The 458,596-nt window shown below is 61.9% G+C and carries 408 protein-coding genes, 1 pseudogene and 3 riboswitches (2 of these 412 only partly in view); of the genes and pseudogenes, 216 read left to right on the forward strand and 193 right to left on the reverse strand.

The window, feature by feature from the left end:
- Window positions 1-561 carry the end of a hypothetical protein gene (locus tag AB8A33_RS06395; RefSeq protein WP_439092002.1) on the forward strand. 948 nt of this gene lie to the left of the window's left edge, so 561 of the gene's 1,509 nt are visible here — the last part of the coding sequence; the start codon falls outside the window, past its left edge; its stop codon occupies window positions 559-561.
- Between the two features lie 12 nt (window positions 562-573).
- The gene (locus AB8A33_RS06400; protein WP_176454609.1) at window positions 574-732 is read left to right on the forward strand and encodes a hypothetical protein; all 159 of its coding nucleotides are present in this window, start codon (window positions 574-576) and stop codon (window positions 730-732) included.
- Window positions 733-803: 71 nt separating this feature from the next.
- On the opposite strand, the gene AB8A33_RS06405 is transcribed toward AB8A33_RS06400, so the two are convergent.
- The 3 genes from AB8A33_RS06405 to putA all read right to left on the reverse strand — a co-directional run bounded on the left by AB8A33_RS06405 (window position 804) and on the right by putA (window position 5,932).
- Window positions 804-1,370, reverse strand: coding sequence for a fasciclin domain-containing protein (locus tag AB8A33_RS06405; protein ID WP_439092003.1), 567 nt, complete (start codon window positions 1,368-1,370; stop codon window positions 804-806).
- A 219-nt stretch (window positions 1,371-1,589) separates the two neighbouring features.
- Window positions 1,590-2,795 (reverse strand): CaiB/BaiF CoA transferase family protein, encoded by a 1,206-nt coding sequence (locus AB8A33_RS06410; protein ID WP_439092004.1) that lies wholly within the window; start codon window positions 2,793-2,795, stop codon window positions 1,590-1,592.
- Window positions 2,796-2,929: 134 nt separating this feature from the next.
- A complete protein-coding gene (gene putA / locus AB8A33_RS06415; protein ID WP_439092005.1) occupies window positions 2,930-5,932 on the reverse strand; it encodes a bifunctional proline dehydrogenase/L-glutamate gamma-semialdehyde dehydrogenase PutA in 3,003 nt (1,000 codons plus the stop codon).
- Window positions 5,933-6,044: 112 nt separating this feature from the next.
- Between putA and AB8A33_RS06420 the strand changes: the two genes are divergently transcribed.
- Both AB8A33_RS06420 and AB8A33_RS06425 read left to right on the forward strand, forming a co-directional pair.
- Window positions 6,045-6,509: an Lrp/AsnC ligand binding domain-containing protein gene (locus tag AB8A33_RS06420; RefSeq protein ID WP_315843179.1), complete on the forward strand. Its 465-nt coding sequence runs from the start codon at window positions 6,045-6,047 to the stop codon at window positions 6,507-6,509.
- A gap of 140 nt (window positions 6,510-6,649) precedes the next feature.
- On the forward strand, window positions 6,650-7,258 hold the full coding sequence (locus AB8A33_RS06425; protein WP_439095869.1) for a hypothetical protein: 609 nt from the start codon (window positions 6,650-6,652) through the stop codon (window positions 7,256-7,258).
- Between the two features lie 281 nt (window positions 7,259-7,539).
- Here AB8A33_RS06425 and AB8A33_RS06430 read toward each other — a convergent pair whose 3' ends face one another.
- The 3 genes from AB8A33_RS06430 to AB8A33_RS06440 all read right to left on the reverse strand — a co-directional run bounded on the left by AB8A33_RS06430 (window position 7,540) and on the right by AB8A33_RS06440 (window position 10,239).
- Window positions 7,540-7,740 (reverse strand): cold-shock protein, encoded by a 201-nt coding sequence (locus tag AB8A33_RS06430; RefSeq protein ID WP_068734210.1) that lies wholly within the window; start codon window positions 7,738-7,740, stop codon window positions 7,540-7,542.
- Between the two features lie 323 nt (window positions 7,741-8,063).
- Window positions 8,064-8,312: a hypothetical protein gene (locus AB8A33_RS06435; RefSeq protein WP_439092006.1), complete on the reverse strand. Its 249-nt coding sequence runs from the start codon at window positions 8,310-8,312 to the stop codon at window positions 8,064-8,066.
- A gap of 166 nt (window positions 8,313-8,478) precedes the next feature.
- The gene (locus tag AB8A33_RS06440; protein ID WP_439092007.1) at window positions 8,479-10,239 is read right to left on the reverse strand and encodes an adenylate/guanylate cyclase domain-containing protein; all 1,761 of its coding nucleotides are present in this window, start codon (window positions 10,237-10,239) and stop codon (window positions 8,479-8,481) included.
- Between the two features lie 119 nt (window positions 10,240-10,358).
- Here AB8A33_RS06440 and AB8A33_RS06445 point away from each other — a divergent pair, with 119 nt between their 5' ends.
- Window positions 10,359-11,957: a glycosyltransferase family 39 protein gene (locus AB8A33_RS06445; protein WP_439092008.1), complete on the forward strand. Its 1,599-nt coding sequence runs from the start codon at window positions 10,359-10,361 to the stop codon at window positions 11,955-11,957.
- Here the strand turns inward: AB8A33_RS06445 and AB8A33_RS06450 are convergent.
- A complete protein-coding gene (locus tag AB8A33_RS06450; protein WP_439092009.1) occupies window positions 11,939-12,682 on the reverse strand; it encodes an ArsR/SmtB family transcription factor in 744 nt (247 codons plus the stop codon). The genes AB8A33_RS06445 and AB8A33_RS06450 overlap by 19 nt on opposite strands.
- A 147-nt stretch (window positions 12,683-12,829) precedes the next feature.
- Here AB8A33_RS06450 and AB8A33_RS06455 point away from each other — a divergent pair, with 147 nt between their 5' ends.
- A complete protein-coding gene (locus AB8A33_RS06455; protein WP_439092010.1) occupies window positions 12,830-13,222 on the forward strand; it encodes a RidA family protein in 393 nt (130 codons plus the stop codon).
- Between the two features lie 136 nt (window positions 13,223-13,358).
- Here AB8A33_RS06455 and AB8A33_RS06460 read toward each other — a convergent pair whose 3' ends face one another.
- The 3 genes from AB8A33_RS06460 to AB8A33_RS06470 all read right to left on the reverse strand — a co-directional run bounded on the left by AB8A33_RS06460 (window position 13,359) and on the right by AB8A33_RS06470 (window position 16,435).
- Entirely contained in the window at window positions 13,359-13,742 is a 384-nt protein-coding gene (locus tag AB8A33_RS06460) for a hypothetical protein (RefSeq protein WP_439092011.1), read from the reverse strand.
- Window positions 13,743-13,940: 198 nt separating this feature from the next.
- Window positions 13,941-14,975, reverse strand: coding sequence for a YcjF family protein (locus AB8A33_RS06465; protein WP_439092012.1), 1,035 nt, complete (start codon window positions 14,973-14,975; stop codon window positions 13,941-13,943).
- Entirely contained in the window at window positions 14,972-16,435 is a 1,464-nt protein-coding gene (locus AB8A33_RS06470; protein ID WP_439092013.1) for a YcjX family protein, read from the reverse strand. The genes AB8A33_RS06465 and AB8A33_RS06470 overlap by 4 nt, the downstream gene beginning before the upstream one ends.
- A 223-nt stretch (window positions 16,436-16,658) precedes the next feature.
- On the opposite strand from AB8A33_RS06470, the gene trhA reads away from it, so the two are divergent.
- Together trhA and AB8A33_RS06480 are read left to right on the forward strand one after the other, a co-directional pair.
- Window positions 16,659-17,357, forward strand: a complete 699-nt coding sequence (trhA, locus tag AB8A33_RS06475) for a PAQR family membrane homeostasis protein TrhA (RefSeq protein WP_149532948.1) — start codon at window positions 16,659-16,661, stop codon at window positions 17,355-17,357.
- An 83-nt stretch (window positions 17,358-17,440) separates the two neighbouring features.
- Window positions 17,441-18,235 (forward strand): SDR family oxidoreductase, encoded by a 795-nt coding sequence (locus AB8A33_RS06480; RefSeq protein ID WP_439092014.1) that lies wholly within the window; start codon window positions 17,441-17,443, stop codon window positions 18,233-18,235.
- Between the two features lie 236 nt (window positions 18,236-18,471).
- Here the strand turns inward: AB8A33_RS06480 and AB8A33_RS06485 are convergent, their stop codons facing one another.
- The 7 genes from AB8A33_RS06485 to AB8A33_RS06515 all read right to left on the reverse strand — a co-directional run bounded on the left by AB8A33_RS06485 (window position 18,472) and on the right by AB8A33_RS06515 (window position 28,504).
- The gene (locus AB8A33_RS06485; protein WP_439092015.1) at window positions 18,472-20,814 is read right to left on the reverse strand and encodes a molybdopterin guanine dinucleotide-containing S/N-oxide reductase; all 2,343 of its coding nucleotides are present in this window, start codon (window positions 20,812-20,814) and stop codon (window positions 18,472-18,474) included.
- Window positions 20,815-20,843: 29 nt separating this feature from the next.
- Entirely contained in the window at window positions 20,844-22,472 is a 1,629-nt protein-coding gene (gene mdlC / locus AB8A33_RS06490; protein WP_439092016.1) for a benzoylformate decarboxylase, read from the reverse strand.
- Window positions 22,473-22,766: 294 nt separating this feature from the next.
- The gene (locus AB8A33_RS06495; protein ID WP_439092017.1) at window positions 22,767-23,618 is read right to left on the reverse strand and encodes an FAS1-like dehydratase domain-containing protein; all 852 of its coding nucleotides are present in this window, start codon (window positions 23,616-23,618) and stop codon (window positions 22,767-22,769) included.
- 25 nt (window positions 23,619-23,643) lie between these two features.
- Entirely contained in the window at window positions 23,644-24,738 is a 1,095-nt protein-coding gene (locus AB8A33_RS06500) for a CaiB/BaiF CoA transferase family protein (protein ID WP_439092018.1), read from the reverse strand.
- Window positions 24,739-24,747: 9 nt separating this feature from the next.
- Window positions 24,748-25,923, reverse strand: coding sequence for an acyl-CoA dehydrogenase family protein (locus tag AB8A33_RS06505; RefSeq protein ID WP_439092019.1), 1,176 nt, complete (start codon window positions 25,921-25,923; stop codon window positions 24,748-24,750).
- Between the two features lie 67 nt (window positions 25,924-25,990).
- The gene (locus AB8A33_RS06510) at window positions 25,991-27,262 is read right to left on the reverse strand and encodes a cytochrome P450 (protein WP_439092020.1); all 1,272 of its coding nucleotides are present in this window, start codon (window positions 27,260-27,262) and stop codon (window positions 25,991-25,993) included.
- 45 nt (window positions 27,263-27,307) lie between these two features.
- On the reverse strand, window positions 27,308-28,504 hold the full coding sequence (locus tag AB8A33_RS06515; RefSeq protein WP_439095870.1) for a cytochrome P450: 1,197 nt from the start codon (window positions 28,502-28,504) through the stop codon (window positions 27,308-27,310).
- 259 nt (window positions 28,505-28,763) lie between these two features.
- On the opposite strand from AB8A33_RS06515, the gene AB8A33_RS06520 reads away from it, so the two are divergent.
- Both AB8A33_RS06520 and AB8A33_RS06525 read left to right on the forward strand, forming a co-directional pair.
- Window positions 28,764-29,936 (forward strand): isovaleryl-CoA dehydrogenase, encoded by a 1,173-nt coding sequence (locus AB8A33_RS06520; protein ID WP_068734239.1) that lies wholly within the window; start codon window positions 28,764-28,766, stop codon window positions 29,934-29,936.
- 983 nt (window positions 29,937-30,919) lie between these two features.
- The gene (locus tag AB8A33_RS06525) at window positions 30,920-31,993 is read left to right on the forward strand and encodes an NAD(P)-dependent alcohol dehydrogenase (protein WP_439092021.1); all 1,074 of its coding nucleotides are present in this window, start codon (window positions 30,920-30,922) and stop codon (window positions 31,991-31,993) included.
- Between the two features lie 50 nt (window positions 31,994-32,043).
- Here AB8A33_RS06525 and AB8A33_RS06530 read toward each other — a convergent pair whose 3' ends face one another.
- A complete protein-coding gene (locus AB8A33_RS06530; RefSeq protein WP_439092022.1) occupies window positions 32,044-32,826 on the reverse strand; it encodes an SDR family oxidoreductase in 783 nt (260 codons plus the stop codon).
- A 73-nt stretch (window positions 32,827-32,899) separates the two neighbouring features.
- Between AB8A33_RS06530 and AB8A33_RS06535 the strand changes: the two genes are divergently transcribed.
- Complete coding sequence (locus tag AB8A33_RS06535; RefSeq protein ID WP_439092023.1) at window positions 32,900-34,171, forward strand: Zn-dependent hydrolase; 1,272 nt, start codon at window positions 32,900-32,902, stop codon at window positions 34,169-34,171.
- Here AB8A33_RS06535 and AB8A33_RS06540 read toward each other — a convergent pair.
- Window positions 34,168-36,156, reverse strand: a complete 1,989-nt coding sequence (locus AB8A33_RS06540; protein WP_439092024.1) for a putative bifunctional diguanylate cyclase/phosphodiesterase — start codon at window positions 36,154-36,156, stop codon at window positions 34,168-34,170. The genes AB8A33_RS06535 and AB8A33_RS06540 overlap by 4 nt on opposite strands.
- A gap of 271 nt (window positions 36,157-36,427) precedes the next feature.
- On the opposite strand from AB8A33_RS06540, the gene AB8A33_RS06545 reads away from it, so the two are divergent.
- A complete protein-coding gene (locus tag AB8A33_RS06545) occupies window positions 36,428-36,940 on the forward strand; it encodes a tyrosine phosphatase family protein (RefSeq protein ID WP_439092025.1) in 513 nt (170 codons plus the stop codon).
- Here the strand turns inward: AB8A33_RS06545 and cobS are convergent.
- Both cobS and cobT read right to left on the reverse strand, forming a co-directional pair.
- Window positions 36,933-37,697, reverse strand: coding sequence for an adenosylcobinamide-GDP ribazoletransferase (gene cobS, locus AB8A33_RS06550; RefSeq protein WP_439092026.1), 765 nt, complete (start codon window positions 37,695-37,697; stop codon window positions 36,933-36,935). The genes AB8A33_RS06545 and cobS overlap by 8 nt on opposite strands.
- Window positions 37,698-38,753 (reverse strand): nicotinate-nucleotide--dimethylbenzimidazole phosphoribosyltransferase, encoded by a 1,056-nt coding sequence (gene cobT, locus AB8A33_RS06555; RefSeq protein WP_439092027.1) that lies wholly within the window; start codon window positions 38,751-38,753, stop codon window positions 37,698-37,700.
- Window positions 38,754-38,852: 99 nt separating this feature from the next.
- Window positions 38,853-39,043: riboswitch (cobalamin riboswitch) on the forward strand.
- 109 nt (window positions 39,044-39,152) lie between these two features.
- On the opposite strand from cobT, the gene AB8A33_RS06560 reads away from it, so the two are divergent.
- The 6 genes from AB8A33_RS06560 to AB8A33_RS06585 all read left to right on the forward strand — a co-directional run bounded on the left by AB8A33_RS06560 (window position 39,153) and on the right by AB8A33_RS06585 (window position 47,024).
- Window positions 39,153-39,596 carry a DUF1636 domain-containing protein gene (locus AB8A33_RS06560; protein WP_439092028.1) on the forward strand — a complete coding sequence of 148 codons (444 nt, stop codon included), beginning with the start codon at window positions 39,153-39,155 and terminating at the stop codon, window positions 39,594-39,596.
- Window positions 39,593-40,123: a bifunctional adenosylcobinamide kinase/adenosylcobinamide-phosphate guanylyltransferase gene (cobU, locus tag AB8A33_RS06565; protein ID WP_439092029.1), complete on the forward strand. Its 531-nt coding sequence runs from the start codon at window positions 39,593-39,595 to the stop codon at window positions 40,121-40,123. The genes AB8A33_RS06560 and cobU overlap by 4 nt, the downstream gene beginning before the upstream one ends.
- Window positions 40,124-41,137 (forward strand): cobalamin biosynthesis protein CobW, encoded by a 1,014-nt coding sequence (cobW, locus tag AB8A33_RS06570; protein ID WP_439092030.1) that lies wholly within the window; start codon window positions 40,124-40,126, stop codon window positions 41,135-41,137.
- A 15-nt stretch (window positions 41,138-41,152) separates the two neighbouring features.
- The gene (gene cobN, locus AB8A33_RS06575) at window positions 41,153-44,875 is read left to right on the forward strand and encodes a cobaltochelatase subunit CobN (protein WP_439092031.1); all 3,723 of its coding nucleotides are present in this window, start codon (window positions 41,153-41,155) and stop codon (window positions 44,873-44,875) included.
- Entirely contained in the window at window positions 44,872-45,498 is a 627-nt protein-coding gene (gene cobO, locus AB8A33_RS06580) for a cob(I)yrinic acid a,c-diamide adenosyltransferase (RefSeq protein WP_439092032.1), read from the forward strand. Before cobN ends, cobO begins: the two co-directional genes overlap by 4 nt.
- Before the next feature lie 62 nt (window positions 45,499-45,560).
- Complete coding sequence (locus AB8A33_RS06585; protein ID WP_439092033.1) at window positions 45,561-47,024, forward strand: cobyric acid synthase; 1,464 nt, start codon at window positions 45,561-45,563, stop codon at window positions 47,022-47,024.
- On the opposite strand, the gene cbiB is transcribed toward AB8A33_RS06585, so the two are convergent.
- Together cbiB and AB8A33_RS06595 are read right to left on the reverse strand one after the other, a co-directional pair.
- Window positions 47,021-47,989, reverse strand: coding sequence for an adenosylcobinamide-phosphate synthase CbiB (gene cbiB / locus AB8A33_RS06590; protein ID WP_439092034.1), 969 nt, complete (start codon window positions 47,987-47,989; stop codon window positions 47,021-47,023). The genes AB8A33_RS06585 and cbiB overlap by 4 nt on opposite strands.
- Complete coding sequence (locus tag AB8A33_RS06595) at window positions 47,989-48,855, reverse strand: ABC transporter substrate-binding protein (protein WP_439092035.1); 867 nt, start codon at window positions 48,853-48,855, stop codon at window positions 47,989-47,991. The genes cbiB and AB8A33_RS06595 overlap by 1 nt, the downstream gene beginning before the upstream one ends.
- Window positions 48,856-48,864: 9 nt before the next feature.
- Between AB8A33_RS06595 and cobD the strand changes: the two genes are divergently transcribed.
- Window positions 48,865-49,851 (forward strand): threonine-phosphate decarboxylase CobD, encoded by a 987-nt coding sequence (gene cobD, locus AB8A33_RS06600; protein ID WP_439092036.1) that lies wholly within the window; start codon window positions 48,865-48,867, stop codon window positions 49,849-49,851.
- Window positions 49,852-49,863: 12 nt separating this feature from the next.
- Here the strand turns inward: cobD and AB8A33_RS06605 are convergent, their stop codons facing one another.
- From AB8A33_RS06605 to AB8A33_RS06625, 5 genes are all read right to left on the reverse strand, one after another.
- Window positions 49,864-50,646 carry an ABC transporter ATP-binding protein gene (locus AB8A33_RS06605; protein WP_439092037.1) on the reverse strand — a complete coding sequence of 261 codons (783 nt, stop codon included), beginning with the start codon at window positions 50,644-50,646 and terminating at the stop codon, window positions 49,864-49,866.
- Complete coding sequence (locus AB8A33_RS06610; RefSeq protein ID WP_439092038.1) at window positions 50,643-51,668, reverse strand: FecCD family ABC transporter permease; 1,026 nt, start codon at window positions 51,666-51,668, stop codon at window positions 50,643-50,645. The genes AB8A33_RS06605 and AB8A33_RS06610 overlap by 4 nt, the downstream gene beginning before the upstream one ends.
- On the reverse strand, window positions 51,662-53,638 hold the full coding sequence (locus tag AB8A33_RS06615) for a TonB-dependent receptor plug domain-containing protein (RefSeq protein ID WP_439092039.1): 1,977 nt from the start codon (window positions 53,636-53,638) through the stop codon (window positions 51,662-51,664). Before AB8A33_RS06615 ends, AB8A33_RS06610 begins: the two co-directional genes overlap by 7 nt.
- A gap of 32 nt (window positions 53,639-53,670) precedes the next feature.
- Window positions 53,671-53,874, reverse strand: a riboswitch (cobalamin riboswitch).
- A 46-nt stretch (window positions 53,875-53,920) separates the two neighbouring features.
- Window positions 53,921-54,709, reverse strand: coding sequence for an alpha/beta fold hydrolase (locus AB8A33_RS06620; protein WP_439092040.1), 789 nt, complete (start codon window positions 54,707-54,709; stop codon window positions 53,921-53,923).
- Window positions 54,710-54,712: 3 nt separating this feature from the next.
- Window positions 54,713-56,008 carry an O-acetylhomoserine aminocarboxypropyltransferase gene (locus AB8A33_RS06625; RefSeq protein ID WP_439092041.1) on the reverse strand — a complete coding sequence of 432 codons (1,296 nt, stop codon included), beginning with the start codon at window positions 56,006-56,008 and terminating at the stop codon, window positions 54,713-54,715.
- Between the two features lie 136 nt (window positions 56,009-56,144).
- Between AB8A33_RS06625 and AB8A33_RS06630 the strand changes: the two genes are divergently transcribed.
- The 6 genes from AB8A33_RS06630 (at window position 56,145) to AB8A33_RS06655 (ending at window position 60,787) form a co-directional block, all read left to right on the forward strand.
- Window positions 56,145-56,387 carry a hypothetical protein gene (locus tag AB8A33_RS06630; RefSeq protein ID WP_231079818.1) on the forward strand — a complete coding sequence of 81 codons (243 nt, stop codon included), beginning with the start codon at window positions 56,145-56,147 and terminating at the stop codon, window positions 56,385-56,387.
- 120 nt (window positions 56,388-56,507) lie between these two features.
- A complete protein-coding gene (locus AB8A33_RS06635; RefSeq protein ID WP_439092042.1) occupies window positions 56,508-56,777 on the forward strand; it encodes a hypothetical protein in 270 nt (89 codons plus the stop codon).
- Between the two features lie 900 nt (window positions 56,778-57,677).
- A complete protein-coding gene (locus AB8A33_RS06640) occupies window positions 57,678-58,091 on the forward strand; it encodes a DUF3830 family protein (protein ID WP_439092043.1) in 414 nt (137 codons plus the stop codon).
- Window positions 58,091-59,026 (forward strand): allantoinase PuuE, encoded by a 936-nt coding sequence (gene puuE, locus AB8A33_RS06645; protein WP_439092044.1) that lies wholly within the window; start codon window positions 58,091-58,093, stop codon window positions 59,024-59,026. Before AB8A33_RS06640 ends, puuE begins: the two co-directional genes overlap by 1 nt.
- A gap of 24 nt (window positions 59,027-59,050) precedes the next feature.
- Window positions 59,051-59,938: a 2-oxo-4-hydroxy-4-carboxy-5-ureidoimidazoline decarboxylase gene (gene uraD, locus AB8A33_RS06650; RefSeq protein ID WP_439092045.1), complete on the forward strand. Its 888-nt coding sequence runs from the start codon at window positions 59,051-59,053 to the stop codon at window positions 59,936-59,938.
- 75 nt (window positions 59,939-60,013) lie between these two features.
- A complete protein-coding gene (locus tag AB8A33_RS06655; RefSeq protein WP_439092046.1) occupies window positions 60,014-60,787 on the forward strand; it encodes a substrate-binding domain-containing protein in 774 nt (257 codons plus the stop codon).
- A gap of 51 nt (window positions 60,788-60,838) precedes the next feature.
- Here the strand turns inward: AB8A33_RS06655 and AB8A33_RS06660 are convergent, their stop codons facing one another.
- Complete coding sequence (locus tag AB8A33_RS06660; RefSeq protein WP_439092047.1) at window positions 60,839-62,233, reverse strand: nucleobase:cation symporter-2 family protein; 1,395 nt, start codon at window positions 62,231-62,233, stop codon at window positions 60,839-60,841.
- A 219-nt stretch (window positions 62,234-62,452) separates the two neighbouring features.
- On the opposite strand from AB8A33_RS06660, the gene pucL reads away from it, so the two are divergent.
- The gene (pucL, locus tag AB8A33_RS06665; protein WP_439092048.1) at window positions 62,453-63,292 is read left to right on the forward strand and encodes a factor-independent urate hydroxylase; all 840 of its coding nucleotides are present in this window, start codon (window positions 62,453-62,455) and stop codon (window positions 63,290-63,292) included.
- Window positions 63,293-63,535: 243 nt separating this feature from the next.
- On the opposite strand, the gene AB8A33_RS06670 is transcribed toward pucL, so the two are convergent.
- The gene (locus AB8A33_RS06670) at window positions 63,536-66,142 is read right to left on the reverse strand and encodes a molybdopterin-dependent oxidoreductase (RefSeq protein WP_439092049.1); all 2,607 of its coding nucleotides are present in this window, start codon (window positions 66,140-66,142) and stop codon (window positions 63,536-63,538) included.
- Entirely contained in the window at window positions 66,139-66,960 is an 822-nt protein-coding gene (locus AB8A33_RS06675) for an FAD binding domain-containing protein (protein ID WP_439092050.1), read from the reverse strand. The genes AB8A33_RS06670 and AB8A33_RS06675 overlap by 4 nt, the downstream gene beginning before the upstream one ends.
- Window positions 66,961-67,117: 157 nt before the next feature.
- On the opposite strand from AB8A33_RS06675, the gene AB8A33_RS06680 reads away from it, so the two are divergent.
- Together AB8A33_RS06680 and AB8A33_RS06685 are read left to right on the forward strand one after the other, a co-directional pair.
- Window positions 67,118-68,467 (forward strand): 8-oxoguanine deaminase, encoded by a 1,350-nt coding sequence (locus AB8A33_RS06680; protein WP_439092051.1) that lies wholly within the window; start codon window positions 67,118-67,120, stop codon window positions 68,465-68,467.
- A gap of 114 nt (window positions 68,468-68,581) precedes the next feature.
- Window positions 68,582-70,897 carry a tetratricopeptide repeat protein gene (locus AB8A33_RS06685; RefSeq protein ID WP_439092052.1) on the forward strand — a complete coding sequence of 772 codons (2,316 nt, stop codon included), beginning with the start codon at window positions 68,582-68,584 and terminating at the stop codon, window positions 70,895-70,897.
- A gap of 82 nt (window positions 70,898-70,979) precedes the next feature.
- Here AB8A33_RS06685 and AB8A33_RS06690 read toward each other — a convergent pair whose 3' ends face one another.
- Genes AB8A33_RS06690 through AB8A33_RS06705 form a run of 4 tightly spaced genes read right to left on the reverse strand, consistent with a single transcriptional unit; the run spans window position 70,980 to window position 75,654 of the window.
- Window positions 70,980-72,059 (reverse strand): BMP family ABC transporter substrate-binding protein, encoded by a 1,080-nt coding sequence (locus tag AB8A33_RS06690; protein ID WP_439092053.1) that lies wholly within the window; start codon window positions 72,057-72,059, stop codon window positions 70,980-70,982.
- 47 nt (window positions 72,060-72,106) lie between these two features.
- The gene (locus AB8A33_RS06695; protein WP_439092054.1) at window positions 72,107-73,024 is read right to left on the reverse strand and encodes an ABC transporter permease; all 918 of its coding nucleotides are present in this window, start codon (window positions 73,022-73,024) and stop codon (window positions 72,107-72,109) included.
- Window positions 73,011-74,102, reverse strand: coding sequence for an ABC transporter permease (locus tag AB8A33_RS06700; protein ID WP_439092055.1), 1,092 nt, complete (start codon window positions 74,100-74,102; stop codon window positions 73,011-73,013). Before AB8A33_RS06700 ends, AB8A33_RS06695 begins: the two co-directional genes overlap by 14 nt.
- Complete coding sequence (locus AB8A33_RS06705) at window positions 74,086-75,654, reverse strand: ABC transporter ATP-binding protein (protein ID WP_439092056.1); 1,569 nt, start codon at window positions 75,652-75,654, stop codon at window positions 74,086-74,088. Before AB8A33_RS06705 ends, AB8A33_RS06700 begins: the two co-directional genes overlap by 17 nt.
- Before the next feature lie 594 nt (window positions 75,655-76,248).
- On the opposite strand from AB8A33_RS06705, the gene AB8A33_RS06710 reads away from it, so the two are divergent.
- Window positions 76,249-77,295 carry a hypothetical protein gene (locus AB8A33_RS06710; protein WP_439092057.1) on the forward strand — a complete coding sequence of 349 codons (1,047 nt, stop codon included), beginning with the start codon at window positions 76,249-76,251 and terminating at the stop codon, window positions 77,293-77,295.
- A gap of 67 nt (window positions 77,296-77,362) precedes the next feature.
- Here the strand turns inward: AB8A33_RS06710 and AB8A33_RS06715 are convergent, their stop codons facing one another.
- Entirely contained in the window at window positions 77,363-77,860 is a 498-nt protein-coding gene (locus AB8A33_RS06715; RefSeq protein WP_439092058.1) for a nucleoside deaminase, read from the reverse strand.
- Window positions 77,861-78,017: 157 nt separating this feature from the next.
- Here AB8A33_RS06715 and AB8A33_RS06720 point away from each other — a divergent pair, with 157 nt between their 5' ends.
- From AB8A33_RS06720 to AB8A33_RS06735, 4 genes are all read left to right on the forward strand, one after another.
- Window positions 78,018-79,277, forward strand: coding sequence for an allantoate amidohydrolase (locus tag AB8A33_RS06720; RefSeq protein ID WP_439092059.1), 1,260 nt, complete (start codon window positions 78,018-78,020; stop codon window positions 79,275-79,277).
- Window positions 79,278-79,281: 4 nt separating this feature from the next.
- Window positions 79,282-80,157 carry a dihydrodipicolinate synthase family protein gene (locus AB8A33_RS06725; RefSeq protein WP_439092060.1) on the forward strand — a complete coding sequence of 292 codons (876 nt, stop codon included), beginning with the start codon at window positions 79,282-79,284 and terminating at the stop codon, window positions 80,155-80,157.
- A 143-nt stretch (window positions 80,158-80,300) separates the two neighbouring features.
- On the forward strand, window positions 80,301-82,628 hold the full coding sequence (locus AB8A33_RS06730) for a xanthine dehydrogenase family protein molybdopterin-binding subunit (protein WP_439092061.1): 2,328 nt from the start codon (window positions 80,301-80,303) through the stop codon (window positions 82,626-82,628).
- Between the two features lie 124 nt (window positions 82,629-82,752).
- Window positions 82,753-83,820 carry an alcohol dehydrogenase gene (locus AB8A33_RS06735; protein ID WP_439092062.1) on the forward strand — a complete coding sequence of 356 codons (1,068 nt, stop codon included), beginning with the start codon at window positions 82,753-82,755 and terminating at the stop codon, window positions 83,818-83,820.
- Window positions 83,821-83,887: 67 nt separating this feature from the next.
- Here the strand turns inward: AB8A33_RS06735 and AB8A33_RS06740 are convergent, their stop codons facing one another.
- From AB8A33_RS06740 to AB8A33_RS06750, 3 genes are all read right to left on the reverse strand, one after another.
- Window positions 83,888-85,210 carry a dicarboxylate/amino acid:cation symporter gene (locus AB8A33_RS06740; protein ID WP_439092063.1) on the reverse strand — a complete coding sequence of 441 codons (1,323 nt, stop codon included), beginning with the start codon at window positions 85,208-85,210 and terminating at the stop codon, window positions 83,888-83,890.
- Between the two features lie 164 nt (window positions 85,211-85,374).
- Entirely contained in the window at window positions 85,375-85,746 is a 372-nt protein-coding gene (locus tag AB8A33_RS06745) for a helix-turn-helix domain-containing protein (protein ID WP_089265251.1), read from the reverse strand.
- A gap of 631 nt (window positions 85,747-86,377) precedes the next feature.
- Entirely contained in the window at window positions 86,378-87,634 is a 1,257-nt protein-coding gene (locus tag AB8A33_RS06750) for a serine hydrolase domain-containing protein (protein WP_439092064.1), read from the reverse strand.
- Window positions 87,635-87,786: 152 nt separating this feature from the next.
- Here AB8A33_RS06750 and AB8A33_RS06755 point away from each other — a divergent pair, with 152 nt between their 5' ends.
- Window positions 87,787-88,698, forward strand: coding sequence for an intradiol ring-cleavage dioxygenase (locus tag AB8A33_RS06755; protein ID WP_439092065.1), 912 nt, complete (start codon window positions 87,787-87,789; stop codon window positions 88,696-88,698).
- A 20-nt stretch (window positions 88,699-88,718) separates the two neighbouring features.
- On the opposite strand, the gene AB8A33_RS06760 is transcribed toward AB8A33_RS06755, so the two are convergent.
- A complete protein-coding gene (locus AB8A33_RS06760; protein ID WP_439092066.1) occupies window positions 88,719-89,234 on the reverse strand; it encodes a hypothetical protein in 516 nt (171 codons plus the stop codon).
- 416 nt (window positions 89,235-89,650) lie between these two features.
- Here AB8A33_RS06760 and AB8A33_RS06765 point away from each other — a divergent pair, with 416 nt between their 5' ends.
- The 7 genes from AB8A33_RS06765 to AB8A33_RS06795 all read left to right on the forward strand — a co-directional run bounded on the left by AB8A33_RS06765 (window position 89,651) and on the right by AB8A33_RS06795 (window position 97,677).
- On the forward strand, window positions 89,651-90,967 hold the full coding sequence (locus AB8A33_RS06765) for a CmpA/NrtA family ABC transporter substrate-binding protein (RefSeq protein WP_439088102.1): 1,317 nt from the start codon (window positions 89,651-89,653) through the stop codon (window positions 90,965-90,967).
- Between the two features lie 51 nt (window positions 90,968-91,018).
- Window positions 91,019-91,912 carry a nitrate ABC transporter permease gene (gene ntrB / locus AB8A33_RS06770; protein ID WP_439092067.1) on the forward strand — a complete coding sequence of 298 codons (894 nt, stop codon included), beginning with the start codon at window positions 91,019-91,021 and terminating at the stop codon, window positions 91,910-91,912.
- A 27-nt stretch (window positions 91,913-91,939) separates the two neighbouring features.
- Window positions 91,940-92,734, forward strand: a complete 795-nt coding sequence (locus AB8A33_RS06775) for an ABC transporter ATP-binding protein (protein ID WP_439092068.1) — start codon at window positions 91,940-91,942, stop codon at window positions 92,732-92,734.
- Between the two features lie 74 nt (window positions 92,735-92,808).
- On the forward strand, window positions 92,809-93,234 hold the full coding sequence (locus AB8A33_RS06780) for a globin family protein (protein WP_439092069.1): 426 nt from the start codon (window positions 92,809-92,811) through the stop codon (window positions 93,232-93,234).
- Window positions 93,235-93,319: 85 nt separating this feature from the next.
- Window positions 93,320-93,745, forward strand: coding sequence for a globin family protein (locus AB8A33_RS06785; protein WP_439092070.1), 426 nt, complete (start codon window positions 93,320-93,322; stop codon window positions 93,743-93,745).
- Between the two features lie 9 nt (window positions 93,746-93,754).
- Window positions 93,755-94,972 (forward strand): NAD(P)/FAD-dependent oxidoreductase, encoded by a 1,218-nt coding sequence (locus AB8A33_RS06790; RefSeq protein WP_439092071.1) that lies wholly within the window; start codon window positions 93,755-93,757, stop codon window positions 94,970-94,972.
- A complete protein-coding gene (locus AB8A33_RS06795) occupies window positions 94,972-97,677 on the forward strand; it encodes a molybdopterin-dependent oxidoreductase (protein WP_439092072.1) in 2,706 nt (901 codons plus the stop codon). Before AB8A33_RS06790 ends, AB8A33_RS06795 begins: the two co-directional genes overlap by 1 nt.
- A gap of 4 nt (window positions 97,678-97,681) precedes the next feature.
- Here AB8A33_RS06795 and AB8A33_RS06800 read toward each other — a convergent pair whose 3' ends face one another.
- The 9 genes from AB8A33_RS06800 to AB8A33_RS06840 all read right to left on the reverse strand — a co-directional run bounded on the left by AB8A33_RS06800 (window position 97,682) and on the right by AB8A33_RS06840 (window position 109,946).
- The gene (locus AB8A33_RS06800) at window positions 97,682-98,494 is read right to left on the reverse strand and encodes a carbohydrate ABC transporter permease (protein ID WP_439092073.1); all 813 of its coding nucleotides are present in this window, start codon (window positions 98,492-98,494) and stop codon (window positions 97,682-97,684) included.
- Between the two features lie 2 nt (window positions 98,495-98,496).
- Window positions 98,497-99,456, reverse strand: coding sequence for a carbohydrate ABC transporter permease (locus tag AB8A33_RS06805; protein WP_439092074.1), 960 nt, complete (start codon window positions 99,454-99,456; stop codon window positions 98,497-98,499).
- Window positions 99,453-100,775, reverse strand: a complete 1,323-nt coding sequence (locus AB8A33_RS06810) for an ABC transporter substrate-binding protein (protein ID WP_439092075.1) — start codon at window positions 100,773-100,775, stop codon at window positions 99,453-99,455. The genes AB8A33_RS06805 and AB8A33_RS06810 overlap by 4 nt, the downstream gene beginning before the upstream one ends.
- 171 nt (window positions 100,776-100,946) lie before the next feature.
- Window positions 100,947-101,732: an IclR family transcriptional regulator gene (locus AB8A33_RS06815; protein ID WP_439092076.1), complete on the reverse strand. Its 786-nt coding sequence runs from the start codon at window positions 101,730-101,732 to the stop codon at window positions 100,947-100,949.
- 27 nt (window positions 101,733-101,759) lie between these two features.
- The gene (locus AB8A33_RS06820; RefSeq protein ID WP_439092077.1) at window positions 101,760-102,530 is read right to left on the reverse strand and encodes an SDR family NAD(P)-dependent oxidoreductase; all 771 of its coding nucleotides are present in this window, start codon (window positions 102,528-102,530) and stop codon (window positions 101,760-101,762) included.
- Entirely contained in the window at window positions 102,527-104,254 is a 1,728-nt protein-coding gene (locus AB8A33_RS06825) for an FAD-dependent oxidoreductase (RefSeq protein WP_439092078.1), read from the reverse strand. Before AB8A33_RS06825 ends, AB8A33_RS06820 begins: the two co-directional genes overlap by 4 nt.
- Before the next feature lie 6 nt (window positions 104,255-104,260).
- On the reverse strand, window positions 104,261-105,466 hold the full coding sequence (locus AB8A33_RS06830; RefSeq protein WP_439092079.1) for an ABC transporter substrate-binding protein: 1,206 nt from the start codon (window positions 105,464-105,466) through the stop codon (window positions 104,261-104,263).
- Window positions 105,467-105,658: 192 nt separating this feature from the next.
- Window positions 105,659-106,582, reverse strand: coding sequence for a response regulator (locus AB8A33_RS06835; RefSeq protein WP_439092080.1), 924 nt, complete (start codon window positions 106,580-106,582; stop codon window positions 105,659-105,661).
- Window positions 106,572-109,946 (reverse strand): hybrid sensor histidine kinase/response regulator, encoded by a 3,375-nt coding sequence (locus AB8A33_RS06840; protein WP_439092081.1) that lies wholly within the window; start codon window positions 109,944-109,946, stop codon window positions 106,572-106,574. Before AB8A33_RS06840 ends, AB8A33_RS06835 begins: the two co-directional genes overlap by 11 nt.
- A 173-nt stretch (window positions 109,947-110,119) precedes the next feature.
- On the opposite strand from AB8A33_RS06840, the gene urtA reads away from it, so the two are divergent.
- The 12 genes from urtA to AB8A33_RS06900 all read left to right on the forward strand — a co-directional run bounded on the left by urtA (window position 110,120) and on the right by AB8A33_RS06900 (window position 123,565).
- A complete protein-coding gene (gene urtA, locus AB8A33_RS06845) occupies window positions 110,120-111,379 on the forward strand; it encodes an urea ABC transporter substrate-binding protein (RefSeq protein ID WP_089265234.1) in 1,260 nt (419 codons plus the stop codon).
- A gap of 134 nt (window positions 111,380-111,513) precedes the next feature.
- Window positions 111,514-112,440 (forward strand): urea ABC transporter permease subunit UrtB, encoded by a 927-nt coding sequence (gene urtB, locus AB8A33_RS06850; RefSeq protein WP_089265233.1) that lies wholly within the window; start codon window positions 111,514-111,516, stop codon window positions 112,438-112,440.
- Window positions 112,441-112,474: 34 nt separating this feature from the next.
- The gene (gene urtC, locus AB8A33_RS06855) at window positions 112,475-113,620 is read left to right on the forward strand and encodes an urea ABC transporter permease subunit UrtC (RefSeq protein ID WP_439092082.1); all 1,146 of its coding nucleotides are present in this window, start codon (window positions 112,475-112,477) and stop codon (window positions 113,618-113,620) included.
- Between the two features lie 9 nt (window positions 113,621-113,629).
- The gene (gene urtD, locus AB8A33_RS06860; RefSeq protein ID WP_068735525.1) at window positions 113,630-114,385 is read left to right on the forward strand and encodes an urea ABC transporter ATP-binding protein UrtD; all 756 of its coding nucleotides are present in this window, start codon (window positions 113,630-113,632) and stop codon (window positions 114,383-114,385) included.
- Between the two features lie 10 nt (window positions 114,386-114,395).
- Window positions 114,396-115,085: an urea ABC transporter ATP-binding subunit UrtE gene (gene urtE / locus AB8A33_RS06865; RefSeq protein ID WP_068735526.1), complete on the forward strand. Its 690-nt coding sequence runs from the start codon at window positions 114,396-114,398 to the stop codon at window positions 115,083-115,085.
- A gap of 49 nt (window positions 115,086-115,134) precedes the next feature.
- Complete coding sequence (gene fmdA, locus AB8A33_RS06870) at window positions 115,135-116,364, forward strand: formamidase (RefSeq protein WP_093756657.1); 1,230 nt, start codon at window positions 115,135-115,137, stop codon at window positions 116,362-116,364.
- Between the two features lie 178 nt (window positions 116,365-116,542).
- Window positions 116,543-116,884, forward strand: coding sequence for an FmdB family zinc ribbon protein (locus AB8A33_RS06875; RefSeq protein WP_439092083.1), 342 nt, complete (start codon window positions 116,543-116,545; stop codon window positions 116,882-116,884).
- 68 nt (window positions 116,885-116,952) lie between these two features.
- Entirely contained in the window at window positions 116,953-117,792 is an 840-nt protein-coding gene (locus AB8A33_RS06880) for an aldo/keto reductase (protein ID WP_439092084.1), read from the forward strand.
- A 188-nt stretch (window positions 117,793-117,980) separates the two neighbouring features.
- The gene (locus AB8A33_RS06885) at window positions 117,981-118,934 is read left to right on the forward strand and encodes a DMT family transporter (RefSeq protein ID WP_439077864.1); all 954 of its coding nucleotides are present in this window, start codon (window positions 117,981-117,983) and stop codon (window positions 118,932-118,934) included.
- Between the two features lie 249 nt (window positions 118,935-119,183).
- Window positions 119,184-121,601 carry a bifunctional diguanylate cyclase/phosphodiesterase gene (locus AB8A33_RS06890; RefSeq protein ID WP_439092085.1) on the forward strand — a complete coding sequence of 806 codons (2,418 nt, stop codon included), beginning with the start codon at window positions 119,184-119,186 and terminating at the stop codon, window positions 121,599-121,601.
- Between the two features lie 352 nt (window positions 121,602-121,953).
- Window positions 121,954-122,904 (forward strand): helix-turn-helix domain-containing protein, encoded by a 951-nt coding sequence (locus tag AB8A33_RS06895; protein WP_439092086.1) that lies wholly within the window; start codon window positions 121,954-121,956, stop codon window positions 122,902-122,904.
- 127 nt (window positions 122,905-123,031) lie between these two features.
- Window positions 123,032-123,565, forward strand: a complete 534-nt coding sequence (locus AB8A33_RS06900) for a cupin domain-containing protein (protein WP_439092087.1) — start codon at window positions 123,032-123,034, stop codon at window positions 123,563-123,565.
- 37 nt (window positions 123,566-123,602) lie between these two features.
- On the opposite strand, the gene AB8A33_RS06905 is transcribed toward AB8A33_RS06900, so the two are convergent.
- Window positions 123,603-124,064 carry an Lrp/AsnC family transcriptional regulator gene (locus AB8A33_RS06905; protein ID WP_175366591.1) on the reverse strand — a complete coding sequence of 154 codons (462 nt, stop codon included), beginning with the start codon at window positions 124,062-124,064 and terminating at the stop codon, window positions 123,603-123,605.
- A 152-nt stretch (window positions 124,065-124,216) separates the two neighbouring features.
- On the opposite strand from AB8A33_RS06905, the gene AB8A33_RS06910 reads away from it, so the two are divergent.
- A complete protein-coding gene (locus tag AB8A33_RS06910) occupies window positions 124,217-126,601 on the forward strand; it encodes a transketolase (RefSeq protein WP_439092088.1) in 2,385 nt (794 codons plus the stop codon).
- Window positions 126,602-126,791: 190 nt separating this feature from the next.
- Here the strand turns inward: AB8A33_RS06910 and AB8A33_RS06915 are convergent, their stop codons facing one another.
- Window positions 126,792-127,028: an Lrp/AsnC ligand binding domain-containing protein gene (locus AB8A33_RS06915; RefSeq protein ID WP_068735543.1), complete on the reverse strand. Its 237-nt coding sequence runs from the start codon at window positions 127,026-127,028 to the stop codon at window positions 126,792-126,794.
- 153 nt (window positions 127,029-127,181) lie between these two features.
- Between AB8A33_RS06915 and thiD the strand changes: the two genes are divergently transcribed.
- Entirely contained in the window at window positions 127,182-127,982 is an 801-nt protein-coding gene (gene thiD, locus AB8A33_RS06920; RefSeq protein WP_439092089.1) for a bifunctional hydroxymethylpyrimidine kinase/phosphomethylpyrimidine kinase, read from the forward strand.
- A gap of 26 nt (window positions 127,983-128,008) precedes the next feature.
- Here thiD and AB8A33_RS06925 read toward each other — a convergent pair whose 3' ends face one another.
- From AB8A33_RS06925 to AB8A33_RS06945, 5 genes are all read right to left on the reverse strand, one after another.
- A complete protein-coding gene (locus tag AB8A33_RS06925) occupies window positions 128,009-129,736 on the reverse strand; it encodes a methyl-accepting chemotaxis protein (RefSeq protein ID WP_439092090.1) in 1,728 nt (575 codons plus the stop codon).
- Window positions 129,737-130,219: 483 nt separating this feature from the next.
- Complete coding sequence (locus tag AB8A33_RS06930) at window positions 130,220-130,639, reverse strand: DUF6647 family protein (protein WP_439092091.1); 420 nt, start codon at window positions 130,637-130,639, stop codon at window positions 130,220-130,222.
- 67 nt (window positions 130,640-130,706) lie between these two features.
- On the reverse strand, window positions 130,707-130,859 hold the full coding sequence (locus AB8A33_RS06935) for a hypothetical protein (protein ID WP_439092092.1): 153 nt from the start codon (window positions 130,857-130,859) through the stop codon (window positions 130,707-130,709).
- 58 nt (window positions 130,860-130,917) lie between these two features.
- Complete coding sequence (locus tag AB8A33_RS06940; RefSeq protein WP_439092093.1) at window positions 130,918-131,277, reverse strand: hypothetical protein; 360 nt, start codon at window positions 131,275-131,277, stop codon at window positions 130,918-130,920.
- A 408-nt stretch (window positions 131,278-131,685) separates the two neighbouring features.
- The gene (locus AB8A33_RS06945; protein ID WP_120291429.1) at window positions 131,686-131,877 is read right to left on the reverse strand and encodes a hypothetical protein; all 192 of its coding nucleotides are present in this window, start codon (window positions 131,875-131,877) and stop codon (window positions 131,686-131,688) included.
- A 154-nt stretch (window positions 131,878-132,031) separates the two neighbouring features.
- Here AB8A33_RS06945 and AB8A33_RS06950 point away from each other — a divergent pair, with 154 nt between their 5' ends.
- Window positions 132,032-134,014: a BTAD domain-containing putative transcriptional regulator gene (locus tag AB8A33_RS06950; protein ID WP_439092094.1), complete on the forward strand. Its 1,983-nt coding sequence runs from the start codon at window positions 132,032-132,034 to the stop codon at window positions 134,012-134,014.
- Between the two features lie 3 nt (window positions 134,015-134,017).
- Here the strand turns inward: AB8A33_RS06950 and AB8A33_RS06955 are convergent, their stop codons facing one another.
- Together AB8A33_RS06955 and AB8A33_RS06960 are read right to left on the reverse strand one after the other, a co-directional pair.
- Entirely contained in the window at window positions 134,018-134,485 is a 468-nt protein-coding gene (locus tag AB8A33_RS06955; protein WP_439092095.1) for an MAPEG family protein, read from the reverse strand.
- 232 nt (window positions 134,486-134,717) lie between these two features.
- Window positions 134,718-134,942: a DUF1127 domain-containing protein gene (locus tag AB8A33_RS06960; RefSeq protein ID WP_439092096.1), complete on the reverse strand. Its 225-nt coding sequence runs from the start codon at window positions 134,940-134,942 to the stop codon at window positions 134,718-134,720.
- A gap of 390 nt (window positions 134,943-135,332) precedes the next feature.
- Between AB8A33_RS06960 and AB8A33_RS06965 the strand changes: the two genes are divergently transcribed.
- From AB8A33_RS06965 to AB8A33_RS06980, 4 genes are read left to right on the forward strand one after another with little or no spacing between them, the layout of a single operon-like run.
- Complete coding sequence (locus AB8A33_RS06965) at window positions 135,333-135,992, forward strand: class I SAM-dependent methyltransferase (protein ID WP_439092097.1); 660 nt, start codon at window positions 135,333-135,335, stop codon at window positions 135,990-135,992.
- 56 nt (window positions 135,993-136,048) lie between these two features.
- Entirely contained in the window at window positions 136,049-136,846 is a 798-nt protein-coding gene (locus AB8A33_RS06970) for a UDP-2,3-diacylglucosamine diphosphatase (RefSeq protein ID WP_439092098.1), read from the forward strand.
- Window positions 136,847-136,860: 14 nt separating this feature from the next.
- The gene (locus tag AB8A33_RS06975) at window positions 136,861-137,910 is read left to right on the forward strand and encodes a glycosyltransferase family 4 protein (protein ID WP_439092099.1); all 1,050 of its coding nucleotides are present in this window, start codon (window positions 136,861-136,863) and stop codon (window positions 137,908-137,910) included.
- Window positions 137,911-137,963: 53 nt separating this feature from the next.
- Window positions 137,964-138,950, forward strand: coding sequence for a threonine ammonia-lyase (locus AB8A33_RS06980; RefSeq protein WP_439092100.1), 987 nt, complete (start codon window positions 137,964-137,966; stop codon window positions 138,948-138,950).
- Between the two features lie 10 nt (window positions 138,951-138,960).
- On the opposite strand, the gene AB8A33_RS06985 is transcribed toward AB8A33_RS06980, so the two are convergent.
- Entirely contained in the window at window positions 138,961-140,211 is a 1,251-nt protein-coding gene (locus AB8A33_RS06985; RefSeq protein ID WP_439092101.1) for a hypothetical protein, read from the reverse strand.
- 79 nt (window positions 140,212-140,290) lie between these two features.
- Here AB8A33_RS06985 and AB8A33_RS06990 point away from each other — a divergent pair, with 79 nt between their 5' ends.
- Window positions 140,291-141,508: an MFS transporter gene (locus AB8A33_RS06990; RefSeq protein WP_439092102.1), complete on the forward strand. Its 1,218-nt coding sequence runs from the start codon at window positions 140,291-140,293 to the stop codon at window positions 141,506-141,508.
- Here AB8A33_RS06990 and dgcA read toward each other — a convergent pair.
- Window positions 141,478-142,449 carry an N-acetyl-D-Glu racemase DgcA gene (gene dgcA, locus AB8A33_RS06995; RefSeq protein WP_439095871.1) on the reverse strand — a complete coding sequence of 324 codons (972 nt, stop codon included), beginning with the start codon at window positions 142,447-142,449 and terminating at the stop codon, window positions 141,478-141,480. The two genes, AB8A33_RS06990 and dgcA, sit on opposite strands and share 31 nt — an antisense overlap.
- A 261-nt stretch (window positions 142,450-142,710) precedes the next feature.
- Here dgcA and AB8A33_RS07000 point away from each other — a divergent pair, with 261 nt between their 5' ends.
- The 5 genes from AB8A33_RS07000 to AB8A33_RS07020 are packed head-to-tail and all read left to right on the forward strand — an operon-like array spanning window position 142,711 to window position 146,954.
- Window positions 142,711-143,841 carry an MlaE family lipid ABC transporter permease subunit gene (locus AB8A33_RS07000; protein ID WP_439092103.1) on the forward strand — a complete coding sequence of 377 codons (1,131 nt, stop codon included), beginning with the start codon at window positions 142,711-142,713 and terminating at the stop codon, window positions 143,839-143,841.
- 5 nt (window positions 143,842-143,846) lie between these two features.
- Window positions 143,847-144,659, forward strand: a complete 813-nt coding sequence (locus tag AB8A33_RS07005) for an ABC transporter ATP-binding protein (protein WP_439092104.1) — start codon at window positions 143,847-143,849, stop codon at window positions 144,657-144,659.
- Between the two features lie 19 nt (window positions 144,660-144,678).
- On the forward strand, window positions 144,679-145,605 hold the full coding sequence (locus AB8A33_RS07010) for an MlaD family protein (protein ID WP_439092105.1): 927 nt from the start codon (window positions 144,679-144,681) through the stop codon (window positions 145,603-145,605).
- Between the two features lie 9 nt (window positions 145,606-145,614).
- Window positions 145,615-146,496, forward strand: a complete 882-nt coding sequence (locus AB8A33_RS07015; RefSeq protein WP_439092106.1) for an aldose 1-epimerase family protein — start codon at window positions 145,615-145,617, stop codon at window positions 146,494-146,496.
- Window positions 146,497-146,549: 53 nt separating this feature from the next.
- Entirely contained in the window at window positions 146,550-146,954 is a 405-nt protein-coding gene (locus AB8A33_RS07020; RefSeq protein WP_439092107.1) for a GFA family protein, read from the forward strand.
- 324 nt (window positions 146,955-147,278) lie between these two features.
- On the opposite strand, the gene AB8A33_RS07025 is transcribed toward AB8A33_RS07020, so the two are convergent.
- The gene (locus AB8A33_RS07025; RefSeq protein WP_439092108.1) at window positions 147,279-148,241 is read right to left on the reverse strand and encodes an MBL fold metallo-hydrolase; all 963 of its coding nucleotides are present in this window, start codon (window positions 148,239-148,241) and stop codon (window positions 147,279-147,281) included.
- A gap of 159 nt (window positions 148,242-148,400) precedes the next feature.
- On the opposite strand from AB8A33_RS07025, the gene AB8A33_RS07030 reads away from it, so the two are divergent.
- Entirely contained in the window at window positions 148,401-149,348 is a 948-nt protein-coding gene (locus AB8A33_RS07030; protein ID WP_439092109.1) for a LysR family transcriptional regulator, read from the forward strand.
- A gap of 245 nt (window positions 149,349-149,593) precedes the next feature.
- Here AB8A33_RS07030 and AB8A33_RS07035 read toward each other — a convergent pair whose 3' ends face one another.
- Window positions 149,594-155,008 (reverse strand): hypothetical protein, encoded by a 5,415-nt coding sequence (locus AB8A33_RS07035; RefSeq protein ID WP_439092110.1) that lies wholly within the window; start codon window positions 155,006-155,008, stop codon window positions 149,594-149,596.
- A gap of 303 nt (window positions 155,009-155,311) precedes the next feature.
- Between AB8A33_RS07035 and AB8A33_RS07040 the strand changes: the two genes are divergently transcribed.
- Together AB8A33_RS07040 and AB8A33_RS07045 are read left to right on the forward strand one after the other, a co-directional pair.
- Window positions 155,312-155,782 (forward strand): Hpt domain-containing protein, encoded by a 471-nt coding sequence (locus AB8A33_RS07040; RefSeq protein WP_439092111.1) that lies wholly within the window; start codon window positions 155,312-155,314, stop codon window positions 155,780-155,782.
- 143 nt (window positions 155,783-155,925) lie between these two features.
- Window positions 155,926-156,246, forward strand: coding sequence for a 2Fe-2S iron-sulfur cluster-binding protein (locus AB8A33_RS07045; RefSeq protein ID WP_089265206.1), 321 nt, complete (start codon window positions 155,926-155,928; stop codon window positions 156,244-156,246).
- Window positions 156,247-156,286: 40 nt separating this feature from the next.
- On the opposite strand, the gene AB8A33_RS07050 is transcribed toward AB8A33_RS07045, so the two are convergent.
- Window positions 156,287-156,739 carry an acyl-CoA thioesterase gene (locus tag AB8A33_RS07050; protein ID WP_439088139.1) on the reverse strand — a complete coding sequence of 151 codons (453 nt, stop codon included), beginning with the start codon at window positions 156,737-156,739 and terminating at the stop codon, window positions 156,287-156,289.
- Between the two features lie 200 nt (window positions 156,740-156,939).
- Between AB8A33_RS07050 and AB8A33_RS07055 the strand changes: the two genes are divergently transcribed.
- From AB8A33_RS07055 to AB8A33_RS07065, 3 genes are all read left to right on the forward strand, one after another.
- Window positions 156,940-157,968 carry an NAD(P)/FAD-dependent oxidoreductase gene (locus AB8A33_RS07055; RefSeq protein WP_068735585.1) on the forward strand — a complete coding sequence of 343 codons (1,029 nt, stop codon included), beginning with the start codon at window positions 156,940-156,942 and terminating at the stop codon, window positions 157,966-157,968.
- A gap of 263 nt (window positions 157,969-158,231) precedes the next feature.
- The gene (locus AB8A33_RS07060) at window positions 158,232-158,861 is read left to right on the forward strand and encodes a DUF2147 domain-containing protein (RefSeq protein WP_439092112.1); all 630 of its coding nucleotides are present in this window, start codon (window positions 158,232-158,234) and stop codon (window positions 158,859-158,861) included.
- A 265-nt stretch (window positions 158,862-159,126) separates the two neighbouring features.
- Window positions 159,127-159,696, forward strand: a complete 570-nt coding sequence (locus AB8A33_RS07065; protein ID WP_439092113.1) for a DUF4865 family protein — start codon at window positions 159,127-159,129, stop codon at window positions 159,694-159,696.
- On the opposite strand, the gene AB8A33_RS07070 is transcribed toward AB8A33_RS07065, so the two are convergent.
- Window positions 159,693-160,550, reverse strand: a complete 858-nt coding sequence (locus AB8A33_RS07070; protein WP_439092114.1) for a LysR family transcriptional regulator — start codon at window positions 160,548-160,550, stop codon at window positions 159,693-159,695. The two genes, AB8A33_RS07065 and AB8A33_RS07070, sit on opposite strands and share 4 nt — an antisense overlap.
- A gap of 158 nt (window positions 160,551-160,708) precedes the next feature.
- Between AB8A33_RS07070 and AB8A33_RS07075 the strand changes: the two genes are divergently transcribed.
- A complete protein-coding gene (locus AB8A33_RS07075; RefSeq protein ID WP_439095872.1) occupies window positions 160,709-162,253 on the forward strand; it encodes an MFS transporter in 1,545 nt (514 codons plus the stop codon).
- A gap of 60 nt (window positions 162,254-162,313) precedes the next feature.
- Here AB8A33_RS07075 and AB8A33_RS07080 read toward each other — a convergent pair whose 3' ends face one another.
- Both AB8A33_RS07080 and AB8A33_RS07085 read right to left on the reverse strand, forming a co-directional pair.
- The gene (locus AB8A33_RS07080; protein WP_439095873.1) at window positions 162,314-164,218 is read right to left on the reverse strand and encodes a hypothetical protein; all 1,905 of its coding nucleotides are present in this window, start codon (window positions 164,216-164,218) and stop codon (window positions 162,314-162,316) included.
- A 134-nt stretch (window positions 164,219-164,352) separates the two neighbouring features.
- Window positions 164,353-165,429, reverse strand: coding sequence for a lysylphosphatidylglycerol synthase transmembrane domain-containing protein (locus AB8A33_RS07085; protein WP_184518800.1), 1,077 nt, complete (start codon window positions 165,427-165,429; stop codon window positions 164,353-164,355).
- A gap of 402 nt (window positions 165,430-165,831) precedes the next feature.
- Here AB8A33_RS07085 and AB8A33_RS07090 point away from each other — a divergent pair, with 402 nt between their 5' ends.
- Window positions 165,832-166,338 carry a YciE/YciF ferroxidase family protein gene (locus tag AB8A33_RS07090; RefSeq protein ID WP_439092115.1) on the forward strand — a complete coding sequence of 169 codons (507 nt, stop codon included), beginning with the start codon at window positions 165,832-165,834 and terminating at the stop codon, window positions 166,336-166,338.
- A 73-nt stretch (window positions 166,339-166,411) separates the two neighbouring features.
- Here the strand turns inward: AB8A33_RS07090 and AB8A33_RS07095 are convergent, their stop codons facing one another.
- Entirely contained in the window at window positions 166,412-166,846 is a 435-nt protein-coding gene (locus AB8A33_RS07095) for a hypothetical protein (RefSeq protein WP_092147113.1), read from the reverse strand.
- A gap of 70 nt (window positions 166,847-166,916) precedes the next feature.
- Here AB8A33_RS07095 and AB8A33_RS07100 point away from each other — a divergent pair, with 70 nt between their 5' ends.
- Together AB8A33_RS07100 and AB8A33_RS07105 are read left to right on the forward strand one after the other, a co-directional pair.
- Window positions 166,917-167,531: a hypothetical protein gene (locus tag AB8A33_RS07100; RefSeq protein ID WP_439092116.1), complete on the forward strand. Its 615-nt coding sequence runs from the start codon at window positions 166,917-166,919 to the stop codon at window positions 167,529-167,531.
- Between the two features lie 90 nt (window positions 167,532-167,621).
- The gene (locus AB8A33_RS07105) at window positions 167,622-168,203 is read left to right on the forward strand and encodes a YdcF family protein (protein WP_439092117.1); all 582 of its coding nucleotides are present in this window, start codon (window positions 167,622-167,624) and stop codon (window positions 168,201-168,203) included.
- 6 nt (window positions 168,204-168,209) lie between these two features.
- On the opposite strand, the gene AB8A33_RS07110 is transcribed toward AB8A33_RS07105, so the two are convergent.
- Together AB8A33_RS07110 and AB8A33_RS07115 are read right to left on the reverse strand one after the other, a co-directional pair.
- Window positions 168,210-168,635, reverse strand: a complete 426-nt coding sequence (locus AB8A33_RS07110; RefSeq protein WP_439092118.1) for a universal stress protein — start codon at window positions 168,633-168,635, stop codon at window positions 168,210-168,212.
- Window positions 168,636-168,694: 59 nt separating this feature from the next.
- The gene (locus tag AB8A33_RS07115; protein ID WP_439092119.1) at window positions 168,695-169,231 is read right to left on the reverse strand and encodes a SixA phosphatase family protein; all 537 of its coding nucleotides are present in this window, start codon (window positions 169,229-169,231) and stop codon (window positions 168,695-168,697) included.
- A gap of 141 nt (window positions 169,232-169,372) precedes the next feature.
- Between AB8A33_RS07115 and AB8A33_RS07120 the strand changes: the two genes are divergently transcribed.
- The 10 genes from AB8A33_RS07120 (at window position 169,373) to AB8A33_RS07165 (ending at window position 182,350) form a co-directional block, all read left to right on the forward strand.
- Window positions 169,373-170,746, forward strand: a complete 1,374-nt coding sequence (locus tag AB8A33_RS07120) for an NAD(P)/FAD-dependent oxidoreductase (protein WP_439092120.1) — start codon at window positions 169,373-169,375, stop codon at window positions 170,744-170,746.
- A gap of 129 nt (window positions 170,747-170,875) precedes the next feature.
- Window positions 170,876-171,382: a peptide-methionine (R)-S-oxide reductase MsrB gene (gene msrB / locus AB8A33_RS07125; protein WP_439092121.1), complete on the forward strand. Its 507-nt coding sequence runs from the start codon at window positions 170,876-170,878 to the stop codon at window positions 171,380-171,382.
- Between the two features lie 233 nt (window positions 171,383-171,615).
- Window positions 171,616-173,472: a flagellar hook-basal body complex protein gene (locus tag AB8A33_RS07130; RefSeq protein ID WP_439092122.1), complete on the forward strand. Its 1,857-nt coding sequence runs from the start codon at window positions 171,616-171,618 to the stop codon at window positions 173,470-173,472.
- A 58-nt stretch (window positions 173,473-173,530) separates the two neighbouring features.
- The gene (flgK, locus tag AB8A33_RS07135) at window positions 173,531-175,432 is read left to right on the forward strand and encodes a flagellar hook-associated protein FlgK (protein ID WP_439092123.1); all 1,902 of its coding nucleotides are present in this window, start codon (window positions 173,531-173,533) and stop codon (window positions 175,430-175,432) included.
- 7 nt (window positions 175,433-175,439) lie between these two features.
- Window positions 175,440-177,062 (forward strand): flagellar biosynthesis protein FlgL, encoded by a 1,623-nt coding sequence (locus tag AB8A33_RS07140; RefSeq protein ID WP_439092124.1) that lies wholly within the window; start codon window positions 175,440-175,442, stop codon window positions 177,060-177,062.
- A gap of 282 nt (window positions 177,063-177,344) precedes the next feature.
- Window positions 177,345-178,919 (forward strand): flagellin N-terminal helical domain-containing protein, encoded by a 1,575-nt coding sequence (locus tag AB8A33_RS07145; protein ID WP_439092125.1) that lies wholly within the window; start codon window positions 177,345-177,347, stop codon window positions 178,917-178,919.
- A 374-nt stretch (window positions 178,920-179,293) separates the two neighbouring features.
- On the forward strand, window positions 179,294-180,892 hold the full coding sequence (locus AB8A33_RS07150) for a flagellin N-terminal helical domain-containing protein (RefSeq protein ID WP_439092126.1): 1,599 nt from the start codon (window positions 179,294-179,296) through the stop codon (window positions 180,890-180,892).
- Between the two features lie 255 nt (window positions 180,893-181,147).
- Window positions 181,148-181,525 carry a flagellar biosynthesis repressor FlbT gene (gene flbT, locus AB8A33_RS07155; RefSeq protein ID WP_089265190.1) on the forward strand — a complete coding sequence of 126 codons (378 nt, stop codon included), beginning with the start codon at window positions 181,148-181,150 and terminating at the stop codon, window positions 181,523-181,525.
- 3 nt (window positions 181,526-181,528) lie between these two features.
- Window positions 181,529-181,894, forward strand: a complete 366-nt coding sequence (flaF, locus tag AB8A33_RS07160; protein ID WP_068735623.1) for a flagellar biosynthesis regulator FlaF — start codon at window positions 181,529-181,531, stop codon at window positions 181,892-181,894.
- Between the two features lie 96 nt (window positions 181,895-181,990).
- A complete protein-coding gene (locus tag AB8A33_RS07165) occupies window positions 181,991-182,350 on the forward strand; it encodes a hypothetical protein (RefSeq protein ID WP_439092127.1) in 360 nt (119 codons plus the stop codon).
- 8 nt (window positions 182,351-182,358) lie between these two features.
- Here the strand turns inward: AB8A33_RS07165 and AB8A33_RS07170 are convergent, their stop codons facing one another.
- The 4 genes from AB8A33_RS07170 to AB8A33_RS07185 all read right to left on the reverse strand — a co-directional run bounded on the left by AB8A33_RS07170 (window position 182,359) and on the right by AB8A33_RS07185 (window position 184,893).
- Window positions 182,359-182,745 (reverse strand): hypothetical protein, encoded by a 387-nt coding sequence (locus AB8A33_RS07170; RefSeq protein WP_439092128.1) that lies wholly within the window; start codon window positions 182,743-182,745, stop codon window positions 182,359-182,361.
- 164 nt (window positions 182,746-182,909) lie between these two features.
- The gene (locus tag AB8A33_RS07175) at window positions 182,910-183,404 is read right to left on the reverse strand and encodes a hypothetical protein (RefSeq protein ID WP_439092129.1); all 495 of its coding nucleotides are present in this window, start codon (window positions 183,402-183,404) and stop codon (window positions 182,910-182,912) included.
- A 17-nt stretch (window positions 183,405-183,421) separates the two neighbouring features.
- On the reverse strand, window positions 183,422-183,769 hold the full coding sequence (gene flgJ / locus AB8A33_RS07180) for a flagellar assembly peptidoglycan hydrolase FlgJ (RefSeq protein ID WP_439092130.1): 348 nt from the start codon (window positions 183,767-183,769) through the stop codon (window positions 183,422-183,424).
- A complete protein-coding gene (locus AB8A33_RS07185; RefSeq protein WP_184518763.1) occupies window positions 183,769-184,893 on the reverse strand; it encodes a flagellar basal body P-ring protein FlgI in 1,125 nt (374 codons plus the stop codon). Before AB8A33_RS07185 ends, flgJ begins: the two co-directional genes overlap by 1 nt.
- Window positions 184,894-185,220: 327 nt before the next feature.
- Here AB8A33_RS07185 and AB8A33_RS07190 point away from each other — a divergent pair, with 327 nt between their 5' ends.
- The 4 genes from AB8A33_RS07190 to AB8A33_RS07205 all read left to right on the forward strand — a co-directional run bounded on the left by AB8A33_RS07190 (window position 185,221) and on the right by AB8A33_RS07205 (window position 187,683).
- Window positions 185,221-185,631: a flagellar assembly protein FliX gene (locus AB8A33_RS07190; RefSeq protein ID WP_439095874.1), complete on the forward strand. Its 411-nt coding sequence runs from the start codon at window positions 185,221-185,223 to the stop codon at window positions 185,629-185,631.
- A gap of 253 nt (window positions 185,632-185,884) precedes the next feature.
- Window positions 185,885-186,295, forward strand: a complete 411-nt coding sequence (gene dksA / locus AB8A33_RS07195; protein WP_068735634.1) for an RNA polymerase-binding protein DksA — start codon at window positions 185,885-185,887, stop codon at window positions 186,293-186,295.
- A 201-nt stretch (window positions 186,296-186,496) separates the two neighbouring features.
- Window positions 186,497-186,760, forward strand: a complete 264-nt coding sequence (locus tag AB8A33_RS07200) for a hypothetical protein (protein ID WP_089265183.1) — start codon at window positions 186,497-186,499, stop codon at window positions 186,758-186,760.
- 134 nt (window positions 186,761-186,894) lie between these two features.
- Window positions 186,895-187,683, forward strand: coding sequence for a 2-keto-4-pentenoate hydratase (locus AB8A33_RS07205; RefSeq protein WP_439092131.1), 789 nt, complete (start codon window positions 186,895-186,897; stop codon window positions 187,681-187,683).
- A gap of 135 nt (window positions 187,684-187,818) precedes the next feature.
- Here the strand turns inward: AB8A33_RS07205 and flgH are convergent, their stop codons facing one another.
- From flgH to flgF, 4 genes are read right to left on the reverse strand one after another with little or no spacing between them, the layout of a single operon-like run.
- Window positions 187,819-188,571, reverse strand: a complete 753-nt coding sequence (gene flgH / locus AB8A33_RS07210) for a flagellar basal body L-ring protein FlgH (RefSeq protein ID WP_439092132.1) — start codon at window positions 188,569-188,571, stop codon at window positions 187,819-187,821.
- A gap of 5 nt (window positions 188,572-188,576) precedes the next feature.
- Window positions 188,577-189,731, reverse strand: coding sequence for a flagellar basal body P-ring formation chaperone FlgA (gene flgA / locus AB8A33_RS07215; protein ID WP_439092133.1), 1,155 nt, complete (start codon window positions 189,729-189,731; stop codon window positions 188,577-188,579).
- A 5-nt stretch (window positions 189,732-189,736) separates the two neighbouring features.
- Window positions 189,737-190,525: a flagellar basal-body rod protein FlgG gene (flgG, locus tag AB8A33_RS07220; RefSeq protein ID WP_439092134.1), complete on the reverse strand. Its 789-nt coding sequence runs from the start codon at window positions 190,523-190,525 to the stop codon at window positions 189,737-189,739.
- 12 nt (window positions 190,526-190,537) lie between these two features.
- On the reverse strand, window positions 190,538-191,302 hold the full coding sequence (gene flgF, locus AB8A33_RS07225; RefSeq protein WP_439092135.1) for a flagellar basal-body rod protein FlgF: 765 nt from the start codon (window positions 191,300-191,302) through the stop codon (window positions 190,538-190,540).
- A 364-nt stretch (window positions 191,303-191,666) separates the two neighbouring features.
- Here flgF and fliL point away from each other — a divergent pair, with 364 nt between their 5' ends.
- The 5 genes from fliL to AB8A33_RS07250 all read left to right on the forward strand — a co-directional run bounded on the left by fliL (window position 191,667) and on the right by AB8A33_RS07250 (window position 198,359).
- Window positions 191,667-192,158 carry a flagellar basal body-associated protein FliL gene (gene fliL, locus AB8A33_RS07230; RefSeq protein WP_092146420.1) on the forward strand — a complete coding sequence of 164 codons (492 nt, stop codon included), beginning with the start codon at window positions 191,667-191,669 and terminating at the stop codon, window positions 192,156-192,158.
- Window positions 192,159-192,176: 18 nt separating this feature from the next.
- Entirely contained in the window at window positions 192,177-193,376 is a 1,200-nt protein-coding gene (fliM, locus tag AB8A33_RS07235) for a flagellar motor switch protein FliM (RefSeq protein WP_374725713.1), read from the forward strand.
- Window positions 193,373-193,810: a DUF6468 domain-containing protein gene (locus AB8A33_RS07240; RefSeq protein ID WP_439092136.1), complete on the forward strand. Its 438-nt coding sequence runs from the start codon at window positions 193,373-193,375 to the stop codon at window positions 193,808-193,810. The genes fliM and AB8A33_RS07240 overlap by 4 nt, the downstream gene beginning before the upstream one ends.
- Window positions 193,807-194,580: a MotE family protein gene (locus tag AB8A33_RS07245; protein ID WP_439092137.1), complete on the forward strand. Its 774-nt coding sequence runs from the start codon at window positions 193,807-193,809 to the stop codon at window positions 194,578-194,580. The genes AB8A33_RS07240 and AB8A33_RS07245 overlap by 4 nt, the downstream gene beginning before the upstream one ends.
- A gap of 98 nt (window positions 194,581-194,678) precedes the next feature.
- Window positions 194,679-198,359, forward strand: a complete 3,681-nt coding sequence (locus tag AB8A33_RS07250; protein WP_439092138.1) for a tetratricopeptide repeat protein — start codon at window positions 194,679-194,681, stop codon at window positions 198,357-198,359.
- A gap of 12 nt (window positions 198,360-198,371) precedes the next feature.
- Here the strand turns inward: AB8A33_RS07250 and fliP are convergent, their stop codons facing one another.
- The gene (fliP, locus tag AB8A33_RS07255; RefSeq protein ID WP_439092139.1) at window positions 198,372-199,124 is read right to left on the reverse strand and encodes a flagellar type III secretion system pore protein FliP; all 753 of its coding nucleotides are present in this window, start codon (window positions 199,122-199,124) and stop codon (window positions 198,372-198,374) included.
- Window positions 199,121-200,197, reverse strand: coding sequence for a flagellar biosynthetic protein FliO (locus AB8A33_RS07260; RefSeq protein ID WP_439092140.1), 1,077 nt, complete (start codon window positions 200,195-200,197; stop codon window positions 199,121-199,123). The genes fliP and AB8A33_RS07260 overlap by 4 nt, the downstream gene beginning before the upstream one ends.
- 375 nt (window positions 200,198-200,572) lie before the next feature.
- On the opposite strand from AB8A33_RS07260, the gene flgB reads away from it, so the two are divergent.
- The 10 genes from flgB to AB8A33_RS07310 all read left to right on the forward strand — a co-directional run bounded on the left by flgB (window position 200,573) and on the right by AB8A33_RS07310 (window position 209,723).
- Window positions 200,573-200,986 carry a flagellar basal body rod protein FlgB gene (gene flgB, locus AB8A33_RS07265; protein ID WP_068735662.1) on the forward strand — a complete coding sequence of 138 codons (414 nt, stop codon included), beginning with the start codon at window positions 200,573-200,575 and terminating at the stop codon, window positions 200,984-200,986.
- 29 nt (window positions 200,987-201,015) lie between these two features.
- Window positions 201,016-201,441, forward strand: a complete 426-nt coding sequence (gene flgC, locus AB8A33_RS07270; protein ID WP_439092141.1) for a flagellar basal body rod protein FlgC — start codon at window positions 201,016-201,018, stop codon at window positions 201,439-201,441.
- Window positions 201,442-201,457: 16 nt separating this feature from the next.
- A complete protein-coding gene (gene fliE, locus AB8A33_RS07275) occupies window positions 201,458-201,784 on the forward strand; it encodes a flagellar hook-basal body complex protein FliE (protein WP_068735666.1) in 327 nt (108 codons plus the stop codon).
- A gap of 42 nt (window positions 201,785-201,826) precedes the next feature.
- Entirely contained in the window at window positions 201,827-202,090 is a 264-nt protein-coding gene (fliQ, locus tag AB8A33_RS07280) for a flagellar biosynthesis protein FliQ (RefSeq protein WP_439092142.1), read from the forward strand.
- Between the two features lie 13 nt (window positions 202,091-202,103).
- Window positions 202,104-202,874 carry a flagellar biosynthetic protein FliR gene (gene fliR / locus AB8A33_RS07285; RefSeq protein ID WP_439092143.1) on the forward strand — a complete coding sequence of 257 codons (771 nt, stop codon included), beginning with the start codon at window positions 202,104-202,106 and terminating at the stop codon, window positions 202,872-202,874.
- A gap of 10 nt (window positions 202,875-202,884) precedes the next feature.
- Window positions 202,885-203,958, forward strand: a complete 1,074-nt coding sequence (flhB, locus tag AB8A33_RS07290) for a flagellar biosynthesis protein FlhB (RefSeq protein WP_439092144.1) — start codon at window positions 202,885-202,887, stop codon at window positions 203,956-203,958.
- Between the two features lie 172 nt (window positions 203,959-204,130).
- Window positions 204,131-206,704: a cell cycle histidine kinase CckA gene (cckA, locus tag AB8A33_RS07295; protein WP_439064484.1), complete on the forward strand. Its 2,574-nt coding sequence runs from the start codon at window positions 204,131-204,133 to the stop codon at window positions 206,702-206,704.
- A 213-nt stretch (window positions 206,705-206,917) separates the two neighbouring features.
- Window positions 206,918-207,949, forward strand: coding sequence for a Tim44 domain-containing protein (locus AB8A33_RS07300; RefSeq protein WP_439095875.1), 1,032 nt, complete (start codon window positions 206,918-206,920; stop codon window positions 207,947-207,949).
- Between the two features lie 190 nt (window positions 207,950-208,139).
- Complete coding sequence (locus AB8A33_RS07305; RefSeq protein WP_439092145.1) at window positions 208,140-208,829, forward strand: lectin; 690 nt, start codon at window positions 208,140-208,142, stop codon at window positions 208,827-208,829.
- A 186-nt stretch (window positions 208,830-209,015) separates the two neighbouring features.
- Complete coding sequence (locus tag AB8A33_RS07310; protein WP_439092146.1) at window positions 209,016-209,723, forward strand: glutathione S-transferase; 708 nt, start codon at window positions 209,016-209,018, stop codon at window positions 209,721-209,723.
- Window positions 209,724-209,747: 24 nt separating this feature from the next.
- Here the strand turns inward: AB8A33_RS07310 and AB8A33_RS07315 are convergent, their stop codons facing one another.
- From AB8A33_RS07315 to AB8A33_RS07325, 3 genes are all read right to left on the reverse strand, one after another.
- Window positions 209,748-210,422, reverse strand: a complete 675-nt coding sequence (locus AB8A33_RS07315) for a methyltransferase family protein (RefSeq protein WP_439092147.1) — start codon at window positions 210,420-210,422, stop codon at window positions 209,748-209,750.
- A 104-nt stretch (window positions 210,423-210,526) separates the two neighbouring features.
- A complete protein-coding gene (locus AB8A33_RS07320) occupies window positions 210,527-210,697 on the reverse strand; it encodes a hypothetical protein (protein ID WP_439092148.1) in 171 nt (56 codons plus the stop codon).
- Window positions 210,698-210,853: 156 nt separating this feature from the next.
- The gene (locus AB8A33_RS07325) at window positions 210,854-211,327 is read right to left on the reverse strand and encodes a hypothetical protein (RefSeq protein ID WP_439092149.1); all 474 of its coding nucleotides are present in this window, start codon (window positions 211,325-211,327) and stop codon (window positions 210,854-210,856) included.
- A gap of 202 nt (window positions 211,328-211,529) precedes the next feature.
- On the opposite strand from AB8A33_RS07325, the gene AB8A33_RS07330 reads away from it, so the two are divergent.
- Window positions 211,530-213,182 carry a fumarate hydratase gene (locus AB8A33_RS07330; protein ID WP_439092150.1) on the forward strand — a complete coding sequence of 551 codons (1,653 nt, stop codon included), beginning with the start codon at window positions 211,530-211,532 and terminating at the stop codon, window positions 213,180-213,182.
- A gap of 15 nt (window positions 213,183-213,197) precedes the next feature.
- Complete coding sequence (locus AB8A33_RS07335) at window positions 213,198-213,872, forward strand: DUF429 domain-containing protein (protein WP_439092151.1); 675 nt, start codon at window positions 213,198-213,200, stop codon at window positions 213,870-213,872.
- Window position 213,873: 1 nt separating this feature from the next.
- Here the strand turns inward: AB8A33_RS07335 and AB8A33_RS07340 are convergent, their stop codons facing one another.
- Window positions 213,874-214,848 carry an SH3 domain-containing protein gene (locus AB8A33_RS07340; protein WP_439092152.1) on the reverse strand — a complete coding sequence of 325 codons (975 nt, stop codon included), beginning with the start codon at window positions 214,846-214,848 and terminating at the stop codon, window positions 213,874-213,876.
- 399 nt (window positions 214,849-215,247) lie between these two features.
- Between AB8A33_RS07340 and AB8A33_RS07345 the strand changes: the two genes are divergently transcribed.
- Window positions 215,248-215,949, forward strand: a complete 702-nt coding sequence (locus AB8A33_RS07345) for an Ig-like domain-containing protein (protein ID WP_439092153.1) — start codon at window positions 215,248-215,250, stop codon at window positions 215,947-215,949.
- Here the strand turns inward: AB8A33_RS07345 and AB8A33_RS07350 are convergent.
- The 4 genes from AB8A33_RS07350 to AB8A33_RS07365 all read right to left on the reverse strand — a co-directional run bounded on the left by AB8A33_RS07350 (window position 215,946) and on the right by AB8A33_RS07365 (window position 219,192).
- Window positions 215,946-216,515 carry an inner membrane-spanning protein YciB gene (locus AB8A33_RS07350; protein WP_439092154.1) on the reverse strand — a complete coding sequence of 190 codons (570 nt, stop codon included), beginning with the start codon at window positions 216,513-216,515 and terminating at the stop codon, window positions 215,946-215,948. The genes AB8A33_RS07345 and AB8A33_RS07350 overlap by 4 nt on opposite strands.
- A gap of 56 nt (window positions 216,516-216,571) precedes the next feature.
- Window positions 216,572-217,147 carry a hypothetical protein gene (locus tag AB8A33_RS07355; protein ID WP_439092155.1) on the reverse strand — a complete coding sequence of 192 codons (576 nt, stop codon included), beginning with the start codon at window positions 217,145-217,147 and terminating at the stop codon, window positions 216,572-216,574.
- A 90-nt stretch (window positions 217,148-217,237) separates the two neighbouring features.
- Window positions 217,238-217,561, reverse strand: coding sequence for a hypothetical protein (locus AB8A33_RS07360; protein ID WP_439092156.1), 324 nt, complete (start codon window positions 217,559-217,561; stop codon window positions 217,238-217,240).
- 227 nt (window positions 217,562-217,788) lie between these two features.
- On the reverse strand, window positions 217,789-219,192 hold the full coding sequence (locus tag AB8A33_RS07365) for a carotenoid oxygenase family protein (protein ID WP_439092157.1): 1,404 nt from the start codon (window positions 219,190-219,192) through the stop codon (window positions 217,789-217,791).
- A gap of 103 nt (window positions 219,193-219,295) precedes the next feature.
- Here AB8A33_RS07365 and AB8A33_RS07370 point away from each other — a divergent pair, with 103 nt between their 5' ends.
- The gene (locus AB8A33_RS07370; protein WP_439092158.1) at window positions 219,296-220,036 is read left to right on the forward strand and encodes a TetR/AcrR family transcriptional regulator; all 741 of its coding nucleotides are present in this window, start codon (window positions 219,296-219,298) and stop codon (window positions 220,034-220,036) included.
- A gap of 61 nt (window positions 220,037-220,097) precedes the next feature.
- On the opposite strand, the gene AB8A33_RS07375 is transcribed toward AB8A33_RS07370, so the two are convergent.
- Complete coding sequence (locus AB8A33_RS07375) at window positions 220,098-220,715, reverse strand: hypothetical protein (RefSeq protein ID WP_439092159.1); 618 nt, start codon at window positions 220,713-220,715, stop codon at window positions 220,098-220,100.
- Between the two features lie 149 nt (window positions 220,716-220,864).
- On the opposite strand from AB8A33_RS07375, the gene AB8A33_RS07380 reads away from it, so the two are divergent.
- Entirely contained in the window at window positions 220,865-221,524 is a 660-nt protein-coding gene (locus AB8A33_RS07380) for an SET domain-containing protein (protein ID WP_439092160.1), read from the forward strand.
- Here the strand turns inward: AB8A33_RS07380 and AB8A33_RS07385 are convergent.
- On the reverse strand, window positions 221,521-221,919 hold the full coding sequence (locus tag AB8A33_RS07385; RefSeq protein ID WP_439092161.1) for a hypothetical protein: 399 nt from the start codon (window positions 221,917-221,919) through the stop codon (window positions 221,521-221,523). The genes AB8A33_RS07380 and AB8A33_RS07385 overlap by 4 nt on opposite strands.
- A gap of 116 nt (window positions 221,920-222,035) precedes the next feature.
- Between AB8A33_RS07385 and AB8A33_RS07390 the strand changes: the two genes are divergently transcribed.
- Together AB8A33_RS07390 and AB8A33_RS07395 are read left to right on the forward strand one after the other, a co-directional pair.
- Window positions 222,036-222,854, forward strand: a complete 819-nt coding sequence (locus tag AB8A33_RS07390) for a helix-turn-helix domain-containing protein (RefSeq protein WP_439092162.1) — start codon at window positions 222,036-222,038, stop codon at window positions 222,852-222,854.
- 63 nt (window positions 222,855-222,917) lie between these two features.
- Window positions 222,918-223,583, forward strand: coding sequence for a DsbA family oxidoreductase (locus AB8A33_RS07395; protein WP_439092163.1), 666 nt, complete (start codon window positions 222,918-222,920; stop codon window positions 223,581-223,583).
- A gap of 6 nt (window positions 223,584-223,589) precedes the next feature.
- Here the strand turns inward: AB8A33_RS07395 and AB8A33_RS07400 are convergent, their stop codons facing one another.
- Window positions 223,590-224,534 (reverse strand): JmjC domain-containing protein, encoded by a 945-nt coding sequence (locus tag AB8A33_RS07400; RefSeq protein WP_439092164.1) that lies wholly within the window; start codon window positions 224,532-224,534, stop codon window positions 223,590-223,592.
- A 17-nt stretch (window positions 224,535-224,551) separates the two neighbouring features.
- Window positions 224,552-225,763 carry a GNAT family N-acetyltransferase gene (locus tag AB8A33_RS07405; RefSeq protein WP_439095876.1) on the reverse strand — a complete coding sequence of 404 codons (1,212 nt, stop codon included), beginning with the start codon at window positions 225,761-225,763 and terminating at the stop codon, window positions 224,552-224,554.
- 313 nt (window positions 225,764-226,076) lie between these two features.
- Between AB8A33_RS07405 and AB8A33_RS07410 the strand changes: the two genes are divergently transcribed.
- Window positions 226,077-226,316: a hypothetical protein gene (locus tag AB8A33_RS07410; RefSeq protein WP_439095877.1), complete on the forward strand. Its 240-nt coding sequence runs from the start codon at window positions 226,077-226,079 to the stop codon at window positions 226,314-226,316.
- Between the two features lie 173 nt (window positions 226,317-226,489).
- Window positions 226,490-227,890 (forward strand): caspase family protein, encoded by a 1,401-nt coding sequence (locus AB8A33_RS07415; RefSeq protein WP_439092165.1) that lies wholly within the window; start codon window positions 226,490-226,492, stop codon window positions 227,888-227,890.
- A 9-nt stretch (window positions 227,891-227,899) separates the two neighbouring features.
- On the opposite strand, the gene AB8A33_RS07420 is transcribed toward AB8A33_RS07415, so the two are convergent.
- Window positions 227,900-228,139, reverse strand: a complete 240-nt coding sequence (locus AB8A33_RS07420) for a PilZ domain-containing protein (RefSeq protein WP_439092166.1) — start codon at window positions 228,137-228,139, stop codon at window positions 227,900-227,902.
- Window positions 228,140-228,370: 231 nt separating this feature from the next.
- On the opposite strand from AB8A33_RS07420, the gene AB8A33_RS07425 reads away from it, so the two are divergent.
- Entirely contained in the window at window positions 228,371-228,661 is a 291-nt protein-coding gene (locus tag AB8A33_RS07425; RefSeq protein WP_439095878.1) for an HdeA/HdeB family chaperone, read from the forward strand.
- A 154-nt stretch (window positions 228,662-228,815) separates the two neighbouring features.
- The gene (locus AB8A33_RS07430) at window positions 228,816-229,097 is read left to right on the forward strand and encodes a hypothetical protein (protein ID WP_439092167.1); all 282 of its coding nucleotides are present in this window, start codon (window positions 228,816-228,818) and stop codon (window positions 229,095-229,097) included.
- Between the two features lie 90 nt (window positions 229,098-229,187).
- On the opposite strand, the gene AB8A33_RS07435 is transcribed toward AB8A33_RS07430, so the two are convergent.
- A complete protein-coding gene (locus AB8A33_RS07435; RefSeq protein ID WP_439092168.1) occupies window positions 229,188-229,397 on the reverse strand; it encodes a DUF6894 family protein in 210 nt (69 codons plus the stop codon).
- Between the two features lie 293 nt (window positions 229,398-229,690).
- Here AB8A33_RS07435 and AB8A33_RS07440 point away from each other — a divergent pair, with 293 nt between their 5' ends.
- Together AB8A33_RS07440 and AB8A33_RS07445 are read left to right on the forward strand one after the other, a co-directional pair.
- Entirely contained in the window at window positions 229,691-230,008 is a 318-nt protein-coding gene (locus AB8A33_RS07440; RefSeq protein ID WP_439092169.1) for a hypothetical protein, read from the forward strand.
- Between the two features lie 102 nt (window positions 230,009-230,110).
- Entirely contained in the window at window positions 230,111-230,548 is a 438-nt protein-coding gene (locus tag AB8A33_RS07445; protein ID WP_439092170.1) for an acyl-CoA thioesterase, read from the forward strand.
- 45 nt (window positions 230,549-230,593) lie between these two features.
- On the opposite strand, the gene AB8A33_RS07450 is transcribed toward AB8A33_RS07445, so the two are convergent.
- The 4 genes from AB8A33_RS07450 to AB8A33_RS07465 all read right to left on the reverse strand — a co-directional run bounded on the left by AB8A33_RS07450 (window position 230,594) and on the right by AB8A33_RS07465 (window position 232,360).
- Window positions 230,594-230,821, reverse strand: a complete 228-nt coding sequence (locus tag AB8A33_RS07450) for a hypothetical protein (protein ID WP_068735728.1) — start codon at window positions 230,819-230,821, stop codon at window positions 230,594-230,596.
- 164 nt (window positions 230,822-230,985) lie between these two features.
- On the reverse strand, window positions 230,986-231,285 hold the full coding sequence (locus AB8A33_RS07455) for a hypothetical protein (RefSeq protein WP_439092171.1): 300 nt from the start codon (window positions 231,283-231,285) through the stop codon (window positions 230,986-230,988).
- Window positions 231,286-231,359: 74 nt separating this feature from the next.
- Entirely contained in the window at window positions 231,360-231,773 is a 414-nt protein-coding gene (locus tag AB8A33_RS07460; RefSeq protein ID WP_439092172.1) for a hypothetical protein, read from the reverse strand.
- 362 nt (window positions 231,774-232,135) lie between these two features.
- A complete protein-coding gene (locus AB8A33_RS07465; protein ID WP_439092173.1) occupies window positions 232,136-232,360 on the reverse strand; it encodes a hypothetical protein in 225 nt (74 codons plus the stop codon).
- Window positions 232,361-232,507: 147 nt separating this feature from the next.
- Between AB8A33_RS07465 and AB8A33_RS07470 the strand changes: the two genes are divergently transcribed.
- Window positions 232,508-232,852: a hypothetical protein gene (locus AB8A33_RS07470; protein ID WP_439092174.1), complete on the forward strand. Its 345-nt coding sequence runs from the start codon at window positions 232,508-232,510 to the stop codon at window positions 232,850-232,852.
- A 450-nt stretch (window positions 232,853-233,302) separates the two neighbouring features.
- Here the strand turns inward: AB8A33_RS07470 and AB8A33_RS07475 are convergent, their stop codons facing one another.
- Window positions 233,303-233,713 carry a hypothetical protein gene (locus tag AB8A33_RS07475; RefSeq protein WP_439092175.1) on the reverse strand — a complete coding sequence of 137 codons (411 nt, stop codon included), beginning with the start codon at window positions 233,711-233,713 and terminating at the stop codon, window positions 233,303-233,305.
- Here AB8A33_RS07475 and recA point away from each other — a divergent pair.
- Window positions 233,703-234,806 (forward strand): recombinase RecA, encoded by a 1,104-nt coding sequence (gene recA / locus AB8A33_RS07480; RefSeq protein WP_093756585.1) that lies wholly within the window; start codon window positions 233,703-233,705, stop codon window positions 234,804-234,806. The genes AB8A33_RS07475 and recA overlap by 11 nt on opposite strands.
- Window positions 234,807-234,989: 183 nt before the next feature.
- Here recA and AB8A33_RS07485 read toward each other — a convergent pair whose 3' ends face one another.
- The 5 genes from AB8A33_RS07485 to AB8A33_RS07505 are packed head-to-tail and all read right to left on the reverse strand — an operon-like array spanning window position 234,990 to window position 240,599.
- A complete protein-coding gene (locus AB8A33_RS07485; protein ID WP_439092176.1) occupies window positions 234,990-236,003 on the reverse strand; it encodes an ABC transporter ATP-binding protein in 1,014 nt (337 codons plus the stop codon).
- Window positions 236,000-237,007, reverse strand: coding sequence for an ABC transporter ATP-binding protein (locus AB8A33_RS07490; RefSeq protein WP_439092177.1), 1,008 nt, complete (start codon window positions 237,005-237,007; stop codon window positions 236,000-236,002). The genes AB8A33_RS07485 and AB8A33_RS07490 overlap by 4 nt, the downstream gene beginning before the upstream one ends.
- Before the next feature lie 25 nt (window positions 237,008-237,032).
- Window positions 237,033-237,971: an ABC transporter permease gene (locus AB8A33_RS07495; protein ID WP_439092178.1), complete on the reverse strand. Its 939-nt coding sequence runs from the start codon at window positions 237,969-237,971 to the stop codon at window positions 237,033-237,035.
- A gap of 9 nt (window positions 237,972-237,980) precedes the next feature.
- A complete protein-coding gene (locus tag AB8A33_RS07500; RefSeq protein ID WP_149531197.1) occupies window positions 237,981-238,961 on the reverse strand; it encodes an ABC transporter permease in 981 nt (326 codons plus the stop codon).
- Window positions 238,962-238,991: 30 nt separating this feature from the next.
- Entirely contained in the window at window positions 238,992-240,599 is a 1,608-nt protein-coding gene (locus tag AB8A33_RS07505) for an ABC transporter substrate-binding protein (RefSeq protein WP_439095879.1), read from the reverse strand.
- A 254-nt stretch (window positions 240,600-240,853) separates the two neighbouring features.
- On the opposite strand from AB8A33_RS07505, the gene AB8A33_RS07510 reads away from it, so the two are divergent.
- Both AB8A33_RS07510 and AB8A33_RS07515 read left to right on the forward strand, forming a co-directional pair.
- Complete coding sequence (locus AB8A33_RS07510) at window positions 240,854-242,107, forward strand: NAD(P)/FAD-dependent oxidoreductase (RefSeq protein ID WP_439092179.1); 1,254 nt, start codon at window positions 240,854-240,856, stop codon at window positions 242,105-242,107.
- Window positions 242,108-242,223: 116 nt separating this feature from the next.
- Window positions 242,224-242,475 (forward strand): DUF6489 family protein, encoded by a 252-nt coding sequence (locus tag AB8A33_RS07515; protein WP_439092180.1) that lies wholly within the window; start codon window positions 242,224-242,226, stop codon window positions 242,473-242,475.
- 8 nt (window positions 242,476-242,483) lie between these two features.
- On the opposite strand, the gene AB8A33_RS07520 is transcribed toward AB8A33_RS07515, so the two are convergent.
- The 4 genes from AB8A33_RS07520 to AB8A33_RS07535 form a co-directional block, all read right to left on the reverse strand.
- The gene (locus AB8A33_RS07520) at window positions 242,484-243,461 is read right to left on the reverse strand and encodes an alpha/beta fold hydrolase (protein WP_439092181.1); all 978 of its coding nucleotides are present in this window, start codon (window positions 243,459-243,461) and stop codon (window positions 242,484-242,486) included.
- Window positions 243,462-243,627: 166 nt separating this feature from the next.
- Complete coding sequence (locus AB8A33_RS07525) at window positions 243,628-246,858, reverse strand: bifunctional cytochrome P450/NADPH--P450 reductase (RefSeq protein WP_439092182.1); 3,231 nt, start codon at window positions 246,856-246,858, stop codon at window positions 243,628-243,630.
- 28 nt (window positions 246,859-246,886) lie between these two features.
- Window positions 246,887-247,882: an alpha/beta fold hydrolase gene (locus AB8A33_RS07530; protein WP_439092183.1), complete on the reverse strand. Its 996-nt coding sequence runs from the start codon at window positions 247,880-247,882 to the stop codon at window positions 246,887-246,889.
- 12 nt (window positions 247,883-247,894) lie between these two features.
- On the reverse strand, window positions 247,895-249,436 hold the full coding sequence (locus AB8A33_RS07535; RefSeq protein ID WP_439092184.1) for a WS/DGAT/MGAT family O-acyltransferase: 1,542 nt from the start codon (window positions 249,434-249,436) through the stop codon (window positions 247,895-247,897).
- A gap of 493 nt (window positions 249,437-249,929) precedes the next feature.
- On the opposite strand from AB8A33_RS07535, the gene AB8A33_RS07540 reads away from it, so the two are divergent.
- Window positions 249,930-250,418 (forward strand): phasin family protein, encoded by a 489-nt coding sequence (locus AB8A33_RS07540; RefSeq protein WP_439092185.1) that lies wholly within the window; start codon window positions 249,930-249,932, stop codon window positions 250,416-250,418.
- Window positions 250,419-250,519: 101 nt separating this feature from the next.
- Here the strand turns inward: AB8A33_RS07540 and AB8A33_RS07545 are convergent, their stop codons facing one another.
- From AB8A33_RS07545 to AB8A33_RS07565, 5 genes and pseudogenes are all read right to left on the reverse strand, one after another.
- Window positions 250,520-250,945, reverse strand: coding sequence for a DUF4399 domain-containing protein (locus AB8A33_RS07545; RefSeq protein WP_439092186.1), 426 nt, complete (start codon window positions 250,943-250,945; stop codon window positions 250,520-250,522).
- Window positions 250,946-250,971: 26 nt separating this feature from the next.
- A complete protein-coding gene (locus AB8A33_RS07550; RefSeq protein WP_439095880.1) occupies window positions 250,972-251,631 on the reverse strand; it encodes a formylglycine-generating enzyme family protein in 660 nt (219 codons plus the stop codon).
- A gap of 432 nt (window positions 251,632-252,063) precedes the next feature.
- A pseudogene (locus AB8A33_RS07555) lies at window positions 252,064-252,498 on the reverse strand (adenylate/guanylate cyclase domain-containing protein); the annotation flags it as partial.
- 213 nt (window positions 252,499-252,711) lie between these two features.
- Window positions 252,712-254,289, reverse strand: coding sequence for a fatty acid--CoA ligase (locus AB8A33_RS07560; RefSeq protein WP_439092187.1), 1,578 nt, complete (start codon window positions 254,287-254,289; stop codon window positions 252,712-252,714).
- Between the two features lie 204 nt (window positions 254,290-254,493).
- On the reverse strand, window positions 254,494-255,366 hold the full coding sequence (locus tag AB8A33_RS07565; protein WP_439092188.1) for an SDR family oxidoreductase: 873 nt from the start codon (window positions 255,364-255,366) through the stop codon (window positions 254,494-254,496).
- 113 nt (window positions 255,367-255,479) lie between these two features.
- Between AB8A33_RS07565 and AB8A33_RS07570 the strand changes: the two genes are divergently transcribed.
- The 6 genes from AB8A33_RS07570 (at window position 255,480) to ppc (ending at window position 263,636) form a co-directional block, all read left to right on the forward strand.
- Window positions 255,480-256,289, forward strand: coding sequence for a crotonase/enoyl-CoA hydratase family protein (locus AB8A33_RS07570; RefSeq protein ID WP_439092189.1), 810 nt, complete (start codon window positions 255,480-255,482; stop codon window positions 256,287-256,289).
- Window positions 256,290-256,417: 128 nt separating this feature from the next.
- Entirely contained in the window at window positions 256,418-257,962 is a 1,545-nt protein-coding gene (locus AB8A33_RS07575; RefSeq protein ID WP_439092190.1) for an acyl-CoA synthetase, read from the forward strand.
- Between the two features lie 10 nt (window positions 257,963-257,972).
- The gene (locus AB8A33_RS07580) at window positions 257,973-258,782 is read left to right on the forward strand and encodes a transporter substrate-binding domain-containing protein (protein ID WP_439092191.1); all 810 of its coding nucleotides are present in this window, start codon (window positions 257,973-257,975) and stop codon (window positions 258,780-258,782) included.
- A gap of 60 nt (window positions 258,783-258,842) precedes the next feature.
- A complete protein-coding gene (locus AB8A33_RS07585; RefSeq protein WP_439092192.1) occupies window positions 258,843-259,829 on the forward strand; it encodes a tripartite tricarboxylate transporter substrate binding protein in 987 nt (328 codons plus the stop codon).
- Window positions 259,830-259,834: 5 nt separating this feature from the next.
- Complete coding sequence (locus AB8A33_RS07590; protein WP_439092193.1) at window positions 259,835-260,758, forward strand: DUF1932 domain-containing protein; 924 nt, start codon at window positions 259,835-259,837, stop codon at window positions 260,756-260,758.
- A gap of 100 nt (window positions 260,759-260,858) precedes the next feature.
- Window positions 260,859-263,636: a phosphoenolpyruvate carboxylase gene (ppc, locus tag AB8A33_RS07595; RefSeq protein WP_439095881.1), complete on the forward strand. Its 2,778-nt coding sequence runs from the start codon at window positions 260,859-260,861 to the stop codon at window positions 263,634-263,636.
- A gap of 186 nt (window positions 263,637-263,822) precedes the next feature.
- Here ppc and AB8A33_RS07600 read toward each other — a convergent pair whose 3' ends face one another.
- Window positions 263,823-264,941 carry an SMP-30/gluconolactonase/LRE family protein gene (locus tag AB8A33_RS07600; RefSeq protein WP_439092194.1) on the reverse strand — a complete coding sequence of 373 codons (1,119 nt, stop codon included), beginning with the start codon at window positions 264,939-264,941 and terminating at the stop codon, window positions 263,823-263,825.
- A 371-nt stretch (window positions 264,942-265,312) separates the two neighbouring features.
- Here AB8A33_RS07600 and AB8A33_RS07605 point away from each other — a divergent pair, with 371 nt between their 5' ends.
- On the forward strand, window positions 265,313-266,479 hold the full coding sequence (locus tag AB8A33_RS07605) for a tetratricopeptide repeat protein (protein ID WP_439092195.1): 1,167 nt from the start codon (window positions 265,313-265,315) through the stop codon (window positions 266,477-266,479).
- Between the two features lie 56 nt (window positions 266,480-266,535).
- Here the strand turns inward: AB8A33_RS07605 and AB8A33_RS07610 are convergent, their stop codons facing one another.
- The 4 genes from AB8A33_RS07610 to AB8A33_RS07625 all read right to left on the reverse strand — a co-directional run bounded on the left by AB8A33_RS07610 (window position 266,536) and on the right by AB8A33_RS07625 (window position 270,732).
- The gene (locus AB8A33_RS07610; RefSeq protein ID WP_439092196.1) at window positions 266,536-267,837 is read right to left on the reverse strand and encodes an MFS transporter; all 1,302 of its coding nucleotides are present in this window, start codon (window positions 267,835-267,837) and stop codon (window positions 266,536-266,538) included.
- A 234-nt stretch (window positions 267,838-268,071) separates the two neighbouring features.
- On the reverse strand, window positions 268,072-268,995 hold the full coding sequence (locus AB8A33_RS07615; RefSeq protein ID WP_439092197.1) for an SDR family NAD(P)-dependent oxidoreductase: 924 nt from the start codon (window positions 268,993-268,995) through the stop codon (window positions 268,072-268,074).
- 179 nt (window positions 268,996-269,174) lie between these two features.
- Window positions 269,175-270,314, reverse strand: a complete 1,140-nt coding sequence (locus AB8A33_RS07620) for a thiolase C-terminal domain-containing protein (RefSeq protein ID WP_439092198.1) — start codon at window positions 270,312-270,314, stop codon at window positions 269,175-269,177.
- A gap of 4 nt (window positions 270,315-270,318) precedes the next feature.
- A complete protein-coding gene (locus AB8A33_RS07625) occupies window positions 270,319-270,732 on the reverse strand; it encodes a Zn-ribbon domain-containing OB-fold protein (protein ID WP_439092199.1) in 414 nt (137 codons plus the stop codon).
- Window positions 270,733-270,946: 214 nt separating this feature from the next.
- Here AB8A33_RS07625 and AB8A33_RS07630 point away from each other — a divergent pair, with 214 nt between their 5' ends.
- The 7 genes from AB8A33_RS07630 to AB8A33_RS07660 all read left to right on the forward strand — a co-directional run bounded on the left by AB8A33_RS07630 (window position 270,947) and on the right by AB8A33_RS07660 (window position 277,729).
- Window positions 270,947-271,279 (forward strand): AtuA-related protein, encoded by a 333-nt coding sequence (locus AB8A33_RS07630; RefSeq protein WP_439092200.1) that lies wholly within the window; start codon window positions 270,947-270,949, stop codon window positions 271,277-271,279.
- Window positions 271,280-271,319: 40 nt separating this feature from the next.
- Window positions 271,320-272,684 carry an amidase gene (locus AB8A33_RS07635; protein WP_439092201.1) on the forward strand — a complete coding sequence of 455 codons (1,365 nt, stop codon included), beginning with the start codon at window positions 271,320-271,322 and terminating at the stop codon, window positions 272,682-272,684.
- A 24-nt stretch (window positions 272,685-272,708) separates the two neighbouring features.
- The gene (locus AB8A33_RS07640; protein ID WP_439092202.1) at window positions 272,709-273,398 is read left to right on the forward strand and encodes a DUF2848 domain-containing protein; all 690 of its coding nucleotides are present in this window, start codon (window positions 272,709-272,711) and stop codon (window positions 273,396-273,398) included.
- 275 nt (window positions 273,399-273,673) lie between these two features.
- Window positions 273,674-274,420, forward strand: a complete 747-nt coding sequence (locus AB8A33_RS07645) for a 2OG-Fe(II) oxygenase (protein ID WP_439092203.1) — start codon at window positions 273,674-273,676, stop codon at window positions 274,418-274,420.
- 21 nt (window positions 274,421-274,441) lie between these two features.
- Complete coding sequence (gene alkB, locus AB8A33_RS07650) at window positions 274,442-275,092, forward strand: DNA oxidative demethylase AlkB (protein ID WP_439092204.1); 651 nt, start codon at window positions 274,442-274,444, stop codon at window positions 275,090-275,092.
- A gap of 67 nt (window positions 275,093-275,159) precedes the next feature.
- Window positions 275,160-276,401, forward strand: coding sequence for an MFS transporter (locus AB8A33_RS07655; protein ID WP_439092205.1), 1,242 nt, complete (start codon window positions 275,160-275,162; stop codon window positions 276,399-276,401).
- A gap of 110 nt (window positions 276,402-276,511) precedes the next feature.
- A complete protein-coding gene (locus AB8A33_RS07660; protein WP_439092206.1) occupies window positions 276,512-277,729 on the forward strand; it encodes an ABC transporter substrate-binding protein in 1,218 nt (405 codons plus the stop codon).
- 158 nt (window positions 277,730-277,887) lie between these two features.
- On the opposite strand, the gene AB8A33_RS07665 is transcribed toward AB8A33_RS07660, so the two are convergent.
- The 6 genes from AB8A33_RS07665 to hpaH form a co-directional block, all read right to left on the reverse strand.
- On the reverse strand, window positions 277,888-279,513 hold the full coding sequence (locus AB8A33_RS07665) for a thiamine pyrophosphate-dependent enzyme (RefSeq protein ID WP_439092207.1): 1,626 nt from the start codon (window positions 279,511-279,513) through the stop codon (window positions 277,888-277,890).
- A 15-nt stretch (window positions 279,514-279,528) separates the two neighbouring features.
- Window positions 279,529-280,398 (reverse strand): fumarylacetoacetate hydrolase family protein, encoded by an 870-nt coding sequence (locus AB8A33_RS07670; protein ID WP_439092208.1) that lies wholly within the window; start codon window positions 280,396-280,398, stop codon window positions 279,529-279,531.
- 28 nt (window positions 280,399-280,426) lie between these two features.
- Complete coding sequence (gene hpaD / locus AB8A33_RS07675) at window positions 280,427-281,410, reverse strand: 3,4-dihydroxyphenylacetate 2,3-dioxygenase (RefSeq protein ID WP_439092209.1); 984 nt, start codon at window positions 281,408-281,410, stop codon at window positions 280,427-280,429.
- Window positions 281,411-281,565: 155 nt separating this feature from the next.
- Window positions 281,566-283,107, reverse strand: coding sequence for a 5-carboxymethyl-2-hydroxymuconate semialdehyde dehydrogenase (hpaE, locus tag AB8A33_RS07680; protein WP_439092210.1), 1,542 nt, complete (start codon window positions 283,105-283,107; stop codon window positions 281,566-281,568).
- Window positions 283,100-283,498, reverse strand: a complete 399-nt coding sequence (locus AB8A33_RS07685) for a 5-carboxymethyl-2-hydroxymuconate Delta-isomerase (protein ID WP_439092211.1) — start codon at window positions 283,496-283,498, stop codon at window positions 283,100-283,102. The genes hpaE and AB8A33_RS07685 overlap by 8 nt, the downstream gene beginning before the upstream one ends.
- Before the next feature lie 16 nt (window positions 283,499-283,514).
- The gene (gene hpaH, locus AB8A33_RS07690) at window positions 283,515-284,321 is read right to left on the reverse strand and encodes a 2-oxo-hept-4-ene-1,7-dioate hydratase (RefSeq protein WP_439092212.1); all 807 of its coding nucleotides are present in this window, start codon (window positions 284,319-284,321) and stop codon (window positions 283,515-283,517) included.
- A 137-nt stretch (window positions 284,322-284,458) separates the two neighbouring features.
- Between hpaH and hpaR the strand changes: the two genes are divergently transcribed.
- The 17 genes from hpaR to AB8A33_RS07775 all read left to right on the forward strand — a co-directional run bounded on the left by hpaR (window position 284,459) and on the right by AB8A33_RS07775 (window position 310,117).
- Window positions 284,459-284,980 (forward strand): homoprotocatechuate degradation operon regulator HpaR, encoded by a 522-nt coding sequence (gene hpaR / locus AB8A33_RS07695; protein ID WP_439092213.1) that lies wholly within the window; start codon window positions 284,459-284,461, stop codon window positions 284,978-284,980.
- Between the two features lie 159 nt (window positions 284,981-285,139).
- A complete protein-coding gene (locus AB8A33_RS07700; protein ID WP_439092214.1) occupies window positions 285,140-286,288 on the forward strand; it encodes an ABC transporter substrate-binding protein in 1,149 nt (382 codons plus the stop codon).
- Between the two features lie 245 nt (window positions 286,289-286,533).
- Complete coding sequence (locus tag AB8A33_RS07705) at window positions 286,534-287,409, forward strand: branched-chain amino acid ABC transporter permease (RefSeq protein ID WP_439092215.1); 876 nt, start codon at window positions 286,534-286,536, stop codon at window positions 287,407-287,409.
- Complete coding sequence (locus AB8A33_RS07710) at window positions 287,406-289,184, forward strand: branched-chain amino acid ABC transporter ATP-binding protein/permease (protein ID WP_439092216.1); 1,779 nt, start codon at window positions 287,406-287,408, stop codon at window positions 289,182-289,184. The genes AB8A33_RS07705 and AB8A33_RS07710 overlap by 4 nt, the downstream gene beginning before the upstream one ends.
- Window positions 289,184-289,927 (forward strand): ABC transporter ATP-binding protein, encoded by a 744-nt coding sequence (locus AB8A33_RS07715; protein ID WP_439092217.1) that lies wholly within the window; start codon window positions 289,184-289,186, stop codon window positions 289,925-289,927. Before AB8A33_RS07710 ends, AB8A33_RS07715 begins: the two co-directional genes overlap by 1 nt.
- Window positions 289,928-289,978: 51 nt before the next feature.
- Window positions 289,979-291,064 (forward strand): malate/lactate/ureidoglycolate dehydrogenase, encoded by a 1,086-nt coding sequence (locus AB8A33_RS07720; RefSeq protein ID WP_439092218.1) that lies wholly within the window; start codon window positions 289,979-289,981, stop codon window positions 291,062-291,064.
- A 63-nt stretch (window positions 291,065-291,127) separates the two neighbouring features.
- Window positions 291,128-291,904, forward strand: coding sequence for an HpcH/HpaI aldolase family protein (locus AB8A33_RS07725; RefSeq protein ID WP_068735824.1), 777 nt, complete (start codon window positions 291,128-291,130; stop codon window positions 291,902-291,904).
- A 266-nt stretch (window positions 291,905-292,170) separates the two neighbouring features.
- Window positions 292,171-293,169 (forward strand): Bug family tripartite tricarboxylate transporter substrate binding protein, encoded by a 999-nt coding sequence (locus AB8A33_RS07730; protein WP_439092219.1) that lies wholly within the window; start codon window positions 292,171-292,173, stop codon window positions 293,167-293,169.
- A gap of 811 nt (window positions 293,170-293,980) precedes the next feature.
- Entirely contained in the window at window positions 293,981-295,504 is a 1,524-nt protein-coding gene (locus AB8A33_RS07735; protein ID WP_439092220.1) for a UxaA family hydrolase, read from the forward strand.
- A 102-nt stretch (window positions 295,505-295,606) separates the two neighbouring features.
- A complete protein-coding gene (locus AB8A33_RS07740) occupies window positions 295,607-298,894 on the forward strand; it encodes a DUF2126 domain-containing protein (protein ID WP_439092221.1) in 3,288 nt (1,095 codons plus the stop codon).
- 31 nt (window positions 298,895-298,925) lie between these two features.
- Entirely contained in the window at window positions 298,926-301,433 is a 2,508-nt protein-coding gene (locus tag AB8A33_RS07745) for a circularly permuted type 2 ATP-grasp protein (RefSeq protein WP_439092222.1), read from the forward strand.
- Complete coding sequence (locus AB8A33_RS07750) at window positions 301,430-302,308, forward strand: transglutaminase family protein (protein WP_439092223.1); 879 nt, start codon at window positions 301,430-301,432, stop codon at window positions 302,306-302,308. The genes AB8A33_RS07745 and AB8A33_RS07750 overlap by 4 nt, the downstream gene beginning before the upstream one ends.
- Window positions 302,305-303,504, forward strand: a complete 1,200-nt coding sequence (locus tag AB8A33_RS07755) for an NAD(P)/FAD-dependent oxidoreductase (protein WP_439092224.1) — start codon at window positions 302,305-302,307, stop codon at window positions 303,502-303,504. The genes AB8A33_RS07750 and AB8A33_RS07755 overlap by 4 nt, the downstream gene beginning before the upstream one ends.
- A 32-nt stretch (window positions 303,505-303,536) precedes the next feature.
- Window positions 303,537-304,919, forward strand: a complete 1,383-nt coding sequence (locus AB8A33_RS07760) for an ethanolamine ammonia-lyase subunit EutB (protein ID WP_439092225.1) — start codon at window positions 303,537-303,539, stop codon at window positions 304,917-304,919.
- A 225-nt stretch (window positions 304,920-305,144) separates the two neighbouring features.
- Window positions 305,145-306,728: a B12-binding domain-containing radical SAM protein gene (locus AB8A33_RS07765; RefSeq protein ID WP_439092226.1), complete on the forward strand. Its 1,584-nt coding sequence runs from the start codon at window positions 305,145-305,147 to the stop codon at window positions 306,726-306,728.
- A 16-nt stretch (window positions 306,729-306,744) separates the two neighbouring features.
- Window positions 306,745-307,530 (forward strand): ethanolamine ammonia-lyase subunit EutC, encoded by a 786-nt coding sequence (eutC, locus tag AB8A33_RS07770; protein WP_439092227.1) that lies wholly within the window; start codon window positions 306,745-306,747, stop codon window positions 307,528-307,530.
- 247 nt (window positions 307,531-307,777) lie between these two features.
- The gene (locus AB8A33_RS07775; protein ID WP_439092228.1) at window positions 307,778-310,117 is read left to right on the forward strand and encodes an efflux RND transporter permease subunit; all 2,340 of its coding nucleotides are present in this window, start codon (window positions 307,778-307,780) and stop codon (window positions 310,115-310,117) included.
- A gap of 85 nt (window positions 310,118-310,202) precedes the next feature.
- On the opposite strand, the gene AB8A33_RS07780 is transcribed toward AB8A33_RS07775, so the two are convergent.
- Window positions 310,203-310,703, reverse strand: coding sequence for a hypothetical protein (locus AB8A33_RS07780; RefSeq protein WP_068735853.1), 501 nt, complete (start codon window positions 310,701-310,703; stop codon window positions 310,203-310,205).
- Between the two features lie 479 nt (window positions 310,704-311,182).
- Between AB8A33_RS07780 and AB8A33_RS07785 the strand changes: the two genes are divergently transcribed.
- The 6 genes from AB8A33_RS07785 to AB8A33_RS07810 all read left to right on the forward strand — a co-directional run bounded on the left by AB8A33_RS07785 (window position 311,183) and on the right by AB8A33_RS07810 (window position 317,384).
- Window positions 311,183-311,425 carry a cysteine rich repeat-containing protein gene (locus AB8A33_RS07785; RefSeq protein ID WP_092146618.1) on the forward strand — a complete coding sequence of 81 codons (243 nt, stop codon included), beginning with the start codon at window positions 311,183-311,185 and terminating at the stop codon, window positions 311,423-311,425.
- Window positions 311,426-311,654: 229 nt separating this feature from the next.
- A complete protein-coding gene (gene hpnC / locus AB8A33_RS07790) occupies window positions 311,655-312,536 on the forward strand; it encodes a squalene synthase HpnC (protein WP_439092229.1) in 882 nt (293 codons plus the stop codon).
- A 5-nt stretch (window positions 312,537-312,541) separates the two neighbouring features.
- Window positions 312,542-313,387: a presqualene diphosphate synthase HpnD gene (gene hpnD, locus AB8A33_RS07795; protein WP_439095882.1), complete on the forward strand. Its 846-nt coding sequence runs from the start codon at window positions 312,542-312,544 to the stop codon at window positions 313,385-313,387.
- Window positions 313,387-314,637, forward strand: coding sequence for a hydroxysqualene dehydroxylase HpnE (hpnE, locus tag AB8A33_RS07800; protein WP_439092230.1), 1,251 nt, complete (start codon window positions 313,387-313,389; stop codon window positions 314,635-314,637). Before hpnD ends, hpnE begins: the two co-directional genes overlap by 1 nt.
- 42 nt (window positions 314,638-314,679) lie before the next feature.
- Window positions 314,680-316,653 carry a squalene--hopene cyclase gene (gene shc / locus AB8A33_RS07805; protein ID WP_439092231.1) on the forward strand — a complete coding sequence of 658 codons (1,974 nt, stop codon included), beginning with the start codon at window positions 314,680-314,682 and terminating at the stop codon, window positions 316,651-316,653.
- Window positions 316,650-317,384, forward strand: a complete 735-nt coding sequence (locus tag AB8A33_RS07810) for a phosphorylase (protein WP_439092232.1) — start codon at window positions 316,650-316,652, stop codon at window positions 317,382-317,384. The genes shc and AB8A33_RS07810 overlap by 4 nt, the downstream gene beginning before the upstream one ends.
- Before the next feature lie 104 nt (window positions 317,385-317,488).
- On the opposite strand, the gene hpnH is transcribed toward AB8A33_RS07810, so the two are convergent.
- A complete protein-coding gene (hpnH, locus tag AB8A33_RS07815; protein ID WP_439092233.1) occupies window positions 317,489-318,658 on the reverse strand; it encodes an adenosyl-hopene transferase HpnH in 1,170 nt (389 codons plus the stop codon).
- Between the two features lie 43 nt (window positions 318,659-318,701).
- Window positions 318,702-319,646 (reverse strand): 4-hydroxy-3-methylbut-2-enyl diphosphate reductase, encoded by a 945-nt coding sequence (gene ispH, locus AB8A33_RS07820; protein ID WP_439092234.1) that lies wholly within the window; start codon window positions 319,644-319,646, stop codon window positions 318,702-318,704.
- 394 nt (window positions 319,647-320,040) lie between these two features.
- Between ispH and AB8A33_RS07825 the strand changes: the two genes are divergently transcribed.
- Window positions 320,041-322,629 (forward strand): MMPL family transporter, encoded by a 2,589-nt coding sequence (locus AB8A33_RS07825; protein ID WP_439092235.1) that lies wholly within the window; start codon window positions 320,041-320,043, stop codon window positions 322,627-322,629.
- On the opposite strand, the gene AB8A33_RS07830 is transcribed toward AB8A33_RS07825, so the two are convergent.
- Window positions 322,619-323,323: a DUF2147 domain-containing protein gene (locus AB8A33_RS07830; RefSeq protein ID WP_439092236.1), complete on the reverse strand. Its 705-nt coding sequence runs from the start codon at window positions 323,321-323,323 to the stop codon at window positions 322,619-322,621. The two genes, AB8A33_RS07825 and AB8A33_RS07830, sit on opposite strands and share 11 nt — an antisense overlap.
- Before the next feature lie 99 nt (window positions 323,324-323,422).
- Here AB8A33_RS07830 and hpnO point away from each other — a divergent pair, with 99 nt between their 5' ends.
- Window positions 323,423-324,814, forward strand: coding sequence for an aminobacteriohopanetriol synthase HpnO (gene hpnO / locus AB8A33_RS07835; RefSeq protein WP_439064412.1), 1,392 nt, complete (start codon window positions 323,423-323,425; stop codon window positions 324,812-324,814).
- 3 nt (window positions 324,815-324,817) lie between these two features.
- Here the strand turns inward: hpnO and AB8A33_RS07840 are convergent, their stop codons facing one another.
- The 5 genes from AB8A33_RS07840 to AB8A33_RS07860 all read right to left on the reverse strand — a co-directional run bounded on the left by AB8A33_RS07840 (window position 324,818) and on the right by AB8A33_RS07860 (window position 329,198).
- Window positions 324,818-325,570, reverse strand: a complete 753-nt coding sequence (locus tag AB8A33_RS07840; protein WP_439092237.1) for an anti-sigma factor family protein — start codon at window positions 325,568-325,570, stop codon at window positions 324,818-324,820.
- A complete protein-coding gene (locus AB8A33_RS07845; RefSeq protein ID WP_439092238.1) occupies window positions 325,567-326,130 on the reverse strand; it encodes a sigma-70 family RNA polymerase sigma factor in 564 nt (187 codons plus the stop codon). The genes AB8A33_RS07840 and AB8A33_RS07845 overlap by 4 nt, the downstream gene beginning before the upstream one ends.
- A 79-nt stretch (window positions 326,131-326,209) precedes the next feature.
- A complete protein-coding gene (locus AB8A33_RS07850; RefSeq protein ID WP_439092239.1) occupies window positions 326,210-326,539 on the reverse strand; it encodes a cupredoxin domain-containing protein in 330 nt (109 codons plus the stop codon).
- Between the two features lie 11 nt (window positions 326,540-326,550).
- Window positions 326,551-327,501, reverse strand: a complete 951-nt coding sequence (locus AB8A33_RS07855) for a metallophosphoesterase family protein (protein WP_439092240.1) — start codon at window positions 327,499-327,501, stop codon at window positions 326,551-326,553.
- Between the two features lie 77 nt (window positions 327,502-327,578).
- Complete coding sequence (locus AB8A33_RS07860) at window positions 327,579-329,198, reverse strand: GMC family oxidoreductase (RefSeq protein WP_439092241.1); 1,620 nt, start codon at window positions 329,196-329,198, stop codon at window positions 327,579-327,581.
- A 165-nt stretch (window positions 329,199-329,363) separates the two neighbouring features.
- On the opposite strand from AB8A33_RS07860, the gene AB8A33_RS07865 reads away from it, so the two are divergent.
- The gene (locus AB8A33_RS07865) at window positions 329,364-330,536 is read left to right on the forward strand and encodes a M20 aminoacylase family protein (protein ID WP_439092242.1); all 1,173 of its coding nucleotides are present in this window, start codon (window positions 329,364-329,366) and stop codon (window positions 330,534-330,536) included.
- A 115-nt stretch (window positions 330,537-330,651) separates the two neighbouring features.
- Window positions 330,652-331,149: a YciE/YciF ferroxidase family protein gene (locus AB8A33_RS07870; RefSeq protein WP_439092243.1), complete on the forward strand. Its 498-nt coding sequence runs from the start codon at window positions 330,652-330,654 to the stop codon at window positions 331,147-331,149.
- 42 nt (window positions 331,150-331,191) lie between these two features.
- On the opposite strand, the gene gcvP is transcribed toward AB8A33_RS07870, so the two are convergent.
- The 3 genes from gcvP to gcvT all read right to left on the reverse strand — a co-directional run bounded on the left by gcvP (window position 331,192) and on the right by gcvT (window position 335,694).
- Window positions 331,192-334,056 (reverse strand): aminomethyl-transferring glycine dehydrogenase, encoded by a 2,865-nt coding sequence (gene gcvP / locus AB8A33_RS07875; protein WP_439092244.1) that lies wholly within the window; start codon window positions 334,054-334,056, stop codon window positions 331,192-331,194.
- 112 nt (window positions 334,057-334,168) lie between these two features.
- Window positions 334,169-334,534, reverse strand: coding sequence for a glycine cleavage system protein GcvH (gcvH, locus tag AB8A33_RS07880; protein ID WP_439092245.1), 366 nt, complete (start codon window positions 334,532-334,534; stop codon window positions 334,169-334,171).
- Window positions 334,535-334,545: 11 nt separating this feature from the next.
- Entirely contained in the window at window positions 334,546-335,694 is a 1,149-nt protein-coding gene (gcvT, locus tag AB8A33_RS07885; protein WP_439095883.1) for a glycine cleavage system aminomethyltransferase GcvT, read from the reverse strand.
- A 155-nt stretch (window positions 335,695-335,849) separates the two neighbouring features.
- Window positions 335,850-335,944: riboswitch (glycine riboswitch) on the reverse strand.
- A 241-nt stretch (window positions 335,945-336,185) separates the two neighbouring features.
- Between gcvT and alaS the strand changes: the two genes are divergently transcribed.
- The gene (alaS, locus tag AB8A33_RS07890) at window positions 336,186-338,867 is read left to right on the forward strand and encodes an alanine--tRNA ligase (protein ID WP_439092246.1); all 2,682 of its coding nucleotides are present in this window, start codon (window positions 336,186-336,188) and stop codon (window positions 338,865-338,867) included.
- Between the two features lie 252 nt (window positions 338,868-339,119).
- Window positions 339,120-340,808 carry a YbaL family putative K(+) efflux transporter gene (gene ybaL, locus AB8A33_RS07895; RefSeq protein WP_439092247.1) on the forward strand — a complete coding sequence of 563 codons (1,689 nt, stop codon included), beginning with the start codon at window positions 339,120-339,122 and terminating at the stop codon, window positions 340,806-340,808.
- 22 nt (window positions 340,809-340,830) lie between these two features.
- On the opposite strand, the gene AB8A33_RS07900 is transcribed toward ybaL, so the two are convergent.
- The 6 genes from AB8A33_RS07900 to AB8A33_RS07925 form a co-directional block, all read right to left on the reverse strand.
- Window positions 340,831-341,535, reverse strand: coding sequence for an SDR family oxidoreductase (locus tag AB8A33_RS07900; protein WP_439092248.1), 705 nt, complete (start codon window positions 341,533-341,535; stop codon window positions 340,831-340,833).
- 140 nt (window positions 341,536-341,675) lie between these two features.
- Window positions 341,676-342,203, reverse strand: coding sequence for a DUF3455 domain-containing protein (locus AB8A33_RS07905; RefSeq protein ID WP_439092249.1), 528 nt, complete (start codon window positions 342,201-342,203; stop codon window positions 341,676-341,678).
- A gap of 45 nt (window positions 342,204-342,248) precedes the next feature.
- Window positions 342,249-344,315: a prolyl oligopeptidase family serine peptidase gene (locus AB8A33_RS07910; RefSeq protein ID WP_439092250.1), complete on the reverse strand. Its 2,067-nt coding sequence runs from the start codon at window positions 344,313-344,315 to the stop codon at window positions 342,249-342,251.
- A gap of 95 nt (window positions 344,316-344,410) precedes the next feature.
- Complete coding sequence (locus AB8A33_RS07915) at window positions 344,411-345,625, reverse strand: NADP-dependent isocitrate dehydrogenase (protein ID WP_439092251.1); 1,215 nt, start codon at window positions 345,623-345,625, stop codon at window positions 344,411-344,413.
- Between the two features lie 200 nt (window positions 345,626-345,825).
- Window positions 345,826-347,550, reverse strand: a complete 1,725-nt coding sequence (locus AB8A33_RS07920; RefSeq protein ID WP_439092252.1) for a carbamoyltransferase C-terminal domain-containing protein — start codon at window positions 347,548-347,550, stop codon at window positions 345,826-345,828.
- 227 nt (window positions 347,551-347,777) lie between these two features.
- Window positions 347,778-349,508, reverse strand: coding sequence for an alpha/beta hydrolase family protein (locus AB8A33_RS07925; RefSeq protein ID WP_439092253.1), 1,731 nt, complete (start codon window positions 349,506-349,508; stop codon window positions 347,778-347,780).
- Window positions 349,509-349,797: 289 nt separating this feature from the next.
- Between AB8A33_RS07925 and AB8A33_RS07930 the strand changes: the two genes are divergently transcribed.
- Together AB8A33_RS07930 and AB8A33_RS07935 are read left to right on the forward strand one after the other, a co-directional pair.
- Entirely contained in the window at window positions 349,798-351,018 is a 1,221-nt protein-coding gene (locus AB8A33_RS07930; RefSeq protein ID WP_439092254.1) for a TrmJ/YjtD family RNA methyltransferase, read from the forward strand.
- 248 nt (window positions 351,019-351,266) lie between these two features.
- Entirely contained in the window at window positions 351,267-352,097 is an 831-nt protein-coding gene (locus AB8A33_RS07935; RefSeq protein WP_439092255.1) for an isocitrate lyase/PEP mutase family protein, read from the forward strand.
- Here the strand turns inward: AB8A33_RS07935 and AB8A33_RS07940 are convergent.
- The 4 genes from AB8A33_RS07940 to AB8A33_RS07955 all read right to left on the reverse strand — a co-directional run bounded on the left by AB8A33_RS07940 (window position 352,094) and on the right by AB8A33_RS07955 (window position 361,305).
- The gene (locus AB8A33_RS07940; RefSeq protein ID WP_439092256.1) at window positions 352,094-354,034 is read right to left on the reverse strand and encodes a hypothetical protein; all 1,941 of its coding nucleotides are present in this window, start codon (window positions 354,032-354,034) and stop codon (window positions 352,094-352,096) included. The genes AB8A33_RS07935 and AB8A33_RS07940 overlap by 4 nt on opposite strands.
- Window positions 354,015-358,283, reverse strand: coding sequence for an HTH domain-containing protein (locus tag AB8A33_RS07945; protein WP_439092257.1), 4,269 nt, complete (start codon window positions 358,281-358,283; stop codon window positions 354,015-354,017). Before AB8A33_RS07945 ends, AB8A33_RS07940 begins: the two co-directional genes overlap by 20 nt.
- Before the next feature lie 152 nt (window positions 358,284-358,435).
- On the reverse strand, window positions 358,436-359,137 hold the full coding sequence (locus AB8A33_RS07950; RefSeq protein WP_439092258.1) for a hypothetical protein: 702 nt from the start codon (window positions 359,135-359,137) through the stop codon (window positions 358,436-358,438).
- Window positions 359,138-359,400: 263 nt separating this feature from the next.
- Window positions 359,401-361,305, reverse strand: a complete 1,905-nt coding sequence (locus AB8A33_RS07955; protein WP_439092259.1) for a sigma 54-interacting transcriptional regulator — start codon at window positions 361,303-361,305, stop codon at window positions 359,401-359,403.
- A 166-nt stretch (window positions 361,306-361,471) separates the two neighbouring features.
- On the opposite strand from AB8A33_RS07955, the gene AB8A33_RS07960 reads away from it, so the two are divergent.
- From AB8A33_RS07960 to AB8A33_RS07985, 6 genes are all read left to right on the forward strand, one after another.
- On the forward strand, window positions 361,472-362,857 hold the full coding sequence (locus tag AB8A33_RS07960) for a CmpA/NrtA family ABC transporter substrate-binding protein (protein ID WP_439092260.1): 1,386 nt from the start codon (window positions 361,472-361,474) through the stop codon (window positions 362,855-362,857).
- A 199-nt stretch (window positions 362,858-363,056) separates the two neighbouring features.
- Window positions 363,057-363,896: a nitrate ABC transporter permease gene (gene ntrB, locus AB8A33_RS07965; RefSeq protein WP_439092261.1), complete on the forward strand. Its 840-nt coding sequence runs from the start codon at window positions 363,057-363,059 to the stop codon at window positions 363,894-363,896.
- A 5-nt stretch (window positions 363,897-363,901) separates the two neighbouring features.
- The gene (locus tag AB8A33_RS07970; RefSeq protein ID WP_439092262.1) at window positions 363,902-364,789 is read left to right on the forward strand and encodes an ABC transporter ATP-binding protein; all 888 of its coding nucleotides are present in this window, start codon (window positions 363,902-363,904) and stop codon (window positions 364,787-364,789) included.
- 31 nt (window positions 364,790-364,820) lie between these two features.
- A complete protein-coding gene (cynS, locus tag AB8A33_RS07975; RefSeq protein ID WP_439092263.1) occupies window positions 364,821-365,309 on the forward strand; it encodes a cyanase in 489 nt (162 codons plus the stop codon).
- Window positions 365,310-365,593: 284 nt separating this feature from the next.
- The gene (locus AB8A33_RS07980) at window positions 365,594-367,225 is read left to right on the forward strand and encodes a Hachiman antiphage defense system protein HamA (RefSeq protein WP_439092264.1); all 1,632 of its coding nucleotides are present in this window, start codon (window positions 365,594-365,596) and stop codon (window positions 367,223-367,225) included.
- Window positions 367,225-369,387 carry a DEAD/DEAH box helicase gene (locus AB8A33_RS07985; RefSeq protein ID WP_439092265.1) on the forward strand — a complete coding sequence of 721 codons (2,163 nt, stop codon included), beginning with the start codon at window positions 367,225-367,227 and terminating at the stop codon, window positions 369,385-369,387. Before AB8A33_RS07980 ends, AB8A33_RS07985 begins: the two co-directional genes overlap by 1 nt.
- Window positions 369,388-369,421: 34 nt before the next feature.
- On the opposite strand, the gene AB8A33_RS07990 is transcribed toward AB8A33_RS07985, so the two are convergent.
- Window positions 369,422-370,078 (reverse strand): DCL family protein, encoded by a 657-nt coding sequence (locus AB8A33_RS07990; RefSeq protein ID WP_439092266.1) that lies wholly within the window; start codon window positions 370,076-370,078, stop codon window positions 369,422-369,424.
- Between the two features lie 44 nt (window positions 370,079-370,122).
- Here AB8A33_RS07990 and AB8A33_RS07995 point away from each other — a divergent pair, with 44 nt between their 5' ends.
- Window positions 370,123-370,263 (forward strand): hypothetical protein, encoded by a 141-nt coding sequence (locus tag AB8A33_RS07995; RefSeq protein WP_439092267.1) that lies wholly within the window; start codon window positions 370,123-370,125, stop codon window positions 370,261-370,263.
- A 6-nt stretch (window positions 370,264-370,269) separates the two neighbouring features.
- On the opposite strand, the gene AB8A33_RS08000 is transcribed toward AB8A33_RS07995, so the two are convergent.
- Window positions 370,270-370,935: a hypothetical protein gene (locus AB8A33_RS08000; protein WP_439092268.1), complete on the reverse strand. Its 666-nt coding sequence runs from the start codon at window positions 370,933-370,935 to the stop codon at window positions 370,270-370,272.
- A 216-nt stretch (window positions 370,936-371,151) separates the two neighbouring features.
- On the opposite strand from AB8A33_RS08000, the gene AB8A33_RS08005 reads away from it, so the two are divergent.
- Complete coding sequence (locus AB8A33_RS08005) at window positions 371,152-372,216, forward strand: alpha/beta fold hydrolase (protein ID WP_439092269.1); 1,065 nt, start codon at window positions 371,152-371,154, stop codon at window positions 372,214-372,216.
- Between the two features lie 33 nt (window positions 372,217-372,249).
- Here the strand turns inward: AB8A33_RS08005 and AB8A33_RS08010 are convergent, their stop codons facing one another.
- Window positions 372,250-374,286: a phospholipase D-like domain-containing protein gene (locus AB8A33_RS08010; RefSeq protein ID WP_439092270.1), complete on the reverse strand. Its 2,037-nt coding sequence runs from the start codon at window positions 374,284-374,286 to the stop codon at window positions 372,250-372,252.
- Between the two features lie 273 nt (window positions 374,287-374,559).
- On the opposite strand from AB8A33_RS08010, the gene AB8A33_RS08015 reads away from it, so the two are divergent.
- A complete protein-coding gene (locus AB8A33_RS08015) occupies window positions 374,560-375,582 on the forward strand; it encodes an LLM class flavin-dependent oxidoreductase (RefSeq protein ID WP_093756492.1) in 1,023 nt (340 codons plus the stop codon).
- A 375-nt stretch (window positions 375,583-375,957) separates the two neighbouring features.
- Here AB8A33_RS08015 and AB8A33_RS08020 read toward each other — a convergent pair whose 3' ends face one another.
- From AB8A33_RS08020 to AB8A33_RS08050, 7 genes are all read right to left on the reverse strand, one after another.
- Window positions 375,958-376,122, reverse strand: coding sequence for a hypothetical protein (locus AB8A33_RS08020; protein ID WP_439092271.1), 165 nt, complete (start codon window positions 376,120-376,122; stop codon window positions 375,958-375,960).
- Window positions 376,112-376,696: a hypothetical protein gene (locus AB8A33_RS08025; protein WP_439092272.1), complete on the reverse strand. Its 585-nt coding sequence runs from the start codon at window positions 376,694-376,696 to the stop codon at window positions 376,112-376,114. The genes AB8A33_RS08020 and AB8A33_RS08025 overlap by 11 nt, the downstream gene beginning before the upstream one ends.
- The gene (locus tag AB8A33_RS08030) at window positions 376,693-377,376 is read right to left on the reverse strand and encodes a hypothetical protein (RefSeq protein WP_439092273.1); all 684 of its coding nucleotides are present in this window, start codon (window positions 377,374-377,376) and stop codon (window positions 376,693-376,695) included. Before AB8A33_RS08030 ends, AB8A33_RS08025 begins: the two co-directional genes overlap by 4 nt.
- An 11-nt stretch (window positions 377,377-377,387) precedes the next feature.
- Complete coding sequence (locus AB8A33_RS08035; protein WP_439092274.1) at window positions 377,388-378,308, reverse strand: IS1595 family transposase; 921 nt, start codon at window positions 378,306-378,308, stop codon at window positions 377,388-377,390.
- 100 nt (window positions 378,309-378,408) lie between these two features.
- Window positions 378,409-379,434, reverse strand: a complete 1,026-nt coding sequence (locus AB8A33_RS08040; RefSeq protein WP_439092275.1) for an extracellular solute-binding protein — start codon at window positions 379,432-379,434, stop codon at window positions 378,409-378,411.
- A 2-nt stretch (window positions 379,435-379,436) separates the two neighbouring features.
- Window positions 379,437-381,764, reverse strand: a complete 2,328-nt coding sequence (locus AB8A33_RS08045; protein WP_439092276.1) for a TonB-dependent siderophore receptor — start codon at window positions 381,762-381,764, stop codon at window positions 379,437-379,439.
- A 388-nt stretch (window positions 381,765-382,152) separates the two neighbouring features.
- On the reverse strand, window positions 382,153-382,476 hold the full coding sequence (locus AB8A33_RS08050) for a DUF1476 domain-containing protein (protein ID WP_092146699.1): 324 nt from the start codon (window positions 382,474-382,476) through the stop codon (window positions 382,153-382,155).
- A 347-nt stretch (window positions 382,477-382,823) separates the two neighbouring features.
- On the opposite strand from AB8A33_RS08050, the gene purC reads away from it, so the two are divergent.
- From purC to AB8A33_RS08085, 7 genes are all read left to right on the forward strand, one after another.
- Window positions 382,824-383,591, forward strand: a complete 768-nt coding sequence (gene purC / locus AB8A33_RS08055) for a phosphoribosylaminoimidazolesuccinocarboxamide synthase (RefSeq protein WP_170849540.1) — start codon at window positions 382,824-382,826, stop codon at window positions 383,589-383,591.
- Window positions 383,592-383,600: 9 nt separating this feature from the next.
- Window positions 383,601-383,843 (forward strand): phosphoribosylformylglycinamidine synthase subunit PurS, encoded by a 243-nt coding sequence (gene purS, locus AB8A33_RS08060; RefSeq protein WP_092146701.1) that lies wholly within the window; start codon window positions 383,601-383,603, stop codon window positions 383,841-383,843.
- Between the two features lie 10 nt (window positions 383,844-383,853).
- Window positions 383,854-384,555 carry a phosphoribosylformylglycinamidine synthase subunit PurQ gene (gene purQ, locus AB8A33_RS08065; protein WP_439092277.1) on the forward strand — a complete coding sequence of 234 codons (702 nt, stop codon included), beginning with the start codon at window positions 383,854-383,856 and terminating at the stop codon, window positions 384,553-384,555.
- The gene (locus AB8A33_RS08070; protein ID WP_439092278.1) at window positions 384,552-385,523 is read left to right on the forward strand and encodes a tripartite tricarboxylate transporter substrate-binding protein; all 972 of its coding nucleotides are present in this window, start codon (window positions 384,552-384,554) and stop codon (window positions 385,521-385,523) included. The genes purQ and AB8A33_RS08070 overlap by 4 nt, the downstream gene beginning before the upstream one ends.
- Window positions 385,524-385,874: 351 nt before the next feature.
- Window positions 385,875-386,894: a patatin-like phospholipase family protein gene (locus AB8A33_RS08075; RefSeq protein ID WP_439095884.1), complete on the forward strand. Its 1,020-nt coding sequence runs from the start codon at window positions 385,875-385,877 to the stop codon at window positions 386,892-386,894.
- A 4-nt stretch (window positions 386,895-386,898) separates the two neighbouring features.
- Window positions 386,899-388,353, forward strand: coding sequence for a GntP family permease (locus AB8A33_RS08080; RefSeq protein WP_439092279.1), 1,455 nt, complete (start codon window positions 386,899-386,901; stop codon window positions 388,351-388,353).
- 224 nt (window positions 388,354-388,577) lie between these two features.
- Complete coding sequence (locus AB8A33_RS08085; RefSeq protein WP_439092280.1) at window positions 388,578-390,122, forward strand: L,D-transpeptidase; 1,545 nt, start codon at window positions 388,578-388,580, stop codon at window positions 390,120-390,122.
- A 57-nt stretch (window positions 390,123-390,179) separates the two neighbouring features.
- Here the strand turns inward: AB8A33_RS08085 and AB8A33_RS08090 are convergent, their stop codons facing one another.
- On the reverse strand, window positions 390,180-391,076 hold the full coding sequence (locus AB8A33_RS08090) for a LysR substrate-binding domain-containing protein (RefSeq protein ID WP_439092281.1): 897 nt from the start codon (window positions 391,074-391,076) through the stop codon (window positions 390,180-390,182).
- A 145-nt stretch (window positions 391,077-391,221) separates the two neighbouring features.
- Here AB8A33_RS08090 and AB8A33_RS08095 point away from each other — a divergent pair, with 145 nt between their 5' ends.
- From AB8A33_RS08095 to catC, 4 genes are all read left to right on the forward strand, one after another.
- Window positions 391,222-392,220 (forward strand): Bug family tripartite tricarboxylate transporter substrate binding protein, encoded by a 999-nt coding sequence (locus tag AB8A33_RS08095; RefSeq protein ID WP_439092282.1) that lies wholly within the window; start codon window positions 391,222-391,224, stop codon window positions 392,218-392,220.
- Window positions 392,221-392,312: 92 nt separating this feature from the next.
- A complete protein-coding gene (locus AB8A33_RS08100) occupies window positions 392,313-393,518 on the forward strand; it encodes an ABC transporter substrate-binding protein (protein WP_439092283.1) in 1,206 nt (401 codons plus the stop codon).
- Window positions 393,519-393,609: 91 nt separating this feature from the next.
- Window positions 393,610-394,785 carry a muconate/chloromuconate family cycloisomerase gene (locus AB8A33_RS08105; protein ID WP_439092284.1) on the forward strand — a complete coding sequence of 392 codons (1,176 nt, stop codon included), beginning with the start codon at window positions 393,610-393,612 and terminating at the stop codon, window positions 394,783-394,785.
- Between the two features lie 3 nt (window positions 394,786-394,788).
- Complete coding sequence (catC, locus tag AB8A33_RS08110; RefSeq protein ID WP_439092285.1) at window positions 394,789-395,079, forward strand: muconolactone Delta-isomerase; 291 nt, start codon at window positions 394,789-394,791, stop codon at window positions 395,077-395,079.
- 40 nt (window positions 395,080-395,119) lie between these two features.
- Here the strand turns inward: catC and AB8A33_RS08115 are convergent, their stop codons facing one another.
- The 4 genes from AB8A33_RS08115 to AB8A33_RS08130 all read right to left on the reverse strand — a co-directional run bounded on the left by AB8A33_RS08115 (window position 395,120) and on the right by AB8A33_RS08130 (window position 398,762).
- Window positions 395,120-396,319 carry a serine hydrolase domain-containing protein gene (locus AB8A33_RS08115; protein WP_439092286.1) on the reverse strand — a complete coding sequence of 400 codons (1,200 nt, stop codon included), beginning with the start codon at window positions 396,317-396,319 and terminating at the stop codon, window positions 395,120-395,122.
- Window positions 396,316-397,224 (reverse strand): PhzF family phenazine biosynthesis protein, encoded by a 909-nt coding sequence (locus AB8A33_RS08120; protein ID WP_439092287.1) that lies wholly within the window; start codon window positions 397,222-397,224, stop codon window positions 396,316-396,318. Before AB8A33_RS08120 ends, AB8A33_RS08115 begins: the two co-directional genes overlap by 4 nt.
- Before the next feature lie 115 nt (window positions 397,225-397,339).
- Window positions 397,340-398,215, reverse strand: coding sequence for a helix-turn-helix domain-containing protein (locus AB8A33_RS08125; protein ID WP_439092288.1), 876 nt, complete (start codon window positions 398,213-398,215; stop codon window positions 397,340-397,342).
- Between the two features lie 67 nt (window positions 398,216-398,282).
- Entirely contained in the window at window positions 398,283-398,762 is a 480-nt protein-coding gene (locus AB8A33_RS08130) for a PaaI family thioesterase (RefSeq protein WP_439095885.1), read from the reverse strand.
- A gap of 222 nt (window positions 398,763-398,984) precedes the next feature.
- Between AB8A33_RS08130 and purL the strand changes: the two genes are divergently transcribed.
- The 3 genes from purL to AB8A33_RS08145 all read left to right on the forward strand — a co-directional run bounded on the left by purL (window position 398,985) and on the right by AB8A33_RS08145 (window position 404,744).
- Window positions 398,985-401,189, forward strand: a complete 2,205-nt coding sequence (purL, locus tag AB8A33_RS08135; RefSeq protein WP_439092289.1) for a phosphoribosylformylglycinamidine synthase subunit PurL — start codon at window positions 398,985-398,987, stop codon at window positions 401,187-401,189.
- A gap of 200 nt (window positions 401,190-401,389) precedes the next feature.
- On the forward strand, window positions 401,390-402,898 hold the full coding sequence (locus AB8A33_RS08140) for a porin (protein WP_439092290.1): 1,509 nt from the start codon (window positions 401,390-401,392) through the stop codon (window positions 402,896-402,898).
- Between the two features lie 88 nt (window positions 402,899-402,986).
- Window positions 402,987-404,744: an MOSC domain-containing protein gene (locus tag AB8A33_RS08145; protein ID WP_439092291.1), complete on the forward strand. Its 1,758-nt coding sequence runs from the start codon at window positions 402,987-402,989 to the stop codon at window positions 404,742-404,744.
- A gap of 29 nt (window positions 404,745-404,773) precedes the next feature.
- Here AB8A33_RS08145 and AB8A33_RS08150 read toward each other — a convergent pair whose 3' ends face one another.
- From AB8A33_RS08150 to AB8A33_RS08160, 3 genes are all read right to left on the reverse strand, one after another.
- Window positions 404,774-405,733 (reverse strand): 2-hydroxyacid dehydrogenase, encoded by a 960-nt coding sequence (locus AB8A33_RS08150; RefSeq protein WP_439092292.1) that lies wholly within the window; start codon window positions 405,731-405,733, stop codon window positions 404,774-404,776.
- 62 nt (window positions 405,734-405,795) lie between these two features.
- Entirely contained in the window at window positions 405,796-406,968 is a 1,173-nt protein-coding gene (locus AB8A33_RS08155) for an acyltransferase family protein (protein WP_439092293.1), read from the reverse strand.
- Window positions 406,969-407,077: 109 nt separating this feature from the next.
- Window positions 407,078-407,440, reverse strand: coding sequence for a DUF427 domain-containing protein (locus AB8A33_RS08160; RefSeq protein ID WP_439092294.1), 363 nt, complete (start codon window positions 407,438-407,440; stop codon window positions 407,078-407,080).
- A 181-nt stretch (window positions 407,441-407,621) separates the two neighbouring features.
- Between AB8A33_RS08160 and AB8A33_RS08165 the strand changes: the two genes are divergently transcribed.
- Entirely contained in the window at window positions 407,622-407,858 is a 237-nt protein-coding gene (locus AB8A33_RS08165; protein ID WP_068735968.1) for a BolA family protein, read from the forward strand.
- Window positions 407,859-408,024: 166 nt separating this feature from the next.
- Here the strand turns inward: AB8A33_RS08165 and egtD are convergent, their stop codons facing one another.
- Window positions 408,025-408,990, reverse strand: coding sequence for an L-histidine N(alpha)-methyltransferase (gene egtD, locus AB8A33_RS08170; protein WP_439092295.1), 966 nt, complete (start codon window positions 408,988-408,990; stop codon window positions 408,025-408,027).
- Between the two features lie 42 nt (window positions 408,991-409,032).
- Window positions 409,033-410,268, reverse strand: a complete 1,236-nt coding sequence (gene egtB / locus AB8A33_RS08175; RefSeq protein ID WP_439092296.1) for an ergothioneine biosynthesis protein EgtB — start codon at window positions 410,266-410,268, stop codon at window positions 409,033-409,035.
- Window positions 410,269-410,600: 332 nt separating this feature from the next.
- Here egtB and grxD point away from each other — a divergent pair, with 332 nt between their 5' ends.
- From grxD to AB8A33_RS08195, 4 genes are read left to right on the forward strand one after another with little or no spacing between them, the layout of a single operon-like run.
- The gene (gene grxD, locus AB8A33_RS08180) at window positions 410,601-410,936 is read left to right on the forward strand and encodes a Grx4 family monothiol glutaredoxin (protein WP_068736311.1); all 336 of its coding nucleotides are present in this window, start codon (window positions 410,601-410,603) and stop codon (window positions 410,934-410,936) included.
- On the forward strand, window positions 410,933-411,478 hold the full coding sequence (locus AB8A33_RS08185; RefSeq protein WP_439095886.1) for an O-acetyl-ADP-ribose deacetylase: 546 nt from the start codon (window positions 410,933-410,935) through the stop codon (window positions 411,476-411,478). Before grxD ends, AB8A33_RS08185 begins: the two co-directional genes overlap by 4 nt.
- Before the next feature lie 46 nt (window positions 411,479-411,524).
- A complete protein-coding gene (locus tag AB8A33_RS08190; RefSeq protein WP_439092297.1) occupies window positions 411,525-412,823 on the forward strand; it encodes a serine hydrolase domain-containing protein in 1,299 nt (432 codons plus the stop codon).
- On the forward strand, window positions 412,804-414,084 hold the full coding sequence (locus AB8A33_RS08195; protein WP_439092298.1) for a serine hydrolase domain-containing protein: 1,281 nt from the start codon (window positions 412,804-412,806) through the stop codon (window positions 414,082-414,084). The genes AB8A33_RS08190 and AB8A33_RS08195 overlap by 20 nt, the downstream gene beginning before the upstream one ends.
- Window positions 414,085-414,090: 6 nt before the next feature.
- Here AB8A33_RS08195 and AB8A33_RS08200 read toward each other — a convergent pair whose 3' ends face one another.
- The 9 genes from AB8A33_RS08200 to rpe form a co-directional block, all read right to left on the reverse strand.
- The gene (locus AB8A33_RS08200) at window positions 414,091-415,158 is read right to left on the reverse strand and encodes a threonine aldolase family protein (RefSeq protein ID WP_439092299.1); all 1,068 of its coding nucleotides are present in this window, start codon (window positions 415,156-415,158) and stop codon (window positions 414,091-414,093) included.
- 103 nt (window positions 415,159-415,261) lie between these two features.
- Window positions 415,262-415,879: a 30S ribosomal protein S4 gene (gene rpsD / locus AB8A33_RS08205; protein WP_439092300.1), complete on the reverse strand. Its 618-nt coding sequence runs from the start codon at window positions 415,877-415,879 to the stop codon at window positions 415,262-415,264.
- 307 nt (window positions 415,880-416,186) lie between these two features.
- Window positions 416,187-416,957 (reverse strand): HpcH/HpaI aldolase family protein, encoded by a 771-nt coding sequence (locus tag AB8A33_RS08210; protein ID WP_439092301.1) that lies wholly within the window; start codon window positions 416,955-416,957, stop codon window positions 416,187-416,189.
- Between the two features lie 17 nt (window positions 416,958-416,974).
- Window positions 416,975-417,382 (reverse strand): cupin domain-containing protein, encoded by a 408-nt coding sequence (locus AB8A33_RS08215; RefSeq protein WP_439092302.1) that lies wholly within the window; start codon window positions 417,380-417,382, stop codon window positions 416,975-416,977.
- A 79-nt stretch (window positions 417,383-417,461) separates the two neighbouring features.
- Window positions 417,462-418,253 carry a glutamate racemase gene (gene murI / locus AB8A33_RS08220; protein ID WP_439092303.1) on the reverse strand — a complete coding sequence of 264 codons (792 nt, stop codon included), beginning with the start codon at window positions 418,251-418,253 and terminating at the stop codon, window positions 417,462-417,464.
- A 319-nt stretch (window positions 418,254-418,572) separates the two neighbouring features.
- On the reverse strand, window positions 418,573-419,112 hold the full coding sequence (locus tag AB8A33_RS08225; protein WP_439092304.1) for an MOSC domain-containing protein: 540 nt from the start codon (window positions 419,110-419,112) through the stop codon (window positions 418,573-418,575).
- A gap of 7 nt (window positions 419,113-419,119) precedes the next feature.
- Complete coding sequence (gene purB / locus AB8A33_RS08230; RefSeq protein ID WP_068735989.1) at window positions 419,120-420,427, reverse strand: adenylosuccinate lyase; 1,308 nt, start codon at window positions 420,425-420,427, stop codon at window positions 419,120-419,122.
- Window positions 420,428-420,526: 99 nt separating this feature from the next.
- A complete protein-coding gene (locus AB8A33_RS08235; protein ID WP_439092305.1) occupies window positions 420,527-421,315 on the reverse strand; it encodes a DUF2259 domain-containing protein in 789 nt (262 codons plus the stop codon).
- Between the two features lie 517 nt (window positions 421,316-421,832).
- A complete protein-coding gene (gene rpe / locus AB8A33_RS08240; protein WP_439092306.1) occupies window positions 421,833-422,534 on the reverse strand; it encodes a ribulose-phosphate 3-epimerase in 702 nt (233 codons plus the stop codon).
- Window positions 422,535-422,813: 279 nt separating this feature from the next.
- Between rpe and AB8A33_RS08245 the strand changes: the two genes are divergently transcribed.
- Complete coding sequence (locus tag AB8A33_RS08245; RefSeq protein WP_439092307.1) at window positions 422,814-423,560, forward strand: EF-hand domain-containing protein; 747 nt, start codon at window positions 422,814-422,816, stop codon at window positions 423,558-423,560.
- Here AB8A33_RS08245 and AB8A33_RS08250 read toward each other — a convergent pair.
- Window positions 423,525-423,776, reverse strand: a complete 252-nt coding sequence (locus tag AB8A33_RS08250; protein WP_439092308.1) for a KTSC domain-containing protein — start codon at window positions 423,774-423,776, stop codon at window positions 423,525-423,527. The two genes, AB8A33_RS08245 and AB8A33_RS08250, sit on opposite strands and share 36 nt — an antisense overlap.
- A gap of 201 nt (window positions 423,777-423,977) precedes the next feature.
- Here AB8A33_RS08250 and AB8A33_RS08255 point away from each other — a divergent pair, with 201 nt between their 5' ends.
- A complete protein-coding gene (locus AB8A33_RS08255) occupies window positions 423,978-425,162 on the forward strand; it encodes an outer membrane beta-barrel protein (protein ID WP_439092309.1) in 1,185 nt (394 codons plus the stop codon).
- Window positions 425,163-425,248: 86 nt separating this feature from the next.
- Here AB8A33_RS08255 and AB8A33_RS08260 read toward each other — a convergent pair whose 3' ends face one another.
- Both AB8A33_RS08260 and AB8A33_RS08265 read right to left on the reverse strand, forming a co-directional pair.
- Window positions 425,249-425,506 carry a hypothetical protein gene (locus tag AB8A33_RS08260; protein ID WP_439092310.1) on the reverse strand — a complete coding sequence of 86 codons (258 nt, stop codon included), beginning with the start codon at window positions 425,504-425,506 and terminating at the stop codon, window positions 425,249-425,251.
- Window positions 425,507-425,714: 208 nt separating this feature from the next.
- A complete protein-coding gene (locus tag AB8A33_RS08265; RefSeq protein ID WP_439092311.1) occupies window positions 425,715-426,707 on the reverse strand; it encodes a P1 family peptidase in 993 nt (330 codons plus the stop codon).
- Window positions 426,708-426,845: 138 nt separating this feature from the next.
- Between AB8A33_RS08265 and AB8A33_RS08270 the strand changes: the two genes are divergently transcribed.
- Both AB8A33_RS08270 and AB8A33_RS08275 read left to right on the forward strand, forming a co-directional pair.
- Window positions 426,846-427,580, forward strand: a complete 735-nt coding sequence (locus AB8A33_RS08270) for a cytochrome c biogenesis CcdA family protein (RefSeq protein WP_439092312.1) — start codon at window positions 426,846-426,848, stop codon at window positions 427,578-427,580.
- 402 nt (window positions 427,581-427,982) lie between these two features.
- Window positions 427,983-428,648 (forward strand): outer membrane protein, encoded by a 666-nt coding sequence (locus tag AB8A33_RS08275; RefSeq protein WP_439092313.1) that lies wholly within the window; start codon window positions 427,983-427,985, stop codon window positions 428,646-428,648.
- Between the two features lie 204 nt (window positions 428,649-428,852).
- On the opposite strand, the gene AB8A33_RS08280 is transcribed toward AB8A33_RS08275, so the two are convergent.
- Window positions 428,853-429,515 (reverse strand): DUF3313 domain-containing protein, encoded by a 663-nt coding sequence (locus AB8A33_RS08280; protein ID WP_439092314.1) that lies wholly within the window; start codon window positions 429,513-429,515, stop codon window positions 428,853-428,855.
- An 85-nt stretch (window positions 429,516-429,600) separates the two neighbouring features.
- Window positions 429,601-430,119 (reverse strand): DUF2147 domain-containing protein, encoded by a 519-nt coding sequence (locus AB8A33_RS08285; RefSeq protein ID WP_439092315.1) that lies wholly within the window; start codon window positions 430,117-430,119, stop codon window positions 429,601-429,603.
- A 280-nt stretch (window positions 430,120-430,399) separates the two neighbouring features.
- Between AB8A33_RS08285 and AB8A33_RS08290 the strand changes: the two genes are divergently transcribed.
- On the forward strand, window positions 430,400-431,074 hold the full coding sequence (locus tag AB8A33_RS08290; RefSeq protein ID WP_439092316.1) for a TetR/AcrR family transcriptional regulator: 675 nt from the start codon (window positions 430,400-430,402) through the stop codon (window positions 431,072-431,074).
- Between the two features lie 154 nt (window positions 431,075-431,228).
- Here AB8A33_RS08290 and AB8A33_RS08295 read toward each other — a convergent pair whose 3' ends face one another.
- The 6 genes from AB8A33_RS08295 to AB8A33_RS08320 form a co-directional block, all read right to left on the reverse strand.
- Window positions 431,229-432,344, reverse strand: coding sequence for a branched-chain amino acid ABC transporter substrate-binding protein (locus AB8A33_RS08295; RefSeq protein WP_439092317.1), 1,116 nt, complete (start codon window positions 432,342-432,344; stop codon window positions 431,229-431,231).
- Between the two features lie 209 nt (window positions 432,345-432,553).
- Window positions 432,554-433,663 (reverse strand): branched-chain amino acid ABC transporter substrate-binding protein, encoded by a 1,110-nt coding sequence (locus tag AB8A33_RS08300; RefSeq protein ID WP_439092318.1) that lies wholly within the window; start codon window positions 433,661-433,663, stop codon window positions 432,554-432,556.
- Window positions 433,664-433,810: 147 nt separating this feature from the next.
- A complete protein-coding gene (locus AB8A33_RS08305; protein WP_439095887.1) occupies window positions 433,811-434,533 on the reverse strand; it encodes an ABC transporter ATP-binding protein in 723 nt (240 codons plus the stop codon).
- Window positions 434,534-434,544: 11 nt separating this feature from the next.
- The gene (locus AB8A33_RS08310) at window positions 434,545-435,375 is read right to left on the reverse strand and encodes an ABC transporter ATP-binding protein (RefSeq protein ID WP_439092319.1); all 831 of its coding nucleotides are present in this window, start codon (window positions 435,373-435,375) and stop codon (window positions 434,545-434,547) included.
- Complete coding sequence (gene livM / locus AB8A33_RS08315; RefSeq protein ID WP_439092320.1) at window positions 435,372-436,694, reverse strand: high-affinity branched-chain amino acid ABC transporter permease LivM; 1,323 nt, start codon at window positions 436,692-436,694, stop codon at window positions 435,372-435,374. Before livM ends, AB8A33_RS08310 begins: the two co-directional genes overlap by 4 nt.
- A gap of 10 nt (window positions 436,695-436,704) precedes the next feature.
- Window positions 436,705-437,622 (reverse strand): ABC transporter permease subunit, encoded by a 918-nt coding sequence (locus AB8A33_RS08320; RefSeq protein ID WP_089264995.1) that lies wholly within the window; start codon window positions 437,620-437,622, stop codon window positions 436,705-436,707.
- Window positions 437,623-437,940: 318 nt separating this feature from the next.
- Here AB8A33_RS08320 and AB8A33_RS08325 point away from each other — a divergent pair, with 318 nt between their 5' ends.
- Complete coding sequence (locus tag AB8A33_RS08325) at window positions 437,941-438,096, forward strand: hypothetical protein (protein WP_439092321.1); 156 nt, start codon at window positions 437,941-437,943, stop codon at window positions 438,094-438,096.
- Between the two features lie 234 nt (window positions 438,097-438,330).
- Window positions 438,331-438,942, forward strand: a complete 612-nt coding sequence (locus tag AB8A33_RS08330; protein ID WP_439092322.1) for a hypothetical protein — start codon at window positions 438,331-438,333, stop codon at window positions 438,940-438,942.
- 13 nt (window positions 438,943-438,955) lie between these two features.
- Here the strand turns inward: AB8A33_RS08330 and AB8A33_RS08335 are convergent, their stop codons facing one another.
- From AB8A33_RS08335 to AB8A33_RS08345, 3 genes are read right to left on the reverse strand one after another with little or no spacing between them, the layout of a single operon-like run.
- A complete protein-coding gene (locus AB8A33_RS08335) occupies window positions 438,956-439,345 on the reverse strand; it encodes a carboxymuconolactone decarboxylase family protein (RefSeq protein WP_439092323.1) in 390 nt (129 codons plus the stop codon).
- Between the two features lie 13 nt (window positions 439,346-439,358).
- Window positions 439,359-440,138, reverse strand: coding sequence for a 3-oxoadipate enol-lactonase (pcaD, locus tag AB8A33_RS08340; RefSeq protein WP_068736024.1), 780 nt, complete (start codon window positions 440,136-440,138; stop codon window positions 439,359-439,361).
- 22 nt (window positions 440,139-440,160) lie between these two features.
- Window positions 440,161-441,510, reverse strand: a complete 1,350-nt coding sequence (locus AB8A33_RS08345) for a 3-carboxy-cis,cis-muconate cycloisomerase (RefSeq protein WP_439092324.1) — start codon at window positions 441,508-441,510, stop codon at window positions 440,161-440,163.
- Window positions 441,511-441,718: 208 nt separating this feature from the next.
- Here AB8A33_RS08345 and AB8A33_RS08350 point away from each other — a divergent pair, with 208 nt between their 5' ends.
- The 10 genes from AB8A33_RS08350 (at window position 441,719) to AB8A33_RS08395 (ending at window position 450,442) form a co-directional block, all read left to right on the forward strand.
- Window positions 441,719-442,165 (forward strand): SRPBCC family protein, encoded by a 447-nt coding sequence (locus AB8A33_RS08350; protein ID WP_089264991.1) that lies wholly within the window; start codon window positions 441,719-441,721, stop codon window positions 442,163-442,165.
- 170 nt (window positions 442,166-442,335) lie between these two features.
- Window positions 442,336-442,821: a (2Fe-2S)-binding protein gene (locus AB8A33_RS08355; protein WP_089264990.1), complete on the forward strand. Its 486-nt coding sequence runs from the start codon at window positions 442,336-442,338 to the stop codon at window positions 442,819-442,821.
- A 46-nt stretch (window positions 442,822-442,867) separates the two neighbouring features.
- A complete protein-coding gene (locus AB8A33_RS08360; protein WP_439092325.1) occupies window positions 442,868-443,674 on the forward strand; it encodes an FAD binding domain-containing protein in 807 nt (268 codons plus the stop codon).
- Between the two features lie 38 nt (window positions 443,675-443,712).
- Window positions 443,713-444,624, forward strand: a complete 912-nt coding sequence (locus AB8A33_RS08365; protein WP_439092326.1) for an AAA family ATPase — start codon at window positions 443,713-443,715, stop codon at window positions 444,622-444,624.
- Window positions 444,625-444,751: 127 nt separating this feature from the next.
- Window positions 444,752-445,954: a vWA domain-containing protein gene (locus tag AB8A33_RS08370; protein WP_439092327.1), complete on the forward strand. Its 1,203-nt coding sequence runs from the start codon at window positions 444,752-444,754 to the stop codon at window positions 445,952-445,954.
- Between the two features lie 11 nt (window positions 445,955-445,965).
- Window positions 445,966-446,295 carry an XdhC family protein gene (locus tag AB8A33_RS08375; RefSeq protein WP_068736040.1) on the forward strand — a complete coding sequence of 110 codons (330 nt, stop codon included), beginning with the start codon at window positions 445,966-445,968 and terminating at the stop codon, window positions 446,293-446,295.
- The gene (locus tag AB8A33_RS08380; protein ID WP_439092328.1) at window positions 446,292-446,984 is read left to right on the forward strand and encodes an XdhC family protein; all 693 of its coding nucleotides are present in this window, start codon (window positions 446,292-446,294) and stop codon (window positions 446,982-446,984) included. Before AB8A33_RS08375 ends, AB8A33_RS08380 begins: the two co-directional genes overlap by 4 nt.
- On the forward strand, window positions 446,981-448,585 hold the full coding sequence (locus tag AB8A33_RS08385) for an NTP transferase domain-containing protein (protein ID WP_439092329.1): 1,605 nt from the start codon (window positions 446,981-446,983) through the stop codon (window positions 448,583-448,585). The genes AB8A33_RS08380 and AB8A33_RS08385 overlap by 4 nt, the downstream gene beginning before the upstream one ends.
- 100 nt (window positions 448,586-448,685) lie before the next feature.
- Window positions 448,686-449,066 carry a DUF4189 domain-containing protein gene (locus tag AB8A33_RS08390; protein WP_439092330.1) on the forward strand — a complete coding sequence of 127 codons (381 nt, stop codon included), beginning with the start codon at window positions 448,686-448,688 and terminating at the stop codon, window positions 449,064-449,066.
- Between the two features lie 53 nt (window positions 449,067-449,119).
- A complete protein-coding gene (locus AB8A33_RS08395; protein ID WP_439092331.1) occupies window positions 449,120-450,442 on the forward strand; it encodes an adenylate/guanylate cyclase domain-containing protein in 1,323 nt (440 codons plus the stop codon).
- Window positions 450,443-450,450: 8 nt separating this feature from the next.
- Here AB8A33_RS08395 and bcsS read toward each other — a convergent pair whose 3' ends face one another.
- Both bcsS and AB8A33_RS08405 read right to left on the reverse strand, forming a co-directional pair.
- Entirely contained in the window at window positions 450,451-451,293 is an 843-nt protein-coding gene (gene bcsS, locus AB8A33_RS08400; RefSeq protein ID WP_439092332.1) for a cellulose biosynthesis protein BcsS, read from the reverse strand.
- A 133-nt stretch (window positions 451,294-451,426) separates the two neighbouring features.
- On the reverse strand, window positions 451,427-451,891 hold the full coding sequence (locus AB8A33_RS08405) for a DUF488 domain-containing protein (RefSeq protein ID WP_439092333.1): 465 nt from the start codon (window positions 451,889-451,891) through the stop codon (window positions 451,427-451,429).
- A gap of 145 nt (window positions 451,892-452,036) precedes the next feature.
- On the opposite strand from AB8A33_RS08405, the gene AB8A33_RS08410 reads away from it, so the two are divergent.
- The gene (locus tag AB8A33_RS08410) at window positions 452,037-452,999 is read left to right on the forward strand and encodes a Bug family tripartite tricarboxylate transporter substrate binding protein (RefSeq protein WP_439092334.1); all 963 of its coding nucleotides are present in this window, start codon (window positions 452,037-452,039) and stop codon (window positions 452,997-452,999) included.
- A 16-nt stretch (window positions 453,000-453,015) separates the two neighbouring features.
- On the opposite strand, the gene AB8A33_RS08415 is transcribed toward AB8A33_RS08410, so the two are convergent.
- On the reverse strand, window positions 453,016-453,819 hold the full coding sequence (locus tag AB8A33_RS08415; protein WP_439092335.1) for a DUF72 domain-containing protein: 804 nt from the start codon (window positions 453,817-453,819) through the stop codon (window positions 453,016-453,018).
- Between the two features lie 35 nt (window positions 453,820-453,854).
- The gene (locus tag AB8A33_RS08420; RefSeq protein ID WP_439092336.1) at window positions 453,855-455,150 is read right to left on the reverse strand and encodes a M20/M25/M40 family metallo-hydrolase; all 1,296 of its coding nucleotides are present in this window, start codon (window positions 455,148-455,150) and stop codon (window positions 453,855-453,857) included.
- Window positions 455,151-455,610: 460 nt separating this feature from the next.
- Here AB8A33_RS08420 and AB8A33_RS08425 point away from each other — a divergent pair, with 460 nt between their 5' ends.
- Together AB8A33_RS08425 and AB8A33_RS08430 are read left to right on the forward strand one after the other, a co-directional pair.
- Window positions 455,611-456,744: a glycosyltransferase gene (locus tag AB8A33_RS08425; protein WP_439092337.1), complete on the forward strand. Its 1,134-nt coding sequence runs from the start codon at window positions 455,611-455,613 to the stop codon at window positions 456,742-456,744.
- A gap of 7 nt (window positions 456,745-456,751) precedes the next feature.
- A complete protein-coding gene (locus tag AB8A33_RS08430; protein WP_439092338.1) occupies window positions 456,752-458,260 on the forward strand; it encodes a glycosyltransferase family 39 protein in 1,509 nt (502 codons plus the stop codon).
- Window positions 458,261-458,310: 50 nt separating this feature from the next.
- Here the strand turns inward: AB8A33_RS08430 and AB8A33_RS08435 are convergent, their stop codons facing one another.
- On the reverse strand, window positions 458,311-458,596 hold the end of the coding sequence (locus tag AB8A33_RS08435) for an outer membrane protein (RefSeq protein ID WP_439092339.1). Its footprint extends 1,091 nt past the window's final position; the window shows 286 of its 1,377 coding nt (coding positions 1,092-1,377); the start codon falls outside the window, past its right edge — the gene reads right to left on this strand; its stop codon occupies window positions 458,311-458,313.

The following is a 458,596-nucleotide window of genomic DNA, read 5'->3' on the forward strand; positions in this document are numbered from 1 at the left end:
GTTGGCTTTGCTCCGTCGGCCCTGCAGCCGGAATTCGGATTGATGGATGGCAAGGGGAAGGGCGTGTTCAGCGAGCATGACGTCATCGCCGCGCTGGAGCGGGCAGTGGCGCAGGGCGGCGCGCTCGAGAACATCCGCTCTCCCGCCGGCTTCGCGCGCCGGCTGAACGACATCACCTGCGGCGGCTGTCATCAGATCCGTGGCATTGGTGGCTTTCATTTCCCTGGTGCCGATACGCTGGCAGACCAATCGCTGGGAACGGTTCCGGCATCGCCGCATTTCATCGGTGACCAGCCCCGCCGTCGCGACATTGTCATGGCGATGCACAATGGAAAGGCGCCGGACTTTTCACGCGGTTTTTCCGACCGGCCGCAAGCGCGTGGTAACGGTGAGATCGCGGGTTCGCCCGCGCTCGATGGCTGGGGCGCGACATGTTATCGACCGAAGCCGAAGGGCGTCGCGGATAAGAGCTTCGCGTCTTGGACCTGTGCCGAAGGTCTCGCCTGTCAGCAGGTTGGCGCGGATACGTCGTCCGCGATCGGCATGTGTTTCGTGAAATGAAATGAGGGCGCAATGAACGAGACCGACAAAGAGATTAAGGAACGTGACATCGCGATCGCCGAGAACGAGAGCAAGCAGCAGACGACGAGCAGCATCCGCGTCAGCGTCTGGGCGATCGGTGTGGCCGTCCTGCTCGGGCTCGGCTTCTTCGGCTGGCTGCTGGCGCGGTAGTCAAAAAATATGCCTCTCCCTGCGGACAGGGAGAGGCGAGATGCGTCAATTCAGACGGTGCGTTGGAACGATCAGCCCGGCATCAACACGGTGTTCACCACGTGGATCACGCCGTTCGACTGATTGACGTTCGGGATCGTCACGGTCGAGGTACCACCCTTGGCGTCGACGATCATGACCTTGCCGCCCGAACGCTTCACGGTGAGCTGCTCGCCTTCGACGGTGGTCAGCTTCTTGCCGTCGGTGAGATCGGCGGCTTCGAGTTTGCCGGGAACCACGTGATAGGTCAGGATCTTGGTGAGCGTCGCTTTGTTCTCTGGTTTGACCAGCGTGCCGACAGTGCCCTTCGGCAGCTTTCCGAATGCGGAATTGGTCGGCGCGAAGACGGTAAACGGGCCGGGGCTGGCCAGCGTATCGACGAGGCCGGCGGCCTTCACGGCGGCGACCAGCGTGGTGTGATCCTTCGAATTCACGGCGTTCTCGACGATGTTCTTGGACGGATACATCGCGGCGCCGCCTACCATGACGGTGTTCTCGCCCTTCATCATCTTGGCAGCAGCGGGCTCGAGGAAGCTCGCCGAAATCATCAGCGTGCTGAAGGCTGCGAATGACAATAGTGCAATGCGCTTCTTGGACATGGTAGTCTCCCGATTGACTGTGGCGTCGCCAGCGGGGAATCCGCAGACGTTGTGATCTCGTGGCCGCGCGACATGGCGAGTGCCTGTTGCGCTAACGAGATCAGCTACGCATCTTGGGAGGGGCGGTTTCAGATTGGCCCGTGACCACTTCGTGATCACGGGCCGCATCGCAACATTGAAACTCTTTTGCGCGAGCTGCGTACTCCGCTATTTGCGCGACTATGCTACCGCGCCAGTCGCGCGCAGCCGCGCAATCTCGGCATCGTCGAAACCAGCGGCACGCAGGATCTCGTTGCTGTGCTGGCCGATGGACGGCGGCAGATGCGGTTTGCGTTTGGTCTCGCCGCCGATCCAGATCGGGCTGTTGATGGTGAGGATGTCGGTTCCCTCAAACGGGATCAGCACGTCGTTGTCCTTCATCTGCTGATCGTTCGGGATGTCGTCGAGAATACCGACGAAGCCGAACACGAGGCCGTTGCCATCGAGCCGCTCGCGCCAGTCGGCGAGGTCGCGGGTCGCGAACACCTCGTCGAGGATCTTGATCAGTTCGACGGAACGTGCATGGCGATCAGGTTTGGTTGCGAAGCGCGGATCGTCGCGCAGGTCCTCGCGGCCGAGGCATTTGGTGAAAGCCGGCCATTGCCGCTCTTCGGCAAGCAGCGACAGCATGATCCAGCGACCGTCGCGGCACCTGTAGTGGTTGGTGACGGCGTTCAGTGCTTCCTCGCGCGAGCGGCGTTTTTCGAACTTGGCGCCCACCAGCTTGGCCTGTGCCAGCACGCTCGACGACCACACGCCATTGGCCATCAGGTTGGATTTCACCTGGCAGCCCTTGCCGGTCTTCTCGCGCTTGTAGAGCGCGGTGACGATGGCGCCATAAAGCGCCATGGCGCAGGGATGATCGCCCATGCCGGCAATCGAACGCGTCGGCGTGGTGTCTTCATCCGCGCGTACCAGATCCATCATGCCGGAGCGCGCCCACCACGCGGTGCTATCGAAGCCGGGTTTGTCCGCTTCCGCGCCCTTGTCGCCATAGCCGGTGAAGCACGCATAAATGAGCTTCTCGTTGAGCGGCGCGATATCCTCATAGGCGATCTTCAATCGCTTGCGCACCGGCGGCGGGAAATTGGTGATGAACACGTCGGCTTCGGCGATGAGCTTGTAGAGCACTGCCTGGCCTTCCGGCTTGGCCAGATCGAGCGCGAGACTCTTCTTGTTTCGGCTCTCCATCATCCACGCATAATTGTGCTCGCTCTTGGGATAACCGGGCAGGTTGGGCAGGTTGCGATAGGGGTCGCCGGCACCGGGCGGCTCGATCTTGATGACATCGGCGCCGAAGTCGGACAGCACGGTGGCTGCGGCGGGCGCGGCGATGAAACTCGCGCAGTCCAGCACCTTCAGCCCTTTGAACAGACCGTCTTCCATACGTCACTCCCGTCGCTTTTGTTCTGCGTGTTGTTCTTGCCGTCTGCCGGAATTTAATTCCATCTGGAATCCGGTGGCGCATTTGACCCATCTTCGATGGGTGATGCAACGGCCTGAAACGGGAAGCAGCGCTGCTAGTCGCCGCCCGTCATCAATGCTGCATTGCCACCCGCGGCAGCCGTGTTGATCGTCACCGTCTGTTCGGTGGCAAAGCGGGCGAGGTAATGCGGGCCGCCGGCTTTCGGGCCGGTGCCGGACAGTCCGAAGCCGCCGAAGGGCTGCACGCCCACCACGGCGCCGATCATGTTGCGGTTCACATAGACATTGCCGACCGGCAGGCGCGCGATCACGCGCTCGACCATATCGTCGATCCGCGAATGCACGCCGAGCGTGAGCCCGAAGCCGGTGTCAGCAATGTCCTGCAACACACGATCGAATTCCGACGCACGGTAACGCACCACATGCAGGATCGGGCCGAATACTTCCTCGGTGAGTTGTCGTGCGCTCGCGAGCTCGAAGATGTGCGGCGCGACGAAATTGCCTGCAGGCGCCGTGGCGGCAAGATGCACGCGTGCCTCGATTGTCATGCGCGCAATATGCGCATCGAGCTTCTGCTTCGCCTCAGTATCGATGACCGAGCCGATATGGGTTGCGGGATCGGAGGGGTCGCCCAGCTTGAGTTCCCGGGCCGCGCCCGCGATCATCTCGATCATGCGATCGGCGACATCATCCTGCACGAGCAGCAGCCGCAACGCCGAGCAGCGCTGCCCGGCCGACCGGAACGCGGACATCACCACATCGTCGGCGACCTGCTCGGGCAGAGCCGTAGCATCGACGATCATTGCATTGATGCCGCCGGTCTCGGCGATGAGTGGCACGATCGGCCCGTCTTTGGCGGCGAGGGCGCGGTTGATGGATCGCGCTACCTCGGTCGAGCCGGTGAACACGACCCCGGCGACGGCGGGATGCTCCACCAGCGCGGCGCCGATGTGGCCGTCGCCCTGGATCAGATGCAATGCTGATGTGGGTACACCGGCTTCATGAAGCAGGCGTACGGCTTGCGTAGCGATGCGTGGGGTTTGTTCGGCCGGCTTGGCGACAACCGTATTGCCCGCCATCAGTGCGGCGCTCACCTGGCCGAGAAAAATCGCCAGCGGAAAATTCCACGGCGAGATGGCGACGAAGACGCCGCGGCCGCGCAGGCTCAACACGTTGCTCTCGCCGGTGGGCCCGGGCATCGCCTCGCCGTCGCCGAATTGCTTGCGGCCCTGCGCGGCGTAATAGCGGCAGAAGTCGATGGCTTCGCGGACTTCCGACAGCGCATCATCGAGCGTCTTGCCGCCCTCCTGTTGCAGCAATGCGATGAAGGACGCGCGGCGCTGTTCCAGAAGATCGGCGGCATTGTCGAGGATTGCCGCGCGTTGATGTGCTGGGGTGTGGCTCCATGATGCAAAGCCGGCGCGTGCTGCCGTCACTGCGGCATCTGCCTGCTCGGCATTGGCATCAACGATCTTGCCCACGTCTGGCTTGCTGGCCGCAATCTCGGCCAGCAATTTGTTCAACGCAGCGCGTTCGCCAAATTCGATGCCGCATGAATTGGTGCGCTCGGGTCGATAGAGATCGGCTGGCAGCGGGATCTTTGCGTGTCGCGCGCCGTCGGGAGAGCCGATGATTGCGGCCGGTCGCTGCAGCAAGCTTGCGATCGGCACAGCGTCATCCGCGGCGATCGCCACGAAAGATGAGTTCGCGCCGTTCTCCAGCAGGCGCCTTACCAGATAGGCCAGCAGATCGCGATGACTGCCGACCGGCGCATAGGTGCGCCAGCGGATGGCGGGATGATCCTTGCCGAGTTGTTCGTAAAGCGCGTCGCCCATGCCATGCAGGCGCTGGAATTCGTAGCCGTCGCTTGTGCCGGCCAGTTCGAGGATAGTCGCGGCGGTGAGCGCATTGTGCGTGGCGAATTGCGGGAAGATGCGCGGGCGCAAGGTGAGGAGCTTCTGCGCGCAGGCGACATAATTCAGGTCGGTCATCGCCTTGCGGGTGAACACCGGATAGTCAATGAGCCCGCGCTCTTGCGCGCGCTTGATCTCGGTGTCCCAATAGGCGCCCTTGACGAGGCGCACCATCATCTTGCGATCGTGACGGCGCGCCAGCGCGTCGATGTGATCGATCACATCCGCGCAGCGCTTCTGATAGGCTTGGATCGCAAGTCCGAAACCGTCCCATCCTGCCAGCGACGGATCGGCAAAGGCCGCATCGATGACATCGAGCGAGAGTTCGAGCCGGTCGGCTTCTTCGGCATCGACGGTGAAATTGAGGTCATAGCTCTTCGCTTGCTGCGCCAGTGCGATCAGACGCGGCACCAGTTCGCGCATCACGCGTTGATGGCTCACTGCTTCATAGCGCGGATGCAATGCTGAGAGTTTGACCGAGATACCCGGTCGGTCGGGCAGCGGCCTGTTGCCCGCGGCGTGGCCGATGGCTGATATGGCCGAGGCATAGGAGTCGAAATAGCGCTGCGCGTCGTCCTTGGTGCGCGCGCCTTCGCCGAGCATGTCGAAGGAATAGCGCGCCGGGCGCTCGGACGGAGCGCGGGCGCGGGCCAGCGCTGCATCGATGGTTTCGCCGAGCACAAAGTGGCTGCCCATCAGCCGCATGGCCTGCCGCGTGGCGGTGCGTACCGCAGGCAGGCCGATCCGCTTCGCCAGCCGGCCCAGCGTGCCCGTCGGCGTCTCGCCGGGCTGGATCGCCCGCTGCGAGATGCCGAGCGCCCAGGCAGATGCATTGACGAGGAAGGCGCTCGACTTCGTCTCGTGATGGATGAAGTCGCCCTGGCCGAGCTTGTCCTCGATGAAGGCATCGGCGGTCCGTGCGTCCGGCACCCGTAGCAGCGCCTCCGCCAGCACCATCAGCGCAAGGCCCTCCTTGGTGGAGAGCGCATATTCCCGCAGCATGTCCTCGACATCGCCGAAGCGGTCGTCCCTGGTGCGGATCGCATCGATCAGGCGCGTGGCCGTTGCGTCGATCCGCGCATCCTGAGCGGGCGTCATGGCTGCGTCGGCCAGAAGCCGGGCGGCAATGGCCCCATCCTCCGGTGCATAGGGGGCGGTGAAGGGAGGCATGAAATCGGGCGACATGGGCGTTCCCTCGAATATGTTGCAACCCTAGTCCCGGTCTGCCGGCAGTTCGATAGGAGATATCGTAATTTTCCCTTAGATAATCCGGAAATGATCGTGCTATACCCCCAATATGAGCGATATCGACAAGATCGACCGGAAAATCCTCGCCGTCCTGCAGGCTGACGGCCGAATCGCCAATGTCGAGCTGGCCGAGAAGGTTGGCCTGTCTGCGACCTCGATCGGCGAGCGGCTGAAGCGGCTGCAACGCGACGGCTATATCGAGGGCTATGGTGCGCGGCTCAATCCGCAGATGCTCGGCCTTGGCCTCCTCGTGTTCGTCGAAGTTCTGCTCGACAAGACCACGCCCGACGTGTTCGAGCGCTTCGCCCGCGCGGTGCGGCTCGCGCCGGAAGTGCTGGAGTGCCACATGGTGGCGGGCGGTTTCGATTATCTGGTGAAGGCGCGGGTTGCCGATATGAGCGCTTATCGCCGTTTTCTCGGCGAAAGCCTGCTGGCGCTGCCCGGCGTGCGCGAGAGCCGCACCTATGCCGTCATGGAGGAAGTGAAGCGCGACGCACCGCTGCCGGTGGGATAGCGAACCGGGATAACGCTGCCGTTGTCTTGCCGTTGCCTTGGCAGCCCGAAAGCGCTGCGTTAGGTTTCCGCGCGTTTCTCTCGGAGCAAATCATGCGGGCAGGCCAGTTCAATCTTCGTGTCGCCGATTTTCGTATTCTGATGGCGGCAGGTGTCATCGCGCTGACCGGCCTGTTCTCGATGTCGCATGCGCGCGCGATCGAAATGTCCCGCGAGGTCAGCGATCTCTACACGTCGGTGTCGATCTACCCGCCATCCGCCGGTTCCATGACCATCTGCTACGGCTTCGTCTGCCGGCGTCGCCATGCCTTCGATTTCACGCCTGCTGATAGGGCAGCGCTCACCAAGCTTCTCGCAGCGGGCAAGGCGTCGGCCGCGGCGGAACGCGCCGCCGTGCAGAAGGCGGTGGTGTGGTGGGACCGCCGCGTCGGTCCGGTGCTTGGTACCGACAAGCGGATCGCCAATGCGGATTTCCGTTATTTCGACGACAAGCACAATTTCGATTGCTGGGACACGACGCGCAACGTTACCAGCCTGCTGCTGATCATGCAGGAGTGGGGACTTTTCAAGCATCACACGGTGGGCAATCCGCGTTATCGCGGCAATGCGCTGGTGCTGCAGACACCGCACAACACCGCCGTGCTGCTGGACCGCGCGACGGGCACCGAATGGGTCGTCGATATGTGGACGCGCGGCTACGCGCAGCTGCCGGACGTCAAGCCGGCGGATCAGTGGGTCAAGGAAAACTAAATCGGGGAATGGAGCGCCGTCGCGTCGCTGAGGCCTGCGTCACGTTAACTGGCGGCTCTGAGGAGCGGACCTTACAAAGATCTCAGCTCGGGTTTTTGGAGTTAGGCTAGAGCGCACACCGCGGATCGAATTAGCGCAATCCTGCGTGAAACTGATTGCGTTGCAGGAGAGGTGCCCCTTTGGAGGAAACCGCCCTTGCCGAATGCGCTCTACATTGTTGAGGCGTGATCTGGAAAACTTCGGGGAAGTGGCCGGATCACACTGGTATCAAACCAGATGTATCAGACCTTGAGGTTCTCAGCCGAGGTCTTGCCGCGGTTGGCAACTTCCTCGAATTCAACGGTCTGACCTTCGTTCAGTGTCGAAAGGCCAGCCTTCTCAACTGCCGAAATATGAACGAACACGTCCTTGCCGCCATTCGCCGGCTGGATGAATCCATAACCCTTCGTCGGGTTGAACCACTTCACAGTACCTTTAGTCATCACGTCGTCTCCGCGGGATCAAAATCGATAACGAACTGCCGGTCCCCGCAAACCGGCATATCCGACATGCGCACGTTACGCGCGGATTGCCAAGCTTGATAGCTCAAACGGCGTGCAGAAATTGCCCAAACCGACCGTAATCTGTCCAATTTTCCGGGATTCGTCGCTATTCATGATATTTTCCGACGCGGCGGAAGGTCGCAAAAGCAAAGCGCCGGGCTCGGTCGCGATACGACCATGCGTTGTCGTCTGCACGCGGGTGATATCGCTGCAATGCAAAACCCCGGCCGAAGCGGCCGGGGTTCGCAGCCCTCATGCGAGGATTAGTAGCAGACGTTAACCGTGCGCCAGCGCAGGCCGTAGGGCGTCATCACGCGGCGGCTCACATAGCAGCCACCGCCGCCACCGACATAGCCGACACCGAAAGCGGGACCGTAGAAGCCGCCGCCGTGGAAGTGGTGGTGATGGCCGCCGTGCCAGCCCCAACCATGAGCCGATGCGGTGGACGGCGTCAGCGCCATCGCGCCGAGGGAAGCTGCAGCAACGAATGCGAGTGCGAGTTTGCGAAACATGGTCGTTCTCCTTCAGTGATGCGCGAAGCGCGGGTTGCGGGATCTGTCTGTTCGATCCATCGCAAATTCGTCGCATCGATTTCGGAGCGGGTTCGAAGAAATTCTCAGGGAATTTTCTGAATGCCTGTTCAGGCAGGCAAAGCGCGTGCGCCCTGCAGGAACAGCGTTAAAGCGCGGAAACCATGTCACTGGTCACGAGAGATGAAAGTACCTTGGCATCTGTGATCGTGCGCACATTCATCGGTGCGGCACGGCCGCGGATCGCGACGTCCTGGTGTGGCAGCGCGTCGCCCGCGAGGCCTGCAGTGTTGCAGACTTCTTCGGAGATAATGACTTCGCAAGCGAGGCTCTTGGTCATGTCCTGCAGGCGCGCAGCGACATTGACCGCATCGCCGAGTGCGGTGAACACCATGTGATCGCGATAGCCGATATCGCCGACAATGACTTCGCCGCCGTGTATGCCGATGCCGAAACGCAGCGGCTGCGGCAGGTCATGGGCGAGGGCGCGATTGAGTTCGTCGATATTCTCGGCGATGAGCCGCGCAGCCTGCAGGGCCTGGCGACACGCGGTCTGCGGATCGCAGGTAAGACCGAACAGCGCCAGCTCCCCGTCGCCGATGAACTGGTTGGGCTTGCCACCGCTTGCGATGACAGCTCGCGAGACGGCGTCGAGAAAGCGGTTGACGATGAACACGGTGTCGTAAGGCAGCCGTTTCTCGGCGAGCATGGTTGAGCCGCGCATGTCGACGAACATGCAGACGAGATAACGCTCCTGGCCGATCCGCGCCGGCTGCGATGCGTGAGCATTCGCGCTGGTCACTTGCGGCGCGAACAGTTGAACGAAGGTGAGGTCGGTCGTCGGTCGCAACTGGCAGGCCAGCCGGACGGCGGGGTCTGCAGCGCCGCCGATCCTGCTCAGCACAAAGGCTTCGCGCGCGGACGGTGCCGGCAATGTCTCGACACCGCTGGTGACACGAATGCGACAGGTCGAACAGCGCGCGCGGCCGCCGCAGACGCTGGCATGCGGCACGCGATGACGCAGGCTCGCTTCCAGCACGCTGAGGCCCAAGGGGACGCGCAGTTTGCGACCGTCGCTATAGGACAGGTTGATCATCCCGGCACGGCGTTCGACGACCAGGCGGATGGCGCGGGCCGCGAGCACGATGCCGAGCAGAGCGAGATAGCCGATCAGGAGGTCGTCGGTGATGTCGCCGAGTGTCTGCTGCTGTGGAGCGGTGCCCATCCGGTCCGGGCCGAAATTCTCGGCCTGCCATTGCGGCGATGCCAGCTTGGCCTCGACCTCACGCTTGCCCTGAAAGATGCCAAGCAGCGCCAGTGTCGGGATCAGCACGGCAGCCGACAGAAGGTAGGGGGCGAGGCTTTTGAAATGCGCTTTCAGCCGCAGCCAGAAATACAGCCCGATACAACCGTGCAGCCAGGCCACGACCACCACGAGATACATCGACCACGTCTTCGTGGGCGACGTGATCCAGCCATAGAACACCTGAGGATAGCTGCGATTGATGTCGTACAGGTTTTCTCCAAGGCGGACGGCGACCACGTGGCCGACGATGAGTGCGGGAACACTAAGCCCGAGTACCAGTTGCAGCGGCTCGACGGCTCGCCAGCGGAACTGCCGGCGTTCGAATAGCGCCCAGATGCCGAGCACGCCATGGATCGTGACCGCCGAGTAGAAGGTCACCGCGACTGGAAAGAACTGCCAGAAGCCGGCATGGATGACGACGCCGGTCTGCAACGCGTCGAGCGAGATATTGCCAAGCGCGTGATTCAGAAAATGGCTGAGCAGATAGGTGAACAGCACCAGTCCGCAGACCAGCCTGACCTGGCGCAGCCCGATGCCGCGCCACCACGCGGTGGCGGGGGCCGTCCGGGGCAGGTTGCTGGCGGGATTGAGCGAGGCGTCCATGGCGAAACCCTACGGCGAGACGCCCTCCGATGCCATCCGGAGCGGCCTCTGGACAGACCTTATCCAGCAGTAAAGTCAACAAGTTGACAGCATGGCGAAGTCCGCCGAAAAGCTCGGCGATGACGTCTTTTCCCGACCCTTACCTCGATCGGAATGTCCCCCGCCGCGCCTTTTGGGTGATCGGCGCATTGCTTGTGGCGCTGACTGCGATGCGGCTGGTCTATGCCGGGCTGTTCGATCTGCGCACCGATGAGGCCTATTACTGGACGTGGTCGAAGGAGAGCGTGCTGTCGTTCCTCGATCATCCGCCGATGATCTCATGGTTTATCCGTGCGGGCACGCTGATCTTCGGCGATACCAATTTCGGCGCGCGTTTTGCTGGTATCGTGGCGATGGCGGTGACGCAATTGCTGCTGGCCGACATCGTTCGCCGCGTCACGCAGGATCTGCGCGCGGTGCTGCTGGCGGTGCTGATGTCGGAAGCGGCGCTGTATTACGGATTGCTGATGGCCAAGGTCGCGCCGGACGTGGCGTTGATCCCGTTCGCCATGGCGATGCTGTGGTCACTGGTGCGGCTTGCCGAAAGCCATGACGGACGCTGGTGGCTTGCAGCAGGTGTCTTCGGCGGCTTCGCCTTGCTGTCCAAACTCACGGTGGTGATGTTCGTGCCCGGCATTCTCGCATTCATGCTGGTGCCGGAATGGCGCGGACGCTGGCTGCGCAGCCCGTATCCATGGCTGGCCGTGCTGATCGCACTGGCGATCTCGTCGCCGGTCCTGATCTGGAATGCCGGCCACGACTGGGCGTCGTTCAGGTTCCAGTTCATCCGCGCCACCACGAACAACGAGGTGTCGCTGCGCACGCTCGGCGATTTTCTCGGCCTGCAGTTCGGTCAGGTCGGCTTCATCCTGATGCCGGTCATTCTCTCCGCGGTTGTCGTCACTGCATGGCGTGGCTATCGCCGCCGCGAACCGGTCGCGATCCTGCTCGCCACCTGCGTATTGGTGCCGTTCTTTTTCTTTGCATGGAAGTCGCTGACCCTGCGTGTCGGCGATACTTGGCCGATGTTCCTGTGGCCCGCCGGCATCGCTGCGGTGGCGATCAACCTGACGAAACTGCCGGCCGACGGCTGGTCGCCGCGCATGGTGCGTGCCTCCTATGGCTGGAGCATCGCTGCCATCGCCACCGGCATTCCGCTGGTGGTGCTGGTCTTCCTCTATAGCGTGGCCGCGCCGTGGAATCTGATCGGCAAGAACGATCCGCTCGGCGGGGAGGGCGGCTATCAGGTGCTGGCTGACCGCGCACTGGCAGAGATGAAGACCACCGGCGCCACCTGGATCGCGACGACCGACTACCGCACCTATGCGATGCTGCGCTGGCATCTGAAGGACAAGGTGCCGGTGGTGCAGGTCAATGAGCGCGCGCGTTTTCTGGGCTTCCGCGATCCCGGCATGGCGAAGATCAGAGATCACGCCGGACTCTATATCGCGCAGACCGCGGACAACCAGCGCCCGCTGCTGGCGACGACGAGTGCGGTGCTCACGCCTGTCGCCGAAGTCGATACCATCTGGCGCGGCACGGCCATGAAGCACTATGCGATCGACAAGCTCACGGGCTGGACGCCTGACCTGACGCCGAAGCCTGATACACCATTCTATCGCTGGCCTGCGCTGGCGGAGATGTCTGTGCCGACACGCATTCAGCTGGCAGCGCGCTGACTACTCTCTCCCGGCTGGCGAGGCGAAAGCAGGCCGCGACTGGCGGCTGCGACGTCCAGATCGACGCCAAATATGTCTTTCAGTTCGATCTTGCCAGCATCCGTGACTTTAAAGGCGCGCGTCGCGCCCGTTCGCGCAATCCATCCGACTTCCAGAAACCGTCGTTGAAGCTCGGCGCCGACCAGTCCGCCCACATGATAGCGCCGCTCGCTCCAGTCCAGACAAGCCCGGCAGAAGATGCGCTTGCTGCGGCGGTCGGTTTCAAGCCTGGCTCCGAACTCGCAGAGAAAGCGGTGGCCGGCGTCGGTAAGGGCTCCGCCATCTGCACTCAGATGCATGTAATCTCGCGCGATCAACGCGTCCGCGACCGCAACGCCCAGCCGTCCGGCCATATGATCGTAGCAACTGCGCGCAAGGCACAGTGCTTCATCGCGTGCAGAACGCGGTCGATGCCTCGGTGGCATTTCCAGGGCCGCGACGGCGATCATGCTTTCCAGCATCTGCGCCACGAGCGGTGATGTGATCCGATAGTAACGAAATCGCCCGCTCGGTGTCACCGATATCAATCGCGCGTTGAGCAGCCGAACCAGATGTTCGCTCGCGGTGGGGCGGGATATCCGGGCCTGAAACGCCAGCTCGGTTGCCGTGAGCGCCTGACCTCCCATGAGTGCCGCAAGCATGGTCGCGCGCGCTGTATCGCCAACCAGCGCCGCGACTTCGACCATGTTTGCGGAGGCGACCATATCCCAGCGTAGCGGCTCGCCGGATAATCCGCCACTCCCGTCGGTTCGGCCGGTGCCGAACCAATTGGCCCGGCGCCGGCCGTCGCCCGTGCGATGATGCGATCAATAGTGGCAGCCGGGAGCGGAAACATGCAGGCACAGTTCATTCGCGTCGAACCGTTCTCATCCTATTTCGAAGCACGGAAGGTTCCTGTCGCGCCGGCCGTGCGCTATGGCGATCTCGTCTATGTCTCGCAACTGCCGCCCTATGATCCCGAGACGGGGGAGATCAGGCGCTTCCCACTGGAGCGGCAGATCGAGATTGTTCTCGATCAGATGGCGCTGTGCCTTACGGCTGCGGGCTCATCGATCGACAGGGTGATCAAGTGCAATGTCTATTGCACCGGGGCCGATCAGTTCGAAACCATCAACCGGGTTTATGCGCGTTACTTCTCAAGCGATCCGCCGGCGCGCGGCTTCTTCATCGTTGCGGGATGGCATGGCCCGTTCGACGTCGAGGTGGACTGCGTGGCCGCTGCCTAGGGCAGCACTCATAAATCGAGGTTCATAAGCGGCGGCTTGAGCGATGTCTGTTATCCCACACTTCGCGGGCTCAAACCGGACATTGCCTCATATCCGAAAAGGGGCGAATTGCCGAACCGATCAGAGCAATTTATCGTCAAGGCTGATCGAGGCCGCGCGGAAGATTGATCCAGATGACTGTCTGCTCTTCGGGTGAATGTTCCGTTTTGTGCCCTTTGCCATGAGTGTCCTCGAACAAAATGAAGCTACCGGCTGGGACGTGTCTCTGGTCTCCGTCACTGGTCTGGTATTCGGCCGATCCATCAAGCCTTACTGTGAGCACGCGCCCTGGAACAGTGTGCCAATCGACCCGTCGTGCGCCCGCCGGAATGCGCGTGAAGCTGATGTGTGTCGTCGCATATCTTGCCGACACTTCGAAAATCGCGGCGTTGGGATGAACCTGCAGCGGGTTCGTCGGAATATCGACTTCATCAAAGTGGGACTCGCCATCCGCTGTGGAGTAGATCCGTGGGCACTTCATTGAAGCCTCCATTCCCGCGAACGTACAGGTCGGCCTATGGAACGCGATCACTTCCGCTTAGGGTCACTCGCGTCGATTTTGCCATATCGACGATGTCTTCGCTATCCGGCTCATCTTGGCATCAATCCGAATTTGGCTACGCGCTTATGAGTCCGCGCCCGAGAAATTAGGGCGGATTATGCCTTCGGCTCATCCGCCCTAGGCGTTCTCTTCCCCGTCGCGCTTCCGCAGCAGATCCTTCGCGAGATCGCCAAGCTGCGGGCGTGGCAGCGCCGTGAATGGCAATGGCCGCGTCACGTCGATGGCGGCGAGGCCCAGGCGGGCCGTGAGCAGGCCATTGAGCACGCCTTCGCCGAGCCGCTGCGAGAGTTTCGCCGCGATGCCATGGCCGAGCACCTGCTGGATCATGCTGTCGCTGGCGGCCATGCCGCCGGTGATGGCGAGATGGCTGATGGCATGGCGCATCAGCGTGATCATCCCGAGCGTCCCCGGCCGCCCGCCATAGAGTTTTGCGAGCTGCCGGACCAGCCGGATCGCGGCGGCGGCGACGAACAGAACATCGACTACGGCACGCGGGCTGACGGCGGTCACCACCGAAACGCGCTGCGCGGCGACCGAGACGAGGCGACGCGCTTCGATGTCGAGCAGGCTCATCAATTCACGTTCGGCCACGCGAATGAGATCGGCACCATCGATGATATCGTCGGCATGGCCCTGCAGCGCCGTGCGCGCACGAGCGAGGCGCGGATTGGTATGTGCGAGTTTCAGCAGGTCGGCGAGCACGGCACGGCTCTCGGCGCGGTCGTCGCTGGCGATCACGGCCAACGCGCGGGCATGCAGCTTCTCGATGGTGGCGAGCCGCATCAGGCTCAGCGCCTCACGTGCGATGATGGCGATCAGCGCGACGCTGACCAGCGCAGCGAAGCCGAGGCCGAGAAAGCCGAGGCCGTCATTGATCGCGAACAGGTCGCGGACCAGTTGCGTGACGCCGAGACCCGTGCCGAGCAGCACGAGGCCGCCGAGCCCGGTCCAGAACAGCGTGCCCCAGCGGAAGCCTGATCGCACCGGCCGCAGCGGCTCGTCGATGACGACGGGCATCGCCATCGGGTCGGCTTCGGGTGTGATGCGGATGGTGCCGCGGGCGAGGCGGCCGGCATCCTCGTCGGCATCCATCACGGTGACGTGGGGATCGTCGAGCCGGAACGTGGCCGGGCGGCGCGTACGGTCGGTCATTGCAGCCTGTCTCCGATCAGGAACTGGAGCGCGCGGTCGAGGCGGATGTGAGGCAGCGCCGGCTCCTCGCCGCCATCGCGGGTGAGCAGCGGCGGGCGGAAGCGCAGGAAGCGATAGTCGGCCTTGTCGGCGCCGTCTGTCGAGAGGCCCTTGAAAGAACCGCCGGTGAACAAACCATCGAGATCGGTCGGCAGGTCGCCGGGGAAGGTCGCGACTTCAGTCTCGCCGTCGAAGGTCTCGCCATTGGCGACCTCGCCGGCGGCCGGTGTGCCCAGGATCGAGGGCAGCTTGTCGCGGCCGCGCTGCACCAGCGCTTCCTTGGTGGCGCGCACCGCGGCGATGGCGACGACGTCGACGGATGCACCGGCCAGTTCCGAGCGCGCAACGGCCTTGGTTACGGTGCGCCTGAGCACATCCTCCAGCCGGTCATGGCTGAGGTGATGCAGGTGATCGGCCTTGGTCGCCGCAAACAGGATGCGATCGACGCGCGGGCGGAACAGCGTGCTGAGGATCGTGCTGCGACCGATGCGGAAACAATCGAGAATGCCGGCGAGGGCGGATTCGAGATCGTGCAGCGCTTCGGGTCCCGCGTTGAAGGCAGAGAGCGCATCGACGAGTACGATTTGCCGATCCAGCCTGGAGAAGTGATCGCGAAAGAATGGGCGGACGACGACGTCCTTATAGGCCTCATAGCGCCGCTTCATCATCGCCCACAGCGAACCATCCGGTGCGCTGCCATCGCTGGCGACGTCGAGCGGCGCAAAAGTGAGCGCCGGCGAGCCCGCGAGATTGCCCGGCATCAGGAACCGGCCCGGTGGCAACAGGCTCATGGCGAAGCGTTCGTCGCGGCAGGCGCGCAGATAATCGGTGAAGAGCCTCGCTGCGATCAGCGTCGCCTGCTCGTTTTCCGGCGCGTTGGCGTCGAGCGTGGCGAGATGCGCGTGAAACGCCGCCGCCAGCGCTCTGCGCGGTCCTTGCCGCGACAGCGCAAGGCTCTCCGCGGACCATTCCTCATAGCTCTTGTTGAGTAGCGGCAGATCCAGCAGCCACTCGCCGGGATAGTCGACGATGTCGAGCGTGAGCTTGCGGTCGGCGCCGCTCGCGCGCTGATAGTCGATGACCAGACGCAGCTCACTGATATCGGTGGTCGAGTTCGGCCAGCGGCGCTCATCGATCAGCGTCCGCAGATGCTCTTCATAGGCAAAGCGCGGCACGGCATCATCGGGCTGCGGCGCAAGGCGCGCTTGCGCAATCCGCCCGGTGGCCAATGACTCGAACACCGGAAAGCGCCCGCCGCGTGTCAGGCCATGCACGAGCGCGGTAATGAAGACCGTCTTGCCGGCGCGCGACAGGCCTGTGACCCCAAGCCGCACCGTGGGATTGAACAGACCATCGCCATAATCGAGCAATGCGCGCGCAGACAGCCGCGCTTCTTCGACGAGTTCGGACAGGCTGGGCATCGTGCGGGAAAGCTCATCATGGTGGACGTGAAAGGGTATTGGCCTGCCTTCAAAAATGGCGATTGTCTGGCTGAAATCAAGTTCGTCACGAAAGCGTCGTCACTTCGTCGTCTGGCTTTCGTTGACGATCTCCGGCCTATGATCTATCGCTGATTTCAGGGGAAGTCACAGGCGGGCTTACGGGGCAAGCTCACCGCATCGCACCGGCCGGGTTGACGCCACCATGACCGTTTTCCGCATCAAAGAACTGACCACCAATTCCGCTCACATGGTGGCCGGTGCGATCCGCTGGAACTACGACCGTGCCGAACTGATCGCCGACGGCATCGTTCACGGCCTCGGCGTGTTCTCCGGCCTGATCGCCGCCACCGTTCTCATCGTCCTCGCCGCCGTGTTTGCGACGGCGTATGAGGTCGTGACCGTCTCGGTCTATTCCGTCGGCCTGCTGGCGATGCTGGTGCTGTCGGCCATCTATAATATGTGGCCGGTGTCGCCGCGAAAGTGGTTCCTGCGTCGCTTCGATCACTCCGCGATCTATCTTCTCATCGCCGCGACCTACACGCCGTTCTTTGCGCAGATCGCCAACACGCGGCTCGCGATCTCGCTGCTCGCCGGCGTGTGGAGCGTCGCCATCACCGGCATCGTCATCAAGCTCGTTTATCCCGGCCGTTTCGATCGGCTCGCCGTGGTACTCTATCTCGCCATGGGCTGGAGCGGCCTGATGGCTTATGATGCCGTGTTCACACCGCTGCCGCCGCTTACCATGTGGTTCGTCGCCGCCGGCGGCACGCTGTATACGCTGGGCGTCGTATTCCACGCCTGGCAGCGGCTGCGTTTCCAGAACGCCATCTGGCACGCATTTGTCCTGCTCGGCGCTGCATGCCACTATACGGCCGTGCTCGACATGGTGCTGAGCACCTAGAGCATGATCCCGAAAAGTGGGTACCGGTTTTCGGATCAGATCATGCTCTAACAAGAAACAAAAACATCAAGGGGGAGTGCGGCATGCAGGTGACCGGCAAGGTCGTCGTCGTGACCGGTGGCGCCAATGGCATCGGCCAGGCGCTATGCGAGACATTTCATAAAGCGGGTGCAGCGAAAGTCGTCGTCGTCGATCTCGACGGCGAGCGGGCGACCGCCGTTGCAGAGTCCATCGGCGGCGCCGCGTTCCAATGCGACGTCGGCAAGGAAAAAGATATCCAGCATGTGATCGAACTGACCGAACGGCATTACGGGCCGATCGCTTTGTTCTGTTCCAATGCAGGCATCGGCGGCGGCTTCGATCCGATGAGTCCGAATGCCGGTGGTACATCGGATGAACCATGGGCGCGGAGCTGGGCTATCCATGTTATGGCCCATGTCTATGCGGCGCGGCATCTGATCCCGCTCTACAAGGCGCGGGGCGGCGGGTATTTCCTCAACACGATCTCGGCGGCCGGTCTGCTGTCGCAGGTTGGCAGCCCGGCCTATTCGACCACCAAACATGCCGCGGTTGGCTTCGCCGAAAATCTCGCGATCTCGCACCGTGCAGACAATATCAAGGTCTCGATCCTGTGCCCGCAGGGCGTCGATACCAATATGCTGAAAAACATTCCGAAGGGCCCGCAATCCAATGACGGCAACCTCTCGCCGGAGCAGGTGGCACAGGATGCGCTGGCGGGGATCGAAGCCGAGACGTTCCTGATCCTGCCGCACAAGCAGGTCATCGACTACATGCGCAAGAAGACCGAGAACTACGACCGCTGGATCGGCGGCATGGCCAAGATCCAGGCGAAGATGCGGGAGACGTTTGGGAAGTAAGAAGTGTAGTTAGGGTGGCACCAGCGAACGCCGGCTCTTATCCCTCCCCCCGCGCGAAGCGAAGCTTCGCTAGGCGGGGAGGGTGGCCGGCCGTCAGGCCGGTCGGGTGGGGGTGCCCCACGGTAGGTCGGCGCGTGGGGCACCCCCACCCCGGCCTATCGGCCGACCCTCCCCGCAAGGGGGGAGGGAGCCCATGACCGCCTCAGCGCAACAAGTTCACAAGCTAAAGAACCAGCTTACTCCGCCGCTTCGAGCTTCGGCGGGCGTGGCCAGATCACCGGGACCGGCGGGTCATAGGCCTGGATCGGCGGCAGGTTGCCGGTGAATTTCTCGACATTCACCACCGTGAGCTGACCGGTGCAGCCCTGCGCGAGGCGCGAGGTGCCGGTGTCGCGCGTCAACACGTTCGGATTGCCGTGGACGCAGAGCGGCTTTTCCTCGTTCGGATCCTCGGGATCGTAATAGGCGCCTGTCGGCAACTGGATCACGCCGGCCATCACATCCTCGGTGACGACGACGGAAGCAAGGCACGCGCCGCGCTGATTGAACAGCCTGATGATGTCGCCGTCCTTGATGCCGCGCGCATCGGCATCGACCGGATGCATGCGCGCAACCTCGCGGCCGCGGCGCTTTTCGGCGCTGCTATGCCCACCAAAGTCGAGCTGGCTGTGCAGCCGTGACGCCGGCTGGTTGGCGACGAGCTGCAGCGGATTGGTCGCATCGACCACGTCCTCGGGCGCGAGCCAGACCGGATGGCCGGGGCAGTCGTCGTAATTGAAGCTGGCGATGGTGTCGGAAGTGATCTCGATCTTGCCGCTGGTGGTCGGCAGCGGCCTGCCCTCGGGATCGTCGCGGAACGCGCGCAGCGTGCCGCCATCCAGCGGCAGTTGTGGCAGCAGCACTTCGCCCGCCGCCCAGAAGGCGTCGAAATCCGGCGCGTCCAAGCCCTTGGCTTTGAGCCCGTCATAAGTCGGCTGATAGAGATGCTGCAGCCACGCGCGTGGCGTGCGGCCTTCGGTGAATTCATCGGCCTTGCCGAGACGTTCCGACAGGCCGGTGAAGATCGTATAGTCGTCGCGCGCGTCGCCGAACGGGTCCGCCATCTGGTGCATCGCTACCATCAGCGGATCAGTCTGCGACGAACCGATATCCTCGCGCTCCAGCGACATGGTGCAGGGGAGAACGAAGTCGGCATGGCGCGCCGACGCCGTCCATGCGAGATCGTGCACCACCAGTGTATCAACGCGCGCAAAGGCCTTGCGCAGGCGATTGAGATCCTGATGGTGATGGAACGGATTGCCGCCGGCCCAGTAGACCAGCTTGATATCCGGATAGGTCATGTGCGCGCCGTTATATTCGAACGGTGCGCCGGGATTGAGCAGCATGTCGCTGACACGCGCCACCGGGATGAAGTCGCTGACGCCGTTCTTGCCCTGCGGCAGGCCGGCGATCGGCACGGCGTTCTGGCGACGGCCGTAGTTGGCGATGGCGCCGAGCGCATAACCGAAGCCGCCACCGGGCAGGCCCGCTTGTCCGAACATCGCCGACAGCACCGAAGCCATCCACACCGGCTGTTCGCCATGCTTCGCGCGCTGCAGCGAATGCGCGACCACGAATAGCGCGCGCTTGCCGGGCAGGCGGCGTGCCAGCTTGAGGATAGCGTCGGCCTTGAGGCCGGTGATGCCGGCAGCCCAGGCCGCATCCTTCGGCTGCCCGTCGCTGCGGCCCATCAGATAGTCTTCGAATATATCCCAGCCGTGGGTGTGGCTGGCGAGGAACGCGCGATCATGCGTGCCGTCCATCACGGCGGTATGCGCGATGCCGAGCATCAGCGCCACGTCGGTGCCGGGACGCGCGGCGACCCAGTCCTGGTTTACTTCATCGGGGAGATCGCTCTTCAGCGGCGAGATCAGCACGAGTTCGCCGCCACGTTGGCTCAGCGCGATCATGTCGCGATGTTCGGTGTGCTTGCTGATGCCGCCGCCGGCGACGCGCGAGTTCTTGGTATTCATGCCGCCGAAGGCGAGAATGATATCGGTGTGCTCGACGATTTCATCCCAGCCGATATTGCGGCGGGTCATGTCCTCGTAGTTGCCGAGGATATGCGGGATCAGCACCGTCGATGCGCCGGCCGAGTAGCTGTTGACCGAGCGCACATAGCCGCCGAGTGCGACATTCAGAAAACGATGGATCTGACTCTGCGCGTGATGGAAGCGTCCGGCACTCGACCAGCCATAGGAGCCGCCATAGATCGCCTTGGCGCTGTGCGTGTCCTTGACGCGCTTCAGCTCACCGGCGAGCAGGTCGAGCACCTCGTCCCATTCCATCTCGACGAATGCATCGCGGCCGCGCCGCTCGTCCGGGCCGGGGCCGTTCTCGAGCCAGCCACGGCGCACCATCGGCTTGGCGATGCGCGCCTTGTGGCGCAGCGCCTCGGGAAAATTCTGGATGATCGGATTCGGATCGGGATCGATCGGATGCGGTGTGATGACGAGCTTGCCGTCGACCCATTGTCCGGAAAAGGCACCCCAGTGGGAGCTGTGCGTTTTCTTCGAGGAGTCGCCTGCCTGCTTCGTCATGCCTGAGCTTCCGTTATGATCCCGTCATATCAGTGCTTCTGTCCATAAAGCACGGGAACGGCCGAGTCGACGATGACTTCGACAAGGCTGACGCCCGGATGTTGCAGGCCGGCGGCAAACGCAGCCGCAAGTTCCGATGATTTGCTGATGCGGACGGCATGCGCGCCCATGCCTTCAGCAAGTTTGACGAAATCCAGACCAGGCAGGTCCAGCCCGGGAACATTGCGCACCTGCATCACCTGGCTGAACGAGCGCATCGCGCCGTAACCGGAATTGTTGATAACCACTATAGTTAAAGGCAATTTGCGCTGCGCGGCGGTCCACAGCGCCTGGATCGAATACATCGCCGAGCCGTCGCCGATCAGGCAGACGGTGCGACGATCCGGATAGCCCAGCGCCATGCCGACGGAGGCGGGCAGCGAGTGGCCGAGACCGCCTGAGGTCATGGTGTAGAAACTGTTGGCGCCGCGCATCGGAAGATACTTCTGCATCGCCGGGCGATGCGAGGGCGCTTCTTCCACCAGCATCGCATCCGATGGCATGGCCCGCGATAGCGTGTGCAGCAGATAATCTATCGGGATCGGGTCACTGGCCACCGGCGGCGGCGGCAGGATGCGGCCCTTGGCGATTGCGCGTTTGGTATCAGGCAGCAGCTCAAGCAGCAGTGTCAGCGCCGGCTTCATGGTCGCGATAATGCTGGTACCGATCGGCGCGACGGCTGCGGAGTCCGTATCATCCGTAATCTGGAAGATCGTGGTATCGCCGTCGAAGATCGCCGCATGGCCTTCGACGTGGAACGTGAAGACCGGCGCGCCGATCACGACGACGAGGTCGTATTCCTTGAGGGCATCCGAGAGCTGTGCCGGCGAGGCATGCAGGAACCCAGTGAATTGCGGATGACGTTCCGGGAAACTGCAGCGCGCCGAGAACGGACTGACCCAGACGGCGGCTTTGGTCTTCTCTGCGACTGATACCATCAGATCGACGGCCTCCGCGCGGTCGATCCCGGGGCCGACGATCAATGCAGGGTTCTTGCTGTTGCCGAGTGCGGCGACCAGTTCCTGCATCGCCTTCGGATCTGGCCCGAGCTCGCGGCTGACATGGCGCGCCTCAAGAGGTTGGGCCTGATGCGTCCAGTCGTCGATCGGCACCGACACGAAAGTCGGCCCGCAGGGCGGCTGCATCGCCACGTAATAGGCGCGCGCGATTGCAGCGGGCACGTCCTCCGCGCGTGCAGGCTCGACGCTGTATTTCACATAGGGCCGCGGGAATTCCGACGCGCGCTCGGCATAGAGAAATGCCTGCAGCGGCAAAATGCTGCGCGCCTGCTGGCCGGCAGTGATCACCATCGGTGTCTGGTTGCGATGCGCGGTATAGATATTGCCGAGCGCATGGCCGACGCCGGCGGCGGAATGCAGATTGACGAAGGCGGCATTGCGCGTCGCCTGCGCATAGCCGTCGGCCATGCCGATCACGGAGGCTTCCTGCAGGCCGAGCACATAGTCGATATCGTCCGGCCAGTCGGACAGGAACGGCAGTTCGGTGGAGCCGGGATTGCCGAACACTTTGCTGATGCCGAAGCCGCGCAACAGGTTCAGCGTGGCGTCCTTGACGCTCACGGGAGTACGGGCGGCGGTTGTCTTGCTGTCGCGGGCCAAGGCGGTTTCCTCACGGGATCGGGCAGTGGTCTGCCGTGTGTTGTTGACTCATCAACAGCAGGAGGGGGCGGGGAGTCAATCGGGGAGGTGGGGTGGAACGCTGTCCTTTCCCTCCCCGGAGCGAAGCGACTGGGGAGGGTGGCGCGTTGCGAGCGCAGCGAGCAAACGTGACGGGTGGGGTGCCACAGGCCGACAGCGTTCGTGGAGGCCCCCCCCACCCGGCCGGCCTGACGGCCGTCCACCCTCCCCACCCTGCACAGCTGCGCTGTGCTTGGGGGGAGGGATAAGAAAGAACTACCAGCTCGCCGTCGCCTTCATGGTCGGCGCGCCCTGATGATTGGCGGTCCAGACCTCGAGACCATCAGCTGTCTCGTTCGCATTCACCGAAAAATCCGCGCCGTCGAACAGCGGCGACACACCGCGATAGCTGAACTTGGCTGGCGCCTTGCCGCCCTTCAGCTTCGCTGCGAACTCGACCAGCAAGGCGGCCTGCATCGGGCCGTGGAACACCAGACCGGGATAGAATTCGACCTTGGTGACATAGTCGCGGTCGTAATGGATGCGGTGGCCGTTGAAGGTCAGCGCGCTGTAGCGAAACAGCAGCACGGGATCCGCATAATGCGTTTCCTGATGCTGGGCCTTCGGCACGTCCTTCGGCGCGGGCGCCGGCGGCGCCATGCTGGTCGGCATGTCCCTGTAGACGATGTCCTGGCGCTCGCGAATGGCGAGGCCGCGCCTGGTGGTGATCAGGTGCTCGACATTGACGAAGCACAGCGCGCCGGTCGAACCCATCTTCAGATTGACGTCGAGGATCTTCGAGGAGCGCGTGACTTCATCGCCGACAAGCAAAGGCTCGATGAACTGCACTTCGCCGCCGGCCCACATGCGGCGCGGCAGCGGCACCGGCGGCAGGAAACCGCCGCGCGCCGGGTGGCCGTCGGGGCCGAGTCTGTCCATCGCCGCCACGGGCTGCGCCAGGCACCACTGCGTGGTGAAGGGTGCGGCGTCGCCGGGCTTCGGCGTGCCGATGTCGAGAAACAGCGTCGCGCGCAAGCCCTTCACGAGCTGCGCAGTCACGACGTCGGAGGCCTCGTCGGTGCGACCGATCCACTGCTTGAGATGATCGATGTCGAGCTTGTCGGTCATGATGACCTCCGTGTGATCTTGAAGATTATTTCTGCACTTCGCCGATGCCGGGCACGGCGCCGTAGCTGCGCGGCGCGTCGACCCAGATCGCGGCGGGGGCCGGATAGGACACTTCGCCATTCGGCGTGTTGACGGTGATGCGGCGCAGATGCGGATGGGTGGTGAGGTCCGCCATGGTGTTCACTTCGGCAAAGGCGATATCGGCGTCGGTCAGGCGCTTCAGGAGTTCGTCGCGGCTGAGCGATCCGAAGATGTCGCTGACGGTCTGGTCAGTGAAGGTGCGGTTGCGCACGCGCTCGACGCCGTTGACGAGGCGCGGATCGGCAGCGAGCTCGGCATTGCCCAGCACCTTGGCGCAGAGCACCTTCCACTCGCGCTCGCTCTGGATCGAGATCAGGATGTCCTTGCCGTCCCTGGAGCGAAACACGCCATAGGGCGCGATCGAGGGATGGGCGAGACCCATGCGCTTCGGCTCGTTGCCAGCCTCGGCATTGAGCAGCGGCACGGTGAGCCAGTCGGCCATCACGTCGAACATCGAGATGCGGATATCGGCGCCTTCGCCCGACACCGAGCGGCCGATCAGCGCTTCCAGGATCGCCGCATGCGCGGCAGCGCCGGTGGCGACATCGACGATGGAGACGCCGACGCGCGACGGCCCTTCGGGGCCGCCGGTGATCGACGCCAGTCCGCTCTCGGCCTGGATCAGGAGATCATAGGCCTTGCGATGGGCGTAGGGGCCGGTGTCGCCATAGCCAGTGATGGTGCAGCAGATCAGCCGCGGATAATCCTTGCGCAAGCGCTCGCGGGTGAAGCCGAGCTTGTCCATGGAGCCCGGCTTGAGGTTCTGCAGCAGCACATCGGCATTGGCGATCAGCTCTTCCATCGCCTTGCGGCCTTCCGGCGTAGCGAGATCGACCACCACGGAATCCTTGCCGCGGTTGAGCCAGACGAAATAGCTGCTCTGGCCTTTTGCCGCAGCATCGTAGCCGCGGGCAAAATCGCCTTCGGGGCGCTCGATCTTGATGACATGCGCGCCGGCGTCCGCGAGACGCGAACTGCAGAATGGTGCAGCCACCGCCTGTTCAACAGCGATGACGGTCAGTCCCTTGAGCGGCAGCATGTGTCTATCTCAATACGAGCGCGGCATGCCGAGCACATGCTCGGCCACGAAGGACAGGATCAGGTTCGTCGAGATCGGCGCCACCTGATACAGACGCGTCTCGCGGAATTTGCGCTCGACGTCGTATTCCTCGGCAAATCCAAAACCGCCATGGGTCTGGATACAGGCATTGGCCGCCTCGAAGGACGCGTCGGCCGCGAGCATCTTGGCCATATTGGCCTCGGCGCCGCATTCCATGCCGGCTTCATATTTACGCAGGGCTTCCTTCACCATCAGCTCGGCCGCACGCATATTCGCATAAGCCTTGGCGATGGGGAATTGAATGCCCTGGTTCTGGCCGATCGGGCGGCCGAACACCTGGCGCTCCTTGGCGTAAGCGCTCGCCTTGGCGATGAACCACTTGGCATCGCCGACGCATTCGCTGGCGATCAGGATGCGCTCGGCATTCATGCCCGAGAGGATGTAGCGGAAGCCCTTGCCCTCTTCGCCGATCAGGTTTTCCTTCGGCACCTTCATGTCGGTGAAGAACACTTCGGTGGTGGCGTGGTTCATCATGGTGCGGATCGGGCGGATCTCGAGGCCGTTCTTCTTGGCCTCTTTCATGTCCACCAGAAACACCGACAGACCATCGGTGCGTTTCGCCGCCTGTTCCTTCGGCGTGGTGCGCGCGAGCAGCACCATCAGGTCGGAATATTCGGCGCGGCTGGTCCAGATCTTCTGGCCGTTGACGACGTAGTCGCCATTATCGTCCTTCTTCGCTACCGTCTTCAGCGACGACGTGTCCGTGCCCGAGGTCGGCTCGGTGACGCCGAAGGCCTGCAGGCGCACTTCGCCGGTCGCGATCTTCGGCAGCCACTTGGCCTTCTGCTCGTCATTGCCATGACGCAGCACCGTGCCCATCGTATACATCTGCGCGTGGCAGCCGCCGCCGTTGCAACCGGCGCGCTGGATCTCTTCGAGGATCGCCGCTGCGGCGGACAGTTTGAGGCCGGAGCCGCCATATTCCTCGGGGATCAGCACCGACAGGTAGCCGGCTTCCGTCAATGCATCGACGAAAGCCTTCGGATAGGCCATTTCGCGGTCGAGCTTGCGCCAGTATTCACCGGGGAACTGTGCACACAGTTTGGCAACGGCATCGCGGATATCGTGGAATTCGTCCTGTTCCGCGGGATGGTGTTTCGTCAAGGAATTGAGCTTCTCTTCTTGAGGGGAAAATTATGAATCCTGACCGGCATTACGAAATCCTCCGATCTTAGGTAATTTTAACCGGGAGGGTCTCGTAGCCTTTAACAAAGCTCGAATACACGCGCTTGGGTTCCCCCACAACTTCGATGTTCTCGAACCGTTTCAGTATCTCCTCCCAAACGATCCTCAATTGCAACTCCGCCAGGCGCATGCCCACGCAACGGTGTATGCCAAAACCGAATGACAGATGAATCTTCGGCCGCGCGCGGTCGATGATGAACTCGTTCGGCCGCTCGATCACCTCCTCGTCGCGGTTGCCAGAGACGTACCACATCACCACCCGGTCGCCCTTTTTGATAGTCTTGCCGCCGAGTTCAGTATCCTGCATGGCGGTACGGCGCATATGTGCGAGCGGCGTCTGCCAGCGGATCACTTCGGGGACCATGGTCTCGATAAGCGACGGATTGTCGCGCAACTTCTGATACTGGTCGGGGTTCTCGTTCAGCGCCAGCACCGAGCCGGTCATGGTGTTGCGCGTGGTATCGTTGCCGCCGACGATGAGCAGGATCATGTTGCCCATCAGGTTGTCGGGATCCATGAAGCGTGTGGCGTCGCTATGCGCCATCATCGAGACGAGGTCATTCCGTGGTTCGGAATTTACCCGCTCATTCCAGAGATTCTGGAAATAGGCGTAGCACTCGTCCATCACCTGGCGGCGCTCTTCCGGACTGGAGACAACGCCGCTTTTCGGCAGCGCGGTTGCGACGTCTGACCAGCGCGTCAGCTTGCGGCGTTCTTCCCAGGGGAAGTCGAACAAGGTCGCCAGCATCTGCGTGGTCAATTCGATCGAAACGCGATCGACCCAGTCGAAAGTCTCGCCGCGCGGCAATCCGTCCAGCACCTTGCAGGTGCGGGTGCGAATGAGCGCCGCCAATTCGTCGAGATGATCCGGCGTGAACATCGGCGTCACGGTCTTGCGCTGCGGCGTGTGCTTCGGCTCGTCCATCGAGATGAAGCTCGGCCAGCTATAGCCCTCCGGCTCGTCGCGAATGCCGATGCCGCCGAGCTTGGAATCCGATGAGAAGATGCCGTGGCTGGTGTCGACCTTCATGATGTCGTTGTACTTGGTCACCGACCAATACGGCTCGATCGGCGCGCTGGTGCAGTAATGCACCGGCTCTTCCTTGCGCAGCCGTTCGAAGAACGGCCACAGCGTATCGGTCGCGAATAATTTCGGCGCGCCGGGATGGAAGTCCTTCAGCGGCGTCGAATAGGCGATCTCGCGCGCGACGCGCTGGATCTCGGCTTTGTCAGGATTGATCCTGGCTTGGATATTCATGGCGTCTGCTCTCCGAAAATCGATCCTGGGCCGTTGCGCTCGCGATTAGCCTGCGATGCGCACCGGCAGTGTTTCGTAACCCTTCACAAAACTCGAAAAGACGCGGCGCGGCTCGCCGACGACTTCGATCCTGTCGAAGCGCTTGATGATCTCTTCCCACACAATCTTCAATTGAAGTTCGGCAAGTCTGAGGCCGACGCAGCGGTGGATGCCGAAGCCGAATGACAGATGGCGGTTCGGGCGCACGCGGTCGATGATGAATTCGTTGGGGTTTTCGATGACCTCGTCGTCGCGATTGCCCGAGACGTACCACATCACGACCTTGTCACCCTTCCTGATCTGCTTGCCGCCGAGCTCGGTGTCCTGCACCGCCGTGCGCCGCATATGTGCAAGCGGCGTCTGCCAGCGGATGATCTCCGGCACCATGCTCTCGATCAGCGCGGGATTGGCGCGCAGCTTGTCATATTCACCAGGGAATTGATTGAGTGCGTAGAGGCCGCCAGACATCGAATTGCGCGTGGTGTCGTTGCCGCCGACGATCAGCAGAATGATGTTGCCGAGAAAACTCTCCGGATCGAGATGGCGCGTGGCCTCGCTATGCGCCATCATCGATATCAGGTCGGTCTTTGGCGGCGCGTTGAGCCGCTCCTGAAACAGCCGTCCGAAATACTCGCCGCATTCCCGCAGCTCTTTCTGCCGCTGCTGCTCGGCCTCCGGCGTGGGCGGCAACATTGTGGCGACATCCGACCAGTGGGTGAGTTTCCGGCGCTCCTCCCAGGGGAAGTCGAACAGGGTCGCCAGCATCTGCGTGGTGAGTTCGATCGAGACGCGATCGACCCAGTTGAAGGTCTCGTTGCGGGGCAGGGAGTCCAGCACCTCGGCAGTGCGACTGCGGATCAGGCTGGAGAGTTCGTCCATGTGGTGAGGCGCGAACATCGGCGCCACCGTCTTGCGCTGGGCGCTGTGATGCGGCGGATCTGTGGCAATGAACATTGGCCGGCGAAACTGCACGCCGGCGTCGCGGATGGTGATGCCGCCGAATGCCGCGGCGGAGGAGTAGGTGGCGTGATTGGTCTCGACCTGCATGATGTCGTTGTACTTGGTCACCGACCAATACGGCCCGAACATGCTATCCTTGCAGTAGTGGACGGGATCTTCGCGGCGCAGCCGTTCGAAATAGGGCCAGAACGTATCGGTGCGGAACAGTTCGGGATTACCGGGATCGAACTCATCGAGCGGCATTCCGTAAGCTTGGGCGTGAGCGGCGGCTTGGGCGGATTTGCTGCTGTCGGAATCCTGGACGCGATCGAGCATCGGTTCTCTCCCTGGCGTGTCCTCCGTGGTTGGTCCCGGAGGGCTTATTTGGATGAATTACAACCCGTTGCGCGGCCAAGAGCAAGGACCACTTTATGCCTCTTCTCAGCCCGTTCGGCCCGTGACATGGTGATTTCAATCAACAAAACCGGCGCGCTTGCGCGCCGTTCTGACCGGAGGCGACCCTGTGATTTCGAACGCTCAACGGATGTTCAATTTCGATCTCGGCGAGACCGCGGATGCGATTCGCGAGACCGTGCGTGACTTCTCGCAGAACGAGATCGCGCCGCGCGCCGAAGCCATCGACAAGACCAACCAGTTTCCGCTCGATCTCTGGCCCAAGATCGGCGCGCTCGGCCTGCACGGTATCACGGTGGAGGAAGAGTTCGGCGGCGCCGGGCTCGGCTATCTCGAACACGTCATCGCGGTGGAAGAAATTTCGCGCGCCTCGGCGTCGGTGGGTCTGTCCTATGGCGCGCATTCGAACCTCTGCGTCAATCAGTTGCGTCGCAATGGCAACGAGGCGCAGAAGCGCAAATATCTGCCGAAGCTGATCTCGGGCGAACATGTGGGATCGCTGGCGATGTCCGAGCCGGGTTCGGGCTCGGACGTGGTCTCGATGAAGACCCGCGCCGACAAGAAGGGCGATCGCTACGTTCTCAACGGCAACAAGATGTGGATCACCAATGGCCCGGTGGCGCAGACGCTGGTGGTCTATGCCAAGACCGATCCGGCTGCCGGACCGCGCGGAATCACCGCCTTCATCATCGAAAAGGGCATGAAGGGTTTTTCGACGGCGCAGAAGCTCGACAAGCTGGGTATGCGCGGCTCGGATACCTGCGAACTCGTATTTGAGGATTGCGAAGTGCCCGAGGAGAACGTGCTCGCCGAGGTCGGTCGCGGCGTCAATGTCCTGATGTCCGGCCTCGATTACGAGCGTGCGGTGCTCGCGGCAGGCCCGCTCGGCATCATGCAGGCCTGTCTCGACGTCGCGCAGCCTTATGTGCACGAGCGCAAACAGTTCGGCGAGCCGATCGGCAACTTCCAGCTCGTGCAGGGCAAGATCGCCGACATGTATGTCGCGCTGAGTTCGGCGCGCGCTTACGTCTATGCGGTGGCGAAAGCATGCGATCGCGGCGAGACCACCCGCGAGGATGCCGCCGGCGCCATCCTCTACGCGTCGGAACGCGCCACGCAATGCGCGCTCGACGCGATCCAGCTGCTCGGCGGCAATGGCTATATCAACGACTATCCCACCGGCCGCCTGCTGCGTGACGCCAAACTCTACGAGATCGGCGCCGGCACCAGCGAAATCAGGCGGATGCTGATCGGGCGGGAGCTGTTTGCGAAGAACGGGTGAGGGGGAGATCCCCTGTATCTGGAGCGCTGACCTCTCCACTGCCATTCCGGGACGTGCGCCTAGGCTCGTCATTCCGGGGTGCGCGAAGCGGCGCAGCCGCGTAGTGCGAACCCGGAATCCCGGAGTGTTTGGCGCTGACTAGTGACCCCCATGCTGGGATTCCGGGTTCGCGTCCGGCAAGTGCCGGCCACGCCCCGGAATGACAGTATGGGGCGGCAAGACGGCGCCTAAACATTTTTTCCTATCCTCCGTTGACAACATCTTCATCAGGTTTATATTCCCCTCCGTCCTGCCCCACCGAGAGGGGCGATCGCGATCGTCACGTTCGCGGGGCAGGGTGCGGTGGACGCCGGAGATGCGGCGTTACGCGGTTTGGGGGTGACGTCTGTCTTCGGGCAGGACGGATCTGCGCCAGCACTGCCACTGGCAAGGAAACGGCCGACCTTGGGATGGAAAGACTCCCTGGACAGTGTGACGGACGACCAAGTCAAAACGCGTCCGGCTTACTCGCTTGAGGCACCCTGTCCCATTCGCCTTGGGACTGTAATTTTGGTGATGGGATCGTTCGCCATGGCAACGCGCAAGCAACCGAAAAAACACCGCAGGCGGAACGCTGGGCACTTACTTGCCCTGCGCCTCCGAAAGTCCTGATGCATTCTAAATTGCGGAAGACCGCATTCGCATCAGGCCCAAGGGTGCAACGGGCACCCGGCGTTCCGCACGCCCTCTGACAGGGGGCGGGAATGCAGCAGACGACGGCGCCCCCGCGCCGCAAACAATGGGGGCGATGACGCATGTCTGAAGAGCAGTAGCTGTTTGATATTTGAATCAAGAGCGACGCAGAAGTGCGGCTGTGTGTCCGCCACTTCAGAGACATTCAAAAGGCATCGCCACTTGATCCACCTCAATCCGGTCACGGCAAAATGCGCAGATGATTGGCTCATCGCGTCGATCGACGCACCATCGCAAGCAGGAGCAGGATCATGCCGAAGATGAAGGCTGCGATATTCGTGGAACCGGGTCGTATTGTTCTAGATGACAAGCCGATCCCCGATGTCGGCCCGCTCGATGCGCTGATGCGCATCACGACCACCACGATCTGCGGCACCGATGTGCATATCCTCAAGGGTGAATATCCAGTCGCGAAAGGGCTGATTATCGGACACGAGCCGGTTGGTATCATTGAGAAGCTCGGCAGTGCCGTGACTGGCTATCGCGAGGGGCAGCGCGTCATTGCCGGCGCCATCACGCCGAGCGGCCACAGTTACGCATGTCTCTGCGGCTGCTCATCGCAGGATGGTGCTGGAACGAAGCACGGCTTCAAGGCTACCGGCGGCTGGCGGTTCGGCAATACGATCGATGGCGCGCAGGCCGAGTATGTGCTGGTACCCGATGCCATGGTCAATCTCAGCCCGGTGCCCGACGCGTTGACGGATGAGCAGGTGCTGATGTGTCCGGACATCATGTCGACGGGATTTTCCGGCGCCGAGCGCGGCGGCATCAAGATCGGCGACACGGTGGTGGTGTTCGCTCTGGGGCCGATCGGACTCTGCGCCGTCGCGGGCGCGAAGCTGATGGGCGCGACCACGATTATCGGTGTCGATACGGTGCCCGCACGCATCGAGGTCGCCAAACGGATGGGGGCCGATATCGTCGTCGACTTCAAGAAGGGGGATCCGGTCAAGCAGATCATGGACCTGACCGACGGCCGCGGCGTCGATGTGGCAATCGAAGCGCTCGGTACGCAAGGCACGTTCGAATCGGCACTGCGCGCGCTGCGGCCGGGCGGCACGCTGAGCAGTCTTGGCGTCTATTCGACGGATCTGCAGATTCCCCTGAGCGCCTTTTCGGCGGGTCTCGGCGATAACACGATTGTCACCAGCCTGTGCCCCGGTGGCAAGGAGCGGATGCGACGGCTGATGAACGTCGTCGCCTCCGGCCGTGTCGACCTGACGTCGCTGGTCACGCATCACTACAGACTGGACGATATCGAAAAAGCCTACGATCTGTTCTCGCACCAGCGCGATGGCGTGCTGAAGGTCGCAATCACGCCGTGAGGTTAAAGGGAGCCAGCGCGAAGAGGCTGCGCTGGCTGCCTTTGACGCGCTTACATGGCCAGGAAGCTGCGATTCCAGGTCGGGCTGATCAGCACCTCATTGATACAGACATGCGGCGGCATGCTGGCGATAAAGGCGATGGTCTTGCCGAGATCGTCGGGCTGCAGCATCCGCGCCATCACCTCGTCACTCGGCGGCACTGGACGGTTCTTCATGATGTCAGTGGCGACCTCGCCGGGCGAGAGACAGCAGGCGCGCAAGCCGTTGACGCATTCGTCCATGTTGAAGGAGTGGGTCAGCGCCAGAACCGCATGTTTGGTGGCCGTATAGGCCGGCCCCGTCATCTTCGACACGATGCGCCCGGCCCATGAGGCGACATTGATGATGCAGCCGTCCTTCTGCGCCCGCATCGCAGGCAGCACCGCGCGCATGCAATACATCACGCCATTGAGATTGATGTCGACGATCTGGTCCCAGCCGTCCTGCGTCACGTCTTCCCAACTGCGCTTCGGCAGGTTGACGCCGGCGCTGTTCACCAGAAGATCGATCCGGCCATGTTTGGCGAGGATGGCCTGCGCAACCTTGTTGACGTCCTCGGCATTGCTGACATCCAGCGCAATTGCCTCCACGGGCTTGCCGCCGGCGCCGAGTTCATCGGCGACGCCCTTCAGCACTTCGGCGCGGCGGCCGGAAATGACCACCGTCCAGCCATCCGCCAGCAGCGCCTGCGCTCCCGCCTTGCCGATTCCGGTGCCGCCGCCGGTCACCCATGCGATCCTGGTCTTGCTGCTCACGATTTTCTCCCTGATCGTTTCTTGCTTCACGATGTCCATCGTCTTGCTTCACGATGGCCAAAGTGTTCAACAATAATCGTGCCGGCGCCAGTGCCGCCAACTCATGAGCCTCATGCCGATCATGCCGACCGACACCAAGCCGCCCATCGATCAGAACGGCCTCTGGGACGACCATATGGCGCTCGCCGCCATCACCGATCCCGACAAACCGTGGACGCGGCGGTCGTTCTCACAGCGCTTTCTCGAGGGACGCGCCTGGCTGCGCGAGCAGTTCATCGCTGCGGGCATGACGGTGCGCATGGATGCCGGCGCCAACATGATCGCCCGGTTTGAGGGCAGCGTTCCCGGCCTGCCGCCGATCATGCTTGGCTCGCATTCCGATACGGTACCTTCCGGCGGCCGCTTCGATGGCATTTCCGGTATCCTCACGGCGCTGGAAGCCGTGCGTGCGCTGCAGGCATCTGGTTACGCGCCTCGGCATCCGATCGAGATCGTGGATTTCCTCGCCGAGGAACCTAGCGAATATGGTCTGTCCTGCGTCGGCAGCCGCGCCATGGTCGGCGAGCTCGATGCCAAGATGCTGACTTACACCAATGCGGCCGGCGAAACGCTGGCCGATGCCATCAAGCGTGTCGGCGGCGATCCGGCGGCCATCGCCGCAATGCAGAAGCCGGAATTCGTCGGCTATCTCGAATTGCATATCGAGCAGGGCGTCGTGCTGGAAAGCAAGAAGCTCGATCTTGGCCTCGTCACCGGCATCGCCGGCATCACCCGTGTCGAGATCGTGCTGCAGGGCGCGGCCGATCACGCCGGCTCGACGCTGATGGAATATCGCAGGGATGCAAGCCTTCCCGCCGCCGAACTCGTGCTGCTGGTCGCGCAGCAGGCCAATGCCTTTGCCGCGCGCAAACAGGGGCACTTCGTTGCCACCACGGGAATCCTTGAGATCAGCCCGAACGCTGCCAATGTTGTACCCGGCGGCGCGCGCATGATCCTCGATATTCGCGCCGAAAAGGCCGCGCTGGTCGATGAATTCGTGGCCTTGCTCGACCGCGAGAGCCTTGCCATCGCAAGGCGAGCCAAGGTCGAGCGCGAACGCTTCGCGTTGATTTCGCAAAATCCTCCCGCGCCTTGCGACGATCATCTGCTTGACGTGCTCGGACGTAGCGCCACCAAGCTCGGCTATTCCATGACACGGCTGGCATCGGGCGCCGGTCACGATGCGGCTTTCATGTCGCATATCGGCCGCAGTGCGATGCTGTTCATTCCGTCAAAGGACGGCAAGAGCCATTGCCCGGAGGAATGGTCGGAGCCGGAGCAACTGGCCGTCGGGGCGGCAACACTGTTCGAGGCGGTGCGGCTGCTCGACGGGCAGAACGACTAGCCGGCGGTGCGTTCGGCCAGCATGCTGCGTTGAGCGGAGGCGAGGTAATCCCCGACCTGCTCGATGCTCATGGGCTTGGCGAAGAAGTAGCCCTGCATGAGACGGCAGTTCTCCTTGTGCAGGAAGTCGACCTGTTCCGCGCTCTCGACACCTTCGACGATGCAGTCATGGCCGAGGCCGGCGCAGAGGCCTAGCATGGTGCGCAGGATCAAGCGCGAGGCATCGTCGGTTTCGATATTGCTGATGAAGCTGCGGTCGATCTTGACCTTGTCGAGTGGCAATTCGCGAATACAGCTCAGGCTCGAATAGCCGGTTCCGAAATCGTCCAGCGAGATGCGCGCTCCCAGGGTCTTCAGCGCATTCAACGCTTCGGTCGCCTGTGCGAGATTGCCCATCACGGCCGTCTCGGTAATCTCGAAGTCGATGCGGCTGGCCTTCACCTTGCTTTGCTGGACAACAGCAATGATCTTGAGGATCGACAGGGGAGAGGCGACGTCAACCGCAGAGAGGTTGAACGAAATCCGGACATGCTCCGGCCATGTCGCTGCCCCTTCGAGAGCCTTACGCAGCAGTAATGGGGTCAACTGGCCGATCATGCCGGAGCGCTCGGCGGCGACAATGAAGCTCATCGGCGGAACATTGCCGAGCTCCGGGCTCTTCCAGCGCGCCAGGGCTTCGAAGCTCGCGGGTTGTCGTGTCTCTGCGTCGATAATCGGCTGGTAGGCGATCCACAATTCCTGTTCGAGGTCGGCACCGGCCAAGGCCCGACTCACAGAGGAGGCCTCGCGGATATCGGCTTCGTGTTCTGCAGAAAACCGGACCGCTTTGCCACGCTTGTGCTGCTTGGCAAAAAACAGCGCATAATCGGCGCGCTCGAACAAATCCTGCGCGGTCTTGGCTGTGTCCGGAAATTCCGCATATCCGATCGAGCAGCTGATGCTTACTGTAATGTCATCAATCTCGAATGGGATGTCGAACAGGTTCTCAATGCTCTCTTCCGCTTCAACAATTGCATCCGGGTCGAGCAATTGGTCGCTGAACATAACGAATTCGTCGCCGCCCAGTCTGCCTAGAAACACGTGAGGGGCGAGATGTGCGCGCAGTCTGTCTGCGACTTCGACCAGCAAGCGATCACCCGTGTGGTGCCCATGGATGTCATTGATCGGCTTGAAGCCATCAAGATCCAGGATACCGAGCAGCAGGCCGCCGCTACTGTGCTCAGTGTTGACAATGCCGCGCTCAAGCTCGGCAAAGAAGTTCCGGCGATTGGGGAGACCGGTGAGGCTGTCGATATTCGAATTCCGGAAATTCTTGTCGCTCAGCACCTGCAGTTCAGCCTGCTTGGTACGCAGCGCCTTCTCCGAGTTCACTCGCTTCTCGAAATCGGAGTAATTGCCGAGCAGCATAAAGAGAACGGCCCCGATAACCACGACGAAGTTGAAGGCGATGGAGACGAAGACAACATTGTCGCTGGAGCCGAAAAAGAACGCGAAGGGCACGACAACCAGCGCCATCACGATCAGCGCTGCCGCGCGCAGATGCATGAGGCAGAAGCCGCAGCCGATCGATGTGACGGCCATAAAGAAAGCAACGTGGCTTTTGCTATAGGCGTCGCCATAGGGAAACAGGCTGAGGCTCCAGGCAGTGAACGCGACGCCGAGAATGCCTGCAAAGATGATCGAGCCGGTGAGCTTCTCGACTGCCTGGTTGAGTGACAGCGTGGTGTTCCGCGCTCTCAGCCAGCTCAGTATCCGGATCACACAGATTGCATCGAATGCAGTAGGGAGATAGACGGTAAGCAGATGTGGCGCAGTACCATAAAAGGTAATCGCAAGTGCCGTCGTGTTGACGACCACCAGCGCATACATCATCGGCACCTGACGGGTGAAGGCAGCGAGTTTCGCTTCCACCAGTTCGGGGTTTTCGCGCGGCACCCGGAAGATCGTTCCGATTTGTGATGCCGCCATTTCGAAGTAGTTCAGCATCGTACCGTCCTGGACTCTGCACTCGTGAGTTAGATACCTATCGCAACTTCTTTAAGATTGGCCTGCCTCGGCTGCTGAAAGTTCGAGATAGTAACCGATTGTTCTGATTGGTGTATTTTCCTCGATTCGCGATGGTGCAAGTGCGAAAAGGTCGGAAATGGTATTAAGAAACCGACCTTGCATCATCGACATCGCAGCGGCATGAGGTTGAAGAAGGTCCATTCGCCGTGGGTGAGAGGAAGGACATGACAACAGCGAGCAGGGTGTTCGAATGATCTATGTGAGCTCGCTTGGAGGCCTTGCTGCCGTGGCAAAATCGCTGCCGTCCTTCGATCTGCTGACCCTTCTGTCGCCCACATCGAGCAAGCGCGACTGGAGCGGGTTGGCGCGTGAGCGGCATGTGGAGCTAACCTTTCACGATATCGTCGAAGCGACGCCGGACCTGATCGCGCCCGATGCCGACGTCGTGGATACCATTCTTCAATTCGGCCGCGGCAGCATCGCTGATCGCCCGATGCTCATTCACTGCTGGGCAGGTATCAGCCGTTCCAGCGCTGCAGCTTACGCCATCGCCTGCGATCGCAATCTTGGCTATGAGATGGCGATTGCAGATGAACTACGCAAACGTTCGCCCTATGTGACGCCGAACAAATTGATGGTGCAATTGGCTGACGAACAGCTTGGCCGCGAGGGACGTATGATCGAATCCATCGCACGCATCGGCCGCGGCGCGGATGCTTTTGAAGGTGAGCCTTATCGATTGCCGTTGAACTGGCCTATTTGATCAGCGCTGCCACGCCGAGCAGAAAGCCGATCTCGAATAATTGCTCGACGGCGCCGAGCACGTCGCCGGTGTAGCCACCGATCAGACGACGCGACCAGAGTGCGAGCAGCGCGGCAAGCACTGCGCCGAGCAGAAGACCCGCAAAAAACGAGGCAACCGAGACGATCGCAAGCGGGATCGCCGCAAGCACGACGACAACAAGTGCAAACAACGATTCCTCAAACCGCACGGGCGCTTCGGCATAAGTGACCTTCATCGCACTGGCATCGCCGCCATAGGGCAGGCGGTTCATCACAAGGGCCGGCATGGCGCGTGCTGCGGCGTGGACGGCGATCAGCGCCGCCGCACCTGCCCAAGCCGGCAATATGGCGAGCGCCGCGACGCGGAGCGCTACGCCGAGGCCGAGTGCCAGTGCCCCATAGCTACCGATGCGGCTGTCCTTCATGATTGCAAGACGCTTTTCGACAGTCCAGCCGCCACCAAAACTGTCGGCGGTGTCGGCCAGGCCATCCTCGTGCAGCGCGCTGGTGATGACGATGCTTGTTGTAACCGCCAGCAAAGCCGCGATCAGCGGTGACCAGAATTCGCTGGCAACAAGAAACACAATCGCGGAGGAGGTCCCAATGCCGGCACCGACGATCGGAAAATACTTCATTGCACGCGCAAGCCAGTCAGCTTCCTGCGCGTCGACAGTTTCCGGTACCGGCAGCACCGTCAGGAAACGGATCGCATTCAAAAGATGCGGATCCAGTCTCATCTAGATCTTTCCGGCCAGCACGTCGTCGAGGCTCGCAACATCGGTCAGCATGCGCGCGGCGGCACGGACCACCGGCACCGCAAGCAGCGCGCCGGTGCCTTCGCCGAGCCGCAAGCCGAGATCGAGTAGCGGCTTGGCATCGAGCGCATCGAGTACGATATCGTGGCCGCGTTCGGCCGAACGGTGCGCGAAGACGCAATAGTCGCGTGCAGCCGAGCACAGACGAACGGCGAGCAATGCCGCAGCGCTGGAGATGAAGCCGTCGATGATCACCGGCCGCCGTTGCGAAGCTGCGCCGAGGATCGCTCCGGCCATGCCCGCGATTTCCAGTCCGCCGAATTCAGCCAGCACATCCAGCGGCGCCGTTGCGGCGCTGCGCGCTGCCGCTTTCGTGATCGCCGCGCGCTTGCGCGCCATGCCAGCGTCATCCTGCCCGGCGCCAACACCGATACAATCATCCAGTGGTGCCGGTGCGAGTCGATGAACCACCAATGCCGAGGAGGCCGTGTTGCCAATTCCCATCTCGCCGAGCGCGATGATGTCGGCGCCAGCCTTGATCTCGCCAACCGCGATTCTGAAACCGCGCGTCAGCGCATCGGCTGCGTGCTCTGCCGTCATCGCTGGCTCGCGCGCGGCGTTGGCTGTGCCCATGCGGACCTTGGCGTCGATCAGCTTCGGATGCACAGGCAGTTCCGCAGCGACGCCGATGTCGATCACGCGGACGTCGATGTTGTTGGCCGTGGCGAAGGCATTGGCCGTGGCGCGGCCGGCCAGATAGGTCATCACCATCGCGACCGTGACGGCCGACGGATATTGCGACACGCCTTCGGCCACGAGTCCGTGATCCCCGGCAAATACCAGCAGCACGGCATTGTCGCCGCGCGGTTCGCCAGGATGCCGGATCATGCCGAGCTGCAGCGCCAGGTCCTCGATTCTCCCCAGCGATCCCGGCGGCTTGGCCTTGCCGTCGATGACGGCACGGATGCCTGCCGCGATCTGCGGGTCAACAGGCGCAATGGCGGGCGGCTGCCACAAGGGCTGGGAATGGGCGGACATGAGGTTCCTTTTCGCGGCCTAACTGACGCAAGACGACCTGCAAGGTCAACAGGTCCGGGCGACAGTCCGTCGGCGCGGTTGACCCCGGCGCACCCGGCAGATAGCGTCTTTTGCGATGGTCCTTCCGCGTGGAAGGTGAATAGGGAAGCCGGTTTGAGGCCGGCGCTGCCCCCGCAACTGTAAGCGACGAGCCCGCGCCGGTGCCACTGGGAATTCTTCAGAATTCTTGGGAAGGCGGCAACAGGCTTTGACTCGCAAGCCAGGAGACCTGCCATCACGAACTGTGCTTTGGAGGCGTCGTCGGGGCGGGGTGCACCGGACGGGAGCGAACCGACGGCAATGCTGTCGGCGCGATCCAACAAAGCTCGTAAGCCCGTGAGGGCGTGAACTGAGCATGTCATGGATCACGACAGCGCCGATATCTCTGGCGAACAAATTTCGGTCGAACCGCCGCGCTCCGTGCCGGCTGGTCCCGTTGTCGTGAGCGTGTGCATCAGCTGCAAGGCCGCCGAAACTGGCACGATCATCGGGCCGGACATGTTCGATGCGGTGAAGGCCGCGCTCGGCGATGGCGCCGTGATGGTGCGTCCGGTGCAGTGCCTCAGCGTCTGCAAGCGACCGGCGACGGTCGCGGTGACGAGTCCTGACGGCTACACATTTTTGTTCGGTGATCTGCAGACCGACAGCGGCAGCGCGGCGTTGGTGTCCTTCGTGGAGTCCTATCAGAAATCCGACTACGGCCTGGTGCCTTGGCGCGAGCGCGCCGAGGTGCTGCGGAAGGGTATGGTCGCGCGCGTGCCACCGATGCGTTGGTCGCCTGAAGACGGGCGTGCTCCGAAATGACCGCCGCGACAACGACATTGGTGCTGGGCGGTGCGCGGTCCGGCAAGTCGTCCTTCGCCGAGGCGCTGGTCAACAGCATCGGCTTGACGAAGATCTATCTGGCGACCGCAACGGCCGGTGACGACGAGATGCATGTCCGCATCGCGCAGCATCGCAAGCAGCGCGGTGAAGGCTGGATCACGGTGGAAGAGCCGCTGGCGCTGGTCGATGCCCTGACGCGCGAGGCGACGGTCGGCCGCGTCGTGCTGGTGGATTGCCTGACACTGTGGCTGTCGAATCTAATGTTTGCCGAGCGCGATCCGGAGATCGAGGCCAAGCGCCTTGTGCGTTTTCTCGATGTGTCGCGTTATCCGATCGTTTTCGTGTCCAACGAAGTTGGCCTCGGCCTCGTGCCGGAGACACCGCTCGGCCGCGCCTTTCGCGATGCGCAGGGCCGGCTCAACCAGATCATCGCGGCCGCCGTGCCGAATGTTGCTTTCATTGCAGCCGGGCTTCCGCTCTGGCTCAAGCGTTCCCAGGAGAATTGAATGTCCCGCGTTCCCGTCACCGTCCTCACCGGATTCCTCGGCGCCGGCAAGACCACGCTGCTGCGCTCGCTGCTGACCCAGGCCGATGGCCGCCGCATCGCCGTGATCGTCAATGAATTCGGCGATGCCGGCTTCGATGGCGGTCTTGTCGAGGAATGCGCGGCAAAGGCCTGCGCGCCTGGCGATATCGTCGAGCTCACCAATGGCTGCATCTGCTGCACGGTCGCTGACGATTTCGTGCCGACCATGGACAAGCTGCTGTCTCGTGAACGTCCGCTCGACGCCATCGTCATCGAGACGTCCGGTTTGGCGCTACCGCAGCCGCTGCTGAAGGCCTTCGCGTGGCCCGCGGTAAAGACCCGCGCCACTGTCGATGGCGTCGTTACCATCGTCGATGCGCTGGCTTTGTCCGAGGGGCGCGTGACGCTGGACGAAGATGCCGTTGCCGAGCAACGCGCCAGGGACGAGGGTATCGAGCACGACGATCCCATCGAGGAAGTATTCGAGGACCAGCTCGCTTGCGCCGATCTCGTGGTGCTCTCGAAGAGCGATCTCGTCGCCCCGGAAAAGCTCGCCGAGATCGAAGCCAAGCTGAAGGCTGTGCTGCGCCCCGGTGTCAGCATCGTGCGCTCCAAGGGTGATCTCGCGCCATCGGTATTGATCGGCCTCAATGCCGCTGCCGAGGACGACATGGCCGTGCGCGTCGGTCATCACGGCGAGGAAGAAGAACACGACCATGACGATTTCGACAGCATCGTCGTTAAACCGACCGCTGCGACCAGCATCGACGCGATGCGCGCGCGGATCAGCGACGCGCTTGGCCTCGACGGCGTCCTCCGTGTGAAGGGCCATGCCCGCATTGCCGATAAATCCGCTCCGATCGTCGTGCAGGCCGTCGGCGCCCGCGTTGAACTCGCCTTCGCCCGGCCGGACGTGACGCAGGCCGAGCATCTGGTGGTCATCGGCCTCAAGGGATTCGACGGCGACGCGGTGCGAAAGGCACTCGCCGGGTAACGCAGGTTCACCCGCATGCATCTGAAGCTCGATACCTCCGGCAGTATTGACGACGGCGACGTCGCCCGCGATCTCGGGCAGGACACTGCCGACATCGTCGTGCTGTCGGCGGCGGACAGCGATCTGGCGGCGTTCAATGCGGCGCATGCGGCACTGCCCGCTGATTTCCCGAGCGTGCGCCTCACCAACATGCTGGCGCTCGGTCATCCCGCATCGGTCGATCTCTATGTCGAGCGTACGCTGGCCAAGGCGAAGATAGTGATGCTGCGCATGCTCGGCGGCATCAGCTATTGGCCCCATGGCGTGGAGAGCCTGCGCAGCGACGCGCTGAACCGCGGTAGCAAGTTCGCCTGCCTGCCCGGCGAGATGGACTGGAATGCCGAACTGGCCGCCCGCGGCACGGTCAGCAGCGACGAAACCCATGCGTTGTGGCGCTATTGCAGCGAGGGCGGTGTCGACAACGCGCAGCTGGCACTGCGCTATGCCGCGCATTTGATCGGTCACGGTGAGGAGCCACCTGCGGCACGACCGATGCCGTCAGCCGGCTTCTGGCCGAGCGAGCCTGTGACGGATAATCGCCCCAATGCCATCGTGATCTTCTATCGCGCGCTGGTCGCCGGAGGCGATACGGCGGCAATCGATGCATTGCGTCTGTCGCTCGACGCGCGCGGCCTCAATGCGGTTTGCCTCTATGTCACCAGCCTGAAAGACGAGCGCTCCGCCGCGTTCCTGCGGGCTGCGCTGGCAGCCTATCCGCCCGATATCATCATCAACGCGACGGCCTTCGCGACGGCAACCGCGCATGACGATGCCGGTGTATTGTCGGCGTCGGGCTGTCCGATTCTGCAGGTCGCCCAGGCCGGCATCTCGCGCGCCAGCTGGGAAGCGTCGACCCGTGGCCTGACACCGCGTGATCTGGCGATGCATGTGGTGCTGCCGGAAGTCGACGGGCGCATCTTCGCCAATGCCATCGCCTTCAAGGAACGCGGCACAAGCGACGGCGGCTTCGCGCCGACGACACTGCAGCCGGTGCAGGATCGCGTCGATGCCACGGCCGATCTCGCAAAGGCCTGGGTGCGCTTGCGTCGTTCGTCAGCGAGCGAACGTCGCGTCGCACTGATCCTTGCGAATTATCCCAACCGCGATGGCCGTCTTGCCAACGGCGTTGGCCTCGATACGCCGCAGAGCCTGATCGATGTGATCGCCGCCATGGCCGAAGCCGGATACATCACGGGTGACGCGCCCGATATGACGACCGCCATGATGCAGCTGTTGCAGCAGGGTCCAACGAATGCGCTTGTCGGTCGCGCGGAGCGAAGCGGTGGCGTGACGTGGTCGCTAGCTGATTATAGTGCGGCTTTTGCGACGCTGCCGGCCAATGTGCAGGTCGCTATTGAGTCGCGCTGGGGCAAAGCTGCGAGCGATCCGCATGTCGTCGATGGCGCCTTCCGCCTTGGCCTGCATCGTTTCGGCAACATCACCGTCGGTGTGCAGCCGGCACGCGGTTACAATATCGATCCGAAGAGCACCTATCACGATCCCGATCTGGTGCCGCCGCATCACTATCTCGCCTTTTATCTCTGGCTGCGCCGCGACTTTGATGCGCATGCGGTGGTGCATCTCGGCAAGCACGGCAATCTCGAATGGCTGCCGGGTAAAAGCGCAGGCCTGTCGGCCGATTGTTTACCCGATGCCGTACTTGGTCCGCTGCCGCATCTCTATCCGTTCATCGTCAACGATCCCGGCGAGGGCATTCAGGCAAAGCGCCGTGCCTCCGCCGTGATCATCGATCACCTGACACCACCGATGACGCGGGCCGAATTGCACGACGATCTGGCGCGGCTGGAGAACCTAGTCGACGAATATGCCATGGCGACCGATCTCGATCCCAAGCGCGCCGCAGTGATCGCCGAGGACATTCTGTCACTCGCCCGCGCGCAGCAGATCGATGCCGACGTTAATGTCACCCGCGACACACCGACCGGCGAGGCGCTACGCGCGCTGGACGCCCATCTCTGCGATCTCAAGGAGATGCAGATCCGCGACGGACTGCACATTTTCGGCCGCGTGCCCGAGGACGCACAGCGCAATGATCTCCTGGTGTCCATCGCGCGCCTGCCGCGCTCGGACATCAAGCCGCAGGATGCGTCTTTGCATCGCGTATTGGCCGCCGATCTCGGTCTTGGCACGTTCGATCCGCTCACCCGTGATATGGCCGATGACTATCTGGGCCCGCGCCCCGGCATTCTTGCCGATGTCAGCGATGCAGTGTGGCGCACCACAGGTGATACCGTTGAGCGCATCGAAGGACTGGCGCTGCAACTCGTGTCAGGCAAGCTACCGTGCGATCCCGCCTGGACGCGCACCGCCGTAGTGCTTGGATGGATCGATACGAAGCTGCGACCCGCCATCGATGCCTGCGGTGGCGCCGAGACGGCCGCATTCCTCAAAGGCCTCGACGGTCAGTTCGTGCGGCCTGGTCCATCTGGCGCGCCAACGCGTGGACGCCCCGATGTGTTGCCGACCGGGCGTAACTTCTTCGCGGTTGATGTCCGCGCTGTGCCGACGCCATCCGCATGGCGCATCGGGCAACTTGCGGCAGAACGGCTCGTCGAATCCTATTGGCAGGAGGCCGGCGAATGGCCGCGCGCGATCGCGCTGTCGGCCTGGGGCACGGCCAATATGCGCACTGGCGGTGACGATGTCGCGCAGGCGCTGGCGCTGATCGGCGCCCGGCCGTTGTGGGAGGAAACCTCCGGCCGTGTCACTGGCTTTGCGATCACGCCGCTGTCTGAGCTGAAACGCCCGCGCGTCGATGTGACCTTCCGTGTCTCCGGCCTGTTCCGCGATGCATTCCCGACCCAGATGGATATCATCGGCTCTGCCGTGAGTGCCGTGGCCGCACTCGATGAACCCGATGACGCCAATCCCATCGCGGCCAACGTCCGCGCGCGTGCCCGCACGCTCGAAGCTGGCGGCATGACCTGCGAGATCGCGCGGCGACAGGCGACGCGCCGTGTGTTCGGCTCCAAGCCCGGCGCATATGGCGCGGGCCTGCAGGCGTTGATGGATGAAGGCGGCTGGAGTAACCGCGCTGACATTTCCGACGTCTATCTCGATTGGGGCGGCTATGCCTACGGCAGCGGAATCGACGGCGAGGATGCGCGCGGTGAATTTGCCGAGCGGCTGAAGGGCATCGATCTCGTCGCGCAGGCGCAGGACAACCGCGAGCACGATATTCTGGATTCTGACGACTATTACCAGTTCATCGGCGGCCTTGCGGCGACAGTGCAGACGCTGCGTGGCTCGGCGCCGCGCATCGCCCATATCGATACGTCGCGGCCGGAAGCGCCGATCGCGCGGCCACTGGCACATGAGATCTCGCGCGTGGTGCGCGGTCGCGGCGCCAATCCGAAATGGATCGCCGGCGTCATGCGTCACGGCTACAAAGGCGCGTTCGAGATCGCGGCCACGGTTGATTATCTGTTCGGTTTTGCGGCCTCTACCAATGCGGTCGCCAATCACCATTTCGATCAGCTGTTCGCCTCCTATTTGGAAAATGACGAAGTTCGAGGCTTCATGGCTTCCGCCAATCCAGCGGCGCTGCGCGAGACGGCGGCGCGCTTTGCGGAAGCCATCCGCCGGGATCTGTGGACGCCGCGTTCCAACCGCGCTGCCGATCTAATCGCCGAACTTCTGCCGCAGGCACATCAAGAGATCGCAAAGGAAATCGCATGACCGAACTCGCCCACGACGACGAAGAAAATGCCCGCCACAAGATCAAGGCCGCCAAGCACAAGGCAGCGAAGGACAAGATCATGGCGACCAAGGTCGGCGAGAAGGGCCTCTTGATCGTCCATACCGGCACCGGCAAGGGCAAGACCTCGGCAGCGCTCGGCATGGTGTTCCGCCATATCGGTCACGGCTATCCGGTCGGCATCGTGCAATTCACCAAGTCACCGGAATGGGACACTGGCGAAGCGCGGCTGCTGAAGACCTTCCCGGATCTCGTCACGCTGCACATCATGGGCGAGGGCTTTACCTGGATCACCCAGGACCGCGAGCGCGATATTGCTGCAGCGACCGCCGGCTGGGAGCGCGCCAAGGAAATGATGCGCGACGACCGCCATCGTCTGGTGCTGCTCGATGAGCTCAATATCGTTCTGCGTTACGACTATCTCGATCTCAACGAGGTTCTGACTTTCCTCCGCGACGAGAAGCCGGCCGACAAGCACGTGGTTATCACTGGCCGGAACGCCAAGCCCGAGCTGATCGAGATGGCCGATCTGGTCACCGAGATGACGCTGATCAAGCATCCGTTCCGCGCCGGCATCAAGGGCCAAAAGGGCATCGAGTTCTAGAGCATGATTCCGAAAAGTGGGCGCCGGTTTTCGGAAAAGATCATGCTCATGAAAGAAAACATATGAACCTCACCACGCCCGCGCTGATGATCCAGGCGACCGGCTCCAATGCCGGCAAGTCGACGATCGTCGCTGGCCTCGCGCGGGCGCTGGTGCGGCGTGGCTTGAAGGTGGCACCGTTCAAGCCGCAGAACATGTCGAACAATGCAGCGGTGGCCATGGACGGCGGCGAGATCGGCCGCGCGCAGGCGGTGCAGGCTCGCGCGGCGAAGCTGCCGCCGAGTGTGCATATGAACCCAGTGTTGTTGAAGCCCGAGACCGATACCGGTGCGCAGGTCATCGTGCAGGGTCGGCGCTGGGGCACGCTGCGGGCGAAGAGCTATCTGGAGAAGAAAGCTGCACTCCTACCAGCGGTGCTTGAAAGTTTCTCGCTGCTGGCCGATCAGGCTGACATCGTTCTCGTCGAAGGCGCCGGCAGTCCCGCGGAGATCAATCTGCGCGCTGGCGACATCGCCAATATGGGCTTCGCAGCGGCAGCCAACATCCCCGTGGTGCTCGCCGGCGATATCGATCGTGGCGGTGTCATTGCGAGCCTGGCCGGCACGCATCTGGTGCTTGAGGCCGAAGAGCGCGCGCGCATCCACGGCTTCATTGTCAACAAATTTCGCGGCGATCCCAGCCTGTTCGACAACGGCCTTAAGGCAATCACGCGGCTGACGGGTTGGCCATCCATCGGCGTGTTGCCATGGCTGCCGCAAGCTGCCTTCCTGCCGGCCGAAGATGCTGTCGATCTCGATCGCACCCATGCGTCTTCATCAACGCGCATCATCGCGGTGCCCGTTCTGGCGCGGATTGCCAATTTCGACGATCTCGACCCGCTCGGCATGGAGCCCGGCGTGAAGCTTGTCTTCGTGCGGCCGGGCGAAGCCATCCCGGGCAATACTGACGTGGTCGTCATTCCCGGCAGCAAGTCGACCATCGGCGATCTCGCCTTCCTGCGTGCGCAGGGCTGGGACATCGACATCAAGGCGCATGTGCGCCGCGGCGGCCATGTGCTCGGCCTGTGCGGAGGCTACCAGATGCTGGGTAAGACGATCGCCGATCCCGATGGTGTCGATGGTTCGCCCGGGTCGGTCGATGGCCTCGGCCTGCTCGATATCGCGACGCTGATGAGCGCGGATAAATCCACGACGCTGGTCACCGGTACGCATTGCGCGACTGGCGCCGCGATTGAAGGCTATGAAATCCATCTCGGTCGTAGCGAAGGTGTCGACTGCGCGCGGCCGCTGGTGATGATCGATGGACGGCCTGATGGTGCCGCTTCTGTCGATGGACGCGTGCAGGGCACTTATGTCCACGGCCTGTTCACGGGCGATGCATTCCGCAAGGCGTGGCTGGCCAATCTCGGCATTGCCTCGTCGCTGGCCTATGATGCGCAGATCGAAGTTGCGCTCGATGCGTTGGCCGATCATTGCGAAAAGCATCTTGATATCGATCGGCTGATCGAGATCGCCCGCAGCCGTTAGAGCAATAGCGCCAGCGCCGCATAGATCACCGCCTGCAAGACGCAGGCTGCGACGAACACGCGAAGCGCCCGGCCGATGTCATCGGGCTCAGCCGCGCGTCCTTCGGCATTGAGATAGGGATCGTTGACAGCGCCCTCGGCATAGACGCGCGGTCCGGCTATTGCGATCCCGAGCGCTCCAGCCATGGCACTTTCCGGCCAGCCGGCATTGGGCGAGCGGTGTTTTCCGGCGTCGCGCGTCATGATCTTCAATGACGAGATGATCGATCCGCGTGCGACCGGCGCAGCGAGCGCGACTAGTAATCCCGCCAGCCGTGCCGGGATTAGATTGACGAGATCGTCGAGCCGCGCCGCCGCCCAGCCGAAATCCTGATACCGCACGCTGCGATGACCGATCATGGAGTCGGCGGTGTTGATGGCCTTATAGGCGATCAGGCCGGGCAGCCCCAGCAACGCCAGCCAGAACACCGGAGCGACAATACCATCGGAGAAATTCTCGGCGGTGGATTCGATGGCGGCGCGTGCGACGCCGGATTCGTCGAGACGCTCAGGATCGCGGCCGACGATCATCGCGACGGCCTGTCGCGCTGCAGGCAAGCCGCCGTCAGTAAAGGCACGATAGACGCGGGCCACATGCTGATACAGGCTGCGTTGCGCGATCAGCACGGAGGCGATCAGGCCCTTTACCAGAACTCCGAACAGACTCGGCTCAAATAGGTCTTCGAGCGCGCCGCCGATGGCAATAGCGCTGCCGACCAGCAAGATCACGGTCACGATACCCATGGCCTTGCGCCTGGCACGTGACCAGCTCTCCCGGTTGAACTGGTTTTCCAGATATCCGATGACATGGCCGATCCAAACGACCGGATGCGGTGCGCGTCGCCACAGCCAGTCAGGATCGCCGATCACAGCATCGAAGGCGAGAGCCGCGATGACGATGTAGAGCGTGTCATCCGAGGCCAGCATCAGCGATCAACGCGCTGGAGTTCTGTGGCGAGGCGATCCAGAGCCTGCGCCAGAGTGGGGCCTCCGCAAACAGTGAGCTTTTCCGGAATCACGATACGTTTGGACGGTGGATAGAATTTCTCCAGCGCCGGATGCAGCAGGAAGGCGCGGCCTTCGTCTTCGGCATAATCGTTGCTGTCGGTCACCAGCAGAAAATCCGGCTTCAGACTGACGATCGCTTCCAGCGAGGCATAACCACCGGCCTTGAGACCAAGCTCACCGCCAGCATTTATCAGGCCGGCCGCCGAGAGCAGTGATGTCGTAAGATTGTCTCCGCCGGATACCCAGCCACGGCGCGAGACCGCGAGAACGCGAAATGGCTTGCGCCGCGCCGCTTCCCGCGCATGCGCCATCGCAGCATCGAGTTTTGCGATCTCCACATCGGCGCGGTCCGGGTGCTTCACCAGGGCACCCATCTGGCGCAGTTGCTTTTTCACGTCCTCGAATGAGCGCGCTGGATCGAACTCGGCCACGCGCAGACCTTTGTCCTTCAACAATTCGCGCGTCGCGCGTTTGGTATACCGGCCTGCCACGACGATATCGGGCTTGAGAACCAGCACGTCCTCGGCTTCGCCGGACAGCCGCGGAAATTGCGCAGCCTTTGTCGCGTCCCAGGATCGCGCGGGATCGCGTGCATAGGGACTGAGGCCAAGGATCTGTTCGGGGTCGGCAAGGGTGGCGAGCAGCTGGTCGGTGCAGAGATTGATCGACGCGATGCGCGGCTGCTCGGCTGTATGTGCGGGAGCTGATGCGCAGATGCTGCCGAGTAACGCTGCAGCCATCAGCACGTTACGTAACCCCTCGCGCTTGACGCTGGAAAATGGCATGACACACGCATGAAACATGGTGGCGATCTTACGCAGGCGATGGCGGAATTCGGCGGCGCGCCGGACCAATGGATCGATCTCTCGACCGGGATCAATCCATGGCCGTGGCCTATTCCTGCCAACCTGCCGAGCCATCTTTGGGAACGCCTGCCGACGCGTGCCGACGAACAGGTGCTGCTGTCCGCTGCGCGCGGCGCTTACCACGTGCCCGGTGGCGTGGATCCCGTTGCCGCTGCCGGTACGCAGGCGCTGATCCAGTGGCTGCCGCATCTCGCCGCGCCTGGAGCCGTTGCTATCGTCGGGCCGACCTATAACGAGCATGTCGCGGCCTGGCGCGCCGGCGGACATGAGGTTGGCGTGATCGGCAGCCTCAGCGCGTTGCCTGATCATGCCAGGCATGTCGTGATCGTCAATCCAAACAATCCCGACGGGCGTATCGCCACGCGCGATGAACTCGCCGATGTTGCCGAGATTCTGCAACGGCGCGGCGGCTGGCTGGTGATCGATGAGGCTTTCGCCGATATCGATCCCGCGATCAGCGCGGTCGATCTGTGCGCAACGTTGCCGGTGGTGATCCTGCGCTCGTTCGGGAAATTCTATGGCCTCGCGGGCCTGCGTCTCGGCTTCGCGCTCGCGGCTCCGCTGATCGCGCAGCGTATCGCGACTGCCATCGGCCCATGGGCGTGTTCCGGACCGGCGCAGGTCATCGGCGCGGCCGCTTTGCGCGACGAGCGCTGGGCCACACAGACTCGCGTCGCGCTGGTCGCCCAGGGTATCAAGCTTGACAATGTGTTGGCCGATGCCGGTTTCGAGATTGTCGGCGGCACGCCGCTGTACAGGCTGGCGCGACATGCCGACGCCCTGAAATGGCATGCCGCATTGGCCCGGCAGCAGATCTGGTGTCGCCACTTCGACTGGAGCCACGAGCTGCTGCGCTTCGGCTTGCCCCCCGATGCGGCCGCTCTGAGCCGGCTTGCTTCCGCGCTGGCGAAATAGCCGCCACATCGCTCAGACTCCCGCCCAAGGCAGGATGATCGTTTCGTTCCGGTGTTCGGCGCGATAGGTGCTGATGCGGAACACATTGGCGACGATGTCATCGGACAGCGCCTGTTGCGGTGCGCCTTGTGCTGCGAGGCGCCCATCGGACATCACCAGCACCGTATCGGCGAAACGCGCGGCGAGGCCGAGATCGTGTGTCACCACGATCACCAGCACGCCGCTGTCGGCGATGTCGCGCAGATTTGTTATGACGTCGATCTGGTAACGCGGATCGAGCGATGCGGTCGGTTCATCCGCCAGCACGATCGGTGCCTCGACAGCGAGGACGCGTGCGAGCGCGACGCGGCTGCGTTCGCCGCCGGAGAGTTCGGTCACACGCCGATCGGCAAAGGCGACGATGTCGGTGGCCTGCATCGCGCGCTCGACCGCAGCCCTGTCCGATGATGTCAGTCGCGCCGGATCGGTCGCGCCATGCGGATAGCGGCCAAGAGCGACCACGTCCTTCACGTCGAGCGGCCAATGCACGACATGGCCTTGCGGCAGATAGCCGAAGCGCTTTGCGCGCTCGCGTAGCGACAAGGACGCCAGTGTATGGCCTGCGACATGGATCGCGCCGGTGGACGACTGCAATCCCGCCAATGCGCGCAGCAGCGTTGTCTTGCCGGCGCCGTTCGGGCCGACCAGGGCGACGAGGTGCTGTCGGTGTAGCGAGAGCGAGACATCGTGCAGCACCTCGCGTCCGGAGAGCGTGACGTTCAGATTGCTTGCGGTGAGCAGCGCCTGATCGCTCATGCGACGCCTCCGCCCAGAGCGCGACGCTCGCGCATGATGAGATAGAGGAAGAACGGCACGCCGATGATCGAGGTCAGCACGCCGACCTTGATATCGGTGGTCGACGGGATGATACGCACGGCGATATCGGCGGCGAGCAGCAGCGCCGAGCCGGTGAGCGCACTCGGGATCAGCAATCGTGCGGGATCGTGACCGATGATCGGGCGCATCAGATGCGGTGCGATGAGACCGATGAAGCCGATCGTGCCTGTGACTGCGACAGCGCCGCCAACGCCGAGCGCGACGCCAAGGATCACCAGCAGGCGCAGACGGCTCACATTGACGCCGAGGCTCTGTGCGGTTTCTTCGCCAAGGCTCAATGCACGGAAGGCCGAACGCTGGCTCATCAGAATGATTGCGCCGGCGACAATGAATGGCAGTGCCAGCGTGACGTGACGGAAGCTGCGGTCTTCCAGCGAGCCGAGCAGCCAGAACGCAATTTCGAGCGCAGCGAAGGGATTGGGCGACAGGTTCATCACCAGCGCCGTTGCGGCGCCTGCCAGGCTGGAGATTGCGAGACCCGCGAGGATCAGCAGCAGCAGGCCCGCATTGCGGCCGGCGATGCCGAGCAGCACGAAGACAGAGAGAAATGCCATGGTGATGCCGGCAACCGGCAGGGCCCACGAGCGGACATCGGCCCAGCCGAGCGAGATCATCAGCACGGCACCGAAGGCTGCCGATTGCGGTGCGCCAAACAGCGAAGGCGAGGCGAGGGGATTGCGCAGCAGGCCCTGCAGCGCGGCGCCCGACAGGCCGAGGATCGCGCCGATCGCCAGTGCCAGGATAGCGCGGGGCAGGCGGATTTCGCGCACGATGATCTGCTGCACGTCGCTGCCGCCGCCGAACAATGCATCGAGCACCGTCAGCGGCGAGAGTTTGACAGGTCCTGTGCCGAGCGAGCCCAGTGCCAGCAGCGTCACGAGACCGACGAGCGCGATGGTCGCGATCGTCCGGCGGCGTGCTGCTGGCGCTGTGGTTACCATGTGGTGTTAAAGCCTGCGTAAGCTGCAGGTCCCGTGGTGCCGAAGTTCAGCACTTCCTGGTAATGCTCATTCAGGATGTTCTCGCCGCGGGCGAAGACCTTCCAGTTCGCATCGATCTTGTACTCGGTATAGAGATCGACGCGCGTATAGGCATCGACCTGACCGACCTGATTGGCGCTGCTGAAGCGCTTGGAGAACGTCGTCACGCGCGGCTCGATCATCCACCTGTCGGTCGGCGTGATCGTGAGCGCAAATCGGGCAGCGTTCTTTGGCCGGCGTGCCAGCACGGTATCATTGCCGACGTCTTGGGCGTGCAGGTAGGTGTAGGCCACGTTGAATTTTACCAAGCCCGGGATGACATCGACATTGCCGCCCACTTCGAGACCGCTGGTCTCGGCGCGCGCGACATTGTTATAGCAGCCGGTCGTCTGGCCAGCGGCGCATGCACTAGGTGTAAACGATACAAAGTTGATCAGATTGCTGTAGTCGGTTGCGAAGCCTGTGACCGAAAGGACCACGCGACCGTTGAACAGGCTCTGATCGACACCAGCATCGTAGCCAAAGTTCGTTTCAGGGGAAAGCGACGGGGTGCCGTTGGCCTGTGAGTAGAGCTGGAACAGAGTTGGTGCCTTGGCGCCTGTTCCAGCGCTGGCGTGAAATTTGGTCCCGGTCTCTGTGATGTTGTAGGCGGCAGTCGCGCGCCACGTCTCGAAGCGAGCGACATCGACGACGTCATCTACGCGCCCGCCGAGGGTGATGTTCAGCCGCTCTCCGATCGGGACTGACCACAACGCGAACACCGAATTTGTGTCCTGCCGTTTCGACAATGTGGAGGTCATTGCAGCCGGTGTCGGAAGAATGCCCGTGGTGAAAGTCTGTGCCGTTTCGCTCTGGGTCTTGGCACCGTAGATCAGCGAGCCGAAAGCGCCAAGTTTCAGCGTCGCTTGGTATTCTGCGCCGAGACTGTTGCCCCAGTAATCCAAGATCCTCGCGGTCGCGCCCGGCGGCGGCCGCATACTGAGTGGATAGCTGAGCTCGGTGAACGAGCGCTCGGTATGGGTGTTCGACACAGTTACGTTGTGCGTCAACACACCACCAAAGGAGTCAATGCCAACGCGGCCGTAGACTGTTTGCAGGAGGCGGTCAGTGGACGATCCCGTGTCTGGATATGTGCCGCTGGCCGCATCGTATGCCGCGCGTGTGAAGGACTGCACGATGCCTGACTCAAGCCGGATGCCTTCACCGGCGTCATAGCCGATGCGCGCCGAGCCACCGACGCGATCGAAACTGTCGTTTTCGAGATTCGGAAACTTCGCTTCGAGGGCAGGGATGCGATAGCCGTAACGCGAGAAGCCGTTGCTGTGCTGGCCGCCACCGGTGAAGGCGTAAGACCACGGACCGTTGGAGCCGGTCAGCGATCCCTGTGTGACGACGGTGCCATAGCTGCCGGCTTCCGTGCGCACATTGACCTGCGCAGGGCCGGAGCCCTTCTTGGTAATGATGTTGACTACGCCGCCCATCGCGTCGGATCCGTAGAGCGCACTCTGCGGCCCTTTCAGGACTTCGATGCGCTCGATGGCCGAGGGCGTGAACATCGCGAATTCGAAGTCGCCTGATGCAGCCGTGGGATCGTTGACGCGGATGCCGTCGATCATCACCAGGGTCTGGCCGGTATTGCCGCCGCGCAGGCGCACATTCGCGGTGCCACCGGGGCCGCCGTTTTCGCTGATATCGAGGCCAGGCACGGTGCGCAGCGCATCGACCAGCGAGCCGGGATTGCTGGTCGCAATGGTCTCGCCTGAGACGACGCTGATCGAACTGCCAGTGCGATTGAGCTGTTCGGGCGCTCTGTCCGCCGTCACCACGATTTCAGAGAGCTGCTCGGCACTGGACTGCGCATGCGCAGCACTGTGAGAGCAGGACAGAACAACAACGGCCGCAGTGCCTGCGGCCAAATTCCGGATAGTCATTTAACCCCTTCCGTCGACCCACCGTCGAACGAGTGTGAAACTCGTTACCGGCCGGTCTCCTGGCTCGCGGTGGTCTCCCGGTCCGCCTTCCCGAATCTGCGATGCAAATTCAGTGGCTTTGTGGACCCGGAATGGCCGCTTACAGTTGCGGGGGCAGCCGCGGCATAGGGGATATTTCCCCGCACCGCATTCCCGTTTCACCTCCTTGCGGAGGCACCGATAATACCGGACAGGAAGCACAGCGCGCCGCGCGGTGCAACAGCCATCGACCCGTTCCAGACTCTATTGCGCGATCTGTAGCGCGGCGAGCACGTCGTCGGGGCGTTCGACCATCATCATGTGGCCGGTGCCGGGTAGAATCACCGTGCGGGCGTTTTTCAATGCGGCGGCCAGGGTCTTGCCGGCCTTGGCGGGAGTCATCATGTCCCGCTCGCCGAGGATGAGCGTGACAGGGATATCAAGCTGGGCCGCAGCGGTCAGCGCATTCTGGTATGTATTGCAGGCGTTGAGATCGGCGAACAGCACGCCCGGCTTTGTGGCTTCGAGCACGCGCTGCGCGCCGCTATGCATCCACAGCCCCGGCGCGAGGCTGCCGCCGAGTTCGGCGCGAAAGCCGAGCCCCCAGATCGACACCATGTCGATGGCGGAATGCTGATTGGCTTCGGCATCCTTCAACAGATCCGGGCCGACGGTCATCGTTCCTGCCGTGCCCATCAGGTCGAGGCGCGTGACTTTACCGGGATGCCGTGCGGCGGCCTCCAGCGCGATCAGCGAGCCCATGGAATGGCCGATCAGCCGCGCGGTCTTTGCGCCCGCTGCCTCGATCAATGCTGCGGTCCAGTCGGCGAGATCGGCGATGGTCGTGAGCGCTTCACCCTTTGAGCGTCCGTGGCCGGGCAGATCCGGCGCGAGCACCGCGAAGCCGTGATGCGCGAACCAGCGCGTATGCAGCGCCCAGGTCGAGTGATCGAAGCCGGCGCCGTGGATCATCACGACCACTGGCAGGGAAGGATCGAATGTGCGGCCACCATTCGCGATATAGGTCTCGTGACCGTTGACGGTGAGTTGCATCGCTCAGCCCTTCTGCGAGATGCGCAGCGCCTGCGCGAGGTCATCGATGATGTCGTCGGCGGCTTCGATACCGACGGAGAGGCGGATCAGCTCCTCGCCGATGCCGGCGGCCTTGAGTTGCTCGGCGTCCATCTGCTGATGCGTGGTGCTTCCGGGATGAATGACCAGTGTCTTGGCGTCGCCGACATTGGCAAGATGGCTGGTTAGCTTCAGCGCCTCGATGAATTTGCGCCCGGCATTGCGGCCGCCCTTGATGCCGAAGGAGACGATGGAGCCGGCGCCGCGCGGCAGCAGGCGTTTCGCCAGCGCATAGTCCGGATGATTCTCCAGCGACGGATGCAGCACCCAGTCGACCGCCTTGTTGGCCGTGAGCGCCGCCAGCACCGCATGTGTATTGGCCATATGGCGCTCCATGCGGATGCCGAGCGTCTCGACGCCTTGCAGGAGCTGGAAGGCATTGGTCGGCGAGAGACACGCGCCGAAATCGCGCAGGCCTTCGGTGCGGGCGCGCATGATGAAGGCGGCATTGCCGAACTGCTCGTCGAAGACAATGCCGTGATAGCCGGCATAGGGCTCGGTGAGTTGCGGGAATTTTCCGGAGGCGTGCCAGTCGAAGCGGCCACCATCGACGATGACGCCGCCGATGGCGATGCCGTGGCCGCCGATCCATTTGGTGGCGGAGTTCATCACGATGTCGGCGCCGAGCTCGATCGGCCGCGACAGGAACGGCGTCGCGAAAGTATTGTCGATCAGCAGCGGGATCTTCGCGGCATGGGCGATGTCGGCGACGGCGGGAATGTCGAGCACTTCGAGGCCGGGATTGCCGATGGTTTCGCCGATCACCAGTTTGGTGTTCGGCTTGATCGCCGTCTTGAAGGCGTCGAGATCGCGCGGCTTGACGAAACTCGTGGTGATGCCGAAGCGCGGCAGCGTGTGCGCCAGCAGGTTGATGGTGCCGCCATAGAGCGAGGACGACGCCACGATGTGATCGCCGGAATTGAGCAATGTGGCGATGGCGAGATGCAGCGCGGCCATGCCGGACGCGGTGCACACTGCGCCGACGCCGTTCTCGAGCGCGGCGAGTCGCTCTTCCAGCACCGCCGTGGTTGGATTGGAGATGCGCGTATAGATGTGGCCGGCGCGTTCGAGATTGAATAGCGCAGCAGCGTGGTCCGAATCCTGAAACACATAGGACGTGGTCTGATAGATCGGCACGGCGCGCGCGCCGGTGATCGCGTCCGGATGCTGTCCGGCATGCAGACTCAGCGTTTCGAAAGCAGGCGGTTTGGGTGCTGGCATGGTCGTTTTGTCCCTGGGCACGATTTGCGACATCTATGGCACGAATCGGATGCGAGTGTGAGCGGCGATATTTCCGCTCATGGAACGAAATGCGGAGTGGCGACTTGTATGACGTCAATCATGTGGGAGATTCGTCGTGAAGAAATTGCTGCTGTGCACTGCGATTGCGGGTCTCGCGTTTTCATCGGTTGCGGCCGAGGCGAAAGGCTGTATCAAGGGCGCGATCATTGGCGGAATCGCTGGCCACTATGCAGGACATGGCAAGGTCGGCGTCGTTGCTGGGTGCGTGATCGGACGCCACGAGGCCAACAAGGCCGATGCGGAACGGGCGCAGAAGGCGCAGCATCCACAGCCGCCGAACGAGAATGGTCGCATCTAGATCGGCGTTGTTCTCAACGCTGGACGATGTTGCTAAAATTTGATGGACTAGACCGGTTCAGTAGAGCCTCACCCTCATCGGGTTGGGGTTCTTTTCGTCTCTGTACGATACCGGACGAGATTGGGCGTAGACGTGGTGCTGCATCGGGATGTGTTTTGGCTCGGCAAACAATGGGCCGTTACCGGCTACGGAATTCAGGCTGTCAGCCAGAAGTACAATATGAAGTTCGATATCGAAGTGTCGCAGATCTGGAATGAGGATCTGGATGCGTTGATGCGCGATGAGCCGTGGTTCGATGCGCAGGATTTTGCACAGGCCGTCGATCGCGCGAGGCAGCGTGCGATGGAAGCACCGCTGACGTTCAAGCCAACGCTGAGCGATGAACGATAGCGGCAGCGCATCATTGTAGGATTCAAATTTCAAACAGCCACTGTCCTTCAGACATGCGTTATCACCCCTGTTGTTAGCGGCGCGGGGACGCCGTCGTGTTTCGCATTCCCGCCCTCCTGAAAGAGGGCGTGCGGAACGCCGGGTGCCCGTTGCACCCTTGGGCCTGATGCGAATGCGGTCTTCCGCATGGTGTTATGCATCAGGACTTTCGGAGGCGCCGAGCAAGTGCCCAGCGTTCCGCCTGCGGTGTTTTTTCGGTTGCTTGCACTTTGCCTCAGCGAACGATCCGATCACCGAATTAAAGTCCCAAGGCGATGGGAAGGGAGCCTCAAGCGAATAGGCCGGACACGTTTTGACTTTGGTCGTCCGTCACACTGTCCAAGGGTCTTTCCATCCGAAGGTTGGCCCTCTCCTTGCCAGTGGCAGTGCTGGCGCAGATCCGTCCTGCCCGAAGACAGACGTCACCCATGAACCGCGTAACGCCGCATCTCCGGCGTCCACCGCATCCAGCCCCGCGAACGTGACGATCGCGCTCGCCCCTCTCATCGGGGCTGGACGAAGGGGAATATAAACCTGATGATGATGGTGTCAATGGAGAATAGGAAAAAATGTTTGATGACATTTCCTCGCCCACTGTCATTCCGGGGCGGGACCGGCGCCGAAGGCGACGAGACTGAACCCGGAATCTCAACGTCGGAGTCTCCGTAGAGCCAAACACTCCGGGATTCCGGGTTCGCGCCGGCCCGCTTCGCGGTCCTTTGCGCCCCGGAATGACGAGCAAGGACAAGGGCCCTGGAATGACGGTGTTGGACCGCCGAAAACTGCGGCTTGCTTCTTTCGCCCCCTGCTGCAATCTGGATAGATCGTTTTTTCAGTCACCCCAATTACGAGATCCCACGGATGAGCCAGCTCAAAGTCCATGTCGGCGACTTCACCTTCGATGCGAAGTTCGAGGAGAAGGATGCCCCCAAGACCGTCGCCGCCTTCAAGAAGGCGATGCCGTTCGTCAGCCAGGCGATCCATGTGCGCTGGAGCGGCGAGGGCGTCTGGATGCCGCTTGGCGATCTCGATTTCGGCGTGCCCTATGAGAACCACACCAGCTTTCCGGCGCCGGGCCACATCATCCTGTATCCGGGTGGCATCAGCGAGACCGAGATCCTGCTGGCCTATAGCGGCGTGCATTTCGCCAGCAAGATGGGCCAGCTTGCCGGCAACCATTTCATTACGCTGACCTCAAATATCGAAAATCTGAAAGAGATGGGCAAGACCGTGCTCTGGAAAGGTGCGCAACCCGTTCGTTTCGAGATGGTCTGATGACATCAGGCGACTATCCCCGCGATCTCCGTGGCTACGGCCGCAATCCGCCCGATCCGAAATGGCCGGGCGGCGCGCGCGTGGCGGTGCAGTTCGTCGTCAATTTCGAAGAGGGCGGCGAGAACAACATTCTGCATGGCGATCGCGCCTCCGAAGCGTTTCTCTCGGACGTGCTGGGTGCGCAGCCCTGGCCGGGCCAGCGCCATGCCAATATCGAATCCATGTTCGAATATGGCTCGCGCGCCGGCTTTTGGCGGCTGTGGCGGATGTTTACCGAACGCAACATGCCGACCACCGTGTTCGGCGTGGCCACAGCCCTGCAGCGCAATCCCGAAATCGTCGCAGCGATGCAGGAGGCGAAGTGGGATATCGCCAGCCACAGTCTGAAGTGGATCGAGCACAAGGATATGTCGGAGCCCGAGGAGCGCTTCGAGATCGCCGAGGCGATCCGCGTGCATACCGAGGCGACCGGCGCACGCCCGACCGGCTGGTACACCGGCCGCAGTTCGATCAACACCATTCGCCTGCTGATGGAAGCCGGCGGATTCAAGTATCTGTGCGATTCCTATGCCGACGATCTGCCTTACTGGATCAAGGGACCCAGCGAACCGCAGCTCATCATTCCCTATACGCTCGATGCCAATGACATGCGTTTCGTCAATCCGCAGGGGTTTGGCGGCGGCGACGAGTTCTTCACTTACCTGAAGGATTCGTTCGACGTGCTCTACGCCGAAGGCGCGACCTCTCCGAAGATGATGACCGTGGGCCTGCATTGCCGCGTCGTCGGTCGTCCCGGCCGTGCGGCCTCGCTGATGCGGTTCCTCGATTACATCGCGAGCCACGAGTGCGTCTGGGTGCCGACGCGTCTTGATATCGCCGAGCACTGGCACGCCAATCTGAAACATCTCGCCGCCGACGCCCGTGCCATCGGATAGACCAGGATTGGGATAAGCCCTGTCATGACAGAGAAGACGCTCGACGAACTCAACAGCTGCAGCAAAGCGGAATTCGTCGCAGCGCTGGCGAATATCTTCGAGTATTCGCCGTGGATCGCGGAGAAGGCCGCGGACAGCCGGCCGTTCGCGGGCGTCAAGCAGTTGTTCGCCGCGATGCGCAAGGTGGTGGAAGAAGCAGCGTCAGGCCAGCGGCTGGCGCTGATCAAGGCGCATCCGGACCTTGCCGATAAAACGCAGCGCGGCGATCTCCTGACGGCGGAATCCAATGCCGAGCAGAACAGCGTCGGGCTCGATCGGCTGTCGGAAGCGGAATATGCGGCCTTTGATCGCGCCAACAATGCCTATCGAGCGAAGTTCGGCTTCCCCTATATCGTCTGTGTCCGCCGCCACACCAAGGATTCCATCCTCGCGGATTTCGGGAAGCGGTTACCGAACGACCCGGCCGCCGAAGTGACCGCATCGGTCGCCGAAATCTGCAAGATAGCTGCGCTGCGTACCGATCTTTTGGTCGATGGCCCGGATCGCCTGCAGGTGCATGGCCGGCTCTCGACCCATGTGCTGGATACCCATAGCGGTCGGCCTGCAGCGGGGATTTCGGTCGAGCTTGTCGAATTGTCGAAGCTCGGCGTCAGCCGCGTGATTGCGCGCACGCTGACCAATCACGACGGCCGCACCGATGTGCCGCTGATCGGCGGCAGGCCGATGCCGATCGGGCGTTATGAACTGACCTTCAAGGTCGGCAGCTATTTTGCCGAACGTAATGTGCCGATGTCCGATCCGCCGTTCCTCGACGAGATCCCGTTGCGGTTCTCGGTCTATGAACCCGAAGGCCATCTCCACGTGCCGCTCCTGGTGACGCCGTGGAGCTACGGGACGTATCGCGGGAGCTGAGAAAGTCGACCCATCCTACATTCGACCTGAATTGGTCGTCTCATCACAAAACAAAAAAAAATCAGGGAGAACGTCATGCGTGGCATTAATCGCCTGCTGCTGGTCGCGGCATTCACATCCATCGTTACAGCCAGCGCCTTCGCCTCCGAAGTCCATGTGATGATCTCCGGCGGTTTTACGGCGGCCTACAAGGAACTGGTGCCGCAATTCGAGAAGGCGACGGGTAATACCGTCGTCACGGCCTATGGGCCGTCGATGGGCGAGACGCCGCAGGCGATTCCGATGCGGCTGGCGCGCGGCGAGCCGGCCGATGTGCTGATCATGGTGGGCTATGCGTTGAGCGATCTCGTCAGCAAGGGCAAGGTAGTCGCCGACAGTCGCGTCGATCTCGCGGATTCGCCGATCGGCGTCGCCGTGAAGGAGGGCGCGCCGAAGCCGGACCTGTCCTCGGCGGATACGCTGAAGGTGGCGCTGCTCAAGACCAGAACCGTGGCCTATTCGGACAGCGCCAGCGGTGTGTATGTCAGCAAGGAGATGTTCGAGAAGCTCGGCATTGCCGACGCCATGAAGGACAAGGCGCGCAAGATCCCGGCGACGCCGGTGGGCGAGATCGTCGCGAGGGGCGAGGCCGAGATCGGCTTTCAGCAGATCAGCGAATTGAAGCCGGTCAAGGGCATCGAGATCGTCGGCCCGCTGCCGGCGGAGCTGCAGAAGATCACTGTGTTCTCTGCAGGGCTTGCGAGCAATGCGCCGCAGCCGGATGCCGGCAAGGCGCTGATCGCGTTTCTGTCCTCGAAGCAGGCCGCGCCTGTGATCGTGGCGAGCGGGCTCGAGCCGAAGGTGAAGTAACACTGGCTCGCTGTCCCTCTCCCCACAGGTGAGGAGAGGGACAGCGCTAACTTAGTGCGTCGCAGCCGCAGCCACGCCCGCCGCTTCGGCCTTTGCGGTCTCCGCGCTGCTGACGCCATTGAAGAATGCGTTCAGGATCACCGCGACCAGCGCGCAGAGCAGGATGCCCGACTCCAGCAGCGGATGCAGGTTGTGCGGCAGGTTCTTGAAGAAGTTCGGTGACACCAGCGGGATCATGCCGAAGCCGACCGAGATGGCGACCACGAACAAGTTGCGCTGATTGGTCTTGAAATCGACCGCTGTGAGGATGCGCGCACCGGTCGCGGCGACCATGCCGAACATCACGAGGCCGGCGCCGCCGAGCACCACCTGCGGCACCGACTCCACCAAAGCGGCCATCTTCGGCAACAGGCCGAGCACCAGCATGATGCCGCCGCCGGCAATGGTCACCCAGCGCGAGCGCACGCCGGTAACGCCGACGAGACCGACATTCTGCGAGAACGAGGTGTAGGGGAAGGTGTTGAAGATGCCACCGAGGAAGGTGCCGACGCCGTCAGCGCGCAGGCCCTTGGTCAGCGCGTCCCTGTCGACTTTCCGATCAGTCATCTCGCCGAGCGCCAGGAACATGCCGAGCGACTCGATCATGACGACGATCATCACGATGCACATGGTGACGATCGGGACGAGGTGGAATTGCGGCATGCCGAAATGGAACGGCAGCACGATATCGACCCAGCCAGCGGTGCTGACCTTGTCGAAATGCATCACGCCGAGCACGCTGGCGAGGATGGCTCCGGCGATGATGCCGAGCAGCACCGAGACATTGGCCAGGAAGCCGGTGCCCCATTTGATCAGAGCGAGGATCACGACCAGCACGAACAGCGCGATACCGAGGCCCTGCAGCTGGCCATAACCCGGATTGGGGAAGGTGTGCGGAACGCCGTCGATCATCTTGGTGAAGGTGGGTATTCCGCCACCCGCCCAGTTGATGCCGACGCGCATCAGGGAGATGCCGATCACCATGATGATGGTGCCGGTGACCACGGGGGGAAACAGCGGCAGCAGGCGGCTGATGAAAGGCGCGACAACGATGCCGAAGATTCCGGCAGCGATGACCGAGCCATAGATCCCGAGCAGGCCGATATCCGGAGCGGCGGCCATTGACAGCATCGGGCCGACCGAGGCGAAGGTGACGCCCATCATGACCGGCAGGCGGATGCCGACGCCGGGAAAGCCGATACACTGGACCAGGGTCGCAAGGCCGCAGGCGAACAGGTCGGCGGAGATCAGGAAGGCGACCTCCTGCGGCGACAGTTTCAGGGCGCGGCCGATGATGAGCGGCACCGCCACGGCGCCGGCATACATCACCAGCACATGCTGCAGGCCCAGCGCGAGAAGGCGCGGGGTCGGGAGGACCTCGTCGACGGGATGGACGCTCACTGTCATTGATCTAGCCCCTTGCTTAGGTGATGAAATATCGTGGCATTATGATCGTCAGATACAAACCTCGTGCCAGACGCCGCTGAAAGCCATTTCGCTCCGCTGGTGTGGTGACCGGTGGCACGAAGGTTGCTCGAAAGTGAGCATTGCTCAATATATTGCCCGGCGACCGAGGTTTCTTGGTCGTCAACAAGGCTAGTCGCCAACACAGACTGGAGGTCGCGCGTGCCGCTCATCAAGAACAGATATGGAAAAGGCCGTGTCCGCATCATGCGGATCCATCGCGACGGCGACAAGCAGGATGTCAGCCAGCTCAGCATCAAGGCGATGCTGGAAGGCGATTTCGGCCGCGCCTATACCGATGGCGACAACTCCACCTCGACATCCACGGACACCATCAAGAACATCGTCAATGTGGTGGCGCGGGAGAATACCGCGCTGTCGACCGAGGAGCTCTGTCAGGTGCTGGCGAAGCGCTATCTCGACCTGTATCCGCAGGCGAGTTCCGTCAGCATCACCGCACATGAGACCAAATGGGCGCGCCTCGCCGTCGATGGCGAGTTGCATCCGCATGCGTTCCTGCTCGACAGCAACGGCAAGCCCACTGTCGAGATTGTCGCGACGCGCGATGGCATGGCCATGAGCTCAGGCCTCGACAACTTCACCTTCATGAAGTCGACCCAGTCGGGCTGGGAGAATTACTACACCGACAAATATTCGACGATCCAGCCGACCAGTGACCGCATCTGCGCGACATCGATGGTGGCGTCATGGAAGTGGTCGGGCAAGCCCGCCAGCTATCCCGCGACCAACAAGACAATTCTGGACACGCTGCTGAAAGAATTCGCGACCACCTATAGTCCGAGCGTGCAGAACAGCCTGTATCGCATGGGCGAAAAGGTGCTGGCCGCCGTGCCGGAAATTTCCGAGATCAGCATGGCCTGCCCGAATATCCACTACATCCTGATGAATCTCTCGACGTTTGGTCTCGACAACAACAACGACGTGTTCCTGCCGACCGACGAGCCGCACGGGCAGATCGAATGCACGGTGGGGCGGGGGTAGCTTTGCTTAACCTCTCCCCGCTCTTGCGCGAAGCGAAGCTTCGCTAGGCGGGGAGAGGTCGCCGCGTCTTCGCGGCGGGGGAGGGGCGAGGCACATCTCCGGATGTCATCCCCGCGAAGGCGGGGATCCATAAACACCAAGGATCGGTTTAAAGCGATGTGGTCGTGGCTCTGCCGCTCTTACCTTGATGATCGTGGCTATGGGTCCCCGCTTTCGCGGGGACGACACCTCTACTGACGTCGACTACTTCCCAAACTTCTTCTGCAACTCCGGAAAAATCCGATCCGGCTTGAACGGCACCTGCGTAAACCGAATCCCTGTCGCATCGAACAGCGCGTTGCCCATGGCCGCCGCAACGGGATTGTAGGGGCTTTCGCTCATCGACTTCGCACCCAATGGCCCGATCGCATCATGCGTGTCGGCAAAGTACACGTCGGTTCGCGGCACATCCGCAAATGACGGCAGATGATAGTCGCGGAATTTCGGATTGACCACGCGGCCGCGGTCGTCGATCACCATCTCCTCGTAGAGCGTGGCTCCCAATGACTGCGCGACGCCGCCTTCGATCTGACCGCGAAGCTGCATCGGATTGGCGACAGCGCCGGCGTCCGCAGCCTGCACGCTCTTGAGAATCTTGATCGCACCGGTACCCTTGTTCACCGCCACGCGAAATCCCTGGACATTGAAGGCGACTGAACGCGGAGTGCCGCCCGACGTTCCGGTGGCGCTGCGTGCATTGCTGTCCGCCTTCATCGCCTCCACCAGCTTTTGCGCGGCGTCATGGGTGGCTTTGCCCGCGACGAATGTGCCGGCGCTGCCATAGGCGCCGGTGTCGTGGCCGCCGTTTCTCGTATCCGACTGGTGCAGATGAATCTGCTCGATGGTGCAGCCGAGTGTCGTGGCTGCGATTTGCCGATGCACTGTCGCGGTGCCGTTGCCGAATTCGGCGGTGCCGACCGTGAGATCGTAACCGCCGTCGTCACGTTTGGCGATGACGACTTCGGCGATATGACCCTGCGGCGGCACGGTGTCGATCATGGTGAGCGCGATGCCGTCGCCGATCAGCCAGTCGTCATCGAGATCGTGTTTGGTCATCGCCTGCATCGCCTGCTCGACCAGATCGAGGCACTGATCGAGACCGTAGCTGCCGATCTTCACGTCGTCATAATGCGTTCCGGCGGGCGACAGCATGGCATCGCCGGGCTTGATGACGTTGTGCCGGCGGAAATCATACGGGCTGATGCCGAGCTGCGCGGCGAGATCGTCGATGGCGGCTTCCACCGCGAACAGCGTCTGCGGCAAGCCGTAGCCGCGAAACGCACCGGCCGGCACCGTGTTGGTATAGGCGACGACAGCATCGACCTTCTTGTTGGTGCAGTTATAGACGCCGAGCGATTCACCGCAGGCGTGAAACAGCACCGGGCCCGCGTGATTGCCATAGGCGCCGGTGTTGGAGAGCACGTCGAGCTGCAGCGCGGTGAGCTTGCCGTGCCTGTCGGCGCCGGCCCTGACCGTGACGCGCATCGGATGCCGCGTCGATGTGGCGATGAATTGCTCTTCGCGGGTCAGTTCCCATTTCACCGGGCGGCCGGTCTTGAGCGCGGCCAGCGCGAGAATATCCTCGACGAACATTTCCTGCTTGCCGCCAAACCCGCCGCCGACGCGTTCGCAGAACACGCGGACCTTGTCGGGAGGCAGCCCGTAGAGCTGCGCAAGTGCACGCCGCGTCAGGAATGGTGTCTGCGTGCTCGAGCGCACGTTCAGCACACCGTCGGCATCGAGCCAGGCCATGCCGCCATGGGTCTCGAGATGGCCGTGCTGCACGCGTTGCGTGGTGAAGGTGCCCTCATAGGTGGCGGCCGATGATGCCAGCGCCGCTGCGACATCGCCGAATTCGCCATGCGTTTCGGCGACGATGTTTCTGATAGCATTGCTGACGCGATGCACCGGCGTCTTGTCAGGGTGAATGACCGGCGCGCCGGGTGCAATGGCGGTGGCGGGATCGAACACCGCGGGCAGGATGTCATAGATAACGTCGATGCGGCGGCAGGCTTCTTCCGCGATGGCTTCGCTCTCCGCGACCACGGCAGCCACTTTCTGGCCGATAAAGCGCACGGTGTCGTCGAGGACCCGCGTATCCTCGGGGTCCATTGCATCGATCTCGTGGCGCGCCGTTGAGAACAGCGTGGCCGGCGTATCCGCATGGGTAAGGACCGCATGAACACCCGGCATGGCGCGCGCTGCTGATGAATCAATCGACACGATGCGGGCATGGGGATGCGGCGAGCGCAGCATCTTGATATGCAGCAAGCCGTCCATGGCGACGTCGAATGTGTAGCGCGCCTTGCCCGTCACCACCTGGGGACCAGCGGGGGCGGGCAGGCTGCGGCCGAAGGCGGTGCCGGGCTCGGCGTCTTCCACATTGGACTTGCCGTCGAGTGCATCTTCGATCGTGCGATAGCCTGTGCAGCGACACAGATTGCCCTTCAACGACGCTCCGAGATCGGCGCGCTGTGCCTGATTGAGCGACGCGCAGGTCACGATCATGCCGGATGTGCAGAAGCCGCACTGGAATCCCTGTGCGTCCAGGAATGCCTGCTGCATCGGATGGATGCCGCCTTCGGACGCGAGACCTTCGACGGTAGTGACTGCATGGCCTTCGGCGCGGAATGCCGGGATGATGCAGCTATGCACCGGCTCGCCATCGAGCAGCACCGTGCAGGCGCCGCAGTCGCCTGCATCGCAGCCCTTCTTGACGCCGAAATGGCCGAGCTGACGCAGGAATGTGCGCAGGCATTGGCCGGCTTGCGGCTGCTCCGAAAAGCTGTGGCCGTTGATCTCGAAGCTCATGGCCTGAAGCCCTGCAGCTCGGCACGGATTTCTTCCGCGAGCCGCAATGTCATCTGCTTGCGCCAGGCCGGTTTGCCGTGAACGTCGTCGTGATAGAGATTGTCAGGGATCCGGTCGAGGATTGCTTCTTCGAGCGTATCGGCATCGGGAAGTGTCGGGAGCGCGATGCGGACAGGACGCTTCGTCGATGCCGTGATCGTCAGCCGCAAACCATCCTCATCAAGGCTTCCTACCAGCAGCGCAGCAGATCGCCCGACCGGCGTCAGCGAGATCTGCCGGAACGCCGAGCGGCGCTTGAACGCCGCGAGAGGAATGGCAATGCTGCGCAGGAGATCGCCCGATATCAGTACGTTACGTTGATCGCCGGTGACGAAGTCCACCACGTCGATCGTGTCTACGCTGCCATCGGCCTTCCAGATCGTGCAGGCACCATCGAGCGCGGCGGTGAGCGCGATCATCGGACCGGCCGGCAGCGACATGCAGAGATTGCCGCCGACCGTTGCGGTCTTCCAGATCTTGAAAGAAGCGAGGAAGGCGCGGCAACATTGATTGATCAGGGGCGATGCGATCCAGTCAGAGGGGCATGGCAGCGCGTCGAGCTGTGCCACTGTGCAGGTCGCAGCGATCTGTAATTCGTCGTCGGTGACGGCGAGAGCTGGCCATTTGAGATCGGTGAGGTCGATCAGCCGCGTCAGGTGGGTCTGCGGTTCGGAGAAAAGCCAGGTGCCCCCGGCGAGCCATGCATCCCCGGCACTCCATGTCGGTAGCTGTTCCCGCGTCGTGGGGCGGGCAATGGACGTGACCGTATTCAAATCCATAGGGCGGTTATGCTTTCACTCGGCAATGACCCCTTGAAGTATCATTGTGAACCTTGCAAGACCGACGCCAAGTCGCCGACAATTGCAGAACAAATTGAAGTATTCGTGGCTGGTCCCTGAATTGCAAGGTCGGGTCCATGACCGAAGGAGATGAGCTATGTCGGAAACGCAGGCCACCTGGATCAAGGATCCGCTCGGCATTTTCGCCGAGGGGGCCGAGCGCGGCGTTGTCGTCAAGAACGGTCGGATTGTCGAACTGGTGCCGGCCGGCGGCCAGCCGGCCACGGCAGATATCGCGACCTATGATGCCAGCACCCATGTGGTGCTGCCGGGATTGATCAATACGCATCATCATTTCTATCAGACGCTGACGCGCGCCTTGCCGGCCGCGCTGGACCGCGAGCTGTTTCCCTGGCTGCAGGCGCTCTATCCCGTCTGGGCGCGGTTGACGCCGGAGAATCTCCATCTCGGCGTCAGCGTGGCGATGGCGGAATTGCTGCTGTCGGGCTGCACGACAACCACCGATCACCACTATGTGTTTCCTGCCGGCCTCGAAGCGTCCGTCGATATCGAAGTGGCGGTGGCGCAGCGGCTCGGCATGCGCGTGCTGCTGACGCGGGGATCGATGAACCGCTCGCAGCGCGACGGCGGCCTGCCGCCGGACTCGGTGGTGCAGGACGAGGACACGATCCTTGCCGATAGCGAACGTGTGGTGGCGACATTCCATCAGCGCGGCGAGGACGCCATGGTGCAGATCGCGCTGGCGCCGTGCTCGCCGTTTTCGGTGACGACATCGCTGATGGCCTCGACTGCCGCACTGGCCGACAAGCTCGATGTGCGGCTGCATACGCATCTCGGCGAGACCGAGGACGAGAACCGCTATTGTGAGGAGATCTATGGCTGCCGCCCGCTGGATTATCTGGAGCAGACAGGCTGGCTGAACAGGCGCACCTGGCTGGCCCATGGCATCCATTTCAATGGGGCTGAGATGCTGCGGCTCGGCAAGGCCGGCACCACCATCAGCCATTGCTCCTGCAGCAACCAGCTGCTGGCCTCCGGCTGCTGCCCGGTCTGCGAGATGGAGGACGCGGGGGTCGGGATCGGCCTCGGCGTCGATGGTTCGGCATCGAATGACGGATCGAATTTGATGCAGGAAGTACGCGCGGCATTTCTACTGCAGCGGGCGCGTTACGGTGTCGGGCGTGTCAGCCACAAGGATGCGCTGCGCTGGGCGACCAAGGGCTCGGCGGCCTGTGTCGGTCGTCCGGAACTCGGTGAGATCGCCGTCGGCAAGATGGCGGATCTCGCATTGTTCAAGCTCGACGAGCTGCGCTTCTCCGGTCATGGCGATCCCCTGGCAGCGCTGGTGCTGTGCGGCGCGCATCGCGCGGATCGGGTGATGGTGGGCGGCGCGTGGCGCGTGATCGACGGCGCAATTCCGGGGCTGGACGTCGGCGATCTGATCCGTCGGCATAGTGCTGCGGCGAAGGCGATGCAGGCACATTAAGAAAGTTGTGGTGTCAAGGTAGGGTGTGAACAAAAAGTGCGCTTTAAAGTCGCAGGCTGTGCTGGTAATTGAGAGAAATATTGCAGATTTTTCTCAGGTCTTTTCGGCACACTCATGTCGGCACGGGTCGAGTTCGTTTTTCGGGAAGCTATTGCGTCGTTGCAGTCCGGCCGGCTCGAGGACGCTGAGCGAGGGCTCAGGAAAGTCCTCCGGCAGCAGCCTCGACACGTTGCCACGCTCAACCTCCTGAGCGTCGTTCTCAGCCAGTTGAAACGCCATGCCGAAGCGGAGCCATATATCAAGACGGCTCTCCAGCTCGATGCGTCGTCGGACGCGACATTCTATAACTATGGTCTCGTTCTGAAGGCATTGCAGCGTCCGGCAGAGGCCTTGCAGCGTTTTGACGGAGCGCTGGCGATCAATCCTGCCATTGCCGATAGCTGGAATGGCCGAGGGATCGTTCTCAACGACCTCAAGCGATACGCCGAAGCCATCATTGCTTTCGACAAGGCCATCGTCCTGCGTCCGAACTATGCGGAGGCTATCGTCAACAAGGCAAATGCCTTGCTCGGACTCCGACAATACGGTGATGCCTGCGCAACTTATGATCAGGCACTCGCAATCAATTCGCGTCTTGCCGAAGCATGGCTCGGTCGTGGACGGGCGTTCATCGAACTGACGCGCGAACGGGATGCCCAGGAGGCTTATCGTCGGGCGCTGGCGCTGAAGCCGGACTGGCCGGAGGCTCTCTGCGCCCTGGCGAGGCTGCTGCTGCAGAACGGCGATATCGCACAGGCGCTGCGGCTGTCGTGCCGGGCGCTGACCGTTCAGGAGACGTTTGAGACGAAAGCGACGGTGGCGGCCTGCCTGCAGTCGCCGCTGCTCCAGCCCGATGTCGGCGATATCAGATCGATCCTGGAGCGCGCGATCTCCGAGGCCTGGGTGAGACCGTCCACCCTAGCGCCGGCCTGCGCGACCTTGCTCATGACGAATGATGCGTTGAGATCCGGCATGGCGCGGCTTGCCGATCCGGGTTTTCGATCGCAGCCGGCAGAGGCGATACTGGCTTCGTCGGGAATCGCGGCGTTTGCCGGGGATTCACTGCTGCGCGCCGTGCTGCAGGCGACACCCGTGTCGAACCCGTTGCTGGAAAAATGCGCGACGGAACTTCGTTTCGTTCTGCTGAGTGTCGCGTGCAGCACAGCCAGTGCCGCAGTGCCATCCGCTGTGCTGACGCTGTTCTCTGCCGTCGCGCAGCAATGTTTCATCAACAGCTATGTCTTTGCGCTATCCGCAATGGAGGCAGAGCACGTCGAGTCGTTGCGGAGCGACGTTGCCGCCAGACTGGCGTCGGGAGTGTCCGTGCCAGCTTTGTCGCTTCTCGCGATTGCCAGCTATATGCCGCTCCATGTCCTCGCCAATCCGGAGCGCCTTCTCGATCGCCGTTGGCCGGATAGCGTCGGCGCCGTGCTGGATCAGCAGATCCGCGCCTGGCAAGAGGAACGGCGGCTCAGCTCCCTCATGCCGGCCTTGACGCCGGTCGAGGACGACGTGTCGTTGCAGGTCCGCAGCCACTATGAGGAGCATCCTTATCCGCAGTGGCTCGCCGCGGAGCCGGCTGGTCCATCAACGACGATCGATACGTTTCTCTCCGAACAATTTCCCGACTCGTCCTTCATACCTGGCGGCAAGGAGGGATCGATCGACATCCTGGTGGCTGGTTGCGGCACGGGCCGCTCAGCCATCCATGCGGCGCAGAGATTCCGTGACGCACAGGTCCTCGCCATCGATCTCAGTTTGAGATCGCTGAGTTATGCGCAGCGCCAGACGCGTGCGCTTGGTATCCGCAATCTGCGCCATGCCCATGCCGACATTATGAAATTGTCCTCGATCGGCCGCACCTTCGAGATGATTGAATCGAGCGGCGTTCTGCACCATCTCGCCGATCCGTTCGCTGCATGGCGCATATTGGTGTCGCTGTTGAAGCCCGGCGGGGTGATGCAGATCGCGCTGTATAGCGAGATCGCCACGCGCGATGTCGTCGCCGCGCGCGCATTCATCGCGGAGCGTGGCTATCGGCCGATACCGGAGGACATTCGTTTCTGCCGGCAGGAATTGCTCGCTTGCGAGGACGGCACGCCGCTCAGGAACGTGACGTTGACATCGGATTTCTACAGCCTGAGCGATTGCCGCGACCTGCTGTTTCACGGGCAGGAGCATCGACTGACGCTGCCGCAGATCGAACGGTTCCTGAGTGACAACGGTCTGCGATTTCTCGGCTTCGATATCGACGCCGCGACGAAGCGAAAATATCGCCAGCGATGTCCCACAGACATGGCGATGACCGATCTCGCGTCGTGGCATATGTTCGAAACCGAGAACCCCTATACATTCATTTCGATGTATCAGTTCTGGGTTCAGAAGATGTGATGCATCGGAGCGGGCCTCCGACGGTCACCAACGAGATATCCGGACGCTGGTCCGGATATCTCGCCTGTGGTCGCAGCGCCCGTTACTTCCCCGGAATCTTGTCGTCGATGCCCTTCACGTAAAAGTTCATGCCGAGCACCTGGCCGGGATCGAGGGCGTCGCCGCCCTTGCATTCCACTTCCTTGCCGTCCTGTCCCATGATCGGGCATTTGAACGGCTTCAGTGTGCCGGCGATGATGGCGGCTTCGGTGTCCATGGCCATCTTCTTCACGTCATCGGGCATATTGGTATAGGGCGCCATCACGACCATCTTCTCTTTCAGACCCGCCCAGGTGTCTTCCGACTTCCAGGTGCCGTCGAGGGCGGCCTTGACGCGTTCCACGTAATACGGGCCCCAGTTGTTGGTCACCGCGGTGAGCTGGGTCTTCGGGCCGAACTTGATCATGTCGGAGTCCTGGCCGAAGGCGAGCGCGCCACGCTCGGAGGCGACCTGCATGGCAGCCGGCGAGTCCGTGTGCTGCATGATCACGTCGGCGCCCTGATCGAGCAGCGCCTTGGCGGCGTCGGCTTCCTTGCCGGGATCGAACCAGGTGTTGACCCAGATGATCTTGATCTTGATATCCGGATTGATCTTCTGCGCCGCGAGCATGGTGGCGTTGATGCCCGAGATCACTTCCGGGATCGGGAACGAGCCGATATAGCCCAGCACGCCCTTCTTCGACATCTTGGCGGCGATGAGGCCCTGGATGTAGCGGCCTTCAAAGAACCGGCCGGAATAGCTCGACATGTTCTTGTCGCGCTTGAAGCCGGTGGCGTGTTCGAACATCACTTTGGGATGGCGCTTGGCGACCTTCAGCGTCGGGTCCATATAGCCGAACGACGTGGTAAAGATGAGCTGGTTGCCGGCGCGCGCGAGCTGTTCGATGGAGCGCTCGGAGTCCGGGCCTTCGCTGACATTTTCGAGATAGGTGGTCTCGATCTTGTCGCCGAATTCCTTGACGAGCATCTGGCGGCCGACTTCGTGCTGATAGGTCCAGCCGAAATCGCCGACGGGGCCGATATAGACGAAGCCGACTTTCAGCTTGTCGGCCGCGACGGCCGCACCCAATCCGAGGCTGGTGGCCAGCAGCATGGCGGCCGCTGCAAGTGCTTTCCTGTTCATACGCGTCTCCTGTCTATCGAAAGATGTTCTGTCGTGCGTCGTCGAATTTAGCGGTCAGGTACGAACACGGTGCCGAGTGCGGCCGGCGCCGTGGAGCCGCCGCTGCGGGTGCGCGAGATCAGCACCAGCACGACGACCGTTGCGAGATAGGGCAGAGCGGACATCAGTTGTGAGGGCACGCCAACGCCCCAGCCTTGCGCATGCAGCTGCAAGATCGATACCGCGCCGAACAGATAGGCGCCAATGACCAGGCGACCCGGCAGCCATGAGGCGAACACCACCAGTGCCAGCGCAATCCAGCCGCGGCCGGCGGTCATGCCGGGCACGAAGAACGGCGTATAGGCCAGCGGCAGATAGGCGCCGGCGAGACCTGCGCAGCCGCCGCCGAACATCACGGCGAGGGTGCGTATCTTCAGCACGGGATAGCCGAGCGCATGCGCCGAGACGTGATTGTCGCCGATGGCGCGCAGGATCAGTCCGGCACGGGTGCGATAGAGGAAGTACCAAATGCCGACGACCAGCGCGATCGAGACATAGACGAAGGCGTCTTCACCGAACAGGATCTTGCCGACAAAGGGGAGCGTGGTCAGGCCGGGAATGTACAGCCGCGGCGCGGTGCTGATGCGTTCGCCGACGAAGCCGGCGCCGATCAGGCCGGACACGCCGACGCCAAGGATTGTGAGCGCCAGACCGGTGGCGACCTGATTGACGGCAAGACCGAGCGTCATCAGCGCGAACACCAGCGACAGTGCGACGCCTGCAAAAATCCCGCACAGCGCGCCGATGAGCGTCGAGCCGGTGGCCCAGGCGCCGGCAAAGCCGCAGGCGGCGCCGACGATCATCATGCCTTCGACGCCGAGATTGAGCACGCCGGCGCGCTCCACCAGCAATTCGCCACTCGCCGCCAGCAGCAGCGGCGTCGACGCCGCGAGGACGGCAAGGATGATGGCCTCAAGCAGCTCCATCGGCGACCTTTCGCTGCGGCATGATGAACTTGATCCGGTACAGGATCAGGCTGTCGCAGGCGAGCACATAGAACAGCAGGATGCCCTGAAACACCTTGGTGATATCGAGTGGGATCTTCATGGTGATCTGCGCTTGCTCCCCGCCGATAAATGTTAGCGCCAGGAAAAGCCCTGCAATTAGTATTCCAACCGGGTTGAGCCGTCCGAGAAATGCAACGATGATCGCGGTGAAGCCGTAGCCGGGCGAGATGCCGGGCTGTAGGTGGCCGACAGGGCCGGCGACCTCGATGATCCCCGCGAGGCCCGCCAGCGCGCCCGAGATCGCGAAAGTCAGTAGCACGAGCTGGTTCGACGAGAAGCCGCCGAAACGCGCCGCCCGCGGCGCCGCGCCGACCACGCGGATTTCAAAGCCCTTGATGGTGCGGCCGAGCAGGACAGCGGCGGCAACGATAATCACCAGCGCGATGACCGTGCCGAGATGCAGCCGCCCGCCCTCGAGCAGCAAAGGCACGGTGGCGACCGGATCGAATTCGGCGGTGGTGGGGAAGTTGAAGCCGGCGGGATCGCGCCACGGGCCGCGGACGAGATAATCCAGCAGCAGGTCGGCCACATAGACCAGCATCAGGCTGACCAGAATTTCGCTGGCGCCGAAGCGCACCTTGCAGAAGGCCGGGATCAACGCATAGAGCGCGCCTGCAAGGGCGCCCAAAAGCATCATCGCGGGCAGGACCCAGACGCCGGCATCGGTGCCGTGGGTCTTCACCGCGAGCCAGCTCCCGGCGACGGCGCCGACGAGGAATTGCCCCTCCGCGCCGATATTCCAGACATTGGCCAAATAACAAAGCGACAGGCCGATGGCGATCATCACCAAAGGTGCCGCCTTCACCGCGATCTCCTGCAGCGAATAAACGTCGGTCAGCGGCGTGATGAAATAGACGTTGAGCGCCGCGATCGGATTCTTGCCGATGATCATGAACAGGATGCTCATGGTCACGATGGTGAGCCCGATGGCGATAACAGGCGATACCAGCGCGATGATGGTCGATCGCTCCGCGCGCTTCTCAAGCACCAACTGCATCGGGCACGTCCTTTGGCGTGAGTGCGCTGCCACCCATCAGCAAGCCCAGCGTTTCTCTGTCGGCGTCTGCCGTCATCAGCGACTCGGACAAATGACCGTGGAACATCACGGCGATGCGGTCGGCGATTTCCACCAGTTCGTCAAGGTCCTGACTGGTGACGAGGATGGCCGCGCCCGCAGCGGCAAGATCGAGCAACGCCTGACGGATGACGGCCGCGGCGCCGGCATCGACGCCCCATGTCGGCTGGCTGACCACGAGAACGACGGGGTTGCGCAGGATCTCGCGGCCGACGATAAATTTCTGCAGGTTGCCGCCGGAAAGGCTGGCGGCTTCCGGATCGCGCTTGGCCTTGCGCACGTCGAAACTCGCGGTGGCGCGATCGACGGTCGCGAGCGTCGCCGCCGTATTGATGAAACCGTTGTGCACCATGCCTGACGCGGCATGGCCGGTGAGCAGCGCGTTCTCCGACAGGCGCATGCGCGGCGCGGTGCCATGGCCGAGGCGCTCCTCGGGCACGAAGGCCGCGCCGAGCTTGCGGCGCGCAGTAATCGACAAATGTCCGGCGGCGTGGCCGTCGATGACGATGGTGCCGGGATCCTTGGACAGTCGCTCGCCCGACAGCGCCGCGAAGAATTCATCCTGGCCGTTGCCGGCGACGCCTGCAATGCCGAGAATTTCGCCGCCCTTCAGCTCCAGCGAGATGTTCTTCAGATGCACGCCATGTGGTTCGTCGGGCGCGAGGCTGAGATCGTTGATCACGAGCCGAGGCACCGTGGTTTGCCTATGAGCGACGGCTTTGACCTGCTTGATCTCGGTGCCGACCATCATGCGCGCCAATGATGCGGCAGTTTCCTCGCGCGGCAGACAGGTCGAAATCTTCTTGCCGCCGCGCAGGATGGTGGCGGTGTCACAGAGCCGCTTCACTTCGTCGAGCTTGTGGCTGATATAGAGGATCGCGCGGCCTTCCGACTTCAGGCGTTCCAGCACGATGAAGAGCTGATCGGCTTCCTGCGGCGTCAGCACGGCGGTGGGCTCGTCGAGGATCAGGAATTTCGGATTCTGCATCAGCACGCGCACGATCTCGATACGCTGCCGTTCGCCGACGGAGAGTTGCCAGACCTCGCGCTTCGGATCGAGCGGCAAGCCATATTGCTGCGACACCTGTTCGAGCCGCGCCGACATCGCCTTGAAGGATTCCTTGCCGTCGAGACCGAGCGCGACGTTCTCGGCGACGGTCAGATTGTCGAACAGCGAAAAATGCTGGAACACCATGCCGATGCCGCGTGCGCGCGCATCATGTGGGCCAGCGAGCACCATCTTCTCGCCCTGCCAGAGCATCTCGCCTTCGCTTGGCTGGATCAGGCCGTAGATGGTTTTGACGAGTGTGGATTTGCCGGCGCCGTTCTCGCCGAGCAGCGCGTGGATTTCCTGCGGACGGATCGCGATGTCGATGGCGTCGTTGGCGAGGAAACTGCCATAGCGCTTGGTCAGACCGATGGTCTGCAGAAGCACCGTCCCCGAACGCGCGTGTCCCGATCCCGAATCCAACATTCGTTACTCACGCGTGAGATGGAGGTTTGTGGCAAGTGTGTGCCGGATTGGAATGCAGCGTAAATCTCGAATAAGCGCCAGCGCCTGCCTTATTTTTGGACTGGATCGCTTTCTTGGGCGATTCTTGCCGACGCGATTGCGGGAGGCTTGGGCTTTTCATTGATTGAATGAAGTTTATTCGACTCTCGCATTGTATACTTGGCCTGAAGTGTTGCAGTTCTGGTACACCTCCAACGAATTCGAGACCTGGATTTTCTCGTGTGTTGAGAAGTTGGGCAGTGATTTTCTTGCGGTGCAAACACGAAATCGCGGTGCGGATTCATCACCGAAGCTTCGCTCGGAAACCTGCGACAGAACGTCGCGAAACGCCAATCTTTACAGCCTCTAAGCGTGTGTCTCGGATGAGCCGGCATGGTGTCATTTCACCGCTCTGAAAACACGATGCTTCAAGCATAAAATACTGATTTCGCTAGGCATCCCTGATGAAATCGATGGCAACTATTGGAAAAAGTTGAGGCTTCTCCCCCGGACTGATTGCAACAACTCTCGCGCGAGACGCACGCAATCATTGTCAATCAGGTGGGGGTAATTCCAATGTTCAATCGTTTCCGAGCAATCGCAGGCGCGACGTTGCTGTCGCTAACAGCCATGGTGCCGACGGGCTCGGCAGGGGCCGCCGACATGGCGTCCATGCCGGTCAAGGCAAAGCCGATCCCGGATCTGCCGTTCTTCCTGCTGATCGATAACCGCTTCACCTATGCGTATCAGTGGGGGGCGGTCGATCCCGGCGTGACGAACAAGACCACCAAGCAGGTCTTTGCATTCACGCACTTCGACGTATGGACCTACGGCACCAACTTCTTCAACATCGGCCTCGAGAAGGCGGGCAAGAGCAGCCCGGCCAATCCCTGCGGCGATCCGCTGCGTCCGATTACCGGTTGCGAAGGCGCGACGGAAATTTACGGCCTGATCCGCAGCACCATCGGCTTCAACGAGGTCTTCAACACTAAGGCCTTCTCGATGGGGCCTCTGCGCAACGTGTCGTTCGTCATCGGCGCGGACGGCAGCACAGAAAACCGGTTCTTCTCCGCATCCAAGCGCGACGTCGTGACCGGTCTGCAGTTCGCTTTCGACCTGCCCTACAAGGGCTTCTTCAACGTCAACCCGCTGCTCTATTACGAATTCGCCAATCGCAGCACGTTCACCCAGTGCGGCTATGCCGGTGCGCCCGGCCCGATTCCCGGCGTCTCGTGCAACATCGATGGCAACCGCCAGTTCAACCCGACCTGGGCCGTTGAACTCAATTACTACATGGATCTCGGCTTCCTGCCGCCGAGCATGGACTATTTCGCGATCAGCGGCCGCGCCGGCTTCTACGGGCCGAAAGGTTCGGAGAACGGCCAGATCATCGGCACGGCAACCAAGATGGAGATCAACGCCGAACCGATCCGTCTGACCTTCGACGCCAGCAAGGCGATCTGGGGACCGAAATACACTCACAATGTCGACGTGTGGGTGGCCTATCGGCTCTGGCGGAACAAGTTCGGCCTGGATGAGAATGCCAGCCTGCCGTGCACCACGTTTGCGCCCGGATCGTGCCGCGAGGACTCGCTGTATTCCGGCGTCACCGTCAAGTTCTGATCTGGCCTGATATCAACACGCAAATGGCGCCGCATGAATTGCGGCGCCATTTTCATGTCGACACGATCTAGCCCTGCTGCGCCCAGAAATTCTCGTGCTGCGCGGCTGCCTCGTTTTCCAGCAGCGGACCAATCACCTCGATCTGCTTCTGTCCTGCGGCAAAGACATTGCGGCAAGGCAGATCCAGTGTGGGATTTTCCGGATGGTCGCCGGTGATCGCCTTGAGCCTTGCTTCGCCGAGCCCGTAAACCAGCCGTCCAATGCCGACCCAATAGATCGCTCCGGCGCACATGGCGCAGGGTTCTGCCGACGAATACAGCGTGAAGGTCTTCAGCTCGGTCTCGTCATAGGCAATCGAGGCTTCGCTGCACAGCAGCCGCTCTGCATGGGCGGTGCCGTCATGAGAGGGCATGAAGGCGTTACCGGCTTCCATCAGGACCTTGCCATGCGCATCGACCAGGATCGCGCCGAACGGATGGTTGCCGCGCTCCATGGCTTTGCGTGCAGCGTCGAAAGAAAGCCTGAGAAGGGCCTCATCCCTACTCGGCGAGTCTTGCTTTGGCATCAGGGCGCTCCTGTCTGTCGTCCGGGCGTCGAAATCTGCCAGCTTCCCGCGAGGTCAGACGCGGATTCGCTTTGGCCCGCTGGTCGCACTAGTATTTACGACCTAAATCGTTCAAGTCCCAGCCGGCCTACGGTCTGAACAAAGAAGCATGATTGCGATGGAAGAGAAAGTCGTCGGAGCTTCCGGCCAATCGCTCGGTGGCGAGATCGTCGAACGCATCAACGCGCTGGCTGCTATTTCGGAAGCGCCGGACAACATCACGCGAGTATTCCTTACACCGGAACATCGTGCCGCCGCCGAACTGATCATCGGCTGGATGCAGGCAGCCGGTATGCGGGCGCGTATCGATGCGATCGGCAATGTCTGCGGACGTTATGAAGGCGACCGGCCCGGTCTGCCGTGCCTGATGCTGGGCTCACATTATGACACCGTGCGCGATGCAGGCCGATGGGACGGGCCGCTCGGGGTCATCACGGCGATTTCCTGCGTCGGCGATCTCAATCGCCGTGGCGTGCGCCTGCCATTCGCCATCGAGATCGCTGCTTTCGCCGACGAGGAGGGCGTACGCTTCGCCTCGACGCTGCTCGGCAGCCGCGCGGTGGCCGGGACGTTTGTCGAGAGCGTGCTCGGCGGCCGCGACAAGGCGGATATCTCGATGCGCGAGGCGATGATCACCTTCGGCCTCGATCCCGATCATGTCGGCGCCGCAGCGCGTGCGCCCGGCGAATTGCTGGCCTATCTCGAACTGCACATCGAGCAGGGGCCCGTGCTTGAAGCACAGAAGCTTCCGGTGGGTGTCGTGACTGCCATTTCGGGGGCGACGCGTCTCGCAGTCGAATTGCACGGCATGGCCGGTCATGCCGGCACGGTACCCATGGCGATGCGGCGCGATGCATTGGTGGGCGCTGCCGAATGTATCGTTGCGATCGAGGAGTTCTGCCAGTCGGACCGCGGCGGTCTTGTCGGCACCGTCGGCTATATCAATGCGATGCCGGGGGCGACCAATGTCATTCCCGGCTTGGTATCGTTCACCATGGATATTCGATCGCCGAAGGATTCCTATCGCAAGCTCGCCATCACCGACATGGTGCGTGAGATCGAGTCGATCGCCAAACAGCGCAAGCTCGATCTGCAGATCAATATCACCCATGAGAATCGCACGGTGCCTTGTGCGCCCTGGCTGCAGAAGCAGATCGCCGATGCAATTACTGCCGAGGGTTATCGCGCGTTCGAGCTGCCGAGCGGGGCCGGCCATGACGGCATGGCGATGACCGATATTACCGATGTGGCGATGCTGTTCGTGCGCTGTCGCGGCGGCATCAGCCACAATCCTGCCGAGCATGTAGACGATGCGGATGTCGAGGTCGGCGCGCGCGTATTGTTGCGCGTGATCGAGAATTTCAAGCCGAAGGCCTGATGCGATGGCAGATTTCCACGGCGTGTTTCCCTATCTCGTCTCGCCCGCCGACGACGAGGGGCGTATCCGCACCGATGTGTTGGGCCGCCTGTGCGGCGATCTCATCGGCGCGGGCGTGCATGGTCTGACGCCGCTCGGCTCGACCGGCGAATTCGCCTATCTCAATCGCGAGCAGCGCAGGACGGTGGTGCAGGCCACGATCGATGCGGCGGGCGGGCGTGTGCCGGTGGTGGCGGGCGTGGCCTCGACCTCGATGGTGGATGCGGTGGCGCAGGCGAAGTCGTATCAGAAGCTCGGTGCCAATGGCATCCTGGCTATTCTCGAAGCGTATTTTCCGCTCAAGGATGCGCAGATCGAATCCTATTTCCACGCGATCGCGGATGCCGTCGATATTCCAGTGGTGATCTACACCAATCCGCAATTCCAGCGTTCGGATCTGACGCTCGACGTTGTGGCGCGGCTCGCCGAGCATCCGCGCATCCAGTATATCAAGGATGCCTCCACCAATACCGGCCGGCTCTTGTCGATCATCAACCGCTGCGGCGACAAACTGAAAGTGTTTGCCGCCTCGGCGCATATTCCGTCAGCCGTCATGCTGATCGGTGGCGTCGGCTGGATGGCGGGCCCGGCCTGTGTCGTGCCGAAGCAAAGCGTCGAACTGTACAATCTCTGCAAGGCGCATCGCTGGGATGAGGCCATGGTCCTGCAACGGCGGATGTGGCGGCTCAACGAGGCCTTCGCGCGCTACAACCTGGCCGCCTGCATCAAGACGGGCCTCGCGATTCAGGGCTATGAGGTCGGCGACCCCGTGGCCCCGCAGCCGGCTTTGACCATGGATGAGCGCAAGGTGATCGAGGCCGTCTTGCGGGATGTCGGCTGATCGATTTATCGGCAACGGGACGTGCAAAAAGGGCAGTCCCCGCATGCGCATCCGGAGTTCGGCCCTGTGTGGCGGGCCTGTTGGCTCACGCGGTATTTCTGGGCTAGAACGGCTCCAGCCAGTTTGCACCTGAAGGACGTCTGATGAACATTCTGCCCGGCAATATGCGCTTCGGCGCGGGTCTTTCTCCCAAGCGTCTCGAAGATCAAAGACTTCTCACCGGGCAGGGCAAATTCATCGACGACAAGCCGGAAGACGGCGCGCTATGGCTGCATCTGCTGCGCTCGCCGCATGCCCATGCGAAGATCACCGCGATTGACGTGGCCGCGGCCAAGGCAATGCCCGGTGTCGAAGCGATCTACACCGGTGCGGATCTCGTGGCCGACGATGTTGGAACGCTGCCGACGCTGCCGATCTTCAAACGTCCCGACGGCTCAGCGGCGACCTTTCCGCCGCGCCGGCTGCTCGCGCATGAGGTCGTGCGGTTCGCTGGCGAAGCAGTGGCGGCGATCGTCGCCACGTCGCGTGCCGCTGCCCAGCTCGCGGCCGAGGCGATCGACATCAGCTATGACGTTCTGCCTGCGGTGGTCGATCCCGTCGAGGCGATGAAGCCCGGCGCGGCGGTGGTTTGGCCGGATGCGCCGGACAATATTGTCGCAGCCACCAGCTATGGCGATCCTGCCAAGGTGGAGGCTGCTTTTGCCGCTGCCAAGCATACGGTGTCGCTGGACATCGTGAGCCAGCGTCTCGTGCCGTCGGCCATGGAGCCGCGCTCAACCATCGCTGAAGTCGACAAGAAGTCCGGCAAGCTGACCCTGTACGTGCAGTCGCAGACCCCGGCATCGACCCGCGATATCCTTGCCGACGCGGTGCTCAAGCGTCCGAAGGAATCGATCCGCGTGGTGGTGGGCGATATCGGCGGCGGTTTCGGCCAGAAGACGAGCCTGTATCCCGAAGACGGCGTCGTCGCCTATGTAGCCGTGAAGCTGAACAAGACGATCCGCTGGCGCGGCGATCGTACCGACGAATTCGTCGGCGGAACGCATGGCCGCGATCTGACGTCGACGGCAGAACTCGCGCTCGATGCCAAGGGTCGGGTTTTGGCCTATCGCGTGCGTTCGATCGGCGGCACCGGTGCCTATATGTCGGCGACCGCTGTCATCATTCCGCTGGTGCTGGGACCGTTCGTGCAGACTGGCGTCTACGACCTGCAGAACGTGCATTACGACATCAAGGCCGTCATCACGAACACCGCGCCGGTGGGCGCCTATCGCGGTGCCGGGCGTCCGGAAGCCGTTTTCATCATCGAGCGTCTGATGGATGCCGCCGCACGGCAGATGGGCATGGATCCGCGCGCCATCCGCAAGGTGAACTACATCAAGCCGACGCAGTTTCCCTACAAGAACGCCGTCGGCCAGACCTATGACAGCGGCGCTTTCGCGCACATGCTCGACCGCGCCACCGAATTGTCGGATTGGGACGGCTTTGCCGCGCGCAAGAAAGCGGCGAAGAAGAAGGGTCTTCTCTATGGCCGAGGGCTGACCAGCTACATCGAATGGACCGGTGGCCCGGGCACCACCGAGAAGGTCAGTCTGCGCGCGACGGCCAATGGCCGCGTCATCCTGCATTCCGGCACCATGGCGATGGGGCAGGGTCTGCAGACCGCCTATTCGCAGCTCGTCTCTGAAGCCCTCGGCATTGGCATCGACAAGATCGATGTGATCCAGGGCGATACCGATGTGATCGTCGGCATGGGTAGTGTCGGTTCGCGTTCGTTGTTTGTTGGCGGCACTGCCGCGGTGGTGTCGGCCGCCGACATGATCGCCAAGGCGCGCGAGAAGGCGGCCAACATGCTCGAAGCCTCCGTGGAGGACATCGAGTATTCCGCAGGTTTCCTCACCGTCGTCGGTACCGATAAGCGCGTTGGCCTGTTCGAGATCGCCAAGGCTGAAGACGGCGAACAGCTCCGTGTCGAGTCCACCGGTGTGGCGGATGGCCCGACCTGGCCGAACGGAACGCATATCTGCGAGGTCGAGATCGATCCGGAGACCGGCATCACCAATGTCGTTCGCTACACCACGGTCGACGATGTCGGCGTGGCGGTGAATCCGATGCTGGTGACCGGCCAGATTCACGGCGGCGTGGCGCAAGGCATCGGCCAGGCGCTGTTCGAGAACGTTCATTATGACGAGGATGGCCAGCTCATCACCGCCAGCTATCAGGACTACTGCATTCCGCGCGCCGGCGACCTGCCACCCCTGTCAGTGACATTGGACGGCTCGGCACCCTGCGTCACCAATCCGATCGGCTCCAAGGGCTGCGGCGAATCCGGCGCGATCGGTGGTCCGCCCTGCATCGTCAATGGCGTGCTGGATGCGCTGCAGCCGCTGGGCATCACGCAGCTCAATACGCCGCTGTCACCCATCAAGGTGTGGGAAGCGATCAGGAGCGCAAGCGCAACGCATGGCTGAGACCCTGCAGGATGGGTAGAGCGTCGTCGCGAAACCCATCATGATCGGGTTTTATGCGATGGGTTTCGCTTCGCTCTACCCATTCTGCGGATAACAAGAAACTTCAACAGGGAGAGAAAACACAATGAAGAGCTTCAAGGTTCTCGAATTCAACGAACCGCTCGGCGAGGTCGACGAGCAGACCCCGCAGCCGACCGGCACGCAGGTGCTGATCCGCGTGAAGGCTGCTGGCGTCTGCCATAGCGACCTGCACATCTGGGAAGGCGGCTATGAACTTGGCCACGGCCGCAAGAAGTTGTCGCTGAAGGATCGCGGCATCACGCTGCCGCGCACCATGGGTCACGAGACCGCCGGCGAAGTCATTGCCTTTGGTCCGGATGCGCAGCAGGAAGCCGGCGGCGTCAAGATCGGCGACATCGCACTGGCCTATCCGTGGATCGGCTGCGGAAAATGCGCGGTCTGTCTCGCCGGTGATGAGAATCTCTGCCTCGCGCCGCGCTGCCTCGGTGTGCATTGCGACGGCGGCTATTCAGATCACCTTTTGGTGCCGCATCCGCGCTATCTGATCGACCTCAAGGGCATGGATCCGGTCATCGCCGCGCCTTACGCCTGCTCGGGCGTCACCACCTATAGCGCGCTGAAGAAGATCGAGAGTGATCTCGGCAATCCGATCGTGATCTTCGGCGCTGGCGGCCTCGGCCTGATGGCGCTTGAACTGTTGAAGGCGATGGGCGGCAAGGGCGCCATCGTTGTCGATATCGATGCGCGAAAGCGCGAGGCGGCGATCAAGGCCGGCGCTCTGGCGGCCGTGGACGGCAATGCGCCCGACGCGCTCGAGCAGCTTGCCAAGGCCGCCGGTCAGCCGATCCTGTCGGTGATCGATCTGGTCGGCACTCCGTCGACAACGCAGCTCGGCTTTGACGTGCTCTCCAAGGGCGGCAAGCTGATCATGGTCGGCCTGTTCGGTGGCGGCGCCACCTGGGCGCTGCCTCTGATCGCGATGAAGGCGTTGACCATCCAGGGCAGTTATGTCGGCAATCTCCGCGAGACCAAGGAATTGCTGGAGCTGGTGCGCACCAAGAAAGTGCAGCCGATCCCGACGACCCCTATGCCGCTCGGAAAGGCCAATGCGGCGCTGAACGATCTGAAAGACGGTAAGCTGGTCGGCCGCGCGATCCTCACGCCGGCGTAAGGTTGAAGCATTCGTTCTGACATCGAGAAGCGGCCTTCGGGCCGCTTCTTTTTTGCCGCGAAGGAAATTAGCCGGCCGTTACATCCACGAGCTCTTCGCCATCCAACACACGCTTCGCCTTGGCATGGTCGAGATCGCCTTCCCATGCGCCGACCACGACGGTGGCAACGCAGTTGCCGATCAAGTTGCCGAGCGCGCGGGCCATGCCGATGAACCAGTCTACCGACAGCACCAGCACGAGGCCGATGGCGGGAATGCTCGGCACGGCATTCAGCGTCGCCGCAAGGATCACGATCGCTGAGCCTGGTACGCCGTGGGCGCCCTTCGACGTCACCAGCGAGACGCCCAGCACCAGCATGAGGTCGCCGAAGGACAGCGGTGTATTCGTGGCCTGCGCGATGAACACGACGGCCAGCGTCAGATAGATCGAGAACGCGTCGAGATTGAACGAGTAGCCGGTCGGGATCACGAGGCCGACCACGTTGTCCTTGACGCCAAGCCGTTCGAGTTTGCGCATGACCTGGGGCAGCACCGCATCCGATGACGCGGTGGCGAGGACAATGGTGAGCTCCTCGCGCAGATAGTTCAGGAATTTGATGATGTTCAGCCCGGCCAGCGCCATCACGCCGCCGAGCACGCCGAAGACGAAGATCGCGACCGAGACGTAGAACAGTACTACCAGCGAGACGAGTTGCTTCAGCGATCCGACGCCGTAGCGTCCGACCGTATAGGCGACAGCGCCGAGCACGCCGATCGGGGCGAGGCGAACGATCAATCCCATGGCGCGGAATAGAACGGTCGATACGGCTTCGATGAAACTCGAGATGCGCTCGCCCTTCTCGCCGCCGACCAGCGCCAGGCTGGTGCCGAAGAGGATGGCGAAGAACAGCACCTGCAGGACGTCGTTGCGCGCCAGAGCATCGAACGAGGTAGTCGGAATGATGTTGAGCAGGAAGCTGCCGATGCCGCCGCCCTGCAGCTTGTGAGCGTTGTCGGCGACCGTCGCGAGTGCCTTGCCGTCGAGCGAGGCCGGATTGATGTTCATGCCGTGGCCCGGGCCGAACAGATAGGCCAGCACCAGGCCGACAACGAGCGCCAGCGTGGTCATGACCTCGAAATAGATCAGCGCCTTGACGCCAACCCTGCCGACCTTCTTGAGGTCGCCGGCGCCCGCGATCCCATGCACCACCACACAGAACACGATGGGGGCCACAATCATGGAGATGAGTTTGAGGAACGCGTCGCTGAAGACCTTCAGGCCGACGGCGAAGTCCGGTACGGCGATGCCAAGGACGATGCCGAGCAGCAGGGCGACGAGCACCTGCACGAAGAGCGACTGGTAGAGAGGCTTGCGGACTGGTTCGATGGCGGTAATCGTAGCTGTAGACATGGTTCGCTCCCCCTTGAGGTTCACGAATATTCCAGCAACAACCGTGCCACCGCTAGGTGCAGGCGCGTAAAATCTCGCCGCGGTTACGGCGAGTTCGTTTCGTGTCGAGGGGGATTGAAATCGAGCCGATCAGCGGCCGGGTCGCTCCGGCGGCCATGCGACGATTACTTCTCTTCGTCGGCGATCGCTTCCATCAGGACGACCATCTGGCGCTGGACCGTCTGGCTCTTGATGCGGCTGTAAGCACGAAGCAAGCGGAGGCTGAAAGCGCTATCGAGGAAAAGCAAGCTTTCCACTTCGCGGCTCTTGCCATCGCCATCGTAGAAGAAGGTGACCGGCACATCGAGCGCCGTCGCAATCTGCTGAAGACGCGCAGCGCCAACGCGATTGACACCTTTCTCGTACTTCTGAACCTGCTGGAAGCTGACGCCCAGCTTTTCGCCTAAATCCGCCTGCGAAATTTTCTGCTCAACACGACGCAGACGGATCCTCTTGCCCATCTCAATGTCGGGTTTGCCGGCGCTACGTTGCTTCATTCGTCACCATTCAGCTTGTTTGAATAAGAAAGTTTGGTTTTATTTTCTTGGTTAGAGCTTCTTAGCCCGAGAGCCCTTAAAGCTAACTTTCAAAGGCATCTCTGTTATACACATCGTCATCACGATTGGGATGGCTGAAATCGTCGCGATACTCGAATTGATCGATACCTAATCGCGAGGGTCATCCTATCGTACGCAAAAACCTTGCGGTATTCCGTTGCTACTTCGCATCGCTTCCAAAACTTCCAACGAACACCGCAACTCAATTTCTATCGACACGGGCCTTGCAGCGGAAGCGAAAGTACAAGTTGGTCATCATGCTATACACATGTGACTTGCCTGACGCACGCAAGATAACTGAGAGTCGTTCGCATTCGTAAGCTGCAAATCTCTGGCATGCAGCATTCCATGCGATTTCCAGCTGCAATTTCGCATTTTACGATCTCCTGTGTAGCACCACTGTAATATCACAATTCCGTGGGCGGTTGTTGCTACGTCCGACGCGCACCGGAAGTTTCATTCCAAATTCTCACTGAGAGAGAATTTCATTTGATTCGTGCTGAATGTGTTGAACGCGACCGGGGTCCGGTGGCGCGCACCGACTGAGCAATATTGATCATGTCGTTCGTTACTAAACATTGCTGTCGGTAATCGCGGAGTAGATCATGGTACGCAGCTCGCGCCGGATCGGATAGGCGCTCGATGGCAACAGCTGCGTCATGAAGATTGCGATCAGCTGTTCGGCGGGATCTATCCAGAATGCTGTGCTCGCCGCGCCGCCCCATGCATACTCTCCGGCACTACCGGGGATCATGGTCTTGGCCGGATTCATCGTCACCGAAAATCCGAGTCCGAAGCCGATGCCGGCATAGGTCGCTTCGCTGAACAGCGACTTTGACATCTCAGTGAGATCGCGGCCGCCAGGCAGATGATTGCTGGTCATCAATGCGATGGTCTTTGGGGACAGCAGGCGCACGTCGCCCAGCGCGCCGCCATTGAGCAGTGTGCGGCAGAAGGTGAGATAGTCAGCGGTTGTCGAACACAGGCCGCCGCCGCCGGAGATCATCGAGGGCGGTGACAAAAATGAACTCGTCGCGGGATCGTCCTGCAAGATGAGGCCACCCTTGCCATCGGCGGTGTAACAGGCAGCGAAGCGATGCGCCTTGTCGGATGGCACAAAGAAGCTGGTATCAGTCATGCCGAGCGGATCGAAGATGCGCTTCTGCAGAAATTGTTCGAATGGTTTCCCGGCGATCTTCTCGACGAGATAGCCGACCACATCGGTCGAGACGGAGTAATTCCACGCATCGCCTGGCGAGAATTCCAGCGGAAGCTTCGCAAGGTCCGCAATCATTGACGTCAGCGTGCCGGATTTTTCGACCTCGCCGATCTTGAGCGCACGATAGGCGGCATCGACATTGGTGCGCTGCTGGAATCCGTAAGTGAGTCCGGATGTGTGACGCAGCAGGTCGATGATCTGCATCGGACGGGCCGGTGGCTTCGTCAGGAATGGTGCCATCACGCCAGCCTGAAATACGCCGAGATTTGCCCATTCAGGAATATATTTGTGAACGGGTTCATCGAGCGCGACCCGTCCTTCCTCCACCAGCATCATGAAGGCGACTGTCGTGATCGGCTTGGTCATCGAATAGATGCGAAAGATCGTATCGTCCTTGACGGGGGCTTTGCGCTCCACATCGGCAAAGCCCTGCGCCGTACTGTGCACGATTTCGCCGCGGCGATAGACCAGTAGCCGTGTGCCGGGAAAGCGGCCGGCATCGACATAGCGTTGCTTGAGATGCGCTTCGACGCGGGCCAGTGCGGTGGTCGACATGCCGACCTGTTCGGGTGATGCAGAGGAAGGGCTCAGGCTTTGGGACGACGGCATTGCAACATCACTCCGATGTGTGGACGCGGCTCGTTTCTATGGATGAAAATCAGCGGTTGTCCATATGGGTTTGTAGCGCGGCGAGCTTACGTGAAGCTCTGTTTGGTGTATCCTTAAAGATGTAATCGCGCCGCGTTGCTCAGGATGGAATTATGACCCAATTCAATGACACTGAACTCACTGCGGCGGTGATCCAGAGCTTCGACAAGACGCCCGATGCGCGCACGAGATTTCTGCTGCAAGAACTCGTGAAGTCATTGCACGACTATGTGCGCAGGACCGATCTCACCTTTGGTGAATGGGAAGTGGCGATCGATTTCCTGACCCGCACGGGCCAGAAATGCACGCCGATCCGGCAGGAGTTCATTTTGCTCTCTGACGTGCTGGGCGTCTCGATGCTGGTCGACGCCGTCAACCACAGGGAGCGTGAGGGGGCCACACAGACGACGGTGCTCGGACCGTTCTATGTCGGCGAGCATCCTGTGATGGCGCATGGCGCCGATATCTCTCCGGGCCTCACGGGTGAGCGCATGTTCGTGCAGAGCCGCGTCACCGATCTCGATGGCAAGCCGCTGGCCGGCGTGCCGGTCGATATCTGGCATGCCGATGATGACGGTTTCTACGACTCGCAGAAGGCCAGCTATGCCACGCAGGGCCCGTCGTCGCGCGCGCGCTTCATCACCGACAGTGATGGCCGGCTGTTCTTCCGCACCATTCTGCCATGCAGCTATCCGATCCCGACCGACGGTCCGGCGGGCGATCTGGTGCTGAAGACGGGGCGCCATCCGATGCGTCCGGCGCATGTGCACTTTCTCGTCGCGGCGCCCGGCTATGAACCGCTGATTACCCACGTCTTCATTGAGGGCGACGAGTATCTCGATTCCGATGTGGTGTTCGGCGTGAAGGACGATCTGATCGCCACCGTCGAGAAGCGCAGCGATGCCTTCATGCCTGATGGTCAGCCTGCCACCGGACCGTGGCATCTGATGACCTATAATTTCCGGATGAAGCCGGGCGGGGGCACGGTTCCGCAGCCGATGATGCCGGAAAAGGCTGGAGCGTAAGCGATCCCAGCGATCTGCGGTCAGGTCGCGCTCCAGTCGCGTTGCGAGAGTTCCTGTAGCGACTCCAGAAAGAACTGATCGAACAGGAACGGGGCGTCGCTGTGTGCTGCCGATGGTGCGATGAGGGTGACCATGCCCAACAGCGCGCGGCCGAGTTCGCCGATGCGCTCGGCAAAGGCCTCGAGCCCGCTGCGCTCAGGACTCTCGACGACTGCGTGGAGTGCGCCTTTGGTTTGTGCGATCTGTAGGTCGACATCCTCGATGACACGATCGAGAGCATCGATATCGACATCCACGGTGACAGCGTTGTTTTTGGTCGGTATCAGCGCGTCTTCAAGGACAGCTTTTCGGAACGTATGAAGTTGCCGTGAGACATCCTCGAAATGACCGAACGCTGCCGCTGCATTCGCTTCGAGGTCGCTTTTGCCCTGAGACAGGATCGCCGCCGCGGACACCACGGTCGCCGCCTTCAGGGTGCTGATTACCTTCCGAAGCGACGAGAGGGCAGGTTCGGTGATCACCGGAATGGTCGGCATGAAGCAGTCCGTTCGCTAGAAATTGGACCCGGTTGATAGCACCGATCCACGGGCCGGTACGCCGATGAAGTCGGCAGAATAGTACCTCATAACTCACTGCCTATTCCGCGTGCGTCGCACAATAAATAAGCGACCCGCAAATTTTCGATGCGCGTGGTTCTCCGCGCTGGTCTTGTTGCCTTTAGGTAAGTGGCTGCAATTTATCGAAATTTCCATCAGGCGGCGATTGGCACGAACTTTGAATAGTTCTTAGCGACGCCATTGTAGCCGTCACCATCAATCACCAGCCAGCATTGCCATCATGGGGCCTCCCCCAGACGCGCCGCTATGTCCGTACGCCTTCGACCGAGGTGCGCAGTGACGAGGGGCCAATGACGGTGCAGGCGATCCGAGGCGCGAAAGGACGACATCAGCACATGACGAAGTCAGAGACCAACAAGCCGGGCCGCAAGATCAGTCGCCGCCAGCTTCTGAAAGCCGGTGCGGGTACCGCTGCCTTGCTCGCCGCCGCCCGACTGAATTTCCCCGGCGGTGCTTTTGCGCAGGATGCTGGCCCTGAAGTGAAGGGCGCCAAGCTCGGCTTCATCGCGCTGAGTGATGCCGGTCCGCTGTTCGTCGCCAAGGACAAGGGCATGTTCGCCAAATACGGCATGCCTGATGTGGAAGTCTCGAAGCAGGCCTCGTGGGGCACGCTGCGCGACAACATGGTGCTCGGCTCCGAAGGCAACGGCATCGATGGCGCACATATCCTGACGCCGATGCCCTACCTGATCTCGTCCGGCAAGGTGACGCAGAACAACCAGCCGACGCCGATGTACATCCTCGCGCGTCTCAATCTCGATGCGCAGTGCATCTCGGTCGGCAGCGAATATCTCGATCTGAAAGTCGGCCTCGACGTTGCACCGCTGAAGGCCGCGTTCGAGAAGAAGAAGGCCGCAGGCAAGTCCGTGAAGGTGGCGATGACCTTCCCGGGCGGCACGCATGATCTCTGGATCCGCTATTGGCTCGCCGCCGGCGGCATCGATCCCGACAAGGATGTCGAGACCATCACCGTGCCGCCGCCGCAGATGGTGGCGAATATGAAGGTCGGCACGATGGATGCGTTCTGTGTCGGCGAGCCGTGGCCGGGCCAGACCGTCAACCAGAAGATCGGCTACACCGCGCTGAACACCGGCGAGCTCTGGAACAAGCATCCGGAGAAATCGCTCGGCATGCGCGCGGCCTGGGTCGACAAGAATCCGAAGGCGGCGAAAGCCATCACCATGGCGATCATGGAGGCCCAGCAGTGGGCCGACAAGATGGAGAACAAGGAAGAGCTCGCCACCATCATGGGCAAGCGGCAGTGGATCAACTGCCCGGTCGAGGACATCCTCGATCGTGCCCGTGGCAAGTTCGACTACGGCACCGGCAAGGTGGTCGAGAATTCGCCGCATATCATGAAGTACTGGAAGGACTTCGCGTCCTATCCGTTCCAGAGCCACGACCTCTGGTTCATGACCGAGGACATCCGCTGGGGTAAATACGAGCCCGGCTTCGACTCGAAGGCGCTGATCGCCAAGGTCAACCGCGAGGATATCTGGCGTGACGCGGCGAAGACCATGGGCGTCGCTGCCGCCGAGATCCCGACCTCGACCTCGCGCGGAAAGGAGACCTTCTTCGACGGCAAGGTCTTCGATCCCGAAAATCCGGCAGCCTACCTCAAGTCGCTCGCCATCAAGCGCGTCGAAGCCTGAGACCCACGTCTGGCACCGATGCGGACTAGCTGAAATGACGGAGACAGTGCGATGAACATGCAAGCTATCAAGACGGAGCCGGCAACGGCACTGGCGAAGCCGCCGGTGGCGAGTGTCGCGCTGTCTCCCAAGCAGCCGGTAAGTTTTGAAAGATACGCCAAGATGGCGAAGGAAACAGCGGCGCGGGTAATCCCGCCACTGATCGTCGTCCTCCTGCTTGGTGTGATGTGGGAGCTCTTGTGCCGGCGCACCGGCTCAACGCTCCCGCCGCCCTCCAAGGTCTATAAGGACACCAAGGAACTGATCTTCGATCCGTTCTTCGACAATGGCGGTCTGGACAAGGGTCTGTTCTGGCATATCTCGGCCAGTCTCCTGCGTGTGGCCTATGGCTACTCGCTCGCTGCCGTGGTCGGCATCGCGCTTGGCACGCTGGTTGGCCAGTCGGTCTGGGCGATGCGCGGCCTCGATCCGATCTTCCAGGTGTTGCGCACCATTCCGCCGCTGGCCTGGCTGCCGCTGGCACTCGCGGCCTTCCGTGACGGTCAGCCTTCGGCAATCTTCGTGATCTTCATCACCTCGATCTGGCCTATCATCATCAACACCGCAGTCGGCATTCGCAACATCCCGCAGGACTATCGCAATGTCGCCGCCGTGGTGCAGCTCAATCCGGTGGAGTTTTTCTGGAAAGTCATGCTGCCGGCGGCTGCGCCCTATATTTTCACCGGTCTGCGCATCGGCATCGGCCTGTCATGGCTCGCCATCATCGCGGCTGAAATGCTGATCGGGGGCGTCGGCATCGGCTTCTTCATCTGGGACGCATGGAATTCCTCGCATATGAGCGAGATCATTCTGGCGCTGTTCTATGTCGGCATCGTCGGCTTCGTGCTCGATCGCCTGATCGCCGCCCTCGGCAAGCTCATCACCCACGGCACTTCAGTCAGCTAACACCTGGGTCAGCTAAGGAGAGATATCATGAAGGCATATCTGAAGCTTGATCACGTCGACAAGGTGTTCACCCGCGGCAAGGTTTCGTCCGAGGTGTTGAAGGACATCAACCTAAACCTCGGCAAGGGTGAATACGTCTCCATTATCGGCCATTCCGGTTGCGGCAAGTCGACGATGCTCAACATCATCGCAGGCCTGACACGTGCAACGATCGGCGGCGTGATCCTTGAGGATCGCGAAGTCAATTCGCCCGGCCCTGATCGCGCCGTCGTGTTCCAGAACCACAGTCTGCTGCCGTGGCTGACGGTTTATCAGAACGTCCGTCTTGGCGTGGACAAGGTATTTGCCAAGACCAAGTCCCGCGCCGAGCGCGACGAATGGACGATGCACAATCTTAATCTCGTGCAGATGACGCATGCCAAGGACAAGCGCCCCTCGGAAATCTCCGGCGGCATGAAGCAGCGCGTCGGCATTGCCCGTGCGCTCGCGATGGAGCCCAAGGTGCTGTTGCTGGACGAACCGTTCGGTGCGCTCGACGCACTGACCCGCGCTCATTTGCAGGACTCGGTCATGGCGCTGCATCAGAAGCTCGGCAACACCATCGTCATGATCACCCATGACGTGGACGAAGCCGTGCTGCTGTCGGATCGTATCGTGATGATGACCAACGGGCCATCAGCGACCATCGGCGAAGTGCTCGACGTGCCACTGCCGCGGCCGCGCCAGCGTCTCGAACTGGCGAGTAACCCGGTCTATCTCGACTGCCGCAAGCGCGTGCTCGAATTCCTGTATGAGCGCCACAAGTTCGTCGAAGCCGCGTAAGCATCTTGTTACCTCTTGACTTCCGAGGGTAAACCGAATGAATGCGGCTCAGACTTTCCGGATAGCTGTAGATCATGAGTCGTTCGATAGGCCTGACGCGCGAGGAAATCATGCGCGTGCAATCGTCATTCGATCAGATGTGGCCGAACTCCTCGGTCATGGTGGATCTGTTTTATGCTCGGCTGTTCGAGACATTGCCGGAAACGCGCCCGCTGTTTCGCGGCGACATGGCGCAGCTGAAGCACAAGTTCATCGCAACGCTTGCGGTGATCGTCGGCAGTCTCGACAATATCACCGGCCTGTTGTCGGTCATCGGCAAGATCGCGAAAGACCATGTGCATTATGGCGTGGAGGCCTCGCATTATCTTCCGGTCGGAGAGGCGCTGTTCTGGAGTCTGGAGCAGGGGCTTGGCGAGCGCTGGACGCCCGAGGTCGAGGCCTCGTGGCACAAGGTCTACAATTTCCTGGCGGCACGCATGATTTCTGCGGCCTATCACTAGAACCACATCGCATTTTATCGCGCGCTGAACATTTGCTCACGCGGCGCGACACACAAGCTCACCTTCCAATGCAAGGAGAGTTAGCATGAATGCGTCCGACGTCGCTCTGGTTCAGGATAGTTTCAAGAAAGTCGCGCCGATTTCCGATGTGGCTGCGGAATTGTTCTACGGCCGTCTCTTCGAGGTTGCCCCGCAAGTGAAGCCGATGTTTCGCGGCGACATGAAGGAGCAGGGTCGCAAATTGATGGCGACGCTTGGCGTCGTCGTCACCGGCTTGACGCGGCTCGAAACCGTATTGCCTGCAGCGAGCGCGCTCGCCAAGCAGCACGTCGCCTATGGCGTGAAGGCCGAACATTATCCGATCGTCTGCGGTGCGCTGCTGTGGACTCTGGAGAAGGGCCTCGGCGACGCCTGGACGCCCGAACTCGCAGCAGCCTGGACCGCGGCCTATGGCACGCTGTCCGGCTACATGATTTCTGAAGCCTACGGCACAGCACAGGCGGCCGAGTAAGGATATGACGTGAGCGAGCCGCTGGTCATCATTGGTAACGGAATGGCAGCGGCCCGGCTTGTCGACGAGCTGGCGAAATGCGCGCTCGGTCGATACGCCATCGCCATCATCGGAGACGAACCGCGGCTCGCCTACAATCGCGTATTGCTGTCGTCGGTGCTGGCCGGTGAGGCAACATCCCAGGAGATCGAGCTGAAGCCCGCCGCCTGGTGGCGCGACCGCGGCGTTACGCTGAAGTACGGCGCGACGGCCACCGCCATCGATATGGCCGCGCGTGAGGTCACGACATCGACCGGCAAGCATGTGCCATTCTCAAAGCTTGTCATCGCCACCGGTTCATCTGCACTGCGGCTGCCGGTGCCCGGCGGTGATCTCAAGGGCGTGCACGTATTCCGCGACAGCCGCGACGTGGACCTGCTGCTCGAGCTCGCCGCACGGAAGAAGCGCGTCGTCGTGGTTGGTGGCGGCCTGCTGGGCCTCGAAGCTGCCTATGGTCTCGCCAAAGCGGGCGCTGACGTCACGCTGATCCATCTGATGGACAGGCTGATGGAACGTCAGCTCGATGCACCTGCGGCGAATCTCCTGAAAACGCTGGTCGAGCGCAAGGGCGTCAGGATTTTGCTCAATGCCAATACGGCGCGTATTCATGGCAGCGATTGTGTCGAGAGCGTCGAACTGGCCGATGGCCGCATGCTTGATGCCGATGCGGTGATCTTTGCGGCCGGTATCCGGCCCAACACATCGCTTGCCAAGGAAGCGGAAATCCCGGTCAATCGTGGCATTGTCGTCAACGACCAGATGGCAACTGGCACCGACGACGTCTTCGCACTCGGCGAATGCGCCGAGCATCGCGGCACCTGCTATGGCCTCGTCGAGCCCGCTTACGAACAGGCCAGGGTGTTGGCGCGTCATCTCGCGGGCAAGGCCGCTGCCTATACGGGCAGCGTGCTCTCTACCAATCTCAAGGTCTCCGGAGTCAGCGTTTTCTCCGCTGGAGATTTCATGGCGGGCGAAGGCAGCGAGACGCTGCTGCTCAACGATGTCCGCCGCGGCACCTATAAGAAGCTGGTGATCGCAGATGGTGCGCTTACTGGCGCCGTGCTGGTCGGCGATACGCAGGATGCGCTTTGGTATCTCGAACTGATCCGCAGCGGCGCTGATATTTCCGATATCCGCGCCGAGATGATGTTCGGTCGCGCGCTCGCCGTCCGCGCGGAGGCGGCATGATGAACGCGATCGATCCGCATCTGCACGCCACGCGCACCACATGCCCTTACTGCGGTGTCGGTTGCGGTGTGCTGGCGACGCCGGACGGCAACGGCGGCGCAGCGATTGCGGGCGATCCCGCGCATCCCGCCAATCTCGGCCGGCTCTGCTCGAAAGGATCAGCGCTCGGCGAAACGCTTGGCCTCGACGAGCGTCTGCTGCATCCGATGATGCGCGGCGACGATGGCGAGATGGCACAGGTCGCCTGGAGCGATGCGCTGGATCATGTCGCCGAGGGATTTCAGAAGGTCGTCGCCGAACATGGTTCCGGTGCCGTGGCGTTTTATCTCTCCGGCCAGTTGCTGACCGAGGATTACTACGTCGCCAACAAGCTGATGAAGGGTTTTCTCGGCAGCGCCAATGTCGATACCAATTCGCGGCTCTGCATGGCCTCATCCGTGGCTGGCCACAAGCGCGCGTTCGGCGCCGATACGGTGCCGGGGTGCTATGAGGATCTCGACCAAGCCGATCTGCTGGTGCTGGTCGGCTCCAATGCCGCCTGGTGCCATCCGGTGCTGTATCAGCGCATGCTGGCCAACAAGCAGACGCGGGGCGCACGGATCGTCGTGATCGATCCACGCCGCACCGACACGGTCGGCGATGACGATCTGTTTCTCGGCCTGAAGCCCGGCACTGATACCGCACTGTTCAGCGGGCTGTTCGCTTATCTCGCCGACAACGGCGCGCTGGATCAGAGTTACATCGGCGAGCACACCGCAGGCTTTGACGACGCGCTGGCGCGGGCCAAAACCATCGCTGGCAGTGTGGCCGCGACAGCAAAGGCGACCGGACTCGACGAGATCGATGTCGCGACCTTCTTCCAGATGTTCAAGGCGACGCCGCGTGTGGTCACGCTGTATTCGCAGGGCGTCAACCAGTCGGCGCAGGGCACCGACAAGGTCAATGCGATCCTCAACTGCCATCTGGCCACCGGCCGCATCGGCAAGCTCGGCGCGTCGCCGTTCTCGCTGACCGGCCAGCCGAATGCCATGGGCGGCCGTGAGGTCGGTGGCCTCGCCAACCAGCTCGCAGCTCATATGGGCTTCACGCCAGTCGATATCGACCGTGTGCGCCGGTTCTGGAAGGCGCCGCATATCGCCACCCATGAAGGCCTCAAGGCCGTGCAGATGTTCGAAGCCATCGGCCGTGGCGAGATCAAGGCGTTGTGGGTGATGGGTACCAATCCCGCGGTGTCGCTCCCGGATGCCGATGCCGTGCGCGCGGCGCTGAGCAAGCTCGATCTGTTCGTGGTGTCGGAGAATGTGCGCTCCAACGACACCGTCAATGCCGGTGCGCATGTGCTGCTGCCAGCACTGGCCTGGGGCGAGAAGTCCGGCACGGTCACCAATTCCGAACGCCGCGTGTCGCGGCAGCGCTCGTTCCTGCGCGCGCCTGGCGAGGCACGGCCGGACTGGTGGGCGCTGAGCGAAGTCGCCAAGCGCCTGGGTTATGGCGCGTCATTTGCCTACACATCGGCCGCCGAGATTTTTCGCGAGCACGCGGCCCTTTCGGCCTTCGAGAACAACGGCAACCGCGATTTCGATATCGGCGGGTTGATGAAGGTCTCGGATGAGGCCTTCGACACCATGGCCCCGGTGCAATGGCCGGTGCGCGAGGGGACGACGAAGCCGCAGGCGCGCTTCTTCGCCGATGGCCAATTCTACGCCAATGACCGGCGCGCGCGTTTCATCGCGCCGGAGGCGCCGGAGCTGCGCACGCAGGTGTCGATCGAGCGCCCGCTACGTTTGAACACTGGCCGCGTTCGCGATCAGTGGCACACGATGACGCGCACGGGCCTCAGCCCACGGCTCGGCCAGCATATTCCGGAGCCCTTCGTCGAGATCCATCCTGACGATGCTGCGCAGTTCGCCATCGTCGATGGCGACCATGCGCGGCTGACCACCGACTATGGCGAATGCGTGCTGAAAGTCATTGTCAGCGAACGCCAGCAGCGCGGCATGCTGTTCGCGCCGATCCACTGGAACGACGAGACCGCGGGTTTCGCGCGTGTCGGTGGACTTGTCGCGCCGATCACCGATCCGTTCTCCGGCCAACCCGAGAACAAGGCAACGCCGGTGGCGATCGCACCTGCGGTATTTGCACAGCGTGGTTTCGTGCTCTCGCGTAGTCCGCTGGAGATGCCGTTCGGCGTGCAATGGGCGCGCGTCGCGGTCACGGGCGGCGTCGGTTATCTGCTCTCGGACAATACCGACGTCGAGACCTGGCGGAGCTGGTTGAAGCCGTTGCTGGGCAATGATGCCGCTGAATACGAAGACGCCGGCCAAGGGGTGTATCGCGCGGTGTCGTTCAAGGATGACGGGATCGAGACCTGTCTGTTCATCGGCCCGACGGAGGGCGCGCTCTCCTGGGATGCCGTGAAGGAATTGTTCGCGGTCGAGACCGTGAGCGACGACCAGCGCCGCACGCTGCTCTCTGGAAAGTCCGCCGATGGTGCTGCGAGTGCAGGACCCATCGTCTGCGCCTGCTTCGGCGTCGGCCGCAACACTATCTGTGATGCCATCGCGGCAGGTGCGGGTACGGCAGCGGAGATCGGCGCGAAGCTCAAGGCCGGCACCAATTGCGGCTCGTGCATTCCGGAGCTCAAGCGCCTGATCGCGGCGAGCGAAACTGCGCCCGATGAGCAGCGCAAGGTTGCTGCAAGTTAACTCGTTACTTCACCGCGCCCGCGGTCAGTCCTGCCACAATCTGTCTTTGTGCAAACATCGTCAGCAGCAGCACCGGCAGCGTCACGATCAGGGCGGCCGCCGCCAGCGGCCCCCAGCTCAACTGATCGAACGAGATCATGTTGTAGACCGCAACCGGCAGTGTCCGCGTTTCCCGCCCCGCCAGCACGATGCCAAACACGAAATTGTTCCAGGAGAAAATCACCGAAAGGATGAAGGCAACGGCGATGCCGGAGCGCGCGATCGGTAGCGCGACGTAGCGGAACACCTGCCAGCGGGTGGCACCGTCGATGATGGCGGATTCTTCGAGCTCCATCGGCGTCGTCTCGAAATATCCGATCATGATCCAGATCACGATCGGCACGGTGACCACGAGATGGATGATGATCTGCGGCCACAGTGTGCCGAGCAGGCCAAGCCACTGGAACAGCAGGAAGAGCGGGATCAGATAGGACAGGCCGGGCGTGATGCGCGCAATCAGGATCACGATCGCAGATTTGCGCGCGCGCATGCGCGCGATGCCGTAACCGGCAGGCACGCCGATGACGAGAGCGAACAAGGTCGCCGATCCGGTGACGATCAGCGTGTTGAAGAAATAGGTCATGAACCGCTTGGATTCGATGACAGCGGCGTAATTGCCCCAATTGATGCGGTCAGGGATGAAGACCGGCGGATAGGAGGCGTTGTCGATCTCGAATTTCAGCGACAGCGACAGCATCCAGAGGAAGAACAGCACCGCCGGCGAGACGATGACGATGAAGGCGAAGGTCAGGCCGAGTTTGTTGAGAAAGTCCCGCATGATCAGGCACTGCCTCCGGCTTCGTTCCAGTGGGTGCGCTGGCGCAGATGCAAGAGCGCGCCGGCGAGGGCGACGATGAGCGCGAAGAATACGACCACGATCGCGGAGGCATAGCCGACGTCGTAATAGACGAAGGCAACGCTGTAGAGATAGAGGTTGATGGTTTCGGAGGCGCTGCCGGGACCACCTTGCGTAATGGCGAAGATGATGTCGAAACTCTTCACGGCGTCGATCATGCGGATCATCGCTGCGATGAACAGGAAGGGCATGATCATCGGTAGCGAGATGTAGCGGAAAGTCTGCCACGGTGTCGCGCCGTCGATCTGGGCGCTTTCATAGGGCTCGGTCGGAATGGCGCTGAGGCCGCCGAGCACGATCAGCATGACCAGCGGCGTCCATTGCCACGTCTCCACCAGCACCAGCGACGGGATCGCGGTGGCGGGATGGAATACCCACAGCGATGGCGGCAGGCCGAACAGCGACAGCAGATAGTTCAACACACCGAGCTGCGGGTGAAACATCATCGTCCACACCAAGGCGATGGCGACCGGCGTCGCCATCATCGGCAGGATGAAGAGCCCGCGGAAGAAGCCGCGCAGCGGAAACTTGTTGTTGAAAATCACCGCCGCCAATGTGCCGAGGATCAGCGGCAGCGCGACCGACAGCGCCGTATAGACCAGGGTGTGCCCCACGGATTCCACAAAACGCGCATCGCTTGGCAGCCTGAGATAATTAGCGAAGCCGACGAAGGTCGGCGCTTGGCCGACCTTCCATTCGTGAAGGCTCATCCAGATCGTATAGACCCACGGGAAGATGATGACCGCCATGACGACGATCATCGCTGGAATCACGAACGGCCAATAGGAAATTGGCCGCCACTCGTTCTTTTTCGCAGTCGCCGTTTCGGCCGCGACCGTTGCGGTCGTTTTGGCGATTGCCTTCCCCGCTGTCAGTTCACTCACGATTTTTCGCTGCGCTCCAGGATCGGCCGGAACTGTTCGTGGGCCTTCTTCAGCTCGGTAGCCGGATCGGCGCCTGCCAGCGTGGCGGTGACGGCAGCACCGACAAGATCGCGGAATTCGGCGACAGGCACGATGACCGGGAGGCCGAGCTTGCTGATCTTGGCCGAGGCGATCACCGAATCCAGCCATTCCTGGTTCTTCACGCCCTTGCGCACCGTCTCGTCATTGAGGATCGAATTGCGGAATGGCACGCCGCCGCCGCTCTGCAACAGCCGGGCGCCCATCGTCTTCGACACCGCCCATTGGCAATAGAGATAGGCGGCTTCTTTCTTGGTCGAGGTCTTGGCGATGCCGATGCCGTCGCCATAGGCGGCGGAGAATTGCCCCTTTGGTCCGGCGGGCACGACGGTGTAGCCGATCTTGCCGACCACGCGCGACGCATTGGGGTCCTCGATCGGCGGCGCCCAGCCGACGCCGTCGATCCACATCGCCGCACGGCCTTGCGTCAGCGAGGCCATCGACTCCATCCAGTTGAAGCCCGCGACGCCGGGAGGTGCCGTTTTGGTCAAAAGGCGCTGATACATCTTGGTCGCTTCGATCGCCTCGGGCCCATCGGTCAGGATGTTGCCCTTGGCGTCAAGGAATTCGCCGCCATAGTTGAGGAAGAAGTTGGTCCACAGCGTCATGTTGGCGTTGCGTAAGCCTCGGCCGGTGAAGCCATAGATGCCATTGGCGGGATCGTTGAGTTTTTCTGCAGCTGCCGCCATCTCATCCATGGTCTTTGGGACTGCGACGCCCTTCTTGGCGAACATTTCCTTGTTGTAGTACAGGATGAAATAGTCGACCGACCAAGGCAGCGAGTGCATCTGGCCCTTGTCGTTCTGCGCAAATTGCAGACCGCCGGCGGAGAAGTCTTCAACTTTCAGATCCGGCGCGGTGAGGTTCGGATCCTTCATGAAGCCAGTGAGATCGGCGAGCCAGCCAGCCTTTTCGAACTGGCGCTTCTGGACGTGGTAGCTGACATGCACGACGTCGAAGCTGGGCTTGCCGGAGGTGAGCTCGATCACGGCCTTCTGGCGCTGCTGCTGCTCGGGGATCACTTCGGATTCGACCTTGATGCCGGTCAATTCCGTGAATTCGGAGGCGTATTTCTGCAGCAGTTCGCCGCGCGGGCCCTTGATCAGATTGGCTTCAATCGTTGTGCCCGCATATTTCTTCCAGGCGGGATCGGCGAAAGCTGGAATGCCGGTGAGGCCAATCGCGCTGGTGGCGAGCGCCCCCTGCACAAAGGCACGACGTGTCGGGCCGTAAAGAGCCATGTGTCATCCTCCCTCGAGCCGCCTTGACCGGCGGTGATTTTATGGTCGCTCCCCGTGGACCGGAGATGCGCCTGAGGGATCGTAACACGATGGACTGGGGCGACAAGGCCACGCGTCGGTTGTCAGACGACTTTGCACGCTGCACGCATCTTACGCAGATTGCTGCGCTGCTCAGTCCTTGACGTCGCGGCCGAGCCGACGCGAGATCGCATTGGTGCAATCGAGCAGGGCCTTGGCGATCGGACTGTTCCAGTTGACATCGAAGGTGCCCACCGCGCCCATGGCGGTCACGGCCAGGACCACTGCGCCGCTATGGTCGAACACCGGTGCGGAGAAGGCATTGACGCCGCGCAAGGGCTCACCGACGGCGCGGGCCAGCCCGCGTGTGCGGATGTCAGCGAGGATCTTGTCGACGGCCGGGCCTTTTATCTCGCGGTTCGGATCGTAGCCGATCGAGAGCCGATCGAGATCCTCAGTGAGCGCGGCATTGATGGTCGCAGGTGGCATGAATGCCGCGAATATCCGCCCTGTCGCGGTCTCGAGCAGCGATACCGTGGAGCCCACGCGCATGGCAATGTGCACGGGGTGGCTGGGCTCCTCCATGCGCACCACGGTCGGTCCATGGGTACCCCAGATCGCCAGCGAGACGGCATGGTCGATGGTGCCGGCAAGTGCCGTGATGGCCGGCGTTGCCACACGGACGGCCGACAGGCGACGCAGCGTCACGATGCCGAGTTCGAGGGCGAGTGCACCGAATTCATAGCGGCCGGTGGATGGGTCCTGCTCGATCAGGCCGATGCGGGAGAAACTGGCAAGATAGGGGTGCGCCTTGGCTGGCGACATGCCGGCCTCGCGCGCCAGATCCCGCAGCATCATCGGTTCACCATTGCGCACCAGTGCTTGCAGCAATTCACCTCCGACCTCGATCGATTGAATGCCGCGACTCTCTTTAGCCATGCTTGCCCCAAACCAGTGCCGCGGACACTACACGGCCAGGAAGCCGCCATCCACTGGCAAGGTCACGCCCGTGACATAGGACGCCATGGGTGAGGCGAGGAATACCACAGGGCCAATCAGCTCATCGGGCTGGCCGACGCGGCCCAGCGGTGTGCGGCCGAGAAAGCCGGCCAGTCGCGCGGGATCGTTGCGCGTCGCCTCGGTCATGGCCGTCTCGATCACGCCCGGTGCGATCGCGTTGACGCGCACGCCGTTCTTGGCCACTTCGCGCGCCAGTGCCTGCGTCAGCAGTTTCACGCCGCCCTTGGAGGGCGAATAGCCGAGCGTATCGGCGACCCCGACGAAAGAGGCGATGGAGCCAAGATTGATCACGCTGCCGCGTCGCGCGCGCAAGGCTGGCAGAAACGCGTGGGTAACATTGAATACGCCATTGAGATTGACGTCGAGCACGCGCCGCCAGTTCTCAACCGCGCGCTCAGAGTCGATGCCTTCACGAATGATGATGCCGGCATTGTTGATCAGGATCGAAATGTCGCCGGCGCTTGCTTTGACAGTCTGGGCGAGCTGTCGGCAGGCGTCGACATCCGTAACATCGAGATGATGATGCCATGACTGCCGTCCAGCTGCCACGATCTCGCTGGCCGTCTGCGCAGCGCCATCGCGGTCGATGTCGGTCACGATGATATCGGCGCCATGTGCAGCCAGACCCAGCGCAATCGCACGACCGTTGCCGGCGGCAGCACCCGTTACAAGCGCCAATTGCCCCCTCAGCAGATCGGGTGCGAAGCTGGCCATCATGCTGCCTTTATCGGCGTGCCGGCGAGATGGCGGCCGGCGATATAACCGAAGGTCAGCGCGGGGCCGAGCGTAATACCGGCGCCGGGATAGTTGCCGCCCATGATGCTCGCCATGTCGTTGCCGGCCGCATAGAGGCCATTGATCACCTGACCGCCGGCATCGAGCGCGCGTGCCTGCGCATCGGTCTTGATGCCGGCATAAGTGCCGAGATCGCCGATCACCATCTTGATGGCATAGAACGGCCCTTGTTCGATGGGCGCAACGCAGGGGTTCGGCCCATGATTGGCGTCGCCCTGATAGCGGTTATAGGCGCGGGAGCCCTTGCCATAGGTGGGATCGCGGCCTTCGGCGGCGGTGTTATTGAATTGCGCGACAGTGGTAACAAAGCCGCCGGCGTCGATGCCTGCTTTGCCCGCAAGTTCTTCGAGCGTATTGCCTTTGATGAGATAGCCGGAATTCAAATATTGGCCGATGGGCATCGGAAACGGAGGCACGGCGCCGAGCCCGTATTGCCGCAGCGCGCGATGATCGCAGACGAGCCAGGCCGCGATCTCCTCGCCGGGCTTCGCCGCTTTCATCATCTGCTGGACGAAAGTATGGTAGGAATTGCCTTCATTGGCGAAGCGGGCGCCGTCGCGCATCACGGCGATCACGCCGGGTTTGGCGCGATCGATGAAATGGGGCATCACGCCCTTGCTGCCGTCCTTGCGGTGGGTGACGGAGACCGGCACCCAGGCAGCGGCATTCGGCAATGAATCCTCGACGCGGCCGCCGACGGATTCGGCGAGGCGGAGACCATCGCCGGTATTGCCGGTTGGGCCCGGCGAGGTGTGCTCTCGACCGGTTGGCGCATGCGGAAACATCGCCTTGCGCCGTTCGATGTCATGCGGGAAGCCGCCGCATGCGAGCACAACGCCGCGGCGTGCGAAGATGCGGACGCGCTTGCCGTTGCGCTCAATGATCGCGCCGCGGACCGCGCCGTTCTCGATGATCAGTTCACGAATCGGGGACGACAGCCACAGCGGAATCTTGAGGTCGAATGCCGATTTGGCGAGCCGGCCGGCGAGGGCGTTGCCGTTGGTCAGTGTCATGCCACGGCCATAGCGCAGCACGTTCATGAAGTGCTTCGACAGCCGCTTGGCGACATAGATCGCCGAGGTCAGCGACTTCGTCGCGCGCATGAAATGGATGATGTCCTTGCCGGAGCCGAGCATGATGCCGAACACCGTCAACTCCGGCAGCGGCGCGCCGATATCCTTGATGTGGTCGCCGAGTTCGCGCCCGTCGAACGGCCGCGCCACCATGGAGCGGCCTCCCTGTTTGCCGCCGGGCGCTTCGGCGTCGTAATCGGGAAAGGTGAGCGGCATGTCGAAGCGCACCGCCGTCTTGGAGGTGAAGAAATCGATCGCTTCAGGCCCTGCGGCGAGAAACGCATCGACGCGCGCGGCGTCGTAGCTGTTGCCGGCTTCGTGGCGCAGATAAGTCCGCGCCTCGTCCGGGCTTTCGTTGATGCCCCAGGCGCGCGCCAGCGATGTGCCGGGGATCCAGAGCCAGCCGCCGGAGCGCGCGGTCGTGCCACCGAACCGCGGCTCCTTTTCGACGATCAGAACATCGAGGCCGCTATGTTTCGCGGTGATGGCCGCCGACATGCCGGAACATCCGGAGCCGGCGACCAGCACGTCGCATTCGTAGAGCTCGATATTCGCCTTGGGATCAACAGCCATGAGACCTTACTTCTTCAGCAATGGGCATTTCGATTCGGAGACCGGCCGGAACGCGTCATCGCCCTTCACGGTCTTGACGATCTCGAGATAGTCCCAGGGCTCCTTGGATTCCGACGGCTTCTTGACGCGGGCCAGATACATGTCGCGAATGACGCGGCCGTCTTCGCGCAGCTTGCCGCCATGCACGAAGGTGTCCTCGATGGGCAGTTCGCGCATCTTGGCCATCACCTTGGCCGGATCGTCGGTGCCGGCAGCCTTGATGGCCTGGAGATAGTGCAGCACCGAGCCATAAACGCCGGTCTGGATCATGGTCGGCATCACCTTGGTGCGTTCGAAGAACTTCTTCGACCAGGCGCGCGTCTTGTCGTCCATGTTCCAGTAGGACGCGGTCGTGAGGTAAGTGCCTTGTGCGGCGTCGAGTCCGATCGCATGAACATCTGTGTCGAACATCAGCAGGCCGACCAGTTTCTGGCCGCCTTTGACAAGGCCGAATTCACCGGATTGCTTGATCGAATTGTCAGTGTCCTGGCCGGCATTGGCGAAGGCGACGACTTCAGCCTTCGAGTTCTGTGCCTGCAATGCGAAGGACGAGAAATCGGCGGTGTTGGTCGGGTGGCGAACACCGCCCAGCACGGTGCCGCCGCTCGCCTTGATGAAGCGCGTCGCGTCCTGTTCAAGCTGATTGCCGAAGGCGTAGTCGGCCGTGATGAAGAACCATGACTTTCCACCGCCGGCGACCACCGCAGAGGCCGTCACCTTCGCAAGCGCGTAGGTGTCGTAGGTGAAGTGGACCGTGTTGGGGCTGCACAGCTCATCCGTGAGCGTGCTTGCGCCGGGGCCGGACAGCAGTGCGATCTTGTTGCGGTCCTTCGCCAGATTATGAACCGCGATGGCGATGGCGGAGTTCGGGATATCGACAACGGCGTCGACCTTGCCGGCGTCGAACCAGTTGCGCGCGATCTGGATGCCGACGTCAGACTTCATCTGATGATCGGCGCTGATGATCTCGATCGGCTTGCCGAGCACCGTCGGGCCGAATTCCTCGAGCGCCATCTTCGCGGCTTCAACCGATCCGGGGCCGCTGTTGTCGCGCCCCCAGCTTGAGAGATCAGTGAGAACGCCAATCCGAACGACATCGTCGGAGACCTGAGCGGAGGCGGTGGATGTCCAAAGCGTGAGCGCGGCTGCGCACACCAGGAACTGGCGTGTCATGTGTTTCTCTCCCCAATGCGGCCTCGTGTCGGGCCATTCATTCTCTGTTTTCGACAAATTAGATATTGGCGAAGAAGTTTGTCAATAGCGAATTCGTGCGTGGAAAGGTGCGAGCACGCGCCGCGATGCCGCGCGTGCGGTGCACTAAAGGAATGGAAGAGGGAGCCGAACTATCCGAATGATGAGTTGGAGCTATTGCCTTCTGTGGCTCGCATTCACCGCAATTGCCGCAGCCGCAGTACGGTTCTCGACGCCAAGTTTGGCGTAGATCTGCTCGAGGTGCTTGTCGACGGTGCGCGGTGAGAGGCCAAGAATCTGCGCGATATCGCGGTTGCTCTTGCCTTTGCTCAGCCAGGACAGCACTTCGCCCTCGCGGCCCGTGAGGCCAAGCTCCTTGCTGAATTCGGCGGGAGCGGTTGGTGCGTTTTCCTTGGCGAGCCGGAGCAGGAATTCGTCGGAGCCGACTTTCCCCATATATTGCAGACGCAGCAGCTCGTTGCTCGGAAAGCCCGATGACGGTGTTGGTTTTGCGCCCGGTCGCTGCATCTGCTCGAGCCACTGCATCATGACTGGTGGCAGCAGCAATTCATCATTGGGGGCGGCGATCAGGTGATCGCTGAGCAATTTCTGCGCCTGCGGCGTGGCCCACAGGATATTGCCCTTGTTGCTCACGGCAAGGAGGAAGCGCCCGGAGACATCCAGCGCCGTGCGTGCGCTTTGCGTGAGCCGCGCATTGGCGAGGTGCACGCGGATGCGCGCCAGCATTTCCTCGATGATGATCGGCTTGGTGACGTAATCCACGCCGCCCGCCTCAAGGCCGCGCACGATGTGTTCGGTCTCGGAGAGCCCGGTCATGAAGATCACCGGCACGTCACCGAGACCGGCATCACGCTTCAGCCGGCGACAGGTTTCGAAACCATCAATCCCCGGCATGACGGCATCGAGCAGGATGATGTCGGGCGTGATCTGCTCGACGATGCGCATGGCTGCGGCGCCGTCCATGGCTACCATCACGGTCATGCCGGCGCCGTCGAGTGCGTCGGTCAGCAGCCGCAATGTTTCCGGCGAGTCATCGACCACCAGTGCGACGTCGCGTTTTTTGGATTCAGTGGTCATAGGTGTACAGCGTCTTCAAGGTGGCCATGTATTGATCGAGGTCGAAGCGATCGATCAGCGAGCGCATCTGGGCGACGAAGTCGGCATGCTCCGGGTGTTCATTGCCGATCTCGTCGAGCTTCAACTGGATGGCACGAATGTGCCCCATCTGCCCGAGGCTGATGAGTTCCTCTACATGATGCACGGGCGGCCGCGCGCCGCTATTCGGTGTCCATTGCGGCAGCGGTGCCACTTCGTCGCGTTCGTATTGCCATTCGATCTTCAGGAGTTGTCCGATCTGTTCCAGCAGCCGCGGCAATTCGATCGGCTTCATCAGGTAGCCGTCATGGAATGGCTGGGCGAGCGGCGTGCCATGGGCTTCCAGCGCGCTAGCCGAGACCATCAGGATACGTGCCTGATGGTGGCCCGACGACCGTAGCTTCTCGGCGACGGTCCAACCGTCCATGCCGGCCATGGAAATATCCAGCAGGAACAGATCGGGGCGGCAATGCTGGGCGAGGCTGAGGCAGGCCTGACCATCGGGTGCGCTCAGGAGAATGAAGCCGAGCGGCGTCAGCACCTGTCGCAAAAGGTCGCGCTGGGTCGGATCATCGTCGGTGACGAGAATGGTCTTGCGCGCGCCGTGATAGCCATAGATCGGTGCATCTACCGGCGCGATACGCGTTGGGTTGGTCACTTCGGACAGCAGCATCTTGACCTTGAACGTGCTGCCGGTACCGACCTCACTAGAGACACGGATGTCGCCGCCCATCACGCCGGCGAGTAGTTTGGAAATCGTCAGGCCGAGGCCCGTACCCGTATGCGGTTGCGCAGCACCGAGCGCGCCGCGTTCGAATGGTGCGAAGATACGTTCCAGATCGTCGGGGCGAATGCCCGGGCCGGTGTCGATGATCTCGAATTCGGCGACCGGACTGCGGTAATGAATCACGAACTGCACACTGCCGGTCTGGGTGAACTTGATGGCGTTGGAGAGCAGGTTGATCAGGATCTGCCGCAGTCGCTTCTCGTCGGCGTAGACCACGGTCGGAAGGATGTTCGGCCGCCGGAAGACGAAGTCGATGCCCTTGGCCGCCGCCTGCAGGCGAAACATGCCGACCAGCTGATCGAGGAAATCGGTGAGGCGGACCTCGTCGCGTGACAGATAGAGACGTCCGGCCTCGATCTTGGAAATATCCAGAATGCCGTCGATCAGCCCGGAGAGATGATCGGCGCTGCGTTTGACGACGCGGACCTGGTCGCGCGGGCGCGTCTGCAGGCTGTCGTCCTGCTCGAGGAGCTGCGCATAGCCGCTGATCGCATTGAGCGGCGAGCGCAGCTCATGGCTCAGGCCGACTACATAACGGCTCTTGGCGAGGTTGGCGGATTCTGCGACCTCCTTGGCGCGCTGCAATTCCGCGTCGGTGCGCTTGTGGGCGTCAATTTCCTGCATCAGCAGCGTGGTTTGCCGCTTGGTTTCGGCCTCTGCTGCCCGGCGGCTTTGCTTGGCCAGCACGAACAGCCAGGCCACCACGCCGATGATGATCGCCAGCGCGAAGAACACTTTCCACAGCACTTCCGAGACCTGAGCGCTTTCTCCCGGCGCGGCGGCGGATGTTTGCAAATAGATTAGCGCCAGTGTCAGGCCGACGAGACCGGCAGCCATCACGAACACGCCGAGATAGTGACCAAGCTGCGAGTTGAGCCGCGCCAGAACCGGTTCTGGCAGTAATTTGCCGAAGGTCGCCGACATCTGCGCGTCGATCCGCGCATGCGGTTTGCACAGATCGTGGCAACGCGCATCGAGCGAACAACACAGCGAACAGATCGGGCCGGCATAGGCCGGGCAGTGGGCCATGTCCTCGGGTTCGAACGAGTGCTCGCAAATACAGCACTGGATCACCGGAAGATTCTGCCAGGCGCGCTTCGGCTTGCGCGCGATGTAATATTTGCCCTTGGTGGCGAAAGCGATGATCGGCGCTGTGACCAGAGCTGTCAGCAGCGCCACGAAAGGCGATAGCGCCTTGGCCGTGGGCCCGAACAGCCCATAGAAGGCGCTGACCGACATCACGGTTGCTGCCAGCATCGCGCCGACGCCGACCGGGTTAATGTCGTAGAGATGCGCGCGCTTGAACTCCATCTGTTGCGGGCGCAGCCCGAGCGGCTTGTTGATCACGAGATCGGCGACCAGCGCGCCGACCCAGGCAATCGCAACGTTGGAGTACAGCGCCAGCGTCTGCTCCAGCGCCTTGTAGACGCCGATCTCCATCAGCAGCAGTGCGACGAGCACGTTGAACACCAGCCAGACGACGCGGCCGGGATGGCTGTGGGTGAGGCGGGAGAAGAAGTTCGACCAGGCGATCGAACCGGCATAGGCGTTGGTGACGTTGATCTTGAGCTGCGACAGGATCACGAAGGTGCCGGTCAGTGCCAGCGCCAGATCAGGCTGTGACAGCACATAGCGAAACGCTTCGAGATACATATGCGCGGGCTCGGCAGCGTGTTCGGCCGAGACGCCGTGGGTCAGTGCGAAATAGGCGAGGAACGAGCCGGCCAGCAGCTTGATAGCGCCGACGATGATCCAGCCCGGGCCGGCACAGAGCAGCGCCACCCACCAGCTCACACGCGAGCTGCGGCGGTCGCGCGGCAGAAAGCGCAGGAAGTCGACCTGTTCGCCGATCTGCGCGACCAGCGAGAATACAACCGATGCAGCGGTGCCAAACAGCAGGAGATCGAGATGGCCCGCGGGGCTGCCATGGTCGCCCGGAAATTTGGTCCAGGCCACAAAGGAATCGCGGCTGGAATAGGCGATCGCTGCGAAAGGTAGCAGGTTGAGTATCAGCCAGATCGGCTGGGTCCAGAGCTGGAAGCGGCTGATCAGGGTGATGCCGTGGGTCACCAGCGGGATGATGACCACGGCCGATATCAGGTAGCCGATGGGCCGCGGAATATCGAAACACATCTCCAGCGCCGAGGCGAGAATGACTGCCTCGATGGCGAAAAAGATGAAAGTGAAGGACGCGTAGATCAGCGACGTGACAGTCGAGCCGATATAGCCGAAGCCGGCGCCGCGCGTGAGGAGGTCGATATCGATGCCGCATTTTGCGGCATGGTACGCGATCGGCAATCCGCAGCAGAAGATGATCACGCTGACCACCAGGATCGCCGCCGTGGCATTGGTCATGCCGTAATTGATGGTGATGGTGCCGCCGATGGCCTCGAGGGCCAGAAACGAAATGGCGCCGAGGGCCGTATTGGCGACCCGCGCGGCGGACCAGCGCCTGGCGCTCTTCGCCGTAAAGCGGAGTGCGTAATCCTCCAGGGTCTGGTTGGCGACCCATTGATTGTACTGGCGTCTCACGCGGTCGATACGCTGCCGCCCTGCCACTACTTCGCTCCTGACCCTGTCAAACCAAATTGCGAACTACGCATGTTTGCGTGATGCAAAAACCTACGTCGGCATTTTGCGGTGCAGTATACGCGATCTCGCGTATCCGTGCACCGCACAAGTTCAGCAATGCTTGCCTCACCAATAGGCGTACTCGAACCAGTGGGGTTGAAATGTCAGACGAGAAGAAACCGGGCTTACACTCGCCATTGCGGCGTAAACTGCTGATGGGCATGGCGGCTTTGCCGGCAATGTCGCTGCTTCCGCGCACATCTTTTGCGCAGGCGCCGGCCACCTCGGCCATCAATACCACCGGCCTTGCGGTTACCGATACGGAAGTCACCGTCGGCATTCTGCATTCCGTCACCGGTACGATGGCGATCTCGGAAACCGGCTCGGTTCAGGCTGAAAAGCTCGCCATCGACCAGATCAACGCCATGGGCGGCGTGCTCGGCCGCAAGATCAAGTTCATCCAGGAAGACGGCGCCTCGGACTGGCCGACCTTCGCCGAAAAGGCCAAGAAGCTGCTGGTCAATGACAAGGTCGCCGCCATCATGGGCTGCTGGACCTCGGCCTCCCGCAAGGCGGTGCTGCCGGTCATGGAACAATATAACGGCATGCTCTACTATCCGACCTTCTATGAAGGTCTCGAGCAGTCGAAGAACGTGATCTATACCGGTCAGGAAGCGACCCAGCAGATCCTCGCCGGCCTCGACTGGGTCTCCAAGACCAAGAACGGCAAGAGCTTCTATCTGATCGGCTCGGACTATATCTGGCCGCGCACGTCGATGAAGATCGCCCGTAAGCACATCGAGGGCAAGCTCGGCGGCAAGGTCTCGGGCGAAGAATACTTCCCGCTCGGTCACACCCAGTTCAACTCGGTGATCAACAAGATCAAGCTGACCAAGCCGGACGTGATCTATGCCGCGGTCGTCGGCGGCTCCAACGTCGCCTTCTACAAGCAGCTCAAGGCTGCCGGCATCGATCTGTCGAAGCAGACCATGCTGACCATCTCGGTCACCGAGGACGAGATCGATGGCATCGGTGGTGAAAACATTGCGGGCGCCTATGCCTGTATGAAGTACTTCCAGTCGCTCGATAATCCGAACAACAAGGAATTCGTCGCCGCCTTCAAGAAGATGTGGGGCGAGAAGACCGTGATCGGCGACGTGACGCAGGCCGCCTATCTCGGCCCGTGGCTGTGGAAAATGACGGTCGAAAAGGCCGGCTCCTTCGATATCGACAAGATCGCCCCCGCGTCTGCCGGCATCGAATTCACCAAGGCGCCGGAAGGCTACGTCAAGGTCCATCCGAACCACCATTTGTGGTCGAAGGCCCGCGTGGGCCAGGCGCAGCTCGATGGCCAGTTCAAGGTCGTCTACGAGACGCCCGAACTGATCGAGCCGGATCCGTTCCCGAAGGGCTACCAGTAAGCCTTCCTCCCCGAGCGCGGCGTGATCGCCGCGCTCCACCTCTCCCTGGCGCGGACGACCTATCCGCGCACGACGACCCCGCGTCGCGTTTCAACGCGCGGCGCGGGACCCTTTCCCTGACGGAGGACGGATCGATGTTCGGCGACTATTCGATTGGCGACCTTGGCGCCATCTTCGCAATGCAGGGCTTTGCCGGCCTGATCCTGTTTTCGGTCTATGTGCTGATGGCCCTCGGCCTCGCAATCATCTTCGGCCAGATGGGGGTCATCAACATGGCCCATGGCGAATTCATGATCCTTGGCGCTTACGTCACTTGGCTGACGTCGAGCTTCTTCCAGTCGCATCTGCCGTCGCTGTTTTCCGGCTACTTCTTCGTCGCCATGATCCTCGCCTTCATCGCCTCCGGTGCGCTGGGGATGTTGGTCGAATGGGGGCTTATACGGCATCTCTACAAGCGTCCGCTCGACACGCTGCTGGCGACCTGGGGCCTCAGCCTGATCCTGCAGCAGGCCTATCGCTCGGTGTTCGGTGCGCGCGAAGTCGGTGTCGAACTGCCGCAATGGATGATGGGCTCCAAGCAGGTCACCGATACGATCGAAGTGCCGATCAACGGCATCTTCGTGATGGTGCTGACGCTGGGGATCACCATGGTGGTGGCCTACATCATGTACAAGTCGCGTTGGGGCCGTCAGGTTCGCGCCGTGGTGCAGAACCGCGTGATGGCTGGCGCCGTCGGTATCAATACGGAGAAGGTCGATCGCTACACGTTCGGGCTCGGTTGCGGCATCGCCGGGATCGCGGGATCCGCCTTCACGATGATCGGTTCGACCGGCCCGACCTCCGGCCAGCTCTACATCGTCGACACGTTCCTCGTCGTGGTGTTCGGCGGCGCGGCCAGCCTGTTCGGGACCATTGCCTCGGCCTTCACCATCTCCCAGGCGCAGTCGACCATGGAGTTCTTCATGTCCGGCTCGATGGCCAAGGTGCTGACGCTGCTCACCATCGTCGCGATCCTGATGATCCGGCCGCAGGGCCTGTTCGCCCTCAAGGTCCGCAAGTAAGCGCGAAATACAGAAAGAGCAGGGCATACGCATCATGATCAATTCTCGCTTCTTCAACCGCTCGGAGCTGATCGGCTTCCTGTCGCTGCTGTTGTTGCTCGCGGTGATCCTGCCGCTGTTTCTCGATGTGTTTCGTCTCAACCTCGTCGCCAAATATCTGACCTATGCCTTCGTCGCCCTGGGCCTTGTGATGTGCTGGGGTTATGGCGGCATCCTCAGCCTCGGGCAGGGTGTGTTCTTCGGCCTTGGCGGCTACTGCATGGCGATGTTCCTCAAGCTGGAAGCGTCCAGCGTCGCCAACACCAAGATCCAGTCGACCCCGGGCATTCCGGACTTCATGGACTGGAATCAGATCACGGCGCTGCCGATGTTCTGGAAGCCGTTCCACTCGCTGACGCTGACCATCATCGCCATCCTGGTGGTGCCGACGCTGCTGGCCTTCGTCATCGGCGCCGCGATGTTCAAGCGCCGCGTGGGCGGCGTCTATTTCGCCATCATCACCCAGGCGATTGCGGCGATCGCGACCATCCTGATCATCGGTCAGCAGGGTTACACCGGCGGCATTAACGGCATGACCGACCTGCGCACGCTGAACGGCTGGGACATCCGCACCGACCACGCCAAGGTCATTCTCTACTTCTTCGAAGTCTTCGTGCTGTTCGCCTGCATCATCACCGCACAGTTCGTCCGGCTGACCAAGCTCGGGCGCATCCTGGTGGCGATGCGCGAGCAGGAAGATCGCGTCCGCTTCTCCGGTTACAGCGTCGCCAATTTCAAGATCTTCGCCTTCTGTGCCGCGGCGATGTTTGCGGCGATCGGCGGCGCCATGTTCACGCTGCAGATCGGCTTCATGTCGCCGTCCTTTGTTGGCATCGTGCCGTCCATCGAAATGGTGATCTACACGGCCGTGGGTGGCCGGATGTCCATCTTCGGCGCCGTCTACGGCACGCTGCTGGTGAATTACGCCAAGACCATGCTGTCGGAATCTTTCCCGGAACTCTGGCTGTTCGGCCTCGGCGGTTTGTTCATCGCGGTGGTGCTGTTCTTCCCAAACGGCCTGTCCGGCATCTGGCGCGATCACGTGCAGCGCCATGTCGATCGTCTGATCGCACTGCGCACCTCGAAGACGCGCAAAGCCTGGGCCATCAAATCCGCCGCCGACGGCGCGCCGGCCGAGTAGGGGGACATCATGCTTATCGGACATCAGCCCAAGGAATTTCTGCTCGCGGTCGAAGGGCTCACCGTTTCTTTCGACGGCTTCAAGGCGGTCAATGATCTCTCCTTCTATGTGGAAGAGAACGAGATCCGCGTTATCATCGGCCCCAACGGCGCGGGCAAGACCACGGTGCTCGATCTGATCTGCGGCAAGACCAAAGCTACCTCGGGCTCGGTCCAGTTTCGTGGCACGGAACTGACCAAGCTCAAGGAAAACCAGATCGTGCAGGCCGGCGTCGGCCGCAAGTTCCAGACGCCGTCTGTCTATGACGATCTGACGGTGTTCGAGAATCTGGAGATCTCCTATCCGCGGGGGCGCTCGGTGTTCGGCTCACTGATGTTCAAGCGCGATGCCGCGGTGCGCGAGCGCGTCGAGGAAGTCGCCGAGATGATCTTCCTGAAGGATCGTCTCAACATGTATGCCGATGTGCTCTCGCACGGCCAGAAGCAGTGGCTCGAGATCGGCATGCTGCTGATCCAGGATCCAGACCTGCTGATGCTCGACGAGCCGGTCGCCGGCATGAGCGTGAGCGAGCGCGTCAAGACGGCGGAGCTGCTGAATACGATCATCAAGAACCGCTCGGTGCTGGTGATCGAGCACGACATGAAATTCGTCGAGGACATCGCCCACAAGGTGACCGTGTTGCATCAGGGACAGATCCTGTCCGAAGGCACCATGGAGAAGGTTCAGAACGATCCCAAGGTCATCGAAGTCTATCTGGGTCATTGAGGAGATCATCATGCTCGCGATCAACGATCTCCACGTCGCTTACGGCCAGAGCGAAGTCCTGCATGGCCTGAATGTCTCGGTGCAGCCGAACGAAATCGTGGCCATCATGGGCCGCAACGGCATGGGCAAGACCACGCTGATGAAATCGCTGATGGGCATCGTGCCGACCAAGTCAGGCTCGGTGACCATGGAAGGTAAAGAGCTCGGTGCGCTGAAGAGCTATGAGCGCGTCGCGCGCGGCCTCGCTTACGTGCCGCAGGGCCGCATGATTTTCTCGCATATGACGGTGAAGGAGAATATCGAGACCGGCCTTGTCGCCTCCGGCGAGAAGGAAGTGCCCGGCGATCTCTATGAGCTGTTCCCGGTGCTGCTCGAAATGAAAGGCCGCCGCGGCGGCAATCTCTCCGGCGGCCAACAGCAGCAGCTTGCCATCGCGCGCGCGCTCGCCACCAAGCCGAAGGTGCTGTTGCTCGATGAGCCGACCGAGGGCATCCAGCCGTCGATCATCAAGGACATGGCCCGGACGCTGAAGCACATCCGCGACACCAAGGGTCTGTCGATCATCGTCTCCGAACAGGTACTGAGCTTCGCGCTCGACGTCGCTGACCGTGTGCTGGTGATCGAGAACGGCGAGATCGTTCGCGACGAAGCACGCGAGGGTATCGATGCCGCGCAGATCGCCAAATACCTGTCCGTCTAATTCACCACGCGTCCAACCACCAAGACCAGTAACCGAAGGGGAGCATTGAATGCCAGATACACTGATCAAGGTCGACCTTACGCAATCGGCCTACGACAACGACATGATTCACAACCGCTGGCATTCGGACATTCCCATGGTCGCATGGGTCAATCCCGGCGATGACTTCATCGTCGAGACCTATGACTGGACCGGCGGCTTCATCAAGAACAACGATAGCGCCGATGACGTGCGCGATATCGATCTGTCGATCGTGCACTTCCTGTCCGGCCCGATCGGCGTCAAGGGCGCGGAGCCCGGCGATCTGCTCGTGGTCGACCTGCTCGATGTCGGCCCCATGAAGGACAGTCTCTGGGGCTTCAACGGCTTCTTCTCCAAGCAGAATGGCGGGGGTTTCCTGACGGATCATTTTCCGGAAGCGCAGAAGTCGATCTGGGACTTCAAGGGCATGTATACCTCGTCGCGTCACATCCCGGGCGTGAATTTCGCCGGCCTGATCCATCCCGGCCTGATCGGCTGTCTGCCCGACCCGAAACTGCTCGCCACCTGGAACGAGCGCGAGACCGCGCTGATCGCGACGAATCCGACCCGCGTGCCCGGCCTTGCCAATCCGCCATTCGGCCCGACTGCCCATATGGGTCGGCTGAAGGGTGAGGCGAAGGAGAAGGCTGCGGCCGAAGGCGCGCGCACCGTGCCGCCGCGCGAGCATGGCGGCAATTGCGACATCAAGGATCTGTCGCGCGGCTCGAAGGTCTATTTCCCGGTCTATGTCCCTGGCGGCGGTCTCTCCATGGGCGATCTGCACTTCTCGCAGGGGGACGGCGAAATCACCTTCTGCGGCGCTATCGAGATGGCCGGCTGGCTGCACATCAAGGTCGATGTCATCAAGGACGGCGTGTCGAAATACGGTATCAAGAACCCCGTGTTCAAGCCGTCGCCGATGACGCCGAACTATAATGACTTCCTGATCTTCGAAGGCATCTCCGTCGACGAGCAGGGCAAGCAGCATTATCTCGACGTGCATATCGCCTATCGTCAGGCCTGTTTGAATGCGATCGAATATCTGAAGAAGTTCGGCTATTCCGGCGCGCAGGCCTATTCGATCCTCGGCACGGCGCCGGTGCAGGGCCATATCTCCGGCGTCGTCGACGTGCCCAATGCCTGCGCCACGCTGTGGCTGCCGACGCAGATCTTCGACTTCGATATCAACCCGTCGTCGGCGGGCCCGATCAAGCACATCAAGGGCGACATCCAGATGCCGCTCTCGCCGGACAAGTAACGCGGTCAACTCGGCTGCGGGGTTGGCGTCACGACCCCGCAGCATCTTTTTCTTTCGTCATTGCGAGCGAAGCGAAGCAATCCAGTTCTTCCTTCGTTTGCCGCCTTTAGGATTGCCGCGTCGCTTCGCTCCTCGCAATGACGTGGAGAGGTGGGCGGTCTAACGATGGACGTCAGCCATGCCGGTCTATGAATATCTCTGCGACGATTGCGGTCCCTTCACCGACATGCGGCCGATGGCCGAATGCGATGACCCGCAGGACTGTCCGCATTGCGCGACACAGGCACCGCGTGTGATCCTGACTGCGCCGGCGTTCTTCTGCATGCCCTCCGACAAGCGCAAGGCCCACGCCACCAACGAGCGCAGCCGCAACGCGCCGAAGACATCGGCGGAGTACAAGGCCGCGCATGGGGCCGGCTGTGGCTGCTGCTCCGGCAAGAAGCCGTCGCGGTTGGTGAAGCAGACCCGCTCGGGCGCCAAGAGCTTCCCGACGGCGCGGCCGTGGATGATCAGCCACTGACTCCTCTGAATTGATGCGCTAAAGTCCACTCCCGTGTGCCTCATTGCCGCGGGAGGCGGAGGCGCACCATGCGACACAACCCATTCGGCCAAACCAAGCGCGACGTCTCAGTCATCGGGCAGGGCACCTGGTATATCGACCATAGTGACCGCGCTGCGGCGGTCAGGGCGCTGCAGGCCGGCCTCGATGCCGGCATGAACCATATCGACACGGCCGAAATGTATGGTGACGCCGAGCTCGTGATTGCAGAGGCCATCGCCGATCGTCGCGATGAGGTGTTCCTGGTCTCCAAGGTGCTGCCGAGCAACGCGTCGCGGAAGGGCACCATCGCCGCCTGCGAGCGCTCGCTGAAGCGGCTGGGGACTGATCGGCTCGATTGCTACCTGCTGCACTGGCGCGGTCAGGTTCCGCTTGCCGAGACCGTGGCTGCCTTCGGAGAGTTGAAGGCCGCCGGCAAGATTGCTTCCTGGGGTGTCAGCAATTTCGATGTCGACGATCTCAACGAGCTGTCGAAACTCGCGGGCAAGGGCGCCATCGCCTGCAATCAGGTGCTCTATCATTTACAGGAGCGCGCCATCGAACACCGTGTGATCCCGTGGTGTGAGAGCCATGGTGTCGCCGTCGTGGCCTATTCGCCGTTCGGTCATAATGATTTCCCGTCGCCGCGCTCGCCGGGTGGCAAAATCCTGCAGCAGATCGCCGATGCGCATCTGGCCACGCCGCGGCAGGTGGCGCTGGCTTTCCTGATCCGCCAGCCAACGGTCTTCGCAATTCCGAAGGCGTCTTCGGCCACCCATGCGGCGGACAACGCGGCGGCGAGCGCATTGACGCTCAGCGCGGCCGAACTGGCTGATATTGGAAAGGTATTCCCGCTCGGGCGGGAGCCTTCCAGTCTGCCGATGCTGTAGGGGATGCGGTAAAATCGATGCTGCGCTGCACGCTGGCCGCTGATGCGTCGGCCGGCATAGGTTTTTTTGCCTGCCTGCATATCCGTGTCCTGATATCGGCAGTTGTCCCGGCCTCGTGATCGTCGTTTTGTGAGCTTTATTCGATTCGGCTCGCATGCACCGACGAGCCCGCATATTGGTCCCCGCTCGTGACAAGCCATGTTCCGCCGCCGAAGACCGCTGCCCGTGTATCGGCTCATCGCCATACCGACCGGCCGCTGCACGGCATTCTGATGATCATTTGCTCAACGGCGTTTCTGGCGTCATCGGACGCGATGGCGAAATATCTGTCGCGCACGGGCATGCCATCGGTGGAGATCGCCTGGATCCGCTTTCTGGTGTTCGTCGTGATCCTGCTGCCGATCGTGTTGGCGCCGGCCTCGGGCAATCCGATGCGCTCGACGCGGCCGCTGCTGCAGGTATTTCGCGGGCTGGGCCTGTTGTGTTCGTCGATCTTCTTCATCATGGCGCTCGGTTATCTGCCGATCGCGGAGGCCACGGCAACCGGCTTCATCTCGCCGCTGTTCGTCACCGGGCTATCGGTTCTCTTCCTCGGCGAAAAGGTCGGTCTGCGCCGCTGGACCGCCACCATTGCCGGGCTTCTGGGCGTATTGATCATCGTGCGGCCGGGCACCGCGGCGTTTCAGCCCGGCACAATCTTTCCGATTATTTCGGCGCTGGGCTGGGCGACTGCGCTGGTGCTGACGCGCAAAATCAGCGGGGCCGACCGCGCCATCACCACGATGGCGTTCTCGGCGATCACTGGCTTTCTCGTGCTCAGTGTCATCGTGCCGTTCTACTGGATCGTGCCGAGCTGGACGCAAATCGCGCTCGGTGTTGGTATTGGCGTCGCCGCTACTGTCGGCCACTGGATTGTCGTATTGGCCTTCCGCTATGCGGATGCGTCGGTACTGGCGCCGTTCTCCTATGTGCAGCTGGTATGGGTGACGCTGATCGGCTTCTTCCTGTTTGGCGAAGTGCCCGATGCTGTCACTTTCGCCGGTGCTGCAATCATCATCGCTAGCGGTGTCTACACCGCACATCGCGAACGCGTGCGCCGCGCGCAGGTCACCGCGCCGGCGGAACCTTATCCGAGCGCGTAATGATGAGCTGTTGATCGAAACAGGTCGTCCCCATTGCTCGATTTCCCCTGAGCCATGGCGCTTGCGGTGGGTACATCCGAATGTGTTGCATATCTTTCCGCAAACATGGACGATGATACCCCGGCATATTTCGGGCTTTATCGCGGCTTAAGAATAACAGATCTTCCGTGCAAATTTTTTCGTGAGTTTTAAACATTCCGAACGTTGCACGCGCTATGCTTCGATATCTCGTCATATGTTGGTATCTTTATGCTACGAGTCTGGAATTGCATCGAATTGCAGCATGACTGGCGGCAGATCCTGCTGGCGGCAGCGGTGTGTTTTCTCTCCAGCCTTGCTGCCGTCAACCTGTTCACGCGTGCGCGCACCGCATTGCCCGACACGCGCCTTGCGTGGTTGATTACCGCAGGCGCGGTCACCGGCTTCGGCACATGGGCGACGCATTTCATCGCGATGCTCGCATACACGCCTGGTTTCGAACTCCACTACGACCTCATCATCACCGCCTGTTCGCTCGTCGCCTCTGCAGTGATGACCACGGCCGGCTTCGCCATCGCGCTTTTCAATCGAACCAAACGAAACGCGCTGGCCGGCGGCGCGGTTATCGGCCTCGGCATCGCCTGCATGCACTATATGGGCATGGCGTCGCTGCGCATCCCCGCCATCATTCAGTGGATGCCGGACCTCGTGACGGTGTCGGTCGTCGGCGGCATGGTGATTGCCGCCTTGGCAATCCTGGTCGCCCAGACCGCCGACCGGTCCGGCAAGCTACTCGTTGCCGCACTGCTTCTGACGCTCGCGATCTGCGTACATCACTTTGTTGCCATGGGCGCGATCGATCTGACCTACAATGCCGCAGCCGCTGAGAACCAAAGTCTGCTGTCGCCGATCGAACTGTCGCTGGCCATTGCGGCCTTCACCGCTGCCGTGGTGATCGCCGGCCTCGTCGTTGCCGTAACAGATCAGCGCACCCGCCGCAGCATGAGCAAGCGCAATCTGCAGCTCGATGCGGCGCTCAACAACATGGAGCAGGGCCTATGCATGTATGGCGCCGATGGCCTGCTCGAATTGTGGAACGAAAGCTACTTGCGCATGTACAATATCCCGCCGGCGAAAATGTTGGCCGGCGCGACTGAGGATCAGGTGCTGGCAATTCGCGCGGCAGCTGGCACGCTGTTTGTCGACATGGATAGTTATGAGATGAAGATGCGGACGGCCCTCGCGGATCGCGTGCCGAGCAGCCAGACCGCCGAGCTGCCGGATGGACGCGCCGTCAATGTGCGCTACCGGCCGATGAAGAATGGCGGCTGGGTCGCGACCCACGCCGACATCACCGACCGCAAACTCAGCGAAGCGCGAATCGTGCATCTCGCGCGGCACGATCCGATCACCGATCTGCCCAATCGTGTTGCCTTCAACGAACATCTGGCCCGCGTCTTCAAAGAGGCCTCGGCGGGACACGGCTCGTTTGCGATCGCGCGGATCGATATCGACCGCTTCAGAGAGACGAATGATGTATACGGCCAGGCCACCGGAGACGCCGTACTGGCCGAGCTGGCGAAGCGGCTGGCGCAAGCCTGCAACGGCGCATTTCTGGCACGGCCGAGTGGCGATATCTTCTCGATCGTGTCTCATCTCGGCGCGGAGCCGCAAACAGCGGAAGACCTCTGTGCGCGGTTGTCGGGCATTCTCGATAATACGTTTCAGATTGACGGCCAGCACGTCAATGTTCGCTGTAGTATCGGCATCTCGGTCTATCCGCAGGACGGCCAGGATATCGAAGCTCTCATTGCGCATGCGGACCTGGCGCTCGACCGCGCCAAGGCCGAGGAAGGCGGTACCATCCGCTTCTTCGAGGCTGCGATGGATCAGCACATCCGCGAGAAACGACTGCTGCAGCGTGATCTCGTGGTGGCGGTCGAGAACAAGCAATTCCAACTCTATTTTCAGCCGCAGGCGACCACCGAGGGCGCTGTCGTCGCCTTTGAGGTTCTGCTGCGCTGGCGGCATCCCGAGCGCGGCATCATCTCGCCGACGGTGTTCATTCCGCTGGCGGAGGAGAGCGGTCTGATAGGCGCCATCGACGAGTGGGTGGTGCGCGAGGCCTGTCGCGAGGCGGCGACCTGGGTCAATCCGCTGTCGATCGCCATCAACCTGTCGCCGGTCAATTTTCAGCGCGGCGATGTGCCCGGGATGCTCGCCGCCGTTCTGGCGGAAACCGGTCTCTGCCCAAAGCGTGTCGAGATCGAGATCACCGAAGGCGTGCTGATTGACGATTTTGCTGGTGCCATCGCAATTCTGCACGCCGTCAAGGAATTGGGCGTTCGCGTCGCCATGGATGATTTCGGCACGGGCTATTCGAGCCTGAGCTATTTGCAGGCTTTCCCCTTCGACAAGATCAAGATCGACCAGACCTTCGTGGCCAAGCTCGAGGATAATCCGCAGTCCGCGGCTATTGTTCACGCTATCATCGGGCTCGGCCGCTCGTTGAAGCTCCCGGTGATCGCCGAGGGCGTCGAGACCGTCGCCCAACTGTCGTTTCTTGCCGCCGAGGGCTGTGCGGAGATCCAGGGTTTCCTGATCGGCCGCCCACAGCCGATTGCGCATTATCAAAGCGTCGTGGCCAATGCCGGCGGCGGTGGCATTGCAGTGAAGCGCGCCAGCTGACGCATTTGATAGTTTAACGCCGCATTTTTCGTAGTTCTGTGATGACTGGATACGGTTGAGATCTTCTCATCCGTTGATAATCGCAGTGCTGTGCGATGGGCCCAGCCTACAATTCTCGTCAAATGAACCGAAACCCACCCGCGCATTCGTGATTGATCGTGAAGTCCCGTTCAGGTTGTTGAGTCCGATTTCAACAATACTTGGATGTTGCTTTGCACCTAAGTTGTGCCGGTCACGGAAAGTGACGCGGCGAATAATAAAATAAACGAGTGTTCGTTTCCAATGCGTGGAGACGCGCGATCGGCCTCACTGCTGTCGAGGCTGATGCAACGGGTCTTGGAGCTATCTTCCCATGTATGAGATGAGTTCGTCTAAGCCGTTTGCGGGCGATGCAATTGCAAACGGCTCCCAGTTTTGCGGGGCTGAGTACACAAGCGCAACGGCAGCTCTTGGACTGCAGGTCTTCTGCCCACATCCATTGTTATCGGATATCGTCGAAGACATCTGGGATTGGGATCTTCCCGATGGCTCCGCTGCACAGAGTATGACGGTGCAATTGGCCCCCAGCGCCTATGGCGTTCTGGTGATGCAGTACCGCGCTCCCCTGAGTGCTGATTGGACGTTCGGGAGTGAAAAGGTCATGCGCGTCTGCCAGCGGCATGTCGCGGTGAAAATGCGGACCGGCATCGTGACGGTGCGTCCCGTCGGTCCGATCGGCGCCGTCATTGTTCGCGTCAAGCCGGAGGCGTCGGAGCGGATCAGTCAGTCGCCGCTCTCCGAATTTCGCGATCAGAAGATTGAGCTGTGCCACATCTTTCGCAAAAGCGCATTGATGCAGATCGAGCGGGACCTGGCGCAGGCTCCGGACGCCGAGGCGCGGGTCGCGCTCGTGGAGGAATTCTTGCTGCGCTATATGCGGCCGGAGCGGCCACCCAGCCTGCTGGTTCAGGCGGCATCCAGCCTGCGGTTTGATCCATCCATATCGGTGAGCGATCTGGCGGCCCATCTGGATATCAGCGTCCGGCATTTGTCGCGTGGCTTCAAGGCGGCATTCGGCGTCGGTCCAAAGCAGTTCGCGCGCCTTGTGCGCGTGGAGAAGGCGGTCGCAGCGCGGCGCGAAGGCTGTGGCTGGAGCGATATCGCGCAGTCCTGCGGTTTCGTCGATCAGGCGCATTTGATCCATGATTTCCAGGCGATCGTGGGTACTGCTCCCGAAGAAATCTTCCATCCACCTGGAATGAAAACGGTTCGGCCTCCCAATTCATCGCGGGGCCGGATGTTCTTCAATCTGTTCGTCGATTAGCCCCATGCTTCTTTATATGCTGATCGCGACTCTGCTGCACTGCGTTGGCGTTTTGCGCCTCCAAGGCATCGGTATTCGTGCGTCGTCCTATATCGAAGCGACTCGCCGATTGAGAAGGAGAGGCGCCATGAAGGCAAAAGTCGTGCGGTTACCTGAGGCCGTCGTTGGTTGCGGCAAGGATCTACATTGGTTCGAGACCACGCCAGGAGATCTAATCGCCCTGCGAATCCATAGCCGGGATGTGGCCGGCGCGTTCACCATTGTCGAGGCGCGGGTGTTGCCGCTCAGCGGACCGCCGATGCACATCCACAAGGAGCGTGACGAGATATTCGAGGTGCTCACAGGCGTCTTCCGTTTTCAATGCGGCGATGATGTCTTCGACATTTCCGCGGGTAGGACCGTTGTGGTGCCACGCGGCGTGCCGCATGCCTGGGTCAATCTCGGATCGCACCCGGCGCGATTGCTGTTCTCCTTCGTTCCAGGCGGCATCGATGATCTATTCGAGCAGATCGGCAAGACGCCGCCGGATCAATGGGCTGCGCTGGCGGCGCTGCACGACAGCTTCATTACCGGACCGCCGATCGTAATCGAGGGCGCGTCGGAACCATGTCGCGGAACCAAGACGACGAATGTCACCTTCCTGGTGCCGCGGTCGTCATGAGCCCGGCTGGGGGCCGGCGGCGTCGCCTCATACTGTCTTACACCGGCAGTGCGATCGAATACTTCACCTGGCTGAGGGCGAAGCTGGATTCGATCGAGGCGATGCCGTCGAGCCGCGTCAGCTTGTTCTTCAGGAATGCTTCGTAGGACGACAGATCCGCCGCGACGACGCGCAAGAGATAGTCGCGGTTCCCGGTCATCAGGTAGCATTCCAGCACTTCCTCCCATTTCGAGATCGCCTTGGCGAAGCGGTTGAGGTCTTCCTCCTTCTGCCTGACAAGCTTGATGGAAATGAAGACGCTGACCGGCAGCCCGATCGATTTCTGATCGACCAGCGCCATATAGCGGGTGATGACGCCGCGCTCTTCCAGCAATTTCACCCTGCGATGGCACGGCGAGATCGAGAGCCCGACCTTTTCGGCAAGCTCCTGCATGGTGATGCGGCTGTCTATCTGCAGCGCGGCGAGAATCTTGCGGTCGATTGCGTCGAGGGCTGACATTGGGAAAATTCCATGAAATGGGAGCCGGAACAATTCGTCTATCCCAATATGGCCGCGGTTGTCGCGATGAATTGAGAAAATCCCGCGAGGGCGCCTGCTAGAATGGCGACCTCATTACGAACCAGCTCAGCTGGCCGACGCGGGAGTCCATCATGCCGATCGATCACAATCGCCTGCAGACCCTGACCGCATTGGCGCGCAAGGTGCTCTGGCTCTCGTCATGGACCATCCACAACGCCAACCACATCCGGCCCAATACCGACGGCCTCAAGGTCGGCGGTCATCAGGCCTCAAGCGCCTCGCTCGCAACCATCATGTCGGCACTGTATTTCTCGGTGCTGAAGCCGGAAGATCGCGTTGCGGTGAAGCCGCATGCGAGCCCGGTGTTCCACGCCATCCAGTATCTGTTCGGCAACCAGACGCGCGAGAAGCTCGAGAACTTTCGCGGCTTCAAGGGCGCGCAGAGCTATCCGTCGCGCACCAAGGATATCGACGATGTCGATTTCTCCACCGGCTCGGTCGGCCTCGGCGTCGCGCAGACGTTGTTCTCGTCACTGGTGCAGGACTACGTCTCGGCGCACGGTTGGATGAAGGGCCGTCGCGAGGGCCGCATGATCGCGCTGGTCGGTGATGCCGAGATGGACGAGGGCAACATTTTCGAGGCGCTGCTGGAAGGCTGGAAGCACGGGCTGCGCAACACCTGGTGGGTCGTCGACTACAACCGCCAGAGCCTCGACGCTGTCGTGCGCGAAGGGCTGTGGGAGAAGTTCGAATCCATGTTCCGCAACTTCGGCTGGGATGTGGTGATCGTGAAGTACGGCCGGCTGATGCAGACGGCTTTCGCCGAGCCCGGCGGCGCCGCACTGAAGACCTGGATCGACAACTGTCCGAACCAGATTTATTCGGCTTTGTGCTTCCAGGGTGGCGCGGCGTTCCGCAAGCGGCTCAATGACGAGATCGGTGACCAGGGCCCGGTGTCGCGCCTGATCGAGGCGCGCAGCGACGAGGAATTGCTGGCGCTGATGTCCAATCTCGGCGGCCACGACATGGCCAGCATGATCGAAGCCTTCGAGGCGATCGATCACGATCGTCCGGTCTGCTTCATCGCCTACACCATCAAGGGCGTCGGCCTGCCGTTCCAGGGTCACAAGGACAACCATGCCGGCCTGATGACGCCGACGCAGATGGAGACCTGGCGCGCGGCACAGAACATCCGGCCGGGCCATGAATGGGACAGATATGAAGGCCTGACGCACGATGCGGCGAAGCTGGATGCCTTCCTGAAGGATGTGCCTTTCGTGCAGCAGGGCACACGGCGCTTGTCAGCGCCTGCCATTGACGTTCCCGCGCATCTGTCGTTCAAGCCGTCGCCGGAAATGTCGACGCAGCAGGGTTTCGGCCTCGTGCTGCACGAGCTGGCACGCGGCGATACCGAGCTGGCGTCGCGTATCGTCACCGCGTCGCCCGATGTCACCGTGTCCACCAATCTCGGTGCCTGGGTCAATCGCCGCGGGCTGTTCGCACGCGCCGAGAAGGCCGATCACTTCCGCAGCGAGAAGATTCCATCCACATTCAACTGGGACTTCTCGCCGAAGGGCCAACATCTCGAACTCGGCATCGCCGAGGCGAACCTGTTCATCCTGATGTCGGCGCTGGGCCTGTCGAGCAGCATCAACGGCGTCCGCCTGCTGCCGGTCGCGACGCTGTACGATCCCTTCATCGAGCGTGGTCTCGATCAGCTCAACTATGCTTGTTATCAGGATGCCCGTTTCATGGTGGCTGCGACGCCGTCGGGCATCACGCTGGCGCCGGAAGGCGGCGCGCATCAGTCGATCGCGACGCCGCTGATTGGCATGGCGCAGGACGGTCTTGCATCGTTCGAACCGGCTTTCGTTGACGAGCTCGCCGTGATCATGGGCTGGGGCTTCCAGCACATGCAGCGTGACGCGGGCACCGATGAGGGTGGCCAACGCACGGGCGGCTCGGTCTATCTGCGGCTCTCCACGCGTACCATCGAGCAGCCGCAGCGCATGATGACGCCGGAACTGCAGCAGGGCATCACCGACGGCGCCTATTGGCTGCGCAAGCCCGGCGCCAATTGCGATCTGGTGATCGCCTATACCGGCACGCTGGCGCCGGAAGCGATCGAGGCAACGGGATTGCTCGGCGACAGCCATCGCGACATCGGCCTGCTGGCGATCACGTCAGCCGATCGTCTCCATGCCGGGTGGACATCGGCGCGGAAAATCCGCCGCGACAGGCGCAACCCGCAGCATCTGAGCCACATTGAGAAGCTGCTGCAGCCGCTGCCGCGCGATTGCGGCATCGTCACCGTGCTCGACGGCCATCCGGCGACTTTGGGCTGGATCGGCAGCGTGTGCGGTCATCGCATGGAAGCGCTGGGCGTCGAACAGTTCGGCCAGACCGGTACCATGGGCGATCTTTATCGCCATCACGGCATTGACGCGAATGCGATCGTCGACGCGGCGGAGGAGCTCAGTGGTGTTCCGGTTCTGCACCGGAAGATGGCGGTGTAGCGCTGGAGAAGCCATGGCCTTATCAGATGTCATCCCCGCCTAGTACGCCGAAGGCGTACGCGGGGCGGGGATCCATAACCACGGTCAGAGCAAGAGAAACAGTAGGGCCGCAACAACGTCGCTTTGACCAAATCTCTGGTGTGTATGGGTCCCCGCCTTCGCGGGGACGACACCGAGATCTGGTTCTCGCTCAAAACGCCTTGAACGTGATGATCGTATGCGTGTCCTGGATGCCCGGGATGGTCTGGACCTTCTCGTTCACGAAATGGCCGATGTCGGTGGCGTTATCGACGTAGAACTTCACCAGCAGGTCGTAATGCCCAGCGGTGGAATAGATCTCGGAGGCGATTTCGGCTTCGGCCAGCGCGTTGGCGACGGCGTAGGACTGGCCAAGTTTGCACTTGAACTGGACAAAGAAGGGGACCATCGGGATTCTCCGGAAACGGGCGATTTTAGAGATCATCAAGCCCAAAACAGGGTGCGGCGCAAGCCGCCAGCATGTCGCCGGGTTGCTGGTTCATGACTGGCAGGGTAGGACTGGTATGGCTGCTTATCCCTTGATCTCGTGCGAGTTTTTCCGATGCCCACACCCATTGCCCTGACCATTGCCGGGTCGGATTCCTCAGGCGGCGCCGGCATCCAGGCAGACCTCAAGACCTTTGCGGCGCTCGGCGTCTACGGCGCCTCGGTGATCTCCGCGCTGACCGCGCAGAACACCAAGGGCGTCACCGGCATCCATCAGGTGCCTGCTGAGTTCGTCAGTGAGCAGATCAACGCCGTGTTCGTCGATCTCGCGGTCGGCGCGGTGAAGATCGGCATGGTCGCGCAGCGTGACGTGATCGAGGCGATCGCCGCCGGCCTCGCCACATGGCAGCCGAAACATGTGGTGCTCGATCCGGTGATGGTTGCAACCTCAGGCGATCGCCTGCTGGCGCCGGATGCCATCGCGGCGCTGCGCAGCACGCTGATCCCGCTGGCGCAGATTATCACGCCGAACCTGCCAGAGGCCGCCGCACTGCTCGACGAACCGATGGCGGAGGGCGATGCTGCGATCGAGGCGCAGGGCAAGCGTCTGCTCGCGCTTGGCTGCAAGGCTGTGCTGATCAAGGGCGGCCACGGGACCGGCCCCGAGAGCACCGACTATTTTATCACCGCAGACCGCGCCATTGCGTTGCCGGCAGAGCGCGTGTCCACGAAGAATACGCACGGTACCGGCTGCACGCTGTCATCAGCGATCGCGGCTGGCCTCGCCAAGGGGCAGGACATGGAAGCCGCGGTGCGTGCGGCGAAAGCCTATGTCACGGCTGCGATCGCTGCGGCGGATCGTTTTACGGTTGGCCACGGCCACGGCCCGGTGCATCACTTCCACGCCTCTTACTGATCTCGTCACGTCGCTCGCGCCAGGCCTCAGGCCGCCTTGGCCTGATCGGTCGGCGTTTCGCGCAGGGTGACAAAGAACTGCTTCACCTGTTCGGCGAGATCGCCGGCGGCCGAGGAGACGTTGCCGGAGGCGCTGAACACGCCATCGGCCGAGCGGTTGGTTTCGCTGATCGCCGCGTTGACCGCTGAGATGTTCGACGCCAGCATCTGGGTGCCGGATGCGGCCATCTGCACGTTCTGGGAAATCTCCCGCGTCGCTGCGCCCTGCTGCTCCATCGCGCTGGCGATCGCGGTGGTGACTTCGTCGATCTCGCGCATGGCCAGTGCAATCTCCTTGACCGAGGCCACGGCCGTTGTGGTGGTGGCCTGAATACCGGCGATCTGCTGCGCGATCTCGCCCGTTGCCTTCGCGGTCTGGCTGGCCAGTGATTTGACCTCGGATGCCACGACGGCGAAGCCGCGGCCGGACTCGCCGGCGCGGGCTGCTTCGATAGTGGCGTTGAGCGCCAGCAGGTTGGTCTGTGCGGCGATGGCCTGGATCAGGTCGACCACGGATCCGATCCGTTGCGCGGCCTCGGCGAGGCCCTCGATCTCTGATTCGGAGCGGCTGGTCGTGGCGCCCGCCGTCGTAACGGTCAATGTGGCGCGCTCGATCTGACGGTCGATCTCCATGATCGAACTCGTCAACTCCTCTGCCGCCGACGCTACGGTCTGGACGTTGGTTGCCGTTTCCTCCGACGCGCCTGCTGCAGAAATAGCCTGCTGCGCGGCGTCGCTGGCAATCCCTGTCAGAGACTGCGCGGTGTGTTTGAGCGTGCCGGCATTCTCGTCCACCGTCGCCAGCAATCCGTTGGCGGTGACGCGGAAGCTCTCAACGGTGCGCTCGATGTGACGATTACGCGCCTCGCGTTCAGCCACTTCGATCGCAATGCCTTTGGCGGCTTCCTGCTGTGCAATGACATTGTCGCGGAACTTGGCGACGGCGCCAGCGACCGTGCCGATCTCGTCGGCGCGTCGCGCGGTGTCGAACGCCGCGGTGGTATCGCCGCCCGACAGGCGTACGGAATCTCTCACCAGTTCGATCATCGGTTTGACGATCCCGAACCGGCCGATCAGGAATCCCGATGCCAGTCCGAACAGCACGCCGATCACCGTTGCTATCAGTAGCAGCCGCGAGGTCGCGATATATTCCTCCGATGCGGCTTGTGTGTAGAGGTCCACGCGATCGAGCAGGCGGTTCGAGACGGCGCGCATCGCGGTCCGCACTTTTTCCGCAGCCTCGCGGCCCTTCACGGCGGCGTCACGCAGCCGATTGGTCTGCTCGTCGAGGTGCACGTCGGTGGCGGCGCTGGCGAGCTTGATAGTGGTCTCGAGGTTGTTCTTGTACGCTGCCAGTGCTTCGTTCACCGCTGGCAACATGGCGCGCGTCTGCTCGTCGCGGGTTTCCTGGATGTTGGCGATGCTGGCCTCCAGCGACTTCAACTGCGCTTCGATATCCTGTTTGGTTTGCGCGACGTTCTGCGGCCGGGGATCCAACGCAAGACGGAATTCGGCGCGATTGAGCCCAATGACTTCCTGGTTCGCGCGCGCTCCCGTCAAGGCGCGCTTCGACGATTTGCTCATGTTGGTCGCGCCTTCATCGAGTCTGGCCATCGCACTGATGCCGAGCCAGCTCAGGCCGATGGAGATCGATGCCATCAGGCCCACGATTGCGAGGATTTTGGTGAGTACGTTGAAGCGGGCGAGAAACGTCACGAGCATCTCCAGGTGTTGGCTGACGATGACATGCCCGTCTGGTTTCGCGGACATCGATCACGCTGACTTTGGCAGCGGGAGATTAATCTTCGATGAAACCAAAAGTAGTGTTATTTTGCGCGGCGTCTTAGTGGTGGTATGCTTGTGCGCATCGCCCCTGTGTGTAGCCTGGCTATGCTGAAGGCGTACTTCACACTGGCCGCTGCGCCTTCCAATTGCGCACGAGCAGTCTGATAGTGGTCGAGATTCAGTTCAGCAAAGCAAGTGCGCCAAGCGGCACCGTGACAAGGCCGAACCAGCCCATCACAGCAAACTATAAATCCTGTCGCCGATATCCATTAGATCGATTGCATCGTCACGCGGCTGGCAGCCAAGCTACGTTCGTCTGTCATGCGCTGAATTCTTGCAAAGCGCTTCTGTCGCCGGCGATCGATCGGTGCGAACGTATATAGCAGGTTGGTACGCTGGCGGGATGCGTGCCGCCTACGAACCGTCGCGGCAAACGCTCACCATGTAGATAGTGAGCTCATTCGTGCCGACGAGGCTGTAGGGATCCTCGACACCCTGTTCGCGTAGCCATTTCATCTGAAGGTCATAGGCTTGGCGTTCGTGGGCCGCCACACACGGAGCTTCGACGTTGTTGGCTCGTTGCACGTGATGCACGAGCTCGTGCAGCAGCGCGCTCTTCTGCCGCAAATTGACCGGTTGCCATTCGTGGGGCAGGTAGATCGCGCCTTGTTCGCGGCTGTAGAGGGCTTGAAATTCGAGCCCGCTATTTTCCGGCGCACCACTTAGCACAGCCATTTCTGCTGACGTCGCGAAATGGATTGGCGGGTGAGCCGGAGGGGCGAAGCCGGTTTGGGCGATGATCCATGCGATAAAGGTAGCGATCAGAGCGTTCACGTAGTGACCTCATGCGGATATGGCCTGCGGGGAATTGGATGCTTCAGTTGCGCAATCGTGGCGAGGATCAGAAAAGGCCCGGGCTTAAATCCAGGCCGTAAGTGAGCGAGAGCGCGAGCACCAGAATTCCAGCTCCGCAGAAAAACATAAAATGCTTGAGCACATCGGCTCCGGTGATCGAACGAAGCGCGCGGGACATCGCGCTCACGATTGCAGTCATGTCAGCCTCACGATTGTTGCCGTCCATTGACGATTGATGCCGTCTTCGCCTGCCGCGATCAGTCGCCCCAGGCTGCTATATTCACAGGGCGACTGTGCTCGGGCGCCGCCCGTGCCAACAGCACGCCGCCAATTACGTGCACGATGCCGAAGCCGATAAGGATCAGGATGATCAGGTGTGTTTCGCTCAGTCGCCTCACGTTTCTTTTCCTTTCACTGTTCTGCATCTGACGAACACGCATTTTCGCGTCTGGCGATGGAATGGGCTTGCCAAGATTGGTTTCGACGCGGTCGGAGATAAGATGCCGGTAGCGATGAATGATGTTGATTGCCTGCCGGCGACGGGATTCATGAAGTGCGCTGACGATCATCGAAGCCCCCACAGGTGCTGGAGATGGCGCCGGAAAGTCGGTCTTCATCACTCTTTTCCTGATACTTCACGGGATGATGCAGGTGAGCTTGCTGACCGCTCGGCCCGCCTGACACCCTTGAAATTTGCATTGAAACTTCGCCGCGCTTGCTGGCATTGGCAGCGATGCTACTGCGGCATCGGCTTTGTTCGCCTACGGTAGCGGCGAGCTCGACATGTAGTATGTGACGAAATCATCGGAAGCGAGGTCAGGCTGATCGGCTTGGGGCCTTTGGCTCGTTGCAGCCAATGCAATCAACAAAATCGAGCCATAGAACGCGATCACTCCAATTCTCCATCTCGCGACGACTCGTCGTTCGTCTTCGGTTGAGAGAAAGGCATACGATCGCGCTCGTAGTTGCGCGGTATTGGTCAATGCGACCTCCTGCTTGATGGCTACTTCGAAATCGAACTGAGATCAGTCGCCTCCGAAAAGGAGGGGTGAGACGGGAGGCGTGGCGTGCGAGGCCGCCCTGGCTTTCGGAGCAGCCAGGGAAGTCAGCGCCACATCAACTCCGGCGAGGATGACGGTCAGGGTAGCGACGACCGCAATGATGTGACGCGTGCGCATGACGGCTTCCGGGTGAAGTTGCTCTGCGCCGAATGCCATTCGCATCTCGTCGCATTTCGATTTGAACCCGCCGCCGTCTCATCCGGCGTTAGTCAACCGTCATCGCTGCGTTAATATTGCTCGCAAAGTTGCCAATCCGCGTAGAATGTATATTCAGAGGGTGCGTCTGTTCAAAATTTGGAAGTAATTGGCCTTGTGCCCAAAATTTAATCTTTCACTTTTGGGACGCTTCGTGCTCACCGGGCCGAACGGCGCCGTCGGCTTGCCAAACAAGAAGCTCTCGGGATTGCTTGCTTATCTGGCTTGCACGGCACCGGAGCCTCAGCCGCGCAAAAAACTGTCGACCCTGTTCTGGGGGTCTTATTTCGACGCGCAAGCCAAGCAGAACCTCCGTCAGTCACTGTTCAAGCTACGTCAAATTCTGGGTCGGGATGCTCTCAAGAGCGATGGCGAGTTCGTATCGCTGAATACGACGGTGATCCTGTGCGATGTCAGCCGGTTCGAGGTCCTGGTGCGGGAGGGCGGCCGTGATGCGCTGGGTGAGGCAGCGGATCTCTATCGGGGGCGCTTCGTCGACGACATCGGTGTTACCGAAGAAGGCTGGAGCGATTGGCTGGCTGGCGAACGCCAGCGATTTCAGGAGCTGGCTCTGACTGCGATGGTCGGGCTCGGCGAAAAAGAGCTGGCTGCCGGTCGCGCCGATCACGCATTGAAGGCGGGGCATCGCGCGAGTGCACTTAACAACATGCGTGAGGATGCGCACCGGCTGATCATGCAGGCTCTGTCTGCAACTGGTCGCAAAGCTGAAGCGCTCAAGTACTATCAAGAGGTCGTTACGCTTTTGAAGCGAGAACTCAACACGGAGCCGGACGAGGCAACCAGGGCGCTCGTCGCTGAACTACGCAGAGCCCAGACACTGATCGAATCGGTGGCTGTCAGCGAGGTCGAGATATCGGCTCCACTCGCGCCCGCTCTGATGATGGTCGCGGATCAACCATCCATCGTGGTTCTGCCGTTTCGGAACATGAGCGACGACCCCGAGCAGGAATACTTCGCTGACGGTGTCACCGAGGACATCATCACCGCTTTGTCGCGCTTTCGCGAATTCGTGGTCATCGCACGCGGATCGAGTTTCGCCTTCAAGGATAGAAGGCTGACCAGCCGGCAAATCGCGCTGCAACTCGGTGTTCAATACGTGTTGAGCGGCAACATCCGCAAAGCGGGCAACCGCATTCGTGTATCGGCCGAACTGACCCATGCCCGCGATGAGGCCCAAGTGTGGTCGGATCGCTACGATCGCGCCATCGTCGATGTTTTCGATCTGCAGGATGACATCAGCGCGAGCGTCGCTGCGGTGATTGATCCGGCCGTGCGGAGCGCCGAGGTCGAACGCGCACGGCGTAAGCCGCTTTCTGATCTTTCAGCTTATGACATCTACCTGCGAGCGCTTCCCTATCTATGGAGCGGAACCCGTGACGGGATCACGAGGGCGATCGTATTGTTGCGACAGTCTCTCACCCTCGATCAGCTGCGCCCAGCCACGCTGGCGTCCCTTGCCTGGGCACTTGTCATGGCGTCGCCTCTGGGGGCGGCGGCTTTGCCGGAAACGTTGGTCGAAGCCCTCGCCTTGGCGCGCCGCGCCGTCGAGGAAGATGGCACAAATGCTTTTGCCCATGCGGTCTATGGCTTCACATTGTTTGGTCCGGTCGGCAACAACGATCAGGGGCGCATCCACTGCAAGGAAGCTGTGCGCCTCAATCCAAGCTCCGCTTTCGCCTGGGGTATCCTTGGAATGATCGACAGCATGGGTGGTGACTATGAGCATGCTGTCACATGCCTTCACCGGTCGATCGCCCTCAGCCCCTACGACAATATGCTCCATTTTTGGATGACGGGCCTGGCTGCATCATGTTTTGCGCTCAGGCGCCCCGAGGATGGTATCTTGTGGGCGCGCAACTCGATCCAGCAGAATCCGGCCAACGGTACGGGCCATCGCATGCTGGTAGCCAATCTTGTAGACGCTGGGCGACTGGAAGAGGCTCGTGACGTGACGCGTCAGCGCGATGCCGTGCAAAAGACGACTATCGCAGAGCTTAGGGTTATGCGCTTTTTCAAGCAGGACGCTGCTCTCGAACGTTACCTATCGGTTCAGCACGAAGCCGGCGTTACGGATTGAGCCTCACGCGCTGACTGCAGATATCAACGTCCGGACGGTCATGAAGATCAAGATGAGCGAGCCCACAGTCCAAAAGGTCGCGCGGATCTCATGAATCTGCCCGGTGAGATAGGCGATGAAGTGAAGCAGACGTGAGGCGACGTAGCCGTATAGCAGCCATTGCGCGAGCAACAGGGATGGTTGCGTGAGAATGTAGAGCAAACCCGCAACGAGGAAGTAGGGCAGACTCTCAAGATCGTTCATCTGGATCCGGCGAATCCGCTCGACGCGCTCGTTGGGCAAGAGTTGCGCCGCGGAGGGCGCGGGGTTCATCGGCGTCTTCTTGATATCCTCGGGTGAACGGTAGCCGCCTTTGACGTCGACCATGCGGACGACAGTCAGCCACGACATCGCCACAGCCTTGAGGATCATGAAGCTCGCAGCGATGACGTAGGTAGCAAAAAGCGGATCGTTCAGAGTGAGCTTGTTCAATGCGCCGTCCCCCAAGAAGTCATAGATCGTATCTATGATCCAGCGCGTTTCCCAGTGAAATACAATATCTGTTTGCGCGATCGTCCGATTAACCGCCGTTGAAAAGGACTAATGTCGTGTCATGGAAATGCTCCACCCGAAGATTCTTGATCTTCGGGTGGCTCTCGGAGACATCGATACTCGCGCTCTTGGTCGAGCAGGTCCGCCGCAGCAATCGGATTATGATTTCGGATTAGCAGCGTTTCAGTAGCCAAGGCTCCCAGAAAAACCGTGACGCTTCGGCATGCGCTTCGTACAGGCTGATGCCGATATCGCGGAGAAAATCGGGCCTGTCTTTGATATCCGCGCGCAACTCTGCCCTGAAACGGGCTCGCTGCCGCCACGAGGCAGGCAGGCTGAAGATCGCGCCGAGACGCAGATGATCGTCGCCTGATACAAACTGTGCGTAGGCGCGCATGGTGGTGCTCCGATTTTTGCGACCGGAATGTCGCCGACACATCGCTGCGTGACGCCCATTGAAGCCTGTCGACGTCGTCGCCGACGTCAGTCATGCGTCAGAGCAGCGTTATTTTCGCTTAAGGCGCCGCGAAAAAGCGGCCAGGCGTGGCGAACGCGTTCAGGAAGGGCTTCGTCTTGCAAATTCCGCGCGTAAGCACCGGATTCGCGATCTACGCGCTGCAGCCGCTCTGTGGGTACATATCAATACGGTAGTCCCTTTGGGGCTCCTGGCTTATCCAGCGGTATCTCTCATGCGACACTCTGTCGTCGATCTGTCATCCCGGCTTGATATCAGCCGACCAGCAAATGGGTTGTCCGATTCTTTCGGACACGCTGGACGGAACCTCCGATGACGACGCTGGATCTGGAAAAATCCATTGTTGAAACAGCCTATGCGCGCTGGGCTCCGATCTATGATGCGGTGTGCGGTCCGGTGATGCTGAAGGGCCGTCGCGCCGCTGCCGAGGCCGCGCGCGCTGTGGGCGGCAAGGTGCTCGAAGTTGGTGTCGGCACGGGCCTGTCATTCGATGACTACGATGTGACGACCGAGATTACCGGTATCGATTTAAGCGCGCCCATGCTTGCCAAGGCGCGCGCCAAGATGGCAACGGGGCGCTATCCATGGGTCAAGGACATCAGGGAGATGGACGCCCATGCGATGACCTTCGCCGACGCCACGTTTGACTGCGTTGTCGCGCAGTTCGTGATCACCCTCGTCGAGAATCCCGAGCAGGTGCTGTCCGAATGCCACCGCGTGGTAAAGCCGGGTGGGCGCATCATTCTCGTCAATCATCTGTATTCGGAGACTGGTCTGGCAGCCGCCGTCGAGCGCTGGGCCGCTGTGAAGACCCGCTCCCTCGGTCTGCGCCCGGAATTCCCGTTCGCGCGGCTGCAGGCGTGGTCGCAAGCGAACGCTGAATCGATCCTCGTCGAACGCCGCAAGGTGGCGCCGTTCGGCATCTACACATTGGTTACTTTTGAACGAACCGCGGCGGCGCTGGCGGCGTAAATCGTCATCGCCGTGTCATGCAAATCAGTTAGCTGCTCGACATGGAAAGAGACGTGATGAGTGAAGGCAACGAAAAGCGCTTTCGCACCTTGTTTATCTCCGACGTCCACCTTGGCGCCCGCGGATCGCAGGCTGACCGGCTGCTGGACTTCCTCCGTACCCATGATGCCGATACCATCTATCTCGTCGGCGACATCGTTGACGGCTGGGCGCTGAAATCCGGCTGGCACTGGCCGCAATCTCATAATGACTTCGTCCAGAAGATGCTGCGCAAGGTGCGCAAGGGCGCCAAGGTCGTTTACATTCCCGGCAATCACGACGAATTCCTGCGCAGCTATTACGGCACGCATTTCGGCGGTATCGAGGTCGTAGAGACCGCGACGCACGAAGGCGCGGACGGCAAGAAGTATCTCGTCATCCATGGCGACATTTTCGACCTTGTGGTGCAGAACGCGCGCTGGCTCGCTCATCTCGGCGACAAGGCCTATGACTTCGCGATCCAGATGAATCGTCTGGTCAATGCGCTGCGTAAATTGTTCGGATTCCCTTACTGGTCGCTGTCCAAATGGGCCAAGATGAAGGTGAAGAACGCGGTGAACTATATCGGCGCGTTCGAAGAGACGCTGGCCGGTGAGGCACGGCGTCATGGCGCTGATGGCGTGATCTGCGGTCATATCCACTACGCGACGATCCGCGACGAGCACGGCATCCGCTACATGAATTGCGGCGATTGGGTCGAAAGCTGCACGGCGCTGGTCGAGCATGAGGATGGCCGCTTCGAGATCATTACCTGGACCGATCCGGTTCGTAGCGGCATGCCGGTGCAGGCGCTCGCACCAGCTAAGGCAGCTTGAAGGATGTCGGCCTGATGCGCATTCTCGTCGCTACCGACGCCTGGCATCCCCAAGTCAACGGTGTCGTGCGCACGCTCACAATGATGGCGGAGGCGGCGAAGGGTTTTGGCGTCGATGTGAGTTTTCTCACGCCGGAATCGTTTCGCACGGTCGGGCTGCCGAGCTACGCTGATTTGCGCGTCGCGATCCCGAGTCGCCGCAAGATTGCGCGACTGATTGACGAGGCCAGACCGGACAACATCCACATCGCGACGGAAGGCCCGATCGGCTTTTCGGTGCGCGCTTATTGCCGCCGTCGCAACATTCCCTTCACCACCAGTTTCCACACGCGCTTTCCCGAATATATCTCGGCGCGTTTTCCGATTCCAGAATCTTGGGTCTGGGCCGGCCTGCGCCGCTTCCATGGCGCCAGCTCCGCCGTGATGGCGGCTACGCCGGCGCTAGCGAGCGAGCTACGTGACCGCGGCTTCCGCAATGTCGTGCTGTGGCCGCGCGGCGTCGATGCCAATCTGTTTCATCCGCGCCATGTCGATCTCGGTAAGCCGAAGCCGATTTTCCTCTCGGTCGGCCGCGTCGCCGTTGAGAAGAATCTCGAAGCCTTTCTCGATCTCGATCTGCCGGGTACCAAGGTCGTGGTCGGCGATGGCCCGGCGCGTGCCGCGCTCGAAGCGAAACATCCCGATGCGCTGTTCACAGGCGCGTTGCAGGGCGAGGCTCTGGCCGTTGCCTATGCTTCGGCCGATGTCTTCGTGTTTCCGAGCAAGACCGACACCTATGGTCTCGTGCTGCTCGAGGCGCTGGCGAGCGGCGTACCGGTGGCTGCCTTCCCGGTAACGGGTCCGAAGGACGTGATTGGCGCGTCGCCGGTCGGTGTCTTGTCGGATGACTTGCGGCACGCCTGTCTCAAGGCGCTCGAAATCTCGCCGCAGGAATGTCTCAAGTTTGCTGCCGGTCACACCTGGGAAGCGTCGGCGCGCGCTTTCGTCAGCAATATCAGCCATGTGCGGGCCGAAATCGCTGCCAATACGTCGTCTGTGGAAAAGCAGCCGCGTTTCGCTGCCTGATCTGCGGTTGGTATAGCTTGCCCGCCGGTCGTGCCGCGCGATAAAACGCGCGCATGACAAACACCCCATTGCCGATCACATCCGCCGATATCGATGCCGCCGCGCGCGTCATCGCGCCCTATGCCGTGCGCACGCCCTTGCTCCGGTCACCTGCGCTCGATGCGCTGACCGGCGCGCAAGTGTTCCTCAAGCCCGAAGTGCTGCAGCGAACCGGCTCGTTCAAGTTTCGCGGTGCCTTCAACAAGATCTCCTCGATCCCCGAGGACAAGCGGGGCAATGGCGTTGTCGCATTCTCCTCCGGTAATCATGCGCAGGGCGTTGCCGCCGCGGCGCAGATTCTCGGCATGAAGGCGACCATCGTGATGCCGTCCGATGCGCCGGTGTCGAAGGTTGAGCGCACCAGAGGCTATGGTGCGGATGTCGTGCTCTATGATCGCGACAAGGAAGACCGCGAAGCGATCGCGCGCGACATTGCCGGCAAGAGCGGCGCCACGGTCGTGCCGCCCTATGACGATGTGTTCGTGATGGCCGGGCAGGGCACTGTCGGCCGCGAGATCGCCGAAGACATGGCCGCCTTGGGCATCGTGCCGGACATCGTGTCTGCACAGGCCTCCGGTGGTGGCCTGATCGGCGGCATCGCGACCGCCGTGAAGGCGCGTTTTCCGGAAACCTCGATCATTGTCGCTGAGCCCGCGGGCTTTGACGACCATGGGCTCTCGTTGCGCGCCGGCAAGCGCGTCGCGCACAGCAATGCGGGCCGCACGATCTGCGATGCGCTGATGGCTCTGACGCCCGGCGAAATCACCTTCGCCGTCAACCAGCATCTGCTGTCGGGCGCCGTCACCGCTACTGACGACGAAGTCGGCAAGGCGATGGCTTTTGCGTTCCGCGACTTGAAGCTGGTGGTCGAGCCCGGCGGCGCCGTGGCGCTGGCTGCGCTGATGCACGGACGCTTCGATGCGCGCGGCAAGACGGTGGTGATCGTTTTGTCCGGCGGCAATGTCGATGCGGATCTCTACGCCAGGATCATCAACGCCTGAGCTGAGGCGCCTACGAGAAGAACGCGATCTTCTCGGCCTGCGTCATCTTGCGGATCGGCATCAGCGGGTCCGATGCCGGTGCGTTCGGATCTGCAATCACGCCGCCGGCGATCAGGGCTGCGCCCAGCGACGGCGCTGCAGCTTCCACCTGGGGGACCAGGTCCGGTTGCGGCGGCTCGGGTGCCAGCGCGACCTCTGCGATCTGCGCCAGCGTCATCAGATCGGGATTGAGGGCTTCGGGCTCGGCTGGCTGAACAGCGACAGCTTCAACCTGCATCACCTCGGGCTCAACGTATTGAGGCTCGGCAAGCTGAGGCTCAATAACGTCCGGCTCGCTCAGATCGAGCGCGCCCATCTCGGCGGCAACCATATCGAGGACGGCGAGGTCATGTTCTTCCTCGGCATCGCCCGCCGTTTCAGGCGCCTGCGGGAGATCGTCTGCGGCGACGGCCAGGGAGGCCTCAGCCATCGTCGTGGCAAGCCCCACGCCAGCTTCTGCGACAGGCGCAGCGGTTTCGGCGACGGTCTTTACGGCGGCCGTCTCTGCAACGGCCGGCCGCATAGCGGCGCGCGGCGGTTCGACGCTTGAGATCGTGACCGTCTCAGCCAGTACCTCGCTCGCCTGCGACTTGAACAGCGGCGTCACGGATGCTTCGCGTGCTTCGCCGACAACGGGCTCGGGCTTTTCAGCAACCGGAGCCCGCTCGGCCTGGGCAGTCGTTGCGATGCTGCCATCGACCATTTGCTCGATGCGCTGCATCAGCAGGTCGTAGCTTGCCAGCACATCCTCGCGGCCATTGCCATTGAGCGCTTGCTGGCCGGCCTCGATGGCCTTTACCTGCGTGTCCAGGAGATCGCAGATGCGCGTGTCGGCGCCGCATTCGCGCAGCGTCCAGGCGATCTCGCGGATGATGCGGGTGCCGTTGCGGGCACCGGTCAAAACCTCATCGGAGTCGACGCGTGGCATCGCCTCGATGGCGCTGGCCTTGGCCTGACGGACGGCAGAACGGATCGCGCCGAGCGCGGCGACCAAGCTGAGCGCCGGCGCCTGCTTCTGGGCGGCGAGATTGGCTTCAAGGCGGGTGACGGCTTCGAGCACCAGGCTGGTATCGGCTGTGCGGTTGCGCTTGGCATATTCAGTGAGAAACCAGCGGCCGCGCGCGGTCTCCATGAAGGCTTCGCGGATCGCGTCATAGTCTGCCTCGCCCGGCACAGTGGGGCGGGCAGAGATCGGCGACAGGGCAAATGCTTCTTCGGCCATCATGATAACTCGTGGCGCGCACAGGGATGCGCGGTATGTAACCATCACCACGATCCCGTAGCGAATCGCAGTTCACCTCATGATAGCCGAATCTGCCACCCATAGCGCCCCGCAAATCCGCCGCAAATTCGCGCAGCGGCTGGCGATGTTCTACGGCACGGTGTTCGGCTCCAGCGGTTTCTATCTGCCGTTTTTCCCGGTCTGGCTGAAGGCTATCGGGATCGATCCGACCTGGATCGGCGCCATCCTGGCGGTGCCGTCGATGACGCGCTTCACCACGCTGCCCTTCATCACGGCGTTTGCCGAGCGCCGTCATGCTCTGCGCCAGACGATGATTGTCTGTGCCTTTCTCACCATGATTGGCTTTGCGACAGTGGGCACGCTACGCGAACCGCTCGCCGTGCTCCTGGTGTTCGCGCTGACGGCCGTCGTCTGGACGCCGCTGACTGCGCTGACCGATGGCTATGCGCTGAAGGGCGTCGTGCGCTTCGGCTTCGATTACGGGCCACTGCGACTATGGGGCTCGGTTGCCTTCGTCGTTGGTGCGCTCGCTTGCGGCATGGTGGTCAACTGGCTCGACGGTGAGCATCTGATCTGGGTGATCGTTACAGCGATGGTGCTGTCGGCTATCGTCAGCCTTGGTCTGCAGCCACTTGGCGCGCCGACAGGCGACGGTACGGTGCAGTCGAAAGCAAGCGCACTGCTGCGCGATCCTGGCTTCCTGGCGATCGCAATCTCCACGGCGTTGATCCAAGGCAGCCATGCCGGCTACTACACCTTCGCGTCGATCACCTGGCAGGCGTCCGGCCTCGATGGCCTCACCATCGCTGGTCTATGGACGCTCGGCGTGCTGGCCGAGATTGTCCTGTTCGCAGTGTCGCCGCGCCTGACATTGGCACCTGCGCCCATGGTCATCCTTGGTGGCCTTGGCGCATTGCTGCGTTGGACGTTGACCGCGCAAACGCTTCCGCTCCCAATTCTCGTGATTGTGCAATTGCTGCACGGCGCGACCTACGGTCTGACGCAACTCGGCACAATGGGCCTGTTGCTGCATCACGTGCCGCCGCACGTCATGGCGCGCGCGCAGGGCTATGTCACCGCCTGCACCGGCCTTGTGATGAGCAGCATGGCGGTTCTGTCAGGCGCGATCTATGCGCGTTATGGCGAGGGCGTTTACTACGTGATGGCCGTGCTTGGCTGTGCGGGCGCGATAGTCATCTGGTTCGGCCGGCATCGCGCCGGCCAGCGGCCGGCTGTTGCGGGCGATCAGCCCCAGAGCGCCGCGTCGGGCGGATAGACCGTGCTTTCGTCATAGCGTAAACCGCCGTCGCGATCCCCGGCGAGCAATAGCGGGCCATCAAGATCGACGAAGCGTGCATATTGCGCAATCAGCATTGCCGGCGCCATCGCCAGCGACGTCGCCACCATGCAACCGACCATGATGTCGAGGTCCATGGCACGCGCCGCATCGGCCATCGCCAGCGCTTCGGTCAGGCCACCGGTCTTGTCGAGCTTGATGTTGATCGCATCATAGCGCCCGCGTAACGCCTCGAGCGAAGCGAGGCCATGCACGCTCTCGTCGGCGCAAACCATGATCGGCCGATGCACATGCATCAACGCATCATCCTTGCCTGCCGGCAGCGGCTGCTCGATCAGCGTGACGCCGGCGTTATGGCAGGCATCGAGATTGGCTTTCAGGTTGTCCGGCGTCCACGCCTCATTGGCATCGACGATCAACTCGGATTCCGGTGCAGCCCGGCGCACGGCCGCGATGCGGCTGATGTCGTCGTCACTGCCGAGCTTGATCTTCAGCAATGGTCGGTAGGCGGCCTTTGCGGTGGCGGAGGCCATCGCCTCGGGTGTGCCGAGTGAGATCGTATAGGCGGTGGTGCAGGCGCGCGGTACCGGCCGCTGCAGCATGTCCCAGACGCGCTGGCCCTGGCTCTTGGCTTCGAGATCGAGCAGGGCGCAATCCACGGCGTTACGGGCCGCACCGGCAGGCATGGCCGATTGCAGGGTGTTTCTGTCGAGGCCCGCGGCAAATCGGTCCTGCATCGCCAGGATGGCCGCCAGCGTGGCCTCCGGGGTCTCGCCATAGCGCGCATAAGGCACGCATTCGCCGCGGCCGGTTACTCCGCCGCGGCGAATCTCGGCGACCACGACAACGGCCTCTGTTTTGGCGCCGCGGCTGATGGTGAAGGCGCCGGCGATCGGCCATTGCTCGATCCGGGCGGTCATTAGGGCGGGGGCAGCGTCGGATGCGGACAATGCGGCGTCTTTCGGGCTGTGCCGGCAACGGCGGGCAATGGCGTGTCTATAAGTTTACGTGATCGCCGTGAACTTGTTTGCGACGTAATGCCGGTGTCTGACAGTCCGTCGGGGCGGATTAAGGCTATATTAACCATAGCAACGTGTTGGCTTCACTTGGCTTCTCAGAAACGTATTTTGGCGTGTTAATACTTTGTTCATGCACAGACTGAACGCCCGCGGGAGCCTGTTTTGAGCGGCCCGACCCTGGAACAGATCGCAAAAGGCGATGGCTTGGCGCTATGCGCGGCTGGGTCGTGGACGGCGCGTTTTGCCCCCGCGCTGGAAAAGCTCGTGGGCGAGGCCGAAAAGCTGACCGGTAGCCGCCCCAACATCTTCATCGACGTGTCGCAGGTCTCCAAGCTGGATACATTCGGCGCGTGGCTGATCGAGCGGTTGCGCCGGGCGCTTACCAATGGCGGCCACGAGGCGCAGATCGCGGGCCTTTCGGCGAATTACGCGACCCTGGTCGACGAGGTCCGCCGTGTGAAGCCTGCGGTCCCGTTACCTGCAAGCGGTAGCGCCCTGACTGCCGTGCTCGATAGCATCGGCCGCAATATCTATGGCATCGGGGAAACCCTCGTCGCGCTGGTCGATATGATTGGTGCCGTGATAGCGGCCTGGTTCCGCGTCTGGCGGCATCCGTCAAAATTCCGGCTCACCTCGGTGGTGCATCACCTGCAGCAGGTGTGCTGGAACGCGGTACCGATCGTGGTCCTGATCACCTTCCTGATCGGCTGTATCGTTGCCCAGCAGGGCCTGTTCCATTTTCGCCGCTTCGGCGCCGACGTCTTCGTGGTTGATATGCTCGGCGTGCTGGTGCTGCGCGAGCTCGGCGTGCTGCTAGTGGCGATCATGGTCGCCGGGCGTTCCGGCAGTGCATATACCGCCGAGCTCGGTTCCATGAAGATGCGCGAGGAGATCGATGCGCTTCGCACCATGGGCTTCGATGCCATCGAAGTTCTGATCCTGCCGCGCATGGTGGCGCTGGTGCTGGCGCTGCCCATTCTCGCATTTCTCGGCGCGATGGCTGCTCTCTACGGCGGCGGTCTGGTCGCTTGGCTCTATGGGGGCGTCGATCCATCGTCGTTCCTGTCGCGGCTGCGCGAGGCGATTTCGATCAACCACTTCATCGTCGGCATGGTGAAGGCGCCCGTGATGGCCATGGTGATCGGCATCGTGGCCTGTGTCGAAGGCTTGGCCGTGCAGGGCAGTGCGGAGTCGCTGGGGCAGCACACCACGTCATCGGTGGTGAAGGGAATCTTCTTTGTGATCGTGATGGACGGCGTATTCGCGATCTTCTTTGCATCGATCGGGATCTGACGGCCATGACCTCGACGACTGCGACGCCCATTGCCGAGACGCCGACGGCTGCTGCCTCTACGTCTGCCGATGCGATCATCAGCGTGCGCGATCTCACGGTGGCGTTCGGCAGCCGTCGGGTGCTCGACGGCCTCAACCTGAACGTGGCGCGCGGTGAGATCCTCGGTTTCGTCGGCGCATCGGGAGCCGGCAAGTCGGTGCTGATGCGCACGATCATTGGCCTCGTGCCGAAAGTCTCGGGCACGATCGAAGTGTTCGGCACCGATCTCGACAGAGGCGACAAGGAACGCCGCGATGTCGAGCGGCGCTGGGGTATCCTGTTTCAGCACGGGGCGCTGTTCTCGTCGCTCAACGTGCGGCAGAACATCCAGTTTCCGGTGCGCGAATATCTCAAGGTCTCGGAACGCCTGCTCGACGAGATCACCATGGCCAAGCTCACCATGGTCGGTCTCAAGCCGGAGGTCGCGGATCGCTATCCGTCGGAACTCTCGGGCGGCATGATCAAGCGCGTCGCGCTGGCGCGGGCGCTCGCGCTCGATCCGGAGATCGTGTTCCTGGATGAGCCGACATCCGGTCTTGATCCGATCGGCGCCGGCGATTTCGACGAACTGGTGCGCACGCTGCAGCGAACTTTGGGGCTGACCGTTTTCATGGTAACTCATGATCTCGACAGCCTGCATACAGCCTGCGACCGGATCGCCGTTCTCGGCAATGGCAAGATCATCGCGCAGGGAACGATGGCCGACATGCTGGCCTCGCAACATCCCTGGCTACGGGAATATTTCCACGGCAAGCGCGCACGCGCTGTTATCGGCTAGTTGTACTGGAGTTGAGTTGATGGAAACGCGGGCGAACTTCGTCCTGATCGGAACTTTCACGCTGGCGGTGATCGCCGCGGCGTTCGGCTTCGTGCTCTGGTTCCAGAATTTGCATTCGACCCAGCAGCGCACGCCGCTGCGGATCATCTTCGAAGGTGCGGCCTCAGGTCTGCGCAATGGCGGCAACGTCAACTTCAATGGTATCCGGGTCGGTGAGGTCGTGTCCGTGAAGCTCGATAATCCCAAGCGCGTCGTTGCGCTAGCGATGGTCGAGAACATTGCGCCAATCCGCAAGGATACGATGGTCGGTCTCGAGTTTCAGGGCCTGACGGGCGTGGCGGCAATCGCGCTGAAGGGCGGCGATGAAGGCGCGCCCGCAGTGCCGCTCGATACCGACGGCGTGCCGGTGCTAACCGCCGATCCGGAATTGCTGCGCGATATCTCTGAATCGATCCGGGCGACGCTGAACAACGTCAATCGTCTGGTCGCCGACAATCAGGATACTCTCAAGGGCGCCATGAAGAATGTCGAAACCTTCACGGCGACGCTCGCGAAGAATTCCGAAGTGATCGACAGCATCATGCTGAAGATCGACAGTGTGATGGGGAAGGCCGACGGCGTCATGGGCAAGGCGGATAGCGTGGTGGCGCGAACCGACAACATCCTGCTCGGCCTGGATGCGCTCGCAGGCGGCAAGGATGGCGGTGAGCTGACCGCGGCCGTGAAGTCGTTCCATGAGCTGACAGAGAATCTCGACAAGCGTTCCGGTGCATTGATGCTCGATGGCCGCCGTACCCTCGCGGATATCAGCCGTGCCGTGAACAATCTCGACCGTAACCCGACGCGCCTGTTGTTCGGCGCCAGTAGCGGTACACCCGCGGCTGCACCTGCTCCGGCAGGGCCTCCGGCACCCGCCGCTCCGCCGCGTCGCCGGCAGGCTCAATAGAGAGGGAGAATGCTGATGGAGAATGAGGATCGTTTCACCATCAGCAACGGCCGCATCACGGCGACGATCAAGGCTGATGGTGCCGAACTCTGTTCGCTGAAGGATGCCAGCGGGCACGAGGTGTTGTGGCAAGCTGGCCCCGAGTGGCCGCGCCACGCGCCGCTGCTGTTTCCGATCGTGGGCAAGCTAAAGGACGATGTGCTGCGACATCGCGGCCAGGTCTATGCGATGACCCAACACGGCTTTGCGCGCGACCAGCGCTTCAGCTGGACCGGGCAGGGACCTACGTCCTGCTCGCTGTCGCTAGCGGACAATGACGCCAGCCGGGCGAAATATCCGTTCGCGTTCCGACTTGACGTCACCTATGTGATCGAAGGCGATGAACTGGTGATCGGTTACGCTGTGACCAACACCGGCGACGAGATGCTGCCGGCCTCGATCGGTGCGCATCCGGCCTTTCACTGGCCGCTGACGGATGGCGCCGACAAGCGTGCGCACACGATCATCTTCTCCGATGCTGAGCCGGCGCCGATCAGACGGCTCGAGGGTGGACTGTTGCTGAGGGAGCCAGAACCATCGCCGGTGCAGGGCGGCGCACTGGCGCTGTCGGAATCGCTGTTCGTGAAGGATGCGATGATCTTCGATCATCTCGCCAGCAGGTCGCTGAGTTACAGCGCGCCTGGCGGACCGACGATCACCTTCGCTTGGGAAGGCTTTCGCGAACTTGGCATCTGGTCGAAACCATCCGGGGCTGCATTCCTCTGCATCGAGCCGTGGTACGGCTATGCCAGCCCGGTGGATTTTGATGGCGAGTTCGCCGACAAGCCGGGCGTGATGCACATCGCGGTGGGCGAGACGCGCAGGTTCACCCAACGCATCGGGTTCGCATAAGGTAACTGTCGCGGCCCGTGATCCAGCCGACCGCTGCATCGAGGAGGTCTGTCATGTCGAGAACTGCGTCCTGTTCGTGCGGTCAGCTGTCCATCGTGCTCGAAGGCGAGCCGAGGGGCGTCGGTATATGCCACTGTTTCGCCTGCCAGCGCCGGACCGGCAGCGTCTTCGCTGCGCTCGCGGGCTTCGGGCCAAGTTACAATGTGAGCGGCATCGCGACCGAGTATGTCCGCACAGGAGATCAGGGAGCGCGCTTCCGATTCCGGTTCTGCCCCGTCTGCGGCACCAACCTCTTCCACACCGAAGAAGGATATGAAGGGCGTTCCGTCGCCGTGGCGGTCGGCTGCTTTGCCGATCCGGATTTTCCGCCGCCGGCGATCTCCGTCTATCACAGTCGCAGACATGCCTGGGTGACGCTGCCATTCGGCGTCAGCATTCACGACAAGGATCCCGCGTGACGGTGGCGCCGGCCAGATCCCTGACATAACGCTCCGGCACAACGGTACGCCCAATAGAAAAGCGGAGGGATCGCTGCCTCCGCTTTTCGCGTTCGTATGTGACCTTGCTTAGCCCAGCCGGCCTGCTGCATGCGCGAGCAGGGTGTAGACCAGACCCATCTCCGAGGTCAGGTGGCTGGGCAGCTCTGCCGGGCCGCGTCTCGCCTGAGAGCGACGCCGTCGGCGGCGCCAATATGCGATCGGCGATCTGTCAGTGACCCCCAAAGATGCCGACCGAGTCCTTGGCGTCGATTTTGTCGAGCCCTCAGCGCGTCAGCCTGTCGTTCAGGTCTGCAAGGCCCAGTCCGCCACCTGCCAGCGCAATTGTCCGCGATCCGAGACGATGCGACCGAGGCCGGGGAAGGGCATATGCGTCGCCGCGATCAGCGCGCCTTCGGAAGCAGCGCGCGCAAAGAACTTGTCGCGCATCGCCTGTGCCGCCGGGCGGTCCTGTTCAAACAGGAAGCCCACATCGGTCGCGCTCGGATGGATCACGGGGAAGACCATGTCGGATACCATGATGAGGCTTTGACCGGCATCGGCGATCCGCACGCCGATATGGCCCGGCGTATGACCGGTCAGATCGACGATAGAGATGCCGCGCGCGATGTCGCGCTCGCCATCGATCTTCTGCAGCTTGGGATACAGACGCACGACTTCGTTCGCCATTTTGAAGCTGGGCTGCAGATAGTCGGGCGCACCGGCTTGCTTTGCCGGATCGGTCCAATGCACGACGTCGCGACGGTCGACATAGAGCTCTGCCTTGGGAAAATTCTTCTTCCCGCCAACGATCAGGCCACCCATGTGGTCCTGATGCATATGCGTCACGATCACTGCATCGATTTGATCGCGGCTGATGCCGAACGCGGCGAGCGCCTTCGGGAGTGCACCTGTCTGGCCGATGGAGCCTGCCGGCCCGGTATCGATCAGAATCCGGCGCTGGCCGTCCTCGATCAGATACTGATTGAACACGAAACGCACGCCGCTCGGCCGCGCCGTGAACTGGGCCTTTGCAGCCTGTTCCACCTGTTCGGCCGTGCGACCGGGGAAATAGGTGTAAGGCATGTCCGCATAGCCGTCGGTCAGCGCGGTCACGGTGAAGCGGCCGATCTTGATCTGCGCCAAAGGCGTCACGCCCTTTGCCGGAGCCGCTGCGTTTTTGGCTGCTGCAATCCCGGGGAGAAAGCCACTGCCCACGATGCCGACACCGAGTCCGCCTATGAGCGCGCGACGAGAGAAATTGGTCATGGTTGGCGCCTTCCTGATCCTTGACGCCGCCTTAGCGCGCGTCCGCTATCTGGGGCACGCATCCCGCGAGGCCCTCAGCGTCGCGGAAACTAGAGTCGCCAATGGTAAAACGGTATCCTAAGACTGCAGGAGGGTTCCTCCCACAATTCGGAAGGTATGATGGACCGGTTCGAGGCTATGTCGGTGCTGCTGGCGGTTGTCGAGGCTGGCAGCCTGTCCGCCGGTGCGCGCCAGATGCGCGCACCGCTCGCCACCGTCAGCCGCAAGGTCGCTGAACTCGAGCAGCATCTCGGCACCCGGTTGGTTATTCGCACTAGCCGCAAGCTCACGCTCACCGATGCCGGCCGCGCTTATGTCGCCGCCTCACGTCGGATACTCGAACAGTTGGGGGAGGCAGAGCGAGAGGCGGGCGGCGAATACAATGCGCCACGTGGCGTGCTCCATGTCACGGCCCCCGTCGCATTCGGGGAGCGCCATCTGTTGCCCATCGCACTGAGCTTTCTGGCGGAGCAGCCCGATATCTCGCTGCGGCTCACGCTGGCCGACAAGCAGATCGATCTCGTGAGCGAGCATGTCGATCTTGCTTTGCGCATCGGGCATCTGGAGGATAATGCACTGATCGCGACGCGCGTCGGCGTCGTTCACCGTATCATCTGTGCCAGCCCTGCTTATCTGGCTCGGAATGGCATCCCGCGCGTGCCGGAAGATCTGGCACGGCATGACGGAATTGCTTTCAATGGCTTCGCGACATCGCCCGAATGGCGCTATCGGCGAGACACCGCTGCCTTCGCCGTGGAGCCGCGCTCGAAGCTGGCCGTGAATACAACGGACGCGGCCATACAGGCCGCCCTTGCCGGCATCGGGATCATCCGGGTGCTCTGCTATCAGGTGGCGGATGAGTTAAAATCTGGTCGGCTACAGATTCTCTTACCGGATTTCGCGCCGGAGCCACTACCGGTCAGCCTGGTCTATCCGGATGCCGGACTGCAGCCGTTGAAGGTCCGGTGTTTTCTGGACTGGGCCTTGCCGCGTCTGCGGGTCGATATGGCGCAGCTCCAGGCGGATTGGCTTCTCAGGCAAACGGCGTCAAGCGCCGGAGTTTCATGATCGTTCGATGCGCAGATCGATGATGATCGGAGATCTTGCCGCCGCTTTCACAGTTCGCACTGGCTGTCCGGTTTCGGGTAAGCGTCCAATGTCCGCAGATGGCGCGGATCGGCAGAAATCAAGCGTGTCGCCGAAGTTGCGTTCAATCTCCATCTCGGGCGTTTCCTCTTTATGGGGTCACGACCTAGTCTAAAAAAAGCGGAGGCATCGCTGCCTCCGCTTTTCGCGTTCGTATGTGGTCTTGCTTAGCCGAGTCGGCCCGCTGCATGCGCGAGCAGGGTGTAGACTAGACCCGTCTCCGAGGTCAGGTGGCTGCGCAGCGCTGCCGGGCCGCGTTCGTCGCGGGCGACTTCGTCGAGCAGGCGTTCGAACTCGGTGATGTAGCGATCCACCGTACCCTTGAAGTTGCGGTCCGACCGATACTTGCGGGCGACTTCGTCGAAAGCCTTCTGGCCGGCTGGCGTATAGAGCCGCTTGCTGAAGGCCTTGCTCTCGCCGCGCTGATAGCGATCCCACATTTCAGCGGCCAGCGTACGATCCATCAGGCGGCCGATGTCGAGCGACAGCGACTCCAGCGGATTGGCCGAGGTTGCAGGCTGCTGCGGAGCCGGTGCGCGGCGCGGCGGCGTGCGATCTTCCTCGACGTGATCGGCGCGGCCGAGCAGATCCGACAGCCAGCCGTCACGGCCCTGGTCGGAGTTGGCCGGAGCGACCGACGGTGCTTCGGTGCGACGCGGGGCAGGGCCACCGATGTCGGGCATCGGCAGGTTCGATGCGCTACGGGCAGGTGGCTCTTCGCGGCGCGGAGCCGGACGGGGGGCTTCGTGACGCGCTTCGCTACGGCTGCTGGCGATCGCCATCGCCGGCTCCTCGTCACGCTGCACGCTGGTGGTGCGGCTGGTCGAGACCACGTCGAGGCCGCGGCCGTGGCGGGCGACGATACGGTTTAGCTCGGCGAGCGCCTCGATCTGGTCGACGATCACCTTGCGCATCTGCGCAGTGCTCTCGGCGGCCTCCTGCGGCATGTCGAGAACGCCGCGGCGCAGTTCGGTGCGGGTGCTCTCGAGCTCGCTGTGCATTTCGGCAGCCATCTGCTTCATGCTGGCGACCATCGACGAGAACTTCTCGCCTGACTGCTTGAACATGGCATCGGCTTCCTGCGTGCCCTGCTGGTAGATCTCGCTCATCGCTTGCGTTGTCGCACGGCGTTCTTCTTCTGCTGCAGTGCGGACGGCTTCGAACTGCCGGCTGATCGCAGCCGAGCCCTGACCGGCGGTCTCCGCGACGACGCGGGCGATGTCGCGGGCACGTTCTTCAGCGGCTGCCAGCGATTCATCGAGCAGGCCGGTGAAGCGGGTGAGGCGCTGATCGAGATCGGTGGTGCGCAGATCGATGGTGGTGACCAGCGATTCCAGCGCCGCCTTGCGTTCGCCGACCGACGACATCGTGGTGCGGTTGCTCTGTTCGACCAGAGCCGCGGCATCCACGAGGGCATGGCCATGGGTTTCGAACTGGCCCGAGAGCGAGCCGAGATCTTCCAGGGCCTTCGAGGTCTTGGAGGTGAACACGGTGAGCTGTTCTTCCAGCGTCTGGGTAGCCAGGCCGTTGCGCGACGTTACGTCGTTCATGGTGGACACGAAGTCCGCCACGCGGGTGACCAGCGCGCGCTCCAGCGAGTTGAGGTTATCGTGAGCGCCGGTGAGGACTTCCTGCAGCAGGATGTTGCCTTCACGCAGGCGTTCGAACAGCGCCACGGTATCGGTGCGCAGGATCTTGCTGGTTTCCTGCATCTCGGTGACCGCAGTGATCGAGACCTGACGCGACTGCTCGATGGCGGTGCGCGAGCTTTGCTCGAGATCCTTCAGCGACTTGTTGACCGCGCCGGTAGCGAGTTCGCCAGCCGTGGTGATGGCGCGAGCCACGTCCGTGCTGTTGGTGACCATGGTCTGCGAGAAGGTATGGCCGCGGCTCTCGATCGCCTTGAGCGCGTCGGCGGTGACGCGATCGATATCGACCGTGAGCTGATTGGCCTTGGTACCCAGCGCATCGACCAGCGAACCGCGCTTGGCGTCGACCATCTGCGACAGCCGATCAGTCTGCTGCTGCACATAGGTGACGATTTCGTCGGTCTTGCCGGTCATCGTGGTGCCGAAGCTGCCCGAAGCGGCGAACACCGACCGTTCGATCTCCGACGAGGTCGTCTTGATCTTGGTGGTGATCTCGTTCGAGGCGGCAACCAGCGAGTTGTGCGCATTCTGCGCGCTGGTCTGGATGTTGTCGGTGGTGTTGGCGGTGACGTTCGAGAGCGAACGCTCGATGTCGGCGGAGATCACCTTGATCTGGTTTGCGGCATCGGCCGACGAGGTCGCGAGCGAGGTCTGCACTTCGCGGGCACTCGACAGGATGGCAGCGGCCGTATCGGCGCCGACGGCGGTGAGCGTGCGCTGCACGTCGATGGCGAGCGACTTCACATGGCTTGATGCCTCGGAAGACGCCGTGACCAGCGTGCTCTGGGCTTCGCGGGCGCCGGCGACGATCGACTCGGCAGTCGCGGTGCCGGCTGTCGTGAGGCTGCGCTCCATATCGGCCGCGAGGTTGCGGACATGGTTCGACGCTTCGGTCGAGGCGTCGATCAGCGAGGACTGGACGTTGCGCGTGCTGGCCAGGATCGAGTCCGCGCTGGCGGTACCGGCGGCGATCAGCGTGCGCTCCACATCGGCCGCAAGGGTGCGGACCTGCTGCGAGGCGTCGGTCGATGCAGCGACCAGTGTGCTCTGCGCGGCGCGGGCGCCGGACAGCACCGAGTCGGCCGTCGCCGTGCCGGCGGCAGTGAGCGTGCGTTCGATATCGGCCGAGAGCGACTGGATCTGGCTGGCGACTTCCGTAGAGGTGGAGACCAGGGTCGACTGGGCGTCGTGGGCACCTGAGAGCATTGAGGCCGCCGTGGCGGAGCCGGCCGCGGTGAGGGTGCGTTCGACATCGGCCGATAGCGACTTCACCTGCAGCGAAGCTTCCGAAGACGCGTTGACCAGTGTGGCCTGCGCATCGCGGGCGCTATTGACAATGGCCGTGGCGGCAGTAGTGCCGACAGCGGTCAGCGAGCTCTCGATATCGGACGCCGTCAGCTTCAGCTGCGCGCCGACATCGGTCGAAACCGACACGAGGGATTCCTGCGCGGCGCGCGCGCCGGCCTGAATGGTCTCGCTGGTATTGACCATCAGATGTGTGAGCGAACGTTCGGCGTCCTCGACATTGGTCTTGATGCCGATCGAGAGTTCTTCGGCGCGGGCCATGAGCGAGTCGCTGGCCGTGCGGCCGGAGGTTTCGATACGGCCGGCAACAGCCTCAATGCGCGAGCCGAGCAGTTCCTCGAACTGTTCGACGCGGGTTTCGATGCCACCGGCAACAATGCCGATACGACCTTCCATGCCTTCGTGGATCGTCTGGAAGCGCGCGGTGATGGTATCCGCGAACTGCGTGCTGCGACTGTCGATGGCATCGGTGACGTTGTTGATACGGCTGTCGATGGCCGTGATCGCCTGCGTCGTGCCTTCGGTGAGCGAGCTCGTGAAGTAGGAAAGGCGGTCGTCGATCGAGTGGATCGCCTGCACCGCGCCGTCCGTGAGCGCGGTGGTCAGGTGGGTCAGGCGGTCGTCGACCGAGCTGACTGCGAGGTTCGCGCCTTCGGTCAGGGCGGTGGTCAGATGCGTCAGGCGCGAGTCGACCGACTGGACGGCCTGGTTGGCGCCTTCCGAGAGCGTCGATGCGAGGTTTTCAAGACGCGTATCGATGGTCGCGGTGACCGACTGGGCGCGCGCGTCGAATGTTTCTTCAAGGCTCTTGAGACGTCCATCGACAGTTTCGTCGAACGACTTGATCCTGGTGTCGAGCGACGCATCGAGATTGACGACGCGGCCTTCGAACTTGGTCTCGAATTCTGCGAGGCGGGTGTCGAGCGACGACGTGATGCCGCCGACATTGGACGCGACACGGGTGTCGAAATTATCGACATAGGTCTTCAGCGTTTCCGAGATGTCCTGGGTGCGCTGACCTAGGCGATCGACGACTTCGCCGCCGAAGGTCTTCACGGTGCGGTCGAATTCCGAGATGTGCTTGGTGATGAGCGCCCCAAGCGTGCCGCTGTCGCGCGAGAAGCGCTCGGCCAGCTCGCTGCCCTGTTCCTTCACCAGTTCGTCGAAGGCGTTCATCTGCAGGCTGATGGTGTCGTGCGCGGTTTCGGTCTGGCTCGCGACCTTGGCGACCAGTGCGTTGACGGTGGCGTCGAGGGACTCGCCCGCCTTGTCGCCTGACGTGAGGATCTGGTTGGCCAGGCGGTTGCCGGCATCGTCGATCTTGCTGACGAGGTCGCCGCTGCGCAGCTCGAGTTCGAGCAGCAGGCTATCGCTGGAATTCTTCAGCGAGTCGTGGACCTGCTCGGTGCGATCCGACACGCGATCGACAATCGTGGACGAACGCTGTTCGAATTCGCTGGTGATGCGGTCGATACGCTCGTTGAGCATTTCGTGGACGCGGTCGGCGAGATCGACGAACTCGTCGTGCACGTGGCCGGTCTTGAAGTTGAGGCTCGTGGTCAGACGCTCGCTGGCGTCGAGCACCGCGCGGGTGGTCTCGGCACTGGCCTCTTCAAGGCGGTCGAGCAGGTCGCCGCCACGCTCGCCGAGCGCGAGGATCATGTTGTCGCCCGCATTGCCGAGTGCACGGGTAATGTGTTCGCCGCGCTCCTCGAGGGCGCCGGTGATGCTCTTGGCGACTTCGTCGACGCGCGATGCGATGGCGTCCGAAATCAGCGCGATGTCGTGGCGAAGATCGATCTGCACGCCCGAAATGGCAGAGCGAACCTGCTCGGCTTGACCGACCAGGTTGTCGCGCTGATGCGCGATGTCCTGCAGTAGCGCGCGAATGCGGACTTCGTTGTCAGAGTAAGCGCGCTCGAGCGCGGAAACTTCGTTGGCGACGAGGGTTTCGAGTTCGCCGGCACGCGCAATCGCGCGCTCGACGCCGTCGCCCATCGCGGCGACCTCGCGGCGGATCGCCTGGCCGACCGTGACCATCGAGTCGCTGGCAGTGCTTTCGGGCTCGGAGAAGCGGATCGCAACCTGTGCCATCGACTGGGCGATCAGGCGCATTTCCTGGCCGCGCCAGGCGAGGCTGGCGAGGAAGTAAAACAGCAGGATCGGGGCGAACAGCAGCGCAGCAAGGCCAGCCAGAGCCAGCGTGCCGCCGGAGCCCTGACCGATCAGCGCCTGCAGCGACGGCAGGAACGCAACGGTCAACAGGCCTGCGCCGACGATCCATAAGCCGGCGAACAGGGTGGCGAGTGTATAGACGTTGCGGGCGGGGCGATTCTTCTGCAGCGCCTGCAGGATCTGGCCGATGGTTTCGCGGTCATCGTTCGCGGGACGGCGCGCAAAGCGCTGATCGTCCTGAGGCTCGAAGCTCGGGCGATCATTGGCGATGCGTGCGTCGAAGGCGTTGTCGTCGAGGTCGACGGGGGAAGATGGATTGGTGGGGGCGTTGTCGGCACGGATCGCGGGTTGATCGCGATCGACATGCGCGGGGTCACTGATGTTGAGTGCTTCCTGGATAGCAGAGAGCGCGACTTCGGTCGGATCCTTGGCCTTTTTGGTGTTGTTTGCCATGCTCGTTCCACGCCCCCTGATTACGCAACTGACACAGAAGTCCCCACGATTCGTTCCCGCCTGCAGCATGGCGACTGGCCATGTGCACCCCGCGGGACGAATTTCGGACTGCCGGTCGCTCGGCTTGTCCGCTACTTCCGCAAACATCCTATTGGCTTGGTCGCGCGAATGAAATGGTTCTGGTTAAGACATTCTTAATGATAGTTAACGGCTTCCCCCGGTAACTTCTTGTGGCGCCTCAAATAAACGGAATGGCCCCTCAATCGTGGCGAGTTTGCGTCAAAACTGCGTCAACCCAGCGGATTGTACCTAGAACGTTCCGTTAACCAATTCCGTGTTTGGCTGCAAAAAATCGCAGCCGGATCGTTCGGTTGGCGGGAATTTGGGCCATCATCAATGCCGCTTCACCTCGAACGGGTTCAATGGATGCCGTCACCGCCGCTGGTTCCCGATGACGGACCGATCGATTTCCCCCACCTTCAACGTATGACTATGGGCGATAGCAGCCTGGAACGTGAAGTTCTGGCGATGTTCGCGGCCCAGTCGAGCGAGTTGATCGAGAAGATCGTCAAAATGCCGGCGGATGCGGCTGCGCTCACGCACAAGCTGAAGGGCTCCGCGCAGGCGGTCGGCGCGTTCCGTATCACGGAAGCTGCCGAGTGGCTGGAAAGTGCGCTGCGCGACAACATCGATACCGCTGAGGCCCTGATGACGCTCACTGACGCCGTTCTTGAGGCGCGGGCGGAGATCGACGTCCTTCTGAAGCGGTCCTGATCCCCAAGGGATCAGCTTTGATCCCCGCAAGGGGCATGCTTGATCCTCTTTTCCAGATGACGGTTTTGCTGCGGAGTGCTGGCGCGATCCGGATCGACCCGTTATAGGACAGCCCGTATCTTCCTTTCGGCAGCGCGAGCATCATGGCCAAGATAAACTTTGTCGATCACTCCGGTGAGACCCGCAGCATTGACGCCGAGATCGGCTCCACGGTGATGGAGGCGGCCATTCGCAACGCCATTCCGGGTATCGAAGCCGAATGTGGCGGCGCCTGCGCCTGTGCCACCTGCCACGTCTATGTCGACGAAGCCTGGCAGGAGCGCGTCGGTGCGCCGACGCCGATGGAAGAGGACATGCTGGACTTCGGTTACGACATCAAGCCGAACTCCCGGCTGTCGTGCCAGATCAAGATCACCGATGCGCTCGACGGCCTTGTCGTGATCACGCCGGAACGCCAGGCCTGAGCTTCCCAAGACTTGTTCTGAGCTTTCCAAGCCTTGATATTTACTGCGCGTTCAAGCCGCGCAGTATCCATGGCTGAAACCGGTCGACGACGTCGGGCGGGATCGGCGTTGGTTGACGGCTGGTGAGGCCAACCATCACGGTCGTCGCGATCGCCGAGGCCATGCACTTGCCTTCCGAAAACACCACCTGCGAATAGGTCACCGAGGTCCGGCCGATCTTGGTGACGCCAAGCCCGAGTTCGATCTTGCCGGGCCAGTGCAGTTCGGCGCGAAAGTGAATATCGAGCCGCGCCAGCACCCAGCTTTGCCCCGGCGCGATCAGCCCGCATGCCGGGTCCCGCATCAGCAACACGCGGCTGGTTTCGAAATAGCTGGAATAGACCGCGTTGTTGACGTGGTTGTTCGGATCGAGATCCGCAAAGCGCACATTGTCCGACAGGCGATAGGGATAGTCGTCGAGGACGGGCGCCGGGGCGCGGGCAGGGGCGTTCACGAAATTGATCTCCAGCAATGCTCGGCAAGTTTGCGCCTGTTACAGCGCAGTTGCACAGCTCAGGCAAGGGCGGGGCACAGGCTGATTTCAGGCCGAGCCGCTGTGGCTTTCCCCGTGTGGCGCCGCTAGGCTGGACGTAATTGCCGGATGGCGCCGGGCTCTGCGATCTCGCAGGGCTGGTTCAACCGAGAAAAAACACCATGGGCGAAACGATCAAGACGGACGTGCTGATCATCGGTGCCGGCCCCTGCGGACTGTTCGCCGTGTTTGAACTTGGTCTGCTCGATATGAAGGTCCACCTCGTCGATATCTTGGACAAGATCGGTGGCCAATGCGCCGAGCTCTATCCTGAAAAACCGATCTACGACATTCCCGCGATCCCGCTGGTCACCGGTCAGGGGCTGACCGAAGCACTGCTGGAGCAGATCAAGCCGTTCCATCCGACCTTTCATCTGAATGAAATGATCGAGACTATCGAGAAGATCGGCGACCCCTTGTTTCGTGTCACGACGGATGCCGGCCAGGTGTTCGAAACCAAGGTGGTGGTCATCTCCGCCGGTGGCGGCTCGTTCCAGCCGAAGCGTCCGCCGGTACCGGGCATCGAGGCCTATGAAGGCACGTCGGTGTTCTACGCGGTGCGGAAGATGGAGCAATTCCGCGACAAGGATCTGCTGATTGTCGGCGGTGGCGATAGTGCACTGGACTGGACGCTCAACCTGCATCCGGTCGCGCGGCGCGTCACGCTCTTGCATCGGCGCGATGATTTTCGTGCTGCGCCTCACAGTGTCGAGCAGATGCGCAAGCTCGTGGCAGCCGGTCAGATGGACCTGCAGATCGGTCAGGTCACAGCGCTCGAAGGCGAGGGAGGCCATCTCACTGGGGCTGTCATCAAGGGCAATGACAACGAAAGTGTTCGGATCGACTGCAATACGATCCTGCCGTTCTTCGGCCTGACCATGAAGCTCGGCCCGGTCGCCAACTGGGGCGTCACGCTGGAGAACAACCTGATCCCGGTGGGGACAGCATCGTTCGAGACCAATGTGCCCGGCATCTTCGCCATCGGAGATATCAATACATATCCCGGCAAGCTGAAGCTCATCCTGTCCGGCTTCCACGAGGGCGCGTTGATGGCGCAGAAAGCGTATCACTACGTCTATCCGGACAAGCGGCTGGTGTTTCAGTACACGACGTCCTCCTCAAGCCTGCAGAAGAAGCTTGGCGTTAACTAACTTCGGCTAGTTGTTGGAATCATCTTGTATGACGGAGATGCAAAGGCGGTTCGGATCGCCGGTAACCGCGTCGGGTTCGGTGGGGCAGCTTGTGGCAAAGCTATGGCCGCTGACACAATCGGACATCCGGCGCGTGATCGGCAATCTTGCAAAAGCCATCAACCGCAGTCACTCTCTCGTCGCGGAAGATTGATAGTCTATGCAATCGGATCGAGTGTGGATACTCGGCGGATGCCTGGACGACGAACTGCACGGGGAAGACGATGGCACAATTTCGATCCCGACGTCTGGCGCTCACAGTCGCTTCAGGTCTGGCCGCGTGCGCGCTGTTCACCGGCCCTCTCCACGCAGCAGAACCGACCGCCGCCGGACTCTGGCAGAAGGTCGAGAACAACAAGCCTGTCGTCTGGGTGCTGATGGTCGATCATGGCGGCACGTTTGAAGGCGCAATCGCCAAGACCTTTCCGAGCGCCGACGACAAGCCGGGCGACGATATCTGCAGCAAATGCGTCGATGACCGGAAGGGGCAGCCGGTTCTGGGCATCTCCTTCATCCGCAACATGCAGCAGCAGGGAATGAAGTACGAGAACGGCAACATTCTCGATCCGCGCGATGGCAAAGTCTACAAGGCCAAGATGAGCGTCAGCGCCGATGGCCGTGCACTCACCGTGCGTGGCTATTGGGGCATTGCGCTGCTCGGCAAGGACGAGACCTGGTACCGTCTGCCAGACACTGAAATGGCGTCGCTCGATCCGACGGTGATCGCGAAATATGTGCCGACCCTCGCGGCAGCAGCCGTGAAACCGCCAACCGTCGGCAATGCGGCGAAAGCTCCCGTTGCGCCGATGAAGAAGGCCAGCAATGTAACCCCGGGCAGCAACGTCGCGCGCTGATCGCGCTAACTCGCTTGCGGTTCTCCCACAAGCAAGGACTGTCCAACACCGCGCATTCTGGAAGCCGACGCCATGGTGCGTCGGCCACTCCATTGCTAATTTAATCGTAGCACGCCAGTTTCCAGCGTTGCTATCGGTTACCCCCGGACGTCATTCATTTGAATAGCGGATCATAGAAAGATGATTCCACGTCTGTTCTTCGCGGCCTGTCGATCGATATCGTGCATCGATCCAATGACAATGGCTGCTGAAGGAGCTCATCACGATGATCGTGGCGCATTACGAGCATCGCTTGCCCGCCGACTATGATCTCGGCTTGATCTGCTCACGCGCGCGGGAGCGCGGACCGCTCTGGGATGCAAAGCCGGAGCTTTACTTCAAGGGATTTCTCTTGCGAGAGAGCGGGCGCTTAGGTGCAACGACGTCTAGCTATTCCTCGCTTTACCTGTGGCGGCACGACGAGGCGTTTCGCGATTTTCTCGTGAACGGCGGATACAAGATCGTCGTCGATATGTTCGGTCGGGCGCGGATCGAAACACGCGTTGCCCTCGATGCCCGGAAGGGGGCTGGACGGGAGGCTCGCTTTGCCTATCGGCAGGACGTCGCTATTTCGCCCGATGCCGATCTCGCAGCGGCAATGACAGGCGAGATCGAGCGCAACGCGGATCTCTCGGCGCGCGCCGGAATCGTGGCGGCCGTGATCGGACTGGATGCCGAGAAGTGGGTTTTCACCCGCGTCCTGCTGTCAGATAACGAACAGACAGATGCCGGCGCTTGCTATCAGATCCTGCATCTGGCGCAGCCGCTGCTGGATCGCCTTCCATGCGCTACCTAGCTCGTATGCGCGCGGTGTTCACGGAACGCAGCCGCGAGGGTTCGCAGAGCTTGGCGAGACTGTATATCCGACAGTGTCGAGAGAAGTACGATTTCCGATGACGCCAGCGACGGCAGGCCAAACTTCTGGCTGACTTCGATGGTGCCGGTCGGTGCAAGCCGGCAGGAGAAGACCGCGGTGGCAAGGCCCGCCGAGACTGCGTCCGACACGACTGAAGAGCCGCCACCGAGAAACACCTCCGTCCATGCGATGCCAGCCGCGTCCAGTGCACGAATGGCAACGTCGTGCACGCCACATAATGGCGTCAGCGCCGCCAGTCGCAATGCCTCGCCCGGCCGGTGCACGAAACCTGGTGCTGCGAACCAGCCGAAATGCTCCGGTGCAAGCACTTCGCCATCGCGGCGATCATCCTCACGCCGGACAATGGCCGCATCGATTTCCCCGCGATCAAAGGCGTTCAGCAGGTTGCGTGAATTATCGAGGCGAACCTCGATCGTGAGCGTGGGGTCATGCGCGTTCAGGCGAGCAAGCAGCGTCGGAACCTCCGGCCCCGCCACATGGGCCGCAATGCCGAGTGCGAAACGGCGACGGGTCGCAGACAAAGCTGCGACAGCGCGATCATGTGCGGCCAGGAAGTCGCGGGCTGAATCGACGAATAGCGCGCCTTGCGCCGAGAGGCGCACCATTCGCGGTGTTCGCTCGATCAATTTATGGCCTAGGCGGTCTTCCAGCCGCTTCAGCTTCACGCTGATGGCGCCCTGGGTCGTGCCGAGCGCTTCCGCCGCGCGGGTGAAGCTCTGAAGATTGGCGATGGTCACGAATGCCTGCACGGCATCCACGTCCAGGGCGCTCATTTGAATTATCCAGATTTGTTGTCTCTGAAATATCCAACCATACAATTCTAGAATGGTCAACCTCTGCCTATGTTGTGTTCATCGCAGCGCAGACCGGGTGGACCTCGTCCTCTGTCGTCGGGCTTCACTGTGGCGCATTCTTATCCCGAAAGGCTCCCATGCTCTCCGAATCGACACGACAAAGCACGCTGGCTTTGGCGGCTGCCTGTCTCACCTCCCTGATGTTCGGTCTGGAGATTTCCAGCATTCCCGCGGTCCTGCCTACACTGGAGCGGGTGCTTCATGCCGATTTCAAACAGCTTCAATGGGTCATGAATGCGTATACGATCGCGGTGACGACGGTGCTGATGGCCACCGGCACACTCGCGGATCGCTATGGGCGCAAGCGCGTGTATCTGATTTCGATCGTCGCGTTTGCCGCTGCATCGCTGCTTTGCGGCCTCACCGAAAATATTTCGGTGCTGATCGTTGCCAGATTTCTTCAGGGCATTAGCGGCGGGGCGATGCTGATCTGCCAGGTCGCGGTCCTTTCTCATCAATTTCCGGAAGGGCGGCAACGCGCCGTTGCATTCGGCTGGTGGGGGATCATCTTTGGTATCGGTCTCGGCTTCGGCCCGATCATTGGCGGCGCGATCGTGGCTTTGTCGAGCTGGGAATGGGTCTTTCTCATCCATGTCCCGCTGGCGGCAGTTGCCCTGTTGCTCGCCGCGAACGGTGTTCGCGAGTCACGCGATCCGGAGGCCAGCAGCCTTGATCTTGCAGGGATCGTCACGCTCTCGCTCGCAGTCTTCTGCCTCGCATTCTTCATTACGCAAGGCCCGGATATCGGATTCGACAGCAAGGCAGCATTTGCAATCATCGGATTGTTCGTTGCCAGTCTGATCGGCTTTGTCATTGCTGAGCGTCTCAGCCCGAGGCCGATGTTCGACTTCACCGTCTTCCGGATCCGTAATTTTGCCGGCGCGCTGATCGGCTCGATGGCCATGAACTTCAGCTTCTGGCCGTTCATGATCTATCTGCCGATCTATTTTCAGGCCGGGCTGGGCTATGACAGCGTCGGCGCCGGGTTGTCGCTTCTAGCCTATACGTTGCCGACGCTGGTCGTGCCGCCGGTGGCTGAACGCCTCGTGTTACGTTTCCATCCGGGCTTGGTCATCCCGCTCGGCCTGTTCACGATCGGAACAGGGTTCTTCGCCATGAAGATTGGCAGCTCGGTCGCGCATGCGAGCTGGCTGACGATGCTGCCGGGATGCGTCCTTGCCGGCATCGGATTGGGGCTGACCAACACGCCCGTGACCAACACAACGACCGGATCGGTGCCGCAGGAACGCGCGGGTATGGCGTCAGGCATCGACATGAGTGCCCGCATGATTGCGCTTGCCATCAACATCGCGCTCATGGGCCTCATTCTCGTCGAGGGGGTACGCGCGTCTTTGAAGGCCGCGCTGCCGAGCGGTACCAGTGTCGAGCTATTACGCTCGCTGGCAGAAAGTGTTGCCGCCGGCACGGCGCTCGCGTCTGAATACAATTCCGGCGGAGCCGTCATTCGAGACGCGCTGACCCAAGGGTTTGGCTGGGTCCTGCTCTATGGCGGAATGAGCGTGTGGATTCTCGCGGGCATCAGCTTTGTTGTCTTCGGCCATGGACTGCCGAGACGCGCGCCCCACGGCCAAAGCTGTGTCGAAGGCGACGGTCGGGCGTAGTCCGGACCGACGAGGTCCTCGCTTCTGCCGGGACCTCGATGGATAGCTGAGCTGATCGTCCTATCGCGCGGCTGGCTGCAGTACCATCGGTGCCAGCGGCTCCTGCGTGACATCAGCTTCCGCGCCCAGCCGCAATACGCTCGCCGCTGCCGGCACGACGGCATCGGCCATGGCTGCATGACCTTCGCCGGTCGGATGGATCGCGCCGCCATAAACGGCCGAGAGAATACCCCAGGTCGCATCGTGGATATCGGCCGGCTGGATCGCCGCCGAATAGCCCTGCGGATAGGTCATCGCCGCGAAGTAGCTGTCATTGGCGTCGCGGATCCAGCGGCCACGCGGCAAATAGGGGCGGAATTCGCTGGCGCCGCGACCGCACACCATCGGCTGCGCTGCGGCTTCGACGAGACTGGTCTCGAAGCTGTCGCCCTTGGGCGAGAAGCAGGCGCGATCGAATTCGGGATCGGACGACGATCGCGCGCAGAAGCCGTGATTGGCGAAACTCGCCTGATGCTGATCGACGAAGGTCATGCGGTCGGCTTCGGGATTGCGGCACAGTACGCCGCCCTGGCACAGCGCGATGGACTTCAGTTGCGGCAGGAATTCGGACTCGACGAAATTCGCGACATTGGCCAGCCGCTGCGGATCGGCTGAGAATGACGGATGCACGTCGAAGCCGGCCGGGCCGCCGGGGCAGGGCGCGCCATTGGCGAAAGTCGGGTTGGCGTAAGCGGCAAACACCACGCGCGAAAGGTCTCCGCCGAGCAGCGGCTTCAGGGCTTCCCGCACCTTGCCGAAGCTGGAGGGCAGTTCGCGGACCAGCGCGCTGCGGGAGTCCTCGACCGAGCCAAGAATGCCGCCGCGCTTGAACAGCGCGCGTTCGGTGGCGTTCTCGACGATGACGTCGGCAACCAGTCCGGAGAAATTGATGTCGTTGGCGCCGATCGACAGCAGTACGAGATCGAGCCGGCGTGCCGGCTGACGGCGCTTGGCGGCAGTGATGGCTTCGCGCAGTTCGGCGATCTGCGCGTTGACGCTGCCCGCACAGGTGCTCGCATTCTTCGTGGTGAGGCACTCACGCGCGCGCTGTCCACCCAGCAATCCGTCGGCGATGGTCGCGCCCGAACAGGCCAGCGGCAGATAGGTGACGGCGATGTGCGGATACTGCACGGCGAGCGCCAGCGCGGCGCGGGTCTGGTAGCTATAGAGCGAGCGGTGGCACGCGGCATTGAACCACTGCGCGCCCGCGCGCTGCCAGGCCTGCAGCGACTCGTAGGAATCGCAGGAGCGTCCGCCTTTGAAGCCGGCGCGGCTCGGCCGGTAGAACTGCCCGCTGGGGCCGCCGAGATAAGAGCGGAAGCAGAAGCCGTCATCGGACAGCGCAACCGGACGATCCGGATTGCCTTCGCCCGACGCAATGGAATCGCCGAGGCCCGCAATCAGGATGTCGCGCACGGCGATGTCGGCGGTGACGCGGACAGGCGCCTCGGCGCCGCTGGTGACCTCCACAGTCGCGACCGTGCGGCGACCATAGATGGCGCGGAAATTGATCGGTTCGGCGCAATCGAGAGTGGATTGCCGCGGGCCTTCTCCGTCATCGAAGGTCCAGGCGCAGATCGCACCGACGGGCACTTCGCCGGTGAGGCGGACGGTGATCGGATGTTCGGTCGGCGTCAGGTAGCTTTCCTTGACGGTGTCACGGGTGCAGGGCTCGCTGACCTTTCCGGCCAGATCGATGCACAGCCGGTTGACGGTGTTGCGCGCCCAGCCGCGGCCATCGCTCTGCACGCCCAAAGCCTGTTCGGCACCCAGCACGCTGCGGTTGCGCATGGCATCGACATGGAGCTGGAAGTCACGTTCTTCGCGGAATAGCCGGAAGCGGTTGCGCACTTCCCAGGAGATCTGGATCGAGCTGTTGGTCATGCCTTGGGCTGCGGCAGGTCCGGCCGGCAGCGCGCCCAGCATGCCGAGCAGCACGGCGAAGTTGATCAATGAACGTCTGAAATAAATGGGAGCCATGGCGGTGTTGAACGTCACGTATGGGGCGGAAGTAAGAAATCGATTGGCCGGACGCGCGGTGTAGCGCGCCCGCGACTGATTCAACCCTGTGACTGACGTTTTAATGGCTGCTCATGCACCACGACCGGGGCGGGCTCGATCTCGCGACGTTCATTGCGGTCATCCAGGCGGCGCCTGTGCCATGGCTGGATGACACTGAGCCAGATTTCGCGGGTGCCCATGATGCAGATCGAGATGGCGAACGGGATCATGAAATACAGGATCCGGAACATGACCACGGTGGCGACCAGCTCCTCCTGGCGGAACTGCGGTAGCGCCACCAGCAAAGCGGCGTCGAACACGCCAAGGCTGCCCGGGGCATGGCTGGCGAAGCCCAGCAGGGTGGCGAGGATGAACACCACGGCCAACGAGACGAAATCGATATAGGGCTGATCTGGCATCAGCAGATACATGGCCAGCGCGCAGAAGCCGAGATCGACAACGCCGATGGCGATTTGCAGCAGCGTCAACTGGGCGGAGGGCAGGACGACCTTCCAGCCGTTCTGACCGAGCTCGCGGCGTTGCTTGCCGACCGACAGCCAGACCAGATAGCCGATGATGCCGGCCAGACAGCCGAACCCGATCAGCCGATTGATGGCATTGGGAAGGAGATCGATGGCCGAGGCGGCCTGCGGATGCCAGACCATGCCGATGCCCAGCACGAACAGATTGCCGAGCCAGAAGGTCAGTCCGGAGATGAAGCAGATCTTGGCGACGTCAATGGCATTCAATCCGTAGTCCGAATAGATACGGAAGCGGATGGCGCCGCCAGTGAACACGGTGGCCCCGATATTGTGGCCGATGGTGTAGCTGGTGAAGCCCGACAGCGCCGCGATCCGATACGGCACATGCTTCTTGCCGATCGTTCTGAGCGCGAAGTAATCGTAGAAGGTGAGGGTGCAGAAGGCGCCGATCACGCACAGCGTCGCCATGGCGATTTGCATCGTCGATTTTGCAGCCATCGCCGCCAGGATCTTGGCGGTATCGAGGCCCTTCAGCGTATGCACCAGATGGGAAATAGCGAGGGCGATGACGATCAGGCTCGCGACAACACCCAGCCGTTTCCAGCCGACGTGTTGCTTGAAGCCGCGCCCGAGCGCGGTCAGCAATCGTTGCATTCGTCCTCCCGGCGGAGCGCGAACAGGTGGAAAGCCGATCGGGGTAACAGGCGGCAAGCGGCGACCAATTCACTCATACGCGAAGTTCACTCATCAAGCCCAAACCCTTACGGCAAAAACGTTTCGTTGTGCAGTCCTTGACAGCGCCAGCGTTAATGCCGCGCCGCAAGGTCGCCACATACCCGCGCCGGCTGCAAAGCCCTGACCCTGCAAGGCAATCACACAGACAATTCCGAGCCATTCGTCCCGCATTTCATATAGGCGGGCAAGTCGAATGTTCCATGCGGCAAATCAAGACGTTCCCGGAACACGTCCCAATATCGATGGTTACCGGCCTATCGCAACCGAGCGGGACAATGCGCCGCAGTGGCCGCCCCGTTCCAGAACACCGGGATTGAAACGATGGGACTGTTCACCAAGGACATCAGGACGATGGATGACCTGTTTGTGCACCAGCTACAGGACATTTATTACGCGGAGAAGCAGCTTCTGAAGGCGCTGCCGAAAATGGCTGACAAGGCTGCAGAACCACTGTTGAAGCAGGCTTTCAAGACGCATTTGCAGGAAACCGAAGTGCATGTGCAGCGGCTTGAGCAGGTCTTCGCCATGCATGGTGCCGAGGTAAAGGCGGTCACGTGTCCGGCGATCGACGGTATCATCAAGGAAGCCGACGAGACCGCCGGCGAAGTCGAGGACAAGAAGGTACTCGACGCCGCTCTGATCAATGCGGCTCAGGCAGCCGAGCACTACGAGATCGCGCGTTACGGCAGCCTGATCGCGTGGGCGCGCCAGCTTGGCCGCAACGATTGCGCGGCCGTGCTGCAGAAGACGCTGGACGAGGAAAAAACCACCGACAAGAAGCTGACGTCACTGGCCGAAGGCAAGGTCAATATGCGCGCCGCAAGCTGATCGCGGTACTGGCGATCACACGGCATAGAACCTTCGCGCGGGTGCAAGCCTGCGCGATTTTTTTGGGCTTTGCCTACGCCTTTCGCAGCGCAAAATGGGCGCCGCAGAATGCCATGACGCCGCCGAGGCCGAGGGCGGCAAGACTGGCCAGAACACCTGATGCGGTCGGTATCGCGTTGGGTGCCGAGGCCGCCTGACCGGCGCCGGCCAAAAATAATACGCCGATGGCAATCAAAAACTGCCGCATGCGCTGCGGGATGCGGCCGGACGCTGCGCTGTGCAGCAGGTTCGCGGTGACATAGCCGCCGACAAAGGCCATCGCCGCAATCAACCACCAGGCGAAGGCCGATCCGATCGGCATGAAATTGTCGGGATCGTTGCGCCAGAGGCCACCGAGATCGAGGCCGAAGCGCTGGCCGAGCATGTGTACGGCCAGCGCCAGCAGCAATCCTGAGATCATCGCGCCGGCCAGAATCAGGCGGCGCGGAAAAGTGGTCGTCTCGGCCATGGCAAGCTTGTAAGGGACATGCAGGCGATCGCGCAAGCAAGCGGGGTCGGACAGCGCAGGGACGTTCTGTTTGCTCAAGACCCTCTTCGGGCGCAGGGACGCGTCGTCTGCCGCGGAAGCGGCAGCGCCGGGGCACACCTATGCCTACAAGGCCTCGCTGATTGGCGCAGCGCATCGCTATGAATTGACCGATGAAGGTCTGTTATGGCGCACCGGCCGTCGCTCCGGTGTCTGGGCCTATGCGGATATCGCGGCGATTCGGCTGTCCTATCGGCCGATGGGTATGCAGCACCGCCGCTTTCGTACGGACGTCGATCATGCCGATGGTCGTCACATCACGATCTTCTCGACGTCGAAACAGACCGTCGCACTCATGGAGCCGCAATCGGGCTACAGCGCGTTTATCCTGGAGTTGCATCGACGCCTCGCTGCGGAAGGCAGTATGGCCAAGCTGAGCTCTGGCCTGCGACCGGGCATCTACACGATGATTGTCGCGGCACTGGCCTTTGTCGGTCTCGCAATGGCCGCGCTGCTCCTGCGTGCGCTGCTCACCGGCGAGTTTGCCGGCGTGGTCTTCATCATTGGCTTCGCAGTGTTCTTCGGCTGGCAGATCAGCGGCTTCATCCGTCGCAACAAACCGCGGAGCTACACATTCGCGACCGTGCCGGAGAGCCTGCTGCCGTAGACATCAAGCGACATCATCTGTGAGTTCGCGGATGCGATCGCTCGCCACATAATATGCCCTCTCTGTATGTCATGGAGCGTCGCTATCGTGATGTTCGATCGCCCAACCGCGGCCGAGATCGCGCAGATCAATGCGCAACACCTGATCATGACCGAGTTGAAGCCGGCCGATCTGCTGTTCGTTTTCGGCACGCGGCAGGATGTCACGTTGCGGATCGATCAAGCCGTGCGGCTATGGCAGCAAGACTTCTACCGCTGGGCAATCGTGAGCGGCGGGTTGACGCCCGGCGCGGATATATCGGAATGTGAGATCATGAAAGCCGCCATGGTCGACCGCGGCATTCCGCCCGATATTATTCTTGAAGAACATCGCTCGACCAATACGGGCGAGAACGTGATCTTCTCGCTGCCGATCATCGAGGCGATGCTCGGCCTCGCTAATATCCGTAGCGTCATCTGTCTCGGCAACAGCTGGACCGCGCGGCGCTATCCGATGACGCTACAGCGCCATTGGCCCGAGGTGCAGAAGATGCTGGTCACCGTCCACGCCTTCGACGTGCCGACCGCACTGTGGCATACCGACATTGAATTCAGCCGCCGCATGCTGACCGAATGGGACAAGATCGAACTCTACAAGGCCAAGGGCTTCATTGCCGATTGGCCTGAGCGCTGAGAGGCCTTACGGCCGCACCACCAGCACCGAGCATTTCGCATAACGCACTACATGGCCGGCATTGGAGCCGAGAAAGTAGGTGCGCATCGCCGGACGGTGCGAGGTCATCACGATGAGATCGGCTTTGATCGCCGAGGCCTCTTCGAGAATCTCGTGATAGATGCCGCCCTGTCGCACAACGCTGGAGACGTGGGCGCCGTCGATGCCGCAATCTCTGGCGACCGCTGCCAGAGCTGCCTGCGACGATTCCAGTTGCTGGGTGTCGAAATCCGCCGGGACATATTCCGCCAACATCACCGGCGTCATCGGCATCACGTTGAGCAGCCGGACGGTTGCGCCGAAGGTCTGCGACAGCGTCGCGGCCTGGGCGATCGCGGGTTTGGCCACATCGGTTTCGGCCAGATCAATCGGGACCAGAATGGATTTGTACATGCGCACCTCCATCGTCGTCCGGAGGAGGATAGCACAAACCGGGTTCCGATGGGCGCAGCTTATTGGTCCGCGGCGCCCTTCAGCAGTTTCGGACTGACGAATTGCACGAGCTGTCCATCGCGGAAGGCAACGTCGTTCCAGTCCTCGATAGGAAAGTCGATCACCACGACGCTGCCGGTCGGCAGGTTGTCGGCGACGGCTTTCCTGCCTGCGGCATCGCCGCCGCCAATCAGGCTGAGCGCCATTTCATGCAGGCCGGGATTGTGGCCGACCAGCATCAGCTGCTCCGGGTCTTCCACGGCTGCGCCGCGGATCACCGCCAGCAATTCGGAGAGGCCGGCGCCATAGAGTTCATCGAGGCTGGCGACTATCGGTTTCGCCGCCGGCATCGCCGCGGCCACGAGGCTCCAGGTCTGCTGCGCGCGGACCGCCGTGGAGACGCAGACCAGGTCGGGCAGGGGCGGATTTCTGCTGAGCCAGGCGCCCATGAGAGCCGCATCCAGCCGGCCGCGGTCATCCAGCCTGCGATCGAAATCCTTGCCGCTCGGCGCGTCCGTTTCAGTCTTGGCGTGACGCAGCAGCAGTAAACGGCGCATGGCGCGATCTCGATTCGGCAAGAGCAAGAGGTAGTAGCGAGGCAGGCGGCGCGGTCGCGCCAGACGTCAGGTCTGCGGATTAATGGACATGAACCGTGAGGACAAGGTGACAAGCGCCGCACCTGTCCGTAAGAAAACGTCATGACCGCCCCTTCCGCAAGCGTGACATTTGGACCTGAGGTCGCCGACGCCGACCGCGCGCGGCTGACCTTCAGCCTCGATGTCGATGTCTGCGTGGTCGGGGCCGGGCTCGCCGGGCTCAGCATTGCGCTGGAAGCGGCGCGTCTGGGTGCAAGCGTCGCGGTGCTCGAAGGGCGTTATGTCGGCTGGAACGCGTCCGGCAACCAGTTGGGAACCGTGATGCCGGGCTTTGGCCTGCCGCTCGCCGATCTGATTGCGCGTGTTGGCCTGGAGGACGCTCGTGAGTTGTGGGCGCTGTCGAAGCAGGGTGCGGAATATGTGCGGATCCTGGCCGCCGAGGGCGTGATCCCCGGTCTCGGCCTGTCCGAGGGGGCGCTGGAAGTCTCCAATGTCGATGTCGGCGATCGCCTGATCGCACGCCTGCAGATGCTCGGCGAAGATTTCGATACTGACGTGGAAGGCTGGCAGATCGACCGCGTCCGCGACGTGCTGAAAACCAAACGCTACTTTCACGGCGTGCACTATCCGAAGGCGTTCCAGATCGATGGCCGCAAATATCTGCTGGGTCTCGCAGCGCTGGCGAAACAGGCCGGTGTGCGCATCTTCGAGGACACGCCGGTGGTCAGCATCGATGCCGGCGGCATCCGCAAACGCATCGTGACTCCGTCGGCGCGGATGCGTGCCACACACATCGTGCTGGCCGGCAACATCCATCTCGGTGCGCCTGCCCAAAAGCTGTCGGACACGCTGTTGCCGGTGTGGCGCTATGCAGGCATCACCGAACCGCTTGGCGAGCGTCTTGCCGAGGCGGTGACGTTTCAGGGCTCGGTGAGTGATAGCGACGGCGTCGACCATTTCCGTGTCGTCGAGGGTGATCGGCTGATGTGGTCGAGCCCGGAAACAACCTGGGCCGGGCAGCCGGAGCGCTATGCGGGCGCTATCGCGCGACGCATCCGGACCGTGTTTCCGGCGCTGGGCAAGGTCGCTATTACCGAGACCTTCGGCGGCGCGCTCGGCCAGACCGTGCACGGCATGCCGCAGATCGGGCAACTCCGTCAGGGATTGTGGGTCGCCAGCGGCTTCAGCCATCGGGGCCTGAACACGACGGCCATGGCCGGGCAACTGATCGCCCGTGGCATGTATGCCTATGATGACCGCTTCAAGCTGTTCGCGCCGTTTGAACTGGTCTGGGCTGGTGGCACGACCGGGCGGGTCGTCGGCCACGTGGTTGGGCTCTGGGAGCGGCAGGGCTCGGCGCTCGCCGGCACGTTGGCGCGGTATCGCGAACGGGCGCGGGCGCGGGAGCGGATCCGCGAGGCACGGCTGGCCGAGGCCAATCTGCGCGCGGGAACGCGGGGCCCGCGGCCGGGCTAGGCCGATCCGCCCGGTTCCGGCGCGCAACAAAACGTGAGTAATATTTCGAAACCGGCGTGTAACTTCCGGCTCGTCCGCCCGTATTTCAAGCGAATGAGATGATTGTCTCGATTGTCAGGGAGACCAACCATGATCGACCGCCGCTTTATGTTGACGACCGCTGCTGGCTTGGGAGGATTGCTGTCGCTGAAATGGCTGACGGCTTCGTCGGCGCGGGCTGCCTCGGACGAGAAGTTCGAAGTCATGAAGACCGATGAGGAATGGCGCAAGCAGCTGACGCCGCAGCAATACGAGATCCTGCGCAAGGAAGGCACCGAGCGGCCGTATTCGAGCCCGCTGAACAAGGAAAAGCGCAAGGGCACCTTCGCCTGTGCCGGCTGCGACAATCCACTGTTCTCGTCGGAGACCAAGTTCGACAGTGGCACCGGCTGGCCAAGCTTCTGGCAGCCGCTGCAGAATGCTGTGGGCGAGCGCAAGGATTCGACGCTCGGCATGGTCCGCACCGAGATCCATTGCCGTCGCTGCGGCGGCCATCTTGGCCACGTCTTCGATGACGGCCCGAAGCCGACTGGCCTGCGCTACTGCATGGACGGCTTCGCGATGATCTTCAAACCGGCCGTGCCCTCCGCGACCTGAGAGCTGGGCGACCTGAGCAGCTACGCAGAACCCGGCGAAATCAGGCGCCGATCCGGCAATTATTTCCCCGCTAGGCAATTGTGCCCCGGTCTTTGGACCGGGGCTTTTTGTTTAGTGCGTTGAATTCATTGAATTTATCCCCTTGGCACGGGGCTTGCGACATCTCCTCCGACAGCGGCTGTGAATTTGGCACCGTCCGGCGGGCCGCCCGGATCGAAGTTGGAGACGATGTAATGGGTATCTTCGGCGCTCTCACCACGTCCGTTGCGGGCCTGCGGGCGAACTCCTATGCGCTGGAAAACATTTCCGGCAACATCGCCAACTCGCAGACCACCGCCTTCAAGCGGATCGATACCAGCTTCCTCGACCTCATTCCCGATGCCGGCACATCCGCGCAGGTGGCCGGCAGCGTGACGGCGCAATCGCGCAGCACCAACACCATCGCGGGTTCGGTGCAGTCGTCTTCGGTCGCGACTTACATGGCGATCAATGGCGACGGCTTCTTTGCGGTGCAGAAGCCGGGCAACGTCTCCGACAGCACGCCGGTGTTTGACGGCGTCAACAAATACACCCGTCGCGGCGACTTCTCGCTCGACAAGAACGGCTATCTCGTCAACGGCGCCGGCTACTATCTTCAGGGCGTCAAGATTGATCCCACGACCGGCAACCCGGCCGGCAGCTCGCCGGAAGTGCTGCGCTTCCAGAATGACTTCCTGCCGTCGCAAGCCACCACCAAGATCGACTACCGCGCCAACCTCGCCAGCTATCCGCTGACAACCAAGCATCAGACGTCGGTGCCCGGTTCCGAATTGCTGCGATCAGCCGACTTCGTGTCAAATCCACGCGTGCTGGGCACTGCGGCAACGCCCTTCGGGAATACTGCTGTTCCCGGAAACGCGCGCAACAATTTCGCGACGACGCCGGCGCCGATCTCGGCGAATACCAAACTCGCGCCCGTATCCGGCAGCGATACGCTGCCGGTCGGCTTCGCAAACGGCGATACGCTCGTGTTGAAGACCACCAGCGCCGGCGTTACCACGACCAAAACGCTTTCGTTCTACACGGGCGCCGTTGCTCCCGCGGCCGTCCCGGGCACGACCTTCATCCCTATCGACACGGCCGATATCGGCGACGTGCTCACCGCCATCGACACCGCGACCGGCAACGCGTCGCCGCTATCGAGCGTGTCCGCCACCGGCGTGATCACGTTGAACTCCGGTACGGCGAACGACTTTACGCTGGCGGCAGGTTCGACGACTACGGCGGTCGCCGCATTCCAGGCCCTGGGTTTCACCGGCACCGTTACCGGCCTTCGTTCGGGCGGCGGTACGGCGGGCACCGGCATCGTGATCGGCAGTGACGCTCAGACCTTCCTCGATGAATCGATCAGCGGTGGCGCCAAGACCGTCTATGACGGCAACGGTGCACCGGTCAGCCTGCAATTCAGGTGGGCGAAGGTCGAGTCCGCCACGCAGGGCGGAACGGATACCTGGAACCTGTTCTACCAGACCGACCCCGCGGCCACGGGCGCGACCGCAGCCTGGCAGAATGTCGGCACCGACTTCAAGTTCGGGCCGAACGGCCAGATGCAGCCGGTCGTCGGTCAGATCACGCTGACCGGCCTGACCGTCTCGGGCAAGGCACTCGGCAACGTGACCATGGCGTTCGGCACCGGTGGTCTCACGCAATTCGCCGATACTAACGGCAACGTTCAAGTCAATCAGCTTGAGCAGGACGGCTATGCTGCGGGTCAGCTGCAGAGCGTATCGGTCAGCAATGAAGGACGTGTGGTCGGCAGCTACTCCAATGGCCGTAACATCGATCTTGCTGAAGTCAGTATCGCCACCTTCAACGGTGCCAACTTCCTCAAGCGCATCGACGGCGGCGCGTTCGAGACCACCAACGAATCCGGCGAGGCGCTGTACGGCAAGGGTGGCAGTATTTCCGGCTCGTCGCTGGAGTCGTCGAACACCGACATCGCCGACGAATTCACCAAGCTCATCGTCACCCAGCAGGCCTATTCGGCCAATACCAAGGTGATCACGACCGCCAATACCATGGTTCAGGATCTGCTGAACGTGATGCGTTAATCGCAAGGCCGCATCTACGGCCTTCTTCCCGCGTGAACCTTGAGAGCGACAGTTAGTTATGAGTCTGAACGACGCACTCTCCATCGCCATGTCCGGCCTGCGCGCCAATCAGGCCGCGATGTCGCTGGTCTCCTCGAATGTGGCCAATGCGGAAACGCCTGGCTACATTCGCAAGTCGACGGATCAGGTCGCAGTCAATTCCGGCAACGGCAGCAGCGTCCGCACCGTTGGCGTCAATCGCGAACTCGATCAATATATCCAGGCGCAGCTCCGCACCGAAACGTCGGGCGCGGGCTATGCCTCGCTCCGTTCGAGCTTCCTGCAGCAGATGCAGAGCCTTTATGGCGATCCTGGTTCAGTCGGCTCGCTCGAATATTCCTTCAATGCCCTGACGACGGCAGTGCAGGCGCTGTCAACGAGCGCGGACAGTCAGTCGGCGCGGATCGGCGTGCTCAATGCCGCGCAAACACTCGCGCAACAATTGAATTCGATGACGCAGGGCATTCAGAACCTGCGCAGCGCGGCAGAAAGCGGCATCAAGGATTCCGTAACGACCGCCAACACGCTGATGAAGCAGATCGCCAAGATCAACAATCAGTTGACGGCCAATCCGCAAGGCGGAACATCGACGGATTCCAACACCGCCGCGCTGCTCGATCAGCGCGATCAATACGTCACGCAGCTGTCGCAGCTGATGGATATCCGCGTCACCACCAATGGTGCCAATCAGGTCACCATCTTCACCGGTTCCGGTGTGCAGCTGGTGGGCAATGAAGCGGCGACACTGGCGTTCAATGCCCAGGGCACAGTATCGGCCGGCACGACGTGGAGCGCGGATCCCAGCAAGAGCAATCTCGGCTCGGTGGTGATCGAATTTCCGAACGGCGGATCGATCGACCTGACTGCTGCCGGCGCTATCAAGTCGGGCACGATCGCCGCATATACTGAACTTCGCGACAAGACGCTTGTCGAGGCGCAGAACCAGCTCGATCAGTTCGCAGCGTCGATCTCGAGCGCGCTCTCGGACAAGACGACAGCTGGAAGCGTCTTTCCCGTGCCGACGGTGCCGCCGACGGCGCTGCCGGCAGGGACGCCGACCGGCTTTACGCTCGATGTGTCGCAGATGAAGCCGGGCAATGTCATTCACTTCACGTATACGGATACGGCGACCAACACGCAGCGCGAAATTTCGTTCATGCGGGTCGATGATCCCAGCGTGCTGCCGCTGCCGAATACTGCAACGACCAATCCGAATGATACCGTCATCGGCCTCGATTTTTCTTCGGGCTTCGGCTCGGTTCTGAATCAGTTGAACGCGGCGCTTGGCGGCCAGGCCACGTTCTCCGGCACGGCTGGCGCGCTCACCGTCGTCAACAATCCCGCATTCGCCAACATCAACGCGGCGTCGGTGACAGTCACGCAAGGTCCCACCGATCTGAGCAACGGCAGCCCGGAGCTGGCGCTGTTCACTGACAACGGCGCCGCCTATAGCGGTGGCATCAGCAAGAACGGTTCGCAGATGGCCGGTCTCGCCGGCCGGCTGACGATCAACAATGCGATCGTCGCCGACCCCTCCAAGCTGGTGGTTTATAGCGGGTCGACGGCAGCGGGCGACACGACGCGGTCGGCCCTCCTGCTCAACCAGTTGAACAATGCCAGTTTCACCTATTCGCCGGCGACGGGAACGGGCAGTGATACGGCACCGTTCAAGGGGACGCTGTCGAGCTATATGCGCCAGTTCGTCGGGCAACAGGGCGCTGCGGCGGATTCCGCCAAGCAACTCGCGGATGGCCAGAACGTCGTTCTCAACACACTTGACAAGAAGATGGCAGACGCGTCCGGCGTGAATATGGATGACGAGATGGCGCATCTGCTGTCGTTGCAGAACGCCTATTCGGCCAATGCGCGCGTGATGTCGACGGTCAACGAATTGTACAAAACCCTGATGCAGGCATTCTGAGGTAATCATGACGATCAGCGGTGTCGGCTCACGCACATCCTATATCGGATCCGGAATTACCAATCTGCGCGATCAGCTCGACGCGCTGACGCAGCAGCTGTCGAGCGGCAAGATTTCCAACACCTATGCAGGGCAGGGCAGCGGTCGCAGTCTCGCGATCGCGCTGCGCGCGCAGATCAGTAATGTTGCGGCCTATGCCGATACTGCTGTCAATCTGAACACGCGCATCGGCGTGGCAAATCTGTCGCTGCAGCGGCTGGTGGCGATCGGATCAGACGTCAAAGGCGCCGCCGTTAGCGCCGGCAGTAATTTCGACAATACCGGTCAGACGCCAGGGCAGAAGACGGCTTCGCTCGGCTTCTTCGATTCCGTCGATATGCTGAATGCGCGGTCGGGCGACCGCTACCTGTTCTCCGGCCGCGCCACCGATACGGCGCCCGTCGCTCCCGCCGACCAGATCATGAATGGCAATGGCGCGCTCGTCGCCGGCCTCAAGCAGGTGATCGCCGAGCGCAAGACGGCCGACCTTGGCGTCAATGCAAACGGGCGTGTCGGCAGCGCAGTCGGAACCCCGGTGACCTCGGTGGTGATCTCCGAAGAGGACGTGACGCCGGCGCCGCCGGCTGCGGCGCAGCCGTTCGGCATGAAGGTCACCGGTGTGTCCACCACGATTGCCGGTGCGACAGTCACTCAGCCGGTCGATCTGCCCACGACCGTTCCGCCTGCGCTGCCGGCGACGCCTGTGGCGAAGTCGATGTCGATCGATCTCGGAGCGACCAATCCGAATGTCGGCGATCAGGTGAAGTTCACTTTCACGATGCCGGATGGCACGAAGGAAGACATCGTCCTGACCGCGTCGGACCAGACGCCGCTGCCGGCCAATTCGTTCCTGATCGATCCCGGTCAGCCGAACGCCCTTCCGCCGGTGGCGCCGTCATCGACGGTCACCGCAGCGAATCTCAATGCCGTGCTCGGCACAGCTATGAAGGATCTCGCCAACGGGCCGATGGTGGCGGCATCCGCGATCGAGGCCGGCGACAACTTCTTCGACCAGCCGCCGCTGCGCGTCGGCTCGACCCCGCTCGGCTCTGCGACCACGCTCGTTGCCGGCACGGCCGACAATACCGTGATCTGGTATCAGGGCGAGCAGAACACGGCCGCCAACGGCTCGGCCCGCGGATCAGCAGTCTCCCAGGTCGATACATCGATCAAGGTGCAATATGGCGCGCGCGCTGACGAGCAGGCCCTGCGCGCGCAACTGCAGACCGTCGCGGTGTTCGCGGCCGTGGCCGTCGATCCGGCACAACTCAGCAATGCGACCTATGCAAAGAGCGCCAATGCGCAGATCGCGGCGCTGAACCAGCGCGTGGCGCAGAATCTGGCGAACATCCCCGGTCAGCAGACGATTCAGGACATCCAGGCCGACTTCGCCGGCGCGCAGGCGTCGATCAAGTCGACCACGGATCGGCAGGTCCAGACCAAGGCGATGGCCCAGACGATGCTCGACTCCATCGAGGGCATCAATGACGACGAGGTCGCGACCAAAATTCTTGCGCTGCAGACCGCTTTGCAGGCCTCGTATCAGACAACGTCAAATCTTTATCAGATGAGCTTGGTTAAGTTTCTTTAACGGGTTGCTTCGTGTTTACAACTTCGCCGGGTTTTTGCTACCTCGCCAAAGTCTGGGAAGCCAACCTCCCGGCTACATAAAAAGCACTGATAACAAATGACAAAGCCCGACTTTTACGAGTCGGGCTTTGTCATTTTTGGGACGGGTGCAGGTAGTTAAATACACGCATAGGGAGCGTCAAATCCGCACAGTTCCCTTTACGCAATTTTAGAACCTCAGCGTCATCTTCCCGATGTCGACCAAGAAGGTCGCTCGTTGTGTCTACCAGGAAGGTAACCAAACATGTCCGGCATTACACTCTCGGCCTCCGTTCGTCAGAACCTGCTCTCGCTGCAGTCGACCGCGGATCTCCTCTCCACCACCCAGAACCGCCTCGCGACCGGCAACAAGGTCAACTCGGCGCTCGACAATCCCACCAACTTCTTCACCGCGCAGGGCCTGAACAACCGCGCCGGCGACATCAACAACCTGCTCGATGGTATCGGCAATGGCGTGCAGATCCTGCAGGCTGCCAACACCGGCATCACCTCGCTGCAGAAGCTCGTTGACTCCGCCAAGTCGATCGCCAACCAGGCACTGCAGGCGACCTCCGGCTATTCGACGAAGTCGCAGTTCTCCACGACGACCACCGGTGCAACCGCCGCCAACCTGCTCCCGACGGATACCGCTGCCACGCTCACCGGCGCCGTCACCGGTACGATCGCTTCAGGAACGGCTTTGACCGGCGCAACCGGCGGCAGCTTCGTTGCTGGCGATACGCTCATCGTCAACGGTACGACGATCAAGGTGACGGCTGCTGGTGCTGGTACCGCTGCGTCCACGACTGACCCAGACGGCACCATCAACCTGAACACGACCGCGACTGTTGCAGCGACCACCACCGACTTGACCGCTGCGCTCAAGACGGCTCTTGGTGGCGGCACTGCGGCCGCGGCGATCGCCGGCAACCAGCTCACGCTGACGAACAGCAACACCTCGGGCAGCATCGTCCTGGGTGGTACTGCGCTTGCCAAGGTTGGCCTCACGGCTGGCACCACGGAAGCGACGAGCACGCTCACTGGCCAGCAGCTGACGATCGGTGCGATCGACGGTAGCGCTGCTCAGACGATCACGTTCGGCAAGGGCGCCAATCAGGTCAGCACGCTCGACGACCTGAACAAGAAGCTGGCCACCAGCAACCTGCAGGCGACGATCGATGACAAGACCGGCAAGCTGACCATCCAGACCACGAACGATGAAGCCTCGTTCGATCTGACGGCCAGCGGCCTCATCAGTGGCTCGGCGACTGGCGCGGGCAAGATGTTCGGCGTGCTGAACACCTCTGCTCCAGTGGCAGACGTCAATGCTCAGAACACCCGTTCAGGTCTGGTTGCCCAGTACAACACGGTGATCGATCAGATCAAGACCACCGCGGCTGACGCATCCTTTAACGGCGTCAACCTGCTCAACGGCGACACGCTGGCTCTCACCTTCAACGAGACCGGCAAGTCCAAGCTGAGCATCACGGGCGTGACCTTCGATCCGTCGGGCCTCGGCCTGGCGTCGCTGACCAAGGGCGCCGACTTCCTCGACAATGCTGCCACCAACAAGCTGCTGACCGGTTTGAACAACGCCAGCTCCAAGCTGCGTTCGCAGGCTTCGGCCTTCGGTTCGAACCTGTCGGTCGTGCAGATGCGTCAGGATTTCTCGAAGCAGATGATCAACGTGCTGCAGACCGGTGCGTCGAGCCTCACGCTCGCCGACACCAACGAGGAAGCGGCCAACAGCCAGGCGCTGTCGACCCGTCAGTCGATCGCCGTCTCCGCGCTGTCGCTGGCCAACCAGTCGCAGCAGGGCGTTCTCCAGCTGCTCCGCTAAACTTCAGCGGACTAGTCGAAACAGAAGGCGGCGGGGCAGAAAGCCTCGCCGTTTTTCGTTGTCCCATCGTCGCAAAGGCCCGGAAAGCTCAAGCTTTCCGGGCCTTTGCCGTTTTGGGACAGTTTTACGAAAGCCTTAATCCGCTGTTAACCATATCTTAAATGGTCGTCGGTCATATTCGGCCTGAGTAGGAAGAAGGTAGGCCGAGAATCGGCCGCGTTAATCCGGGCATCGCCGCAAGGCGGACCGAGATTCCTCTTCCAGAAGGGCGTCAAATTCAACCGACAGCATCGCGGCGAGACGGGTCTCGTCAGATGCACCATGCGCTTGCGCGACCTGAAGGTCGACTGCGCGGGGAACAGGAAGGTTTCCATATGTCAGGCATCGTTCTATCGGCTTCGGTTCGCCAGAACCTGCTGTCGTTGCAGTCGACCGCGGACCTCTTGTCCACGACGCAGAACCGTCTTGCGACGGGCAAGAAGGTCAACACTGCCCTCGACAACCCCACGAATTTCTTCACGGCAGCAGGGCTCGACAGCCGCGCCGGCGACATCAACGCCCTGCTCGATGGCATTGGCAACGGCGTGCAGGTGCTGCAGGCAGCCAATACCGGCATCACCTCCTTGCAGAAGCTGGTCGATACCGCGAAATCGATCGCCAACCAGGCGCTGCAAATTCCGGTCGGCTATAACGCCAAGTCGTCGTTCACGACGCCGATCAATCCCGGCGCGACCGCCGACAACCTGCTGGGCACGTCCACGAAGACCGACAACACCTATGTCGGCACTGTCGCGAACAACAAGAATGCCGTTGCGATTACCGGCGCCACGCTGCTGTCGGGTCTTGCTGCCACCGACTCGATTGCTACCAGCTTCGCGGCGAACGACACCATCACCGTCAATGGTCAGAGCCTGACCTTCAGAGCTTCGGGCGCTTCAGGCGCCAACGAGATCAACGTCACGGACACTGTCGCTACGCTGCTGAGCAAGATCGATGCGCTGTCTGGCGGCGCCGGCTCTGCAGTCAACGCGGCAGCGCCCATCGGCGCGATCACGCTGCACACGGGTACGGCTTCCGATCTGTCGATCACGAGCTCGAACACCGCCGCGCTCGCCGGACTCGGACTGGGTACGTCGGTGACCCAGGCGCGGACCTCAGGTCCGACCGCCCTGGGTGGCCCGCCGGCACTGACGCTGACGATCGCGGCGACCAATCCGTCAAGCATTCCGACTAATATCACCTTCGGCACCGCGAGCGGTCAGGTCTCGACACTGGCGCAGCTTAACGCGGCGCTGGCGCCGAACAATCTGCAGGCCGTCATCGATCCCGCCGGCTTCATGACCATCACGACATCGAACGATGCTGCGTCGTCGACGATCGGCGCCATCGGCGGCACGGCGGCGGCCGTCGGCAAGCTGTTCAATGGCCTGGTGCCATCGACGCCGGTGCAGGACTTCGCATCGCAGACCTCGCGCGCCAATCTCGTTGCGCAGTACAACAACATCATCGACCAGATCACGACCACGTCGCAGGATGCCTCGTTCAACGGCATCAACCTGCTGGGTGGCGATCAGCTCAAGCTTGTGTTCAACGAGACCGGCAAGTCGACGCTCAACATCGCCGGCACGACCCTGACGCCTGCAGGTCTCGGCCTCAGCAAACTCGCCAAGGGCGCCGACTTCCTCGACAACACCTCGGCCAATAACACGCTGGCCGCGCTCAATATCTCCAGCTCGGTTCTGCGCGCCCAGGCCTCGGCGCTCGGTTCCAACCTTTCGATCGTGCAGATCCGTCAGGAATTCGCCAAGAACCTGATCAACGTGCTGCAGACCGGTTCGTCCAATCTGACGCTGGCAGACACCAATGAGGAAGCCGCCAACAGCCAGGCACTGTCGACCCGGCAGTCGATCGCCGTCTCGGCGCTGGCGCTGGCCAACCAGTCGCAGCAGAGCGTGCTCAAGCTGCTCCAGTAAGTCTGGTGTTGGCACCAAGATTACCGAACGGCGGGAGAAATCCCGCCGTTTTTCGTTGGTCGGGGGTAGTCAGCGGCGCGTCGCCCGGCATCCTGGCTTTCCCCAAACTGAAGACGTGGGCGGCTGAATGCTGGTATTATTCGAATCGCAGGCGTATTTTCGGGGTTCCTGGATAGTCATGCCCGCCCGAAACGTGGCACCAGATACCGTTGGCTTTGCATGTGGCCTCACGGCTGCTGCGGGGAGGAGAGCTGAATGCCTTTGCGAGTCGAACTGAAGCCGGGTGAGCGAATCATCATCGGTCAGAGCGTGATCACCAATTCCGATACGCGCACGGCGTTCCTGATTGATGGCGATGCACCGATCATGCGTGAGAAGGACATTCTCACGGCGGAGACTGCTACGACGCCGGTGAAACGAGTCTATCTCTGCGTGCAGATGATGTATCTGGAGAACGATATCCCGGCATATCAGGAGCTATATCTCGGCTTCATCAAGGAATTGATTGAAGCGGTTCCGAGTTTTCGTGAGACGATCGAGGACGTCAGTAAGCTTATTTTAAGCGGCGCGCTTTACAAAGCACTCAAGGAATTACGTCCGCTGATCAAGCGGGAAGAAGAGTTTTTGAGGTAGCGAATGTCGATCGGTGCTCAAGCCTACGCGCGTACTGCACAGACCACGGCGACACCGAGAGACATCGAAGCCCAAGCCCTTCTGAAAGCAGCGCGCAAGCTTCAGGACGTTGTTGAAAATTGGGACCATACCGATGCAGGTCTCGACGACGCTCTTCTGTTCAATCGCAAGCTCTGGTCCATCTTCGTCGGCGATGCCATGAATGACCAGAATCCGGAATCGATCGAGATTCGGCAGAATATCGCCAATATCGGCATTTTTGTTCTGACGCAGTGCACCGCGCTTCAGCAGGTCCGCCAGGTTGAGCATCTGCAAGCGCTCATCGATATCAACCGCAATATTGCGGCGGGACTCTCGGGTCGTCCCTGAGCCCGAGTGACATCCGTAACGATAGCTTAACGGTCTGAGCGGCCTAATCGCCAGCACAAATGCGCGGTGATTCGGACTGCGCGGCACGAGGCAGCAATGGCAGACGCTCTCAGCATCCTGGCGACAGCCTACAAGACGACGACGCCAGTGACCCCGGGCAAATATGTGGCCGTGGATGCCGATGCCTATAAAGGCAGCTGGGAAGGCAAATACGCCAACGGCAAGAAGTTCGAGATCGCGATCTCGCAGGTCGAAGGCTTCCGCGCGCAGGTGAAGTATCAGAGCGAGGGGACCGTGAAGTACCAGCAGGTCCTGATCAAGGATAACTCGTTTCGCGTGGGCGACACCAAGTTTCAGATGACGGCCAACAACAAGGCGACGATCAAGAACGTCGTGACCGATGCCGCCACGGGCGGTACCTATCTCGATACGGCCTATGCAACGCGCGACGTCTAATCAGCGCGCTAGATTCTGCGGTCCGTCTCCATACGTCGATTCTGCAGCTTTGCGTCCTGGTTGAGCGTATCCATGGCGCGCAGATAGGCTCGAGAACGCAGTCGCGATTCCTCGGGGTACTGGTCGATCACCTGGTTGGACTTCTTGTCCACAGACACGAAGACGATCTCGCCAGCGCCCTTGTCGATGATGACTTCCTTCGAGATGCGTTCGCTGTCCATCTGCTGGTAGTTCGCCGCAGAAATGTTTGGCTGCAGTACACGGGGCGCTGCTGACACGGTCTTGTCGGGGGGGAGTTGCGTAGGCACGGCTTCGCGCACCGCTTCTGGCGCGGGTCGTATCACTGGCGCGGCAACCGGTGCCCCCACCGGTTTGATATTGAAGTCGGCACCCATGGCAGCCCTCCTGGCTCCATTCGATAAATCCCGACCCGTTCCCAAACGACATTATGCACCGAACGGCTGAATCCGGTGCTTATTTCCGCGCTGCAATTTGAGTCAAAAGATAGTAATGCCGCGGCGCATCAAACGCGTCCGCGGTGGCGTGATCAGTTATACGATCAAAGTGACCGGCTGACGACGATGGGCGTCATGTTGGCCCGGCCCGGCTGGGCCTGCCGGCCGGCCGCCGTATAGGTCTGCGGGACATTGCGCTTCTGAACCTCGGCATTGACGCCGCGGACAATGCCTTCCGAAACCGCATGCGCGGTGGCAAGCACGGTCAGATTGACCTGCAGCATCGCACGGAACACATCATGGTGTTTGCGCAACGCCGAAAGCAGGTCGGGCGTCGTCTGGGCGAGATATGTCTGGCTGATCTTGAGCAGCGAGATCATCGCGATGTAACGACGCGAAATGTCCGCCTTCGGAGCTTCGAGCTTGATCGCGTCGCGGACATTGCCGTTGCGGACCAGCGCCGTCTCCTGTTCGATGATGGCGAGCAGCTCGTTCATCACCTTCATGAGTTCGTCGGCGAGCTGACGGGCTTCCATCAGCGTCGCGACCGAACGCGGTGCGGCGATGGGGGCGGCTTGCTGGCGTTGCGCATTGTTCATGGCGGTGTCCTCTGCGATCAGCTGGCGCGATTGGCTTGCTGGATGATGAGTGAACGAAAGACTTCGTTGGAGATGCCGACGCCGCCAGCCTTGGCGAAGGACTTCGAATATTCGTCCGTCAGCATTGAGCGCCATGCACCGGTGCCGGTGGTGTCGCCGAACGGGCCTTCGCCCTTGATGCCTGATGTCATCTGCGAAAACATCGTGTTGATGAACATCGCCTCGAAGTCTTCGGACTGCTTGCGCGTCTTGGCCTGAGCTTGCGGCGACACTTTCTGCAGTGCGTCGATCAGGGTCTGATCGGGGCGGCCATTGATTGTCGGATGCTTGGCCTGATAGGCGGCGACGGCGGTGTTGACGTTCATCACATCACCTCGATGTCGGCCTGGATGGCGCCTGCAGCCTTGATGGCCTGCAGGATGCCGATCAGGTCGCGCGGGCCGATGCCGAGTCCGTTGAGGCCGTCGACGAGCTGCTGCAGCGAAACACCGTCCTTCACTAGAGCGAACTTCTTGCCGTCTTCGGTGACGCCGACGCGCGTGCTTGGCGTGACGACAGTGCGGCCGTTGGAGAATGCATTGGGCTGGCTGACATTGGCGCTCTCCGAAATCGTCACGGTGAGATTGCCTTGCGCCACGGCGACGGTGGCGACGCGGACGTCGCGGCCCATCACGATGATGCCGGAGCGCTCGTCGATGATGATTTTGGCAGCCAGATCCGGTTCGACCTGCAACTGTTCGATCTCGGTGAGCAGCGCGACGACGTTGCCCTTGAACTCCGGCGGGATCGACAGCTGCACGGTGGAGGGATCGATCGGCTCGGCGGTCTTGGATCCCAGGAAGTCGTTGACGGCGGCCGCAATGCGCTTGGCCGTGGTGAAGTCGGGGTTGCGCAAAGCGAGGCGCACATTGGGCAGGCGGTTCAGCGCGAATTCGATCTCGCGCTCGATAATGGCGCCATTGGCGATGCGGCCAACGGTCGGCACGCCGCGGGTGATGCTGGCGGCAGCGCCTTCGGCGGCAAAGCCATTGATGGCGAGGGAGCCTTGGGCGACGGCGTAGACATTGCCGTCGGCGCCGAGCAGGGGGGTGACCAGCAGGGTGCCGCCGGTCAGGTTCTTGGCATCGCCGAGCGCCGAGACGGTGACGTCCACCCGGGTGCCCTGGGTGCCGAAGGCGGGCAGGTTGCCGGTGACCATGACCGCGGCGACATTGCCGGTACGGATGGTCTGGCCGCGGATATTGACGCCCATGCGTTCGAGCATGGCCTGCAGCGACTGCTTGGTGAAAGGAATGTTGTTGAGGGTGTCGCCGGTACCGTTGAGGCCGACCACGAGGCCGTAGCCGATCAGCTGGTTCTGCCGGACGCCTTCGATATTGGCCAGATCCTTGATCCGCGACGTTGCATGTGCCGACACCGCCTGCACGAGCAGCACGAGCAGCACCGCACAGGCCGTCTGACAGAATCGGATCGAAGGTAGGCTCGGCATCCTCTGCTCCCCGCTGAGGTCTTCACTGGACCGCTCGCCACTCCCATGACGACGATCCGACTTTCATTATGCGAGCACCGTGCCAGCGTTCTGATTCTCTTTAAGGCATTGATTTATAAAAGGAATGATAAATTCATTCGGGCTGGATGCGTGGTTCGAGCCCCGGCGAATGTGCCGCCTGCGGCAGATTTTGCCGGGCCGTTTACGATTGATTAACCATAAAAGACGACCTTTCCAGATGGAGGTCTGTTTACGCTCGCGATGGTACTGAGCGAACGGCAAGCCGCCGTGGGCCGGGATCGGCCATTACCCTCGCTGGACACGCCGATGCGCATTTACGGACCGAACGGCACCACCTTCGGAGCTCCATCGTCAGGAGCGAAGAAATCCAGTTCGACCGGGTTTTCGTTGCCTGACGCGACGCCGACCTCCGACGCCAGGCCGACCGTAGCGCCCCGGGCGGCCAACAGCATTGATGCGCTTCTGGCCATGCAGAGCGTCGAAGATCCCATGGAACGTCGCAAGCGCTCAGTGAAGCGCGGCCGCGGTGCGCTCGATGTCCTCGACGAACTCAAGATCGGCCTGCTCACGGGCTCGATCAATCCGGCCATGGTGGCGCGGCTGCGCAGCGCGGCGGCCAACCTCAAGGAATCATCCGGCGAACCCGGTCTGGACGCCGTGCTCTCCGAGATCGAGCTCCGGGTTGAAGTTGAACTGGCCAAGGCTGGCCAAGTCTGAGCCGCTTGGAGCGGGGGCCCCAAGTCCGGTCGCGGCCCGCATAAATGCCGTTTATAGCCCGTCAAACAGCCCTTTGACCAAAGTCGGGCTCAGGCTGCCACGTGCTGCAGCAGCACAGTTCCGGCCGTGAAAGCGGGCGGTGGACGGTGGTTCCGGAGGTATCCTGACGTTATTGTCTGTCACATGACCTAGCTATATAAGCTGCGGCGCGGCCGGTCATTTCCGGCGCCTTGCACGCATAGATGGATTGGCCTTGGACAAGTTGAAAAGCTATCGCCCCTCCGAAAAAGAGCCTTTCATGAACGACCGGCAGCGCGACTATTTCCGCGCGAAATTGCTGGCCTGGAAGGAAGAAATCCTCCGTGAATCGAAACTCACCCTGCAGGCTTTGCAGGAGGAGAACGTCAATCACCCCGACCTCGCCGACCGTGCGTCGTCGGAAACCGACCGCGCGATCGAACTCCGAGCGCGCGACCGGCAGCGCAAGCTGATCTCCAAGATCGACGCCGCGCTGCTGCGCATCGAGGATAATACCTACGGCTATTGCGAGGAGACCGGCGAGCCGATCTCGCTGAAGCGGCTTGAAGCCCGCCCGATCGCAACACTCTCCGTGGAAGCCCAGGAGCGCCACGAGAAGCGCGAAAAGGTCTATCGCGACGAATAGTCTTTCAGATGCCAAACGGCCGCCCATTGGGCGGCCGTTTTCCATTTGGGAATTCCGGAAGGCAATCACGCATGCTGTGCGATGCAGTGATCTGTGATGACTGCACTGCAGCACGGCGACATTCTTAAACACGGGAATATGAACGTCATCATTCGCCGATAGGACGTAGGCTTGCTCCAGAAAAAAACGGGAGGATGAATAATGGCTGCGCCTGCCTCTTATGATCCCGATACGATCGCGCTGATGCGGAATGTTCTTCAGAAGGTCGTCGCAAAGGTGCCGGAGCAGCACCGCACCTCCTGCAATCAGGCAGCCATCGCATCGCGCATTCTCGCGACTGCGGCGCAGGGCCGACGTTCCGAAGACGTCCTGACCACGGAGGCTCTTGCCGAGGTGAAGGAGATCTTCACCGGGCCCGCCGGGATGAGGCGGCTTCATGAAGACCTGACCAGGGTCTTCGGCTGAACTTTAGGACGATTTGTAGTAGGCGAGCGTCGGCTCGCGGCAGCCACGCTGCGCACCGTTGCCAAGCATGATGGCGGTCGCTACCCGTTGGTCATATTTCGGCGCGAGCCGTATGACGAGCGAAGGGACCGCCGATGGAAAAGTATCTCGCGATCGCCGAAATCCTGGCCTACGTCCGCCGCAACCGCGCGCCGCTCACCATATTGCCGCCAGACGCAGTCCCGCATGACGAAGCCGACGGCTATCGCGTGCAGGACGCGCTTCACAATTTGGTGTCACCCGATTTCGGCTTGCAGGTCGGTTACAAGATCGGCTGCACAAGCGCGGTGATGCAGCAATATCTCGGTATTTCGCATCCTTGCGCCGGCGGACTCTATATGGGCGGTGTTCATGCCGCCGGAACGTCGCTGCGCTACAGCGATTATGTGCATGTCGGCGTGGAGTGCGAAATTGCGGTCCAGCTCGCGAACGATCTGATGCCGTCGGGTGAGCCGTTCACGGCCGATGATGTCGCAACAGCGATCGATGCCTATCATCCGGCTATCGAGATCGTCGATGATCGTTACGCGGACTGGCGCAGCATGGATGCGCCAACGCTGATCGCGGATGATTTCTTTGCAGCGGGATGTGTTCTGGGGGCGCCTGTTGCTCGTGACAAGGCGCCTGACCTTCTGTCAGTGATTGGACGTGCCGTCGTTAACGGCATGGAAGTGGGGCGCGGCAACGGCGCAGATGTTCTTGGCCATCCACATCATGCACTGGCCTGGCTTGCCAACCATCTCGCAGCCCGAGGCAAGATGTTGCGCGCCGGAGACTTCGTGCTGACGGGCAGTCTCGTGCAGACGGCATGGCTCAACGCTGGAGATCACGTCCGGATGGAGTTGCTGGGACTGGGCAGCGTCGAGGTGGATTTCAAGAGCTGACGTTCAGGCTTCGCCTGGCCGCGGTTAGAGGCCGCTTAAAACGACGACGGCCTTCCGCCAGGGGAGCTGACGGAAGGCCGCGTGTGAACACCTCGCCGCGTGGGAGCACGATGAGATGTGGGAGCTCTCTGCGGGTTAGAAGGGCAGCAGCACGTCCATCACCTGCTGGCCGTAGCGCGGCTGCTGGACGTCCGAGATCTGGCCGCGGCCGCCATAGGCGATGCGGGCCTGCGCGATCTTGGCGCTGTCGATGGTATTGTCGCTCTGAATGTCTTCCGGGCGCACGATGCCGGCGACGATTAGTTCGCGGATTTCGTAGTTGACGCGGATTTCCTGCTTGCCCTCGACCACGAGATTGCCGTTCGGCAGTAGTTGCGTGACCACTGCGGCGACGCTGGTCTGCAACGCTTCCTGTCGTGCGACCGATCCCTTGCCGTCGCTCGACGACGATCCGTCAGCCGTGAGCAGGCGACCGGGCAGCACCGACGCGGCCGAACCTGTCAGCAGTTTGCTGCCCGCAAAGTCGGTGATGCCCGAGTTTTCCGTATTGGTGCGGCTGCGCTGGGTCTCGTTGGCGATATTAGCCTTGTCGGTGAAATTCACGGTGACCGTGAGAATATCGCCGATTTGGCGTGCGCGCTGATCCTTGAAGAACGCGCGCGATCCGCTGCGCCACAGCGAGTTGGCGTTGTAGGACGCGACCTCCGGCTTCGGCATCGGCATCTGTACCGGCTTGTAGCCTGGCTGCGTCGTGGGATTCTCAATCGCCGTGAGCGCAGGCTTCTCGCCGATGGAGGCGAGGCGGTCGATCGACGAGCAGCCGCTGGCAGCAAAGCCGACCGTCAGAAGTGCAGCACCGGTAACGAAGGGACGATTGAACTGGAACATCAACTTTACTCAGCTTTTCGAGAAACAGGCGCGTGGTCGTTGGCAGCGAGAGCGACGGGAGAGGTGGCAGCGGGAGAGTCGGCCAGGGGAGGTCTGGCCTGGGAGATTTTTTCGGACGGGAGAGACTCACGGGTTGGGACAGGAGTTGGTGTGGGAGCTTCGACTTGCGCGGGGAGACGCGGCGAGGGAGCGGAAACGGCGACCTGGCCGCGGCCGACGACGACGCCGGAGACTGTGCGCTTGGACTGCAGATTGATCACATTGACCACGTCGCCTTCGGTGCCGCCTTCGATGGCCTTGCCGCGCAGCGTGAGGTAAAGGCCTGCGGTTTCGTAGATCAGCGTCACCGCCTGATCGCGGGTGACCAGGTCAGGCTTGGCGAGGTCGGCATTGCGGATTGCCTGACCGGCGCGTAGCTGGCGGCGACTCTGCATGCCCACTGCGCGGTCGCGCGTTGCGCCGTCGTTACCGACTTCGGCTTTCGGGCGACGCTCGATGACGACATCGGAAGATTTCAGCACTTCATTGCGTTCAACGCCGCGGGCCAGCACTGCTGCTTCCACAGTTTCGACAGCACTGCCGGTGAAACGCAGCTTGGTGGCAGACACGTTGGCGTCGTTGCCGATCGCAAAGGTGACGTCGAAACGGCCGCTACGTGCGTCGAAGCGGACCGCGACAGGCTGCAGCGCGCTGGTATTGCTGGCGTCGAGCTGCAGGCCCTGGACTTCGCGGTCGAAAGTGAGGCTGAGATTGGCGGCGGCGCCAAGGCCGTGGCGGTTCTCCAACGCCTGCGCCACCTGGTTCTCGATATCCTTGCTGTCGATGCTGCGCGACAGCCGCGTCACGGTGATGGACTTGAGCTCGCGTGTATCGACGCCGATCACCTGATGCTGCCGCAACGCCGCGATAACTTGTGCGGTCGACAGCGTGCCGACGGTGCCAAGGTCGGGCGCTCGATAGATTGCGATCTGCGCGGTGGGGCCGGCATTGTCGATGACATCGCCAATCCGCACCACGTCGCTGGACACCGTGACGTTGGCGCGCAGCGTTGGCGATGCGATGACCTCGTCGCGCTGCGCTTGGCCGAGCGCAGCGGTGGCCACAGCAGCGAGCAGGGCGACGGCGAGGAGAAGCGAACGCATGGCTGATGTCATGATCATTCTCCTCAGCGGAACATGCCGGCGGTGGATTGCAGCATCTGGTCGGCGGCGCTGATGACTTTGGCGTTCATCTCATAGGCACGCTGCGCGGCGATCAGGTCCGAGATTTCGGTGACCACCTCGACATTGGCCATTTCGAGGTTGCGCTGCTGCATGTCACCGAAGCCATCGGCATTGGCGACGCCGTCCTGCGGAGGGCCGGAGGCCGGAGTTTCGGTGAACAGGTTGTCGCCGATCGAATTGAGGCCGGCCTTGTTGATGAAGCGGGTGAGGCTGATCTGGCCGAGAACGGTCGGGGTCGTCGAGCCCGGCACGATCACCGAGACCTGACCCTGCGCATTGATCGAGAGTTGCGACGACGCCTGGGGGATCGAGATCGTTGGCTGCAGCAGGTTGCCCTGCGAATTGACGATACGCCCCTGCTGGTCCGTAGCGAACGTGCCGTCGCGGGTATAGGCGAAGGTGCCGTCGGTGAGCTGGATCTTGAAGAAGCCTTCACCGCGGACCGCGATATCGAGATCGCCGCCGGTCGCCGACAGCGTGCCCTGGGTCATCATGCGTGGGGTGCCCACGGTCTTCACGCCGCCGCCGATATCGACGCCGACCGGAATGACCGTGCCCTGATCCGATGCTTGCGCACCGACGCGGCGCACGTGATCGTAGATGAGGTCCTGGAATGCGGCACGCTGCTTCTTGAAGCCAGTCGTGCGCATATTGGCGATATTGTTCGAGATGACCTGGACGTTGAGTTCCTGGGCCGCCATCCCGGTCGCGGCAGTGTAAAGAGCGCGCATGGGTCAGATTCCTTAAGCCGGAACGTCGGCAAGTTTTTCGATGGCGGAGCGCCGCGCGTCGCCTTGCGACTGCAGCATGTTCGACAGCTCGGTATAGGCGCGGGTGACGTCGATCATCCGGGTCATTTCGGCGACCGAGCTGACATTCGACTTTTCGATGAAGCCCTGGTTGAGCTTCGACGTGGTGGATGGCTGCGGATTGGCGCCGGGGCCGGCCGAGAACAGGTTGGAGCCTTCCTTCACCAGCCGCTGGGGCTGTGCGAAGTTGACCATGCGAATCTTGCCACGCACGGAGTCGATGCGGTTGATGCCTTCGAGCACCGTGACCGTGCCGTCCTGCGAGATGTTGATGTCGTGGTCGGTCTGCTGGAATACGATCGGGCCATTGGCGCCGAGCACCGGTGCGCCCGACGCTGTCACGAGCTGGCCCTGCGAATTGATCTGCATGCCGCCGTCGCGGGTGTAGCGCTCGCCGTTCGGGGTCTGCACCGCGAGGAAGGCGTTGCCGTCGATGGCGACGTCCAGCGGATTCTTGGTCTGCTCGGTCGCGCCGCCGGTGAAATCATGCATGGTGGCGCGGTCCTGCACGAAGGACACGCGGCGGTCGCGGCCGACGAAGTTGTCTTCGCGGGCGGCCGGGCTCAGATATTCCTCGAAAATCGTCCGCTCGGCCTTGAAGCCGCTCGTGTTGATATTCGCAATGTTGTTCGCCACGACGTCCATCTGACGCCGGAGCGTCATCTGCCGCGACAGTCCGACGAGAAGCATATTCTCCATCGGTGGTTCTCCCCTAAGTTCCCGCGGTTTGCTCTCCCAAGCTCGCCGTGGATCCCGTAAACCGCACAGCTCTCCCAAGCCGCGGTTCGCTAAGGTGAGTAGCGAAAGCCGTGCCAAGTCAAAAAGATGATATTTTTCAATTTGTTGGTAGTTTTAGGGGCGCGCAAACGGGCGGCAGAAAGGTCTTGTTGACCATATTTGCCGGCAGAATTTTCCTAGTTGAGCGTTAAAAGAAAGATTCCGTTAACCATTGCGACCTAGCGTCACGATCACACAGGGCCTTGGGCGCTGGCAGCATTTTGTATCGCGTCTTTATTGCCTGCTTTGCAGCATCGAGCTCATCCCAACCCCGGACGGGCAGGCGATGGCGGATACGGAAACTTCAGACGGCGTCCCGACCGGGGATGAAGCGGCAGCTCCCAAGAGCAAGTTCAAGCTGATCGCGATCGTCGCGGGTGTGCTGGTACTCGCAGCGGGCGGTGGCGGCTGGTTCTTCCTGAAGGGACACCCCAAGGAAGAGAAGAAAGAGGCCGCGCCGGCTGCGAAGCCGCTCGCTTTCATCGATGTGCCGGAAATCCTGGTGAACCTTGCGGGTCAGCCGGGCGAGCGCGTGCAATATCTCAAGGCCAAGATCGTGCTCGAGGTGAAGGAAGCGCCGTTGGTGGCGCAGATCACGCCGTCGATGCCGCGTATCACCGACATGTTCCAGGTCTATCTCCGCGAACTCCGCACCACCGATCTGAACGGCTCCGTCGGCATGTTCCGGTTGAAGGAAGAGCTCACGCGGCGCGTCAACGCCGCGATCTCGCCCCATCACGTGAACGCTGTGCTGTTCAAGGAAATCCTCATTCAGTGAGGAATTGGATTTAGGCTGATGTCTACCGAACAGGTCGATCAGGACGCAATTGCCGCCGAATGGGAAGCATCTCTGGATTCAGAGGATCCCGTTGAGGCGGCGAAAGCGGCTGCCGAAAACGAACTCACCGGCACCATGGCAGAGCAATGGGCCGCCATGGTCGAGGACGGCGGTCGCGATATCGGCGGCGGCAAGAACGGTGGCGAGCGCGTTCTCTCGCAGGAAGAAATCGACAACCTCCTCGGCTTCAGCGTCAACGAGGTCCATCTCGACGAAAATTCCGGCATTCGCGCCATCATCGATTCTTCGATGGTGTCGTATGAGCGTCTGCCGATGCTCGAAATCGTGTTCGACCGTCTGGTGCGGTTGATGACTACGAGCCTGCGCAATTTCACCTCCGACAACGTCGAAGTCTCGCTCGATCGCATCACCTCGGTGCGTTTCGGCGATTATATGAACTCGATTCCGCTGCCTGCCGTGCTGTGCGTGTTCAAGGCAGAGGAGTGGGAGAATTTTGGCCTCGCCACCGTCGATTCCAGCCTGATCTATTCGATGATCGACGTATTGCTCGGCGGCCGTCGAGGTCAGGCCTCGCTGCGCATCGAGGGCCGTCCCTATACCACCATCGAAACCAATCTGGTGAAGCGCCTGATCGAAGTGGTGCTGGCGGATGCCGAGCAGGCGTTCCGGCCGCTGTCGCCGGTGAGCTTCAACATCGATCGGCTTGAGACCAATCCGCGCTTCGCCGCCATCAGCCGACCAGCCAACGCCGCCATCCTGGTGCGCCTGCATATCGACATGGAAGACCGCGGCGGCAATATCGAATTGCTGCTGCCCTACGCGACGATCGAACCGATCCGCGCCGTGCTCATGCAGATGTTCATGGGCGAAAAATTCGGCCGTGATCCGATCTGGGAAAGCCATCTCGCTACTGAAATTGCTCAGGCCGAGATCGCCGTCGACGCCGTGCTGTATGAGGCGGAGATCCCATTGAAGCAGCTGATGCTTCTCAAAGTGGGCGATACACTGCCGCTGGAAATGCGGGCAGATGCCCTTGTTGCCGTGCGTTGCGGAGCCGTGACCTTGACTGAAGGTCGCATGGGCCGTGTCGGCGACCGCGTTGCCATTCGAGTCACGAAACAATTACGCAAGCCTAACACAACCTTCGCGATGTTTGAGAAGGCTGATGAGCAAACTAAATTGATGGAGGCACAATGAGTCATTCATTAGGAATTGTGATCGAGAGCCTGGTTGCGGTGCTTCTGATCCTGACCATCGCCTATTGCATGTTGCTCAATAAGCGCCTGAAGCGCCTCAAGGCGGACGAACAATCGTTGAAGGCCACGATCGGCGAGCTCATCACCGTGACCGAGATCGCCGAGCGTGCGATCGGCGGACTGAAGCACACCGTGCGCGACGTCAATGAAAATCTCGGCAGCCAGATTTCGGCGGCAACGGCGCTGGCCGATCAGCTGAAGGCGCAGCTCGCCGAGAGCGACGCCGTCGTGCGCCGGCTGTCGAAGATCGCAGTGGCGGCACGGCCGCTCACCGAACACGACCCTGACGCGCCGCGGGTCTCCGCAGCGCGGGCCAATGCCGCGGCAGCGCAGGCGTTCGCCGAACGGAGGAGGCCTGACGGCATCGCTGCATGAAAGCTTTTCGGGACGTTCGTATTCTTCCTGTCGTCTTGGTGGCGGTTTTCGGGCTGGCGATTCTCAAGATCGCTGGCCTGGTGATCGATGGCGGCTACGTGTTCAACTACGATCCGCAACCGCAGGTGCAGGCGAAAGGATCGTGGGCGCAGGAGATGTTCAACTTCCCGGGCGGCAAGCCTGCAGACGGCGACATTACCGGGTCAGTATCTGCCAAGAAGGAAGAGCCGAAGCCCGCGGTGGCGGCGCCTGCAGCGATCGAGCCGACCAGCAATCCGCCTGTCGAACTGTCTCCTCAAATCTCGCCCGCTGAACGCGCGATCCTCGAACGGCTGCAAGCGCGCCGTCAGGAACTGGAAATGCGTGCCCGCGAGATCGACATTCGCGAAAGCCTGCTGAAGGCCGCCGAGAAGCGCATCGAAACCCGCGTCGATGAATTGAAGGGCGTCGAAGCCGGTATCAAGACGGCGAACGACCAGAAGAGCGAAGTCGATGCCGCCCGCTTCAAGGGCATCGTCACCATGTATGAAAGCATGAAGCCGAAGGACGCGGCGAAGATCTTCGACCGGCTGGAAATGCCGGTGCTGTTCGAGATTGCCTCGCAGATAGCGCCTCGGAAGATGTCCGACATTCTCGGTCTGATGCAGCCGGAGGCCGCTGAACGCCTCACCGTTGAACTGGCACGCCGTGCCTCGGGCGGCGAACGATCTGCCGCGGCGGTGGAACTGCCCAAGATCGAAGGCAGGCCGATCCAGCAGGGCCGGAATTAAAGAAATTAATTAACAAATCCTTAGAGCGCGGAATCTAGATTCGACACAGGGCGGGCGACTGGTCGTCCTTCGAGCATCGGGCTGAGAGACACTTCTGAATGGCACGGACGGCTGCCGTTGCATGTTGGACGCAAGCTCGCGCATGGACGCGGGCCGTTCGACGTTGTGCGGTCCTCGCGGGCATTCTCTGTCTTGCGCTGTCGTTCCCGGATGCCGCATCTGCGCAAGCGGTGAGGGGCAGTGCCAGCATGGGCACGTCGGGCGGTTATGGTCGCATCGTGCTGAAGCTCGCCGAGGACGTGGAGTCCGAGGTGACGCAGGCCGGCACCATTCTCGTCATTCGCTTCAAGCGGCCGGTCGATATTCCCGTCGAGCTTCTCGGCGACGCCGCCCCCGACTATATCGGCTCCGCACGCCGCGATCCCGATGGCACGGCGATCCGTCTCGCTTTATCACGCAGGGTGACCGTCAATTCGATGACGGCGGGCGAACGCATCTTCATCGATCTGTTGCCCGACACCTGGAAGGGCATGCCGCCCGGTCTGCCGCAGGATGTGGTCAAGGAATTGTCGGAGCGTGCGCGTATGGCAGAGCGTGCATTGCGCCAGCAACGCGCTGTCGCGGAAAGCCAGAAGAAGCCGCCGATCCGCGTGCGGGCATCCGTGCAGCCCACCTTCGTGCGCTTCGTGTTCGAGACCGGCGGCGTCGGTGTGTCGTCGGTGCTGAACGAGAAGACACTGACGCTGACCTTCAACGCCGGTCTGGTGTTCGATCTCGCCGATGCCAAATTGTCCGCACCCGCCAATGTCGCATCGATCGGTCAGGCGATGGACGGCAACCGGACCGCCGTCGAGATCGGTTTGATCGGCGACGTCGATGTGAAGTCGTTCCGCGAGGACAAGAGCTACGTCGTCGACATCGGCTTCCAGCAGAATGAAAAGCCGTCGCCGCTGGCCAAGCTGCCGGTGGCCGCTCCTGTGGACGAGAAACCACCGGTCGCGGCGAAACCTCCCGAGGTCGAGAAGCCCGCCAGCGTCCCGGCACAGCGCTCCGGCGAGGTCGTGCCTCCGACCTCCGAGACGATCGCGAAAGAGATCGTTCCGGAGAAGAAAGTCGAGGTTGCGACGGCTGCACCGGCAGCGCCCGTCGCGGCAGCGAAGCCGGAAGAGCCAAGGCCCGAGGCGGCCAAGGTCGCTGAATCACCCAAGCCCGCGCCGGCAGCCGAGCCTGTTGTCGTCGTTCCTGCGAAAGAAACACCGCCGCTAGCGCCTGTCGTTGCGGCGGCTCCTGCTGCTGCACCCGTTGCTGCTGCGCCGACCGAACCGGCGGGCATGCCGGTCGAGGTCAAGCGCAGCAGTGACGGCGTGCGCATGGCCTTTGCCTTTCCATCGCCAACGCCGGTCGCTTTGTTCCGCCGCGGCGATATCCTGTGGCTGGTGGCAGATTCGATGCGGCCCATCGACACCGCGCCGATCCGCCGCGATAGCGGGTCGATCATTGCCGATGTGAGCACGATCCCGCTGGAGAAGGGGCAGGCGATCCGTATTCGCCTCAATCGCCCGCAACTGGCTTCGCTCACCACCGACGATCCCGCCGGCGCAGGACAGGCCTGGTCGCTGATGCTCGCCGACACCCGGCAGACACCGTCGCAGCCGCTGTCCGCCGTGCGCAACATTGCCGATCCCTCGCGCGCCAGCGTGCAGGTGCCATTGGCCAAGCCCGGTCTCAAGCATCGCCTGGTTGATCCGGATGCCGGCGATACGCTCAATATCATCACCGCGCTGCCGCCATCGCGCGGCTTCATCCGTCGCCAGGACTTCGTTGAATTCTCGTTGCTGGAATCTATCCACGGCGTCGTGGTTCAGGTGAACTCCGACGACGTGTCCGTTGAAGCTAGTATCGACAAGGTGATGCTCACCAAGCCCGGTGGCCTGACGCTGTCGGCAGCCGATGCGGCGCCGCAACGTGCGTCGACGGTCGCCCGGCCGATCTTCGATGTCGGTCAGTGGCGCAAGGATCAGGAAGGCCCGTTCAACGCGCGCTTCGACGAGTTGATCAATGCGATGTCATCGGCCGAAGCTAGTTCGCTGCCGCAGGCGCGGATGGATCTGGCCAAATTCTACATGGCGCGCGGCATGTACAACGAGGCCAAGGGCGTTGCCGATCTCGCGATCGCGGACACCAAGGTCGGCGAGGAAAGCCCTGTCGCGCTGATCGTTCATGCGGTGGCCAGCGCAATGATGGGTCGTCCCGAACAGACCCTGAAGGATATCGCCAATCCGGTGCTCGGGCCGGGTTACGACGGTGAATTGTGGAAGGCGCTCGCCTACGCCAAACAGGAAAAGTGGGTCGAGGCGCGCGAGCGATTCAAGAATGCCGAATTCACGCTCGCCGCGCTGCCGGCCGATCTGCAGCGCGCGGCCTTGATGCTGGCGCTGCGGGCCTCGCTCGAGGTCAAGGACTATGCCGGCGCGTCGTCGCGCGGCAGTGAGCTCGAAACGGTCGGCATCCCGCCGGAGATCAAGCCCGCGGCCATGCTGCTCAGCGGCTGGCTCGATGAGGCGCTCGGCCGGGAGAAGGACGCGCTGTCGAAGTATCAGGATGTCACCGGTTCGGTGGATCGCCAGTCCGCAGCGGAAGCCAAGCTGCGCGAAATCAATTTGCGCCAGAAGCGTAACGAGATCAGCAGCGAGGACGCGTTGCATGATCTCGAAGTGCTGGCTGTGACATGGCGCGGCGACGGCACGGAAGTGCAGGTGCTGCAGATCCTGTCGCGCATGTATGCCGAACTCGGCCGCTACAATGACTCGCTGCTGGCCGCCCGCACGGCCACCGAACGTCAGGCCAACAGCGAAGCCGCGCGCCAGGTGCAGGACGAGGCGCAAGCGCTGTTCTCGCAAATCTATCTGTCGCCAAAGGGCGACAGCCTGCCGCCGGTCGATGCGCTGGCGATGTTCTACGAGTTTCGCGAGCTGACCCCGATCGGCCGCCGCGGTGACGAGATGATCCGCCGTCTCGCAGATCGTCTCGTAGCCGTCGATCTGCTCGATCAGGCCGCCGAGCTGCTGCAGTATCAGGTCGATCACCGTCTCGAAGGCGCCGCGCGGTCGCAGGTCGCTGCACGTCTGGCGATGGTCTATCTGATGAGCCGCAAGCCCGACCGCGCTATCGCCGCGTTGCGCACCACGCGGATCGCCGATCTCAATGGCGAGCTACGTCAACAGCGGTTGCTGCTCGAGGCGCGGGCGCAGAGTGACATCGGCCGCCGTGAGCTGGCGCTCGACATCATCTCTCATGTCAGCGGACGCGAAGCGATCCGGCTCCGCTCGGATATCTATTGGTCGTCGCGGCGCTGGCGCGAGGCCTCCGAACAGATCGAACTCTATTACGGCGATCGCTGGCGGGATTTCTCGCCGCTGACGCCAAGCGAGAAGAGCGATGTCATCCGTGCTGTGGTTGGTTATGCGCTGGCGGAAGACGCCCTCGGTCTCGCGCGCTTCCGCGAAAAGTATGCGCCGCTGATGAATGTGGGTGCCGACAAGATCGCCTTCGACACCGCGAGCAAGCCGACCTCGACCAACTCATCGGAATTCGCCGCCATAGCCAAGATGGCCGCGTCCGTCGACACGCTGGACGGCTTCCTGCGAGAGATGAAGACGCGGTTCCCCGAAAGCAGTGCCAAGGCGATCCTGCCGGGCGCCAGTGCCGATCCGATGCCGACGGGCTCGCTGAAGCCGCAGCCAGTGGTCAATGTCCGCAAGATCGAGATGACGCGGTAGGCGAGAGCTTCGCTACTGCCCGTAACTCTGCACCAGACTGCCGGCCACCAGCGACCAGCCATCCACCAGCACGAAGAAGATCAGCTTGAACGGCAGTGACACCACCGCCGGTGGCAGCATCATCATGCCCATCGCCATCAAGACCGAGGCGACAACGAGGTCGATGATCAGGAATGGCAGGAACAGCAAGAAGCCGATTTCGAAGGCGCGCTTCAGCTCCGAGATCATGAAGGCCGGCACGAGGATCCGCAGCGACATGTCCTCCGGTGTCGCCGGCACCGGTTCGCCCGAGAGGTCCATGAACAGTTTGAGATCCTTCTCGCGCACGTTCTTCTGCATGAAGCCGCGCAGCGGAATGGATGCACGTACCAAAGCTTGTTCGACGGTGATGTCGTTGGAGATCAGCGGCTTGATACCGTCGTCATAGGAACGTTGCAGCACCGGCCCCATTACGAAAGCCGTAAGGAACATCGCCAGCGCGATGATCACCGAGTTCGGCGGCGCTGTCGCCGTACCCAATGCGGTGCGCAGCAGCGACAGCACGACCACGATGCGTGTGAACGACGTCATCATGATCAGGATCGACGGTGCGATCGACAGCACCGTCAACAACGCAATCATCTGCACGGCACGTTCGGTGACGCCGCCGCCACCGCCGCCGAGATTGATGCTGATGTCCTGCGCCATCGCGGGACCTGCGAAGGTCCCGGCGACGATCAGAACAGAAAGGAAAAATACTCTACGCGGGAGGTTCGCCGAACTCACGAACTGGACTTCGGCCGTCCCAGCAGGGAGGCCATCTCGTCTTCGAGATTTTCAAAACCCGATTTGACCGGCGGGACGACCGGCGGCGCCTCCGCACGGGCAGGGCTGGCGATCGAGACTTCCGGCGACCGCGAAGCTGGGCGGATCGATGGCGCCTCAGGCGCCACCGACGGAGCGCCGACCCGGGGCTCAGGTGCATCCTGGCGAGCCTCGCCGGCAGGGCGGCGCAAGGCTGCCTCGAGGCGCTGCGCCATGTCGGCGAGGTTCTGATCGGCAGATGACACGGCGGGTGCCGGAGCGGGCGCAGGGACCGGGGCGGGTGGCGCGACGACGGGGGCAGGCGCCGGAGCAGCAACAACCGGAGCAGGCAGGGTCGGCGCTGCTGCGACGGGACGGTCCGGCGTGCGGGGTTGCGGCATGGTGCGGATCGGCGGATCGGCACGCATCGGGCGCGGCATCATCGGCTCGCTGCGTGGCATCTCGGCACGTGGCATTTCACTTCGCGGAACCGGCCGCTGCGGGAAAAGGTCGTTGCGTGGCGCCGGTTCGGGGCGCGGCGCGGGTTCCGGCGCGAGGCTGGCGACCGGATCGGGCCGACGCTCCGGCAAAGGTGCGGCCGGGCGGCGTGGCTCTTCGATAAAGGAGGGGCGCGCGGGACGTGGCGCCGGCTCCGGCACATGCGGTTCGGAATCAAAGCCGGACTCGTTGCTCTCTGCCCAGCTCGGGGCTTCAGGCAGCGACGGGCCACGGCTTGCCACATCGGCGGCGAGGCCGCCGCGCTGCGGGGCCTGCTCGCGGCCGGGCATGGCGCGGACGATATTGGGCTCGACGACGATGTCCGACGGGCCACCGATCATCAGCAGATGTTCGACATTGTCGCGGCGGACCAGCACCAGGCGGCGGCGGCCGTCCACGGCGGCGGCGTCGATCACCGCGAGTCGCGGCAAGCGCCCGCGGCTGGTGTTGTTGCCCAGCCGGTTGCCGGCGAATCGGCGCACCAGCCAGGCTGTAAGCCCGATCAGCGCCAGCACGACAACGAAGGCCAAGATAAATTGCACCGATGATTGCATCATAAAGTCCCCAGCCAGACAGGGTGGCTGCAACGGCCACATCCAGAGTTGCGGGTGTCATAGCCCCGCACGCCCCGCACGCAGCGTGAATCACGCCCCATCTGTTAACGCCCCACGGCAGAACCTGCCGTTGGTTAATAATAAACTATGAATCGCTGCAGCCAAAACGACTTCTGCCGCCCCGTCGTATGGCCGATGGGGATGGTTAATCGGCCAATTCAGGCGAAAAAGCGTTGGCATGTGCGAAAAACGTCAATTTTGCAGCATTCATTTACGGTTCGGTAACAAGTACCACCGGAAATTAACTTCGTATTAACCATGCAGGCGGCAAATTCTGCCTAGCTTAGGACACTCCGTCCGGGCGGGCGGAGAAGGCCGATGGCGATCAGCGACATGCCGATGTTGTCGGCGCTGCGCACCAAGATGCAGTGGCATCAGGAGCGCCAGCGTGTGCTGGCCGAAAATATCTCGAATTCGGACACTCCGAACTTCCGCCCCCGCGATCTCGTGGAACCGAAATTCGACAAGGCCGGGAACACGTCCGTCACCGCGGGCGGCATGGGTTCGCTGCCGATGATGCGGGCGTCCGGCACCAATATCTTGCCGACCGGCGGCTCGGCCTCCTTCAACCAGAACAGCCGGGTCGGCTACGAGACCCGCCCCGCCGGCAACGCCGTCAATCTGGAAGACGAGATGCTCAAGGTCTCGGCCAACCAGATGGACTATGCCGCGGCAACCTCGCTCTACACCCGCAGCCTCGGTCTGTTGAAGACCGCTATCGGCAAGCGCTGACGCCGCCGCGCGCATAAAGGGAGCTCATCATGGCAGACGATATCAGCGACTTCTCGCGCTCCATGGGCATCGCGACTTCCGGTCTGCGCGCCCAGGCGGGCCGCATGCGGGTGATTTCGGAAAACATCGCCAATGCGCAGTCTACATCACAGAACGCCGGCGGAGACCCCTATCGCCGCAAGGTGCCGACCTTCAAATCCGAGCTGGACCGCTCGCTGGACGCCCGGGTCGTCGGCCTTGGCCGCATCAGGCCCGACCAGTCAGCGTTTCCCACGCGATACGAGCCCGGCAATCCCGCGGCGGATGCCGCCGGCAATGTCAAATACCCCAACGTGAACTCGCTGGTGGAAATGACCGACATGAAGGAAGCGCAGCGCTCCTACGAAGCCAATCTCAATATCATCAGCGCCACGCGCCGGATGATCCAACGCACGCTCGACATCCTCAAGGCCTGAACAGGACAGCTGAACCATGGCAACTCCCTCTGTCGCCGCCAATGCTTACTCGGCTCTCTCGCGCATCATGGACGCCGGTGGTGGCGTCGGTGGCGGTCTCAACAAGGCGGCGGACGCAGGTGGCGGTCAGTCGTTCGGTGCGGTCCTCAAGGACGCGCTTGGCAGCGTGCTGGATTCTGGTCGCAAGTCGGATGCGCAGACCATCGCAATGGCCAACGGCAAGGCCAATGTGATGGACGTGGTCACGGCAGTTGCGGAAACCGACGTCGCCGTGTCGACGCTGGTCTCGGTGCGCGATCGCGTCATCCAATCCTACGAAGACATCATGAAGATGCCGATCTGATCTTCCTCACCACGAACACCGCGTAACACAAGGATTACCGCAATGACCGGCCCCGAAACTCTCGATGTTGCCCGCGACGCGATCTGGACGATTGTGATCGTGTCCGGCCCGCTGATGGTCGTGGGCCTCGTGGTCGGTGTCGTGGTATCGCTGGTGCAGGCGCTGACCCAGATCCAGGAACAGTCGCTGGTCTTCGTACCGAAGATTCTCGCGGTCTTTGCCACCATGATGCTCGCGTTACCATTCATGGGGGACGCATTGTCGAGCTACATGCTGCGGATATCGTCGCGAATCATCGGGGGGTGATGCACAATCCCGTATGCGCATCGATGTCTCGCTTCTACCCGTTCTCGCCGCTGCCTTCATGCTGGCCTTTGCCCGCATCGGCACGATGGTGATGTTGATGCCGGGGTTCGGCGAGAGCAACATTCCCGCGCGGGCCAAGCTGTCGATTGCATTGGGACTGACCCTCATCATGCTGCCGGCGCATCGCGGTGCCTATAACGTCGATATGGGATCGATCGTGCCCCTGCTGGTGATGCTGGTGCATGAGATCATCATCGGCGTCGTGCTGGGTGCCACCGCACGCGTCACGCTGTCGGCGCTGCAGGTCGCCGGATCGATCATCGCGCAGCAACTCGGTCTCGGCTTTGTGACCTCGGTGGATCCGACCCAGGGTCAGCAGGGCGTGCTGATCGGCAATTTTCTCACGATGCTCGGCATTACGCTGCTGTTCGCCACCGATACGCATCACCTTGTGATCGCCGCCATTAATGACAGCTACAGGATCTTTGCGCCGGGCGAACTCATGTCGACGGGCGACGTGGCCAAGCTCGCCACTAATGCCTTCGCGGCGGCGTTCAAGATCGGTACGCAGCTTGCCGCGCCTTTCCTCGTGTTCGGCCTCGTCTTCAATATGGGGCTTGGCGTGCTGGCGCGACTGATGCCGCAGATGCAGGTCTATTTCGTTGGCGTGCCGCTTTCGATCATGATCGGATTCCTGATCTTCGCCGTCGTGCTCGCGACCATGATGGGGACCTACCTCGAATACGTCACCGGCGTCATGCAACAAATGATGCCGCGGATATAGGGGCGCGCGGATGGCCGACGACGATTCCGAGAAGACACATGACCCCACGCAAAAAAAGCTCGACGACGCTCACCAACGCGGTGACGTAGCCAAAAGCCAGGAGGTCAATACCTGGTTCCTGCTGGCCGGCGCGACGCTGGTGCTGTCAACCTTTAACGGCTCGGTCGGCGGCGGGCTGCAGACGCCCCTTAAAAACCTTCTGCAAAATTCCTGGATGATGCGGACCGACGGGCCCGGACTTTTGATGCTGGCCAAGAGCCTTTGCATGTCCGTCTTGTCCACCATGGGCATGCCGATCCTGTTTCTCGTGATCGCAGCGCTCGCGGGCAATCTGATCCAGCACCGGCTGGTGTTTTCCACCGAAGGTCTGGTGCCGAAGTTTAGCAAGCTGTCGCCGATGGAAGGCGCCAAGCGCGTCTTTGGCAAGCAGGCATTCGCCAACTTCCTGAAGGGACTGTTCAAGCTTGTTCTGCTCGGCGCCGTGATGTGCGCGGTGCTGTGGCCTGAGCGTTTTCGTCTGGATGCGTTGATCCATATCGATCCGTCGGCGATCCTCGGTATCACCACATCGCTGACGCTGCAGCTGATGGGTTCGGTGGTGGCGATGCTTGCCTTCGTCGCCATTGCCGACTTCTTCTTCCAGTATCGCACCTGGTACGAGAAGCTGAAGATGTCGCTGCAGGAAGTGAAGGAGGAATACAAGCAGTCCGAGGGCGACCCCCACATCAAGGGCAAGATCAAGCAGCTGCGTCAGCAGAACATGAAGAAGCGCATGATGGCAGCGGTGCCTAAGGCGTCCGTGATCATCACCAATCCGACGCACTACGCCGTGGCGCTGTCCTATGAGCGCGGCATGACCGCGCCGATCTGCGTTGCCAAGGGCGTCGACAACATCGCGCTGAAGATCAGGGAAGTTGCCGGCAAGCACGACATTCCGATCGTCGAGAACGTGCCGCTGGCGCGCGCGCTTTACGCCACCGTTGAGATCGACGAGGAAATTCCGGGCGAACACTACCATGCGGTGGCCGAAGTCATTGGCTACGTCATGGGCCTGAAGCGCGGCCTGTCCGGGCGCACGCCATGATTCGGGAAAGCGCCCGGCAAAGGGCCGGGCAAGGGGCCGGGAACGTGTTGCGAATCGGCGGATTGGAAGCGAATAGGCCGACGCGGCGCTTGCGTAAGGCCAGCCGATTGATGCACTCAGGAGGCGCGCAAACCCGCGCTGCCGCAACTGCCAACAGGCGACGAACCGTCCGATGACTGCCGAGACCGACCACGATCGCCAATCGATGACGGCGCAGAATCCGGTTCTGCACGAGCCGGCCCGGCGCAGCGGCAGCATCGTGCTGGTGCTGCTGATTGCCGCCGCGATCATCGCCTGCGCCGTGGCATTCATGACTCTCGGCCGCGCCCAGGCGCAGCCTTATATTCTGGGCCTGCTGGCGCTGCTGGCGATGGTCGGCCTGTTCGTGTTGTTCGCCTTTGCCGCCGGTATTGTCCGCTTTGCCGATCGCACCTCCGACGATCCGATCATGCGCACCGTGGCCGATCACGCCTTTGACGGTATCGCCGTCACCGATGCGCGGGGCCATGTGGTCTATGCCAACGCAGCCTATCTCACATTGACCGGCGCGGCTTCCGCGCAGGATGCGCGTCCGGTCGAGCGCGTCTTCATCGGAAATCCCGATGTCTCCGAAGCCGTCTTCCGCCTGCTCAAGGCTGCCCGCGAGGGCAAGCGCCAGCAGGAGGAAGTCCGTGTCGCAGCGCCCGATGGTAGCCACGGCCGCTGGCTGCGCATGCGGGTGCGTCCACTGGGTGAGGGCAAGCGCGAGGCCAAATCCACAGTGTGGTCGGTGGCCGATATTTCCCGCGATCGGCAACGCCAGGAAGACGTATTCCAGGAACTGCAGCACGCCATCGAATATCTCGATCACGCGCCTTGCGGCTTCTTCTCGGTCAATCCAAAGGGCGAGCTGGTTTACGTCAACGCCACGTTGGCGAACTGGCTCGATCACGATCTTGCCGAGATCGGCTCCGGCGGTCTGAAGCTGACCGACATCGTCTCCGGTGACGGCGCCTCGTTGCTGACATCCATTGTACCGATGCCCGGCGAGGTCAAAACCGAAGTCTTCGACATCGACCTGCGCATGCGCAACGGCAAGACCATGCCGGTGCGGCTCTATCACAAGCTCGCTTTCGGCGCCGACGGCGTGCCGGGTGCGTCGCGCACCCTTGTCATCAGCCGCGCCCGCGACGAGCGCTCGGATCCGCAACGCGCCGCCGAAGTGCGCTTCATGCGCTTCTTCGACCATACGCCGATGGCCATTGCGACGGTGGACCGCGACGGCACCGTGGTGCGCGGCAATGCCCGTTTCGCCAAACTGGCGCAGAGCCTCAACACATCGGGCGCTGTCAACAAGTCGATCCTGGCCGCCGTCAGCGACCGCGACCGCAACCAGCTCGTCGCGGCCATCGGCCATGCCGCCCAGGGGCAGGGCGATATCCCGCCGGTGGAAGCGCTCCTGGAAGGCGCCAAGGAACGCTGGGGCCAGTTCTTCGTCACCGCTGTGGAAGAGAACGAGCGCGAGACCGAAGCCGCCATCGTCTACATGCTGGAGACTACCGAGCGCCGCACGCTCGAGAACCAGGTCAACCAGGCGCAGAAGATGGACACCATCGGCCAGTTGGCCGGCGGCATCGCGCATGACTTCAACAACGTGCTTTCCGCCATCATGATGGCCAACGACTTCCTGCTGAACGCGCACAAGCCGACCGACCCGTCGTTCCAGGACATCATGCAGATCAAGCAGAACGCGACACGCGCGGCGACGCTCGTGCGTCAGTTGCTGGCGTTCTCGCGCCGCCAGACGCTGCGCCCGACCGTGCTCAATCTCGGCGATGCGTTGTCCGATATCGATCTGCTGCTGAAGCGACTGATCGGCGAGAAGGTCAAACTCGAAGTCGTGCATGGCCGCGATCTGTGGCCGGTGAAGGTCGACATCTCGCAGTTCGAGCAGGTGATCGTGAATCTCGCGGTCAATGCGCGCGACGCGATGCCGGATGGCGGCGCGCTGACCGTGCGGACTGTGAATGTTTCGGCCGAGGAAGCCGGGCGTCTCTCCTACAAGGGCATGCCGCCGTCGGATTACGTCCGCATCGATGTCAGCGACACCGGCACCGGCATTCCCGCGGACATCGTCGAGAAGATCTTCGAGCCGTTCTTCTCCACCAAGGATGTCGGCAAGGGCACCGGCCTCGGCCTTTCCACGGTGTACGGGATCGTCAAGCAGACCGGCGGTTTCGTCTATGTCGATTCCGAACCGGGCAAAGGCACCACGTTCCGCATCTTCCTGCCGCGCCATCATCAGGAAAAGGAAGTCGCTCCCGATCCGGCGATCGCGGCGGCCGTCGCTGCGAAGGAAGCCGCTGCCGACGCCAAGCCGCGTGCGGATCTGACCGGGCAGGGCACCATCCTGCTCGTCGAGGACGAAGAGGGCCTGCGCGCGCTGAACGCCCGCGGTCTGCGATCGCGCGGTTACACAGTGGTCGAAGCCGGCAACGGCGTCGAGGCGATGGAGCTGTTCGACGAGCAGAACGGCGTCATCGATCTCGTGGTCTCCGACGTGGTGATGCCGGAGATGGATGGACCGACGCTGCTGAAGGAGATGCGCGCCCGCAATGCGGATATTCGCATCATCTTCGTGTCCGGTTACGCTGAGGAAGCTTTTGAGAAGAGCCTGCCGGAAAACCAGCAATTCGCCTTCCTGGCCAAGCCGTTCGCCCTGAGCGCGCTGATTGCCAAGGTCAAGGAAACCATGGCGCCGAACTAGGGCGCGCCGTCACAAAACGGCTTGGTTTCAAATGCGCCCCAAACTTCGCAATGCACCATAAGTATTTGAAAGCAAGGTGACTCCTACGCCAAAGGTTCAATGGCGAGCCGCGACCGAGGGCCGCAGCGTTTACCATGGAACGGTGCTTCCCTTTTAGGCTGGGGTAGCCATGTTAGGGGTGTTTTCCCCCTGCCGGGGATTGAGGGAATGACCATGACTTTCACGTTCAGCATGCGCGGCGTCGTCAAGACGATGGCCGTTGTCCTGTCGCTGGCGATGCCGCTCACGATTGCAATCTCCTCTGCCGACGCCCGCGTTGGCGGTGGCAGCAGTTCGGGCTCGCGCGGCAACCGCACATTCTCGGCTCCGCCGAGCACGTCGACGGCGCCTAACGCGGCTCAGCCGTTCAACCGCACCATGCAGCAGCCGGGTTCGCCCGGCATGAACAGCGCGACCACAGGCGCAGCCAGCAAGGGCGGGTTCTTCAACCGTCCGGGCATGGGCATGCTCGGCGGCCTTGCTGCCGGCTTCCTCGGCGCAGGCCTGCTCGGCATGCTGTTCGGCGGCGGTCTATTCAGCGGCCTCGGCGGCATTTCGTCGATCATCGGCCTGCTGCTGCAGGTCGGCCTGATCATCATTGTCGTCCGTCTCGCGATGTCCTGGTGGCAGCGTCGTAACCAGACGGCTTCGGCTTATGCTGGTCCGGCTAACTCGCCCTATACCGGTGCGGGCAATGGCCCTGATCAGAATCAGGTTCATGCGAACCAAGCTCAGGGTGCTCAGCAGGCTCCGCGCAGCGGCCTCGGCGGCTTTGGGTTCGGCGCTGCGGCGTCGAACGACAAGCCGCTCGATATCCTGCCGCAGGACTACGAGACCTTCGAGCGTCTGCTTGGCGACGTCCAGGCGGCTTGGTCGAATGAAGACGTCGAGAAGCTCGGCAAGCTGTCGACGCCGGAAATGGTGTCGTACTTCGCCAAGGATCTCGCCGAGAACAAGGCGCGCAACGACATCAACAAGGTGTCGGATGTGAAGCTGCTGCAGGGCGACCTCGCGGAAGCCTGGCGCGAAGGCGACACCGACTATGCGAGCGTCGCGATGCGCTTCTCGCTGGTCGATAAGACGCTGGAGCGCGGCACCAACCGTCTGGTGGCCGGCAGCGAAACGCCGATCGAAGCAACCGAGATCTGGACCTTCGTGCGCCCGCGCGGCGCCGATTGGGAACTGTCGGCGATCCAGCAGTCGTAAGCCTTGCGTCACTGAAATCGGACAAGCGCCGCGGATCATTCCGCGGCGCTTTTTGTTGGCCCTATGCGTGTGTATTGCCAGGCGATGATCTCAATAAGAGAGCGGGAATAATCCGCCGGATGACGTGTTGGTCAGTTGCGTTCCATCGCGACTGGCGTTGCGTGGTTACAAAAACAAATTGGAGGAATCGATGCCCACTATTCTCTCGACTATGACCCGTCTCGGCCTATGCGCCGGTGCTGTTGCCGTCTCACTCGCAGCAACGTCGCCATCGTTCGCGCAGGGCGCGGATACCAGCTTCTTCGTCACCAGCAATGGCATCGGCAATGGCGGCAATCTCGGTGGCCTCGCCGGTGCTGACAATCATTGCCAGACGCTGGCGCAGGCTGCAGGCGCGGGCGCCAAGACATGGCGCGCTTATCTCTCGACGCAGGCCGCCGAGGGCAAGCCCGCGATCAATGCTAAGGACCGGATCGGCAACGGGCCGTGGAAGAATGTGAAGGGTGCTGTCGTCGCCAAGGATGTCGCCGATCTGCATGGCGCCAGCAACAACCTCTCCAAGCAGACCTCGCTCAGCGAGAAGGGCGAGGTCATCAATGGCCGCGGTGATACGCCGAATCGCCATGACGTGCTGACCGGCTCGCAGGCTGACGGCACAGCCTTTGCCGCTGGTGAGGATCGCACCTGCAAGAACTGGACGAGCAGTACCCAGGGCGCCGCGATGGTCGGTCATATCGATCGTACGGGGTTGAACGAAGAGCCGCCGTCCAAGTCATGGAACACCTCGCATCCGTCGCGCGGTCCCGATGGCGGCTGCTCGCAGAACGACCTGAAGAGCACCGGCGGCGATGGGCTGCTGTATTGCTTCGCCTCGAATTGAGTTCTGTTGCGGCAAACAAGTAGCAATATATACACTCCGCTATGGCCGGGCCTGTCCCGGCCATAGCGCGTTTTGCGGCGATAGCTGGACGACGGTGCGGAGTTCTCGCCGGACGAGCGTGGCGAACGAATTCCGCGGTGAGCAGTTACCTTGGCACCCCTGACGCGATACTTGGCGAGGTTCTGCATGCGATATGAGCTGTATTACTGGCCGACGATCCAGGGCCGCGGCGAATTCGTACGCCTGGCGCTCGAAGACGCCGGCGCGGACTACCGCGACGTGGCTCGTGGCAAGGGCGGCATGGCCGCAATGACCAGGGTGCTCGACAGCAAGAAAGGCATCCCGCCATTCGCGCCACCATTCCTCAAGGCGGGCACTATGGTGATCGGCCAGACAGCGAACATTTTGTTCTATCTCGGCGGGCGTCATGGCTTGGCGCCGAAGTCCGAAGCGGCGCGGCTGCAATTGCATGAACTACAGCTTACGATCACCGATTTCGTCGCCGAAGTGCACGATACCCATCACCCGATCGGTGTGTCGCTCTACTACGAAGATCAGAAAGGTCCCGCCAAGAAACGCTGCGCGGAATTCCTGAAGGAGCGCGTGCCGAAATATCTCGGCTATTTCGAGCGGATATTGAAGGCCGGCGACGGCGCTTATGTCACCGGCCGCAAGGCGACCTATGTCGATCTGTCACTGTTCCAGATCGTTGAAGGACTGCGCTACGCATTTCCGAAACGCATGACAAAATTCGAGCGGGAGATTCCACGCCTGATCGATTTGCATGACCGCGCGGCGGCTCGCCCGAACATCAAGGCCTATCTCGACAGCGACCGCCGCATTGCCTTCAACAAGGACGGCATCTTCCGGCACTACAAGGCGCTGGACAAGTAGCGCTGCGCAGCTCGCGTGGCGGGGTTACCAAAGCCCCGGACACAGACGATAGCGGACGCGCATCGTATAGTCGGTGTAGCCGGGGAGACCGTCTCGCAAGGTGCGCTCTTCGGCCGTCGTGCGCCATGCGAGCAGCACGGCCAGGATCAGCGTCAGCGCGGCACTCCACCACGAGCCAAGCCAGAGGGATGTGCCGAGAAAAAACAGGATGGCGCCGCTATACATGGGATGACGCACGAGATGATAGGGACCGGTATCGATGACGTGCTGGCCGCGGTCGCGCTGCAGCTTGATGACCGGTGCGGCGAAACTGTTTTCGCGCAGTACCCAGAACGAGATTGCCATTCCCGTGAGTGCGAGGACCGCGCCCGCGACCTGGACGCCAATTGTCATTTGCGAAAGGCCGAAGCGCTGATCCAGTCCTGCGACGATCAGCCAGACCAGTGCCACGGTAAAGAACGCCACCATGAAGACGCGGTCCGCTGTGGGCTGCCCCTGTTGTACGATGGGGCGCATGCGTTCCTCAAACAGCGCGGGATCGATCTGGATCAGCCACAGGCCGCCGCCAAGGCCGAGCACGATCATGAAGAGTAGAAATGACCACGCCGCCGGCCATTGCCAGGTCCCGGCGGCGGTGAACAAAACGGCGCCGATCACGCCGAACCAGACCAGCGTACGTATCACGAGGCGAACGATCATGTCGGGCCTCCTTTGGCCCGCATCCGATACCAGATTCGCGGCAGTGATGGGGCAGGCCTCGCGTCAACGCGACCAGCGGCTGGTCTCTGTCCGACGGTGCCGCGTTAAGCGAGCTGATCGATCCGGGTGCCCTGGCCGGGCGGCAGTGCTGCGCGCGGCGGGGGCGGCGCGGTGCGGCTGTCGTTGTCGTCGTTCTTCTTCGGCTCTGGCGGCTTCACCTCGATCGGCTTCACCTCAGCGACCGGCGGTGCGCTACTTACGCTTGAAACGCTCATTACAAATTCCCTGTTTCCAACTCTTGCAGTCGGACCATGGGGCGTACGCCAACAAGGAGTTGGTAAATCAGGCGCTGCAATTTGCAGCAATCGGGATGGTTCGGATGCGGTGGTGAATGGCCGCTCTAGGATTTCACTACAATTGAACCGAAATCCTCACTCGTCCTTGCCGCGGGAAATAGTGATTGTCGCGGAGGTCTTGCTGCGGGTGCAGCGGAGGTCGAGCCGGCGATAGCGCAGCTTCACGTCATCGCCGCGGAAAATCCCCATGCGGCCGAGACATCGGGTGGTGCCCTTCACCGTATCCGGTTTGGGGATCGTGAAAATGACGGCTGCCGCACTGGCGACGAGATCGGTGAAGGCTGGTGCCGGCTTGCGGGTCGCGGACGCAGCATAAAGCTCGTTGCTGAAATTGCGGCTGGCGCAGCCAAGCCGCAATTGCTTCGCCGCCGGATGCGACAGGTAGATCACATTGGCAGCGGTGCGCCCGACGCTGAGCCCGTCGATCTGGCTCTTGAGCTGACGCGCAAGATCATCGCAGCGGTCGGCGCGGGCAGGTGAGGCGACAAGGGTTACGGTGGCGAGAAGTGCCACAGCCGAAAAAATGCCGCGCAGGCGGTCGATGGACATTCCAGAATTCTCCTCAATCCCCGCCCGCACTGAAACGCGGGACGTCACTTTATGCAAGGCGTGCCCGACGTGGCCGGTGACTGCTGGAACAGGGGGAATTATCCCCGCGATTGCGGGCCTGTCCCCCTGTTTTGAACCCTTCAAAACTGTCCGGAAACCGCCTACAAGGGCCTCAAATCCCCTCCCTTTTGAGGCCCCACCAATGAACGCTCCCACCGCTTTCCCTGATCCGAAGCCCGTCCCGCCCTATAAGCACACTCCGCTGTTTCCGCTGGGCGCGGATACCACCCCCTACAAGAAGGTCACCACCGAGGGCGTGCGGGTCGAGAAGGTGCTGGGCAGGGACATGTTGGTGGTGTCGCGGGATGCGCTGAAGGCGCTCTCGGAGGCCGCGTTCGGCGACATCAACCACTATCTGCGCCCCGGCCATCTGCAGCAGCTGCGCAATATCCTGGACGACAGCGAAGCCAGCCCGAACGACAAGTTCGTGGCCTTCGACTTCCTCAAGAACGCGAACATCGCCGCCGGCGGCGTGCTGCCGATGTGCCAGGACACCGGCACCGCGATCATCATGGGCAAGAAGGGCTGCAACGTCATCACCGATGGCGACGATGAGGCCGCTTTGAGTGAAGGCGCCCGCGATGCGTATCTGCGGCGCAATCTGCGCTATTCGCAGGTCGCGCCGCTGACCATGTATGAAGAGAAGAACACCGCCAACAATATGCCGGCGCAGTGCGAGATCTATGCCGAGGGCGATGATGCCTACAAGTTCATGTTCATGGCCAAGGGCGGTGGCTCCGCCAACAAGAGCTTCCTGTTCCAGGCGACGCCCTCGGTGCTGACCAAGGATCGTCTGCTCGCCTTCCTCAAAGAGAAGATCATGACGCTGGGCACCGCCGCGTGCCCGCCCTATCACCTCGCCATCGTCATTGGCGGCACCTCGGCCGAGCTGTGCATGAAGACGGTGAAGCTCGCTTCCGCGCGTTATCTCGACGCGCTGCCCACGCAAGGCTCGCCGGACGGCAATGCCTTCCGCGATTTGGAGATGGAGCAGGAAATCCTCAAGATGACGCAGTCGTCCGGCGTTGGCGCGCAGTTCGGCGGCAAGTATTTCTGCCACGATGTCCGCGTCATCCGCCTGCCGCGCCACGGTGCGTCATTGCCGATCGGTCTCGGCGTGTCGTGCTCGGCGGATCGCCAGGTGCTCGGCAAGATCACCAGAGACGGCGTCTATCTCGAAGAACTCGAGCATAACCCGGCGCAATATCTGCCGCAGGTCGAGCAGGCGCTCGGCGGCGAGGTGGTGAAGATCGATCTCAATCAGCCGATGAAGGACATTCTGGCCACGCTGTCGAACTATCCGACCAAGACGCGGCTGTCGCTGACAGGCACCATGATCGTCGCGCGCGACTCGGCGCATGCCAAGCTGCGCGATCGCCTCGAGAAGGGCGAGCCGCTGCCGGATTACTTCAAGAACCATCCGGTCTATTACGCCGGTCCCGCCAAGACCCCCGAAGGTTACGCCTCCGGCGCGTTCGGTCCGACCACCGCCGGCCGCATGGATAGTTTCGTCGACCAGTTCCAGGCGGCGGGCGGCTCCATGGTGATGGTCGCCAAGGGCAATCGCGCCGTTGCGGTGCGCGAAGCCTGCAAGAAGCATGGCGGCTTCTATCTCGGCTCCATCGGCGGCTCGGCGGCAAACCTCGCCGAACACTGCATCAAGAAGGTTGAAGTCGTCGAATATCCCGAACTCGGCATGGAAGCGATCTGGCGCATCGAGGTCGAGGACTTCCCGGCCTTCATCATCATCGATGACAAGGGCAACGATTTCTTCAAGGAACTGAATCTCGGCTAAGATCGAGCGCGCCCGATGATCGCCATCGGGCTCGATGGTTTCAGCAAGGGCTGGGTCGCCGTCACCATTGACGGCGACCGGTGCAGGATCGATTTCGTCAGCGATATCTCCTGGCTTGCGATGCAGCGCTTTACCCGTGCCGCGATCGATATTCCGATCGGGCTTGGCGATGACGGCGTGCGTAGCTGCGATCAGCTGGCACGCAAGAGACTAAGTCCACACGGGTCGCGCGTGTTTTCTGGCGGGCGCCGCTGGCTGTGGCAGGACTTCAGCGATCCCGATCTTGCCAATGCGGAGGCGGGCAAACGCGGGCAGAAGAAGGTCTCGCGCCAGCTCTGGCACCTTGGGCCGAAGATCATGGAGGTCGATGGCTTCGTGCGGGAACAGCGCGATCTCGATATCCGCGAAGCCCATCCCGAACTTGTCTTTCTCCGTCTGAACAAAAATGCGCCGCTACCGTCCAAACATACGGAGCAGGGGCTCGCGCTGCGCCGTCATCTGTTGCTTGCGAATGGCTTCAGCGATCTCGACGACTGGCTCACTGCCAGGCGCGCGCGGACCGGCGCAAAGCCGGATGATGTGCTCGATGCCTGCGCGGTGGCGCTGGCGGCGCGCGATTGCATGGGCTGTCTGCCGGAAGGCAATGCACCGCGCGATGTGCTGGGCGTGCCGCAGCAAATCTGGTTCTAGCTCAACTGCAATTCGTCACCTGGCTCGAGCATAGCCGTCGCCACCAGCCGCGGACGCCATCGTGGCTTTCCACCAGCGCCCAGAAGCCGCTGCAGGCGAGAACGCGTTTGGGGCCGCCGTCGGCGCTGATCTCGCTGCCACCTTCGCCTTTGGCCGGTGTCCATTGCGCGTCCACATGCGGCGCCTGGAACAGCCCGCCCATCCGCGTGTCGCCATTCGCATATTGCGCGCCTACCTTGCTGGCCGCGACCCAGCCACGGCCGCTATAGGGCTTCGGGTGGTTGCGCGGATAGACGCTCTCGTCTTCATACTCCTTGCCGGGCGGCGTTGCGCCTTCGATCAGGAACCAGCCGTCCTTGAAGCCGATGATCCTGAATTCCGTCAGCCAGCCACCATCGGGAGCATTCTCGCTCTTGCTCCTGAACTTGTAGGGCGGCGGCAGGGTGCCGAGCACCTTCGTCGTCGCCGATGGCCCGGCGCGTACATTCAGGCCGTTCGGATCGCGGTCGTTAGACCATGCGCGGACATCGCAGGGCATCGTGACATCGGGCCGCCTGGCGCGTGTCGCCAGCAGCTCTGTGTCGAGCGCTGCGTATTCCGCATCGCCGCGGGCAGCGCTGAGAACACGCGGGACGGTGCTGCCAAGCGCAGGATCGCGCGGACGTAGTTCGCCGGACAATGTAGTCAGCTTGCCGTCACTACGCGCCAGCTTCGCCACCAGCATCTCGCCGGCATCGAAGGCACTCGCTGGCGTCTTCGGATCGTTGGCACCGGCGGGATAGATCGCGACATATCCGACCGGCGCCTGCGGATCGGAGGTGTCGACATGAAAGGCCTGACCGGCCACGCGATCCGGCGGCACGAAGCCACGGGCACTCGCAAACCATTCCGGCGTCTCCGCTGGTGGCGTCAGCGGTTGTGCAAAGGCGGTGCCGGCGCAGATGAGGCCGGCCATCAGGATGGCGATTCGGGTCATGGTTTTGTGTCGCCGCATCAGCGATTTGGTTCGACAAAACGCGACTCAGGCTTGCAGCAAATCAGCCGAATTCGGGTCGCTGCGCGGGACTCGATTCTCCGGTGACCTGCAAGCATGTGGACGAAAAAGAAAAGCGGTGACGACTCAGGTGGCGCTGTTCCAATAGCGATCAGACTACAGACGAATTCGAGGCCGCCCCATGTTGGATGCTCTGAAGCTGAATATGACGGTCGTGATGCTTCTGGCTGCGGCCAGCGCGGTAAATGGGGTCATATTTTATCAGTATCTGTGACGAACTGTTCACGTCGATACGCGGCCTCACTGCCGTGCCTTTTTTGCGTTGAACCTTTTCGCCGGCCGCGCGCCCCATCCAAGGGGCGGCTAACCGGAGCGTAACAGGTGAACAATTTTCATCTGGTCGTCGTCACTGCAGCTGTGCTCGCAAGTTCGGCCGCGGCCCACGCCCAATCCATTATTCACTCCGAACTGACCCGGACCACTTTGGCGGCATCTATCGATGTGGCCGGTCGCACGACATTGACGGCGTCCGTGACGAGTGAACGCGGTGGCGGCGTCCCGGGCGGCATCGTCCGATTTGTCGATGAAACGACGCTCACCGTGCTTGGCTGGGTCGATGTGGCCCATCCGTCGCTGGTGGTCCAGCGACTGCCGCCGGGGCTGCATCATTTCCGTGCGGATTATATGGGGACGTCGAATTATCTGCCTGTCGTGGTACAGCCGAGCCAATCCGCGGTGATGGCCGAGACCATACGCGTCATGCCGGCCGTGGCGCTGTCGTCGTCGGAGAATCCTTGTCCGTCCGGAGCGGTGGTCACGTTGACCGCCGCGATTGCCGGCGGTGTTGGCACTCCGAAAGGGGCCGTCACGTTTCGCGATGGCGAGCAGGTTCTTGCGACACATGTCGGCCTGGATCGCGCCGGCACGGCGTCGTTCACCACCTCGGCGCTGGCGGATGGCACGCGCTGGATCACGGCCGAATATGAGGGCGACACGGTTCATGCGCCTGCGGCATCGCCACCGCTGACGGTGGATGTCGGAGTGGCCCGCCTGCGAAGCTCGCAGTTGCGTGCGAGCGACTAGGTGCCCATCTGCGCCGTCGCTGCAGCTGCGCGAAGCTTGCGGCTGATGATCACCCGGAACACGACATACTGGATCGCGAAGGCCAGCACCTTGGCGCCAATGGCCACGACCGACACATAGAACGCCCACAGTTTCATATCGCCGGTCATGGCCACAGCGATGACACCGGCACCAAGCGCGAACATCAGCGCAGCCCAGGCATAGCCCGCAGCGGTCACATATTCAGGGATCGTCTCGCTGACGATAGGTGGCAGGTAGCGCAGCATCCAGCCCTTGCGCAGCATGATCGCGCCGATGGCGAAATGTCCGATACTGGGCTTGGCCAGCACGAAGCGTGGATCCTTGGTCAGCAGCGTCGCGCCGCCGAGGACGACAACCAGTGCGAGGCTGGCATAGGTCATTACGTCAAGCTGCTGACCCTTGATGCGGGCATAGACGAACTGTGCGACGGCACCCGCAATCGCCACGCAGGTCGCCAGCAGGACGTCACCGGTGACGAGGTAGAGCACCAGGAAGACGATGGTGGAGAAGAAATCCTGGCCAAGTTTGGCGAATACGTCCTTCATCGCAGTGCTCCCAATGCAGTCGAAATGGTCAGGCGTCGATGTGCAGGCGAAGTGGATCAGGGCTTCAGCGGTTCTGCCGGCTTCGCAGCGCCGTATTTTGCGCGGCGATATTGCGGATACCATTTGGTGAAGGCAACCGCGGAATTGCGGGCGGCAAAAGCCACCGCAAAGCCGATCCACAGCGGCAGAGAGGGCATGTAGATGATCAGCATGTCCGCCACCAGCATCAGCACGAAGGCGCCGGCCCAGGCCCAGGTGAGGATGTAGTTCGCCTTCATGAAGCCGGGTAGCTTCAAGGTTTCGGCATCCACCACCTCGCGGGCATATTGCAGCGTGAAGGGCAGGCGGATCGCCAGCGACAGCAGCACGATTGAGAGCAGGCCAACATCGACGGCGAGGCGCACGGCCACCGCGCTCCAGTTGCCGTCGACCAGCGTGATGTAGCAGCCGAGCGCGCTGAAGATCAGCACCGAGCCTGCCGCGAGCATCTTCAGCGAGCCGCCGCGGACCACGTCCCAGACCACGATGCCGAGCGACAGCGCCGCTGCGGCGAACAGGCTGATCGCGACCGATGACACCATCATCAGGATGGCGAAAGCACCGAACGGGGCGATGATGAGAAAGGAAGCCATGGCGTTTCCAGTTCGGGCTATCTTGACGTTGTGAAGGTGCGTTGCGGGTTCGCTTATGAAGCCGCTGTGTCGTTGCGCATCATCCTGCGATCATATGTCTTGTTGTGTGAGCGGGCAGACATTGCCGACCGGCGTGAAAACGTCATGAGAAGCCGAGGCGGCCGCGCCGGATGGTTCGATGCCGACGAGCGTGGTCCCGGTCACGACCAGCACGAGGGCCAGGCTGCCCCAGCTTGCTGTCCGGGTCATCATGTCCGGCCTGCGATATGCGGTTCGTGCGAGAACGAACTGTGTCGCAGCACCTGCAATGGCGACGGCAGTCGCGATCAGCACGTCTCCTGCGATCGCAAAAGTCGTGAAGAAGGCGATGGTGGAAAGGAAGCCGATGGCCAGCTTGGCGAGGACGTTGATCATGGCGTGGTTCCGCGCGGTTGTTGTCGAGAGAGAACTTTTGTCGTTGTGCTTCAGGAAGCGGTGACGGCCGGGCCGATCATCAGAAAGGACGCCACGCTGTTTTCCACCCGCTAAATCTTTACGTTGTCAAGATTTCTTCTAGGCGTTGCCTACGGGCTCGTCAACAAAAATCTTTACACTGTCAAAATTGTGAGGAACTGACGGTTTAGTGTATTTAAAACAGATCCTTACGAGGCATCCACCCAGTTGCCGTGAAAGCCTGCCGGTACCCGGTGACCGAGCTGGACGAGCGCGATCGGTCCCGCGGCGACATCGGTGGCATTGAACACTGCCAGATCGCTGCGGTTCTGTCGGGCGCGCCACACCACCGCGAGCAGCCAGCCGTCGCCTTCGGCTGCATCCTTGCCGCGCGCGACGAAGACGGGTTCGGAGATGCTGTCGCCGAGTGGCAGCATGTATTGGCCGAGCCTGACGCCGTCGCGCCAGACATGGGTGATCCCGGAAAAGGCCTTGCTGGCGCCCGGTGCCGGATTATCGCAGGCGTACCAGCCTTGCGTGCTGAGGAGGCCGGAGCGGCGCTCATCGATACGCGGGAATTCGCCGGTGATGTCGTCGAGATAGGTGCGCGTGAAGCGATCGGTATTGGCCGACAGATCGAAGGTCCAGCGACAAAGTCGTGCGTTGGATTTCGCGGGATCGGTCGGCGAACCATCCGGATGCGTGAACAGCGGCGCTTCCTCGGATTGCATGACGTCGGCGATGATGCGGTCGCCGTCGTCCCACGCATTCATCACATGGAAGACGTAACAGGCTTCGGCGCGAAACCACTTGATATCATCTGCACTGCCGTCGCGCTTCATCACGCCGACGTAAGAACCTTTGTCCGGCTCCCAGGCATAGGGCGGGCGGCCTGATCGCGCGCGATCCATGCTGCCGGTGATGGGCAGGATCGGAAACAGCAGATGGTTCTCCGTGACGATGAAGTCATGCACCATGCTGGCATAGGGCGCATCGAAACGTTCGAAACGCGTCACGATGCCCGATGAATCGATCGAACCGAACGAGATCGTTGGACTGAAGATTCCTCGGGCATTATAGCCGAAGAAGGTCATTTCGCCGGTGATGGGATCGATCTTCGGATGCGCGGTAAACGGCCCGCCGATGCGGCCGCGATAGTTCTGATAGCCGAGTGTCTTCAGCGTGCCCGGTTCGATTTCGGTCGGAGGATGTCCTTCCTCGAGCGCGAGGAGGCGGCCAGCGTGAAAGACGATGTTGGTATTGGCCGCGCCTGAGTCATTGCCAAGCGAAGCAGGGGCGTCCGATATTTGCTGCCCGAAGCCGCGATAGAGCGCGCGGCCGGCATCGTGCTCGGCGAGAAATTTCGGCGTACGGATCCAACGATTGCGATAGCTCGCGCGGCCGTTCTCGATGTGGAAGGCGTGCAGCATGCCGTCGCCGACAAACCAGTGCGAGCCTTTGGTTTCAAATTGCGGATTGGGGCCGTTGCGATAGAGCGTGCCGTTGAGCTCACGTGGCAATTCGCCGACGACTGTCAGGAACGGCGCGTCGCACTCCATCGGGATCGGCGCAAGATTGTCATGAGCAGCCTCGATCGGGTCCAGCAGCGCCATCGTCGTCTCCTATGCCGTTATCTTTACGTTGTCTAGATTGCTAGATGCGGGTGGTTGGCCCGTCAAGCAAAATCTTTACAGTGTAAAAATGGCGACCTATAACATGACCATGATGAAGCAGACCAAGACTGCGAAGCCGCGCGCCGTGCCGCAAGACCGCCGCAAGAAGACCGCAGGAAATTCGCAAGCAAAGGCCGCGGTCAAAAAAGCCGCCGGCGCCGAATCTCCCTATCATCACGGGGACTTGCACGGTGCGCTGCTGAAAGCCGCGGAAGTCGTGTTGGAGCGCGATGGACTATCTGGCCTGACGTTGCGCGCCGTCGCCCGCGAAGCCGGCGTCTCTCATGCGGCTCCGACGCATCACTTCGGCGATCTCACCGGCCTTGTCAGCGAACTCGCCGCCATCGGCTTTCGCAACTTCAACGCTACAATGACTGCGGCTGGTGCGAGCGGCACGACGCCGCTCGAAAGCGCGCTCGCCCGCGCCAAGGCCTATCTCGCTTATGCACGTGCGCAGCCTGGCATGTATCAGCTGATGTTTCGTACCGAGCGGCTCGACATGAGCCGGCCGAATCTGCGCGAGGCAGCCAATGCATCGTTCGCCGGTCTTGCCAGCGTGGTCGGTGCGAACCATCCGGGCAATGTCGCCACCGATGCGCTGACCATCGAGCAGGCCGCGCAGATCGCGCGCACGTGGTCGCTGGTGCATGGTTTCACCATGCTGACCCTCGATGGCCGCCTCACCGACATCCTACGCCGCTTGCCTGATGGCACCGACGCAGAGAAGCTGTTCGTCGAGATGCTGAAGATTACTGTCGCCAAGGCGATGGAAGCGCCGAAATAGCGAAACTCTTCGCCTAGGGCCAGCCGATGCGGTAGCGCTATCGCAAAATCAACAAGACCGCCTAGCGCGATGCCATCGCCAGCGCCGTGGCGCGGTCGCCGATGCCGGCCACGCTGACCTTGCCCTTGCTGCAATCGAAGCCGCGCGCCAGCTTGTCGGCGGCCTTGCGCGCGACCTCGTTGGCATCCGGATTGGCTGATACATCGATATGGGCGACATGACACACCGCGCCGGGCGGCAGCCGTGTCACGACCAGTACCTGTCTGGTTTTCGGCGCTCCCTTGGACTGGCTGCCATCGCCGATGGCCACATGCCAGCGCTGGATCATCGCAAATGGCTTGCCGCCGCTGAGACGCCATTCGATCGTGTCGGTGGTTGAATTGAAGGCGGCAAAGCCTTGTGACGCGGCTGGTTCGTCCTCGGCGGCCTTGACCGTGCGCCCGACGGTGATGGTTTCGCGCAAATCGCCTTCGGTCTTCACGACAACGAGGCCGGCAGGCCCGCGGCAGGTCCACTGGGCGCTGTCATCGGCATCGACTTCGCCGGCTGCGACGGGCATCTTGCGGCAATCCTTCGCCGCCGTGGAGCTGTATATGCTCGTGATGTCGCTGGCCGCCGCAAGGGATGTGGCGGAGATGATGGCTGCCAGAGCGGCGGCGAAAGCGGGAAATCGTTGCATGCGAAGGCATCCGGACAAATAGGTGACGACGCTTTGACGTTCACAAGCTGGGGAAGGTTCAACGGAAGCGGCTGACAGGGCTGGTTGAATCGCGCTAGACAGCTTGGTCAGCCTTCATTTTGTCTCCAGCAGCGTCAGTTCCTCATCCCATGCCCGCCTCGACTTCCGCCAAGCCATATCGCATCGGCCGTTCCAAAACCGGTCTCGGTCTTTTCGCCACCCAGCCGATCAAGAAGGGCGTCAAGATCGTCCAATACTTCGGGCCTTTGCTGGATTCGAAGAACGAGAAGCACGACGCGATCGAGAACAAGTACCTGTTCCAGATCAGCAAGCGCTGGACCGTCGACGGCTCGATCCGCAAGAACGTCGCGCGCTATATCAACCACGCCTGCAAGCCGAACGCCGAGTCCGACGTCAACGCAACAAAGAAGAAGATCGTCATCCGCTCGATCAAGAAGATCGAGCCGGGCGAAGAGATCAACTACGATTACGGCACGGAGTATTTCAAGGAATACCTGAAGCCAATCGGCTGCAAGTGCGATTCCTGCGAGAAGAAGCGCAAGAAGAAGCGCGCCGAGGCACGTGCCGAGAAGCTGAAGGCCAAGGAGAAGGCCGAGCGCAAGGCGCTGAAGAAGGAAGAAAAGGCGAAGGCCAAGAGGGCGAAAGCCAAGGCCAAGAAGGCCAAGTCTTCCGGCAAGGCTGCTTCGGGCAAAGCCGAAACGACCAAGGCCGCCGCAAAAAAGAAGACCTCCGCGGCGACCAAGGCCAGCAAGGCGAAGACCGGCAAGACCAAGAGCAAGGGGGCTTAAGCCGCCTGTGCCGCTGCGTTCCGGCGCAGCCCGATATATTGCAGCTCCGCGAACACACCGACTGCGATCGCCTGCGCGGCCACGAAGATCTGGCCAAGCAGGTTCGGCGTCACCGCGCCCGAGAACAGCAGGCCGATGCTGCCCAGCGTCCACAGCGCATTGCCGATGATGATGACTAGCACCAGCAGCTTCGACATGCTCACGCGGGTGCCGAGCCAGCCGACCAGCGCCGCATAGGCGATCAGAAACAGGCCGGATTCCAGCAGCAGTGCTTCAGGCAGATGCAGCAGCGGCGCCAGCATGGCCGCGGCAAAGGTCAGCAGCAGCGCCATGGCGCCGCTGACGACGGCGTCGATCTGGATGGCGCGGCGGAGCAGGAGAGAGGGATTGATCATGGTCGTCATCCTTCGGTTGGTCGTTGGGAATGTCCCGACCATGACGGCGCCGCGAAGCCAAATCGATTACCTGTGAGGTCATGGAAGCTGCGAAATTCGCGTGTTAGCTTTTTGCCATGAGCACACAGCTAGCAGCGTCCTCCGCAACATCCCGGCCCGCCGGGATCGGCCATCATTTGCGCGAATGGCGGCAACGCCGCCGCCTGAGCCAGCTCGATCTGGCCGGCGATGCCGAGATTTCCACGCGTCATCTGAGTTTCCTCGAGACCGGCCGCGCCTCGCCCTCGCGCGAGATGGTGTTGCGGCTGGCCGAGCGGCTCGACGTGCCGCTGCGCGAGCGCAATGTCTTGCTGGTGGCCGCAGGCTTCGCACCGGCCTTTCCGCAGCGGGCGCTGGACGATCCGGCGCTGACCTCGGCGCGTCAGGCCATCGACCTCGTGCTGAAGGCGCATGAGCCCAATCCGGCGCTGGCGGTCGATCGGCACTGGAATCTGGTGTCCGCCAACCGAATGGTGATGCCGCTGCTGTCAGGCATCCCACCTGAATTGCTGGCGCCGCCGCTCAACGTGCTCAGGCTGAGCTTTCATCCGCAGGGGCTGGCATCACGCACCGTCAATCTCGGCGAATGGTGCGCGCATCTGCTGGAGCGTCTGCACCGGCAATGCGAGGCGACGGCCGATCCGGAGCTGCTCAAGCTGTATCAGGAATTGAAGACCTATCCCGTCCCGGCGCGGTCGGCGTCGATCGCGGCTGACAGCGTCGTCGTGCCGTTCCGAATGAGGCTGGGCGACGATGTGCTGAGCTTCATGTCGACGACCATGACCTTCGGTACGCCGCTGGATATCACCCTGTCGGAAATCGCCATCGAGACGTTCTTTCCGGCGGATGACCTTACGGCGACCAGGCTCCGGGAGATCGCTTCAAACGGGAACTAACGGCCTTGTCCGTGATGTCCATGACGCCTATTTGTGGGCGGAACAAATACAGGGAGCCCGCCCATGAGCACCGTCAAGTCGCTTCAGATCGATATCGTCTCCGACGTCGTGTGCCCGTGGTGCTATATCGGCAAGCGCCGCATCGAGAATGCGCTGGCGCTGGCTTCCGACGTGCCGGTGCATGTCAATTGGCGGCCGTTCTTCCTCAATCCGTGGATCCCGCGCGAGGGCATCGATCGCTCGACCTATCTGGAAACGAAATTCGGATCGGTGGAAGCCTATAAAGGCATTGCGGGCCGCGTTGTGGATGCTGCCGAGCAGGAAGGGTTGACCTATCGCCCGGACAGCGTGAAGCGCCAGCCGAACACCATCGATTGCCACCGGCTGATCCATTGGGCCGAAGCCTCCGGCAAGTCGGCCGAGGTCAAGCAGCGTCTGATGGAGTTGTATTTCCGCGATGGTGGCGATCTCACCCAGAGCGAGACGCTGGTGAAGGCCGCGGCCGACGTCGGGCTTGATGCGGATGAGATCCGCAAGCGCCTCGCCACCGACGAGGATGTCGAACTGATTTCCGGCAACGCCAAGGAAGCCGCCGACAAGGGCATTTCCGGCGTGCCGACTTTCGTCTTCGCCGGCAAATATGCGGTGTCCGGTGCGCAGGATGCGGAGAAGCTTGCGCGCGCGATCCGTCAGGTGTCGGCGGAAGTGAACGCAGAGGCGGCGGAATAGGGCGCTTTACGCGCCCTTCAGATAGTAATTCGCCTTCTTGCCGAGTGCGATGCGGCGCAGCAGTTTGCGCATCGCTAGTGACGAGCGCAGCGGCTTGATCGCCGTGGTGACGGTCCGGTAGAAGGCCAGCTTCAGCATATCCAGCACCGGCTGCTGCCCCGGTGGCTTCTGCGGGAAGCCGATGCCGCGCAGCATCGAGTTGAAGAAGTGCAGGTCGTTGACACGGCGCACTTCCTTGGTCTTCCAGGTGATCGCCATCGAGATCGAGAACGAGCCGGCGGTGCGCACCCAGTGCGGCCACTGATAGGGCACGTAGCAACCGTCGCCATCGAACATGTGAAACTCGACCGCGCGCGGTGCGAAACTGTCATCGAATTTGAGATTGCGGTGCTTGGTCATCGAGCGCTCAATCTCGTCGTCGGAGACGATGGCGCGGTCGTTGTTGTCGTAGATCGTGAAGAACTTCTCGCCGTGGATCTGGACGAAGAAATTGTCTTCGCTGTCGAGATGGAACGGCGTGGTCGAATTCGGCGAGGAGACGAACAGGAAGCCTTCGAGCTGTTCGAAGCCGGCATCGAGCAGGCTGTTGAAGCCGCGGGCGCGGGCCACTGACAGCAACGTGTCTTCGAGCAACTGGCGATATTCGGGCGAGTTCTCGATCCGCTTCAGCACCATCCAGGCACCGGCAGTCTCGATACGATTGACCACCTCAACGGGATCGAGATCTACCGACGGGATCGCGTCGGGGTCCTGGCTGATCGCGACCTTGCCCGAATTATATTCGATGAGATCGCGGGGTAGTTCGGATGCGAGCTGCGCGATGCGCGGCAGCGTCAGCAGCGGATGTCCGGCGAGCTTGTGCCTGATGGCGAACGGCTTCAACGGAAAATCGTTCTTGAGCGATTGATTGGCGGCCGAGATCACCGGCGCGACGTCAGTAGCTGCGTTCATGGTTGAACCCCTGATATCTAGCGGAGGCGGTTGCGGATGGAGCGGGCCACGCGTCGCAGCGGCTCGCGGATAGAGCGACGCAGGGTCAGCGCGCCGTGGATGAGCGCGACGAGCGGGTCGTGCTTGCGCAGCGGGATCAGCACGTCGCCGATGGCAAGGCGGCCGCGCCAGATCGGGTCGATCATCGGGTGACCGGCATTGGCCGTGGAGTCGGCGCTTGCAATCACGGGATCGGCGCAGAGATGCCGCGTCACGTCGAGCGTGAGCTGCACGCCGGGGGACAGTTTGGCGAAGCGCTCGTCGACGCCGAGCTTGAAATAGAAGGCACGATCGAGATGCCTGAGCAGCACACCGGAGGCGACCGGGGTCTCGCCGGCGCGCAGCGTGACGATCTCGCATTGGCCGTGTTCGGCGAGCGCCCTGGTGGCGCTGCGGATGAAGGCACTGTCGCCGGCATCCTGCATCAGGGCGGTGCCGCGTTTGCCCTTCCATCCGCTCGCTTCCAGCGTCAGGAACGTGTCGATGGTCGCAGCGATTTCCGCCGGCGTGCGCGCGATCTCGAATGTCACATCGCCATGTTCGGCGAGACGATTGCGCTGGCGGCGCAGTTCTTTCAGCTTCTTCGCGCCGAGCGCATCGCGCAGCAGGTCATCGGCATCGCGCGTGGCATCGAGGCAGGCGCGGGCGTGGGATTGCAGGATGCGCGGCGCCAGGTCCTGCATGGCGAGCGACTTGCGGATCGCCTGCATTGCGGCGCCGTCGAGCGAGACGTTCTCGAGGATCAGCGCATGCGCGCCGGCCTTGCGGGCCTGTTCCAGCAGGCGCGTCACAGCATCAGGCGCCATGTCGCGATCGAGCAGCGGCGTCGAGAGCGTCCCATAGGGATCGGCGCTGACCAGTGCCGGCAGAGGAATGCGATAGGCGCGCCGCGCGGTGATCACCGGCAGCAGCCCGATCAAGCAGGGCGTTCCAGCGTCGCTTGTCCAGGCGCTGAGCGCGGCGACATCGGTGCGGCCGCGCGCGGATGCATTTACGGCCAGTTCCCAATCGGCGAGATAATAGCCGTTCGGCTCGACGGCCTGCTGCGCGAGAGCACGCCATGGCTCGGGCGCGATTGCCGCGAGCGGCGCAAGTGCATCGGGCGCAGGCGCTGGGCGGTTCGCCGCGGTCATCCCGGCGCCCGTCGCTCTGCTGCCATGCATGCCGGCTGGATTTGCAATGTCGACCACGTCCCCGATCCCCGTCGCAAGGAAGGCGGCGCAGGCCGCTTCTCCATTGCTGTCTGCGGAGACTAGGAGAAACATTCGAATATCCGGTTTTTCCGAACGCGAAATTTGACGGGAATGTGCAACCGATCGTTCACCAAACGGTCGCTGAAAAGCCTGTGTTTTCAGCGGATATGGGCCGGCGGGGGTGGCGGGTGCCGGAGTATTCGCGCGTTTCGAGGGTGGGCAGACCTGCGGTCGATGGTCGCGGCCTCGCCATGTTGGGGCTGGAAAATGGCCCATACGTCAGGCTATCAAGGCGCCGGAGGGACCCATGATGAGAGCATTGGTATTGGCGATCGCGGCAGTAGCGCTTCTGGCTGCGCCGGCGAACGCACAGATGGGCGGCGGCAAGCGCGGCGGCGCCGATCATGCGCCAGCGCCCGAAAAGCCGAAGATTGACGAAAAGGCCTACAAGGCCGCCCTGGAGCGCGTTCCGACTCCCAAGGAAAAATATGATCCATGGGGCGGCGTCGCGCCAGCTCCCGCGCCTGCAACGACCGCGAAGAAAAAGTAGTCTTCGAACAGCACATGCCGCGCGCGGTTCCCGTGAACCGCGCTTGCTTTGACAGCGACCAAATTGGGCAGCGGCAGGCCGTCGCATTGTTGGCGTACGGCCATCCTGATTTCATTTGAATCAGGCGGGGAATTATCCGTCGCGCAAACCGGCCTGGTCGGGGAGAGTGTTCGATGGTTTGTCCTGTCATTCGCAACGCGATCGTTGCAGCCACGGTGATGCTCGGCTCGCAAACCGCATGGGCGGAGAGTCGTCTGGCGCTGGTGATCGGGCAGTCCTCCTACCGGTCCATCGCGCCGCTCCCCAATCCCGTCAATGACGCCAAGGCCATGGCGCAGATGCTTGGCGATGCCGGCTTCGAGGTGCAGTCGGCGACGGATCTGTCGCAGAACGAGTTGCGCGGCAAGATCGCTAGTTTCGCCGCGACTGTATCGGCCAAGGGCCCCGACACGGTGGCGCTGGTGTTCTATGCCGGGCACGGTCTGCAGATCGACGGCGAGAATTATCTGGTGCCGGTCGATATCGATCCGAAGCGCGAAGCCGATATTCCGCTGCAGGCGGTGCGCCTCAACGACATCCTGAACACACTGACATCCGTGCCGAGCAAGAGCCGCATCATCCTGCTCGATGCCTGCCGCAACAATCCGTTTCCGGCCATCAGCAAGACCACCGGCCGCGGCCTTGCCCAGGTCGATGTGAAATTCGGCTCGCCCGGCACGTTGCTGTCATTCTCCACGTCGCCCGGTGCCGAAGCCGAAGACGGCAAGGACGGCAACAGCCCCTATACCACGGCGCTGCTGAAGGCCGGCCGCGAGCCGGGCCTGCCGATCGAGGATGCGTTCAAGCGCGTGCGGCTGTCGGTCAATCAGGCCACTGAAGGCCGGCAGACGCCGTGGGAGAGCTCGTCGCTGGTCAATGACTTCCGCTTCTTTGGTGGGGATGCCGGCGCCAAGCCTGCGGTGACCAAGAAGACCGTCGATCAATGGCGCAAGGAGCTGCAGGGCAAGCCGGTGCAGGACGCCAACAACCTGATCGTCTCGGACGGTTCGGTGGAAGCCTATGAGGCCTTTGTCGGCCTCTATGCCGAGCCGCCGCTGGGACCGCAGGCGAAGGAATGGCTCGACCGTCACTACAAGATGGTGGCGTGGAATAATGCCGTCATTACCAATACCGCGCCGTCCTATCGCGACTTCCTGGCGAAATATCCCGACAGCGATCTGACATCGACCGCGCAGAAGCTCGAGGAGCGCACGCGCAACAAGCCGGTGCCGGACGCGGCGGCGAATACGCCGACCAATGTCGCATTGGCCGGACCGGGCCCGACATGCCCGTGCGGCACGCCGCCCGCAGCAGCGCCTGCGTCGAAGAAGGCCGAGAAAACCACCGAACCTGCGAAGAAGCGCGCCGACAAGCCGTCGTCACCGCCGCGGCGCAGCCGCGAGATCGTCGAGGAGGAGGTCATCATCCGCCGTGCGCCGCCGGTCTATTACGAGCCGGTGCCGCGCGTCTATTACGGCGGCGGAGGCTATGGCGGTTACAGCGGCGGCAACTATGGCGGCCGCGGGCGCTACTGACGGGCGCGCCTACTCGAACGCCACGCCAAGCTGGCGGTCGTTGTTCCACACCGGCCGGCAGCGGCGGATGAATTGATCCGCCTCGATCACCAGCATGAAATTCTGCGGCAGGCCGAGCGGGCTTGCGATATCGACACGCGCGCCGGAGGCCGAGAGATTGCGGACGGTGCAATCGATACCGCCGCCGCCAAAGGCCAGCGTGCCGCGCTTCAGAACCCGGTGTCGTGGAGCCGTTCGTTTCTCGATCATGGTCGTCGTCCGCATCGTCTGGATGCGCCATGTCTAGCACCGCGATCTTGCCGGCCGATAAAGCCGATCGCAGAGATTCGGACCCGGCCGTTCATCCTTCGTGAAGTTCTGGACGATCAGAAAATTTCATAAAACCATCAGATCAAAGAAATTGGCTCCATGATACCGTTGGGCTGTTGAACGCTCGGGCGAGCCATCGGCCGGCGTCATTTTTCGGGGAAGGGGACCATGATGAAATTCGCCTCCGCGTTATTGACTGCTGCTGCCATCTTCTCTGCCGCGCCGGCCCAGGCTGTCGTGCTTGATCTGTCCACGATGTCCTGCAAGCAATTCGTCGAGTCGGGCCCCGACGAGATCAAGATGGTGCTGACCTGGATGGACGGCTGGTACAAGGGCGACTCGGACGATGCGATCATCGACACCGAAGTGTTCGTCGAGAACGCCAAGAAGTTCGGCACCTATTGCGCAGCGCACCCGACCATCAGCATTGTGACGGCCGCGGAGAAAGTGCTGGGCGACTAGGCTCCGGTCCGGGTCAGCGCCCGGGCATCCCGGATTTCCGGTTTCCGAAGGTTTCAACCTGCGTGAGGCACGACGGGGTGCCCTGCGTCAGGCGCTTGGCGTGCCCGAATGGCCAGTGGTATAACGCCTCGGAAATTCACGGAGCTTTGGTGCCATGAAACGATCCCTCAAGTTATTCAGCGTCGTCGCAGCGCTCGCGCTTCTGACCGGACCGGCCGCCGCGCAGATGATGAATCTGATGCCGGAGGTGAAGAGCAAGTCGGCGGAGGAGAAGGAACAGGACGCGATCACCGAGAAGGCGTATCGCGAGTCGCTGCGCAAGATTCCCGACACCAAGGCTTCCGCAGACCCCTGGGGCAACGTGCGCAGCGATGCGCCGAAGGCGGCTGCGCCCGCGAAACAGCCGCGCACCAAGACTGGCAGCGCTACGAATTGATCAGGCGGTGATCGTGGCATCGGCGGCTCGTGCCGCCGGGCGCGCAAATGGACTGAAGCCCGCGCGCGGCCGCTGATACATTCGCCTGTGTCAGTTGCTCCAGGACAGCGGCACTTCGAACAATCCGCCGCTGTCTTCATTCTCGACGACGATCGCGCCCTTCATCGTGCCGATGGTGCGCACCATCTCCAGGGCGAGCTGACGTGCGTGCAGCATCGCTTCCTGATCGTCCTTGAAGCTCGTCCCTTCATCGTCGAGGAACGTGTTTTCGGCGATAATATGAAAGAAAAATCGAGTCACGGGAAACGACCACAGCTGGCGCGCGCGTATATGGCCTGCAGCACCTGAGGTTGCTGTAAGACGATGATACCGCTAGACCAACTTGTTCCGCGCGTCGATAGAAATGTGCAAAATTTGCGGCAAATAAACGGTTTTTTTGGCGACGATCCGCTTCGCGTAGGGTTCCGATCTCGGAATCTGATGCAGCTCTGGGTTGACGATCAAGAAAGGCCGGCGCCGTCGCTATATGACGGGTCCGTTCCGCTTCGGCATGACGCAAGGCGCCGCCGCCGGTTCGCTTGTAAGGAGAGATGATGTTGGCAGCCGACCTCGTATTTGCATGTGCCTTGGTCGTGATGATCGGCTGCAATCTCTATCTCGCGCCGCGCATCCCGCATGCGCGGATCGCGATGCAATGGGGCTTCGACGGCAAGCCGACATGGGATGCGCCGAAGCACATCGCGCTGTGGGGCATGGTGATCTTCATGCTGGCGGTGCGCCTGATCATATGGACGGCGCCGACATTCGTGCCGGAGAAGGTTCATGGTGCGGAGCTCGGACTGGTGCTGGCCTCGGTCATCATCGCGGCGTCGCACATCTTCATCGTGCTGCAAGCCATCAGGCGCGCATAAACCGCGGCATGACGTCTCCCCGCGGCGGCTGGCTTCGCTGCGCAAGAGAGGCTAGGGAGCATCAGGGCGGAGATCGAAGCCGCCGTCATAGGCGAGGGGCATATGTCGCGCGACCGGTTCTGGTTCTTCCACCCGTTTCGGGTGCGCTATTCCGAAATCGATGGCCAGGGCGTGGTCTTCAACGCGCATTATCTCACCTACTTCGACACGACCATCACCGAATATTTTCGTGCGCTCGGCTATGACCAGTTTGCCGATGCCAAGGCAAGCGGCGTCGACTTTCACGTCGTCAAATCGGTGATCGAATACAAGGCGCCGATCCTGTTCGATCAGGAGCTGGACGTCGCCGCGCGCGTGGCGCGGATCGGCAATTCCAGTCTGGTGTTCGAGCTCGGCATCTTCGCGCGCGCAGCCGACGATCTGTTTGCGACGGGCGAGATCGTCTGGGTCAATACCGATCAGAAGACGCATCGCCCGGTGCCGATCGCGCAACCGATCCGCGAGCTGATCGCCACGCGCGAAACGCATCTCGCGGGATAAGGCACAGGTGACATGGGCAGGCTCGGAGCGCGGCGCCGGGCGACTCTAGGCTGGCTCGTCCAGATCGTAGAAATGGGCGAGACCCCGGCAGATTTCCATCAACCTGTCGCGAAAAGGGGTTTGTGCCGGATCCGAGTAACTGACGATGACGCGCCAGCTGTCATCCAGCGAATAGATGATCACGCTCATGTTCTTGGGCCATGGCCCGGCGATTGCGGCGGCTTCTCGAATGATCTTCTGAAGTTCGGCGGCGGTTTTCTTTGGCTTGGGCATCCACGCTCCCTGGCTAGAAGCGTTCTAAAGTGGTGGCAGGGAACTGTCCAGAGTGTGCCGGCCCGCCGCTTGCGGTGACCGGACTTGCCTGCCTTGGGTGACCCGGGCGGCCGGCCCGTTCAAACCGCCGCACTGATCAAAAGAGGCCGCGCCCCGAGGCGGCCTTACCTTGGCAACGTTCCCAAACCGGTCGATGAAGGCCTGCCCAGGGCAACGAATGCTGCGATCGCCAGAAGGCAGATGGGCGCAATCAGACCGAGCAGGTACCCGGCAAGACCGTGCCGAATATAGATGCCCCAATATTTCACGAGGCCGGGGTAATGGGAATCGGTGTTCGTATAGAAGACGACAAATTTTGCGGCGTTGGATATGTGCCCGTGTGACCACACGAGAAATGTAAATGCCAGCACGGTTGCGATCACGCAGAGTGCTGTTACCACGACGATGCGCTGATTTCTGTTCATCGGATTTCACTCGCTGACTTCATACCCTGTTGTGCAGGAAAGCTGCACGAAGGTTCAATGAAGGGTGATCCGCCTCATGCACCGCTACGGGGGGCTTCGCTGCGCTTCAGGAACCAGCCTGGGATCTGCAGCGTGATCCATGATCCGAGCACCGTGAGGATCGCCATGCCTGCGAGCGAGATATAGAGCAGAGGAGGTTGCGTGGACGCGAGCGACCCGTTCAGGTGCAGGTGCGGGCCTATCATGTCCATGACCACGCCGACCAAGCTCGCCGCCACGAAGCCGCCGATGACCGAAGCGACAATGCTCGCGATCCATCCAAGCGGGCCGCGCTTCTTTGTCCAGGCCTCGTGAATTCCCACCGCCAGCATGGCGATAAACATGATCAGCATGATGGTCAGCGGGCCGCCCACGCTCGACCTGGGCATCGCGCCGCTGAGTTCGACGAGCAACAGGGCAGCGACGGAGAGCAGCGCGATCGTCTTCACGGCGTGTGACCTTCCCATGTCGGATTGAACGCATGAGCGATGCGGACATCCTGTTGTGCGGGAAGCGCGCAGGAAGGTTCAAAAGTGGCTCGATGAGTCCCAATCGGGCCGCTGTCGTTTTCGAACTAGGCCATTGCAGCGGGAACAGGCCAGTACCGAATGAAAGAGGCCGCCTGAGGCGGCCTTACTTTGTGAACACGAGGGTTGCGACTATCGCGACGGGGATTAGGCCAATCGCGATGACGAACGCGCTATAAACGTGGTCTTTTGTCATGGCGTGCCCCTCAGTTTCGGGGAACTCACTATAAGTCTGCCTCCGGGAAAGTCCTGTGTACTTTGTGCCAAAAGCCAAATCGGCGGCCTTACTTCTTTGGATTGAAGCGCCCGCCCAGGATTTTGATGCTTCCGGCCGAAGGTTGCGTCTTCGTGAACTCGGCTATGGCCTTGGCCAGCTCGGCATCCGACATCGGGTTGACGGGCTGATGCAACGAGCCGTCCCGAAAGCCACGCTCGATGGCAGCGTAGTGTTCAGACTCATCGATAAGAATGAGTTTTTTAATTCGGGCCAGGAATGCAGAGAAGGGCATGGCGCGACTTCGGTCAGTTCGAATTCGTGAAACAGGCTACGATGGATAATATATATCCAAATCAGACCGCTGCTGTTTTCAAATTAGGCCACTGCGGTCGGAAACAGGCCAGTTGAACGAAATCCCTTCGAAGACAGACCAAGGTGGATGAAGCGCTTTCTGATATTCTTGGCTCTCTTTCCGCCTCTTGCGTTGGTCGTGTTCACGGCGCCCGATGGGTTTAAGAATCTTCTCGATTGGATGGTGATGGCGTACGCGATCGCGATTATCCCGGCCTTGCTGTTGGCTTGGGTCGATTGGGCGCTTTCCGCAAAGCCACTCCGAGTTATGGGAACGGCGGTCACGGCAGCACTAGCTGCAGTCTTGATTGTGCTCTCCATGTCGGGAGGATCAGACGAGTTATGGCCAGTCCTGATGGTTGGGCTGGTCGGAGCAGTTCCAGCCGCGGTATGTTCGTGGCTGTCAGATAAATCGCCTCTGGCGATCAGCTAGTGCAGTTAGAGCACCATCGCCGCTGGGAGTCCGAGATTTTGGCAGGACTTCGCGCGAAGCAGCCCGGCAAAGAAAAACCCGCCGGTTAGGGCGGGTCAGGGTCAAGTCCAAAGTGGTCCGTCGTCAGTCGCGGGCTGACTTCCCGCCTTGAATTACCGCAAATTTTGGTACTGGCCGAAATTCACGGTGGCCTGATTTGAATTTAGCCCGGTTGGGTCCATATTGATGGGCATGATGGCCAACGCTCTCAAACTCGTCGTAGAGGCTGGGCTGCTCACGATTACGGGCTTGGCTTGGCCGAACTCACGCTATGGGGCAGCAATTGCCATTGGCGTGGGCATTTTGGCCGCCATCGCCCTCCATTTCTTCGCGCCCTGAAGATAACCCCCAAGCGCCGTAGTTCTCCGACCGTGAACATGGTTCCAAGGCCGCCTCAGTGGGCGGCCTCTTTCATTCCATGGTGTCATCTAAGGTGATTTTCATCTCGACCAGACTTCCCTCGTCGCCGTCGTAGATCTGAGAGACGTTCATAGCGAACGTTCGGAACCATCGAATGCGTTGCGCCGCAGGCCACCCCTTTTCAGTCGATGGTATTTTTCTCAATAGCGCGGCCAGCAAAGGATCTAGGCCCAGATCGCTCAACCCATCATCACCACCGCCGTCACCGCTGCTCTTACCCTTGTTTGTGTCGAGGTCCGTCGTGGCCAACAGGCCAGTACCCAAATTTTTAAAAGAACATATTGCGAACATAGAACAGATAGGGTACGTTATTTTCAACCCGAACAGCGCCGCCATCCTTTGGCACTTGCCGTTTGTCCTGTCGCGAATCCCTTCATAAGGAGCTAGATCAATGGCTACCACTCCGACTGCCCTGCGTATCGTTGAAGGATCCTCCATGGACAAGACCAAGGCCCTGTCGGCCGCGCTCTCTCAGATCGAGCGCCAGTTCGGCAAGGGCTCGGTGATGAAGCTCGGCAAGAACGACCGGTCGATGGATATCGAGGTGATCTCGTCGGGCTCGCTCGGCCTCGATATCGCGCTCGGCGTCGGCGGGCTGCCCAAGGGCCGCGTGATCGAGATTTATGGACCGGAATCCTCGGGCAAGACGACCCTGGCGCTGCATTGCGCCGCAGAAGCCCAGAAGAAGGGCGGCATCTGCGCCTTCATCGACGCCGAACACGCGCTCGACCCGGTCTATGCCCGCAAGCTGGGGGTCAATGTCGATGAACTCCTGATCTCGCAGCCGGATCACGGCGAACAGGCGCTGGAAATCGCCGACACGCTGGTGCGCTCCGGCGCGGTGGACGTGCTGATCATCGACTCCGTGGCTGCTCTCGTGCCGCGCGCCGAACTCGAAGGCGAAATGGGCGACGCGCTGCCCGGCCTGCAGGCTCGCTTGATGAGCCAGGCGCTGCGCAAGCTGACCGCCTCGATCAACAAATCCAATACGATGGTGATCTTCATCAACCAGATCCGCATGAAGATCGGTGTGATGTATGGCTCGCCGGAAACCACCACCGGCGGCAATGCGCTGAAATTCTACGCCTCGGTCCGTCTCGACATCCGCCGCATCGGTGCGATCAAGGAGCGCGACGAAGTGGTCGGCAATTCGACCCGCGTCAAGGTCGTGAAGAACAAGCTGGCGCCGCCTTTCAAGCAGGTCGAATTCGACATCATGTATGGCGAAGGCGTCTCCAAGATGGGCGAAATCCTCGATCTCGGCGTGAAAGCTGGCATCGTCGAGAAGTCCGGCGCCTGGTTCTCCTATGACAGCCAGCGCCTCGGCCAGGGTCGCGAGAATTCCAAGGCCTTCCTCAAGGCCAATCCGGACATGACCGCCAAGATCGAAGCCTCGATCCGGCAGAATTCCGGTCTGATCGCCGAGCAGATCCTCGCCGGTCCCGTCGAGCGTGACGAAGACGGCGGTGACGGCGAGGAGCCGGCAGAAGATTAATCGGATCGGGTCCGGAGACGCGCTGACGTTCATGCGCAGTGATCTTGCCGGATCGATCTTGCAGCCGACATTGTCGGCTGAATGATTTCGCGGTGGGTGCTGTGGGGGTCTGTTGCCGATACCCTGCAGTGCCTGCCGCGTTGTCGTTTCAGGCGCTCTGATCTGAGTGTGCTCTGATCGCAACTATCGCCGCGCGGCGGGAATGGCGTTGGCCGGTGGCGCGATCAGTTTGTTGACCGCATGACAGGCGACGCCGTCGACCAGATCCGGCACGACTTTGCGACAGAGATCGAAAACTTCAGGACAGCGCGGATGAAACGTGCAGCCCGATGGCGGATCGATCGGATTCGGAATCTCGCCGGAGACCGCGATGCGGGCGCGGCCTGACATGGCCAGATCCGGCACTGCGCCGAGCAGCATGCGCGTATAGGGCATGCGCGGCGCGCGGAAGAGTTCGCGCCCTTCCGCGATCTCCACGATCCGGCCAAGATACATCACGCCGATCCGGTCGGCCATGTGCCTGACCACGGCAAGATTGTGACTGATGAACAGATAGGTCAGGCCGAATTTGTCCTGCAGCTCGCGCATCAGGTTGAGAATCTGCGCCTGCACCGAGACATCCAGCGCCGAGGTCGGCTCGTCGCAGACGATGAACTCGGCCTCCGATGCGAGTGCGCGGGCAATCGCGATGCGCTGGCGCTGGCCGCCGGAGAACTGGTGCGGATATTTCTGCCCGTCGTCGGGATGCAGGCCCACCAGCGTCAGCAATTCGCCGACCCGCGCGCGGATGTCGCGCTCGCCATGAATGAGATCGAAGGCGCGGATCGGTTCGGCGATGATGGCGTCGACGCGCAGCCGCGGATTGAGGCTCGCATAGGGATCCTGAAAGATCATCTGGATGCGCTTGCGCAGCAGTCTTCGCGCGCCGGCCTGGCCGGGATCGCTCATCGACACGCCGTCGATGATGACGTCGCCGGATGTCGGTGGCAGCAGCCCGACCACCATCCGGGCCACCGTGCTCTTGCCCGAGCCGGATTCGCCGACCAGCGCAAAAGTCTCGCCGCGTTTGATCTCGAACGACACGCCGTCGACGGCTTTGAGAAACTCCATCGGGCTGCGCTCGATGACGCGGTTGAGCCAGGGCTTCGAGACGTCGAAAGCGCGTTTGAGATTGCGGGCCTGCACCAGTGCTGTCATGCCGCGCTCTCCGCATGGGCATGATCATGGACATGATCGGGATCATAGAGATGACAGGCGACCTGCTGCGCGCCGACGGCGATGGGGTCGGGTCGCTCCACCCGACAGCGATCGAACGCAAAACTGCAGCGCGGATTGAACGCACAGCCCTGTGGAATCGCCGACAGCCGCGGCATTGAGCCTGGAATCTGCACCAGCCGCTGCGACGCGTCGCCGGTCAGCGTCGGGATCGCACCCATCAGTCCCTTGGCATAGGGATGCAGCGGGTTCTGCACCACGTCCAGCACCGGACCGATCTCGGCGATCCGTCCCGAATACATCACGGCCACGCGATCGGACGTCTCGGCAATCACGCCCATGTCGTGGGTGACCAGCATCACGGCGGTGCCATGGTCGCGGCCAAGCCGCTTGATCAGCGCGATGATCTGCGCCTGCACCGAGACATCGAGCGCGGTGGTCGGCTCGTCGGCGATGATCAGTTCGGGCTCGGCCGCGATCGCCAACGCGATCACTACCCGCTGCCGCATGCCGCCGGAAAACTCATGCGGATAGGCATCGACGCGCTTCTGAGGCGCGGGAATGCCGACCTCGGCGAGCAGATCCACTGCGCGCTTGCGTGCCTGCGTCTCGTTCATGTTCAGATGGGTGCGGATCGTCTCCACCAGTTGGTCGCCAATGCGATACAGCGGATTGAGGCTGGTCAGCGGATCCTGAAAGATCATGGCAATGCGCTTGCCGCGAATCCGGCGCATCTCCTCCGCCGGCAGATTGTCGATGCGCAGGCCCGACAACAGGATCTCGCCGCCCGCAATGCGCCCGGGCGGATCGATCAGGCCGATGGCCGCAAGTCCCGTCACCGATTTTCCGGCGCCGGACTCGCCGACCACGCCCAGCACCTCGCCCTTGGCGATATCGAAGGACACACCGTCGATGGCACGCAGCGCGCCGCGCCGGCTGGCGAATTCGACGCGCAGGTTGCGCACGGAGAGGACGGGCACGCTCATGTCGGGCACTGTGTGAGGTGAGGCATCATTGCAGCTTCGGGTTCAGCGCATCGCGCAGCCAGTCGCCGAGCAGGTTGATCGACAGGATCAGCGAGGCCAGCGCGAGGCCGGGAAAGGCGATCACCCACCATTCGCCGGAGAACAGATAGTTGTTGCCGATGCGGATCAGCGTGCCCAGCGATGGCATCGTGTCCGGCATGCCGGAGCCGAGGAACGAAAGCGTCGCCTCGGTGATGATGGCGAGTGCGAGATTGATGGTGGCGATCACCAGGATCGGTCCCATCGTATTGGGCAGTACATGGCGGATCATGATCACGCGGGCGGGCAGGCCGATCAGCTGCGCCGCCGCGACATAGTCCTTGTTCTTCTCCACCATCACCGAGCCGCGCACGGTGCGGGCATATTGCACCCAGAAACTCAGCCCGATGGCGACCACCAGCACGATCAGCGTGGTCGAGGCATCGAGATGATTGCCGAGCGCCGACTTCACGACGCCATCGATCAAGAGCGCGATCAGGATGGCCGGAAAAGTGAGCTGCACATCGGCGATGCGCATGATCAGGCTGTCGACGGCGCCACCGACATAGCCGGCGATCAGGCCGAGTCCGATGCCGAGCACCGCTGCGAAACTGACGCCGAGGACGCCGACCACCAGCGAGATCCGCATGCCGTAGAGGATCGCCGAATAGATATCGCGACCCTGCTCGTCGGTGCCGAGCAGGAATGGCCTCTGGCCCTCCGCCGTCCAGAGCGGCGAGATGCGGGAATTGATCAATTCGAGCTGCGCCGGGTCGAACGGATTCTGCACCACCAGGACAGGCGCGAACAACGCCATCATCAGCAGCAGGAACACGATCACCGCAGCGACCATGGTGAGCTTCGAGCGGCGGAACGAATAGAAGATGTCGCTGTCGATGGCGCGGGCGAGAAGGGAGGGTGTGCGAGGGGCAGGGATGTCGGTCATGTCACATCCTCATGCAGGCCGGTTGATCGTCGCGCGCAAGCGCGGATCGACGATGGTGTAGAGGATGTCCACGATCAGGTTGATGGTGACGAAGATCAGCGACACCACCAGGAGATAGGCCGCCATGATCGGGATATCGACATTCTGCACGGCCTGTACGAACAAGAGCCCCATGCCCGGCCACTGGAACACGGTCTCGGTAATGATGGCAAAGGCGATGACCGAGCCGAATTGCAATCCGGCCACGGTGATGACCGGCACCAGCGTATTCTTCAGCGCATGGCCGAAATGGATCGCTCGCGTGGTCAGTCCGCGGGCCCGCGCGAAGCGGATATAGTCGGTGCGCAGCACTTCCAGCATCTCGGCGCGGACGAGGCGCATGATTAGCGTCATCTGGAACAGGCCGAGCGTTACCGACGGCATGATCAGCGCCTTCAGGCCGGAGATCGTCAGCAGGCCGGTGGTCCACCAGCCGAATTTTACGACGTCGCCGCGCCCGAAGGATGGCAGCCATCCCAGAGTGACCGCGAACAGATAGATCAGCAGGATGCCGATCAGGAAAGTGGGCAGCGAGATGCCGATCAGCGATACCGCCTGCAGCACCTTGGCGAAGAACGAATCCTTCCGCAGCGCCGAATAGATGCCCATCAGGATGCCGAACACCATGGCGATCACGGTGGCGCAGGTGGCAAGCTCCAGCGTCGCCGGCATGCGTTCCTTCAGCAGCGCGGAGACCGGTTGGCGAAACTGATAGGAGACGCCGAACTTGAACTGCACGGCATTGATGAAGTAGCGCGCGAATTGCACCGGGACGGGGTCGTCGAGGCCGAGCGATGCGCGCACCTCGGCGCGCTGCGCCGGCGTCGTGTCGATGGCCACCATCTGGTTCACGGGATCGCCGGCAAAGCGGAACATGGTGAAGGCGATGATGCCGACGGCGATCATCACACCAATGGACTGCAAGGCGCGGCGCAGGATGAAAGCGAGCATGCGTGACCTTCGCTTTCCGCTTGGTGCCGCCTAGTCCTGCTTCACCGCCCAGTATGGCAGCACCTGATTGTCAGGGCGCTGCACGATCTTCACCTTCTTGGAGACACCCCAGGCCAGCGCCTGCTGATGCAGCGGGATATAGGCCCAGTCCTTGGCGGCGATCTCATAGGCCTGTTTGATGAGCTGGTCGCGCTTGGTGGTGTCGGTTTCCTGCAGCACCTGATCCGTCAACGCGTCGAACTGCTTGTTGCAATAGCCGCCCAGATTGGTGGCGCCGCGCGGGCTCGCGGGATCGTCGCGACAGCCCATGATGTCATGCATCACATTGTGCGAATCCTGCGTGCCCGGTGTCCAGCCAAGCAGATAGAACGAGGTGTTGAAGCCGCCTGTCTTGAAGACCTTGGCAAAATACAGCGCCTTCGGCTGCGCGTTCAGCGTGACCTTGACGCCGATGCGCGCGAGCATGCCTACCACGGCCTGGCAGATCGCGGCGTCGTTGACATAGCGGTCGTTCGGGCAATCCATGCCGACTTCGAATCCGTCGGGATAGCCGGCCTCGGTCAGCAATTTCTTGGCGCCGTCGGCGTCGTATTTCGGTCGCGTGAAGTCGCCGGAGAGCTTGAACAGCGGCGGCGCGATCATCAAAGCGGATGGTGTCGACAGGCCGCGCATGACGCGGCTCTTGATCAGCTCGATATCGATGGCCTTGTAGAAGGCCTCGCGGACGCGGATGTCCTTGAACGGATTCTTGCCCTTGATGTTCGAGAACAGCAGCTCGTCGCGGATCTGGTCCATGCCGAGGAAGATGGTGCGCAGCTCCGGCCCGGCCATCACGGCGGCGTTGGCTGATCCATTGACGCGCGCGATGTCCTGCACCGGCACCGGCTCGATGATATCGACTTCGCCGGACAGCAGCGCCGCGACGCGGGTGGCGTCAGAAGCGATCGGCGTGAAGATGATCTCCTTGAGATTATGCTCGGGCTTGCCCCACCAGTTCGGGTTGACCTTGAAGACGGTCTTCACGCCCGGCTGATGGCTTTCGATGGTGAAGGGGCCCGTGCCATTCGCATTCAACGACGCGAAGCTAGGCGAGGTCGCCGCGGCGGGGGTCGGCGCGTTGGCATTGTTCGCCTCCGCCCATTTCTTGTCCATGATGTACCAGACGTCCCATTGCGACGTCAGGATGGGATTGGGTTTGGTCAGCACGAAATCGACGGTGTAGTCGTCGATCTTGAGCACCTTGGCATCGGCTGGAATGACGGTCGTGAAGTCGGAGCCCTTGGCGCGCACGCGGTCGGCGGAGAACACGACATCATCGGCGGTGAATGGGTCTCCATTGTGGAATTTGACACCCTTGCGCAGATGGAAGCGCCAGCGCGTCGGCTCCGGTGTTTCCCAGCTCTCGGCGAGCGCCGGGATGATCTGCAGATCCTTGCCGCGCCCAACGAGGCCTTCATAGACCTGGCCGTGATGGGCGATCGTTGTGGTCTCTCGCAGCGTATAGGGATCGAGCGATTTCAGGTCGCCCTGATTGGCATAGCGTAGCGTTTGTGCGGAGGCGGGCAGTATGGAGGCAGAAACTGTGGCGAAGGCGATCAGCGATGCAGCGGCGGCAATGAACGTCTGGCGGATCGACATACTGAGCTTCTCCATTGCAATAACCGCGATTGCATCACCACGCGGCCGCCCGACAGTTGAGCGAGTGTCACATTGTTGGCGGAGATTGCACGCTGCGCAAGCGGCATTTGTCAGCTATGCGCTGCACAATGAAGTGGCTGGCGTAATCCTTGCTAGGATTGGGTATAAGCAATTCTACGCATTGCGCGCGTGCATCATTCGGTCACGACACTGCGCTAACAGGACCGCCAGAACGGCAAGATTTCGGAGCAGGAATGGCGGAACTCAAGGCTGATGTGCTTGTGCTTGGCGCAGGTATGGTCGGTGTGTCGGCGGCGCTGCATCTACAGGCGCGTGGCCGCAATGTGGTGCTGGTCGACCGGCATGAGAAGGCCGGCGAGGAAACCAGCTATGGCAATGCCGGGCTGATCCAGTGCTGTTCGGTTTTCCCTTATATGCTGCCGCGCGACCTCACCAAGCTGTTTAAATATGCGCTGAACCGCGCGCCGGAGGTGCACTATCATCTCAACGCGCTGCCCGGCATGCTGCCATGGATCGTCAGATATTTCCTGAACTCGTCGCCTGAGGGAGCGCTTCGCAGTGCGATGGCGGCGCTGCCACTGATCCAGCGCAGCCTGATCGAGCACGAGGCCCTGATCGCGGAGGCCGGCGTGCCGGAGCTTCTGCGCCGGATGGGATGGATCAACGCGTTTCGCTCCGAGGCTACGCTGGCGAAAGGCATTGCGGATCTCGAACGCCATCGCGCCTATGGCGTGCCGGGCGACGTTCTGGACGCCGCCGCCATTGCGGAGCAGGAGCCGAATCTGTCCACCGATTTTGCCGGTGCCATCCACTGGACGTCGCCGGGCTTCGTTCCCGATCCCGGCGGCCTCGCAAAAGCCTATGCCGCACTGTTCATCCGCAAAGGCGGGCGTTTCATTGCCGCCGACGCGCGGACGCTGGAGCAGAGCGATCGCAACTGGCGCGTGGCCGGGCCGAACGGGGCGCTGGTCGCGCGGGATGTCGTGGTCGCGCTCGGGCCATGGTCGGATCAGGTGTTTCGACCGCTCGGCTACAACATCCCGCTCAAGAGCAAGCGCGGCTATCACATCCATCTGGCGCCATCCGGAAATGCGGTGCTGCGCCATCCGGTTCTCGATGCCGATCGCGGCTATCTGCTGGCGCCGATGAATCGCGGCATCCGGCTGACCACCGGCGCCGAATTCGCGCTCCGCGATGCGCCGCCGACGCCGGCGCAGATCGAGCGGGCGCTGCCGATCGCACGGCAGACCTTCCCGCTCGGCAATCCCGTCGAGGCGAAGCCCTGGATGGGCGCGCGGCCATGCCTGCCGGACATGCTGCCGGTGATCGGCAAGGCGCCGCGCCACAAGGGCCTGTGGTTCGATTTCGGCCACCAGCATCATGGCTTCACGCTGGGGCCGGTGACCGGCCGTCTGATCGCGGACATGGTGACGGGCGTCACGCCGTTCACCGATCCCAAGGCCTTCGCGGCTGAGCGTTTCGGCTGACATCTCGCAACTGCAATGTAAATGTCACATCGCTTGCATCGGGCAGGCGTCAGCGGCGATACTGCCGCTGCGTCGCCATGTTCGCGTGAGCGGCCGGTTTGCCTCAGGAGCTGATAATGAAAGTGATCGTCACCGTGGACTGCACGCCGCTCGAGGCGCGCGAATTCCTGGGGCTGCCTGATGTGCAGCCGATGCAGTCGGCGATGATGGATCAGATGCAGAAGAAGATGATGGACAATATCGACAAGTTCTCGCCGGAGTCCATCATGCAGAGCTGGTTCTCGTTCGATCCGAAGATGGGCGAGCGCTTTCAGGAGATGTTCGTCAACATGGCGGGGCTGGGTGCGCGGCCGAAGGACAAGAAGTAGACGCGGGCTCAGCCCGCGCGGCGTGCGTTGGCCTGCAGCGGCTGCTGCAGCTTCGCGCCATGCGCATGACGGGAGATGGCGTCGATCACCAGGGACCACATCGAGATCGGCAGAGCGTGGCCCATCCGGTCGACCATCATCAGCTTGGCGCCGGGAATCGACGCGGCCGTGTCGCGGCCGGCGGCCGGATGCACCAGAGGATCGATCTTGCCGTGGATCACCAGCGTCGGCGCGGTGACCGTGGCGAGCCTCTCTTTACGACTGCCCGAAGCGAGGATGGCGCGAAGCTGGCGCCCGACGCCGGCCGGGCTCAGGCCGCGGGCATAGGTCCGCTCGGCGCGGTCGAGATCCCTCGCTTCGTCATCCGGGAAGCTGCCGACCCGCAGGAACAGCCAGGTCTGCTTGAAACGTTCGAGGAACGCCTCATAGCCGGTCGGCTGGGGTTTCAGCAGCAGCAGTGACACCGCGCGGCTCGGCTGCGGCAGACGCGGATTGCCGGTGGTCGACATGATCGAGGTCAGCGAGCGCAGGCGCTCCGGATAAGTGATCGCCATTTCCTGCGCGATCATGCCGCCCATCGATGCGCCAACCACATGCGCGGAGCGGATGCGCAGCACGTCGAGCAGGGCCACCACATCGGTCGCCATATCGCTCAGCTTGTAGGGGGCGGAGACGGGCGTACCGAGAAAACGCAGCTTGGCCAGTTCGTACAGAGTGAACGGCTTGCCGCCGGCCATCTTGGAGGACAGGCCGATATCGCGGTTGTCGAAACGGATCACGCGAAAGCCGCGGGCGGCTAGTTCGCGGCAGAAGTCGTCATCCCAATGGATCATCTGGGCGCCGAGGCCCATGATCATCACCATGGGTTCCGCATCCGAATAGCCAAACACATCGAAACAGATATCGATCCCGTTCGCGCGCGCCAGCTGTGGCGGCTCGTACGGGACATCAATCGGTTCGGGGGATCGGGCGGAACGTGGGCTCATGTCAAACATATGACACGGAAAGTCCCTTCGAAAAAGTGACAACCGCGTCATGCACCAAACAAATCGTCGCAGCGATTAATGAGAGATTGCGCAAACGGCAATTGTGACAGTGTACGCGGTCTTTTGTGACAGTGATTGTGACAATGGAACTGGTATCAGCCTCTCGCTAGCTCCCGGCCCAGACGTCGAGCACGTAGCGATTGCGTGTGCCGAGGTCGTCGATCCAGGTCAGCGCCGCAGCCTCATCGCTGCCGCTGCGCTCGCGCTGGATCGCCATCAACGCCGCTTTCACATCCGGCTCCATCTTGCCACCGTCGCCGCATACATAGGTAATGGCGCCTTGCTGGATCAGATCCCATACGCGATCCTTCTGCTGGGCAATGAGGTGCTGCACATAGGTCTTCGGCGCATCGCCGCGCGAGAAGGCGGTGTGTAGTTCACAGATACCATCGGCGGCGAAACCCTTCAGCTCCTCAGCATAGAGAAAGTCCTGATCGGGATGGCGGCAGCCGAAGAACAGCAGCGCAGGGCCAAGCGTAGCACCTTGCGCCTTGCGTGCAGCGCGTTCCTGCAGGAAGCCGCGGAACGGCGCGAGGCCTGTTCCCGGTCCGATCATGATGAGCGGCACAAGGGGATCGGCGGGCAGGCGGAAGCCTGCCTTGGTCTCGCGTACGATCGCATGCACGGTGTCGCCGGCACGGCGGCCACTGAGATAGTTGGAGCAGACGCCCTTATAGATGCCACGGCCGGAATGCGCGGGGCCCTGGACCACCGCCGTGGTGACGCTGCAGCGTGACGTCTCGCCTTGCGGCGACGACGAAATCGAGTAATAGCGCGGCGCCAAGAGCGACAGCATTTCCAGATAGGCATGGAACGGCAATTCGCAGGCCGGGTGCTCGTCGAGCAGATCGAATACCGATTTGCGTTTGGCCAGAATCTCGCTGCGATAGCGCTCGCTCGCTGCGGGATCGTCGCCGACGTAAGAGAGCAGTTTCGGTTTGGTCATCGGGCAGCGGGTGTTCTCCGCCATGATCTGGATCTGCTTGCGGGTGGCGACCTGCTGCAGCTCGACGAACTCTGTCAGCAATCGGCCGACAGAGACGACATCGCCGACAGGCAATTGCGCGCGGCGGCCCGTCGCGACCTGCAGTCTGATCTGATCGTCCGGCAGGAAGCCGAAGCGGCGCGCGACGGCGTCGACCAAGGCGGGATCGTTGCGCGGCACCACGCTGAGGTGGTCGCCGACCCGGTAGCTGGTCCCGGCAGGAAGCTCGATCTCGATATGCCGGGTCGAGCGATCCGATGCGCCATTCTGCAGCTCGCGATTGCCCAAGAGCTTCATCGGGACCACGCCGCCGAGGGCGACGACGGTGTTTACCGCGCTCGGCGCGACAGGTTCGATCTGATAGAGCGGCGCATCGTCGGCGCTGCGCTCGAAGCCGGTGTCGAGGCCGAATTCCTTGACCGCGAGCGGACGCAGTTTCGCGAACCAGTCCTCGAACTGGCCATCGAGATCGTCGCGCGCATCGCCTTCACCGCGCACATATGCGTTGGTCGCGCCATGTTCGCGCAGCTTGTCGTCGATAGTGCGCGGAATCGACTGATAGGTCGCCAGCCAGTCGCTGTTGCCGCAGCCGAACACGGCGTAGCGCACTTTGGCGAAGGCGTCCTTCGGCAGGTCGGTTCCTAGCCAGTTGACGAATTGCGTGGCGTTGTCAGGCGCTGCGCCATTGTAGGACGCGCAGAAAATGAGAACGCCGCCCTCGGTCGGCAGCTTGCCGACAAAATCGTCGAGCGGTGCGAGTTTCGTTGCGAAGCCGTTGACCTCGGCGAGATCGGCAACGCGCGTCGCCAGTTCCTCGGCAGTGCCGAGATTGGAGCCGTACAGCACCAGCAGCGGCGTGTTGTGGCTCGGCCGCGCGCGGCCGGTGGCGACGGGTGCGAGCGGCGCGGCCGCAGTAGCTGCAGCCGTGCGACCGGCATAGGCGCCGCGCTCGTGATCGTGGCGCGGACGCACCTTGATCTTGAAACCGTCGGGCTTGATGGTCAGCGTTTCCTTCAGCACCATCTGGTAGCGCTTGTGGTCGGTCATTTTGAAGCGTTGCAGGATCATGCCGAGCGCCAGCGCGGCTTCGTGCATGGCGAAACCACGGCCGATACAGGCGCGCTGGCCGTTGCCGAACGGTTTCCAGGCGTTGATCGGGCGAGCTGCCTCGGCCTCCTTCGAGAAATTTTCGGGATCGAAGGCGTCGGGATTGGGTCCCCAGACCGAGGGATCGCGATGCAGCGCCAGCACCAGGATGGTGACGAAGGTGCCCTTGCGGAGTTTGTACTTGCCGCCGCCGATGGTCTCGTCCTGCACCGGCGCGATGCCATAGGCGGGTGCCGGCGGCCACAGCCGCAGCGACTCCTTCAGGATCTGCGTGACGTAGTGAAGCTGCGTAACCTGCTGATAGGTCGGCTTGGCGTTTACATCGGGGCCGAAGACGCGGTCGACTTCCTCATAGGCCTTCTTCAGCACCTCCGGATGTTTCAGCATCGCGTAGATCGCACATGACAGCAGGCCCGACGTGGTCTCGTGGCCGGCGATCAGGAAGGTGTTGATCTGGTAGCGGATGTTGACGTCGTCGAGCTGTTCGCCGGTGGCGCGGTCGACGCCGGTCATCATCGCCGCCAGCATGTCCTTCTTGCCGTCCGCCGCCTCGGCGGCCTTGCGGCGCTCGGCGATGATCTCATCGACCATGGAGTTCATGAAGGCGACGTCGCCGGCGAGATCGCGGCGGCGCTTCTGCATCCACAGGCTTTCCAGCGGCAGGCCGCGGGTCATCATGATCGTTTCAAGCGAGCGCACCAGCGATTCCACGAAGGGGTGGTAGTCGCTCCGGTAGAACGAGTTGAAGCGATAGTCGAAACCGCACAGCCCGATGGTGTCCAGGGTCAGCGCCGTCATGTCATGGACGACGTCGATCTCCTCGTCGGTATTGAGGCGCTCCCATTTCTTCACCAACTGCTCGGCGATATCCACCATGCTGGGGTGATAGGACTGCATCGCGCGGTTGCCGAAAGGCTGCAACAGGATGTTGTGCGCCTTGGTCCAGTTCGGCTCTTTGGTGTCCGCCGTGAACAGTCCGTCGCCGCCAACGGCGCGCACCCGGCGCAGCGCACCGCGCACGGCCTTGTCGAAGCGCTTCTCGTCGCTGAGCTCATCCACCAGATCGTGGCCGCCGACGATCACGATGGGTGAGCCCATCATGTCGAGCCAGAAGATTGGCCCAAGCTCCTTAGCCAGCCGCGCCAGATCCTGCACTGGCGCATTGGCGTCCAGCGACAGCATGTTGCCCACCACCGGCTTCTTCGGCGGATGCGGGATCGGGGCGAGTTTGTTGGTCGACGTCATTTCAAAAGTCTTTCCTGCCCGTATGCGCTTAACCGAACCGCCGGCGTCGCCAGTCGATCAGTACCTGACTGACCTCGTCGGGCTTCTCCTGCTGGGTCCAGTGACCGCTGTCCTTCACCAGATATTTCTCCAGGTCGGGAATGATGTTTTCCATGCCGTCGGCGGAGGAGGGCGGCAGCACCGCGTCGTTCTCCGCCATGATCATCAGCGATGGCACGCGCACGGTGTGATCGAGCCCTTTGGCGCGCTCCCAGTTGGCGCTCATGTTGCGATACCAGTTGATGCCGCCGGTGAAGCCCGATTCCTTGAAGGCGTCGACGAAGATCTTCTTTTCCTCGTCGGAAAGAATCTTCTGGCGCGGGTCCTTCGCGGGATCGTAGCCGGCCACCATTTGCGGAAATGCCAGATTGGTTTTTGACGATGCACCGATTCCACCGACCGGCGCTTCGCCAACATTGGGTTGTTTGCGTGGCATCGGCTTGCGCATGAAGAAGTCGAACGCCTTGTCGACATTCTCGCCGAAGATCCGATCCGGCTCGCGCGCAGGATCCTGGAACTGGACGATATACATCGTCTCGCCGAAGCGCTTCCTGTAGATCTGCAACGGATCGACCGGCGCGCGATCGGTGTGCGGCGTATTCACGCCGACCACGCCAGCGACGCGGTCGCGATGCCGCAGCGGCATCTGCCAGACGATGAACCCGCCCCAGTCATGGCCGACGAAGATCGCCTTATCGATCTTGAGATGATCGAGCAATGCAACGAGATCGCCGGTGAGATGCTCGATGCTGTAATCCTCGACGGCGTCGGGTCGCGACGTCGCGCCGTAGCCACGCTGGTCCGGCGCGATGACGCGAATGCCGGCGGCGGCCAGCGCCTTGATCTGATGCCGCCAGGAGAACGCCATTTCAGGCCAGCCATGACACAGCACCACAGGCGGCGTGTCGCTCATGGGGCCGGCGTCGTAATATCCCATGCGAATGCCATTCAGCTTGGCGAACTGCAACGGGGGCATTTCAATCATGATGGGTGGTCCCTAGCTTGCTGTCTTGAGAGCGTCGGGCGGCGCAAACGCCGCCTGCAGCAGCGCGAATTCGTCCGGCAGCATATCGGCGAGCACCTGCACATGGGGGATGATGTTGGCGCCGGCGATGAAGCCGAAGTCGAGCTGGTCGCGATAGCTCTGCACGGTGATGTTCAGTGCCAGCCCATGCGTGGCGATGGATACCGGGAAGATGTGCAGCAACTCGGCACCGGCCGCATAGAGCGTCTGCCGCGGGCCGGGTACGTTAGAGACGGTGATGTTGGCCGCTGGCGGCAGCACATCCGAGAGGTTGGTGCGGCTGTAGAGCAGCGCCAGGATCTGCACCATGATTGGTGCACCGAGCATCGACAAGTTCGACACCTGTGGCATCAGCGCCCGCAGCGGATGCGACATTTCTTTGGACTTGGTCGACTGCGCGATGATGGCTTCCAGCCGCTCCTTGGGATCCTCGATATTGGTGGCGATCGAGCAAATCATGCCGAACACCTGATTGTTCGAATCCGTGTTGCCTTCCTCGCGCAGCGAGATCGGCACGGCCGCGGTCATCGCCTTGGCGGGCAGGGCGCCTTTTTCTTTCAGGTAGCGCCGGACGACGCCTGATGAGAGCGCCAGCACAACGTCATTGAGCTTGCCACCGGCCTGTTTGGCCACGGCCTTGGCAGCCGAGAGCGGTACTGAGACGCCGGCAAAACTGCGTTCAGACGAGATTGTCTTGTTGAGCAGCGTCGGCGGCGACAGCATGCTGTTGAGATTGTCGCGCGATTTCGGATCGGCGATCTTCGCCATCACGTCGGACGCGCTCTTCACCATGGTCGGGATCGAGCCGGCGAATTTCACCGCACTCTCGATCTGGAACATGGCGTTGTCGAACAGGATCGAGCCGATATCGCTCTTGCCCGAGCGCGGCAGCTCAATGCCCTTGGCGGTGCCCTCCAGCGGCTGGCGCCAGAGCTGCTGATAGGAGTCGATGAAGCTCGCTGCGATATCGCGCGGCTCCTGACGCTGCTTGGCGCGCACTTCCGGCTTCTCGATCTCGCGCGGGATCGGCGTCACGTCATAGATCATGCTGGTGAGGGCCGCGCCGGCGCCGCCGTCGATGCAGGCATGGTGCATCTTCGAATACAGGCCGATCTCGTTGTCTTTCATGCCCTCGAAAACATAGAACTCCCACAGCGGCCGGGCGCGGTTCAGCAGTTTCGCGTGCATCCAGCCGACGATGCGCTCCAGCGTGGCGCGGTCATGCGGGGCGGGCAGGCTGCCGCGAAAGATATGACGGTCGATATCGAACTGGTCGTCCTCGACCCAGGAGGGATGGTCGATATCCAGTGGGGCCTTTTCCAACCGGGCCTTGAGGATCGGCGCCACATGGAGGCGCGAGGCGATCATCGCCTTGAAGTCCTCGAAGAAGTCGCCCTTGTAGTCGTCGGGCAGGCGAAAGATCGCCATGCTGCCGACATGCATCGGCATCTCCGGCGTTTCCAGATACAGAAACGACGCGTCCATTGAGGACAGCTTCCTGCTGGCTTCCGCCATGATACGTCCCTCCCTCGTATGGTCACCGACGCCTTTGCGGCGTTCTACCGATGAGTGTGCCTGCGCGCGGGGCGAATATGCAATGGCAAAGGCGAGGCCGGAGGCTGGTCAGGCCCACGACTTAAGGCTGGGGTCGCCGAGGCGTTGTGAGGTCGGTTTGCCGACTTAAAGGGCAGATGCCATTTGCCTTGCCCAGCTGGATATCCGTAGAATCTGCGGTTCGAAATGCTAAATTATAAAGCTAAATCAACACGTCGGTTACTCTCCCGTTTCAGATCTCTGGCGGTAGCCCGTTAATGCATCAGGCGCCGCCTGATTACCGTGCACATCACGGGTTTGTGATGTTGCGATGCACCATCGATGTTGCAGTGCATTATTTACTATGTCATAGAAGTTGCACCCCGGGCCCACAACGGCGGGACGGGGAGAGCCGAGCCTGAGTGCAAGCATAAGCTTTGCAGAGAGGCGGCCCAACCCGAGGATGGAGACGAACATGACGATCGAGACCGAAACCAATTCCGTGCTGAACAACGTCAAGCAGGCTTTCGCGCCCGTCACCGAGGCGTTCACCAAGCTGCAGAACCTGGAAGTGCCCGAAGCCACCCGTGACTTCGTCAAGCGCGCTGCCGGCACTGCACAGGAAAAGGCCGCCGACTTCCAGGCCAATTCCGAGAAGGTGACCTCGGCCATCGAGACCGCCGTGTCGAATTCGGTGTCTGAAGCCACCAAGATCAGCCGCAACGTTCAGGACGCATTCTATGCGGACGTGCAGTCGTTCTTCGCCGGCATCGACAAGCTCGCTTCGGCCAAATCGCTGAGCGAAGCCTTCCAGGTGCAGACCGAACTCGTGCGCGCCCATGGCGAAGTGCTGAGCTCGCGCGCCAAGGCATCGACCGAATATCTCGGCAAGCTCGTGTCGGAAGGCGCCAAGACCGCGCAGGACAATTTCTCGAAGGCCACGTCCTTCGCGAAGACTGCCTGATCACACGCGATCAAGCGACATGAATTCGAAAGGCCCGCGCAAGCGGGCCTTTTTTGTCGTTATGGCAGAGCAGACCGTGCGTCCCGGTGTCGGAAGCATGCTCACTTGATCGTCACGGTAATCTTGTTCGAGACGATTGGCGGGTTGAAGGGATAATGAGCGCCGTCTCCCAGCACGAGCTGGAGCGTATGTTTGCCGGGGGGCAATTCGATGCGTGCTTCGGTCTGGCCGGCTCCGAAATGGAGATGCGACTTGTCCTGCGGGATCGGCTCCTTGGGATCGAGCGGGTCATTCACATCGATCAGCAAATGATGATGGCCGCTGTTCTGGAAATTATCGCCTGCATGAGTGACACCCATGTTGCGCAAACCGAAACGACACCAGAACCCGCCCTTGATCACCGCTTTGTCCTGTGGCCACACGAAATAGAGAACCGCATCTTTCGGTGCGGGCTTTCCTTGCGCATGAACCGCAAGTGGGGCCGCAGACAGCATGGCGGACAACACGACGAGCCCGGTGATCCTCATGACGCATCCTTTCGTTCGGGGCGGTCTCAGGACGAAATGGCAATCCGGAAGCCGTGGGTCGGATATCGCACATTGGTGTCGTAGCCATCGCGGCTTGCGGGGCGGACATAACGCGCATCGTTTTTCCAGGAGCCGGATCGAATGACGTGCGAGACGCAGTCGTTCTCGACCCATGGCGCGCCATTCTGCGGGGCACCCTGATAGTTCTTGTGCCAGCAATCCTCTGTCCATTGATTGACGCCGCCACCCATATCGTAGAGTCCGAACGGATTTGGCTTCAGGCTGCCAAGCTTGAGCGGCTGTTCGGCGGTGGCGTCCGTGCAGTTCTTGCAATTGGCCATGCCCGGCTGCAGCTGATCGCCCCACCAGTATTTCGTTTGCGTGCCGCCACGCGCGGCATACTCCCATTCAGCTTCGCTCGGGAGCCGGAAGGCTTTTTGCGTTTCCTTCGCAAGCCATGCGACAAACTGCTTGGCATCGGTCCAGCTCACGTCCGTGACCGGAATGTCGTCCCGCCCTGTCACCAGGAACGGGCATGCATTCGCGGCAGCACACGCGTTCCACTCCCGAACCGAGACCGGATACTTGCTGATAGCGAAGGGCTTGATCGTCACCTGGTGTACCGGCTTTTCCGATATGTCGTCATTGCTGCCCATCGTGAAGGTCCCGCCGGGGAGCGGGATCATGACGGGCTCTATGACCGGGTTTGCTGGTGCTGGTGGCGGGGGCGGGGCAGGCGTTACCGCCGGAGCAGGTTCAGGCCGGGCTTGCTTGGCGGCGGGCGCTGATCGGGTGCCTGCATTCCCCGTCTCTTGCGGAGGCGCTGCGGGAGCCGACGCCTGATTGCCGATTTCAGCGCGCGGGTAAGCCCTCATGTACCAGACGCCGGCGCCTGCGATAGCCAGCAAGATTGCGCAAAACGAAACGATCAGAACGTGTTCACGCCGCTTCCGTGCCTTGTTGAATGCCGCGGGATCAGGAAGCACCCGGTAAACTCTCACAGGATCGGTAATGTTCTTGATCTTGCGGTCTCCAAGCGACTCGTAGCCGCAGACGAGCTTGTGCTTGATCTGCTCGTAGATGCCGCCCGAGATGTACACTTGGCCGGGGTCGGCAATCCCCTCGAGGCGCGCAGCGATATTGACGCCATCGCCGAAGACATCATCGGGCTCGATGATCACGTCTCCCAGATTGACGCCAATGCGATATTCGATCCAGGAACTCTTTGGCAGCGCTGCGTTGCGCCCGATCATGCTTTGCTGGATGACGATGCCACATCGAACGGCTTCAACCGGACTGTCGAATATCGCAATGAATCCATCGCCAGTCGTTTTGACGAGTTTGCCGTCATGCTCGGTAATGCTCGGCTCGATGAGGTCACGCTCGATGCGCCTGACGCGCGCATGCGTTTCTTCCTCGTCGAGTTCCATGAGGCGGCTATATCCGCAGATGTCCCCCACAACGATCGCCGCAAGGCGACGCGGGGATCCGGCGCGCGGGGCGGCGGGGTCCTTGCCCCTGCCTGAATTGATTTCACGAATCTCGCCGCGCATGACCTAGCGCCTCTACAACTGACACACGAGGTTCATCAGCCGTTCGGCCGACCGTCAGGACGCTACGCTCAACGTCTCCGTCAGACAATTAGCTGAAAACGCCAATCGTATGATCCAGGAGGAGCCGCGCGGTAGCGAGATGACGAAGTCCCTCGCCTTCGCTGTATCGATATACCCGGCGCCGATCGAATATGGCGGCAGCTACACAGGTTCTCAGTTCACCTGCCGCTCTTTGCCGACCCAATAGGGATCGCGCAACTGTCGTCGCAGGATCTTGCCCGACGCATTCCGCGGCAGCGCTGCAATGAAGTCGATCGTCTTCGGCGCCTTGAAGCCCGCGATGCGCTCGCGCGTGAACTTCATCAGGTCGGTCGCGCTGAGCTCCTTGCCGGACTTCAGCACCACCACGGCCTTCACCGCTTCGCCCCATGTCTCGTCGGGAATACCGATGACGGCGACCTCCGCCACATCAGGGTGATCGCAGATCGCGCTTTCGACTTCGGCTGGATAGATGTTCTCGCCGCCGGAGATGATCATGTCCTTGATGCGGTCGTGGATGTAGAGGAAGCCGTCGCTGTCGAGATAGCCGGCATCGCCGGTGCGCAGCCAGTTGTCGCGACCCAGCGTGCGGGCAGTCGCATCCGGCAGGTTCCAATAGCCCACCATATTGGACGCCGAACGCGTCGCGATCTCGCCGACTTCACCTGTTGGTAGCGGCTTGCCGTCGACATCGAGAATGGCGATCTCGATCCCCGGCAGCGCCTTGCCCGCGGAGCGCATGCAGTCGTGGCCCTCGATGTGGTCTTCGGGCGCCAGCACCACGATGGTCCCGGTGGTCTCGGTCATCCCGTACATCTGCACAAAGCCGCAGCCAAACACGCTGATGCATTCCTTCAGCAGTGCTGCCGGGATCGGCGATGCGCCGTAGAGAATGTAGCGCAGCTTCGAGAAATCCATCTCGCGCGCCCGCGGTTGCCGCACGATGAACTGCATGGCCGCCGGCACCAGGAACAGCTTGCTGATGCCGTAGTCGCGGAAGAAATCGAGCACCTTGTTCGGGTCGAACTCCCGCGCGATCACGCCCTTGGCGCCGTGATAGAGCCCGAACACTGCCCAGCCGACGCCGCCGATATGGAACACCGGCATTGCCACCAGCGACACATCGGTGTCGGTCCAGACGTTCCAGTCGGGGTTGTCGTCGGTGCCGCCGATACGCAGCAGCGACAGGAAATTGTTGTGCGACAGCATCGCGCCTTTCGGCTTGCCCGTGGTGCCCGACGTATAGAGCTGGATTGCGACATCGTCCTTGGTCGTTGTGAGGTTAGGGTCGCTGTCGCTTTGCGCGTCGCGCCAGGCCGTAAAGTCCTGCCACTCGGTTGCGCCGCCTTCCATGGTCATGACGATACGCACGCCCGGCATTTGCGGCTTGAGGCTGCGCACGAGATCGACGAATTCCGGTCCGACGAACAGCACCGCTGCCTTGGCGTCATCGACGATGAAGGCGATCTCCGGCGCGGCGAGGCGCCAGTTCACCGGTGCGGTGACGACCTTGGCCTTCACGGCACCGATGAGAAGCTCGATGAAGAGGTCGCTGTTCTTGCCGAGATAGGCAATGCGTTCGTTTGGTTTGACGCCGAGCGCAATCAGGCCGTTGGCGACCCGGTTGGCATTGCGATCGAGTGATCTGTAGCTGGTCTCGCGGCCCTCAAACACCAGCGCAATCGAATCGCCACGCGTTTGTGCCTGCACGCGAATGACATCGGCCAGCGTGGCCGCTTCCGCAACGGACATGTGTTTCCCTCCCGCAGTTTATTAGTTGCGCAGAGTGTGAGGGCGTCCGAGAGGGCTGACAAGATGAGAAAGGTGCTGCGCTGCGGTGGTCGTGAGGTGCGTGGCTTTGCATCAGGAATGCGATAATCGGACCGCAAACTCCGTCATGGCCGGGACAAGCCCGGCCATGACGAGTTTCGATTGCAATTGTCGGAGGCTTGCGCCTTACCCCCGCTGCGCCTTGTCCTTTTCGTTCTGCGCCTTGATGCTGTCGCGCGCCTGGATCCACTCGGCGTCGGACCATTCGCGCAGCTGATAGAAGTTGCCGCCCATGGCCAGCGCCTGTGCGCCGTCCATGGCGATGGTCTCGCCACTGATCCAGTCGCAGCCGCCGGAGATCAGGAACACCGCGAGGTTCTGCAGCTCTTCCATCTTGCCGACGCGGCCCATCGGATTCCAGGCGCGGGTGCGGGCGCCGGCTTCATCGCCGGGCTTGATGCGCTTGCTCATGCCTTCGGTGGGAATTTCGCCGGGCGCGATGGTGTTGAGGCGGATGCCGTAGCGGCCCCATTCGGTGGCTAGCGACATGGTCATGGCATGGATCGCCGATTTGCTCATGGCGGAGGGCACCACATAGGGGCTGCCGTTGCGCACCCAGGTCACGGTGATCGACACCACGTTGCCCGGCACCTTGTCGGCGATCCAGCGCCGGCCGACCGCATGAGTCATGTAGAACGTGCCGTGCATCACCGTGTTGGCGACCGCGTCGAAGCCGCGCGCCGACAGGTCCTGTGTCCGCGAGATGAAATTTCCGGCGGCATTGTTGATCAGGTCGGTGAGGGGGCCGTCGGCCCAGATGCCTTCGATCATCGCATCGACCGCCGCGGCGTCGCGGATGTCGACGCCGTGGCTGGTGACCTTGCCGCCAAATTCCGCCATCAGCTCGGTCGCGGTCTCGTCGCATACAGCCTTGCGGCGACCGCAGATATGCACTTCGGCGCCGAGCTCGAGAAATTTCGCCGCCATCGACTTGCCAAGGCCAGTACCGCCGCCTGTGACGAGGATTTTCCGGCCTGCGAGAAGCTGCTGATTGAACATGGGAGCCACCTGATTTAAGAGGATGCGGACGGATTAATTAGTTGATTGACTAAATCCCGACAACGCTTTCCTGTAAAGCGACGATAAGAACAAGTCTAGGAAGGAAACCTCCCATGGAAGACCGCATCTCTGTGTCCATGACGGACGGCGTTGCCGATGTTCGGCTGGTCCGCGCGGACAAGATGAATGCGCTGGATGCCGCGATGTTTGCGGCATTGGTCGATACCGCCGAGCGGCTGAGCCACGAGAAGGGCCTGCGCGCGGTGGTGCTGTCCGGCGAGGGTCGGGCGTTCTGTGCCGGCCTCGACATGGGACGATTCGCCGCGATGAATGACAATGGCGGCGACGGTATTGGCGGCGCGCAGAAGCGCGATCTGTCACTGCGCACGCACGGCCTTTGCAATCACTCTCAGCAGGCGGTGTGGGGCTGGCGTCAATTGCCGGTGCCGGTGATCGCCGCGGTTCATGGCGTCGCCTTCGGCGGCGGTTTCCAGGTCGCGCTCGGCGCCGACATGCGGTTTCTCGCGCCGGACACGCGGATGTCCGTCATGGAAATCAAATGGGGCCTGGTGCCCGACATGGCCGGCACGCCGATCCTCGCGAGCCTCGTGCGCGACGATATCCTGCGCGACCTCACTTACACCGGCCGCATCTTCTCGGCACAGGAAGCCCTGAGCTACGGTCTCGCCACGCGCATCTGCGACGACCCGCGTGCCGCGGCGCTCGAGACGGCGCGCGAGATCGCCGGCAAGAGTCCCGATGCGATCCGCGCCGCCAAGCGCATGCTCAACAATCTTGCGATCGATCCCGGTCCTGCGCTGCTCGCCGAATCCGTCGAGCAGATGAAGCTGATGGGTGGGACGAACCAGACCGAAGCCGTGCGCGCGAATATCGAGAAACGCGCGCCAAAGTTTGTGGACTGAACTCAGTCCTCTCCACGTCATTGCGAGCCCAAAGAAAGTTGGCCAGCCAACTTTCCTTGACCTCGCAATGGCGGAGCTGAGGCAGCGGCGCAGAACAAAAATCAAAAACAAAAATCGGAAACGTATCCATGTCGACAAGCTCCCTGTTTCAAGGCGTCATGTCAGGCGATCGCCGTCGTGGCTTTGCCGAACTGACCGAACGTGCGAGCCGCATCGCCGGCGGGTTGTCGCGGCTCGGCGTCAAGCAGGGTGACAGCGTCAGCATCCTGATGCGCAACGACATCGCGTTTCTCGAGGCAGCCTATGCGGTGGCGCAGCTCGGCGCTTATGGCGTGCCGGTGAACTGGCACTTCAAGCCGGAAGAGATCACCTATGTGATCAAGGATTCCGGCAGCAACGTCCTGATCGCCCATGCCGACATGCTGCATCAGCTGCGTGATGCGATTCCGCAGGGCATCGTGTCGCTGAGCGTGCCGACGCCGCCGGAGATCGTCGCCAATTACAAGGTCGATCCGGCACGGCTCGGCACGCCGGACGGCGCCATCGATCTGGAGAGCTGGCTGACCGAACAGGCGCCCTATGACGGTCCTGCGCTGCCGCAGCCGCACAACATGATCTACACGTCGGGCACCACCGGCCATCCCAAGGGCGTGCGCCGTTTCGCGCCGACGCCGGAGCAGGCGGCCTCCGCCGACCAGATGCGTGCTCGCGTCTATGGTCTCAAGCCCGGCGCACGCGCCTTGCTGCCCGGACCGCTCTATCACTCGGCTCCCAATGCCTTTGCGCTACGCGCCGGCCGCCTCGGCGGCGCACTGGTGCTGATGCCGCGCTTCGATCCCGAAGAATTCCTGCGCGTCGTACAGGACGAGAAGATCGACACCATCTTCATGGTGCCGACCATGTTCATCCGCCTGATGAAGCTGCCTGAAGACGTGCGCAGGAAATACGACATGTCGTCGCTGCGCCACATCATCCATGCCGCCGCACCTTGTCCCGCCGACGTCAAGACCGCGATGATCGACTGGTGGGGCCCGGTGATCTACGAATTCTACGGCTCGACCGAATCCGGCGCGGTGACCTTCGCCAATTCCGAGGACGCGCTGAAGAAGCCCGGCACCGTTGGCAAGATCGCCCCCGGCGCTGAATTACGTTTCCTGGGTGACGACGGCCAGATCCTGCCGCAAGGCGAGATCGGCGAGATCTATTCGCGCATATCAGGCAATCCGGATTTCACCTATCACAACAAGCCGGAGAAGCGCGCCGAGATCGACCGCGACGGCTTCATCACCTCGGGCGATGTCGGCTATCTCGATGCCGATGGCTATGTCTTCATCTGCGATCGCAAGCGCGACATGGTGATCTCCGGCGGCGTCAACATCTATCCGGCCGAAATCGAATCCGCGTTGCACGCGCTGCCCGGTGTGCATGACTGCGCCGTGTTCGGCATTCCCGACGAGGAGTTCGGCGAGTCCCTGATGGCGGTGATCGAGCCGCAGCCCGGCGTGGTGCTCGACCTTGCGACGGTGCGCGCGGACCTGAAGAAGGCACTGGCCGACTACAAGGTGCCGAAGCAGATGGAAATACAATCGAACTTGCCGCGCGAAGATTCCGGCAAGATCTTCAAGCGCCGGCTGCGTGATCCCTATTGGGCAAAAGCGGGGCGGACGATCTAGGAGGTCGATGATGATGCGCGTGGCAATGATTGGAAACAAACTTGCCGCGCAGATCGCGGCGATCGCTCTCGTGATTGCGGCGTTTGCCGGCCCCGCGACAGCGGTCGATCTCGAGCCGAAGCAGATCCTCGCCCCAAGCGGGAAGCTGCGTGTCGGGCTCTATCCGGGAACACCGACGTCTATTCTCGTATCGCAAACCGAAGGCCCGCGTGGTGTCGGCTACGATCTCGGCAAGGAACTCGCGCGGCAATTGGGCGTGCCTTATGAGCCGGTGGTGTTCTCCAGGAATGCCGAGGTTCTCGAAGCGGTGAAGACAGGCGCCGTCGATGCCGCGTTCACCAATGCGTCGGCCGCGCGTGCGAAGGATATGGATTTCGGCCCGTCTTATCTGGAAAGCGATCTCGGCTATCTCGTCGCGCAAGATTCCAAAGTCACCAGGCCTGATGACGTCGATGTCAAAGGCGTTCATGTCGGCGTCACCGCCGGAAGTTCATCCGATGCCGTGTTGTCGCGCGATCTGAAAAACGCCGAGGTCGTGCGCGTACCGGCGATCAGGCTTGCGCCCGGCCTGCTGATGGCCGGCAGCATCGATGTGTTCGCCACCAACAAGGCGACGCTGTTCGAACTCGCAGAGCAGGCGCCGGGCGCGAAGGTGCTGGATGGTCGCTGGGGCGTCGAGCGGCATGCCATCGCGATCCCCAAGGGGCGCGACGAGGGGATGGCATTTGTCCGTAAATTCACCGAGGATGTGAAGGCGCAGGGACTGGTCGATGTGGCCATCGCACGATCCGGACTGCGCGCTGCGACCACAGCCAAGTAGCACTATCAAGTAGCAACGACACGAGATTGTTGCGCGATATTACAAGAGGGACGACCACCCATGCCCGTGTCTTTGCCTGCGCCCATGAAACTGGCCATCGCCACGGTGGCTGCGCTGCTGTCTTTCGCCAGCCCGTCGCTGCACGCCCAGACGTTTCCGAGCAAGCAGGTGACGATCCTTGTGCCCTATGCGGCCGGCGGTGCGGTCGATGTACTGGCGCGGACCTTTGCACAATCGCTGTCCAAGACCTGGGGCCTGCAGCCCGTGGTGGATAACCGCCCGGGCGCTGGTGGCATCATCGCCTCGCAGGCGCTCGCGAAGTCGCCACCCGATGGATACACGCTGATCCTTGTGGCGTCGGGCCATCCGCTCAATCAGTTCTTCTATCCGAAGTTGCCCTACGACACGTTCAAGGATTTCACGGCGATCAGCGAAGTCGCCTATTCGCCGCTGGCCATCGTGGTGTCGAAGGACAATCCTGCGAAGAACCTGCAGGAGCTGCTGGCGCAGGCGAAGGCCAAGCCGGACTCGCTGTCCTATGGCATGTCCGGCAATGGCACCTCCGCGCATCTCGCCGGCGAATTGCTGAACCACATGGCCGGCACCAAGATCGTTTCGATCCCCTACAAGGGCGGTGCGCCGGCGCTCACCGCCGTGATTGCCGGCGATATTCCTATGAGCATCAATCCGCTGCCCGAGATCGTCGGCCAGCTTGAAGGCGGCGCTGTGCGTGCGATGGCGGTGACGACGGCGACGCGCTCGGCGGCGCTGCCCAATGTGCCGACGGTCGCCGAATCCGGCGTCGCCGGTTATGATACGGCGGTGTGGTGGGGCTTCCTCGGACCTGCCGGCATGCCGGCCGATGTCGTGGCGAAGATCCATGCGGATCTGGTGACGGCCCTGAAGGATCCGGTGGTGCTGGCGGCGCTGAAGAAGATCGATGCCACGCCGGTCGGTTCTTCGCCGGCCGAGTTCGACAAGTTCATGCATGCCGAAGCGGACAAATGGGGGCCGGTGCTGAAAGCGGCAAACATCAAGGTCCAGTAAGCAATATGACTGAACGTTCGAACCAGTGGCACGTCGGCCTGATCGGCTATGGCGAAGTCGGACGCATTCTCGCCGAAGACCTGCGCAAGCAGGATATGTCAGTCAGCGCCTATGATCTCAAACTCGACGGCGCAGATGCCGCGCCGTTGCGCGACCATGCGGAAACCCATGGTGTCACGCTCGCATCCTCGCATGCCGATCTCGCCTCACGCGCCGACTTCATCATCTGCGCTGTCACCGCGAGCCAGACGGTCCCGGCGGCGCAGGCCTGCGTGCCCGGTCTGAAACCGCAGGCGTGGTTTCTCGATTTCAACTCCGCATCTCCCGGCGCGAAACAACGTGCGGCCGCGCTGATCGACGGCGCAGGTGGCCGCTATGTCGAGGGCGCGGTCATGACCTCGATCCCGCCATACCGTATCAAGGTGCCGCTGCTGCTCGGCGGTACCGGCGCGCGCGATCTTGCGCCACTGCTCAACGCCATCGGCTTCGATGCGCAAGTCGCCAGCGACAGGCTCGGCGTCGCCTCCGCCACCAAGATGTGCCGCAGCATCATGATCAAGGGCCTCGAGGCCATGGTGATCGAGAGCTTCACCACCGCACGTGCCTATGGCGTCGAGGATGCGGTGATCGCCTCGCTGGTCGAGACGTTTCCGAGCATCGACTGGGAGAAGCAGGGTGCCTATTTCTTCCAACGCGTCATCGAGCACGGCCGCCGCCGCAGCGAGGAAGTCCGCGAAGTCGCCGAGACCGTGCGCGAGATCGGCCTGACACCATGGTCGGCCGAAGGCACGGCCGAGCGACAGAGCTGGATCGCTGATCTCGCCGATGGCGGGCTGTTCGGCACGAAAGGCGAGGCGGGTTTCGCGCGTAGCGCCGACTGGCGCACCGAGGCGGATCGGATCTTGGATAAGGTAAAGCCACGAAGCTGAGTTCCGGGACAGGTGCTGCGCGCTGCAACTTGATCTTGCGTCGCAGCATGACTTGCGACCAAATGGGGCGCCGGCAACTTCCTGGAGCGTCCTTGTGTCCCTGCCTCTGTCCACCGAAGAACCCGCAATTCCCCGCGGCGACGACATTGCGGCCCAGGAGGCCGACGCCCGGCTGCGCGAGGATATCCGGCTGCTCGGTCGTATCCTTGGCGACACCGTGCGGGATCAGGAAGGCGAGGCGGTATTCGCCCTGGTCGAGAACATTCGGCAGACCTCGGTCCGCTTTCACCGCGACGAGGACAAGCTGGCGCGGCGCGAGCTCGAAGCCATTCTCGACGGCATGTCGATCGCCGAGACCGTGCGCATCGTTCGCGCCTACAGCTATTTCTCCCATCTCGCCAACATCGCCGAGGACCAGAACAACATCCGCCGGATGCGGGCGCAGCGCGCGAATGCAGCCGATGCATCGGGCACGCTGGCCCATGCGGTGAAGCGCGCGCGCGAGGCCGGCATCGATGCGGCGCTGCTCAGCAAGTTCTTCGGACAGGCGCTGATCTCGCCGGTGCTGACCGCGCATCCCACGGAAGTGCGTCGCAAGAGCACCATCGACCGCGAAATGGAAATCGCGGCATTGCTCGACCGGCGCGAGCGCATGCAGCTTACCGCGGAAGAGATAGAAGCCTCCGAGGAGCAGTTGCGCCGCGCGGTGGTGACGCTGTGGCAGACCAATCTGCTGCGCCGGAGCAAGCTGACTGTGCTCGACGAGGTCACCAACGGGTTGTCGTTCTACGACTACACGTTCTTGCGCGAGGTGCCGCGGCTGCATTGCACGCTGGAAGACAGCCTGAGCGCGCAGGGCGGCGGGGCCGAGCTCGGCTCGTTCTTGCGCATGGGCAGCTGGATCGGCGGCGACCGCGACGGCAATCCCTTCGTCACCGCGGATGTCATGCGCGGCACTATCATGCTGCAGAGCAGGCGCGCCTTCAGCTTCTATCTCGACGAGCTTCACGCGCTGGGCGCGGAACTTTCAATGGCGGCACATCTCGCCGATGTCTCCGATGAACTGCGCGCATTAGCCGAGCGCTCGCCCGATCCATCGCCGCATCGTGCCGGTGAGCCTTATCGTCTGGCGATCTCCGGCGTCTATGCGCGGATGGCGGCGACGGCACATGCACTCGATCTGCCGAACCGCCGCGCCGCCGTGGGCGCCGCGCCGCCTTATGCATCGGCAACTGAATTCAAGGCCGATCTCGATGTGCTCGATCGCTCGCTGATCGCTGACAATTCCGCTGTCATCGCCCGCGGCCGGCTGCGGCAACTGCGCCGCGCGGTGGATTGTTTCGGCTTCTATCTCGCCAGCCTCGACATCCGGCAGAACTCGGCCGTGCATGAGCGCACCGTCGCTGAACTGATCGATGCGGCGATGCCGGGTACATCATATCTCGCGCTCGGCGAGGAGGCGCGCATCGCGCTGCTGACGAATGAATTGAAGAACGCGCGGCCGCTCGGCTCGCTGTTCGTCAAATACAGCGAGGAAACGCTGGGGGAACTCGCGCTATTTCGTATGGCGGCGCAGGTCCATGCGAAATTCGGCGCAGCGGCGATCCCCCAATGCATCATCTCGATGTGCAAGGGCGTCTCCGACATGCTCGAAGTCGCGGTGCTGCTGAAGGAAGTCGGGCTCGTCGATTGCTCCGGCCGCAGCGCCATCAATATCGTGCCGCTGTTCGAAACCATCGAGGACCTGCAGGCTTCCGCCGGGATCATGGACCGGATGTTCTCGCTGCATGATTACCGCAAGCTGGTGGACAGCCGCGGCGCGGTGCAGGAAGTCATGCTCGGCTATTCCGACAGCAACAAGGACGGCGGTTTCGTCACCTCGGGCTGGGAATTGTACAAGGCCGAGATCGACCTGATCGAGGTGTTCGAACGCCATCACATCCGGCTCAGGCTATTCCATGGCCGCGGTGGTTCCGTGGGCCGCGGCGGCGGCCCGAGCCACGAGGCGATTTTGGCGCAGCCCGGCGGCGCGGTGGACGGCCAGATCCGTATCACCGAGCAGGGCGAGATCATCTCCAGCAAATATTCCAACGCCGAGGTCGGCCGCAACAATCTGGAAATCCTCGCCGCCGCGACCCTGGAGGCGAGTCTGCTGGCACCAAAGCACAGCGCGCCGCGCCGTGAATATCTCGAAGCCATGGAGGAGATTTCCGAACTGGCTTTCAAGGCCTATCGCGGTCTCGTCTATGAGACCGAGGGCTTCGTCGACTACTTCTGGGAATCCACCGTCATCAACGAGATCTCGACGCTGAACATCGGCAGCCGTCCGGCGTCGCGCAAGAAGACCCGCGCCATTGAGGACCTGCGCGCGATTCCGTGGGTGTTCAGTTGGGCGCAGTGCCGGTTGATGCTGCCGGGCTGGTACGGTTTCGGCAGCGCCATTGAGGCCTGGCTCGCCAACCATCCCGACAAGGGCATGGCGTTCCTGCAGGAGATGCACCGCGAATGGCCGTTCTTCCGCACGCTGCTGTCGAACATGGACATGGTGCTGGCCAAGAGCTCCATCGCCATCGCCTCGCGCTATGCTGAGCTTGTCGCTGACGAGAAGCTGCGCGAGACCATCTTCGGCCGCATCCGCCGCGAATGGCATCTCGCCATCGAGACGCTGCTCGACATCATGGAGCAGGAGCGGTTGCTGCAGGGCAATCCGCTGCTCGACCGCTCGATCCGCAATCGCTTTCCATATCTCGATCCACTCAATCATGTGCAGGTCGAGCTGCTAAAAGAACATCGCGCGAATAATCCGGACGAGCAGGTGCTGCGCGGGATTCAGCTGACGATCAACGGGATCTCGGCCGGGCTGCGGAACAGCGGGTAGGGCATCCCTCCCTCAAGCACAGCGAAGCTGTGCGCAGTGGGGAGGGTGGATCGACCGCGTAGCGGTCGAGACGGGTGGGGTGCCTCCGCAAGCACCGTCGCTTGGGAGGCACCCCACCCGTCTGGCCTTCGGCCAGCCACCCTCCCCACTGCGCGGCTTCGCCGCTTGAGGGAGGGAAAGCGCCTCTCAACAAAAATGCGCGCCCTGCGTTTCCACATAGACCGCATACAATGACTGGCTCGCGGTCATGAACAGCCGGTTGCGCTTCTTGCCGCCGAAACACACGTTCGCGCAGGTCTCCGGCAGCCTGATCTGGCCGATGCGCTGGCCGTCCGGTGCGAAGATCTGCACGCCGTCATAACCTTCGCCGACCCAGCCGGCGCCAACCCAGATATTGCCTTCGGTATCGACACGCACGCCGTCGGGGAAGCCGGACTTGCCGTGCAGCGTCATGTCGATCAGCGGCTTGCCATTCGAGAGCTTGCCGCCGTCGACGTCATATTGCCACACCACGTTCTTGGCATTCGGATAATGCGTGATGCCGGTGTCGCAGACATAGAGTTTCTTGTAGTCCGGACTGAACGCCAGACCATTGGGCTTGAACGGATCGTCGGCGACCTTGCTGATCTGGCCGTTTGCGGGATCGATGCGATACACCGCTTCCTTCTGGTGCGGCTGGGTGACGCCCGCCGCCGCACGTTGTCCTTCATAGAGATTAATGGCGCCGTAGCCGGGATCGGTGAACCAGATCGCTTTGTCGATTGGATTGACCACCATGTCGTTCGGCCCGTTCAGCGGCTTGCCGTTTGCCTGTTCGGCGAGCGTCGTGACGCTGCCATTGTGCTCGAAGCGGACGAGGCGCGTGCGCTGCGCGCTGAGCTGGCGGCCCTCGGTGTCGAACGAATTCCCGTTGCTCTCCTCGGATGGATAGCGGAAGCGCTCGGAGATGTGGCCGTCATCGTCGAGATAACGCAACTGGCGATTGGCAGGGATATCGCTCCAGATCAGATACTGACCCTGCGCATTCCACGCCGGTCCCTCCGCCCACAGGCAGCCCGTATAGAGCCGCTTGATGACGGTGTTGCCGACTTTCGCCTGGAATCGCTTGGGATCGATGGCGACGATATCGGGATCGGGATAGCGCTGCGGCTCGGCGCCGCGGCCGAAGTTGCGCGCGAGGGCGTCGGGTGCGATCAGGGTGGTCGTAGCCAGTGCAGCGGCGCTGCCTAGAATATTTCTGCGACTGAGTGAGTTGGATATTGCGGCGGGTTGAGCTGCGTCGTTCGCGTCGAGCTGAGTTGGCATCGTCGTCCTCCCGGCTTTTCTGGTTTTCTCCAGCCGTTGCCGGGAGTTTAAATACCGTTGCGACGGGGATGCTACACAATTCGATGCTGCCGCGCGGTCATGGCGGTGCACAAGCGCGCATCGCAGCGCAGTGAACGTTTTGATAGTTCCGCGCGACCAAGACCAAAGCCCTCATTTGATGCGCGGTTCCCATGTCATCGTTTCGCTGTCACATATGTGTTGCAGTCGCTTCTGCAGCCGTGCTGTTCGTCACGTCATTGTCAGCGCAGGCCGACAATGCATGTCGACCGCCGGTTAATCAGCGCATGATCGCGGGCTGCACGGAGATCATAGACAATCCCGCAGCCACGACTGCGGAACGCGCGGAAGCCATGAGTTATCGCGGGGCGGCGCAGATCCATCTTGGCGATCTGGATCGTGCACTTGCGGATTTCTCGGCATTTATCGCGATGAAGCCCGACAGCGCACAGGGTTATTCCATGCGTGCGAAAGTCTACGAGCGACTGAAAAGTCATGACCTTGCTATCGCTGACTATGACAGGGCCATCGCCCTCGATCCAAACTATGCACTGGCCTATGCCTCGCGCGGCGCTGAATTTGATTTGAAGGGGGATACCAGACGCGCACTCAAGGATCACGATGAGGCGATCCGCCTCAGGCCGGAGATGGCGCTGCTTTATAGCGGCCGCGGCCTGACGCGCGGAAGCAGTGGGGATATGGAGGGCGCCATCGCCGATTTCTCAACTGCGATCCGCCTCGATCCGAAATATGCGCTGGCAATGACATTTCGCGGCAATGTATATCTGGCGCGTAAAGAGTTCGGCAAGGCGCTGCCCGACTATGACGCCGCGTTGCGGCTGTCACCCAATCAGGACATGGCCTATGCCGGCCGTGCCGAGATCAAGCTGCAGCGCGGCGACAATGACGGGGCGATCGCGGACTATACCAAGTCGATCGAGCTGAGGCCTGATAACGCCCATGCCCTGGCCGATCGCGGCATTGGGTTTGCTCGGAAGGGAGACTACGCCGCCTCCATCCCGAACTATGATGCGGCGCTGAAACTGACGCCGGACGATGACAGCATTCGCAACCGGCGTGCTCACTCGCATTTCATCGTCGGGCACTTTGCCGAGGCGGCTGTCGATTTAGGCAACGTGGTGGAGAAGTCGCCGGAATATGATCTCGCCAAACTGCTGCGCTACATCGCGCGGGCGCGCAGCGGCGACTACGATATGGGCGAGTTGAAGCGCAATACCGATACGCTCGATCGGAAGGGCTGGCCGTGGCCGATGGTGGCGGTCTATCTCGGCCAGATGACCCGCGACGAGATGCTCGCCAAAATGAAGAACATGCCGCTCGACGACGACTTCGGCCCTTGCGGCGTGTCGTTCTATCTCGGTCAGTATCTGATGGTGAAGCGCAAGCCGCAGGAAGCGCTGCCCTATCTGAAACAGGCAGCCGAGGTGTGCCGGGGCGATGGCGAATTCGAGCGCGACGCTGCCCGCAATGAACTCAAGCGGCAGCAGGCGTCGAACTGACAAACAAAAAGGGGCAGCGTCACCGCTGCCCCTTTGACATTCGCCGGCAGGCGAAATCAGACCTCGTGTCTGTCCGACGCGAAGATCGCGATGAGCGTGATTACCGCGGCCGCGAGCACGTAGTAGCCGATGTAAGCCAGACCGTAATTCGCCTGCAGCCAGGTGGCGATATAGGGCGCCAGCGAGGCACCGAAGATGCTTGCCAGATTGAACGTCATCGACGCGCCGGTATAGCGCACGGTGGTCGGGAACGGTGCCGCGAGTGCGGCGCCGATCAGGCCGTAATTGATGCCGAAGATCGCCAGACCGATCAGCGCGAAGGCATAGATCCCCGCCACGCCGCCTGACAGCAGCGGCGCCAGGAAGAACGAGAACACAATCACCATCAGGCAATTCGCGATCAGCAGCGTGCGGCGACCGATCTTGTCGGCGAGCAGGCCGGCCAGGATGTTGGTGGTGCCGAAGGCGACGGCGCCGGCGATCTGCACCTTGAGCGCATCGAGCAGCGACATCTTCGCGATCCCGACATTGTAGGACAGAAGATAGGCTGTGCAGACATAGAAGAACACGAAGGTCATCAGACCGACCAGCGTGCCGAGCACGAGGCTGCGCTTGTGCTTGCGCAGCAGCTCCATGCTGGGGACGGCGACGCGCTCGGCCTTCTCGATCGCCTTCTGGAATTCCGGCGTCTCGGTGATCGACAGGCGTACCCACAGGCCGATGGCGATCAGCACGATGGAGGCGAGGAACGGCACGCGCCACGCCCAGCTCAGGAACGTTTCCGGCGAGACGAAATGCAGCAGGATGAAGAACGTGCCCGACGACAGGAACAGGCCGAGCGGCGCGCCGAGCTGCGGGAACATGGCGTACCAGTTGCGCTTGCCTTCCGGCGCGTTCTCGGTGGCGAGCAGCACTGCGCCGCCCCATTCACCGCCGAGGCCGAAGCCCTGGCCGAAGCGACACAGCACCAGCAGAAGCGGCGCTGCGAGGCCGATCTGCGCATGCGTCGGCAGCAGACCGATCAGGACGGTGGAGACGCCCATGGTGAGCAATGCTGCGACCAGCGTGGTCTTGCGGCCGACGCGATCGCCGAAATGGCCGAACACGACGGCACCGAACGGGCGCGCAAAGAATGCGATCGAGAACACCGCGAAAGACGCCAGCAGCGCGGCGGTGTCGTTGCCGGCCGGGAAGAACAGTTTTGGAAACACCAGCACCGCGGCGGTGGCATAGACGTAGAAGTCGAAGAATTCGATCGTGGTGCCGATCAGGCTCGCCAGCAAAACGCGGGCGGGGGAATTCAGCGGCTTGGAATGCGGCATGGCCGCGGAGGGCATCGCGCCCGCGTGATCTGTCATGATGTTCGTCCAGCAAATGCGGTTTCGTCCGCAGATGCGTGACGTCAAACCCGTTGTTTACGGGTGCATAGCCGACCTTGGGCGGCGTTTGAATTCTTTATGACGAAATTTGCGCGATATCAGGTCAGATAAGACCGATATGCATGACTATTTGAGCAACATTGTTTCTTTTTAAATGTCTGGTTGTAGAAATGCAGCTCACGGGAAGGAATCCCGCGAGCTGCATCTGGACGCTTACACCGGATCCCAGCTGAAAATGTCAGCCGAGCGGTCGAGCTTGTAGAACGACGACTTCAGCGCCGGCATGCCGTGTTCGGCGAGGGTCTGCGGGGTCCAGCCTTCGGCCCGGTGGATCGAGCGCAGCGGGCGCGACTGGCCCATCAGGAAGATCTCGTTCATGCGGGCGGCAAAGATCTGTCCGGAAATTTCCTTGGCGTCGTCGGAGAGTAGATGTGCCACCAGCGGTGCGATCTTTTCCGGACCCATGCGCTGCATGCGCTCGACGCGGGCCTTCTCGGCTTCGGTCTCGGTCGGGATGCTACCGATCATGCGGCTCCAGGCGAAGGGCGAGACGCAGTTCGAATTGACGCCGAAGCGGCCCATGTCGAGCGCGATCGACTTCGACAGGCCGACAATGCCGAGCTTGGCAGCCGAATAGTTCGCCTGGCCGAAATTGCCGATCAGGCCCGAGGTCGAGGTGAAGTGCACGAACGAGCCGGAGTTCTGCTCGCGGAAGTAACGCGCGGCGGCGTGCGAGGTGTAGAACGAGCCCATCAGATGGACCTTGATCACCATCTCGAAGGCGTCGATCGACATCTTGTGGAAGATCGCGTCGCGCAGGATGCCGGCGTTGTTCACCACGCCGTCGATCTTGCCGTAGGTGTCCACGGCCTGCTTGATGATCTTGCTGGCCGGGATCGCTTCGGCAACCGACTCGAAGTTGGCAACGGCGGTGCCGCCGGCCTTCGTGATTTCCTCGACGACCTGTTCGGCCGGTGCTGCGCCGTCGCCGCCCGAACCGTCGGTGCCGACGCCGGGATCGTTGACGACGACCTTGGCGCCTTCAGCGGCGCAGAGCAGCGCAATGCCACGGCCGATGCCGCGACCCGCGCCGGTGACGACAATGACCTTGCCGTCGAGTGATTTAGTAGATGCCATGTGGTGGTTCCTTTTGGTGGTGGTTGTTCTTGATTGGCTAGCTCGTCATTCCGGGGCGAACGCGGCGTCAGCCGCGGGCGAACCCGGAATCCCGAAATGGCTTGGCACTGTCGGAGACTCCCAGGTCGAGATTCCGGGTTCGCGACCGCCAAGTGGCGTTCGCGCCCCGGAATGACGAGTTAGGCTTCGTTCGTAAAGATCACCGTGCCCGACGCAGCGAACATGCCGCCGACGCCATGACACACGGAGATCTTTGCGCCCTGAACCTGCGCCGGCGCGATGCCGCGCATTTGTCGCACGCTCTCCTGCAAAGCATACATGCCGTACATTCCGGAATGCATATAGCTGAGGCCGCCACCATTGGTGTTCATCGGTAGCTTGCCGCCGGGGCGGGTGTTGCCGTCGGCGATGAACTTGCCGGTTTCCTCATGCGGCATGAAGCCGAGATCGCCGAGGCCATAGAGCGGCAGATGCGCGAAGGCATCGTAGATCATCAGGTGATCGACGTCCTTGTGCGCGATGCCGGCCTCGCGGAACGCGGTCGGGCCTGCCACCGTGAACGCGCGCGACGTGTCGAACGTCTTCATCTGGCTGACCATCGGTGTTTCCACGCTCTCGCCGGTGCCGAGAATATAGACCGGTTTGTTCGGGAAGTCCTTGGCGCGATCTGCCGATGTCAGGATCAGCGCGCCGCCGCCGTCGGTGACGAGGCAGCATTGCAGGATACGGAACGGATAGGCGATCATCTTCGAGTTCAGCACGTCCTCGACCGTGATCGGCGCCTTCATCATCGCGCGCGGATTCTTCGCCGCCCATTCGCGCTGGAACACGGCCACCGACGCGATCTGCTCATGGGTGATGCCATGCGTCTTCATGTAGCGCAGCACCGGGATCGGGAACATGCTGGGCGGACCGTAGACGCCATAGGGCGCCTCGAACTGGCCCTGCAGCGAGTCCGCCGGCATCGAACGCGGCAATTTGCCGATCATCGACTTGCCGCTCTCGGCATGGGTGATCAGCACGGTCTTGCAGAGACCTGCTTCGATCGCCGCAGCCGCGTGGCGAACATGCAGCATGAAGGAGCAGCCGCCGACGGATGTGCCATCGACCCAGGTCGGCGTGATTCCGAGATAATGCGCGATCTGCTGCGGTGTCTCGACAGCAGTGGCGATGCCGTCGATGTCGGACAGCTTCAGCCCGGCATCCTTGATGGCGTTGAGCGCCGCATCCGCGTGAAGCTGGATCTGCGACATGTTCGGGATAACGCCGAGCTCGGTGGTCTCGGCTGCGCCGACAACGGCGACTGCGTTTCTGCGCATGATCTCAGCCCTTCGCCGGACGGAATACGGGGAGGGTGATGGTGTCGTCGAGCTTCTCGAAGGCGATCTCGAGCTTCATGTCGAGTTCGAGCGCTTCCGGCGTCTGCGGGCAATCGATAATGTTGCTCATCAGCCGTGGGCCTTCTTCAAGTTCGACCACGGCAATTGCATAAGGTGGCGTGAAGCCCGGCGCGGCAGGGCGGTGATTGATGACGTAGCTGTAGAGGAAACCCTTGCCCGAGGCCTTGAACACCGACACCTTGCGCGAGGCGCAGCCGGGACAGAATGGCCGCGGCGGAAAATAAACATTGCTGCAATCGTCGCAGCGCTGCAGGCGCAATTCGCCGGCTTTTGCGCCGTCCCAATAATGCTGGGTTTCCGGTGTCGGTTTTGGCCGCGCGCGGGCTGATTCAGCCATGTCTCGTGTTCTCTCCCTTGGACGGGGATTTGGCCCCGTTCGTTGTCCTCTGGATGGACATTCCACATTCCACTGGGGGCGGTCCAGCGCGCGTGCTGCATGGCCGTATCTGCTCACTGCGGGACGACGTGGAATTCAGGTTGAAATACGTGCGAGGCTTGTTCCGCTGCAACCTGACAGGGTAGGTTGGTAAGGATGGTTCAGGGAGCATGACGTGAAGCTGCGCGAGATCGCCCATTCCCGCACCGGCGATAAAGGCAACATTTCCAACATCTCGGTAATTGCCTTTGACGCAAAGCTATATCCGTTGATAGTATCGCAGGTGACCGCCGCGCGCGTGAAGGCCCTGTTTGCGGGCATCGTCGCGGGCGAGGTGGTCCGCTACGAACTGCCCAATCTGGCGGCCTTGAATTTCGTCATGGATCAGGCGCTTGGCGGCGGGGTGACGCGATCGCTGGCGCTCGATGCGCATGGCAAATCGCTCAGCTCCGCGCTGCTCGATCTGGAAATTGACGATACTTTCGGCGATACCGACCGGGCGCCGTGACCACTTGCGGGTCCGGCATGACACACAGGATGCCGCGACCATGAGCAACGACTTCCACCAGACCGCACCGACCCTCGCCAGCCTGGCCGCCGATCTCGCTGCCGGCCGCACCACCTCCCGCAAACTGGTCGAAGCCTGTCTGGCCAAAATCGCCGATCCGAACGGCGAGGGCGAGCGCACTTTCATTCACGTCGACAAGGATGCGGCACTCGCCGCCGCCGACGCCATGGATGCGCTGCGCAAGGCCAATGCTGCGCCGTCGCGTTTCGCCGGCATTCCGATCTCGGTCAAGGACCTGTTCGACATCAAGGGGCAGGTGACCCGCGCCGGTTCGCGCGCGCTGGACGATTCCGCGCCGGCCGATGCCGATGCTCCGACCGTTGCACGTCTGCGCCGCGCCGGCTTCGTGGTGATCGGCCGCACCAACATGGTCGAATTCGCCTATTCAGGTATCGGCACCAATCCGCATTACGGCACGCCGAAAGGCGCGTGGAAGCGCGAAGTCGGTCATGTTCCCGGCGGTTCGTCCTCGGGCGCTGGCGTTTCCGTGCTCGACGGCATGGCGCATGCAGCGCTGGGCACCGACACCGGCGGTTCCTGCCGCATCCCCGCAGCCTTCAACGGCATCGTCGGCTACAAGCCGACCCAGCGTCGCGTGCCGCTGGACGGCGCGGTGCCGCTGTCCTTCACCCTCGACAGTATCGGTCCACTCGCTCGCTCGGTTGCCTGCTGCGCGGCGATGGATGCGGTGCTCGCCGGCGAGCCTGAATTCGAACTCACCCCGCGCCCGATCAAGGGCATGCGCCTTGCGGTGCCGACCACGCTGGCGATGGACGATCTCGATCCCGTCGTCGCAGCCGCCTTCGAGCGCGCGCTGAAGAAGCTCGCTGACAAGGGCGCGATCATCGAGCGCATCGAGGTGCCTGAATTCAACGACATCGGGCCGATGAGCACCAAGGGCGGATTCACCGCTGCTGAATCCTATGCCTGGCATCGCTATCTGCTCGCCAGCAAGGGCGATGTCTACGATCCGCGCGTCGCGCTGCGCATCCAGCGCGGCGAAACCCAGAATGCGGCCGACTATCTCGACCTGCTGCCGATGCGCCGTTCGCTGATCGCGCGCACCGAAAAGCGCATCGCGCCCTACGACGCGTTGGTGCTGCCGACCTGCGCGATTACGCCGCCGTCGATCGCCGACATGGAAGACGACAAGGTGTTCTCGAAGCAGAACCTGATGGCGCTGCGCAACTGCACGCTGATCAACATGATCGACGGCTGCGCCATCTCGCTGCCGATCTCGGCCCCGGACGAAGCGCCAGTCGGCCTGATGCTGGCAGCCGCCGGCGGCTCTGACCGCCGCATCTTCGAACTCGCCGCGGGCATTGAAACCACCGTTCGCGGTTAATTTCTGAAACCTAAGGATACACGCATGACCACCGAGATCGCGTTCACGCTGGACGCAAAAGGCACCAAGACGCCGCTGACGCTCAAGATCACCCAGGGCGTCATCGCCGGCTGGACCGGCCGCGATCCCGTCGCGCGCGATCATCACATCAAGGAACTCGAAGCGCTCGGCATCGCGCCGCCGGCATCGACGCCGATCTACTACCGCTGCTCGGCGCGCCGCTTCACCACCGATGGCATGATCGAATGCACCGACGAGAATTCATCGGGCGAAGTCGAATTCTGCCTGTTTGCGTCAGGCGGCAAGACCTATGTCGGCGTTGGCTCGGACCACACCGACCGCAAGGTCGAGACCTACAACATCACCGTGTCGAAGCAGATGTGCGACAAGCCGATTGCGCCGGTGGTGTGGGAGCTCTCCGAACTGCTTCCGCACTGGGACCAGATCATCCTGCGCTCCTGGGCCACCATCAAGGGCGAGAAGGTGCTGTATCAGGAGGGCCTGCTGAGCGGCATGCTGCCGGTCGCCGAGCTGATCAAGAAGGGCTTCGACAGCGACAAGCTGCCTGACGGTACCGCCATGTTCGGTGGCACCTTCGCCGCCAAGGGCGGCATTCGCCCGGCGGAGCGTTTCGATTACGAGATCGAAGACCCCGTGCTGAAGCGCAAGATCAGCCATGGCTATGATGTGAAGACATTGCCGGTGGTGGGCTGAGGCCAAGCACTCGTCGAATCCTACACGCGTCATTCCGGGGCGCGGGCAGCGCTAGCTGCACGCGAACCCGGAATCCCGCAGTGTTCGTCTTCCTGAGAATCTCATGCTGGGATTCCGGGTTCGCGATCGCCAAGTGGGCGCTCGCGCCCCGGAATGACAGCTTGGGGCGACGCGGCCTTGTCCTCCAGAAATCGGGTGGCTTCGCTCGCCCATCTCCCCAAAATGGCCAACAGGCCATGACATGCTGATCGCGGCCGGATGACGGAGGCGATGAGATGGTTTCACTCGCGAAGAAGCGCCCAGAAAACAATGACGCCACGCCGCAGGCGCGCGTCGATGTGATCGACTGGCAGCGCATCGGCGCTGAACTCGACGCCCAGGGTTGCGCGGTGTTCGAGAAATTGCTCACCGTCGATGAGTGTCGTCACCTCGCATCGCTCTATCCCGACGATTCCCGTTTCCGCAGCCGCATCGTCATGGGCCGCCACGGCTTCGGCCGCGGCGAATACAAATATTTCAATTATCCGCTGCCCGATCCGATCGCCGGCCTGCGTCCGGCGCTCTACGGACCATTGAGCGGGATTGCCAATCGCTGGAACGAGGCGATGGGGATCGACGTGCGATTCCCCGCCGACCACGCCGCGTTCCTCAAGCGCTGTCAAGATGCCGGCCAGACCCGGCCCACGCCGCTGCTGCTGCAATATGAAGCCGGTGACTACAACTGCCTGCATCAGGATCTCTATGGCGAGCACGTGTTTCCGCTGCAGGTCGCGATCCTGCTGTCGGAGCCATCGGAGGATTTCACCGGCGGAGAATTCGTGTTGACGGAGCAGCGGCCGCGCATGCAGTCGCGCGCCGAAGTGGTAGGCTTGCGGCAGGGGGATGCCGTGGTGTTCGCCGTGCATCACCGGCCGGTTGCCGGCACGCGCGGCAGTTATCGCGTCAATCTGCGCCACGGCGTCAGCCGGGTGAAATCCGGGCGGCGCCATACGCTCGGGGTGATCTTTCACGATGCGAAGTGACGGGACGACTGAACAACCGCGATGACCGACCTGTTCGCCGATATCAGGGACGACCAGCCTGCGTGCGAAGAACTCGCCGAGGGAGCCGTTCTGCTGCGCGACTTCTTCGCGGCCGAACAGCCGGATGTGATCGCGGCGCTGCGCCTTATCGTGAAAGCGGCGCCGTTCCGCCATCTGGTCACGCCGGGCGGTCACACCATGTCGGTCGCCATGACGAATTGCGGCCGTGTCGGCTGGGTCTCGGATCCCCGGGGCTATCGCTATGATCCCATCGATCCCGACAGCGGCAAGCCATGGCCCGAGATGCCGGCGCCGTTTCGCGATCTCGCCTCGCGTGCGGCGGTTCGTGCCGGCTTCGAGGCCTTCGTGCCGGATGCCTGCCTGATCAATCGCTACAAGCCCGGTGCCAAACTCTCGCTGCACCAGGACAAGGACGAGCTGGATCTGCGCGCGCCCATCGTCTCGGTCTCGCTCGGTTTGCCGGCGACATTCCTGTTCGGTGGTCTCACCCGCAGCGTGCCGCAGAAGCGCTATCGTCTGACCCATGGTGATGTCGTGGTCTGGGGCGGCCCGTCGCGGCTGGCCTATCACGGCGTTGCGCCGCTGCCGGACGGCGAACATCCGGTCATGGGCGGTCAGCGGATCAATCTGACCTTCCGCAAGACCTGCTGAACGAGACCTATTGAACGCTTTCCTTGGCTGCCGCGACCATTCTATGGTCGGGCGGCGCGAGGGGACCATGAGCGAGCAGGAACGAACCGGCACACAGGCCGCCGCCAGCAATGCTGCGGGCGTCTGGCTCGCCGTTCTGCAACTGGTCTTCACGCTGGGCTGGGTCACCTATGTGATCTATCTGCCGAAGCTCGCCGCCGATGTCGGCATTGCGCCGACCGTCGTCATCTTCATCCTGATGCTCGATCAGGCGATCTTCGCCGTCACCGATACGGCGATGGGTCTGGTCGCCGACAGGATCGCGCGCGTGGTCGGGCGGCTCGGTCTCATTGTCGGCATCCTGACCGCGGTGTCCTGTGTAGCCTTCGTCGCGCTCCCTTTCGTTGCCGGGCAGGGACCGAAGGCGCAAGTCGCGCTGATCGCATTGATTGTGATCTGGTCGGCGACATCCTCCGCCTTGCGCGCGCCGCCGCTGACATTGCTCGGCAAATATGCCGCGCGCCCGTCGCGGCCGTTTCTCGCCGCGCTGGCCATGCTCGGCTATGGCGTCGCCGGTGCGCTCGCGCCCTATCTCGGTGCGACATTGCGCGGCGTCGATCCGCGGCTACCTTTCGTAGTTGCCGGCGTGGTCTTGCTGATCGTGACGCTGGCGCTGTCGCGCGTCGAGCGTGGCCTCGTGCAGGTCAGCGCCCGTGAGGCAAAGGCTTCGCCGGCGCAAGGCAAGGCGCTTGGCCGCATACCGCAGCTCTTTGTTGCTGCCATGGTCATTCTCGCGCTTGGCTTCCAATTGCATTTCAGCATCAACAGCGCGCCGATGTTCCTGCGTTTCGCCAAGCCCGCTGATCTGGAATGGCTGATGCCGATATTCTGGATCGGCTTCAACATTGCGATGTTTCCGGCCAGCGCCGTGGTCAAGCGTCAGGGCGGCATCGTCGTGATCGGGGCAGCCGGATTGCTCGGCGCGTGTGCGGTGATCGGTGCCGAGTTCGCTGTGAATCTCAACATGCTGATCGCGGCGCAATTCATCGCGGGCGCGGCATGGGGCTGCATGATGATGAGCGCGGTGTCGGCGGCCATGGCGATCGGCGAGACCGGCGCGGAGGGCAAGGTCATCGGTCTCGTCTTCTCGGCGCTCGCGCTCGCAACCTTCGCACGCATGGCCGCGGTCGCCGGCGGATTGCAGAAGCTGCCAGACTATGCGCCGCTGCTGCACTGGGCGCCCATCGCATGCTGGGCTGTGGCCGGTGCTGGACTACTGGCACTTGCTGCGGTTCGGTGGCAGCGGAGCGCATCGATACCAGTCGTCTGATGCTTTCCGCGCGTCGGAATTCGATTTAATCGATCGATTAAATTTCGCTGGCCAAGGCATTCGACCGCCATTACGCTTTCCTCAATAAAAACCAGAACGAGGAAACGACAATGACCCGAATGGGCATATTGGCTGCCGTTGCTGTTGCTTGCCTGAACGGTTCGGCGCTTGCCGAACCCATCACCAAACCTCTCACCATCGCCGTGCTGAACGACAAGAGTTCGGTGTTCTCGGACGCCGGCGGCACCGGCAGCGTGGTCGCGGCGCAGCTTGCGATCGACGATGTCGGCGGCAAGGTGCGCGGCCTGCCGGTGAAACTGCTCGGCCCCGATCATCAGAACAAGACCGATATCGGCGTGTCGCTGGCGCGCGATCTTTACGATCAGCAGGGCGTCGATGCGATCTTCGACATCGGCAATTCGGCGATCTCGCTGGCAGTGCAGAACATGGCGCGCGAGCGCGGCAAGGTGCTGGTCCATGTCGGCTCCGCCACCGCTGACGTGTTCGGCAAGCAATGCGCGCCGACAGCGGCGATGTGGCTGTACGACACCTATTCGCTGGCGCAGGGCATCGCCAAGGCCGTGGTCAAGCAGGGCGGCGATACCTGGTATTTCATCACGGCGGATTACGCGTTCGGCATCGCCATGCAGGCGGAAGTCTCGAAAGTGGTGGAAGCTGCCGGCGGCAAGGTCCTCGGCGCGGTGAAACATCCGGTCGGCACGATGGATTTCTCCTCCTTCCTGCTGCAGGCGCAGTCCTCCGGCGCCAAGGTGATCGCGCTCGCCAATGCCTCGGGCGACACCGTCACCAACATCAAGCAGGCGCGTGAATTCCAGATCGGCGAGGGCAAGCAGAAGCTGGCCGTGCTGATCTTCTATCTCACCTCGGTGAAGGCGCTTGGCTCGGAAGCCACGCAGGGCGTGCAGTATCTCGAGGGCTATTACTGGGACAATGACGACAAGAGCCGCGAATTCGGAAAGCGCTTCATGGCCAAGCACGGCAAGATGCCGACCCATGCGCAGGCCGGCGTCTATAGCGCCGTGAAGCATTATCTGCGCGCCGCCGAAGCCGCCAACGAGAATGACGGGTTGAAGGTGATGCGTCAGATGAAGGCGATGCCGGTGGATGATTTCTTCGCGCCGGGTGCCCGCCTGCGCGAGGACGGCCGGCTGATGAACGACATGCTGCTGGCAGAAGTGAAGAAGCCGTCGGAGGTCAAGGGCGAGTGGGACCTGCTCACCATCAAGGGCAAGGTGAAGGCTGAAGACATCATGCGGCCGATCGCGGATGGCGGATGTACGCTGCTGGATCCGCCGGTGAAGCAGTAGCAACATCACAAACTCGTCGTTCCGGGGCGCGCTCTTGCGCGAACCCGGAACCTCGAAATGAAAGCCGCTTCGCCGCGAGTCGGACGATAGAGGTGATGAGCACTCTGGGATTCCGGGTTCGCGCAAGGGCGCGCCCCGGAATGACAGCGTGGGGCTGGCTACGGCTTCTTCGGATGAATGAATGCCCACGGGCTCACTTCCGAGTCCCTCGGCACATCTACCGCGATCAGATACGGCCCACCGTCCGCCAGCGCCTTCTCCAGCGCCGGACGAAACTCCGCCGGTGACGTTACCCGTGCTGCGCCGACGCCGAAGGATTCCGCGAGCTTGACGAAATCCGGATTGACCAGATCGGCGGCGACCACGCGGCCGTCGAACACCTGCAACTGGTCGCGGCGGACATTGCCATAGGCATTGTTGTTGAACACGAGCGTCACCACGCCGATCTTGAACTGCACGGCCGTCGCCAGTTCCTGCACCGCGAACATGAAACCGCCATCGCCGGTGATGGCCACCACCGGCCGGTCCGGCTGCGCGACCTTGGCGCCGAGCGCGGTGGGGAAGCCGGAGCCGAGCGTGCCCTGATAGCCCGAGGTGATGAAAGTGCGCGGCTGATAGACCGGAAAGCCGAACCATGAGGTGAAGCCGACCTGCGACAGCTCGTCGGTGACGATGGCGTTGCCCGGCAGCACGTCGCGCAGGATGTCGAGATAGGCCATCTGCGGCTGGATCGCCTGGATGTCCTTCTGCGCTTTCGCCGAGGCGGCACGGATGGTTTCGCGGCGGCCGGATGTCTTCGTGTATCCGGCCTTGCTTACGGCGGCGACCAGCGCGCGCGTTCCTTCTGTCGCATCGGCAACGATCGGCGCATCAACCGCGAGCCGTCGGAATTCGACGGGATCGATATCGATGCGGATGGACTTGATGCCCTCCGGCCGGAACGGCCAGCGGAACGTGGTCGGCAGTTCCATGCGCGAGCCGATGCCGATCATGAGATCGGTCTGCGGCCACAGATTATAGGCGGCGGCCATGGTGAGACCGAGCTCATGCGCATTGCTGACAATGCCGCGCCCCGAGCGAAACGCGACCACGGGCGCGTCGATCATCTCGGCGAGTGCAAGGATGTCGTCGCTCGCATCCATCGCGCCTGCACCGACGAAGATCATCGGCGATTTGCTCGCCTTGATCAGCGCGGCTGCGGCCCTGATCCGATCGGGATCGGGCGAGGGCGGGGCGAACGGTTCAAGCGTCGTGGCTGCGGCGGTCTCCGCGCGCTGTGTGAACACGTCCCATGGCATTTCCAGCGCGACGGGGCCACGGCGGCCGGACATCATCTCCTGAAATCCGCGTGCCACTTTGGTCGGCGCATCCGCGGGATAGTCGATGCGCTCAGCCCATTTCACGAAACTGCGGAGCGTCGCGAGCTGGTCGGGCATTTCATGCAGATGGCCGCGGCCCTTGCCAAGGTAATCACTCGGTACCTGACCGGTGAGGCACATCACCGGCTCATTGCAGCCGAAGGCGGTCAGCATCGCCGCGCTGGCATTGAGAATGCCGGGGCCGGGCACCACGCTGAACACGCCGGGCTTGCCCGAGGCGCGGGCATAGCCGAACGCCATATAGCCGCAGGCCTGTTCGTGGCGTGCGCCGATGACATTCAGCTTCGCTTGATGAAAGGCGTCGAACAGACCATAGACCTGCGCGCCGGGCAGGCCGAAGATCGTGTCGACGCCGTGCGCCTTGAGCCCGCTGACGATGGCTTCGCCACCAGTGAGAACAGTCATGCGTATTCCAATCCGTTAGTGTTCGTCGACGACGCCATTGCGCAGCGTGCCGATGCCGTCCGCCTTGATCTCGATCACATCGCCCGGGACAAGATAGCGCGGCGGATCGAAGCGCGCGCCGGCGCCGGTCGGCGTGCCGGTGACGATCACGTCGCCGGGCACCAGCGTCGTGAAGGTGGAGATATAGCTCAAGAGATAGCGGAAGCCGAACATCAGCCGCGATGTGCGATCGTCCTGCCGCAGCTCGCCGTTCACATGGGTGGTAAGGCGGATGTCGGCGATCTGGCTCTCGTCGTGATAAGGCACGATCCACGGCCCGAGGCTGCCGGTGGACTCGAAATTCTTGCCTTGGGTGACGTTGAACTTGGCGTGGCGCACCCAGTCGCGGATGGTGCCTTCGTTGCAGAGCGTCAGCGCGGCGATGTGGTCCAGTGCATCGACCTCGGCGATGTGTCGTCCGGCCTTGCCGATCACCAGCACCACTTCGCCTTCATAGTCGAGCTGCCTGGAGACGCGTGGTCGCACCAGCGGCGCCTCATGTCCGACGAACGAGCGCGGCGTGCGCATGAACATCGACGGATATTTCGGCGCGTCCTGGCCGTCCTTGTATTCGGCATTGCGGTCCGGATAGTTGACGCCGATGCAGATGATCTTTTCCGGGGCGGGGATCGGCGGCTGCCAGGTGATGCTGTCAATCGCAAAATCCGCAGGCTGATTGGCCGCAGCATCCGCGAGTCGGTGCAGGGCGCCATGCGCGATCGCCTCGCGCAAAGTCGGATAATCGCCGCCATAGCGCGCGGACAGATCGACGATCCCGTCGTCAGTGACGGCGCCGTATTTCAGCGTGCCGTTGACGGTGAATGTGGCGAGGCGGCAGTGGGTCATCGCGCGTGGTCCTCACACTCTGGTGTCATCAATCCGCAATCGTCACATCCGCCACGAAGGCCGGTTCGCGCACGGTCTGCCCATTGAACGGCGAGCCTTGTTCGAACCACGAGCGCGGGGCAGGTGCGCCCCACAGGGTCTGGCGGCGCGGGTCCTTCAGCGACCAGCGCAGCGGTTCGTGGTCGGTGTCCATGGTCTGGTAGTCTGACGTGTAGAGCTCAAGGCGATGGCCGTCGGGGTCGCGCACATAGAGGAAGAACGCATTGGAGATGCCGTGGCGGCCGGGGCCGCGCTCCAGGTTCTTCAGATAGCCGGATGACGCCATCACGTCGCAGAGATGCAGGATGTTCATCGCGGTCGGCACCCAGTAAGCGAAATGATGCAGCCGCGGTCCCCGTCCATTGGTGATGGCGAAGTCGTGCACATTGCCCTTGCGATGCATCCAGGCGGCGGCGATGCGGCCATTGTCGCCGTCCTCCTCGCCATATTCGGTCAGCCGGAAGCCGAGGCGCGCATAGAAGTCGACGGTGTCCTGCACCTCGGCGGCGAAGACGTTGAAATGATCGAGCCGCTGGGGGTGGCAGCCTTTGTAGAGATCGAAGCGGCGCAGCAGATGCGGGCGCTTCTCCATCGTCGCATAGAGTTCGATCTGGAAGCCGAACGGATCGGTGACATGCATCGTGCGGCCCTGGAACGGGCGTTCGACGAAGGAATAGGTGATGCCGTTGGCGGCGAACCAGGCGGCGGCCTTGTCGAGATCGTTCTCGCTGGCGACGCGGAAGCCGAGCCGATGACAGGCGGCGGTCTGCGCCTTGCGCAGCACCAGCGAGTGATGCTGGTGTTCTTCCACAGCGCGCAGATAGACCGTCTCGCTGTCGGCGTCCTCGACATGAAGGCCGACCGCGTTCTCGTAAAAGGCACGGCTGGCCTTGAGATCGACGACATCCAGCACGACGTGGCTGGAGCGCAGGATGTTGAAGGGCGGATCGAACACGTGGGTCGGCACGGGCATGGGACTGGTCCTGGGCGTTTCCTGAATTTCTTGTTCGCAACTCACTCGCCATTCCGGGGCGCGTGCGCACTTGCGCACGTGAACCTGGAATCTCGACATGAGACTCTCATTCCGAGGTTCCGGGTTCGCGCAAGAGCACGCCCCGGAACGACGAGTTAAATTCCAAGTCTCTGTATCTTATGCGTCCCGCGCGCCAGCGAGACGTGTTTGGTTTCCATATAGAACTCGAACGAATAGTCGCCGCCGTCGCGGCCGATGCCGGAGGCCTTCATGCCGCCGAAGGGCGTTGGCAGGTGGCGGACATTTTCCGAATTGAGCCAGATCATGCCGGCCTCCAGCGCGTCGGCCACGCGCAGTGCACGGCCCACATCATTGGTCCAGACATAGCCGGTAAGGCCGTATTGCACGGCATTGGCGATTTCGATGGCTTCGGCTTCGTTGCCGAACGGGATTACCGTGAGGAACGGGCCGAACACTTCTTCCTGCGCCACGCGCATGTCCTTGTGCGCGCCGGTCACCAGCGTCGGCTGCACGTAATATCCGCCGCCAGGGCCGTCATGCGGCTTGCCGCCGACGGCGATCGTCGCGCCGTCCTGCCGCGCGATGTCGAAATAGCTGCACACCTTGGCATGATGCCGCTCATGGATCAGTGGGCCGACTTCGGTCCTGGGATCGAGCGGGTGCCCGACCTTCAGCGCGCGCACGCGGTCTGCGAGTTTCTCGATAAACTTGTCGGCAATCGTGCTCTGCACCAGCAACCGGCTGGACGAGGTACAACGCTCGCCATTCAGCGAGTAGATCATGAACACCACGGCATCGAGCGCGCGGTCCAGATCGGCATCATCGAATACGATCACCGGATTCTTGCCGCCGAGTTCGAAATGCACGCGCTTCAAAGTCGGCGCGCCCTGCGCCATGATCGCGGAGCCGGTGGCGCTTTCGCCGACAAAGGCGATGGCCTTGATGGCGGGATGTTCGGTCAGCGCCTTGCCGGATTCTTCGCCGAAGCCATGCACGGTGTTCAGCACGCCGTCGGGCAAGCCAGCCTGCTTGGCGAGCTTTGCGAGGAGATCCGCCGTGACCGGCGACCATTCGGCCGGCTTGTGCACCACCGTGCAGCCGGCAGCCAGCGCCGGCGCGATCTTCCAGGTGGAGAGCATGAACGGCGTGTTCCACGGCGTGATGACGCCGACCGGGCCGATTGGCACGCGGGTCGAGACATTCCAGTGCTCGTCCGCCGGCATGTTCAGGCCGTCGCGTGCCTCCAGGCATTTGTCGGCATAGAAGCGGAAATTCTCGGCGCCGCGGATCGCGGCCTTGGCCATGAAGCGATGCGCCTGGCCGGTATCGATACATTCCAGCACGGCGATGTCATCGGCATTGTCCTCGATGGCATCGGCGACGCGGTGCAGCAGCTTCTTGCGCGCAGTCGGCGCCATGTCGCGCCATTCCCTGAAGGCGCGCTGCGCGGCCTTGGCGGCCTGATCGATATCCGCGGCTGTGCCGCGCGCGACCTGTGCCAGCACGGTGCCATCGATCGGCGATGTCGTCTCGAACACCTCGCCCGAGGATGACGGCACGATCCGGCCATCGATGATATTGCCGATGCCATCGGCCGTGAGTTTTTTCAGCAGCGGCGCGGCGCGTTCCTGATTGGCCGCGAAGACGGCGGCGGGATCGGCGGGGGACTTAGCCATTGTTGGCCTCGGCTTTCAGCAAGTCGTGAATGGGATTGCGCTTCCAACTGGTGGCGCTGTCATTGATCTGCATGTCGAACGACAATGCAAATCTGCCGGTCGCAAAGACGTTGTCGAGATGGCTGGAGACCGCCTGGAAAATGTGTTCGCCGGCCTGCTGTCGGGCCTCAAGGGTGCGGCCTTCGCCGATCCGCAGCAGGATATCGAGAAAGCTCAAACCGGCGCGGCCGTCGGCGATGGCGTAATGCTCGCAGCGGATCGCGCGCACACGAATGCCGCCGAGCGGGAAGATGCCGGTCTGCACCGCGGCGTTGCGCACCACTTCGCACAGCGCGCTGATATCCACGGCGCCGTCGAGATTGGCCGAATATTCGATGGTGAAATGCGGCATGGTGCGTGATCCCTGTTCAGCCGAAGTAGCAGCTCACGGTCCCCCAGGGGCCATAATCCGCCTGGATCGTGTCGCCTTTGCGGGTCTCGATGGGGCGAATGAACGAGCCGGCGAGAACGACTTGTCCTGGTTCCAGCGCAAGCCCATGCGGCGCGATCTTGTTGGCTAGCCAGGCGACGCTGGTGGCGGGATGATTGAGCACGCCGGCGGCCAGGCCCGTCTCTTCGAGCTGGCCATTGCGATGGCACATGGCACCGACCCAGCGCAGATCGGTGTCCAGCGGCCGCATCGGCCGGCCGCCCAGCACGATGCCGGCATTGGCGGCATTGTCGGCGATAGTGTCGAAGATTTTGCGCGTGGCTTTCGTTGCGGCATCGACGCGTTCGACACGGGTATCGAGAATTTCCAGCGCCGGGACCACGAAGTCGGTGGCATTGAGCACGTCGAACATCGTGCAGTCTGGCCCGGAAAGACGTGTCTTCATGACGAAAGCCAGTTCGGCTTCGACGCGGGTTGCGATGAAACGATCGGTGGGAACGATGCCGCCATCGGCGAAGAACATGTCGTCGAGCAGCACGCCGGAATCCGGCTCGTCGATATTCAGCGCGCTCTGCATCGCCTTGGAGGTGAGGCCGATCTTGTGGCCGCGCACGATGCGGCCTTCACCGGTCTTGATTGCAATCCAGGCTTTCTGGATCGCATAAGAATCGTCGATGGTAATGCCGGGATGATCCAGCGACAGTTGCCGGATCTGCGTCCGGGTCTTCTCGGCGTGATGCAGGCGCTGTGCCGCGCTTGATATGTCTGAAGAGGTAAGTGCCATCGGGTCGTTATCCCGCGCAGAAAAGCCGCGCGGCAAAGTGATTAACATGTTAAGTTGTTGCGATCAAACCCTAGGTGTGACAATTCGATTGTGCGTTGCACACGGCGGTGCGCCAGAATCATCCTATAGAGGCGATCATGACGACAGCATCAAAGCCACGGACCGCCGCCAAGGCCGCCGCTAAAATCCCGATGCGCGACTTCTCGCAGTCACTGCCGATGGCGCTGCTCCGCACGCGGGAATCGGTGATGCGACATTTCCGCCCGTCGCTTCGGGCGCATGATCTCACCGAACAGCAATGGCGCATCCTGCGCGCGCTGGCGGCGTCGGGCGAGATCGAGGTGACGGAACTGGCGCGTGTAGCTTTCCTGCTCGGGCCGAGCCTGTCGCGTATCCTGCGCGATCTCGAAGGGCGTAAGCTGATCGAGCGGCGGCTGCTGAAGGCCGATTTGCGCCGCAGCATTGTTTCGATCACGTCAAAGGGATTGAAATTGATCGAGGCCGTCGCGCCCACGTCGGAGGCAATCTATGCCGAGATGACGAAGCGCTTCGGTGCGCGCAAATTGTCCGACCTGCAGGCCCTGTTGCATGAGCTGGAAGCCGCGCTGCTGGCCATGCCTGCGGCCGACGGCGCGGATGACGATGCCGCTGGTGAATAACTGATCTGCATATTTTTGCGGCAAGGCTGTCGCACGTCACGCGAGCGTTAATTCGTCGTACGAATTTCGCTGGGCTGTAGACAGGAGAAGAATTTTTCGCTCAACTCCCGCCATCAAAAGAAGGCTGGCGCTCAAGTCCGGCCTCTTAGGGAGAGAATTATGACGCTCACGAGACGTGGATTCACGGCAGGACTGGCCGCTGGTCTGACCGCCCCCTACATCATTGGCAGCGCGCGCGCCCAGGGCGGGGGAACGATCAAGATCGGCATGTGCGCGCCGATTACGGGACCGGCTGCGGAAGCGGGCAAATATGCGACCGGCGGCGCCAAGCTCGCCGTCGAGGCCATCAACAAGGCAGGCGGCATCCTCGGCAAGCAGATCGAACTGATCATCGAGGACGATCAGACCACCAATCCCGGCATCGTGCTGGCCTTCTCCAAGCTTGCTGCCAATCCCGACATCGTCGGTTTCCTCGGCTCGATCCGTTCGACTCAGGTGCATGCGATGGCACCGGACGTGATGAAGCTCGGCAAGCCCGTGATGTTCGGCGGCACCGATCCGAACCTCACCAAGCTCGGCAATCCCTGGCTGTTCCGTTTCCGCCCGAATGACAGCTATTCCGGCCGCGTCATCGCCGAATATGGCGTCAAGAATCTCGACAAGAAGAAGTGGGCCGTGCTGCATTCGACCGATGCGTTCGGCACGGCGGGCGGCAAGGCACTGACCGAAGCGCTCGGGCTGCTGGGTGCAACCGTCGCGCTCGATCAGGGCTATGCCAATCAGAGCCAGGACTTCACGCCTGTTGTTCTCGCGATCAAGCAGTCCGGCGCCGACATTCTCGGCTCGTATTTCACCTTCGAAAACGATCTCGGCATTTTTGCCCGTCAGCTCCGTCAGCTCGGCGTCAACATCCCGTGGGTCGGTTCGCCCTCGATTGTCAACGTCACGGCATTGAAACTCGCCGGTCCCGCGCTCTACGGCACCTACGGTGTGGCCGACTATGCGGAAGATTCGTCCGAGGGGTCGAAGGCGTTCGGCAAGATCTATCGCGATGCCTTCAAGGTGGCGCCGGATAACCAGAGCTCATGGACCTATGACGCCATCAACGTGCTGGCGCTCGGCATCAAGAATGCCGGCTCGACCGACCCGCAAAAAATTCGCGAAGCCATTCACGCCGTCAAGAAGTATCCGGGCGCCGAAGGCGAATATAATTTCGACAAGAACGGCGATGGCCTGCACGGCTACAACATCGTGAAGAACGAGAAGGGCAACATCGTCTTCGACAAGCATATCGAATTCGATAACTGACGGTGATGGCCGTCGACCGACGGCCTAAATCGTCATCCCGGGGCACGCGCGTCTTCCGCGCGTGAACCGCCCCACCATTGTCATTCCGGGGCGCGAGCGCCGCTAGGCGGTCGCGAACCCGGAATCCCGAAATGTTCAGCGCCTGCTGCCGCGCTCTCCATGTCGAGATTCCGGGTCTGCGCCCAAGCGGGCGCATCCCGGAATGACGAGTTCTTGGCAAAATCACCTCCCACCGAGCACGCCTGATGGATCTGGTACTACAGTTACTGTTTACGGGAATCGGCATCGGAGCCGTCTATGCGCTGGTCGCGTTGGGCTTTGTGCTGATCTTCCGCGCCACCAATGTCGTCAATTTCGCGCAGGGTGAGTTCTCGATGGTCGCCGCCTATCTCATGGTGGTCTGCGCCGTCGATCTGGAGCTGCCTTACTGGCTGTCCTTCATCATCGCGCTCGCCGGCATGGCTGTCATCGGTGTCATCTTCAATCTCGGCGTCTATTATCCGCTGCGCCACCGCACCTATCTGCCGGTCATTATCGCCACCATCGGCGCGTCGATCCTGATGGCCAATGGCGTGCTGGCGCTGTATGGCCCGCAGCCGCAGGTGCTGCCGGGCTGGTTCGACACGCCCGGCATCCAGCTTGGGCCGATCTATCTCGACAACCAGTATCTTCTGATCATCGGCGTCACCATCGCGCTGGTGATCTTCAATTACTGGTTCTTCGAACACACCATGATCGGCAAGAAGCTGCAGGCGACGTCGCAGGACAAGGAGATGGCCTCGCTGCTGGGCATTTCCGTCTCCACCATGATCATGGTCACCTTCATCTATTCGGCCGTGCTCGGCGGTCTCGCAGGTCTTTTGGTCGCGCCGATCCTGTTCGTGTCGATCCAGATGGGCTCCACCATCGCGCTGAAGGCGTTTGCGGCCACCATCATCGGCGGCTTCGGCGATGTCACCGGCGCCATCATCGGTGGCCTGGCGCTTGGCATCATCGAGACCTTTGGCGCGGCCTATATCTCCGTGCCCTATAAGGACGGCTTCGCCTTCCTCGTGCTGGTGCTGTTCCTGGTGTTTCGTCCGCAGGGCATCTTCGGCGAACGTGTCGCGGAGAAAGCATGAGCACCTCCAGCGACAACATCCCGGCAGTGGTCATCACGCGTCCGAAGCCGCTGCTGCTGCGTCACGCGCCATATTTCATCGGCGCCGCCATTTTGGTCTTTCTGGCGTCGTCGATGCAGTTCGACGGCTACATCCTCAACATCCTGATGCAGGCCACCACCTTCGCCATCGCCGTGTTTGGCCTGTCGGTGGTGCTTGGCCTGTGCGGGCAGATCAATCTGGCCCAGGCGGCGTTCTTCGGCTTCGGCGCCTATGCGGTCGGCATCGGCACGACAGACTATCAGCTCAGCTACTGGCTGTGTCTGGTGGCGGGCTGCGTGATGGCACTGGTCGCCGGCGCCGTTCTCGGCCTGTCGACGCTGCGGCTCGGCGGGCATTATCTGGCCATGGTGACGATCTCGTTCCAGCAGATCGTCACTTTGGTGATGATCAATGCGATCTGGCTGACCAAGGGACCGGACGGCGTGTCGAAGATCGGGCGACCGTCGCTGTTCCTGTCGTCGCAGTCCTATCTCGCTTTCTGCGTCGCCATGCTGGCGCTGGTCGGCTACCTGGTCTGGCATCTGCCGGACACACGGCTCGGCCGCGCCATGCGGGCCGTGCGCGACAACGAACTCGCTGCCGGCGTCAACGGCATCGATGTGTTCCGCACCAAGGTCTATGCTTTCGCCATCTCGGCGGTGCTCGGCGGTCTCGGCGGCGGCCTGTTCGCCGGCGGTTTCGCCTATATCAGCCCGGATCAGTTCTCCTTCGCCGAATCCATCGTGTTCCTCACGATGTCGCTGCTCGGCGGCGTGGCGTCGCCGATCGGTTCGGCCATCGGCACGGGCTTGCTGATCCTGATTCCGGAATGGCTGCGCTTCCTCAAGAGCGTGCCGGGCCTCTATCTCGCCATCTACGGCCTGTCGGTGATCCTGATCATCCGCTTCATGCCCGACGGCATCTGGGGTTTCGTCACTGCCGCCTATGATCGCATGCGCAGCAGCAAGAAGGTGGCAGTCACCAGCGCGCCGCTGCAGCTTAAGCCGGCGGCGACCGGCGGCGACATGGTGCTCGAAGTCACCGGTCTGTCGAAACATTTCGGCGGTTTGAAAGCCGTCGATCAGGTCGACATATCCGTTCGTCGCGGCGGCGTTCATGCGCTGATCGGGCCGAACGGCTCGGGAAAGACCACGACGCTGAACGTGCTCTCGGGTCTCTACAATGCGACCTCAGGCAAGGTGGTGCTGGACGGCACCGACGTCACCACGATGCCGCCGCATCTGCGCGCAGCAGCAGGACTCGGCCGCACCTTCCAGAACATTCGTCTGTTCCGCTCGATGACCGCGCTGGAAAACGTCATCATCGGCGCCGAGCGGCCGGGCAATACGCTCACCGGCAAGGGCGATGAAGCCGCGCTGACCGAGCGGGCGCTGGCGGCACTCACTTTCGTCGGCCTCGGCCCGCGCGCCATGGAGCTGATCTCCAGCTTCTCCTACGGTCATCAACGCCTCATCGAGATTGCGCGCGCGCTGGCGGCGAACCCGACGCTGCTGCTGCTGGACGAGCCGGCCGCCGGTCTCAATTCGACCGAGAAGCTCGAGCTGCACGAACTGCTCAAGCGTATCGCGGCGCAGGGCCTGACCATCCTGATCATCGATCACGACATGACGCTGGTGTCGGAAGCAGCGCAGCACATCACCGTGCTGAATTTCGGACGGCGTATTGCCGATGGCGAGTCGATGGCGGTGCTCCGCCATCCCGACGTCGTCTCGGCCTATCTCGGAACAGACTGATGCCGCTGCTTGAAATCAACGATCTCAACGTCCGCTACGGCGAAATCGTCGCGCTTCGCGGCGTGTCGTTCAATGTCGAAGAGGGGCAGGTGGTCACGCTGCTTGGCGCCAACGGCGCCGGCAAGTCGACCACGCTGCGCGCGATCTCGGGTCTCGCCAAGCCGGCATCCGGTGACATCCTGTTCGACGGCAAGTCGATCGCCGGTCTCGGGCCGGAAGCCATCGTGCGGATGGGCATCTCCCATGTGCCGGAGGGCAGGCGGGTGTTTCCTGGCCTGACGGTGAAAGAGAACATCATGCTCGGGGGCTCCAATCGCAAAGCGAGCAAGCTGGAGCTGTCGCGCGAAGCCGACGCGATGTTCGACCTGTTTCCCGACATACGGAAATTCTCTGGTGCGCTCGGCTGGACGTTATCGGGCGGCCAGTTGCAGATGGTCGCCGTCGCGCGCGGCCTGATGGCCAAGCCGCGGTTGCTACTCCTGGACGAGCCGTCGCTCGGCCTCGCGCCGGTCATCGTGCAGGCGGTGTTCCGTATCATCACGGAAATCCGTCGCAGCACCACGGTCTTGCTTGTGGAGCAAAATGCGCGCATGGGACTATCCGTCGCCGATCAGGGCTACGTGCTGGAAACCGGCCGTATCGTGCTTGGCGGCAAGCCGGAGGATCTCTGGGCCAACGAGGCCATCGCGGCCGCCTATCTCGGCGGTCATGGAAAACCTGCAGCGGGTCTCGCGGCCCATTGAGGGCTTGCATCGACGGCCTCGCTGCCCATCAACAAGGACGAATGTCCCGCCATGGTTACAGTTCAAGTCAACAAGCTCATTGATTTCGTTGCCGACGTGTTCGCCCATGCCGACTCTTCTCCGGAAGAAGCCCGGCGCATCGCGACCTATCTCACCACTGCGAACCTGACCGGCCATGACAGCCATGGCGTCATCCGCGTACCGGTCTATATCCGCTGGCGTAATAACGGGATGATCACCCCGAACCAGACCATCGAGATCCCCGTCGATACGCCGTCGCTCGCCGTCGTCGATGGCCGCTTCGGCTATGGCCAGACGGTCGGACCGCTGGCCGTGAAGCTCGGTATCGAGAAGTGCAAGGCGGCCGGTCTCTCTGCCATCGCCACGAAAAACTCCGGTCACATCGGCCGCATCGGCGACTGGGCGGAAATGGCTGCGGCCGAAGGCCTGGTCTCGATCCATTTTGTCACCGCGGCCGGCTCGGTGTTGGTGGCACCTTACGGCGGCGTCGAGCGTCGTCTCTCCACCGCGCCATATTGCGTCGGCATTCCGCGTCCCGGTCAGATGCCGGTGGTGCTCGATTTCGCGACCTCGGTAGTTGCTGAAGGCAAGGTGCTGGTCGCCTCGCGCGGTGGCAAGAAACTGCCGAAAGGCGCGCTGATTGCTCCCGATGGCACGCTGAGCGAAGACCCGGCGCTACTCTACGGCCCGCATGAGATGGAAGGCCCGCGCGATCACTCCAAGGGCACCGGCGCGATCCGCGCCTTCGGCGATCACAAGGGCTCGGGCCTCGCATTGATCTGCGAACTGCTCGGCGGTGCGCTCACCGGCAACGGTGCTACCAAGCATGGTCGGCCATTCGCCAATGGCATGTTCTCGATCTATATCGATCCGAAGGTCATCGATCCCGCGAACTTCTTCGACGGCGAAGTCGCGCGCTATGTCGACTTCTTCAAGAGCGCCAAGCCGGCCGCCGGCGTCGATGCCGTTCTGATCCCCGGCGACAACGAAGCGAAGACCCGCGCCGAGCGCACCGCCAATGGCGTGCCATTGCCGGATGAGACCTGGGCTGCCATCGTGCAGACCGCCCGCGACGTCGGCGTCAGCGAAGAGGCCGTGAAGAAGGCGACCTCGTAGTTTCTCGAACTCAACTCTCTGCACTCAAGTCATCACTACCAACCAAAAGAAGGACCATCGACGATGGCAAACAAGGTCAAGGAAATCTGGAAGGCGGGCAAGGTCGCCGTCAACGGCTGGCTGGCGATCCCGTCGGGCTTCTCCGCCGAAGTGATGGCGCAGTGCGGTTTCGATAGCGTCACCGTGGATATCCAGCACGGCGTGCAGGACTACATGTCGATGGTCGAGTGTTTCCAGGCGATGGGTGCCCATCCGGTGACGCCGATGGTGCGCGTGCCATGGAACGAGCCGGGCATCATCGGCAAGGTGCTCGACGGCGGCGCTTACGGCGTGATCTGCCCGATGGTCAACACCAAGGAAGAAGCCGAGAACTTCGTCCAGTATTGCAAGTATCCGCCGCGCGGCACCCGCAGCAACGGTCCGATCCGCTCCGGCATGTATGGCGGCGCCGGCGATTATCAGAAGACGGCGAATGCCGACATCATCTGCCTGCCGATGCTGGAAACCAAAACCGCGGTCGACAACATGGAAGCCATTCTCGATGTCGAAGGCATCGACGGCGTCTATGTCGGGCCAAGCGATCTCGGCTTCTCCTATGGCCTCGTGCCGAAGCTCGATCGCGAGGAGCCGGAGATTCTCAAGATCTACGACAAGCTGATCAAGGAATGCGACAAGCGCGGCCTCAACCCCGGCATTCACTGCTCGGGTCCCGTGGGTGCTGCGAAAAACATCGGCATGGGCTTCAAGCTGGTGACGCTGCTCAACGACAGCGGCATTCTCGCCACCGGCGCCAAGAGCTGGGTCAACGACACCCGCAAGGGCTCGGGCGGCAAGGCTTAAGCCACCACACTCTCGTCGTTCCGGGGCGCGCGCAATGCGCGCGAACCCGGAACCTCGCAGTGTTCATCACCTCTTTCCGCGCGTGACGCACGAGGGGGGCAACACTTCAAGATTTCGGGTTTAGTCCGATCCGCTGCGCGGCTCCCACCGCGCGACAATTCCGCGCACGATAATTCAACTCCCGGCCTCTTTGCTTTCCCGTACCGAAGCAGTCCATACTCAATGCACCTGTCCGGAGAGACAGGATCAGCATCGGGAGGACGATCGTGCGAAACAACCTGCGTCTGCTCAACCGTCGTCAATTCGTCACTGCGAGTGCAGGCGCAGCTGCATTGCTCAGCGCGCCATCGCTCGTCCGCGCCAACACCTGGCCGACCAAGCCGATCAAGATTCTCGCGGGCTCCGCAGCCGGCGGCCAGACCGATCAATTCGCGCGCGTCTATGGCGAATATCTCCAGCGTGAACTCGGGCAGACGGTGGTGGTGGAGAACAAGGCCGGTGCCGGCGGCGCTGTTGCGGCGATGGAGCTGAAGCGCTCCGATCCCGACGGCCACACGCTGATGGTCTGCAACACCACCGCCTATATGCTCAATCCCGTTCTCATCAAGGACATCAAGTACAGCGTCCCGCAGGACTTCGCCTGGGTCGCGGTGATGCCGGGCGGAAGCCTGTCGCTGATGGTGAGCGAAAAGATCGGCGCGAAGACGCTCAAGGACTTCATCGACTATGCGCGCAAGACGGAGAAGGTGAATGTCGGTACATATGCTGCCGGCTCCTTCGCGCATATGGTCATCGTCGAGCTCAACAAGCAGTATGGGCTGAAAATGGAAGCTGTGCATTATCGCGGCGAGGCGCCGATGTGGCAGGATCTCGCCGGCGGCTCCATTGATGCTGGCTTCGGCAGCTACGCCGCGGCGCTGCCGGTGCTGCAAACCGGAAAAGCGCGCGCCGTCGCGGTGTCGCGCCGCCGGATCAAGGATCTGCCCGACGTCGCGACATTCGTCGAACAGGGCGCAACGTCGCGCGCGCATAGCCTTTTGACCTTTCAGGGATGTGTGGCTCCGGCGAAGACTCCGCCGGAGATCATCGCAAAACTGTCCGCGCTGTTCGTTGGCGCCGGAAAGAGCGACCGCGTGCGTGAATTCCTCAAGAGCCAGGGTATCGATGAGGGCCCGATGACGCTGGAAGCCAGCAACGCGCTCTACAGGGACGAGGCGCCGGTCTGGGCCGAGCTTGCGGCGGCGCTGGGGCCGCAGCCGCAGTAATTATGTGTCATTCCGGGGCGCGGCCGGCACTTGCCGGACGCGAACCCGGAATCCCGGAGTGTTTGGCTCTACGGAGACTCCAACGTTGAGATTCCGGGTTCAGTCCCGTCGCCTTCGGCGCCGGTCCCGCCCCGGAATGACGAGTGTGGGGCGGGACAGCGCTAAACATTTTTTCCTATCTTCTGTTGACAGCATCCCCATCAGGTTTATATTCCCCTCTGTCCTGCCCCACCGAGAGGGGCGATCGCGATCGTCACGTTCGCGGGGTGGGATGCGGTGGACGCCGGAGATGCGGCGTTACGCGGTTCACGGGTGACGTCTGTCTTCGGGCAGGACGGATCTGCGCCAGCACTGCCACTGGCAAGGAGATGGCCGACCTTGGGATGGAAAGAGCCCTGGACAGTGTGACGGACGACCAAATCAAAACGTGTCCGGCTTACTCGCTTGAGGCTCCCTTCCCATCGCCTTGGGACTTTAATTCGGTGATCGGATCGTTCGCTGAGGCAAAGTGCAAGCAACCGAAAAAACACCGCATGCGGAACGTCGGGCACTTGCTCGGCGCCTCCGAAAGTCCTGATGCACTCTAAATTGCGGAAGACCGCATTCGCATCAGGCCCAAGGGTGCAACGGGCACCCGGCGTTCCGCACGCCCTCTCACAAGGGGGCGGGAATGCAAGAGACGACGGCGCCCCCGCGCCGCAAACAACAGGGGGGATGACGCATGCCTGATGATCCAACGCACGTCATTTCCCTCGCGGCTTCTTATTGCTAGACTCATTCCAAAGAAGAGAACAACCGCGAGGAAATTCCGATGGCTCCATCTCCCGTCATTCGTCTGCACGACAACGACGCCGTACTGATCGCGCGCACCACGCTGCTGCCCGGTATCGAGGTGACGACAGGCGTCGTGACGTCGGAACGCATTCCCGCTGGCCACAAAGTTGCGATCCGCCCGATCGCCAAGGGCGAGGAAATCCGCCGTTATGGCCAGATCATCGGTTTCGCCACCCAGGCCATTGCGCCCGGCCAGCACGTGCACACGCAGAATTGCGGCATGGAGGATTTCGATCGTGACTATGCTTACGGCGTCGACGTCAAACCGACACCGAATTTCGATCTGCCGGCGAGCTTCATGGGCATCCGCCGCAGCGACGGCCGCGTGGCCACCCGCAATTATATCGGCATCCTCACCTCGGTGAATTGCAGCGCCCATGTGGCCAGCATGGTTGCCGACGTGTTCAAGAAGAACCCGTTCACCGGCCACAATCCACTGGCTGACTATCCCAATGTCGACGGCGTTGTTGCGCTCACCCACAAGACTGGCTGCGGCATGACGCAGGACGAACCGCTGACGCTGCTGCGGCGAACGCTCGGCGGCTATGCGCGCCACGTGAATTTCTCCCATGTGGTCGTGCTGGGGCTCGGCTGTGAGGTCAACCAGATCGGCGGCCTGATGCAGGAGCAGAAACTCGCCGGCCGATTACGCGAGATGCAGATCCAGGAGATTGGCGGCACCCGCAAGACCACCGAAGCCGGCGTCGCCTTCGTCAATGAAGTCCTCGCCGATGCAAATAAAGTGACGCGCGAGGAAGTCTCTGCCAGCGAGTTGACGGTGGCCCTGCAATGCGGCGGCTCCGATGGCTATTCCGGTATCTCGGCCAATCCGGCGCTCGGCGCGGCGAGCGATCTGCTGGTACGCCATGGCGGCACCGTGGTGCTGTCGGAAACGCCGGAGACCTATGGCGCCGAACATCTGCTGACGCGCCGCGCGGTGTCGCGCGAGGTTGGCGAGAAGCTGGTCGGGCTGATGCGCTGGTGGGACGCCTATTGCGAACGCGAAGGCGCCGAGATGAACGCCAATCCAAGCCCCGGCAACAAGGCCGGCGGTCTCACGACGATTCTGGAGAAATCATTGGGCGCGATGGCCAAGGCCGGCTCGACTAATCTCGTCGACGTGCTGAACTATGCCGAGACGATTACCAAGAAGGGTTTTGTGTTCATGGACACGCCCGGTTACGACCCTGTCGCTGCGACAGGGCAGGTCGCCGGCGGCGCCAATCTCGTCTGCTTCACCACCGGCCGCGGTTCTGTGTTCGGCTGCAAGCCGGCACCGTCCATCAAGCTCGCCACCAACACGCCGATGTTCAAGCGCATGGAAGAGGACATGGACATCAATTGCGGGACCATCCTCGATGGCGACGAGACGGTGCAGGAATGTGGCCAGCGCATTTTCGAGCTGATGCTCAAGACTGCGTCCGGCGCGCCGACCAAGAGCGAAAGCTTCGATTTCGGCGGCGCGGAGTTCGCGCCCTGGGTGCTCGGCGCGACGATGTGAGTGATATACGCCCTCACATCAGGCACATCGTGCCCGTTGTTAGAGCTTGATCCCTGGCACCTCCGGTGTTCTGCTTAAAAAAGCTGCTGGAGTTGCGCCACTGTGTCGATCTTCGTCGCACTGAACCACGTCACCCATTACAAATATGATCGGCCTATCACGCTGGGGCCGCAGACCATCCGGCTGCGACCCGCGCCGCATGCGCGCACGCCGATCCTGAGCTATTCACTGAAGGTCACGCCGACCAATCACTTCGTGAACTGGCAGCAGGATCCGCAGGGCAACTGGCTGGCGCGTTTTGTCTTTCCCGAGCCGGCAACCGAGTTGAAGATCGAGGTCGACTTCACCGCGGAAATGACGGTGATCAATCCGTTCGACTTCTTCGTCGAGCCCTATGCCGAAACATTTCCCTTCGCCTATACCGACGACCTGAAGAGCGAACTCGCGCCCTATCTGGCGACGACCGAACCGGGGCCGCGCTTCATGGCCTATATGGCGGAGATCGCCCGGGAAGCACCGAATACGGTGAACTTCCTCGTCGACCTCAATGCGAGCCTGCGCGAGAAGGTCAACTATATCATCCGCATGGAGCCCGGCGTGCAGACGCCGGAAGAGACGCTGCTGTCCGGCGCCGGCTCGTGCCGCGATAGCGCGTGGCTCCTGATCGAGACGCTGCGCCATCTCGGTCTCGCCGCGCGTTTCGTCTCCGGCTATCTCATCCAGTTGCGGCCCGACATCGATCCGATCGAAGGGCCGCCCGAGGTCGAAGCGGACTTCACGGATCTGCACGCCTGGGCCGAAGTCTATATCCCCGGCGCCGGCTGGGTCGGCTTCGATGCGACGTCAGGCATGCTGACAGGTGAGGGACATGTCCCCGTAGCGGCCACGCCGCATTTCCGGTCGGCGGCGCCGATCTCCGGCATGGCCGGCTTTGCCGAAGTCGAGTTCGCGTTCGCGATGGGCGTCAAACGTATTCGCGAGGCGCCGCGGATCACAAAGCCGTTCTCGGATGAATCCTGGGCCAGGCTCGACGCACTCGGCGAGAAGGTCGATGCCGATCTGAAAGCCCACGACGTGCGCCTGACCATGGGCGGCGAGCCGACCTTCGTCTCCGTCGATGACATGGAATCGCCGGAGTGGAATACGGCCGCCGTCGGTCCCACCAAGCGCGGCCTCGGCGACGATCTGATCCGCCGGCTGCGCACGCGTTTCGCGCCCGGTGGCCTGATGCATTACGGGCAAGGCAAATGGTATCCCGGCGAAAGCCTGCCGCGCTGGGCGTTCGGCCTGTATTGGCGCAAGGATGGCGTGCCGATCTGGAAGAACGACGCGCTGATCTCACGGATCGAAGGTCCGCGCAGCGCCGATATCGGCGGAGCCGAGCGTTTTGCCGAAGGCACCGCGCGGCGGCTTGGCCTGCCGAAGGACTATGTCATCCCGGCCTTCGAGGATCCCGTCTTTTGGGAGCAGAAGGAATCGAACCTGCCGAACAATGTCGTGCCCGGCGACTCCAAGCTTCCCGACCCGGAAGAACGCTCGCGGATGGCGCGGGTCTTCGAACATGGACTCGACAGGCCGAAGGGGTTCGTGCTGCCGATCCAGCGCTGGAATGCGGAGACGGCCGCTGACAGGCGCTGGCGTTCCGAGCGCTGGAAGCTGCGCCGTGGCAACCTGTTCCTGACACCCGGCGATTCACCGATGGGCCTGCGGCTGCCGTTGTCGTCGCTGCCGCACCTCACCGAAGAGGAATATCCGTTCATCGTCGAGCAGGATCCGCTGGAGCCGCGCGGCGACATGCCGGTGTTCGACGAAATCGCGTCTGCGGAAAACCAGCCAGCCGCGCAATACGTCCAGGAGCAGCAGATTCGTTCCGGCGGTGTACGCACGGCGATGTCGATTGAAATTCGCGACGGCATTCTCTGTGCCTTCATGCCGCCGGTCGAGAAGTTTGAAGATTATCTCGAACTGGTGACGGCGCTGGAGGCGACGGCCGAAGAACTGCAGATGCAGGTACATGTCGAAGGCTATCCGCCGCCGTTCGATCCGCGCGTCGAGGTTATCAAGGTGACGCCCGATCCCGGCGTGCTGGAGATCAACATCCACCCCGCCTCGAGCTGGCGCGAAGCCGTCGATACCACGACATTTCTCTATGAAGAGGCCGCGAAGACACGGCTCGGCGCCAACAAGTTTCTGCTCGATGGTCGTCACACCGGCACCGGTGGCGGCAATCACGTCGTGGTCGGCGGCAGCTCGCCGGCGGATTCGCCGTTCCTGCGTCGGCCGGATCTATTGAAAAGCCTCGTGCTGTACTGGCAGCGCCATCCGTCGCTGTCCTATCTGTTCTCCGGCATGTTCATCGGCCCGACCAGTCAGGCCCCGCGCATCGACGAAGCGCGGCATGATGGTCTCTATGAATTGGAGATCGCACTGGCGCAGGTGCCACCACCCGGCGAGAAGGCGCCGCTGTGGCTGGTGGATCGGCTGTTCCGGCACATCCTCGTCGACATCACCGGCAACACCCATCGCGCCGAAATCTGCATCGACAAACTCTATTCGCCCGACGGCACCACGGGTCGCCTCGGTCTCGTCGAATTCCGCGCGCTTGAGATGCCGCCCGATCCGCGGATGTCGCTGGCGCAGCAACTGTTGATCCGCGCGCTGATCGCCAAGATGTGGCGCGCCCCGCAGGACGGCAAATTCGTGCGCTGGGGCACCGCGCTGCATGATCGTTTCATGCTGCCGCATTTCCTCTGGGAGGATTTCCAGGACGTACTCACCGAACTCGGCCGCTCCGGCTACGAATTCTCCAGGGAATGGTTCGAGGCGCAGCTCGAATTCCGCTTTCCTGTGTTCGGCCATGTCACCTATGGCGGCGTGACGCTCGAAGTCCGGCAGGCGCTGGAGCCCTGGCATGTGCTGGGCGAAGAAGGCTCGGCCGGCGGCACCGTGCGCTATGTCGATTCCTCGGTGGAGCGGCTGCAATTGAAGGCCAACGGTTTCACGCCGGGCCGGCACATCATTACCTGCAATGGCCGGGCGCTGCCGATGACTGACACCGGCCGGGCCGGCGAGGTCGTCGCGGGCGTCCGCTTCAAGGCCTGGCAGCCAGCCTCCGGTCTGCATCCGACGATTCCGGTCCATGCGCCGCTGGTCTTCGACATTTATGACAGCTGGAATCGGCGATCGCTCGGCGGTTGCGTCTATCATGTGGCGCATCCCGGAGGACGCAATTACGAGACAAAGCCGGTCAATGCCTACGAGGCGGAAGCCCGCCGGCTGGCCCGGTTCGAGGAGATCGGCCACACGCCCGGCGAAATCGCCCCGCCAAGGGCAGAACGCACACTTGAATTTCCATTGACCCTCGACTTGCGAACGCCTCTCCTGCATTGAGAATGCAGGCAGTTTGGGCTGGAGAGTCGGAATGACGGGACAGGCCGGTCAGGGGAAAAAGCCCCGTCCGGGACATCGTAAAGTCGCGCAATGGACCCGCGACTACGAGCGGCTGCCCGGAATTTCCGACGAATTCATTGCCCAGGACGGCACTCCCCGTGAGGTCTGGACCCGATTTTTCGACGCCTTCGCGGCACTCGCGCCGGCGGATGTCGAACGCCGTTTCGGCTCGGCCGACCGTCACCTCCGCGAAGCCGGGGTCAGTTACCGGGCGCCGGGCGAAATCGCCGACCGGATCTGGCCGCTCAGCCATGTGCCGTTGCTGATCGACGAATCCGAATGGCAGCAGATTTCAGCGGCAGTTACGCAGCGCGCGGAGTTGCTGGAGAAGATCCTTGGCGATCTCTATGGCGATGCCAGCCTCGTCGCATCCGGCGCGATCCCGGCGGCGGCGATTGCCGGCAGTTCGGAATATCTGCGGGCGATGCGCGGCGTGAAACCGCCCGGTGGCCGTTACCTCAACGTCTATGCGGCCGATCTCGGCCGCGGTCCCGATGGCCGCTGGTGGGTGCTCGGCGATCGCACGCAGGCGCCGTCCGGCATGGGCTATGCGCTGGAAAATCGACTGGTGCTGTCGCGCGCCTTCACCGATCTCTACAAGTCGATGAATGTCGAGCGCGTCGCGCCGTTCTTCGAAGCGTTTCGCGACAGCCTGCGCGCCTCGGCCGACCGCGATGAACCGCGTGTGGGCCTGTTGTCACCGGGGCCGTTCAGCGAGACCTATTTCGAACACGCGACATTGGCGCGCTATCTCGGCTTCCTGCTTGTCGAAGGCGATGACCTCGCAGTGTCCGGCGACCGCGTGCATATCCGCACTGTGGCCGGCTTGAAGCGCCTTGATGTGCTGCTGCGCCGCGTGGATGCCAATTCGCTCGACCCGCTGGAGCTCGATGCGTCGTCGCAACTCGGTGTGCCCGGGCTGATCGATGTTGTCAGAAAGAATGGCGTCGTTGTCGCCAACATGCCCGGCTCCGGCGTTATGGAAGCGCGCGCGCTTTTGGGTTTTCTGCCAAGCTTGAGCCGGAAGCTGCTCGGCGAACCACTGAAGATGCCGCATATCGCCACCTGGTGGTGCGGTCAGAAATCGGCGCGCGAGGAAGTGCTGGCGCGGCTCGACGACTTCGCCATCGAAGGCGCTTATGGCAGCGCAGTTCCGGGCTTCCCTGGTCACACGCCGGTACTGCCGTCGCAACTCTCACCCGACGAACGCGAGCGTCTGAAAGCGGCGATCGCCAATCGCGGCGTCGACTATGTTGGGCAGGAGCTGGTGCAACTCTCGACCACGCCGGTCTGGGACAACGGCCGGCTCGCGCCGCGTCCGTTCGTATTGCGCGTGTTCGCGGCGGCGACGCCGGACGGCTGGACCATCATGCCCGGTGGCTTTTGCCGGATCGCCGACCAGCCCGATGCGCGCGCCGTGTCCATGGGCGCGGGCGCACGCGCCGCCGACGTCTGGGTGGTTGCCGACAAGGCCGTCCCTGCCTCGACGCTGCTGCCGGCCGTCGACAATGTGCGCATCCGCCGCATCGCCGGCTGGGTGCCGAGCCGCGCCGCCGACAATCTGTTCTGGCTCGGGCGCTATCTTGAACGCGCCGAGTCCACGCTGCGTCTGATCCGTGCACTCAGCGTGCCGCAGCGCGATCCCGGCAAGGGCGGCGCCACCGCGCTGCAATCGATCGAGCGCATCCACCGCATGCTGATGACCTGGGGCGCAACATCGCTGACATCACGTTCGCAGCCGGCGAAGGTCGCCGCGCAAGCCTTGCAGAGCGAGCAGCAGTTTGGCTCAGCGCTATCGCTGGTGCGCTCCGCATTGCGGACGGCGACTTCGCTGCGCGAACGACTGTCGCCGGACGCCTGGCAGGTCATCACGGAGATGGCTGAGCGGCTTGCGCATGAAGTCGAAGATGACGATGACGTCGTCAGTGCGGCGGAGCTGACCTTGCAGGAACTGGCGAGTTTCGCCGGTCTCGCGCAGGAAAACATGAACCGTGCTGCCGGCTGGCGTTTCCTCGAAATGGGACGCCGTGCCGAACGCGCGATCAACACCACGCGCTTTGCGCGGCAATTCGCGTGTGACGAGGCGACGAGCGACGATCTCGACATCCTGCTGACGCTGGTGGATTGCCAGATTACCTATCGCTCGCGTTATCTGGTCGGCCCGCTATTGGCACCGGTCCGTGATCTTGTGGTGCTCGATCCGTATAATCCACGCTCGGTGGCGTTCCAGGTCTCGGCACTGAACGATCACATCGCCAGCCTGCCGACGCTGAAGGAAAACGGCCTGATGGAACGGCCGCAGCGGCTGGCGGTGGCGCTGCGTTCGTCGCTGGTCACTGGCGAGGCATCCGAGATCCACACCAAATCGCTGTTCGCGCTGGAGCAGGATTTGCTGACGCTGGCGGATTCCATCGGCCTGCATTACTTCCCGCACGGCGCCAGCGCATCGCGTCCTGAAAAGCTCACGGGGCTGGCGTGATCTACGAAATCCGCCATGTCACGACCTATAGCTATGAAAGCCCGGTGAGCTATGCGCGCTGCTCGCTGCGGCTGCAGCCCAATAGCAGCGCCGGTCAGCAACTGGTCTCGCACAGCGTTGATATCAAACCGCTGCCGGCGGCCCGCGCCATGCGGATGGATTTCTTCGGCACACCGACGGAAAGCGTGCTGATTGAAACCCCGCACAAGATGCTACGCATCGACAGCCGGTCGCGGGTCTATGTCGAGCGTTTCGCACCGGGGCGCGGCGACGACAGCCCTTCCTGGGAGAGCGTCCGCGAGGCGGCGTTCGATTCCAGCGACCTCAGCGGTGCCTCGCCGATCGGCTACGTCTTCGCCAGTCCGCTGGTGCCGATCATCGATGCCGTCACGGACTACGCAGCGATGAGCTTCACCGAAGGTCGCGGCATTCTAGCCGGCGCTGTCGATCTGATGCATCGCATCCGTACCGAGTTCAAATATGATCCGAAGGCAACGGTGATCTCGACGCCGTTGCAGGAGGTGCTGGATAAGCGCCATGGCGTCTGTCAGGACTTCGCGCATATCATGATTGCGGGTATGCGCGGCCTCGGCCTGCCTGCGGCCTATGTGAGCGGCTATCTGCGTACCATTCCCCCGCCGGGCAAGGAGCGCCTGCAGGGCGCCGACGCAACTCATGCCTGGGTGTCGGTCTGGTGTGGTGAAGAACTCGGCTGGATCGGCTTCGATCCCACCAATGACATCCTGGTCGAGAACGACCACATCGTGCTGGCGATCGGCCGCGATTTCTCCGACGTGTCGCCGGTCGATGGCGTGATCGTCGGTGCACGCAGGCAGAAGCTCGCCGTTGCCGTCGATGTGCTGTTGCTGGAATGACCATCGTCCGTCGCGCGCATAACACGGCCGATGTCATCATCCTCGGCGCCGGTGCGGCTGGCCTGATGTGCGCCGGCATCGCGGGGCAACGCGGTCGCTCGGTGATGGTCCTGGAGCAGGCGAGGGCGCCGGGCGAAAAGATCCGCATCTCCGGCGGCGGGCGCTGCAATTTCACCAACCTGCATACGACGCCGGCGAATTTCCTGTCGCAGAATCCGCAATTCTGCAAATCGGCGCTGAAGGGATTCACCCAGCAGGACTTCATCGCGCTGGTCGAGAAATACCGCATCGCCTATCACGAGAAGACGCGCGGGCAGCTGTTCTGCGATGGCTCCTCACAACAGATCATCGACATGCTGTTGGAGGAAAATCGTTCAGGCAGCGTGCAGATGCGTCTCGGCGTCGGCATTCTCGGCGTGACGAAGAACGAGAGCGGCTTCATTGTCGCCACCGATCAGGGCGAATATCGCAGCCAGTCGCTGGTTGTTGCCACCGGCGGTCCGTCGATTCCGAAAATGGGCGCCAGCGCCTTCGGCTACAAGCTGGCACAGCAGTTCGGGCTCAAGATGATCGCGCCGCGCGCCGCGCTGGTACCGCTGACCTTCGACGTTGCGGCGCTTGCGCAATTCAAGGACCTCGCCGGCGTTGCCGTCGACGCCGTGGTCAGCGTCGGCAAGACCAAATTCGACGAGGCGCTGCTGTTCACCCATCGCGGCCTTAGCGGACCGGCAATCCTGCAGATTTCGTCCTATTGGCGAGACGGGCTCGACGTCGTCATCGACATGGCGCCGACGCGCGATGTGCTCGCTGCCCTGAAGGATGCACGCCGCGAACGGCCCCGGCAGGAACTGGCGACCGTGCTCGGCGATCTCCTGCCGAAGCGACTAGCCCAGATGATCGCCGACAAGATCGCCGGTCCGCCGCGGCTGGCGGATTTTTCGGACAAGCTTCTGGCGTCGGTGGCGGCGGCGGTGAAGGAATGGCGCGTGCGGCCGAACGGCACCGAGGGCTATCGCACCGCCGAGGTTACGCTCGGAGGTGTCGACACAACTGAACTGTCATCCAAGACCTTCGAATCCACAGCCGTGCCTGGCCTCTATTTCATCGGCGAAGTCATTGATGTCACCGGCCATCTCGGTGGTTTCAATTTCCAGTGGGCGTGGTCGTCCGGCGTCGCTGCGGGCCGGCACGTCTAGACAGCCTCCGGCGAATATCCAACAATCCGGCCATGATCTATCGCCACGCCATCGGTGACCATACGCATGTCTTCGCGGATCTGCGCGACCTCATGGCCAAGGCAACGCCGCCGCGCTCCGGCGACCGATTGGCGGGTATCGCGGCTGAAACTGCCGAAGAGATGATCGCCGCGCGAATGGCGCTGGCGGATGTGCCGCTCACGCAATTCCTGCAGGAAATGGTCGTGCCCTACGAGGACGACGAGGTCACCCGGCTGATTATCGACGGTCATGACCTATCGGCGTTCACGCCCATTTCGGCTCTCACTGTCGGCGGCTTCCGGGACTGGTTGCTGTCGGATGTCGCCACACCAGAAGTTCTGCGCAACGTCGCGCGCGGCATCACGCCGGAAATGGCTGCTGCGGTCTCGAAGCTGATGCGCAATCAGGACCTGATCCTGGCGGCCAAGAAGTGTGAGGTGATCACGCGCTTTCGCAACACGATCGGATTGCGCGGGTGCATGAGCGTGCGGCTGCAGCCGAACCATCCGTTCGACGACATCAGGGGCATCACGGCATCCATTCTTGACGGACTGATGCTGGGCTCCGGCGATGCCTGTATTGGCATCAACCCGGCGAGCGACGATCCGGTGGTGCTGGGCGGGTTGGTGCGGCTGCTCGACGATGTCATCACCAAGCTGGATATTCCGACCCAGAGTTGCGTGCTCACCCATGTCACGACCAGTCTTGATCTCATCAACCAGGGCGCCCCGGTCGATCTGGTGTTTCAGTCGATCGCCGGGACAGAAGCCGCCAATAAAAGTTTCGGCATCGATCTGGCGATCTTGAAAGAAGCTCATGCCGCCGGGCTCTCGCTGAAACGTGGCTCGCTCGGTCAGAACGTCATGTATTTCGAGACCGGGCAGGGCTCGGCTCTGTCGGCCAACGCCCATCACGGTGTCGATCAGCAGACTTTGGAGGCGCGGGCCTATGCCGTGGCCCGGGCGTTCGATCCGCTGCTGGTCAACAGTGTCGTCGGCTTCATCGGGCCGGAATATCTCTATGACGGCAAGGAGATCATCCGCGCCGGGCTGGAGGATCATTTCTGTGGCAAGCTGCTCGGTCTGCCGCTGGGCGTCGACGTCTGTTACACCAACCATGCCGAAGCCGATCAGGACGACATGGACAATCTGCTGACGCTGCTGGCCGCGGCCGGCGTGACCTTCGTGATGGGCGTCCCCGGCGCCGACGACGTGATGCTGAATTACCAGTCGACGTCATTTCACGACGCGCTCTATATCCGCGACCTCTTTGGGCTCAAACGCGCACCGGAATTCGACGACTGGCTGCAACGGGTTGGGCTCTCCGGAGCGGACCTTCGCATTCGCGATCGGGACGGCCTGCTGCCCAATCTGGCCGCGCGTCTGATCGCCTGACGTCAATAAACCGTCATAAGGCTTGGCGCTTTGCGCGCACTTGCGCGGAGCTGGTCACGACCTTGTCACCGCCCGCCACAATCTTGAAGAAATTCTGGCCCAGATTCGGACGTCGTGATTAGATCGCACAAAGTATTCGGCAGGAGTGGAACGGTTTTATCTCGGCAATGTTATTGAAGGTTCAGCGCTTATGGGGACCGCTGATGCATTCACAGAGGAATTTTGATGAGAGCTGAGGGCAGGCAGACGGTCCGGCGCATTCTGTGCGTCTTTCCGCGATACACGTCTTCATTTGGCACGTTTGAATATTCATATCCTCTGACCGACGGCGTTCAGGCATTTATGCCGCCCCAGGGCTTGTTGCTGATCGCGGCCTATATGCCCGAGAACTGGGAAGTCCGTTTCATCGACGAAAACATCCGTGCCGCCACGCCCAATGATTTCCTGTGGGCCGAAGCGGTGCTGGTGAGTGGCATGCACATCCAGCGCCCGCAGATGAACGACATCTGTTATCGCGCGCATTCCTACGATCTGCCGGTGGCAATTGGCGGACCCTCGGTCTCGTCATGCCCGGAATACTACCCGGCCTTCGACTACCTGCACATCGGTGAGCTCGGTGATGCCACGGACCAGCTGATCGATATCCTTGAAAAGGATACGTCGCGCCCCGATGAGCAAGTTGTGCTGAAGACCACCGACCGTCTGGACATGACCAGGTTTCCGATTCCGGCCTATGAACTGGCCGATATTCCGCGCTACTTCCTGGGCAGCATCCAGTATTCTTCGGGCTGTCCGTATCAGTGCGAGTTCTGCGATATTCCCGGCCTCTACGGGCGCAATCCGCGCCTGAAATCGCCGGAGCAGATCACCGCCGAACTCGACAAGTTGCTCGAATGCGGCATCATGGGCTCGGTGTATTTCGTCGATGACAACTTCATCGGCAACCGCAAGGCCGCACTCGATCTGCTGCCGCATCTGGTCGAATGGCAGAAGAGGACCGGTTTTGTCTTGCGTCTGTCATGTGAAGCGACGCTGAACATCGCCAAGCGGCCGGAAATCCTTGCGCTGATGCGCGATGCCTGGTTCGGCACAATCTTCTGCGGCATCGAGACGCCCGATCCCGTCGCCCTCAAGGCGATGAAGAAGGATCATAACATGATGGTCCCCATCATGGAGGCGATCGAGACGCTGAACAGCTTTGGCATGGAAGTCGTGTCCGGCATCATCCTCGGCCTCGATACCGACAAGCCGGAAACCGGACAGCATCTGCTCGAATTTGTGGAGACGTCGCAGATTCCACTTTTGACGATCAATCTGCTTCAGGCACTGCCGCAGACGCCGCTATGGGACAGGTTGAAGAAGGAAGGCCGCCTGAACGAGGACGAGGGCCGCGATTCCAACGTCGACTTCCTGTTGCCGTATGAGGATGTGGTGAAGAGCTGGCGGCGTGCCATGGGCAGCGCCTATGTGCCGGAGAAACTACTCGAGCGCTTCGAGTACCAGATCCGGCACACCTATCCGAACCGCATCAAGCCGCCGATCGGCGCCATGCTGACCTGGAAGAGTATCCGGCTCGGGCTGGTGATGCTGCGCAATATCTTCTGGAAGGTCGGCGTGCTCGGTGACTACAAGCGGGCGTTCTGGAAGTTTGCACTCCGGCGACTGGCGCGCGGCGAGATCGAGTATCTCATCAGCGGGATCATGGTGGCGCACCACCTGATCAACTTTGCCCGCGATGCGTCCGGTGGTCAGACCAACGCGTCCTATTATTCGCTGAAACTGCAGGACGCTGCCGTTCCGGCCGAATGAGCGATAGACTGGCGTCATGACAGATCGGAATGACGTGACGCCGCCTTCACCGCAGCGCTCCCTCGCGGAGCTGCGGGCATTGACGCCGGCGCGTGTGGGGCTCGGCCGGGCCGGAGCCAGTCTGACCACGCAGGCTCTGCTTGATTTCACGCTCGACCATGCCCGCGCACGTGACGCGGTCCATGCGCCCTTCGAGGCCGAAGCCATCGCGGCCGCGCTGGCCGGACTGGGGACGAGCGCGCTGGTCGTGACGAGCCAGGTCGCGGATCGGGCCGATTATCTCAAGCGTCCCGATCTCGGCCGCCGACTGTCTCGCGAGTCACGGGAGTTGCTTGAAGGGCGCGATAGCGCCGCGTGCGATCTGGTGATCGTGATTGCGGACGGCCTGTCTCCGGCTGCGGTCAATGCGCATGCGCTTGGCCTGCTGAGTGCCTTAATGCCCAAATTGGCGGGGGTCGGGATTAGCGCTGTTGTAGTTGCCGGCGGGGCCAGAGTCGCGCTCGGCGACGAGATCGGCACGTTATTGAGGGCCCGGATGACGATCATGCTGATCGGCGAACGTCCGGGTCTCTCGGCGCCGCAGAGTCTCGGCGCCTACCTGACCTTCGCACCGCAGCCGGGTCTGTCGGACGCTGCGCGCAACTGCGTGTCGAACATCCAGGCGGCCGGTCTGTCCTTCGAGGAGGCAGCGAGCAAGATTGCCTGGCTGGCGCGCGAAGGGCTGAAGCGCAACATGACCGGTGTGGGTCTGAAAGACGAAAGCGGTCTACAACTGGTAGCGCCGCTCGCTGCGCCAGTATGAAACAACAGCCTCTGCGCTCCATTTTGTGACCTGAAACGCAACCTCTGCGCGCTCGCCGCCTTGCGATGTGTCATACAGACCTGCTACATCTGCCCGCGGCAAATTTACCGCATGTTTTCAAGGGCTAGCGCTGTTCGGTCTCGCCGATTCCAGCCTTACTACTGCCCGCGACGCTTGCTAGGCAGACGCCGCTGACGACAGGACTGGACAGGGTATGCACGATACGGTTCCCCCCCACGACGCGGATATGAATAAATTGCGCAAGGGGCCGATCAGCATCGCCTTCGGGCTCGAGCGCATCGGTCTGATCGCGGTGAAGGCGCCGGTCCTGTCCTGCGTGATCCTGCTCGCGCTGGTGATCGGTGCGATCTTTGGCATCCAGCGCATCAAGATCGACGATTCGCTGAGCCAGCTATTTCGTTCTAACAGCAAGGAATACAAGCAATACGAGGAAGTGACGAAGCGCTTCCCGTCCACCGAGTTCGACGTGCTCGTGGTGCTCGAAGGCAAGACGCTGCTTGCGCGCGACAATCTTGGAAAGATGCGCGACCTCGTCACCGACCTGCAATTGGTCGATGGCGTGCGGGGGCTGATCTCGATCTTCTCGGCGCGTCAGACGCCGGCCCCCGGCAAGTTGCCGGCAGCGCTGTTTCCCAACGATCTTCCTGAAGGCGCCGACTACGACAAGTTCATCGAGACGGTGAAGCAGAACGAGCTGATCCGCGGCAAGCTTTTGTCCGACGATGGAACTCTGGCGCTGGTGGTGCTGTCGCTCGACCCGGCCGTGGTCAGCAACAGCAAGCTCAGCACCGTCGTTGCCGATATCCGCAAGACCATGAATGAGGACCTGGCCAATAGCGGTCTGACCAAGGAATTGTCGGGCGTGCCGGTGATGCAGCTCGAAATCCGCAACGCGGTCGAGCGCGACGGCCTGATCTATAACATCGCCGGCATTCTCGCCGGCTGCGTCATTGCGATCATCTTCTTCCGCAAGATCTCGTTCATGATCATCGCGGCGTTTCCGCCGCTGCTGGCGATCCTGTTGTCGCTCGGCGCACTCGGCTGGGCCGGCTTCAGCCTCAACATGTTCCTCAATGTGATGACGCCGCTGATCATGGTGATCAGTTTTGCGGACTCGATGCAGCTCACTTTCGCGGCGCGTGACCGGTTGATTGCGGGCGAGGATAAGTATTCGGCATTTACGAATGCAGTTCGTGTCGTGGGTCCGGCCTGCGTCCTCACCCATGGCACCGCCGGCATTTCGTTCCTGGCGTTGCAGTTCTCCGACTCGGACCTGATCCGCGCCTTCGGCGAGGCCGGTCTCACGGCGACCATCATCGCGCTGGTCGCGGTGCTGTCGCTGGTGCCGGTGTTCGGCGTGCTGCTGGTGCGTAACGAGAAGATTTTCGCTGCCAAGTTCCAGACCGCCGATGCCGGCGTGCAGGCGCTGCGCGCCTTCTGTTACTGGATCGCGGTGCGCATGGTCGGCCGTCCTGGTCTGTTCAGCCTGATCTCGCTCGTCGTCGTCGTTAGTCTCGGGATCGTTTACGCCAATCTCGAGCCGCGCTATCGGCTGGCCGATCAGGTGCCGGACAAGGAGCAGGCGGTCGCGGCCAGCGGACGGCTCGACGCCAAGCTGACCGGCGCCAATCCGATCGACGTGCTGATCGAATTTCCGAAGGGCGCGGATCTCTATTCCCCGGACACGTTGGCGACCATCGCCGAAGTCCATGCCATGGTCGAGAAGCAGGCCGGCGTTGGCAACGTCTGGTCGCTGGAAACGCTGCGGCGCTGGCTGGCGGAAAAGGCCGGCTCGTCGGATGTCGCGACGCTGAAGGAATATGTCGGCGTGATACCCGAGCATCTGGTACGCCGCTTCATCTCGGCAGACCAAACGGCGGTCGTCGTGTCCGGTCGCGTGCCCGACAGCGATTCGAGCAAGATCCTGCCGGTGGTCGACAAGCTCGACAATGCGCTGAACGCCGTTCGCACCAAGCACCCCGGCTATGAGATTGCAGTGACCGGCCTCTCGGCGATCGCGGCGCGCAACAGCGCCGGGATGATCGAGAAGCTCAATCACGGCCTGACCATCGAGTTCGGTCTGGTCGCGGTCTTCATCGGCCTCGCATTCCGCTCTTGGGTGGTGATGTTGGCCTGTATCCTGCCGGGCATCTTTCCGGTGGTGCTGGCCGGCTTCGTGCTGTGGCTGCTCGGGGAGGGGCTGCAATTCGCCAGTGTGGTGGCACTCACCGTGTCATTCGGCCTCGGCCTCAGCGCGACGATTCACTTCCTCAACCGCTTGCGTCTGGAAGACACGCCGGGCACCGATCCAGCGATCGCCGTCGAGCGTGCGACTGTACTCGTTGGTCCCGCGCTGATCCTGACGACGGTGGTGCTGGCTTGCGGCCTCGTGGTGACGGTGTTCTCTGACCTGCCGTCGCTGCGGCTGTTCGGCTGGCTCAGCGCCTTCTCGATGGTCGCGGCACTGGTGGCCGATCTGTTCATCCTGCGCCCGACCGCGATGTGGCTGATCAATCTGCAGCAGCGTCTCACCGGCAGTTCGGTTCTTGCGAAGCAAGAGAAGTAATCAGCCGCGCATAGCAAGGACGATCAAATAAAAAAGCCCCCGGATCGCTCCGGGGGCTTTTTTGTGAATGGTGTGGAAGCTGGCGTCAGCTCTTGACCATGTTGATCGAGACGCCGCGAATTTCGCCCTTGGAGCTGATCGATACCGACTGCTTATTGCCGCGGGTCGTCAGCGTGATGTTGGCCGCAAAGCCGGCGGCCTCAACGAACACGTCGATCTGGCCGCCGCCAGCCTTGCCGACCAGATTGCCGTAGACGTTGCGGCTCGCTTCGCTCCAACTGCCGGACACATTGTTGCCCTGGCTGGTGACATTGCTGGAGAGGTCGAACTTGTAGCTGTCGCTGGCGCAGCGCAGCGTCTGGGCTAGGGCGCTGCCGCCGCCATCCACCTTGTAGGTCGCGCGGCAGCGAATGCGCTCCGACGACCCGTCCGACATGGACACCGTTCCGGTACCGCTCCAGGCCCCGTCGAAGCCGGCGAACGGTCCGGACTGGGCATGGCCTGCGGACACCGACAGCAGCAGGATCGCGCCAGCGCCGGCGGCCTTGAGGGCATGCCCGAACCGCTTTGCAGAATGGAATGTCATGTAAGTTTTCCCAAAATAGCGCTGTGTGACCGAGCTATGCCGCGCCTCATCGAAGCTTAAGTGTCGCTGCATACCTTTAGGTTCAATGGACCAATCATAATTAGACGATTGTAAAAGTAACATGTCACCGCTCACAAGCCGAAGGTTCCCCGACGCGGAACACGGTGGTGGATACTATTGTGACGTCTTTGCTGGCATCCCGGGTTACCGCTACGCGGTTGGACTAGTTGTCCTAAAATACTGTTGGATGCTCCGGGTTGGGCAGGGTCGGGCCGGGCGCCGATACGTGAACAGGTGCAAGTTTTGGCCGCATTTGTCAGCGCTTGTCGTAGCAACGGAGTTCTGTGTCTTGATTGCATCCATCGTCTCGAATTCGCCGATGTACCTGAAGATAAGGCCTTTCCCGACGATGCGAATGTTTCAGTTTATGCTATGCACCACGCGGGCTGTGAATCTCGCCACCATATTGAAGGAAGACAATGCGTAAATTTCTCCTGGTACTGTCCGTGCTTTCCGCATCTGCCTCGACCGGCGCATTGGCCCAGCAAAACCAGCCCCGCAGCGGCACCGACGCGGAGCAGAAGGCTTGCACCCGCGACGTGCAGAAGCTCTGCCGCAACGTGATGGATCAGGGTGACCTCGTGGTTCTGTCCTGCCTCAAGGAAAACCGCCCCAAGATCAGCAAGGCCTGCAACGACGTGCTGGTTAGCCACGGCCAATAAGCCCGCCGATGTGAGATTCCGGGCTCGTGGCGCCATTTTGGTCTCGCCGCGAGCCCGCCAGGACTTGATCCGGCCCGGCACAGGCTGCGGCCGAAAGCGGCATATTGGCATTGGTTTCACCGGCCAATTTGCCCTATATGGGGGCTCGCGGCCGACCCCGCCTGCCGGTATTACCGGACCTTGGCGGCCCCCGAGCCACCCCGTTTAAATCCAACGTAGCCAGTTGTGGATGACCCCTGCGAGCGAACTGCGATCCGGCAAGACCGATCGTGACGAGAATTTTCCTGTCGCGTCGTGGATTATCCATCCGCGCCATCGGGCGCTGATTCTTGCCTTCTATAATTTCGTCCGGACCGCCGACGACATTGCCGATCACGCGCTGCTCGATGCGCCTGCAAAACTGGCTCTGCTCGACGAACTGGAGGCCGACCTGCTCGGTCGGGGTGACGGCCAGGCCGAAGCAGTGATCCTGCGCGAGGCGCTGCAGGCCCGCGGCATGGCCCCACGGCATGCGCTCGATGTCCTGACAGCCTTCCGGATGGACGTGACCAAGCTGCGTTACGCCGACTGGGACGAGCTCATCCATTATTGCTCGTTCTCGGCGATGCCGGTCGGACGTTTCATGCTCGACGTGCACGGCGAAAGCAAAGCCACCTGGCCGGCGTCGGATGCGCTGTGCGCGGCGTTGCAGATCAACAATCACCTGCAGGATTGCGGCAACGACTATCGCGATCTCGATCGGGTCTACATTCCGCAGGACACGCTGGATCGGCACAGTGCCTCGGTGGAAGATCTCAAGCAGGCGAAGGCGTCGCCGGCGCTGTTGGCATGTATTCGCGAGCTGGTCGCCAAGACCGAAGCCCTGATGCACGAGAGCGAGACGCTGACGGTTCATATCGCGGACGTCCGGCTTGGCTGCGATGTCGCCGTCATCGAGACCTTCGCCTGGCAGATCCTGAAGATGCTGAAGGTGCGCGATCCGCTGAGCGAGAAGGTCCATCTCTCGAAGGCCAGCATGGCAGGCTACGCGCTGGCCGGCATTGCCGGCGGGCTGTGGCGCCGCGCCACCACCAGCGCGCCGATGCCTCGTTCGACGACGCCAGGCGCATGAACCAGATGACAAGCCAGGTGAATAATAGCGAACCTCAGAGCGAGGTTCAGGGCGTTGCAGCCGGCAGTTCGTTCTATGCCGCGATGCGCATTCTGCCACGTGCCCAGCGCGATGCGATGTTCCAGATCTACAGCTTCTGCCGTCAGGTCGACGATATCGCGGATTCCGATGGTCCGCGCGACGTCAGGCTCGCTGACATGCAGCAGTGGCGCGCAGATATCGATGCGCTCTATGCAGGCAATCCGCCGGCGCGGGTGCGCGACTATGTCGGGCCGATCAAGCAATTCGGCATGCGCAAGGAGGATTTCATCGCCGTCATCGACGGCATGGAGATGGATATCCCCGCGGATATTCGCGCGCCCGATGACGCAACGCTCGATCTGTATTGCGATCGTGTTGCCAGTGCCGTCGGCCGCCTGTCGGTGAAGGTGTTCGGCATGCCGGACGAGGACGGTATCCTGCTTGCGCATCATCTCGGCCGTGCGCTGCAGATCACCAATATCCTGCGCGATATCGACGAAGACGCCGGTATCGGTCGTCTCTATCTGCCGCGCGAACTGCTCTATCACGCCGGCATCACGTCGAGCGATCCGGACGTGGTGCGCGCCAGCCCGGCGTTGCCGAAGGTCTGTGCGCCGCTGGTGAAGCGGGCGCAGGCACATTTCGAAAAGTCCGACGAGATCATGGCGCGCAACAAGCGCCGCGTGGTGCGTGCACCGCGGATCATGTCGAAATATTATCACGCCATCCTGGAATTGCTGGTGGCGCGTGGCTTTGCTTTGCCGCGCGACCCCGTTCGTCTCGGCAAGGCCTCCAAGATAGCGATCCTGCTGCGATACGCGATTATCTGATGCAAAAGACCGCTCATATCATAGGTGCCGGCGTTTCCGGCCTGTCGGCCGCCGTGCGTCTCGTCAATGCCGGTTTCAAGGTCCACGTCCATGAGGCGACGCAGCAGGCCGGTGGCCGCTGCCGGTCGTATTTCGACGCGCAGACCCAGCTCCAGATCGACAACGGCAACCATCTGGTTCTGTCGGGCAACAGCCACGTCGTTGCCTATGCGAAGTCGATCGGCACCGAGGACGGGCTTGTTGGTCCGAAGCGGGCGCAATTCGCATTTGCCGATGCCAAGACTGGCAAGCGCTGGCAGCTGGATCTCGGCGATGGCAAGATTCCGACATGGTTGTTCGACAAGACGCGCCGCGTCCCGGACACCGGCATCGCCGATTATCTCGCGCTGTCGCCGCTGATCTGGTCGTCGAATAGTCGCCTGGTCGGCGATGCCATTCGCTGTGAAGGCGTCCTCTACGATCGTCTGGTGCAGCCACTGCTGCTGGCCGCGCTCAATGTCGATCCGCCGGAAGGTTCGGCTGGCCTCGCTGGCGCCATCGTGCGCGAAACGCTGCTGGCAGGCGGGCAGGCGTGCCGCCCGCTGATCGCGCGCGCTGGTCTTAGCGATGTTCTGGTCGAGCCTGCGATCGAATTGCTGCGCGCCAAGGGCGCCGGCGTTCATTTTGGCCATGAGCTGCGCGGTTACACCATGAGTGGTGATCGCGTCACCGAGCTGAAGTTTGGCGCTGATGACGTCATCGCCATCGGTCCTGACGACGTGGTCGTGATGGCTGTCCCGCCATGGGCCGCGAAGTCGCTATTGCCCGGCGTGAAGACGCCGACCGAATTCCGCGCGATTGTGAATGCGCATTTCAACTACGTTCCGCCGGCAGGCCACGCGCCGCTGGTTGGCGTTGTCGGCGGTGTGGTGGAATGGCTGTTTGCTTTCCACAATCGCCTGTCGATCACGATCAGCAATGGCGACCGTTTCGTGAACACACCGCGCGAACAATTTGCGCAACAGATCTGGGACGAAATCTGCAAGATTTCGAATATCCAGGCGCCGCTGCCCGCCTGGCAGATCGTGCGCGAGCGCCGCGCCACTTTTGCGGCTACGCCTGCCCAAGATGCCCTGCGTCCGGGCACGCGCACCGATTTCAAGAATCTTTTTCTCGCGGGCGATTGGACCGATACCGGTCTGCCGGCGACTATTGAAGGATCGGTGCGGTCGGGTGACCGCGCGGCCGATCTCGTTCTGGCGATGCGCTAACCGTCGCGCAGCCTGACGATCATTCACGACGAGTACGGAGATATGGCGAGCGAGATGCATTCGGTCAGTCCAGAGATCACAATTCAGAACGCGGCGCTCGAGACGAGCATCGCTTCGGCGAAGCAGGGCCTGCTGAAGTTCCGGCAGCCTGACGGCCATTGGGTATTTGAGCTCGAAGCCGACGGCACGATCCCGTCAGAATACGTCCTGTTGCGGCACTACCTCGGCGAGCCCGTCGATGCCGAGCTTGAAGGCAAAATCGCCAACTATCTTCGCCGCACCCAGGGCAAGCATGGCGGCTGGGCGCTGGTGCAGGACGGCGACTTCGATATGAGCGCCAGCGTGAAAGTGTATTTCGCGCTGAAGATGATCGGCGATTCGATCGACGCGCCGCATATGGTTCGTGCCCGCGAGGCGATCCGCTCGCGCGGCGGCGCCGTCAATGTCAACGTCTTCACGCGCTTCCTGCTCGCGATGTTCGGCATCATCCCATGGCGCGCCACGCCGGTGCTGCCGGTCGAGATCATGCTGCTGCCGATGTGGTTTCCGTTCCACCTCAACAAGATGTCCTATTGGGCGCGTACCACGATCGTGCCGCTCATGGTGCTCGCAGCGCTGAAGCCGCGCGCGCAGAACAAGAAGGGCGTCGGCATCGACGAGCTGTTCCTGGAAGATCCGTCCAAGGTCGGTGGCATTAAACGCGCGCCGCATCAGAGTCGCGCGATGTTCGCCTTCTTCACCGGCATCGACATTCTGCTCCGCATCGCCGAACCGTATTTTCCGAAGAAGCTGCGCGCCCATTCGATCGCGAAAGCCGTCGAGTTTTGCGAGGAGCGCCAGAACGGCGAAGATGGTCTCGGTGCAATCTATCCGCCGATGGCCAATATGGTCATGATGTATGAGGTGCTCGGCTTCCCCGCCGATTATCCGCCGCGCGCCGTCCAGCGCCGTGGTATCGACAAGCTTCTGATTGTTGGTGAGGTCGAAGCCTATTGCCAGCCTTGTGTATCGCCGGTGTGGGACACCGCGCTGACCGCGCATGCGATGCTGGAGACCGGCGGCGATGAAGCGTTCGGTTCGGCGAAAGAAGGTCTCGACTGGCTGGCGACCAAGCAGGTGCTCGACGTGAAGGGCGACTGGGCGGTGAAGCGGCCGGATCTGCGTCCGGGCGGCTGGGCGTTCCAGTACAACAACGCGTATTACCCGGATCTCGACGACACGGCCGTGGTGATGATGGCGATGGACCGCGCACGCCGTCAGACCGGCGGCCGGGAATACGACGTTGCGCTCGATCGCGGCCGGGAGTGGATCCTGGGTATGCAGAGCAGTGACGGCGGCTTTGCGGCGTTCGAGGTCGATAACCTCGAATATTATCTCAACAACATCCCATTCTCGGACCATGGCGCGCTGCTCGATCCGCCGACCGAGGACGTCACCGCGCGCTGCGTCTCGATGCTGGCGCAGCTTGGCGACACCGTCGAAACCTCGAAGCCGTTGGCAGACGGTGTGGAGTATCTGCGCCGCACCCAGCTCGCCGAGGGCTCATGGTATGGCCGCTGGGGCCTGAACTACATCTACGGCACCTGGTCGGTGCTGTGCGCGCTGAATGCTGTTGGCATCGATCACCAGGATCCAGCGTTCCGCAAGGCGGTGGCCTGGCTGCTGTCGATCCAGAACGAGGACGGCGGCTGGGGTGAGGATGCGGTCAGCTACCGACTCGACTACAAGGGATTCGAGGCGGCCCCGAGTACGTCGTCGCAAACGGCATGGGCCTTGCTTGCGCTTATGGCGGCAGGCGAGGTCGATAATCCGGCTGTCGCCCGTGGAACGCGGTACCTGATGGACACACAGACGGAAAAAGGACTCTGGGACGAGGCCCGTTACACCGCTACCGGCTTCCCCCGTGTGTTTTATCTGCGTTATCATGGCTACTCGAAATTCTTCCCGCTCTGGGCGTTGGCGCGGTTCCGGAATTTGAAGAGCACCAACAGCAAGACCGTAGGGGTTGGGATGTGATTTTGGGCGATGGGGGCATTTCGACCGCGGGCGATACAACCGACCCGCGGCCGGTATTGATCGTCACGGGGCTGGTCCAGGAAGCGAAGATCGCTGCTGGGCCGGGAATGACCGTCATTTGCAGTTCAAGCGACCCCGTCCAGCTCCGCAGCCTGCTGGCTGACTTCGACCCGGCCACCATCCGTGGCGTCATCAGCTTCGGCGTCGCCGGGGGTCTCGATCCCGATCTCAAATCAGGCGCTGTCGTCGTGGCCACTGAAGTGGTGGCTGGCAACAGCCGGTGGTCGGCTTCTGAAGCCCTTAGCGATGAACTGATCGCCGGTGCCGGCGTTGGCCGCCAGAAAGTGTTTCGCGGTGGTCTGGTCGGTGTCGAGAAGGTCGTGACGGGGCAGGCCGGCAAGGCCGCTCTGCGCTCGGAATTCGGTGCCGCTGCCGTCGATATGGAAAGCCACATCGCCGCCGAGTTCGCCGCCATCGCCGGATTGCCCTTTGCCGCTCTGCGCGTGGTCAGCGATCCCGCCCATCGCGCCCTGCCGGAAATCGCCACCACCGCGATCAAACCCAATGGTGACGTCGATCTGCGCAAGGTGCTGCGCGGCATCGCACGCAATCCACTGGTGATTCGGGCGCTGGTTTCGACAGGGCGCGACTTCAATCGCGCACTGCGCAGCTTGCGCGACTGCCGCAGCTATCTGCTGGGTCACACCAACCTGGTTTCCGCGGACGTCTGAGCAGGGCTCTGATGGGCCTTACCGGTCGTTCTGCACTAACATCGCTACAAGGAAAAAGGGCGCGATTTGCATCGCGCCCTTTTTGATATCCGATCTGAAATCGCTCAGGCGGCGGTCGAAGCCTTCTGCGCCTTTTCCTCTGCCTTGGCGGCAGCGGCGACAGCTTCTTCCTTGCGGATGTCCGACAGGCGCTTTTGAACTTCCGACGAGAACACGTACTGCGCCGGGCGCTGCTTGGTGAGGTCGATTTCCGGCGCCATCGGGCCCGAGGTCTTGATGCCGCGAATCGCCACCCACATGGCCTTGAACGGGTTGCTGATCGCTGCGTCCGCGGCGGTCGGCTCATAGCCGCAATGGGCCATACAGTCGGCGCACTTCTCGTACTTGCCGGTGCCGTAGGTGTCCCAATCGGTGGTGTCCATCAGTTCCTTGAAGGTCTTGGTGTAGCCTTCACCGAGCAGGTAGCAGGGCTTCTGCCAGCCGAAGATGTTGCGCGCGGGCATGCCCCACGGCTTGCACTCGTATTCCTGGTTGCCGGCGAGGAAGTCCAGGAACAGGCCGGAATGCATGATGTTCCACTTCTTGCCCTTGCCGAGCGCAAAGACGTCGCGGAACAGCTTCTTGGTCTTGGTGCGGTTCAGGAAATGCTCCTGATCCGGTGCGCGCTCATAGGCATAACCGGGCGACATCGAGACGCCGACGCCGAGCTCGACGGTGTAGTCGAGAAACTTCGCGATGTCCTCGGCGGCATGGCCGTCGAAGATGGTCGCGTTGACGTTGACGGCGAAGCCACGCTCCTTGGCAGCCTTGATCGCGGAGACGGCTTTGTCGAACACGCCTTCCTGCGACACAGCCTTGTCGTGGTGGTCCTTGAGACCATCAAGATGCACCGAGAAGAACAGGTAGGGCGACGGCGTGAACAGGTCGAGCTTCTTCTCGAGCAGCAGCGCGTTGGTGCAGAGCGAGACGAACTTCTTGCGCTCGACCAGGCCGCGCACGATCTCGCCGATTTCCTTGTGGATCAGCGGCTCGCCGCCCGGGATCGCAACCATCGGCGCGCCGCACTCGTCCGCAGCATCCCAGCATTCCTGCGCCGACATGCGGCGGTTGAGGATAGCGTTCGGATAGTCGATCTTGCCACAGCCGACGCAGGCCAGGTTGCAGCGGAAAAGTGGCTCCAGCATCAGCACCAGCGGATAGCGCTTCTGGCCGGTCAGCTTCTTCTTCAACAGATAGGAGCCGATTTTCATTTCTTTAAAGAATGGAATGGCCATTTTCGTATTTTCTCTCTGCGCATCACATCGTGACGAAGGTGGATCAAACCGCGGTCAGTTCGGCGGGTAGCTTGAATTCGATATTCTCTTCACGTCCGGGCAACACCGACACCGCAACCGGTCCGATCCGCCGCAAGGTCTCGATCACGTCATCTACAAGCACTTCTGGCGCGGATGCGCCAGCCGTGATGCCTACGGCACGCGCGCCCTTCAACCAAGCGGGGTTGAGTTCGCTGCCATCGGCAATGAGATAGCTCGCGACACCGACTTCGGTGCCGATTTCGCGCAACCGGTTCGAGTTGGAACTGTTGGTCGCCCCGACGACCAGAATGACGTCCACGAGCTTGCTGAGGTCTCTTACCGCAGATTGGCGGTTTTGTGTTGCATAGCAGATATCGCGGGTATCGGGACCCTCAATGTCACTGAAACGCTGTTCCAGGGCCAAAATGATGTCCTTGGTGTCATCCACGCTAAGGGTCGTCTGGGTGATGTAGGCGACCGGTTCCTGCGGTGGCAGCGTCAGTGCCTGGACGTCCTCGACGCTCTGAACAAGGTAAACCGGGCCGGGCACCTGTCCCATGGTACCGTCGACCTCTGGATGGCCTGCATGGCCGATCAGGATCACCGTACGGCCCTTGGACATATACCGCTTGCCCTGGTTGTGGACCTTGGTGACAAGCGGGCAAGTTGCGTCCAAAACAGGCAGGCCACGGGTTGCCGCTTCCTCCTCGACGCTCCGGGCGACGCCATGGGCGCTGAAGACGGTCATGGCGTTCGGAGGCACTTCGGAGAGTTCCTCGACGAAAATGGCACCTTTGGCCTTCAGGCTCTCGACCACGTATTTGTTATGGACGATCTCATGGCGGACATAGACCGGTGCTCCATAGCGCTCGAGAGCACGCTCGACGATCTCGATGGCACGCACGACGCCCGCGCAGAAGCCGCGCGGCTGAGCCAGAAAGATTTCAAGGGGACGACGGTCAAGCACGTGATACAAAGTCCATAATCGATTCCGGTACAATCCGTAATTCTGTACCACAATCAGGCACATATCCAGCCCAGCTGGATATTTGAGCCGTTCTGTGTGACAAAAATCACTCAGTATGCAATCACGAACCGAAAACGTGGTTTGCGGTGACTGGCCGGGTTGCGGTAATATCTTGCGGTTGCGCCCCAAGAACCTGAAAACTCTCACTTGTTCGTCACTTTACGGCGCGACGAGGCGTCGCTAACACGGCCGTTGCTACGGTGATCAGCACGTTTTATGCCATCCCATCACATTGCTGAAAGCAAAGCGCATCCAATGCGAAAGTAATGGTTTGCGGAACCCTCCCTCGTGAACCGCATTCTTTGCGAGCCTCGTCCAAATAGAAAGAAAAAGCGTGCTGACAAGAGTTGTCGTCTCGATCGTGAACTTCTGCACCCGGTTTGCCCTGCCAGTGGTGCTCGTTTGTGTGCTTCTTTCGATTGGCGCGAGCTATTACACGGCGAAGAATTTCTCGATCAATACAGACATCAACAAGCTGATCTCGCCCAATCTCGACTGGCGTCAGCGCGACATTGCCTTCGACAAGGCCTTTGACCAGGAGCGTCTGATCATCGCGGTGGTTGAGGCGCCCACGCCTGAATTCGCCAATGCTGCCGCCAACGCGATGGAAGCGAAGCTGGTCACCAACAAGACGGATTTCGACTCGGTTCGGCGATTGGATGGGGGAGCGTTCTTCGAGAAGAACGGCTTGCTGTTCCTGCCGACCAAGGAAGTTGCGCAACTGACGGGCCAGTTCCAGCAAGCTGCTCCCCTGATTGAAATTATGGCCGGCGATCCGAGTCTGCGTGGCCTCACCGGCGCGCTGGAGACCGGCCTTACCGGCATTCGCCGTGGGCAGCTTCAGCTCGACGGTGCAGCGCCGACCTTCAATGCCGTCTCGCAGACCATCGAGGACGTGCTGAAAAACGGCAAGGGCACCTTCTCATGGCGCGGGCTGGTCAGCGACAAGCCTCTGACGGATGGCGACAAGCGTGGCTTCATCGAAATCAAGCCTATCCTCGACTTCAACGCGCTTGAGCCCGGCAAGACCGCGACCGATGCGATCCGGCAGGCTGCCGTCGACCTGAACATCGCTGGCGAATACGGCGCGCGCGTGCGGCTGACCGGTCCGGTCCCCATCGCAAACGAGGAGTTCTCCACCGTACAGGATGGAGCCGTCGTCAACGGTATCGGTACGGTTTTGATTGTGCTGGTGATCCTCTGGATGGCGCTGCACTCGGCCAAGATCATCGGCGCCGTATTTGCGACGCTGTTTGTCGGCCTCGCCACAACAACCGCCGTCGGTCTCATGATGGTGGGTTCGCTGAACCTGCTGTCGATTGCATTTGCCGTGTTGTTCGTCGGCCTCGGTGTCGACTTCGGCATCCAGTTCAGCGTGCGTTATCGCTCCGAGCGCTACAAGAACGACAATCTGCCGTTGGCTTTGACGAAGGCCGCCGAATATTGCGCAGTGCCGCTGTCGCTCGCCGCTTTCGCAACGGCTGCCGGTTTTCTGTCGTTCCTGCCGACCGATTACAAGGGCGTGTCCGAACTCGGCAAGATCGCCGGCGCCGGCATGATGATCGCGTTCCTGACCAGTATCACCGTTCTGCCGGCACTGCTCGACCTCTTGAATCCCGCGGGTGAAAAAGAGCCCGTTGGCTATGCGTTCCTGGCGCCTGTTGACCGTTTCCTGGAAGAGAAGCGCTTCTGGATTATCGGCATCACACTGGCGCTCACGATCGCCGGTCTGCCGTTGCTCTACTTCCTGAAGTTCGATTTCAATCCGATCAACCTGCGCAATCCGAATGTCGAGTCGATCGCGACTTTCCTCGATCTGCGCAAGGATCCGAACACCGGCGCCAATGCGGTCAACATCATGGCGCCGAACGAGGCCGCTGCGAAACAGGTCGAAGAGCGTCTTTCCAAGGTCCCGGAAGTCGCTCGTACGATTTCGCTCGACAGCTTCGTCCCTGAAGATCAGCCCGCCAAGCTGAAGGCGATCCAGGAAGGCGCGAAGATTCTCGAGCCGGCCTTGAATCCCGAGTCGATCGACAAGGCGCCGACCGATGCGGAAAACGTCACGTCTCTGAAGGACTCGGCGGCGAGCCTGCGCAAACTTGCGGGAACGCAAACAAGCTCGGGTGCCGTCGCCGCCAAGCGTCTGGCGGATGCATTGGCCAAGACCGCTGATGCTAGCCAGCCTGTGCGCGATCAGGTGCAGGCGACCTTTGTGGCGCCGCTCAAGCTCGCGTTGGGGCAGTTGCGTAATCTGATGCAGGCGAGCCCGATCAGTTTGCAGACCTTGCCAGCCGAACTGGTGAATTCGTGGAAGACCAAGGATGGCCAGATCCGCGTCGAGGCGCAGCCCAACGGCGATCCGAACGATAACGACACGTTGCGCAAGTTCGCCGATGCCGTGCTGAAGTCCGAGCCGCTTGCCGTCGGTGGTCCGATCTCGATCCTGAAGTCGGGCGACACCATTGTGACCGCCTTCATTCATGCGGGCATCTGGGCGCTGCTTTCGATCTCGTTGTTGCTGTGGCTGGCTTTGCGGCGCATCAGCGACGTGTTGCTGACTATCGTTCCCTTGCTGGTGGCGGGAACGGTCACGCTGGAGATCTGTGTCTTGATCGGCTTGCCGCTGAACTTCGCCAACATTATCGCGCTGCCGCTGCTGCTCGGCGTCGGCGTGGCGTTCAAGATCTACTATGTGACGGCGTGGCGGGCAGGCTACAAGAACCTGCTGCAGTCATCCCTGACACGCGCGATTTTCTTTAGCGCGTTGACGACTGCCACGGCGTTCGGCAGCCTGTGGCTGTCGAACCATCCGGGCACCGCGAGCATGGGTAAACTGCTCGCGATGTCCTTTGTCGTGACGCTGGCGGCCGTCCTGCTATTCCAGCCGGCTCTCATGGGTAAGCCGCGCGAGACTAGTGAGTGACCTTGTTGATCTCGGGCAGCAGGCAGATATCGCCGATATCGGCCGGCTGTCCCGGCGCCGTTGCTGCAGCGGTTTTCTGACCAGCTGGAGCGGTGGCCTTGGGGGCGCCGGCCACGGGAGCCGGTGCAGCCTTGGGGGCAGCAGCCGCCGGAGTAGTCGCTGGGGCCATCTTGCCGCCGGTGGCAGCGCCCGCCTTGGGCAGGGCACCCTTGGCGGTGAGGTTCGAGGGGCTCGATGGAATCGACGGGCCTACGCGCGTCCAGGTCTGGCCGCCGCACAGGAAACCGAGGACACATCCTTCGATTTCAAGTTCGTCAGCCGTATCACCGAGCTTAATCGTCGATTTATAGAATTTTCCGTCCTTGGCATTGTAAACCTGACCCGCCCACTTGTCGTTGGCGGCATTCTTTTTCATGTCGAGCAATGTTACGATGCCCAGAGTGGGCCGCGCCTTCTTGGTGGCATCGGGATTGTTCTTGTCGATACCGCCGGGGGTCTGTTCCCAGGCCACGGCACCCCACATGCTGCCGCCGCATTCGGCAACACGGATATGGGCGACGCCATCTTCAACCTTCCAATCGCCGGTCGGGTCTGCTGCAAACGCGGATGACAGCCCCGCCGAAAATAGGCCTGCCGAAAAAATGATTCCGCAATATGTGAGACTGCGCGTAGTAATGCGTGGGCGCTGCAACATGTTTAGACCTATGCTTAAGTAGCGGTTCTCGGCGAAGTCAAATCGCCGCATTTACGGTTTTCAGTTGACGAAGCGACCATCAACCGACGTATGTAACTCATGGTATATCCGAATCTAGACGTTTCCGAGATGTTTGTTGAACGGGAGGCGCAGCGTAGCTCGATGCATACGCGCCATCTTAATGAACAGCTCGTTCGAGTCCTCAAGACCATCGGATATGACGTTGGCTTTCAGCGGGGCACCGGCCAGTATTTGTTCGACCGGGACGGCGCCCGCTATCTCGACCTACTGAGCGGATTTGGCGTTTTTGCGATTGGCCGGAACCATCCGGTGATGCGGAATGCGCTCAAAAGCGTGCTCGACGCCGACATGCCCAATTTGGTGCAAATGGACGTCTCCACACTCGCAGGTATCCTCTCCGAGAAGCTGCTGGAAAACGTCCCCTATATGGACAAGGTGTTTTTCGCGAACTCCGGTGCGGAAACCGTGGAGGCGGCGATCAAATTCGCCCGCAATGCGACCGGCCGCGACGGGATCGTATATTGCGATCACGCCTATCACGGACTGACCTATGGTGCGCTGTCGCTGACCGACGACACCAATTTCCGCACCGGCTTCGGCCCGCTGCTCTCGGGCTGCACCACGGTGCCGTTCAACGACCTCGAAGCGCTGGAGAAGGCGCTGTCGTCCAAGCAGGTTGCCGGCTTCATCGTCGAACCGATCCAGGGCAAGGGCGTCAACCTGCCCACCGATGAATTCCTGTCGGGCGCCGCTGCGCTGTGCCGCAAATACGGCACGCTGTTCATCGCCGATGAAATCCAGACCGGCCTCGGACGCACCGGAAAGTTTCTGGCGATCGAGCACTGGAATGTCGAACCCGACATGATCCTTCTCGCAAAGGCTTTGTCGGGAGGTCATGTTCCTGTTGGCGCGCTGCTGACGCGAAAAAGCATCTTCGACAAGATCTTCAACCGTATGGATCGCTCGCTCGTCCATGGTTCGACCTTCGGCAAGAACGATCTGGCGATGGCTGCCGGTATTGCCACGCTGGAGATCATGAAGCACGAGAAGCTGGTCGAGAACGCGGCCAAGCGCGGTGCCGAATTGCGGCTCGCTCTGCAGAACATGATTCCCGAGTTCGAGCTTCTGAAGGAAGTGCGCGGCAAAGGTTTGATGATCGGTGTCGAATTCGGCCCGCCGAAGTCGCTGCGCCTCAAGGCATCGTGGAACATCCTGGAGTCGGCCAGCAAAGGCCTGTTCTGCCAGTTGATCACCGTACCGCTGTTCAAGGAGCAGAAGATCCTGACTCAGGTCTCCGGCCACGGCAGTCACACCATCAAGCTACTGCCGCCGCTGGTGGTCACCGAGGACGACGGCAAGTGGATCGAGAACTCGTTCCGTACCGTGATCGCCGATAGCCATAAGGTTCCTGGTGCGATCTGGTCGCTCGGCAAGACGCTGGTCGACAACGCCGTGCGGAAGTCAGCCTAGATTTCAGCTCGCTCGTGTTGCAAGTTCGACCTTACTGCCGAAATCAGCAAGTTCATCGGCGTTCAAATCACTGACTGCCCAGTAGGTCAGGCCGTGCTCGCTCCAGTGGCGAATGTTAAAGCCCTGTACGGTCTCGATCCTGGCCACGCGTGATTCTGCGTTTGTCGTCTGTGCAACGAACAGATTGATTACATGGGTGCGCCGCCGATAGACGATGGCGCCGATCGTTCGTCCATTGACATAATCAAGCCGCCCGCCGATGAGCGTGAAACCCTGCGCGGTGAGATCGACAACCGGTGGGGCCACATCAAGCCGCCCGTTGAACCAGGGCTTCACCGTGTGCTGATCGGTGGAGAGCACGTCGGTGAGATGTCCGGCCTGCAGCGCGCGCAGATGCGCCGACACCACATCCGAAAGAATGCGCTGCTCGTCTTCATGGCGAAGCACGACGACGACGAGGCCGGTCGCGGCTACGGCGGACAACACCGATCCCATAGCGAAGCCTTTCAGCACGGCGCGACGGTTTGGCGTGTGAGTCTTGGGGAGCGCTGCTTCGATGCGCCGGCGTAGCCGTGGAGGCGCCGTAAAATGCAGGTCGCTGGCGGCCATTGCGGATCGCATGTCGCGATAGGCGTTCAATTGCGCAGCGCAGCGCTGGCACGTGGCAATGTGTGCCTCGACCTCGCGGACATGCCCGGCGTCGAGCTCGTCATCGAGCAATGCGTGAAGAAGGATCTCGGCCTCGTCGCAGGTCATTTGTGCGGCTCCTCTTCAGCCATCCATGCGATCCGGAGCATCGCGCGTGCGCGGGCGAGGCGTGACATCACGGTCCCGATGGGCGCGCCAACGATGTCGGAAATCTCGCGGTAAGACAGGCTTTGCATTTCTCGTAGCACGAGGATTTCCCTAAACGGCTCGGCAAGCGTGCTCACGAGACGCTGGATCGTCGTGGCATCGCGACGCCGGAGCAATTCCGCTTCCGGCGAAGCTTGGGCCTCATGCCAGAGCGGCGCGGCTTCCTGCGATTCTGTCTCGGCGATTTCGGCGATCGCGGTTGGTGAGTTCACGCGGCGGGCGAACTCCGCATGGCAGATATTGCGCAGGATGGCGAACAGCCACGGTTTGATTGCAGGGCCACGATAGCTGTCGAAGTGTTTCAGTGCGCGGAGATAGCACTCCTGTACGGCGTCTTCGGCGGCGTCGGCATCGCGCAGCAGATAGCGGGCCAGTGTATAGACGTCGTCGAGGCATGGCAGCGCGGCCTCGCGAAAACGACGTATCCTCTCGTCATCGTCGTCGGGTCTGTGCGCTGGCATCGACTTGTCCTTGACGGCCGACGTCCGGCCGCCGGTTTTCCAGAGGCCGGACATCGTTGTGATGCCTTGGTTTTGGCTGCTACTCAACCTTGATCATCCCCGTCATATGCGGATGCAGCGAGCAAAAATACGTGTAGTCACCCGGCGACGTGAACGTGAAGGAATAGCTGTCGTCAGTGTCGAGTATTTTCGACCTGAATTTGCCGGCTGAGACCACGGCGTGCGGGATGTCGTCTCGGTTCTTCCAGGTGACGGTCGTGCCGACCTTGATGGTGAGCTGCGCCGGCTCGAAGGTGAAGTTGTCGATCATCACCGCGAGGTCTTCGCAGCGCGCTGCTGTCGTGCAAGAGGCCACGACGGCAAAAATGGCGACACGGATGCAGATGTTGCGTAAGGCGACGGATGTCATGTTGCGATGCCCTAGCCCTGCAACGGGGTGTCGATGATGGCGAGGCGTTCATCGCCGGGTTTGAAGATGATGCTGGCGATGCCCAGCAGGCCGCGTAATTTGTCGTCGGCCACCTTCATGGGGCCGGGTGAGGGCGCTGTCCCCGGTGCCGGTTGTGGAAACGCAGTTGAGCGTGCGGTGTGGAACGTGACGTTACCTTCCACTTTCTGCATCACCTGATGGATATGGCCATTCAGTACGGTGACCGAGCCAAAGCCCTTGAGGTAGTCCAGCGCGCGCGCTCCGTCTTCGGTGCCCCATCCCCAGGTCGGATAGACCGTCCAGAGCGGAATGTGCGCAAACACCACAATAGGTGTCGATTTCGATCGGCCGCGAAGATCGTCTTCCAGCCATGCGAGCTGTTCGGCGCCGAGGTTTCCAAGTCCGCCGGCTTTGAGATCGACGACGTTCACGAGCCCGATGAAGTGCACGCCGCTCGCATCGAAGGAATACCAGCCCGAGCCCTTGGTGCCGCGTCCATAGCGTTCGCGATAGAGCTTGACCTCTTCGTCGATGAAATCATGCTCCCCTGGAACGTAATGCACATCGAGCCGCGCTTGCGAGATGATGCGGTCGGCATCGTCGAATTCGGAGGCCTTGGAGAGGTGGCTGATATCGCCCGTATGGATCATGAACGACGGCTTCGCCGGCATGGCTTTGATCCGGCCGATAGCTTCCTCAAGCGTACCGATAGCGTTGGGATTGGCCGGTTTGTTGAAGCCGATATGGCTGTCGCTGATCTGCAGGAACGTCAGGCCGGTGGGCTCTGCCGCTTGTGCTGAATCAATGAGTCCAAGGGCGTGCGGAACGCCACCGGAAATGCTCCAGAGCACGCCGGTGCCGGCCCAGGTCATGCACTCCAATACCTTTCGACGGCTAAGTCTCGGGTCGTCCTGGGAGTGATCGTGATCGAATGCACTCATCGCCAATCTCCATCGCCCTGGATTGGGCTATGGGGACTGGATCGGCGAAGACGGAAATTTATTCCCGCCGAACGAGGTTATCGCGAATCTGTGATGATCATCGATGCGCCGTTTTCCGCGATCATCGCGGTCGGCGTGTTGGTATTGCCCGACGTAATTGTTGGCATGACCGATGCATCGACGACGCGCAATCCGGCGATCCCGTAAAAGCGTAGCCGCTCGTCCACCACGGCCATCGGGTCCGATGCCGTGCCCATCTTCGCGGTCCCGACAGGATGGAAGATGGTGGTGCCGATATCGCCGGCGGCCTTGGCCAGCGACGCCGCATCGTCGCCAACCGACGGCCCCGGCAGATACTCTTCGGGATGATAAGCGGCGAGCGCCTGCTGCTTCATCAGCCTGCGCGTCACTCGGATCGCATCGGCAGCAACCTGACGATCGTCGGCTGTCGAGAGATAGTGCGGAGCAATTGCGGGGGCGTCATCGGGCTTCGCCGAGCGTAGCTTGATCTCGCCGCGCGATGTCGGCTGCAGATTGCAGGCGGCAATGGTGATCGCCGGAAAGCGATGTAGCGGATCGCCGAACTTGTCGAGCGAGAGCGGCTGCACATGAAACTGGATATTGGCGCGTTCGCGATGAGCGTCGGAGCGCGTGAAGATGCCAAGCTGCGATGGCGCCATGGTGAGCGGTCCGCGGCGGCGGAACGCGTAATCGACGCCCATCCAGCCTCGGCGGAACAGATTGTAGTAGGTCTCATTTAGCGTGCGCACGCCGGAGACCTTGTAAATCGCACGCTGCTGCAGGTGGTCCTGCAGGTTGCGACCGACGCCCTGACGGTCGAGCGTGACATCGACGCCGGCGGCGGACAGCCACTCCGCGGGTCCGATACCGGAGCGCTGCAACAGATGCGGTGAGCCGACCGCGCCAGCACACAGGATGACTTCGCCCCTGGCGCGTGCCTCCATCTCCTGGCCGTTCTGGGTGAAGTGTACGCCGACCGCGCGGCCGTTTTCGACGATCAGGCGATCGACCATCACTTTGGTTTCTAGGCGCAGGTTCGGGCGGTTCAGTGCCGGTTTGAGAAAGCCACGGGCCGACGACCAGCGGCGACCGCGCTTCTGGTTGACGTGGAAGTAACCGATGCCTTCGTTGTCGCCGGTGTTGAAATCGGCGGTCTTGCGGATGCCCATTTCGGCCGCTGCATCGCCAACGGCGTCGAGTACTTTCCACGACAGCCGCGGCTCTTCGATGCGCCAGCCGCCACCCGCGCCGTGATGTTCGCTGGCGCCGAGGAAATGATCTTCCAATTTCTTGAAGGCCGGGAGCACATCGTCATAGCCCCAGCCATTGAGGCCGAGCTGGCGCCAGTGATCATAGTCAGCCGCCTGGCCGCGCATCGAGATCATGGCATTGATGGCGGAGGAGCCGCCGATCACCTTGCCGCGCGGATAGGCCAGCGCGCGGCCGTTGAGGCCGGGCTCCGGCTCGGTGCGAAACATCCAGTCGGAGCGGGGATTGCCGATGGCGAAAAGGTAGCCCACCGGAATGTGAAACCAGATCCAGTTGTCGTTGCCGCCGGCCTCCAGGACGAGGACGCGCTTGCCGGGATCTGCCGAGAGGCGATTGGCAATGATGCAACCGGCGGTACCTGCACCAACCACGATATAGTCGAAATCACCCTCGAGCCGTGTCGTCATCGTTTCCCTGCCGCACCCGTTCCACGGTCTCACTTGCCGTGCCGAAAGGGATTAGCGAGGCCACGGGCGTCTGTACAGAGTGTGGTGGGACCGATGGGGTGGGCCGTTGGCACGCAACATGCTAGACAAGCATATCGCCGTCCCACTGCATCGAGACCCTGACCCATGCCCATCATCAATCGCGTCGCCGATCTGCAACCGGAAATCATGGCCTGGCGCCGTGATCTGCATGCCCATCCCGAGCTGATGTATGACGTGCACCGGACCGCGGGCTTCGTGGCGGAGCGGTTGAAGGAGTTCGGTTGCGACGAAGTTGTGACAGGCCTGGGACGAACGGGTGTCGTTGGCGTCATCAAGGGCCGCAAGCCGGCCTCCGGCGAGCACAAGGTGATCGGGCTGCGCGCCGACATGGACGCGCTGCCGATCGAGGAAGAGACTAATCTGCCTTACGCCTCGAAGACCCCCGGCAAGATGCATGCCTGCGGTCACGATGGTCACACGTCCATGCTCCTGGGCGCGGCGCAATATCTCTCCGAAACACGCAATTTCGCCGGCGATGCCGTCGTCATCTTCCAGCCGGCCGAAGAGGGCGGCGCGGGCGCTGCGGCGATGATCAAGGACGGCTTGATGGACCGTTTCAAGATCGATCAGGTCTATGGCATGCACAACAATCCCGGCATGCCCGTCGGCTCCTTCGCGCTGCGTCCGGGCCCGATCATGGCAGCGATGGACCGCATCTCGATTCAGATCGAGGGCAAGGGCGGCCATGCCGCCTATCCGCACAAGACCATCGATTCCGTGCTGGTTGGCTCGCAGCTCGTGATGGCGCTGCAGACGATCGTTTCCCGTACCGTCAATCCCCTGGAATCCGCTGTGCTCTCGATCTGCGAATTCCATGCAGGGCATGCCAGCAATGTCATCCCGGCGACCGCTGAACTGCGCGGCACCGTGCGGACGTTGAACGCCGAGGTGCGTGATCTCATGGAGAAGCGCATGAACGAGGTGGTCAACGGCGTCGCGCTGCAGACCGGCGCGAAGATCGTGCTCGACTACGACCGCGGCTATCCGGTCGTCGTCAACCACCGCGCCGAAACCGACATGGCGGTGCGCGTCGCCAGCGAAATCTCCGGGGCCGAGAAGGTCAATATCGACATGCCGCCGGTGATGGGCGCAGAAGACTTCGCCTACATGCTGGAAGCGCGCCCCGGCGCTTTCATCTTCTGCGGCAATGGCGACAGCGCCGGGCTGCATCACCCCGCCTATAATTTCAACGACGATGCGATCGTCTATGGCACGTCCTATTGGGTGAAGCTGGTCGAGACGACGCTGGCGGCCTGACAGTCGGCGTGCGCGCAACGATTTTTGATCGTTGCGTTACAACCTCAGGAACAAGACACATCGGGTGACGTTGAGCCGCGGGAAACAACCCTTGGCTTAACGGAGTGCATGCGTCATGGCGACCAAAGACAAAGACCTCAACGACCTCTTTCTCGATACGCTCAAGGATATCTACTTCGCGGAGAAGCAGATCCTGAAAGCCCTGCCGAAGATGGCCAAGGCCGCAACCTCGGACAAACTACGCGCCGCTTTCGAAAAACATCACGACGAAACCGAAGGTCAGGTCGAGCGCCTGGAGCAGATCTTCGAACTGCTCGACAAGCCCGCCCGTGGCAAGACTTGCGATGCCATCATGGGTATCCTTGATGAGGGCAAGGAGATCATGGACGAGTACAAGGGCACGAGTTCGCTCGATGCCGGCCTGCTTGCTGCGGCACAGGCCGTCGAACACTATGAGATCTCGCGCTATGGCACCTTGAAGACCTGGGCCATGGAACTCGGCATGAAGGACGCGGTGCGGCTGCTCGACGAGACGCTCAATCAGGAAAAGAAGACCGATGAGTCATTGTCGGTGCTGGCGAAATCAGCGGTCAACCTGGCTGCGGCGGCCTGACAAGAAAAGCGCCACCTGCAGCGTGCAGGTGGCGCTTTCATTCTATTCCGCCGCCTGCGCGTAGTCTTCCATCGGAGGACACGAACAGACGAGGTTACGATCACCATAGACGTTGTCGACGCGGCCGACCGGGCACCAGTATTTGTCGGTGCGTGAGGTCCCGGCCGGGAAACAGCCTTCGGCGCGGGTGTAAGCACGCTTCCAGTCGTCATCCGCGATATCGTGCACCGTATGCGGCGCGTGACGCAGCGGCGATGCCTCGACAGTCCAGCGACCGCTCTCGATATCCGCGATCTCCTTGCGGATCGCGATCATCGCCTCACAGAACCGATCGAGTTCGAGTTTCGACTCCGATTCCGTCGGCTCGATCATCAGCGTTCCCACGACAGGAAAGCTCATGGTCGGCGCGTGGAAACCGTAGTCGATCAGGCGCTTGGCGATATCGTCGACGGTGACGCCGGCGGACGTCTTGAATGCGCGCGGATCGATGATGCATTCATGCGCCACGCGTCCCTTTTCGTTGCGATACAGTACCGGGAAATGCGGATGGAGCCGTGTCGCGATGTAGTTCGCATTGAGAATCGCGAGTTCGGTGGCCGAGGTGAGGCCCGCGCCGCCCATCATCAGGATGTAGATGTAGGAGATCGTCAGGATCGACGCCGAACCGTAGGGGGCGGCCGACACCGGACCCACCGGCACATCGCCGTTGGCCGAGGGATGACCGGGCAAATAGGGCGCCAGATGCGCCTTGACGCCGATCGGGCCCATGCCGGGGCCGCCGCCGCCATGCGGAATGCAGAACGTCTTGTGCAGGTTGAGATGGCTGACGTCCGCGCCGTAGTCGCCGGGGCGCGACAGGCCGACCTGCGCATTCATGTTGGCGCCGTCGAGATAGACCTGACCGCCATTGGCGTGAACGATCTCGCAGATCTCGCGGATATGCTCCTCGAACACGCCATGTGTCGACGGATAGGTGATCATGATCGCGGCGAGATTGGCCGCGTGTTTCTCGGCCTTGACGCGAAGGTCGTTGACGTCGACGTCACCGCGTTTGTCGCAGGCGACAACAACCACATCCATATTGACCATGCTGGCTGAGGCAGGATTGGTGCCGTGCGCTGATGACGGGATCAGGCAGATATTGCGATGGCTGTCGCCGCGTGCCGCGTGATAGGCGCGGATCGCGAGCAGGCCGGCATATTCGCCCTGCGCGCCGGAATTCGGCTGCAGCGACACGGCATCATAGCCGGTGATGTCGCACAACCATTTCTCCAACGTCGCGAAAAGCTGCTGATAGCCCGCAGCCTGCTCGGACGGGACGAACGGATGCAGCGAGCCCCAAGCGGGCCAGGTCAACGGCATCATCTCGGTCGTCGCGTTCAGCTTCATGGTGCAGGAGCCGAGCGGGATCATCGCGCGGTCAAGCGCCAGGTCGCGGTCCGAGAGCTTCCGCATGTAACGGAGGAGTTCGGTCTCTGAGCGATGGCTGTGGAAGACGGGATGGGTGAGGAAGGCCGAGCTGCGCTTCAGCGAGGCGGGCAGGGCGTCGCTGACACCATGCTCCACGTCTGAATAGCCAAGTTTGCCACCGAAGGCGCGCCAGATGGCTTCGACGGTTTCCGGCGTCGTGGTTTCATCGAGCGCGATGCCGATCGTGCCGTCACCGATGCGCAGGTTGATCTTCTCGGCCTGGGCTGCGGCAATGATGCCGTCGCGCTTGTCGCCGACCGTCACGGTAAGCGTGTCGAAGAACGCTTCGCTCTCCGGCGCGAAGCCGAGCTTCTTCAGGCCGGCGGCCAGCACCAGCGTGCGGCGATGGACCGTGCGGGCGATGTGCTTGAGGCCTTCGGGGCCGTGATAGACCGCATACATCGAAGCGATGACGGCGAGCAGCACTTGCGCGGTGCAGATATTCGACGTCGCCTTTTCGCGGCGGATGTGCTGTTCGCGGGTCTGCAGCGCCAGCCGATAGGCCGGCTCGCCGCGGGAATCGATGGAGAGGCCGACGAGGCGGCCGGGGATCGAGCGCTTGATCGCATCGCGCACCGACATGTAGCCGGCATGCGGACCGCCGTAGCCCATCGGCACGCCGAAGCGCTGCGCCGAGCCGATCGCGATGTCTGCGCCGAGTTCGCCCGGCGAGGCCAAAAGCGTCAGCGCCAGCAGGTCGGCGGCGACGACGGCGAGCGCGCCCTTCGCTTTAAGGGCAGCGATGGCCGGCTTGAAATCGCGCACGGTGCCGGTTGTGCCAGGATATTGCAGGATCGCGCCGAACACATCGGCTTTGTCGAGGTCAGTGAGCGGATTGCCGATCTGAAGCTTCCAGCCGAGCGGCTCGGCGCGGGTGCGCAGCACCGCCAGCGTCTGGGGATGAACTTCATGATCGACGAAGAACGTCTTGGTCTGAACGTTCGAGGCGCGCTCGGCCAGTGCCATGGCTTCAGCAGCTGCGGTCGCTTCATCGAGTAGCGATGCATTGGCGACATCGAGACCGGTGAGATCGCAGATCATGGTCTGGAAATTGAACAGCGCTTCCAAGCGGCCCTGGCTGATCTCCGGCTGATACGGCGTATAGGCCGTATACCAGGCCGGGTTCTCCAGGATGTTGCGCTGGATCACCGTCGGCAGGACCGTGCCGGAATAGCCCTGGCCGATCAGCGACGTGAACACCGCGTTCTTGGCTGCCATCTCGGTCATATGCGCCAGCGCCTCGGTTTCGCTGAGCGCGCGGCCGAGATCGAGCGGCGTCTTCTGGCGAATTGAGGCAGGGAGCGTCTCGCCCATCAGTGCGGACAGGCTTTTCGCACCGACCGTTTCAAGCATCACACGAATATCGGCTTGCGAAGGGCCGATATGGCGGCGGGCGAAATCGGTGGCGACGTCGCCGGAAGATTTGTTCAGGGTCATCTGTTGTTCCTCGAACGAATTTCAGAAGCTCGTCATGGTCGGGCTTGTCCCGGGCATCCACGTCTTCGCTTGTGGCAAGGCGTGGATGCCCGGCATTCGCCGGGCATGACGACTAGGCGGTGTGGGTTTTGTAGGCGTCGGCATCCATCAGGCCATCAAGCTCGCTCTTGTCCGCGAGTTTGAGCTTGAAGAACCACGCCTTGCCGTCGGCATCGGAATTCACCAGCGCGGGTTCGGCTGCGAGCGCGTCGTTGATCTCGACAACCTCGCCGGTGATCGGCGCATAGACGTCGGAGGCGGCCTTGACCGATTCGACCACGGCGGCGGCTTCGGCCTTCTTCAGCGCGCGGCCCACTTTGGGCAGTTCGACGAACACAACGTCGCCGAGCTGCGACTGTGCGTAATCGGTGATGCCGACGGTGACGATATCGCCGGCGATATCAAGCCATTCGTGGTCTTCGGTGTACAGGATGGTCATGGGGCAGTTCCTCAACGCTTGTAGGTGTGGGGGACGAAGGGCATGGGTGAAACTTTCATTGGCATCCGCTGTCCGCGAAGCTCGGCATAGACGGTGGTGCCGTCGGCTGCCTGCGCGTTGGGCAGATAACCCATTGCAATTGGCGCGCCGAGACTGGGGCCGAAGCCGCCGGAGGTGACGCTGCCGATCGATTCAGTGGCGGTCGCATCCGCAAACAGCAGTACGCCTTCGCGCACGGGCGCGCGGCCCTCCGGCAGCAGACCGATGCGCTTGCGCGGTGCACCGCCATCGAGCTGCGCCAGGATCTTGTCGCTGCCGAGAAAACCGCCGGCGCGGGCGCCGCCGGTGCGCCGGCTCTTCTGGATCGACCAGTTCAACCCGCCTTCGATGGGCGTGGTCGTGGTGTCGATGTCATGGCCGTAGAGGCACAGCCCGGCTTCGAGACGCAGGCTGTCGCGGGCGCCGAGGCCGATCGGCAGGACGTCGGGACGATCGAGCAAGGCGGAGGTAAGGGCCTCGGCCTGATCATTCGGGATCGAGATCTCGTAGCCGTCTTCGCCCGTATAGCCGGAGCGTGAAACGAAGCAGGCAATGCCGTTCACCTGATGCGGGCCGGCATCCATGAACTTCATGGTCGGCGCTTCGGGACAGAGTTTTGCCAACACATCCGCGGCCTTCGGACCCTGCAAGGCGATCAGCGCACGGTCGGGCAGGGTCTCGATGATGCAGCTGTCGGAGAGATGCGCGCGCAGATGCGCCTCGTCCTCGTCCTTGCAGGCGGCGTTGACCACCAGAAACAGGTGATCGCCGAAATTCGCCACCATCAGGTCGTCGAGAATGCCGCCGGCCTTATTGGTGAACTGGGCATAACGCTGACGCCCCGGTGCCAGCGCCAGAATGTCCATCGGCACCAGCTTTTCGAGCGCCAAAGCGGCATCTTCGAGTTTGCCGGACTTCGCCCGCAAGGTGAGCTGGCCCATATGCGAGACGTCGAACAGTCCCGCGGCCGCACGGGTGTGGAGATGCTCCCTCAGCACGCCGGTGGCGTATTGCACCGGCATGTCATAGCCGGCGAAGGGCACCATCTTGCCGCCACGGGCAACATGGAGGGCGTGCAGCGGCGTTTGTTTCAAAATTGAGGGTTTATCGGTCGCTAGCATATCGACAGCAGACATATGACGGGTCCTCGCGGTTCCCCGGGACCATTCCCGGAGTGCCTGTACGAGCCCCATCTGTCGCTGTGCCTGAGAGTATTATCCCGTCGGCGGACGCCATCGGCCCATTCGGGCTCAAAGGCATCTCTTTCCAGATGCTAACCTGTCACGCGGTCCTTTTGCCTGAGAGTTTCCGGGGCGGTTGCTCCTTCGGCGCCGGCCCAAACAGGGGCCAGTCTCTCCCGACGTGACGTCGTTCAACGCTGGCACAAGAGCATGCGTTCCCTGAATCTGTCAACGCGATTGCAGCACCTATCAACGGCCCTGTGCTGTTGCGGCAAGCCCCTGATCCGCTTGAATGATCCCTTGTAATCCCCTTGCACAGTTTCTGGACAGGCCTAGTGCCCCCGGTCTAAAAGCAACCGGTTGTGGCATTGGCCGGCGGCAGGGCCGTGGGCGATTTTTAGGCGCAAAGTCTTAGGCGCGATGGGACTGATATGAGCGGCGTTAACGAGATCAGGTCGGCATTTCTGAATTACTTCGCGGCGAATGGTCACGACATCGTGTCGTCGTCGCCGCTGGTGCCGCGCAACGACCCCACGCTGATGTTCACCAATGCCGGCATGGTGCAGTTCAAGAACGTTTTTACCGGTATCGAGAAGCGCCCCTATCAGCGTGCCACGACCTCGCAGAAATGCGTCCGTGCGGGTGGCAAGCATAACGATCTCGACAATGTCGGCTATACCGCGCGCCATCACACCTTCTTCGAGATGCTCGGCAACTTCTCGTTCGGCGACTATTTCAAAGAACGCGCGATCGAGCTCGCCTGGAACCTGATCACCAAGGAATACGGCCTAGCGAAAGATCGCCTGCTAGTCACCGTCTATTCCGAGGACGATGAAGCTTTCACGCTGTGGAAGAAGATCGGCCTGCCGGATTCCAAGATCATCCGCATCCCGACCTCGGACAATTTCTGGCAGATGGGCGACACCGGCCCATGCGGTCCGTGTTCGGAAATCTTCTTCGACCACGGCGACAAGATTCCCGGCGGTCCTCCCGGCTCGCCAGATGAAGACGGCGACCGTTTCATCGAAATCTGGAATCTCGTTTTCATGCAGTTCGACCAGTTGGCGCCGGGCAACCGCGTGTCGTTGCCGAAACCGTCGATCGACACCGGCATGGGCCTGGAGCGCATCGCTGCGGTGCTGCAGGGCAAGCACGACAATTACGACATCGACCTGTTCGTCGCACTGATCCGCGCCATCGCCGATCTCACCGGTGCCGATCCGCAGGGCCCGATGAAGGCCTCGCTGCGCGTCATCGCCGACCATCTGCGCGCCTCGTCGTTCCTCATTGCGGACGGCGTGCTGCCGTCGAATGAAGGCCGCGGCTATGTGCTGCGCCGGATCATGCGCCGCGCGATGCGTCACGGCCAGTTGCTCGGCGCCAAGGAGCCGCTGATGTGGCGCCTGGTGTGGGCGCTGGTGCGCGAAATGGGCCAGGCCTATCCAGAGCTGGTGCGCGCCGAGAGCCTGATCGAGGAAACATTGCGCCTCGAAGAGACGCGCTTCCGCAAGACGCTGGATCGCGGCCTCGGCATTCTCGACGACAAGAGCGCGTCGCTGAAGAAGGGTGACATGTTTGACGGCGAAACCGCGTTCACGCTGTACGACACCTATGGCTTCCCGCTCGATCTGACGCAGGATGCGCTGCGCAATCGCGGCATCTCCGTCGATATCGCATCCTTCACCGATGCGATGGAAAAGCAGAAGGCTAAGGCGCGCGCGTCGCGCTTTTCCTCTGGAGAGACCGCGACCGAGGCGATCTGGTTCGAGCTGCGTGAAAAACTCGGTGCTACGGAGTTTCTCGGCTACGATACCGAGTCCGCCGAAGGCGCGGTCACGGCACTGGTGAAGGACGGCAAGGAGGTCGACAGCCTCAAGGCTGGCGACACCGGCGCGATCGTTCTCAACCAGACGCCGTTCTATGCCGAGTCCGGTGGCCAGGTTGGTGACACTGGTGTGATCACCGGCGAGGGCGCGACCTTCCGTGTGACCGAAACCCAGAAGCGCGCCGGCGATCTGTTCGTGCATGTCGGCACGCTTGAGCAAGGCACGCTGAAGGTTGGCGCTGCACTGGCGCTCGATGTCGATCACACCCGTCGCTCGTCAATCCGTGCCAATCACTCGGCGACGCATCTGCTGCATGAAGCGCTGCGTCAGGTGCTCGGCGATCACATCGCCCAGCGCGGTTCGCTGGTGGCGCCGGATCGCCTGCGTTTCGACTTCGTGCATCAGAAGCCGATCACGGCCGAGGAACTGCGCCGCGTCGAAGACATCGCCAACAATGTCGTGCTGGAAAACGATGCCGTCACCACGCGCCTGATGGCAGTGGACGATGCCCGCGAAGCCGGCGCCCGCGCGCTGTTCGGCGAGAAATACGGCGACGAGGTGCGCGTCGTGTCGATGGGCAAGACGCCGCGCGATTCGGGCAGCAACGCGCTTGGCTGGTCGGTCGAACTCTGCGGCGGCACCCACGTGAAACGTACCGGCGATATCGGCATGATCTCGGTCACGGCCGAGAGCGCGGTGGCGTCCGGCGTCCGCCGCATCGAGGCGCTCACGGGCAATCATGCACGTCATCACGCCAACGAGACGATCCTCCTCGCCAAGACCGCGGCGAACGAACTGCGCACGACCCTCGACGATATGCCGGCGCGCATTGCCGCGCTGATGGATGAGCGCAAGAAGCTGGAGCGTGAACTGTCCGAGGCGAAGAAGACCATCGCCATGGGCGGCGGCGCTGCGGCCGGTGCATCGACCGCTGATGGCGCGTCCGCAGACGTCAAGACGGTCGGTGACGTCAAGCTGATGGCCAAGAGTGTGTCGGGCATCGAGATGAAGGATCTCAAGAGCCTTGCGGATGCCGGCAAGAAGCAGCTCGGCTCCGGCGTGGTCGCCATCATCAATGTCGGTGAAGACGGCAAGGCCGGCGTCGTGGTCGGCGTCACCGAGGATCTGACCAAGCGCTTCAGCGCCGTGGATCTGGTGAAGCTCGCCTCTGAAGCCCTTGGCGGCAAAGGCGGCGGCGGACGGCCCGACATGGCGCAGGCCGGTGGTCCGGATGGCGCGAAGGCCGATGCAGCACTGGCTGCGATCGAAGCGGCGATCGGCAACTAATCTTGTCATTCCGGGGCGTGCGAGCGCTCGCGCGAACCCGGAAACCCGCAATGTGACTCTCGCATCGAGATTCCCCGCCCTTCCAATTGGAATGGCTGAGGCTCGCGCTCTCAGCTACGCTGAGATCGCGCCCCGGAATGACAGTACTGTCCGCGCAACCCCACCTCGCGATGACGTGACCGGTTGACGCTGCGACCATGAGTAGCCTCTGATGAGGCTGGTATCCCACGCGTCCATGCGGCAAAAAGCGGCATGGAGCACAACACCCCTCTGATTTCGACAGTCGTCGTCGGCCTCGTACTGGCTTTCATTCTCGGTCTGGTTGCGCAACGCATTCGCGTTTCACCGTTAGTTGGATATCTTCTCGCGGGCGTGCTGATGGGGCCGTTTACGCCCGGCTATGTGGCGGACCAGAATATCGCCAATGAACTCGCGGAAATCGGCATCATCCTCTTGATGTTCGGCGTCGGCCTGCATTTCTCGCTGAAGGATCTGCTCTCGGTCAAGAATATCGCGATCCCCGGAGCCGTCGTGCAGATCGCGGTGGCTACTCTGCTCGGCATCGGCCTTGGCGAGGCACTCGGCTGGTCGTTCGGCGGCGGCCTTGTGTTCGGCCTCGCGCTCTCCGTCGCATCGACGGTCGTGCTGCTCCGCGCATTGCAGGAACGACGGCTGGTGGACAGCGAGCGCGGCCGTATCGCCATCGGCTGGCTCATCGTCGAGGATCTCGCAATGGTGCTGACGCTGGTGCTGCTGCCGGCGATCGCGGGCTTGCTCAAAGGCGAGGGCAACGGTGCCAGCATGTCAGCACTTGCGATGCCGGTGCTGATCACGCTCGGCAAGGTCGCGGGCTTCGTCATCTTCATGCTGGTGGTCGGTCGCCGCGTCATCCCGATGCTGCTGCATTACGTGGCGCATACCGGATCACGCGAGTTGTTTCGTCTTGCGGTGTTCGCCATCTCACTCGGGGTTGCCTTCGGCGCAGCCCTCGTATTCGACGTGTCGTTCGCGCTCGGCGCGTTCTTTGCGGGCATGATCCTCAGCGAGTCCGAACTCAGCCAGCGCGCTGCCAATGAGACGCTGCCGCTGCGCGATGCGTTCGCGGTGCTGTTCTTCGTCTCGGTCGGCATGCTGGTCGATCCGGCGATCATTCTGCGCGAGCCGCTGCCGCTGCTCGCCACAGTGTTTATCATCCTGTTCGGCAAGTCGGCGGCTGCCTTCGGTATCGTCCGGCTGTTCGGCTATCCGACCTCGACGGCGCTGACGATCTCCGCCTCGCTGGCGCAGATCGGCGAATTCTCTTTCATTCTCGTCAGTCTCGGCGTGGGCCTTGGCTTGCTGCCTGATCGCGGTCGCGATCTCGTGCTGGCCGGCGCGATCATCTCTATCATGCTCAACCCGCTGTTCTTCGCGCTGCTAGACCGTTTGCTGGCCGACAAGGATGCGAAAGCGGCGGCGGCGAACGAAGCCGCTGCTGTGGACAAGAAAAAAGCGGCCCCGCGCGTCCCGCTTCCGGAAACCCAGCTCAAGGATCACGTCGTGCTGGTCGGACATGGCCGTGTCGGCAGCGTTGTCAGCAGGGCGCTGCGCCTGAACAACACGCCATTGCTGGTGATCGAGGACACGCCTGGCGTGGTCGAACGCCTGCAGAGCCTCGGCGTCGAAGTGATCACGGGCAATGCAGCGGCACCGGACATGCTGCAGGCTGCGAATGTCATGGGAGCGAAGGGCTTGCTGGTGGCGATCCCCGACGCCTTTGAAGGCGGCCAGATCGTCGCCAAGGCGCGCGCGCTCAGCCCCACGCTTCCGATCATTGCCCGCGCGCATTCCGAAGAAGAAATCGCGCATCTCAAGCATCACGGCGCCAATGTCGTGATCATGGGCGAGCAGGAAATCGCCAAGGCGATGCTGCTGCAGATCGGCGCGACGGCGCCCGTTTAGTCGGGTCGTTGCGATCAGGTCGCTACACCGACCGCGTCATGCCGCCATCGACGCGGATGTTCTGGCCGGTGATATAGCCCGCCCCCTCCGACGCGAGGAATGCAACGGTAGCGGCGATCTCCTCACTCTTGCCGTAGCGTTGCATGGGTACGCTCTGGCGGCGCTCCTCGGTGGCCGGCAGGCTGTCGATCCAGCCGGGCAGCACATTGTTCATCCGCACATTGTCGGCGGCGAAACTGTCCGCGAACAGTTTCGTGTAGGCGGCGAGGCCGGCGCGGAACACGGCCGAGGTCGGAAACATCGCCGAGGGTTCGAATGCCCATGCGGTGGAGATGTTGATGATCGCGCCGGACTTCTGCTTCTGCATGATCGGTGTCACCAGCCGCGTTGGCCGGATCACGTTCATCAGGTAGACATCCATGCCGGTGTGCCACTGCTCGTCGGTGATATCGAGCAGCGGCGCACGCGGGCCATGACCGGCGCTGTTTACCAGTGCGTCGATCCGGCCCCATTTCTCCAGCGTGCCATCCACCAGCCGCTTCAAATCGTCGCTTGATTGGTTGGAGCCGGTGACACCGAGGCCACCAAGTTCTTGCGCAAGCGCTTCTCCCTTGCCGGACGACGACAGGATCGCGACTTTGAATCCATCGGCTGCAAGGCGGCGTGCAGATGCCGCGCCCATGCCGCTTCCACCGGCGGTGATGATGGCGACTTTGCTAGATGACATGAGGCGGTCTCCCTGAATGTTTTTCTGGTCGTCTTGCTCTAGCGGCAAATCGTTCGGCGGAGAAACGCAAAACCCAGCGCCTGGCTTTGCGCCTGGTTGGTATTCTCCACCGTGCCGGAGTGCCCGCCGGCGAAATGTCCTTAGCCCTTGCGCAGGAACACGTAGTCGGCCGAATAGGGCTCGCTCTGTAAAGTGCCGGTGCCGCTGCAGGTGCCGGCGAGCGCGCCGCCGACTGTGTTGATCCGCTGTACCGTGGTTACGCCGCTCAACATGCCGCTGCCGCGATGCGATGTGGCCTCGAGGCGAAGCCACGGAATGTCCTTGGCCGTGGTGCCCGGTGCGTTGCCGGTCACCTTACCGACTACCGCGCTGCCATCGCTGTATTCCCAGTTCGGTCCGGCATAATGCCGCCCCACGGTCTTGCCATCGGCCATCAGCGTGGCGATCGGCTCGCGGAACGTCCATGTCAGCTTTCCTGAAGCGTCGGCCTTGCACTCATAGACCTGCGCGCCTTCAGCATGAAGCTTGGCGATCTGCGTCTCGCCGGGGGCTGCAATCGCATCCGGCACCTGCGCCAAAGCAGAGAATGCGCCCGCGACACTGAGCGAGAGCGTGACAATCGTGATCAGGATCTGGCGTTTGAAAACATGGGGCGTATTGCAGGTCATGTGAACCCTCTCTTGCTCTGGTTGGTAGTTGCTCTGTCGTTCGTCTTACGCAGCTCCAATCGTTCGGCGCAGAAACGCAAAACCCAGGGCCTGGCTCTGCGCCTGCTTGGTATTGTCCACTGCGCCGGAATGTCCACCAGCGACAGTTTCGTTGAACCAGACGGGATAGCCAAGCTCTTCGAGCTTCGCCGCCATCTTGCGGGCGTGGCCGGGATGGACGCGGTCGTCGGTGCGGTTGGTGGTGATGAAGATCGGCGGATAGGTCTTGCCGGGCGCGATCAGGTGATAGGGCGAGAATTTCTGGATGAAATCCCATTCGTTGGCGATTTCCGGATCGCCATATTCGGCGATCCAGCTTTGACCGGCCAACAGCTTGGTGTAGCGCGCCATGTCGAGCAGCGGCACGCTGCACCAGACCGCGCCGAACAATTCCGGATAGCGCGTCAGCATATTGCCGACCAGTAGTCCGCCATTGCTGCCGCCGTGGCACGCAAGCTTTTGCGCCGTCGTGATGCCAGACGCCCCGAGATCGCGCGCCACCGCAGCGAAGTCGTCATGCGCCACATGTTTCGTCGCCTTGCGCGAGGCGAGATGCCAGCCTGGTCCGAACTCGCCGCCGCCCCGGATATTGGCGAGCGCATAGAGATTGCCTTGCTCGAGCCAGAGCTTGCCGGTGATGCCCATGTAAGACGGTGTCAGCGAGACTTCGAAGCCGCCATAGCCATAGAGGATCGTCGGCCGCGGCGCGCTTGATACTTTGAGGTTCTTGCCGATCAGGAAGTAGGGGATCTTAGTGCCGTCGGGAGCGACCGCGTGGCACTGCTTCACTTCGATGCCAGTTGAATCGAATGAGCGTGGGGAGGATTTCAGTGGTTCGAGATCGCCGACGCCGTGCCACAAGGCAGTGGTGGTCGGCCGGTCGAAGCCGGTGACGGTGAGCAGCATATCCTTACCTAGGTCGGGATCGTCTTCACCGCCGAAGGCCGCGACGCTGATCGAGGCGTTGTCGGGCAGACCGGGGACGGGAGTCTCGATCCAGCCCTCGCCGGAGCGCTTTGTGAGTATGATGCGGGCGCGGACATTGTCGAGGATTTGCAATACGACGCCGTGGCGCGTTTCAAGCCAGGATTCCAGCGCGCGGGTCGGCGTCGGTGTGAAAATGATCTCGAAGTCGCGCGCGCCGGAAATGAAGCGATCGAGATTGATCACCGCCAGCGCGCCGGCCGGGATGACCATGCCGCTCACGGTCCAGTCTTGCTTCGGGCTGACGAGCAGATCGTCGGCATCGCCGGAGATCGATACTTCTTCCGGCAGGTCGAGCCGTACGCGCTGTCCGGCATAGGGGCCGTTCTTCTGTTCGACTGATATATGCGAGCGTGTGAAATCCAGCGCGCGCCAATACATCACGCGCTCATGGGTCGGTCGGCGGTCGACGCCGAACCAGGCGGCAACGTCCTGCTTTTCGACCTCGAACACGCTCTCGGCCGATGCCAGCGGCGTGCCGCGCTTCCACTTTCTGACAACGCGGGCATAGCCGGCTTCGGTGGTGTCGCCGGGATTCTGCGCGCTGCCGAACAGCAGCGTGTCCTGATCGAGCCAGCTCACCTGTGTCTTGGCTTTCGGGATGAAGAAGCCATCGGTGACGAAGCTCTTGCTCGGAATATCGAACTCACGCACTTCGATGGCATCGGTGCCGTTGAACGACAGGCTGATCAGCGCGCGGGTCTTGTCCGGTGATCGTGCGGCGCCGGAGAAAGCCCAGGAGATTCCTTCAGCCTTGTTGAGCGCGTCGATGTCGAGCAGCACGTCCCATTCTGGCGTGTCGGTCTTGTAGCTCTCCAGCACCGTGCGGCGCCAAAGCCCGCGCGGATGAGCGGCGTCTTTCCAGAAATTATAGAGATAGTCGCCAGACTTTCCGACGAAAGGAATGCGATCGTCGGCATTGAGAATCGTCAGCACCGCGTCGTAGTCGTGCTGGTAGCTCTCGTCGCAGAGAAAGCTATCGGTGCGTTTGTTTTGCGCCTCGACCCAGGCCACGGCCTTGTCGCCCTCGATCTCTTCGAGCCAGAGCAGGGGATCGTTCGTGCCGTCAGCGGGATTTGGCGCAGTCATCGGGTGACCTCGAAAAAGGGGGGTCTCAAAAAGAAAGTCCGGGGTGCCTGAGGCAGCCCGGACTTTCCGATCATTCAGTCAGGAGAGGGCGGAAATCAGGCCGCCAGTTCCTTGGTCAGGTTTTCCGCGACCTTGTCGAGGAAGCCCGTGGTCGAGAGCCAACGCTGGTCGGCGCCGACCAGGAGCGCGAGGTCCTTGGTCATGTAGCCGGCTTCGACGGTGTCGACGCAGACCTTTTCGAGGGTCTTGGCGAACTTCGCCAGTTCGGCGTTGTTGTCGAGCTTGGCGCGGTGGGCGAGGCCCTGGGTCCAGGCGAAGATCGACGCGATCGAGTTGGTCGAGGTTTCCTTGCCCTTCTGGTGCTCGCGGTAGTGACGGGTCACGGTGCCGTGGGCGGCTTCAGCTTCCACAACCGAACCGTCCGGCGTCAGCAGCACTGAGGTCATCAGGCCGAGCGAACCATAGCCCTGGGCCACGGTGTCGGACTGCACGTCGCCGTCGTAGTTCTTACAGGCCCAGACGTAACCACCGGACCACTTCATCGCAGCGGCGACCATGTCGTCGATCAGGCGGTGCTCGTAGGTGATCTTGGCGGCGTCGAACTTGGTCTTGAACTCGGCGTCGAAGATCTCCTGGAAGATGTCCTTGAAGCGACCGTCATAGACCTTGAGGATCGTGTTCTTAGTCGAGAGATAAACCGGAACGCCGCGGGACAGGCCGTAGTTCAGCGAAGCGCGGGCGAAATCGCGGATCGAGTCGTCGAGATTGTACATGGCCATGGCGACGCCGGCGCCCGGTGCCTGGAACACTTCGCGCTCGATCGTTGTGCCATCTTCACCGACGAACTTCATCGTCAGTGTGCCCTTGCCCGGGAACTTGATGTCGGTGGCGCGGTACTGATCGCCGAAAGCGTGACGGCCGATGATGATCGGCTTGGTCCAGCCGGGGACGAGGCGCGGCACGTTGCTGCAGATGATCGGTTCGCGGAAGATCACGCCGCCGAGGATGTTGCGGATCGTGCCGTTCGGCGACTTCCACATCTGCTTAAGGCCGAATTCCTTCACGCGCGCTTCGTCGGGGGTGATGGTGGCGCACTTCACGCCGACGCCGTACTTCTTGATGGCGTGGGCCGCGTCGATGGTGACCTGATCGTCGGTCTTGTCGCGGTATTCCATCCCGAGGTCGAAATACATCAGGTTGACGTCAAGGAAGGGGGTGATCAGCTTGTCCTTGATGTACTGCCAGATGATCCGGGTCATCTCGTCGCCGTCGAGTTCGACGACGGGGTTGGCTACCTTGATTTTTGCCATGGTGGTTCGGGCCTTTAGCGCGTTGCGGGAGGGATGATTTGTAGGGGGGCTATAGCACCGCGCCGGACCCGGCGAAAGCCGGGGCGTTATGCAGTTCCGGCGCAATTTTCAGCCCAAAACGCAGGCTGTTTTTGCTCAAAATGCAGCCTGCGCCGCGGTGCCGCCACCACGTACCAGCTCACCGGCAGGCTGCCGTGCCGTCACGTTGCGTCGCGCCGGTACAGGCCGCCGGTGGTCACCAGGAAATCGATCCGCCGGTCGAGCAGCGCCCGCAGCGCTTCGTCCGGGCTGTTGACGATGGGCTCCTCGTGCACATTGAAGCTGGTATTGACCAGCACCGGCAATCCGCTGGCCCGGGCAAACCCCTCGACAATGTCATAATAGAGCGGATTGTCCGGACGCGCGATCACCTGCGGCCGCGCGGATCCATCGACATGGACCACGGCGGGAATGCGGTCGCGCCATTCCGGCCTCACATCGCAGGCGATGGTCATGTAGCGGCAGGCGCGCGCATTGACGGGATTGACGTCGAACACGTCAGCAGCACGTTCGGCGGTGATGACGGGGGCGAACGGCATGAATTCGGACCGGCTCAGCCGTTCGTTCAAAAGGTCGTGGGTGCCGCGCCGCGCCGGATTGGCGAGGATGGTCCGGGCACCCAACGCGCGGGGGCCGTATTCCATCCGGCCGTTGTAGATCGCGCCGATCTCGCCCGCCACCAGCCGCTTCACCGCGCCATCGACCGGCGCCTCGTCGGTGCGGTGGATCCCCGGGGTGGCTGCGATGCCGGCGTCCAGCCCAGCCTGAAAATCGCGACCGAGATAGACATTGCCGAGATCGCGGCGGCGCTCGAGCCAGGGCGTCAGGCCGTCGCGCTGCATCAGGTAGGACAGCGCACCGCCGATCGGCAGGCCGTCGTCGCCCATCGCCGGGAAAATGAAGAGTTCATCGATCGGCAGTTGTTCCGCGAGCAGCCGGTTGAGCTTGACGTTGGCGAACACGCCGCCGGACAGGCCGAGATGTCGCGCCGGATGCCGCTGCAAAAGGCGCTGCAGCGACAGCAGCATGGTGTCTTCCAGCACCTTCTGGATCGAGGCCGCAAAATCCTCCCGGCCGGCTTGTTTGGCCAGCCGGCGCATCAACGCGTTCATCTGGTGATAGCTGCGAAAGCTGGACTCGATACGTCCGTCCGGGGCCACCGAAAAATACCCGGCGATTGTCTCGGCCGCCGTCGGTTGCCCCATGGCGGCGAGCCCGGTCAGCTTGCCCTCGTGCCGGTTGGGCCGAAATCCGAGCGACTTGGTTGCCGCGCTATAGGCGCGGCCCAGGCTGTCGACGGGATTTGGCAGGAACAGACAGGCGTCGTCGCCGTAGAGCGTCGTCAGGCTGTTTTCGGCGAAGTGCCGGTAGCTGTAATTGACATTGTCGCCGCCACCATCGGCCGTCACCAGCAGGGCATCGGGCCACGGACTGTAGAACAAAGTGGGAAGCGCATGCGCTTCGTGGTGGTTGTAAAAATGGACCGCGGCGTCGTCGCGGAAACCGCCGTCGCGCCGCCACGCCGCGGCATCGAACACGTCCTCTGCCCGCTGCGCGCGGTAGCGATGTTGCTCGGCTCCGAGCAGCAAGCGGTCCTTGCCGACGCGGCTGCGATACTGCTCGCGCAGCCAGCGCAAGCCGCCGAGGCGGGGGAAGTAGGCCTTGGGAAACATCGCGCGGCTAGTGGCGACGACGTCGACATCGCGCCGTGTGGCACCGGCGATCGACAGCACCTCGTCGATGGCCGCATCGGGGTGGACGCTGCCGTCGCTTTTGCGCCGGGTCAGTCGCTCCAGCGCGATGGCAGCCTTCAGATCGTAATCTTCGAAAATGGCGACGGCGGCGTCATGGACGCCGGAGTGAACGCTGAGGATGAGCTGGGGCATGAAGGCTGCAAGGTCATTCCAGGGAGTGGCACGTTACCCGCCCCCTGCTGCGACCGGCAAATCACGAGCGCTTGGCCGGGAACCCGCCCTCATCCGGATTGTCGGGCGGCAGGCAGGCCGCGAACACGGCGAGGCATCGTCGCCGCATGAGAGCGGCACGGTCCGCGGCCTCGCGCGCGTGCCCCGGCGAAAGCCGGGGCGTTATGCAGTTTCAGCCCATTTTTAGCTCAGAATGCAGCCTGCGTCGCCGTGCCCGCCACCACGTACCAGGTCACCAGCAGGCTGCAGATCAGGGCTCCTGGCAGACTCGATCCGGTCCGTCGCCAGGTGAAGGTGGCAATGACCGCCACAATCGCCATCAGGGGCACGAACTGGATCGCCACGATGGTGTTCAGGGCCACGGACGTGATCACGGCCGGGGCCGGGTCGATCAGCTGGCCGTTCAGCAACAGGGCACCATACTGGATCCCCAGCAAGAGAACGAATCCAAAGGCCAGCGCGGTGATGTTGGTGAGATAAACCGCCGGCCGGCTGGCGCTCAGGGTCGAGAAATTCCGGTGCATCACGTGGAGCGCAATCACGAAGAAGGCCGTGATCGGGGCGAGGTAGATCAGGGCCATGAGCGCCTGTTTGGCACTGAGCAGCTTGACGGCCACGATCCAGAACCGGAAGTCGACGGTGAAGATCAGGTCGGCCAGCCAGAGCGCCAGATAGCCGGACGCGACAGTGGCGAGCGCGATGGCGATCGACAGGCCGACGATGCCGCGGCGGCTGGCGCGCTTCGGCGCAAACGGCATCAACACCAGCGCGATGGCGGCATTGATTAGTGCCCAGACCACGATCTGGTTGGTGATCCCCTGCGGCAGCCAAGGCTGCGCCTTGACCCAATTCCCGGCCAGCGTGAAGGCCGGATAATAGGTCAGGGCCGGGATCAGGACCGAGAGGGCAAGAGCCATCAGCCAGCGGGTGCGGTCGACCGGTGTCTCCAAAGGCTTCGAACCATCCGCCGGCTCGGGCAGGATCAGCCGGGAGAACATCCTGGCCTCGAGCAGCCCGTCGAACATGCCGATCAGGAAGGCGACAAATCCCAGCAAAGCAATGCTGGTGCCGATCTCCTTGCGGAACCAGATCTGGTCGGATGGTGGCAGTGGGGTGCCGCCGGTGAGCGTCTTGCCGAACCAGTCCAGCGCATAGCCGATCGCCTCATGGGAGATGTGCTCGGCCGGGTGGGTGATGGCCGGGGTATAGAGCACCCGGGCGGTGCCAGCGGCGAGGTCGCCATAAACCTTGCCGGGCTCGACGGCGGCAGAGGTGCCGAACAGCGCCCAGAGCTTCGGGCTGGTGACCACGTCGCGGGCCTTGGCGACGCCCCACATCAGCGGCGAGAATTCTTCATACTTGGCGAATACCAGCGCGAGGTTGCGGGGCCAGGTCGTGGTGCCATCGGCGGCGAAAGGCTTGCCGGTAGAGGAGCCTTCCAGGACCATGGCCTTGTAGTCGTTGGGCATGGCGGTGGCGGCGGCGAGCACGGTCCAGCCGCCCATCGAGTGACCCTCGAGGCCGATGTTATTCTTGTCGACGGTGGTCAGACCGCGCAGATGCGCCAGGCCGTCGGGTCCGCCAAACCCGTTCGAAAAGGCCGGGCCATCGCTATAGCCGTGGCCGGTCTGGTCGAGCGCCAGCACCACATAGCCGCGGCGGGCGAATTCGATGGCGAAGCCGTCCTGGGTCTCGCGCGAATTGATGTAGCCGTGGACCGCGAGGATGCCCGGCGCCGGGGTCTGCGGCGTGGCATTCGGCGGGGTGTAGAGCAGGGCGCTCATGGTGTTGCCCTTGGCGCCCTTGAAGCGGATGTCCTCGATCTTGATGCCGCCGGTGGTCTGCGTCAGATGGGCGAGGAGGCTGCCCGCGACCATCATCACGGCGCCAATGATTGCCAATGTCCATCTTGCGCGCATCGCATTCCTCCCATAATCCCGCGCCAGTCGTCGTGGCCGTCGGGTTCCCTGTAGTTTCGTTTGGTGTTGGTTTGTAGCGCTACCCGAAAGCAGAGTGAAAGCAAACGGCCTGCACGAGAGCGCGGACCGGTTTTAGGGGAAATCTCACGAGATCCCGCCAAGCCCTTCGTTCCGCTCGCGAAAATGCCGTGGCTCAAGAAAGACCGGTAACGCCCGGATGAGGTGTTGAATCAAAACCTTCACGGGTTGATTCAAGACCTTCAGAGATTGAATCAGAAAGTGAAGTGCGATGTCCGGCTCAGGCACCGACTCGACCAAGGCGCATACCGACCTGGTCGGCCCCGTTGTCATCCTCGTCGAGCCGCAGCTCGGCGAGAACATCGGCATGTGCGCCCGGGCCATGGGCAATTTCGGCCTGACCCGGCTGCGCATCGTCAATCCACGCGACGGCTGGCCGAACGTCCATGCCCGCCGCGCGGCTTCCGGCGCCGATCATATCCTCGACAAGGTCGAGCTGTTCGACACCGTCGAGGCGGCGGTGGCCGACTGCACTTTGCTGTTCGCCACCACCGCCCGCGCCCATGACCAGGCCAAGCCGGTGGTCGCGCCCGAGGCGGCCGCCGCCGAGACCATCGCCCATGTCGCCACCGGGGCGACTGCCGGCATCCTGTTCGGCCGCGAGCGCTATGGGCTGCAGAACGAGGAGGTCGCGCTGGCCAACCGGATCATCACCTTCCCGGTCAATCCTGCTTTTGCCTCGCTGAACCTCGCCCAGGCGGTTCTTCTGTGCGGCTATGAATGGTTCAAGCAGGCGACCTCCAACGCGCTGCCCTATGCGATGCCGGAGCGATCCGAGCCGGCCTCCCAGCACCAGATGAGCGCCTTTTTCGAGAACCTTGTCGGCGAGCTCGACAAGGTCGAGTTCCTGCGCCCGCCCGAGAAGCGCGACACCATGCTGGTCAATCTGCGCAACATCTTCACCCGGATGGAGCCGACCAAGCAGGACATGCACACGCTCCACGGCGTGGTCATGGCCATCGCCGAGGGCCGCAAGGGCCCCGCCAAGGGCGGCGTCCTCGACGGCGAACAGGCCACCCGGCTGCGGGCACTTTTGGCCGAACACGGGCAGGGCGCGCAGGCGCATGAGAGCGGCACGGTCCGCGGCCTTGCGCGCATGCTCCGCCGCAACCCGACCGATGCCGAGCGGCTGCTGTGGGACCAGCTCCGCGCCGACCGCCGCTTCGCCGGCCAGTTCAAGCGCCAGACCCCGGTCGGCCGCCACATCCCGGATTTCGTCTCCTTCCCGGAGCGGATCGCCATCGAGCTGGTCAATTCCGGCGAGACCGAAGTGATTGTCAGCGACCGCGCCGCCCGGCAGACCTGGCTGCAAGAACGCGGGTACCGCGTCATCGCGATGCGGGCGGACGATGTTATCAGCGACATCGCGGCGGAGCTGGATCGGCTTGAGGCCTTGCTGGCGAGCGGGATGCCGGGGCAGGGCGATAATTAGAACTGTCATTCCGGGGCGCTCGCCGCGGCGTATCTCGTCATTCCGGGGCGCGTGCGTCTTCGCACGCGAACCCGGAATCCCGGAGTGGCTTGGCTCCCCGGAGACTCCCATGCTGAGATTCCGGGTTCGGTCCCGTCGCCTGCGGCGCCGGCCCCGCCCCGGAATGACAGCGTGGTGAAACGCTTGTCCCGGGCTAGAATACGGAGACCAGCCGCGACCAACGCGGCGCTCCAAACCCGGGAGGCACCATGACCATCTCCACCGCCGAGAAGCGCGCCAACTTCCGCAAGCTCCACGAGACCGGCTGCTTCGTGCTGCCCAATCCCTGGGATGTCGGCAGCGCCCGCTATCTCGCGCATCTCGGCTTCAAGGCGCTGGCCTCGACGTCAGCCGGCTACGCCTGGTCCACCGGCCGTCCTGACAACAAGGTCACCGCAGACGATGTCATCGAACATCTCGCGCTGCTCTCCGCCGCCACCGATCTGCCTGTCAATGCCGATTTCGAGGCCGGCTTCGCCGATGACCCCGCAGGCGTCGCCGCCAATGTCGCCCGCGCGGTGAAGAGCGGCATTGCCGGCCTGTCCATCGAGAACTCCACCGGCAAGGCGGACAAGCCGCTCTATGACGACCATCTCGCCGTTGAGCGCATCAAGGCCGCCCGCGCCGCCATCGACAGCGTCGATCCCGCGGTGATGCTGGTCGCGCGCTGCGAAGGTTTTCTGCATGGCGAGCGCGACCTGACGAAGACCACGGCACGGCTCGTCGCCTTCGCGGACGCCGGCGCCGATTGCCTCTATGCGCCGGGCGTGGCCACAGACGAGGAGATCACCACGCTGGTGAAGGCGATCGGCGGCAAGCCGCTCAATGTCCTGACCGTGCAGCCGACCATGACCGTGCAGCATCTGGCAAGCCTCGGCGTCCGCCGTATCAGCGTCGGCGGCGCACTGGCGCGCGTGGCTTGGGCGGGATTCATGGGGGCAGCGCAGGAGATCGCGGGGCAGGGGGCGTTCACGGCCTTCGCGCAGGGTGCAAAGGGCGGGGAGTTGAACGGGTTGTTTGGGAGCAGCATCACGAGCTAGTTTGTTACCGCCGCAACCCGAGGGATGCCCAATCGCGCCGTGGCAATAGCCCGTCCCAATAATGGCGCAAGCTCTTCGTTCAGACTCTGCAGTATACGGAGGATATCCAGAACTTCGGGTAGCGCATCAGCTGGAGCTACAAATGATAAATTTTCTAAACGCTGAGCAAGCGCGGCAATCGCTTCCTTTCGATCAACTTCAGCTGCGGCGCATTGGAGGATCACGGTAACGGTTGGCAAAATCCTGTCGATATTCTGTGTTCCTACCAGCCGTTCGATAGCAACAGTCGCTACAGCCTCAGCTATTTCTGCATCACGATTGCGAGCGGCAATGAATGCCGCTAATTCGAGGGCGGCTTGCACATGCTCGGGTTCTGTCGTGGCAATTTGACTGCGCAGGGACTGGATTACTTTTAGCACGGACTCGCGCGCGTCAACCGGGAAGCCATAAACATAAGCGAACTGTATATACATCAAGAAATTGCTTACGCTGGGATCAGCCGCGAATTCCGCGAACATCTCAGCGACCGGCGTTTCAGATGACGGCATCTCTGGGGGTGGCACCCATCCCCCTTGAGGGATGGCGGGGAAGGCGTAAGCCAGCGGGGGAACGTCTTTGATTAAGAGAGGCTTTGCGTTTTCCAGTTTTTGAAGCCACGCAGGCGCGATATCGTCGCTAAGCTTTTGAAGAGACGCCGAGACTCTACCGTAAATATCTGCGGCCAAATACCCGGGGCTCACCCAATCTGGCCGCCAGCGAGGTTCGACATGCGCTTCGTTAAGAACGGACAGATAAAACTGCTTTCCTGATAAGCGCGTGGCCCAACTTAACAAGGGATGATCCTCAGTATCATTCGCCCCAAGAGCTCTTGTGACAAGACAAGCATGAGAAAAAGCAGCAAGCCTGCGCCAAAAAACCGGCAGCCGCCGCATCACCTCATGTTGGGCAAGATGCGCGGTCGCGATAACAAATGCGGTAGCAAAAGTATTGAGTTCTCCAAGCAGCCTTTTGGGATCACCGGCAAGCCTATCCAGAATGATCTCCCCTACTTCTAAAAAGCGCTGATCCGCCGAAGCACGGTCAATACATATATCGAGCGCGCCACAGAGCGCGAAAGGATCAGGCACGTCTGTTAGGCGCTTCAGGGAATCAAGGAGTATCGAGGCGTCTATTTCACGAAACATCTCCAGCGGAACGAGTTCCGGCGCACCGAAGGTGAGCGATATCGTGTCTATCGCAACCCTCGGATCGTCGGCGATGCGCGCACGGCGTTCCGCAGCGAGTTCGTCGCTGATGAACTGGGCGATTGTTTGTGACGATTGATGCTTGGCTGAGACGTTTTCCCAATGAGCCGTCTTGGGCGGGACAAAATTATCGATGGAAAGGCTTCCCGTTGTTGCAGCCTCCCGTAAGTCGTCAATAAAATTCTCAGGCGCTCCTGCCAGAAGGTCACCCGCCGCAAAGAAATCATCCTCTGAAAAATCGCGCTTTTCTGCGAGAGCTTCAAATTCCGCGCGGGCCTGTATATTCAGCGTTTTGTTTTTCAGAATATCGGCACACAAGGCACGACGACGATCCACATTTTTTGTTAGCAGCGCAGCTTGAACAAAATTCACCCTGTGCTTTGCGTATGTGACAACTGCGCTATCTGCTTCAATCTCGATTTTCACCTCATGCGAAATTCCCTCGGCGTCAGGCAGTTCGGTAATCACTTCGCCATCGGCCGTCTTTTGGAAGGCAGAAAATAGAACTTGGCGCTCGATTGTAATACCATCCGGCAGTCTGATTGGACTTGAGAGTTCGATATTCAAGTCGGTCGCAAGAGAACCCTCTGAAAGCACATCATTCTGCACTTCACGGCTCATGCGGCGAAGACCAAAGGAAACGCGAAGGCGGGCAAGTTCATCAGGGGGAATATCAATTGGGTCCTTTTTCATTTCTATCCTCCCAAGGCTGGCGCAAGAAATCGCGCAGATACGCGATGACCCGCTGATACGTTTCAGGAGAAAGCGTTCGCAATTCGGACATTACGTTCTCCTCGAACCATTTCTGATATGGCGCAATTCTTTCGTGTTTTTCCAATTCGGCTGGAAACGCAAACCCGCTGATAAAGGCGCTACGAACAGCCATAACCCAATTCGGCGGGGGCGCATCACCCCAGCGCCCGAGCCAGTCTTCAGGAGGCGGGCTAAGATCGTAGATGGCGGAAGCCAACATGCGGCAGCGCTCTTCATCGGGCTCACTATTCCAAATCCGGGTGACTGCGGCTCTGATGGACTGAACGTAGCTCATGAACCAACGCATCTCGCTCGGGAACTGCGGCATCTCAGACAGCCGCGCAAGGTCGAAGCTATCGCGGATCGCGCGAAATTCCGGGGCTTCGTTCTGGCGATTGCGAAGCGCGGCAGCCATGATTTCATCGGCATCTGCTGGCACGAGCATAGCGCTTGCACTTCGCAAGCGGTAACGCAGCGATCGGTATTGATCTGGCGTGATTGCGTTCCTCGCCCGCAGCTCTTCAAGAATGTCGAGTGTGGTTAGCATACGAGCGCGATGGCCGGATGCATCGGTAATGAACGGCTCTTTATTAAGGGCTCGATCATCAATGATGGCGGCTTCCGCGCCCTTAAGGTTCGATACCAAGCTTATTGTCGACTCAGCGGTATCCTGATCGACGTCGCCTGCATCAGTGCGTTTTTGGCCAAAGACGACGCGCTCTGCCGAATTGGCGCGCCGTAAAACGTTGCGAATATCATCAATTATCCGCATGACGTCATTTACGCTGTGATCGTACTCGATCAGAACGTTGGCCTCTTCTTCGGTCGAAACGTGAATGTAAATGGTCGAGAATGTCGCGAGAAACGTTCGCCATAGGCCGGTATGCTGTAAATAAACGAGCGACAGGCCATCTAAAAAGAGGGGGCGGCTCGGCTCTGGAATAACTGGAGCCGCCCACCCTTTGTCCTGCAAATTGAAATATTGCTTCGCAGACTTCTCGGTCTCTTCATCGAGGACATTGAGATCGCTCAACGCCTTCAGAAGGCCGTGCATATCGCAAAGAACATCGGCGTAGGGCGCCATATCGGCGTCTGCCTGCTCTCCCTGGCCGATCTGATGAACGGGTGCAGAACGGATAACGATTCCATTAATGGCTCGTGCTTCGCGGATAAGAGCACTCAGTTCGACGCCAATTTCGGTAGACAAAGGATCGCGGGCGAGGCTCGGCGTTCGCAATACCTTTAACTGCCCCTTGGCGATAGCGTCGCGCACTTCATTCGCCTTTTGGAGGCGCGTCCGCTGTGTTTGACGGATTCGTCTACGACCTTCAAAAAGCTCAAATAGAACGCCGGCGGGCAGAATGATGGTCGCGAAACTGTCGACAACTTTCTGAAGAATACCGAGCCACCCCAAGACAAGGAGTGAGGTGACGTCTAGCGCGACTAAATTCATTGCGCCGGTTGCTGTTGGCAGGCGACGCCCGGCAAATAGTGGAATGGCGGAGCGCCGCCGCCCGTCCATTAGCGACGAATTACGAATGAGATTACGCAGCACCAAATCTACCACGGTGGTGCGCAGTCCTGCGGCTGCGACGAACAGAGGAAGATCGCCGCGAGTAACGTTGTCAGTTATATTGCGTGTATGCTTGTTCCATTCCGTTTGCTTCGAGATAAGCTCCTTAAGCTGAACGGTTTGGATCGGACCATCTGGCCCTGAGAGAGAAAGTGCTTTTCGAAACCACTCATGGGCCTCCGCCCTCTGCTCTTCGAGGCCTTCTTCGACAAAAAGATAATAAGCACCCATAAGGACGCCGGGATCATCTGGCCCCTTGGTCACAGCGGCGTTAATGAGGTCCATGAGATGACCCTGTCCCGACGCTTGCGCGAGATGTGCCGCTCTGATCAGAGTTAGCGCACTGGAATTTCGAGCTGGTTCAAGCACTGCCGAAAGCGGACCAGCAAGCGACTCCCACTCTCCCGTTTCGATTGCAATGATTGTCTCCAGTTGAAGGTCCCGCTCCGACGGATGCTTCTGCCCGATGCGCTCGGTAATTGCCTTCGCCTCGCGCAATCGGCCGAGCCGGACCAATTGCCATCCGTAATTCACCAAGAACGCGACGCCATGATCGAGCAGAAACGGATGCGTATCGACCAAGCGGACAAAATTATCTCCGTCCTTCGCGCGGCTAGCTGCCTGCGCCGCTACCACGAGGTCCTGAGAATCCTTCGTTTCCGCAAAAAGTAATTCAGCGTATTTAGCAATACCGATATGATCTTTTCTCTGAACTAGGATGGCTACAAGAGCCCGCAGAGCCTCCGGTGTTTTTTCCGCTTCGTACAGCTTAAGATGCTCAGTGACCGGATCGGCTCCTTCGGCTTTCGCGATTTCAGCTCGCAGGGCTGCACGTTGCCGCTCATCGAAAATATCGTGGTTCTTTTCAAAGACGATGTTAGCGGAGGTGGCATCCCCGCTCTTGGCGAGCGCCTGAACTTCGAGCCATAGAACGCCTTCCTTTCCGAACGACGCTTCGACTTGGGAGCGCTTGGCCGCGATAAGCGAAGCAAGCCCCGCCGCGTCATTTTTATGAAGGCGTATCGAGATTGCGGCTCGCAATTCATCATCGGAAAGCCCCCCGAACGAGTCGCGCTGCTCTAGATAAATTTCAAGACCAGAAGGATCAAAGTCACGCAGATGAGCGAAAGCATACTGAACACGGGTGACTGCCGAGGTATTATCGGACATAACCCTTTGAAGCTGTGCCAACGCGGCTTCTCTTCGCGTTGGATGAACAAGCTCACACCAAAGAATATAAGACTCGATTATGCGAGGAGCGTGACGTAGGCCTAGCGTTGAAGCAAGCGGAAGAACCTGTCTCAGATCGTTAATCGCCTCATCAAGAGCCGATATTGCCTCGGCGTCACTTACTACAGGCCGTGCATTTAGAACTTCCAGAGGCAAACCGGAAAGCGCAATGCCTCGCTCAGGCACAGGAAGCAGCCGCGCAAATCTCAAAACTCCACGTAGAAAATAAAGGTAAGAGGCTTCAGAAAATTGAGTGTTGGTCGCTTGCTCCAACGTACGGGCAGCGGCCTCGTAATCCGTTCGGCGCAGGTGTAGTTGGCAAATATTAAGAACGCCAAGAGGACTGAAATCAGAGACCGAAAGCCCGCTATCATTCAGCCATTTCAGGGCCTCGTCGTCACTGCGCTCTACGGCAATGATGTTGAAGAGAACAGCGCGGGATTCGCCTTCTGGGATATCTCTTAGCCCCTGAATTGCGTCGTTTACGCGTCCTTCCGCAACAGCTATGCGCGCCTGTGCAGGTGCGTCCGAAACAGAGCCTTGAATTGATTGCCCGGCGCCAAGAAAGCGACGCGCCTCATTCGTGCTGCCTTGGATGGCTGCAGAACGTGCAGCTCGAAACAAAATTGTCTGTCGCAGGTCAGTCGATAGCGAAGGCCCGGTCACTTCAAGGACCTCAGTCGCAAGCGTTATAAATTCTTGCGACTGTCCTACCTCGGGAAAAAATGAGCGCTGGAATGCACGCTGATAGCGACTGTCAAAATCACGTTCAAGCGCATCCGATAGCTTATCGTCAAACGCTCCCGGTTGAGAGCGCGGGGCTTGCTCGGGTCCGGGAATGCTGACGGAGAGATTAGACTGCTGAAGTTTCTCAACGACGCGATCGGCAACTGCGTCTGGCATCTCGCGTTGCATCTGCCGTATCGTAATAACATTGAAATGCTTGGCTAGGAGATCAGGATAATCGTACAGCCGCCTGACAAGCTCAGACCATCCAAAGACCACGACGCGGAAAAGCCCCTGCTTTTCGTGCTCTGCTGAAATTGCATTCGCACGGTCCGTGGTATGAACGTCGTTTTCTGCCGTTGTGGCTATAATGTAAGTCTTCAGTGCGGGTTGAAATTCTTTGGCTTTTTCGACCTCGGAGTTAATTTCAGCGACGGTGAGTTTCGTTGGAGGCCAAACTCGTTTCCCCTTGCATTGCACCCCGGAGTTGGCACCAGTTTCTTTGCCGTGGATATCAACGCCGTTCTGCCGTTGCCCGTCGCGGCCGTATCGTACGAGCTGTGGGTCACCCCAGATGCGCGAAAAGAGGTCGGCGCATATTTCTTCGAACTTTTCCCAGCTCGGCGGAGGTTGAAGCTGTTCGTTATTGGCGTCAGACATAAGAAATGACCACCACAGATAGGTAGGGAAAAAATTGAGAGGACCGAGCACGAAGATCGAAAAGAGCCCGTAGATTCGCGAAGTCGATAGTATTCATCCGTCGCCTGAATGGCCAACCGGCCTTTAAACCTCTCTTTTCAGTTCTACTTCTATTACACTCTCCGCCGCGGCCCCCTCGGCCTTAGCGCCGCGTGGTCCCGCTCCGGCGGCGTATGCGCGTCTTCCAGCAGGGCCATCGCTTCATCGGGGATGCGGTCGACAGCGACGCCGCCGCGGCGCATCTCCTTCAGCGCCGTGTGGATCGCGGTGTCGCGGTCGATCCAGTCCTGCCCGGTGCGCGCCGGCGCATCGGGGTGGCGGCGCGGGCGCCGGTTGCCCATGGCTTCCAGCCGCGCCATCTTCACCACCTGCATGGCCTGGATCAGCCGGTCGAGATCGACGGCGGGGCTGTTCCACAGCTCGGTGACGCAGCGCTCGGCCAGCGCCTGCAGCTTCTCTCTCAGCACGCGCAGCTTCAACCGGCGGCCGGCGCGGGCCGCCGGCACCTTGTCGCTGGCAACCGGCGCGAACGGGTGACGCTGCCAGCCGCCGTCGCGCGCCCAGCGCATCACGCTGTGCTTGCTGACGCCGGTCCGCGCCGCGATCTGGGCGTGGCTCAGCGTGGTCTCCTCGATCAGGCGGCGCACCGCGGCCAGTGTCGCATTGGTGTGCAGCCGCTTCGAGCCCTTGGGGCGGCCGCCCGGCATCGGCGGCGGTCCGGGATCCGGATGCACGCGAATGCGCGCCACCGAGTCCGCGGAGGAATCGATGACGCGGATCCTGGGGTCGTAGAGCGGGACGAAGGGATATGGCATGCCGTGGAATATAAACCCATTTGCGGGAGATGCAAGCGGGGGCGCGGCAGCGGCGGTGCTGTGGCCGCTGCCGTCACGGCTGGGGCGGCGAGCCGAGCGCGCTGTTTTCGCGAAACTAGGCTCGTCATTCCGGGGCGTGGACGGCGTCAGCCGGACGCGAACCCGGAATCTCTGAGTGTTTTGCAATCGGAGTTTCAACTATCTCGGGATTCCGGGTTCGCGCGGCTTTGCCGCGCGCCCCGGAATGACGCGTGTGTAGCGGCTTACGCGCCGTTTCTTCCGCGCGCACCTTCAATCCCCAGCGCCTTCATCCTTGAAGCCAGTGTCGTCGGCCTGACGTCGAGCAGCTCCGCCGCGCCGCCGGGGCCGAACACCTTGCCGGATGTCGCCTGCAGCGCCGCGAGGATGTTGCTGCGCTCGTGATCGCGCAGCTCGGCTGAGGTCATCACCGCCGGCCGGGCGTCGGACTTCACGCGATGCGCGCCTGCGGCATGGTGCGGGCCGGGCGCATCCGGCAGGTCGATCCGCAGCCGTCCGTTCTGCGCCAGGATCACCGCGCGCTCGATGACGTTCTGCAGCTCGCGCACATTGCCCGGCCAGTCGTAGCGCGACAGCCGGCGTGCATCGCCTTCGGACAGCCGCAGATCCGATTTCAGTTTCTCGCTGAGCAGGAAGTGCTGCGCCAGCAGGGGGATGTCCTCGCGGCGGTCGCGCAGCGGCACCGACTCCACGGGAAAGACGTTGAGCCGGAAATACAGGTCTTCGCGAAACCGTCCGCGCGCCACTTCCTGTTTCAGATTGCGGTTGGTGGCGGCGATGACGCGGACATCGACGGAGCGCGTGCGCTCCTCGCCGACGCGTTCGAAATTGCCTTCCTGCAACACGCGCAGCAGCTTGCCCTGCAGCTCCAGCGGGATCTCGCCGACCTCGTCGAGAAACAGCGTGCCGCCATCGGCCAGCTGGAAGCGGCCGATGCGGTCGCGCACCGCGCCGGTGAAGGCGCCGCGGACATGGCCGAAGAATTCGCTCTCGAACAATTCGCGCGGGATCGCCGCGCAATTGACGCGGATCAGCGGCCGGTCGCGACGGCCCGACGCTTCGTGGATCGCGCGCGCGATCAGTTCCTTGCCGGTGCCGGACTCGCCCGTGATCATCACCGCTGCCGTGGTGGGGGCCACCAGCTTGACCTGCCGCAGCGTTTTCTGGATCGCCTCGCTCTGGCCGATGATGCCGCGCGGATTGGTCTCGATGCGGATTTCCTCCTGCAGATAGGCGTTTTCGAGTTCGAGACGCTCGCGCAGGCGATCGACTTCGGCCAATGCGGCATGGAGTTTTTCATCCGCCTCGCGGCGCTGGCTGACGTCACGAAACACGATCACGGCGCCGACCACCATGCTGCGGTCGCGGATCGGCGTCGACGTGTATTCGACCCAGACCGGGGTGCCGTCCTTGCGCCAGAACACCTCGTTGTCGACATTGTGCACGGCGCCGTCGCGAAACGCGGCATAGATCGGGCAGTCGTGATCGGGATAGTGGCTGCCGTCGTGATGGCTGTGATGCACGATCGGGTGGATTTCACGGCCGACCAGTTCATCGGCGGTCCAGCCCAGCATGCGCTCGGCGGCGGGATTGACGAAGGTGGTCTTGCCGTCGGCATTGACGCCGTAGATGCCTTCGCCCGCGGCGCGCAGGATCAACTGGTTCTCGCGCTCGATGTCCTGAAACACGCGCTCGACCCGCTGCCACGCGGCAATGCCGCCGCGCATGTGATCCTCGGCGGCGGCATCGACATGACGGCGGCGGCGCTGTTCGAGATCGCTCATGGTGAGCAGCAGCAAGGTGCGCTCGCCCTGCGGCACCAGCGATCCCGCATATTCGAGCTGCAACGCTTCGCCGGTGGCGTGGCGCGGCGTCAGTGAATTCGTCCAGTACGAGCCCTTGGCCAGCACCGCCTGCGTGAACACGATCAGCGCGGGCAACTGGCCCGCATGCAGCGCGCTGATCTTGATCTGGCGCAGCAGCGCGCGGTCATAGCCGAGCAGGGTACATGCGGCCGGATTGGCGTCGATGATCTGGTCGGCATGGGGATCGAGCAGCAGCGTGGGCTCGACCGAATAATCGAAGGCGATGGTTCGCAAATCATGCGGCTGGGCCGTTGCCAAATCCATCGGCGAAACTCCGAAAAATCGTAATCAGGCTACGAGTTTTCGTGTAGCACGAATTTTCGTAATCGCCAATGAAGGACCGAAATGCCTGCGGCGATTGGACATTCCGGCGTGCGCCGGGCTGGCACACTCCTTGCGTAAATGACCCCAGCGTCACCGAGGAGGTCACATGTCCACATTCGACAATCCGTTCGATCCCGCCCGCCGCTTGCGCGCCGGCGCCTGCAGCTGCGGCCAGCATGCGAGCCAATCCGAGCATGAAGCCACGCTGCAGCTCAGCTGCGACATTCCCGAGACCGAGGCCAAGCGCTACGAGGGCGTCGTCGCGTCGGCGGTGATGCGTGCGGTGTTCCCGAAGGACGTCGCGCGCCGCGCCTTCCTGAAGTCGGTCGGTGCGTCCAGCGCGCTGGCGGCGCTATCGCAGTTCTTCCCGATCAAGACGGCGACCGAAGTCTTCGCGCAGGGCGCGGGCAAGCTCGAGAAGACCGACCTCAAGGTCGGCTTCATCCCGATCACCTGCGCGACGCCGATCATCATGGCCGATCCGCTCGGCTTCTATAAGAAGCAGGGGCTCAATGTCGAAGTGGTGAAGACCGCCGGCTGGGCTGTGATCCGCGACAAGACCATCAACAAGGAATACGACGCCGCGCATATGCTGGCGCCGATGCCGATCGCGATCTCGCTGGGTCTGGGTTCGCAGCCGATCCCCTATACCGTGCCGGCGATCGAGAACATCAACGGCCAGGGCATTACCCTCGCCATGAAGCACAAGGATAAGCGCGACCCGAAGGACTGGAAGGGCTTCAAGCTCGCCATCCCGTTCGACTATTCGATGCACAACTATCTCTTGCGCTACTATCTCGCCGAACACGGCATCGATCCCGACACCGATGTGCAGCTGCGCTCGGTGCCGCCGCCGGAAATGGTCGCCAACCTCCGCGCCGACAATATCGATGGATTTTTGGCGCCCGACAATATCTGCCAGCGCGCGATCTATGACGGCGTCGGCTTCATGCACATCCTGTCCAAGGAGATCTGGGACGGGCATCCCTGTTGTTCGTTTGCGGCGAGCCGCGAATTCATCACCACGTCGCCGAACTCCTTTGCCGCGCTGACACGCGCCATCGTCAATGCCACCGCCTATGCCTCAAAAGCGGAGAACCGCAAGTCGATCGCCGAAGCCATCGCGCCCGCCGCCTATCTCAACGCGCCGCCGGTGGTGCTGGAGCAGGTGCTGACCGGCACTTATGCGGATGGTCTCGGCGGCATCAAGAGTGATGCGAAGCGCGTCGATTTCGATCCGTTCCCGTGGCAGTCCTTCGCGGTCTGGATGATGACCCAGATGCAGCGCTGGGGTCAGATCAAGGGCGACGTCGATTACAAGGGCGTCGCCGAACAGATCTATCTCGCTACCGATACGGCCAAGGTGATGAAGGAGATGGGGCTGAGCCCGCCGGCGAGCGCTTACAAGTCGTTCGCGGTGATGGGCAAGACCTTCGATCCGGAGAAGCCGAAGGAATATCTGGCGAGTTTTAAGATCAGGAAGGCGACGTGATGAACGATGCCTTCGCCCCTTTCTTACCTCGCCCCGCTTGCGGGGAGAGGTCGACTGTAACGCGCGAAGCGCGTGGAAGTCGGGTGAGGGGGACTCTCGATGGCACGACGTCGCTGCGGCTCCCCCTCATCCGTCGCGAACTTGCTTCGCAAGCTCGCGCCACCTTCTCCCCGCAAGCGGGGAGAAGGAAAGGACCACAATGATCAAATCCCTTCGCTTCCGCGCTGCCGTCGTCTCCATCGTGATCTTCCTCGCTTTCATCGGCGTGTGGCACCTCGCCACGCGGCAGACGGCGAGTGTCGGCACCATGTCGCCCGAATACGCGAAACTGATGGGCCTCACCGCCACATCCGGCAAATCCGCGATGCCCGGGCCGCTCGATGTTGGCGCCAAATTGTGGGAGCACCTGAAGCGGCCGTTCTACGACAACGGGCCGAACGACAAGGGCCTCGGCATCCAGCTGGCCTATTCGATCGGCCGCGTCGGGCTCGGCTATCTCATCGCTGTCATCGTCGCGATCCCGCTCGGCTTCCTGATCGGCATGTCGCCGCTGATGAACAAGGCGCTCGATCCGTTCATCCAGGTGCTGAAGCCGATCTCGCCGCTCGCTTGGATGCCGCTCGCGCTCTACACCATCAAGGACTCCTCGCTGTCGGCGATCTTCGTGATCTTCATCTGCTCGGTGTGGCCGATGCTGCTCAACACCGCGTTCGGTGTCGCCGCCGTGCGCAAGGAGTGGATCAATGTCGCGCGCACGCTGGAAGTCGGCACCTTCCGCCGCGCCTTCACGGTCATTCTTCCTGCGGCCGCGCCGACGATCCTCACCGGCATGCGCATTTCCATCGGCATCGCGTGGCTGGTCATCGTCGCCGCCGAGATGTTGGTTGGCGGAACGGGGATTGGTTACTTCGTCTGGAACGAATGGAATAATTTGTCGATCACAAATGTGATTATCGCGATCTTGCTGATCGGGGTCGTGGGCATGTTGCTGGACCAGATATTGGCGCGCTTCACCCGCATGGTCACGTTCCCGGAGTGAATGCGATGGCGAACAAATTCATCTCTATCGAAGGCATCGCCAAGCGCTATCCGCAGGCGGCGGGCGGCAGCACCACGATCTTCGAGGATCTCTGGCTGTCGATGCCGCCGGGCGAATTCGGCTGCATCATCGGCCATTCCGGCTGCGGCAAGACCACGGTGCTGAACATCCTCGCCGGGCTCGACGAGCCCTCCGAGGGCACCGTGATCGTCGACGGCCAGGCGATCTCTGGCACCAGTCTCGACCGTGCGGTGATCTTCCAGAGCCATGCGCTGCTGCCGTGGCTGACGGTCATGGGCAACATCGCCTATGCGGTGTCGTCGAAATGGCGCAAGTGGGACAAGGCGAAAGTCCGCGCCCATGCGCAGACCTATATCGACAAGGTCGGCCTCACGGGCTCCGAGCACAAGCGGCCGTCGGAACTGTCCGGCGGCATGAAACAGCGCGTCGGCATCGCGCGCGCGCTGTCGATCACGCCAAAAATCATGCTGATGGACGAGCCTTTTTCGGCGCTGGATGCACTCACCCGCGGCACGCTGCAGGATGAGGTGCGCCGCGTCACGCTGGAGACCGGCCAGACCACTTTCATGATCACCCATGACGTCGACGAGGCGATGTATCTCGCCGACAAGATCTTCCTCATGACCAACGGCCCCGGCGCCGTGCTGGCGGAGATCGTCGAGAACCCGCTGCCGCGGGATCGCTCGCGCATCGATCTGCACAAGCACCCGCATTATTACGCGCTGCGCAACCACATCATCGATTTCCTGGTGACGCGCAGCAAGACGTTCACTGCCACCACGCCGAACCACGACCCGCGCAACGTCCCCGTGGTGCGGCCCGCTTTCACCGAGGCGCCAACGATGCCGTCTCTCCACAGCGCCGTGCGCTAACCAACTGCAAGACCCCCGAAGGAGAACCATCATGCTGCGATCCGACCTCACCGAAAAGCTGCTCGACATCAAGCGCGAGAAGGAATGGACCTGGAAATATATCTGCGAGCAGATCGGCGGCTACAGCGAAGTGCTGATCGTCGGCGCCATTCTCGGCAACATGAAGCTGACCAAGCCGCAGGCGGCCAATGCCGGCGAGCTGTTCGGCCTCTCGAAGAGCGAGACGGCGATGCTCAACGAGATCCCGATGCGCGCCGAAAACGTGCAGATGCCGCCGCAGGATCCGCTGATCTATCGCTTCTACGAGATGGTGATGGTGAACGGCCCGGCCTGGAAGGCGCTGATCGAGGAGGAATTCGGCGACGGCATCATGTCGGCGATCGATTTCGACATGGTGATGCAGCGCATCAGTAACCCCAAGGGCGACCGCGTCCAGATCACGATGTCCGGCAAGTTCCTGCCGTACAAGTATTACGGCGCGTCGGGCAATGTGCCGGAATATGGGTTCAAGGAGGGGTGAGGAACGAATAGGCCCCTTAGTCGATCACGAAGGCCGGGCTTGTCCCGGCCTTTTATTTTGTGCCTACTCTTTTTACTGCTTTGCCCACAGCTTTGCTCATTACTTGAAAAGCGAAAATTGATTTTTATCAATGGGTTAAGCGGGTGAATTGATTTCCTCCATACTCAACCAAAATGCTTGTTCAACGACTAAGAAGCGTTTGCGCGCGATGATAGGGAAATACAGCCTTAAGTCGTTTCTCAGTAGGGTGACTCTTCAGAAGATGAGGCTATTGGATAGCGTTGATGAGTATTATTGATAAGTCATTGGATACCAATAATATTTCAGTCACCGATGCTGGCGGCGTAAGCGCTCGGCGCGGTTTCAAATACCAGGATCATGTCGCTGTTTTCTTTGTTCTGGCAATGATAGCCGACAAGAGAATAGCGAGCATCGAGTGCGAAACTGCGGATGATATTCTGCTGTGGTGGAACACCGGAGTTGATGAATTTCCAGAATACATCCAGGTGAAGACCACGGAAGATGACAAGAAGTGGTCTCAAACCGAAATCCTGAAGCGCACCATAACTAAGTCCCCTACGTCGCTTGTTGAAAAATCTTTGCTTTGCGACAATGTCGGAGTAGGTGCCCTTTTCCGTATCGTTTCTCGTCGCGATACTACAAAAGCGATTGCTTGCCTGAAGCTGGAGCGGGACAACCGGCTTCGACATCAAGGCGTTCAGGAGCTCGGCTCTAAACTCGCGAAGAAATGGTCAACAAAATCATCCGGTGGAATTGATTTAGCGTACTGGGCTAAGGCTGCGGTATGGCAGGTCACAGGCGACATCGAGTTTCTGAAAGCTAAAAATCAGCAGACGCTCGCGCGAACTGCAGAAGCGTTCGGCGCGAACCCCACCCACTCGCATGTCGAGAAAATCTACGACGATTTTTTGCGCTTGGTTGATGAAGCAGCGTCGGCTTCAAAGATTACTGAGGCTGAAAAGAAGGTGATTTCGCGCGACCAGATAATTGAACGTTGGAAGCGGCACTTGGGCGAGACCGACGCGGCAATACAGCGGACGTCGAAACCTTATCGCCATCGAGGAGACGCATTCTTTACTGATCTCTATCACATCACAGAGGTCGATGTTCATCGGGCACTTTCCAGCTATGATGCCCGCTACGAGAGAGGCCTATGGCGATCCAGCCAATTGGCGGACCACCTCGTGGATTGGCTCCCCGAAGTCGCTTTGAAAGCAAGCGATCTGGTCTCGATTCGACCGCTGAATCTTCGACGCAAAATGCGAGAAGCGGTGCGCTCGATTAAGCAGCGGCGAAGTCTTGCTTCGCATCAGCTGCTTGCGGAGACGCTACTTCATGCAATCGTCAGACAGTCAGTTGGGAGTGAGCCCATCGCATGCAAGCTTTTCTACGAGACTTCCTCGGGGCTGCGAAGCTTTGGAAGTGCGCACATTGTGCATTCCGATGACGGAGATCAGCTTTGGCTCGGGCATGCTAGAATTGCCACTGCACGCTCTTACTCAGAAGTAGTGCAAAATGTAGTCGCCGACCTTGAATATGTGCTGGATGCAGATTTCCTGAAAGAAGAGCGTGAGATCATCCTAACACTCCGCGAGCCGCAGCATTTGCTCCCGACAACGTTAGAGGCAGCTTTCTCGCGGAATGCGCCAGTGGACGACTTGATTGCAAATATCTGTATTCCTGTTTTGGTGGGTTATGACAGTGCAGTCTTGGCCGCCGGATACGCTAAGGATTACCAAGAAAAACTAGTTGTCGAAGTCACAGATGCCTACGAGGCGTTAAAGCCGTCCCTTCCAAGAACGTTAGGGCTGGTGAATGTGCATATATTTCTCGTTCCAATAGAGTCCGTCGAGAATTTGACAGCTCAATTTGAAAAACTGCTTCAGGTGATCTGATGGACTATGCAGAGATCAAAGAAGTGTTGTCTCGGCCAATCAATCGCGCCGAAACCTTGTCGCTTTTGAGGGAGATAAGTCGCCATGTGAACAACGCAGCGACGCATAATCAGGGCCGAGACCTAGTTATCCGAGCGCTCGCTATTTCTGACCAGTTCAAGGAATCAGAGCGAACAGTATTGATGGCGCTAGTTAGGAATGTTGGCTTGTTTCCTTACCTAGCAGACACGATTTCGACGGCCGATTTGTCCGATCAGATTGCATTTGAGTTGCACCGCCCTGATAGCGCCGATACTAGCATCGTTTTTCACAGCTTGCAGGCGAGAATATACCATCAGCTTATGCTTGGTTCGAACGTTGTTCTGAGCGCATCAACTAGCTCAGGAAAGAGCCTAGTCGTCGACGAGGTGATTGCATCAGAGAAGTATAAGAAAATCGCAATTGTTGTTCCAACCTTAGCGTTGATCGATGAGACGCGTCGACGGATTCTGCAACGATTTGGAGAGCGTTGTGCGGTCATAACGCATCCGAGCCAAGAGGCTAAGGCGGGTAGGATTAACGTTTATGTGCTCACTCAAGAGCGGGTCAATCATAGAAGCGATCTCGAGGATGTAGAATTTTTTGTGATCGATGAATTCTACAAAATGGATCTCTCCTCCGAGAGAGAGCCGGATCGAGCGGTTGACTTAAACCTCGCGTTTCACAAACTCGCAAAAACAGGAGCTCAATTTTACTTGCTTGGGCCGAACATTCAGGCGGTGATGGGTCTCGATGCATATGAGCATCATTTTATTCCGTCAGAATTCTCGACCGTGGCGGTGGATGTTGTGGCCTTGAATCTTCCAACTAGAGGAACGGAACGCGAGGATGGCTTGATTGCTCTTTGCGAGAAGATCAACGAGCCCACCATTGTATACTGTCAGTCGCCGGCAAGCGCGAGTATCGTTGCAAAGGCATTGGTTGATCGACTGAATTTGCCTTTCGTTGAGGATGTAGAGGGGGCGGCAAGCTGGATTGCAGAGAAGTATGACCCCGATTGGATCGTGTGTAACGCTTTGCGGCGGGGTGTTGGCATTCATCATGGGGGCGTACCTCGCGCGCTACAGCAGTATTTTATTCGTCTGTTCAACACCCGAAAAATAAAGTTTCTTGTCTGCACGTCGACGATTATCGAGGGCGTGAATACAGTTGCAAAGAACGTGATTGTGTATGACCGACGTAAGAGCCGAGATGTCTTGGAGCACTTTACCTACAAGAACATCGAGGGGCGTGCTGGGCGTATGAATCAATACTTCGTCGGCAAGGTTTTCGTTCTGGAAGAGCTGCCCGTTGATCAGTCGTTCAGCGTGGAGATGCCGATAGGGTCGCAGAGCGGAAAAACTCCCATGAGCTTACTGCTGAGTCTTCCTGATGAAGATCTGGAGGAAGTCTCGAAGGAACGCGTTAGTTCTCTTTTTGAAGGAAGTACTCTTTCTCCTGCGACGCTGCGGGCCAATCGATATGTCCCATGGGATACTCAAGAGAATTTGGCTGCAGAAATACGGGGGCGAGTCCGCGAGCTGGGTCCATTACTGAGTTGGTCGCGAGTTCCTAGCGGCGAGCAGTTGGCTGTCGTTTGCGAATTAATCTTCACCTACTTAAGTACACATGCCCTTCGGGAGAATGATATTCACTCGGGGAGTCAGTTGGCGTTGCATTTGAACGAGCTTCGGATAGGCCAAAACCTGACCGCGTACGTTAAGGGGCGCGTCGCAACAAGGCATCCTAATGTTACGCCAAGTCAGGCGGTGGAGGGTGCACTAAGGATCGTGCGCAATATAATCTGTCAGCGGTTTCCACGCGATCTGATGGTTATTAATGCGATACAGAATGACGTGCTGCCGAAACTTGGCATGCGTCCTGGCAATTACGCATTGTTTGCGGAGCAGGCAGAGAATTTGTTTATGCCGTCTGCGCTATTTGCGCTTGATGAGTATGGAATACCGATCCAGACGGTGAAGGCATTGGAGCGGTATCTAATGCCATCAGCTTCGCTTGATGAAGTTTTGCAGAAGTTGAAGACAATATCTCTCGATAATTCGCAGATTTCTTCGTTTGAACGGGAGATCGTCGAAGAGGTGCGAAGTATTCTGTTTCCGGCAGTGCGGCGCTCGCGGAGCTAACGGTTTATATGACCGAAGGTAGCGCGATGGCGTTCTATTTTTCGCGCGAAACGACCCGAATAATTGCGGTCTGATTGTAAAAATTGCGCCAGCGACCGGCTAGGGCGCGATCGCGGAAGGCTGGTTGATACTGATTATCCTGTGATGCCGTGATAAGTTCTTCGCTTAGTTCCATCTGAGAAGATTCAATGAAACATAATGCAATCGATTTGAATGAATGCGGTGGGGTGTGATCAGCGAAGGCTTCTTCAAGAGAAATATGTCGCCCAGAAACTGCGCAAGGCACCTTCCCGTCCGGGAGTGTGCTTGTTCTAAATATCTCCCATTTCTTCTGTCGTATGTCTTCCGCTACTTCCGCTCGCATCGCCTTGAGTGTCTCTGAGAGGCGACTCGAAGGTTCTCCGTCAATGCAGGATTTGAGTGAGAAGTCTGTATTCTGCCCGTTCAATCTCACTATTTCGAAGCACCGAGTGCCGTAAACCGCGTCTCTTACGGCGAAATGCGCTACGCCTACTCCGATTTTTGAGCTTGATTCAGGATGGCGCTCGATCAGCCAATGAAGTTGTGTCGCGTCTGGTTCTGGAATAGGTACGCCGACCGCGTGGCGGTATAGAATCGCACGGTAGTGATCGACCGCATCTCCTTTCTTGCCGAAAAGGAGGCCGCCGATTTCGATCGCCTTCTTTGCCATTCTTCCCTCAGCGCTTTCCAAGCGATTGTAAACGAGGAAGCGTCTTGGCAGCAACTGACGCGCTTTTCAATGAAACGACGATGAATGGACCCCGTCCACAGCACGACCGATCAAGACACCCCATCATGGCCGGCGTCGGTGTCGCGAAAGAAGTGATCGATTTTTATCTGCCGGTGGAGGTGTGAGGGCCATCACCTCCGCCTGCTCCCCCTTGGCCGGAGCGCCGGATGATCCCGCTCCGGCGGCGTATGCGCCGCTTCCAGCAGCGCCATCGCGTCGTCCGGAATCTGTGTCACATCGACGCCGCCGCGGCGCATCTCCTTCAGCGCGGTGCGGATCGCAGCGTCGCGCTCCATCATCTCGCGGCCGGTGCGCGCGGGCATGTCGATAGGGCGGCGCGGGCGCCGGCGGCCCATCGCCTCCAGCCGCGCCATCTTCACCACTTGCAGCGCCTGCATCAGGCGGTCGATGTCGACATCGGGCTGCGCTTCCAGCGCGCGCACGGCGCGCTCCGCCAGCGCGTGGAGCCGCTCGGCGAGTTTGCGCAGCTTGAGTTTCTGCGAGGCGCGGGCGGAAGGCACCGTGTCGGTGGCGCGCGGCGCAAACAGCGGGCGCTGCCAGCCGCCGTCGCGCGTCCAGCGGCAGATCGAGGCGCGGCCGACGCCGGTCTGCTTCGCGATCTCGCCATAGGTCAGCACCGTCGTCTCGATCAGGCGGCGCACCTGCGCGCATTTGGCATCCGCATGCGGCCGCTTTGAGCCGCGCACCCGCGGCGCGCCGGGGATCGTGTCCGGCGCCTCGGGCTCATCGGGCGTGACCCGGAGGCGGATGATGGAATTATAGAGAGGGTATGACATGTAAAAGAATATATACCTAAAACCGGGATTGCGCAAGCCGGGCGTGCGGCGTCCGATGCGTCGCCGTCCGTCGTCGATATTGTGAGAGGCGCGCATCCCGTCACTTGGCTGCACCTGTGATTGCGCGATAGGCTGGCACACGTCGATCGTGCCTGGCTCACAAAGAGGGGGCGGCGCGATGCGGAGGAAACCCGGCGGGAACGGCAGGGGGATTTCATGGCAGGTGTCGATTATCTGATCACCGCGCGCGGCATTTCGGGCGCTGCCTTCAACGAGAATGTCGGCACCATCCGCTATCTGCGGGTGCCGACCAATGTGGCGATCCCGACGCCGGCGATGGCGACGTCCAGCAAGACCGATCTCGCCAAATGGGTGAAGGAGGTCCGCGACATTGCTGACGGCGATCCCAACCAGAATTCGATCAGCGTGGCTGGCGACATCCTCGTCTTCATCCACGGCTACAACAACGATCTCGACATCATCATGAAGCGCCAGCGGCAGTTGGCGAAGGATCTCAAGGCCGAGGGCTGGAAGGGCCTCGTCATCGGCTTCGACTGGCCGAGCGACAACGAGACGCTGGCCTATTGGCAGGATCGCTCCAAGGGCGCCGAAGTGGCGGTGAAGCTGGTCAGCGATTGCATCACCGTGCTGGCGCAGGGGCAGGAGAAGGACTGCGTCACCAATGTCCACCTGCTCGGCCATTCCACCGGCGCCTATGTGGCCATGGAAGCCTTCGTGCAGGCGGAGAAGGACGGCGCGCTGTTCAAGAGCAACTGGCGTGTCAGCCAGGTCGCCTTCATCGCCGGCGACGTGGCGTCGTCGAGCCTGTCGGCGAATGACTCCTGGTCGGGGCCGATGTTCAAGCGCATCCTGCGCCTGACCAACTATTCAAACCCCTATGACAGCGTGCTGGCGGCCTCCAATGCCAAGCGGCTCGGCGTGGCGCCGCGCGCGGGCCGCGTCGGCCTGCCGGCGGATGCGCATGCCAAGGCCACCAATGTCAATTGCGGGGACTATTTCGCCACGCTCGATCCGAACAAGAGCACGTTCTTCGGTGACTTCACCCATTCCTGGCACATCGGCAACCGCGTCTTCGCGCGCGACCTCGCCATGACCCTCGAAGGCGCCATCGACCGCGACGCGATCCCGACGCGTGCGGTGGTCGGCGGCGCGCTCATCCTGCAGGACAAGCCGCGGCCGAAATTCATGGCCGACTGGGGCATCAAGGCGGCCACGACCCGCGGCGGCGCGCCGCGCGACGGCACGGGCGTGCTGAGCTAGCGCCGGGAGCGGGGCTCCGGCGTATTGTCGCGCTCAGCGTTTCAACTTGGCTTTTGATTTCTTGGCCTTTGACGTCTTGGTCTTGGCTTTCTTCGCCTTCGTCGTCTTGGTCTTCGCTTTTTTGACCTTCGCCTTCGCGACCTTCTTGGATTTGACGGTCTTGGATTTGGCCGTCTTGGCTTTTGCCTTTTTGGCTGACGCGGCCTTTGCCGTCTTCTTGGTTGTTTTCTTCTTGGCTGTCTTCGTCTTCGCTTTCTTCGCTACAGCCTTCGCTGCCTTCTTCTTTGGCGGCCGCACCGGTTCGTCATCGCTATGGGTTGCGGCATTGACGGTCCAGTTGGAGGCCGGGATCGTGAAGAACATCTTGCGGCGCCGCGACTTGAATCCGTCGGGCTTGAAATAGCTCTGCGTCCATCGGTCGTCCGGATCGAGGAACACCTTTTCCGGCTTCTCGCCTTTCTTGCGTTTGCTGGCCACGTCATTGGCGACATCGCGGAAATAGAAATGCCGGAACAGGCGGTCGAACTCGGTCATGTAGATGTCTGCCACGCGGGTCGAGCCGCGGATCAGGATCATGTTCTCGTCATTGGTGGTCAGCGATCCCTCCGAGAAATTCGCCGAACCGGTGCAGATGAGGGGATCGTCGCTCAGGGGATCGATCAGCAGATATTTCGTGTGGATGAAGAAGATATTGCCTTCGTCGCGGGTGAGCTCTTCCTTGAGAAACCAGCGGTCCAGCGGAAACTCTTTCACCTTGCGCTTGGCGACCAGCTTGCCGTCGACCACCTTGAACTCGGCGCCCAGCACGGCGCCGAACGAGATCTGCAGATCACGGTCGCCCTTGAGCGCCTTGCGCTCGTCGGCAGTGGGCGGCTTCTCCTTGAGCACGAAGCGCAGAAAGTCGCGGTCGCGCGCCAGCGGCTCGATGAAATCGGCAGCGACGTTGAACGCGGCCGTGAACATGATCGACGAGGTGGCGTCGCTCATCCGGTCGGCATACCAGTTCAGCATCGACGCCGTCTGGCGCGGCGAGAAGATGCAGGTCTGCGATCCCGGCTTCACCAGGGCGGGCGGGTAGGGCGAAATCTCCGCGACGCCTTCCTTCGCCGGCTTGCCGGTCGGGTTGTCGCTCAGGATCGTCCAGTATTTCAGATATTGTTCGGCGACGTCGCTGTCATGGACGAGGTGGCCGACATTCGACTGGCCGAGGAAGCCGGACGGCGTGATGTTGGTCGAGCCGGTCCAAACTTCTTGCGGCGCGTCGCCGTCGAGCTTGATGATGAACTTGTTGTGCGGGATCGGCGGCCGCGTGCGCCAGATCACGACGGGCTCGCCGTTGTGCTTCGCCTTGACGTCGAGGCCGGCGGCCTTCATCGCCTTGCGGTTCTTGCCTTTCTTGTCGTCATGCACGATCAGCCGGACGTCGAAGCCGTCATCGATCTTGGCTTTCAACGCCTCGATGATGGGGGCGTAGGTGAATTCGTAGATGCAGGCGCGCAGCGCCTCGCTCTTCTTCGTCGTGTCGATATAGTCCAGGCAGGCCTCCAGCAGGCCGCGCGAGAGCCAGACCGTGTGCTTGTCCTTCGGATTGTCCATCTCCGCGTCGGTCGGCTTGTGGTTCTTGAACTTGCGCGCATAGGCCTGGCTGGCGATGGCGCCGCGGTTGAACCAGATGCCGTGTTGACCATCGTCCTCCTTCTCCGTCGTGACGGTGAAGGCGAGCTTCTCGGCGTCGCGCAGTTCGGGCGCGGTCGGGTCGCCAAATACGGGGATGACCTCGAAGTGATAGGTCGTGCCGGGCTCCGCGGTGTAGTCGCTCCAGAGAAAACTCTGGATCGGAAATTTGTCAGTGAAATACTCTCCGTGCTCGGTGTCGGGCTCTGGCTCGACGGCTTCGAAGACTTTCAAGGATCGCAGGAATTCCGGCTTGCCGGCGCCCCTGGCGCGGCGGAACGCAAATCCCAGCAGCCCCTTGCACGCGGCCTCGTCGCAATTGAGGGCGATCATGATTGCGCGGGTGCCCGCGATCGCGCTCGCTTCGAAAGCTCCGGCAGACGTCGTGACGCGCATGGCCCCTGTCCCCCCGTTTTTCGATGTTGCGCCGATGCTCGCCCAACGCCGTGCTTTGGTCAACCTATAGAAGATTTATGACAGGATGCACGCTTAAGGAGTGTGGGCGAGGGGCGGTGCGATGTCGCGCCGGGGGCAGGCGGACGTGGACGCGGATCTGGCAGTCCACGAACATCGCCTCATTGGAAACGATACGTTTCCATCGTTTCCCTTTTCTTGCTGCCAATCTGGTCTAGATAGGGAGGCAGCAATTCCACCCTGAGTATCCGTCCCATGAAGAACATCGGCTTTCTCTCTTTCGGTCACTGGACCCCGTCCGCCTCGTCACAGACGCGCTCGGCGGGCGACGCGCTGCTGCAATCCATCGATCTCGCGGTCGCCGCCGAGGAGCTCGGCGCCGACGGCGCCTATTTCCGTGTGCATCATTTCGCGCGCCAGCTCGCCGCACCGTTTCCGCTGCTCGCCGCGGTCGGCGCGCGCACCAAGAAGATCGAGATCGGCACGGCCGTGATCGACATGCGCTACGAGAACCCGCTCTATATGGCGGAGGACGCGGGCTCCGCGGATCTCATCGCGGGCGGACGGCTGCAGCTCGGCATTTCCCGCGGCTCGCCGGAGCAGGTGATCGACGGCTATCGCTATTTCGGCTACGCGCCCCCTGAGGGCCAGACCGATGCCGACATGGCGCGGCGGCATACCGAGGTGTTTCTCGACGTGCTGCAAGGAAAGGGCTTTGCGCAGCCCAATCCCAATCCGATGTTTCCGAATCCGCCGGGTCTGCTGCGGCTCGAGCCGCATAGCGAAGGATTGCGCGAGCGCATCTGGTGGGGTGCCTCCACCAATGCGACGGCGGAATGGGCGGCCAAGCAGGGCATGAACCTGCAGTCATCGACGCTGAAGATCGACGAAAGTGGCAAGCCGTTTCATGTGCAGCAGGCCGAGCAGATCCGGCTCTATCGTGACGCCTGGAAGGCAGCAGGGCACACGCGTGACCCGCGCGTGTCAGTGAGCCGCAGCATCTTCGCGCTGGTGGACGACCGCGACCGCGCCTATTTCGGCCGGGGCAACGAGGGCGAGGACAAGGTCGGCTACCTGCACGGCACCGAGCGCGCCATCTTCGGCCGCAGCTTTGCAGCGGAGCCGGATGCACTGATCAAGCAGTTGAAGGGCGACGAGGCGATCGCCGAGGCCGATACGCTGCTGCTGACGGTGCCGAACCAGTTGGGCGTCGACTACAACGCCCATGTGATCGAGGCGATCCTGAAGCACGTGGCGCCGGGCATGGGCTGGCGGTGATCTTTCTTACCCTCCCCCTTGCGGGGGGAGTTATATACTTGAAAAGTACGGATTAAGGTTCACACCGAGCCTTCGTGACCAAAACACCGAAGATCACGTCTAAGTTTGTCTCTGGCAGATTGGGATTGTCACCCTGTAGGCGCTGCATCACCAGATTGAACTGGTCAGCCGTCATACGATCTCTATCGAGACACATAGGTTGGTTGAACTGCTGCGCAGTTACCGTTCCAAACCGCACGCCTCGCATTATTTGTGTGAGGTAAGCCTTACACGAGTCCCTATTCCCCGGAGAAAGGCAGCTCTCCAGTAACGGAGATGCCGCAGTGGCAGCGCTTATCCACCACAACGCCAGCAAGGCCGCGAGGCTTGCAGCCTTCACGAACTTTTTCCTTTTTTGATCTTGGGCTCCGGCTTCATCTTGGCCATCCGCTCCATCAGCTTGTCAGCAGCTGATGTGTCGCCATCAGCTTCAAGCTCGCGGGCCTTTTCGATGAAGGCTTTGGACTGATCTGGGTCATCAGGGCGCGGTTTATTTATCACTACCCTTCTCCTTATATTCGAATAACGGCCCGTCACCGGCTTTTGGTTGTACGGACTTCGCCTTCCTCTTCCGACGTCGAGCGTCACGCGCACGTTGCTCAACTTTTAGCAGTTTCGGGTCTTTATTTGAAACCCAACGCAACTCGCCACCCTCCACCCAAGTGCATGGCACATGATAGAATGATGCCTTCTTTGCTCTTTTAATTTTGGCGGTTATTACGGGCCACCAGTGGATAAGTAGCGCGCACTTCCGCCAGAATTTCCAATCTGACCATTGCGCCTCAAAAAATATGACCAAAAAACCATGCTCAATTAAAGCAAGACGCTCATGCGGGCGGCTTTTCATTCTAACGTCGCCGGATATCACAACCTTGCCGCCATCATCCGCAAAGCGCTTCAGCCAAGGAACGTCGTCTTTCGGCCGATAATCGTCATCTCCAGGTTTTGGCGTATAGTCAGCCGCCGCTTTGATTGAGAAGTTTCCCGATATCTTCTTGAATTGGTTCTCGCTGGCGAAGTTCTGTAAGACCCTCACCAAACCTATAGGAACGTTCTGGTCAAATACGACCTTCAAGCTGCTATCGCTAAACTCTCCTCGAACTTGACCGCCTCTCGAACGTGCCGAATCGGAATTTCGTAAATGTCGGCAACGAACTGAGCATTTCCCTCGACCTTGACCGCTTTCGCAATCGTGTCGGTAGGAATGTTACTGCGCTTCAGCACAGGATGGCCAAACTCGATACGTGGGTGAACAATTACATTTGGTGCAATTCTTGGTCTAGGTCGCCACTCGATAACTTCGCCTTGTGGATCAAAAACGACATCTTCGCGAAGAGACTTCATCACCACAGATGGAATCTCGTAGTTTTTTGTTCTGAGATCGTAGACAAGCATGAGCCCATTTCTCAGAGCTATCTCAGAGACAATCTTGCTGCCGTCCGTCTTGAACACTGTCTTAGTCGCAAATGGATGAGGGTGACTAAGCGTCTCTCTCGCCTCAGTCATGATGCGCCGAATTTCACGAAGCTTTACGCCCGCTTTGACGAAGCGCGCAATGAACCGCAACTCCATCAAGTTAGCGAAGCTAACAGCAGTTTTATCGCCAACCCGACCGAGTTGGTTGATAATGACGGGATCCTGTTTCCCGGTATGGCCCTCGACCCACACACGAACAGACGCCTGCGGCGCTCCGACCAACTCAGAGACGTCCGGGATAGAGTAGATACCAATTTCAAGAAGGTCCGGGCTTGCCATGAGAGTTCGCCTTATGCGCCGCCCGATGAGTCCCTGTATGTCAACCGCTTGCCGACAATACCACTAAGCGCCTTCGTAGTGCGAGCCTCATCAGACACGCCCAGCGCCATTCTTTCGTTGTACCTGAAATCAAATTCCGCCAAGTAGCGCTTCAGATGCTGCGGGCTGACGTGGTGATAGGTGCCCATGATCCCGCGCTTCAGCACAGAGAAATAGCCCTCAATCGTGTTCGTGTGCACGTTACCGCGCACGTATTCGCCAATGCCGTGGTTGACCGTCTGATGGCTGGCAAACATGCTGCCGACGCGGGCACCGCCGCCGTCGCTCATGACGTCCGTAGCGGCATGAAGCTGTTCGTTCAAGATCGGGCCAAGGTTCTTTACGCTCACGGAAGCAACATGATGACTGCGGACGCTTCCGCCGCGCTCGACTAGGGAGAACACGGCTTCCTTGCCGATGCCGCCGTTAGCGCCTTTTACGCGCTTGTTGCGGTGCTTGTTCTTTTCCTTGCCGCCAACGTAAGTTTCGTCGATTTCAACGGTCTTGCCTTCGCCGCCCATAACGAAGTGGCCTTCACGCATAGCTTCGCGCAGACGATGCTCCATGAACCAAGCCGTCTTGTAGGTCACTTGCAGCGTGCGATGCAGTTGATGGGCGCTAATGCCCTTCTTGCTGGAAGCCATTAGGTGCGCAGCCTGAAACCAAATGTGCAGCTTAACGTGGCTGCGCTCAAACACGGTGCCGACAGTGACGGTGAATTCGCGCTTGCAGGGACCACAGCGGCGCAGGCCCATGCGGCCACCCTTGACGTCCGTGATGCGATCAAAGCCGCCGCAGCGCGGGCAATGAACGCCATTCGGCCACACGATCTCTTCAAGCCGCGCGATGGCTGCGGCTTCGTTGTGAAAGTGCGGTGCGGACAAAATGGACATATTCGTTCCCCTTGCCACCTAAGATAGCGAAGGGACCGTACTTGTCAAGTATATAATTTCCCCCGCAAGGGGGAGGGTAAGATCACGGCGCGCTTCTGCCTTACTTCTCGAAGCCAACTTTCCTGATCAACGCAATCGCCGCCTTCTGGCTGGCAGCGATCGCATCGATATCAAGCGTATCGCTCGGAAACACACCGATCGCGGCGACCAGCGGCGCGCTCTCGGCATCTGCCGTGACCGGATATTCCAGCTCAGCCGCGGCATAGAGTTTCTGCGCGGCCGGCGTCACCAGGAATTCCAGAAACTTTAGCGCGGCCGCGCGATGCGGCGCATGTTTCGCCAGCGCTGCACCGGTGAGATTCACATGCGCTCCGCCGCCCGCGAATGTCGTCGGCACCGTCTTCACGCTATTCGCCCAGGCCATCCATTCCGCGCCTTCACGGCCGTCACGCAGCTGCGCCAGCGCCACGGTATTGGCGATGCCGATGCTGCAGCGGCCCTCCGCAAGCTGGCGAATGACGTCGTTATCCTTTCCTTCCGGCGCATGCGCCAGATTGGCCTTGATGCCGCGCAGCCAGGCCTCGGTGGCGTCCGCACCGTGATGCACGAGATAGGCTGATATCAGCGCGACATTGTTCTGATGCAATGGCGAGCGAATGCAGAGCTGGCCGCGAAAGCGGGGATCGGCGAGATCCTCGTAGCGGATCGCATCCAGCGCGGAGTCATTGCGCACGACCACCACGCGCGGCCGCACTGACAGGCCGATCCATTGCGCACCGCGCAGTTGCGGCCGGATCGCCCTGTCGAGCAGGGGAGAACTGGTCGGTTGCGACAGATCATTCGCGGCGAATTGCGAGGTCTTGTCGAGACCGATGGTCATCAGCACGTCGGCGGAGGAGGCGTCTCCCTCCACCTTCATGCGTGTGACGAGATTGTCCTCGATGTAAGTGAGCTTGACCGTGATCCCTGTCGTCGCCGTGAAGGATGCGATGACCGGCGCGATCAGCTGCGGCTCGCGCGTCGAATAGAGATTGATCTCTTCGGCGTGGCTTGTGGCCACGCCGAAGGGTAGCCAGGTCGCGGCCAGCGCAATCAGGAGTGCGGCGGCGCGACGTGGTTTGGTCATGATCAGAACTTCACCGTCGCTGCCAGCGAGAAGCGCCGTGCATCGCCAAGGGCAACGTTGGGAAGGCTCACTGCCGATGGATAGTAGACCTTGTCGAAGATGTTCTTGATGTTGAATTGATAGATCACAGGCAGAGTCTGGTACTTCGTCTCGTAGGTCGCAAAGGCGTCGGCCACCGTGTAAGACGGCAGCACGAAGCTGTTTGCAGCGTCGCCGGGGCGATCGCCGACATAATGCGCACCGGCGCCGACGCGCAGGCGACCCGGCAGCATCGTGCCGAAATCATAGACGAGATACAGCGACCCGGTGTTGAGGGCGACATTCTGTAGGTGATTTCCGGTGTACTGCGAGTCCTGCGTCAGCAGCGCGTCGGTATAGGCATAGCTAGCGATCATGCTCCAGCTGTCAGTCAGCTTGCCGGTAACGTCGACTTCGACACCGCGTGAGCGCGCTGCAGCCGCAGTGCGTGCCTCGTTGGTCGTGGTGACCGTATTGTACTGCGACAGCATCACATTCTTTTTGTCGATGTCGTAGAGCGCGACCGTGCCCGACAAGCGCTTGTTGATATCGAACTTGATGCCGGTCTCCCACGACACGCCTTCCTCGGGCTTCGTCTGCGAGTCGAATACCGCGCCGTTGGGAGCGATGGTCGAATTCGGCTTTAGCGATTCCGTGTAGCTGGCATAGAGCGAGACTTCGTCGGTGACCTTCAGGATCACACCGCCGAGCGGCAGTGCCTTGTTGCCGGACAGATCCGTATTGGCGATGAACGGATTGCGCCCGCGCCCCGCCAACTGGTCGAACGTCATATAACGCACGCCGCCGACCACGGCGACCCGATTGGTCAGGTGCAGCGTGTCCTGGAAGAACAAAGACTGCGTGCTGAGCTTGTCGGTCTGGTCGCTGTCGGTGGCGACAACAGTCGTGCCGGGCAACTGCCGGCCGTAGACCGGGTTGAAGATGTCAAAATTCGCGGCCCCCTGCCTGACCAGATCCTTGCGGTAGATCACGCGATACTGCGCGTCGCCGCCGAACAGCACTTCGTTGCGCATGCCGCCGATCCAGAATCCGCCTTGGATATAAGCTGTGCCGAAGCTGGAGGACGTCAACGCGCCGTAGGTGCCGTCATTGCTGCGTGTCGCGATACCAGTGGTCGGGTTGACCACCGTATTGCGCAACTGCGCGGCATTATAGGTTTCTACGTTGTAGCTGTAGCCGGCATAGACTTTCCAATCCTCGTTGATTCTCTGATCTACGGACGCCTGGATGAGATCTGACGCGCCCCACATGCTGTTATATGGTTCGTCGATGCGGCGCGTCGCCGGAATGGCAAACGGCGCTTTGGTCACACTGTTGAATGCTGTGCCGCGATCGAACGGCGAATAAAAGTCGCGATGTTCGTAGTTGATCTGAACGGTGGTCGTGTCGCCATACCAGGCCAGCGACGGCGCGTAGAGTGTCTCCTTGCGGGTGCCGAAGTTGCGCCAGTAGTCTTCGTTGATTCCATAACCGACGAAGCGATAGGCGAGGCCGTCCTTGCCGAGCGGTCCGGTGATATCGATGGTCGCATTGGCCCCGCTGCGCGAGCCGTAGGTCGCGCCTTCCAGCGTCACTTCGCCATGCTGATACAATTCCGGCCGCTTGCTGATCGTGTTGACGATACCACCGGGATCCATGATGCCGTAGAGCAGCGACGCCGGTCCCTTCAGCACTTCGATACTTTCGACAGCAGGGTTGAACGAGCGACCCTGCACGATCGGCATGCCGTTGCGCATGATCGAACCGTCGCGGTTGTCGCCGAAGCCGCGGCGGATGACGGCGTCCTGGGTGCCGGCCAGCGTGTTGGTCTGGGTGATGCCGGAGATGTTGATCAGCGCGTCATCGAGATTACGCGGACGCTGGTCGCTGATCACCTGCTGTGGCACGACGTTGACGACCTGCGACGTGTTGAGCGGCGAGGTTGCGCCGCGCAGCGTCGTCGCATTCGGCATCGCGCGATAACCGAGGATCTGTTCGTATTTTGCAGCCGCTGCGGCGATCGCGCGCTCGGTCGGCGTCGGCGGAGCGGGCGGCGGCGTGGCATTGCGGCGTGCGGCGACAGTGCGGGCGCGGCTCGGCGTGGCGCTCGCAGCACGTGCGGGCCGGCGCGCCTGTGTCGGCGATTCGACGGTGACCGGCGGCAGCGCCGTGCTCGATTGTGCGTGGGCAACCGACACGTTGGTGGAGAGATCGCTCAGCAGGAACGTCGCGCCGATCAACCAATACGCGCGGCGCACCCTGAAGATGCTGCGTGCGTTGCTGTCGAGATTGCAATGGTTGTCCGTCGTCACGTTGTGTCGCCTTCGCGTTTGAGAAACATGCGCAGGCGATCTAGCAGTAGCTTTGAATGAAAACTTCGAATGGGAGGTTGAATCGCTCTAAAGCGACGAGATTGGCGAGCCTGTGTGTCTTCGGTGATGCAGTTGCAAGGTGAGCCGCGACACGATTGAACAATCGAGGTGCATTTTGATCAATTTGCAACACGTGCATGCGGGCCGTTATCGGCATGCTGTGCGACTCTGTTTCAGAATTTGCAGATCGCAATTCCGGATTTTCAGTCAGACTTTGCGAGTCTGGAACGTTTCAAAAGACAAGAGCCGCGCATCGTTCGATGGCGCGGCTCCATGAAACGTCGTGAGTTGCAGCGAGATGTTTCGTTGCAACTCGAAGCTGTGGATATCAGGTTCCGGCCTTCACCTGCGCGACGGCCTCAGCGGTCAGCTGATCCATCTTCACGCGGAGCTGCGCCTCGGTCATCGCGATGCCCTTGGCGGTGAGATCGGTGAGCACCTTGCGGACCACGTCGCCGTCGCCGGCTTCCTCGAAATCGGCTGTGACGACTTCCTTGGCATAGGCGGCAGCCTCATCGCCGGACTTGCCGAGCTGTTCGGCGACCCACAGGCCCAAGAGCTTGTTACGGCGAGCCTCGGCCTTGAACTTCTGGCTCTCATCGAGCGCAAACTTGTTCTCGAAGGCTTCGCCGCGCTTGTCGAATGATGACATGGTTAAAGTTCCCGTCGGGGTTGGTGGGCGGTCAGGACGACGTTGTAAACGCCGGTCCGGAGCTTAAATAAGGTCGAGATACCGTTGGAACAATCGGCCGCAAGGTCGCAGGCAAGACGGTATCGGGCAGGGCTTATCGGACCAGGCTTGTGCGAGGTTGGGGTAAACCCCCTCTGGGCGGGTCGGGTCGATTGTACTGGCAGGGCCGATCGGGTAGGTTGCCGACAGGCCCGGTTCTCGTTCTGTTTCTTCCCGTTCCTGGCCTTCACGGCAGCTCCGTCGTGGGTCGATCCCGTTATTCGGAGCACACCACATCCATGGATTTCAACAACACCCGGTACATCCCCATGAGCCGTCGACGTCGCATTTATGAAGGCAAGGGCAAGGTCCTGTATGAAGGCCCGGAGCCCGGCACCCTGATCCAGCACTTCAAGGACGACGCGACCGCGTTCAATGCCAAGAAACACCAGGTGATCGAGGGCAAGGGCGTCCTCAACAACCGGATTTCGGAATACCTGTTCCAGCATCTGAACGACATCGGCGTCCCGACCCATTTCATCCGCCGACTCAACATGCGCGAACAGCTGATTCGCGAAGTCGAGATCGTGCCGCTGGAGGTGGTGGTCCGTAACGTGGCGGCGGGTTCGCTGTCGCAGCGCCTCGGCATCGAGGAAGGCACCCAGCTGCCGCGCTCGATCATCGAGTTCTATTACAAGAACGACCAGCTCAACGACCCGATGGTCTCGGAAGAGCACATCACAGCGTTCGGCTGGGCCACCCCCCAGGAAATCGATGACATCATGGCGCTCGCCATCCGCGTCAACGACTTCCTCACCGGTCTTTTCCTGGGCATCGGCATCCGCCTCGTCGATTTCAAGATGGAATGCGGCCGCTTGTTCGAAAACGACATGATGCGCATCATCGTTGCCGACGAAATCTCGCCCGACTCATGCCGGCTGTGGGATATCAAGTCGAACGAGAAGCTGGACAAGGATCGTTTCCGTCGGGATCTCGGCGGCGTGCTGGAGGCCTATACCGAGGTCGCCAAGCGTCTCGGTATTCTGTCCGAAAACGAACGCCCGATGGGCACCGGCCCGGTACTGGTCAAGAGCTGAGGATATCACGTGAAAGCCCGCGTAACTGTTACCCTGAAGAACGGCATCCTTGACCCGCAGGGCAAGGCCATCGAAGGCGCGCTGAAGTCGCTCGGCGTCAATGGCATTGCCTCTGTGCGGCAGGGCAAGGTGTTCGACATCGAACTGAACGGCGCCGACGCGGCGAAAGCCGAAGAGGCGCTGAAGGCGGCAGCCGACAAGCTGCTGGCAAATACGGTGATCGAGAATTATCGCGTCGAAGTGCTGAGCTAGGTTACCCCTGATGAAATCCGCCGTTCTCGTCTTCCCCGGAATCAACCGCGAGCGCGACATGGCGCGGGCGCTCAAGCTGGCATCGGGGCAGGAGTCCACGATGGTCTGGCACGCCGAGACCTCGCTGCCCAAGGGCACCGATCTCGTCGTCGTTCCCGGCGGCTTCTCCTATGGCGACTACCTGCGCTGCGGCGCCATCGCGGCACGTTCGCCGGTGATGGACGCGGTCCGCGCGTTCGCGGCAGACGGCGGCCTGGTGATGGGCGTCTGCAATGGCTTCCAGATCCTCTGCGAGTCCGGCCTGCTGCCGGGCATCCTGATGCGCAATGCCAAGCTGAAATTCCTCTGCCATGACGTGCATCTGCGCGTCGAGCGTTCCGATACGGCGTTTACCCGCGGCTACAATGCCGGTCAGGTGATCCGCGTGCCGATCGCACACGGCGAGGGTAACTACACCGCCGATGTTGAAACGCTGAAGCGCCTCGAAGGCGATGGCCGCGTGCTCTATCGCTATTGTTCGCCGACAGGTGAAGTTGGCGATCTGCACAACATCAATGGCGCGGCCGCATCGATTGCCGGCATCGTCAGCGAGAAGGGCAACGTGCTCGGCATGATGCCGCATCCGGAAAATCACGTCGAAGACATCATGGGATGCACCGACGGCCGCGGTCTGTTTGCTGGTCTTGTCGAGCATCTGGAGCGCGCTGCGTGATCGCCGCTGTGGCGCGGCTGTCGAAGCTCGCCGCTACGTTTGCGCTCGTGCTGGCTACGTGCGTGTCGGCATCCGCCGATGATTATCCCAAGCGCCCCATTACCATGATCGTGCCTTTCGCGGCCGGCGGCACGTCGGACGTGATTGCGCGTGCGGTGGCCGAGCAGATGGCGACGACGCTGGGCCAGACCATCATCATCGAAAACGTCGTCGGCGCCGGCGGCTCCACCGCGCTGGCTCGCGCGGCGCGGTCTGCGCCCGATGGCTACACCATCGCTATCGGCAATGCCGGCACCAGTGCGGCAACCTACACGATCTATCCAAAACTGTCCTTCACGCCGGACTCCTTTGCCTCGATCGGCATGGTGGCCAAGACCTTCGGCGTCGTGGCGCTGCGCAAGGATTTCCCGGCGAGTGATCTCAAGGGTTTCGTCGCCTATGCCAAAGCCAATCCCGGCAAGGTCAATCTCGGCCATGCCGGGATCGGCTCGTCGAATTACCTGATTTGCAAGAGCTTCGTGCAGGCCGCCGGCATCGACGTCACGCTGGTCGGCTATCGCGGCGCGGCGCCCGCGCTCACCGATGCCATCGGCGGCCAGATCGACGGCGTCTGTGATTCCGCGGCCTCCGTCTCGCAGGCCATCGACGACAAGCTCGTGAGGGGCATCGTGGTCGGCTCGACCGTGCGGCTCGCGACGCTGCCCGATCTGCCGACCTCGGCAGAAGCAGGCCTGCCCGAATTCGAAGCGCAGGGCTGGAATGGCCTGTTCGCGCCGAAGGGAACGCCGCCGGAAATCATCGCCAAACTCAACGCGGCGGCACGCGCGTCCGTTGAAAGCGATCTTGTGAAGAAGCGTTTCCGCGATTTGTCGACTGTGGCGCCCGATGCCGATGAGCATGCACCGGAGGTGCTACAGCAATTGGTGACGCGCGATGTGGCGAAATACAACAAGCTCCTGACGCCGTAGTCGTCCGATGTCCGAAGGCGCTTCATTGTCGCGCCTCCACCATTTCAGCACCGCCCATTGTCTCATTACGGGGCGATGGCCTGATATTTTCCCCTGATATTTACTAAAGTCCCTCTGCAGGTCGCCGCGTGCAATTGTCGGATCCAGCGCGATGTTCCCGGCCAGGCCCCGGCCGGTTGCTTTTGGAGCGAGGTGGGCATCAAATAGCACGCAGAGGTCGCAGGGCTCGGTCGAAAGCGATCTGAAGCGGACTTTCCAAGTCGATTATGGCCACGTCTATTGCGGCGCGTGGTTTCTGAAGTGCTCGGCGGTTGACTACCAGCGTGTCTCGGCAGTTGGAGAAGCTGCATGATGAACCGAAGTCAGGTGCTCGTGGATTTGGCGCTCCAGGGCGGAGGCTCGCATGGCGCATTCACGTGGGGTGTCCTCGATCGACTGCTTGAGGAGTCGTGGCTGCAAATTGCCGGCATATCCGGAACATCGGCAGGAGCGATGAATGCTGCCGTTCTAGTGGACGGTTGGACCGCCGGTGGTGCCGACGGAGCACGCGAGGCCCTGGACAAATACTGGCGGCGCGTTTCACGTGCCGCGGCCTTCAGTCCGTTTCAACGCTCCCCCCTCGACCGCCTCATGGGACGCTGGTCGCTCGACACGTCTCCGGCCTATCTCTTCGCCGATCTGATGTCGCGAGTCCTGTCGCCTTATGATCTCAATCCGCTCGGCTACAATCCCTTGCGCGAGATACTGGCCGAGAGCATTGATTTCGAGCGTCTCGCCGGTGCGCCGATCAAACTCTTCATAACGGCCACGCGGGTGCGGACAGGTCGCGGGCGAATTTTCCGGAACGCCGAGATTACTGCAGATGTGCTGCTTGCGTCGGCGTGCCTGCCAACGATGTTCCGCGCGATCGAGATTGAAGGCGAAGCCTATTGGGACGGGGGCTACGCGGGCAACCCCACGATCACGCCGCTTGTTCGCGAGACAGATGCGCAGGACACTATCGTCGTGCAAATCAATCCGACCGAGCGACTGGAGGAGCCGCGCACGGCTGCGGACATTCTCAACCGTCTCAATGAAATTTCATTCAACTCGCCGCTGGCAAAGGAGCTGCGGATGATTGCGCTGCTTCGTCAGGTGGCGGATCCCGGCACCGGGGAAGGTGCCCGTTGGGCTCAAATGAAGACGCACCGGATCAAGAGCGACATGCTCGCGACTTTCGCCGCGTCATCCAAGCTCAACGCCGAATGGGACTTCGTATCCAAGTTACGCGACGAGGGCCGGCGAGCGACGGGTGACTTTCTAGACGCGCATGGCGCCGATCTTGGCGAGCGCTCGACGGCCGATCTCGACATCCTGTTGGCGGAGTGCTGACGTTATGGGGCTTCTCGGCATTCTCGTCGGGCTTGGTCTTCTCATCTGGCTGGCTTTCCGGGGGTGGAGCGTTCTGCTGCTTGCGCCGCTCTCCGCACTGGTTGCGGCGGCGTTCGGCAGAGAGCCATTGCTTGCCAATTGGACGCAGACCTTCATGGGCAGCGCAGCCCAGTTTCTCGCCCAGTTCTTTCCCATCTTTCTGCTCGGCGCCGTATTCGGGAAGCTGATGGACGACAGCGGCGCGGTCACTGCGGTCGCGAACTTCATCACCCGCCGCCTTGGCGAGCGCCGGGTCATTCTCGCCGTGGTGCTCTCGGGGGCATTGGTCACCTATGGCGGCGTCAGCCTTTTCGTCGCATTTTTTGTGATCGTTCCAATGGCCCAGTCGCTGTTTCGCGCGGCGGGGATTCCGCGCCGCCTCGTGCCAGCGACGGTCATTCTTGGAACGTCCACTTTCACCATGTCGGCCCTGCCGGGCACACCATCGATTCAGAATGCGATACCCATGCCCTTCTTTGGCACCACGCCCTTCGCGGCGCCGGGCCTTGGCATGATCGCGTCATTGATCATGCTGGGTATTGGACTGTGGTGGTTGCTCCGCGCCGAGAAGGCGGCCCGGCACGCGAATGAAGGTTATGGCGAAGAATTGTCGATCGCGACCAGCGCCGCTGCCGATGACGAGCGTTTGCGCGGGCGTGCTACGACGGCGCGCGAATTCGATCCGGCCGAAATATCCCACGGGCATCGCAGCGAAGCGGAAGTGCCTATCGTCAATGCCGTTCTTCCCCTGGTTGTCGTTGTCGTCGTCAATCTCGTGATGTCGCTCGTTGTCCTGCCCCGGCTTGATGTCTCCTTCCTTGCCGAGCAGCGCTGGGGCAGCACGTCTCTGTCTGCCGTTGCCGGCGTGTGGTCCGTTGTCGTCGCGCTCGCAGGAGCGACCGCGACAGTCGTCATCTGCAACTGGACGCGACTGCCTGCGCTGCGACAGACGATGGATGCCGGGGCCAATGCATCCGTGCTGCCAGCGCTGACTGTCGCGAGCCTCGTTGGCTTTGGCGCTGTAATCGCAGGGCTGCCCGCATTTGACATGGTGCGGGACTGGGCGCTGGACGTTAAAGGGGGGCCGCTGGTGTCGTTGGCCGTTTCCACGAACTTGCTCGCCGCGTTGACAGGGTCGGCATCCGGCGGACTGACAATCGCGCTTGATGCACTCGGTCAGACTTATATGGACGTTGCTACGCGGGAAGGGATCGACCCCGGATTGCTACACCGTGTGGCTGTGATCGGTTCCGGCACCCTGGACATTCTTCCTCACAATGGTGCGGTCGTAAGCTTGCTCGCGATCTGCGGCCTGACGCATCGCCAAAGTTATGTCGACATTGTGATGGTCGGCATCGTGAGCTCGGTTGTCGCTCTTGCCGCCGTGATTGCCATGGGTTCCGCATTGGGCTCATTTTGAACTCCAGCCCCAACCGCCGTTTTGGCCATATTTCGCAGTCGACCACGTGCCGGGTGTGGCAGTGAGCCACCTTTGTCCGGCGCCGTTTGTCGGCTACGAATGAACTTTCGCCGCGCTCGCCGCGTCAACGAGACATCGGGCAAGCGAAGCGGCGGCGAATTGATACAATCGCAATCAAACGCCTGTACGATTCGCGATCGGAAGGCATTTGATCGGGGAACTGAATGGCAAATCGACTGGCGACGGCGCAACCCAAGGTCGGGATGCGGCACTGGATATCTCCCGTCGTGGCGTTGGCAGCGATGATTGCGGTTGCCGCTCCGGCGGCCGGAGCCGCCGCAAAGCAGGCGCGTCCCGCCCGCGTCGTCGAGGCGACCGCGCCGCGCGAAGCAGGCGAGCCGATCATGGCGATCGTGTCGATCAAGAGCCAGCAGGTCACGTTCTACGACGCCGATGGATGGATCACGCGCGCACCTGTCTCGACCGGCGTTTCCGGCCGCGAGACGCCGGCAGGCGTCTTTGCCCTTCTCGAGAAGAACAAGGACCATCGCTCCAACATGTATGATGATGCCGCGATGCCAAACATGCAGCGGATCACATGGAATGGCGTTGCATTGCATGGCGGGCCGTTGCCCGGTTATGCCGCGTCGCATGGCTGTGTGCGGATGCCCTACGGCTTCGCGGACAGGTTGTTCGACAAGACGCGGATCGGGATGCGGGTGATCATCTCGCCGAATGACGCGGCGCCCGTCGAGTTTTCCCATCCGGCGCTTCTGATGCCGAAAGCCGAAGCCATCGCCGCTGCTCCGGGCCGTGTCGAGGTGCTCGCCCGCGAGGCTGCTGAGGCGGTCGCGACCGCCGACACGACGAAGAAACTTGCAGCGACCTCTGCGCGCGAGACGAAGCCGCTGCCGGCGGCCCTGCGCAAGCTGCAATCGCTGAAGGCGCGCGCCGATGTCGAGCTTGCATCCGCCGACAAGGCCGTCGTTGCGGCAAAGACCGATGAAGCCAAGGCACGGGCTGAGGACGCGAAGCAGAAGGCTGCCGCCAGGGCCGCGGAGCTCGGGGCGCAATTCGAAACCGCAAAGGCCGATACGGCGTCGAAGCTCGAAGCCGCCGCCGCTGCAAAGGATGCGGCCAAGGCGGCCGAGACCAAAAAGGTCGCCACGGCCAAGGCGGCGAGCGATGCCAAACTCGCGCTCGAGCCGGTCTCGATCTATATCAGCCGCGAGACGCAGATGCTTTACGTTCGGCGCAATACGCACAAGCCGGCGCCGGACGGTGGCGGCGAGGTATTCGATTCAAGCATCGAAGTTCCCGTCACTATCCGCGATCCCGGCAAGCCGATCGGTACGCATGTGTTTACGGCGATGGCGCGGAGCGACGCAGGCCTGCGCTGGAGCGCCGTCACGATCGACGAAGGCGATAGCGCGAAGGCGGCCCTCGACCGCATCACCATCCCGCAGGAGGTGCTCGACCGGATCGCAGCGACTGCGCTGCCACGGTCGTCGATCATTATCTCCGACGAGCCGCTCAGCAGCGAGACCAACTATCGCACCGAATTCGTCGCAGTGCTGAGTAATCAGCCCCAGGGCGGTTTCATTACGCGCAAGCCGACGCCACCTGCCGATCTCATGGCGAGCAGCGACGTTGCGGATGCCGATGGCTTTGGCTCGTTCTTCCAGCGCTGGAATGCGGAGCCCGCGCCCGCGCAGGCGCGCCGCAGGGCCGCGCCGTATCAGCGCCAGCCGCAAACCGGCTGGTGGTAGGTCGCTGTAGGTTATTGGCAGCGTTCCTCGCGCCATGCCGATGTCCGCTGTTGTTAGCTATGACGCGCGCGTGACGTGTGCGCTTTTGGTCGTCTTGCGGGCGATCGCCATGAAAGCGCGCGCGGCCGCCGTCTGGTAGCGATGGGCATCCCACAGCAACGCTCCGGAACGGCGTATCCACGGAGGCCCGATCGGAATGATCGCAAGGTCTTTTCGGGCGTTCAGGCTTCGGTCGGCGAGAACCGTCGGCAGCCCACCCGATTTCGCGAGTTCGATCAGGGCCTCCACCGAGTTCATCTCGACGCGCACATCGAGCTTTGTATCCGGCGGCAGCGACTGGTCGAGAATGCGGCGGGTCGCAAAGGCCGTGGTCAGGAGTGCCAGCGGGCGGCGGGCGAGTGCCTGTAGCGTGATCGACTGTTGTCGCGATTGATTTTGAGACTTCGCAAGCACCAGGACGAGCCGTTCCTCGAACAGCAGGTCGACGCCCAAATCCGCATGCTGGGGCGGGGCGAAAGCAATCGCGAGATCGAGATCCCCGGACAGGATGCGTTGCTCGACACCGTTTGCTGAGCCGACCTCCACGCTGAGCCGAACGTCAGGATATTTCTCGCCGAAGCTGCCGATGATCTTCGGCAGGAAGGTCGTGCTGTAGGTGTAGATGACGCCGACACGAAGCGTGCCGGCCATGCCGCCCTCCAGCTCGGCTATGGCGGTGCGCGCCGCTTCGGTCTGAACCATCAGACGTTGTGCATGCTCGCGCAGTGCATGTCCTGTCTCGGTCAGTTGCATGCCCTGGGGCGTCCGGTTGAACAGAACGGTGCCAAGGTCCTGCTCGAGGGCGCGGATCTGCTGCGACAGCGTTGGCTGGGCGACACCGAGGGCTTCCGCAGCCTTCGCCATGCGCTTGTGGGTCGCGATTGCCAGAAAATAGCCGAGACGTCTGGGATCCATGGCTGATTACAATCTTCTATCGCATCTATAGTTTTGACTGTGTTGGCCTATCACGCGTCCCGTGCCAGTGTTTGTCAATATCGGACCTGGCCGGCACGCTTTTGTGCGGCCGTCGAAACATAAGAACCGACTGGGAGGCTCTTTCATGCTGTCACGACGCACCTTATTTGCCCGGGCGACCCACGCTGCGGTGGCGGCTTGCTGTATCGCCCTGGGCGCAAACCGTGCGACGGCGCAGGACTATCCGACCAAGCCGGTCCAGTTGATCGTTCCCTTCGCCGCCGGTGGCGCCGCCGACATCATCGGCCGCACGATCGCGGAAAAGCTGAGCCAGACCTGGGGCCAGCAGGTCGTCGTCGAGAACAGGGGCGGGGCCGGATCGAATATCGGCATCAACGCTGCCGCCAAGAGTGCTCCCGATGGCTATACGCTGGTGCTCGCGTCGATCGCGGTGGCCGTCAATCCGTGGCTTTTCAAGTCGATGCCCTACGATCCCGTGAAGGATCTGACACCGCTGACGCTGGCGCTCGAGACGCCGAACGTGGTGCTTGTGCCGCCCTCATCGCCGATCAAGAACATCAAGGATCTGATCGCCTTTGCGAAAGAAAAGGCGGCATCGGGTGGCGCCACCTATGGCTCTGCCGGCGTTGGTTCTTCTCTGCATCTGGCTGCGGAAGTGTTCCGGCAGCAGGCCAAGGTCGAGATGACCCACGTTCCCTATCGCGGCTCGTCGCCGGCGCTGACGGATCTGATGGCCGGCCGGATAGATCTGATGTTCGACAACGCTTCGACGGCGCTTCCGCAGGTGCAGGGTGGCAGCCTTCGCGCCATTGCCGTCACCACGAAGGAGCGCATCGCAGCGCTGCCTGACGTGCCGACAATCAACGAATCCGGTCTGCCGGGCTTCGAACTCGCCAACTGGTGGGCCATTTTTGGTCCCGGCCAGATGCCGCCGGCACTGGCGGAGCGCATCAGCGGCGATATCCGCAAGGTTCTGGCAGATCCCGACGTACAGAAGCGTTTCGCCGATGTCAGCGGGCGCGTCATCGCGTCGTCGCCCCAGGAACTTGCTGCGCATCTGGCGCAGGAAAGCGCCAAATGGAAGCAGATCGTCGAGACGGCAGGCATTCGCGGCAGCCAGTGACCACGATCTCCGACGCCTATAGGGCGAGCGATTACCAACAAATATCACGCAAGAGACGCGCACTCAGGGTGAGAGCGCTCATGGAGAATGATGTGAAGAAGCTACTTTCAGGCCTGATGGCATCGGTCATGGTCGTCGCCACCTCGGCAGCGATGGCACAGAGCACCGCGCCGTTGAAGCTGGGTGCCGTCCTCGATATGTCCGGCCTGTTTGCCGACATTACGGGGCCGGGCAGCGAGACCGCAGCCAAGATGGCCGTTGAAGATTTCGGTGGCGAGGTTCTCGGGCGCAAGGTCCAGATCGTGGTTGCCGACCATCTCAACAAGTCCGACCTGGCCGCGAATTTCACCCGTGAAATGTTCGACAACCAGAATGTCGAGGCCATCGTCGATGTGGCTGGCTCCGCCACGGCGCTGGCTGCGGCCGAAATGGCCAGGACGCGCGGCAAGATCATCATGTTCAATGGTCCCGGCGCGGTCAGGCTGACCAACGAGGCGTGCGGTCCCTACATCGTCCACTACACCTACGACACCTATGCGCTGGCCAGCGTCACCGGCCTCGCCACGGTGAAGCGCGGCCTCAATAGCTGGTTCTTCCTCACGGCCGACTATGCGTTCGGCCAGGAACTGGAGCGCGACACCTCGAACGTCGTCACCAAGGCGGGCGGCAAGGTCGTCGGTAGCGTGAAGCACCCGATCAACACCTCGGATTTTTCGTCGTTCTTGCTTCAGGCGCAGAGCACCAAGGCCAGCGTGATCGGTCTGGCCAATGCGGGCGGCGACACCATCAATGCGATCAAGCAGGCAGCGGAGTTCGGCCTGACCCAGTCCGGACAGAAGCTGTCGCCCTTGCTGGCATTTATTTCAGACATCGACAGCGTCGGACTTGAGACCGCGCAGGGCTTGTTGCTGGCTGAGGCGTTTTATTGGGATCTCAACGACGAGACGCGCGCATTCGCGAAGCGCTTCATGGAGCGGACCAAGCGCGCGCCGACGTCGGCGCAGGCCGGCGTCTATTCCTCCGTCACGACCTACCTGAACGCGGTGAAGAAGGCGGGTACCACCGATTCAGCAGCCGTGATGAAGGTCATGAAGGAAACGCCGATCAACGACATGTTCGCGAAGAACGGCCGGATTCGCGAGGACGGCCGCATGGTGCACGACATGTACCTGTTCGAAGTGAAGAAGCCGTCGGAATCGAAGGCGCGCTGGGACGACTACAAGCTGCTGGCGACCGTCTCCGGCGACGACGCTTTCCAGCCGCTGTCGGCGTCACGCTGCCCGCTCATCAAGAAGTAACGCCGCGGCAGACGGCAATGCGACGGATCGCCGGGAAGTTGGTGGCGATCCGTTCGAGGCTCCATCCATGGAAAACAGGAAGACGCCTTTCATGAGCACCAGCGTGGCAGTCCGCGTCGACGAGGTCGAGACCCTCCTGGTCGATGTGCCGACGATCCGTCCCCATAAGTTGTCGATGCATACGATGAACAGCCAGACCCTGGTTCTGGTCCTCATCCGCTGTTCCGACGGGACGGTCGGAATTGGCGAGGGCACGACCATCGGCGGCCTCAGCTACGGCGAGGAGAGCCCCGAGGGCATCAAGCTGACCGTCGACACCTATATCGCTCCGGCCATCATCGGTATGGATGCGTCACGCGTCGCCGCTCTCATGGCCGATGTGAAGCGACGGGTCAAAGGCAACCGCTTCGCCAAATGCGCGGTGGAGACGGCGCTGCTGGACGCGCTCGGCAAGCGCCTGGGCTTGCCGGTGTCGGAACTGCTCGGCGGGCGCATGCACGACACCTTGCCGGTGGCATGGACGCTGGCCAGCGGCGACACCGCGCGCGATATCGAAGAAGCCGAGCGGATGCTCGATGCGCGCCGCCACAATATTTTCAAGCTGAAGATCGGCCTGCGGTCGGTGGACGATGACGTGGCGCATGTGGCGGCCATCAAGCGCGCTCTCGGAGATCGCGCCAGCGTGCGGGTCGACGTGAACCAGGCCTGGAGCGAGCCCGATGCACGGCGCGGCATTCCCGCCTTGGAGGCGGCCGGCGTGGACCTCATCGAGCAGCCTTTGTCGCGCGACAATCGCGGTGCACAGGCCCGCCTCAGCGGTCGCTTCGCCGTACCCATCATGGCCGACGAGGCGCTGCACGGCACGACGGATGCCTTCGACATCGCGGCGCGCGGTGCTGCGGATGTGTTCGCCCTGAAGATCAATCAGGCCGGCGGTCTGTACGATGCCGTGAAGATGGCTGCGATCGGCGATGCCGCGGGTCTCGGCCTGTATGGCGGCACGATGCTGGAAGGCGGTGTCGGCACCGCGGCGTCGGCCCAGGTTTTCTCCGTGCTGCCGAAACTCGCGTGGGGCACCGAGCTGTTCGGCCCGCTGCTTCTGACCGAGGAAATCCTCGCGACGCCGCTCCGCTATGGCGATTTCGTGCTGCAGGTGCCGACGGCGCCGGGCATCGGCGTCGAACTGGACATGGACCGCGTCGCATTCTTCAGCCGCGATGGCTACGCGCCGCGCATTCAGCCGGCCGGCGCAACAACAGGAGTTTGATCGATGCTTTTCCAGGTGGAAATGGACGTGCAGATCCCGCCGGGCCTCGCCCCGGACGTGGTCGAGCAACTGAAAAAGACCGAGCGTGAACGCGCGCAGGAGCTGCAGAAAACAGGCGAGTGGCGTCATCTCTGGCGGGTCGCCGGACGTTACGCCAATGTCAGCATCTTCGATGTGGCGAGCAATGAAGCGCTGCACGACATTCTGTCGACGTTGCCCCTGTTCCCTTTCATGCGCATCAGCGTGACGCCCTTGTGCCGGCATCCGTCGTCCATTCGCCCGGACGATCGCTAGGCGCGGGGCAGGCCTCCGTCAGCGGCAACCGGCAGGGGCCTCATGAGCACAATCTCGCCAGAGCATCGAACAGCGCGAGGTTGAGACGCTTCAGATCGTTGTCCACCGGCTCCGGCTGGGACGAGAATTTTGCCACGACCAGTTCGGCGCGCGGATTCACATAGAGGTATTGTCCGTGAATGCCGAGGGCGAAGAAGGCGCCGCTCGCGTTGCCGGTCTGGTACCATTTGTTGCGATAGCGGCCTTCCGGCAACCATTCGACGAATTTGCCAGCGCGCCAGGCCTCGGCGGAGCCGTTCGTGATCGTATCCGACACCCAGTCCTGTGAGACGATCCGGCGGCCGTTGACGATGCCGCCCAGTCGCATCATCTCGCCGATGCGGGCGAGGTCGCGCGGGGTCATGCAGAAGCCGCCGCCAGTTCGCGGGGTGCCGGCCGCATCGACCGTAATATAAGCGTCCTGTCGCGCGCCGAGCGGCTGCCACAGACGCGTGGCCGCAAAGTCATTGAAACGCTGACCCGAGGCGCGTTCGATCACCAGACCCAGCACGTCCGAATTCGGTGAGCAGTAGTGAAAGGGGCCGCCATGGTCGCCGGTGCCCTTTTGCAGCGTAGCGAGGAAGGCGATTAGTGAGTCCGGAGTATCTCCCGGCACTGACGGCTCGAGCAGGCCGGCGCGACGATACCTCGCGAAGTCGCCGCGCGGATCCTGATAGGTTTCCTCGAAATCGAGGCTTACCCGCATGTCGAGGACATCGCGTATCCGTGCATCCGCGAAGGCCGAGGATTTGAGTTCCGGAACGTAGTGCGAGACGGTCTCGTCGAAATCGATCAGGCCGTCACTGTATAAAATTCCCGCGACGATCGATGTCACCGACTTGCTCGCGGAGAACAGAATGTGCCGCGATTGCGCCGTGAAATTCGGCGCATGGTAATCCGCAACGACACGGCCGGATTTCATCACTACGAGCGCGTCGGTCGACGTTCTGCGCAAAACATTCAAGACACCAGCAACTTCTCCACCGACAGGGAACGTCTGCCTGAGCAAGTCTCCGGGATCGACAGGTGGGTCCTCGATCAGGCCCGGCGTTGCTGCAATCTGTGCCGTGGGTATGAGTTCAGACACGTGACGGAATGCCCAGACATTCCAGGGCGCCTGACGCCAGTTATCGAGACGAACGTCGCTTCGCGCAAAGCCATAGTCGGCTTCGAAAGCGGATGAGTGTGCGCGGCTGCTCATGAACTGATCTTCTCGCAGTCGGTCGGCTGAACGTCGCCGCCGAGCCAGCAGCCGCCGACTTGTCCGTCATCGAAGCTGAAGCGCACCTTGATCGCGGAGGGGCGATTCATGGCGCGTCCCTGGCGAATGGTGATCTGGCGCTCCGACGCATCCACCATCCGGTTCGCGAGGAGACCGAATGACAGGGCAGAGGCTGCAATGCCTGTTGCCGCATCTTCCGGGTAGCCTGATGAACTCGGAAACTGGCGGGCATCGATGACCTGCGCCTGCTGGTCGGACACGGCGTAGGGGTAGAGGCCGGTGGAGTTGATGCTGTTGCACAGGCGCTCCATCCTCGAGAAGTCAGGCTTGAGGCCATCAAGGATGGACACGCTCTTCAACGGGATGAGGGTCTTGATCCGGCTCGTCCGCGCATTCTGGATCGGGAAGGGCGCGAGGCAGTCGGAGCCGATCCCGAGGACGTCGAGAATGTCATCGACGCTTCGGGGCGTATCGGGAAGCGGCTCGATGATTCCTGCGGGCTGCGAGACCTCGACGGAGATGTCCTGTCCGGCGGGCTGGCCAATCCTCGCCTGAACGATGCCACTCTTCGTCAGGATCGTGATCCGATCGCGCTGCAGCCGGCCGAGCCGTTGAAGCAGCCATGTCGCGCCGACGGTGGCGTGGCCGCACATGGACATCTCGTGATTGGGTACCCAGAAGCGAAACTCGAAATCGCAGTTCGAACCGGGGGGAGGCGGCAATACAAATCCGCTCTCGTGACCGTAAGCGCGCGCGACCTGCTGCATCTGCGCATCACTCATGCCGGCAGCATCGACGACGATCGGTGCGGGATTGCCGCCTTGCGGGCCTGCCGCAAAGACGCTGACAAATCGAACCGGCGGTTCGGCGGACGTCGTGGCCATGTGATGCACTTTCCAACCAGTTCGCGCGTTCGCAATACGCGTCAGCCAACGCTGCACGGAATTCACCGGCACCAGGCTACGGAGGATGTTGCTGCGGCGCGCGTTCCAGCGGGCCCTAGATTTTGATCGGCCGGGCCATGCGCTTGCGGACTTCGCTTGGCGATTGGCCGTCTGCCCGGCGCATCGCATGGGCGAGCGCCGCGCCGCTGTCGAAGCCAACACGGAGTGCGATCTCGCCGATCGGGAGATCGGTTGCCTTCAGCAGTTCGTTGGCATTGTCGAGGCGGATCCGTTGCTGGAATTCTCCGATCGACGCGCCGGTCCCCGCGCGGAACAGTCGGGTGATGTGACGCCGCGAAACACCGAACCGTTCTTCCAGGGCGTCGAGCGGAACATCCCGGTCGGCGTGAAGGGTGAGATAGTCCCTCAGCTCCGCGACCAACGTCATGCCGTGTTCACGATGCGAGGCACTGGATACGGCGTCGCCGGTAAGAGCCTCGGCGATGCACTGAACGAGCAGGGCAGAGGACAGTCCATGCCGGACATGCGCATTGCCATAGGCATGCCTGCCATTCCCGACCAGCAGCGCCTGCAGGGTGCGCAGTCTGTCTGACCGGCGAAACAGTCGGGTCGTTGATGTCCTGCGGCGGAATTCGCTCAGCGAGCCATTCTCTCTTTCGAGGCGCTTCAGGACCGAGCCAGTTGCGTAGATGGCGACGTGGCTGTGCGCGCCGATCCCTGCGCGCGTCTCATGCGCCTGGTTCGGCGGAACGATCGCGAACCGGTCCTGCGACAGCCAGGTGCCTTCGCGTCCGGCTTCATGCTTGATCTCGATCGTCCCGCGGCTTGGCAGGATGAACATCAGGCAATCATGCCAGTGCCACGGCATGGCGTAATCGCCGCGGCCGGCGACAGCTGCGTACTCTTCGTCCGCGGTGATCAGGAGATCCGCGTTTGCCGTGTGACGTAATCGTTCGAATGAACTCAGCATGTTCGGGCCCACATGTGTTGTCGACAAACGTAGCAGGGGGCGCCCATGCCCGCCAATCGACGCCCGGTTACTCCGCCGCGATGGCCGCCGGCTTCGGTCGCTTCTTCACGCGCTTGATGGTGCCCGAGAAGGTTAGCAGCGAACGCTCGCCGGCTTTCAGAATGCCGCGCAAAAAGATCAGTGAGCCGCCGATGCGGGTCATTTCGCCGTGACACTCGACCAGTTCGCCTTCCTTAGCGGCGTCGAGGAATTCGCAGCCAAAGGACACGGTGATGCCGGGTCCCTGCAGCTCGCGGGAGGCCAGCGCAAACAGACAATAATCGGCGAAGGTCATGAAGCAGCCGCCATGGACGTTCTTCATGCCGTTGAGGTGCTTTTTCTCGACCCGGAAGGCGCAGCGGATGGAGCCGTCGGCCTCGACCTTGTGCCAGAACGGGCCGGAGACCGATTCGAAGGAATCCCGCTTCCAGGTGGTCCAGCCCGCAAATTCCCCCTCCGTCGCGGTATAGGCGTCGGCGTGGAACGGGATGGTGGCATCGGCGGGCACATTCACGGTCTGAACTCCTTGGATTGGCTGAGAAAAGTGTTAAATCCGATCCATCCGGCGGGCGCAATCCGGCGCCGGCGCAGGGCCTTATGCAGGCTGTTTTTCGAGCAGCACGGGCATTGCCGGGGCAAAGCTTGGGACATGCGGGGAACGGGCCGGAATAGGCCTTTTCCGCATGCTCCGATCTCCCTATGAAGAAGCCTTACAGAGCCAAGAGACCCCATGACCGAGCCAAAGATCACTCCCGAACTCGTCGCTTCCCACGGCCTCAAGCCCGACGAGTATGAGCGCATTCTCAAGCTGATCGGGCGGGAGCCGACTTTCACCGAACTCGGCATCTTCTCGGCCATGTGGAACGAGCATTGCTCGTACAAATCCTCGCGCATCCATCTGAAGGGGCTGCCGACCAAGGCGCCGTGGGTGCTGCAGGGGCCGGGCGAGAATGCCGGCGTGATCGATATCGGCGACAATCAGGCCATCGTCTTCAAGATGGAGAGCCACAACCATCCGAGCTATATCGAGCCCTATCAGGGCGCGACCACGGGCGTCGGCGGCATCCTGCGCGACGTCTTCACCATGGGCGCGCGTCCGATCGCCTGTTTGAACGCGCTGTCGTTCGGCGCGCCGGAACATCCGAAGACCCGCCACCTCGTGTCGGGCGTCGTCGCCGGCGTCGGCGGCTACGGCAATTCGTTCGGCGTGCCCACCGTTGGCGGCCAGACGCGTTTCCACACCCGCTATGACGGCAACAATCTCGTGAACGCGATGGCTGTCGGCCTCGCCGATGCCGACAAGATCTTCCTCGCCGCCGCGTCCGGCGTGAACATGCCGATCGTCTATCTCGGCTCCAAAACGGGGCGCGACGGTATTCACGGCGCGTCGATGGCCTCTGCCGAATTCGATGAGGATTCCGAAGAGAAGCGTCCCACCGTGCAGGTCGGCGATCCCTTCGCCGAAAAACTGCTGCTGGAAGCCTGCCTTGAAATCATGGCCGCCGATTGCGTGATCGCGATCCAGGACATGGGCGCGGCGGGTCTCACATGCTCGGCCGTCGAAATGGGCGCCAAGGGCGACCTCGGCGTCGAACTCAATCTCGATGCGGTGCCGACCCGAGAAGAGGGCATGACCGCTTACGAGATGATGCTCTCGGAGAGCCAGGAGCGCATGCTCATGGTGCTGAAGCCCGAGAAGGAAAAGCAGGCCGAGGATATCTTCCGGAAGTGGGGCCTCGACTTCGCCATCGTCGGCTACACCACGCCGACGCTGCGCTTCGTCGTCAAGCACGGCGGCAAGGTGATGGCCGATCTGCCGATCAAGGAGCTCGGCGATGAGGCGCCGCTCTATGACCGTCCGCATGTGCCGTCGCCGGTACTGCCTGTCGTGCATGCGCGCGACATCGCCGCGCCGTCGTCGATCCCGGATGCACTGGAGAAGCTGATCGGTACGCCCGAACTGTGCTCGAAGCGCTGGGTGTGGGAGCAGTATGACCACGTCATTCTCGGCAACACCGTGCAGCGCCCCGGCGGCGACGCCGCGGTGGTGCGCATCGAGGACGGCCCCAAGGGTCTGGCGATGTCGGTCGACGTCACGCCGCGCTATTGCGAGGCAGATCCGGTCGAGGGCGGCAAGCAGGCCGTCGCCGAAGCCTGGCGCAACATCACTGCCGTGGGCGGCAAGCCGCTAGCGGTGACTGACAATCTCAACTTCGGCAATCCGGAGCGGCCCGAGATCATGGGCCAGCTCGTGGGCTGCCTGAAGGGCATCGCGGAAGCCTGCATTACGCTCGACTTCCCGATCGTGTCCGGCAACGTCTCGCTCTACAACGAGACCAACGGTCGCGGCATTCTGCCAACGCCGTCGATCGGCGGCGTCGGTGTGCTCGACGATTTCACCAAGTCCGCGACGCTGGCGTTCAAGAAGCCCGGTGAAGCGATCCTGCTGATCGGCGAAACGAAGGGCTGGCTCGGCCAGTCGGTCTATCTGCGCGACATCTGTGGCAAGGAAGAGGGCGCTCCGCCGCCGGTCGACCTCGCTACCGAGAAGCGCAACGGCGACGTGGTGCGCGGCATGATCCATGCGGGCACCGCGACCGCCGTGCATGACATTGCCGATGGTGGCTTGCTGGTGGCGCTCACCGAAATGGCGATGGCCTCCGGCATCGGTGCCAAGCTCGATGCCGCGCCGTCATCGACGGTGCCGCACGCATTTTGGTTCGGCGAGGATCAGGCGCGCTACATCGTGACCGTCGCGGAAGATCAGTTGCTGACCGTGCTGTCGAAGCTGAAGAATGTTGGCGTGCCCTGCGTGCAGATCGGCAAGACTGGCGGCCATGCCGTGGCCATTGCCGGCGAGCGTGCCGTTGATATCAAGGCGCTCGTGCATGCCCATGAGAGCTGGTTGCCGAACTACATGAGCGGCAAGGCGTAAGCGACATCGCTCTCAGCTATTGTCGCCCGGTCAGGCCGGGCGACAATAGCGATGACGTTCGAGCGCAGTTGTCCGGGCCAATGTGGCGCGGCTGCAAATCGTATCGAAATTACCTTCATTCACCGATAGGTAGTTTTTCTCGTACTTGCCGCCCGGCGCTTTACAGGCATAATTTGCACGGAGCTAACGGGAGGCTCGGAGTGCGAAGCTCGACATTGCCTGCTGCTTTGATCATTGCAGCCACTGGCGCCTGCTTCCAGGGGACCGCGTTGGCCGCCGACATTGCCGCGAACGGAACTCCTGCGGCAACGACGACTTCCCTGCCGAGGGCCTGCGCCGATGGCCGGGACTTCATCAGCACGGATTGCCAGCTAACCTGGCACGGCATCACGGTCTACGGCACGATCGACATGGGGGGCGGCTGGCAGAGCCATGGCGCATCGTGGGATCCGCGATCCGCTGTCGGAGCCTCATACCTGATCCAGAAACAGAACAATTCGCCGCGCTGGAGCCTTGCTCCCAACGGTTTGAGCAATTCCACCATTGGCGTCAAAGGAGCCCTGCCGATCGGCGGCGACGTCTCCGGTGTCTTTGCTGTCGATGCGGGTTTCGACCCGTACTCGTTGCGACTATCGAATGGGCCGGGATCGGTCGCTGCAAATGCCGGCGTCCCGCAAAACCTCGCAACCGCGTTCTCCGATTCCAGCCGGGCAGGGCAGTGGTACAACGGCGTCGGTTATGTCGGCGTCAGTTCTCCAACCTACGGCACTCTGACAGTTTTCAGACAGAACTCACTGACCCTTGACGCTGTCTTCGATTACGATCCCTTCGGCGGCTCCTACGCCTTCTCCCCTATCGGCTTTCAGGGAATCACATGCGGCGGTGGCAACACCGAGAACTGTAGAAACTCGACGTCGTTGAAATATAAGGTCAATGTCGGTCAATTCCGCGCGGCTGCGCTATGGCAGTTCGGCGGCTACGCCGACAACAATGGCTCAAATGGTGCGTATCAGTTCCAAGTCGGAGGCGACATCCGATCGTTGGGCACCGGCGTGCTTTCGATCGACGTGATTTACAGCTTTGTCAGGGATTCAGTGTCGCTCGCACTTGCGCCGGGAAGCAACAACGCCAACGGGGTGCCGATACCGCCGTTCTTGCCGCAGACTCTGACAGCGACGATCTCCGACAATGAAGCCGTGATGCTGGTCGCGAAATACACCAATGGACCGCTGAAGCTCTACTCGGGTTACGAACATATTCGATATGCAGCGCCGAGCAATCCGCAGACAGCCTTTACCACGATTGCAGGTGACTTTGTTTGTCAGGGCTGCGCGGGATTCAACAACACGAATATCAACAACACTGCATTCGGTATGAATGGTCTGGGAAACAAGACGTTCCAGGTGATGTGGGTGGGCGGAAAATACGCTGTGACTGAAAATCTAGATGTGATCGGCGCCTATTATCATTATATCCAGAACTCCTTCTTCGGCACCGCCGCCGGGGGCCTCGCCCCCTGTTCGGGCACCGAGCATGCGCAATGCGCCGGAACGTTCGACGGGATTTCTGCCGCTGTCGATTGGCGGTTTGCGCCGAAGTGGGACCTCTATTCGGGCATCATGTTCACGCAGGTGAGTGGCGGATTGGCCTCTGGCTTTCTCCAGCGCAACAACATCGCTCCAACGGTGGGCTTGCGGTTCCGCTTCTGAAAGCCGGGCAGAAAAATCTGCGAGAGCGGCGTTGGCGGCGAAGGTGGCGATGCTAGACTGCATCCTGCAGTCGCGGGGAGACGACGTCATGGCTCGCTTGCTTTCGGTCAATGTGGGCCTGCCGCGCGATATCCCGTGGCAAGGCAAGACTGTTCACACCGCGATCTGGAAAGCGCCGGTTCAGGGCCGGCGCATGGTCCGCCGCCTCAATATTGACGGCGACGGGCAGGGCGATCTGGCCGGACATGGTGGCGAGCACCGCGCGGTGTTCGTCTATCAAATGGACTCCTATCGCTTCTGGCAAAGCGAACTCGGCCGCAATGATTTCAGCTATGGACAATTCGGCGAGAATTTTACGGTCGACGGCCTGACAGACCGCGAGGTCTGTATCGGGGACCGCTACCGGATCGGCAGTGCGTTGTTCGAAGTGACGCAGCCGCGCGTCACCTGTTATCGCGTGGGCATCCGCATGAATGAGCCGCAAATGGCCGCGCTGCTGGTTGCGCGCGGCAGGCCCGGTTTCTATCTGCGCGTCATCGAGGAAGGCGAGGTCGGGGCCGGCGACGAGATCGTTCAGGTCACGGCCGGTGCTGAGCGCATGAGTGTCGCAGAGATCGACGCGCTGCTTTACAGGCCCGGTCACCCCCGCAGCGAGCTTCTTCGCGCGCTGCGCATTCCCGCGCTCAGCGCAGGCTGGCGCGGATCCTTCGAGGCGCTGCTCGCGCAAGAGGACAATGGCGGAGCGACGGGAAATGCCGGGCTTGGTCCGGCGTCTACGCCACCGGCCTGGGCCGGCTTCCGTCCGCTACGCGTGTCGCGCAAGGTCAGCGAAAGCAGCAGCGTGATGTCCCTCGAGCTTGAATCGGCGGATCAACGTCCGCTGGCGGCGGCGCTTCCCGGCCAGTTCGTCGTATTGCGCCTTGGTCTTGCGCCGGGCACGCCGGCGCTGCTGCGCAGCTATTCGCTGTCCGGCGAACCCAGCGACCGCTGCTATCGTATCAGCGTCAAGCACGAGCCGCATGGCGCCGCGAGCGGCTATATCGACGAGAACGTGCAAATCGGCGACGTGCTGGAAGTGAGTGCGCCGCGCGGCAGCTTCACACTTCGGCCGGGCGATGGTCCGGTCGTGCTGCTGAGCGCCGGAGTCGGAGTGACGCCTGTCATGGCGATGCTGCACGCATTGGCGGCCGAGGCGTCGCCGCGACATATCTGGTGGCTCCACGGCGCCCGCCATGGACGCGAGCATCCGTTTGCCCAGGAGGCAAAAGCGATGCTCAAGGCCTTGGCGCACGGCCATCGCCACATCCGCTATAGCGCGCCCGATCCTGCAGACAGATTAGGTGCGGATTTCGATGCCCAGGGACATCTGGACATGGCAGTGCTGCGCGAGCTCAACATCCCGCGCGACGCTGACTTCTTCATTTGCGGGCCGTCGGCTTTTATCAGCGAACTGAGCGCGGGGCTTGCAGCCTGGGGCGTTGCCAAAACCCGTATCCATGCCGAGCTGTTCGGCGCCGGTCCTTCAAGCACTCCGGGTATCGCCGCCTCTCCGCAGCGGCCGCCGCATCTGCCGGAAGGGCCCACAGGCGAGGGACCGCTGGTGTCGTTCGCGCGAAGCGGCCTGAATGTGCATTGGGGGCCGGCGTTTCAGAACCTGCTCGAGCTTGCCGAAGCGTGCGACGTGCCGGTGCGGTGGTCGTGCCGCACGGGCGTCTGTCACTCCTGCGAAAGCGGGCTTGTGGCCGGGACAATCACGTATCAGCCGGATCCCGTCGATGCGCCGGCGGCCGGCAATGTGCTGATCTGCTGCGCCCGGCCGGAGGGCGATGTGGTCGTCGATCTCTGACGCGATCGCGCAGGCGCCACACCAACGTCTCAATAGCTCAGCGTCCGATCGACCAAATTCATCAGCGGCGTGCCGCTTTCCGCGCGTGCGATATTGTCGGCGATGTTTTCGGCCGCCGATGCAACACGCGTTGCTGCTGCGATGTGGGGCGAGATCGTCACCCCCGGATGCGACCAGAACGGATGGCCTGATGGTACCGGCTCGGTGCGGAAGACATCCAGCGTAGCTTGGGCCACCTGTCCGCTGTCGAGCGCTGCGATGAGGGCGTCATCGTCGATCAGTGTGCCGCGTCCGGCATTCAGGATGAAACTTCCCTTGGGCAGAAGCGCGAGCCGTTCGGCATTCAGGAGATCGATGGTCTCCGGCGTCTGGGGCAGCAGCCCCACGAGGATTTCCGCCGAGGCCAGCGCCTTCGGCAGGTTCTCCGATCCCGCGAGGCAGCGGACGCCCGAGACCTCGTGCGCGCTGCGACTCCATCCGGTCACGCGAAAACCGAGTTGCACAAGCGCCGTTGCCGCAGCTGATCCCAACTCGCCGAGACCAAGCACGGTGACCGAGCGATCGCTGGCAAGCGGCGGAACGTGCTGCTCCCATGTCCGCGGCTTTTGGCAGACATAGCGATCCGTCCCGAGATGGGCGCGCAGCACGTGACCCACGACCCATTCGACCATGCCCTGCCGGAGACCGTCATCGACCATGCGGCACAAAGGTTGCGTCAGCGTCGCATTGCCCACGATTTTCTCGACGCCTGCCCAGAGGCTCAATACGGCGCGCGTATTCACGTAAGGGCTGAAATCGGTGATGGGACCACCGGTTGCGTGGATGATGTAGTCGACATCAGCAGGTGCGATATCGCCAATAACACCGGTTCGTGCTTCGATGTTTCGGCGTTGGAGCGCATCGCGAATGGGATCGCGATAGTCATCGAACAGCGCCGGCGTGACATTGAAAAGAAGATTGATCGCCTTGTCGCCGTTGCGCGCGGGCATGCTGGTCTCCTGCATAGTTTGCTTCATGTCTGATTTTGGAAGCGTCGCCTCGATGCGCGCGGCTATAGAATTCGCTTCATACCCGGGATCGCGCGCAACGCGCGCGTCGCCGCCCAGCTCGCCGCCAGCGTGCCAGCGAAGGCGATCAGCGCCTTCGATCCGGCGCCGAGCGGCGCGTTCAGCAGCGCATATTGCAGCCACAGCATCGGGATGTAGTGTAGCACGAAGATGCCATAGGCATCGCCGCGCAGCGGGTCGAAGATGCTCTTCTCGCGCTGGCCAAAGCGCAGGAACAATGCCAGCACCGCAAGGCAGATCAGCGTGCAGGCGAGCGCATAGATCATGCCATAGCTGAATTGCCACCAGAACGGCGGCGCGCCGGTGAGATTGGCGAGCTTCATGCGGCGGAAGTTGACGAGATAAGCGAGCGAGCCAAAGGAGGCGGCAGCGGCGATGGTCCACCACAGCCATTGCCGCGCCAGCGCGCCGGTGCGGGCCAGCAGACCCTGGTCGATATTGGCGGCACCAATGCCCATGCCGGCGAAGAAGAACACGCCATAGATCGCCATGCGGCTGAACTGGACCTGCAACGGCCCCCAGCTGAACCAGCGCACAGCGCCGACCGTAAACAGGAACGGCACATAGGAGATCACAGCGATGACGGCGAGCGCGGCGGCGAACAACCATGGTCGTTCGAAGGCACGGATCGATAGCCGGTTGATGCCGTCCACCAGTCGCGGCGCGAGCAGGAAGGCCGGGATCGCGACGAGATCGAGAAACAGCAGATACCAGATGAACCAGCCGGGGCCGGCAAACCATTGGCCCTGTTTGAAATTGTTGAGGTAGAATTCGACAAAGCCGGTCTTGTGCGTCGACAAGCTGAACGACGCGTAATAGGCGATCGGCATCAGCACGAAGATCATCGCCAGGAAGGGCAGACCGAGGCGGAGCGCGCGGTCGCGCAGGAAGTCGCCGATGCCCTTGCGCTTCAGGCTCGGCCACACGAACAGGCCCGACAGCATGAACATCAGACACATGAAGAAGGTGTCGTTGAACAGCGTGAGGATGTTGAAGCCGATCCAGCGCTGGCTGTCGACGATCGGCGCCGTCGACCACAGATAGTGGTTCGGGTAATAGCGCCCGAAGGCGGTGTAAGCGACCGCGGCGTGGTTCGCCAGCACGAGCAGCGTGACAAAGGTGCGGGCGCGATCCAGCGCAGCGTTACGGTCTGACATGTAAACGGCGAGCCCCCTCGCTTCCGCGCGCAACAGGCGTCGCCGGGCGCATCAGCGATGCGCGCCGTCATGATAAATGTCGAAAGCCGCTTCGGCAATCAGCCGAGGATCAAGCGGGTACTTCCTCGATTTTCACCTTGTCTGGATAAAATGCCAGATAATCCTTGATCTCGGCCATCGCCGGAAACGGCGCCTCATAGGTCCAGATCGCGTTGTCCAGCACCTTGTCTGATGTCTTGATGCTGTAATAATTCGCGTCGCCCTTGTATGGGCAATGCGTCACACGGTCGGTGCGCGATACCGCGTCCATATTGGCGTCCGTGCGGGGGATATACACCACTGCGGGGTAGCTGGCCTCCTTGAGGGTCAGGGCATTGGTCGTGTCGGCGATCACTATGCCCCCGGCAGAAACGCGGATGTGTTTGCCAGCGGGTGCGATGGTGATCGGGTGGTCAGGGCCGGGAAGCTTCATGGTCAAACCCTTGTGACGGTCATGGTTCACTCCCTCAGATGTGCGATCCCTCCGGCCTTTAAAAGGGGGCCGCGAGGGATTATCGTCAGAAAGCCGTGACGTCATGCGCCAGCCGGGATAGGCTTGCAATCCGAGGCGGCGCCGACTGGCCGCGATTCGAACCTTTCTGGAGACCCGATTAATGCCGATGGACGCCCGCGATATCGAGACCATGATCAAGGCCGCGATTCCCGACGCGCAGGTGACGATCCGTGATCTGGCCGGCGACGGCGACCATTACGCAGCAACCGTGATCTCGGAATCCTTCCGCGGCAAATCCCGCGTCGCCCAGCACCAGATCGTCTATCAGTCGCTGAAAGGCCAGATGGGCGGCGTTCTGCACGCGCTGGCGCTGCAGACGGGTGTGCCGGAGGCGTAAAGCTCAGTCCTCATGGTGAGGGGTGCTATTTGGCGCCGTCTTGAACCATGAGTTGTGGGGCACATGAGCCTGCCGCCATTCTTCGAGACGCGCGCAAGAGCGCGCTCCTCTCGCCTAAACCCACTCGGGTTTAGGCTGGGATGAGGGCTGAGCGTGGAGCAGCCTTTTACTCCACCGCCATCAGCGCATGCACCGAGAAGTGCTTGTCCGCGTCAGTCCATGACGCCTTCGGCTCCCAGCCCGAACCGCGGGCCAGCGCTGCGAAACGCTCGATGCTGTATTTGTAGCTGCTCTCGGTGTGGATGCTTTCGCCGGCACGGAACGCGAAGCTGCGACCGAGCACATGCACGATTTGCGGCTTCCTGGCGATCAGGTGCATCTCGATGCGGTGCCGCTCCTTGTTGTAGATCGCGCGATGGGTGAAAGCCGATAGATCAAAATCGCCGCCGAGTTCGCGGTTGATACGCACCAGCACATTCATGTTGAACTTACCGGTGACCCCTGCCGCATCATTATAGGCGGCGTGCAGCAGCTTCTCGTCCTTCTCCAGGTCGATGCCGATCAGCATCAAGGCGTCCTTGCCGAGAATGGCTCGGGCCGAGCGCAGAAAGGCGCAGGCTTCGTGCGGCTCGAAATTGCCGAGCGTCGAGCCCGGGAAGAAGCCGACCTTCGGCATCATCCGGATATCGGCGGGAAGGTCGAACGGCGCGGTGAAATCGGCATTCACCGGCAGCACCTTCAGGCCCGGGAAATCCTTGCGCAGCTCGGCTGCCTGCGCCTGCAGGAAGTCGCCTGAGATATCGACCGGCGCATAGGCGCCGACGTCGCATTCATCCAGCAGCAATCGGACCTTGGTGGTGGCGCCGGCGCCAAATTCGATCAAAGCAGCATTCCTGGGGATGATCGCGTTGATGTCCTTGCCGCGCGAGCGGAGAATGCCGAGCTCGGTGCGGGTCGGGTAATATTCCGGCAGCCTGGTGATCTGTTCGAACAGCTCCGAGCCGGCTTCGTCATAGAAGTATTTCGGCGACAGCTTCTTGGGCTGCTGCGACAGGGCTTCGGCGACATCTGCGGCAAATGCGGATGCCGAGGCATTCAACAGGGACAGTGCCAACGGCGCATGAACGTTCATGTCATTCTCCTCAACGCTTTCAAGCGCCGTGATGTCAGGAAATCAGCTGCCGTAATCGGCCAGCCGCAGGCCCGTGAATTGCCAGCGATGGTGGGGATAGAAGAAATTGCGATAGGTGACGCGGCTGTGATCGTCCGGTGTTGCCAGCGACGAGCCGCGCAACACCAGCTGATTGATCATGAACTTGCCGTTGTATTCACCGAGCGCGCCTTCGATGGCGCGGTAGCCCGGATAGGCCGCGTAAGCTGAGCGCGTCCATTGCCAGACGATGCCGAAGGCGTCGTTGAGCTGGCCGGCACGGGCCGCGACTTCCCATTCCATTTCTGTCGGCAGATGCTTGCCGCTCCAGCGGGAAAAGGCGTCGCATTCGTAATAGCTGACGTGACAGACCGGCGCGTCGAGATCAATCGGCTGCAAGCCGGCGAGGGTCATGATCTGCCACGCGCCGTTGACCTTGCGCCAGTGGCCGGGTGCCTGCCATTCCTCGCGGGCGGCGGCGGCAAAGCCATCCATCAGCCACAGCGTGGCTTCCTCATAGCCACCGGCTTCCATAAAGGCGAGCCATTCGCGGTTGGTGACGAGATTGCGCGCGAGCTTCACCGGGCCGACGAGGGCGCGATGCGCGGGCTTCTCGTTGTCGAAGTGGAAGCTCTCGCTCTGGTGGCCGATGGTATGGATGCCCTCGGTCAGCGTCAGCCACGCATCGCCTGATGTGTTGGATGCAGGAAAACGCCAGTCGGCGTCATAGGCCGGCGGGATCGGGTTCTGCGCGAAGGCATGCAGGATGTCGGTGAGCATCAGCTCCTGATGCTGCTGCTCGTGATTGAAGCCGACTTCGAGCAGCGGGATCAGCGAGGTCAGCTTCTCGTCCGACGTCTCGTTGAAAAATTTGATGACCGCCGCATCGACGTGCTTGCGATAGGCGGTGACTTCGTCGGCGCCGGGCCGGGTGAGATGGCCGCGCTGCGCGCGGGCGTGGCGCGGGCCGGCGGAGACATAATAGGAATTGAACAGATAGGCGTAATCGGGGTGATAGACCTTGTAGCCCGGCGCATGATCGGAGAGCAGGAATTGCTCCCAGAACCAGGTCACATGGGCGCGGTGCCACTTCGCCGGGCTGGCGTCGGGCATCGACTGCACCAGCTGGTCTTCCGGGGAGAGCGGCGCGGCGCGGCGTTCGGTTTCGTGGCGGACCGTCAGGAAGGCGTTACCCAGTCTTTGGGCCAGAGAGCCTGCGAGAGCGGTTTCGGACGCAAGGGACGCGGTACCTGAACTCATGCCTGAACTCGCGGCGGAAGCTGGATTCGTCACGAAAGTCTCCGATTTTGGAGAGAACGTTGCTCTTGGTGATGGGTTCCCGAGCAGCCTGTCCTAAATAGGTCGTCGGATTGGTTATAAAAGGCCTGTCGTCATATGATCTTTGGCCGGACCGGACTTGGCAAAAACTGCGGAAAAGTGACCGTGGCGGGCCGGCAATAAGCCCCAACGCCTGTGATTTCAGGCTCTTGATCACGTCCATAAGACTTGGGATGCGGAACGGATTCGGCTACATATATGACAAGTCTGACCGGGCGGTTCGCCCGATGGCTGGCCGCAACAAGGACGCGATCATGAGCATTGAGCAATTCATCGAGAACGAAGTGAAGACCAACGACGTGGTGCTGTTCATGAAGGGCACGCCGCAATTTCCGCAGTGCGGTTTCTCGGGCCAGGTGGTCCAGATCCTCGATCACGTGGGCGTCGGCTACAAGGGCCTCAACGTTCTCGAATCCGCCGATCTGCGCGACGGCATCAAGACCTATTCGAACTGGCCGACCATTCCGCAGCTCTATGTGAAGGGCGAATTCGTCGGCGGCTGCGACATCATCCGCGAGATGTTCCAGGCTGGCGAGTTGCAGAGCCTGTTGGCCGAGAAGGGCGTGATCGCCGCCCCGGCCTCGGCCTGATTTCAAGTCGACAAATAGGCACGGCGACGCTGGACATCGTCGTAGCCGACATCACGACTCTCCGCGTTGACGCCATCGTCAACGCGGCCAATGCGTCGCTTCTCGGAGGCGGCGGCGTGGACGGCGCTATCCATCGGGCTGCCGGCCCCGACTTGCTCGCCGAATGCCGCCCCCTCAAGGGTTGCGAGACCGGCGATGCCAAAATCACCAAAGGTTACAAATTACCGGCAGCGCATGTGATCCATGCGGTCGGTCCCGTCTGGCATGGTGGCCGGAGCGGCGAGGATGAGGCGCTGGCGTCCTGTTACCGACGGGCGCTGATGTTGTGTCAGGCGCATGGTCTGGCCTCCGTTGCGTTCTCGGCCATCTCCACCGGCGTCTACGGCTTTCCGGCCGCGCGTGCGGCTCCCATCGCCGTCGGCTCAGTCATCCAGACGCTGAAGGACGCACCGGTGGTGACTTCCGTCACCTTCTGCTGTTTTTCAGAGCCGTCGGCGGACCTGCATCGCCTCGCGCTCGCACGCGCACTTCCCCTTGTCTGAGAACGCCCCGCCGTTACACTCCTCTGATCAGGCAAAGGGAGCGGCGATGAATTTGCGGCACAGACTACGCGCGCTGCTCTGCGGAGCGCTGTTGCTCGCCGGATCGCCCGTCCTCGCCCAGGATCGCTTTGCTTCCGAAGGCACATTCGACATTCCCGCCGGCGCAAAATTCTCGCAGGAGAAGCTGGCGAAGATCGGCGAGTTCTTCCGCAAGCAGATCGCCGACGGCAAGATTCCGGGCGCCATTGTCCTGATCCAGCAGCACGGCAAGCCGGTCTACAAGGAATTCTTCGGTGTCCGCGATCCCGACACCAAGCAACCGATGACCGACGACACGATCTTCCGGCTGCATTCCATGTCGAAGCCGATCACATCCTTTGCGGCGATGATGCTGATCGATCAGGGCAAGCTGAAGCTCGACGATCCCGTCTCGCATTACATTCCATCGTTTGCGAAGGCCAAAGTCGGCGTCGAGAAGAAACTGGAGAATGGCGAGAAGGCGCTGGACATCGTCGCGCCCAGCCGCCCGGTGACGATCCGCGACCTGCTGCTGCACACGTCCGGCATCCCCTACGGTTTCTATGGCGAGAGCATGGTCCGCCGCGCCTATGGCAATGCCGATATCTACAGCGGTGATTTCGACAACAAGGAATTCGCCGACCGCATCGCGCAACTGCCGCTCGAACACCAGCCCGGCACCATGTGGGACTACGGCCATTCCACCGACATTCTCGGCCGCGTGATTGAAGTGGTCACCGGCAAGTCGCTGCTCGGTTACGAGGAGCAGGCGTTCCTCGGACCGCTCGGTATGAAGGACACCGGCTTCTTCGTGAAGGAAAAGTCGAAGGAAGTCATGCTCGCCAAGCCGATGGCCTGGGACCGCGATTTCCGCACCGGACGACAGGGGCGCCCCGATACCTATCAGAAATGGGAGTCCGGCAGCGGCGGCATGGTCTCGACACTGGCGGATTACACGAAGTTCGCGCAGATGCTGCTGAACGGCGGCGAATATGACGGCAAACGCTTCATGAGCGCGGCGACGTTCAAGGATATGACCACCGATCATATCGGCAAGGACTCCGGGGTCGGTCGTGACTATCTGTATTTCCCCGGCGACGGTTTCGGCTTCGGCTATGGCTTCGCGGTGCGCACCGATCCCGGCAATGCCAAGCCGCCGCCGCCGGGATCGCTCGGCGAATTGAAATGGGACGGCGCCAGCGGCTGCTATTTCATCATCGATCCCAAGCAGGATTTCTTCTTCATTCTGCTTGAGCAGACGCCGTCGGAGCGACAGCGCATTCAAAGGTCTTTGAAGCTGTTGGTCTATGAAGCGCTGGAGAAATAGGCGCGCCGCAATCCTGCTGCTGGCGCTCTGCTGCGTCGGCACCGTTATCGTGCCTTCGTCGCCGGCCAGGGCCGAAAAACCGCAATCCATCGCGCGCGAATTTTCTGCCGAAAAGCTGCTGGCGCTCGATCGCTACTTTCTCGACATGGTCGCGGAGCGCAAGATTCCCGGCGCGGTGGTGTTGGTGCAACAGCACGGCAAGCCGGTCTATTCGGAGGCATTCGGAAATCTCGACAGCGGCCACCCGATGACGAGGGATGCGATCTTCCGGCTGTATTCGATGTCGAAGCCGATCACCTCGGTAGCCGCCATGATGCTGGTCGAGGACGGCAAACTGCGCCTCGACGATCCCGTCGCGAAATATATTCCGGCCTTCGCGAAGACCAAGGTGGGCGTCGACACCAACGGTGGCGACGAACACGCGACATTCGGCCTCGTGCCGCTGCAGCGGCCGATCACCATCGCCGACTTGCTCAAGCACACATCGGGCATCACCTACGGTTTCTATGGCGACGATCCCGCGCGGAAACGTTATGCGCAGCTCGATATCTTCGGCCGCGACTGGGACAATGCCTCCTGGGCCGACCGCATCGCGCAGCTTCCGCTCGCCGAGCAGCCCGGCACGCTGTGGGACTACGGCCATTCCACCGACATTCTCGGCCGCGTCATCGAAGTGGTGTCCGGCCAGTCGCTGTCCCATTTCCTCAAGAGCCGGCTGTTCGATCCGCTGGGGATGACAGATACGTCGTTCTACATCACCGACCTGCGGCATCGGGTGCGTGTCGCCGAACCTTTCCCGTCCGATCGCATGGTCGGGCCGGTGATCGGCATGCACGATCCCGCCGAGGTCATGCAATGGGAGGCGGGGGGCTCCGGTCTGGTCGGCACGATCTCGGACTATGCGCGCTTCCTGCAGATGCTGCTCAATGGCGGCACGCTTGACGGCAAGCGCGATCTCAAACCGGAAACAGTGGCAGAGATGACGCGCGATCACGTCGGCCCGCAGAGCGGCGTGAAACGTGATTATTATTATTTCCCGGGCGCCGGCAGCGGCTTCGGCCTTGGTTTCGCGGTGCGCACCAAGGAGCTCGCGAGCGAGCCCGGCCCAGTCGGCGAATATCGCTGGGACGGCGTTGGCGGCACGTTCTTCTGGGTCGATCCGAAGAACGACATGTTCGTGCTGGTGATGACGCAGGCACCGTCGCAGCGGGTGCGGATGGAGATCGACGTGCGGAAGATCATCGCCGAGGCGCTGCAGTAACCTCGGTTAGGTCGCTCGCACGATCTCCCTGATCAATCCCAGCGTCTCCTCGATCATTTCGGCCGTCACATCCAGATGCGTGCAGGCGCGGATGCGGCCGTCCATGGTGGCGAGCAGCACGCCTTTCGCGCGCAAGGCTTTCACCATAGCAACACCGCTGATGCCTGCGCCCGCGGGATCGAAGAAGACGAGATTGGTCTCCGGCTGCTGCACGGCGATCCCGTCGATCTGGGCCAGTCCGCGCGCCAGCGCGTGCGCATTGGTGTGATCGTCGGCGAGGCGCTCGACGTGATGGTCCAGCGCGTGGATGCAGGCGGCGGCAACGATGCCGGCCTGGCGCATCGATCCGCCCAATCCCTGCTTCCAGCGCCACACTGCATCAATGTAGTCGCGCGTGCCGGCGAGCACGGCTCCGATCGGCGCGCCGAGCCCCTTACTGAAATCGATCCACACCGAGTCCCAGCCATCGGACATCCTGTTCGCACCGATACCGGTGGCGACGCAGGCATTCATTAGTCGCGCGCCATCCATATGCGTGGCAAGGCCGCGGTCACGTGCGATGGTGACGATCGCTTCGAGATCGGATTTCGACCAGATCGTGCCGCCGCCGATATTGGCAGTCTGTTCGACGCTGACCACGGTCTGCGCTGCCTCGTAGCGCGTGCGCGGATGCAATGCGGCGCGCAGCGCATCTGGCGTGAACTTGCCGTCGGCGCCGTCGAGCCCGGTAATCTGGAAGCCGCCAAGAGCGGCATGGGTGCCGCCTTCGCGCGAGAGGATATGCGCGGTGCGATGCGCAAGGATCTCGTCGCCGGGCCGGCAATGCGCCAGCAGGCCGGCGACATTGCACATGGTGCCGGACGGCATGAACACGGCGGCTTCCTTGCCGAGCAGTTCGGCGACGCGGTCGCAGAGCGCATTCACCGTGGGATCGTCGCCGACCTGCTCATCGCCGACATCTGCCGCAGCCATCGCCGCGCGCATCGCGGGCGTGGGCTTCGTCTGTGTGTCCGACAGCAGATTGATGCGAACCGGCGGCTGTGATGGATCGGGGCGAGCAGGGGTGAAGCGCATGAGAACGTCCGTGTTGTTACGTGCGACAGCTTAACCCGTCAGTTGGGTAACAAAAAAGGCCCCGGAAAATCCGGGGCCTTGATCTCGTCAGCGCTGTCAGAAATTAGCGCGAATAGAATTCGACGATCAGATGCGGTTCCATCTGCACGGCGAAAGGAACGTCCGACAGCTGCGGAATGCGGATGAACTTGGCGGTCATCTTGCCGTGGTCGGTTTCGACGTAATCCGGGGTGTCGCGTTCGCCGAGCTGGCTGGCTTCGATCACGAAAGCGAGCTGCTTGGAGGATTCCTTGATCTCGATGACGTCGCCGACCTTCACGAGATAGCTCGCGATGTTGACGCGCTTGCCGTTCACCTTGATGTGGCCGTGGTTGATGAACTGACGGGCCGCGAACATGGTGGCGACGAACTTGGCGCGATACACGACGGTGTCGAGGCGGCGCTCGAGCAGGCCGATCAGGTTTTCACCGGTGTCGCCCTTGAGACGGCCGGCTTCCACATAGATGGAGTGGAACTGGCGCTCGGAAATGTTGGCGTAATAGCCCTTCAGCTTCTGCTTGGCGCGCAGCTGCGTGCCGAAGTCGGAGAGCTTGCCCTTGCGGCGCTGGCCGTGCTGGCCGGGGCCGTATTCACGCTTGTTGACCGGAGACTTGGGACGACCCCAAATGTTCTGGCCCATACGGCGGTCGATTTTGTATTTAGCTTCACTACGCTTTGTCATCGCGTCCTCGATGTTGTCAGCCATCGCGAAGCGATGGCTCTTTGTGGATGTGAGGAGACGCGCCCTCCTGTGTACCGTGATCAGTCCAGAGTCTGGAAAATCTCGGCACCGACAGGTTCATTCCCAAAGCTGGGTGGAGAACCACGGGTGCGAAACGCTTCGCGGGCCGAAAACGGCCCGCGAGCAAGGCGGTTTCTAGGGTGAAGGCCCGGTTATGTCAATTGAAAGACAGGCTTTTTGCCGTTTGGCGGGCTTATAGCGCCAATCCGGCCGGTTTTGGCGCAAAAACGACCTCGAAAGGGCAGTTTTACCGCCTGATGCCCTCGAATCCAGCGGCGATTCCGCGCTGGAACAGTGACCAGTCGAATCCCAGCGCCAGGGCCACATAGCCCCGCTCGATCATGGCATTGCCCATATCCGCGTTCAGCGCCGCGCCGCCCAGCGGCACGCCTGACTTGAGGATTCCCGCTTCGGCCTTTGCAACCAGCGCCTGCACCTCGGGATCGCCCGGCTGGCCGCGTTTGCCGACGGATGTCGCGAGGTCGCCGACGCCGATCACCGCGATGTCGATGCCCGGGGTGGCCATGATCTCGCCGATCCGGTTCACCGCGTCGATATGCTCGATGGTGATCATGCAGATCATGCTGTCGTCGGCGCGTGCCATATAGTCGGGCATGCCAGTGTTCCAACGGAACGGCGCGTGGAACGGTCCCCACAGCCGCTCGCCCTGGGTCGGATAGCGCAGGCTGCGCGCGGCCTTGTAGGCATCGTCGGCGCTGTTGATCATCGGGAAGTTGATGCCCATCGCGCCGAAATCCATCGGCGCTTTCGCCAGCCACGGCTCGTTGGCGGCGATCCGCACCAGCGGCGTGCAAGGCGTGCCCGCGGTGGCCATGATCATCCCGTGTGCGGTGTTGAGATCGATCGGGCCGTGTTCGAGATCGACGATGATCCAGTCGAGCGACTGCGCCATGATGCGCACGGTCTGGATCGACGGGATGGTAGCAATAGCTCCGAAAGTGGGGCGGCCCTCGCGCCATTTCTGCTTGAGGTCGTGAAATGGCGCGGGGGTCGTCATCGTCAAACTGGATCCTGTTATTTTGGCGCGGGCGTCGCCACCGGCTTGCCGTCTTCGACGACATAGACTGCCATGATCTTCAGGCCCTTGTCGCCGGTCTTCACGTCATGCGGAATCCCGGCCGGGACTGCATAGGAATCGCCGGTCTTGAGCACTTTGTCCGGCTGGCCCTCGACGATCAGCGTCGCGTCGCCATCGAGGACGTAACCGGTATCGACGCCCGGATGGGTATGGCGGCCGGCGAGCTGGTTCGGGCCGAGTTCAGCCACGACCGTCACGATGCGATGGCCGGCGGGATATTTGACGTCCTGCAGCGGCGTGCGCTTGATGCCTTGCGCACTGGCAGCACCGGCGCAGGCCGTGATCGCTGCGCCAACAAGGAGTGTCTTGAGAAGGCCATTCTTCAGAAATTTCGTCTTGAGCATGCTGGTCTCCCTTTGCCGTTCTCTTTTCGGAACGGCGCGCCGCAAGGCTAGCAGCGCGCAAGGGAAAGTCGAGCGCTCGCTATGCCGCGACCTGTCCGCCGAAGAACGGCGCCAGTGCTTCCGGCCAGGCGTGGCGCTTGCCGGAAGTGTAGAGCAGCACGGCATCGCCGGGCGTCGCGCCGGGCTGATGATCGCCGATCAGGCCGACTACACGCCGTGCGATCGCCGGTGCCGGATCGATCCATGCCACCGGCCACGGCGCGATGCGATGAAGGTGGTCGAGCAACAGCGGGTAATGCGTACAAGCCAATACGATCGTGTCGGTGCGGGCACCGGCGGCGTCCTGCACGAAGCAGGGCGCGATCTCGCGAAACAGATCGGCGTCGTCGATGCCTTGGCCGCCGAGTGCGCCTTCCGCCAGTGCGGCGAGTTCGGCGGAGCCGACCAGCGTAACGATGCAGCCGCCGCCGAATTCGCGGATCAGCGTCTGGGTATATTCGCGCTTCACGGTGCCTGACGTGCCGAGCACGGAGACGCGCTTGCTGACCGAGCGCGCGCAGGCCGGCTTGATGGCCGGCACGGTGCCGACGAAAGGCACGGCATAGGCGGCGCGGAGATGGGTGAGCACCAGCGTCGAGGCGGTGTTGCAGGCAATGACGACGAGGTCGGGCCGATGTGCGGTGATGAGCTCGCCCATCAGCGGCACGACACGGCCGATCAGCGCCTCCTCGGTGTGCTGGCCGTAAGGAAAGAATGCGTCATCGGCCACATAGACATAGCGGGCATCCGGACGCGCCTTCGCGATCTCGCGCTGGACGGTGAGGCCGCCGAGACCGGAGTCGAACACAAGGATGGTGGGACGCGTCGGCATCATGAGAGCCTAGGGGAGGATGGTTACTGCGGAGTTGCTGCGGGTCTGGCAATCAAGACAGGGGCATTCGGGCTTTTTCGGGAAGGGCGGCGGCTCTTAACCTCTCCCCGTCCTTTACGGGGAGAGGTCGCCCGGCGTAGCGCAGCGAAGCCGGGCGGGTGAGGGGCATGGCACGCGCTCACCGCCTGTTGCGCTCTCTCGGATCGGAATCTTCGATCCGAAAACGATACGCATAGGACAGCGCAATGCCATGCCCCTCACCCCAACCCTCTCCCCGCGCAAGATGCGGGGAGAGGGAGCTTACCGCGCTCGCGGTTGGCTACACGGGCACCAATGGCCGTTGCTCACCCTCCGGCAGCTCAACGCCTATCGTGTCCTCCGGCCTGACATCGCCAGCCGACACCACGATCGCCATCACTCCGGCCTTGCAGATGACATTGCCATTCGCATCGCGATCCTCCGTCGCTGCCTTCAATCCCTGCTGAAAGCGGTCCATCAGCACACAGGGCTCGCGCAGGCCGCTGAGTTCGATCACGGCACTCGTGCCGAGATGCAGCCGCGTGCCGGTCGGCAGTGCTGCGAGGTCGATCCCCGATGTGGTGACATTCTCGCCGAGATCGCCGGGCTGGATCGTGAACCCCTTGGCGCGCAATTCGTCGAACAGCTCGGACGGGATCAGATGCACCTGGCGCAGGTTCGGCCTGGCGGGATCGCGGCGGCGATCGTAGCGGTGTTTGACCGTCGCGCCCATATGGCCGTCGCCTTCGACGCCGAGGCCGCTGAGCAGGCGAATGCTCAGGCTGGGCGTCTTGCTGAAGTGATGACCGCGCCGCAGACATACGGCGACGACGCGGCTCATCGAATGATCAGCTCGCGCCGAACACGCGCTTGAAGATCGTGTCCACATGCTTGAGGTGATAGCCGAGGTCGAACTTCTCGGAGATCTCGTCGTCGGTGAGATACTTCTTCACCTCGGGATCGTTCTTCAGCAGCGTCTGGAAGTCGCCTTCGCCGCGCCACACCGGCATCGCGTTGCGCTGCACCAGCTTGTAGCTGTCTTCGCGCGACGCGCCCTTCTGCGTCAGTGCGATCAGCACGCGCTGCGAATGCACGAGGCCGCCGAGGCGGTCGAGATTCTTCTGCATGTTGGCGGGGTATACGAGAAGTTTCTCGATCACGCCGGCCATGCGGTTGAGCGCGAAGTCGAGCGTCACCGTGGCGTCGGGGCCGAACATGCGTTCGGCGGAGGAGTGCGAGATATCGCGCTCGTGCCACAGCACCACGTTTTCCAGCGCCGGCGTCACATAGGCGCGCACCATGCGAGCAAGGCCGGTGATGTTCTCGGTCAGCACCGGGTTGCGCTTGTGCGGCATCGCCGACGAACCCTTCTGCCCCTCGGAGAAGAACTCCTCGGCTTCCAGCACTTCCGTGCGCTGCATGTGGCGGATTTCCACCGCAAGGCGTTCCATCGACGAGGCGATGACGCCGAGCGTGGCGAAGAACATCGCGTGGCGGTCGCGCGGGATCACCTGGGTCGAGATCGGCTCCGGCACGAGGCCCATCGCTTTCGCGACATGTTCTTCGACGCGCGGATCGATCTGCGCGAAGGTGCCGACGGCGCCGGAGATGGCGCAGGTCGCGACTTCCTTGCGGGCGGCGACGAGGCGCTCGCGGTTGCGGGTGAATTCGGCATAGGCATAAGCGAGCTTGAGGCCGAAGGTGACCGGCTCGGCATGGATGCCGTGGGAGCGTCCGATGGTCGGCGTCATCTTGTGCTCGAAGGCGCGGGTCTTCAGCGCGGCCAGCAGGCGGTCGATATCGGCGATCAGGATATCGGCGCAGCGGGTGAGCTGCACGTTGAGGCAGGTGTCGAGCACGTCCGACGAGGTCATGCCCTGATGCACGAAGCGCGCTTCCGGACCGACGATTTCGGCCAGATGGGTCAGGAAGGCGATGACGTCATGCTTGGTCTCGCGCTCGATCTCGTCGATGCGCTCCACATTGAACGTGGCGTCCTTGGCCTTGGCCCAGATCGTCTTCGCCGCGTCCTTCGGAATGGTGCCCAGTTCCGCCAGCGCATCGGCGGCATGCGCCTCGATCTCGAACCAGATCTTGAAGCGGGTCTGTGGCTCCCAGATGGAGGCCATTTCCGGACGGGTATAGCGAGGGATCATCGACGTCTCTGACTGTTGGGGGGTACGCCGCGCTTTAGCAGATCGGGGCGGGGGAAACCACCTCAGAGATGCGTCCGGATGACTGATTTTCCTGCCGAATTACGGCTTCGCCAGCCTAACCGTCACCGCCATAAACCTTCTGTTCGGCCCGGCATGAAACTGGTCCGCGTCCACGGTCTCGATCAGCACCGCCAGCGTCTGCGTGCCGTCCTTGGCCTGGTGATGATAGACCTCGGCTATCCCGTAGGCGGTCACGCAGCGGCGGCGCTTCGGCAGTTGCTTGTCCTGCTGCAGCGTGACGGGCACGGCGCCGTCGATGCTCAGTTGCAGCTTCATGCCGGTGACGATGGCGCTGCCAAAGGTGCCGCGGCCGCCGGCGCCGTAGCATGATGCCTTGCCGAGGGCCTGATCGGAGAGCGTCAGTGTCAGCTTGCGGCCATTGGACAAAGTGATGGCCTGCGTGGTGGCGAGCGGCTTCGGGTCCATCTGGTAGATGCCGATCTCGTCGAGATCCATCGACGGCTTGCCGGCGAAGTGTGTGCCGGGCTCGGTGATACCAAGCTTGCCCAGCAGCGGCTTGGCCTTGGCCATCAGCTCGGCACGCACGGCGTCCACTTCGCGCTCGTCATCGTCTTTGGTGCGAATGGAGAAGGGCGTACCCTTCGCGAAGGTGTCGGTGCGGGTGTCGATCACCTGGATCTCGGCGACGATCTCGGTCGCATCATAGAGCTGCGAATACTGCTCGAAGGCGAAATGCGTACCGTCGGGCGAGAAGCCGATCACTTTGCGCGCGGCGGCATCCCCGGCGTGAGCGGTGCTCAGCAAGGCGAGCGAGAGCAGGGGAGCGAGCAGGAGGCGGCGAAAGCCGGTGATCGAATGCTGTGTCATCCCGGTTGGTCGCGCCACGCGGAGCAAAGTTCATGCGCAGATTGGTCTTCGCAGCTATTGACAATATTCCTTAAAGGATTATTATCCGAATTGTCGGGTTCGCGAGGGGCGCTTCATGAGGCGTCTTGAGGTGGGACCTGGATTGCGGCGCCTGCGGGCGTGAGGGAGACGTTCCCTCGCGCACTCGGGAGGCCTTGGGTAGCGGTCCGGGCCCACTACGGGGCTCTGCCGGAAACGGCTGGACTGGGACAGGCCAAAGCGGGGAAACCTGCAGAGGCCACGTCCCAGGAAGCACGGCCCCAGGGACAGAAATCGCCGCGGTGGCGCGCCGTGAGGCGTTGCGCGGTTGCAGCTTGCCGGCGTTCCGGTGGAGCGGATCGCGACAAAAACCACCCTTTGCGCCTCACGGCGCGCCGCCACCCCTCACGTTTCGAGGGGAGACTATCCGCACAACTCGGGCTCATTGAGCTGCGAGACTGCGGAAGCGTGGCTGTTTGAAATTTGAATCGGGAGAGCGCTACACCATCTCGCCGCGGGCATTCGCTGCCGCTGCACGAATGCCGTCGATATTCGCCTTGTAGCTCTCCACCGTGCCGCCCTTGAACACGGCCGAGCCGGCGACGAAGGCATTGGCACCTGCTGCGGCGAGTTGCCCGGCGACTGCAGCGGACACACCGCCATCGACTTCAATGTCGATCGGACGGCCCGCGGTCATCGCGCGCAGGTCCGAGATCTTGCCGAGCGCGGACGGAATGAAGGCCTGGCCGCCGAAGCCGGGATTGACCGACATCACCAGCACGAGATCGACGAGATCGATCACATATTCGATGGCCGAGATGGGCGTGCCGGGATTGAGCGAGACGCCGGCCTTCTTGCCGAGGTTGCGGATCGCCTGCAGCGAGCGATGCAGATGCGGGCCCGCCTCGGCATGGACGGTGATGTGATCGCAGCCGGCCTTGGCGAAGGCTTCGAGATAGGGATCGCATGGTGCGATCATCAGATGTGCGTCGAAGATCTTTTTTGTGTGCGGGCGCATCGCCTTGATGACGTCCGGGCCGTAGGAAATGTTCGGCACGAAATGGCCGTCCATGACGTCGAGATGCATCCAGTCGGCGCCGGCGGTATCCACGGCGCGAACCTCTTCGCCAAGCCTCGCGAAATCAGCCGCCAGAATGGACGGGGCGATCACCAGCGGGCGGGGCGTGAAGCTCTGGGACATCGAGTTTTCCTGAACGTTTTTGGGCGGCGGCGAATGGACCGCCTCGCGTAACATGGGGCCGGGGGACGGGCAACGCGCCAGCCACGGCCGCGCCATCAACGCGCTGCAGCAGGATGGTCCCGGCACATTCTGCCGCAACGGCACGATTTGCCGGGAAACGCGCGCGGCCCGTGCGACCAAGGCCGTTGTTTTATCGAACTTTTTTCGCTGGCATGGGGCTTGCTCTGTGTTCCCCAGGGAATTCACGCCGCGCGCTGCGGCATGATCAGGAATTTGACGATGCTGCCAGCCCTTGCTGCCGCCACAGCCGCGATCGATGCGCTGCAGGCGCTCACCAAGTCGAAGTCGAAGGCCGCCACCACCACCACGACCGGCGTCACCCAGAAGACCGCCAGCCCGTTCGATGTCGCCAGCACGACGGCGGCCAGCGCCACGTCATCGACGGCAACCTCCGCCACTAGCAGCACGAACAGTTCCTACAAGCTGGCCCCGGGCACCATGGCCACGCTGCTCGATGCCCAGAGCCAGCCCGCGACGGCAGCCTCTTCGGCGAAACGATCCGAATCGCTGAGCAGACTGATGGGGCTGCTCGACAGCGACGGCAGCGGCGGCATCAGCAAGGCGGAGTTCGAGAAGAAGCTCGGTGCCGGCGGCACCAACACCGCCAATGCCGACAAGGTATTCGCCGAACTCGACAAGAACGGTGATGGCTCGGTCAATATCGATGAGCTGAGCCCGGCGCTGAATGGCGGCAAGGCACATCACGCCGGCGGCGGTATGGGCGGTGGATCCAGTGGTGGCTCTGACACTGCTGGTTCGACCACAACGACCACGGTAAATGCTGATGGCAGCACCACGACATCTATCGCATATGCGGACGGATCGACGGTGAGTTCGACCACAGCCGTCCCGGCGTCGTCTACGTCATCGACCGCCAGCTCGTCCTATAACGCGATCGAAAAGATGATCGCGCGTCAGGCGCAGCAAATCTCAAATGCGAAGTCGACGCTGGCGATCAGCGCCTGATCTGCGTTCCGATCCCGAACGCGTCAGCTCGCGACAGGCGAAGCGATCACGAATACGGTGATTGAAGAACGCGCCGCGTGACGCTGCGCTGCTGAAGGCCGCGTGAACTTCCGGCGGCACCTGCGCATAAGCATACCGACGACCGCTGGTGAAGGTGACGCGTAGTTCGCGAATCACCGGATCGTAAGCGAGATGTCGAATCGCACTCGACGGCATCGCAATCCTCCGAATGTCTCTTGGATAGAAACAATTACCGGCGCGATTGGTTGCGGATCGCGGCCGATCGGTAGGGGCTTATGCGCGCTGCATGTTTCTGCGCACGCGATGTCGCAGATGTCCTGCAAGGTCCGTGAACTTCATGTCTCGCTAACTATAACTCGCCACGCTTCCATGCATTGGAAGTAATACTGGTGAGTTATGCTGCGTACAAAAGTATTTATTGCCGTTTCAGGTATGTATTTGCTCGGCGCTCCCGCGCATGCGGAAGACGAATTTCTCGGCTCGCTGCGGCTGCGCGGCGGCTATGATACCAATCCCCAATTCACCTCCGGCGGCGCGCCGATCGGTAGTGCCTTCATCGCCACCGATGTTGCGCTTGCGGCTGCCGGGAAGGACGACAAGGACAAAACGAGCTGGGGCATCGCGGCCGAAGCCAGCGCGACGCGCTATGCGGCACCCGAACTGGTGCCGGCGCTGACGGGCAAGGTGATCCTGCGCGGTTCGATGGGCGACGACGCGTTTCGCTTGAGTTCGACCACGACCATCGCCGACGTCAACACCTACAATCTGCGCACCACCGATCTGTTGCAGGCGATCAAGGTGGAGAGCCTGCAGAATAGCATCAGACTGTTCGCCACTGCGGAAGGCGGCCGTTCGACCATCAACCAGACCAATGCGATCTTCGCCGATTTTCTACCGGTGCCGCTGCAATACTGGCGCGGTGCGATCATTCCGGGCGTGAGTGTGATCCGCGACAAGACCGAGATCGGCGTCTCGGTGAATCTGTCGGCGCGGCGCTACACCGAGGAATTCGACGTGTTCGGCTATCGCCGCGACAACGAGCGTATCCAGCCATTTCTGTTCGCAAAATACGACAGCGACACCATCACGGCAGCCGCATCGGTGTCGCAACTATTCGGCTATTTTCACGATGTCGATTTCAGCAATATCAATCGCACCATGTATGACGCGACGCTGACCTGGCGGCTGAAGCCGCTGACCCTCGATTTTACGGTCTCACGGCGTGCGGCGGAGACGTCGTTTCCGATTTCCCCGATCACAATCGACACCATCTATTCGGCGAAAGCTACCTGGCAGGTCGATCCCAAGCTGGCGCTCACGGCGGGCGCGGCTTACGCGACGATGGAATATCTGGACTCGCCGTTCCGTAGCCAGACCTATTCGGTGGCGGTCGGCATGTCGCGCGAGATCATGAAGGATCTGAAGTGGGGAATGGACGTGTCGCGCACATGGGGCACGCTGATCGACGGCGAGAAAAGCCAGGCCATTATCGTCGCCTCGTCGCTGACGAAGACATTCTCGCCGGAGCTGGGCAAGCCCAGGACGGACGACGCGGCGAAACCGTTGACGTCGAAATTCTAAAGTCGCTGGAAGTGGGAAGACGAGCAGGGCGTCCCCCGTTCGTCCGCTTCTGGTGTTCAGCTACAAATAGTTGCAGAGGTCAGTTCTTAGCAGCCGCAGCCACCGTGCCCGCCGAGCCCGCCGAGCAGACCACCACGACCAAGCACGGCGCCGAGAACGCCGCCCTTGCCGGTGACGACATTGGCGTTGATCGCCAGGCCGCCGCGGCCGCTGAGCAGGCCGAGCACGCCGCCCGATCCCGTCAGCACGTTCGCATTCACGGCCACGCCTTTTCCACCGCCGGCGAATGCCGGAGCGCTGATCAATGCGGTTGCCATGGCTGCGACGTAGAGCATCTTCTTCATGACGTTTCTCCTCTGTTGTTCGTGCCCTTGTTGGACACGCCGGAAGATGCGTCGATTGATTTGCGCTCGCAATCGAAAGGGATTTTTAACAATAACGTTGTCGATTTTTACTGTGCCAGTACTGCAATTCAGGTGGATGTATACGCTGGCGCGGAGAAGCGTACCTGCATCCAATCCTGCGACGCGCGAGCGGCAGTGTTGCGGTCGTCTAGTGACGGTCGCGAAACGCCGGAAGCGCGCCGGCAAATGGCAGCGCTGTCGCTTCATACACACCGCGCGCGATGGCGCGGGAGATCACATTGCCTGCGAGCATGCCGAGTTCAGTGAGTCCGACCAGCGGATCGATCGGCTTCTCGCCCGTCGCGGCCGCAAACACGATGTCGCCATCGAGCGGCGCATGCACCGGATAGATCGCGCGCGCGAATCCGGTCTGCGCCATCATAGCGAGACGCCGTGCCTGCGCCTTGGTCAGGATCGCATCGGTAACAACGACCGCAAGTGTCGTGTTCTCGATCGACGTTGCCGCCGGTCCGCCCTTGATACGCATCTCCAGCATCTCGGGTTTCATCTTGTCGGGCATGCCGTGCCCGCCGAACTCCTTGCCGACTTCGAATGGCGCCGCCCAGAAGTGTGGGCCATCGCCGATCGTGACACTGCCGACCGCATTGACCGCAGCGAGTGCGGCGACGCGCACGCCCGATGGTGTGACGGCGGAGGCCGAACCGAGGCCCCCCTTGAAGTTGACTGTCGTGGCGCCGAGCCCTGCGCCGACGCTGCCGAGCTTGAAGTCATCGCTGGCTGCCGCCGCGGCGGCATAGCCGAGATCGCGATAGGGCGGGAAGCGGCCCCAAGCCTTGTCGCCGCTATTGAGCAGGTCGAACAGGATCGCGCCTGGCACGATGGGGATGACGGCATTGCCGATCTGGTAGCCGCGGCCTTGTTCGGCGAGCCAGGCCTGTACGCCGCCGCCGGCTTCGAGCCCAAAGGCCGAGCCGCCGGCCAGCGCGAGGCCGTGGATGGCGTCCACAGTGTTCACCGGGTCGAGCAGCGCGCTCTCACGCGTGCCCGGCCCGCCGCCGCGGATGTCCACCGAGGCCACGGCCGGTTGGTCGAACAGGATGGTGGTGACACCGGAGGCCAGTCTGGCGTCGTCGGCGTGGCCGACGCGAACGCCGGCAATATCGGTGAGCAGGTTCTTCATGGCGGTTCCCTCTTGGCCCGACCAGACCGCAGCAGGGCTGCCCGGTCAACCGATCACGCGCGATCACAACAGCCGGAAGTGGCGGGCATTTGATCCATCCCGCTTGCATCCCGTCATGTCAGCGGTGCATCTAGCCGCATGATCTCCGATGTCACGATCCCCGCCGCATTGATTGCCGGCATTGTCTCATTCCTGTCGCCCTGCGTGCTGCCGCTGGTGCCGCCCTATCTCATCTATCTCACGGGCGCGACCATTGAGCATATTGCCGATGACGAGCAGGAAGCGGCCTCGAAGCGCGCGGTGATGATCTCGGCGGCCGTGTTCGTGCTGGGCTTCTCCACGGTGTTCGTGGCGCTCGGTGCCAGCGCCAGCCTGGTCGGCAGCGTGATCCGCTCCTATGCGGCGGAACTGTCAATCGTTGCCGGCATCCTGATCATCCTGATGGGTCTGCACTTCCTCGGCCTGACGCGCATCGGGTTGCTGATGCGCGAGGGACGCCTGAGCATGCCGAAGCCGGTCGGCCTGTGGGGCGCCTATGTGATGGGTCTGGCTTTCGCGTTTGGCTGGACGCCGTGCATCGGACCGATCCTCGCGGCGATCTTGTCGGTGGCGGCGGCAGAAGCAACGGTGACCAAGGGCGCAGGGCTGCTCGCGGTTTATTCCCTCGGCCTCGGCATTCCGTTCCTGCTGGCGGCCTTCATGGTTGAGCAATTCTCCAGCGTGTTCGCGCGCATGAAGAAGCATCTCGTCCATGTCGAGCGCGCCATGGGCGTGTTGATGGTGATCACCGGCATCGCGTTTCTCACCGGTGCCGTGTCGAATGCCAGCATCTGGCTGCTGGAGACGTTTCCCGCGCTACAGAATTTCGGCTAGGCGCATCAATCGCCGAGCCTGTCATCGGTCCCTCGCCATCACGGCGTCCTGCGTACCGTTCTAGACCAGATCCCCAATATCGAACCCAGACAGCGGCCGAGCTCCGATGTGTTCGTGGCCGTGCCGTCAACGTCGCCTCATGCGTCGCGTACGGGTGCGCGGTGATCGGGAAGCGATGTCTCGTCCGCTTCGGAATGTAATCCATCGTGATGTATCGGACGGCTTCGGCGCCCGGCAGGGCTGACGACGCAGCCTCCGACCGAATTGCGCTTCGATCATCCAATGCCTTGCATTTCGGCTTGCAGTCTCAGACGGCCGAGATTAATAGTACGATATAGTTTGATTAATGGCCGATGGTCATTTTCGGGCTTGGGTGATCAGCAATGTGGGGAGACCGGGTCCATGACCCTTGAAAATTCGATGAATAACTGGAAGACGACTTCTGCTTTGGTCCTGGCGGTCGCCCTTGCCGCGGGCGCCGCGCATGCGGCGGATCTGCCGTATCGCAAGGCCGATCCGGTCTATGCGCCGGTGTTGCCGGCGGCCTTTTCGTGGACCGGCTTCTATGCCGGCGCCAGTGTAGGCGGCGGTTTCAGCGGCACTGACGCTTTCAATAGCTATCTGGGAACGAGTGGCGGCAAGGCCGATGGTGTGGTTGGCGGCCTTCAGGTCGGCTACAATTATCAGGTCTCGTCGCGGTTCGTGGTCGGCATCGAAAACGACTTCATGGCTTCGGGTCTCAAGACGAGCCGCAATGGCATCAACGAAGTGAGTTTGCCATTCTACGGGACGGGTCGCGGTCGTGCGGGCGTCACGTTCATGGATTCACATCTGCTCGTCTACGGCACCGGCGGCATGGCGTTCGGAGAGGTGAAGGACGCAGGGATCAACAAGATGCGCATTGGCTGGACCGCTGGTGGCGGCGTTGAATGGGCTTTTCGGCAGAACTGGTCGGCCAAGGTCGAATATCTCTACACCGATCTCTACAGGAACCTCAAAAAGGATGACTTGCCGGATCGCACCCAGAAATTTCAAACGATCACCGTCGGTGTGAATTATCATTTCTGACTTGTTCAAGCTGATCCATGGCTGATCGCTGTCAATGTGCATCGAGCCGTGATCTGACCAGGAGCCTGGCTGCGAGGCTGGCTCTTGGTCATCGGCGTGTCGTCGTTATCGGGACCCGACGGTTTGTTGGTAACAGATGAGATCGTACGCTCGTTCGACGTTGCTCTGATCACGCGACGGGGACGAAGCCGATACGACGTGGCATCATCTCATTTGTGCAAGCAGCGCATCTGCGCCCTGGTCGATCCCGGTTTCTGCCGCAGTTAGCGGTCCAACGGTTGCCTTGATGTTGGTCGGTTTTGGATATTGCTTGGTGACGAATGCGCTGAGTAGGCGGGAGGTCGCGGCATCGAAGATCTCGACGGCATAGATGACAGAGCCCGTCATCGATCCCTCGCCATCGCGGGCCGCCTGTACGCCGTTGTAGACGAGGCCCCCGACGTCGATTCGCGACAAGGTGCCGAGCACCGGCGTGGTCTTGACGGCGCCGGTCAGGGTCAGCCTCACGCGCAGTGTGTTCGGCGCGCGCTGATTGGCGAGCGTAAAGCGACTGCCCAGCTTCTCCGCGAAACGTGCCTGCATGGTGCGGGCAAGCGATGTCTTGTCTTCTTCGGTCATGTCGCCGAACTGCTGGTCCGGACCCCGATAGATCACGATCGGTTCGATGATCACCTTGTTGTAGGAGCGCCAGTCCACTGTGGTGGAGTAACGATACGGAATACGACCGGACGTATCGGACGGATTCGGTGTGAGTTGGGACGACGAAGCGACGTCCGAATAGGGCACCGGTGCTATGCTTGCGCATCCCGTCAAGGCAGCGCAGAACGCGAGGACCGCCAGACGGTCCACTCGCGAGAGTGTGTACATCTCAAACTCCAGTTTAGATATTTTGGGGCAATGCGAAGGAAGCGAAGCGGACTGGCCCCACGTGGAAACGGGAGCTCTGCAGCCCCTATTTGCTGGCTCTTGTTGTCGCTGGCGGTTTCGCTTGAGCCGTCTGCATCCACTCCTTGTCGGCCCTGGGACCGTTCGGATCGCCTGTCATGCCCACCAACTGTCCGGGCACGGCATTCGTGGTTTGAGTCCAGGTCTGCGTGGCGCAGAAAATCGACATCATGCAGCCCTTGACCTTCAGGTCGATCGCCTCACGCCACAGCGAAATCTCGTAGGATTTGCCGTTCTCTGCATTGTAGATCTGGCCTTCGAAGCGCCCCGCCGGGTTGAGCTTCAGGCCCATGATCAATTGGTGACCCAGAACGGGGCGGGATTGCTTCGTCTTGTCCGGATTGTTCAGGTCTTTGAATGGTTGCCCATTCGCGTCGTTGGGCTCTTTGGCCCAGACGATATAGCCGCAAATTTGCTCCTGCTTCGATCCGCATCGCTCGACGCGTATGCGCGCGCGGCCATCCTCCGTAAGCCAGGTGCCGCTCGGATCGGCTGGTGCTGCTGCGACGGGGCTAACGAGAGCCATCTGGCATATGGCGAGAGCGGTACGCACAACTATTCGGGAAACCGATGTCATCTGTCTCATATCTGGTCCTCGGATCACGAAAGCGCTGGAGCCCGTATTCCCGCGAGGGCTGCCGCTCTTTCGTTACCTCTACAAGATTAATCAAACGATATCGTACTATTTATACTCTACCTTGCGCCGTCGCAAGCCTATATGCGGTGAAATCGAACGATCGATTGTGCGGCCCGGGTGGTAAAAGCAGTCCGGAGGCGTGCAGAGAATGCTCGGAGAGAAAGCCAAGATGACTGTTGCCAAGGCCAAGCCGAGCAAAGCCGCGCCACGAAGCAGCGGGCGACCGACGAAGGAACAAGCCGGGCGCATTACCGATCACATCGTTGAGGTGGCGCGAGGGCTCTTCCTGGAGTCGAGTTTCGAGGCGATCAGCGTCGATCTGATCGCGGCGACGGCGCGGATCTCGAAGCAGACCTTCTATGCCCGCTTTGCCTCCAAGGAGGCGTTGTATGCGGCGGTGATCCGGAAGGGGACGAATGATCTTCTCAAGCCGGCCGTCACCGACTCCAATCGCGACGGTCCGATCGAAGCGACCTTGGTCAAACTCGGACTGGAGCTTTCAAAACGCGCGCTCGCGCCAGCGGCCATCGCGCTTGAAAGGCTGGTGATGGCCGAAGCACATCAATTCCCGGAACTGGCGTCTGCCTATCACGGGACTGGCCTTCACGTGCGAGAGCAGATCGCCGGCATTTTCACCAACGCCATGCGCGACGGACAGATACGATCAGGGGATGCCGGCTTCATCGCCGAGCAGTTCGTTTACGCGGTGGCCGACGGTCCTGTGCGAGCCATGGTCCTTAGTGGCAAGATCGTCAAATCGGAGAAGGAGCTGCGCGAGCGTGTCACCGCCGCCGTCAGGCTGTTTCTGGATGGATGCCGCGATCGTCCTGCGCGGCACAGCTAGATCTGCGTGGACCAAGCTGGATCGCCCGGCTTGACCGGGCGATCCAGTATTTCGCGACCTCGGTGACAACGCATCAACGCCTGCGTCTACTGGATCCCCGCACGCGCGGGGATGACAACGGAATCTAGCTGCAACGGAGTTTAGCTGCCGCGCCTCAGGTTCCCTTCGCGTCGATCTGGGTGTAGTTGCCCTTGGCGTCCCACTTGTAGACGACATAGTCGATCGCCTTGATGTCGCCCTTGGCGTCAAACGCCATCTTGCCGAGCACGGTGTCCCATTCGCCGGCCTTGATCACATCCATCACCTTCTTGGTGTCGGTGGAGCCGGCCTTGGCGACGGCCTGCGACCAGACCTGGAACGCCGCATAAGTGTAGAGCGTGTAGCCTTCCGGATCGATGTTCTTGGCCTTGAACTTCTCGACGATCGCCTTCGCGGTCGGCTTGTTGCGCGGGTCGGGGCCGAAGGTGAACAGCGTGCCTTCTGCCGCGGGGCCGGTGATGGAGGCGAATTCCTTGTCGTTCATGGCATCGCCGGCCATCAATATGGTCTTGAGGCCCTGGTCGCGCATCTGGCGCAGGATCAGACCAGCTTCCTGGTGATAGCCGCCCACATAAACCAGATCGATATTGTCGCGCTTCAGGCGCGAGACGATCGAGTTGAAGTCCTTGTCGCCCTTGGTGTAGCTCTCGAACATCTTTTCGGTGAAGCCAGCCTTGTTGAGTGCCTTCTTGGTCTCGTCGGCGAGACCCTTGCCGTAAGTGGTCTTGTCGTTGAGGATCGCGACGTTCTTGCCCTTGAAGTTCCTGGCAATGTAGTCGGCGGCAACGAGGCCCTGCTGGTCGTCACGGCCGCAGACGCGCAGCACATTGGTGAGCTTGCGTTCGGTGAACAGCGGATTGGTCGACGCCGGCGTGATCTGCAACACGTTACCGTCGGCATAGGCTTCCGATGCCGGGATCGACGACGACGAGCAGAAATGGCCGGCAACGAACGGCACCTTGGCGCTTGCTAGCTTCTCGGCGATCGAGCGGGCCTGTTTGGGATCGCAGGAATCGTCGCCGACCTGCAGCGCCAGCTTCTTGCCGAGCACGCCGCCAGCGGCATTGAGATCGGCCACAGCCTGGTCGGCGCCGTTCTTCATCTGGCGGCCGAAGGCCGATTCGCCGCCCGTCATCGGGCCGGCGACCGCGACATTGATGTCCTGTGCAAAAGCTGCGGTTGAGAGCAGCGATGCGGCAAAGGCCAGGCCGATCACATTCAATGGTTTCATGGGGATGATCCTCGCAAAGAGTTTTCGGCCACAAACGCAATTCGGCCGCCCGAACGATAGGATCATTCTCAACTTATTTTGATGCCGAGTCATCGGCAATTTTCAGCCGCAAACGGCCAGCCTGTGAGTCCGGCTGCGGCAGGTCGTCGCAATAGTTTTCGCTGTGCGGCCGCACCTCTCGCTATGCGGGAGAGGTGCGGCCGGCAGGCTTACTGCTTCAGTTCGGCGTAGTCGCCCTTGGCGTCCCACTTGTAGACGACGTAGTCGATCGCCTTGATGTCGCCCTTGGCGTCGAAGGCCAGCTTGCCGAGCACAGTGTCCCATTCGCCGGCCTTGATCGTGTCCATCACCTTCTTGGTGTCGGTGGTGCCGGCCTTGGCGACGGCCTGCGACCAGACCTGGAACGCTGCATAGGTATAGAGCGTGTAGCCCTCGGGATCGATGTTCTTGGCCTTGAAACGGTCGACGATCGCCTTGGCGGTCGGCTTGTTGCGCGGGTCGGGGCCGAAGGTGAACAGCGTGCCTTCCCCAGCCGGGCCGGTGATCGAGGCGAACTCCTTGTCGTTGATAGCGTCGCCCGCCATCAGCACCGTCTTGAGGCCCTGGTCGCGCATCTGGCGCACGATGAGGCCGGCTTCCTGGTGATAGCCGCCCACATAGACCAGATCGATATTGTCGCGCTTCAGGCGCGACACGATAGCATTAAAATCCTTGTCACCCTTGTTGTAGCTCTCGAACATCTTCTCGGTGACGCCGGCCTTGTTCAGCGCCTTCCTGGTCTCGTCGGCGAGGCCTTTTCCATAGGTCGTCTTGTCGTTCAGGATCGCGATATTCTTGCCCTTGTAGGTCTTGGCAATGTACTCGCCGGCGACAAAACCTTGCTGATCGTCGCGGCCGCAGACGCGCAGCACATTTGCGAGCTTGCGTTCGGTGAATAGCGGATTGGTCGAGCCCGGCGAGATCTGCAGCACATTGCCGTCGGCATAGGCTTCCGAGGCCGGGATCGACGACGACGAACAATAGTGACCGGCGACGAACGGAATGCGCGCGCTGGCGAATTTCTCGGCAATCGAGCGCGCCTGCTTGGGATCGCAGGCGTCATCGCCGACCTGTAGCGCCAGCTTCTTGTTCAACAGGCCGCCGGCGGCGTTGATATCGGCGACGGCGAGTTCGGCGCCATTCTTGAACTGGCGGCCGAAGGCGGATTCGCTGCCGGTCATCGATGATGCGACGGCAACAGGAATATCCTGTGCCAGTGCAACGGACGCCAGCGCAATCGAAGCACCCGCCGTCAGGCCGATGAGTTTGATGAATTTCATAGGAAGTCCCCGTGTTCCGTTCGAATGCAGACAAACGCGACGCCGTGACGGAATCGCGAATGGCGCATCATTCTACCTTGAAAATAATGTCGATTGTTTGCATCGCTCTGCGTGTTCGATCGTCATGCGATGAAGGATATCGATCCGTCAGCCGTGCCGGCCGCCCTCGAGATATGCGGAGCGGATTTCCGGGGCTTTCAGTAATTCGCTGCCGGTGCCCGACAGGGTGATCAACCCGTTGACCATGACGTAGCCGCGGTGGGCCAGACGCAGCGCGTGATTGGCGTTTTGCTCGACAATCAGGACCGTCAATCCGTCCTGCTTGTTGAGCGCGCGGATCGCGTCGAAAATCTGCTTGGCGATCAGCGGTGCCAGACCCAGCGACGGCTCGTCGAGCAGCAGCAGGCTCGGACGGCTCATCAGCGCGCGGCCGATGGCCAGCATCTGCTGCTCGCCGCCGGATAGCGTGCCGCCGCGCTGGGTCATGCGCTCCTTGAGGCGGGGAAACAGCGTCAACACCTTGTCGAGGCTTTCAGCGCGTTCGGCCGGCGTGCTCTCATTGACGTCTGCGCCCATCTGCAGATTTTCCGCGACGCTCATGCGCGGGAAAATCCGGCGACCTTCCGGCGACTGCGCGATGCGCATGCGCGCGATCTCGTGGGTCGGCAGGTCGGTGATGTCCGTCCCGTCATAGGTGATCACGCCCGAGCGCGCCCGCGGCTTGCCGAAGATGGTCATCATCAGTGTCGACTTGCCGGCGCCGTTGGCGCCGATTAGCGCAACGATCTCGCCGTGCTTGATATCGAGATCGACGCCTTTCAGCGCTTCGATCTTGCCATAGGATGCGTGAAGCCCAGTGATGGCGAGCATGGGGGCGGTGCTCACGTCTCGCCCTCCATCACCGCAATGGCTTCCTCTTCATCCGCGCCGAGATAGGCGGCGATGACTTTGGGATTGTCGCGGATTTGCTGCGGCGTGCCGTCGGCGATCTTCACGCCGTAATCGAGCACGTTGATATGGTCGGAGATTTGCATCACGACGGACATGTCATGCTCGATGAGCAGAATCGAGGTGCCGTGTTCGGCGCGGATCTTCAACAACAACTCATTGAGCGCCGCGCTCTCGCGCGCGTTGAGGCCTGCAGCAGGCTCGTCGAGGCAGAGCAGGGCCGGCTCGGTACACATTGCGCGCGCGATTTCGAGGCGTCGCTGGTCGCCGTAGGGCAGGTTGCCGGCGGCATCGTCGGCGCGCTCCAGAAGGCCGATCTGATCGAGCCAGTAGCGCGCGAGGTCGATCGCAGCCTTCTCGGCGGCGCGATAGCTGGGCACGCCGAACAGGCCGAGAAACGTGAAGCCCGAGGCGCGCATCAGGGTGTTGTGCTGCGCCACCATCAGGTTTTCGAGTGCGGTCATCCCGGGAAACAGCCGGATATTCTGGAAGGTGCGGGCGACCTTGGCGATCTTCGAGATGCGGAAGTCGTTCAGCCGCTCCAGCCGCCATTCACCGTCGCTGTGGCGCAGCTTGATGGTGCCGGATGTCGGCTTGTAGAAGCCGGTAATGCAATTGAAGACGGTGGTCTTGCCGGCGCCGTTGGGGCCGATCAGCGCAGTGATCTTGCCGCGCTCGGCCGTGAAGGAGAGGTCGTTGACGGCGACGATGCCACCGAAGCGCATCGTCAGACTTTCCACGCTGAGGATGTCGTTGATGTTCATCCGTGGCCCTCTTTGACGAGGTCGGACGAGATTGCCGTATTACGTTCGAGAAAGACGGTGGGAGCGCGGTGGCCGATCAGGCCGCGCGGGCGCCAGATCATGAGCAGCACCATGGCGCCGCCGAACACCAGCATGCGGAATTGCTCGAGTCCGCGGAACAGTTCGAAGCCGCCGATCATCGCGAGCGCTGCGAGCGCCACGCCAAGCTGCGAGCCCATGCCGCCGAGCACGACGATGGCCAGCACCAGTGCGGATTCATGGAAGGTGAAGGATTCGGGGCTGATGAAACCCTGACGTGTCGCAAAGAACGCGCCGGCGAAGCCGCCGAACATGGCGCCGGTGGCGAAGGCGGTGAGCTTCGTCGTCGTCGTATTGATGCCGAGCGCGCGGCAGGCGACTTCGTCTTCGCGCAGTGCCTCCCAGGCGCGGCCGATCGGCAGGCGGCGCAAGCGGATGGTGACCCAGTTGGTGAGCAGTGCGAGCGCGAGGATCAGATAGAATAGGAAGACGATGCGGTGGGTCGGCGAGAACTCGATGCCAAGACGGGCAGCGAGGCCGTCATCGCCGGGCGTCAGCGGAATACCGAACATGGTCGGGCGTGGAATGCCGGAGATGCCGTTGGGGCCGCCGGTGAGGGTCTGCCAGTTGATGATGACGAGGCGGATGATCTCGCCAAAGGCCAGTGTAACGATCGCGAGGTAGTCGCCGCGCAGCCGCAGTACCGGAAACCCGAGCAGCACGCCGAAGAACGCGGCGAGAATGCCGGCGAGTGGCAGGCAGATCCAGAACGACAGGCCGAAATTGGTGGCCAGCAGCGCGTAGGAATAGGCGCCGACGGCATAGAAGGCGACATAGCCGAGATCGAGCAGGCCGGCGAGGCCGACAACCACATTGAGGCCCCAGCCGAGCATCACGTAAGTCAGCACGAGAATGCCGAGATCGAGGATGTAGCGCTCGTCGTAGAAGATCACCGGGACGAGGAAGGCGAAGATCAACAGCGCCGGCACCAGCGCACGGCCGGCGAAGGAGAATGCTTTGGTCGCCGAGGGTGGCACCACGCGCGCAGTATCCACCGGTCCCCACCAGCGGCGCAGCAACTCCATCACGATGCTACCGCCGAACACCACGGCGACCATGGCGGCGAGATCGCCGAAGCGGGTCCACCAGGTGAGCTGCCCGTCGGAGCCGGCCTCGGTGCGGATGCCGACCATCAGCGAGAACAGCACCAGCGCGACCAGTGCGGAGATCACGGCCTTCTTCAGTATGAATGCGGCGTCCGGCCCGCGGGCAGTTTTAGCTTGTGATGCGTTTGCTGCCACTTGGATCCCGTCAGACTTTTTCGACTTCGGGACGGCCGAGCAGGCCGGTCGGGAGGAAGATCAGCACCACGATCAGAATCGAAAAGGCGGCGACGTCCTTGTATTCGGTGGAGAAGTAGGCCGCCCACAATGTCTCGATGAGGCCGATTAGCAAGCCGCCGAGCATGGCGCCAGGCAGCGAGCCGATGCCGCCGAGTACGGCGGCGGTGAAGGCCTTGATGCCGGCGACGAAGCCCATGAAGAAATCTACGAGGCCGTAATAGAGCAGGTACATCATGCCCGCGACGGCTGCGAGTGCCGCGCCGATCACGAAGGTCATGGAGATCGTGCGGTCGACATCGACGCCGAGCAGGGAGGCCATGGTCTGGTCCTGCTCGCAGGCGCGCATGTCGCGGCCGAGGCGCGTGCGCGCGACCAGCCAGGTGAACAGCGCCAGTAGCACGATGGTGGTGATGACCACGATGATCTGGATGTTGGAGAGGCGCACCGCAAAACCGTCGGCGCCTTCATGCAACGTATAGCCGCCGGTGATGATGGGCGGCACGGGCTTGACGCGAGCGCCCTGCGCGACCTGCGAGAAATTGGTCAGCACGAAGGACATGCCGATCGCTGACAGCATCGGCGCGAGACGGAAGGAATGGCGCAGGGGACGGTAGGCGATGCGCTCGATCGTCCAACCATAGAGCGAGGTGATGGCCATCGAGACCAGAAGCACCAGCAGCAGGATCACCGGTACCGCGGTGAGGCCGATCGAGACGAGAATGAGAAATGTGATCAGCGCGATGAAGCCACCGATCATGAAGATGTCGCCATGGGCGAAATTGATCATGCCGACGATGCCGTAGACCATCGTGTAGCCGATTGCGATCAGGCCATAGATGGAGCCGAGCACGAGTCCGTTGATCAGTTGCTGGGCGAAATAATCCATGCGCTGCCGAATTCGAGTGAGGCGCCACCATGATCCGGCAGCCGGATCATTGCGTCGTTGTATCGTTTTCTAACAGCGGCCGTTGGAGGCGGCAACAGGGGCCGGTGCGGCTAAAGTAGCCTGTACATGCTGTTTTTCGCGGCGATTGGCGTCCGTTCGCTTGCGCCGCAGCGCACACAAATCCGCGCCCTGTTCGCGGCTGTTCCGGTGTCACAGTTGCGCCGTGCAACGGCCTTGCAATCATCACGCGGGAACCGAAACGAAGATCGGGGCTGCACGTTGTCGGGCGTTGAATGGTTCAACAAAGGAGATTGAAGAATGTCCAATCAGAACCAGCAAAAGCCCGGTCAGCAGAAGCCGGGCCAGCAGAGCCAGAACCCGGGGCAGCAGAGCCAGAAGCCCGGCCAGCAGCAGGGCGGCGGTGGTCAGAATCCCGGCCACGAGCAGGACCCGAGCCGGCAGGGCCAGAAATAGGCGGCTAGACAGACATCAATCGAGATTTGGGTCGTTCAGCGACCCATGTGGAAGGCCCCGTCGAAAGGCGGGGCTTTTCGTTTGGCAAGTCCTGATCGTATTTCCCCGCCGTTATCCCGGTAATTCTCGAATTAAGGTTACCAATTGGTTTACGTTGTCCGTCTGATTGAATGGGCGTTACGTCGGAGCAGGCGCGCGCCTCCTGCGAGTCGCCGGCAGAGCGTGGACGACGTCATGGACCAGAGCAGCGCAGACCAGACCGGAGCCCATCAGGTTCGAACTCTTCAGGCTGGCACGTTTCAGACTGGTACGTTTCAGACTTGGCGGATCAGCACGTTCACGGGTGCGCTGATCGCCTGCTATTTCATCCCGACCTGGACGATCTTCGCGTTCCGCATCATGGTCTCGCCGATCCAGGGCTTCTATGAGCGGCCCAATATTTCGCTGGCGCTGTTTCTCAGCGACTACATGCAATTTTCCAGCATGGGCACGGTGCGCTATGCGTGGCTGCTCGCCGTCGGCAAGCTGACGGTAGTGGCGTTCTTCACGGTATTCCTGGTGTTCATCACGCGGCCGAAAATCCGCAAGACGGGCGGCTGCGACGAGGCGTTGATGATGGCGCTTGGCATCGGTGGCGTGATCTCGTTCGCCAGTATGATAATGGCATCGAAGGTCGGCGAGATCGCCGCGATGCGGTTGCACATCACCGAACTGCTGCTGATGCTTGGTGCTGCAGTGCTGCTGGCGATCGAGCCGCCGCTACGCCGCGTGGCGGCGCAGGCGCTCGATCCTGGGCAGCCGGGCAAGGCAGCCAACGACGCGCAGCCTTTGCGAAAGGTCGCCTAAACAGCGCGGCCGGCTAGATAGGGAGCCCGAGCTCTTTGATAATCGCGCCAGCTTCCTTGGTGGCGTGATTGGCCGCCGGGACGCCGCAATAGATCGCCTGCTGCAGCAGGATTTCCTTGATGTCGTCCGGTGTGAAGCCGCCTTCGGTGAGGGCGGCGCGCACATGCATACGGAATTCATCCCACTGGCCGAGTGCGAGCATCGTTCCGATCACCAGCACACGTCGTGTGCGGTCGTCGAAATGCGGCCGCGTCCAGATCTCACCCCAGGCATAGCGGCTGATCAGATCCAGAAAATCCGCATTGAATGCGTTCTTGCCGGCGGCCGATTTGTCGACCCAGGCATTGCCGAGAACCTTGCGGCGTTTTGCGGTGCCTTCGGCGGCGCGCTGTTGCTCGTCCATCTTGGGTCTCCGTTCAGCGCTGCGTCAGGAAGCCGACTACGGCGTCAGTGAAGGCGTAGGGCTGTTCAACGTTCGAGATGTGGGCGGCATCCAGGAGCGTCATGCTGGCGCCGGGGATGTTGCTGCGGATGAGTTCGCCGGCAGCGACCGGCGTCGCATTGTCCTGACGGCCGGCGATCACCAGCGTTGGGCTTTTGATCTTGGGCAGCAGCGCGCGCTGATCAAGCGTGCTCAGCGCTTCGCAGGCGGCGAGATAGCCTTCGACGGGGGAGGCGATCAGCATCGCCTTCATCTTCGCGGTGGTCTCGGGCTCGCGCTCGCGGAAGTCGGCGGTGAGCCAGCCGCCGATGACGGCGTCGGCCACCGCGGCGAGGCCACCCTCACGCACCGCCTTGATGCGGTTGTGCCAGTTGGTCGGATCCGGATAGTAGCAGCTGGTGTTGGCCAGGATGATCTTGTTGAAACGCTCAGGCGCGTTGGCGCCTAACCACTGGCCGACCATGCCGCCCATCGACAACCCGCACCAATGCACCTTATCGATGTTGAGGTCGTCGAGGATCGCCAGCACGTCCTTGCCGTAGCGCTCCATCGAGGTCGGGCCGTTCATGCCGGACTTGCCGTGGCCACGCCGATCGTAGCGGATCACGCGAAACAGCTTTGTCAGCGCCGGCATCTGCGGCTCCCACATGGCCATGGTGCAGCCGAGCGAATTCGACATCATCAGCGTCGGCCCGCTGTCGCGGCCCTCCACGGAGACATTCAGCAGGCAGCCGTCGGCGTCGATCATGGGCATGGTGTGTCTCCCGAGTTTCTTCTTAAGCGAATGAGGCGAGCAGGCGGTCGATCAGGGCTTGTGAGACGCCCTGATAATCCATCGGCTCGAACAGTTTGGCGATCGCGGCAGCGCTAAGCTGCGCGCTGACCTTGGGATCGGCCGTGAGCACATCGCGCAGATGTTTTTTCTCGGCTACCGCGCGCTTGGTGGCGGTTTCGATCAGATGATGGGCGTCGCTCTTGCCGAGCTTTTCGGCGAGCGCGAAGGTCACGGCTTCGGCCATGATCAGCCCATGGGTGGTGTCGAGATTGCTGCGCATCCGCTCGGCATCGATCTCGAGCCCCTCGGCAATATCGACGATGGCGGCAAGAGCGCCCGATGTTACCAGCAGCAATGTCGGCAGCGTTGGCCATTCCGCGTGCCACGGTCCGGCACTGCGTTCGTGATCCTGGATCTGAGCGGCAAAGATCGTTGCAGCGAGATTCGGCGCCATAGTCGCGGCGCCAAGCGCGGAGGCTGATGCCACAGGGTTGCGCTTGTGCGGCATGGTGGAGGAGCCGCCTCGGCCTTCGCCAGAGGGCTCGAACGCTTCGCCGACATCGGTCTGCATCATCAAGGAGACATCGCGGGCGATCTTGCCGCATGTGCCGGACAGGATCGCCAGCACGGAAGCAACTTCGGCGATACGGTCGCGATGGGTGTGCCATGGCGCATCGGGCAGCGGCAGCTGCAATTCCTTGGCGAGCTGCTCTGCAACGACGAGGCCCTTGTCGCCGAGCGCAGCCAGCGTGCCGGCGGCGCCGCCGAATTGCAGTGCGAGGCCTTCGGCGCGCAATCGTTTCAGCCGCAGGCGTGAGCGGTGCAGTGCCGAGGCATATTCGGCGAGCTTCAGCCCGAACGGCATCGGCAGCGCGTGCTGCAGCCATGTGCGGGCGACTACAGCGGTGTTGCGATGCTTGACCGCAAGGGCTGCAAAGCCGGCGATGGCGCGGTCGAGATCCGCGAGGAGAGCGTCAATGGCGGCGCGCAGGCCGAGCATGGTGGCGCTGTCGATGACATCCTGGCTCGTGGCGCCCCAATGCACGTAGCGCGCGGCCTCGGCATCGACCTTCGCCACTTTGGCAGTGAGCGTCTTGACCAGCGGAATCGCGAGGTTACCGGACCGCGTGGCTGCCTCGGCGAGGGCAGCCAGATCGAACTGATCAGCTTTGCAAGCGGCTTCGATCGCCGTCACGGCGCTGGCTGGAATCACCCCTGTGGCGGCTTCGGCCCGTGCCAGTGCGGCTTCGAAGTCCAGCATATGCTGCAAATGGGCGGTATCATCGCAGACCGCGCGCATCGCGGGGCTCGACAACAAGGGCGCCAGCAGAGGGGACAGGGATGTGCTCATTTGTGCGGGACCTAACCATTCCGGCGAGAGTCTGCCAATCCCCCGCAATCTTCCTGTCGCCGTCACCTGTTGCACTGCGAATAGGCATCGCGCCATCCCGCGGACGGTCTTTCCTTTGCGCCGTCTGTGCATTACTTGGGATCGACGGTCTATTCCCCTTGGGGGACAGCCTCAATTCCGGACGGCGACAAATTCAGGAGACAGACCCATGGCCATGACGATGAGCGGTGAAGTCCAGCTTGCCGCGCCCCGCGAAGTGGTGTGGGGAAAGCTCAACGACCCCGCAGTGCTGAAGGCCTGCATCCCGGGCTGCGAAGAGCTCGAGACCACCGAGGAAGGCGGCTTCCGCGCCACGGCCAAGATCAAGGTCGGCCCGGTTTCCGCCCGCTTCAAGGGCAAGGTCACGCTGAGCGATCTCGATCCGCCGAACGGCTACAAGATCACCGGTGAAGGCGAAGGCGGCGTGGCCGGCTTTGCCAAGGGCGGCGCTGTCGTCGGCCTCACCGACAAGGATGGCGGCACGCTCCTGACCTACAATGTGGAAGCCCAGATCGGCGGCAAGCTGGCCCAGCTCGGTCAGCGCCTCATCAACGGTTCGGCCAAGAAGATCGCCGACGAGTTCTTCGCGAATTTCGCCAAAGCCGTTCAGGGCTAAGTCCGGAGCGTCTAATAGCGGCGATCAAGTATGCTTGATACCGCAGAAAAACACACCAGAGACCGTCCCGACTTGAGGTTGCTCATTGCCGGGATGGGCCATATTATGCATTTGGAATGATTTTAATGACCGTGTCGCCACGCAATGGGACGCGGACCAAGAGAGTGCATATGGCCAAAATCTCGATGATCGTGAACGGCAATCCCGTCACCGGCAATATCGATCCGCGCACATTGCTGGTGCAGTTTCTGCGTGAGAATCTGCGGCTCACCGGCACCCATGTGGGTTGCGACACGTCGCAATGCGGTGCCTGCGTTGTGCATCTCGACGGCAAAGCCGTGAAGTCCTGCACCACGCTCGCTGTCATGGCCGACGGTCACGAGGTGAAAACCATCGAAGGTCTCGCAGCCGATGGCGCGCCGCTGCATCCGATGCAGGAAGCGTTTCGCGAGCATCACGGCCTGCAGTGCGGCTTCTGCACTCCCGGCATGATCATGACCGCGGTGGACCTCGTGCATCGCAAGGGGCATGATCTTAGCGATCATCTGATCCGCGAAGAACTCGAAGGCAATCTCTGTCGCTGCACCGGTTATCAGAACATCGTGGCGTCGATCGCAGCCGGCGCCAAAGCGATGGCGAAGTCCGATCTCGCATAACGACGCACAACGATAATCGCGCACCGCGAATCAGGGATCCCCACCCATGTATGAATTCAAATATCACCGTCCGTCGACCGTGCGGCAGGCCGCCAATCTCCTTATCAAGAACGAAGACGCCAAGCTGATCGCCGGTGGCCACACGCTGGTGCCGGTCATGAAGCAGCGCCTGGCCGCGCCGCCGCACATCATCGATCTCTCGCATATCGAGGGTGTCGACGGCATCGAGATGAAGGGGCGCTCGCTGGTGATCGGCGCGCTCGCCAAGCATGCCGCTGTCGCGGCGTCGCCGATCGTTGGCGAAGCCATTCCGGCACTGGCCGAACTCGCGGGCCTGATCGGCGATCCCGCCGTGCGCCACAAGGGCACCATTGGTGGTTCGCTCGCCAATAACGATCCCACCGCGGACTATCCAGCGGCTGTGATGGCCCTCGGTGCCACCATTACCACCAACAAGCGCAAGCTGACGCCGGAAGAGTTCTTCCAGGGGCTGTTCACCACGGCCCTGGAAACCGACGAGATCATCACCAAGATCTCGTTCCCGGTGCCGAAGAAGGCCGCCTATATCAAGTTCCGCAACCAGGCCTCGCGCTACGCGCTGGTCGGTGTGTTCGTGGCGCGTCTGCCTTCGGGCGTGCGGGTCACGGTCACTGGTGCAGGCTCGGATGGCGTGTTCCGCGTCGAGGAGTTCGAGGCTGCGTTGCAGAAGCGGTTCTCGCCAAAGGCGCTGGACGGGCTTACGGTGCCTGCCGACGGCCTCAACAGCGATCTCCATGGCAGCGCTGAATATCGCGCGCATCTGATTGGCGTGCTGGCCAAGCGCGCGGTCGAAGCCGCCAACAACCGGGCCTGATATTTGTCAGGTCCGCACTTTCCCGGATTGGTTCTCTCATGACTAAGCCATCGGCGCTCCCCACCTCCGTCGATGGCATGCTGGAATTGCTGACGTCGCGCGGCTATCTCGCCGAGCGATCGCTGGCGACAGTTACCTATCTGGCATTGAAGATGGGCCGGCCGCTGTTTCTCGAAGGCGAGGCCGGCGTCGGCAAGACCGAGATCGCCAAGGTGCTGTCGGCTGCGCTTGGTCGCAAGCTGATCCGGCTGCAGTGCTATGAAGGTCTCGATGTCTCGTCCGCTGTCTATGAGTGGAACAGCGCGTCGCAGATGATCGCGATCCGTCTGGCGGAGGCCGCCGGCGATACCGACCGCGATCAGCTATCCAGCGACATCTTCGCCGAGCGCTATCTCATCAAGCGTCCGCTCCTGCAGGCGCTGGAGCCAGACGTGAATGGTGCGCCTGTCTTGCTGATCGACGAACTCGATCGTGCGGACGAGGCGTTCGAGGCGTATCTGCTCGAAATTCTGAGCGACTTCCAGGTCACCATCCCCGAACTCGGCACCGTAAAGGCGCCGGCGCCGCCGATTGTCATCGTTACCTCGAATCGTACCCGTGAAATCCACGACGCGCTGAAGCGCCGTTGTCTGTATCATTGGGTCGACTATCCCAACGCCGAGCGCGAGCTCGCTATCGTCAAGTCGCGCGTGCCGGGCATCTCCGCCAAACTCTCGCAGCAGGTGGTGAGATTCGTGCAGGCACTGCGCGATCAGGACTTCTACAAGTCGCCGGGTGTCGCCGAAACACTGGACTGGGCGACTGCGCTGACTGAACTCGACGCCCGCTCGCTGACGCCGCAGGTGGTGGGCGATACGCTGGGTGCGCTGTTGAAGTATCAGGACGACATCCAGCGCATGCAGGGCGATGCGCTGGCGCAGGTGATCAAGGAAGCGACGAGCGAGAATTGAAACTCGTCGTTCCGGGGCGACGCTCTTGCGTCGAACCCGGAACCTCGAAATGTTCGTGCAAAACATCTCGGGATTCCGGGTTCGATCGCGAAGGCGCGACCGCCCCGGAATGACAGAGAGAGACAACATGTCCATCGATCATCTCAATCCACCGACCGGCCAGATAGCAGACAATGTCATCGGCTTTGCGCGTGCGCTCCGCGCCGCTGGCCTGCCGGTCGGGCCGGGTGCGGTGATCGATGCGCTGAATGCCTTACAGATGATCGAGATCGGCAAGCGCGCCGACGTATTCACGACATTGGAATCGATCTTCGTCAAACGCCACGAGCATGCGCTGGTGTTTGCCCAGGCCTTCGATCTGTTCTTCCGTGCGGCCGACGAATGGAAGCAGATGCTGGATTCGGTGCCGCTGCCCGACGATGCCAAGCGCAAGCCGCCTCCGGCCTCGCGCCGCGTGCAGGAGGCGATGGCGCAGCCGGCGCAGGGCGCAGAGCGTGAAGCACCGCAGGAGCAGGAGATCAGGCTGTCGGTCTCCGACCGCGAGGTTTTGCAGAAGAAGGATTTTGCGCAGATGAGCGCCGCGGAGATCGCCGAGGTCACGCGCGCTATCGCCAATATGCGGCTGCCGCAAGCTGAACTGCGCACACGCCGCACCCAGCCGGACAAGCACGGCGCGCGGCTCGATCTGCGGCGCACGCTGCGCGGCAGCCTGCGCACCGGCGGCGACATCATCGATATTCGCAGGCTAGGCCTGATCGATAAGCCGGCGCCGATTGTCGCGTTGCTCGATATCTCCGGCTCGATGAGCGAATATACCCGGCTGTTCCTGCACTTCCTTCATGCCATTACGGACGCCCGCAAGCGCGTCTCGGTTTTTCTGTTTGGCACCCGGCTGACCAATGTGACGCGGGCGCTGCGGTCGCGTGATCCCGACGAGGCGCTGGCCTCGTGCTCGGCCTCGGTGGAAGACTGGGCCGGCGGCACGCGCATTTCCGCGTCGCTGCATAATTTCAACAAGCTGTGGGGACGGCGGGTGCTCGGGCAGGGAGCCATCGTGCTGCTGATCTCCGACGGGCTGGAGCGCGAAGCGGATTCGCAGCTGGCCTTCGAAATGGACCGGTTGCATCGCTCCTGCCGGCGGCTGATCTGGCTCAACCCGCTATTGCGCTTCGACGGGTTCGAACCGAAGGCGCAGGGCATCAAAATGATGCTCCCGCACGTTGACGAATTCCGCCCGGTGCATAATTTGAGTTCGATCGACGGACTGATCAAGGCGCTGTCATCGGTGCCCCCGGTCCATCACCGCAGCCTGATCCGGCCCGCAGCTTAAGAGAGGCTTCCATGCTCAATCGCGATGAAGACATCCTGCAGGCCGCCGAGGCGTGGCAGAAGGCCGGGCACGGCGTGGCGCTGGCAACCGTGGTTGAGACTTGGGGTTCGGCGCCGCGCCCCGCAGGCTCGAATCTCGTCATCAATGACGACGGCACCTTCCTGGGGTCGGTCTCTGGCGGCTGCGTCGAAGGCGCCGTGGTCACCGAGGCGCTTGATGTGATTGCGAGTGGCGAGCCAAAATTGCTCGAATTCGGTGTGGCTGACGAAACCGCCTGGAATGTCGGCCTGTCCTGCGGCGGCACCATCCGCGTGTTCGTCGAGAAGGTCGGTCAGTCGTGAAAGCCGAGACACTTGCCACCCTGAACACGGAACGCGCCGCCCGGCGTCCTGTCATTTTGATCACCGATATATCCAACGGAACACAACGCCTGGTGAAGGCTGCCGATTTCGGGGCTGATCCACTGCATGCCGAGCTCGAAAAGCAGCTTCGCATGGGCAAGAGCGCGATGGTCGAGTCGGACGGCAAGAAGCTGTTCCTGAACGTCTACGCGCCGACCGCACGCCTCGTGATCATCGGCGCCGTCCATATCAGCCAGGCGCTGGCGCCGCTGGCACGCTCGCTGGATTACGATGTGACGGTGGTCGATCCGCGCACAGCCTTTGCCAGCCCCGAGCGCTTCCCGGACGTGAAGCTGATCGCTGAATGGCCCGAAGAGGCGCTGCCGGGCCTCAACATTGATCACTACACGGCCTTCGTCGCGGTGACCCATGATCCGAAGATTGACGATCCCGCGCTGCTGCACGCGTTCGAGAAGAACTGCTTCTATATCGGCGCGCTCGGTTCGCGAAAGACTCATGCGAAGCGCGGCGATCGGCTGAAGGCGCAGGGCGTCAGCGAGGCAGACTTCGCGCGGATCAAGGCGCCGATCGGTCTCAATATCGGTGCTGTTTCGCCATCGGAGATTGCGGTCTCGATCATGGCCGAGATCACCGCCGAACTGCGTATGCCCAAAGTGAGTGCCGTATGAAATTCGGTCCTGCCAGCCCGGCAGATGCGTTAGGCGGCGTGACCGTCCATACCCTGCGTCAGGGCTCGCTCGTTCTCAAGAAGGGCACCACTATCGGTCCCGATGAAGTCGCAGCGCTGACCAGCGCCGGCGTCAAGGACGTGGTCGTCGTGCGTCTCGAGGACGGCGATGTGTCCGAGGACGTCGCTGCCGCCAGTATCGCGCAGGCAGTGGCGGGCGAGGGCGTCAATGTCGAGCGCGCCTTCACGGGCCGCGCCAATCTGTTTGCGGGGACTCCGGGTATGCTGGTCGTCGATCGGGCGATCGTCGATCGTATCAATGCCGTCGATGAAGCAATCACCTTTGCAACACTGGCGGCTTACAAGCCGGTGGTCGAAGGCGAGATGATCGCGACCGTCAAGCTGATCCCGTTCGGCGTCGCCGGTACGCTGCGCGACGCGGCCGTTCAGGCTGCCTCGGGCGGCGCAATGCGGATCGCGCCTTACGCGGTCAAAAAAGTCGGCATCGTCTCGACGCTGTTGCCGGGGCTGTCGCCGAAGGTGATAGACAAGACGCTGCGTGTGACTGAAGAACGCCTTGCGCCTGCCGGTGCGAAGATCATCGCTGAGCGCCGCGTGCCGCACGATGAGAAGGTGCTGGCAAAGACAATCAAGGAACTGCTCGGGCTCGGCGCCGAACTGGTGATCGTGTTCGGAGCCTCGGCCATTGCCGACCGCCGCGATGTCATTCCGTCGGCGATCGAACAGATCGGTGGCGCCATCGAACATTTCGGCATGCCGGTCGATCCCGGCAATCTGCTTCTGATCGGCCGGGCCGGCAACGTGCCGGTGCTGGGCGCGCCAGGTTGCGCGCGGTCGCCGGTGGAAAATGGTTTCGACTGGGTGCTGATGCGGCTGCTGGCCGGCCTCAAGGTGACCCGCGCCGATCTCACCGGCATGGGCGTTGGCGGTTTGCTGATGGAAATCGTCACCCGGCCACAGCCGCGCGTGCCCGTCGGCAGCGATGGCAACAGCAACGTCGCCGCCGTCATTCTGGCTGCCGGCCGTTCGACCAGGATGGGCGGGCCGAACAAGCTGCTCGCCGAACTCAACGGCAAGGCATTGGTCCGGATCGTCGCCGAACAGGCGATCGCATCGAAAGCGTCGAGCGTAACGGTGGTGACAGGTCACCAGGCCCCAGAGGTCGAGAAGGCGCTGGCCGGACTTAAAGTCACGTTCGTCTACAACCCTGATTTTGCCGATGGCCTTGCCAGTTCGGTGAAGGCCGGCATCGCGGCAGTCCCGGCCGATGCCAATGGAGCTGTGGTCTGTCTCGGCGACATGCCGCTGATCGATGCCCGGTTGATCGACCGCCTGATCGAGACCTTCGCGCCGGATCGCGGCAACCTCATCGTCGTTCCTGTGAGCGAGGGCCGTCGCGGTAATCCCGTGTTGTGGTCTCGGCGCTTCTTCAACGAGTTGATGACGCTGGACGGCGATATCGGCGCTCGGCACCTGATCATGAAGCACGCTGAAGCCGTTGCCGATGTAGCGGTCGAAGGTCACGGCGCCTTCCTCGATATCGATACGCCGCAGGCGTTGGAAGACGCGCGGAGCGGCTGAGCATCCCGGATGCGGCGGCCCGCCGCATTTCGCTTTTGTTCACCAAGTTGAAACGCCCTCCCTGTAGCGTCTGCCTCGTTCGGCCTCGGGGGAGGGGAAATTGTCATTGTTTGTTGCCGCGCGTCGTCGCGCGATTCTCGCCGTTGCCTTGTTGATGAGCTTAGGCACCATGGATGTGGCTTCGGCCGCTGGTGCCCTCGCCGTGGGCAAGTGCGGTGCCTATGGCCAGGCCTTCGACTATTTGGCGCAGGATGCGGCCCTTGCCGCTGCCAGGAAGCAATGCAAGGGTGAATGCACGACGGTGACGATCAAGCGTGCCTGCGCGGCCTTCGCCGTCGATATGAAGAATCCCTGCGGCGCGCACGGCTATGCAGTGGCGCCGCGCATTTCCAGCTCGCTGAATCAGGCGACCAAGAAATGTTACGATTATGGCGGCAAGGAGTGCGTCATTCGCGCCTGGGCCTGCGACGCCAAGGGCTAGAGCTCCCTGACAAATATCTCGTTCAATGCGCCTGCGGCAGCTAGACTGCTGCAATGATTCAATTTTTCCGGACACTTTTGAAGCCTGCCGCCGACGCCGATCCGTCCGTTCGGGAATTTCGCAAGGCGCTGAGCCGCGAGATGCTGTTGACCGAGCGGTTGCGGGTCAAGACGGTGATCGGCACCGTGGTGATCGTGACGCTGTCACTGTCCATCGGCTATTTGCTGGCGCCGTCGAGCTTCGCGCGCATATCCAATGGCCAGTTCGATCTCGCATCGTCTTTTATGATCACGGTCCCGCTGCTGCTGTTCGAGTTCTTCGTTCTTTATAAGGTCAATCAGCGCATCGCTGCAGGGCAGGATATTGCGCACGGGCGGCGCTATCTGAGCGCACTCATCGAGACCAGCATTCCGACTGCAGCACTACATCTCCATATGGGCTGGATGGGGCCGGCGGCGGCGTTGGCATTTGCGGCGCCTTTGTCCTATTTCATCTTCATCATTCTATCCACGCTTCGGCTCGATTTCTGGCTGTCGACGTTTACCGGCTTTGTCGCGGCCGCCCAGATGCTCGCGATGGCCATGCTGTATCATCCGGTGCAATTCGCCTCGGAACCCGCACCGGATTTAGCGTTTCAGCTTATCCGCAGCGCCATGGTCCTGCTCTGCGGTATTCTTGCGGGCGCGGTCGGCTTGCAACTCCGTCGCCAGTTCGAGGCGAGCATCGCGGCAACTTCGGCGCGCGATCGTGTCACCAATCTGTTCGGTCAGCATGTCTCGCCGCAGGTTGTGGAGCAGTTGCTGGCGTCGGGAACGAGCTCCACGACCGAGATGCGTCAGGTCGCGGTGATGTTCGTCGATATCCGTAACTTTACCGCAGCGACCCGTGTGCATTCGCCCCGCGAGGTGGTGGATCGGCTCGACGAGACGTTTGCATTGCTGGTCGATGTGCTGGATCGACATTCCGGGATCGTGAACAAGTTTCTGGGTGACGGATTTCTCGCGCTGTTCGGAGCGCCCATTGAGGATCCGAATGCGGCGCATTGCGCCGTGCAGGCGGCACGCGAGATGCTCATAGCTGTCGAGAAAAGCAATCAGGACAGTGAATGGCCACTGCGCATCGGCATCGGGCTCCATATCGGAACCGTGATTGCCGGCAATGTCGGCTCCCCGCGCCGCAAGGAATACACCGTCATCGGCGATACCGTGAACTTCGCGGCCCGGCTTGAGGCGCTCAACAAACAGTTCGGCTCGCAATTACTGATCTCTGCCTCCATACGCGATGCGTTGGGCAATGCCTGCAGCGACGCGGAGCTGCTCGGCGATGTGCCGATCCGCGGCTATGACTTGCCGCAGGCTATCTGGCGCTTGGGCTGAGTGCTGCGTCAGTTCTCGAAGAATGGCGCGCGGGGCGGTCGCATGACCATGCCGAAGCGCGCATAGACTCCTTGGCGCTCGAAATTGTCCCGCACATGTCCCGCGGCGAATGACCATTCGTAGGGGCCGGTGCGCAAGCCAGTCAGATGGCCGCCGATCCGGGTCTGTTGGCTGAAATAGTCATTCGACAGTGCGGCCTCCGGGCCGATCCAGAACAAATCGAACAGGCGCCAGCCGGCCGCAATGCGCGTGGTATAGCCAGTGTCGATGGTCGTGCCGGAGATGGCATATTGCAGCATCAGCTCGCGTGTCGGCTCCCACCAGACATCCATCGTGCCCCGCGCGCCGAGCATCGCGCGAAGCCGGGAGCGGTGCTGATCGTGGTAGAAATAGTCGGCTTCCATGTCGAGGCCAGCCAATAGCTGAACTTCCAGATTGCCGTTTCGGATGAGGTAGCCCGGCAGGATCGCCGCGCGGCTGATCTGGGTGTAGTCGGAGCGCGCGCCTGTCGTGTAGCGTTCGAGGTTTTCCGACAAAAAGAAACGCAGGATGAAGCCATCCTTGTTCAGGCCGGCGGGAGCCCATTGCAGCCCCATATAGGCGCCGAGGCTCCAATGCGACGCGTCCACGCCGCCGAAATACATCAGACGGTCCGGCATGCCGCCGGAGAGAAAATCGAAGGCACGCCGTTTTTTGATACGCGTGTCGAACAGGGGCGACCAGAAGCTCGATGAGCCGGATGCCGGCTCGATCGTGGCATCGATCTCGCCGATATCCTGAGCCGAGGCTACGCCGCAGGAGTGTGCCGCCGCTGCAACGCATAATGCGCGTAATGCCAGTCCCCAACGCATCGAGCCCCCACCCAACGCAACAGAAACGCAACCATAAAATACAACTTAAGGTAGATTATTCTGTGGATAGGCTGATGTCCAGTGTGGATAACCGGTGAGGGAGAAATTTTGCTGATGAGCCGCCGCGGCAGCTTCAAAGCTGTGACGGCAGCAGGTTCTGAACCTTGGCGCCTTCGCGCTCCTCGATGATCTCGGCGATCCAGCGCCGATGACAGTGTTCGTGGTCGCGCTCGTAGCAGAGGATGCAGACTGGTCCGGACTTCGTCACCAGCGCCGCCAGCTCATCCATCTCCTCCCGTGCCTGCGGTGTCTTGAGATGAGCCATATAGATCTTCTCAAGCGCTGCGATCTTGCCGCTGCGTGCGGCTTCGCGGCCGTCCTTGGGCGTGCCCAGTCCGCGCAGATGGATGTAGCCGATGCCGCGCTCGTCGAGGCCGGCGGCGAGTTGGTTCTTGGAGAAACCCGGCCGCCGCGATGCGGCGACGGCACGCACATCGACCAGCAGCTTGACGCCGGCATTTTGCAATTCGTCGAGAACGGCTTTCGCGGGTGTCTGCTCGTAACCGATGGTGAAGAGGCGGGGTGTCTTGCGGGCCATGTGAGCATCCAGGTGATCGACAAATGATTGGCACAATGTCGCGGCTAGCCGCGAGGCGTTGCTCCGATCTGCAACATGACACATAGTGAACTCAACAAACTCCGCCAGTTCAATGGCTGATATCACCGGGGGAATAATGCTTCGCATGGTTGGTGCTCTGAGCGCGGTCGCGCTCGCGCTGGTGTCCTTTCATTCTGCAGTGTCGGCACAAGGCATCTATCCGGATCGTCCTGTCAGGATCATCGTGCCGATCGCCCCCGGCGGGAGCTACGATCTGGTCGGACGGCATCTCGCCGATGCGCTGGCAAAGCGAACGGGGCAGGCGTTCTTCGTCGAGAACAAGCCCGGGGCAGGTACTGTCGTGGGCACGCAGGCTGCCGCCCAGAGCGACGCGGACGGCTATACGCTGATGGTTGGCGGCCTCTCCAACATGGCCTTCAACTCCGCGCTTTACGCCAAGCTTGCCTACGATCCGCTGAAGGATTTCGTGCCGGTCGCGCTGGTCTACAAGTTTGGCTACGTGATGGTCGGCCGCAAGGATCTGCCGCAGCAGTCGCCGAAGGAGATCGTTGCTGCCGCATTGGACAGGCCGGGATCGATCACCGTGGCGACCGCCGGCGTCGGGACCGGCCAGCAACTGGTGGCCGCAGCCTTTATGAGGTCCGCTGGCGTCAAGCTGCAGGAGGTACCCTACAGAGGGTCTCCGCCTGCTTTTGCCGATCTGCTGGCAGGCCGCATCGACCTGTTCTTCGATTCAATTGCTGCCGGGCTGCCTTATGTGCAGACGGGGCAGGTGAGGGGCATCGCGGTCCTGTCGTCGAAGCGGAGTCCGCTGGCGCCGGATGTTCCGACCATGGCGGAAGCGGGCGTGCCCGGCCTCGATGTCGATTCATGGCTGGGCATTTTCGTGCCGGCCAAAACGCCGCCTGCGGTGATCGCAAAACTCCGTCAGGATATTCGGGCGGTGTTGCCCGATCTGAAGGAGCGCTTCGAGAAGAGCGGCGGTGAGCCCTGGGATATGCCCGACGACAAGCTCGACGGCTTCATCGCATCAGAACACGCGACCTGGACAAAACTGATCCGCGAGGCAGGTATCAAACTGGATTAAGTAGCGCCCGTGGACGTTACTTTACCCGCTCGATCAGCGCCATCGCGCCGTGCGGTGCGCGCACCTTGGCCTCGTGAATCACATAGGCAAACACGTCGCGCGGCTGCTTCTTCACTTTGCCATCGCCGACACGTGGCAGGTCGCCGGGCTCGCCGCCGCCAGCCCAATCCTGAAAGCGCTTGACCCAGGCATCAAGCGCCTTGGGCGGATAGGCGGTCGGGATCGAATCCTCGCCCTTCTGTAGGCGCAGATAAACGAAGTCCGCGGTGACATCAGCGATCGCCGGATAGGTCGCGTGTTCGGAGAACACCACGGGGATCTTGTGCTCGCGCAGCAGGGCGATGAAAGCCGGCGTGCAGAAACTGTTATGCCGCACCTCGACCACGTGGCGCAGGGCGCGGCCATCCAGTTCGCGTGGCAGCAGTTCGAGGAAGCCGCCGAAATCGGCCTCGTCGAATTTCTTGGTCGGCATGAACTGCCACAGCACCGGGCCAAGCTTGTCGCCGAGTTCGAGCACGCCGGAATCATAAAAGCGCTTCACGCTATCGCCAGCTTCTGCAAGCACCTTGCGGTTGGTGGCGAAGCGCGGGCCCTTCAGCGAGAACACGAAATCATTCGGCACCTCGCTCGCCCATTTGCGAAAGCTCTCTGGCTTCTGCGAGCCATAATAGGTGCCGTTGATCTCGATGGAGGTCAGCTTGGAGGCGGCGTAGCCAAGCTCCTTCGCCTGGGTCAGCTTTTCCGGGTAAAATGTCCCGCGCCACGGCTCGAAGGTCCAGCCGCCGATGCCGATACGGATTTGTCCGGATTTCGCAACCATTGTGAGGCCGATCCTTTCAGTATTCGCCGTATTACTCAGTGTCGCGCCGGCAGCACTGGCTTGGTCACACCCTCCACGCCGGTCAGCACAAGCATCGTCAGCAGTGCATTCTGGGGCCCGATATACGCATCCACGGGCTTGTACCATTCATTGCGCGAATGCCAGTTGCCGCCCTGGCCGCCGCCGCCGATGGTCACCGCAGGAATGCCGAGCGACATCGCGAGATTGGAGTCCGTGCTGGAGCCAGCAAAGGTGACATGGGGCGCGCGGGTCAGCGTGGTCACGGCGCGCGCGGTCGCCTGCACGAGAGGAGAGTCTTCCGCGACAACGCCCGCCGGACGGTCGCCGATCAGTTTGATCTCGACAGTGATCTTGTCTGATCCCCAGCGCTTGTTTTCTTCACCAACTGCGTCCTTCACCTGATCGAGAAGCCTCGCTTCGAGTTTCAACAGTTCTTCGTCGAATTCGATCGTCATGCGAGCTTCGGCAGCGATGGCGTTGACGGATGTGCCGCCACTCACCGTTCCGACCGTGAAGGTGGTTTTCGGATCCGCGGGTGTCTGCAGCTCCGAGATTTTTGCGATTGCGCGACCCAGCGCATGTGTCGCGCTCGGCAGGCCGAATTCCTGAAAACTGTGACCGCCCGGACCCTTGAAGATCATCTCGTAGCGATGGCTTCCCGTTCCCTGGTTGACGATCCGCGTGACGCCGAGTCCGTCGATCGAGATGAAACCGTCGATGTCCTTGTTGTCGCGAAACAGGGCTTTGACGCCGCGCAGATTGCCCAGCTCTTCTTCGCCGACGCTGGCGACGAACATGACGTCCCCGACCGTCGCGATCTGCTGCGTGTTGAGGGTCTGCATCAAAGACAATAGGGCCGCGAGCCCACGGGCATCGTCACCGATCCCCGGCGCCAGATAGACGCCGTCCTTTTCCTTCACCGTGACGTCGGTCCCCTCGGGAAAGACCGTGTCCTGATGTGCGGAGATGACCAGCTTCGGCGTTCCCGCGGTGCCCTTGCGCCGGGCGATGACATTGCCCTCGGCGTCGATCACGGCGTCCTTGAAGCCCAGCTCCTGAAACCGTGACAGAATGTAGTTGCCGCGCACGTTCTCCTTGAACGGAGGCGCGGGAATTTCCGTGATCCGGATCTGCTCTTTCAGGGTGCGGGCATCGTCGGCTTTAATGGCATCGAGCGCAGCCATGATGCGCGAATCGGACAGCAGCGTCGTCGTGACGGTATCAACTGTCTGCGCGGTGACATGGCTGCTGCCGAAGGATGCCAGCGTCAGCGATGCAGCGAATAGGCATGGTCCGAGCGAGCGTCGCATGGCATCTCCGATTATCACGCGCGGAGACGATTGTGGTCGCGGTTCAGGCGGGGCTTCCGCCTCGAGAAAACCGCGCGAACGCGCCGCTGTTGACTCGGGTAAGGTAACGGGCACCCGCAAGGCTGGCTATAGCTCGCCAGCAACAGAATGGTGCCGGGGTGCGGTGTTCGCGGCCGGAATGTGGCATTGAAAGCAGCTTGGGACACCCCTTGCGGAACGTCTCCGGCGTCCATATCTTCTCTCCAACGGCGACGTTGATGCTTCATAGCTCCGGCGCCGGGACGACCTTGAATAGCTCGGTGCGCCGGATGTACGTGCGCCTGTTGTTCGGGGTCGTTGGCATTTTGGGGCCACTTTTGGCCGTTTTCCCCCTCTGATGGCTTGTTCCGGCTCCTGTTAAGGCCTCGCTGTTCCTTGTCCGCCTTGGCATGGTCCGGCGCGGCAGATATATGCTGGCGCCATGAACGAACCCATCAGACCGGAGCCCGGACAGATCTTGCAGGCGGGTGCTCCGCTGCAGCTGTCCGTCGTCGTCCCCACTTTCAACGAGCACGGCAATGTCGCCACCCTGGTGCAGCGGCTGGACGCGGCGCTGGTCGGCATTTCCTGGGAAGTCATTTTCGTCGATGACAATTCGCCGGACGGCACCGCCGACGCGGTACGCGAACTGGCGCGCAATGACTCACGCGTCCGCTGTATCCGGCGCATCGGCCGACGCGGCCTGTCCGGCGCCTGCATCGAAGGCATGCTGGCCTCCAGCGCGCCCTGCGCGGCGGTGATCGACGGAGACTTGCAACACGATGAGACCCAGCTCGGCAAGATGCTCGGTCTGATCGAAAGCGGCGCCGCCGAACTGGTGATCGGCAGCCGTTACATCGAGGGCGGCAGCGCCGACAGTTTCAACCAGCAGCGGCTTGGCGCGAGCAAATTCGCGACCGCTGTGGCGCAGCGCGTGCTGCGCGTGAAGATCGCCGATCCGATGAGCGGTTTCTTCATGATCCGCCGCGATCGCTTCGAGCAACTGGCGCCGCAGCTCTCGACGCAGGGCTTCAAGATCCTGCTCGACGTCGTGGCGACCGCGCAGGGCGATCTGCGCATCATCGAAGTCCCTTACACCTTCGGCTCGCGCCTGCACGGCGAGAGCAAGCTCGACTCCATGGTGGCGCTCGATTTTCTGGGCCTCGTGCTGGCGAAGCTGACCAACGATACCGTGTCGCTGCGTTTCCTGTTGTTCGCGCTGGTTGGCTCGCTCGGCCTGTTCGTGCATTTCGCGGTGCTGTTTGTCGCGCTGGAAGCCTTCGATCTACCATTCGCCGAAGCGCAGGCCATTGCGGCGCTTTGCGCCATGACCAGCAACTTCCTGCTCAACAATTTCCTGACCTATCGCGACCAGCGCCTGAAGGGTTTCGGCATCCTGCGCGGTCTGGCGATCTTCTACGTTGTTTGCAGCGTCGGTCTGCTCGCTAATGTCGGCGTGGCTTGGTCGGTCTTCGATCAGGAGCCGATCTGGTGGCTGGCGGGCGCTGCCGGCGCGCTGATGGGCGTGGTCTGGAACTACGCAATGTCTGGCCTGTTCGTCTGGCGCAAACGGTGATCGCGGGATGACCGCGCAGGAATTGCGGCTGGTGCGCGGCACCGCGGCTGTCATCATCGGCCTGGTGCTGCTGCGTCTCGCAGCCGCCGCCTGGACGCCGCTGACCTTCGACGAAGCCTATTACTGGATGTGGTCGAAACATCTGGCGGGTGGCTATTACGACCATCCGCCGATGGTCGCGGTGGTGATCCGGCTCGGCACCATGATTGGCGGAGATACTCCGTTCGGCGTCCGGGTTGTCTCGGTGCTGCTGGCGCTGCCGATGAGCTGGGCGGTGTATCGCACGGCCGAACTACTGTTTGGCGGTCAGCGTATCGCATCGACAGCGGTGATCCTGCTCAACGCGACGATGATCACGTCGGTCGGTCTGATGATCGTGACGCCGGACGCGCCGGTGCTGGTCGCGTCAAGCTTCGTACTGCTGACGCTCGCCCAAGTGCTGGCGACGGGGCAGGGGGCGTGGTGGCTCGCGGTGGGCGTGGCCGTCGGCGTAGCGCTGTTGTCGAAATATACAGCGCTGTTTTTCGGACCGGCGATCCTGATCTGGCTCATCGCCGTGCCGAAGACGCGGCGCTGGCTGATCTCGCCATGGCCCTATCTTGGCGGCCTCGTAGCACTTGCGGTGTTCTCGCCGGTGCTGTTCTGGAATGCCGAACATGGCTGGGTGTCCTTCATCAAGCAGCTCGGACGTGCTCGGATCGATCACTTCAATCCGGCTTTCATCGCTGAACTGATTCCGACCCAATTCGCCTTCGCGACACCGCTGGTGTTCATTCTCGGCATGATGGGCCTCTATGCCCTGGCCGTCCGCAAGCCTGGAGCGTGGCCGGCGCGGGTGCTGCTGAATGCGATGTTCTGGGTCATCGTGCTGTATTTCGGCTGGCATGCACTGCACAGCCGCGTCGAGGCCAACTGGTTCGCGCCGGTCTATCCGACGCTGGCCATCATTGCTGCCGTCGCGGCAACCATCGTGCAATGGAAGCCGCGCGAGCAGCGCACGGTGGATTTCTGCCTGCGCTGGGCGGGGCCGACCGGCGTCGTCATGTTCACAGCACTGGTGGTGCAGGCCAATACGGGTCTGCTATCCGGCTACAAGCGTGACGCGACAGTCCGCAGCATCGGGGTGGGGTTCGTCGAACTGGCGGCCGAGATCGAGGCCATTCGCGCCCGTGTCGGGGCCACATGCGTGGTGGCGCCCGATTACGGCACCACGGGCTGGCTGACCTTTTATCTGCCGAAGGGGACCTGTGTCTTCCAGCGCACCCAGCGCATTCGCTGGGTGAACATGCCGGAGCCAAGCGCAGAGCAGTTGTCCGGCAAGCTTTTGCTGGTGGGGGAGCAAAATGCTGCGGCCAATCCGGAATGGCAGGCCGCCTTTGCCCGCATCGAGAAGGTGGCTGACCTCAAACGCAAACGCGGCCCGCTGGTAGTGGAGAATGTCGAGCTGAACCTGCTGGAAGGCGCGAAAGGCGATGTACTAGACCGTTCGCCGCCACCGGAGATGCTGCCGCGCTAGGAAGCGCGACCACCATGCGCGTGATGCGCGATGGTGGTCGGCTGTCGCGTTTATGGCGCAAAGTGATAGTTCACGCCGATCTTGCCGAGCTGCATGGTCTGCGCAATATCGGCATTCAGATAATAAGAACCAACTAGCGGAGGGGCATTGATCACGCCTTCAAGGCTCGCTTTGTCATGGCCAAAGCCGATGTAGTTATACTCCGCCTTGACGGACCAGTTTGGTGCGAAGGCATATTCCACGCCGGCGCCAACCACATAACCGGTGTGAAGGCGGGATCCGCCGAGATTTGCGTATTGCGGGCCCGCCGAGAGTGATATGGCGTGATGATCCTCG

This window comes from Tardiphaga sp. 813_E8_N1_3, assembly GCF_051811025.1.
In the GTDB taxonomy this organism is placed as follows: domain Bacteria; phylum Pseudomonadota; class Alphaproteobacteria; order Rhizobiales; family Xanthobacteraceae; genus Tardiphaga.

Excerpts from the sequence above, each read along its gene's own strand:
- cobO (WP_439092032.1), top strand. The coding sequence starts at position 44,872 with ATGACCGAACTCGCCCACGACGACGAAGAAAATGCCCGCCACAAGATC.
- AB8A33_RS06795 (WP_439092072.1), top strand. The coding sequence starts at position 94,972 with ATGAACGCGATCGATCCGCATCTGCACGCCACGCGCACCACATGCCCT.
- flgF (WP_439092135.1), bottom strand. The coding sequence starts at position 191,302 with ATGGAGAATATGCTTCTCGTCGGACTGTCGCGGCAGATGACGCTCCGG.
- AB8A33_RS07380 (WP_439092160.1), top strand. The coding sequence starts at position 220,865 with ATGCCCGCCTCGACTTCCGCCAAGCCATATCGCATCGGCCGTTCCAAA.
- AB8A33_RS07400 (WP_439092164.1), bottom strand. The coding sequence starts at position 224,534 with ATGAACGCAGCTACTGACGTCGCGCCGGTGATCTCGGCCGCCAATCAA.
- AB8A33_RS06945 (WP_120291429.1), bottom strand. The coding sequence starts at position 131,877 with ATGGCATTCGGCGCAGAGCAACTTCACCCGGAAGCCGTCATGCGCACG.
- AB8A33_RS06655 (WP_439092046.1), top strand. The coding sequence starts at position 60,014 with ATGCGTGGCATTAATCGCCTGCTGCTGGTCGCGGCATTCACATCCATC.
- AB8A33_RS07250 (WP_439092138.1), top strand. The coding sequence starts at position 194,679 with ATGGCACGGACGGCTGCCGTTGCATGTTGGACGCAAGCTCGCGCATGG.
- AB8A33_RS06825 (WP_439092078.1), bottom strand. The coding sequence starts at position 104,254 with ATGGCTGTTGATCCCAAGGCGAATATCGAGCTCTACGAATGCGACGTG.
- gcvP (WP_439092244.1), bottom strand. The coding sequence starts at position 334,056 with ATGACCCTGAACAAATCTTCCGGCGACGTCGCCACCGATTTCGCCCGC.
- AB8A33_RS07120 (WP_439092120.1), top strand. The coding sequence starts at position 169,373 with ATGACCGCCCCTTCCGCAAGCGTGACATTTGGACCTGAGGTCGCCGAC.
- AB8A33_RS06765 (WP_439088102.1), top strand. The coding sequence starts at position 89,651 with ATGACGAAGTCAGAGACCAACAAGCCGGGCCGCAAGATCAGTCGCCGC.
- AB8A33_RS07850 (WP_439092239.1), bottom strand. The coding sequence starts at position 326,539 with ATGACATCCGTCGCCTTACGCAACATCTGCATCCGTGTCGCCATTTTT.
- hpnD (WP_439095882.1), top strand. The coding sequence starts at position 312,542 with ATGACAAGCCAGGTGAATAATAGCGAACCTCAGAGCGAGGTTCAGGGC.
- gcvH (WP_439092245.1), bottom strand. The coding sequence starts at position 334,534 with ATGACCATCCTGTACACCGAAGACCACGAATGGCTTGATATCGCCGGC.
- AB8A33_RS07565 (WP_439092188.1), bottom strand. The coding sequence starts at position 255,366 with ATGTTCAATCAGCAGCTTCTCGCAGGCCGGAAAATCCTCGTCACAGGC.
- flgA (WP_439092133.1), bottom strand. The coding sequence starts at position 189,731 with ATGATCATGACATCAGCCATGCGTTCGCTTCTCCTCGCCGTCGCCCTG.
- AB8A33_RS07300 (WP_439095875.1), top strand. The coding sequence starts at position 206,918 with ATGACTTTCACGTTCAGCATGCGCGGCGTCGTCAAGACGATGGCCGTT.
- AB8A33_RS08075 (WP_439095884.1), top strand. The coding sequence starts at position 385,875 with ATGAACCGAAGTCAGGTGCTCGTGGATTTGGCGCTCCAGGGCGGAGGC.
- AB8A33_RS07390 (WP_439092162.1), top strand. The coding sequence starts at position 222,036 with ATGAGCACACAGCTAGCAGCGTCCTCCGCAACATCCCGGCCCGCCGGG.
- AB8A33_RS06735 (WP_439092062.1), top strand. The coding sequence starts at position 82,753 with ATGAAGAGCTTCAAGGTTCTCGAATTCAACGAACCGCTCGGCGAGGTC.
- hpnC (WP_439092229.1), top strand. The coding sequence starts at position 311,655 with ATGACCCCTGCGAGCGAACTGCGATCCGGCAAGACCGATCGTGACGAG.
- ntrB (WP_439092261.1), top strand. The coding sequence starts at position 363,057 with ATGATCAAATCCCTTCGCTTCCGCGCTGCCGTCGTCTCCATCGTGATC.
- cobU (WP_439092029.1), top strand. The coding sequence starts at position 39,593 with ATGACCGCCGCGACAACGACATTGGTGCTGGGCGGTGCGCGGTCCGGC.
- AB8A33_RS07335 (WP_439092151.1), top strand. The coding sequence starts at position 213,198 with ATGATCGCCATCGGGCTCGATGGTTTCAGCAAGGGCTGGGTCGCCGTC.
- AB8A33_RS07510 (WP_439092179.1), top strand. The coding sequence starts at position 240,854 with ATGGCGGAACTCAAGGCTGATGTGCTTGTGCTTGGCGCAGGTATGGTC.
- AB8A33_RS07190 (WP_439095874.1), top strand. The coding sequence starts at position 185,221 with ATGCGCATTTACGGACCGAACGGCACCACCTTCGGAGCTCCATCGTCA.
- AB8A33_RS07660 (WP_439092206.1), top strand. The coding sequence starts at position 276,512 with ATGACCCGAATGGGCATATTGGCTGCCGTTGCTGTTGCTTGCCTGAAC.
- AB8A33_RS08000 (WP_439092268.1), bottom strand. The coding sequence starts at position 370,935 with ATGTCATACCCTCTCTATAATTCCATCATCCGCCTCCGGGTCACGCCC.
- AB8A33_RS08245 (WP_439092307.1), top strand. The coding sequence starts at position 422,814 with ATGCTGCCAGCCCTTGCTGCCGCCACAGCCGCGATCGATGCGCTGCAG.
- AB8A33_RS07370 (WP_439092158.1), top strand. The coding sequence starts at position 219,296 with ATGACCATGATGAAGCAGACCAAGACTGCGAAGCCGCGCGCCGTGCCG.
- fliL (WP_092146420.1), top strand. The coding sequence starts at position 191,667 with ATGGCGGATACGGAAACTTCAGACGGCGTCCCGACCGGGGATGAAGCG.
- AB8A33_RS08005 (WP_439092269.1), top strand. The coding sequence starts at position 371,152 with ATGGCAGGTGTCGATTATCTGATCACCGCGCGCGGCATTTCGGGCGCT.
- AB8A33_RS08330 (WP_439092322.1), top strand. The coding sequence starts at position 438,331 with ATGGACCAGAGCAGCGCAGACCAGACCGGAGCCCATCAGGTTCGAACT.
- AB8A33_RS07175 (WP_439092129.1), bottom strand. The coding sequence starts at position 183,404 with ATGAACAATGCGCAACGCCAGCAAGCCGCCCCCATCGCCGCACCGCGT.
- AB8A33_RS07625 (WP_439092199.1), bottom strand. The coding sequence starts at position 270,732 with ATGGCTGAATCAGCCCGCGCGCGGCCAAAACCGACACCGGAAACCCAG.
- AB8A33_RS06985 (WP_439092101.1), bottom strand. The coding sequence starts at position 140,211 with ATGGCCGAAGAAGCATTTGCCCTGTCGCCGATCTCTGCCCGCCCCACT.
- AB8A33_RS07780 (WP_068735853.1), bottom strand. The coding sequence starts at position 310,703 with ATGACATTCCATTCTGCAAAGCGGTTCGGGCATGCCCTCAAGGCCGCC.
- urtD (WP_068735525.1), top strand. The coding sequence starts at position 113,630 with ATGCTTATCGGACATCAGCCCAAGGAATTTCTGCTCGCGGTCGAAGGG.
- AB8A33_RS08215 (WP_439092302.1), bottom strand. The coding sequence starts at position 417,382 with ATGCTCAAGACGAAATTTCTGAAGAATGGCCTTCTCAAGACACTCCTT.
- AB8A33_RS07855 (WP_439092240.1), bottom strand. The coding sequence starts at position 327,501 with ATGAGTGCATTCGATCACGATCACTCCCAGGACGACCCGAGACTTAGC.
- AB8A33_RS07560 (WP_439092187.1), bottom strand. The coding sequence starts at position 254,289 with ATGTCCGTTGCGGAAGCGGCCACGCTGGCCGATGTCATTCGCGTGCAG.
- AB8A33_RS06685 (WP_439092052.1), top strand. The coding sequence starts at position 68,582 with ATGTCGGCACGGGTCGAGTTCGTTTTTCGGGAAGCTATTGCGTCGTTG.
- AB8A33_RS07140 (WP_439092124.1), top strand. The coding sequence starts at position 175,440 with ATGACGATCAGCGGTGTCGGCTCACGCACATCCTATATCGGATCCGGA.
- AB8A33_RS07075 (WP_439095872.1), top strand. The coding sequence starts at position 160,709 with ATGCTCTCCGAATCGACACGACAAAGCACGCTGGCTTTGGCGGCTGCC.
- AB8A33_RS08385 (WP_439092329.1), top strand. The coding sequence starts at position 446,981 with ATGAAATTCGGTCCTGCCAGCCCGGCAGATGCGTTAGGCGGCGTGACC.
- AB8A33_RS07905 (WP_439092249.1), bottom strand. The coding sequence starts at position 342,203 with ATGACCTGCAATACGCCCCATGTTTTCAAACGCCAGATCCTGATCACG.
- AB8A33_RS06435 (WP_439092006.1), bottom strand. The coding sequence starts at position 8,312 with ATGTTTCGCAAACTCGCACTCGCATTCGTTGCTGCAGCTTCCCTCGGC.
- AB8A33_RS08295 (WP_439092317.1), bottom strand. The coding sequence starts at position 432,344 with ATGAAACCATTGAATGTGATCGGCCTGGCCTTTGCCGCATCGCTGCTC.
- urtB (WP_089265233.1), top strand. The coding sequence starts at position 111,514 with ATGTTCGGCGACTATTCGATTGGCGACCTTGGCGCCATCTTCGCAATG.
- AB8A33_RS07745 (WP_439092222.1), top strand. The coding sequence starts at position 298,926 with ATGACGGGACAGGCCGGTCAGGGGAAAAAGCCCCGTCCGGGACATCGT.
- putA (WP_439092005.1), bottom strand. The coding sequence starts at position 5,932 with ATGTCGCCCGATTTCATGCCTCCCTTCACCGCCCCCTATGCACCGGAG.
- AB8A33_RS07105 (WP_439092117.1), top strand. The coding sequence starts at position 167,622 with ATGTTCGATCGCCCAACCGCGGCCGAGATCGCGCAGATCAATGCGCAA.
- AB8A33_RS06815 (WP_439092076.1), bottom strand. The coding sequence starts at position 101,732 with ATGGCTAAAGAGAGTCGCGGCATTCAATCGATCGAGGTCGGAGGTGAA.
- AB8A33_RS06785 (WP_439092070.1), top strand. The coding sequence starts at position 93,320 with ATGAATGCGTCCGACGTCGCTCTGGTTCAGGATAGTTTCAAGAAAGTC.
- hpnH (WP_439092233.1), bottom strand. The coding sequence starts at position 318,658 with ATGGCCATTCCATTCTTTAAAGAAATGAAAATCGGCTCCTATCTGTTG.
- AB8A33_RS06670 (WP_439092049.1), bottom strand. The coding sequence starts at position 66,142 with ATGAGCTTCGAGATCAACGGCCACAGCTTTTCGGAGCAGCCGCAAGCC.
- AB8A33_RS08365 (WP_439092326.1), top strand. The coding sequence starts at position 443,713 with ATGACTAAGCCATCGGCGCTCCCCACCTCCGTCGATGGCATGCTGGAA.
- AB8A33_RS06905 (WP_175366591.1), bottom strand. The coding sequence starts at position 124,064 with ATGTCAGCCCTCGACGCAATCGACCGCAAGATTCTCGCCGCGCTGCAG.
- AB8A33_RS08120 (WP_439092287.1), bottom strand. The coding sequence starts at position 397,224 with ATGGCCACGACGTCCGCCGAACCGCCGGTTCGATTTGTCAGCGTCTTT.
- AB8A33_RS06775 (WP_439092068.1), top strand. The coding sequence starts at position 91,940 with ATGAAGGCATATCTGAAGCTTGATCACGTCGACAAGGTGTTCACCCGC.
- AB8A33_RS07520 (WP_439092181.1), bottom strand. The coding sequence starts at position 243,461 with ATGAGCCCACGTTCCGCCCGATCCCCCGAACCGATTGATGTCCCGTAC.
- AB8A33_RS08310 (WP_439092319.1), bottom strand. The coding sequence starts at position 435,375 with ATGAACATCAACGACATCCTCAGCGTGGAAAGTCTGACGATGCGCTTC.
- fliQ (WP_439092142.1), top strand. The coding sequence starts at position 201,827 with ATGACCGGCCCCGAAACTCTCGATGTTGCCCGCGACGCGATCTGGACG.
- flaF (WP_068735623.1), top strand. The coding sequence starts at position 181,529 with ATGTCGATCGGTGCTCAAGCCTACGCGCGTACTGCACAGACCACGGCG.
- AB8A33_RS07925 (WP_439092253.1), bottom strand. The coding sequence starts at position 349,508 with ATGCGCGCAAGATGGACATTGGCAATCATTGGCGCCGTGATGATGGTC.
- AB8A33_RS07360 (WP_439092156.1), bottom strand. The coding sequence starts at position 217,561 with ATGATCAACGTCCTCGCCAAGCTGGCCATCGGCTTCCTTTCCACCATC.
- AB8A33_RS07320 (WP_439092148.1), bottom strand. The coding sequence starts at position 210,697 with ATGAGCGTTTCAAGCGTAAGTAGCGCACCGCCGGTCGCTGAGGTGAAG.
- AB8A33_RS06975 (WP_439092099.1), top strand. The coding sequence starts at position 136,861 with ATGCGCATTCTCGTCGCTACCGACGCCTGGCATCCCCAAGTCAACGGT.
- AB8A33_RS07945 (WP_439092257.1), bottom strand. The coding sequence starts at position 358,283 with ATGTCTGACGCCAATAACGAACAGCTTCAACCTCCGCCGAGCTGGGAA.
- AB8A33_RS06970 (WP_439092098.1), top strand. The coding sequence starts at position 136,049 with ATGAGTGAAGGCAACGAAAAGCGCTTTCGCACCTTGTTTATCTCCGAC.
- AB8A33_RS06695 (WP_439092054.1), bottom strand. The coding sequence starts at position 73,024 with ATGGAGCTGCTTGAGGCCATCATCCTTGCCGTCCTCGCGGCGTCGACG.
- AB8A33_RS06560 (WP_439092028.1), top strand. The coding sequence starts at position 39,153 with ATGGATCACGACAGCGCCGATATCTCTGGCGAACAAATTTCGGTCGAA.
- AB8A33_RS07495 (WP_439092178.1), bottom strand. The coding sequence starts at position 237,971 with ATGACCGACATCCCTGCCCCTCGCACACCCTCCCTTCTCGCCCGCGCC.
- AB8A33_RS07590 (WP_439092193.1), top strand. The coding sequence starts at position 259,835 with ATGACTGAACGTTCGAACCAGTGGCACGTCGGCCTGATCGGCTATGGC.
- AB8A33_RS06675 (WP_439092050.1), bottom strand. The coding sequence starts at position 66,960 with ATGGATTTGAATACGGTCACGTCCATTGCCCGCCCCACGACGCGGGAA.
- dgcA (WP_439095871.1), bottom strand. The coding sequence starts at position 142,449 with ATGACCGCCCGGATCGAGCAATGGCCGATCGCCGGCGCCTTCACCATC.
- AB8A33_RS08165 (WP_068735968.1), top strand. The coding sequence starts at position 407,622 with ATGCCGATGGACGCCCGCGATATCGAGACCATGATCAAGGCCGCGATT.
- AB8A33_RS06760 (WP_439092066.1), bottom strand. The coding sequence starts at position 89,234 with ATGCCGACCATTCCGGTGATCACCGAACCTGCCCTCTCGTCGCTTCGG.
- AB8A33_RS08420 (WP_439092336.1), bottom strand. The coding sequence starts at position 455,150 with ATGCGACGCTCGCTCGGACCATGCCTATTCGCTGCATCGCTGACGCTG.
- AB8A33_RS06515 (WP_439095870.1), bottom strand. The coding sequence starts at position 28,504 with ATGCCGCTCGATGAGTTCGATCCCGGTAATCCCGAACTGTTCCGCACC.
- eutC (WP_439092227.1), top strand. The coding sequence starts at position 306,745 with ATGACAGATCGGAATGACGTGACGCCGCCTTCACCGCAGCGCTCCCTC.
- AB8A33_RS07710 (WP_439092216.1), top strand. The coding sequence starts at position 287,406 with ATGAGCACCTCCAGCGACAACATCCCGGCAGTGGTCATCACGCGTCCG.
- AB8A33_RS06420 (WP_315843179.1), top strand. The coding sequence starts at position 6,045 with ATGAGCGATATCGACAAGATCGACCGGAAAATCCTCGCCGTCCTGCAG.
- AB8A33_RS06480 (WP_439092014.1), top strand. The coding sequence starts at position 17,441 with ATGCAGGTGACCGGCAAGGTCGTCGTCGTGACCGGTGGCGCCAATGGC.
- AB8A33_RS08290 (WP_439092316.1), top strand. The coding sequence starts at position 430,400 with ATGACTGTTGCCAAGGCCAAGCCGAGCAAAGCCGCGCCACGAAGCAGC.
- AB8A33_RS08040 (WP_439092275.1), bottom strand. The coding sequence starts at position 379,434 with ATGACCAAACCACGTCGCGCCGCCGCACTCCTGATTGCGCTGGCCGCG.
- AB8A33_RS07655 (WP_439092205.1), top strand. The coding sequence starts at position 275,160 with ATGAGCGAGCAGGAACGAACCGGCACACAGGCCGCCGCCAGCAATGCT.
- AB8A33_RS07640 (WP_439092202.1), top strand. The coding sequence starts at position 272,709 with ATGACCACCGAGATCGCGTTCACGCTGGACGCAAAAGGCACCAAGACG.
- flgK (WP_439092123.1), top strand. The coding sequence starts at position 173,531 with ATGAGTCTGAACGACGCACTCTCCATCGCCATGTCCGGCCTGCGCGCC.
- AB8A33_RS08395 (WP_439092331.1), top strand. The coding sequence starts at position 449,120 with ATGATTCAATTTTTCCGGACACTTTTGAAGCCTGCCGCCGACGCCGAT.
- AB8A33_RS08325 (WP_439092321.1), top strand. The coding sequence starts at position 437,941 with ATGTCCAATCAGAACCAGCAAAAGCCCGGTCAGCAGAAGCCGGGCCAG.
- AB8A33_RS08305 (WP_439095887.1), bottom strand. The coding sequence starts at position 434,533 with ATGCTCGCCATCACTGGGCTTCACGCATCCTATGGCAAGATCGAAGCG.
- AB8A33_RS06525 (WP_439092021.1), top strand. The coding sequence starts at position 30,920 with ATGCCGAAGATGAAGGCTGCGATATTCGTGGAACCGGGTCGTATTGTT.
- AB8A33_RS07095 (WP_092147113.1), bottom strand. The coding sequence starts at position 166,846 with ATGGCCGAGACGACCACTTTTCCGCGCCGCCTGATTCTGGCCGGCGCG.
- AB8A33_RS07910 (WP_439092250.1), bottom strand. The coding sequence starts at position 344,315 with ATGACTGCGCCAAATCCCGCTGACGGCACGAACGATCCCCTGCTCTGG.
- hpnO (WP_439064412.1), top strand. The coding sequence starts at position 323,423 with ATGGTATATCCGAATCTAGACGTTTCCGAGATGTTTGTTGAACGGGAG.
- AB8A33_RS06530 (WP_439092022.1), bottom strand. The coding sequence starts at position 32,826 with ATGGACATCGTGAAGCAAGAAACGATCAGGGAGAAAATCGTGAGCAGC.
- AB8A33_RS07010 (WP_439092105.1), top strand. The coding sequence starts at position 144,679 with ATGGAAACGCGGGCGAACTTCGTCCTGATCGGAACTTTCACGCTGGCG.
- AB8A33_RS08095 (WP_439092282.1), top strand. The coding sequence starts at position 391,222 with ATGCTGTCACGACGCACCTTATTTGCCCGGGCGACCCACGCTGCGGTG.
- AB8A33_RS06830 (WP_439092079.1), bottom strand. The coding sequence starts at position 105,466 with ATGACACGCCAGTTCCTGGTGTGCGCAGCCGCGCTCACGCTTTGGACA.
- fmdA (WP_093756657.1), top strand. The coding sequence starts at position 115,135 with ATGCCAGATACACTGATCAAGGTCGACCTTACGCAATCGGCCTACGAC.
- AB8A33_RS07375 (WP_439092159.1), bottom strand. The coding sequence starts at position 220,715 with ATGCAACGATTTCCCGCTTTCGCCGCCGCTCTGGCAGCCATCATCTCC.
- AB8A33_RS07205 (WP_439092131.1), top strand. The coding sequence starts at position 186,895 with ATGGAAAAGTATCTCGCGATCGCCGAAATCCTGGCCTACGTCCGCCGC.
- AB8A33_RS07005 (WP_439092104.1), top strand. The coding sequence starts at position 143,847 with ATGACCTCGACGACTGCGACGCCCATTGCCGAGACGCCGACGGCTGCT.
- AB8A33_RS08285 (WP_439092315.1), bottom strand. The coding sequence starts at position 430,119 with ATGGCTCTCGTTAGCCCCGTCGCAGCAGCACCAGCCGATCCGAGCGGC.
- AB8A33_RS08105 (WP_439092284.1), top strand. The coding sequence starts at position 393,610 with ATGAGCACCAGCGTGGCAGTCCGCGTCGACGAGGTCGAGACCCTCCTG.
- AB8A33_RS07525 (WP_439092182.1), bottom strand. The coding sequence starts at position 246,858 with ATGACGTCGACCAACAAACTCGCCCCGATCCCGCATCCGCCGAAGAAG.
- AB8A33_RS07645 (WP_439092203.1), top strand. The coding sequence starts at position 273,674 with ATGGTTTCACTCGCGAAGAAGCGCCCAGAAAACAATGACGCCACGCCG.
- AB8A33_RS08255 (WP_439092309.1), top strand. The coding sequence starts at position 423,978 with ATGCTGCGTACAAAAGTATTTATTGCCGTTTCAGGTATGTATTTGCTC.
- cckA (WP_439064484.1), top strand. The coding sequence starts at position 204,131 with ATGACTGCCGAGACCGACCACGATCGCCAATCGATGACGGCGCAGAAT.
- AB8A33_RS07765 (WP_439092226.1), top strand. The coding sequence starts at position 305,145 with ATGAGAGCTGAGGGCAGGCAGACGGTCCGGCGCATTCTGTGCGTCTTT.
- murI (WP_439092303.1), bottom strand. The coding sequence starts at position 418,253 with ATGCCGACGCGTCCCACCATCCTTGTGTTCGACTCCGGTCTCGGCGGC.
- AB8A33_RS07470 (WP_439092174.1), top strand. The coding sequence starts at position 232,508 with ATGAAGCGCTTTCTGATATTCTTGGCTCTCTTTCCGCCTCTTGCGTTG.
- AB8A33_RS06450 (WP_439092009.1), bottom strand. The coding sequence starts at position 12,682 with ATGGTCGAAGTCGCGGCGCTGGTTGGCGATACAGCGCGCGCGACCATG.
- AB8A33_RS07715 (WP_439092217.1), top strand. The coding sequence starts at position 289,184 with ATGCCGCTGCTTGAAATCAACGATCTCAACGTCCGCTACGGCGAAATC.
- AB8A33_RS06470 (WP_439092013.1), bottom strand. The coding sequence starts at position 16,435 with ATGCCCAGCCTGTCCGAACTCGTCGAAGAAGCGCGGCTGTCTGCGCGC.
- AB8A33_RS06835 (WP_439092080.1), bottom strand. The coding sequence starts at position 106,582 with ATGACCACTGAATCCAAAAAACGCGACGTCGCACTGGTGGTCGATGAC.
- egtB (WP_439092296.1), bottom strand. The coding sequence starts at position 410,268 with ATGAGTTCAGGTACCGCGTCCCTTGCGTCCGAAACCGCTCTCGCAGGC.
- AB8A33_RS07145 (WP_439092125.1), top strand. The coding sequence starts at position 177,345 with ATGTCCGGCATTACACTCTCGGCCTCCGTTCGTCAGAACCTGCTCTCG.
- AB8A33_RS06660 (WP_439092047.1), bottom strand. The coding sequence starts at position 62,233 with ATGACAGTGAGCGTCCATCCCGTCGACGAGGTCCTCCCGACCCCGCGC.
- AB8A33_RS07025 (WP_439092108.1), bottom strand. The coding sequence starts at position 148,241 with ATGACCAATTTCTCTCGTCGCGCGCTCATAGGCGGACTCGGTGTCGGC.
- AB8A33_RS06500 (WP_439092018.1), bottom strand. The coding sequence starts at position 24,738 with ATGCTGCCGCTCAAGGGACTGACCGTCATCGCTGTTGAACAGGCGGTG.
- purQ (WP_439092277.1), top strand. The coding sequence starts at position 383,854 with ATGAAATCCGCCGTTCTCGTCTTCCCCGGAATCAACCGCGAGCGCGAC.
- AB8A33_RS06895 (WP_439092086.1), top strand. The coding sequence starts at position 121,954 with ATGTATGAGATGAGTTCGTCTAAGCCGTTTGCGGGCGATGCAATTGCA.
- AB8A33_RS08010 (WP_439092270.1), bottom strand. The coding sequence starts at position 374,286 with ATGCGCGTCACGACGTCTGCCGGAGCTTTCGAAGCGAGCGCGATCGCG.
- AB8A33_RS07570 (WP_439092189.1), top strand. The coding sequence starts at position 255,480 with ATGGAAGACCGCATCTCTGTGTCCATGACGGACGGCGTTGCCGATGTT.
- AB8A33_RS07950 (WP_439092258.1), bottom strand. The coding sequence starts at position 359,137 with ATGCCATATCCCTTCGTCCCGCTCTACGACCCCAGGATCCGCGTCATC.
- AB8A33_RS06585 (WP_439092033.1), top strand. The coding sequence starts at position 45,561 with ATGAACCTCACCACGCCCGCGCTGATGATCCAGGCGACCGGCTCCAAT.
- AB8A33_RS06990 (WP_439092102.1), top strand. The coding sequence starts at position 140,291 with ATGATAGCCGAATCTGCCACCCATAGCGCCCCGCAAATCCGCCGCAAA.
- AB8A33_RS07635 (WP_439092201.1), top strand. The coding sequence starts at position 271,320 with ATGAGCAACGACTTCCACCAGACCGCACCGACCCTCGCCAGCCTGGCC.
- AB8A33_RS08375 (WP_068736040.1), top strand. The coding sequence starts at position 445,966 with ATGCTCAATCGCGATGAAGACATCCTGCAGGCCGCCGAGGCGTGGCAG.
- AB8A33_RS08085 (WP_439092280.1), top strand. The coding sequence starts at position 388,578 with ATGGCAAATCGACTGGCGACGGCGCAACCCAAGGTCGGGATGCGGCAC.
- AB8A33_RS06710 (WP_439092057.1), top strand. The coding sequence starts at position 76,249 with ATGTTCAATCGTTTCCGAGCAATCGCAGGCGCGACGTTGCTGTCGCTA.
- AB8A33_RS07960 (WP_439092260.1), top strand. The coding sequence starts at position 361,472 with ATGTCCACATTCGACAATCCGTTCGATCCCGCCCGCCGCTTGCGCGCC.
- AB8A33_RS08190 (WP_439092297.1), top strand. The coding sequence starts at position 411,525 with ATGAATTTGCGGCACAGACTACGCGCGCTGCTCTGCGGAGCGCTGTTG.
- AB8A33_RS08195 (WP_439092298.1), top strand. The coding sequence starts at position 412,804 with ATGAAGCGCTGGAGAAATAGGCGCGCCGCAATCCTGCTGCTGGCGCTC.
- AB8A33_RS08035 (WP_439092274.1), bottom strand. The coding sequence starts at position 378,308 with ATGTCCATTTTGTCCGCACCGCACTTTCACAACGAAGCCGCAGCCATC.
- pcaD (WP_068736024.1), bottom strand. The coding sequence starts at position 440,138 with ATGCCCATGATCGACGCCGACGGCTGCCTGCTGAATGTCTCCGTGGAG.
- AB8A33_RS07620 (WP_439092198.1), bottom strand. The coding sequence starts at position 270,314 with ATGCGCAGAAACGCAGTCGCCGTTGTCGGCGCAGCCGAGACCACCGAG.
- AB8A33_RS07900 (WP_439092248.1), bottom strand. The coding sequence starts at position 341,535 with ATGTCATCTAGCAAAGTCGCCATCATCACCGCCGGTGGAAGCGGCATG.
- AB8A33_RS07535 (WP_439092184.1), bottom strand. The coding sequence starts at position 249,436 with ATGGCGGAAGCCAGCAGGAAGCTGTCCTCAATGGACGCGTCGTTTCTG.
- AB8A33_RS08410 (WP_439092334.1), top strand. The coding sequence starts at position 452,037 with ATGGTTGGTGCTCTGAGCGCGGTCGCGCTCGCGCTGGTGTCCTTTCAT.
- cobS (WP_439092026.1), bottom strand. The coding sequence starts at position 37,697 with ATGAGACTGGATCCGCATCTTTTGAATGCGATCCGTTTCCTGACGGTG.
- AB8A33_RS08415 (WP_439092335.1), bottom strand. The coding sequence starts at position 453,819 with ATGGTTGCGAAATCCGGACAAATCCGTATCGGCATCGGCGGCTGGACC.
- AB8A33_RS07465 (WP_439092173.1), bottom strand. The coding sequence starts at position 232,360 with ATGCCCTTCTCTGCATTCCTGGCCCGAATTAAAAAACTCATTCTTATC.
- AB8A33_RS07340 (WP_439092152.1), bottom strand. The coding sequence starts at position 214,848 with ATGACCCGAATCGCCATCCTGATGGCCGGCCTCATCTGCGCCGGCACC.
- AB8A33_RS06800 (WP_439092073.1), bottom strand. The coding sequence starts at position 98,494 with ATGCGGGACTTTCTCAACAAACTCGGCCTGACCTTCGCCTTCATCGTC.
- shc (WP_439092231.1), top strand. The coding sequence starts at position 314,680 with ATGGCGAGCGAGATGCATTCGGTCAGTCCAGAGATCACAATTCAGAAC.
- AB8A33_RS07060 (WP_439092112.1), top strand. The coding sequence starts at position 158,232 with ATGGCACAATTTCGATCCCGACGTCTGGCGCTCACAGTCGCTTCAGGT.
- cobW (WP_439092030.1), top strand. The coding sequence starts at position 40,124 with ATGTCCCGCGTTCCCGTCACCGTCCTCACCGGATTCCTCGGCGCCGGC.
- AB8A33_RS08150 (WP_439092292.1), bottom strand. The coding sequence starts at position 405,733 with ATGCCCGCGCGCAACGGCGACAAGGCGATCAATCTTCTTTTCAATGTC.
- AB8A33_RS07385 (WP_439092161.1), bottom strand. The coding sequence starts at position 221,919 with ATGATCAATCCCTCTCTCCTGCTCCGCCGCGCCATCCAGATCGACGCC.
- AB8A33_RS06495 (WP_439092017.1), bottom strand. The coding sequence starts at position 23,618 with ATGACCGACAAGCTCGACATCGATCATCTCAAGCAGTGGATCGGTCGC.
- rpe (WP_439092306.1), bottom strand. The coding sequence starts at position 422,534 with ATGTCCCAGAGCTTCACGCCCCGCCCGCTGGTGATCGCCCCGTCCATT.
- AB8A33_RS07580 (WP_439092191.1), top strand. The coding sequence starts at position 257,973 with ATGATGCGCGTGGCAATGATTGGAAACAAACTTGCCGCGCAGATCGCG.
- AB8A33_RS07330 (WP_439092150.1), top strand. The coding sequence starts at position 211,530 with ATGAACGCTCCCACCGCTTTCCCTGATCCGAAGCCCGTCCCGCCCTAT.
- uraD (WP_439092045.1), top strand. The coding sequence starts at position 59,051 with ATGACAGAGAAGACGCTCGACGAACTCAACAGCTGCAGCAAAGCGGAA.
- recA (WP_093756585.1), top strand. The coding sequence starts at position 233,703 with ATGGCTACCACTCCGACTGCCCTGCGTATCGTTGAAGGATCCTCCATG.
- AB8A33_RS07350 (WP_439092154.1), bottom strand. The coding sequence starts at position 216,515 with ATGAAGGACGTATTCGCCAAACTTGGCCAGGATTTCTTCTCCACCATC.
- AB8A33_RS07845 (WP_439092238.1), bottom strand. The coding sequence starts at position 326,130 with ATGCCAGCGCACAGACCCGACGACGATGACGAGAGGATACGTCGTTTT.
- ybaL (WP_439092247.1), top strand. The coding sequence starts at position 339,120 with ATGGAGCACAACACCCCTCTGATTTCGACAGTCGTCGTCGGCCTCGTA.
- AB8A33_RS06810 (WP_439092075.1), bottom strand. The coding sequence starts at position 100,775 with ATGGCTCTTTACGGCCCGACACGTCGTGCCTTTGTGCAGGGGGCGCTC.
- AB8A33_RS08160 (WP_439092294.1), bottom strand. The coding sequence starts at position 407,440 with ATGAAGCTTCCCGGCCCTGACCACCCGATCACCATCGCACCCGCTGGC.
- AB8A33_RS07685 (WP_439092211.1), bottom strand. The coding sequence starts at position 283,498 with ATGCCGCATTTCACCATCGAATATTCGGCCAATCTCGACGGCGCCGTG.
- AB8A33_RS07980 (WP_439092264.1), top strand. The coding sequence starts at position 365,594 with ATGAGTATTATTGATAAGTCATTGGATACCAATAATATTTCAGTCACC.
- egtD (WP_439092295.1), bottom strand. The coding sequence starts at position 408,990 with ATGAACGTTCATGCGCCGTTGGCACTGTCCCTGTTGAATGCCTCGGCA.
- flgG (WP_439092134.1), bottom strand. The coding sequence starts at position 190,525 with ATGCGCGCTCTTTACACTGCCGCGACCGGGATGGCGGCCCAGGAACTC.
- AB8A33_RS08080 (WP_439092279.1), top strand. The coding sequence starts at position 386,899 with ATGGGGCTTCTCGGCATTCTCGTCGGGCTTGGTCTTCTCATCTGGCTG.
- hpaD (WP_439092209.1), bottom strand. The coding sequence starts at position 281,410 with ATGCCCGTGCCGACCCACGTGTTCGATCCGCCCTTCAACATCCTGCGC.
- AB8A33_RS06465 (WP_439092012.1), bottom strand. The coding sequence starts at position 14,975 with ATGACCGACCGTACGCGCCGCCCGGCCACGTTCCGGCTCGACGATCCC.
- AB8A33_RS06410 (WP_439092004.1), bottom strand. The coding sequence starts at position 2,795 with ATGGAAGACGGTCTGTTCAAAGGGCTGAAGGTGCTGGACTGCGCGAGT.
- AB8A33_RS07315 (WP_439092147.1), bottom strand. The coding sequence starts at position 210,422 with ATGATCGTTCGCCTCGTGATACGTACGCTGGTCTGGTTCGGCGTGATC.
- AB8A33_RS08270 (WP_439092312.1), top strand. The coding sequence starts at position 426,846 with ATGATCTCCGATGTCACGATCCCCGCCGCATTGATTGCCGGCATTGTC.
- AB8A33_RS06880 (WP_439092084.1), top strand. The coding sequence starts at position 116,953 with ATGCGACACAACCCATTCGGCCAAACCAAGCGCGACGTCTCAGTCATC.
- AB8A33_RS06545 (WP_439092025.1), top strand. The coding sequence starts at position 36,428 with ATGATCTATGTGAGCTCGCTTGGAGGCCTTGCTGCCGTGGCAAAATCG.
- AB8A33_RS06445 (WP_439092008.1), top strand. The coding sequence starts at position 10,359 with ATGACGTCTTTTCCCGACCCTTACCTCGATCGGAATGTCCCCCGCCGC.
- hpaE (WP_439092210.1), bottom strand. The coding sequence starts at position 283,107 with ATGGCTAAGTCCCCCGCCGATCCCGCCGCCGTCTTCGCGGCCAATCAG.
- AB8A33_RS07030 (WP_439092109.1), top strand. The coding sequence starts at position 148,401 with ATGGACCGGTTCGAGGCTATGTCGGTGCTGCTGGCGGTTGTCGAGGCT.
- AB8A33_RS06640 (WP_439092043.1), top strand. The coding sequence starts at position 57,678 with ATGAGCCAGCTCAAAGTCCATGTCGGCGACTTCACCTTCGATGCGAAG.
- AB8A33_RS07545 (WP_439092186.1), bottom strand. The coding sequence starts at position 250,945 with ATGAGGATCACCGGGCTCGTCGTGTTGTCCGCCATGCTGTCTGCGGCC.
- AB8A33_RS07575 (WP_439092190.1), top strand. The coding sequence starts at position 256,418 with ATGTCGACAAGCTCCCTGTTTCAAGGCGTCATGTCAGGCGATCGCCGT.
- AB8A33_RS06725 (WP_439092060.1), top strand. The coding sequence starts at position 79,282 with ATGGCAGATTTCCACGGCGTGTTTCCCTATCTCGTCTCGCCCGCCGAC.
- AB8A33_RS07440 (WP_439092169.1), top strand. The coding sequence starts at position 229,691 with ATGTTGGCAGCCGACCTCGTATTTGCATGTGCCTTGGTCGTGATGATC.
- AB8A33_RS07115 (WP_439092119.1), bottom strand. The coding sequence starts at position 169,231 with ATGCGCCGTTTACTGCTGCTGCGTCACGCCAAGACTGAAACGGACGCG.
- grxD (WP_068736311.1), top strand. The coding sequence starts at position 410,601 with ATGAGCATTGAGCAATTCATCGAGAACGAAGTGAAGACCAACGACGTG.
- AB8A33_RS06510 (WP_439092020.1), bottom strand. The coding sequence starts at position 27,262 with ATGAATATCCAAGCCAGGATCAATCCTGACAAAGCCGAGATCCAGCGC.
- AB8A33_RS07185 (WP_184518763.1), bottom strand. The coding sequence starts at position 184,893 with ATGCCGAGCCTACCTTCGATCCGATTCTGTCAGACGGCCTGTGCGGTG.
- AB8A33_RS06890 (WP_439092085.1), top strand. The coding sequence starts at position 119,184 with ATGCTACGAGTCTGGAATTGCATCGAATTGCAGCATGACTGGCGGCAG.
- AB8A33_RS07670 (WP_439092208.1), bottom strand. The coding sequence starts at position 280,398 with ATGACCCACTGCCGCCTCGCCACATTCACCGTCAACGGCACGCTGAAA.
- AB8A33_RS08225 (WP_439092304.1), bottom strand. The coding sequence starts at position 419,112 with ATGAGCCGCGTCGTCGCCGTATGTCTGCGGCGCGGTCATCACTTCAGC.
- AB8A33_RS08360 (WP_439092325.1), top strand. The coding sequence starts at position 442,868 with ATGTATGAATTCAAATATCACCGTCCGTCGACCGTGCGGCAGGCCGCC.
- AB8A33_RS07720 (WP_439092218.1), top strand. The coding sequence starts at position 289,979 with ATGGTTACAGTTCAAGTCAACAAGCTCATTGATTTCGTTGCCGACGTG.
- AB8A33_RS07035 (WP_439092110.1), bottom strand. The coding sequence starts at position 155,008 with ATGGCAAACAACACCAAAAAGGCCAAGGATCCGACCGAAGTCGCGCTC.
- AB8A33_RS06940 (WP_439092093.1), bottom strand. The coding sequence starts at position 131,277 with ATGAAGACCGACTTTCCGGCGCCATCTCCAGCACCTGTGGGGGCTTCG.
- AB8A33_RS06740 (WP_439092063.1), bottom strand. The coding sequence starts at position 85,210 with ATGTCTACAGCTACGATTACCGCCATCGAACCAGTCCGCAAGCCTCTC.
- AB8A33_RS06680 (WP_439092051.1), top strand. The coding sequence starts at position 67,118 with ATGTCGGAAACGCAGGCCACCTGGATCAAGGATCCGCTCGGCATTTTC.
- AB8A33_RS07920 (WP_439092252.1), bottom strand. The coding sequence starts at position 347,550 with ATGCCCCAGCTCATCCTCAGCGTTCACTCCGGCGTCCATGACGCCGCC.
- AB8A33_RS07020 (WP_439092107.1), top strand. The coding sequence starts at position 146,550 with ATGTCGAGAACTGCGTCCTGTTCGTGCGGTCAGCTGTCCATCGTGCTC.
- AB8A33_RS06595 (WP_439092035.1), bottom strand. The coding sequence starts at position 48,855 with ATGCCATTTTCCAGCGTCAAGCGCGAGGGGTTACGTAACGTGCTGATG.
- AB8A33_RS07410 (WP_439095877.1), top strand. The coding sequence starts at position 226,077 with ATGAGAGCATTGGTATTGGCGATCGCGGCAGTAGCGCTTCTGGCTGCG.
- AB8A33_RS07500 (WP_149531197.1), bottom strand. The coding sequence starts at position 238,961 with ATGCTCGCTTTCATCCTGCGCCGCGCCTTGCAGTCCATTGGTGTGATG.
- AB8A33_RS07110 (WP_439092118.1), bottom strand. The coding sequence starts at position 168,635 with ATGTACAAATCCATTCTGGTCCCGATTGATCTGGCCGAAACCGATGTG.
- AB8A33_RS07755 (WP_439092224.1), top strand. The coding sequence starts at position 302,305 with ATGACCATCGTCCGTCGCGCGCATAACACGGCCGATGTCATCATCCTC.
- AB8A33_RS07930 (WP_439092254.1), top strand. The coding sequence starts at position 349,798 with ATGTCCGGCTCAGGCACCGACTCGACCAAGGCGCATACCGACCTGGTC.
- AB8A33_RS07940 (WP_439092256.1), bottom strand. The coding sequence starts at position 354,034 with ATGAAAAAGGACCCAATTGATATTCCCCCTGATGAACTTGCCCGCCTT.
- fliR (WP_439092143.1), top strand. The coding sequence starts at position 202,104 with ATGCGCATCGATGTCTCGCTTCTACCCGTTCTCGCCGCTGCCTTCATG.
- AB8A33_RS07985 (WP_439092265.1), top strand. The coding sequence starts at position 367,225 with ATGGACTATGCAGAGATCAAAGAAGTGTTGTCTCGGCCAATCAATCGC.
- AB8A33_RS07585 (WP_439092192.1), top strand. The coding sequence starts at position 258,843 with ATGCCCGTGTCTTTGCCTGCGCCCATGAAACTGGCCATCGCCACGGTG.
- AB8A33_RS07485 (WP_439092176.1), bottom strand. The coding sequence starts at position 236,003 with ATGACAGCACTGGTGCAGGCCCGCAATCTCAAACGCGCTTTCGACGTC.
- AB8A33_RS08015 (WP_093756492.1), top strand. The coding sequence starts at position 374,560 with ATGAAGAACATCGGCTTTCTCTCTTTCGGTCACTGGACCCCGTCCGCC.
- AB8A33_RS08370 (WP_439092327.1), top strand. The coding sequence starts at position 444,752 with ATGTCCATCGATCATCTCAATCCACCGACCGGCCAGATAGCAGACAAT.
- AB8A33_RS08345 (WP_439092324.1), bottom strand. The coding sequence starts at position 441,510 with ATGAGCACATCCCTGTCCCCTCTGCTGGCGCCCTTGTTGTCGAGCCCC.
- AB8A33_RS06405 (WP_439092003.1), bottom strand. The coding sequence starts at position 1,370 with ATGTCCAAGAAGCGCATTGCACTATTGTCATTCGCAGCCTTCAGCACG.
- AB8A33_RS06960 (WP_439092096.1), bottom strand. The coding sequence starts at position 134,942 with ATGCGCGCCTACGCACAGTTTGTATCAGGCGACGATCATCTGCGTCTC.
- AB8A33_RS06615 (WP_439092039.1), bottom strand. The coding sequence starts at position 53,638 with ATGACTATCCGGAATTTGGCCGCAGGCACTGCGGCCGTTGTTGTTCTG.
- purC (WP_170849540.1), top strand. The coding sequence starts at position 382,824 with ATGAGCCGTCGACGTCGCATTTATGAAGGCAAGGGCAAGGTCCTGTAT.
- fliE (WP_068735666.1), top strand. The coding sequence starts at position 201,458 with ATGGCAACTCCCTCTGTCGCCGCCAATGCTTACTCGGCTCTCTCGCGC.
- AB8A33_RS08275 (WP_439092313.1), top strand. The coding sequence starts at position 427,983 with ATGACCCTTGAAAATTCGATGAATAACTGGAAGACGACTTCTGCTTTG.
- AB8A33_RS06715 (WP_439092058.1), bottom strand. The coding sequence starts at position 77,860 with ATGCCAAAGCAAGACTCGCCGAGTAGGGATGAGGCCCTTCTCAGGCTT.
- AB8A33_RS08350 (WP_089264991.1), top strand. The coding sequence starts at position 441,719 with ATGGCCATGACGATGAGCGGTGAAGTCCAGCTTGCCGCGCCCCGCGAA.
- AB8A33_RS07150 (WP_439092126.1), top strand. The coding sequence starts at position 179,294 with ATGTCAGGCATCGTTCTATCGGCTTCGGTTCGCCAGAACCTGCTGTCG.
- thiD (WP_439092089.1), top strand. The coding sequence starts at position 127,182 with ATGCCCACACCCATTGCCCTGACCATTGCCGGGTCGGATTCCTCAGGC.
- AB8A33_RS07260 (WP_439092140.1), bottom strand. The coding sequence starts at position 200,197 with ATGATGCAATCATCGGTGCAATTTATCTTGGCCTTCGTTGTCGTGCTG.
- AB8A33_RS07425 (WP_439095878.1), top strand. The coding sequence starts at position 228,371 with ATGAAATTCGCCTCCGCGTTATTGACTGCTGCTGCCATCTTCTCTGCC.
- AB8A33_RS07325 (WP_439092149.1), bottom strand. The coding sequence starts at position 211,327 with ATGTCCATCGACCGCCTGCGCGGCATTTTTTCGGCTGTGGCACTTCTC.
- msrB (WP_439092121.1), top strand. The coding sequence starts at position 170,876 with ATGATCGACCGCCGCTTTATGTTGACGACCGCTGCTGGCTTGGGAGGA.
- AB8A33_RS07415 (WP_439092165.1), top strand. The coding sequence starts at position 226,490 with ATGGTTTGTCCTGTCATTCGCAACGCGATCGTTGCAGCCACGGTGATG.
- AB8A33_RS07610 (WP_439092196.1), bottom strand. The coding sequence starts at position 267,837 with ATGACAGATCACGCGGGCGCGATGCCCTCCGCGGCCATGCCGCATTCC.
- alkB (WP_439092204.1), top strand. The coding sequence starts at position 274,442 with ATGACCGACCTGTTCGCCGATATCAGGGACGACCAGCCTGCGTGCGAA.
- AB8A33_RS08405 (WP_439092333.1), bottom strand. The coding sequence starts at position 451,891 with ATGGCCCGCAAGACACCCCGCCTCTTCACCATCGGTTACGAGCAGACA.
- cbiB (WP_439092034.1), bottom strand. The coding sequence starts at position 47,989 with ATGCTGGCCTCGGATGACACGCTCTACATCGTCATCGCGGCTCTCGCC.
- AB8A33_RS07615 (WP_439092197.1), bottom strand. The coding sequence starts at position 268,995 with ATGGCATCTACTAAATCACTCGACGGCAAGGTCATTGTCGTCACCGGC.
- AB8A33_RS08145 (WP_439092291.1), top strand. The coding sequence starts at position 402,987 with ATGGCTCGCTTGCTTTCGGTCAATGTGGGCCTGCCGCGCGATATCCCG.
- AB8A33_RS07915 (WP_439092251.1), bottom strand. The coding sequence starts at position 345,625 with ATGGCAAAAATCAAGGTAGCCAACCCCGTCGTCGAACTCGACGGCGAC.
- urtA (WP_089265234.1), top strand. The coding sequence starts at position 110,120 with ATGTCAGACGAGAAGAAACCGGGCTTACACTCGCCATTGCGGCGTAAA.
- AB8A33_RS07070 (WP_439092114.1), bottom strand. The coding sequence starts at position 160,550 with ATGAGCGCCCTGGACGTGGATGCCGTGCAGGCATTCGTGACCATCGCC.
- AB8A33_RS06935 (WP_439092092.1), bottom strand. The coding sequence starts at position 130,859 with ATGACTGCAATCGTGAGCGCGATGTCCCGCGCGCTTCGTTCGATCACC.
- AB8A33_RS08320 (WP_089264995.1), bottom strand. The coding sequence starts at position 437,622 with ATGGATTATTTCGCCCAGCAACTGATCAACGGACTCGTGCTCGGCTCC.
- AB8A33_RS07355 (WP_439092155.1), bottom strand. The coding sequence starts at position 217,147 with ATGGCTTCCTTTCTCATCATCGCCCCGTTCGGTGCTTTCGCCATCCTG.
- AB8A33_RS06780 (WP_439092069.1), top strand. The coding sequence starts at position 92,809 with ATGAGTCGTTCGATAGGCCTGACGCGCGAGGAAATCATGCGCGTGCAA.
- gcvT (WP_439095883.1), bottom strand. The coding sequence starts at position 335,694 with ATGCTAGCGACCGATAAACCCTCAATTTTGAAACAAACGCCGCTGCAC.
- AB8A33_RS08430 (WP_439092338.1), top strand. The coding sequence starts at position 456,752 with ATGACCGCGCAGGAATTGCGGCTGGTGCGCGGCACCGCGGCTGTCATC.
- rpsD (WP_439092300.1), bottom strand. The coding sequence starts at position 415,879 with ATGACAAAGCGTAGTGAAGCTAAATACAAAATCGACCGCCGTATGGGC.
- AB8A33_RS08200 (WP_439092299.1), bottom strand. The coding sequence starts at position 415,158 with ATGCGCTTCACCCCTGCTCGCCCCGATCCATCACAGCCGCCGGTTCGC.
- AB8A33_RS07245 (WP_439092137.1), top strand. The coding sequence starts at position 193,807 with ATGAAAGCTTTTCGGGACGTTCGTATTCTTCCTGTCGTCTTGGTGGCG.
- AB8A33_RS06535 (WP_439092023.1), top strand. The coding sequence starts at position 32,900 with ATGCCGATCATGCCGACCGACACCAAGCCGCCCATCGATCAGAACGGC.
- AB8A33_RS07830 (WP_439092236.1), bottom strand. The coding sequence starts at position 323,323 with ATGTTGCAGCGCCCACGCATTACTACGCGCAGTCTCACATATTGCGGA.
- flgB (WP_068735662.1), top strand. The coding sequence starts at position 200,573 with ATGGCGATCAGCGACATGCCGATGTTGTCGGCGCTGCGCACCAAGATG.
- AB8A33_RS07240 (WP_439092136.1), top strand. The coding sequence starts at position 193,373 with ATGAGTCATTCATTAGGAATTGTGATCGAGAGCCTGGTTGCGGTGCTT.
- AB8A33_RS07430 (WP_439092167.1), top strand. The coding sequence starts at position 228,816 with ATGAAACGATCCCTCAAGTTATTCAGCGTCGTCGCAGCGCTCGCGCTT.
- AB8A33_RS08335 (WP_439092323.1), bottom strand. The coding sequence starts at position 439,345 with ATGGACGAGCAACAGCGCGCCGCCGAAGGCACCGCAAAACGCCGCAAG.
- ntrB (WP_439092067.1), top strand. The coding sequence starts at position 91,019 with ATGAACATGCAAGCTATCAAGACGGAGCCGGCAACGGCACTGGCGAAG.
- AB8A33_RS07725 (WP_068735824.1), top strand. The coding sequence starts at position 291,128 with ATGGCAAACAAGGTCAAGGAAATCTGGAAGGCGGGCAAGGTCGCCGTC.
- hpnE (WP_439092230.1), top strand. The coding sequence starts at position 313,387 with ATGCAAAAGACCGCTCATATCATAGGTGCCGGCGTTTCCGGCCTGTCG.
- AB8A33_RS07305 (WP_439092145.1), top strand. The coding sequence starts at position 208,140 with ATGCCCACTATTCTCTCGACTATGACCCGTCTCGGCCTATGCGCCGGT.
- AB8A33_RS06980 (WP_439092100.1), top strand. The coding sequence starts at position 137,964 with ATGACAAACACCCCATTGCCGATCACATCCGCCGATATCGATGCCGCC.
- AB8A33_RS07490 (WP_439092177.1), bottom strand. The coding sequence starts at position 237,007 with ATGAGCGTGCCCGTCCTCTCCGTGCGCAACCTGCGCGTCGAATTCGCC.
- AB8A33_RS08125 (WP_439092288.1), bottom strand. The coding sequence starts at position 398,215 with ATGCTGAGTTCATTCGAACGATTACGTCACACGGCAAACGCGGATCTC.
- puuE (WP_439092044.1), top strand. The coding sequence starts at position 58,091 with ATGACATCAGGCGACTATCCCCGCGATCTCCGTGGCTACGGCCGCAAT.
- AB8A33_RS07165 (WP_439092127.1), top strand. The coding sequence starts at position 181,991 with ATGGCAGACGCTCTCAGCATCCTGGCGACAGCCTACAAGACGACGACG.
- AB8A33_RS06540 (WP_439092024.1), bottom strand. The coding sequence starts at position 36,156 with ATGCTGAACTACTTCGAAATGGCGGCATCACAAATCGGAACGATCTTC.
- AB8A33_RS06460 (WP_439092011.1), bottom strand. The coding sequence starts at position 13,742 with ATGAAGTGCCCACGGATCTACTCCACAGCGGATGGCGAGTCCCACTTT.
- hpaR (WP_439092213.1), top strand. The coding sequence starts at position 284,459 with ATGACGACAGCATCAAAGCCACGGACCGCCGCCAAGGCCGCCGCTAAA.
- AB8A33_RS06700 (WP_439092055.1), bottom strand. The coding sequence starts at position 74,102 with ATGCAGTTGGTGCTTGAGAAGCGCGCGGAGCGATCGACCATCATCGCG.
- AB8A33_RS08030 (WP_439092273.1), bottom strand. The coding sequence starts at position 377,376 with ATGGCAAGCCCGGACCTTCTTGAAATTGGTATCTACTCTATCCCGGAC.
- AB8A33_RS06910 (WP_439092088.1), top strand. The coding sequence starts at position 124,217 with ATGCCGATCGATCACAATCGCCTGCAGACCCTGACCGCATTGGCGCGC.
- AB8A33_RS06690 (WP_439092053.1), bottom strand. The coding sequence starts at position 72,059 with ATGAACAGGAAAGCACTTGCAGCGGCCGCCATGCTGCTGGCCACCAGC.
- AB8A33_RS06485 (WP_439092015.1), bottom strand. The coding sequence starts at position 20,814 with ATGACGAAGCAGGCAGGCGACTCCTCGAAGAAAACGCACAGCTCCCAC.
- flbT (WP_089265190.1), top strand. The coding sequence starts at position 181,148 with ATGCCTTTGCGAGTCGAACTGAAGCCGGGTGAGCGAATCATCATCGGT.
- cobT (WP_439092027.1), bottom strand. The coding sequence starts at position 38,753 with ATGTCCGCCCATTCCCAGCCCTTGTGGCAGCCGCCCGCCATTGCGCCT.
- AB8A33_RS06820 (WP_439092077.1), bottom strand. The coding sequence starts at position 102,530 with ATGATGGCCAGCTTCGCACCCGATCTGCTGAGGGGGCAATTGGCGCTT.
- AB8A33_RS07600 (WP_439092194.1), bottom strand. The coding sequence starts at position 264,941 with ATGCCAACTCAGCTCGACGCGAACGACGCAGCTCAACCCGCCGCAATA.
- AB8A33_RS06745 (WP_089265251.1), bottom strand. The coding sequence starts at position 85,746 with ATGAAGCAACGTAGCGCCGGCAAACCCGACATTGAGATGGGCAAGAGG.
- AB8A33_RS07015 (WP_439092106.1), top strand. The coding sequence starts at position 145,615 with ATGCTGATGGAGAATGAGGATCGTTTCACCATCAGCAACGGCCGCATC.
- AB8A33_RS07090 (WP_439092115.1), top strand. The coding sequence starts at position 165,832 with ATGGGACTGTTCACCAAGGACATCAGGACGATGGATGACCTGTTTGTG.
- AB8A33_RS06875 (WP_439092083.1), top strand. The coding sequence starts at position 116,543 with ATGCCGGTCTATGAATATCTCTGCGACGATTGCGGTCCCTTCACCGAC.
- AB8A33_RS07605 (WP_439092195.1), top strand. The coding sequence starts at position 265,313 with ATGAGTTATCGCGGGGCGGCGCAGATCCATCTTGGCGATCTGGATCGT.
- AB8A33_RS06900 (WP_439092087.1), top strand. The coding sequence starts at position 123,032 with ATGAAGGCAAAAGTCGTGCGGTTACCTGAGGCCGTCGTTGGTTGCGGC.
- AB8A33_RS06430 (WP_068734210.1), bottom strand. The coding sequence starts at position 7,740 with ATGACTAAAGGTACTGTGAAGTGGTTCAACCCGACGAAGGGTTATGGA.
- AB8A33_RS06400 (WP_176454609.1), top strand. The coding sequence starts at position 574 with ATGAACGAGACCGACAAAGAGATTAAGGAACGTGACATCGCGATCGCC.
- AB8A33_RS06965 (WP_439092097.1), top strand. The coding sequence starts at position 135,333 with ATGACGACGCTGGATCTGGAAAAATCCATTGTTGAAACAGCCTATGCG.
- AB8A33_RS06625 (WP_439092041.1), bottom strand. The coding sequence starts at position 56,008 with ATGCCAGCACCCAAACCGCCTGCTTTCGAAACGCTGAGTCTGCATGCC.
- AB8A33_RS08115 (WP_439092286.1), bottom strand. The coding sequence starts at position 396,319 with ATGAGCAGCCGCGCACACTCATCCGCTTTCGAAGCCGACTATGGCTTT.
- AB8A33_RS07955 (WP_439092259.1), bottom strand. The coding sequence starts at position 361,305 with ATGGATTTGGCAACGGCCCAGCCGCATGATTTGCGAACCATCGCCTTC.
- fliM (WP_374725713.1), top strand. The coding sequence starts at position 192,177 with ATGTCTACCGAACAGGTCGATCAGGACGCAATTGCCGCCGAATGGGAA.
- AB8A33_RS07935 (WP_439092255.1), top strand. The coding sequence starts at position 351,267 with ATGACCATCTCCACCGCCGAGAAGCGCGCCAACTTCCGCAAGCTCCAC.
- AB8A33_RS07735 (WP_439092220.1), top strand. The coding sequence starts at position 293,981 with ATGGCTCCATCTCCCGTCATTCGTCTGCACGACAACGACGCCGTACTG.
- AB8A33_RS06730 (WP_439092061.1), top strand. The coding sequence starts at position 80,301 with ATGAACATTCTGCCCGGCAATATGCGCTTCGGCGCGGGTCTTTCTCCC.
- AB8A33_RS07705 (WP_439092215.1), top strand. The coding sequence starts at position 286,534 with ATGGATCTGGTACTACAGTTACTGTTTACGGGAATCGGCATCGGAGCC.
- flgJ (WP_439092130.1), bottom strand. The coding sequence starts at position 183,769 with ATGAACGTCAACACCGCCGTCGCCGCCTATCAGGCCAAGCATCCGACA.
- bcsS (WP_439092332.1), bottom strand. The coding sequence starts at position 451,293 with ATGCGTTGGGGACTGGCATTACGCGCATTATGCGTTGCAGCGGCGGCA.
- AB8A33_RS06750 (WP_439092064.1), bottom strand. The coding sequence starts at position 87,634 with ATGCCGTCGTCCCAAAGCCTGAGCCCTTCCTCTGCATCACCCGAACAG.
- cobN (WP_439092031.1), top strand. The coding sequence starts at position 41,153 with ATGCATCTGAAGCTCGATACCTCCGGCAGTATTGACGACGGCGACGTC.
- AB8A33_RS07130 (WP_439092122.1), top strand. The coding sequence starts at position 171,616 with ATGGGTATCTTCGGCGCTCTCACCACGTCCGTTGCGGGCCTGCGGGCG.
- urtE (WP_068735526.1), top strand. The coding sequence starts at position 114,396 with ATGCTCGCGATCAACGATCTCCACGTCGCTTACGGCCAGAGCGAAGTC.
- catC (WP_439092285.1), top strand. The coding sequence starts at position 394,789 with ATGCTTTTCCAGGTGGAAATGGACGTGCAGATCCCGCCGGGCCTCGCC.
- cobD (WP_439092036.1), top strand. The coding sequence starts at position 48,865 with ATGAAACATGGTGGCGATCTTACGCAGGCGATGGCGGAATTCGGCGGC.
- AB8A33_RS07860 (WP_439092241.1), bottom strand. The coding sequence starts at position 329,198 with ATGACGACACGGCTCGAGGGTGATTTCGACTATATCGTGGTTGGTGCA.
- AB8A33_RS08090 (WP_439092281.1), bottom strand. The coding sequence starts at position 391,076 with ATGGATCCCAGACGTCTCGGCTATTTTCTGGCAATCGCGACCCACAAG.
- AB8A33_RS08250 (WP_439092308.1), bottom strand. The coding sequence starts at position 423,776 with ATGCCGTCGAGTGCGATTCGACATCTCGCTTACGATCCGGTGATTCGC.
- AB8A33_RS07045 (WP_089265206.1), top strand. The coding sequence starts at position 155,926 with ATGGCCAAGATAAACTTTGTCGATCACTCCGGTGAGACCCGCAGCATT.
- AB8A33_RS07365 (WP_439092157.1), bottom strand. The coding sequence starts at position 219,192 with ATGGCGCTGCTGGACCCGATCGAGGCTGCTCATGACAATCTTGCGCCG.
- purB (WP_068735989.1), bottom strand. The coding sequence starts at position 420,427 with ATGATCCCTCGCTATACCCGTCCGGAAATGGCCTCCATCTGGGAGCCA.
- flgC (WP_439092141.1), top strand. The coding sequence starts at position 201,016 with ATGGCAGACGATATCAGCGACTTCTCGCGCTCCATGGGCATCGCGACT.
- trhA (WP_149532948.1), top strand. The coding sequence starts at position 16,659 with ATGACCGTTTTCCGCATCAAAGAACTGACCACCAATTCCGCTCACATG.
- AB8A33_RS07170 (WP_439092128.1), bottom strand. The coding sequence starts at position 182,745 with ATGGGTGCCGACTTCAATATCAAACCGGTGGGGGCACCGGTTGCCGCG.
- AB8A33_RS06455 (WP_439092010.1), top strand. The coding sequence starts at position 12,830 with ATGCAGGCACAGTTCATTCGCGTCGAACCGTTCTCATCCTATTTCGAA.
- flhB (WP_439092144.1), top strand. The coding sequence starts at position 202,885 with ATGGCCGACGACGATTCCGAGAAGACACATGACCCCACGCAAAAAAAG.
- AB8A33_RS06425 (WP_439095869.1), top strand. The coding sequence starts at position 6,650 with ATGGCGGCAGGTGTCATCGCGCTGACCGGCCTGTTCTCGATGTCGCAT.
- AB8A33_RS08235 (WP_439092305.1), bottom strand. The coding sequence starts at position 421,315 with ATGACACAGCATTCGATCACCGGCTTTCGCCGCCTCCTGCTCGCTCCC.
- AB8A33_RS07990 (WP_439092266.1), bottom strand. The coding sequence starts at position 370,078 with ATGGCAAAGAAGGCGATCGAAATCGGCGGCCTCCTTTTCGGCAAGAAA.
- AB8A33_RS07970 (WP_439092262.1), top strand. The coding sequence starts at position 363,902 with ATGGCGAACAAATTCATCTCTATCGAAGGCATCGCCAAGCGCTATCCG.
- AB8A33_RS07870 (WP_439092243.1), top strand. The coding sequence starts at position 330,652 with ATGGCGACCAAAGACAAAGACCTCAACGACCTCTTTCTCGATACGCTC.
- AB8A33_RS06755 (WP_439092065.1), top strand. The coding sequence starts at position 87,787 with ATGACCCAATTCAATGACACTGAACTCACTGCGGCGGTGATCCAGAGC.
- AB8A33_RS08050 (WP_092146699.1), bottom strand. The coding sequence starts at position 382,476 with ATGTCATCATTCGACAAGCGCGGCGAAGCCTTCGAGAACAAGTTTGCG.
- AB8A33_RS07775 (WP_439092228.1), top strand. The coding sequence starts at position 307,778 with ATGAATAAATTGCGCAAGGGGCCGATCAGCATCGCCTTCGGGCTCGAG.
- AB8A33_RS07530 (WP_439092183.1), bottom strand. The coding sequence starts at position 247,882 with ATGATTGAAATGCCCCCGTTGCAGTTCGCCAAGCTGAATGGCATTCGC.
- AB8A33_RS08155 (WP_439092293.1), bottom strand. The coding sequence starts at position 406,968 with ATGTCAGACCGTAACGCTGCGCTGGATCGCGCCCGCACCTTTGTCACG.
- alaS (WP_439092246.1), top strand. The coding sequence starts at position 336,186 with ATGAGCGGCGTTAACGAGATCAGGTCGGCATTTCTGAATTACTTCGCG.
- AB8A33_RS07055 (WP_068735585.1), top strand. The coding sequence starts at position 156,940 with ATGGGCGAAACGATCAAGACGGACGTGCTGATCATCGGTGCCGGCCCC.
- AB8A33_RS08300 (WP_439092318.1), bottom strand. The coding sequence starts at position 433,663 with ATGAAATTCATCAAACTCATCGGCCTGACGGCGGGTGCTTCGATTGCG.
- AB8A33_RS07065 (WP_439092113.1), top strand. The coding sequence starts at position 159,127 with ATGATCGTGGCGCATTACGAGCATCGCTTGCCCGCCGACTATGATCTC.
- AB8A33_RS07760 (WP_439092225.1), top strand. The coding sequence starts at position 303,537 with ATGATCTATCGCCACGCCATCGGTGACCATACGCATGTCTTCGCGGAT.
- AB8A33_RS07785 (WP_092146618.1), top strand. The coding sequence starts at position 311,183 with ATGCGTAAATTTCTCCTGGTACTGTCCGTGCTTTCCGCATCTGCCTCG.
- AB8A33_RS07840 (WP_439092237.1), bottom strand. The coding sequence starts at position 325,570 with ATGACCTGCGACGAGGCCGAGATCCTTCTTCACGCATTGCTCGATGAC.
- AB8A33_RS08260 (WP_439092310.1), bottom strand. The coding sequence starts at position 425,506 with ATGAAGAAGATGCTCTACGTCGCAGCCATGGCAACCGCATTGATCAGC.
- AB8A33_RS07665 (WP_439092207.1), bottom strand. The coding sequence starts at position 279,513 with ATGACTGTTCTCACTGGTGGCGAAGCCATCGTCAGCGGGCTCAAGGCG.
- AB8A33_RS06720 (WP_439092059.1), top strand. The coding sequence starts at position 78,018 with ATGGAAGAGAAAGTCGTCGGAGCTTCCGGCCAATCGCTCGGTGGCGAG.
- AB8A33_RS06610 (WP_439092038.1), bottom strand. The coding sequence starts at position 51,668 with ATGGTAACCACAGCGCCAGCAGCACGCCGCCGGACGATCGCGACCATC.
- AB8A33_RS08210 (WP_439092301.1), bottom strand. The coding sequence starts at position 416,957 with ATGACGACCCCCGCGCCATTTCACGACCTCAAGCAGAAATGGCGCGAG.
- AB8A33_RS06605 (WP_439092037.1), bottom strand. The coding sequence starts at position 50,646 with ATGAGCGATCAGGCGCTGCTCACCGCAAGCAATCTGAACGTCACGCTC.
- AB8A33_RS07420 (WP_439092166.1), bottom strand. The coding sequence starts at position 228,139 with ATGATCGAGAAACGAACGGCTCCACGACACCGGGTTCTGAAGCGCGGC.
- AB8A33_RS07395 (WP_439092163.1), top strand. The coding sequence starts at position 222,918 with ATGAGCACCGTCAAGTCGCTTCAGATCGATATCGTCTCCGACGTCGTG.
- AB8A33_RS07540 (WP_439092185.1), top strand. The coding sequence starts at position 249,930 with ATGACGATCGAGACCGAAACCAATTCCGTGCTGAACAACGTCAAGCAG.
- AB8A33_RS07515 (WP_439092180.1), top strand. The coding sequence starts at position 242,224 with ATGAAAGTGATCGTCACCGTGGACTGCACGCCGCTCGAGGCGCGCGAA.
- hpaH (WP_439092212.1), bottom strand. The coding sequence starts at position 284,321 with ATGGCACTTACCTCTTCAGACATATCAAGCGCGGCACAGCGCCTGCAT.
- AB8A33_RS07865 (WP_439092242.1), top strand. The coding sequence starts at position 329,364 with ATGCCCATCATCAATCGCGTCGCCGATCTGCAACCGGAAATCATGGCC.
- cynS (WP_439092263.1), top strand. The coding sequence starts at position 364,821 with ATGCTGCGATCCGACCTCACCGAAAAGCTGCTCGACATCAAGCGCGAG.
- AB8A33_RS06440 (WP_439092007.1), bottom strand. The coding sequence starts at position 10,239 with ATGGACGCCTCGCTCAATCCCGCCAGCAACCTGCCCCGGACGGCCCCC.
- AB8A33_RS07505 (WP_439095879.1), bottom strand. The coding sequence starts at position 240,599 with ATGTCGATCCGCCAGACGTTCATTGCCGCCGCTGCATCGCTGATCGCC.
- AB8A33_RS08425 (WP_439092337.1), top strand. The coding sequence starts at position 455,611 with ATGAACGAACCCATCAGACCGGAGCCCGGACAGATCTTGCAGGCGGGT.
- AB8A33_RS07455 (WP_439092171.1), bottom strand. The coding sequence starts at position 231,285 with ATGAACAGAAATCAGCGCATCGTCGTGGTAACAGCACTCTGCGTGATC.
- AB8A33_RS07445 (WP_439092170.1), top strand. The coding sequence starts at position 230,111 with ATGTCGCGCGACCGGTTCTGGTTCTTCCACCCGTTTCGGGTGCGCTAT.
- AB8A33_RS08280 (WP_439092314.1), bottom strand. The coding sequence starts at position 429,515 with ATGTACACACTCTCGCGAGTGGACCGTCTGGCGGTCCTCGCGTTCTGC.
- AB8A33_RS08355 (WP_089264990.1), top strand. The coding sequence starts at position 442,336 with ATGGCCAAAATCTCGATGATCGTGAACGGCAATCCCGTCACCGGCAAT.
- AB8A33_RS07310 (WP_439092146.1), top strand. The coding sequence starts at position 209,016 with ATGCGATATGAGCTGTATTACTGGCCGACGATCCAGGGCCGCGGCGAA.
- AB8A33_RS06620 (WP_439092040.1), bottom strand. The coding sequence starts at position 54,709 with ATGCAACTCACCGTCAACGGTCACGAGACCTATATCGCGAATGGTGGC.
- AB8A33_RS07550 (WP_439095880.1), bottom strand. The coding sequence starts at position 251,631 with ATGATCCCGCTCCCCGGCGGGACCTTCACGATGGGCAGCAATGACGAC.
- AB8A33_RS06705 (WP_439092056.1), bottom strand. The coding sequence starts at position 75,654 with ATGTTGGATTCGGGATCGGGACACGCGCGTTCGGGGACGGTGCTTCTG.
- AB8A33_RS08265 (WP_439092311.1), bottom strand. The coding sequence starts at position 426,707 with ATGAAGAACCTGCTCACCGATATTGCCGGCGTTCGCGTCGGCCACGCC.
- flgH (WP_439092132.1), bottom strand. The coding sequence starts at position 188,571 with ATGTTCCAGTTCAATCGTCCCTTCGTTACCGGTGCTGCACTTCTGACG.
- purL (WP_439092289.1), top strand. The coding sequence starts at position 398,985 with ATGACCGAGCCAAAGATCACTCCCGAACTCGTCGCTTCCCACGGCCTC.
- AB8A33_RS07085 (WP_184518800.1), bottom strand. The coding sequence starts at position 165,429 with ATGCAACGATTGCTGACCGCGCTCGGGCGCGGCTTCAAGCAACACGTC.
- AB8A33_RS07080 (WP_439095873.1), bottom strand. The coding sequence starts at position 164,218 with ATGCTGGGCGCGCTGCCGGCCGGACCTGCCGCAGCCCAAGGCATGACC.
- AB8A33_RS07450 (WP_068735728.1), bottom strand. The coding sequence starts at position 230,821 with ATGCCCAAGCCAAAGAAAACCGCCGCCGAACTTCAGAAGATCATTCGA.
- AB8A33_RS06915 (WP_068735543.1), bottom strand. The coding sequence starts at position 127,028 with ATGGTCCCCTTCTTTGTCCAGTTCAAGTGCAAACTTGGCCAGTCCTAC.
- urtC (WP_439092082.1), top strand. The coding sequence starts at position 112,475 with ATGATCAATTCTCGCTTCTTCAACCGCTCGGAGCTGATCGGCTTCCTG.
- AB8A33_RS07700 (WP_439092214.1), top strand. The coding sequence starts at position 285,140 with ATGACGCTCACGAGACGTGGATTCACGGCAGGACTGGCCGCTGGTCTG.
- AB8A33_RS07200 (WP_089265183.1), top strand. The coding sequence starts at position 186,497 with ATGGCTGCGCCTGCCTCTTATGATCCCGATACGATCGCGCTGATGCGG.